Genomic DNA, 449,130 nt, shown 5'->3' with positions numbered 1-449,130 from the left:
CCTTGAACTTCAGCGCCGCCTCGTTGGCCATCGCCGCCGACGGGCCGCGGCCGAGGATGAACAGCGACTTCTGCTTTTCGATCGTTTCGGCCAGCACCGTCATCCAGTCGCAGGCGATCGCCTTGCGGAAATGCTCGGGCAATTCGAAGAGCGCCGCCAGCAGCGCCTCGTCTCCAGTGGCATGCGCCATCAGGCCAAGACCGGCGACGGCGGAATTGATGAAGGTCTTGGTCGCCGCGACGCTGCGCTCCGGTCCGGCCAGGATATCGATCGCATAGTCCGAGGCACGCGCCAGCGGCGAATCGGCGGTGTTGGTGATGGCGATGGTCAGCGCGCCGCCGGCTCGCGCCGTTTCGGCCATGGCGACGATGTCGGGGCTCTTGCCCGACTGCGAGATCGCCAGGCAGGCCGAACCGCCGAGCCTGAGCTCGGCTCCATAGATCGAGGCGATCGACGGACCGACCGATGCGACGGCAAGGCCCGCGGTCAGCTCGACGGCATATTTCATGAAGGTCGCTGCATGGTCGGACGAACCGCGCGCCACGGTGACGACGAATTGCGGGTCGCGTTCGCGGATGCCGCGCCCGGCCTCGGTCAGCACGGTGCCGGAGCCGTCGAGCAGGCGGGCGACGGCCAGCGGGATCTCCTCGATCTCGCGCCGCATATGGGTCATCCCAGCCGACATGGTCGGCTCAGCCGACGGGGTCGGTTCATTCGGCATTGTCGGCTCTGTGGTCATGGTCGGCCCTCTTCGCTCGGCCCTGTCAGCCGCAGTTCGGCGACGAAATCATAGGCGTCGCCTCTGTAGATGGAACGGGTGAATTCGATCACCTTGCCGCTCGCCAGATAGGAGATGCGTTCGATGTGCAGGCCGGCAATCCCCGGCGGCACCTCGAGCAGGCGCGCGTCGCCGTCGCCGAGGTTGGCGGCGGAGATGCGCTGCACCGCCCGCACCGGCCGGTTGCCGGTCAATTCCAGGGCCGCATAGAGCGAGGAACCTATTCCCGCCGGGTCGGGCAGCACGCTGGCCGACAGCGAGGCGCGTTCGATCGCCAGCGGCGTGTCGTTGGCGATGCGCAGGCGCGCCACCCGCGCCACCAGTTCGTTCGACGACAGGCCGAGCACCATCATCTCGTCGGGCGAGGGCGCGTAAAGGCCGCGGTCGAGCCAGGCCGAACGCACCGCCATGCCGCGCCGCGCCATGTCCTCGGTAAACGAGGTCAGCCGTGACAGCGACTGCTCAACGCGCTCCATGCGCGGCGCCACGAACGTGCCGGAGCCATGGCGTTGCACCAGAATGCCGCCCTTGACCAAATCCTGCACCGCCTTGCGCACGGTGACGCGCGAAATGTCGGCCTTGCTGGCGATGTCACGCTCCGAGGGCAGTGCGTCGCCCGGTCCGATCAGACCGCGATTGACGGCGTCCTCGATGCTTTTCCTGAGTTGCAGATAAAGCGGCGCACCGCTTTGCGACGACTGTTTCAGCATGGCGAAGATCTGGTCGGCGGCATCGTTCATCGAGCCGCCTCCACTGTCCCGGCGAAAAGCCGGGCCGCCATCTGCACGGCGCCGCCCAGCGCATCGTCGAGCGGCGGCTTCAGCAGCGCCCGGTAGCGGGCCGACAGGCGCGGCGCGTAAAGCGGCGCCAGCCCGCCGAGCAGGCACAGCGGAGCGTCATCCGCAAGGTCGAGCGCGCCGAGCGCGGCTTCGACATCGGCGACGACCCTGTCCAGGATCCAGTTGGCGACGCTGTCGCCCTTTTCGGCATGCTCGAACACCTTGGGCGCGAAGCCGCCGAAATCGCCGGGCTTGGCATTGGTGGTGAATTCGACCACGTCCTGCGGATTGTTGCGGAACACCGCAAGCATGCTCTGCGTCAGCGGCGAACCTTCGCGGACGCCGTCATAGGCAAGCAGCGTCTGTTCGAGCAGGTCGCGGCCGATGCGGGCGCCGCTACCCTGGTCGCCGACTTGAAAGCCCCAGCCACCGATGGCGCGCGATTTGCCGTTCTTGCGCGCCATATAGGCGGTGCCGGTGCCGAGGATGGCCATGGCGCCGTCGCCGGAGCCGACAGCCCCTTCCAGCGCGATCTCGGCGTCGGTCTCGACACGGCTGATGCTGAACGGCAGGATCGCTTCGAGCTGCTGCCGGTAGGTGCCGACATTGGCGCCGGCAAGGCCGAGAATGGCCGGCGTCTGCGGGATCAACTCCGGATCCTGTCGGGCGGCAATGAACGCCTGCCTCGCCGCCTCGACGATGTTCGACCGGGCGCCGGTGAGATCGGTGCGGATGTTTGCGGCGCCGCTCTTGGCGCGGCCAATGACGGCACCATCCGCGGTTGCCAGGGCGGCCCTGCAGCTGGTGCCGCCGCCATCGATACCGAGCACGAAATTCACGCGATTTCTCCTCCTGGCGGATAATACCAATAAAATACCAATAGCCAAGAGTTAATTTCCGTTTCAAAAAAATTAAGCCGTATTTTATTGAAAAACCTAGGCATTTCGTCGGCTGAGCAATTTCCGACCAGCGAATTCGTTAATGCATGTGGACAAGTGGTATTTTTTTGGTATTGTTTCCGCATTGGAGGAACCGGGATGGCCGAAACGCGCACCGAAGCGCTTCACCAAAATGCCGAGGGGCTGGATATCCAGGCCCCGGACGCCATCCTTTCTTATTTGGCCGACGCGCAGATCGAGGCTGCAAAAGTCGTGCGCCACGCCATTCCCTCCATCGCCAAGGCGGCCGAGATCATCGCCGGCAGGTTGAACGGCGGCGGCAAGCTTGCCTATGCCGCGGCCGGCAGTTCAGGCCTGATGGCGCTGGCCGATGCGCTTGAACTTCCGGGCACCTTCGGCATTCACCGCGACCGCATCGCCATCCTGATCGCCGGCGGCGACGAAGCCTTCCGGACATTGGCCGGCGGTCCAGAGGACGACGCCGAGGAGGCGGCAGCAGCCGTCATCAATGCTGGCATCGGCAAGGGCGATTGCCTGATCGCCATTTCGGCCAGCGGCACGACGCCCTATGCGGTGCGGGCCATCGAGGAAGCCGCCAATCGCGGGGCCGCCACCATCGGCATCGCCAACAACCGGGACTCGGCTCTGCTGCGGCAGGCCGAAACCGCCATCCTGCTCGAAACGCCGCCGGAACTGATTGCCGGCTCGACGCGCATGGGCGCCGGCACCGCCCAGAAGATCGCGCTCAACATGCTGTCGACGCTGACCGCCGTCCATCTCGGCCATGTGCATGACGGCTACATGGTCAACCTGATGGCCGACAACATCAAGCTGCGCGACCGCGCAGCGCGCATCGTCGCCGCAGTCAGCGGGCGCGGCAGGGACGAAGCGGCGCGCCTGCTCGAGAAGAGCGGCGGCGCGGTCAAGACCGCCATTCTGCTCGCCGCCGGCGCCGACAGCGCCGATGCGGCGGAGAAACTGCTGGAAGGAACCGGCCAGAAGCTGAGGCCGGCGCTTTCCGCGATCGAGGGGAGCAAGGGGCGCGCAGCCTCTGTTCTCATCAAAACCGAACCTGAAAAAGGTCAACAGGGAGACTGAGCATGACAACGAAACTACTGACGGCACTGCTTCTGGGCACCAGCATTCTCGGCTCGGCTGGGGTGGCTAATGCTGCAGACGTAACGCTCAACATCGAAAGCTGGCGCGGTGACGACCTTGCCATCTGGAAGGACAAGCTGATCCCGGCCTTCGAAGCCAAGAACCCGGGTATCAAGGTGGTGTTCGCACCTTCGGCGCCGACCGAGTATGACGCCGCCCTTGGCGCCAAGCTCGCCGCCGGCTCTGCGGGCGACCTAATCACCTGCCGCCCGTTCGACAAGTCGCTTGAACTGTTCAAGAAGGGCAACCTTGCCGACCTCTCGGCGCTGCCCGGCATGGACAATTTCTCGCCGGTGGCCAAGTCCGCCTGGCAGACCGACGACGGCAAGGCGAGCTTCTGCGTGCCGATGGCCTCGGTCATCCACGGCTTCATCTACAACAAGGACGCCTTCGACAAGCTCGGCATCAAGGTGCCGGAGACCCGCGACGAGTTCTTCGCCGCGCTCGACAAGATCAAGGCCGACGGCACCTACATCCCGATGGCGATGGGCACCAAGGATCTGTGGGAAGCCGCGACCATGGGCTACCAGAACATCGGCCCCAACTACTGGAAGGGCGAGGACGGCCGCGCTGCGTTGATCAAGGGCGACCAGAAGCTGACCGACAAGGACTGGGTCGCGCCGTATGAGGAACTGGCCAAGTGGAAGCCTTATCTCGGCGACGGCTTCGAGGCGCAGACCTATCCAGACAGCCAGAACCTGTTCACGCTTGGCCGCGCCGCCATCTACCCGGCCGGTTCTTGGGAAATCGGCCTGTTCAACACCCAGGCCCAGTTCAAGATGGGCGCCTTCCCGCCGCCGGTCGAGAAAGCCGGCGACACCTGCTACATCTCCGACCATACCGATATCGGCATGGGTCTGAATGCGGCTTCGAAGAACGCAGATGCGGCCAAGACCTTCCTGTCCTGGGTCGCCTCGCCGGACTTCGCCACCATCTACGCCAACGCGCTGCCGGGCTTCTTCAGCCTGAACTCCTCGCCGGTGAAGATGGCAGACCCGCTGGCCCAGGAATTCGTCTCCTGGCGCGGCAAGTGCAAGTCGACGATCCGCTCGACCTACCAGATCCTGTCGCGTGGCACGCCGAACCTCGAAAACGAGACGTGGGTTGAATCGGCCAACGTCATCAACGGCACCGACACCCCGGAAGCTGCGGCCAAGAAGCTGCAGACCGGCCTCGACAGCTGGTACAAGCCGGCGAAGTAAGAGCTCAGGCAACGAGATCGGCCGGGCGTACGCCTGGCCGGTCTCGGACTACCCTGGTTCTTCAGATTGCGCCCGTTCAGATAGCGATTGTCGGCACCGCCTCTCGGCCTTACCCTTGCTTTTCATGGGGAAGGCTAGCTGATCAGTCGCAGGCCTTTGTTCTTGCCGCACGGGGCAAGAATGTTCGGGCCGTGCATCGAGGCATCATCTAGATCAACACCCATTTGGAACCGAGAGACGGCGGGGACCGAACTCATGGCCGCAGACACACGACCGAAAAGACCGTTCCGTTGGCACATTGGCGTCTTCCTGGCGCCGGCGGTGCTTGTCTATACGGCGATCATGATCCTGCCGCTGGCCGGCACGCTGCAGCTGTCGCTGTTCCGCAACATCGAGCAGCACCAGGTCTTCGTCGGGCTGGAGAACTTCCGCACGCTGTTCGGCGACCCCAACTGGTCGGTGAATTTCTGGAATGCGCTCCGGAACAACACCTGGTTCTTCATCATCCACATGTTGGTGCAGAACCCGATCGGCGTCATGCTGGCCGCACTTCTGTCCAGCCCGAGACTGAGATTTGCCGCCTTCTACCGCACGGCAATCTTCGTGCCGACCATCTTGTCCTTCGTCATYGTCGGCTTCGCCTGGAAGCTGATCCTGTCGCCGCTGTGGGGCGTGGCGCCGCATCTGCTCGATCTCGTCGGCCTGAAAAGCCTGTTCACGCCGTGGCTGGGCAAGGAAGAATACGCGCTGACGGCGCTCAGCCTGATCTCGGTGTGGCAGTTCGTCGGCATCCCGATGATGCTGATCTATGCCGCCCTGCTGTCGATCCCCGAAGAGGTGATCGAGGCCGCCGAATGCGACGGAATCACCGGCATGTCGCAGTTCTGGAAGATCAAGCTGCCGCTGATCCTGCCGTCGATCGGCATCATCTCGATCCTCACCTTCGTCGGCAATTTCAACGCCTTCGACCTGATCTACACCGCGCAAGGCGCGCTCGCCGGGCCGAACTATTCGACCGATATTCTCGGCACTTTCCTCTACCGCGCCTTCTTCGGCTTCCAGTTGCAGGTCGGCGACCCCAACATGGGCGCGGCGATCGCCACGATGATGTTCCTGATCATCCTCGGCGGCGTCTGCGTCTATCTCTTCCTCGTGCAGACGCGCCTGCGTCGCTACCAGTTCTGAGGAGCAAGAGATGAGCACCGCCACCCATTCCCTGCCCCGCACCATCGGCGCCCACGCGATCCTGCTGACCTATACGGCGATCGCGCTGTTTCCCGTGATCCTCGTCATCATGAATTCGTTCAAGTCCCGCGCCGGCATCTTCGGCGCGCCGCTGACGCCGCCGACGCCAAAAACCTTCGACCTGATCGGCTACACCACCGTCATCGGCCAGGGCGATTTCATCCACTATTTCCACAACAGCCTCGTCGTCACCGTCGCTTCGCTGTTCTTCGTGCTTCTGTTCGGCGCCATGGCCGCCTTCGCGCTGTCGGAATACCGCTTTCGCGGCAACTCGCTGATGGGGCTCTATCTGGCGCTCGGCATCATGATCCCGATCCGCCTCGGCACCGTCGCCATCCTGCAGCTGATGGTGGCGAGCGGTCTGGTCAACACGCTGACGGCGCTGATCCTGGTCTACACCGCGCAAGGCCTGCCGCTCGCCATCTTCATCCTGTCGGAATTCATGAAGCAGGTGTCCGACGACCTGAAGAACGCCGGCCGCATCGACGGCCTGTCCGAATACACCATCTTCTTCCGGCTGGTGCTGCCGCTGGTCAGGCCATCGATGGCGACCGTCGCCGTCTTCACCATGATCCCGATCTGGAACGATCTGTGGTTCCCGCTGATCCTGGCGCCGTCGGAAGAGACCAAGACGGTGACGCTCGGCGCGCAGCTGTTCCTCGGCCAGTTCGTCACCAACTGGAACGCCATCCTGGCTGCGCTCTCGCTGGCGATCATGCCGGTGCTGATCCTCTACGTCATCTTCTCGCGGCAGCTGATCCGCGGCATCACCTCGGGAGCCGTCAAGTGAGTTCGCAGACACCCCTTCGCGTCGTCGTCGCCGGCCTCGGCAATATGGGTCGCAGCCATGCGCTGGCCTATCACACCAATCCGGGCTTCCAGATCTCGGCACTGGTCAATCGCTCCGACGTGCCGCTGCCGGACGGGCTTTCCTCCTACGGCATCAGGCGCTCCTTCGACGAGGCGTTGCGCGACGAAAAGCCCGATGTCGCCTGCATCGCCACCTACTCCGACAGCCATGCCGACTATGCGGTGAAGGCCTTCGAGGCCGGCTGCCATGTCTTCGTCGAAAAGCCATTGGCAACGACGGTGGCCGATGCCAAACGCGTCGTCGCGGCGGCAAGGGCGAATGGCAGGAAGCTGGTGATCGGCTACATCCTGCGCCACCATCCGTCCTGGATCAGGCTGATCGCCGAGGCGCGCAAGCTCGGCGGCCCCTACGTCTTCCGCATGAATTTGAACCAGCAATCCTCCGGCCATACCTGGGAGACGCACAAGCAGTTGATGCAGACGACGTCGCCTATCGTCGACTGCGGCGTCCACTATCTCGACGTGATGCTGCAGATCACCGACGCCAGGCCGGTCGAGGTGCGCGGCATGGGGTTGCGGCTGACCGAGGAGGTTGCCTCGTCGATGTACAATTACGGCCATCTGCAGGTGCTGTTCGATGACGGTTCGGTCGGCTGGTACGAAGCCGGCTGGGGGCCGATGATTTCGGAAACGGCCTTCTTCGTGAAGGACGTCATTTCGCCCAATGGCTGCGTGTCGATCGTCATGAAGGAGGGTGTGAAGTCCGATGACATCGATACCCACACCAAGACCTCGACCATTCGCCTGCACAGTGCGGCGACCGGCCCGGACGGCAAGTTCGCCAAGCCGGACGAAATGCTGTCGATGGCGGGCGAGCCGGGCCATCAGGACCTCTGCGATCTCGAACAGGCCTTCGTGCTGAAGGCGATCCGCGAGGATATCGACCTCACCAGGCACATGGACGACGCGGTGAAATCGCTCGCCGTCTGCCTTGCCGCAGACGAGAGCGTGCGCAGCGGCGCAGCCGTCAAACTCTAGAACAGGGACGAAGCCGTGGGCTCGCTGAACATCGAGAACGTGAAGAAGGCCTTCGGGCCGGTCGAGGTGCTGAAGGGCATCAACCTCGAGGTGACGGACGGCGAATTCGTCGTCTTCGTCGGCCCGTCGGGCTGCGGCAAGTCGACCTTGCTCCGGGTCATTGCCGGACTGGAGGATTCGACCTCGGGCCGGGTCGTCATCGACGGCCAGGACGTGTCCGTCACGCCGCCGGCCAAGCGCGGCATCGCCATGGTGTTCCAGACCTATGCGCTCTACCCGCATCTGACGGTGAAGAACAATATGGGCCTCGGGCTGAAACAGGCGGGCACGCCGGCGGCCGAGATCGACCGCCGCATTGGCATTGCCTCCTCGATGCTGTCGCTGGAGCCCTATCTCGAAAGGCGGCCGGCCGAACTCTCCGGCGGCCAGCGCCAGCGCGTCGCCATCGGCCGCGCCGTGGTGCGCGAGCCCAAGCTTTTTCTCTTCGACGAGCCGCTGTCGAATCTTGATGCTGCATTGCGCGTCAACACGCGGCTGGAGATCGCGCAGCTGCACCGCCGGCTGAAGGCGACGATGATCTACGTCACCCACGACCAGGTCGAGGCGATGACGCTGGCCGACAAGATCGTGGTGCTGAACGCCGGCCGGATCGAGCAGATCGGCGGCCCGATGGAACTCTACAATTCGCCGGCGAATGAGTTCGTCGCCGGCTTCATCGGCTCGCCGAAGATGAACTTCGTCGACGGCGCCAGGCTTGGTGAAACCGCCAAGACCATCGGCGTACGGCCGGAGCATCTGACCGTCGACCCGAAATCCGGCGCCTGGAAGGGCACGGTCGTCCACGCCGAGCATCTCGGCGCCGACACCAATCTCTATCTCGACTGCGAGAAGGCCGGCCTGATCACCGTGCGCATCTTCGGTGTCTACGACGCCGAGCCGGGCGCCACGCTCTATGCGACGCCGGACCCGGCCAAGACCTATCGGTTTGGCGCTGATGGGAAGGTGCTGAAGTAGCGGCTGAACGCTTGGGTCGGCGCTGCCCCTCACCCTTACCCTCTCCCTGTGAAGAACGGGGAGAGGGGGTCGGCGGCGTTGGAGCGCTTCCCTTCTCCCCGTCACTAAACGGGGAGAAGGTGCCGGCAGGCGGATGAGGGGCGGCGCAAACTTATCGAACTTAAGTGCTCAAGCGTCAGCCTTGAACGTCTGCTTCTGCTGGCCAAGGCCCTCGATGCCGAGCTCGACAACATCACCGGCCTTCAAGAACACCGGCGGCTTCATGCCCAGCCCGACGCCGGGTGGGGTGCCGGTCGAGATGATGTCGCCGGGGTGTAGCGACATGAACTGACTGAGGTAGGAAACAAGGTATGCCACGCCATAGACCATGGTCTTGGTCGAGCCGTTCTGCATCGTCTTGCCGTTGACGGTCAGCCACATCTTGATGTTCTGCGGGTCGGCGACCTCGTCCTTGGTCACCAGCCACGGGCCGATCGGACCGAAGGTGTCGCAGGACTTGCCCTTGGTCCACTGGCCCTGCCGCTCGGCCTGGAAGGCGCGTTCAGAGACATCGTGGGCGACGCAATAGCCGGCGACATAGTCGAGCGCGTCGGCTTCGCTGACATATTTCGCCGTCTTGCCGATGACCACGGCCAGTTCGACTTCCCAGTCGGTCTTTACCGAGCCGCGCGGGATCAGCACGTCGTCGTCGGGCCCGACGATGGCCGAGCTTGCCTTCATGAAGATGATCGGCTCCGGCGGCACGGTGGCGCCGGTCTCGGCGGCGTGGTCGGAATAGTTGAGGCCGATGCAGATGAACTTGCCGGTGCCGGCAACGCAGGCGCCGATGCGGGGCTTGCCGGAAATCGCCGGCAGCGACTTCGGATCGAGTTTGGCCAGCGTCGCCAGCGATGCCGGATCGAGTGCCTTGCCGCCGATGTCGGCGACATGGCCGGTGAGATCACGGATCGTTCCATCCGCATCGAGCAGGCCGGGGCGTTCGCTCCCCGCCTCGCCATAGCGCAGCAGCTTCATGGTATGTCTCCTCAGTCGGTTTGGTTCAGATCGACCAGCCGCCGTCGATATTATAGGCCTGTCCGGACGTATAGGTAGCGCCGGCCAGATAGACGGCGAGATCGGCAATTTCCTCCGGCGTGCCGAGCCGGCCCATCGGCTGGCGGGCGATGAAGGCGGCGCGGGCGGCTTCGTAGTCGCCCTGCGCATGCATACGGTCCTGCAGCGACGGGCTCTCGACCGTGCCGGGGCAAATGGCATTGCAGCGAATGCCCTTGGCGACATAGTCGGCAGCGATTGCCTTGGTCAGGCCGATGACCGCAGCCTTGGTGACGCCATAGGCGAAGCGGTTCGGCACGCCCTTGCCGGCGCCGGCAACCGACGACATGTTGATGATCGATCCGTCGCCGCGCTCTAGCATGCCGGGCAGCACCGCTTTGATGGTGCGTATCATGGCGCGGACGTTGAGGTTGAAGGCGAAATCGAGATCGGCGTCCTTCATCTCGAGGATCGAGCCGGAATGGACGAAGCCGGCACAATTGAACAGCACGTCGACCTTGCCGATCTCGGCGAAGGCGGCGTTGACGGCATCGTCGTTGAGCACATCGAGCTTGCGGGTCTTGATGTCGGAGGTCTTGGCGAGCTCCGCCAGCAGCGCCTCGTTGATGTCGGTGGCGTAGACGACGGCACCTGCCTTGGCGAAGGCCAGTGCGCTCGCCTTGCCGATGCCTTGCGCCGCTGCCGTGACGACAACGACCTTGCCTGCCAGATCCGCCATGCTCTTCTCCTCGTCCGCTTGGGATCGTCCGGGTCTACCGGTGGTCGGCCACGGCGTCATGGGCCAGTCGGACGCCATCATGCGGCCTGCGCGCCTGTCAGCCCACAGATAAAGATGTTTTTTCTCGTTAAAGAACATGCATACGGGCGTCAAGTCCGAACACGATCACCATCGCGGCAGCGGCGTCGAAACTGCCCAAAGCACACGACGCGCTTTGGTTCCCTGTCTTCATCCATGTCGTGTCCCAAAACCAGCTGACGCTTTTTGGGCGACATGCATCAGTCGCCGTAAGGCACCCAGACGTTCTTGACCTCCACGGCGCGGCGCAGGAAGGCATCGCCGGCCGCCTCGTCGGCCGCCCAGTCGAGGCCGCGGCCATTGCCGCTCCAGACGCGCTTGAGGTTGCCGATCGACTCGGCCTCCGCCTTGGCGCAGGTGTCGGCATCGGCAAACACCCAGAGCCCGTCGACATCGTCATGCTTGGCCAGCACAGCGGCGAGTTCGGCCGTTCGGCCGGTAACGATGTTGATGGCGCCGGCCGGAACGTCGGAATATTCGATGACCTGATAGAGGTCGGTGGCGACCAGCGGGTACCGCTCGGACGGCACCGCGACCACGGTGTTGCCCATGGCGAGCGCCGGTGCGACGAGCGAGATCAGGCCAAGCAGCGGTGACGCGTCGGGGGCGACGACGCCGACAACGCCGACCGGTTCGTGCAGCGCCAGTGTCACGGCACGTGCCGGCGGCTGGTGAACGCGGCCCTCGAACTTGTCGGCAAGGCCTGCATAGAGGAACAGCCGCTCGATCGACTGGTCGACCTCGTCGCGCGCTGCCTTGGGCGTAGCGCCGGTCAGCTCGGTGAGGCGGGCGGCAAACTCGCCGGCGCGTCCGGAAAGATTTTCGGCCAGATAGTAGAGCACCTGGGAGCGGTTGTAGGCGGTCGCTTCCGGCCAGGCTTTGCAGGCTCGCGCCGCCGAAACGGCGTCGCGGATATCCTTGCGGCTGCCGAGACCGACCTCGCCGGCAAGCTTGCCCTTGGCGGTGGCGACAGCCAGCGAATAGTTGCCGTCCGGCCGCACCTGCTTGCCGCCGATGAACAGCTTTGCCGTGCGGTCGATCGTATCGCCGTCGGATTGCTCGGCAGGTTGCGCGGAGACTGCCGCCGGCTTGATCACCGGGCCAAGTGGCAATTTGGCCGCCAGATATTCGAACATGCCTTCGCGCCCGCCTTCGCGGCCGAAACCGCTCTCGCGGTAGCCGCCGAAACCGCAGGCGGCGTCGAACATGTTGGTGCCGTTGACCCAGACAACGCCAGCCTTCAATTGCGGCGCGACATGCAAGGCGAGGTTGACGTTCTCGCTCCACACCGAGGCGGCCAGCCCATAGCGCGTGTTGTTGGCAAGCTCAATCGCTTCCTCGGTGTTGCGGAAGGTCATGGTCGCCAGCACCGGCCCGAACACTTCCTCTTGCGCCAAAATATTAGCCGGCGAAACACCGGTGGCGAGCGTCGGCAGATGGTAATAGCCGGAGGTAGGCAGCGCGGCGTCCGGCTGCCAGCACACAGCGCCCTGTCTGGCGCCCTCGGCAACCAGGCCCTTGACCCGGTCGAGCTGTGTGGCGTCGACCAGCGGGCCGATATCGGTGTTCTTGTCGAGCGGGCTGCCGACGCGCAGCCGGCTCATGCGTGTCTTGACCTTGGCGATGAGGGCATCGGCGATGCCTTCCTGCACCAGAAGCCGCGAACCGGCGCAGCAGACCTGGCCCTGGTTGAACCAGATGCCGTCGACCAGCCCTTCGACGGCGCTGTCGAGATCGGCGTCCTCGAAGACGATGAAGGCCGACTTGCCGCCAAGCTCCAGCGACAGTTTCTTCCCTGAACCCGCCGTAGCTTTCCTGATGATTTTGCCGACGTCCGACGAACCAGTGAAGGCGATCTTCTGGATGCCGGGGTGGTTGACGATGGCCGCACCGGCTTCCGGGCCGCCTTGGACGATGTTGACGACGCCCTTCGGCACGCCGGCACGTTCGCAGATTTCGGCGAACAGGATGGCGGTCAGCGGCGTGAATTCGGCCGGTTTCAGAACCACGGTGCAGCCGGCGGCAAGCGCCGGCGCGATCTTCCAGGCCAGCATCAGCAGCGGAAAATTCCACGGGATGATTTGGCCGACGACGCCGACACCCCTGTGGCCGGGGAAATCCCTGTCCAGCGCCTGCGCCCAGCCGGCATGGTGGATGAAATGGCGGATGGCCAGCGGCACGTCGATGTCGCGGCTTTCGCGGATCGGCTTGCCGTTGTCGATCGACTCCAGCACGGCGAACAGGCGCTGGTGGCGCTGCATGGCGCGGCCGATGGCATAGAGCACTTTCGCCCTGACATAGCCTGAAGACGCCGACCATTTCGGCAGCGCCTTGGCCGCGGCCGAGACCGCCGCGTCGATATCGGTGGCATTGGCGTCCGACACTTTGGCCAGCAGCTTGCCGGAGGAGGGCTCGCTGGTCTCGAAGGTCTTGCCGCCGGAAGCGGCTTTCCAGTCGCCGCCGATGAACAGCGCCTTGCCGAAGTCGCGCGCCGCAAGCCAGGCGTCGGCCTCGTTGCGGGCTTCCGGCGCCGGGCCGTACTCCATGGCGTGATAGCGGTCGAGAATGTTCATGGGGTTCCTCCTTCGCCTCCCCTCGTGGGGAGGGTCGATCGGCTAGGCTGATCGCGGTCGGGCGCTCAAGCCATCGCGTGGCGATGATTGGCCGAATAGTGCCCGGTCAGATGGTGTTCGAGCTGGCGCTCGATGTCGGTCAAAAGGCTCGAGGCGCCGAAGCGGAACAGCTCGGGCTCCAGCCATGGCCGGCCGAGTTCTTCCTTCATCAGCACCAGCCAGTCGAGCGAGGCTTTTGCCGTGGAGATGCCGCCAGCCGGCTTGAAACCGATGAGATAGCCGGTCTCCTCGAAATAGGCTCGGATGGCGCGAACCATGGCGAGGCCGACCGGCAGCGTGGCGTTCACACTTTCCTTGCCGGTCGAGGTCTTGATGAAGTCGGCGCCGGCCATCATAGCGACCATCGAGGCGAGCATGACATTGCGCAGCGTGGCGAGGTCACCGGTGCCGAGGATGACCTTCAGATGCGCGTCCCCACAGGCGGCGCGCATCGAGACGATTTCGTTGTAAAGCTCCCGCCACTTGGCGCCGAACACCAGCCCGCGCGGAATGACGACGTCGATCTCGTCGGCGCCGTCCTTCACCGAGGCCTCGATTTCCTGCAGGCGGGTGGAAAGTGGGGCAAGGCCGTGCGGGAAGGCGGTGGAAACGGCGGCGACGTGGATGCCGGTGCCGCGCACGGCATCGACCGCGGTGGCGACGAAGGGATGGTAGACGCAGACGGCGGCCGGGCGAATGACCTCGCCCGCAATACCGAGACCCTCGACGATATCGCGGCGGAACGGATTGATCGCCTTGGCGCACAGCCGGCGCACGCGCTCTTCGGTGTCGTTGGAATTCAGCGTCGTCAGGTCCATGCAGGCGACGGCGCGCAGCAGCCAGGCCGCCTGATTGTCGGCCTTGATAGAGCGCCGCTTGGTCAGGCTCGCGACGCGGCGCTCGAGCGCCGAGCGGTTGACGCTGCGCACCGACTCCATGAAGCCGAGGTCGAGCTTCATGCCGGGGTTGCGCGCGATGCGATGGTCCAGCGGAACGGGGGTATTGGCGGCGGCGCGCGCCGGCAGTGGCGTCACCTTCGACGCGCCGGCACCAAGCTCGGCTTCGCGGATTGTGCTGCTCATCTCCTGCCCTTTCATTCAGCGACTTGCGCCGAAGATAGCCCGTGAATTGACGCTTCACGAGTCCCTTAATGCATGCCGCCCAAAAGTGCGCAGCGGTTTTGGGACAACGGCATGCATCGACAAAAAACAAAAAGCGCGTCGCGTAAGGCGACGCGCTTTTGCGCTCATAGCTTAAAAAGGCCGCGAAAGCAGCTAGTTTTTTGACCGAAAGGTCAAAACTTGATTTCTGAGTGTGTTGGTCGGCTCAGCCGACGAAGGCGCGTTCGACGACAAAACTCGCCGGATGATGCAGCGAGCCCTCCTCGAAGCCGAGGCTTTCGGCCAGCTCCTTGACGTCCTTCAGCATGTGCATCGAACCGCAGATCATGATGCGGTCGGTTTCCGGATTGAGCTTGTCGATGCCGAGATCGGTATAGAACTTGCCGGACCCGATCAGCGCGGTGATGCGGCCCATGCGCGCCGAGTCTTCGCGGGTCGTCGAATTGTAGAGGGTGACGCGGCCGCCGGTCAGCTCGCCGATCAGCGGATCGCTTTCGAGCCCGGCGACCAGCTCCTGGCCATAGATGAGCTCGGCAGTATCGCGGCAGGTGTGGGTCAGGACGACCTGCTCGAACTTCTCATAGGTGTCGGGGTCGCGCAGCAGGCTGGCGAAAGGCGCGATGCCGGTGCCGGTCGAGATCATGAACAGGCGTTTGGCGGGCGTCAGCGCGTCGACGACCAGTGTGCCGGTCGACTTCTGGCGCATGATGACGGTGTCGCCAACCTGGATCTTCTGCAGTTCCGAAGTCAGCGGGCCGTCCGGCACCTTGATCGAGAAGAATTCCAGCTCGTCGTCCCAGGCCGGGCTCGCCACCGAATAGGCGCGGAAAACCGGCTTCTCGGCGTTGGGCAGGCCGATCATGACGAACTCGCCGGAACGGAAGCGCAGCGACTGCGGCCGGGTGATGCGGAACGAGAACAGCCGGTCCGTATAGTGCTTTACCGAGACGACGGTCTCGGCATAGACATTGGCCGGAATCGGAAACTGCAGCGGGCGGGCGCCTGCGGTATTGAATGCGGTTGTGGTGTTCATCAAATCCAACCTTCTGGCCCAACTGCGAACGCGGGCACCAAACCTTCACCTGCGCGCCCGAACTGTTCAGGTTCCGGCGTGCTGCCTGCACACTCCAAAGCAGTAAGCTCTTGTGTCCGGAATTTATTAGTATACAAACGATATTTGCGTCAAGATACCGCCGCGAAACACCTTTCCAAACTGTGACATATCCGTAGTCCGCGCATTTCGGGTTTCGACAATGAAAGAGAATTTTTCGGTGCAGCAGCCGGATTCCCTGGGCAGCGTCGTCGCCGGTATCGATGTCGGCGGGACCTTTACCGACCTGCTTCTGATCGACGGCCGAGACGGCGGCCGGGTGCATATCGCCAAGACCCCGACCACGGTCGACAACCAGGCGTTCGGCGTCGTTTCGGCGCTCGGCGCCACCGGATTTCCGATCGACGGCATAGACCTCATCGTGCATGGCACGACCACCACCACCAATGCGGTGCTCGAACGCCGGCTGGCGAAAACCGGCATGATCACCACGCGCGGTTTTCGCGACGTGATCGAGCTCGGCCGGCGCACGCGGCCGCAGGCCTACGGCATGACCGGCAGTTTCGTGCCGATCATCCCGCGCAATCTGAGGCTCGAAGTCTCGGAGCGTGTCGAGGCGTCGGGCACGGTGCGCGCGCCGCTCGACGAGGCCGAAATGCGCGTGGCGGTGAAGGCCTTGATCGACGCCGGCTGCGAATCCCTCGTCATCCATTTCCTGCATTCCTACGCCAACCCGGCGCATGAGCGCCGCGCCGCCGAGATTGCCGCCGAGCTCTGGCCGAACGGCTACATCACGTCGGGCCACGCGCTGCTGTCGGAAGCGCGCGAATTCGAGCGCGGCGTCACCGCTTCGGTCAATGCCTCGGTGCAGCCGATCCTCGAGCGCTATGTCGAGCGGCTGCGCAAGGAGTTGGGCTCGAAAGGCTATGCCCGCGACTTCCTGATCATGAACGGCAATGGCGGCATGATCTCGGCCCGCTTCGTCACACGTGAATCGGCCAAGACCGTCATGTCCGGTCCGGCCTCGGGCGTCATCGCCGCCGCCTATACGGGAAAACGCGCCGGCTACGAAAACCTCGTCACCTACGACATGGGCGGCACCTCGACCGACGTGGCGCTGATCCGCAACGCCGAGCCGGCTGTCTCGAACGAGATCGAGATCGAATATGCTATGCCGATCCACGTGCCGATGGTGGCGGTGCACACGGTCGGCGCCGGCGGCGGCTCGATCGCCCGCGTCGATGCCGCCGGCCTGATCCAGATCGGTCCGGAAAGCGCCGGCGCCAATCCCGGCCCGATCTGCTACGGACGCGGCGGCCTTGAGCCGACCATCACCGACGCCAATCTGGTGCTCGGCCGGCTGGCGCCGAAAAAGCTGCTGGCGGTCGAAAACCCGGTCACCGTCGAGCGCGTCACCGGTATCTTCGAGGAGAAGATCGGCAAGGCGACCGGCCTGTCCGGCGTCGAGGCGGCGGGCGCGGTGCTGCGGCTCGGCAACATGAAGATGGCCGGCGCCATCCGCATGGTTTCGGTGTCGCGCGGCCATGATCCGCGCGATTTCGCACTGTTCGCCTTCGGCGGCGCCGGGCCGCTGCACGCAACCGCCCTGGCGCGCGAACTCGGCCTGCCCAAGGTGCTGGTGCCGGCGCGGCCAGGTATCACCAACGCGCTCGGCTGCGTCGTCGCCGATCTGCGCCACGACTTCGTCAACACCGTCAACCAGCCGGTGGCGGTGCTCGACGAGGACCAGCTTCACGCCGTATTGGAACGGCACCGAAACGAAGGCGAGGAGCTCATCGGCAAGGAAGCGGTGAAGCCCGAGACGATCCGCGTCACCCACTCCGCCGACATGCAGTTCGTCGGCCAGACCCACATCATCAACGTGCCGTTGCCATCCTCGTCGGTGACCAAACATGAGCTGCAAACGCTGTTCGAAAAAGCCTATTTCGCCCGCTTCAAGGTCGAGCTGCCGGAAATCCGCGCCAACCTCGTCAACCTCAACACCTCGGTGACGGGTGTGCGGCCGGCGATCGACCTGTCGCGTTTGATCGACCCGGCTGGTCGCGGAAAAACGCTCGACGAAGCACGGCGCGAGATTCGGCCGGTCTGGTACGGCGGGCGGTGGCACGACACCCCGGTTTTCGCGCGCGAAAAGCTGCCGCTCGACGCGGTCATCGAAGGCCCGGCGATCCTCGAACAGATGGATGCGACCACCGTGCTCGAACCCGGCGACCGGGCGCGCTCGGACGCCGACGGCAACATCATCATCGACATTGGCGAGGCCTGAGATGCCTGACATTGATATGGCAAAGCTCGACGCCATCACCCTTTCGGTCCTCCAGGCGGCCTTGCAGCAGGTCTGCGACGAGATGGACCTGACCTTCTCCCGCGCCGCCTTCTCGCCGGTCATCGCCGAGGCCAACGACCGCTCCGATGGCATCTATTCGGCTGTCGATGGCTCGCTGATCGCGCAGGGGTCGCAGGGCCTGCCGGTGTTCGTCGGCGTCATGCAGTATTCGACCAAAACGGTGATCGAGATGATCGCCGACGGCCGCTGCCTGCCGCCGGAGCCCGGCGACATCTACATCGTCAACGATCCCTATCTCGGCGGCACCCACCTGATGGATGTGCGCTTCGCCATGCCGGTCTACCGGGCCGGCAAGATTTTCTGCTGGCTGTCCAACACCGGCCACTGGCCTGACATTGGCGGCTCGGTGCCGGGCGGTTTCTCGGCTTCCGCGACCGCGGTCGAACAGGAAGGCCTCCGGCTGCCACCGGTCAAGCTGTTCAAGAAGGGCGTACTTGACCCCGAAATCTACGCCATCATCTGCTCCAACATCCGCGTTGCCGACCAGCGGATCGGCGACATCCGCGCCCAGGCCGCCGCGTTGCTGATCGGCCAGGATCGGCTTAACGGAATCCTCGATCGTTACGGAGACGAAACCGTTGTCGAGGCGATCGCCGAACTGCGCCGGCGGGCCGCCGAACAGATGCGCGCCAACATATCCGCCATCCCCAATGGCACCTACCATTCCAAGGCCTTTGTCGATTCCGACGGGGTGGTCAACGAGCCGCTGACCATCGCGCTGGCCGTCCAGAAACGGGGCGACACGCTGACCTTCGATTTCGCCGGCTCGTCAAAGCCCTGCGCCGGACCGATGAACAGCGTGCTGGCGACGACCTTGTCCTCGGTCTATCTCGCCATGCGCCACATTTTCCCGGATGTGCCGATCAGCGCTGGCGCTTTCGAGCCGCTTGAGGTCAAGCGGCCGGAAGGCACCTTCCTCGACGCCAAGTATCCGCGGCCCGTGTCAGGCTGCGCCGCCGAGGTCTCGCAGCGCATCGCCGAGGCGGTGTTCGCGGCCATGGTGCAGGCGCTACCGGATAAGGTGACGGCGGCCCCGGCCGGGTCCAGCGGCAATTTCGCGCTCGGCGGCAACGATCCGGCGCGCGGCCGCGACTACGTCATGTACCAGATCTCCGGCGGCGGCTATGGCGGCAATTCCAGTCATGACGGCTTGACCAATGGCTGCTCGACCATCGGCATCTCCAAGTCGCCGCCGGTCGAGATCATGGAGCAGGCCTTTCCGGTGCTCTACCGCCACTACGCCTTGCGTGAGGGTTCGGGCGGCGCCGGCAAGCAGCGCGGCGGCTTCGGCCTCGCCTATGAGGTCGAAATCCTGCGCGGCGATGCCCGCGCCTCCTTCGTCATGGACCATGGCCGTTTCGGCCCGCAGGGTGCGCTTGGCGGCAAGGACGGCGCGGTCAACACGGTGACCGTCTTCCGCAATGGCGAGGAGCACGTGCCGCCGCATCTCTCCAAGGAGCAGGATATCGCGCTGAAGGCCGGCGACCGCGTGCGCGTCGGCACGCCGGGCGGCGGCGGCTATGGCGATCCGCTTGAGCGCGATGCCGATCTGGTGCTGCGCGATGTGGCGCTGGGATACTACACGTCAGCGGAAGCCAGCGAAAAATTCGGTGTTGTCCTGTCGGCGGGCGAGTTCGCCGTTGACCGGAAGGCGACGGACAAGCAGCGCGCCGGCTAACACTGACAGCGGCCGTGATCGCCCGCCGCGCCGTGATCGCCGCAGCACATGTCGTTTCCGTCTCCGCCGGGGTCACGAAAGCCCGTAGACTTATCCAGTCAACGGAGATCTCGGACATGCGTCTTTTCGGTCGTTTCGTGCTTGCCGCCTCGGTCGCCCTGGTTCTCGCCACGGGGGCCGCTTCCGCCCAGGACAAGAAACTCAGGATCGGCACCGAGGGCGCCTATCCGCCCTTCAACTACGCCAATGCCGACGGCACGCTGGGCGGTTTCGACATCGACCTCGGCAAGGCGCTGTGCGCTGAGATGAAGGCCGAGTGCGAGTTCACCGTGCAGGACTTCGATGGCTCGATACCTGCGCTGCAGGCCGGCAAGTTCGACGCGATCATCAACATCACCATCACGCCCGAGCGGGCGGAGAAGGTCGAGTTCACCCACAAATACTACCAGACGCCGCCGGCCATCGCGGTGCCGAAGGATTCGACCATCGCCGGCACCTCGCCGGACGATCTGAAAGGCAAGGCGCTCGGCGTGCAGACCGCGACCATCCACCAGAAATTCGCCGAGCAGAAATACTCAGGCTCGACCGTCAAGGCCTATCCGACCGGCGATGACGCCCGCACCGACATGGCCAATGGCCGCCTCGACGCAATGATGGACGGCTCGATCATCCTGACCGAATGGCTGAAGAAACCGGACGGCGCCTGCTGCAAGTTGCTTGGCACGCTGACGGCCGTTCCGGCCATTCACGGCCCCGGCGTCGGCATCGCGCTGCAGAAGGGCGACAAGGAGCTGGCCGACAAGTTCAATGCCGCGATAGACGCGCTGCGTGCCAACGGAAAATACAAGGAAATCAACGATAAATACTTTTCCTTCGACGTTTACGGCAGCTGATCCCGGCAGCAATTCCCTTCGGCAGCGCTGTCCGGCGCTGCCGATTTCTATGAATAGTGGAGACTTTCTTGGCTGAACGGCGCTCCCCCTTCTACAGCAGCATCGTCGGATTGGGCGCGACCATGGGTCGGGTCGGTGGCGATTTCATCTCGGCCAAGACTTATTCCGGCATCGCCGACGAGCACCTGAACACGCGCAAGAATGTCGGCGTGCAGGATCTCAGCACCATGGGCAAGATGGACATCAAGGGGCCGGACGCCGAGGCGCTGGTCAATCATGTCATCGTCAACGATGCGGCGGCGATGAAGCCCGGCCAGGTCCGTTATTCCACCGTCTGCCGCGAGGATGGCGGCATCATGGACGATCTCACCGTGTTCCGTCTGGCGCCCGAACATTTCATGCTGGTGACCGGCTCGGTCAATCGCCTGAAGATGCTGCCGTGGCTGCTGCATCATGTGCAGGGGCGCAAGGCCTATGTCACCGACATCACCGCGGCCATCGCCTTCCCGACCATCCAGGGGCCGCGCTCGCGCGACCTGCTGAAGGCGTTGATCTCGGATGCCGATCTGGACGGGCTCAAGCGCTGGTCGTTCGCCTCAGGGCGCATTGGTGAGACGAAGGTACTGATCTCGCGCACCGGGGTGACCGGCGAGCTAGGCTTCGAACTGTTCGTGCCGGCCGACGAGGCGGCTTCGGTCTGGAACGCGCTGATGACGGCCGGCCGTGACTTTGGCCTGAAACCCTATGGCGTGCTGGCGATGTTCACGCTCGGACTGGAAAAAGCCTATCCGGCGCATGGCATCGACATGGACGAGACCCGCACACCGTTCCATGTCGGCCTCGACCGCTGGATCAAATTCGACAAGGGCAATTTCGTCGGCCGCGAAGCCTTGCTCAAGGTCCGCGACAAGAGCCTGGACGAGCAATGGGTCGGGCTGATCCTCGACGGCGACAGACCGGCCGCGACCGACGCCAGGGTGCTGGCCGATGGTGAGGACGCCGGCATCGTCACCTACAGCGACCACGGCTATTCCCTCGGCAAGGTGCTGGCGACCGCGCATATGCGGCTGCCGTTCACGGCTGTCGGCACGGAACTCAGCATCGACATAGACGGAAAGCCGACCCGCGCGGTCGTCGCGCCAATCCCGTTCTTCGACCCCGAGGGGGTCAGGCTGAGGGGCTAGCGCGGCTTGTTCCGGAAATCGCTCTTGGGCCTTCCTTTCGGCTAAGGGTATGGCGGAAGGTCGACATTCATCCATCGGGTATGCCGACAGCAAGCAGGTCTCTCCGAAGGTCCTCCAGGATTTTTGGGTTACGATACGGATCGATCAAGATGGTGCTTACAGTCGCATCGGGCCTTGCCGCCAGACACTGCCTGGCTGCGTGAGCGGCGAGTTGCTCGTCGCCCATTCTCAAATGACACACCGCCAGAAACGCATAAGCCCAAAATGCATAGGCATTGAGATTCCGGTAGGAGGCTATCGCCTCAGGATACCGTCCGAGAACCAGAAGAACTTGTCCGCGTAGATCCCAGAACCAATCGTAATTCAGGGGATCACGGGCGATGCAGACGTCCAGATCGGACAAAGCTTCCTCATGCCGACCGAGATAGCTCCAGCACAAGCCCCGTATTGCTCTCGCCCGGGTTTCGTTCGGATTAAGGTTCACACCCTGCTCGAGATGCAGCAACGCCTCTTCCAATTGTCCCATGAAGATGAGCGTGTGACCTACCGCTGTATGGCTCCATGCCTGTTTCGGCTCAAGTTTTAGAGCACGGCGACCGTGGGCAAGAGCGTTCGTGAGCGTGTTCCCGTCCCCCTCAAGCAGCCATTTGCTTGTGAGTACAGTCGCCATCATTGCATGGATGGTAGCGACATTCGGGTCGAGCTCAATCGCCCTGGCAAGATAGGGCTCTGCTTCCAGAGTAGTGTCATAGCGAACCATCCGAACGCGAGCCTGAAGATACAGGTCGTAGGCGTCGAGCTGGGTGATCGGAAGGCGCCGCATCTTCTCCACACCCGAAGTGCGGATTGTGCCGACGACGGTGATAGCGACGCTTCTGGCGATCTCCTCCTGGAGCTCAAAAATATCTGTCAGCTCCCGATCGAATCGATCGGCCCAGATTTGATTGCCGGATTTGGCCTCTATGAGTTGCGATGAGATCCTGACCCTGTCGCCGGCACGGCGAATGCTACCCCGAAGCAGGTAGTCGACGGACAACTGCTTCGCGATGGTGACGGCGTCGACAGTCCTTCCCTTGAACACAAAGGAGGAATTGCGCGCTATGAGATGAAGTTCACCGAATCGTCCCAGTTCGGTGATGATGTCCTCGGTGACCCCGTCGCTGAAATATTCCTGGCTGGCGTCGCTGCTCATGTTCTCGAATGCAAGAACTGCAACGACTGGTCCGCGGCTTGATGCGCCGTCGGTTTGCGGTCTGGGCGTCTCGTCCATGCTCCTGCGCAATAGCTGAAGCTCGTCACCTGGCTCCAGGTTCAGCTCGCGCTTCAGCAACAGCTTGCACGCCTCATAATGCTTGATGGCGAGCGCGGCCTGACTCAGGGCGATGTGCGCCCGCATCAACGCGACATGCGACGGCTCCCGCAGCGGATCAAGAGCAACCAGCCGTTCGCAGATTGCAACACGCTCGATGCCGCTCTCCGATTCTGCCAGAAGCTGGAACACATCGATTGCCCGCAGGGACAGGTCGGCACGGGCTTGGCGAAGCCAATCCTCGAAAGCGTTGTCAAACGTGCTCAACCCATCAAGAAAAGGGCCGGCATAGAGGGTGGCAGCCCGCCGAAGCTCGGCCGCATCACGGCTCGCGGATGCAGCGACGAATTCAGTCACGTCGATGGTGAAGAATTTCGGATTGAGCGCGACACGATCCCCGACCAGGGCCAAGGCATCCGCTCCCAACCCGGCAAAATCCTTGCGGATAGCAGCCAGGGCCTGTCGCAGACTGTCCCTTGCCTGCTCCTCACCTCGATCGCTCCATAGAAGAGCAGCCAGCTTGTGACGCGTCGCCTCCTGGTTCGGTGCTACGGCGAGAATGCCCAGAAGTGCTCTATTCTTCTTGGCAGCCACCTCCAAGGGTTTCCCCTGTGGCGACGTCAGGTGAAAACCACCCAGGAGATCGAGCCGCGCTGGGCTCATCGCGATATACTCTGAATTTCTGCTTTTTCCGCGATATTCACGAGCTTTTCACAGGCATCTCACGCCCCGCATTCGATGTTGCCTCTCGCAACTAACAACATCCGAGAGGAAACTCCAATGTCCGTCGTCACCGAGGTTCTGGGAAAGGCAGGTGAAACGCTCACGAACGAACTGCCGAAGCGGGGTAAGGTCCACCTTGGCCGATTTTTGTACAGCATAGCAGCGGTATATGCCTCCGCGACCTGGAAGGCCTACGGGGCGGCTACTGGCCTTGGTGCGAATAGTCCCGGACGTCGACCTGACGACGACGTCGGCAACTACTGAACGTCTTCGTCCCAACGCCGCGACGCAGACCTCGTCCAAGCCATCATCGTCGGGCCTTGTGGTTCAGAAGCACCGCTACAGGCTCGTATGGAAGACAATCTCGCCCAGATCGTCGGGCCAGTCCTCACCCCCGCCGATCCAGCCTTGCCACCAGCCGGTCGCCGGCCCACTGGATCCCGCAGACCAGGATGATCAGCACGATCACCACGGCGATCATGACGCTGGTCTCGAAACGCTGATAGCCATAGCGGATGGCGAGGTCGCCGAGCCCACCGGCGCCGATGGCGCCAGCCATCGCCGAGGCGCCGATCAGCGTCACCAGCGTCACCGTGAAACCGGCGACGATGCCGGGCAGGGCTTCGGGCACCAGCACCTCGCGGATGATCGTCCAGCGATTGCCTCCCATGGCGCGCGCCGCCTCGATCAGCCCGCGGTCGACTTCGCGCAGCGACACTTCGGCGATGCGCGCATAATAGGGCGTGGCCGCGATCGACAGCGGCACTATGGCCGCCCAGGTGCCGATCGAGGTGCCGACGATCAGCCGCGTCACCGGGATCAGCGCCACCAGAAGGATGATGAAGGGCACCGAACGGAAGCCGTTGATGACGGCGCCGAGCGCGCGGTTCACCCATAGGCTTTCGGCGATCCCGCCGCGTTCGGTGGCGATCAGCGCCAGCCCCAGCGGCAGGCCGAACACCAGCGAGATCAGGCCGGACGCGGCCGTCATCAGCACGGTTTCCCAGATCGAACGCAGCAGAAGCTCAAACAGGATTGGCGACATGGCCAAGCACCTCCACCCGCGCCTGGCGGGCCTTCAGGAATGTGACGACGGCGGCGAGATGGCTTGCATCGCTGCCAGGAACAGAAACGAACAGCGTGCCGACGGGCTGCTGCTGGATGTGGTCGATGCCGCCATGAACGAGGCGGAAGGGGCCTGGAACAGCAGTGGCGAGATCGGACAGCAATGGGCCGCGAGCCGCCTCGCCGGCCACGTCGACGCGCAGGACCGTCTCCGTCCCGGCCGACGGCAGCAGCTGGGCTGCCATTTCGGCGGGCAGCTGCGGCCGGATGGCGCCGAGCAGGCTGCGTGTGATCTCCGAACGCGGCTCGGCAAACACCGACCAGACCGGCCCTTCCTCGACGATGCGGCCGGCATCGATCACCGCCACCCGATCGGCGATCGAGCGGATCACCTCCATCTCATGGGTGATCAGCAGGATGGTCAGCCCAAGCTGCCGGTTGATGTCTTTCAGCAGAGCGAGGATGGAGCGCGTCGTCTCCGGGTCGAGCGCCGAGGTGGCTTCGTCCGACAGCAGCAGCGCCGGCCGCGCCGCAAGCGCCCGGGCGATGCCGACGCGTTGCTTCTGGCCGCCCGATAGCGATGCCGGATAGGCCTTGGCTTTCTCCGACAAGCCGACGAGGTCAAGCAGTTCGGCGGCGCGCTGCGGCCGCTCGGCCTTCGGTCGGCCCTCGATCTTCAGCGGCAGCGCCACATTGTCCTCGACCGTCTTGGCCGACAAAAGGTTGAAGTGCTGGAAGATCATGCCGATGCGCCGCCGTAGCGGCTGCAGATCGCGCTCGCCGAGCCGGCTGATCTCGCGGCCTTCGATGAAGACCTCGCCGGAATCGGGCCGCTCCAGCCCGTTCAGGCAGCGGATCAGCGTCGATTTGCCGGCGCCGCTGCGGCCGATGATACCGAGGATCTCGCCCTTGCGCACCGTCAGCGAGATGCCATCGAGTGCCGCTGTCGCGCCAAAACGGCGCTTCAGGTCGACAAGGCGCACCACGTCCTGCGGTGTTGCGCCCGGCTGGTCCGTGGTCTCGGCAGTTGCGGTAAAATGCTGGTTCATGCGCGGATTCCCTAGAAATACAATTGCGGCCCGCGCGTTGCGCGGACCGCTTTCCCGGTAAAAGCAGGCACGTCAGCGCCCGCATATCCCCTAGTAGGCGCTGAGGCCGGTGCCTTTGTAGACCTTGTCGAACTCGGCCTTCACCGCCTCGTTCTGATAGGACGCCACCAGCGTCTTCACCCAGGCCTCGTTCTCATTGCCGACCTTCACCGCGATGAAGTTGCGATAGGGATTGTCGGCGATGGGCTCCTGCGCGATACGATTTTCCGGCGTCAGGCCGCTTTTCAGCGCCCAGTCGGTGTTGACCACGGCGGCGTCGAGATCCTCGACCGAGCGGCCGACGATGCCTGCGTCGAGTTCCTTGATCACCACCTTCTTGGCGTTCTCGGCGATGTCGGCGGTGGTGGCCAGAATGCCGGTGCCGTCCTTCAGCTTGATCACCCCCTCGTTCTGCAGCACGCGCAGCGCCCGGCCTTCGTTGGACGGATCGTTCGGCACGCCGATGACCGCGCCTTCGGGCAGGTCGGCGACCTTGGTGTACTTCTTCGAGTAGAGGCCGATCGGCCAGACGCCGGTATAGCCGACGCGGACGATATGGTAGCCCTGTGTCTTGATCTGGTTGTCGAGATAGGGCTGGTGCTGGAAGGCGTTGGCGTCGATCTCGCCGCGCTCGAGCGCTTCGTTGGGCTGGGTATAGTCGTTGAACACCACGGTCTCGATGGTGAGGCCCTTTTCGGCCGCCTGCGCGACAACGACGCGCCAGACATCCTCGTCCTCGCCGCTGATGATGCCGACCTTGATCGCCTTCTTGTCCTCGGCGAACGACGCATGAGGCGCCATCAGGCTGCCGATGGCAACAGCCGAGGCAAAAAGCAGAGCAAGGCCACTGCGCCGGTTGAGGGTTGACCAAAGGGAAGATGGCAAAGTGTTTTTGAAGTCAGTCATGATTGATCTCTGCGGTTGTGAAGTCATGGCAGCCAGGCTGATTGCCGAGCCTTGGTCACATCATCAGAAATTCTATCGATTTATCAAAGAACGCGTTTCGCCGTTCTCGTCAAAGCCGGGAATATTCTCTCAAAAATTTCAGGAGAGTGAGCACAAGACGCCGCCTGACCGACCGCAGGGGACTGCAGTCGATCCGACGGAAGCCAGGTTCCAAGACAACCCGGCGCCGGTCTCAGAGAGCGATCCAGGCGGTCTTCAGGTCAAGATATTTGTCCAGCGCGTGCAGCGACTTGTCGCGGCCGAAGCCGGACTGCTTGACGCCGCCGAGCGGCACGGTGATGTCGGCGCCGCCATAGGTGTTGACGTGGACGACGCCGGCATTGATGGCGCGCACCATGCGATGCGCGGTGGAAAGGTTGGCTGTCCACACCGCCGAGGCCAGCCCATAGACGGTCGAATTGGCCAGGCGCACCGCCTCCTCCTCGGTCTCGAAGCGCATGACGCCGAGCACGGGCCCGAACACCTCTTCGCGGGCCAGCTGCATGTCCTGCGTCACGTTGTCGAAGATCGTCGGCGCCATGTAGCTGCCGCCGGTCTCGGCAAGTATCCGTTCGCCGCCGGTGACCAGCCGGGCGCCTTCCGCAGCCGCCCGGTCGACAAAGCCGAGATTCTTGGCCAGCTGTTCGGAGCTCGACACCGCGCCGACGTCGCTTGAGAGATCAAGCGGATCGCCGACCTTCAGCCGCGTGGTCGCCGAGAGCAGCTCGTCCATGAAGCGGTCATAGACGGACGCCTGGACGAGCAGGCGCGAGCCGGCGACGCAGACTTGGCCGGAATTGCGGAAGATACCATTGGCCGAGACGACCGCCGCCTGCTTCAGGTCCGGGGCGTCGGCAAAGACGATGTTGGGCGACTTGCCGCCGAGTTCGAGGAAGACCCGCTTCAAATTGGAACGCGCGGAATATTCGAGCAGCCGCCGACCGACAGGCCCCGACCCGGTGAAGGCGATGGCGTCGACATCCATATGCAGGCCGAGCGCTTCGCCGGTGACCGCGCCGCGCCCGGTGACGACGTTGAACACACCGGCGGGGAGTCCGGCCTCGCTGGCCAACTCGGCCAGCCGCAGCAGCGTCAGCGAAGCGATCTCCGGCGGCTTGACCACCACGCAATTGCCGGCGGCGAGCGCGGGCGCGATCTTCCAGGCGCCGATCATCAGCGGAAAGTTCCACGGCACGATGACGCCTACGACGCCGAGCGGTTCCTTGTGGATCAGCCCGAGCACGTTCTCGGCCGTCGGCGCGATCTCGCCATAGATCTTGTCGATCGCCTCGGCATAGTAACGGATGGTGCCTGCCGCCGAGAGCGGTTCGGCCTTGTAGGCCATGCCTATTTCTGTGCCATTGTCGCGGACGCCGAGCACGGCCAGTTCGTCGGCATGCTTTTCGACCAGCTCGGCGAGTCTTGTCAGCACCTTCTTGCGGAAGGCGGGTGCCGAGCGCGACCACGAACCATTCTCGAAGGCCTTGCGCGCCGACTTGACGGCACGGTCGACGTCGGCGGCATTGCCGTCGGCTATGCTGGCGAAGGGCCGGCCGTCGATCGGCGACGTCACCGGCAGACTCGCGCCGCTCATGCCATCGATCTGTGCGCCATCGATGAACAGGCGTCGCGCCCCGATCTCCGTCTTGCGCAACGTGTCGATGGCATCCTGGCTGATCATTGTGTTCTCACTTCTGGAGTTAAGCAGTACGAGGGGCGGCTTGGCGCGCCGCCCCTTGCTTCCCTCGATCCTGTGTCCCGCTCAATCCTTCAACGGCTGGCCGAGATTTTCGAAGGCGACCGGATCGCGGCTCTTCAGCGCGCTTGCCAGCAGCAATCCGACAATTGCTGCAATCAGCACCAATCCCGGCAGGAACACGCCAAGGAAGCCGCCGGCGCCTGACAGGCTGCCGAAATTGATGACGATCAGGTAGATGATGACGACGAAGGCGATGAAGGTCAGACCGGGCAGGATGGTGGTCTTCAGCGCATTCTCCCGGGCAGCCGGATTGGCACGGAAGAACATCACCACGGCCAGCGACGCCACCGCCATCATGACGATGACGCCGAGCGTTGCGACATTGGTCAGCCACGAAAACAGCGCCAGCACCGGATCGAGGCCGAGCACGGCGAACAGCCCGACGACGATTGCCGCCAGCACGCTCTGGATGACCGACGCGACATGCGGGCTCTGGTGCACCGAATGGGTCACGCCGATCGTCTGCGGCAGAAGCTTTTCGCGGCCAGAGACGTAGATGTAGCGGGCAACCGCATTGTGGAACGCGAGCACGCCGGCAAACAGGCTCGACACGAACAGGATGCTCATCGCATGCGACAGCATCGTTCCGGCGTAACGGTCGGACAGGCCGAACAGGAAGGTCGTCGGGTCCTGCAGTCCCTGCAGCGCCGGCAGCAGCTTGTCGACACCGGCGCCGACCGCCATCAGCCATGCCGTGACCATGTAGAAGACGCCGATCAGCAGCACGGAGAAATAGGTGGCGCGCGGAACCGTGACCTCGGGGTCGCGGGCTTCCTCGGCATAGATGGTCGTCGCCTCGAAACCGATGAAGGCGGCAAAGCAGAACAGGATGGCGATGGCCGGTGCACCTGATGTGATCTGGCTCCAGCTGAACGGCGCCGCCGACAGCCCGCTATCGCCGCCGGTCTTGAGGATGGCGATGTCGAGGACCAGCACCACCAGATATTCGCACAGCACCAGCACCGTCAGGATCTTGGCCGACAGGTCGACTTGGCGATAGCCGAGCACGGCGACCAGCGCGATGGCGATGAAACTCCATACCCACCAGGGCAAATTTATGCCCCAGCCGGCAAACAATCCGGCCGTCGCCGCGCCGAGCAGGCCCATGACGCCGATCTGCATGGCATTGTAGGACAGGATGGCGATCAGCGCCGTGGCGCCGCCGGCCAGGCCGCCGAGCCCACGCGCCGCATAGGCGTAGAAGGCGCCGGCATTGCCGACGTGACGCGACATCGTCACATAGCCGACCGCAAACAACAGCAGCAGGATGGTCACGATGAGATAGGTGCCGGCAAAGCCGGCGCCGTTGCCCATCAGCATGCCGAGCGGCGTGCCGCCGGCCACCGCGGTAAGGGGGGCCGCCGCCGAGATCACCATGAAGGTGATGGCGCCGACGCCAAGACTGTTCTTGCGCAGCCTGTTGGCCGGCGCCTGCTCCGTAACTGCTGACATTGGTCCCTCCTGTGTGCGAACCCTTCGGTCCGCCGGCCAATCGGCCTGTTCCATCTGCTCTGGATGCTGGTTCATTATTTGAACCCTTATTTTGAATATAGACTTGCAAACAAAGCCGATGCCTGTCAAGTTAATTCACACGTTAAATGATTAGTCGAAGGAGGCGAAGTTGGGTACGGTCGGCAAGGCGATCTCACTTCTGGAGCTGTTCACCGTCGACGAGCCCGAACTCGGGCTGTCGGATCTGGCGCGCCGGTCGGGCTTCGACAAGGCGACAACGCGACGGCTGCTGGTGGCGTTGACCGGCCATGGCTTCGTCGAACAGGATGCCGCCACGCGGCACTATCGCCTCGGCGCCGGCCTGTCTCGTCTGGCCCGCATCCGCGAGGCGCGCTTTCCCTTCCTGCAGACAGCGGTTCCCCTGGTGCGGGACCTCGCGGCGTCCACAGCCGAGACCGTGCATCTGTCGGAATTCGGCGTCGATGCGCTGGTCACCGTCCATGTCGAGCATCCGGCCTGGGCAAACCGGGTCAATATCGATATCGGCCAGCTTCTCCCGCTGCACTCCACCGCCTCCGGCATCGCCTATCTGGCCTTCGCCCGCGACGAGACCGTCAAGGCATGCCTGACGGGCTCCCTCAAGGCCTTCACGACGCATACGCTGATCGAGCCGGCCGCCATCTCCACATCCATCGCCGAGACGCGCGATCGCGGCTATTCGATCTGCGACCAGGGTTTCGAGGAAGGGGTGATCAGCGTCGCCGCGGCAATCCGCGCGGCGGACGGCTTTGCGCTCGGCACCATCGCGGTGGCCGCGCCGAATGCCAGGACGACGCCGGCGGCGATCGCGGAACGGGGACTTGCGGTGATGGCCGCGGCACGGGAGATTTCGATGCGCCTCAATGGCGAAAACCTGCAAACGCTGAGGAGGCAGGCGTGATGTCGGCAGAGACGGCAACAGTGCCCCGAATCCTGGTCATCGGCACCGGTGACACCAAGGCCGACGAGCTCGGGTTTATGAAGCAGTGCATCGAGACATCGGGTGGCCGCGCCGTGATGATGGATGTCAGCGTGCTGGGCGACCCGCCCTACAGCCCGGATCACGACAAGCATGCCGTTGCCCGCGCCGTGGATGTGACGATCGCCGAGATCGTTTCGAGCGGTGACGAAAACACCGCCATGACGCTGATGGCCGGCGGCGCCGTGCAACTGGCGCGCAAGCTTTATCAATCCGGCGAGATCGACGGCTTCATCGCCATCGGCGGCTCGATGGGAACCGACCTGGCGCTCGACGTGGCGCTTTGCCTGCCGCTCGGCGTGCCGAAATTCGTCGTCTCGACCATAGCCTATTCGCACCTCATCCCGCCCGAACGCGTCGCGCCCGACCTGATGATGATCCTCTGGGCGGGTGGGCTTTATGGCCTCAACAGCATCTGCAAGGCGGTTCTCTCACAGGCCTGCGGCGCGGTTGTCGGTGCGGCCAGAATCATGCTGGCGCCGCGAGCCACGGCTCCCGCCACCGGTCCGACCATCGGCATGACCTCGCTCGGCAGCAGCTGCCTGCGCTACATGAAGACGCTGAAGCCTGCGCTGGAGCAGCGTGGCTATGATGTAGCCGTCTTCCACACCACCGGAATGGGCGGCCGCGCCTTCGAATCGATTGCCGGGCAAGGCCATTTCTGCGCGGTGTTCGACTTCAGCCTGCAGGAAATCACCAACCATCTCGCCGGCTCCGTCGTCAGTTCCGGCATCGACCGGCTGGAGAATGCCGGCGCCCGCGGCATTCCGCAGATCGCGGCGCCCGGAGCCGTCGACATGGTCGACCTGCCGACCTGGCAGGAATTGCCGGCTAAATTTGCGCAACGCCCGTTCCACGCTCATAACAGGCTGATCGGTTCGGTCACCGTCGATGCCGACGATCGCCGCCAGGTCGCCAGAACCATCGCCGCCAAGCTCGGCGCGGCGAAAGGGCGCTCCGCCTTCATCCTGCCCTCCGGCGGCATCCAGGAATGGGACATGCCGGGCGAGCCGCTCTACGAACCGGAGGCTCTCGCCGTCTTCGCCGACGAAATGCGCAAGGCCATGCCTGTTGGCGTAGAGTTCCACGAGATCGACGCCCACATCAACAGCGACGACTTCGTCGGCAAGGCGCTCGAGATCTTCGACCGATGGGTCGAGGAAGGCATTGTTCCGCGCGGTGCGCCAGCCAAGGGAGAAGCCGCTTGAGCGTTCCTTTGGCTCAGGCGCTGGTCCTGGATTTCGGCGGTGTCGTCACCCGGACGCTGTTCGAGACCCATGCCATGACCGAACAGGCGCTCGGCCTCGAGCCAGGCACGCTGCAATGGCGCGGGCCGTTCGATCCGGACAGCGATCCGCTCTGGCGCGCGATGCAGGCCGACGAGATCAGCGAGCGCGACTACTGGCGTACGCGCACAAGCGAAGTCGGCCGGCTCATCGGCGAGGACTGGCAGGCGATGGAAACCTTCGTCCGCCGTGCGCGCGGGGCGGAGCCGCAAAAGGTGGTGCGGCCGGAGGCCGACAGCGCCATCCGCGCCGTCCATGCGGCGGGCTTTCGCCTGGCCATCCTATCCAACGAGCTCGACCTCTTCTACGGCGCCGACTTCCGCCGGCGGCTGCCGCTGCTCGGCCTGTTCGACACAATAATCGACGCCACCTATACCGGTATCCTCAAGCCCGACCCTCGCGCCTATGCCTTCGTCACCGAGGCGCTCGGCCTGCCCGCCGAGTCTTGCGTCTTCGTCGACGACCAGCATCGCAATGTCGATGGCGGCCGCACAGCCGGCATGCGCACCGTTCATTTCGACGTTGCGCGGCCGGCACTTTCCTATGCCGAAGCCCTCGGCCATTTTGACCTTGTCCCAGCTGCCTAGACCATTTGCGGAGCTTGCCATGCGCGACATCAATTTCCTGACCGAGACGAACGCCAAGCCGATCTGGCATCCGATGGCGCATCCGGCCGAGATGCGGGCCAATCCGCCGAAGATCATCATGAAGGGCGAGGGGGTCACCGTCACCGATATCGATGGCAGAAGCGTGCTCGATGCCGTCGGCGGCCTGTGGAACGTCAATCTCGGCTACAGCTGCGACCCGATCAAAAAGGCGATCGCCGACCAGCTCAGTGCGCTGCCCTACTATTCCGGCTTTCGCGGCACCTCGACCGGACCGTCGATCGAACTCGCCTATGAGCTCAGCGAGTGGTTCGAGCCGGAAGGCATGGTGCGGACCTTCTTCACCTCGGGCGGCTCGGACTCGGTCGAAACCGCGCTGCGGCTGGCCCGCCAATACTGGAAGATCCGCGGCCAGGGCGACCGCACCAAATTCCTCGCTTTGAAGAAGGGCTACCACGGCACGCATTTCGGCGGCGCCTCGGTCAACGGCAACGCCAATTTCCGTCGCAACTACGAGCCGTTGTTGCCGGGTGTTTTCCATATCCCGGCGCCGTGGACTTTCCGCAATCCGTTCGACGAGACCGGCCCGGCTCGATTGGCGAAATTGTGCGCCAAGGCGCTGGAGGACGAGATCGCCTTCCAGGGCGGCGACACCATCGCCGCCTTCATCATGGAACCGGTACTCGGCGCCGGCGGCGTCATCGTTCCGCATGAGAGCTTCATGCCGCTGGTGCGCGACATCTGCGACCGCCACGAGATCCTTTTGATCGCCGACGAAGTGGTCACAGGCTTCGGCCGCTCGGGCGCATGGTCGGGCTCCAGGCTGTCGGGCGTGAAGCCGGATTTCATGACCATCGCCAAGGCGATTACCTCCGGCTATTTCCCGCTCGGCGCCACCCTTATCGGCGCAAAGGTTGCAGACGTTTTTGAAGCCGACAAAACCAGCTTCGGCTCGATCGGCCACGGCTACACCTATTCCGGCCATCCGGTCGGCTGCGCGGCCGGGCTGGCGGCGCTTGCCGAAACCAAACGGCTTCGCCTGAACGAGAACGCAGCCGCGCGGGGCAACGAACTCGCAGCCGTGCTGGAAGGGCTGAAGGCCAGGCACGCCATCGTCGGCGATGTCAGGTACAAGGGCCTGATGGCGGCGCTCGAACTGGTCTCGGATCGCGCCACCAAGAAGCCGACTGACAAGAAGACCATGGCCGTGGTTTCGGAGGCGGCCTACGAAGCCGGCGTCATGCTGCGCGTTTCGGGCAACAACATCATCCTGTCGCCGCCGCTGATCATCAGCGCCGCCGATGTCGCCAGGATCGGCGAAGCACTGGACGCAGGCCTGTCTAAGGTCTGACGCGGTTACAACGGAGTTTGGGTACGCAAATGGCCTATTCGCAGGAAAAAGTGGGGCAGCAAAATGAGGGTTCTGAGGCGCTGGTTAGCCGGCGTTCCCGGCTGCTCGGCGCGAAATCGCAATTGTTCTATGACGAGCCCGTGCATCTGGTGCGCGGCGAAGGCGTCTGGCTCTATGACGCCGACGGCCGCAAATATCTCGATGCCTACAACAATGTCGCGCATGTCGGCCATTGCCATCCGCATGTGGTCGAAGCCCTGTGCCGGCAGGCAAGCCTGCTCAACACCCACACGCGCTATCTGCACACCGCCATCCTCGACTATGTCGAGCGGCTGACCGCGACGTTCGATGCCAGCCTGACCACCGCCATCCTCACCTGCACCGGCAGCGAGGCCAACGACATCGCGCTGCGCATGGCGCAGGCCGCCACCGGCCGCATGGGCATCATCGCCACCGACGCCACCTATCACGGCAACACTTCCGCCGTTTCGCACCTCAGCACGCGCATGCCGCCGGTCGGTGGCCGCGCCCGCCACGTCAGGCTGGTGCCGGCGCCCGACAGCTTTCGCCATCCGGATGCGATGGCCAACGGCAAGGCTTTTGGCGACGCGGTGCGCGAAGCGATCGCCTTGCTCGAGCAGGACGGCATCGGCCTGTCCGGCATCATCCTGTGTCCGCTGCTGGCCAATGAAGGCTTTCCGGCGCTGCCGTCCGGGTTCTTCGATGACGCGCAGCGTGCCGTGCGCGAAGCCGGCGGCCTGGTCATCGCCGACGAGGTGCAGCCCGGCTTTGGCCGCACCGGCAGCCATTTCTGGGGCCATCAGCGCGCCGGCTTCGTTCCCGACATCGTCACCATGGGCAAGCCGATGGGCAACGGCCACCCGGTCGCCGCCGTGGTCACCACCAGGGAGATCCTGGCGACCTTCCGCGACGCTTTCCGCTACTTCAACACCTTTGGCGGCAACCCGGTATCCTGCGTGGTGGCGAATGCCGTTCTCGATGTTCTGGAGCAGGAAGATCTCGTCGCCAACGCACGCGATGTCGGCGCCTATGCGCAGGGCCTGCTGCGCCCGCTGGCCGAACGCCACGAATGCATCGGCGAGATCAGGGGCGCCGGACTGTTTTTCGGCGCCGAGCTGGTTCACGACCGCAAGACGCGCGAGCCGGCATCAGACCTTGCCGAGCAAGTCGCCAACCGGATGCGCCATCGGGGTGTGCTGATGGGCAAGACCGGCATCCATGGCAATGTGCTGAAGATCCGCCCGCCGATGCCGTTTTCCCGCGACGATGCCGCCTTCCTGATCGGCACGCTCGACGAGGTGCTGGGCGAAGTCGGCGGAGTGCCGGCGTGAACGCGGTTTCCGTGCCGTCCGAACCGGAAGATGCCGCCACCGTCACCGAACTGGCGCGGCGCGCGCTCCAGCATTGGGGCATCCGCGACGGTGAGCCCGAGCTGCTGAAATTCCGTGAGAACGCCGTGTTTCGGGTTCGCCTGCCCGATGGACAACCGGCAGCCATGCGCGTTCACCGGCTTGGCTATCATTCAGACGCCGCGCTGCGCTCGGAACTGCAATGGATGTCCTTCCTGCAGTCGGCCGGCGTCGCCACGCCGTCTCCGGTCGCCGCGCTGAGCGGCGACCTGTTCGTGCCGGTCGACACCGGCACATCGGCGCCGCCGCGCCAGGTCGACTGTCTCAGCTGGCTGGAAGGCCGCGCCGTCGGGGCGCGAGGCGTGCCGCTGGATTACACGCCCGAGCAGGCAAGGCAGGTCTTCACCGCGATCGGGCGAACCATCGCGCATATGCACAATGTCACCGCCGCCTGGACGCCGCCCGCCGGCTTTACCCGCCATGCCTGGGATTTCGACGGCTTCTTCGGCCCGGCCCCGACCTGGGGCCGCTTCGAGACCTCGCCCTTCCTCGACGGTCTTCGCCGCGAGCTGGTTTTCCAGGCGCGGGACAAGGCCGTGAAGGCGCTGTCGGAGCATGAACGCAGCGCCCGTAATTTCGGCATCATCCATGCCGATCTGGTGCGCGAGAACGTGCTCGTCCATGAGGGCGCGATCCGCATCATCGACTTCGACGATTGCGGCTATGGCTGGCATATGTACGATCTGGCCGTCGCCCTCTACCAGAACCGGCAGGAGCCGCTCTATCCGCTGATCGAGGCCGCGCTGCTCGACGGTTATCGGCAGTTGCGGGGACTGACGGCGCAGGACATCGCCGCACTGCCGCTGTTTTCAGCGTTGCGCGCTTTCGCCTTCCTCGGCTGGGTGCAGAGCCGCGTCGAAGGCGACATCACCAGGGATGTCGGCATGCGCATGTCGGCCATCGCAGCCGATGTGGTGATCGCCTATCTGCATGGTGAGTGACCGGCGCTGGCCTGCCGGTCAGGCGAAGTGAATGCTGACGGTGCCCGAACTGCCGAAATCGGCGACGATGGTGTCGCCGGGCCGCGCCTCGACCGGCCGCACGAAGGACCCCGAGAGAACCACCTCGCCGGCCGCGATCGACATGCCGTAACGGGCGAGCCTGTCCGCCAGCCAGGCAATGCCCATCGCCGGATGGTTGAGCACGCCGGCGCCAAGCCCGGTCTCCTCGACCTCGGCATTGCGCGAGACGATGGCGCCGATCCAACGCATGTCGGCTTCATCGGGTCGTTGCGGCCGCCCGCCGATGACGATGCCGGCATTGGCGGCATTGTCGGAAATCGTGTCGAAGAAGGTGCGCGTCTTCTTCGTCTCCGCATTGACGCGCTCGATGCGCGTGTCGAGGATTTCGAGCGCCGGCGTGATGTAGTCGGTGGCGTTGAGCACGTCGAAGAGGGTCACGCCGGGACCCTTGAGCGGCGCTTTCATGACGAAGGCGATCTCGGCCTCGACACGCGGCTGGATGAAGCGGCCGGCGGGAATCGTCGCGCCGTCGTTGAAGAACATGTCGTCGAACAGCACGCCCGAGTCCGGCGTGTCGATGGCCAGCGCATACTGCATCGCCTTGGAGGTCAGGCCGATCTTCCAGCCCTTCGGTTTCAGCCCGGCATCGATCTTGCGCGTCACCAGAGCGGCCTGCACGCGATAGGCGTCCTCCATCGTCGCCTCGGGAAAATCCAGGCTGAGCAGCCGGATCTGGCGGCGCGAACGCTCGGCTTCGAACAGCCGGTTGGCGGCGTCTTCCACTTGCTCCGGGGTCATGTCGCTGCCTCGTCGACGACGCTGTTGTGCAACACGCCGATGCCGTCTGCCTCGACCTCGATCACATCGCCTGGCTTCAGCCAGACCGGCGGCTCGAAGCGGGCGCCGGCACCCGTAGGCGTGCCGGTGACGATGATATCGCCGGGCACCAGCGTGGTGAAGGTCGAGACATAGGCGATGATCTTGCGGAAAGAGAAGATCATCCGGCTGGTGCGGTCCTGCTGGCGCAGCTCACCGTTGACGCGAGTGGTCAGCGTGATGTCGGCGATCTGCGCCTCGTCCGTGAACGGCACCAGCCACGGGCCGATCGAACCGCTGCGGTCGAAATTCTTGCCTTGCGTGACGTTGAACTTGGCATGCCGCACCCAGTCGCGGATGGTGCCCTCGTTGCACAGTGATAGCGCCGCGATGTGGCCGAGTGCGTCGGTCTCCGCGATGCGCCGGCCGGCCTTGCCGATGACGATGACGACCTCGCCCTCATAGTCGAGCTGTGGGGATTCCGGCGGCCGCACCAGCGGCGCGCCATGGCCGACGAACGAGCGGGGGAAGCGGACGAACAGCGACGGATTGGCCGGCGTCGCCTGCCCGTCCTTGTACTCCTCGTTGCGGTCGGGATAGTTGACGCCGACGCAGATGATCTTTTCCGGAACCGGGACAGGGATGTCGTAGGCGATGGCGTCGAGCGGGAAATCGGCGGCCAAGGCATCGGCCTCTTCCGCCAGCCGCAGCAAGGCGCCGGCCTCGATCACCTCGCGCAGCGTCGGCCACTGGCCGTAGCGGGCCGACAGGTCGACGACGCCCTTGCCGGTGATCGCGCCATACCGTGCCTTGCCGCCGACGGTGAAGGTGGCGAGCTGTGCCCTGCTCATGCTGCAACTCCGGTGGGCTTCTGCTGGTTTGGAGCTTTACGGCACCCCCCTCTGTCCTGCCGGACATCTCCCCCACGAGGGGAGAGATTGGATGTCACCTCCGCTTTCGCCAATTTCCGACGCTGCAAGAAAGGCGCCGGCCGAGCTGCCAGCCGATCTCCCCCCAAGTGCGGGAGATGTCCGGCAGGACAGAGGGGGGCGCGAAGGAACGCAGACATCATTTTCGAAACACTCACGGCGCCACAATCGGCGAAGCCGTCAGATCCGACTGGCGCGCCGCAACCCCGGCAAAGCTGCTACCCTCCTCGAACCAGCTCTTCGGCGCCGGCGCGCCCCACAGCGTCTGGCGCTGCGGATCCTTGAGGTCCCATTTGATCGGCTCGAGGTCCGGATCGACCGTCTGATAGTCCGAGCAATAGATCTCGATGCGGTGGTTGTCGGGGTCTCTGATATAGAGGAAGAAGGCGTTGGAAATGCCGTGCCGTCCCGGGCCGCGTTCGATGTTCGGCAGATAGCCGGTCGTCGCCATCAGGTCGAGCAGGTCGATGATGTTGAGCGGCGTCGGCACCCAGAAGGCGACGTGGTGCAGGCGCGGCCCGATGCCGTTTGTGAAGGCGATGTCGTGGACGCCGCCCTTGCGGTGCGTCCACGCCGCCCACAGCTTTCCGCTGCTCGCATCTTCTGTGTATTCGGTGACGCGGAAGCCGAGCTCGTTGTAGAAGGCGACGGACTCGTCGACATTGGGCGAGAAGCAGTTGAAGTGATCGATGCGCAGCGGCTTGACGCCGTGATAGAGCGCGTATTTCTGGTGGATCGGCGGCAGCCGCTCCATCTGGGCATAAAACTCGAGCGGAATGCCGTGCGGATCGCGGGTGCGGAAGGTGCGTGACTGGTAGGGCCGCTCGACCCATTCCACCGGCAGGCCTCTTCCCTCAAAGAAATGCTCGGCCTTGTCGAGGTCCTCCTCGGAGAACAGCTTGAAGCCGAGGTCGCGCGCTTCGGCCGTAGTGGCCTTCTTCAGCACGATGCAATGATGCCCGCGCTCCTCCAATGCCCTGAGATAGATGGTATCGGCGGTTTCGTCGGTGACCTGCAGGCCGAGTGTGTCGACATAGAAGGCGCGGGACCTGGCGAGGTCGGTGACGGCCAGTTCGACATGGCTGAGGCGCACGATGTTGAATTCAGGGTAGAGATTGGGCTTGGGCAAGGGCATTTGATTTCCTCTGATCAGCCGCCGAGTTTCTGGATCGCGTGCGCCGTCGTGGCGAAGGCTATGTTCTTCGTCTCCATGTAGAAGTCGAAGGAATGGTCGCCACCGTCACGGCCTATGCCGGAATTCTTGACGCCGCCGAACGGCGTCGGCAAATGGCGCACATTCTCGGAATTGACCCAAATCATGCCTGCGTCCAGCGCGTCGGTGAAGCGGAAGGCGCGGGTGACGTCCGACGTCCAGAGATAGCCGGTCAGGCCGTATTGCGTGTCGTTGGCCAGCGCCAGCGCTTCCGCCTCATCCTTGAAGGAGATGGCAGTCAGCATCGGCCCGAAGATCTCTTCCTGGGCAATGCGCATCCTGTTGGTGGCGCCGATGAACAGCGTCGGGCTGACATAGCAGCCGCCGCCCGGGCCGGCGAACTTGCCGCCGCCGGCAACGACCACCGCGCCTTCCGATTTGCCGATCTCGATATAGGAGAGCACCTTTTCCTCGTGCACCGGGTGGATCAGCGGACCGACCACCGTTGCGGGATCCAGGGGATGGCCGATCTTGATGCGCTTTGCCTTCTCCGCCACCAGATCGGTGAATTCGTCGTAGACCGACGCTTCGACCAGCAACCGTGACGAGGAGGTGCAGCGCTCGCCGTTCAGCGAATAGATCATGAAGACGGCGGCGTCGGCGGCGCGCTCCAGGTCGGCGTCGGCGAAGACAATCACCGGATTCTTGCCGCCAAGCTCGAAATGGACGCGCTTCAGAGTGTCGGCGCCTTGGCGCATGATCATCGAGCCGGTGCGGCTTTCGCCGACGAAGCCGATCGCCTTGATGTCGGGATGCTCGGTCAGCGCCTTGCCGGCGTGCTCGCCGAGGCCGTTGACGAGGTTCCACACGCCCTTGGGCAGGCCGGCCTCTTCGGCGATCTCGACCAGCAAGCGGGCGGTCAATGGCGAAAATTCAGCCGGCTTATGAACCACGGTGCAGCCGGCGGCCAGTGCCGGCGCGATCTTCCAGGTCGACAGCATGAACGGCGTGTTCCACGGCGTGATGATGCCGACCGGGCCAATCGGCACCCGTGTGGTCATATTGACCTGGCCTGTGGTCCGCAGCGTCTCGCCGTCGCGCGCCTCTGGCGCACGGTCGGCGAAGAAGCGGAAATTCTCGGCACCGCGCAACGCCGCCTTGGCCATGAACTTCAGCGCCTGGCCGGTGTCCATGCATTCGACGAACGCGATCTCCTCGGCGCGCGCTTCGATCGCGTCGGCTATTTTGTGCAGCAGCTTCTTGCGCGCTTCGCCGGGCATCGCGGCCCAGGCCGAAAACGCCGCCTTCGCCGCCTTGGCGGCGCGGTCGATGTCGACGGCACCGCCGCGCGCGACTTTGGCCAGCGGCTTGAGGTCGACCGGCGACAGCGTTTCGAACGTCGTGCCGTCGAGCGCCGGCGCCGCTTCGCCGCCGATCTGGTTCAGCACGCCATCGCGCTTGAAACGGGCCAGATAGGCCTCGGCCTTCTTCAGATTGCCTTGCAGGTCGGACATCTCAGCTTCCGTCGCTTGCCGCGCAGTCGCGGGTGGATTGCGTTCTTCTTCCAGCTCAGCACCGGGTCGATTTCCCGGATCTCGAGCGACAGGGCGAAATGCGGTGTCTCGAACAACGCGGCAAGGTGCTCGCTCACCGCCGCGAAGACGGCTTCGCCGGTCCGCTTCTTCTCCTCGGCGCTGCGCCCGATTCCGATGCGAAACGACATGTCGAGGAAGGCGTTTTCCGGCAGCCTGTCGGCCACCGCATAGGCCTCGGCGCGAAACGCCCGCACCCGCACGGCGCCGGTTTCGAACAGCCCGGTGTCCAGCACGGTGCGCAACACCAGTGCGCATAACTCGCCAATATCGACCTTGGCATCGAGATTGGCCGAATACTCGATGGAGAAGTGCGGCACCGCGTTTCGCTCCCCAATCACTTGTCTTGTTGTAGTTAACGCGTTAATTACATGAGGCGCCCATGAAGTCAAGTCTTGCATCGGCCTTGGCGCAACGATACGGGGATGGCTGGAACGGGCTTTCGGTGGGCGGACTCGGCTAAAGGAAGGCCTGTTTTCGATCGCAAGCCAGCGTGGGAGGCTTTTTTCTTGCTGCCTGAAAACACCCGTCGTTCCCTGCCAATGGCGCTCCTGCACGCCCGCGAAGTGGTGATGGCGCGTTTTCGTCCGATGCTCGCGGCCCACGATGTGACCGAACAGCAATGGCGCGTGCTGCGCGTGCTGAGCGAAGCCGGCCCGGTCGAGGCGACCGAGCTTGCCGATCGCGCATCGGTGTTGCCGCCCAGCCTGACGCGCATCATCAAGGCGCTCGAGGGGCGCAGGTTCATAACCCGCAACAAGGCCGAAGGCGACGGCCGCCGTGTCGTGCTGACAATCGCCCCGGCCGGATCCGCCCTGATCGATGCGCTTTCACCCGAGCGTCGCATCATCTATGACGACATCGAACAGCGCTTCGGCCACGACAGGCTGGAAAAGCTGCTCGATCTCCTGGAAAACCTCATCGACGGCGAGAGCTGACCGTTCGGTCCGGGCGGCATCGCTTGGGCTCACCCGCCAAAGCTGCCAAGCCGCGTCGGCTGCGTATAGTTGCGGTCGACATAGAGCAGCGCCGAGCCGCCGCTGCCGTGCCGGACATCGATGACCCGGCCGATCATGACATTATGCGTGCCGACGATATGCACATCCTCGATCTCGCAATCGAAATTGACGATCGCATCCGACAGTGCCGGCGTGCCGGACGTGAGCGTCTGCCAACGTGCCGCCGAATAGCGTGCTTCCATGTCCCTGGTCGCGCCCGCGAACTTTCCCGCAAGATGCATGTGGTCATGGGTCAGCACGTTGACGCAGAAGCGCCGGTTGGACAGGAACATGGCGGCCTGCGTCGAGCGGCCATTCATGCACACCAGCAGCGTCGGCGGCTCGTCGGAGACGCTGCACATGGCGGTGGCGGTGAAGCCGCCGCGTCCGGCCGGGCCGTCAGTGGTGACGATGTTGACCGGCGCGCAGACCCTCGCCATGGCGTCGCGGAAATCGGCTTTCGAAATCTGCGTGGCCATCTGGGTTCACTCAGCCGACGAAGCAAGCGGATTGAACCAGGTATCTCCCGTCCAACCGTTCTCGTCATAGTCGGCCATGCAGGTGTCGACCAGTTCTTCCATCGCCTTCAGCCGCCCGCCGCGTTCGGCGCCCTTCAGCACCTGCAGGCGCACCTCTTCCGGCGCCCCGGCATAGTTGAGCTCGTAGAGTGCGTGGCGTCCGCCGAATTCGGTGCCGGTCGCGTCCCACAACAGCTTCATGATCTTGATGCGCTCGATATGGCCCATGTCGTTGGAGCCGCGCACATACTGCGCCAGATATTTGTCGATCTCGGGATTGTTGAAGTCGCGCACCGACGATGGCAGGTAGATCAGCCCCGAGGCGATCACCCGGCGCACGGTGTCGATGACGCGCGGATAGGCTTCCGACATGAAGGTCCGGTAGGCAAGGGCGGCTTCCAGGTTGGGCAGCACCGCGCCGTTCGCCCACGGGATCGGGTTGTACGCCATGGCATTGGAAAAGCTCCAGAACATGTGCCGCACCGCGATGACCTCGCCCAGCGCCGCCTGGTTGCCGCGGAAGGCATCGCCGCCAGTGGCGCGCAGCGCCTTTGCCAGCAGGCCGGCGAGGAAGTCGAGCTTGACGGCAAACCGCGTGCAGCCCTGGAAGCAATAACCGTGCATGAAGCCGGAAGCCGGATGGAACGATAGGATTTTCTGCGCGTCGCGCAGCACCAGGACGTCCTCCCAGGGGATGAAGACGTTGTCGAGCACCAGGATCGCGTCGTTCTCGTCGAAGCGCGACGACAGCGGATAGTCGAAGGGTGCTGCAACGGTATTGGCCGTCTGCTCGTAGGAGACGCGGCAGAACATCTTTATCCCCGGCGCGTTCATCGGCACGATGAACATCACCGACAGCGACGGATCCTCGGTGACCGTCGCCGAACCCTGCGCCAGGAAATTGTAATGGGTCAGCGCCGAGGACGTCGCCACCACCTTGGCGCCGGACACGGTGATGCCGGCATCGGTTTCCCCAGTGATGTGGACGAAGACGTCCTTCACCTGTTCGGCCGGCTTGTGGCGGTCGATCGGCGGATTGACGATGGCGTGGTTCATGAACAGCGCTGCTTCCTGGGCACGTCTATGCCAGGACAGCGCGTTGTCCTTGAACGGCCCATACCAGTCGGCATTGGCGCCAAGCGTGTTCATCAGCGCCGCCTTGTAGTCGGGCGTGCGCCCCATCCAGCCATAGGACATGCGCGACCACTGGGCGATAGCTGCTTGCTGGTCGACAAGCTCGGCGGAGGATTTGGCGACGCGGAAATATTTGTGGGTGTAGCCGCCCGAACCGGTGTCCGTCGGCGAGGTCAGCGCGTCTTGCTGCTTGGTGTCATGCAGGGCATCATAAAGGCGCGCCAGCGACCGCGCCGAATTGCGCATCGCCGGATGCGTTGTGACATCGGCAATGCGTTCGCCGTTGATATAGACCTCGCGGCCGTCGCGCAGGCTCGCCAGATATTCGGCCCCGGTGAACGGACGCCCCTTGTCGGCACGGAAGTCTTCGGATCGCATGATGTTCCTCCCCTTGCGTGACGACTGTAGCGCCTGGGCCGGGGATCGGTTATGGACGGAACCGCAAAACCGATTGGACTTTTTCCGGCGCCATGAGCCAGAGTTCCATCCCTGACTTCTTCGTCTACGGCGAGCCGGTGCGGCCGCTCGACGTCGGTTTCCTGCATGTCGAGACGGTGCTTGCCCGCAGCAACATCCATCTCGGCGAGGTCGCCGCGCACAAGCATCCGCAGATGGGCCAGATCACCTACTGGACCAGTGGCTCAGGCACCTACCGCATTGAAGAGCGCTCCTGGGACTTTTCGGCGCCCGCCGTCAGCTTCGTGCCAAGCAATGTCGTGCATGGCTTCTCGATCGGCCCAGGCACCGATGCCATCGTCGTCTCGGTCGCCGATGGCGCGCTCGCCGCCATTGCCGGCCAGAGCTTGCTGCCGCTGGACAGGCCGGTGTTTACCGACGGCCCGCCGCACCATGCCGCGTGGAAAAGGCTGGCAGCGGTGCTGGAGATGATCGCTGCCGAATACGCCGAGGCGCAAGCCGGCAATGACAAGATGCTGCCGGCGCTGATCGCCGTCGCAATCTCCCACATCGCCCGTCTCGGTCCCGACGGGACCACCGCCACAACCTCTTCCGAGGCTTCGCTGGCACTAGGCCTGCGGCGGCTCGTCGACGTGCATTTCCGCGACAACTGGCCGGTCGACCGCTATGTCGAGACGCTGGCCACGACACCGCATTTGCTCGACAAGGCCGCCCGCGCGGTGCTGGGCACCGGCGTCAAGCGGGTGGTCAGCGAGCGGCGATTGCTGGAGGCGAAGCGACTGCTGCTGTTCACAGTGCGCACGGTCGAGGACATCGCCTACGAGATCGGCTTTGACGACCCGGCCTATTTCTCAAGGGTCTTCCGCGAACGGATCGGCGAAGCGCCGGCCGCCTGGCGCCGCAAGCAGTTGCGGGGGCATTGAGCGGGTCACCTGGATGCGGGCCTTGCGGGAGGTTACGCCGGCGCGTCAGTCCGGTAGACCGGCCTTGCGGAAGCCATCGACGAAATGCTCAAGCGTCGCTGCGTCGCGGAAGGGCTCTGTCGTGGCCCAGTGCCGGGTCGTGAAATGCGGGTTGCCGACGAGGAACAGTTCGACCTCCGCGCGCGCTTCGTCGAGCCGGCCGAGTTGCGCGAGGCTTGCCGCCAGGAAACGGCGTGAGCTTGTCCGATAGGTCTCGTCCCGGCGCAATGTCTCGACAGCGGCTTCGTAATCGCGGGCCGCATATTGCGCCGCGCCGAGCGTCAGATAATACCAGCTTGGCGGAAACGGGTTCAGGCGGAACGCCTTGCGAATATGCTCGAGGGCCTCCTCGACCCGCCCTGCCAGCGCCGCGATGTCGGACAGAGCCGCCCACGCGTCGGCTTCGTTCGGGTCGAGCTCGAACGCCTTGGCGAACTCGGCATCCGCATCGGTGAAGCTGCGCTCATAGGCAAGCAGGTAAGCCAGGACCCAGCGGCAGCCGGCATCGTTGGGATCGATCGCCACGGCCTTGCGCGCCAGTTCCAGGGCAACGCTGCGGGAAGACTCACTTGGTCCGCCGGAATGCACCGATCCCATCCAGTGGTTCATGGCGAGCCAGCGATAGGCCTCGGCATATTCCGGATCAAGCGCCACCGCGCGCGTCAGCATCAGATGCGCTTCCTGCGCCATCTGCGGCGAATCATCCATCAGCTTGCGCGCCCGCACGCAGAGATCGTAGGCCTCGAGATTTCTGGGCCGGTGGCGTGGCGGCGGTGCGCGCAGCCGGCCAAGCAGCGCCTCCACGATCTTGGCCGTCACCTCGTCCTGGACGGCAAAGATATCTTCCAGGCCGCGATCGAAGCGTTCCGCCCAGAGATGATCGCCACTCACAGCGTCGACCAGCTGCGCGTTGATGCGCACACGCCCCCCGGCGCGTCGCGCGCTGCCCTCCAGCAGATAGTGCACGCCAAGATCGCCAGCGATCTCGCGCACGTCCATAGCCTTTCCCTTGTAGGCGAAGACCGAGTTGCGGGCGATGACGAACAGGCCGGAGATCCTCGACAGGTCGGTGATCAGGTCTTCCGTCAACCCATCCGCGAAGGAGTCCTGCTCGGGATCGTTGCTGACATTGACGAAGGGCAGCACGGCTATCGATGGTTTGCCGGGTAGCGGCAAAGGTTTTCGCTTCGCGTCACCAAGCTGTCCGATGGCCCCCGTGAAGCGGTAGCCGACGCGTGGAACGGTGACGATCCATTCGCCGCCATCCCCGGCCGGACCAAGCAGCTTGCGCAGCTGCGCGATCTGGACGGTGAGGTTGCCTTCCTCGACCGCCGTGCCAGGCCATGCCGCGTCCATCAGTTCGGCCTTGCTCAGTATGTCGCCGGGCCGTCCAACGAGCGCCGCGAGCAGCTTGAGCCCGCGGTAGCCGACGGCAACGGGCACATCGTTCCGAAGCAGCGTTCCCGCACCGGAATCAAGCACGAACGGACCAAAGGCAAAGCGCGATCCCTGCATAGGGCGCATCTATAGAGCAATTTCAGGAACAGTGTGAAACGGTTTTCCCGGGAAGAGCGCGTAGCGCTTTTCCTCAGGGAATTGCGTTAAAACAAAGAGTTATGGCAGGTTGCCGGTTCCGTGAACCGGTGACCGGCTCTACCCATTTGGAACTTTTGAGAACTATTTGGGAAGGCCTAATTACGGCGCTGTCCGTAACCTGCAGAATTCGGCCACTTTCAGGTCGGGGGCCTCTGGACCCTCAAACCATATGGAGGTTGTTATGACCAACATTCTTGAATTTGCCCCGCACAAGACAGCGCGGTCGGGAACGCCCGTGGCGCCGATGGCGCGTCGGCATCTGACGACCCTGCAGAGCATTATTGCGAGCTGGCACGATCGGACCTGGCGCGAGCGGATCCGCTTTCGCTGGGAGCTTGCGCAAATGGCGAGGGACAATCCCTATCTGATCGACGATATCGGTCTGACGGACCGTCAGGTCGAGGCAGAGCTCGCCAAGCCGTTCTGGCAACGATAGCGCGAAGACTGCAAGGGCACCGGATCGCGGCCATGCCATTCGTCATGCTGGCGGCATTGGCTGGGCTGGCCAGCAGTTGTCGGGCGGCGCGGCATGGTCGGCGAACTTTGTGTGCGGCTGCTGAAGCCGGCAGCAAAGGACTGGCCGGCTGCGAAGGACTGACGACAATCGATCCGGACGGTTCAGGAATAGCAACCGCGTTCAATCCCGAGGCGGCGCACCAGCGCCAGCACGGCATCGATGATGGGGGTCGGCTTGTCCGTTAGCCGGCCAAGTTCCTGCACCGCGCTGACCAGCGCGTCGATCTCCATCGGCCGGCCGCGCTCCAGGTCCTGCAGCATTGAGGTCTTGTGCTCGCCGACATCACCGGCGCCCTTGATGCGCCGGTCGACCGCTATGGGAAAGCGCACCCCGAGACTTTCACCGATCACCTGTGCCTCCAGCATCATGGTGCGGGCAAGCGTTCGGGTTGCCTCGTCGGCAACGATCGCCGCCAGCGTGCTGCCCGTCAGCGCCGAGATCGGGTTGAAGGAGAGATTGCCCCACAGCTTGACCCAGATTTCGCTACGGATGTCGTCGCGAACCGGAACCTGCAGGCCGGCCTTGACCATCTCCTCGGCCAGAAGCGTGACCCGCTCGCTGCGCTCGCCGGAGGGTTCGCCAAGCGAGAAGCGTTTGCCCTCGACATGGCGGATCAGGCCGGGCGCGTCGACCTCGACGGCGGGATAGACGACCGAGCCGATGACCCGCTGCGGCCCGATCCGCTCCCAGATCTTGCCGCCGGGATCCACCGCGTTCAACCGCGTGCCTTCCAGCGGCCCGCCGTCGTCATGGAAATACCACCACGGCACGCCGTTCTGCATCGTGACGACGGCGGTGTCCGGCCCGAGCAGCGGCGCGATCTGATCGAGCGCAGGGGTGAGGGAATGGGCCTTCAGCGCCAGCACCACATAATCCTGGGCGCCAAGCTCTTCGGCTCTCGCCGCGGCCCGAACGGAAGCCACCGATTCCTGGCCGTCTTCGATCAGGCGCAACCCATTTGCCTTGATCGCATCGAGATGCGCGCCGCGCGCGACGATCGAAAGCTCGGTCCGGCCGGCCATGGCGAGCTTGGCGGCGAGATAGCCACCGATCGCGCCGGCGCCGAAGATGGTGATCTTCATCGTCAAAGTCCGAGTTTGGCGGCAAGCCCGATGCGCTGCAGCTTGCCGGTAGCGCCCTTGGGAATCTCGTCCAGGATCAGGATCTTGCGCGGCACCTTGAAGTCGGCGAGCCGCGTCGCCGCATAGCCGCGGATATCGCTCTCGTTGGCGGCCATGCCTTCGCGCAGCACCACCGCCGCCGCCACCTCCTCGCCGAGCTTGTCATGCGGCATGGCGAAGGTGACGACCTGCGCTACCGCCGGATGGTCCATCAACACGTCATCGACCTCCAGCGGCGAGATCTTCTCGCCGCCGCGGTTGATGATCTCCTTCAGCCGACCGGTGACGCGCAGATAGAAATCCTCGTCGAGCACGCCCTGGTCGCCTGTGTGGAACCAGCCATGCGCGAACGCCGTGGCGTTGGCGTCCGGGTTCTTCTCGTAGCCTGCCGTGACGTTGGGTCCGCGAATGACGATCTCGCCGGTTTCGCCGGCCTTGAGCAGCTGCCCGTCAGGCGCCATCACCGCCACCTCCGGTCCGGCGGAGGCGCCGACGCTGCCCGGCTTGCGCAGGCCAGGCGGCAGCCGGTTCGATGCCATCTGGTGCGCCGCCTCGGTCATCCCGTAGGATTCGATCACCGGGCAGCCGAAGGTCGCCTCCAGTTCGGCCATGACTTGCGCCGGCAGCGACGCCGAGGACGAGCGGATGAAGCGCAGATGCGCCGCCGCCAGCGCCTCGGCATTGCGTGCCGCCCGCGGCAGGATCGCCTGGTGCATGGTCGGCACCGCCGTGTACCAGCTCGGCCGCGCATCGCTCAGCCACTGGAAGAAGCGCAGCGCGTTGAAGCCTGGCGTGCAGTAGATGCTGCCGCCGGCAGCCAGCGAGGACAGCACCGCCGCGATCAGGCCATGGATGTGGAACAGCGGCATGATGTTGAGGCAGCGGTCATTGGCCGTCAGGCCGAGCGTCGCGCCGATATGGGCGGCCGAGGCCGCGATGTTGGCATGGCTGAGAGGCACCAGCTTGGGTCGCGACGTGGTGCCCGAAGTGTGCAGCAAAAGCGCGATGTCGCCGTCCTGCGCCATCTCAGGCGCGGCTTGCGGCCCGATCGCAGGGCCCTCGATGGTAAAGCTTCCGGCTGGCGTGTCGGGCAAGGCGACAAGCCTGAGCACGCCGATGCCGAGCCGTTCGGCCACCGTCACCGCCGGCCCGCTTTCGTCCTGTGCAACGAGGATCGCCTTGGCGCCGATATCGGTCAGGTAGAAATCGAGCTCGTCCGCGCGGTAGGCCGGATTGAGCGGTGCCGTGGAGGCGGCTGCCGCCACCGCGACGAAGGCTGCGGCCATCTCCGGCCCGTTCGGCAGCACGATGGCCACCCTGTCGCCGCGGCCGATACCGCGCGCATGCAGCGCGGCTGCCGTGGCGGCGATCAATTCGCGCAGTCCGCCATGCGTCAGCGTGGTTCTTTCGGGCGCCGAAATCGCCGGCGCATCATCGGCGCCGGCGGCAAGACGGTGGGAAAGGTCTGCATCGTTTCCAGTGTGGGTCATGTCACCGCCTATGTTTCAAGCGACCGCTTACAAAGTCCAGCGGCGATTTCGGACACCGGGCCAATCGCCTCGGACCGATAGTCGACGTTAGCGCCGCCCCTCATCCGCCTGCCGGCACCTTCTCCCGTATAGAGACGGGGAGAAGAGGGAGCCGCACCCTCTGTGCATTTCTCGCAACGCTGGCGATTGGCGAAACCATCGATGAAAGCGTCTTTCTCCCCGTCACTATACGGGGAGAAATGCCCGGCAGGGCAATGAGGGGCTGCGCCAACACCCGGTGATGTAATCGCCCGACTCCGGACCACGCCACCATTTTGCCGATCATTTCAATACCCAAGCGCCAAACCATCCTTGCGCGGATCGGAGGCGCCGGTTAGCGTTCCCTTCTCCCAGTCGATCAGCACCACTTGCCCGCCGCCCAGCGGGTGATGCGGCTCGGCCACGCGATGGCCGCGCCGGCGCAGGCCCTCGATTGCTTCGGCGGGCACGTTGCGTTCGGCCTCCACGGTATCATCATTGTAGAATACCCGAGGCGCATCCAGCGCTTGCTGCGGGTCCATGCCGAAATCGAGCATGTTGGTCAGCAGATGGACATGTCCGAACGGCTGGTAGCCGCCGCCCATGACGCCGAACGGCATCACCACGCGGCCATTCCTGGTTGCCATGCCGGGCATGATCGTATGCATCGGCCGCTTGCCGGGCGCGATGGCATTCGGATGAGCCGGGTCGAGGCGGAAGCTCGAGCCACGGTTCTGTAGCACGACACCGGTCTTCGGCCCGACAACGCCGCTGCCGAACGAATAATAGGTCGAGTTGATGAAGGAGACCGCGTTCCGGTCGCGGTCGACGATGGAGATGTAAACCGTGTCGCTGCCTGGCAGGTCCAGGCGCGGCAGGTGCGTCATGGCACGCTCGCCGTCGATCTCGGCACGCAGCCGGTCGGCATAGGCGCTGGACAGGAGTTGTGCCACCGGCACCGGGACATGATCCTGGTCGCCGACGAAGCGGTCGCGGTCGCGATAGGCCAGCCGCCCCGCCTCGATCTCCAGATGCAGGCGCTCGGCGCCGTTGGGGTCGAGCCCGCCGAGCTTGAAACCAGACAGCACGTTCAACATCAAAAGCGCCGTCAGCCCCTGATTGTTCGGCGGCATCTGGTGGATGTCGTGGCCGCCATAGGAGGTGCTGACCGGCGCCACATAGTCGCCCCTGGTCGCTGCGAAATCCTCGGTCGAATGCAGTCCGCCCAATTCATTGAGCCGACGCACGATATCGTCGGCAACAGCGCCTTCGTAGAATCCGGCGCGGCCATGTTTGGCGACTATCCGCAACGTGGCGGCGAGTTCCGGTTGCCGGTGGACATCGCCGGCCTTCGGTGCCTTGCCGCCGGGCAGGAAGATGCGCGCGGCATGCTCGTCGGCCGACAGATCAGTCTCCGGTTCGGCCCAGTCGAAGGCGACGCGGTCATGCACGACATATCCATTCTCGGCATAGTGGATGGCTGGCGCCAGCGCCTCGGCAAGGCCCTTGCGGCCATGGTCCTCCAGCAACCGGGCCCAGGCGTCGACGGCACCCGGCACGGTGACCGCATGCGGTCCCTGCAGCGGGATGCAGTTGAAGCCTTTTTCCAGATACCAGTCGACCGTCGCCTTGGCCGGGGCGCGGCCGGAGCCATTGAAGGCCAGCACGTCGCCTTGTCCCGCAGGGCAGTAGAGCACGAAACAATCGCCACCGATGCCGGTCGACTGCGGCTCGACGACCGCTTGCACGGCGGCGGCGCAGACGGCGGCATCCATGGCGTTGCCGCCGGAGCGCAGCATCTCGATTGCGGCAAGCGTCGAAAGCGGGTGCGATGTCGCGGCAACCGCCTCCGTCGCACGGACCGGCGAGCGGCCGGGAAACTGGAAATCACGCATTCTGTCTGGATATCCCATGGTCACTTGAATCAATTCCTGCGCCCGAACATCTGCCCAACCGACAACAGCACGACCGACAGCACGATCAGGCAGGTCGAGATGGCGGCGATCGTCGGGTCGATCTGGTCGCGCAGCGCGTTGAACATGCGGCGCGTCAATGTCGTCGTATCGCCGCCCGATATGAACAGCGAAACCACCACTTCGTCGAAGGAGGTGATGAAGGCGAACAGCGCGCCCGAGACGATCGAGAAGCGGATCTGCGGCATCGTCACCTGCCAGAACGCGGCGACGCGTCCGGCGCCTAGGCTGCGAGCCACGCGTTCCTGGTTCATGTCATAGGAGCGCAAGCCCGACAGCACGGTCAGCACCACCAGCGGCAAGGCCTGCACGGTGTGCGCGATGACCAGGCCGGTCAGCGTGTTGTTGAGCCCGATCCGCGCATAGAGGAAGAAAGTGCCGATGCCGATCAGGATCACCGGAACGATCAGCGACGCCGTCAGCAGCGCGTTGATGGTGCCGTTGAAGCGCAGCGTGCCGCGGTTGATCGCATAGGCGGCGGCGGTGCCGAGCGGCGTCGCCACCAAGGTCGTCATGATCGCCACCTTGACAGAGACGATCGTCGCGTCGCGCCACTCCAGCGACTGGAAATAGGTCTGGTACCAGCGCAGCGACCATTGCTGCGGCGGGAATTGCAGCAGCGTCGAATCCGAAAACGACATGATGACGATGATGATCGACGGCGCGATCAGGAACAACAGCACGAGGCCGCCGAGGGCGTACAGCCACAGACGTTGCCGGTGCGAGATGGGCAGGCCGATATCCTCGCTCATCGCGAACTCCATACGCCAGTGGCGCGCGCGCCGAGCAGCCATTGGAACAGCCCAAGAAGCGCCAGCGTGACCACCAGCAGCACCACGCCGAGGGCCGCTCCGGCTCCCCAGTTGGAGTAGAGGCTGGTGGTCTGTTCCATGCGCATCGCCCACATGATCACCTTGCCGCCGCCCATCAGCGCCGGGGTGACGAAGAACCCCAGGCAAAGCACGAAGACGATGACCACGCCCGAGGCAAGCCCGGGCAGCGACAGCGGAAAGAAGATCTGCCGGAAGGTGGCGACCGGGCCGGCGCCAAGGTTCATCCCGGCGCGCAGGCAATCGCCGTCTATGGTCTTCATCGAGGCGTAGAGCGGCAGCACCAGGAACGGCAACAAGATGTGCGTCATGCCGATGACGACACCGGACAGATTGTTGGCGAGCGACAGCGGCTGGCTGATGACGCCGAGGTCGATTAGCCAGCTGTTGATCAGACCCTTGCGCTGCAGGATCACCAGCCAGGCATAGGTGCGCACCAGGACCGAAGTCCAGAACGGCAGGATGACGAAGATCAGGCAGATCGACGCTGCCCGGCGCGGCAGTTGCGACAGCATGTAGGCCAGGGGATAGCCGAGCAGGACGCAGGCGCCGGTGACGATGAAGGCGACCTTGAAGGTGGTGACGAAGGTCTTGATGTAGGAGGCCTGCTCGAAGAAGCGCGCATAATTGGCGGTGCTGAGGACGCCGGCCTCGTCGAACAGCGACAGCCAGAACAGCCAGCCGATCGGCACGACGATGATGGCAAAGACCAGGAACAGGCTTGGCGACAGCAGCGCCAGCAGCCGCAGCGACTCGCGCCGGGCGTCGTCCCGCAACGACTGCGCATTCAGATCGCCGGCAGATGCGTGCAAGGCAGATTGCGCGCTCATCAGTCTGATGCCACCAAGATCGTGTCCTGCGCGTCGAGGCCGAGGTTGATCGGCTGGCCGGGAGCCGGCATTCTGGCCAGCACGTCGCTGCGGCAATAGTCGCGCAGCGTCAGCTGGCGGCCGTCGCGCAGCGCCGCGTAACAGACGAAGCTGTCGCCCTGGTAGATGATGTCACCGACCGTCGCAGTGATCACATTGACACCGCTTTGCGGCTCGGCATTTGCCAGCAGCCGCAACTTTTCCGGCCGCACCACCATCAGGTGTTGGCCCGATGCCGGCGCCGGCGCCGCGGTATGGATTCTCCTGTCCTCGTACCAGACCGAACCATTGCGGCATTCGACGGGAATGAAGTTCGATTCGCCGATGAAGCCGGCTACAAACCGCGTCTGCGGCGTGGCGTAGAGGGTTTCCGGTCTGTCGAGCTGTTCGATGCGTCCGCCATTCATCACCGCGATGCGGTCCGACATGGTGATGGCTTCGCGCTGGTCATGCGTGACATAGACGGTGGTCATGCCAAGCCGGCGATGCAGGCTGCGCAGCTCGATCTGCATATGTTCGCGCAGGCCCTTGTCGAGCGCCGACAAGGGTTCGTCCATCAGCACGATGCGCGGCTCGAAGACGATGGCGCGCGCCAGCGCCACGCGCTGGCGTTGGCCGCCGGAGAGCTGGTTGACCCGGCGCTCGCCCAGGCCCTGCAGCTTGACCAGATCCAGCGCCTTCTCGACGCGCTCGGCCGTCTCGGTGTTGGCGACGCCGCGCTGCTTCAGCGGAAAGGCGATGTTGTGGAAGACGTTCATATGCGGAAACAGCGCGTAGTTCTGGAACACCATGCCGATGTTGCGCTTGTGCGGCGGCGTGGTGATGATCTCGTCGTCGCCGACCTTGATGCTGCCGGCATTGGCGCGCACAAAGCCGGCCAGGATCATCAGCAGCGTCGTCTTGCCGGATCCGGAAGGCCCCAGCAGCGTCAGGAACTCGCCGGCTTCGACATCGAGGTTGAGGTCGCGCAGCACCGCTACGCTGCCAAATCTTTTCTCGATCCGGCGCATGCTGATCGGCAGCGCGGATGGCGCAATGGACAAGATCATCGTCTCCTGAACTGAGGCGGCAGAGGCAGGGCGAGCGGTTGCGCCGCCCTGCCGTGGTTTGGGTTCTGGCCAGGGCCTATTGCTGGACCAGATTGTTGAACTTTTCTGTCGCCTCGACCAGCGTGTCGCGCCAGAATTCGGCGTCCTGCAGCACCTGCTTCTTGACGTTTTCGGGCGCCGAATTGATGTCCTTGATCCTCTCCGGCGGGATCTTGCCGGTCTCGAAGGCCTTTTCGTTCACCGGCCCGTTGTCGACATAGAGCGGCAGGTTGGCCTGCAATTGCGGGCTGACGAACATCGCCAACGCCTTCATGGCGGCTTCCTTGTTCTTGGCGCCCTTCGGGATGACCATGCAGTCGGCGGTCAGGACACCCTGGTCGAACGAGAAGCTGACCGGCGCGCCTTCCTTCTTCAAGGTGCCGGCGCGGCCGTTCCAGATGCTCGCCATGTCGACTTCGCCGTCCTTGACCAACTGCATGGCCTGGGCACCGGAGGTCCACCAGGCATCGACATGACCACGGATCTTGTCGACGGATTTCAGCGCGCCGTCGATATCGACCGGATAGACCTTGTCGATCGGAATGCCCTCGGCCAGTGCGGCGACGCTCAGCGTCTCCGTCGCCTGGCTGCCGCTCAGCGCGCGCCGTCCCGGAAACTTCTCGACATTCCAGAAATCGGCCCAGGTCTTCGGGCCCTTGTCGCCGAAGACATCGGTCCGGTAGATGAGCACGACCGAGGTGTAGGAAATGCCGACCCAGTCGTCATGGACCAGCTTCGGGTTGATGCCGCTCTTGTCGATGATGCCGTAGTCGAGTTTTTCGAACAGGCCTTCCTTCGAGCCGCGTGCGCATTCGTCGGCGCCAAGCTCGGTGATGTCCCATTTGACGGCATTGCCGGTCACCTGCAGCCGCACGTCGTCGAGGCCGTTGGTGGTGTCTTCCTTGATGGTGATGCCGAGCGCATCGGCGGTCGGCTTGAAGAACGCCTTGGTCTGCGCCTCCTGGTAGGTGCCGCCCCATGAGGCGACGGTGATGGTATCGCCCGCCATGGCGGGGGCTGCGAGCGACGCCATGAGAGCGGCAACCGCAACAACGCTAACGTTTCTGGTCATGTTCATTTTCGGCTCTCCAACCGGTGTTCCCATTGTTTTTGATTTCGCATGCTATCTTGTATACAATTTTGAGTGTAGCCTAGCGATCGGTGATGTCAACACCGTCCGGCGCGATCGAATTCAGGCGTGTCGAGCAGGGCAAAGATGGAAAGAGACGGCCTCGCTGGGGCGTGGCAAATTACGCCGACTGCGACTACAGCTGTGCGTGTCCCGGCTGAAAGACCGGAGAACTGGGGACGAAACCTTGGCCAAGGAAACCAAAAATACACTGCGCGACTCGGTCTATTCCTCGCTCAAGGCGATGATCGTGACCGGCCAGATTCCGCCGGGCTCGCGCGTCACCGAAAGCGACATCGCCGCGAAGCTGAATGTCAGCCGCACGCCGGTGCGCGAGGCCTTCAACCGCCTCGAGCGCGATGGCCTGGTCACCGGCAGGCCTCGCCAGGGCTATGTCGTCACCGAGTTCGACATCAGCATGTTCCGCGAGGCCTTCGAGATCCGCGAACTGCTCGACGGCCATGCGACAGAGTTGGCCGCGGCCGTGGCGACGGAGCAGGACAAGGCGCGGCTGCGCGCCATTCTGGCCGAATGTGAGCGGCTGGCCGCCATACCGGATCGCACCACCAGGGAAAAATTCCAGGAGCTCGAGGTCGGCATCGACCTGCATCGCGTCATCGCGCAGATCAGCGGCAATGTCATGCTGCACGGAATGCTGTGCGGCATCCTCGACAAGTGTCAGCACTATGTCTGGACGGAGCTCCTGTGGCTGGACGAATGGAAGATCGCCCGCGACGAGCATGCCGAAATCGTCGACGCGATCTGCGCCGGCGATGCCAGCCGGGCCGGCACGCTGGCGCGCGCCCATGTGCGGGGATCCCGCGACAACGTGCTGCGCCTGCTGCAGGCCAAATCGGACTACCAGAGTTTCCTGGCCAAGGCGTCTTGAACACGCCGGCTAACGGGATGAAGCGCCAGGCAGGCTTTCATTGGCACGCCCGAAGAAGTTCGAACGCCTTAGCGGCCGGCGCCTATCATGGGCTGAGCTCTATGCGCTGCGGCCGGACCTGCGGCCGGCCAACGATAACGGGCGGAGGGGTACAGCCGGCGAGGCCGGCTGCATTCGGCCGCTGGAATGCCATGACAGCCAGTCGCGTCCTGGTTTTCCAAATAGGCACGAGATGCCAGTGGCTCCTACTTAGCGACGAATATGGATCAGGCTGGCGTCCCCGCCGATCGAAGTGGACCGCTAGGCCTTCGTTGACTGCTGCCAATACAGCGCACCGCTCAAGCTGATCGTCCGACAGCTCGCAATCAGGGACTTTATCTCGAACTGACTGAACTGCCGAAAAGGTCGAGATGATGCGTCCGGGAGCAGAGGAGTCGATATATCCGGCGATAGCGTCAGTGACGTCATCGGGAACAAGAAAGTTGAATTGGCGCGACGTTGTGGAAGCTACGATCCGATTTAGCATTTCGCCTGCTGAAAGCCCCAACGGATATTATCCGCTGCGGACGGTATATCAGCAAGGACTAATGGGCATCGATCGGGTGTTATGCACCGAATTCTAACCTGTCGGAAGGACACGCTGCCTCGTTTCGTTCCGGCGAAGCGCCTTTGGCCCTTCAGCCCTTGCGTTCCTGCAGGCTGTTGCCGCCATCGACCACCAGCAGCGCGCCGTTGACATAGCTGGCGCCTTCCGATGCCAGGAACACGACCGCTGCGGCCACTTCATCCGGCCGGCCGGCTCGCGCCGGCGGCGTATGCAGGGCCGCGGTCCGCTCCATCTCGCTCGACGACCCCGTTTCGATCCAACCGGGGGCCACGGCGTTGGCCGTGATCCCGCTTTTCGCCACTTCGAGCGCCAGCGTGCGGGTCAGGCCGACCATTCCGGCCTTGGCGGCGGAATAAGCGGCGGTGCCTTCGAAGGACACCAGCGGCCCGGTGACCGACGCCACGTTGACGATGCGCCCATAGCCCGCTTCGACCATCGCCGGCAGGAACGCCCGGGTGACCAGAAACGCTGTCTTCAGGCTGACGTCGATCCCTTGGTCCCAGTCGGCCTCGGTCATGGAGAGGAACGCCTTGTCGACCGAGGGCGACGCCAGTGAGCCCATGCCAGCATTGTTGACCAGGATATCGACGCCGCCGGTACTTGCCCGCAGCCGCTCGACATCGGCGGCGATGGTGAGATCGGCGACCACGGCAACGGCATCGATGCCTTGGGCACGAAGCTCGGCGGCGCGATCGAGCACACGCGCGCTGGCGCCAGTGAGGACAACGGTATGGCCGGCATGGCCGAGCTGCCGGGCAATGGCAAAGCCGATGCCGTTGGACGCACCGGCCCCGGTGATCAACGCACGCTTGATGCTGGCAGGGGACATGGTCAAATCAGGCTCCGATGGTCGCAATCAAAGCACCATAGTCTATGAATGGATTTGGCGCGCCGGAGGAGATGAAACTGGTACTGCTGTGTTATTTGGCGCCTATCAGTTCTAATAGGCTCGGCCATTGCACAGAATGTTGGCGCACCAGTCGCCGGCCGCTACGCGAACGGCAGATTCGAACCGGAGGCTCAAATGTCAGTTGTCGAGGAAGAAGCTTCGCCCGCGGTCCCCTCACATCCTGAGGAAATCAAGTCGGTTTTCGACCTGCGCTTGGGCAAGCATGTTACTTTGCAGGGCAGTGCCAGGATAACGCCGGCAGGCGTGATCAGCGCCGGCATCGCGGTCGCCGTGATGACGCTGGCGATGGGTTATCTTGCCTCGTCGACCAGGCGTCGCAGGCAATAGGCGAGACCCAGCTGACGCGCCGGCCGAAAGGAAATTGGGCGCCGCTATATCATTGCTGCGCCTGTTGGTTTCCGAGATCACCCGCTCGGAGTGTTAGGCCCGCTTGGCGCCATGAGCCGACGCTTGGCACCGAGGCGATGAACATCTCAATGGGGCCGGAAGCGACTGTCAGCTTTCAGGCTGGGCAAAACAGCGGCCCCTTGCGTCGAGCGTAGTGTGGACCGCTTTGCGCCGGTTCTGTTGAAAGAGTCCGACGCACCCCAAAGTCCGCGCCGCGGGGCGGGCCTCTCGTCAGGGCGCAGCATTAGGTGTACCATTTTGGCCCTGTTGGTCCGGGGCCGGGTGATGATCGTCCCTCCATTGAACCGGAAACTGCTGGCGATCCTGGCAGCGGACATGGTCGGCTATTCAAAGGCGATCGAGATCGACGAAGCTGGCACCATCGCACGCCTGAGGGCTATCCGGGCCGATGTGACCGATAAGGCGATCGCTCTGCGCCAGGGTCGAATTGTCAAGCTGTTAGGAGATGGCGCACTTGTCGTCTTCGACAGCGTGGTCGATGCGGTGATCTGCGCAGCCGAAATTCAGAAAGCTGTGGCCGTTCGCAATGGTGGATTGCCGGAGCATGAGCGGATTGTGTTCCGCATCGGGATAAATCTTGGCGATGTGGCGCTAGTGGATGGCGATGTGTATGGCGACGGCGTCAATATCGCCGCTCGCCTAGAGCAGCTTGCCGAACCGGGCGGAGTAATGGTGTCAGGTACGGCCTACGACCATTTGCAGGGCAAGCTTGATTGGCCACTCGATTTCGTTGGCGAGCAGCATGTCAAGAACATCAACCGCCCCGTGCGGATGTACCGGGTGAGGCTCGATGGCAAGCGGGTGCGTTGGACCTTACGCAAGGCGATGCCGCGCTGGACCAAGACGGCTGCGGCGGCCGTCGTGGTGCTGGCTCTGGCGGGTGGAGGGACCTGGTGGTTCTTTCAGCCCGCGCCACTGGGGGCCAAGCCGTCGGTCGCGGTGCTGCCCTTCAATAATTATGGCGACGACGAGGTCACCGGTCGTTTGGCCGATGGATTAACTGAGGATATCATCACCGACCTCGCACGGTTTCCCGAACTTGAGGTCGTGGCCCGGAATTCGACGGAAGTTTACAAAGGCAAGCCGGTGGATGCCCGCCAGGTCGCAGGTGCGCTCCATGTCGGCTTCGTGCTGGAAGGCTCTATCCAGCGGCAAAATGGGCGGGTGCGGGTTACCGCGCAGTTGATCGATGCACAAACCGGCAACCATCTTTGGTCGGATCGTTGGGACCGGCCCGCTGAGGACGTGTTCGCCGTCCAGACCGAGATTGCAGAGCAAGTCACCAACCGTCTCGGCAACGGCGTGGGGCTGATTCAGGGAGCGGGGCGGGCTGCAGCGAAGCGTAAACGGCCGGACAACTTGACTGTCTATGATTACTATCTGCTCGGAACCGAAAGGATTGAAAAGATTACCGTAGCGGATGAGGAGGAGGCTATCAGGCTGCTCAACCTCGCTGTCGCGCTGGACCCCGGGTTCGCCCGCGCCTGGGTGGAACTTTATCATGCTCATAACATATTGGCTGGCTTCGGTATCAATCCCGAGAGTGAGATCAAGGCGGCTGCCGATGTAGCCGAACGCGCGGTGCGGCTCGATCCGAGCGACGCCGAGGCGCACGCCGTTTTTGGCATGAGCCTCAAAGAAATGGGCGACAACGCCCGCGCCAAGGTCGAGATGGACACGGCCCTCCGCCTCGCTCCGGGTTCGGCCGAAATCCTGACATTCTATTCCGGCTACGCGGCAGGCTTCGACGAACCCGAACGCGGCGCTCAGTTGGTCGACCAAGTTATACGGCTCGACCCGAATTACCCGATGTGGGCAACTAGTTTCTACTCCACGGCCTATTTTATGGCTGGCCGCTATGAGGACGCCGCGAAGATGCTGGAGCGCAAGACGCCCGATAACTACGGCAAAGGGGATTGGGTGGTGCGTAGCAGCTCCCTCGCGGCACTGGGTCGAACCGATGAGGCGGATGCTTCAGTCAGGGAAACCCTCAAACGGTATCCGGACCTGACCATCGAGGGCCTGGTCAATGAATTCAGCTCGAGCAAGAGGGAACGCGGTCGTTTCATCGAGACAATGCCGCTCGCCGGCTTCCCGCTTTGCGCCAAGCCCGACGGGCTGGCAAAGCTCGCCAAACCAGTGCGACTACCGGAATGCGAGACGGGGGAGGCGCAGCCTCTCGGGCAGCCATAGAACAGCTCGGCCTGAGCGCTGACCGCCCGGTGAAATGAGCATCCCTACAGTGAAAGCCGGCTCGGCAAGTGAAGTCTGGCCAGTGGCGGCTATTCCTGCCCCAGTTGCCCGCTCCAGAACGGTCACTCGTCGAGCCAGTATTGGCGGAGACAGCCGAACTGGCGCGAGGGGACAGATTGGCGCTTGGCGACAAATGCCAGTGCGAAGAGACTCCGGGGCGAGCGGTTCGCTTTCACACCAGGCAGGATCGTGTAACCCTGATCGACCAGTTGCAATTTCAGCTCGCTAAGATGCCGTTTGAAGCCGTTCTCGATTTGGCTCCGAGGGTAGCGCCATCCGTTCCTGCACGCTCGGATCAGAATGTCGGAATACAATTCGGCACTAACGGCTCTCACAGCATCTTCGGAAATCAGCTTGCCGCCAGATTGCGTGCCTTCGGACAAGCACGGTCCAACCGACAGAGGCAGCACCAGCATTGCGGCAAAGATAGATGACTTTGTCATGGACACCTCCTGCTTCCTGAATGGATCGGGTCTCTGCGACCCGACCAAACCCCGTCGACAGGAAAGCCTAGAATTGGTGGCGGTCGGATGGCATCGTGCAAATGCAGTGTTTTCGAGATCGCATCTGTAGTATTTTGCCGTGCCGGGTCGGCCACAACTCGTAGCGGATCGGAGACTTGAAGCGATGCTTCGCGCCGTGAGCAATCCTCTGACCAGTCTGTCGGACCGGGAGCGGGTGGTCGCTGCAAAATTCGCCGAGGGGATGACCTACCGTGAAATCGGCGAGACGCTCTTCATAGCGCCGACTACCTTTCGGACCCATCTGTCGGCCATATACCGGAAACTCGATATTCGCAGCAAAGTTGCGCTTGCAACCTTGCTTGCCGACCAACGCGAGCAAGACACGGGCCATGCATCATCCGGTGGCCTTTCGGTAGAGGCCTCTGGGCCAACAGTCGTTGCGGTTCTCCCTTTCGACAATCTGAGCGCGGACGAGCGATGGAACCGCTTGGCCGATGGCTTGTCGGCGGACATCATGGTCGACCTCGCTCGCTACCCCGACCTTGCGGTCATCGCCCGCCAGACCATGCTCTCGTACAAGGGACGGCGCGATGACGTGCTATCCATCGGGCGGGAACTGAATGCGGATTATCTACTTGAGGGGACCTTGCAGGCGGCAGCGCAGCAGCTGCGGATCTGCGTCCAACTCGTCGACGCGCGCACTGGAGTCGATTTGTGGACGGCCCGCTATGATCGATCAGCTGAAGACCTGTTTGCGATGCAGGACATGGTCACCGAAAACGTCGTCAACGTCCTTGCTAGCTGTTGCGGCAAGCTCGCAAAACTTCGACGCGATGTTGTCCGCCGAAAACACCCCGCCAGCCTACGTGCCTATGACTACTATCTGCTCGGCGTCGAGCAGCACAATTTGTACACTCACGCTTCGAATACGGAAGCGGTGCGGCTTCTGACGCGTGCCATCGAGCTCGACCCTGGACTTGCCAGAGCCTGGACAGTACTGGGGCTGGCGCATGCCGTCGCCGCCATCAATGCGTTTACCAACGACCTTTCCGCCGCAAAGGAGCAATGGAAACTGTGCCTCGAACGAGCTTTGGCGCTCGACGCGGGTGATACCCATGCACGCATATGTCTAGCCGAGCTTCGAGCCTTGCAGGGCGATCTCGATGCGACAGCAAGAGAACATGATCTTGCCTTGGCGGCCGCCCCGCACGATGCCGATACCCTCGCCTTGCTTGCCGGAGGAAAGGCATTCGTGACAGGCGACCCGCGGGAAGGATATGAACTGGCGAAGCGTGCGATCCGTCTCAATCCGTATGTTTCCTGGTACTATAGCATGCTTGGCCGATCGAGCTTCGTTGTAGGTCTCCACAGGGAGTGCCTGACCGCGTTCAGCCAAGCACCGCCGGACTCGCCTGCAACGCTGCTGTTCCAGGCCATGGCGCACGCCATGCTCGGTGAAACACCTCAGGCAATAAAGATTGCCAACCGGTTGGCGAGAGAATTTCCAAACACTTCGGCCGAAGGGTTTATCGGCTCCTATCCAGTCACCAATCCTCCCGCTATTGCCGCGATCCGGGAGGGTGCCCGCCGCGCGGGGCTGGCAAGCTTCAATTGAGATACCATTGCGGAGACCTCGCCGAGACCAGGCGAATCCTAGCCACAATGTTGATTGCGTATGGTGCCGTAGAGGCTGTCGGCTACGCGCAGGCGCAAAATCTGCTCACAATCATCGCACCAGTCTCCGGTCAGACTGCCGATGGGACGCTCTCCTTTTCCGGGAAGGCTTTCGTCAACAGCATTACACGGCGCGGAACTATTAGCGGACAGACCAATACCGGGGTCGAATGCCGAGGGACGGCTATCGTCAATCTTACGTTCTCGCATGGAGAAGGGACGATCGTTTGCGGGCAACTCTCATCCCGGTTCGTGTTCTCGCTGACCAGCAGACAACCCGTAGCTGGCACAGGAGCGGGAACCCTTTCCGACGGGCGCAAGGTGATGTTGAGAATAGGACAATGACCACAAATCGACCGCCCTTTTGTCAAGAAGTGGCGAGCTGAAACATTGATGCAAGTGGGCTGACTATTACTCTTGCCAAGGCCGACGGATCCCGAGCCGATCGATGACCTCGCACGGGGAAACGGAAGCCCCCGAGCCCGGTTGTAGCGGATCACGGGTGGGCAACGCTTTCTCACGGCGGAAGTTGAACATCAACCGCGAGCAATAGCCCTACGTTTTTTCGAGCGGATGGCTTAGGCTCGTCGCATGGGACTATTGACCTTCAGCATAAACGTCACCCTGGACGGCTGCGTCGATCATGAGGAGGGAATCGCTGACGACGAGACGCACGCGTTCTTCACCCGCCTTATGGACGAGGGCGGGGCGATGCTGTGGGGCCGCATCACCTACGAGATGATGGAGAGCTACTGGCCGGCGGTGGCTCGCGGCGACGTGGAGGCGCCGCCGGCGTTACGCGAGTGGGCGGTCAAGCTGGACGCCAAACCGAAGTACGTGGTGTCGTCGACGCGAACGGACTTCCCGTGGGCCAACAGCCACCACATCGCCGACGACCTGCGAACAGGCGTACAGAGGCTCAAGGACGCGACTCCGGCCGGCGTGCTCCTCGGTAGCGGCAAACTCGCGACCGAGCTGGACCGGCTGGACCTGATCGACGAATATCAGCTCCTCGTCCATCCCAGGATCGCCGGCCACGGCCCGACCCTGTACCAGGGCGGGCTGCCCAGTGCGCGACGGCTCGAGCTGGTCTCGGCGAAGCCGCTCCGCAGCGGCGTGGTCGCTATGCACTATCGGCGCGAGCGCTGACTCCGAGCAGCCTCAACGCGCCCAGCTCGGGGGCTTGCGCGTCGCAGGAGCGCGCCGATTAACAGTCGGCTTTGGTCGCCTGGCGGCCTGGATGAGACCAGATGCACCCAAGCGCCGGGCCGTCTGCAGCGGAGACCTCGGCTGGCTGCCCGTACCGGCGGGCTGACGATTCGGCGCGCCATTTGTGAACAAAACTGGACACTCCTGCCGGAGCCGCCCCGCCGCCCATCGCCAGACCTTCCAGTAGCCAGCTTGGTCGAGGTCAATCGGCGACGTCTGCTTCCAGGACGTCCCCTTGCCTTCGGCCACCGTCAGACCGGCGAGCTGCTCGATAGCGGCCAGGCGATAGGCCATGATGTCGATGGAACAGCTTCGAAAACGCGGCCGGGGTCTCGTAGCCGACACGGGTCGCAATCCTTGCAATCCCCTCGTCGCTTGTTTCGAGCAGAAACGCAGCCTCCGACATCCGGCGTGCGATCAGATAACGGTACATGGACTGGCCGACGAGGTTGGTGAAGCGAGCTGAAAACGCCGAGCGACCGAGCCCCACGCGCTGCCCTAGGTCGCCAAGGGTCCAGGGTTGATCCGGTCGTTCGTGAATCAACTGAAGCGCCGGTCCTATGTGCGGGTCCGCCATCGCCCCCAGCCACCCGCCTTCTCCGGAATCGAGAGACTTGATCCAGCTTCGCAACACCTCAACGAAGAGCACTTCTGTCAGTCGTGACAGTGCGACGTCTTGGCCGGGACGCGCAAGCGCCGACTCGCTCACCATGCGTTGCAGAATCGCCTCGAGCCATCCGCCGTCTTCCGTCGGCTTCAGGAGAAGCAGGGGCGGAAGCAATTCCAACACGCTGCCGCGCGAGGGCCGCTCCACAGTGAAATTGCCACAGATCATCGTCGAGAGTGGCTGCGCGTTGCCTCCATGACGAACGACGCCAAGACGTCCGGGCAGTCGACCGAGATCCGGAATCGGTAATGGCGTCGTCCGGCGATCCGAATAAATCAGGTGAGGCTCGCCGCGTGTGACGACGACAAAGTCGCCCGCAGTCATGTGGAGTTCTCGTCCCTGATCGAGCGCGAGGGTAGCTGAGCCGCGACTGAGATAATGAAACAGGGCGTAGGGGCGCGCTGGCAATGCCAGATTCCACGGATGGCCGAGCTCGAAGTGGAAGAGCAGAGTCCCACCGAGGCGAATGCGATCGAGCACTTGGGCGAGGATGTCCATCCTCCCGATGTTAATACGACGGACGGTCAGACACAATATTTGGACGATTGATGGCTAACGTCCGAATGCTCCACGTACTAACTGATCTCAAGTCGAACCAGCAGGTCGCGCGGCAAACCATTACGCAAACGGCAGATGGGAGAACCGCGACTTTTGCCGACACGCCTGCCCCGGACCCGCGTCGTCCGTCATCTCAACAGGAGCAATCAATGCGAAATCTTCTACTCTCAGTCGCCACCGTCCTCATGGCCGGAGCAGCACTTGCCGTCCCCGCCCAATCAGCTCAACTGCCCAAGGGGGCGGCTCACAATATCGTGCTCGTCCATGGCGCTTTCGTCGACCAGACGAGCTGGAAGCCGGTTGCCGATATCCTCACAAAGAAGGGCTACAACGTAACGCTCGTCGATAACCCGCTCACATCCCTCGCGGCGGACGTCGATGCCACCAAACAGGCACTCGCGAAACAGAACGGCAAGACCGTTCTCGTTGGCCACTCTTGGGGCGGCGTGGTCATCACCCAAGCAGGCGACGATCCAAACGTCTCGGCGCTCGTCTACGTCTCCGCATTCGCACCCGACGTGGGGGAATCTCTGGCGAGCTTATCCAAGAGCGGTCCGGCAACCGAGGGCGCCGCGGCGATCCATCCCGACGAACAGGGCAACCTCTACATCGATCCCAAAGTGTTTCCTTCGGCAGTCGCGGCTGACCTTCCTCCGGAGATCGCCGAATCCTTGGCAAACCATCAGCTCCCGTTGAACCACACGGCGTTCGAGGCTCCCGTCGATAAGGCAGCTTGGCGCGACAAGCCGACGTTCTATGTGATCAGCACGAAGGACAAGGTCATCGCACCCGAGGTCCAGAAGATGTTCGCCGACAGGATGAAGGCCCAGACGACGGAGGTCGCCGGCAGCCACGCCTCTCTCGTCGTCCACGCGAAGGAAGTCGCCGCCGTGATTGAAAAGGCCGCACTCGTGAAGTGACGATACCGCTCCCGGCACTTTCGTGCCGGGAGCACGCGTGCTCGGCGGACTACGGAATGCCTTGGACCGCGAGCGGCTCAGACCTAGCCAAAACCGCACCAGCTACTCCCACTCGATTATTTGCCAAGCATCCGGAGGATGACATGACTGAGTTCGACACCGCGAGCCAGGACGCCGCCACGCTGGAAACGGCGCCCACCCGTTACATCGAAGGCAACGGAATCCGCTTCGCCTATCGCCGCCTCGGCCCATCGACCGGAACGGCGCTGGTTCTCCTGCAGCATTTCTCGGGCAACATCGACGCGTGGGACCCCGCCGTCGTGAATGTCCTGGCCGCCGATCGACCGGTGATCGTTTTCGACAACGCCGGGGTCGGCCGCTCGACAGGCCAAACGCCCGACAATATCGCGGCGATGGCCCGAGACGCGGTCGCTTTTATCAAACTGCTCGGCCTCTCCGAAGTCGACCTTCTGGGCTTTTCCCTCGGCGGTTGCGTCGCCCAGCAGATCGCTGCCGAGCACGGACGGCTGGTCCGCAAGCTAATCCTCGTCGGCACCGCTCCGAAAGGCGGAGAGGAACACCTGTTGACGGTTCTCCAGGACGCTTTTTCCCAAACCGAGGCGCCGGACCTCCGCCTGCCGCTATTCTTCACGAAGTCGTCCGCCAGCCAGTCGGCCGGCCTGGCGTTCCTGAAGCGGGCGAAGGTGCGAAGGGAAGATCGGGACACCGATAACGGCGGCGCGGTGACGGATCCGCAGGCCAAGGCGCTTATTACTTGGTGCGCCACACCTGATCCCGAGCACGCCATTCTGCGCGCCATCCGCCAGCCCGCCCTTGTGGTCAGCGGCAGCCACGACACCATGCTGCCGGCGGACAACGCCTACGCAATGTTCAAGGCTCTAAGCAACGCCCAGCTGGTCCTCTATCCCGATTCCGGCCACGGCGCGCTGTTTCAATACCACGAATTGTTCGTCAGCCACGTCCGGACCTTCCTGGAAGCGTAATCGGCGGTTGCATAATCCCGGCGCGATCGGTCGCGCCTTTGTTCTTGAGAGCTGTAGCGGAGAAAGAAATGACAATCGCAAAGATCGAGGTTGAGCGTTTCAGCCTGGCGTGTGCCAAACCCTTCGACGCCGTCGTGGCCGCGCTCAAGTCAGCGGTCGGGCAACCTGACATGGTCGATTTTTTCAAGGCGACGAGGGCTGCAAATTCCTTCTCGGATTTGGAGCGCGTTGTGCAAAACGGCCAAGGCCGCATCGGTCTCATGCTCTTCGCGGAATTCGACTTGGGCGCCATTCTGCGCCGCGAAACTGGACGCGACACTCCTAAGAGCATGCGGTTTCTGGTGGGCAATCCACTCATTATGAAAGAAATGGTCAAGCACGTTCCCGATGCTGGATCCTACGCCCCAGTCACAGTCCTTGTTGATCAACGTCCCGATGGCGTGCATGTCTCCTATGACAAAATGGAGAGTTATCTGCTCTCTTATGGTAATTTGGAGGCTCTTGCCGTCGCCCGCGATCTTGATGCGAAAATCACAAGCTTGTTACGCGAATGCACGAGCTAAACTCTCCTGATGACGCTTCAAACGGACGGAAGTGAGAGTCCGTCCCGAACACGCATGACCTCCTTGGCGGCGACGGCGTTGAGGAAAGCGGTCGCCGAAGCGATGGTGGCTCGGCATCCTTCCGGGTCGTGCGGAGCGGCTCGGTACAGTATCGCTTCGAGAGACGGTGACAGCCCCGCGAGCGAGCACGTTCCGTCTCGGCGGCACCACTTGCGTCACGACGCGACCTGCGCTTTTCCCTAGAGCAACTCCAGGAAAAGTGTGAAACGGTTTTTCCGTCCGGAATTGCCTCGAAACAAAGAGTTCGAGCTGTTCGCCGTTTCCGCGAAACGGTGAACTGCGCTAGCTCGCGGGCTCGATCGAACTCACCCGCAGGCGCGGTGGCAGCATTCTTTGGCGCATTGAATGAACGGCTGCTTTTGGGCGCGGTGACCGCCACTTCGAACGGCCGATATGCGGCGCAAAGCAGTCATGAGCGCCTTCACCTGTCAGAGTCTGCTGAGAGTCGATCGCGGACCCCGAGTGCCCAGTGTTGCTCTGGGGTGGTGGTGTAATGGCGCGCCCGAAGAGATTCGAACTCCTGACCCCCAGATTCGTAGTCTGGTGCTCTATCCAGCTGAGCTACGGGCGCGCAACAGGCCATGCTTTCCATGACCCCGCTAGCCGATCGTGAACGACCGGCCGCGACGAGACGTGTTCCCTAGCGACTGATTTTCCGAAAAGCAAGCCGATCCGGCAAAAGTTTTGTCGCAGGTATGTCATCCGGTGACGGCGGTCAGGATTCCGCCGTGTTCAACAGGGCCCGAAGTCGAGCTCAAACGCGATCCCTGGTGGGAAGAGCTCCGACCCAGGGGAAATGGGCACCGGGCCTGCAGGGGAAGAGCATCGGGCGAAACAGCGCCCGAACCATCACGCCGGGCGGCGCAGGCCGTTGCGGGCCTGGTCGAGCCGGACCGGCTGGTCGGGGATGGTGACCGCGAATGTGGTGCGCCCGCCAATGCTTTCGACCAGCTCAACAGTGCCGCCATGCGCCCGGATCAGTTCGTGCGCGATCGCCAGGCCAAGGCCGGTGCCGCCGCTGCGGGCCGAGCCGCGAAAGGCCGCGAAGAGGTTTTCCCGTGCCTTGGGTGGTAAGCCGGGGCCGGTGTCGGTGACGACGATGCGGCTCACGCTGCCCAGGCGCACGGCCGATACCGCTAGGCGCCGGACCAGCGCGCTTTCATTGTCTGAGGCCATGGCCTGCACGGAATTGCGGCACAGATTGGTGAGCACGCGGAACAACTGTTCGGAATCGGCATCCACCTCGAAGGCCGGCTCGATCGCATTGACGAACTCGATGCCCTGCTCGATGTCGAGCAGGCCGTGCACGTCCTCGACCAGCTGGCGCAGCCTGAGCCTGCGGCGCGACGGCGGCGGCTCCTGGGTGCGGCCGTAGTGAAGCACGCCTTCGGAGTAGGAGACGGCGCGGTCGAGCGCGCGCAGCAGTTTCGGCGCGAAGGCCTGCACGGTCGGGTCCTTGACCTGGCGCAGGCGGTCCGACATCAGCTGCGCCGAGGCCAGGATGTTGCGCATGTCATGGTTGATCTTCGACACGGCCAGGCCGAGGTCGGCAAGGTGCTTCTGCTCGGAGAGCATCTTTTGCAGCCGCTCCTGCATCTGCGACAGTTCGCGCTCGGCGACGCCGATCTCGTCGGCGCGGGCGGCGGGATGGATGATGCGTCCGGGATCGTCCGGCGCCTCGGAGAAGGACAGCATCGAACGCGTCATCGTCCGGATCGGCCCGATCATGATCAGGTCGATCGCGGCATAGACCAGCATTGCGGTGAACAGCGAGATCAGCAGCGAGACGAAGGCGACGTTGCGCGAATATCGCAGCATGGCATTGCGCAGACTGTTGTCCGGCATGATCAGCTCGAACTCCTTGTCGCTGTCGCCGACCGGGCCGAAGACGCGCAGCATCCGGTGGCCGCCGAAAAACAGCGTGTCGAGCGCACCGGTCATGCCCTTGATCATGCCGATCGAGGCGATATCGATGTGTTCGTCGACCTGCGGCGGCATCTCGGCCACCACCAGCAGCCGCGACACGCCGCCGTCACGCACCGCGATCGCCTTGGCGCCGATCGCCATCAGCACGTCGTTCTGGGCCGCACGCGACAGCGAGGTGGATTCACCTTGCACCAGCACGATCGACACCGCCGCAGCCGTGCTCAGCCGCTCCTTCAGCCAGTTCAGCCGGTAGCTGGCGATCCACGGCAGGAAGATCAGCACTTCGGCCAGAAGCACGAAAACGATGGTGAGCAGCAGCAGCTTGGTCGACAGGCCGCGCGACAGCGGCACGGTGCGCCCGGCGGTTGGCGCCGCCGTGTCGATCCGTTCCTCCGCCTGTATGGTTTCGCTCATGCGGCTATGTCTTCACGATCACTTGATCAACGCAGATTAGGCGATTACGGCTTTTTTACCAATTTCATCCTTGGCCGGAAACAAAAACCGGCCTGGACGACGACCGGGTTCGGCCTGGCGACTCCGGATTGACTTCCAAAACCCTTCTTTCTATAAGCCCGCTCACGCTCGGGCCATTCGTCCCGGCGCGGTTTCGATCGCGCCAAAACCGGCCCGGCAAAGCTCCTGTTACACAGTGACAGAATCAAGAAGGGCCGCACCCCGCGGTATTAAAACAAATGAAGCGTACCTACCAACCGTCTAAACTCGTCCGCAAACGTCGGCACGGCTTTCGTGCCCGCATGGCCACCAAGGGTGGTCGCGGCGTCGTCGCAGCTCGCCGCAACCGCGGTCGCAAGCGGCTCAGCGCCTGAACGGAAGACGAGATCGTTGCCCGCATCCGGCAAGCCAGTGGGACCAAATCCCAAGCGGCTTCTGAAGCGCGCCGAATTCCTGGCCGTCCGTCGTGGTGAAAAGCGACGCGGGCGGCTTTTTCTCGTTGAAGTTCTCGACCGCGGCGACGGCCTGTCGCCGCGCGTCGGCTATACCGTCACCAAGAAGGTCGGCAATGCAGTTGTCCGCAATCGCGTCCGGCGACGGCTGCGAGAAGCGGTCCGTACACATGCCGCAAGTGACATGGCGCCTGGCAATGACTATGTCATCGTCGGGCGCGAAGATGTGCTGACCATTCCGTTCGGCCAGTTGAAGGCCGAACTCTCCCGCCGATTGCGCGGAACACGATAGGCCAAGGGCTTTCGATGGAAAACAACCGGAACTTCTTCATCACCATCGCGCTGTCGGTGCTGATCCTGGCGGTATGGCAATATTTCTATGTCTTGCCGCGCAGCGAAGCCCAGCGCGAGGCGGCCCGCGTCGAACAGCAGCGCGTCGAAGAGCAGAAGAAGGCCGCCGACGCCGCCAATCCAGGCGCCGGTACCGCAACGCCCGTCGCACCTGGCGCCATTCCGAACGCACCCGGCGGCAACGCGATTGCGGCGGTCGACCGCAACCAGGCGCTGGCGGCAAGCAAGCGCGTCAAGATCGATACGCCGAGCCTCGAGGGCTCGATCAACCTGACCGGCGCGCGGCTCGACGACCTCAAGCTCAAGCATTACACCGAAACCGTCGACAAGAATTCACCCGAGATCGAGCTGCTCAACCCGCAAGCGCTGGCGACGGGATATTTTGCCGAGATCGGTTTCGTCGGCAACGACAAGACCGGTGCGGTGCCGGGTTCGGACACGGTGTGGAGTGTGGACGGCAATCCAACGCTGAGCCCGTCGACGCCGGTCACGCTCACCTACACCAATGACAAGGGCCTGACCTTCAAGCGCACATTCTCCGTCGATAACGACTATATGTTCACGGTTTCGGACACGGTGCAGAATTCCGGCAACAGCGCCGTTTCGCTGTTCAACTACGGCCGCGTCACGCGCTATGACAAGCCGGCCGTCGCCAGTACCTACGTGCTGCATGAAGGTTTGATCGGCGTTACCGGCACCGAGGGCTTGGCCGAATACAAATACGCCAAGATCGAATCCGAAAAGCAGGTCACTCCGGGCAAGTCGACCGATGGCTGGCTCGGCATCACCGACAAATACTGGGCCGTCACGCTGGTGCCGACCGAGAAGCAACCGTTCCAGCCGCGCTATGCCTTTTTCGACGATGGTCGTCACCGCTACCAGTCCGACTTCCTCACCGATGCAATCAATGTCGATACCGGCCAGTCCGCGACAGTCGAGACAGAGATCTTCGCCGGCGCCAAGGAAGTCGCCAAGATCAACGCCTATGAGACTGACCGTCACATTCGCCAGTTCAATTTGGTGATCGACTGGGGGTATTTCTATTTCATCACCAAGCCGATGTTCTGGCTGATCGACACGCTCTACAAATTCTTCGGCAATTTCGGCCTGGCGATCCTCGCCACCACCGTCATCGTCAAGGCCATCTTCTTCCCGCTCGCCAACAAGTCCTACGCGTCGATGGCGAACATGAAGAAGGTACAGCCCAAGATGCTCGAGATCCGCGAGAAATACGCGGACGACAAGATGAAGCAGCAGCAGGCGATGATGGAGCTGTACAAGACCGAGAAGATCAACCCGCTGGCCGGCTGCTGGCCGGTGGCGCTACAGATCCCGGTCTTCTTCTCGCTCTACAAGGTGCTCTACATCACCATCGAGATGCGCCACGCGCCGTTCTTCGGCTGGATCCAGGATCTGGCGGCACCCGATCCGACCTCGATCTTCAATCTGTTCGGCCTCGTGCCGGTCACTTTGCCGCACATGCTGATGATCGGCGTCTGGCCGCTGATCATGGGCGTCACCATGTTCCTGCAGATGCGCATGAACCCGACGCCGCCGGACCCGACGCAAGCCGCGATCTTTACCTGGATGCCGGTCATCTTCACCTTCATGATGGCGGGTTTCCCGGCCGGTCTCGTCATCTACTGGGCCTGGAACAACACGCTGTCGATCCTGCAGCAGGGCGTGATCATGAAGCGCCAGGGCGCCAAGATCGAGTTGTGGGACAATCTCGTGGCACTGTTTCGAAAGAAACCGTCGCCGGCGGAATAGCAGACGTCTCCTTCCATCAAAGCCCCGGCTGGTCCGGGGCTTTTTTATTGGCCACAGGTCGGGTCACGTTCCCGTGATCGGCGAAACTGAAAGCGGTCGCGGGGCGTGACTGCGTGTGCATTTCCAAAGGCTATCAATCCCGATCAGCCCTCACCCGGAGGAAGACCACATGCGCTTGCCGTCATTCAGGACCATTGCCCTTTCCGCACTCGTCGCCGGTGCGACGATCGTCGCTCCAGCCTATGCCAAGAACCCCAATGTTGGTGGCGCGCCGATGTACACCACCAAGACCATCGTCGAGAACGCCGTCAACTCGAAGGACCACACGACGCTGGTCGCCGCCGTCAAGGCGGCCGGCCTGGTCGACACGCTACAGGGCGCCGGGCCGTTCACCGTCTTTGCGCCGACCAACGAAGCGTTTGCCGCGCTGCCGAAAGGCACCGTCGACACGCTGCTCAAGCCCGAGAACAAGGACCAGCTCACCAAGGTGCTGACGGCGCATGTCGTGGCCGGCAAGATCTCCGGCAAGGACATGATGGCCAAGGCCAAGGCAATGGGCGGCAAGTATGAGATGAAGACCGTCTCCGGCGATACGCTGACCGCCGAGGTCAAGAAGGGCAAGCTCTACATCATCGATGAGTCCGGCGGCGAGGCCAAGGTGACGATCGCCGACGTCAACCAGTCGAACGGCGTCATCCATGTCGTCAACAAGGTGCTGCTGCCGAAGTAACGGCTTCCGGCGCAGGGGATCAAGGCAGGTCCGTTGGGCTTTCTCGGGCCAGCCATCCCCACCTCATGACGAAGTGCCATGTTTCTTGGGAAGCCATATCGGCATCGGCCGGGGTCCTGTAGTCCCCCACAGGGCCCCGGTTTCTTTTTGCATCGGCATATCCAAAGGGTAGCCCCTCGCGTCGTCATTCCACGACGGCGCTGTGGTCGACCTTGGCCGGCGTCGCCGGCTTGCGCAGCAAAAGAGCCAGCGGAACGGCGGCAAGCGAAAGGATCATCATCAGCTTGAAGTCGTTCATGTAGCTGATGATCGTCGCCTGCAGCGTTACCACGCCGTCGAGCGCGGCACGGCCGGCGGCGCTGTAAGGGTTCATCGCCTGGAAGATCGCCGGGTTGCTGAACGCCTGGTTGTAGGGCGTCACATAGGTGGCGATGTTGGCGTGGTTGACCTGGACATTCTGGGTCAAAAGCGCGGTGACTACCGATATGCCGACACTGGAGCCGATGTTACGCGACAGATTGTACAGTCCGGTGCCTTCCGCGCGCCGCTCCGGCGCCAGCGTGGCGAAGGTGATGGTGGTCAGCGGAACGAACAGGAAGCCGAGCCCCGCACCCTGGATGAAGCCGGTGCTGATTATCGTCCATTGCGAGACATCGGGCGTCCAGCCGGTCATGTCGTACATCGCCCAGGCGGTGATCAGCAGGCCGGTCAGGAGAAGCCAGCGTGTATCCACCTTGCCGACCAGCCTGCCGACCAGGAACATGCACGCCATGGTGCCGAGGCCGCGCGGCCCCATGACGATGCCGGCCGTCACCACCGGATAGCCCATCAGTGTCTGCAGATAGGGTGTCATCAAGGCCAGCGAGGCGAGGTAGGTGATGCCGACGATGAAGATGAAGACCATGCCGACGGCGAAATTCCGGTCGAGGAAGAGCCGTGGGTTCACGAACGAGTTGCGGGCGGTGAAGGTGTGGACGAGGAAGATGTAGAAGGCCGACGCGCAGATCAGCGCCTCGACGATGATCTCGGATGACGAGAACCAGTTGAGCTGCTCGCCGCGATCGAGAAACATCTGCAGCGAAGCGATGGTGAGGCTGAGCATGCCGAAGCCCAGCCAGTCCAGCCTTGCTTTGAGGTCGGTCTTGGTTTCCAGGACGAACATCGACACGCCCGCGAAGGCCAGGGCGCCGATCGGCACGTTGATGTAGAACACCCAGCGCCAGCTGACATTTTCGGTTAGCCAGCCGCCGATCACCGGCCCGAGCACCGGTCCGACCATCACCGAAACGCCGAACAGCGCCATGGCCGAGCCGCGCTCTTCGACGCTGTAGATGTCGAGCAGAATGCTCTGCGACAGCGGCACCAGGGCCGCGCCGAACAGGCCCTGCAGCAGGCGGAAGCCGACGATCTGCGGCAGCGACTGCGCGAAGCCGCAAAGCACCGATGCGACGACGAAGCCGGTGATCGAGGTCAGCAGGATGCGCTTGCGGCCGAAACGATTGGCAAGGTAGCCCGAAGGCGGCGTCATCACGGCCGCGGCGACGATATAGGACGTCAGCACCCAGTTGATCTGGTCGGCGCTCGCCGAAACGCTGCCCTGGATGTAGGGAAGCGCCACATTGGCGATGGTCGTGTCCAGCGCCTGCATGATCACGGCCAGAATCACGCAGGCGGTGATGGCGCCGCGATTGGCGACCACCGATGTGCCCCCTGTCGCGGACGCGCTGGTCATGACTTCTGCTCGAACCGGTTGATGAGATCCGTGACGAAGTCCGGCAGGCCGCGCGCATGGCCGGTATCGATGCCGACGACGGCGCTCATCCCGCCGCGCAGCGGCGGTTTGCCCTGGAGATCGTCAATCGTCACGCGCATCGGGATGCGCTGCACGACCTTGACCCAGTTGCCGGTGGTGTTCTGCGCCGGAAGCAGCGAGAAGCTCGACGACGAGGCGGGGCTGATAGAGGCGACCGTGCCGTGCCAGACACTGCCCGGATAGCTGTCGACGCTGATCGTCGCCGTCTGCCCCGGCCGCACATAGGTCAGTTCGGTTTCCTTCGGCTCCGCCGCGATCCACAGGTCCGTCGCCGAAACCAGGCTGAACGCCGGTTGCGACGCCGGCAGGTACTTGCCGACCTGGAGCGCGTCCACATTGGTGACGATGCCGTCGAACGGCGCCTTGACGATCGCATCGCCGAGGTTGCGCTGGGCGTCGTCCACCGCCGACTGGGCCTGCAGGTAGAAGGGGTTCTTCTCGACCGGCTGGCTGGCGTCGCCACCCAGCTGGGCAAGCATCGCCTGTGCCTGCGCCTTGGCGACGGACACTTTCTGGCGGGCGGCATCGAGGTCGTGCTGGGCGCTGTCGAAAGTGGCCTGCGAAGAGGTAGACGTCTTGAGAAGATCCTGCTGACGCTTGAAGGCGGCCTCATAATAGGGAATGTCGGCCTGCGCCTGCTCGATCTGCGCCAGCGACTGCTGGTAACTTGCCTGCAAGGTCAGCACCTGGTTGCGCACCGTTCCCAGCTGGGCCTGGGCCGCGGCAAGAGCGGTTTCGAAGGAGGCCGGCCTCAGGCGGAAAAGCACGTCGCCCTTCTTCACCGCCTCGTTCTCGTGCACGTCGATCTCGGAGACGGTGCCGGAGACGTCGGTGGAAACGCCGAGCGACTGCGCCTGGATGTAGGCATTGTCCGATGTCATGACCTGGCCGCCGACAACGTAGTAATAGCCGCCGACAGCCAGCGCGACGGGAAGCAGGGCGAAAAGGATCGGCCGTGTCAGGCTGCGCCTGGGCTTGACCGGCGCCGCAGGCGCAACCGCCACCATGGCTTGCGGCTGCGGCTCTTTGGCGGGGGCTTCAAGTGCCACCGGCTCCAGCGCAACCGGCGCTTCCAGCTCGCCATCGGCGATGACTGCGCTGGCACGCCTCTGCTCGCGTTCGCTATCCAGCCGGATGATCTGGTCGCTCTTGCGATCCGATGGTTCGTCCTTGCCGGGCTTTTTGGGTGAGGTCGATTCAGTCATGGTCGTTCTCCCGGTCGACGGCTGGCTGAGCGCAAGCCTCGAGCAGATTGGATTTGATCAGGCATAGGGTTTGCAGCAGATGCAGTTGGGCATCCGCCGAAAGGCCGACGAAGGCCTCGTCGCGCGTCTTCTGGCCGTTGCTGCGCATGATTTCGAGCAGCGGATGGGCTTGCGGCGTCAGGTAAAGCAGCCATGCCCGGCGATCAGCCGGATTGGGCCGGCGTTCGATGAAGCCGCGCGCCTCCATCTTGTCGAGCAGCCGGGCGAGCGTGATCGGCATGATCTCGATCAGGTCGGCCAGTTTGTTCTGGTGGATGCCTTCATGCCGGGACAGATAGGCCAGCACCTGCCACTGGGCGCGGGTCAGCCCCGACGCCCGCGACCGCTGTTCGAACCGCTTTCGAAGCAGACGCGCGACATCGTGCAGCACGAAGCTGATGTTGGGTGACGATGGCATGGGAGGGGCTGGTTTTCTGAACGCGACTTTTAGTGAGCATGCTTATTATCATCATGCACATAATCCCGCTGGACGCGGCGCACAAGACACACTAAGTCCGGAAAAAATGTCGCACGCGCTTGCGGCGCCCCAGAAGGGTCGAGCAACAGGCCGTTGCCGGACGAGGATTTGATGATGAATTGGCTCAAGATCGCGACCGTGGCGGCTCTCTTGGGATGGCCCGGCATTGCACTCGCAAGGGAGGCGGTAAGCTGCGGCGGCGCCGCCATGCTGGGTGGGGCGCAATTGAACTGCAGCCACGTCGAACCCCAGGCGTCGCCTCAGTTTTGCACGTTTAGCTGGGCTCTGCACACGTCAGCCGGCGATCAGAAAATCGTCGAAGGCACCTTCATGTTGCCGCCCGGAGCTTCGAACGTCACCGTCTACCAGGGCAGCGGTTTCGACAGTGCGCTGTCCGATCCGATCGTGATCTGCCGCGGCAACAAATGAGCAACGCCACCACGCAAGACTCGCTCCTCAGCCGATTGGTGCTATAGGGCGGATCACGCTATTTTGAACCGGCGCATGCGAACTTCGCCTGTTGCCTGGTGGCCAATCATCCGACGGACATCGACATGGACGGACCCAACCCCGACATCAAGCACCCGATCCCGATGCACACCCGCGTCGGCTTCCTCAAGGGATTGGTGAGCGCGCCGAACATCGAGATCGGCGACTACACCTATTACGACGATCCGGACGGGCCGGACAAATTCGCCGAGAAATGCGTGCTGCATCATTATCCGTTCATTGGCGACAAGCTGATCATCGGCAGGTTCTGCGCCATCGCCGAGGGCGCGCGCTTCATCATGAACGGCGCCAATCACGCCATGTCAGGCTTTTCCACCTATCCGTTCAATATTTTCGGCCATGGCTGGGAAAAGGGTTTTGACCCGGCGACATGGTCGAAGGAAGTGCGCGGCGACACCGTGCTCGGCAACGATGTCTGGATCGGCATGGAGGCGGTGATCCTGCCCGGCGTGACGATCGGCCATGGCGCCATCATTGCCGCGAAATCGGTGGTGACGCATGACGTGCCGCCCTATGCGATTGTCGCCGGCAACCCCGCCAAAATGGTGAAGACGCGTTTCAACGACAGGACGATCAGGCGGCTGCTGGCGGTGGCGTGGTGGGACTGGCCGGTGGACAAGATCAGCCGCAACCTCGATGCTATCCGGGGTGCCGATATTTCTCTTCTGGAGGCAGCAGCTTGAACGCTCTGAACAACACCGTGATCGGCACCGAACTGTTTACGCGCGGGTGGATATTCATCCGCGGCGTGCCGGCGATGAAGTTCCTGCCGCCGGAAGGGCCGCCGGAAATCGCCTTTGCCGGCCGCTCGAATGTCGGCAAGTCGTCGCTGATCAACGCGCTGGTCAATCAGAAGGGGCTGGCGCGCACCTCCAACACGCCAGGGCGCACGCAGGAGCTCAACTATTTCGTGCCGGATGGATTTTCCGGCGAGGGCGCCGACCTGCCGCCCTTGGCGCTAGTCGACATGCCGGGCTACGGCTACGCCACCGCGCCGAAGGAGAAGGTCGACGAGTGGACCAAGCTGGTCTTCGACTATCTCAAGGGCCGCGTCACGCTGAAGCGGGTCTATGTGCTGATCGACGCCCGCCACGGCATCAAGGCCAAGGACGACGAAGTGCTGTCGCTGCTCGACAAGGCGGCGGTGTCCTACCAGATCGTGCTGACCAAGACCGACAAGATCAAGGCTGCCGGCGTGCCGCGGCTGATCGAGGAGACGCTGGCAAAGATCAAGAAGCGGCCGGCGGCATTTCCGTTCGTCCTGGCGACGTCGTCGGAAAAGGCCGAGGGCCTGGAGGAGTTGCAGGCCGCCATCGTGCTTGCCGCGAATGGTGGCTAGGGCTTAGCCTCGATTGCAATCGTCTGGTGGCTTTCTTCCGCGGCAAGGCTTTCGGTGCCGTAGGTCTTCAGGAACATGCCGACGCCGGACCTGACGATGTGGTCGATCTCATCCTGGCCCGGGGCTTTGGTGCGGTAGGCGAAGATGCACTGCCGGAAAAGACCGGCCAGGCACAGTTCGGTGAACTGGTAGGCGGCAAGATCGACATCGTCGATCCGCAGCAGGCCGCGCTCGATGGCGGCATCGAGAAAGGCCGCGACCTTGTCATGGCCGCGTTTGGGTCCGCGCTCGTAAAAACGCGCGCCAAGCTCGGGAATTCGGTCGGATGCGCCGATCACCGTGCGCTGCGCCTGGATGACCTTGGCCGACGTGATCTTGAGGGCAAGCACCTTGCCGAACTTGACCAGCGTCTCGCGCAGGTCGTCGGCATTGTCCAGCACGTCATACATGTTCTTGAAGATCGTGCCGCGCTCTTCCTCGATCAGCGCTTCGAACAACTCTTCCTTGTTGGCGAAGTAGACATAGATGGTGCCTTTGGAGACGCCGGCCTCGCGCGTGATGTCGTTCATCGACGCAGCCTCGAAGCCCTTGTCGATGAACACACGACGGGCGCCCTCGATGATCTGGCTGCGCTTGACCGGATCCTGACCTGCCGCCGGGCGGCCACGGCGCACATGGTCCAGCAGGTCACCGCACGAGTCGGTTTCGACGTTAGGCTGAGTCTCAACCATAAAAGTCACACCTCGAAAATAATTCGAACCAATCGGTTCGATTGCACTTGATGTGGTCCTGTTTCCGCGCTATGTCAACGGCCGGATCGAACCGAACGGTTCAGTATTATAGCTTTATTTTAGAGAGATGTCATGTCCTCGAACGCGCCAGCCACAGCCGAAGTCCGTCCTTTCCCCAATGCCAAGGTCGCTCCGGCGACGGAAGCACCCGAAGTGCCTTTCCAGCCCGCCATCAGCGCGCCGGTGGAAGCACCAGCCAAGAAGAAGCGTTCGGTGCGTTCGTTTCTGCTGCCGATCATCGGCGTTGCCTTGCTGAGCGCAGCCTCCTGGTACGGTTACAACTACTGGACCACGGGTCGCTTCATGATCTCGACGGACGACGCCTATGTCCAGGCCGACATGGCGTTCATCTCGCCCAAGATTTCCGGCTATGTCGATCAGGTCAAGGTGAGCGAGAACCAGTCGGTCAAGGCTGGCGACCCGCTGCTCGTCGTCGATGACGGCGACTACAAGATCGCCGTCGCCCAGGCCGAGGCGCAGATCGCCACCTTGAGCAAGACGCTCGACCGTATCGACGCCCAGACCGAAGCGGCGCGCGCCGCACTGCAGCAGGCGCAGGCACAGAAGGTTGCTGACCAGGCCGCCGCCGACAATGCGGCGAAGGTCGAGGTACGCGCCTCGCAACTGCTCAAGACGCATGTCGGCACGCAGGCACAGCTGGACGATGCCCAGACGGCGGTCCAGCAGGCCAATGCCGCCCTTGTCGGGGCCGACGCGCAGATCGCCGCGGCACAGGCCAATATCGGCGTGCTGCAGGCGCAGCGCGCCGAATCGGCAAGCACGCTGGCTTCCTTGCAACTCAGCCGGGACAAGGCCGCGCGCGATCTTTCCTTTACAGTGCTCAAGGCGCCTTATGACGGTGTCGTCGGCAACCGCTCGGTCGAGCAGGGCGATCTCGTCAGCCCCGGCCAGAAGCTCGCCGTCATCGTGCCGATGGATAAGCTCTACATCGTCGCCAACTTCAAGGAGACGCAGCTTGCCCGGCTGGTTCCCGGCGAGAAGGTCAAGATCTCGGTCGATGCGACCGACGGCCAGGATTTCGAGGGAACCGTCTCCTCGCTGGCGCCGGCTTCGGGTGCGGTGTTCTCGCTGCTGCCGCCCGAAAACGCCACCGGCAATTTCACCAAGGTCGTGCAGCGCGTCCCGGTCCGCATCGACGTCCCGGCCGACGTGTTGAAGAGCGGTAGGCTGCGTGCCGGCCTGAGTGTCGTCGTCGCCGTCGACAGCCGTACCGCGCCCACGGCCTCGAATTGAGCGGCCACCGGGGAGCAATGCCATGGCCACCGCAACCCTGACAGCAGGAGCGCCGCCGGCGATGCCGGCCGTGCCTGACACCATCTCGACGCGGCGCGTCATCGCCTTCCTGGCGATGGTGTTCGGCATGTTCATGGCCATACTGGACATCCAGATCGTCTCGGCCTCGCTGGCCGAGATTCAGGCTGGCCTGAGCGCCAGTTCCGACGAGATCCCGTGGGTGCAGACCGCCTATCTGATCGCCGAGGTGGTGATGATCCCGTTGTCGGGATTCCTCAGCCGGATGCTGTCGACGCGCGTGCTGTTCACGATCTCGGCGGCCGGGTTCACCGCGGCCAGCGCGCTGGCCGCGACCGCCACCAACATCGACCAGATGATCGTCTACCGTGCCGTCCAGGGCTTCATCGGCGGTGGCATGATCCCGAGCGTCTTTGCCGCTGCCTTCACCATTTTCCCGCCGTCGCGCCGCGCCGTGGTCTCGCCGATGATCGGCCTTGTGGCGACGCTGGCGCCGACCATCGGCCCGACCGTTGGCGGCTATATCAGCCATGCCATGTCCTGGCATTGGCTGTTCCTCATCAATGTCGTGCCCGGCATCCTGGTGACGACGGCGGCCTGGACGCTGATCGACTTCGACAAGCCCAATCTCAAGCTGTTCAGCAAGTTCGACTGGTGGGGCCTCGCCGGCATGGCCGCCTTCCTGGGCTGCATGGAGTATGTGCTCGAGGAAGGCCCGAACAATGACTGGCTGCAGGACCAGGGCGTATTCATCTGCGCCATCGTCATGACCGTGGGCGCCGTGCTGTTCTTCTGGCGTGTGTTCACCGCCGAGGAGCCGATCGTCGACCTGAAGGCGTTCACCAACGTCAACTTTGCCTTCGGCTCACTGTTCTCCTTCGTCATCGGCATCGGCCTCTATGGCCTGACCTATCTTTATCCGGTGTTCCTCGGGCGCATCCGCGGCTACGATTCGATGATGATCGGCGAAGCGCTGTTCGTCAGCGGCCTGGCGATGTTCCTCACCGCGCCGGTCTCGGGCATCCTGTCGAGCAAGATGGACCCACGCCTGATGATGATGGTCGGCTTCTTCGGCTTCGCCACCGGAACCTGGTGGATGACGCATCTGACCGCCGACTGGGATTTTTATGAGCTGCTCATTCCCCAGATCCTGCGCGGCTGTTCGATGATGCTGTGCATGGTGCCGATCAACAACCTGGCACTCGGCACCTTGCCGCCAGACCGGTTGAAGAATGCTTCCGGCCTGTTCAATCTCACCCGCAACCTCGGCGGCGCCGTCGGCCTGGCCGTCATCAACACCGTGCTGATCGACCGCAACGCGTTCCACTACGCCAGGCTCTCCGAGCACGTGCAGTGGGGCAGTGCCGCCGCGCAGCAAAAGCTGCAGAACATGACGCTCAATTTCGAGCAGACCGCCGGCCTCGACGCGACCAGCGCGGCGATCTCCAAGCTGTCGGGCATGGTGCAGCAGCAGGCCGCGCTGCTGTCCTTCATGGACGTGTTCTTCCTGCTGACGGTGCTGTTTGCGACGCTCGGGCTGTTCACCATGCTGATCCGCAAGCCGGCCGCGGCCGGTGGCGGCGGTGGAGGCCACTGATACCAAACGTGGACAGCAGTTTCGGGAAGCTCCTCCAGTCCACGCCCGAAAAGCTCTGACCGCGCAAAAAAACTCCGGGCCGCAAGCCCGGAGTTTTTCGTATTCCGATTGGAGCACCGGAATTGCGTCAAAATGAGAAATGTCAGGCCGTGGCGGGCTTGAAGGTCAGCGCCACGCCGTTGATGCAGTGGCGCAGGCCCGTCGGCGCCGGGCCGTCATCGAAGACGTGGCCGAGATGGCCGCCGCAGCGGCGGCAATGTGCCTCGGTGCGGGTCATGCCGAGCGACCTGTCCACGGTCGTGCCGATGGCCTTGGGAATCTCCTGCCAGAAGCTTGGCCAGCCGGTGCCGGAATCGAATTTCGTCTCGGACGGATAGACCGGCAGGTCGCAGCCGGCACAGGCAAAGATGCCCTTGCGGTGTTCGTTGAGCAGCGGGCTGGTGCCGGGATATTCCGTGCCTTCCTTGCGCAGCACGTCGAAGGCGGCCGGCGACAGGATGGCTTTCCACTCGGCATCGGTCTTGGTGACCTCGAAGGTTTCCGCAGCCTGTGCGGGCTGTGGTTTGCCCATGCGCAGCATCGTTGCGGCAGCCCCGGCGACGCCGATGGCGGCGGCACCGCTCAAAAGAAAGTCGCGACGGTTCATGACCAGTTCCTCCTGTCGTCTCTTTTGCCAAACTATACCGCCACGCGGAAATCAAAAGCCGGTGACGGTGGCCCTCGAACGAACACTCCGCGCCGTTCCACATCTGAACGTGGGCGGCACGGAGTGCGCGGGCCGGTTGCCGGTCACGGGAGCGAGACCATGCAATCGACGGAGAGCCCTTGCTGCAATTTCGTCGGCAGCAGGCCCCTTGTTACATCTTCGCCCCTCTTTTTACATTTTGGGGAGCAGAACCTTGTCGATGACGTGGATGACGCCATTGGACTGTTCGACATCGGCGATCGTCACATTGGCGACGTTGCCGTTCTCGTCGGTCACGGTGACCTTGCCGCCGTCAGCCTTGAGCGACAGTTCGCAGCCGCCAACCGTCTTGACCTTGTGGGTGCCGCCATCGGCCTTGGCCATCGCGGCGACGTCCGCCCCCATCGCCTTGGCGCCGATGACATGGCAGGTCAGGATCTTGGTGAGCTTGTCCTTGTTCTCGGGCTTGAGCAGCATTTCGACCGTGCCGGCCGGCAGCGCGGCAAAGGCCTCGTTGGTCGGCGCGAACACCGTGAACGGACCGGCGCCTTGCAGCGTGTCGACAAGGCCGGCCGCCTTGACCGCGGCGACCAGCGTCGTGTGGTCTTTCGAATTGACGGCGTTCTCGACGATGTTCTTGCTGGCAAACATGGCAGCGCCGCCAACCATCGGGTTTTCGGCATAGGCCGCGGTGGCAAGAGCGGAAACGGCGATCGCGCTGGCAAGCAAAAGGGTGGCGTATTTACGCATGATGTCAAACTCCTCGGGTTTTTCTCTTCCCATCCTTGGGGACGCGAGGAGATACGGGTTAAAAATGCGGGAGTTTCAGAAACATCAGGATTTTTTGATTTTATTTGCCCTGCAGAGTGATTTTCACACAATGCGTTTTGGCCACTTACCGACGCAGTTAGACATCGTATGCGAAAAATAGACTGAAAGTCTTCTATGTCAGCGGTAAAGCCGTCAGATGCTCTTCAGATCGCCCGCCGCGACCACTGGTCCGGTCGGCTGGCCGGTCGGCGAACCGCCTGCCGGCTCGAGGCTGACGGCGAGCACCGCGCCCTGGGCGAGCTTCTGCTGGGCTGCCGGCGAGACGACAATATGCGCTGTCGCGCCGGCCGGGATGACGCCCATCGAGACCGGCGGGTTCTTGCCCTCGATCATCCACAGCTCGAAGTCCTTGCCGGCGGCACGCTCGCCGGAGACATGCGACAGGCCGACCTCGTGATGCGCGGCGTCATAGACGGCGAGATATTTGACATCGCTGCCATCGGCGGCCAGCGAGGCGACGAGGCGCGCCTGCGGCTGCTCGACCGGCGGGTTGAGGGTGGGCACGGCGATGTAGATCGCCAAAGCGGCGACCGCCGCAGCAGCGAGGCCGCGCCAGAAGGCCAGGCTGGACCACAGCCCGCCGCGCGATTCGGTGGGCGTGGTCACGGCCGCGGTGGACGTGAACAGGCGGCGATCAATCGCAGCCTTGAGCGAAGCCGGCGGCTCGATTTCCGGGTAGGCGGCGGCCAGCGGCGAGAACGAGACCTCCCAGCTGTCGACAAGACGGGCGAACTCGGTCTCCGCATCGATGCGCCTGGACGCGATCTGCCGCTCCTCCGCCGGCAGCACGCCGAGAACGTATTCGGCGGCGAGCAGGTCGTCGCCTCCGCGTTCCGGTCCGTTGTCTTCCGCCAGCGTCATCTTTCCAGACATTCTCTGAGTTTCAACAGGCTGCGGCGCAGCCAGGTACGCATCGTGTTCAACGGTACGCCATGGCGCTCCGCCAGTTCGGCATAGCTCTCGCCCTTGAGATAGGCGCCACGGACGGCCGCCGCCCGGTCCTTTTCCAACTCGTCGAGACAATGATGGATGCGTTCGGATTCACCGCCCGCCACCACCATCGCTTCAGGCCCTGGCGTCGGATCGGCCACGTCGAGCGCGGCATCGATATCGAGGCCGGGCTTGCGTCGCGCTCTGACGCGATCGATCGCGTGGTTGCGCGCGATTGCCACCAGCCAAGAGATCGGGCTCAAGTCTGAGACGGCAAAACGGTCCGCCTTCGTCCAGATCTTGACGAAGACTTCCTGCAGGGCTTCTTCGGCATCTCCCCGGTCGTTCAATACACGAAGGCAGACGCCGAAAAGTTTCGCACTGGTCTGCCGGTAGAGCAGATCGAACGCTGCCCGATCCTTCATCGAAGTCCGGACGATCAGCTTGGTGATGTCCTGCGGCGTCATGCAGGCAAGTTAGGGGATTGAAACGTATTTGCAACGACGGAAATCGCCTTGTGCACGCCAGACTTGCCGCATTGCCGGCGCGGATCTGTCCGTCGATTGCTAATGAAATCGCCACTGGCTAGCTTGTCTTTCCACGGTGAGGAAAACGCGCATGTCGGTTGAACATACATTGTGGGCGCAAGATGCGACCGGCCTTGCCGACCTCGTTCGCAAGGGCGAGGTCTCACCAATCGAGCTGACCGAAGCGGCGATCGCCCGCGCCGAGGCCACCCGTTCCGACATCAACGCCACGGCGGAGCCGCTTTATGATGCCGCGCGGGCCCGGGCGAGGACCGTCGACCGCTCGCTGCCGCTGGCCGGCATTCCCTTTGCCATCAAGGATCTCGGCATCGCCATCAAGGGCGTCGCGACGCATGGCGGCAGCCGTATTCCGGCATGGCGGGCTGATGTCAATTCGGTGCTGACCGATCGCTACCTCGCCGCCGGCCTCATTCCGATCGTCACCTCGACGTCGCCGGAATACGGGCTTCGGCTGATGACCGAATCCAAGGCCTTCGGCATAACCCGTAATCCCTGGAACACCGGCCATACAAGCGGCGGCTCATCCGGGGGTGCGGCGGCGCTGGTCGCTGCCGGCGTCGTGCCGGTGGCGCATGCCTCGGACGGCGGCGGCTCGATCCGGGTGCCTGCCGCCTGCACCGGGCTTGTCGGCCTGAAGACGTCGCGAGGCCGCATACCGCTGACGCCGCTGGTGAGCGAGAGCTGGTACGGCATGGTCGTCGACCATGCGCTCACCCGCTCGGTGCGCGACTGCGCGCTGCTGCTCGACCTCACCCACGGTCCCGACCTTTTGACGCCCTATGCGGCGCCGTCGCCCAAGGGCAGCTTCGTTGCAGCTGCCGCGCGCGATCCCGGCAAGCTCAGGCTGGCCGTGTACCGCAAGTCGCCGCTTGGCCTGCCGGTCTCGGTCGAGACGCTTGTCGCGCTCGACGCGGCGGTGGCGCTCGCTCGCGAGGGCGGCCATACGGTAGAGGATATCGACCTGCCCTTTATCCGGCGCGATTTCTTCGCCGATTTTGCCACGGGCGTGGCCTCGGCCGTCGCCGGCACGATGCGGGCCGAGGCGCTGCGTGTGGGCCGTTCCGTTCTGGGGGACATCGAGCGCGCGACGCGCATCCTCGCCCGCTTCGGTGAATTGGTATCGGCCGGCGAGATCTATGCCGGGCTGCAGCGGCTGCATGCGACCTCGCGACAGCTGATCGCGGAAACCGCGCAATATGATGCCGTGCTGATGCCGATCATAGCCCACCCGCCGCTCGCCTGCGGCGCCATGGACCCGAAAGGCGCTGACGAACTCATCGAGAACCTGCTCGACAAGCTTCATCTCACCGTCTTGCTGAAGCTGAAGCCATTGCTCGGCCAGCTGATGGACAAGAGCCTCGGGTTCACCCATTGGCCGGCGATCCAGAATGTCAGCGGCCAGCCGTCGATCGCGCTGCCGGTCCATGTCACCGATGCCGGCCTGCCGCTCGGCATCCAGGCGGTGGGCCGGCCGGGCGACGAGGAGACACTGCTGTCGCTTGCCGCGCAGATGGAGAAGATCTCGGGTTGGTTGGGCCGCAGGGCGCCGCTGAGGGTGCCGTCATGATGACGACGTCGTGAGGCGCTCGAATATGACAGCAAAGCCATTTGCGGCTGGCCCCAATTCCCGCTAAGACGCCGCCGTCTTTACCTGATGCATCATGCATAAACCAAGTGCATGTCGCCCAAGAGTGCCCAGCAGTTTTGGGACGACGACATGCACAAAACCAAAAGCCAGGAACCACGCCGATGACGGAAATCACCGCCACCGCCGAAATGCAGGCCGCCCTGCTTTCGCGGGCCCTGCCTTACATGCAGCGCTACGAGCACAAGACGGTCGTGGTGAAATATGGCGGCCACGCCATGGGCGATATCGAGCTCGGCAAGGCTTTCGCGCGCGACATCGCGCTGTTGAAGCAATCGGGCGTCAACCCGATCGTCGTCCATGGCGGCGGCCCGCAGATCGGCGCCATGCTGGCCAAGATGGGCATCGAATCCAAGTTCGAGGGCGGCCTGCGCGTCACCGACCAGAAGACGGTCGAGATCGTCGAGATGGTGCTGGCCGGCTCGATCAACAAGGAGATCGTGGCGCTAATCAACGCCGAGGGCGAATGGGCGATCGGCCTGTGCGGCAAGGACGGCAACATGGTCTTCGCCGAAAAGGCGCGCAAGACGATGATCGATCCGGACTCCAACATCGAACGCGTGCTCGATCTGGGCTTCGTCGGCGAGCCGGTCGAGGTCGACCGCACCTTGCTCGACCTTCTGGCGCGCTCCGAAATGATTCCGGTGCTGGCGCCGGTGGCACCCGGCCGCGATGGTCACACCTACAACATCAACGCCGACACCTTCGCCGGCGCCATTGCCGGCGCCTGCCAGGCAACGCGCCTGCTGTTCCTCACCGACGTGCCCGGCGTGCTCGACAAGAACAAGAAGCTGATCGACGAACTGACCGTGGCCGAGGCCAAGGCGCTGATCAAGGACGGCACGGTCTCGGGCGGCATGATCCCCAAGGTCGAAACCTGCATCGAGGCGATCGAGCGCGGCGTCGAAGGCGTCGTTATCCTCAACGGCAAGACGCCGCATTCGGTGCTGCTTGAGCTGTTCACCGAACACGGCGCCGGCACGCTGATCGTGCGCTGAGCCGTCCTTTGGTCTTCCGCTGCCGCCAATCGATCAGGCGAGCTGCGGAAGGCGCGCGATGACCTTGATTTCGAAATCGAAGCCCGCCAGCCAGTTCACGCCCACCGCGGTCCAGTTCGGGTAGGGCGGTTCGCCGAACGCCTTCAGGCGAACGGCGTCGATCGCTCCCCATTGCGTGGCCGGGTCGGTGTGGAAGGTGGTCACGTCGACAATGTCGTCGAACGTGCAGCCGGCGGCCTTCAGCACCGCGGCGAGATTGTCGAAAGCCAGCTGGACCTGCCTTTCGAAGATCGGCTCGGCCGACCCATCCTCGCGACTGCCGACCTGGCCAGAGACGAACAGGAAGTCGCCAGAGCGGATCGCCGCCGAGTAACGGTTGATCTCGTAGAGAGCCTGCCGGCCGGCAGGGAAGATCGCGTCGCGTTTGGTCATAGTTCACTCCATTTCAAACAAGGCAGCCCAGGCCTCCAGCGTCGCGAATTGGCTTCGCCGGCAAGGCGAGTGCCGTTCGTAAGTTCAGGGTTTTGGATCACTACACTCCACTGCGCGGGACGGCTATTGGCATACGTCCCGTGTGTTCGATGTGGGTGCATACGCTACGTATGTCAATACGCATACGCGACGTATATTAATTCAAGAGACGAGCTGTCAGGCGTTCGGTGAGACCGCGATCCCGGGCAAAGCCAGCTTGCGCGGCGGGCGGCGAACGCTCATCGATTCCTCCTCGGCGTCCTGCGGCGCCCCCCAGAACTCGGCAAGCGTCGGGCCGTCCGTCACCCGTCCGTCGCGGGCCAGAAATCCCCAGACCTCACGGAACCAGACGCGGCGCCCCATCTGCGTGTACCAGCGCATCGAATGCCGCTGTTCGGGGTCCTTGTGGAACAGGATGCGTGCCAGCGCCTTTGGCCGCGACTGCACCGCCAGTTCGATCAGTTTGACGCTGAAAAACAGCATCCAGGGTTTCAGCCGCGTCATCTGCAGCACCTGGTGCTTGTAGTCCCACAGGCGGGCATCCTTCTGGATCACCTTGCGATCCCGCGCGATCCTGAAGAACGGTGTCCAGCGATGCGGCGTGACATAAAGCGCCTGGATCTGGTCGGGATCGTAGGCGATGAGCTGGCGAAAGCCGCGCCACAGGTCGCGAAAGCCTTCGTCCTCGAAGCCGGCCACCCAGGTCGCCATCGACAGGATGCCGTTGAGGCGCAGCAGCCTTATCGCCTCGCGGTCGGACGAGGTGCTGCCGCCCTTGCGGATCAATGCAAGCGTCTGTTCGTCGGTGTTTTCCATGCCGAGCAGCCAGCGGATGACGCCGGCCTTGCGGTAGAGATGCAGGATGTCGGCATCGCGCACGATGTCGTCGGCACGGGTCGAGCCGACGATCAGCACCGGTACGTTCTCGGTGATCATGGCGTCGAGAAAGGCGCGCCAGGCCTTCTTCGATACGGTCGGGTTCTCGTCGGCAAGGTTGATCAACTCGACACCGTGCTCGCGGTGCAGCCAGGCGATCTCCTTGGCGAATTTCACCGGATCGCGATGCCGCCAGCGGGTCCAGAAGCCGCGCTGGCCGCAATAATTGCACAGATGCGGGCAGCCGCGCGAAAACTGCATGACCACGGCACGCTTGCCGCCCCAGTAGCTGTAGCTGATATGGTCGATCAACTCCCAGCCGACACGGTAGGCGTCGAGATCGGCGACGGTCATTGCCGGCTGCGTGGCGAAGGGACGGCGCAGATCGTCGCGAAAGGCGATGCCCGCCACGCTTGCAGGCGGCTGGTGCATTTCCAGCGCCTCGACCAGCGCCACCACAGTCGCCTCGCCCTCGCCGCGCACGATGAAGTCGAAGACGTCCGTTTCAGCCAGGATGTCGCCCCAGTGGTAGGTCGGAAACACGCCGCCATAGATGATGATGATCGCCGGCTCGCGCTGCTTGATCATGCCGGCTATCAGCAAGGCGGTCGGGTGCGCCGAGGTCGAGCCGGAATGGCCGATCAGGACGAAATCGGGATCATCGTCCAGGGCATTGCGCACCACCATGTCGAGCGGCATCGGCCCGAACTCGGCGTCGACGAGGCGCACCTGATGGCCGGCATCGATGAGCGGGCCGCCCAGCGCCAACAGGCCGAGCGGCGGCAGGTGATCGTCCGGCACGCGGCTGCCGATGGCGGTGTGCGGTGGATTGATCAGCACGATTTTCATGGCGGACCTCCGGCAGTTGGTCCGCGGATGTTGGCCGGCGATATGGACGCCCGATTGGCCCGTTTCAGCAGTTTGCGTGCAGCTTTTCCGCAGGGATGGGCAGGGCAGGCACCATTACCGCCTGAGGTGGCCGAGCGGCACGTGGCCGGGGCCCTTGATGTTCTGCAGCACCAGCTGGGTGTGGACATCGCGCACGCAGTCGAGCCGCATCAGCCGGTGCATGACGAAAGCATTGAGCTCGTCGACCGACGGCACCATGACATGCAGCAGGAAATCGTGGTCGCCGGTCATCGTCCAGCATGACGATACCTCGTCCATGCGCTGCACGGCGGCGATGAAGCTTTCGGGCGAGCCGTCGCTGTGGCTGACAAGGCGCACCTGGATGAACACCTCGACCATCAGGCCGACCGCGCGGCGACTGATCACCGCGGCAAAACCCTTGATGATGCCGGCATCCTGCAGCGCCTCGAAACGTCGTGCGCATGGGGTCGTCGACAGCCCGATCTCTTGCGCCAGCTCGGACACCGGCTTGCGCCCGTCGCCCTGCAGGACCTCGAGCATCTTGATCTCGAAATCATCGAATTGAGGCATTTTCACTCCATGGAGGTCTTTCTGGAGTGAATATTATCCCGAATATCATGTTCGAACCACCATCAAAACCGATTTGCCTCGGCAGATCCGATTATCCTTTCGGCACGTCCGCCATTCATGACTTGTAGGGAGAAGAACCATGACGACGATGAGCGTTGCCGAATATGCCCGCGACTGCGCGGCGCAAGGGTTGCGTGGTGACTATTCGGTCTGCCGTGCCGATTTCACCGTGGCGCAGGGTTACGATTACAGCACCGAGGAGCAGGCGGTGTGGCGCACGCTGTGCGACCGACAGACCAAACTGACGCGCAAGCTCGCCCACCACTCCTATCTCGACGGCGTCGAGAAGCTCGGCCTGCTCGACCGCATCCCCGATTTCGAGGACGTCAGCACCAAGCTGCGAAAGCTGACCGGCTGGGAGATCGTCGCCGTGCCGGGTCTCATTCCCGCCGCACCTTTCTTCGACCATCTCGCCAACCGCCGCTTCCCGGTCACCAACTGGCTGCGGACCAGGCAGGAGCTCGACTACATCGTCGAGCCGGACATGTTCCATGATTTCTTCGGCCACGTACCGGTGCTGTCGCAGCCGGTGTTTGCCGACTTCATGCAGATGTATGGCCGCAAGGCCGGCGACATCATTGCGCTGGGCGGCGACGAGATGATCACCCGGCTCTACTGGTACACGGCCGAATATGGCCTGTTGCAGGAGAACGGCCAGCAGCTGAAGGCCTTTGGCGCCGGCCTGATGTCGTCGTTTACCGAGTTGCAGTTCGCCGTCGACGGCAAGGACGCCCACCACGTGCCGTTCGATCTCGAAACGGTGATGCGCACCGGCTACGAGATCGACAAATTCCAGCGCGCCTATTTCGTGCTGCCCTCCTTCGACGCCTTGCGCGATGCCTTCCAGACCGCTGATTTCGAGGCGATCGTCGCGCGCCACAAAGGCCAGCCGGCGCTCGACCCGGCGACGGTCTAAACAATTCCGGGAGAATTGCTTCCGCCGGGAACGACTTGCATCAGACACAAAGCGCGTCGCATGAATCCGTGTCGACGCGACGCGCTTTGGACGCTTTGATCCCGCTGGGCTATTGCATGGCGGCGGGGTTCATCCACAGGAACTCCCAGACGTTGCCGTCGGGGTCCTCGATGTGGCGGTTGAACATGAAGCCGAGGTCCTGCGCAGGGTTGGGATCGGCGCGGCCGCCTGCCGCCACGCCCTTCTCGATTGTGGCATTGACCTCGTCCTTGCTGCCGGCGGTGAGTGCGATCAGCATCTGGCTGTCACGCATGGCGTCGCCGATCTGACGCGTTGTGAACTGGCCATAGTGCTGGTGCGTCAGCAGCATCACCCCAATCGAGTCGGAGAACATGATCGAACTGGCCTGGTCGTTCGAGAACTGCGGATTTAGTGTGCCGCCGATCGCGAGATAAAACTTGGTCGCTGCCTGCAGATCGCGCACCGGCAGATTTATGAAGATCATCTTGGTCATCGGTCTAAGCCTTGCCTTCGTTGACAGGTACTAGTCAGTCCAGTACCGTTTTCATGACTATCATGCGGGAACGGTACCGTCTAGTACTGGTCAGGAGGTCGCCATGAAAATCGACGGTGAGACGAGATCGGCACGCAAGGATCGTGAGATCATCCAGGCGGCCACGGCGGCGTTCATCGGCAAGGGTTATGACGGGACCAGCATGGAGGAAATCGCCACCAGGGCGGGGGCCTCCAAGCAGACCGTCTACAAGCATTTCACCGACAAGGAGACGCTGTTCGGCGAAGTCGTTCTTGCAACCGCTACCCAGGCCAACGATGTCATCGAGTCCGTGACGACGCTGCTTTCCGAGTCGAAATTCATGGAAGGTGGCCTGCAGCAGCTCGCTCGATGTTTGATAACGACGCTCATGGATGAAGAGTTGTTGAAGCTGCGGCGCTTGATCATCGCCAATGCGGATCGAATGCCGCAGCTTGGCCGCAGCTGGTACGAAAAGGGCTTCGAGCGCATGCTTGGCTCAATGGCTTCCTGCTTTCAAAAGCTCACCAGTCGAGGGCTGATACAAACCAGTGACCCCTATCTGGCAGCCAGCCACTTTTTTGGGATGCTTCTTTGGATCCCCATGAATGAAGCCATGTTCACGGGAAGCAACCGGCGCTCCAAGGTCGAACTGGAACGGCACGCGGATGCCTCAGTGGGGGCGTTTCTTGTCGCCTATGGGGTCCAGCCGAAATAGTCCCGTTGCCTGCCGACATTCGCAGTAACGCCGCCAACACATCGCACCCCTATCGCCCAGGGTTGTCCAACCCCTCGGCCTTCAGCCGCGCCAGCTGGGCGCGCTGCAGGTCGAGGGCGGCGTTGACGAAGCGCGATATTGTGGCGAGTTCGGCGTCGCTGAAGGTCGCGATGACCTTTTCGCCTTCCCGCGCAATAGTGCCGTAGTAGCGCGCCGACAGGTCCCGCGTGGCCTTGGTCGCCTCGATCACCACCTTGCGCCTGTCCTCGAGACTGCGCGTGCGCGTCAGCAGCCCGCGCGCCTCCAGCCGGTCGATCAGCGCTGTCACGGCGGCCGGCGTCAGCCCGGTTGCGGTGGCGATCGCACCGGCCGATTGCGGGCCGCCATGGAGCAGGCCGATGCAATGGCGTTCGGCCATGTTCAGCCCGAGCCTCAGCCCCACCGCCTCGTCATAGGCCTGCGTCGCGTCCTGCCATTGCATGATGGCAAGGCCGATGGCCGTCGTCATTTCGGTCCGATTCTCGCTTGACGAATTTATTTCGATCATCTAACTATCAATCTGTCTAACATTTAGACTATCTCAACAATATGCGGTTGCAGCGCCCACAAGGCAAGAGCCGGCCGCCATCATGGAGTGAAAAAATGAGCTTGATTCAACAGCGTACGCCCCTCTCGCATGAGGAAGAGTTCAAATATGCCAAGCTGGCCATGGAACGGTACGGATGGGGGTCCCCCATCGGCCTGGGTATTTTGCTCGTCGCGCTGGCCGCCGCCGCGGTACTGGTGCGCATCGCCGTCTACGGCTTCTGAGCCGTGACGTGCATCCTGCCGGCGCCGTCATCGGCGCCGGCATTATCGGGATGCTTCAATGTCCCAGGATGACATTGCAGTGTGGAACGCTCAGACGGCGACCACCTTGGCAAGATGATCACCCAGCCGGCAGGCCAGAGCGGTGATCGTCGTCGTCGGATTGCATTCGCCCGACGTGCAGAACACCGAGGAGCCGCCGACATAGAGATTGTCCATGCCGTGCACCTTGCAGTTGGCGTCGACAACGCTCTTGGTGACGTCGGTGCCCATCCGCGTGCCACCCATATGATGATGGCCCGCCGTCTCGTCGTTGGTCGGGTAGTCGCCGCCATTGGTGATCCAGTCGGCAATGCGCACCCGGCCGAGATTCTTCTCGATCAGCGTCGCGCCGAACAGCCTAAGCCCTTCGAGAAGGGTGCGGTGTTCCAGCTCCGATTTCTTCCAGTGCAGCTCGATGCGCGGCACGCCGGCATGGTCGACATCGGTCGTCGACAGTTCGATCCGGTTGGAGGCCAGCGGCGCCTGTTCCCAGGCGACATAAAGCTGGGCCGCGCATCGCAGATTCTGGCTGAGCTTGGCAGACATCCATTCGGCCATGTCTGGCGCCGTGCAGGCGAGGTCGGCGATCAGGCTCTTAACGCCCGGATACGGCGTCTCGATCAGCCTGATGCCGAAATTCATGATCTGTAGCCGCTCCATGGCGACAAGCGTCGGCGAGAAGAAGACCTCGTTGACGGCATCGACCTCGAACTCGCCATAGTCGGCCAGGATGGCATTGCCGCCCTCGAAGGTCGGATGCTCCATCCAGTAGCGGCCAAGCGCCGTCGCATTCGGCACGACGCCGCCGTTCGAGCGCTGGTTCGACCACAGAAGCAGGCGCGAATTCTCCAGTCCGCCGGTGCAGACGATGAAATAGTCCGCGCTGAAGGCGCCGGCGTCCTGCCCGTTGGACCACAGCCTGGCGCCCGTCACGCGTTTGCCGTCGCCGGCAAGTTCAGTGGCGTAGGTGTTGAGCACGACCGCGATGTTCCCGCTCTTGTCGAGCTCGTCGGCGAATTTCTCGCCGAAGCGCACCGCCGGGCTCTTGATCAGCTGCACCCAGCGAATGTCGTCGGAGACCGGCATGTCCGGCCGGAAACCGGGAAGTTCGAGGATATCGTGCACTTCCGGCAGATAGGGTTCGATGTCGGCGCGGCGAATCGGCCAACCCGTGTCGGGCGCCCAGGCCTTAGGCTCGAAATCCTGTTTGTCGAGCACGCGGCACCAGCCCGCCCAGTGGTTCGAACTGCCGCCCATGAACCGCAGCCGGGTGACGTCGAGATCAAAGTAGAAATCACCGACCGTCGTGCCACGGTAGAAATCCTGCGACTCGTCGCTGAATTCACGCGAGCCGGCCTCCAGCACCACGACCGGAATGCCGGCAGCGCCAAGCTTGCGGGCAATGGTGGTGCCGGCCGGGCCGGAGCCGAGGATGCAGACCTTGGCGGTGAAATTCGCGGCGCGAAACGCGTCATAGCTGTCGAATATCATACCAGATCGCTCCGCTTCAGGATCCAGCCATTGATCTCGACGATCTCGTTCGGATCGGCCCGTGTCGGGTCGGCTCGGTTTGGGGCAGCATGGGATGCATCGGCGTCAGGCAGCGTGCGGAACAGGGACAGGGCAGGCAGTGCGATCAACGCCTGCACGATCGTGCGGCGGGATATTTTCTTGATGAAGAAACTCATGGCTGGTCTCTCGGGTGGGGGCTTCGACGGCGCATGGCGTTACCTGAACGACGGGTCCCGGAACGGCACATGCATCGCGGCAGAAGCCAGTATTGTGCCACGCTACCCGCAAAGCAGCGAAAACCGGGTAAACGGCGCAACCGAGTGTGAACAGGGTTAGGATTTCCTTAACGGGCGGATCCAGTGGATCGGCGGCCTGATCACGCCGCCTCGGAAATGTCCGTGTCGAGGATCGTCAGATTGCGGCCCCGGTGCTTGGCCTGGTAGAGGCGCCGGTCGGCGGCGCGCATCAGGTCCGATACGCTGATGTCCTCGCCGCAGACGGTTCCGCCGATGCTGACCGTGAGCGGAACGGTCCGCTCGTCGACGGGCCGGAAGCGGATCAGCTCGACTTCGCGGCGAATGCGCTCGGCGACGCGCTTGGCCTCCTGCTCGGTGGCGCCGATCAGCAAGGCGCCGAACTCCTCGCCGCCGATGCGGCCGAGCACATCGCCGCTGCGCACGCCGCGTTCGATCGCGCTGGCGATCAAGAGCAGTGCGTCATCGCCGGTCAGGTGGCCAAAATTGTCGTTGATCCTCTTGAAGTGGTCGGCGTCGATGATCAGCAGCGCCCCGCGATCGGACTTGCGGCGGGAACCATCGAGGGCGGCAAAGAAGTTTTCCCGGTTGAGCATACCGGTCATGTCGTCGCGGCTCGCCTTGTCCGCCAGGCGACGATGCGCGGCGGCGAGCTGAGCATGGGCTCGGGCAAGGTCGCGATGGGCGCTTTTCAGCCTGTCGCTTTGCCAGAAAGTGCTTGCGCTGGCGACCCAGGCGAGGACCAGCGGACAGAGCGTGGTGGTCAGCCAGATCGTGCGGTTGACCGGAAATCCCATCGCCGGAACGATGATCAGCGTCAAAAGGAGGGAGGCTGCGACAGAGGCAAAAGCAACGGCGGCGGATCTCAAAATTATGCTATTCATCGCGTGCTCCCACAGGTCTGCCTCTGTGCCAGCAAGCCCTGAAGGCTACCTTTCCCGGATGCTTAAAATTTGAAGGGTGACGCTATTTCCGCGACTCACGGCGCGCATAAGTTGTGGATAAAGTCTCTTTCAGAATGTCTGTTTCATGCCATAAGGAGCGCATGACCACGCTGCCTGACCCCGCCCGCTTCGCTCATGTCACCGACTGGGTGTTCGACCTCGACAACACGCTCTATCCGCATCATTCGAATCTGTTCTCGCAGATCGATGTCAAGATGACCGCCTATGTCGGCGAACTGCTGGCGTTGCCGCGCGAGCAGGCACGCAAGCTGCAAAAGGAGCTCTATCTCGAGTATGGCACGACGTTGAACGGGCTGATGACGCGCCACGGCATCGACCCTGACGATTTCCTCGAGAAGGTGCATGACATCGATTATTCGTGGCTGGTGCCCGATCCCGTTCTCGGCACCGCCATCCGCCAGCTTCCGGGCCGAAAGTTCATCTTCACCAACGGCGACCGCAGGCACGCCGAACGCACCGCGCGCCAGCTCGGCATCCTCGACCATTTCGACGACATCTTCGATATCGTCGCCGCCGGGCTCAATCCCAAACCGGCACGCCAGACCTACGAGAAATTCGCCGAACTCCACGCCGTCACCGGCCACAATGCGGTGATGTTCGAGGACCTTGCCCGCAACCTTGCGGTGCCGAAGTCACTGGGCATGACCACGGTGCTCGTCGTGCCGCGCAATTTCGAGCCGACCTTTTCCGAGATATGGGAGCGCGACCCGGCCAACGAGGATGATGTCGATTTCGTCACCGACGACCTCGCCGGCTTCCTGACCGCGATCGTCGAGGTCACCGCCTGAGGTTCATGGATATTCAGGTGATGCCGGCCTGCAAACGGCGGCTTCCTGCGCTTCCGGTGCTCACGTACCCGAACGTACGCTCCGCTCCGGTTCTCGGAACCCACCGTTTTCGGCTCGGCCTGACCTGAATCTCGATGAACCTCGAACCGTCAGTGCCCTCACAGATTGTAGAAGCGGCTGATGATCCCCCAGGCCTCGTCGGCGGTGTCGACGAAATCGATGATGTCCTGGTCGCCGGGGCTGATCGTGCCCTGTTCGGCGAGGAAATCGAGATCGATCGCCCGTTTCCAGAAGGATTTGCCAAACAGGATCACCGGTACGCGCTCCATGCGCCCGGTCTGGATCAGGGTCAGCGTCTCGAAGAACTCGTCCATCGTGCCGAAGCCGCCGGGAAACACCGCGACCGCCTTGGCGCGCATGACGAAATGCATCTTGCGAATGGCGAAATAGTGGAAGTTGAAGCAGAGCTCCGGCGTCACATAGGCGTTCGGCGCCTGCTCGTGTGGCAAGACGATGTTGAGCCCGATCGATGGCGCGCCGACGTCGTCGGCGCCGCGATTGCCGGCTTCCATCACGCCGGGCCCGCCGCCGGTCACCACGACATATTCGCGGTAGTATGACGCCGCCGACTGCTGCGAACACAGCCGCGCGAACTTGCGCGCCTCCTCGTAGTATTTGCTGTTTTCCTCGAGGTTCCTCTTCTGCGTCTCGTTCTTGGCCGCCCAGGCCTCGCCGCCGGGTTCCGGCAGGCGTGCGCCGCCGAACAGGATCACCGTCGAGCGGATGCCGCGTTCGGCCAGGATCATTTCCGGCTTCAGGAGTTCGAGCTGCAGCCTGACCGCGCGCAGTTCGCGCCTGGTCATGAACTCGGGATCGTTCCAGGCGAGCCGGTAGGTCTCGGCACGCGTCTGCGGCGTGTCCGGCACGCTCTTCGACCGCTCCAGATCCTCATCCGAATGCGGCAGCGGCGTCCACCCCGCCTTTTCCATAGGAGTCATAGTTACCTTACCCGTCCAATTTCTTCACTTGCGCCGTCCCATGGCGCAGCCGCGATTGACCCCCATTGAGCCTTAACATAAGCAGGTTCCGCAAAAGTGTCCGGCGGTTTTGCGACAAGAACCTGCTACATGCAAAGACCCAGGCGGGCAAAGCCTGCCCAGGGGTCCGCGCGACGTTCAAAACAGGGTAAGGCGCAGCCCCTTAACAGCTTGGTAATGGAGCAAATTCATGTCGAAGCCCGATCTGGCGAGCCTCGAGAAGACCATTGAGAAGGCCTTCGAGGAACGCGACGCGATTTCGACGGCGACCCGTGGCGAAACGCGCGACGCCATCCAGTCGGCGCTCGACCTGCTCGACCGCGGCACCGCCCGCGTCGCCGAGCGGCAGGCCGACGGCAAATGGCATGTCAACCAGTGGCTGAAGAAGGCCGTGCTGTTGTCCTTTCGGCTCAACCCGATGGAGATCATCAAGGGCGGTCCCGGCCAGGCCGTGTGGTGGGACAAGGTGCCGTCGAAGTTCGACGGCTGGAGCGCCGTCGACTTCGAGAAGGCGGGCTTCCGTGCCGTGCCGTCGTCGATCGTGCGCCGTTCCGCCTATGTCGCGCCGGGCGCCGTGCTGATGCCGTCCTTCGTCAATGTCGGCGCGTATGTCGACAGCGGCACCATGGTCGACACCTGGGCTTCGGTCGGCTCCTGCGCCCAGATCGGCAAGAACGTGCATCTGTCGGGCGGCGTCGGCATCGGCGGCGTGCTGGAGCCGATGCAGGCCGGCCCGACCATCATCGAGGACAATTGCTTCATCGGCGCGCGCTCGGAAGTGGTCGAGGGCTGTATCGTGCGCGAAGGCTCGGTGCTCGGCATGGGCGTGTTCATCGGCCAGTCGACCAAGATCGTCGACCGCGCCACCGGCGAAGTCTTCTACGGCGAAGTGCCGCCGAATTCCGTCGTTGTCGCCGGGTCGATGCCTGGCAAGCCTTTTCCGAACAACGAGCCAGGCCCGGGTCTTTACTGCGCCGTCATCGTCAAGCGGGTCGACGCCAAGACCCGCTCCAAGACCTCGATCAACGAATTGCTGCGCGATTGATCTTTTCCGGAAACGGACGCACCTTCCGCCGGCGCGACAATGAGTCGCGCGTGACTGATGGAGGGGTGACATGGACTGGAAGTATCTGCTGACCAGCTACGAGGGTCGCATCAACCGTGCCAAGTTCTGGGCTTGTGTCGGCGTTGTCTTTGTCGGCGGGATCATCGCGACGATCCTCGACAACATACTCGGCACGACGTTCAACCAAATGCCCTACGGCTTTATCTATTTGCTCTACTCGCTCGCCATGCTCTATTCGATCTTCGCCGTCTACGCCAAGCGCTGGCACGATCGCGGCAAGTCCGGCTGGTGGAGCCTGATCATCCTCGTGCCGATCATCGGCGGGATCTGGTTTCTGGTGGAGTGCGGCATTCTCGAAGGCGCCAAGGGCGCCAATCAATATGGACCGGACCCGCTTGCCTGACAGATCAGATCTCACCTGGCTTTTCTTCAAAACATCGGGCCGCGTCAGTCGCGCGGCCTATTTTCTTGGCGGGTTGCTCGTCGCCATCATACAGGCCTTTCCGCTCTACCGCTTCACGCTGGTGCCGGAAGGTTCGGCCGAGAGCAACATGTGGTCGTTCATCTTCTTCATCGCCTTCATCGCCTCGCTATGGTCGAACATCGCGCTGGCGGTGAAGCGGCTGCACGACCTAGACAAGCCGGGCATTGCCGCGCTGATCCTGTTCGTGCCGGTGGTCTCGATCGTCGCCTTCCTTGTGTTGTGCCTGTTTCCAGGGCAGCCTGGGCCCAACCGCTATGGCCGGCGCACCAACGAGCCGGCGCAATCCTGAGGGCCGATCGGACATGCGCTACCGCACGCTTGATCCGAAACTGATCATCGACACCGCCGAACGGCTGGAGGGCCGCGTCGCCGAGCGTTTTCCCAACGCCGGACTGCGCGGCGTCGCCGCCGAACTGGTGTCGCTGTCGCGCGATCTGACCGAGGCGGCTCAGGCGCTCGAAGCGCCGATCTGGTGGCTGCGCGGGCTCATCGTCGCCGCCGTTGTCGCCGGCGCGCTGGTCTTCCTGTTCGTCGGCACGATCCTGCCGCTCATTCACATCTCCCAGGCCGACGACGCGGTTCAGTCGGTGCAAGGCATCGAAGCCACGATCAACATGATGATCCTCGCCGTGCTCGGCTTCCTGGCGCTGGTCCGCACCGAGGAGCGCATCAAGCGCAAGCGGGTGTTTCGCCAGCTGCACGGCCTGCGGTCGCTGATCCATGTCATCGACATGCACCAGCTGACCAAGGATCCGGCGGCCCTCTCGGCCAATTTCAAGCCGACCTCGCACTCACCGGCCCGCATCACCAATGCCGCCGACCTGGCGCGCTACCTCGACTACTGCTCCGAAATGCTGTCGATCACCGGCAAGATCGCCGCACTGTTCGCGCAGTCGGTCAATGACGACGTGGTCATCGACGGCGTCAACGACATCGAGAACCTGGCGTCCAACCTGTCGCGCAAGATCTGGCAGAAGATCACGCTGATCGAGGCCCATCCGGCGGCGCAACAACCTGCTCCGGCGCCAGGCCCGGCGAGCCAAGCCGCCCCGCCTCCGCCGCGCGCACCAAGGCGGTAACCTTTTTAAGCACGGGCGCCGGCGTACCCGTCTGTTCGGCGAGGCCGAGCACCGCCCCTTGCAGTTCGCCGATCTCCGTCGGCCTGCCGCGCTGAAGATCGTCCCACATTGACGAACGCGCTTGCGGGTCGATCGCCAGCATGCGCCGCGCCAGCAGCCTGAACAGCCAGTCCGGCAGCCTGAGCACCTTCGGCAGCAGTGCTGGCCGCAAGCCGGTGATCCGCGCCGGCTCGATGCCGGACGCTTTCATCGCCGTGAGCGCCTCGTCGATCTGGCCGGCCAGGATCATCCGCCAGCGACGGTCGGCGAGTTCGCTCGCCAGCGGCAGGCCGGACAGCGCCACCAGCGCGTTGTTCAAATTCATCAGCAGCTTGCCCCACAGCACGGCCTTCATGTCGCCATGGGTTTCGACCGCAAACCCTTCGACACCGAGAAGGCCGGCCAGGCCGGCACCACCGTCTTCGATCATCACCTTGCCGTCGCTGGCGCGGTGCACACGCAGCGGCAACTCGCCGTCCGGGGATTGCACCACGTTGAACGGCACCATGCCGGCCAGCACCGTCCGGCCGTCGAGCCCGGCGCGCAGCCTGTCGGCATTGTCGACGCCGTTCTGCAGGCTGATCACCACCGCATCGCGGTGGGCGTGAGCCCTGATGAGGTCTGCCATATCCTGCGTGGCGCCGCTTTTGACCGTGACCAGGATCACATCCGCCTGGGACAGGGCGACAGCCGGATCGGCGGTGACGACAAGCGCGTCCGGCGCGATCATGCGGTCGCGGCCCTGGAGGTCGCTGACCCGCAATCCGCGCTGCCGCAACGCCGCCTCAATGCGCGGCCGCGCCAGCAAGACCATCCGGCGCCCGGCGAGCGCCAGGCAGCCGCCGGCATAGCAGCCGATGCTGCCGGCGCCGGCAATGACGATCCTCTTGTACGCGTTTGCCATCCCGTCGCTCCGCACCGCCCCGCAACTATACGACATGAAAACCATAATGTCGGCGCCATCACTGGCCCTTATGTCTGGCCGTGACAGGCCCGCCGCTTTCGATTATCGCTTTTGCCATGACGCTGCCGACCGATCCCGCCGAGAACCTCGCCGCCCTTATCCGTTGCGCTTCGGTGACGCCCGCCGAAGGCGGCGCACTGACTGCGCTGGAGACGATGCTGAAACCGCTCGGCTTCCTGGTCGATCGGCGGGTGTTTTCGGAAGATGGCACGCCGGACATCGAAAACCTCTATGCCAGGCGTTCAGGCAACGGCCCGCATCTGATGTTCGCCGGCCACACCGACGTGGTGCCGGTCGGCGACGAAGCCGCCTGGACGCATCCGCCCTTCGGCGCCGAAATCGCCAACGGCGAGATGTATGGCCGGGGCGCCGTCGACATGAAGGGTGGCATTGCCTGTTTCATCGCCGCCGTGGCGCGCCATGTCGAGGACAATGGCGGCCCGAAAGGCTCGATCTCGCTGCTGATCACCGGCGACGAGGAAGGGCCGGCCATCAACGGCACGGTCAAGCTGCTCGAATGGGCGGCTTCCAGGGGCGAGAAATGGGATGCCTCGATCGTCGGCGAGCCGACCAACCCCGACGCGCTTGGCGACATGATCAAGATCGGCCGCCGCGGCTCGATGTCGGGCGCCATCACCGTCAACGGCCGCCAGGGCCATGTCGCCTACCCGCAGCTTGCCGATAATCCGGTGCGCGGCCTGATGGGCCTGGTCGACGCCTTGCTGCATCCTGTCTTCGACAAGGGAACCAGGGACTTCCAGCCGACCAATCTGGAGGTCACCTCCATCGACGTCGGCAACCCGGCCACCAATGTCATTCCGGCCAAGGCGACCGCGACCTTCAACATCCGCTTCAACGACACCTGGACGGCCGAGACCGTGCAGGCGGAAATCCACAACCGGCTCGATCAGGCGGCCAAACGCAAGAAGTACCGGCAGGGCAAGAAGACGCCGGTCGACTACGACCTCGTCTGGCGCGACCGGCCGAGCCATGTCTTCCTGACCCGTGACGACAGGCTGATCGAAACGCTGCGCGGTTCGATCAGGTCGGCGGTCGGCAAGGAGCCGACGCTGTCGACCTCGGGCGGCACCTCGGATGCGCGCTTCATCAAGGACTATTGTCCGGTGGTCGAGTTCGGCCTGGTCGGCAAGACCATGCACATGGTCGACGAGCGCGTCGCCATTGCCGATCTCGAAACACTGACCCAAATCTACCAGCGCTTCATCGAAGACTGGTTCGGGCAGGCATGAGCATGCTTTCAGCGGACGAAACCCAAGCTTCGCTGACGGGCGCCTGGCGGTTGATGCTCGGCAAGGCCGACGGCCTGCGCCTGCTCGACCTGTCGGCCGACGGCTTCTGGAATTCCTTTTTCGCCATCATCGTCGCTGCACCGGCGCTGATCGTCGGGTGGGTCGGTATCGCCAACGAGATCGGCGATCCCGAGGCCTTTGCCGGACGCTTCAGCATGCTGTTGCGCCTGGCGACGGTCGATATAGGCTCCTGGGTGCTGCCGCTCATCGCTCTGGCCCTGGTCGCGCCGCGCGCTGGCATTGGCGGCCGCTTCGTCCATTATGTCGTTGCCAGCAACTGGGCCTCGGCCATCACCGCCTGGCTGATGCTGCCCTCGGCGCTGATCAGACTTTTCCTGTCGTCGGCAAGCCAGGTTTCGAGCCTCGTGTCGCTGCTGCTGTTTGCCCTGTCCATGGTGCTGACCTGGCGCATGACCAACACCACAATCGGCAAGGGCGTAGCCATCGGCTCCGCCGTTTTCGTCGGCATGTTCATCGCTTCGCTGTTGGCGCTGTTCGGCCTGCAGGCGCTGCTCGGCATCTCCGTGCCGGACGATGTCGGGTCTCAGAGCCTTTCCGGGTTCATCTCGGGATAGCGCCTTATGGGGCTCTATCCTGGATAATCGACGCCCTCGGGATAATCGACACCAATGAGAAAAAGCCCGTCGGGCGGCGCCACCTGGCCGCAGGCGGCGCGGTCGTGCGCATCGAGCGCCGCTTTCAGGTCGGCGACGGTCCAGGCGCCTTCGCCGACACGTTTGAGGGAGCCGACCATCGAACGCACCTGATTGTGCAGGAACGAGCGTGCCGAAGCCTTCACCTCGATCAGGTCACCCTCTCGGCTCACATCGAGCCGCTCCAGCGTCCTGATCGGACTGTTGGCCTGGCACTGGGTCGAGCGGAAGGTGGTGAAGTCATGCCGACCGAGCAGGACTCTCGCCGCTTCGTGCATGGCGTCGGCGTCGAGCCGTTTCGGCACCCACCACACCTTGCCCTTGTCGATAGCCGCCGGCGCGCGACGGTTGAGGATGCGGTAGACATAATGGCGGCCGGTGGCTGAGAAGCGCGCGTCGAAGCTGTCTGCGACGACCGTCGCCTTCAGGACGGCGATATGTGCGACGGCCCTCTGCAGATGTGCGTTGACGGCATCACGCACCTTGTCGCCCGACCACGCCTTGGCGAGGTCGACATGCGCCACCTGGGCGGTTGCGTGCACGCCGGCATCGGTGCGGCCGGCGGCGCGCAACCGGACCTCTTCGCCGCAGAATTTTTCGATCGCCTGTTCGATCGCTTGCTGCACCGAAGGCTGATCCGCCTGGTGCTGCCAGCCGGCAAACAGACTGCCGTCATATTCGATGTCGAGGCGAAAACGCGGCATGCTAGAGCATGATGCCGAAAAGTGTGAAGCGGCTTTCGGACGACATCATGCTCTATCTCTTTGAGTTAGAGGCGCATTCAGATGCCGCTTACGCGGCGAGTGCCGACCCGAAGGCCGAGGCGTAGACCAGCCTGCCGGCTTCTGGGGCGTCGCCCCAGGTCAGTGCCTGCAGGGCCTCGCTCTGGTACTCGCTCTCGAACTTTTCGGCGCGGGCATGGGTGTAGCCGAAACGGCTGTAATAGGCGGGATCACCCAGCACCACGGCCAGCGTCTCGCCGGCATCCCTGAGGCGGATATGCGCCTCGCGGATCAGCGCGCCGCCAATGCCGCTGCCATGGAACGAGGGCTCGACCGCCAGCGGCGCGAGCGCCACGGCCGCAAAGTTCTTGCCGCCGCTCTGCACGAACAGTCGCGAAAACAGGATATGGCCGACCACCTGGCCGTCCTCTTCCGCCACCAGTTCGGCAACGGCGTCGCCGCCGGTCACCAGCGCGTCGACCAGTCCGGCCTCCGCCTGCTGGCCGAAAGCGTGTTCCTCGACGAGGCGGATGGCCTCGCGATCCCGCGGCGTCGCCGCGCGTATCGACATCATGCTCATGAGAATTTCATTCCTTTTTCGATCTTGGCCCCGCGCAGGAATTCCGACGCGGCAGCGGGCCTTCCGCCCGCCCGTTGAACTTCGACCAGACTGATCGCGCCTGCCCCGCAGGCGACCGTCAGCCGGTCATCGAGAATTCCTCCCGACTCGCCGGCGCCTTGCGATAGCGTCGAGCGAAGCAGTTTCAGCCGCTCCGGGCGGCCGCCAATTGCAATCTCCGACCAGGCCCCGGGAAAGGGCGACAGGCCACGAATGGTATTGTGCACTTCGCTCGCCGAGCGAGTCCAGTTCAAGCGAGTCTCAGATTTATCGATTTTTTTGGCGTAGGTCACCCCTTCCACCGCTTGTGCGGTAAACGTCAGGGTCTTCCTTTCCAGTCGCGCCAGCGCTTCCACCATCAGTGCAGCGCCGACACTCATCAACCGATCATGCAGATCGCCGGCAGTCATATCGGGTTCGATGGCGCATTTTTCAACCATTGCCACCGGGCCGGTGTCCAGGCCCTCTTCCATGCGCATCACCATCATGCCGGTTTCGCTGTCCCCGGACATGATCGCGCGCTGGATCGGCGCGGCACCCCGCCAGCGCGGCAAAAGCGAGGCATGGCCGTTGATGCAGCCAAGCCGGGGGGACTCCAGAACCGCCTTCGGCAGCAGCAAGCCATAAGCGACGACCACTGCGACATCGGCCCGCAGGGCGCGGAAAGCGGCCTGCTCGGGCTCGCCTTTGAGCGATACCGGTGTGCGCGTCTCGATGCCCAGCCGCTCCGCCTCGCGCTGCACCGGCGACGGCGTCAGCTCCAGCCCGCGCCGCCCGGCGGCGCGCGGCGGCTGCGTATAGACGGCGGCAACTTCATGTCCGGCCTCGGCGATGGCCCGCAGCGTCGGCACCGAAAACTCCGGCGTGCCCATGAAGATGACGCGAAGGGGCATTTCCCCTATCCCACCATCTTGCCTGGCGCCTTGTCCCTGGCGAGCTTCTTGAACTTCTTCACCACCATGTCGCGCTTCAGCTTCGAGATGTGGTCGATGAACAGGACGCCATTGAGGTGGTCGATCTCATGCTGCAGGCAGGTCGCCATCAGCCCCTCGGCCTCGATCTCCTGCAGCTTGCCATCGCGGTCGAGATAGTTGACCCGCACGGCTGCCGGGCGTTCGACCTCGGCATAGTAGTCTGGGATCGACAGGCAGCCTTCCTCGTAGACGGAGCGCGTGTCGGCGCTGCTCAGGATTTCCGGGTTGATGAAGACATGCGGTGCCGGCGTCTCGTCTTCCTTGGCCAGATCGATCACCAGCATGCGCACCGGTTCGCCGATCTGGACTGCCGCCAGTCCGATGCCGGGCGCGTCATACATGGTCGCCAGCATGTCGTCGGCTAATTTGCGCAAAGGCCCGTCGACGCGCTCCACCGGCTTCGAAACCTGGCGCAAGATGGGGTCGGGAAGGATGATGAGCGGCTTGATCGGCATGGCGTTCCACCTAAGACCTCCAGCGAAAAGCGTCAACCGGGGCGCCGGGGCGTCGTTCACGTTTTGATCTGTGCCAGCCCCGCGAATCGGCTATGCTGTCCACATGAATGATCTGACATCCATCCTTTCGGAGCCTGTCGCCCGGCTTGGCGCCTCCACGATTACGCTTGGCCATGCGCTGGCCGTCGGCGCATTGCTGTTTCTCGGCCTGTTCGTGGCGCTTGTCATCGCGCTGTGGCGGTCGGCCAAGGCGCGCGCCGTCGCCGCCGCTGAGGCCGCCGATCATGCCCGCGACGCCGAGGCGCGGATGGCCGGCATCTTGCAAAGCCAGGCCGAGATGCAGGGCCGCATGGGCGCCATCGCCGAAGTGTTCGGGGCACGCCAAGCCGAGCTGACGCAGTCGATAGGCCAGCGCCTCGACGCCATGACCGGCCGTATCGGCCAGACCATGACCGAGCAGACCAAATCCACGCATGAGAGCCTGGCCAAATTGCAGGAGCGGCTGGCGATCATCGACACCGCGCAAGGCAACATCCAGTCGCTTGCCGGCCAGGTCGTGCAATTGCAGGCGATCCTCTCCAACAAGCAGACGCGCGGTGCCTTCGGCCAGTCGCGCATGGAGGCGATCGTTGCCGACGGCTTGCCGCACGGGGCCTATGAGTTCCAGGCAACGCTGTCGAACGGCAGCCGGCCGGACTGCCTGGTGAAGATGCCGAATGGCGCGCCGTCGCTCGCCATCGATGCCAAATTTCCACTCGAAGCCTGGAACGCCATCCGCGCCGCCGATGGCGCCGACATGCAGAAGGTCGCTGCCCAGGCCTTCCGCCGCGATATCGAGATCCATGTCCGTGATATATCTGAGAAATATCTGATCCAGGGCGAGACGCAGGACACCGCCTTCATGTTCGTGCCGTCGGAATCGGTGTTCGCCGAGATCCACGAGAATTTCGAGGCCATCGTCCACAAGGCGCACCGCGCCCGCGTCGTCATCGTCTCGCCGTCGCTGCTGATGCTGTCGATCCAGGTCATCCAGGCCATCCTCAAGGACGCCCGCATGCGCGAACAGGCGCATCTGATCCAGGGCGAGGTCATCCGGCTGATGGAAGACGTTGCGCGCGTCGACGAGCGGGTGCGCAAGCTGCAGGTCCATTTCGGCCAGTCGGCCAAGGACATCGACGACATCCTCGTCTCGACGTCGAAGGTGACCAGACGCGGCCAGAAGATCGAGGCACTGGAGTTCGGCGCCCAGCCCGACGGTGAGGCTGGCCCCGAAGCAGCATCACCGCCTGCCACCGCGAAGGTCGAGACAGGGACCCGCGTCGCCGATTCGAAGACCGGGCAACTCAGGCTGAGGGTCGTCGAAGGCGACGACTGACGCCGCAGCAGCGCTACTGCTCCTCCACGGTGGTCATGCCCTGGAACTCCGGCAGCCAGTGCAGCGCTGAACTGTGCCATTTCTGCTGTGTCGGGATCAAATCCTCGCGTTGCCGCGCGGTTCCCGCTCGAATTCCATAGACCTTTGGACCATCTCCAACCGACGTGGCGTAGAGGTGCGACCCGCAGTCGGCACAAAAAGCCTGGGCGCGCTTGGCGCCGCTTGCCCCGGTCTTGATATAGATTCTCGGCGTACCTTTTGTGATCCGATAATGATGCTCAGGCGCCGGAACAGTCACCCGAAAGGCCGTGCCGGTCAGTTTCTGGCAGTCGGTGCAGTGGCAGATCGAGGTCTTTTCCGGGTCGACCTCCGCCTCGTAGGTGATAGCGCCGCAATGGCAGCCGCCGTCGATTTTCATCTTGTTTCTCCCTGCTTCGCCGACATCTTAACCGGCCTGATCCGGCTCGTCTCCTGACGCGGCTTCAACAATCTTGCGCCGCTGTTCCCAGGTCCCGGTCGTCTGCGGCTTGACGAACAGCCTGGCGATCTCCGGCATCTCTGTCTTCAGCCGCGCCTCCAGGCGCTCCACACAGGCTTCGATCTCCGGCGCCGTCAGGTGATCCTCGAACTCGATGCTGAGAGCAGCGACGATCTCTTGCGGCCCCATGTGGACGGTCAGAACGCCGTTCGCCTGCTGCACCGCCGGATCCTGCTGGACGATCGCCAGCACGTGTCTCTGCACCTCTGGGGAGGCCGGCTCGCCGATCAGCAGCCCCTTGCTTTCGCGGGCCAGGAAGATCGCCGTCGCGCCCAGGATCAGCCCAATGCCGATCGAGGCGGCGCCGTCGAGCTCCGGCATCTCCAGCAGCTCCGCCGCAAGGATGCCGGCAAAGGCGACGATCAGGCCGAGCAGGGCGGCGCTGTCCTCGAACAGCACGGTGTAGACGCTGGGGTCCTTGCTCGACTGCACGGCCTGCAGCCAGCCCTGCTTGCCCTTCTGCTGGCGGAACTCCTTCAGCGCCACCAGCCAGGAGCTGCCCTCGAACAGGAAGGACAGGCCAAGAACGATGTAGTTCACCTTGGCGTTGACGACCGGCTCCGGCGCCATGATGTGGATCACGCCTTCGTAGAAGGAGACGCCGGCGCCCAGCGCGAAGACCAGAAGGGCGACGATGAAACTCCAGAAATAGAGTTCGCGGCCGTGACCGAGCGGATGCGTCCGATCGGCCGGGCGGGCGGCGCGGTGCATGCCATAGAGCAGCAGGCCGCCATTGCCGGTATCGACCAGTGAGTGCACGCCTTCCGACAGCATCGCCGAACTGCCGGTGAAGAAAGCGGCTCCGAACTTGGTCAATGCGATGGCGAGATTGCCGGCGAGCGCCGCGTAGATCACCCTTTTTGAGCCGCCATGCCCGGCCATGATGCTGCCCCCGTTCAAGGCGCCAGTCTAACGGCCAGCCCGTCAAAGCTCCACAAGACCATAACGCGCGAACCGTCGGCTCGTTCGGTCGACTATTCGACGATCTCGTCGGTCCAAACTTTGAAACCGGCGAGCGTGCCCGGTCCGAAGATATGGGTCAGCGGCACGTCGGCGGCGTCACGACCGGAGGCGATCAGGATGCGGCCGATGCGCGGCGCATTGTTGCGCGGGTCGAAGGCATGCCAGCGGCCGCCGAGATAGACTTCCATCCAGGCGGCGAAATCCATGCTCGACCACGGCTTCGGCGTGCCGATGTCGCTGATGTAGCCGGTGCAGTAGCGCGTCGGGATGTTGAGCGCCCGGCAGAAGGTGACCGCGAGATGCGCGAAGTCGCGGCAGACACCACTCTGTTCGCGATAGGCTTCCGCAGCGGTGCGTGTCGGCCGCGCATTGCCGTAGTTGAAGACGATATGATTGTGGACGAAGTCGCAGATCGCCTGCACACGCGCAATGCCCAGCGGCGTGTGGCCGAACAGCCGCCATGCCTCGCTCGCCAGAAGGTCGCTCTCGCAAAAGCGGCTGGGCAGCAGAAACAGCAGCGTATCCGCCGGCAGGTCACGCACCTCGTGCTGCCAGGCCATCAGGTCACCCATCTCGAAGGTGCCGGGATCGCGGATCACCGCGTCGGTGCCAAAGGTGAACCGCCCTGGCGGAGCTACGAACCGGTTGCACCAATTGCCGAAACTGTCGCGATAACTCTCGATCGGCACGGGCGGGTTGGAGGTCAAAAAGTCGGGCCGCTCAAGGTCGGAGGCGCGGGAATAGTGAACATTCAGCATCGCGATGAGCGGGGTTTCCTGGGGAAAGTCGAAGCTCATCTCGCAGCCGATATGGATTCGCATTGTCGTCCTGACCGGCCTGCCTGTTCATCGCCCGGCGAAAAGCCGGGCTGATGCTGCAGTGCGAAGATGACCATGGCACGGACCGGCGTGGTTTACGAGCAAATTAGAAACCGGTTAAAAGCGGCCGGCTGGCGGTGTCGATAGGCGCTGGCCTCTTGCAGTCGGACGTTTCTCTTGTTTCACTTCGCTTCCCGCAATCGGAGGAACGAATCATGGCTAAAGGTGCGATGAAGGCAGGCAAGGAAGCCCGCAAGCCGAAGAAGGATGCCAAGAAGCCAGCCCCGGCTCCGGCCCTGAAGGCGCCGCCGGTCAAGGCGATGAAGCTCAAGGACAAGTAGGTCCGGGCAATACCCGTCCGAACGGGATTGCGACCGGCAATGTTGTTGCCGGTCGTTGTTGATCGAGCGCCCGAATTTCTTATATTGGCGGGGCGGGGACGACCTCGCGCTTTCCCCGAAAATCCGGCCGGGACGACCCGCCATTGTTGATTGAGCGTCGGATACCGAATCCGAATTCGGTCCGATGCTTTGATGGAGCGTAGTCGATGGCGTGGATGTTTCTGTTTTTTGCCGGCCTGTTCGAGATCGGCTGGGCAATCGGCCTCAAATACACGGACGGCTTCTCGAAGCTGATGCCGACCGTGCTGACCGTTGCCTCGATGATCGTCAGCCTCACTCTGCTCGGCCTGGCGCTGAAGGCGCTGCCCGTCGGTACCGCCTATGCGGTGTGGACCGGCATCGGCACCGTCGGCACGGCACTGCTCGGCATCTGGCTGCTCGGCGAGCCGGCCACCGCGATCAGGCTGGCCTGCATCGCGCTCATTGTCTGCGGCATCATGGGGCTGAAGTTCGCCGCCTGATCATACCGCTAAAGCGCGTCGCGTTTGGACGGATTCAGATGGCGTGGTTTGGGGAGTTGCTTTTGCGCACGCCGTCCTCCCAAAACCGGGGCCACTTTCGGGCGACATGCATTGGACAAACACGTTCAGGGCCGCTGCAAGGCGACCCTGATCTTTGAAGCAGATTGCTCCGTTGCCTGGAGGCTAGCGGGCGGAGAAGCCCGGAGGCGTCCTGCCCGTGCGCTGTTTGCGCGCTGCATAACGCGCGTCGCGCTTGGCCTTGCGTTCGGCTTCGTCGGCCAGCAAACGGGCGATGCGCTCGTTTTCTTCGGCCTCCCGAATCTTGGCTTCAGCCTGTGCCGCCTCTTCGGCCGCGATGCGTGCCGCTTCGGCTGCTGCCTCGCGCTCGGCCTTCTCGACCGCCTCGCGTGCCAGCTTTTCCTGCTTCAGCCTGGCCTTTTCAGCCTCGCGTATCTGGCGAGCCTCGAGGATTGCCTTGCGTTCGGCCTGTCGTGCCAGCACCGTCGGATCGTCTGCTGCCGGCTTTGACTTGAAGCGCTCCAGAAGCGCCTTCTTTGCCTCGTTTGCGGCATTGCGCCGCTCGAAAATGTCTTTTTCCCTGTAGATAGCCAAGTCCACTTCCCTGAAGTCAATTCGCGACGCTTACATACGCGCGAATGCCGAGAGTTCAAGCGCCAAAACGGCATGCCAGCCATGAAATTCCGCGATGTTGCACCTGGGAGACGTATTTTCGGCCGGAACCGACATGCACTGTTCACCGTCCGCCCCTCTGGCGGCGAGGCGGGTCGATGGCTACCTCTAACCCGAAACTCCAACACCAGGATGACATTCGAATGGAACTCGGTCTCTACACCTTCGCCGACGTCAGCCCGCAGCCGGGCCCCGGCGCCATCGGCCCGCATGAACGACTGCGCAACCTGATCGAGGAGGTCGAACTGGCAGACCAGGTCGGCCTCGACGTCTTCGGTCTCGGCGAGCATCACCGGCCCGACTATGCTGCCTCCGCACCGGTGGTGGCGCTGGCTGCGGCCGCCGAGCGCTCGAAGCGCATCAAGCTGACCAGCGCGGTCACCGTCCTGTCCTCCGATGATCCGGTGCGCGTCTTCCAGCAGTTCGCCACGCTCGATCTTTTGTCGGGCGGCCGCGCCGAGATCATGGCCGGGCGCGGCTCGTTCATCGAATCCTTCCCGCTGTTCGGCTACAATCTGGAGGACTATGACGAGCTGTTCGCCGAAAAGCTCGACCTCCTGCTTGCCATCCGCGATCGTGTGAAGGTCACGTGGTCCGGCAATCTGCGTGCGCCGATCAACGATCGCGGCGTCTATCCCAGGCCGTTCCAGGACAGGTTGCCGGTCTGGATCGCCATCGGCGGCACGCCGCAATCGGCGGCGCGCGCCGGGGCGCTCGGCCTGCCGCTGGCGCTCGCCATCATCGGCGGCGAGCCGGCGCGTTTCGCGCCGCTCTTCGATCTCTATCGGGAGGCGGCCAAGCGCGCCGGCAACGATCCGGCAAGCCTCGCCACCAGCATAAACGTGCACGGCTTCATCGCCGAAACGACCGAGCAGGCGGCCGATGATTTCTACGACCCGCAAGCCGAGGTGATGAACCGCATCGGTCGCGAGCGCGGCTGGGGCCCGACGTCACGGGCGCATTTCGACCAGTCGCGTGGCCCCAATGGCGCCCTGTTCGTCGGCAATCCCGAGCAGGTGGCCGAGAAGATCGTCGCCCAGCACAGGATCTTCGGCAATGACCGCTTCCTGCTGCAGATGGCGATCGGCACCATGCCGCATGCCAGGATCATGAAGGCGATCGAGCTCTACGGCACCAGGGTGGCGCCGATCGTGCGCAGGGAAACGGCGAAGTCCGCGCCGGCGGTGCCGGCGCCCGTTGCATAGGTCAGCGGGAGGTCCGCACTCCGGGCCTTGCCCGACTAACGGAACCCAAGCGCCGGTAGAGGCGTTTTCGTCATTGGATTGCACCAATTGCGGTGCGCCGGTGAGGGTCCATGATGAAAGCCGAACCCGCCGCTTTAGGCACAGGCGTTGCCGAGGCTGAAGACCCGCGCGCAGCGGCACGCGCGGACATGCATCTGATGCGTTCGCTGCTCGTCGGCATCTTCCTGTTCATGGCCATCTACGCGCTTTACTTCGCCCGCGCCTTCTTCATGCCGGTGATCCTGGCTTTCCTGCTGGCGCTGACACTGACACCGATCGTCCGGCTTCTGCGCAGGCGCGGCGTTCCCGAGGTGGTTTCTGCGACCCTTCTGGTGCTGTTGTCGGTCTGCATTTTCGCTAGTGCAGGCTATCTGCTCAGCGGCCCGGTCATAGACCTCATCAACAACACCTCGTCGATCGGCCAGCAGCTCACCGAACGGCTGGCGCAATTGCGGCGTCCGTTCGAGAGGATCATGCAGATCTCGCACCAGATCGAGCAGCTGACCGAGACGTCGCAGGAGTCCGGCATCCAGAAGGTGGCGGTCGCCCAATCAGGCATTCTGTCGTCGGCGGCCAGCAACATCCTGTCGGCGGGAACAGGCCTCACCATCATCTTCGTGCTGTCGCTGTTCCTGCTCGCTTCAGGCACGATGTTCTATGAGAAGATCATCCAGTCCTTCGCCAGCCTCAGTGAAAAGAAGCGCGCGCTGCGCGTCGTTTATGACGTGGAACGGGAAATCTCGCACTATCTGCTCACCGTCACCATCATCAATGCCGGCCTTGGCACGGGGATCGGCCTTGGCTTGTGGGCGCTCGGCATGCCCAACCCGCTGGTCTGGGGCGTCGCCGCCGCCCTGTTCAACTTCCTGCCTTATGTCGGGGCGCTGATGACCATCGTGCTGGTTGCGATCATGGCGCTGATCAGCTTCGACACCATCTCCTACGCGCTGCTGGCGCCGGCCTTCGTGCTGGTGTGCGACATCGTCGAAGGCCAGTTCGTGACACCGATGGTGGTCGGCCGGCGCCTTGAGATCAACGCCGTGGCGATCTTCATCGCCATCGCCTTCTGGTCGTGGCTCTGGGGCTTCGTCGGCGCATTGATGGCGGTTCCGCTGCTGGTCGTCATCAAGGTGTTCTGCGATCATTTCGACGGGCTCAGCCCTGTCGGCAACTTCCTCGCCGCGCAGCACACGGCCGTCGTCGTGGAAGACGACATCGCCGACACGGAATCCGCAAAGAGCTGATCAATATTTTTGAATTTGCGGCGTTGCCGGGCGCTCCCTACATGCGGTCTTACACAGGATCCCGTTCATGACCGCTCTTTCCGTTCTCGACCTGTCGCCGATCATCGAAGGCAGCGATGCCTCCCAGTCGCTCGCGAACTCGCTCGATCTTGCCCGTCATGCCGAGCGGCTGGGTTACAAGCGCTACTGGCTGGCCGAGCATCACAACATGCCGGGCATCGCCAGTGCCGCCACCGCGGTCGTCATTGCCCATGTCGCCGGCGGCACCAGGACCATTCGCGTCGGCGCCGGCGGCATCATGCTGCCCAACCATTCGCCGCTGGTGATTGCCGAACAGTTCGGCACGCTGGCCGCCTTGCATCCGGGCCGCATCGATCTCGGCCTCGGCCGCGCGCCCGGCACCGACATGGGCACCGCACGCGCCTTGCGGCGCAACCTCGAGGCCGGCGTCGATAATTTTCCGCAGGATGTCGTCGAGCTGATGGGCTATTTCCAGCCGGCCACGGAAGGCCAGCGCATCCGCGCCGTGCCGGGCGAGGGCCAGAACGTGCCGATCTGGATCCTCGGTTCCAGCCTCTACGGCGCGCAGCTCGCCGCCATGCTCGGCCTGCCCTATGCCTTTGCCTCGCATTTCGCGCCGGCGGAACTCGACCATGCCCTGGACGTCTACCGCTCGCGCTTCCAGCCTTCGGAGCAGCTCGACAAACCGCATGTGATGCTCGGCCTCAACGTCTTTGCCGCGCCCACCGATGCCGAGGCGCGCCTGCTGTTCACCTCGCTGCAACAGGCTTTCGTCAATCTGCGCACCGGCCGGCCCGGTCGGCTGCCGCCGCCGGTCGAGAACTATGACCGCGATCTCGATCCGATGGCCAAGACCATGCTTGGCCAGGCGCTGTCCTGCGCGGTAGTAGGGTCTCCGGAAACGGTCCGGCAAGGCATCGACGCCTTCGTGCGCCGCACTGGCGCCGACGAGCTGATGGTCACCGCGCAGATCTTCGACCACGCGGCCCGCGTGCGGTCGTTCGAGATCCTGGCCGAGGCCCACAAATCGCTGTCGCAGGCGGCCTGATATTCTTGGCTTGGAGGATACGGGGTGCTTCTGCTAAGGGCGGGGCACCTTCCGCAGGATCGAGCTCCCCCGTGAAAAATGACCATGACGCACGCATGCAGTTTGCCATCGAACTTGCGCGGCGTGCCGGCGAACTCGGCCTGAAGTACTTCCGCGACCTCGACAGCCTGACCATCGAGAGCAAGGGCCATCAGGACCTGGTCTCGGAAGCAGACCGCGAGGTCGAACTGTTCATCCGCGCGGCCATTGCTACCGACTATCCGCAAGACGGCATCGTCGGCGAGGAGCATGCCTCGGTCACCGGCTCGACAGGCTATGACTGGGTGATCGATCCCATCGACGGCACCGCCAATTTCGTGCGCGGCATTCCGGCCTGGTGCGTGGTGATCGCCTGCGCCCTGCATGGCGAGACCGTGGTTGGCGTGATCCACGAACCGTCGACCGGAGAGACGTTTCACGGCCGGCTCGGCGGCGGCGCCTTCGTCAACGGCAGACCGATCAAGACCAGTGCGGTCACCAGTCTGGAAGAAGGATCCGTCGGGACCGGATTTTCAAACCGCGCCGACACCGAAAATGTCGCCGTGCTGGTCCGCATGCTCCTGGCCGAAGGCGGCGTTTTCTTTCGCAACGCCTCGGGTGCCTTGATGCTCGCCTACGTCGCCGCCGGCCGCCTGCTCGGCTATGTCGAGGAGCACATGAACGCCTGGGATTGCCTGGCCGGCATGCTTCTGGTCGAGGAAGCCGGCGGCATGGTCGTGAAACCCGATCCGAAGACGGTGCTGCGGGACGGAACGCTGGTCATCACTGGCGGCAAGGGCGTCTTCCCAAAGCTGCGGGAGCTTTCTTCGGAGGCGTACAAGCTCTGAACGCTACCTTGGGCGAAAGACGCTCGGGCCTGTCGAGCCTCAGGCCAGTTTCGCCAGCAGCTTCATGAATGTGGCGATCTCCTTGGCCGAGAGCGGCGCCAGTGTTTCCTGGGTGATGTCGCGGGCAAGCGGGATCAGGCGTTCGACCGCGTCGCGGCCTTCAGCGGTCAAATTGACCAGCAGCCGCCTCTTGTCGACCTCATGCTTGGAGAGATCGACCAGGCCGCGCGCCTTCAGCCGGTCGATGACACCCTTCACCGTCGCCGCGTCCATGGCAATCAGCGTGCCGAGCTGGTTCTGCGAGGTCTCGCCGACATCGCGCAGCTTGGCCAGCGCCGCGAATTGCGGCGGCGTCAGATCGGCGATATGGGCGGCGAAGATCGAGACATGGCGCTGATGCGCCTTGCGCAGGATGAAACCGACCTGCTCCTGCAAGCGATAGTCGTTTTCGTCAGGCTCTTCGGCCTCGACCAGCTTCAGCAGATTGTCCTCGGCGCTCACCGCAGCCCGTCCCAGGCCTTGATATCCCCGGCCGCCAGGCCGCCCATGCGGTCGTGCACGCGTGGCCCGCAGGTCATGGCCAGGCAGAACAGGATCTCGTCGGGGCGCGGGCCGTCGCTGATGCCGACTTCCATGGCGTCGAAATGGCTGCGCACATAGGCGGCATTGATGTGGCCAAGCGGCACGTCGAGCCTGGAGCCGAAGGCGCCGACCTTCTTTGCCGACGGCACGATCGCCTTGGCATCGCCGAGCCGTTCGCGCATGGCGTATCCGCCGGGCACATGCCAGAGCGCGCCGTGCTCCAGTTCGCCTGATGTGCCGACAATGGCGCCCTTGCCATAGCCGTCGATCTGTTTCACGTCACCGCCGAGCGCCGCGATCAGCCGGTCGGCCAGCAGCAGGCCGAGCGGCTTCAGATCGTCCATGGCGCTCTGCAACTCCTCGACATAGCGCCCGGCGAACGGGTTCTTGACCAGCGCCATGGCGGCGGCGCGACGGCGCGGCACCTTGGCCATCGGTCCGCCCTCGTGAAAGATCTCTTCGGTCAGAACCGCGATCTTGCGGATCGGAAACTCAGGCATGGGCAACTTCCTTCCCTGGACTTTTGTCGGGCGCGGCAAGCGCCATGGAACCACTGATGCGGGTCTGGCCGGCAAGAAACAGCGCCGATGCGGCGATCAATCCCCTGCGGCGGAAATCTTCGGCGACGGCAAGTCCGCCGTCCAGCGCCGTGGCGATTTCCTCTGAGGAAAGCCGGTTGACCTCTTGCGTCACCAGCCGGTCGCCAAGGTCGCTGTCCGGCGCCAGGTCGCGCGCCGGCACGCGCCGGATGGCTGGATGGCCGGGCAGGTCGACGGCATTTGCGATCAGCGTCGCGGCGGCATCGGCCTCGGCCCCGGTCCGCGCCAGCACGGTGACGGCATCGGCGATGCCAAGCGAAAACGAGCGTCCACGCCAGCCGCTGGTGGCGACGCCGCGCACGCCATCGCCGGTATGGATGACAATGCGGTCGGCCAGACCGTGGCCGGTGCCGGCGATGGCAAGCGTCATCGACTGGCCGGCGCCGAGATGGAGGGCGCTGTCACCGCCATTGTTGACATAGGCGCGGTCGAGTTTCCGGCCGGCAAGCATCGCCCCGAGAATTTCGTCGGCTACCGAACCGGCGACGGCGGCCATCGGCGTAATGAAATCTTTCGCCAGGGGCACGACGGCCGCTTCCATGCGCTGCGCTGTCGAACCGGTGAAAGCGCGCGGTCGGCTCGTGGCCGGCTGGCGCAATTCCGGCAATTCCTCGACCAGCTCCGGCAAGATTGTCTGGAAACGCGTAACCGCCTGCTCATAGGCCTGGCGGCATTCATGCGCCTCGCCAAAGGCCTCGACGATCAGGTCGATCGGCCCGTAGTTCAGATGCAGCCGCTTGCCGTCCTGCAGCCAATGCGCTTGCGGGCCGGACATCACCCGGCCCCGTTGGAGCGAACACGGTGCAATTGTGCCAGCGGCGGCCATGGATTGCCGGCCGCGGCACCCGTGCCCCGGCGCGGATTGAGATACTCGCCGCCTTTGGCAATGATATCCTCGACGCTGCGGATTTCGGCCTCGTAGCCGCCAAGCCGGACATAGTCGTCGCGGCGCAGGGTGAATTCGATCGGCGCCACCAACGCCGGGGTCGGCACATAGCCGAAGGCGCCTTCCGGCACCCGCGTGACATCGACCATCAGCGTGATGCCGCCGCCCGGCCAGACATAGACCGGCGCGCCGCCGACCGTCACGTAGGTGCTCAGGCCTTGCACGGAACGGGTCAGATTGACCGGGTTTTCGGTGACGCCGGCGCGCAGCGAACCGCCGGCGCCGCCGATGAACAGCACGGTGCACAGCGCCGGCTCGCAATTGTCCTCGATCAGCCCGACGGACTTTTGCAGCCGCTCCGGGAAGGGTTTCTGCACCGGCTTCAAGTCGTCATCGAGCTCGTAATAGGCAAACTGCTCGCCAGTGGTCGAAACCATCAGCAGCGACAGGCCCGGCCGCGCGCCCTTCTTGGCGTTCCATTCGCCGAGGATCGACAGGGGGTCGGATATGCTGGTGCCGCCCCAGCCGAGGCCGGGATCGGACACCTTGAAATAGCGGCCGGGCGTCGAGCGGCGGCCGATGATTTTTATGCCCGTGTCCTGCCAGCCCAGCACCTTGCCGGCCTGATGCTCGGACACAACGCCGGTGATGTGGTCGTCGACCACCACCACCTCGTCGACCAGCCCGCGCCATTGCGTGGCGAACATGCCGATGGTGGCCGAGCCGCAGCCGACACGCATGCGGTGTTCCTGCTTGCCGTCGATAACCGGTGGTTTGCCGGCTTCGACGATGACGGTGGCTCCGCCGTCGATGCTGAGCTCCACCGGCTTGCGGTTGCACAGATGGAGCATTGCGTCGCAAGTGGCGCGCCCTTCCGACTTCGAGCCGCCGGTCAGGTGGTGCACGCCGCCCAGCGACAGCATCTGCGAGCCGTATTCGCCCGTCGTGACATGGCCGATCGCTTCGCCTTGCGATCGCACTGTAGCCGTCTCGGGCCCGATATGACGGTCGGTGTCGATCTTCACCTTGACGCCGCAGTAGGAGAAGATGCCCTCGGTAACGACGGTGACGAGATCGACGCCTTCGACTTGCTGGCTGACGATGAACGGAGCCGGCTTGTAATCGGGATAGGTGGTGCCCGCACCGATGGCGGTGACGAAGCGGCGGCCGGTGTTGACCAGTTCGCCGTCCCATGCGTCGCCCTCGGCGATGAACGGCACCATGGCCGCGCCGGCCTCGGCCGCGTGGTCGAGGATGGTCAGCGGATCCATGCGCACGATCCTGCCGCCGATATTGCCGTAGCGGTCGCAGGCGCCGGTACGGCCATCGGCGATATAGCACATGACCGGACAGGCATCGCAGCGGATCTTCTCCGCAATCTGCTTTTCGCCGGGATCGTGGGTTTCGAAGCGTTCGGCCAGCTCGCTCATGGGCGTGCCTCCTTTTCGCGAATGGCGGCGCGGATGCGCGTCGGCGTCGCCGGAACCTTGGTGACCAGAACGCCGGTGGCGTGGCGGATGGCGTTGAGGATCGCCGGCGCCGTCGGGATCAGCACATGTTCGCCCAGGCCCTTGGCGCCGAACGGTCCTTCGGGATCCGGGACCTCGATCAGGATGGTCTCGATCGGCGGCACGTCGCCGATGGTCGGAATGACGTAGTCGTGCAAATTCTCGGTGCGGCCGGGGATATACTCCTCCATCAGCGCCATGCCGATGCCTTGCGCGATGCCGCCTTCGATCTGGCCCTCGACCAGCAGCGGGTTGATCGCCTTGCCGACGTCGTGCGCCGCGGTGATCTTGATCAGCTTGACCGTGCCGAGCTTGAGATCGACTTCGAGTTCGGCGATCTGCGCACCGTAGCCATAAACCGCATAGGGCTTGCCCTGGCCCTTGGCGTCGAGCGGCAGTGTCGGCGGGTCGTAGCTTTCCTCGGCGCGGAAGACGAAGCCATCGGCATCCACATCCAAAGCTGCGAGGTCGATGTGGCGCGTGGCCTCGCCCTCGCGGATGATTATCGCCGGGCCATCCAGTTGCAGGGATGCTTTCTCCGAGACATTGGCAAAGCGCAGGATCTTTTCGCGCAAGGCACGGCCGGCCTTTTCGGCAGCCTTGCCGGTCACGAAAGTCTGGCGCGAGGCCGATGTCTTGCCGGCATCGGGGCTGATCGCGGTATCGGCACTCTTAAGCTTGAATTTCTCCAGGGGCAGGCCAAGCGCGTCGGCGCAGATCTGGGTGATGACCGTGTTCGAGCCCTGGCCGATATCGACCGCGCCCTGATGCAGGATGATGTCGCCGCAAGCGGCGATGCCGACGCGGATGGTCGACGGGTTGGGCAGCGAGGTGTTGCCGCAGCCATACCAGCAGGAAGCCACGCCAACGCCACGCTTTCTATCCCTGTTGGTATCGTTGAATGCGGCCGCATCGGCCTTCGCGCGCGCCCAATGCGGCCGTAGCGATTCCAGGCATTCGGCAATGCCGACGCCGGACTCCAGCCGCTGCCCGGTAACCGTTTCGGATCCGTTCCGAAGGCAGTTGTTCAAGCGAAAATCGAGCCGGTCAATGCCCAGTTTGTCAGCCAGCTCGTCATAGAGCGTCTCCTGCATGATCGTCGCTTGCGGCACGCCGAAGCCGCGGAAGGCACCGGAGATCGGCCCATGGGTGTGGATGGCGCGGCCTTCGGCGCGATAGTTCGGTGTCGCATACGGGCCGGAAGCGTGCACCGGCACGCGGTTTGCGACAGTCGGCCCCCAGCTGGCATAGGCGCCGGTGTTGAAGTCGCCGGCAAAGATCATGCCGGTGACATGGCCTTCGGCATCGGCGCCGATGGTCGCCTTCATCTCGGCCGGATGGCGCTTGGTGGTCGATATCATCGATTCATTGCGGGTATAGGCGAGCGCCGCCGGCCGACCGGTCTTCAGCGCCACAAGGCCGATCAAAGGCTGCAGCGAAACGTCAAGCTTGGAGCCGAAGCCGCCGCCGGTCGCGGTCGGCACAATGCGCACCTTGTCGACGGCAAGGCCGAGCACCTTCGCGGTCTCGTCGCGGTCCATATAGGGCGCCTGGGTGCAGGCGACGACGACCAGCGTGTCGCCATCCAGATATGCATAGCCGGCTTCCGGCTCGATATAGGCGTGCTCGACATAGGAGGTGTCGATGGCGCCGGACACGGTGATGGCAGCGCCGGCAAGCGCCGCCTCGGGATCGCCGCGCTCGACAAAGCCGGCGGTGAGCAGGTTCGCCGGGCGATTGTCGTGGATCAACCTGGCGCCGCTGGCCTGCGCCTCGCAAGGCTGCAGGAGATGCGGCAGCTCGCTCCAGAGAATTGGGAAATCCGACAGGTCGAGATCGAGGATGGCCTCGCGCTCGCCGGCGACCAGCGCCACCGCTTCGCCACGAAGGCGTGCGAAACCCTCTGCCAGCGCCGGCTGGTCGGCGAACGGGCCGATGACGCCGAAGCAGTTCTTGCCCGCAATGTCGGCGGCGGTGAAGACACCGGCGATGCCGGGATGCGCCTTCACCCAGTCGTCGAGGTCGCCGAAGGCAAAGCTGGCATGGTAATGCGGCGAGCGCACCACCAGCACGGCCAATGCATCGGCGGGGAAGGAATCGCCGCCGAATTTTTCACCGCCGGTGACCTTCGGCACGCCGTCGAGCCGGATGGGCGAAGAGCCGATCGCATGGCCCGATCGAGGCAAGCGGAAATCGAGGCTTCCTGCCTGCAGGGAGGCATCCATCACCGCCGCGATGATCTTGCGGTAGCCGGTGCAGCGGCAGAGGATGCCGCCCAGCGCGTCCTGGACCTCGATCTCGGTCGGGTTGGGCTTCTTGTCCAGCAATGCCGTGGCCGCGACCAGCAGGGCCGGCGTGCAGATGCCGCACTGTGCCGCGCCATGGTCGAGGAACGAGGCCTGCAGCGCCGACAGCCGGCCATTGGCGAGCCCTTCGACGGTTGTCACAGCCGTTCCCGCCGCGGAAGCCGCCGACATCAGGCAGGCGCAAACCGGATCATCGTCGACCAGCACCGTGCAGGCGCCGCAGTCGCCGGCGTCACAGCCGACCTTGGTGCCGGTCAAAAGCAGTTCGTCGCGCAGCACCGAGGACAGCCGACGCAGCGGCGGCACGTTGACCGAGATGGCTGCGCCGTTCACCTCGAAGGCGATGTCGGCTCGCTCAGGGCCGAGGCGAGGCTGAACGCCGCCCAGGTCGGGCAGCGCTTCACGCATTTCAGGCGATACCTGGCTCATGCCGCCACCACCTCGGGGTCATTCATCAGCCCACAGGCCTTGAGCACGGCTCGGGCAACGATCTCGCGCACCGCATCGAGCCGGTATTCGGCGCTGCCGCGCACATCGGCGATAGGCGACAGCTCAGCCATCGGCGCCGCCAGGACCGCATTCGCGAGCGCCTGGCCGATGGGCAGGCCGCGCAAGGCGGCTTCGACGCCGGCGAGGCGCCTGGCCACCACCGAGCAGGAGCCGGCGGCAACCGCCGCTTCCACGACAATGCCGTTGTCAACCACTAGACGCGCCGCCACCATGGCGATGGAAATGACGAGATAGCGCCGCGCGCCGAGCTTGACGAAAGCCGACGTGCCGGCAGCAGGTTTCGGCACGCGGATGGCCGTGACCAACTCGCCGGGCTGCAAGGCGGTTCGGCGGTTGCCGAGAATGAAGTCCTGCAGCGGCACACAACGTGTCGTTGTCGCCGACCGCAGTTCGACTTCGGCATCGAGGACGAGCAGCGCCGGCACGCCATCGGCGGCCGGCGAGGCGTTGCAGAGATTGCCGGCGACCGAGGCGACGTTCTGGATCTGCGCCGAGCCGACCTCGCGCCCGGCCTGTTTCAGCGCATCGAAGGTCGGCGGCAAGGGGTGGCGGATGATGTCGGTCCAGGTCGTGCGCGCACCGATGACGAAGTGGTCATTCGTCTCGGCAATGCCGCGCAGTGCCGCCAGGCCATTGATGTCGAGAACATTGTCGCGGAAGGGCTTGCTGCCTTGTGCTGGATAGAAATCGGTGCCGCCGGCAAGGATCCGCCATGCGCTCTCGCCAAGCAAAGCGAGCGCTTCGTCGACCGAGGTGGGTTTGGCGTAACGGATCACGCTTTGCCTTCCAGAAAAGAGGCCTTCCAGAAACCGGTATTTTCGAAAGACCATGCCGGCATCGATGCCGGACGAAATTCATTCGTATGCAAATGATATCAACACCGTAGGAATTGTCAAAGCCAGAGTTTTTGGCAGCTCGTCCGGCACGCATTTGTTGTGCCTTGAGAGGTTGACGCCGCCGGCCATCTGGTCGAGTTTCTGCCTCCGGTCGCGTCAGCGGCATTTTCCACTGGAGCCTGCATACAGAAGAGGAAAGCCCCATGGCCGACGAAGCGCTTGTTGTCATCGACCTGCAGAACGATTTTTGTCCGGGCGGCGCGTTGGCTGTTGCCGGCGGCGACGAGATCGTGCCGCTGGTCAATGACCTGATCCGGCACGCCGATCATGTCGTGCTGACGCAGGACTGGCATCCCGCCGGCCATTCGAGTTTCGCCTCAAGCCATCCGGGTTCGCAGCCCTTCACGATGATCGACATGCCCTACGGCCCGCAGACTTTGTGGCCGGACCACTGCATCCAGGGCAGCCTGGGCTCGGATTTCCACTCCGGCCTCGCCTGGACCAAGGCGGAGCTCGTCGTCCGCAAGGGGTTTCGGCCTGCCATCGACAGCTACTCGGCCTTCTTTGAGAACGACCGGACGACGCCGACCGGCCTTGCCGGCTATCTCAGGGAGCGCGGCATCGACACACTGATCCTGGTCGGGCTGGCGACCGATTTCTGCGTTGCCTTTTCGGCGCTGGACGCCATCAGCCAAGGTTTCAAAACCACCGTCCGGCTCGATGCTTGTCGTGGCATCGATCTCAACGGTTCGCTCGAGACAATGCTGCACCGCATGCGCAACGCCGGCGTGACGCTTGAAGACCATGTCTTGGATTGAACTGAACGTGCGGCGCAAGAGGGGCTTTTTGCGGATTGCGACAGGAGCGGGCGCTGTGATCGCCGTCGCAATGCTGTTTCCAGGCCAGGCCTTGGCAGCTGAGCAACACGCGCTGCCCGGCGCCGCGATGTCGCTGTGGTGGGCGCTGCCCTTTGCCGGCCTGCTTTTGTCGATCGCCACCGGGCCTTTGCTCTTCCATCACATATGGGAGCACCACTATGGCAAGATCACCGCGCTGTGGGCGGCGCTGGTGATCGTGCCGCTGGCTTTGGCCTTCGGCATTCCCAGTGCGACCGACGCGGTGCTGCATGCCCTGCTTGCGGAATACATGTCCTTCATCATCCTTTTGTTCGCGCTCTACACGATTTCGGGCGGCATCCTGCTTGCCGGCAACATCCACGGGACGCCGCTGGTCAATGCCGGGCTGCTGCTGGCTGGCGCGATCCTGGCCTCGGTGATCGGCACGACCGGCGCCTCGATGGTCTTGATCCGCCCGATCCTGCGCGCCAATGACGCCAGGCCGTTCAACGCCCATGTCGTCATCTTTTTCATCTTCCTGGTTGCTAACATCGGCGGCTCGCTGACGCCGCTCGGCGACCCGCCGCTGTTCGTCGGGTTTCTGCGCGGCGTCGACTTTTTCTGGGTCACCGCCAATCTCTGGCGCGAGACGCTGTTCGTCGGCGGCGTCGTGCTGGCCGTCTTCCTGGGCATCGACATCATCCTGCACCGGCGCGAAAACGGTGCACCGAAGACCAGGGATCCGACGCCGGATACGAAGGTACGCCTGCGCGGCGTGGCCAACCTTCCGCTGCTGGCAGCTGTGATCGGTGCGATCCTGCTGTCGGCGGCCTGGAAGCCGGGCGTGAGCTTTTCCGTGTTGGGCGTGAGCCTTGAGCTGCAGAATCTGGTGCGCGACGCCATCAACCTGGCGCTGGCCTTGCTGTCGCTTCCCCTATCGTACAAGAGCCACCGCGAAGCGAACGGCTTCAACTGGGGGCCGATAGCAGAGGTGGCGAAATTGTTTGCCGGCATCTTCATCTGCATCGTGCCGGTCATCGCCATCCTCAGGGCAAGCCACGACGGCGCTTTGGCGCCGCTGGTGGCACTTGTCAGTTCGCCCTCCGGCGAGCCCAACGATCTCGCCTATTTCTGGCTGACCGGGGCGCTGTCGTCGTTCCTCGACAATGCGCCGACCTATCTGGTGTTCTTCGAACTCGCCGGCGGCGACCCTCGGCATCTGATGACGGAGTTTGCCTCGACCTTGGCGGCAATCTCGGCGGGCGCCGTGTTCATGGGCGCCAACACCTATATCGGCAATGCGCCCAACTTCATGGTCTATGCCATCGCCAGGCATCGCGGCGTGAAGATGCCGGGCTTCTTCGGCTACATGCTGTGGTCCGGGCTGGTGCTGATCCCGACCTTTTTGATCGCGGGTTTTATCTTCTTCGGCTGATCACCCGACCCCCACATACCGCCGCACCGCCGACGGGTCGGCGCGCAGCTCCTCGACATCGACCGTCTCGCGGTTGCGGCCGTTCTCGATGAAGCATACACGGTCGGCAACCGACAGCACCGCATCGACCCGCTGTTCGACGAGGATCGTGGACACCCCCCTGTCGCGCAGGGTCGACACCGTCTCGCGGATCTTGGCGATCATCGACGGCATCAGCCCTTCGGTCGGCTCGTCGAGCAGCAGCACCTGCGGTTCCAGGCAAAGCGCGCGCGCCATGGCCAGCATCTGTTGCTCGCCGCCGGACAATGTACCCGAGCGTTGCCGCAGCCGCTGGCGCAGCAGCGGGAAAAGGTCGAGCACGGTTTCGCGCGTCGCCTTCCCCTTGCCGCGCGCCATCAGCCCGATCTCGATGTTTTCAGCGACCGTCATTTCGGCGAACAGCCGCCTTCCCTGCGGCACATAGGCGACGCCGGCCTTCGGCACCTCATGCGCCGGCAGACCGGTCAATTCCTGGCCACCGAGGTTTATCGAGCCGGCGCTTGAGGGGACCAGTCCCATGATGGCCTTCAGCGTCGTCGTCTTGCCGGCGCCGTTGCGGCCGAACAGGCAGAGCACCTCGCCCTTGTTCACCACGAGATCGAGGCCGTAAAGCACCTGGACCTCGCCATAGAAGCAGTCCAGCCCCGAGACCACCAACGCCTCGGTTTTTGTCCGCGTCTTGGTCGTTTCGGTCATGGGGCTGTCCCCAGATAGGCTTCTTGAACAGCCGCGTTCTCGCGGATCGCCTCGGGCGTGCCTTCGGCGAGGATCTTGCCGGCGTTGAAGACGGTGATGCGGTCGGCCAGTTGCATCACGACCGGCATGTTGTGTTCGATCAGGAGTACGGTCGCACTCGCAGCGATCTCGCGCACCAGCGTGATGAAATTGTCGATCTCGCTGTCGGCCAGGCCTTGCGTCGGCTCGTCGAGGATCAGCAGGCGCGGCTTCAGCGCCAGGCCCATCGCCACTTCCAGCAGGCGCTGGTGGCCATAGGACAATTGTCCGGCCGCCATGTGGGCGCGGTCGGCCAGGCCGGTGCGTTCGAGCGCCGCCATGACGCCGGCCCGTACCGCGCCCTTCGAGCGGCCATCGCTCAGCGTCCGCTGCACCGGCAATGCGACATTGTCGTAGGCGGTGAGGTTGGCGAAGACGCTCGTGATCTGGAACGTGTAGGCGATGCCCTGGCGGACCCGGACATAGGCCGGCAGGCCGGTGATGTCGGCGCCATCGAAGACGATCATGCCTGACGACGGCTGGATGCGGCCGCTGACCAGGCTGACGAAGGTGGTCTTCCCCGCCCCGTTCGGGCCGATGACGGCGCGGATCTCGCCGGGCATCAAGGTGAAATCGACACTGTCGACGGCGCGCAGGCCACCAAAATTGCGCGACAGGCCCTTGGTGGTCAAAAGAGGCGTCACGGCAGCCACCCGAGCCAGCGCTGCCGCATGCTGCCGAGAATGCCTTTGGGGAAAAACAGCACCAGCAGGATGAGCGCGATGCCGACGATTAGCAGATAGGCCGAGGTGTAACCGCTCGTGATGTCGATGACATAGTACATGAACAGCGTGCCGATCAGCGGGCCAAGCGTCGTGGCGGCGCCGCCGAGCAGCACCCACAGCAGCGGCAGGATGGAATACTGCACCGAAGCGAAGCTCGAGCCGACATAGCCGAACAGCAGCGCATAGGCAGCACCCGAGGCAGCGCAGACGATGCCGGAGATGACGACGGCGGCGAGCTTGTTGGAGAAGGTGTCGTAGCCCAGCATCTTCGTCCGCTCCTCGTTCTCGCGGATGGCGACGAGCACGCGGCCATATCTGGAGCGGACGATCGCAAGCGTGATCAGCAGCACCAGCGAGAACAAGCCGAGCGCGCTCATGTAGCGCACGGTCGGGTTGGTGAGATCGAGCGATGTCGCGCCGAAAGCAAGCACCCGCGCCGGCTGCGGCACGACCATGCCCTGGTCGCCGCCGGTCCATGACGAGAAGTAGAGAATGATGAGGTAGAACACCTGCGCGAACATCATGGTGACGATCATGAAGGCGACGCCTGACGTGCGCAGCGCCAGCAGGCCGATCACCAGGGAAAGAACGACACCGCAGCCGAGGCCCGCGGCGAATGCCGCCGGCACGCTCCAGCCAAGCTGGATGACGGCAAGGCCGGCACCGTAGAGCCCGGCGGAAAAGAACATGGCGTGGCCGAGGCTGAGCAGGCCGACATAGCCGAACAGCATGTTGTAGCCCATGGCAAAGACCGCCAGGACCATGATGCGGGCGAGCAGGCCGTGATAGTACTCCGGCAAAAGGAAGCTCAGCACGAACAGCAGCCCGATGATGCCGAGATGCAGGCCGTAGGCCTTTGCCGGCGAAGCTTCGCTCATCGCGACGCCGTCCCGAACAGGCCTTGCGGCCGGAACACCAGCACCATGGCGACCAGCAGCGTGGCGATGATCTTGGCCAGCGTCGGCGAGAAGAACACCGAGATGATGCCGTCGGACAGGCCGATCAGCACGGCGGCGACGACCGTGCCGCGCAGCGAGCCAAGACCGCCGATGATGACGACGATGAAGGACAGCAGCAGCGGATCCTGGCCCATCAGGTAATGCGCCTGGCTGATCGGCACGATCAGCACCGCGGCGATGGCCGCCAGGATCGCGCCGAGCGCAAAGACGCCGCCATAGACGCGGCCGACCGGGATGCCGAAGGCCTGCGCCGTCTCGCTGTCATACTGCGTGGCGCGCATGATCAGGCCGATCTTCGTGCGCGTCAGCACCAGCCATGTCGCCACAAGCAGAAGCGCGGAGGCGGCGATGACAGACAGTTTGTAGCCGGAATAGCCGAACCACGGCAAAAGGATGCGATAGCTGAACGGCGGCTCCACCGGCCGCGCCTCTGGGCCGTAGAAGGTCAGCGCCAGCTGCTGGATGATGTAGAGCATGCCGATGGTGGCGACGATGGTGGCTTCCGGATTGTAGTTGAGCCGGCGCAGCACCAGCCGCTCGGCGACCAGCGCGATGGCGCCGACGATCAGCGGCGCGATCACCAACGCCGCCAGGAAGCCGAGCGCGGGGTGACCGCCGATCGCCGTGGTGATCGCCCAGGCGAGCACGGCGCCGAGCATGAAGAACTCGCCATGCGCGACGTTGACGACGCGCATGACGCCGAACACCAGCGACAGCCCAAGCGCCGTAAGCGCCAGCACGGCGGAGGTGACGAGGCCTTCGAGGGCGGCGAGGAGAAGGTGGGGTCCGAAGTGCATCGGCTACACTCTGGCAGGCGCCAAGTGCACCCCTCTTGAGGGGGGTGAGAAGTGGTCCGCGTAGCGGACGGAAAGCCAATAGCTTGGCTTTCCGTCCGACGAACGCCCGGAGCGACAGCGAAGGGCCGGGTCCGGAAGGACAGAGGGGGGTGGCTTGGCGCTCACGCTTGCTGGAGCAGCCAAGCTCACAGCGCCTGCGTCGTGTAATCCCCTTCGGCCTCGTAAAGCCCGTCTTCGATCTTGGTCTTGTGGACAACCTTCAGCTTGCCACCTTCGACCTTGGAGATGTTCTGGATACCGAAGCACTGGTGGATCTTGCCGTTGAAGGTTTTTGGCCCCTGCGGATGCTCGGGTCCTTCGGCGAAGGCGGTCAGCGCCTCGGTCGCCTCGACCAGCTTGGCGCGGTCTTCCGGCCCCTTGTAGCCGGCGTCTTCCATCGCCTTCTTGACGACATAGAGCGTTTCCCAGCAGCCGAACATGTGCGACGCGGTGGAGACGTCCTTTGGATCGCCGACGGCGGCGCCATTGTCGTCGATGCCGACGGCGGCGCGATAGGCTTTTTGCGCGGCGCTGTCATCGGCCTGCGCATAGCGCGGCGAACCCTCCCAGAAATGGCTGCCGTCCAGAAATTCGAGCCCAGGGCTGTTGATGTCGGTGGCCTCCAGCGAATCCATGAAGCCGAACAGCTGCGGCCGGTTGGAGCCGTAGAACTCGCCGAGTTCCTTGACGAAGGTGAGCACCGCCGGACCGACCATGACGTGGTAGATCACCTCGGTCTCGGCCGGGATCTGCGGGAAGTATTTGGTGAAGGACGATTCCGTCGGCGGGATCGCGATCTGCGCGATGACGTCGGCGCCTTGCGCCTTCAGCGCCGGCGGCAGGTAGTCGCGATGGTCGTAGCCGAAGGCGAAATCCGGGAAGATCTGCGTCACCTTCTTGCCGGCATCGGCCGCAATCCACGGCGCCATCGACTGGATCTGGCTTTTCACGTCGGTGATGCCGGGCTGGAAGACATAGCGGTTGAGCTTGGTCGAAGCGACATGATGGCCTTCGCTGACGACGAAGTAGGGGATCTTGGCCTCGCCGGCGGCGGGCGCCGAGCCGATGACGACATGCGAGAACAATGTGCCGAAGACGATGTCGGTCTTGTGCTGGGTTGCGAACTTGCCGACCACTTCGGCGCCGCGGCCCGGATCGGTGCCGTCATCCTCGATGATCACCTCGACCTGGCGGCCGTTGATGCCGCCGGCCGCGTTGATCGCCTTGATGGCGGCAGCGGTGGTCTTCTCGTACCAGCGGCCATAGGCGGCGCCGATGCCGGTGCGGTGCGACTGGAAGCCGATCTTGATCGGCGCCGAGCTCTGTGCCTGGGAATAGCGGACGAAGCCTGGCGCGGTGACCAGGCCGGCGGTGGCGGCCAGCCCCTTCAGCGCCGTGCGGCGGGTGAGACCGGTTTTCGAGAGGTCGAAGGTCTTGCTCTTGTCCATGATGCCGTTCCCCTTGTTCAGCGTTTAGGAGCGCAAAGTCCGCTCATTTCCGGAAGTCGAAAAATTGCATGTGTACAAACTAAATCACCAAAGTCCGGACACGGCAATGCCGGTTCCGTGGGGGAAGCCCGGTTTATTTTCCTGCGCGAACGGCTCAGCCAACCGTCGGCGTGGCAAGCAGCCAGAGGCCGAACACCGTATAGGCGATCATCAGCACGGTGAGCGGGAACTGGCTGAGGGTTGCGCGGGAGGGCTTCGGGTGCAGGCGCCAGGCGAAGCCGTGGGCGACGAGGACGGCGAGCACATGGCCTGATATGATGACGCCGGCCTGGACATTCCACAGCCACCAGGCGGAATCCGCACCGGCAACGATACCCGCCTCGATCTGCATGTCGGCGGTGCCGAACAGGTTCCAGCCCAGCGCGAACGGGTCGGACAGTGCCGCAAGCGCATACTGGCCGTCGACGAGCAGCGAAGTCAGATAATGCGCGGCATGATAGGCAAGCGCGATCGGCACGATCGACCACACCAGCAGTCCGGCTGCCTGGCCGAAGGGGCGATCGCTTCGCGCAAGATGCTGGCCGAGCCAGACGACAAGCATGAACACGCCTGCCAGCAACACGAACGTCAGAACGAGCCCAAGGCTGCCGCTGCTTATCACCGCCGTGCGGCCGGGAAATTCGAGCGGATTGATGCCGGACAGACCGAGCCAGAAGAAGGTTTTCGACAGGCCGTCGAAGGACACCGACGACAGGGCAAGAAGCAGGAAGGCAATGCCGCTGGCCGGTAATGGCTCGGCGGCGAGCAGCTTGGCGCCCGGCCAGCACAGGCCAAGCCGGTCGGTTTCGTTGCGCTCGACGATCGCGAAACGCGCCACCATGGATAAGAAGACCGACAGGAATTCGCCGTTGCGGCACCAGTTTCGACAGCCGAACGCCAGCATGGCAAGGAAGGTGAGCAGCCAGTAGAGGCCGGCAGCATACGCTAGCCGCGCCGGATCGTCGGGTGCCGGATCGATGAGTTCGAACCACGCGAAGGCGAAAAACAACAGGACCGCCGGCCAGCAGCCGAGCCACCCGGGAAGTCGCCAGCTCCCTTCATCACCCACGCCGAGCAGACGTGAGGCAAGGCGCCACGGCCCATACCATGGGTTGAGCCATGACCAGAGATCGCCTAGCACACCTTGCAGCAGCGTGACGCCAGCCCACAGCAGGGTCCAGATCACGAGCGGCAAAGGGTTTGAAAGCGGGTCGCGGCTGCCGAAAAAGCCGGCGGCGATGAGGATTGCAAAGCCGGCAAAGGAGATCAGGCTGACTGTGGTGCGGGTGCTGTCGCCAAAGCTGAACAGCTGCAGGCGCCGGTGCCAGAAACGGTCGAGCCAATCCCCCGGCAGCAGCGCCAGCACGAGGAAACTGACGGCCACGGCGAAAGCACCGCCGGCCAGATAGTAGCCGGTCGGCAAGAGCAGGACATGGCCACGGTCGGAAGCGTGGGCGAAGGCGGGCGTGGGGAGGACGAAACACAAGGCCACAAGGAATAAGGCCAACCACGGAAGACGGCGTTCTGTGGCGCCCCCCTCTGTCCTGCCGGACATCTCCCCCACGAGGGGGGAGATTGGCAGTTCGAGCGGCTGCCGTTCTTCTTGCGGCGTTGAAAATTGGCGAAAGCGGAGATCAAGTCCAATCTCCCTCCTCGTGGGGGAGATGTCCGGCAGGACAGAGGGGGGCGCGAAGGAACTCATACTGTCCAAGATTGCCATCCTGGCTGGCGCCGCCACCCCTCACACCTTGACCAGTTGCTCCACGCGGTCCTTCTGACCGAAGATGCGCAAATAACGCTCGATCTCTTTCTCGTCGCCGGTCGCCTTGGCCGGATTGTCGGAGAGCTTGACCGCCGGCCTTCCATTGGCCTCGGTGACCTTGCAGACCAGCGATATCGCGTCCAGGCTGTTGGTTTCGGTCGGCGCGCAGCCCTCGAAATCATTAGTGAGGTTGGTGCCCCAGCCGAACGACATGCGCACCTTGCCCCTGAAGTGGCGGTAGGTCTCCTCGATCGTTTCGACCTCGAGCCCGTCGGAGAAGATCAGCAGTTTCTGCCGGGGATCCTTGCCCCTGTCGCGCCACCAGGACAGGATTTTTTCGCCGCCCTCGATGGGCGGAGCGCTGTCGGGGCGGAAGCCGGTCCAGTCGGCCACCCAATCCGGCGCGTCGCGCAGGAACGACGCCGTGCCGAAGGCGTCGGGCAGCACGATCAGCAGATTGCCGCCATAATAGCGCTGCCAGTCCTGCAGCACCTTGTAGGGCGACTGTTTCAGCTCTTTTTCCGAATTGGCGAGCGCGGCGAACACCATCGGCAGTTCATGCGCGTTGGTGCCGAGCGCTTCGAGGTCGTTGTCCATGGCCAAAAGCACGTTGGAGGTACCGGTGAAGGCCTCGCCGATGCCTTCCTTCAGCGCCTCGACGCACCATCGCTGCCACAGGAAGGAATGGCGCCGGCGCGTGCCGAAATCCGAAATGCGGATGCCGGGCAGCGCCTTCAGCCGTTCGGTCTTGGCCCACATCTTGGCCTTGGCGCGGGCATAGAGCACATCGAGCGCGAAGGGGCCATACGCCCGCATGGCCGCGCGGGAACGGAGCTCATTGATGATGGCGAGCGCCGGGATCTCCCACAACGTCGTGTACATCCACGGCCCGCTGAAGGTGAGCTCATACTGGCCGTCGCGCTTCGACAATTCGTATTCCGGCAGCCTGAAATTCTCCAGCCAGGCGAGGAATTCCGGCTCGAAGATCTGCTTGCGGCCGTAGAAATTGTTGCCGCCGAGCCAGATCATCTCCTTCTTGCTGAAGCGCAAGGTGCGGGCATGGTCGAGTTGTTCACGCAGTTCGCCCTCGTCGATCTCGTCGGCCAGCCGCACGGAGGTGGTGCGGTTGATCAGCGAGAAGGTGGTGTCGACCTTGGGGTACATGCCCCAGATCATCTGCAGCATCAAAAGCTTGTAGAAGTCCGTGTCGAGCAGGCTGCGCACGATCGGGTCGAGCTTCCAGGTGTGGTTGTAGACACGCCGCGCAATATCGGTCCTAGCCATGTTTCAACACCGCCTTCGCTGCCTGCTACCCACAACCGCGACAGGCCTCATAGCATCGAATTGGCCAAAACGCTGCCCGGTTTCAGGGCTGGCCCGACAAAAAGAAAACCCTGCATGCGGCCGGACACGATCGGCCGGCACCGCCGCCGCCAGCCGGTGTCAGCTCCCGGTTCTGCCGCCGATGACCCTGAGCGCCGGACGCTTGCGGCGGGTGACGACGCGGCCCGCCACCGGCGCATCGGCGCGGCCGTCATCCTGCGCCTTCTCGGCAAACAGCCAGTCGATGAAAAGCTGCACGATCGGCGTCGACTTCATCTCGTTGCGACAGACGACATAGAAATCGTCGATCGCCGGCACCGACAAGCTGAACGGCGCCACCAGCATGCCCCTGGCCAGCAGTGAACTGGCCGTCACCGAATCGCCCAGCGCCACGCCATGGCCGTGGACCGCGGCTTCAACCGCCATGCGTGCGTCGCCGAGATGATGACGGCGGCCGCGCTCCAGATCCAACGCATCGGCGGCCGCCAGCCAGGTATGCCATTCGCGGCCGTCATCGCCATGCAGGAAGACATGGTCGGCGAGATCCCTGACGCTGCGGATCGGACGGTTGTTGATCAACGTCGGGCTCACCACGGGAAACAGTTCGAGCCCCGACCATTTGCGCATCCAGCAATCGGTCCAGCTGCCGTCGCCGTAGTGCACGCAGACATCGATCTGAGGCGCGCGGATATCCTTGGCGTCGTTGGAAGGGATCAGCGTCAGCCTGATGTCAGGATATTGCGCCATGAAACTGCCGAGCCGCGGCGTCATCCACAGCAAGAGCAATGCGGGCACGCAGGAGACGGAGAGCGTGCCGCTGCTCGCCGGCCTTGTCATGCGCTGCGTGGCGGCGGCGATGCCGTCGAAGGCGCTCGAGACCGCCGGCAGCAGCTCGGCACCATGCGGCGTCAGTTTGACCCGCTGGCCGGCTCGCTCGAAAAGCTTGACGCCGAGCGACTGCTCGAGCGCCTTGATCTGGTGGCTGATGGCGCCATGCGTGACATTCAACTCACTCGCCGCCTTGGTCAGCGAGCCATGGCGGGCCGTTGCCTCGAAGGCGCGCAGCGGATTCAGCGGTGGCAGGCGCTTGGCCATGGGCATCCATTGATGCGCGATCCCGAAAAATGGAGGCCGGCTTTCGGATGAGATCGTGCTCAGAGTTAATTGTGAGATTTTCTCACAGCCAACACCCTAACAATATCAATTGATTTTTCAATGCGGCTGCCAGACACTTTGGCCCGGAACAGCATCAAGACGTGAAATCTGCAGGCAGCCAGCGGGACAACGACCCGGCCGGATGACGGTCGCTTCGCCAAGGTCACCGGCGGCCGCACCGCATCAGGCAGGAGGAGCGGACATGGGTTACGATCGCGGCAAGCTCGACGCGTTGCGTCGCAAATATGGCGAGAGCCATGGCGGCGAGATGTTCGACCCGAAGTTCCGGCGCGTCGCCGACAAGATCTTTTCCAAGTCCGGCACCCGGCTGGCGCCCTATTCCGGCATCCCCACCTTCCTCGCCGCCCCCTACCGCGAAATAGCGGCCGACAATCCGGATTTCGGCGACCTGCAGGTGGCGATGATCGGCGTGCCGATGGACCTTGGCGTCACCAACCGGCCGGGCTCGCGCTTCGGGCCAAGGGCGCTGCGCGCCATCGAACGCATCGGCCCCTACAATCACGTGCTGGAATGCGCCCCGACGCATGAACTTCGTGTCGCCGACATCGGCGACACGCCGTTCCGCAGCCGCTACCGGCTCGAGATCAGCCATGAGGATATCGAGCGCCGCACCAACCAGATCGTCGATGCCGGCGTCATCCCGCTATCGGTCGGCGGCGACCATTCGATCAGCCACCCGATCCTGAAGGCCGTCGGCAAGAAAGCCCCGGTCGGCCTGATCCACATCGACGCCCATTGCGACACCAGTGGCCTGTTCGACATGACCAAGTTCCACCATGGCGGACCGTTCCGCAACGCGGTGCTCGACGGCGTCCTCGATCCGACGCGCACGATCCAGATCGGCATTCGTGGCTCGGCCGAATATCTGTGGGAGTTCACCTACGAGTCCGGCATGACCGTCGTGCATGCCGAGGAGGTGACCGGTCTCGGCATCCCCGCCATCATCGAGAAGGCGCGCAAGATCGTCGGCGACGGGCCGACCTATGTCTCCTTCGACATCGACAGTGTCGATCCGGCCTTCGCGCCCGGCACCGGCACGCCCGAGGTCGGCGGCCTGACGACGCGCGAAGTGCTCGAACTACTGCGCGGCCTGAAGGGCCTCAATATCGTCGGCGGCGACGTCGTCGAGGTGGCGCCGCAATACGACGCGACCACCAACACGGCGCACGCCGGCGCCCAGGTTCTGTTCGAAATCCTGAGCCTGATGGTGTTCAGCCCGGCGATCACAGGCAAGGGAGCCTGACGTTTAGATGACAAAGGCGGCCGCCGCGCTGGAGCCGGCGGCCGACCCAGACAAACAAAGCTTCCAGAGGGGAATAAAAATGACGATCCGTATCACGCTCAAATCATCCATCGCCGCCGTGCTGATGCTTGGCACCGCAAGCCTCGGCCTCGGCACGCAAGCCGCCAATGCCGACGCGCTGGCAGACATCACCAAGGCCGGCACCATCAATGTCGGCGTCTTCGCCGATTTTCCGCCCTTCTCCTCGGCCAGCGCCGACATGAGCCTCAAGGGCTATGACATGGATGTCGCGCAATACATTGCCGACACGTTGAAGGTGAAGCTCAATCCCGTCGCCGTCACCGGCCAGAACCGCATTCCGTATCTGAACGACCATCGCGTCGACCTCTTGATGAGCGTCGGCTATTCGAAGGAACGTGAGCAGGTGATCGACTTCGCCGCTGCCTACGCGCCCTACTACATCGCCGTGATCGGTCCGGCGGCGCTGTCGGTCAAAGGCAAGGAAGACCTTGCCGACAAGTCGATCGCCGTCAACCGCGGCACGCTCGAAGATACCTCGCTCACCGAAGCGGCTCCGGCGTCGGCCGACATCAAGCGTTTCGACAACTACAACTCGGTGATCCAGGCCTTCATTTCCGGCCAGACGCAGCTGATGGTCGTCGGCAACGATGTCGGCGCGCAGGTGCTGGCCAAGCAGGACGCGCTGAAGCCGGAGCAGAAGTTCCAGCTTCTGACCTCGCCTTCGCACATCGGTCTCAACAAGAACGAAGACAGCTTGAAGAAGGCGGTCAACGACGCCATCGCCAAGATGCTGGCGGACGGCAAGCTGGACGCAAGCTCGCAGGCCTGGCTGAAGACGCCGCTCAACCCCGACAACCTCAAGGATTGAGATCCGGTGGCCTTTGCCTGGCTTCCAGGGGCTGCGGGTGACATCGCGCGCGGAGCGGTCACGACGATCCTGTTGATCGCCGTGACCACGCTGGCGGGGACGTTCCTCAGCATCCTCGGGGCTGCTGGACGGCGAAACGGCCCCGTGCTGCTCAAGCGGGCGATTGCCGCCTATGTCGAGGTGATGCGCAACACGCCGTTCCTGGTGCAGCTGTTCTTCATCTTCTTCGGTCTGCCCAGTCTCGGTATCAGGCTCGATCCGGTGCTGGCCGCCATCCTGGCGATGACGCTCAACATGGCGGCCTATACGATCGAGATCGTCGGCGCCGGACTTGATGCCGTGCCGCCTGGACAGACCGAAGCAGCGCTTGCGCTGGGCTTGAGGCCACGCCAGGTGTTCATCAAGATCGTGCTGCCACAGGCGCTCAAGGTGATCTATCCGGCGCTGACCAGCCAGATCGTCATCATGATGCTGGAGTCCGCTGTGGTGTCGCAGATCGCGGTGCGCGAGCTTACCTACGAGGCCGACATGCTGCAGGCACGCACGTTCCGATCGTTCGAGACCTATCTTGTCGTGACGCTGGTTTATCTCGTCCTGTCGATGGCCTTGCGCCGGCTGTTGGTCACGGGCGGCCGCCGCGTCCTGGGGGCTGGCGTGTCATGATCGAATTCACCTTCTGGGACATCGTGCGCAACCTTTTGCTCGCCGCCCGCTGGACGGTGCTCTTGTCGATGGCCGCTTTCGTGGGCGGCGGCGTTGTCGGCATGGTCGTGCTGTTCTTCAGGATCGCCAAGAACAAATGGAGCCGGCGCATTGCCTCCGGCTATATCGCGCTGTTCCAGGGGACGCCGCTGTTGATGCAGCTGTTCCTGATGTTCTTCGGCCTGCCGATGCTCGGGCTGCGCATCGAGCCGTGGACGGCGGCGGTCCTCGGCCTCACCTTCTTCGCCAGTGCCTATCTGGCCGAGATCTGGCGCAGCGGCGTCGACGCCCTGCCGCGCGGCCAGTGGGATGCCGGCGCCAGCCTTGGCCTGCACTATCTGCAGGAGCTGAGGCTGATCATCCTGCCGCAGGCGTTTTCGATCACCCGCGCGCCGACCGTCGGGTTCCTGGTGCAGCTGATCAAGTCGACGGCGCTCACCTCGATCATCGGCTTCGAGGAGCTGGTGCGGACCTCCAACGCCATCAACAATGCGACCTTCGAGCCCTTCAAGGTCTACGGGCTGGTGGCGCTGATCTTTTTCGTCATGTGTTTTCCACTGACGCAATACGCGCGTTCGCTCGAACGACGTGCCGCCCACTGAGCCGCAAGAAGCGGCGGGCAACGGAATCAAGGGAACCAGCCGGAGAGCCGGCACAAACAGAGGAGAGACCAGATGAACAGATTGATCGCAACACAAGTCAGCCGGCGCAGCGTGCTTGGCGCTGGCCTGGCGACGGCCGGCGTGCTCGCCATGCCGTCGATCCTGCGGGCGCAGGACAAGTCGCTCAAGGTCGGCGTCTATGGCGGCTACTTCAAGAAATCCTTCGACGAGCACGTCTTCCCCGACTTCACCAAGGCCACCGGCATCGCTGTGGAATCGGTTGCCGAGCCGACCGGCGAGGCGTGGCTGGTGCAGCTCGAACAGGCGGCCAAGGCGGGCCAGGCGCCGGCCGATCTTTCGATGATGTCGCAGACCTCGACGCTCAAGGGCCAGTCGACCGAACTGTGGACGCCGCTCGACACCTCCAAGTTCAAGCATTACGGCGATCTGTTGCCGCGCTTCATCAACAAGTATCCGGATGGCCGCGTCGCCGGCATCGGTGCGGTGGCCTGGTGGATCACGCTGGTCTCCAACACCGATGTCTACAAGGAGGCGCCAACCTCCTGGGCGGCATTCTGGGACAAGGCGAACGAGGACAAGCTTGGCCTGCTGGCGCTCGCCTCCAACTCGTTCCTGCTCGAAGTGACCGCCAAGACCTTCATGGGCGGCACCAATGCCCTCGACACCGAGGAAGGGTTGAACAAGGCGTTCGAGAAGCTCGCCGAGGTCAAGCCGAATGTGCGCCTCTGGTATCGCGACGAGGCGCAGTTCGAACAGGCGCTGAAGTCGGGCGAAATCCCGATGGGCCAGTATTATCACGACGTCACCGGCCTCGCGATCGCCGACGGCTTCCATGTCCGCACCACCTTCCCGAAGGAGGGCGGCATCCAGGACTCCGGCAATTGGGTGCTGTCGCGCGCTTCGACCAAGGTCGACGAGGCGCATGCCTTCATCGACTATATGAGCCAGCCGTCGATGCAGGGCGTGATGTCGCGCAAGGTCGGCACCACGCCGACGCTGAAGAAGGAGGTGCTCGACCTTACGCCGGCCGAGTTCGCATCGGTGTCGTCGGATATCGAGCCGATCATTCCGCGCTACGACCTCTATACGTCCAAGGCCGACTGGATCAACCAGAAGTGGACCGAGCTGATCGTCGGCTAAGCCGAAAACAGCTCGCCCGACATCGAAGCGCTCCTCATGACGGGTCGCTTCGCGAACCACCTCTCCCATTGCGATGGGAGAGGACATGCTACGCGCCGAAATCGCGGCGCCTCTCCCTCTGCGACCGAGGAGAGGCCGCCGCGAAAACGAGGCGGCGAGGAACCATTCCATATCCTCCGGTTAACAGGATCAGCCATGTCCGGACTTGATATCAACGCTATCACCAAGGCCTTCGGCAATTTCATCGCGGTCGACAATGTTCGGCTCAACGTGCCGCACGGCACCTTCGTCTGCCTGCTTGGACCATCCGGCTGCGGCAAGACCACGCTGCTGCGCATGATCGCCGGGCTGGAAGAGCCGACCAGCGGCGCCATCGTGCTCGACGGCGAGGACATCACGCCGCTGCCGACCCACAAGCGCAATCTCGGCATGGTGTTCCAGTCGCTGGCGCTGTTTCCGCATCTTTCGGTCGGCGACAACATAGCCTACGCGCTGCGCATCCGCGGCGCTTCGAAGGAAGAGCAGAAGAAGCGCGTCGACGAGTTGCTGACGCTGATCCACCTGCCCGGCTTTGCCGACCGGCCGGTGGCGAAGCTTTCGGGCGGCCAGCGCCAGCGCGTGGCAATCGCCCGTGCGCTGGCACTGTCGCCGAAGCTGTTCCTGCTCGACGAGCCGCTCTCGGCGCTCGACGCCAAACTGCGCGAGGCCATGCAGGTGGAACTGCGCCAGCTGCAGCAACGGCTGGGCATCACCACCATCGTCGTCACCCACGACCAGCGCGAGGCGATGACCATGGCCGACCTGGTCGTGGTCATGGGCCACGGCAGGATCCTGCAGGCAGCGCCGCCGATCGAGATCTACCGCAAGCCGGCCGACGCCTTCGTCGCCGATTTCATCGGCATCACCAACCTTCTGCCGGCAGAGGTCGACAGCGCCGGACGCACCACCATCCTCGGCACCGCTATACCTGGCCTCGCCATGCCGGCCGGCGTCACCAAGGCCTCGGTGTCGATCCGTCCCGAAGACGTGCACCTGGGCCAACCCGGCAGCCGCGCCATCACCGGCCAGGTGACCTTCGTGCGCGATCTCGGCGGCACCATCGAGACCTTCGTCGAGGTTGGCAGCACCAGCATCATCGCGGTGGCGACGCCCCGCGAAAGACCCAACGTCTCGGTCGGCGCCAAGGTCGGCGTCACGCTGCCGCCCGAGAGTTGCGTGGTGCTCGGCTCATGAGACGCGAAGCCCCAAAATCATTCGCCGACTATACGCCGCTGCTGTTCCCCGGGCTGATGCTCGTGGTGTTCTTCGTCGTGCCGTTTTCGACGATGATCGCGGTCAGCTTCTTCAAGCGCAATCCGGCCGGTTTCTACACCCCCGATTTCGTCATCGACAACTATGCGCGGTTCCTGACCACCTTCTTCGCCGGCGTGCTCGGCTTTTCGCTGATGCTGGCGGTGCTGGTCGCCGTCTGCTGCGTCTCGATCGCCTTTCCGTTCACCTATCTGCTGACCAAGCGCTCGCGCCGCGTGCAGACGCTGTGGCTGGTCGGCCTGTTGTCGGTGCTGTCGCTGTCGGAAGTCATTATCGGCTTTGCCTGGTCGACGCTGTTTTCGCAGACCGCCGGCATCACCAACCTCTTCGTCGCGCTCGGGCTGATGGACAAGCCGGTTGCGCTGCTGCCGACCTTCGGCGCGGTGCTGGCCGGCATGATCTACCAGGCGCTGCCCTACACCATACTGGTGCTCTATCCCGCTCTGGTCCGTCTCGACCCGACGCTGCTCGAGGCCGCCCGCACACTTGGCGCCTCGCCGGTCAAAGCCTTCTTCAACGTCGTCACGCCAGCGCTGCGCAACACCATCGTGGCGACGCTGATCATGGTCTTCGTCTTCGCGCTCGGCTCCTATCTGCTGCCGCAGATCCTCGGCCGGCCACGCCACTGGACGCTGTCGGTGCTGATCACCGACCAGGCGATCTACCAGTCCAACATGCCGTTCGCAGCCGCCATGGCGGTCTTCCTGGTGCTGATCTCGCTGGCGCTGGTCGGGCTGACGCTGCTCGTCGGCCGCAGGGAGAACGCACTATGACCGCCACCTTCCTTCGCCGGCTCTATTTCACCATCGTGGCTTTGTTCCTGGCCGCGCCGCTGATCGTCGTCGCCGGCGTCTCGGTCAATGCGCGGCAGGAACTGACCTTCCCGCCGAAAGGCTTCTCGCTCGCCTGGTATGGTCAGATCTTCGCCGATCCGGAATGGCGGCTGGCGCTGATCCATTCGGTGACGCTCGCCGTCTGCTCGGCGGCGATCGCGGTGGCCATCGCGCTGCCGCTCGCCTGGTTCCTGTGGCGGCGCATCGCGCCCTGGGCAAACATTTTTCAGGTGCTTGGGCTTGCGCCTTTCATCCTGCCGCCGGTCATCACCGCGCTCGGCTTCCTCACCTTCTGGGCGACGGTCGGGCTGTTCGGCCAGTTCTTCACCGCCATCATCAGCCACGCCATTTTCTTCGTGACGCTGCCGCTGGTGACGCTGTCGCTCGGTTTTGCCTCGATCGACCGCTCGCTGGTCGAGGCCGCCGCGACGATGGGTGCCGACGACCGCACGGTGCTGAAGACGGTGGTGCTGCCGCTGATCCTGCCCTACCTCGTCTCCGGCTACGCCTTCGCCTTCGTGCTGTCGCTCAACGAATACATCGTCGCCTACATGACGATCGGGTTCACCACCGAGACGCTGCCGATCAAGATATTCAACGCGCTGCGCTACGGCTACACGCCGACCATGGCGTCGGTGTCGGTGTTCTTCGTCGCGGTGGCAGCCCTGGTGTTCGGGGCGATCGCCAAGTTCGGAGACATCCGCAGGCTGCTCGGCGCGATGTCGTCCGAAGGCAACTGACCGGACCTGTGCGAAAACGAAAACGGCCGCCGATTTGCCAGTGCCGTGACGTCATCGCGTCGGTCGCTCGAAATAATGATCTTGTCTTCACTTTCCGGAGAGTGGAGTTCTAATCTTAGCCGGTCCTGGATCGCGGAGGGGATGCGACATGGTGGATTCTGATCGGATCGACAAGATGATCAAAGCGGTGCCCCCCGCCTTGGCGCTTCGAGCCGGGCTGGACCTTGGCATCTTCACCCGGCTCGGTGGCAGCGCGATGACCGCTGACAGCCTCGGGGCCGCGCTCAAAGTCGAGCCCGATCGCCTGTCGCGACTCCTCTACGCGCTCGCCAGCATCGGTTTCCTCGAAGTCGAGGATGGCCAATTTCGCAACGGAGCCGAAGCGTCGGCCTTCCTCGACGCGTCCAAGCCGACCTATCGCGTCGGCGATCATGCGCTCCTGCGCGAGCTCTGGGGAGCCGATCTGCTGACCGCAGAGTCGCTGCGACAGAACCGGCCGGCTGCGCTGCACGATTTTTCCGAAGCAGGCCCCGAGGAAGCGGCGGCCTTCAGCCGCATGCTCGCACCGGGGGCGGTGATTTTCGGCCGACTTCTGGCCCAGGAGATGGACCTCTCGGCGATCGGTTCGGTGATTGACATCGGTGGGGGCCCAGGGACCATTCTCGTCGGACTTCGCGAGCGGTGGCCGCAGATTGCGGCAACGCTGATGGAACTCCCAACGGTCGCAGCGGTCGCGCCAGATATCCTGTCAGAATATGGTGCCGACGACGTGGTCGTCGAAGAGGGGGACATAACTGTCGCGCCATCGGTCGGTCGGCACGATCTGGCGATCCTGAAGGCCGTCGTCCAGGTCCTGCCGCCGGACCAGGCGCGCAGTTCGATCCTGAACGCGGCGCGTTGCCTCACACCGGGCGGCGAGATCGCAATTGCGGGGTGGGGTGTCGTCGATGACGACCGCCTCGGCCCGCGTGAGGGTGTCTTTCTGAATCTCACCTTCTTGAACCTCTATCGCAACGGCGAATCGTACACTGAAGGTCAGTATCGAGCGTGGATGACCGAGGCTGGATTCCGCGATATCTCCAGGTCGCGCCTGACGGACGGCTGCACCTTGTTTCGTGCGCGCCTTGCGGGCTGATTGTTGCTGGATGCCTGGTTTCGGACGCGGGGGCAGGCGCCCATGCGCACACGGCAGTATGCCCGGCCGTTGCATCGGCGCCGCCTCACGTCGAAAATGCCCCCATGGAAGCTGTCCGATTTCCCAGGCTCTCGACACCAAGGCTCGTGCTTCGGGCGCCGAGCGAACGGGATATCCCGGCATGGTTTGCGCGCGCGACGGATGTCGAATCCGCCTCCCTTGCCGGCGATCCCGTTCCCGACGACATAAGCGCAGGCGAACGATGGCTCGCCCTTTCGCGTCAGCGGTTCGCTGACGGCAAGGCGATCAAATGGTCCATAGACCAGGCAGGGGTATCGGACGCGATAGGGACGATAACCCTGTCCTTCGGCGCAACCGACGCCAAGGCAGCGGCATTGGGATTTGTGCTGGCGCGTGCGCATTGGGGGCGAGGCTTGGGCAGCGAGGCGGCGCGCGAAGTCCTCCGCTACGCCTTTGAAACTCTGGCGCTTGAACGGGTGACGGCCGAGGCGGCGGCGCGCAATTTCGCGTCGCTGCGGATATTGGCGAAGCTCGGCTTCAACCATATCGAGAGCTTCATCGATGAGGCCGACGGCGAGCGCTGCGAGCGTTTTGCGCTCGACGGAGACATCGGATCATCACTGTTGGCGAGCAACCCGATGCCGGACTGCTAATGCATTCGTCGCCTCGGTGCCAAGCGTCGGCTCACGGCGCTTGACGACGTTTCGCGGGCCATTGTTTGACGAGCCACGGCTCAGTGCCCAAACGCCAATGGCGGCGCCAGGCGGTCCCGGCGCAGCCAACGCGCCAGAAGCAGCGCCGCCACCACGGCCAGCCCCGACGACAGGCCGATCCAGATGCCGACGCCATGGAGGCCGAAATGGAAGGCGAGCAGCACGCCGAGCGGCAGGCCGATGCCCCAATAGCCGATCGCGGCGTAGATCATCGGCACCTTGGTGTCATGCAGGCCGCGCAGCATGCCGGCGGCAACTGCCTGCGCGCCGTCGAAGATCTGGAACAGCGCTGCAAAGACCAGGAACGACACGGCAAGCGCGATCACCCTGGCATTGGCCGGGTTGGCGAGATCGATGAAGGCGCTGATCAGCAGATGCGGCCACAGGATCATCACCAGCCCCATCAGCGCCATGAACGAAACGCCGATGACAAAGGCGGTCCAGCCGGCGCGGGAGACGCCTTCCGGATTGCCGGCGCCATGGGCCAGGCCGACGCGCACCGTCACCGCCTGGTTGAGGCCGAGCGGCACCATGAAGCTGATCGAGGCGATCTGGATGGCGATTGCGTGCGCGGCTAATGAATCGGCGTCAATCAGGCCCATCAGCAGTGCCGCGGCGTTGAAGATGGTCACCTCGAAGGCCAGGATACCGGCAATCGGCATGCCGAGCCGCAACAGCCCCTTGAAGCGCGGCCAGTCGGACCGCCAGAAGCGCCCGAACAGACGGTAGCGCCGGAACTTCTTCTCCAGCATCACCACGACAGCCATGCCGACGAACATCAGCGTGCTGGACAGCGTGGTCGCAAGCCCTGAGCCGGCAATCCCCATCGATGGCACGCCGAGATTGCCGAACATGAACACCCAGTTAAAGAGGGCGTTGCAGGCGACGGCGACGAAGACGATGATCAGCGCCCAGCCCGGCCGCTCCAGCGCCGAGATGAACGAGCGCAGCACGATATAGCCGTAGAAAGGCAGCACCGCCCATTCGAGCCAGCGCAGATAGATGCCGGCCTGATGCGCCAGCGCGGGTTCCTGGCCCATCGCCAGCAGAATGGCCTCGCCGTGCCAAAGCACCAGCCAGATCGGGATTGAGATCAGGATCGCCAGCCACAGGCCCTGGCGCACGGTGCGGCGCAGATCGCGCACCGAATGGCGGCGGCGGCCAAGCTCGGTGGCAATCATCGGCGACGTCGCCAGCATCAGGCCGAGCCCGAAGATCAGCGGCATGAAATAGAGGTTGGCGCCGAGCGCGCCGCTGGCCAGCGTGTCCGCCCCCAGGCGACCCATCATCATGACGTCGGTTGCCGTCATGGCGGTCTGGCCGAGATTGGTCAGCACCATCGGCCAGGCGAGCGCCAGCGTCGCCCTGATTTCCTGACGCCAAAGATTTTCCGGCGCGCGAGCGCCGGCTTCGATCGCAGACATTGTTCCGCTCTTTCCAGTGCGGCACGTCGGCGAGGAGCCGGAAGCCGCATTTCAAACGGCAAAACCTTCGGTTTCGCAGCGTTTGCGTCAGCTTTTGGACGAAACGCGACATGAAGGCAAGAGAGGAGGGGCCGGAACAGATTGAGCCAGCGATCGGCTCGCGTTCCTACCGGATCGCGTCCAGCATCTGCCGCTGCCGGTGCATTTCGAGGAAAACCCTGTAATCGCGGTCGAAACGCCCGGCCGATTTCGGGTTCGACGCACGCGTCCTGCCGCCCTGCTGCATGGCAAGGCAGGCGGCGTTGAGGTCGGGGAAAATCCCGGCCGCGGTGGCGGCGACCATGCCGGTGCCGAGCAGCACCGCTTCGTCGGCCAGCGGCTCGACCACCGTGCAGCCGGTGGCGTCGGCATAGAGCTCCATCAAGAGCGGGTTCTTGGTGTGGCCGCCGGTGACATGCAGCGTGTCGATCAGGTAGCCGTTTTCGTTCAGCGCCTCCAGCACATGCCGTACGCCGAGCGCAATGCCGACAGCGGTGCGCCAGTAGAGCTTGCACAGGCTGTCGAAGGACGAGTCCAGTGTCAGCCCGCTGACCACACCGACCGCGTGCGGATCGGCGAGCGGCGACCGGTTGCCGTGGAAGTCCGGCAGCACATGCAGCCGTGCCGCGAGCGCCTCGCCTTCGGCGGTGCGCAGTTCGGCGACACGCCTGGCGATCTTGGCATGCATGGCGGCGTCCGGCTCGCCGCCGGCGCCGTGCCAGCGGATGATATGGTCGAGCAGGGCGCCGGTGGCGGACTGCCCGCCCTCCGAGAGCCACAGCTTCGGCAGCGCCGCGCCGTAGTAGGGACCCCAGACCCCGGCGAAGGGCTGTGGATCGGGCGACATCGCCATGACGCAGCTCGACGTGCCGGCGATCAGCGCCAGGTGGCGGCCGATGTCCTGTTCGTCGCCGGCAAACCCGCCGAGCACGCCAAGCGCGCCGGCGTAGGCATCGATGACGCCGGCGCCGACCCGGCATTTCTGCGTGAGGCCGAGATCCGCCGCCGCTTGCGCCGTCAGCGGCCCGATATCGGTGCCCACCGGACTGGCCCTCTCGGGCAGGTTCCCATGCTCGAAAAGATCGTCGAGGCCGACGAGCTCGAAGAAATCGCGGCGCCAACCGGTCTCCTCATGCGCCAGATAGGTCCATTTGGCGGTCAGCGTGCATTGCGAACGAGCCAGGGATCCGGTCGCCTGCCAGGTCAGGAAGTCGGTCAGGTCGAATAGATAGCCGGCTTCATTCCAGATCTTCGGCAGGTGCCGTTTCAGCCACATCAGCTTCGGTGTCGCCATTTCCGGTGACATGACGCCGCCGACATAGTCGAGCACGGCGTGGCCGCTGGCCGTGCATTCGTCGGCCTCGGCGATGGCGCGGTGGTCGAGCCAGACAATGGTGTCCCAACGCCTGTCGCCGGTGACCGAGACGCTGAGCTGGTCGCCTTGCCGGTCGCGCACCACCAGCGAACAAGTGGCGTCGAAGGAGATGCCGACGACATCTTCGGCGGCGACGCCGGCTTTCTCGCGCGCGGCACGCACGGCGATGCAGACGGCGGACCAGATATCGCGCGAATCATGCTCGGCGTGATCGGGCTTCGGCTGGTTCATGGCGATCGGCCGTTCGGCACGGCCGAGCAAGGTGCCGCTGGTGTCGAGAATGCCCGCGCGAGCGCTCCCGGTGCCGACATCGACCGCGCAAACGAACTGTTTCAAGATGCTCTTACTCTCGCTCCCAGGCCTGCAATCAGATCGGGCAATTGCAGCATGTCAGCGAATATAAAGTCCGGTTCACTCGACGCAAGCCGCACTTGCAAGCTCGGGTTGCCGGCATGCGAGCCGCCGGTGAAGGCAAAGACGCGCATGCCCGCCGCCCGCGCCGCCGCGATACCGGCCGGGCTGTCCTCGACGACGAGGCATTTGCGCGGATGGGCCCGCATGCTGGCGGCGGCATGGAGGAACAGATCCGGCGCGGGCTTTCCCGTGGTTACCATAGCGGCGCTGAACAGATGCGGCTCCATCAGCCCGAGCAATCCGGTGACGTCGAGGGCGTAGCGGATGCGGTCGAGCGTGCCCGAGGACGCGACACAGAACGGCAGCCCGAGCCTCGGCAGCATCTCCTTGACACCAGGGATCGGCTTCAGCTCCTCGCGAAACCTGCGCATCAATTCGACGCGCATGTCGGTGAGCTGGCTGTCGGTGATTTCAAGCCCGAAGTCGCGGCCGAGGATCTCGCGCACGCTTTTCATGCTCTTGCCGAGGAAATGCTCGTAGGCGGTGTCCTCACTGACGCTGCCGCCGGCAAGCCGGATCATGCCAAGCAGCGCCGAGACGGAGAGCGCCTCGCTGTCGACCAGCACGCCATCGCAGTCGAAGATGACCAGTTCAGGCGTCATGGCGCCGAATGGTCTCAGAGCGCGCCGGCGAGGTAGCGCGTCAGCGTCGCGCGCGTGCCGCTCGCCCACAGCACGTTGAGCGCATGGGCGAAGGCCTCGACGAACGCCTTGGCGCGGCCGACATCGCCATAGATGTCCTCCATGGCAAGCCAGGCGGCGGGCGCGTCCTTTGCCGCCTTTGCCGTCGCCTGCAGCCGGTCCCAGCTCGGATCGTTGGGCTCGATGACGGCGCCGCTGTCCGTCGTGCCGAAGCAGTAGCGGCACCAAAGGGCCGATTCCAGCGCCAGGCCGGCGACTCCCTTTCCGGCCTTCAGCCGGTCGGCAATGGTCGGGATGATGAATTTGGGCTGGCGGTTGGAGCCGTCGAGGCAGAGCCGGCGCACCGTGTCGCCGATCTTGGGATTGGAAAAACGGCTCTCGATGAGCTGGTAATAGTCCTCCAGAATGGTGTCCGGCACCGGCGGCACGGTCGGAATGATCTCTTCCCGTTCGAGCTTGGCCAGAAAGCCGCTGACCAGTGGTTCCTGCATCGCCTCATGGACGAAATGGATGTCCATCAGCCCGGCCGGATAGGCGATGGTGGCATGGCCGCCATTGAGGATGCGGATCTTCATCAGCTCGTAGGGCGCGACGTCCTTGACGAACTGTACGCCGACCTTTTCCAGCGGCGGCCGGCCGTCGGTGAAATGGTCTTCCAGCACCCATTGCCGGAACGGCTCGCAGAACACCGGCCAGTTGTCCTCCAGCCCGAACTCGCTGGCCAGGATGCCGCGTTCCCGATCCGTGGTGGCCGGCGTGATGCGATCGACCATGCCATTGGGAAAGGCGACATGCTCGCTGACCCAGTTTGCCAGATCCTCGTCGATCAGCCGGGCAAGGCCGATGACGCCATCGGAGGTGACGTGGCCATTGTGGGGAATGTTGTCGCAGGACATGACGGTGAACGGCACGACGCCGTCATCGCGCCGGCGGACCAGCCCGGCGAGGATGATGCCGAACACCGTCTTCGGCGTGGCGCCCGGCTGCGCGTCGGCGACGATGTCGGGATGGGTCGGGTTGAAGACGCCGGAAGCCGGGTCGATGAAGTAGCCGCCTTCGGTGATGGTCAGCGAAACGATCTTGATCGCCGGGTCGGCGAGCCGTTCGATGATGCCGGCCGCATCGCCCGGCATCAGGAAGTCGATCATGACGCCGGTGACGCGGGCACTCATATGGCCGCTATCCTGTTCGACCACGGTGGTCAGCCAGTCCTGCTCCTCCAGTTTGCCGCGGCCGATCTTCTCGCCCTCGAACACGCCGGCGCCGACCAGCGCCCACTCATGCCCGATTCCCGAATTGAACAAATCGTCGAGATAGACGGCCTGATGCGAGCGGTGGAAATTGCCGACGCCGAAATGGACGATGCCGGGCTTGAGCGCCGCGCGGTCGTATTTGGGACCGGCAACCTTGGCGGGCAGCTTGGCGAGGTTGGAAGACGAGAGTTTCACGGTCATCTGTTTTACCCTTTGGCCGGCTTCGGCCTTCGTTTGTCGGCCTCTGCTCCCCGCGGAGGGACGAGGAGCAGAGACCACCCCCGCCCTCAACTCATCCACTGGCCGCCATCGACATTGTAGGTCTGGGCGACGATGTATTCGGCATCGCTGCTGGCGAGAAAGACCGCCATGCCGATGAGGTCCTGCGCCGTGCCCATGCGGCCATACGGCACCGCCTCGCCAACCAGCCTCTTCTTCTCGCCCTTCGGCCGGTTTTCATACTTGGCAAACAGCGAATCGACGTGATCCCAGTGCTCGCCGTCGACGACCCCAGGGGCAATCGCGTTGACGTTGATGCCGTGCTTGATCAGGTCGAGCCCTGCCGATTGGGTCAGCGAGATGACGGCGGCCTTGGTGGCGCAATAGACGCCGACCAGCGCCTCGCCGCGCCGCCCGGCCTGGCTCGCCATGTTGATGATCCTGCCGCCCTTGCCCCGCGCGATCATCGAGCGGGCAGCGGCCTGCAGCATGAACAGCGTGCCGGCGACGTTGACGGAAAACAGCTTGTCGTAGCTTGCCTTGGTGATCTCGACGATCGGCGCCAGATCGAACAGAGCGGCATTGTTGATCAGGATGTCGAGGCCGCCGGTCGTCGTCTCGACGGTTCTCACCGACGCCTCGATGGAGGCGATGTCGGTGACGTCGAGCTTGACCGCATAGGCCTTGCCGCCGATCTCGGCGGCTGTCTTCTGCGCAGCCTCGAGATTGATGTCGGCAATGGCGACGGTGGCGCCTTCGCCGGCATAGGCTTCGGCGAAGGCTCTGCCGATGCCACGGGCCGAACCCGTGATCAGCGCGGATTTGCCGGCCAGGCGCATGCTCACATCGCCTTCCCGTCGGCACCGAAGCGATGCAGCTTGGCCTTGTCGGGGGTCAGGTAGATGGTGTCGCCGTGATGGACGGCGAGTTCGCCGTCGGCGCGCACGGTCAGCGGACCGACGCCATCAGCCTGGACATGCAGGAAGGTGTCGGAGCCGAGATGCTCGGCAACACCGACTATGGCTTTCCATTCGCCCGCCGTGGTCGAGATCTCCATGTGCTCGGGACGGATGCCGATGGTCTTGGCGCTGTATTTGGCCGCTGGCGCCCCTTCGATCAGGTTCATCTTCGGCGAGCCGATGAAGCCGGCGACGAACAGGTTGCGCGGCGTCTTGTAGAGCTCCATCGGCGAGCCGACCTGCTCGATGTTGCCGGCGTTCAGCACGACGATCTTGTCGGCCATGGTCATGGCTTCGACCTGGTCGTGGGTGACGTAGATCATCGTCGTCTTGAGCTGATGATGCAGCTCGCTGATCTCCAGCCGCATGGTGCCGCGCAGGGCGGCATCGAGGTTGGACAGCGGTTCGTCGAACAGGAAGGCCGAGGGCTGGCGCACGATGGCACGGCCGATGGCGACGCGCTGGCGCTGGCCGCCGGAGAGCTGGCCGGGCCGGCGTTCGAGATAGTTGGTGAGGTTCAGGACGCGCGCCGCATCCTTCACCTTCTTGTCGATGGTCGCCTGGTCCTCGCCCGCCATCTTCAGCGGGAAGGCGATGTTCTTGGCCACCGTCATGTGCGGATAGAGCGCATAGGATTGGAACACCATGGCCAGCTTGCGCTTGGCCGGCGCCTCGCCGGTGACGTCGCGGCCATCGATGTTGATGGTGCCGCCGCTGGTGTCCTCCAGCCCGGCGATCAGGCGCAGCAGCGTGGACTTGCCGCAACCCGACGGGCCGACGAAGACGACGAACTCGCCATTTTCGATCACAAGATCAAGGCCGGGGATGATGATCGTCGATCCAAAATGCTTGGAGACGTTCTTGAGCGTGATGTTTCCCATAGTTTCCTCCCCGAGGGCTATTTCTGCCGGATTGCTTCAGGCAATTTCTGTTACTTCACCGCACCAAATGTCAGGCCGCGCACCAGCTGCTTCTGGCTGAACCAGCCCATGATCAGGATTGGGGCGATGGCCAGCGTCGAGGCGGCCGAAAGCTTGGCCCAGAACAGGCCTTGCGGGCTGGAGAACGAACTGATGAAGGCGGTCAGGGGTGCGGCGTCCGTGGTGGTCAGCCGGATCGTCCAGAACGCCTCGTTCCAGGCCAGGATGATGTTCAACAGCATGGTCGAGGCGATACCCGGCACCGCCATCGGCGTCAGCACATAGACGATCTCGTTCCACAGCGAAGCGCCGTCCATGCGCGCCGCTTCCAGGATCTCGCCCGGGATTTCGCGGAAGTAGGTGTAGAGCATCCACACCACGATCGGCAGGTTGATCAGCATCAGCATGACCATCAGGCCGACGCGGCTATCGAGCAGCCCGAAGTTGCGGAAGATCAGGTAGATCGGGAACAGCACGGCGACCGCCGGCATCATCTTGGTGGACAGCATCCACATCAGGATGTCCTTGGTCCGCTTGGTCGGCGAGAAAGCCATCGACCATGCCGCCGGAATGGCGACCAGCAGGGCCAGGATGGTCGAGCCGACCGAGAGCAGCACCGAGTTGAAGAAGAACTTGAAGTAGCCGCTCTGCGCCTGAACCTCGGTGTAACTCTCGAACGTTCCCGACGGGATCAGGTTGAAGCCCTGGATCGCTTCCTGCTCCGACTTGAACGAGGTGATGATCGTATAGAGGATCGGGAAGAAGATCAGCAGCGCGACGATCCAGGCGGCAACGGTCGCGATTGTCTTGTGCTGGGTGGTGACTGCACGTGCCATCTCAATCTCCCTTACTTGTCCAGGTTCTTGCCGACGGCGCGCATGGCGAAGAAGGCAACGATATTGGCGAGAATGACAGCGATGATGCCGCCGGCGGATGCCTGGCCGATTTTGAACTCCAGCAAGGCCTTCTGGTAGACCAGGAAGGGCAGGTTGGTGGAGGCGTATCCAGGGCCACCATTGGTGGTGACGAGGATCTCGGCATAGACCGACAAAAGGAAGATCGTCTGGATCAGGATGACGACGGTGATGGCGCGCGACATGTGCGGCAGCGTCAGATGGATGAAGCGGCTGATGAAACCGGCGCCGTCCATTTCGGCGGCTTCCTTCTGCTCACCGTCGAGCGACTGCAGCGCGGTCAACAGGATCAGCGTCGCGAAGGGCAGCCATTGCCAGGCGACGATGATGATGATCGCTGTCATCGGATGCTGCCCGAACCAGTCGATCGGCTGGGCGCCGAAGAAGCGCGCTATGTCGGCAAAAATCCCGTATTGCGGGTGCATGATCATGTTCTTCCAGACCAATGCGGCCACCGGCGGCATGACGAAGAACGGCGAGATGACGAGGATGCGGACAATGCCTTGGCCCCACATCGGCTGATCGATCAAAAGCGCCAGCAGGATGCCGCCGATCACTGTGATCAACAGCACGCTGATCACCAGCGTAAGCGTGTTGAGGATCGATTGCAGGAAGGCCGGGTTGGAATAGAACAGCGCGTAGTTCGAGAAGCCGACGAACCCGTCGCGGATCGGATTGAGCGGGTTGTACTGCTGGAAGGAGAACCACAGCGTGAGTGCCAGTGGAACAACCATCCAGACCAGCAGGAGCACGACAGATGGCGCCATCATGAAACGGGCAAGCGAACGGGTCTGCTGAGTAGCCATGACGGTCACCCTTCAATGGTCAGACTGAATTTTCAAAAGGCGTTAAAGGCGGCCGCCCGAACTGGGACTCGGGCGGCCGTTGCCGGTCAAGGAGGCGACCGGCATTCGGCACCGGGAGGAGCCTACTTGATATAACCGCCTTCGGTCATTGCCGCGGTGGCAGCGTCCTGGGCCTGCTTCAGGGCATCGTCGACGCTCGACTGGCCGGCAAGAGCCGCCGAGAAGAGCTGGCCGACAGTGGTGCCAAGTCCCTGGAATTCAGGGATGGCGACGAACTGCACGCCGACATAGGGCACCGGCTTGACGGTCGGATGCGTTGGATCGGCGGCATTGATCGAGTCCAGCGTCATCTTGGCGAACGGAGCCGCCTTCTGGTAGTCGGCATTGGCGTAGAGCGAGGAGCGCGTGCCGGGAGGAGCATTGGCCCAGCCTTCCTTCGAAGCCACCAGGTCGGCGTAGTGCTTGCTGGTTGCCCAGGAAACGAACTTCTCGGCGGCATCTGCCTTCTGCGTGCCGGCGGGAATGGCCAGCGACCAGGCCCACAGCCAGTTGCCGCGCTTGCCCAGGCCATTATCGGGCGCCAGCGCATAACCGACCTTGTCGGCGACGGTGGAGTTCTTCGGGTCCGAAACGAAGGACGCGGCGACCGTGGCGTCGATCCACATGCCGCATTTGCCCTGCTGGAACAGCGCCAGGTTTTCGTTGAAGCCGTTGGACGATGCGCCCTCAGGACCGTCGGCCTTCATCAGGTCGACATAGAACTGCAGGGTGTTCTTCCATTCGGGCTGGTCGAACTGCGGCTTCCAGTTCTCGTCGAACCAGCGTGCGCCGAAGGAGTTCGACATGGCGGTCAGGAAAGCCATGTTCTCGCCCCAGCCGGCCTTGCCGCGCAGGCAGACGCCGTTCACGCCATTGGCGCGGTCGGTCATCTTGTCGGCGGCCTGCTTGATGAAGTCCCAGGTCGGCGCGTCGGGCATCTTCAGCCCGGCCTTGTCCATCAGGTCCTTGCGGTACATGACGAAGGAGCTCTCGCCGTAGAAAGGCGCTGCATAGAGCTTGCCGTCAACCGAAAGACCGCCTGATATGGCCGGGATGATGTCCTTGGCGTCATAGTCGTCGCCGAGCTTGTCGAGCGGCAGAAGCCAGCTCTGCTTGGCCCAGATCGGGACTTCATAGGTGCCGATGGTCATCACGTCATACTGGCCGCCCTTGGTGGCGATGTCGGTGGTGACACGCTCGCGCAGCACATTTTCTTCGAGCGTGACCCAGTTGAGCTGGATGTCGGGGTTAGCCTTGGTGAAGTCTTCCGTCAGCTTTTGCATGCGGACCATATCGCCATTGTTGACGGTGGCGATGGTGATGGATTCGGCATGTGCGGCGAAGGCAAGAGCGCTGGCCGACAACAAGCCCAGGGTGAGCGTGCGAAGTTTCATCAAATTCCTCCCATGAACCAAGATGAGCATTTGCCTTGGCTTTGAGCAATTACTCACCTGACGTCAATTATGTCAAGCCGGATTCGATGCTGCAGCGCAGCACCCGGCGGTGTCGGCGGACCATGTGTGCGTGGAAATGCCAAGCCGACTTCGCCGGTCCTGCGCATTCAGGCGACAGGACAGCTATTCAGGCGACAGGACAGCTATTCAGGCGACAGGGCAGGATTGGCTTGCCGGAGACTTGCCTGTCAGCAGGCGATTTCGGCCAGCAGCCAGTCGCGGAAGGCGCGGATCTTCGGCACGTTGCGGCGCGCCTGGGGATAGACCAGCCAATAGGCGTGGCCATCGTCGCCCACCAGGTCGAAAGGCTGGATCAGGCGGCCGTCGGCGAGTTCCGCCTTGAACAGCGCCCGGGTCAGGATCGCCACGCCATGGCCGGCGATGGCTGCATTGGCCTCATAGGCCTGCGCGCCCATGCTGCTGCCGGGCCGTTTGGCAAGGTCGTGCGAGTTCACGCCGGCAGCCGAAAACCACTCGGTCCACCAGATGTCGCCGGGATCGAGGATCGGCAGCCGCAACAGGTCGGCCGGCTCTTTGACGCCGCCGATGGTCGCCGCGAGTTTCGGGCTCAGCATCGGCGTGAAATCGGCATCGAGCAGCTTGTAGGCTTCCAGGCCCGGCCATTTGCCGCCCCCCGAACGGATGGCGAGATCGATATCCTCGCGGGCGAAGTCGGTCAGGCGGCTTGACGTCTCGAGCCGAACGGCAATGGAGGGATGAGCGATCTGGAACGAGCCGAGATGGTGCGCCAGCCAGTTCGAGGCAAAGGTCAGCACCGTGGTGACGCACAGCAGCCCGTCGGCGCCGCCACGCGCCGCGGCGTAGGCCTGGCCAAGAAGGGCAAAGGCTTCGCTGACCCCCGGGGCAAGACGCTGTCCGGCCTCGGTCAACACAATCTGCCGCGGCCGCCGCAGGAACAGCGGCGCGCCGACGCGCTCTTCCAGCACCTTGATCTGATAGCTGACCGCCGCCTGCGTCATGGCGAGCTCCTCGGCGGCCTTGGTGAAGGAAAGATGCCGCGCCACCGCGTCGAACACCCTGATCGCTTGCAGCGGCGGGAGTTGGGAGAGCTGTCGCGAGCTGAGGTCAGGCATAAAACCTCCTTATGGGTCATAACAGATGTTCGATTGGCAAAGCCGGCCGGCAAGACCGACATTCAGGGTCAACCATTCATTCGGGTTCAGGATAGCGAAGGTTGACGATCATGACCATGGCGCAGCAAAAGTGCACTCCCGCTCCGGATCATCGCTGGATTTCGTGGCTCACGGACGGATTGGGTTGGTTCGCAATCAGAAAACGGACGCATCTCGACATCAGGGACCTGTCGCCGCATCTGCAGCGCGACGTAGGCTTCCTCGACGGCAACGACCCTTTCGGGCGGGGCAAATAGCCCGGCTGGCTTTATCCGAAATCAGTCGCACCGGCGTCTGCGATCGATGGCAGCCCGGTTAGACGCTGGCCAGCAGGGCAGCCGCCGTCCGCTCGTCGGTGATGAGGCCATTGATCAGCCGCCGGTTGGCCGCCGCCAGGATACCCGGCAGTTTTCGTTCGCCCATCGCCAGTGCAATCACCAGTGATTTTTCGCGCGATGGCAGCGAAGCCGACGACACCCGGTCGTTGGTGATGCCCTCGATCATGCGGCCTTCGCGATCGTAGACCCAACCGACGATTTCGGCGATGCCGCCGGCCTTCTGCAGCGCCTTCAGCTCACTTTCCGAAATGAAGCCGTCCTCATAGAGCGGTGCCTTGGGGCCGAGATCGCCAATGCCGATGAAAGTGACGTCGGCCTCGGCGGCCAGCGCCAGCGTCGGCTGGATCATCGGCTGGTTGAGCAGCATCTCGCGCTCCTCCGGCGAAGAGGCGATGACCGGAAGCGGCATCGGGAAGGATCGCGCCTTGACCCTGTCGGCCATGGTGAAGATGACGTTGTAGAAGGCGGCCGAGCCGTCCGGCGAGATGTTGCCGGTCAGGGACACCACCTTGTGCTGCGGGCATTCCATAGGCGGCAACTGTTCGATCGCCGCTTTCAGCGTGCGGCCGGTGCCGATCGCCATGACGATCGGCGTCGGCGAGCGCAGCCGCCTCTCGATCTCGGCCGCGGCCGCTTCGGCGATGCCGATGGTGGTGGAAGATGAATTGGGATCGCTCGGCACCACCTCGACCAGGTCGAACGCGAAGCGCGATCTCAACCGCGCCGCCAGATCGAGGCAGTTGGCGATGGGATGGTCGACACGGACCTTGATCAAGCCTTCCGACACCGCCAGCGACACCAGCCGCTGCGCCGTCTGCCGCGAAATGCCGAGCGTGGTGGCGATCTGGTCCTGCGTGTTGCCGGCAACATAATAAAGCCAGCCCGCGCGCGCCGCGTCGTCCAGCCTGTTGCTGCCGCCATCCTGCCGGGTATTCACGTCCTGCCTCCGCAAACCGCCGGTCATGAGCGCGGTCCGCTTCTACTCTCGCAGGGAACGGCCTGCTGCGCAATTGTCAATCTCAAGGGCAATTGCTTGCAACCCTCGGCACACACGGCGCGAGGATTTCGTTCTCCGGCGATGATCGCGCGGGAGAAAGACCATCGCTTCGGCTCCGACAGCCGGCACGTTCTGCGATCGGGAAGGTTTATCTCCCCGCGCAAACCCTTTAAGGGATCGCAAAAAGGAGCCTTGCATGACGCCGAAAGCGGTTTTCTGGGATATGGACGGCACGCTGGTCGACAGCGAACCGCTGCACGAGGCCGCTTTGGTGGCGGCGATGCGCAATGTCGGTCTCGTCCCGCCGGCCGACCTGCATGAGCGCGTGCTCGGCGTCGCCGCCTGGCCGGTCTATGAGATGATGCGCGACGAGTTCGGCCTGGACCTGCCGTTCGACGACTGGATCATCCGCAAATACGAGCACTATCTTCCGCTGGTCGAGCGCTTGCAGCCGCGCCCCGGTGCGATCGAAATCTTCAACGACTTGCGGGCAAGGGGCGTGGCGCAAGCCGTGGTGTCGAATTCGGACCGCATGATCGTCGACGCCAACCTTCGCATGGTCGGGCTGACCTATCCCGGCATGAAGACGATCAGCCGCAACGATGTGCGCGAGGGCAAGCCGCACGCCGAACCCTTCCTGCGCGCCGCGTATCTCGCTGGCGTCGCTCCCGCGCAGGCGATAGCGATCGACGACAGCTGGCCGGGCGCCATGGCGGGGCTGGCGGCAGGCATGACGACGATCTTCTGGCCGGAAAAGCCGATGGAAGGCCCGCCCGGTGCTATCGTCATCAACAGCGCCGAGGAATTGCGTAAAGAACTGGCTCTCTGATCGAACTCACAAACGTCGGCGCCGCCCCTCATCCGGCTGCCGCCACCTTCTCCCCGTATAGTGACGGGGAGAAGGGACTTGCCGCACCTTGGTGCTCCTTCTTCAACGTTGATGATTGGCGAAACCGTCTGTGACAGCGACCTTTCTCCCCGTCACCATACGGGGAGAAATGCCCGGCAGGGCAATGAGGGGCGGCGCGACGCTGAAAATTCTTCTCACGACGAAACAAGCGCCAGCCAAGAACCCGTGGTGCTCAGTTCCTGTAGACCGGTTCCTGCTCGTCGAGGATCGCCTTCAACTCGCTGAGATGGCGTTCGGCCTGGCCGGGATAGTCGTCCATCTCGCTTGCGGTCTTCTCGGCGATCGCGTCGGACAGCGTGCGCAGCGGTCGGCCGGTCCACAGCGCCTTGATGTAGGTCTCGGCGGCACGCTCGAAATAGAACATGCGGTTGAAGGCATCGGCGACCGTGTCGCCGATGACCAGCACGCCGTGGTTGCCCATCACCATCACCTTGACCTTTGGATCGACGAGGAGCTGCGAGCAGCGTTCGCCCTCCTCTTCGAAGGCCAGCCCGCCATAATGGGCATCGACGACATGGCGGTTGAAGAACATCGCCGAGTTCTGGTCGATCGGCGGCAGGCGAGAGTCGGCGAGCGATGCCAGCACCGTGGCGTGGATGGAATGCACATGTATGACGCAGCGCGCGTGGCGGACGTTGCGATGGATCGCGCCATGCAGCCCCCACGCCGTCGGGTCGGGCGCATTCGGCCCCGAGAGCGTATCCGGATCGTTGGCGTCGATCATCAGCAGGTCGCTCGCCTTGATGCGCGAGAAATGCACCTGGTTGGGGTTCATCAGGAACTGCGTGCCGTCGTCGTTGACCGCCAGCGAGAAATGATTGGCCACTGCCTCGTGCATGTTGAGCCTTGCCGTCCAGCGAAAGGCGCAGGCGAGGTCGACGCGCTCCTCGTAGAAGGGCAGGTTGGTCAGCGTTTCCTTTTGCAGGCGGGCGATGCTCATCGAGGACACTCCGTGAAAGAGGCGAGAATGCCGCGACCAGCCGAGGCTCGCAACCGCTTTCGCTTGGTGCAGAGCCAAGGTCCTTGATGAGATCGCCGCCGGACGCCGATGTCGTTGCCTATGCCGCCGTGCTGGCGGCGGCGCCAGCCCGCAGGCCGCCATGCTCGACGATGAAGTCGATGACCTCACGCAGACCCTTGCCGCGCGACAGGTCGGTGAAGCCGAACGGCCGCTTGCCGCGCATGCGGCCGGCGTCGCTCTCCATCACATCGAGATTGACGTTCACATACGGCGCCAGATCGCTCTTGTTGATGACCAGGAAATCGGAGCGGGTGATCGCCGGCCCGCCCTTGCGCGGGATCTCCTCGCCCTGGCAGACCGAGATGACATAGAGCGTCAGGTCGGCGAGATCAGGCGAGAAGGTGGCGGCGAGGTTGTCGCCACCGGATTCGATGAAGACGATGTCGAGGTCGGGGAATTTCTTGTTCATCTCGGCGATCGCCTGCAGATTGATCGAGGCATCCTCACGGATCGCGGTGTGCGGGCAGCCGCCGGTCTCGACACCCATGATGCGATCCTCCGGCAGCGCCTGCAGCCGGGCCAGCATCATGGCGTCTTCCTTGGTGTAGATGTCGTTGGTCACCACTGCGATCGAGAATTCGTCGCGCAGCGCCTTGCACAGCTTTTCGGTCAGCGTCGTCTTGCCCGAACCGACCGGACCGCCAATGCCGACGCGCAGCGGGCCATTTTTCTGTGTCATGCGGGAAACTCCGTGATGGCGAGGATGGCAAAGCCGAGCCCGATCAACAGGCACAGCGGCGAGTAGTAGCGCAGGTCGAGCCGCGCGAAAGGTTGTTCCGGCGCCAGCCGTCGCCACCATGGCGTGAAGCCGGCAATGCCGCGCCCCAGGAACACCAGCCCGATGAGCAGCGAGGTGGCGGCGAGGCCTTCCCTGGGGAAGGGCGAGGCAAAGACCCCTTCCAGCGCCAGCGGCCACAGTGTCGCCAGGGCAAGGCACGCGGCAACGGCGAAACTGGCGAACGGCGTCGGCATCTCATCGACGCCGCGAAAGCCGACGACGGCATGGGCGCAAGTGGCCGCATCCCGGCCCGGCCAGATGCCGCCAATGCCCCAATAGACATGCAGCGCCGTGATCAGCAGCAGGACAAACGATAGCGCGAAGGCGAGAAAAATCATGAACGGAACAACCGCGAATACTGGGTTTCGTGCTTCATAGCCATGATTTCGGAGACAAGGGCGCAGCCGCCGAGATCATCCAATGCCGAGCGCGCGGCGCGGCCGGCTGTCGACAACGCCAGCGGCTCGAAGCCGGCAAGCAGCGCAGTGGCCTTGCTCTGGCCAACGATGCCGAGCCGGATCGCGGCCTGGACGAGGTTGGAGAAGAAGGCCTGCAGGAAGGCGGACAGCGCGTCCTGAAGCGCAATTGAATGGCCGCCTGCGATGGCGCCGACGGCGACACAATAGGCACATTCGGCCGGCAAGCGCTCAAGCACGGGGCTGGGCCATGCTGTCGCCGCTTTGAGAAAGGCGGCGCCTTGCAGCATGGCCTCGGTGTGGCGTTCGCGCGAACCGGCGAGCGCCTCGGCAAGTGTCGCTATTTCGTCGAGATCACCGTCGTTGCGCGCGCGGCGCCAGCTCTCGGCGAACAGCACGGCGTCGTTCCAGCCCGAACCCATCTCGACCAGCGTTTCCAGCCACCCGGCGAGGGTTTTCGCGTCGGCAACCAGCCCGTCATGCACCGCGCGTTCGAGACCATGGCTGTAGGAAAAGCCGCCGACCGGAAAGGCCGGCGACAGCCATGCCATCAGCCGCAGCAGCGCGATGTTGGAAGGCTGGTCACTCATGATCGTGGCGGTGGCCAGCGTGACTGTGCGAATGCGAATGGGAATGCGCTTCACCATGGCTGTGCGCGTGGGCCTCGGCGTGCGCATGGGCGTGATCATGGCTGTGCCCACCGTGGCCGGAATAGGCGCCGCGCACCGGCTTGAATGGCTCGGAGACGTCGGACACCGTGGCGCCCAGCCCCTCAAGCATCGCCTTGATGACATGGTCGCGCAGGATGAGGATGCGCCCGGCCTCGATGCTCGCGGCGAGATGGCGGTTGCCGATATGCCAGGCGAGCTCGGCCAGATGTACGCCGTCGCGAGCGCGGATGTCGTAGACATCCTCTGGCGCCGCAATGATCTCGATGTGGCGGCCATCCTCCAGCACCAGCCGGTCGCCATCGTTCAGGGCGACGGGCTCTGGCAGGTCGACCAGCACCTTGCTGCCGTCGGCAAGTTCGATCGCCCTGCGGCGCAGATGCCGCTCGTCATGGGCGAGAATGGCGCGGCCGGAGGGTGCCGTGGTCCCGGCATTGCCGGCGGTCAACACCGAGACGGCGCGGGGAAATTTGGTGAAGTCAGTGCGGATGTCGAGCTTCATTTCATGGATCCCCCATTGGCTTGCGCCCGCGCACGGGCGGGCCGCGCCAGCACGCGGTCGAAATAGGTGTTGACGCGCTCGGATTCGATTGGAAACCGCCCGGCGCGGGCCCAGCCGCCCATATCGCCGAGCAACACGTCGACGGCCGAAAACCGGTCGCCCAGTGCGAACGGCTTGTCGCCCAGCCGCCGGTCCAGCGCCTTGAGCTCGGACGCGAAGTCGTAAGCCGCCGCGGGGCCGACATCGACCCGCACCTCCTTCGGCAGCAGGAAGCGATGGCGCAGCTTGTTCCAAAGCGGTGCTTCGAATTCCGATTGAGCGAAATGCATCCAGGAGTCCATTTCGGCACGCCCGGCAACGCCCGGACTGGCGCCCATGCCCTTGTCGGCGTGCTTGTCGGCGAGATAGACGCAGATCGCAGCCGAATCCGTCACCGTCACTTCACCGTCGATCAGGATCGGCACCTTGCCCGACGGGTTGAGCGCATAGGCTTCCGGCGAGCGCAGCTTGACCTCGACGAATTCATAGGGCTGCCCGAGTTCCTCGAGCATCCAGAGAACGCGGCTGACCCGGGATCCACGCGATCCGACGGCCTTGTACATGCGCAAACCTGCCTTTCCCTGGAAGCCTAGACCATCCCTCACTTCATCCCAATGGGCGCTTGTCAAAGTGCTACAGCGTCCTTTGCGCGTCGGAAAGACGCGCGGCGCTGTAGTCAAACGATCGTGTCGAAGAGCCGCAGGATGAACGATATCTGATAGACGAGCGCGGCCGCGACAAAGGCGATGTGGAAGCGGCGGTCTTGCACCAGGATCGCGGCGATGCACAGCGCGACGAAGACCGGCGTGCGGAACAGATATTCGTTGCCGAAGCGGGCAAAATGCTCCGGTCCCTTCAGCAGCGTGTCGATCACGTCGAGCAGATAGGTCGCGGCCAGCAGGCCGAAGAACCAGGCCCGGCGCGAATAGAAGAAATCCTCGTAGCTGGTGTAGTCCAGCATCGAATCCGGAAACAGAAGCGCGCAGAGCAGGAACAGCGTGATCGCATAGAAGATGATGAACAGGTACTTGCCGAAGGTCCAGGTCTCGATGGCGTAGAGGCCGAACTCCCACCACCAGAAATGCACCAGCATCAGAAGCACCGAAGCGACCCAGGCCAGGTGCACGGGATAGAGCCGGTACTGGGCGGGATGCTGGACGATGCGTGCCACCCCCGACAGCAGGCGGGCGACGCCAAGCCCGATCACCATGCCCATGACGATGCGAATATGCGGAAAGATGTCGTGGGCGGAAGTGATTTCGGTGGCCATAGGTCGACTCTGTGCACTCCAGCAGTTGCGGCCTCAATCGTACCAGAGCCACAGCTTCCTGTAGTCGGACGGAACCTCGATCTTCTCCGCAGGCAGATGGTCGACATCTCCCTCCCAGGTCTCGTCCGGCTCAAAGCCAGACGGCAGCCAGCCAAGCACTTCGTCTTCGCTGGCGCGAGTTACTACGACGACCTTGTCCGAGAACGGCCATTCCCCGTTATCGCATTGGGTAATCGCTATCCTGATGTCGTGAACCTCGGGTCGGTCGCGTATCGACTTGAACGTCGCCAGGACCGTGTCGTTGTCGGGAGCAGCGTGGCTATTGCACAGTAGACCCGCTTCGCCTTCGGCTCCGTCAAAATACTGCTCCAGCGTAATCATCGGCATGACGCGTGGAGCAGCGCCACCGTTGTAGGCTTCCAACGGACCCATCCTTGAAATCAGGGCTGCCTTCTTTTGCTCGTCCATGGCGGGTCCAGATTCGTTGCAGACCATGACCCTAAAACAGAAAATACCGCTGCGCCATCGGCAGCACCGTCGCGGGCTCGCAGGTCAGCAGCTCGCCGTCGGCGCGGACCTCATAGGTCTCGGGATCGACCTCGATACGCGGCATGGCGTCGTTGAGCACCATCGAATGCTTGCCGATGCCGCCCCGGGTGTTCTCGACGGCGACGAACTGCTTGTCGACGCCGAGCCTGCCATGCAGCCCCGACTCGAGCGCCGCCTTGGAGACGAAGGTCACCGACGAGTTGGTCCTGGCCTTGCCATAGGCGCCGAACATCGGCCGGTAGTGCATCGGCTGCGGTGTCGGGATCGAGGCGTTGGGATCGCCCATTGGGGCAGCAGTGATCATGCCGCCGATCAGCACCATGTCCGGCTTGACGCCGAAGAAGGCCGGGTTCCACAGCACCAGGTCGGCGCGCTTGCCGACCGCGATCGAGCCGATATCCCTGGACAGCCCATGCGCGATGGCCGGGTTGATGGTGTATTTGGCGATGTAGCGGCGAACGCGGAAATTGTCGTTGTTGCCGGTCTCCTGCGGCAGCGCGCCGCGCTGGCGCTTCATCTTGTCGGCGGTCTGCCAGGTGCGGATCGCCACCTCGCCGACGCGCCCCATGGCCTGGCTGTCCGACGAGATGATCGAGAACGCGCCGATGTCGTGCAAGATGTCTTCCGCCGCGATGGTCTCCTTGCGGATGCGGCTTTCGGCGAAGGCGATGTCCTCGGGGATCGATGGCGACAGATGATGGCAGACCATCAGCATGTCGAGATGCTCGGAGAGCGTATTGACCGTGTAGGGCCGGGTCGGATTGGTGGAGGACGGAATGACGTTGGGCAGCCCGCAGACCTTGATGATGTCAGGCGCATGGCCGCCGCCGGCGCCCTCGGTGTGGAAGGCATGGATGGTCCGGCCCTTGATCGCCGCCACCGTGTTCTCGACGAAGCCGGACTCGTTCAGCGTGTCGGTATGGATCATCACCTGCACGTCGTAGTCGTCGGCGACCGACAGGCAGCAGTCGATGGCCGCCGGCGTCGTCCCCCAGTCCTCGTGCAGCTTCAGCGAACAGGCGCCGCCGAGCACCATTTCCTCGAGTGCCGCAGGCAGCGAAGCGTTGCCCTTGCCCGACAGGCCGATGTTCATCGGGAAGGCGTCAAAGGACTGGATCATGCGGGCCATGTGCCATGGCCCCGGCGTGCAGGTGGTGGCCAGTGTGCCGTGCGCGGGGCCGGTGCCGCCGCCAAGCATGGTGGTGATGCCGCTCATCAGTGCTTCCTCGATCTGCTGCGGGCAGATGAAATGGATATGCGCGTCGAAGCCGCCGGCGGTCAGGATCTTGCCCTCGCCGGCAATGATCTCGGTGCCCGGGCCGATGATGATGGTGACGCCACCCTGCATGTCCGGATTGCCGGCCTTGCCGATTGCCGCGATGCGGCCGTCGCGCAGGCCGATATCGGCCTTGAAGATGCCGGCGCTGGCATCGACCACCAGCGCATTGGTGATGACGGTGTCGACCGCGCCTTGCGCACGTGACACCTGGCTCTGGCCCATGCCGTCGCGGATCACCTTGCCGCCGCCGAATTTTACTTCCTCGCCATGGGTGGTGAGATCTCTCTCGACCTCGATGAACAATTCGGTGTCGGCAAGCCGCACGCGGTCGCCGACGGTCGGGCCATACATCTGCGCATAGGCGGCGCGGGTAATTCTAGCCATCAGCGATTGCTCCCGAAATGTGGTTTGCCGAAATGCGATTTGATTGAAGCCTGGCTGCACATTGTCGCCATCCAATGGTCACGCAATGACCCGCTGGCCACCTTCTCATCCGATTTGACGGTTGAGGTTAGGGCGTCACCCCAAACCGACCGTTTGCCAAATCGATGGAAGGAAAATCCATGCGCAAGACGATATTGATTGCAGCCGCCGCCACGCTGATGCTGGCGGGCGCCGCCAATGCCCAGCAGCAACCCGCGCAACAGCCCGCTCCGGCGCCGACCACGCCTGCCCCGGCCGCGCCCAAGGCTCAGCCGGCTGTTCCGACGATCCAGAGCGTCAACATCGTCGACATCACGGAGCTGCCAAAGGACACCCAGACGCAGGTCAACCAGGTGATCGCCCAGCGTGGCGACGCCGGCCTGCAGAAATTGCGCAGTTCGATCGACGCCACGCCGAAGGTGAAGTCCGCGCTCGTAGCCAAGGGGCTTAGCTCGGCGCAGGTCGTCGCCGCCAGCATGCAGCCCAATGGCGCGCTGACCCTGATCACCAAGAAGGCGAGCTGATAACGCAGCACGGCGGGCCGACGTCCGGCCCGCCGGCTGCAGAGGGAAAGGAACCTTGGCAGGGCTGGATTCGTTTCGCCTTTTGAGTGTCGAAACAAATCTCGAAAGCGAGCGATGACCATCATCACCTTGCCCGACCTCCGATGGCTGCATGCCATTGCAGCTGCTGCGTTTCTGTCGGCGAGCCTGCCCCACGCCACGTTGAATGCGCAGGGCCTTGAAAGCCCGGAGACCGTCAACCGTATCGTCGGCTCGGACGTCAAGCAGGAAGAAGCCAGCGCCACCGCCGAAGCCCGCAACGTCAACACGGCGATCGACCGGACGCGCGAAAACATCGGCACGGTGCGCAAGACGTCCAAGCTCGACAAGGTCGAGATCGTGCTCCTCACCGATGCGGCGCGCAGCGAAGGCGGCCCGCCGCCGGTGATCGAGAGCAAGGTCAAACAGCATCAGGACGACATTGCTGAGCTGCGCAAGGAGATCGAGGCCAACGCGCTGCTGTTCAACGCCATCGAGTCGCGGCGAGTGCTTGCACAGGACGTCCTCGCCGTCGAATTCGACGATCCTGGAAAGATCGTCATCTACGCTGCGGCCAAGCCGTCGGACTGAGTCGAAAGCGCCAGTCATTCTTGGGCGACATGCATGAGACGCCATCGATCTCACAGCCTGCCCATCACCTTCTGCTGAAATCCGTAGACCTCGCGCTTGCCGCCGAGCGGCACCAGCGTCACGTCGCGCTCCTGGCCAGGCTCGAAACGCATGGCCGTGCCGGCGGCGATGTCGAGGCGCATGCCGCGCGCGCGGTCGCGGTCGAACCTCAGGCCCTCATTGGTCTCGAAGAAATGATAGTGGCTGCCGACCTGGATCGGCCGGTCGCCGCTGTTGGCCACTTTCAGGGTGACGGTCGGCAGCCCCTTGTTGAGTTCGATGTCGCCGTCCTTGGGGATGATTTCGCCGGGGATCATCGTGCCTCACAACATGCCGAAGACAAGGCCGGTACCGACCGCCGCGCAGGCCGCACCGGCGGCGCGGGCCAGGCCACGGAACCGGATGCCAAGCCCGAGCCCGGCAGCGATGCCGGTGGCATGCAGCAGCGCTGTCGCGAGGGCAAAGCCGGCTATATATTCCAGCCCGCCGGCATTTTCCGGCACCTCGGTGCCATGCGCATGGCCGTGGAACAGCGCGAACAGGCCAATGATGGCGACGCCGGCCGAGACCGGCAGATCGACTGCCAGCGCCACCAGCAGCCCGAGCGCCACGACGGACGCCAATATGCCGGGTTCGACGAACGGCAGCGGCATATGCAGCATGCCGAGCCCGCCGCCGACCAGCATCACGCCGACAAAAGCCGCCGGCCAGGCCCAGATTGCCTTGCCGCCCTTGAGCGCCGCCCACAGGCCGACCGCGATCATCACCGTCATGTGATCGAGGCCGGAGAGCGGGTGCATGAAGCCGGCCGTGAAGGAGGAGGTCGTGCCGATGCTGACATGGGCATAGGCCGGCATGACTGCTGCCAGCAGCAGGATCCCCGACAGGCACAGGCGTTTCGCGGACATCATTCTATTTGCCTTTCGTTTGCGGGGTGGTGGTGTCACGCCGCCTTGCGGGGCTCGCACCCTTCAGCTTTGAGAACGCGCTTGGTCGAGGCGGGATATTTCTTCAGCATCGCCGGCGGGCGGATCGGCCGCGCCGAAAAATTGCCGCCGCAATTGGGGCAGGTGCCGCCCAAGATGTGTTCCACGCAGTCGGCGCAAAAGGTGCATTCGAAGGTGCAGATCAGCGCGTCCGCCGCCTCCGGCGGCAGGTCCTTGTCACAGCATTCGCAATTGGGACGCAGCTCAAGCATCTTCTTCTCTCCTCACCTGATGGGTTCGTGCACGGTCACCAGTTTGGTGCCGTCGGGGAATGTCGCCTCGACCTGCACGTCAGGGATCATCTCGGCGATGCCTTGCATCACCTGCGCGCGGGTGACGACGTAGGCGCCGGCCTCCATCAATTCGGCGACCGGGCGGCCGTCACGGGCGCCCTCGACGACGAAATCGGTGATCAGCGCGATCGCTTCCGGATGATTGAGCTTGACGCCGCGTTCGAGCCGCTTGCGCGCCACGATCGCCGCCATGGCGATCAGCAGCTTGTCCTTTTCCCTCGGTGTCAGGTTCATGCGCTTCCCTGGAATGGCGTAGACAGACTTACAGTGACCATAATTTGGGCAACCCAGCCTTTCCGTTGAGCAATTCGACCAGCGGAACCAGCCGCTGGCGGAGCCGATAGCCGTCCCCGGCGTAGAGCCTCGCAAGAAGCTTGCCAGATTTCCTCACGCTCCAGGCACTGGCGCTGCCCTGGTCGCCGACGATCCCCAGAACTGGGTCGAGCAGGGCCTCGGCCCGCGGCGACACCAGCAGCAGCGTCGCCATCGCGACCGCGCCACCGGCAATCGCCGGGCGGTCGAGCGTGGTCGCGATATCGGGCCCGATGCGGAAATCCTCGGCATGAATGAGTTCGCCGTCCTGGCGGACACGCCAGCGGTCATGGAAATTGCCTTTCGTGACGTGTTCGCCCATGGCCAGGCGGCCAAAGACCGTGGCCTCGAGCACCAGCGCCTCGGCGCCGACGGCAAGGTCGACGTCGAGCGTGCGGGCAAACGCCGCCTGGTCGAAGACGATGGTTTCCTGCGGCAGCCAGGCGATGCGGCCGTTTTCACCGACCGATAGTTTCACCCGCACCTCGGCATGGTCGGATGCCGCCCGATAGATTTTCTCGCAGGCCTGGGTCGTGATCGAGGCCGAGGCCGCCGCGCCGACATCCACGTCCCAGGCGATACGGTCGCCGCCGGTCATCCCGCCGGCGGTGTTGATCAGCACCGCTTCGAGCGGATCGGCCGAGACCGCCGGCATCCTTATCTTGGCGGCACCGTCCTGATAGAGGCGCCGCAGCCGCGTGCGACCGTCGACGACGGCGCAGGAAAGCCGGGCCGCGCCCGCGGCGCGCTGCGTCGAAATCCTGCCATGTTCGGTCTTATCCATGCCAGCACGTTAAGCACTCCGGCGCCTTTGTCGATGCATGGCCTGATATAGCTTGTTGCTTGACAACGTTTCGGTTTCTATAGAGGGAACCACCTTGGTACGGTCATGCAGCGCTTGGCGGGGGTATAGAGCGAAGACGGCGGCTTGATACCGGGAGAAAAAGGGGCGCTGCTCAATTGGCGTCGGGAAACGCGACATAGTGGGGAAGAAACCGAATGGCCGACCAGCTGGCAACGGATATCATCGCGAAGATCAAGGCTCATGCCGAGCCCGGCGGCGAAGAAATCACGACCAACACTGAATTGACCTCGCTTGGTATCCATTCGCTCGAGCTGACGGAGATCATCTTCGATCTCGAGGAAGACTATGGCATCGAGATCGAGATGAACACGGTCGATGCCTGGAGCAATCTGAAGAATGTCGGCGACATGGTGGAAGCTGTTCGCGCGCTGATCGCGAAAAAAGCCTGACCTGAATGCGGCAGCGCGTTGTCATCACCGGCATGGGCGGTATTTGCGGGCTTGGCACCAACGCGCCCGCGATCTGGAATGAGATGCGCGCCGGCCGCTCGGCCATCGGCCAGATCACCAGTCCGCAGTTGCATGACCTAAAGGTCAAGGTCGGTTGCGAAATCAAGACGCTTCCCGATCACGGCATCGACCGCAAGCAATTGGTGTCGATGGACCGTTTCAGCCTGCTGGCGGTGATCGCGGCCAGGGAGGCTATGCAGCAGGCCGGTCTGGCCTCGGACGAAGCCACCACCTACCGGATGGGCACCGTCGTCGGCGTCGGTGTCTGCGGCTGGGAAGCGATCGAGGAAAACTACCGCGCCATCCTGATCGAGGGCAAGAACCGCGCCGGCATCTTCACCGTGCCGAAAGTGATGCCCAGTGCGGCCTCCGGCCAGGTCAGCATGAGTCTCGGCCTGCGCGGTCCGGTTTTCGGCGTCACCTCCGCTTGCTCGTCGTCCAACCATGCCATCGCCTCGGCCGTTGACCAGATCAGGCTCGGTCGCGCCGACGTGATGGTCGCCGGCGGCACCGATGCGCCGTTGGTCTGGGGCATCCTGAAGGGGTGGGAAGCATTGCGGGTGCTGGCGCCCGACACCTGCCGGCCATTCTCGGCCGATCGCCAGGGCCTGTCGCTCGGCGAGGGCGCCGGCATGGCGGTGCTGGAGAGCTACGAACATGCCATGGCGCGCGGCGCCACCATTCTTGCCGAAATTGCCGGCGCCGGCTTGTCCGCCGACGCGTCCGACATCGTCGCGCCAACCATCGAAGGACCGACGGCCGCCATGCGCGCCTGCCTGGCCGACGCCGGGTTCAATCCCGAGGATGTCGACTATCTCAATGCCCATGGCACTGGCACCAAGGCGAACGACCAGATCGAGACGGCGGCGATCAAGCGCGTCTTCGGCGACCATGCCTACAAACTGTCGGTGTCGTCGACCAAATCCATGCATGCCCATTGCCTTGGCGCATCGGGCGCGCTGGAGATGATCGCCTGCGTGATGGCGATCCGTGAAGGCATGGTGCCGCCGACGGCCAATTTTCGCGAAGCCGATCCTGATTGCGACCTCGACATCACGCCGAACGTGGCGCGTGAACGCAAGGTGCGCACGGCGATCAGCAATGGCTTCGCGTTCGGCGGCACCAATGCGGTGCTGGCCTTCAAGGCGGTCTGATTTTAGCCGGTCTCGACCGGCCGCAGACGATCCCGGCCTGTCCGGGCGGTCCGTCTGCTTGATGCTGTGCTGTTGGAAGACCGCCTGGAAGAGGTTGGAGAGCGGTCATCGCACGAGACGCGTGCGTTCACTCCGGCCTGGTGGTCCAGGCGCCTATCTCCGATCGCCCCATCAACGTGCCGACGGCACCGATCTCCGACAGGATGCGGTCAGCGAGTGTAAGGGGCTCGACCTGCGAAGCTGCCGCGATTCCTAGCCGCTCCATGGTCGGCAATTGTGTCTCCACGAGATCGGTCACAAGGCGCACAACGTCAACTGCCCGTGGTCCTGACGAGATGACCGCCTCAAGCCTCAGGACAGGCGAGGGTAGACCAGCCTCTTCAAACAGAGAGGCAAGTCGGGCACCAAGGCGCGCCTGCGCTCCCGCCCCCTCGATTGTACGGCTGAGCCACCCGCATACCTTATCGTATGTCGGCGACGGGGGCGACGAACGAGCGCCATCCCAGTCAAGTTCGTGGAATACGACGACCCCACCAGGCCGCAAATGACGGACGATCCGTCGGAGCGACTGTGCCGGATCGGGTATGAATTGGAGGACGTAGCGACCAACGATCGCATCGAAGGGTTCGTCAAAATTCAGTTCAGCCGGATCGCCGTGTCTGAAGGAGATTGTGCCTGACCCGGCATTGCTGGCGCGCAGCTCCGCCCTTTCGACGGCTGCAAGGGCGAGGTCGGTACCCACAACCTCTCCAGTCGGCCCAACCAGTTCGCCGCAGAGAAACGCGACATCGCCGGCCCCGCTGCCGATATCGAGGATGCGCATGCCTTTGGTGATTCCGGCAGCTTCCAGAAAGCGACGCGTGATCGGGTCGATCAACCGTGCCTGGGTGCTGAGGCGGCGCAACTCCGCCTCTGCATGCCCCAGCGCGTAGTCGGTGTCGTTCATCGAGCCCCCCAACTGCCAAGATATAGCACGGATCGGGACGTTCGCTATGTCAAGCGCCCGTTGCCGACATCCTGATGACGGACGTGCTTCGGACACCGAAGGTAATGGCGCAGCGAAACTGTCGCCGCCATATTGATCAGAATCGGCGGTCCGCCTAAATCCTTGGCTGAACCCGCCAAAACCAGCGTCGCCCGGCGCCATCCCCGTTCAGGAGTTTTCCATGGCCGACCTGTCCGCCTTTCCGATAGCAACGCGCTGGCCAGCCAGGCATCCGGACCAGATCCAGCTCTATTCGGCCACGACGCCCAATGGGGTGAAGATATCGATCGCCCTGGAAGAGCTCGGACTGCCCTACGAGCCGCATCTGGTCAACATCGGCAAGAACGAGAGCTGGACACCGGAATTCCTGTCGCTCAACCCCAATGGCAAGATACCGGCGATCATCGATCCGAACGGTCCGGACGGCAAGCCGATCGGCCTGTTCGAATCCGGCGCCATCCTGCTCTACCTCGCCGAAAAGACCGGCCTGCTCATGCCGGTGGACGCGGCGCGGCGCTACGAGACGATCCAATGGGTGTTCTTCCAGATGGCCTCGGTCGGGCCGATGTTCGGCCAGGTCGGCTTCTTCCACAAATTCGCCGGCCGAGAAATTGCCGACAAGCGCCCGCTGGAGCGCTATCGCGATGAATCGCGGCGACTGATCGGTGTGCTCGACGGCCGGCTGAAGGGCCGCAAGTGGATCATGGACAATGACTTCACCATCGCCGACATCTCGCTGCTCGGCTGGGTGCGCAACCTGATCGGCTTCTACGAAGCGCGCGAACTCGTCGGCTTCGATGATTTCGCCAATGTCGGGACATGGCTCGAACGCGGCCTTGCCAGGCCTGCGGTGCAAAAGGGCCTGACCATCCCGGCGAAGGGCTGAGCCGGCCAGGCCCTCGACAGAACGCGGCTATTTTGCCTTCGCCTTGGCTTTCGAGCCGCCCTTGCCCATGACCGAGGCCGCAAGCGATGCGGTGCCTCTGGCTGCGATGACAACCGCGCCTGCCGCTACATTGGCCGCCGCCTTGACCGTGCGCATAGCGCTGCCGGACACCGAGTTGTCGGTGCTTGCCGGCTTTTTCGGCTTTGCGGCCTTCGGCGCGGTCTTCGCCAAGGCAGGCACCACTTTCTTCGGCGGCGCCTTGCCGAAAGACGGCTTGGCGTCCTTGGAACGCTCGGCGATCGCCGGACCGGCGCCTGCCTTCGATTGGGTTGCCTTGCCCTTGGCGGGCGCGGGTTTTCTTGCCTTTTGTGCCATCGGATGGAATCCCTCTTCTGGCCGAATTGCCTGGGGGGATAACGGCCTGAAAGTCTTAAGGTTCCCCTCGAAGAATCCTTACAATCACGCCGAAACGCCGATCACCAGGTCGGCGGTCCGGCGGCGGGCAAGCACCCTGTCGATGTTGGGCATGTCGTTGGAGGCGATCCAGGCGCGGGCATCCGCGTCGGAGCGGCCATGACCGTGCCAGCGCTCGAGCAGGCGGCGCTCGAGCTCGTCGCGCGGCACGTCGACGAAGATCGAGAAATCGAACAGCGGCGCCAGCCGCGACCAAGGCTCCTCGTCGAGCAGCAGGTAGTTGCCCTCGACCAGGATGAACTTGGTCTCGGTGGCGACGATCGAGGCGGCGGCGCGCGACAGTTCCATGTTGCGGTCGAAAACCGGGATGGCGATGTCGGGTTCACCGGCGCGGATCCGTTTCAGCAAGGTTTCGAAGCCGGCAAAGTCGAAGGTTTCCGGCGCCCCCTTGCGCGCGCGCAGGCCGCGCCGCTCGAGCACGACGTCGTCATAGTGGAAGCCATCCATCGGCACCACTTCCACCGCGCCTTCCGGCAGCAGGTCATGCAGGCTTGCCGACAATGTCGACTTGCCGGCACCCGGCGGACCGGCAATGGCGACGACGAAGCGCCGCACCTTGCCGGCGCGCTTGAAGATGGTGGCGGCGAGATGGGCGATTTCGGACATGAGAGCCTCTCTCTGGCAGGAGCTTCAAATCCACCATGTTCCGCATGATGATTTCGGCCACATCTTGGCGGCAGTCGGCGGAAATTTCAAACCGGGATTTGTGCAATTGGCAACGGTCAGTTGCGGATGTTGGCGCCGCCCCTCATCCGCCTCCCGGCACCTTCTCCCCGTATAGGGACGGGGAGAAGGGAGATGGCCGCAACGCCGGCTCCTTTTTTGCAACGCTGAAGATTGGCAAAACGATAGATGAGAGCGCCCCTCTCCCCGTCCCTATACGGGGAGAGGATGCCGGCAGGCAGGTGAGGGGCAGCGCCAACTTTGATCGGCACCCTTGCAGGGCCGTTCAGGCCGGCACAGGCTGGCCGATGCGCAGGAAATCGCTGTCGAAGGGAACCTCCCAGGTCGAGCTACCGGCCGCCAGCCGCATGCGGCCGTTCGCCGTGGTGACTGCCCGCGGTGGCTCGCCGCCGGAGAGCGGCATGGCGCCGATGACATGACGAAAGGAAACGCTGTGGCCTTCGCCGAGCGCAAAGGCGGTCGCCACCCCTTCGCGCTTCAGCCAGTTGTCGCCGATCGACGCGGCATGGCCGACGGACGCGCGGCCGTCCTCGATGCCGAGCACGCCGCGATGGCGGCCGCTCCATGGCGCGTAGTCGCGTCCGCCATTGCTGAGCCACAGCATGGTGATCGGCAGTTCGGCCGGGTTCTTCAGCACCAGCACCAGGTCGCCTTCGGCCCAGCGCGCCAACGCCGTCCAACCCGGCCCGCCATGATCGGCCTCGACCAAAGTGACGAAATCCTCGCGACGGTCGTCCATGCGGTACTGCGTCAGGTCAAGCGTGCCACCGCCGGCGGCGGGGAAATGGCTGAGATCGGCGGACCGCGCCGGATAGGCCAGTATGAAGCGGCCGCGTGCGGGGTCCGGCTCCAGCGGATCGTCCAGCGTCGCGGCGAACCGCTTTGGCGAAAAGGCCAGCCTGCCGCCGCCGGTCATCGCCGTCATCGGGTGATGGGCGACCGAGATCGCGCCATGGCCGCCGGCAAACACATGCTCCTGGTAGAGGAAGGGATGGTCGTCGCGCAGCGTCAGGACCTTGTCGACCGTCGCGCCCATCACCTTGTGCCGCAAGCGGAAGACAGCCCGCCAGCCATCGCTGGTCGCGGCGCTGTCGGTGACATCCCAGGCGCTGTTGGCCGGCCAGCCATGCAGCGGCGCCTCCTCGACATCGCTGCGCGAAAACGGCGCGCAGAGAAAGTCGCCAGACAGGCGGACGGTGCCCTCGGGCAGGTCCTTCGGCAGCGTCTCACGCGGCTCGTCGATCCACGGCGCCCGATGCAGCGGCTTGAGCTGCCGCCCGCCGCCGTCGACGACCATGTCGGCGATGTGGCCGACCGTGAGGTCGAGCGAAACCGAAATGCCTTTTGCCTTGATCGTGCTGATAGTCATAGCGCTCTCACCGATTCTGATGGGCGGAACAAGAACCCGTTCGGCGCGGCTTGCGCAAGCACCGCGTAAGGCATTTTGCATCAGGCACAATGGAAACCGTCGGGTCGGCGCTTCCCCTCATCTGCCTGCCGGCACCTCTCCCCGTATAGGAACGGGGAGAAGGGAACTGGCCGCAAGGCCCGCGCTTTCTCTGCAACGCTGGTGATCGACGAAACCGTTGACGACAGCGCCCCTCTCCCCGTTCCTATACGGGGAGAGGATGCCGGCAGGCAGGTGAGGGGCGGCGCAAACGCTGGGCAAGGCAAATCTCGACCCGAAGCCATCGCCATGAAAGGCTTACTGCCGCTTGTACTCCCGCACCGGCGATTTGGTGCCGTCGGTATAGGTGACCTGCACCGACATCGACGTCACGCTGTCGGCAACCTTGATGTAGCCCTTGGCCTCGTAAGGGATGGCGTAGGGATCTTTCTTGTCGCAGGGCGGTATCTCGAACGACTTGTCGAGCGCGGCGCCGTTGAGGCTGTAATGCACCTCCTTGATGGCGCAGCGGTAGGACAGCATCTGGGTGAAATAGACCAGTCCGTGATTGCCGCCGGAGTCGAAGGCGATCCACGAGGTCCAGAACTGGTCGAGGATCTGCTTGTCGCCTTGCTGGAGTGCTGCCTCCGGGTCGAAGCGGATGTCGAACGGGCCGGTCTCGCGCCCCCTGATGTCGAGATATTTGACGGCGATGGTGCCGGCCGCGGTGCTGCTAGGCAGCTCGAAACTCGGATTGGGCATCGGCTTGCCGGTGGTCTGGTCGTTGAGCGCCAGGAAGCCGGTGTCGATGAACGGGCCGCTGTCGCCCATGCGCCAGGAGATGGCGGTCGCCGGCTCCGGCAGCGAGATGGTCATCGACCAGCCCTGGTTCGAGCGCATCGGCGTCAGCGTCGGCACGAAGCGCGAGGGATCGAGCACGTCGCCGAGTGCTGCCAGCCGGCTGCGGCTGCGGTCCAGCCAGTCGGCGAGCTGGGGCTGGTCGACGAAATATTTGAGCAGCCCGCCGTCTTTTTCGTAGGACAAGAATTTGGTCAGCGCCTTGGCCTCGTTGCGCTTGTCGGCCAGCGTCTGGGCGCCGAGGCGATCTTCCGAGAACTCCTGCGCCAGCAGGAAATGCGCCGGCGCGAAATCCGGATTGGCCGCGATGAAGGCGTTGAGCTTGTCGAGGCGCTGGGCGTCGTCGAACTGCAGGATATGCACGAGCTTGATCGACAGTGCCTTGCCCTTGTCGGAAAGGGCGCCGAACACCTCGCGGGCGCCGGCCTTGCCGTCCTGCACCCGGAGCAGCGTGGCAAAGCGCGTGTAGGGATCGATGGCGTCGACATCGAAGCCGGCAAAGGCGAGATAGGAGCGCCGCGCATTGAGCATGTCGCCCGACAGTTCGTAGACGCGGGCGTTGTGATAAAACTCGTCCGGCCGCTTCGGCTCGGCGATCGCCCCGCCCTGCGCGGCAAGGGCGGCAAAGCCCTTGGCGATGGTGTCGATCGAGGCGGCGATCTGCTCGGTCGTCGCCTGCAGCTTCTCGGTCTGGGCCTGTTGCTGCGCCTGGCCGGCGGCCAGCGTCTCGGTCTGCTTCTTCACCTCTTCGGCGGTCCTCTGCACCTGCGCGGTCTGCTGCGTCTGCTGCTGCTGGGCCGACGCGATCTCGTCGGTCTTCTTCGCCACCGTGTCGGTCGACTGCTTGACCGCTTCGACCGTCTTTTGCGTCTGCGTGACGGTCTGCTCGATCTTGGCCACCTTCTCCGAGACGATGCCCATCGATTGCTGCAGCCCGGCGATGGCTGGCACCAGGCTGGCGATCACCCCGTTCTGCGAATTGGTCTGCTGTTGCAGGCCGTAGACGCCACCGGCGACGGCGGCGGCGCTGGTGGCGAAAATCAGGGCCGGCAGTGCCTTGGCCGCCAGCACCAGCCGCAGAACGATGGCAATGGCGATGATGACCGCCGCCACCGAGGCGACCAGCGCGATATAGGCGGCGAACGGCGCCAGCGGATTGAGGATGTCGGAAGCGGCCCCCCCGACAAAGGCGATGCTGCCGGCCCATTTGCCGGTGCGGCTGAGTGATGCCTTGATTAGCGACGGCGCAACGCCGCCAGCCCCGATGTTCGTCATGCCCAAGCCCCCCAAGCCGACAGATGCCACGCCCCTTCCCACAGGAAGCGCGGTTTTGGCAAGGGAAGACAGGAAACAGGCGATTTCGGGGCGGCTGCTCGATAGGGGCGCCACCACTATCCCAAGTCGGCGCTGCCCCTCATCCGCCTGCCGGCACCTTCTCCCCGTGAAGAACGGGGAGAAGGGAGAAGCTCCAGCGCCAGCGGCCCCCTCTCCCCGTACCTCACGGGGAGAGGGTAGGGGTGAGGGGCAGCGCAAACATCCGGAAGATGGGGCTAGAATCGGTTGGCGCCGTTCAAAACCCAGGGGAATTGCCCTGAGACCGGCATTAACCAGTTGGACGCAGCTGGCGCGTTACGTTAGCTTCGCCTCATCTCAGCAACAGTATGACCAGAACAGACTTGCCCTTGTCCAACCCGCGTCCACTTCCGCTCGTCCAGAGACTTTTTGCGGCCCTTGGCCTGTTGCTGCTGCTTGCCGGCTGCACGACCGTGACGCCGCCGGATGCGGTGCTGGCGGTGCCGGCGCCGCCGCAGAAATATGCCGCCATCGTCGTCGACGCCAGGACCGGCAAGCAGCTGTTCGAGGTCAACTCGACGGCGCAGCGCTATCCGGCCTCGCTGACCAAGATGATGACGCTGTACCTGCTGTTCGAGGCGCTCGAGACCGGCCGCGTCACCAAGGAGACGCAGATCCCGGTGTCGGACCATGCCGCCTCGCAGCCGCCGACCAAGATGCGCTTCCGGCGCGGCGAGACCATCGATGTCGATTCGGCGATCCGCGCCATTGTCGTCAAATCGGCCAACGACGTGGCGGTGGCGGTCGGCGAATATCTCGGCGGTTCGGAGGAGCAGTTCGCCGCCATGATGACCGCCAAGGCGCGCCAGCTCGGCATGGTGAGCACCGTGTTCCGCAACGCGTCCGGCCTGCCCGACGACGACCAGCACAGCTCGGCGCGCGACATGGCGGTGCTCGGCATGGCGCTGCATTCCCGCTTCCCGCAGCAGTTCCACTATTTCTCGGAAAGCGATTTCATGTTCCGCGGCAGGCTGGTGCGCGGCCACAACGACATGCTCGGCCGCGTGCGCGGCGTCAACGGCATCAAGACCGGCTACATCAGGGCCTCCGGCTTCAACATCGTCACCTCCTACGACGCCGACGGCCGCCAGCTGATCGTCGTGGTGATGGGCGCCGACAGCGCCCGCCAGCGCAACGACCATGTCGAGGCGCTGATCCAGCGCAGCCTGTCGCCCGCGATGGCCGACACAAAGACCAGGCTGATGTTCGCCGAGCAGTGAGGAGTGGTCCGCGCAGCGGACAAAAAGCCAATTGCTTGGCTTTTTGAACGACGAACGCCCTGAGCCTGCGAAGGGCGAGCTGCCGGTAGCAAGCATCGAGCCACTTTCGCGCCCGGCTGCCCGCCGACGGATTGCCCGGTGAGGGCAATTGTGCTATAGATTCGGATATGGTGCTGATTTGCGCCATCTGACCTACTGGACGAGTAACCCGCCGCGAGGCGGGTTTTTTGTTGCGGTCGCTAACCATGCCGCGACTTCGGAGCGCTGCCGCGGTGCTGAAGTTCGTGTGATGTCGGCRGGACAGCACCCCCCTCTGTCCTGCCGGACATCTCCCCCGCAAGGAGGGAGATTGGCAGTTTGCTCTGACGGCTCCTTTTCTTCGACGTTGGGGATTGGCGAAAGCCGTTGTGACATCCAATCTCCCCCCTTGCGGGGGAGATGTCCGGCAGGACAGAGGGGGGTGGGAAGGATCGCTACCGAACGAGCTTCCATCCCGCCGCCGCATTCTTCGGCCATGCCAGCCGCCGCCCTTTCAGATCGATCACAAGAACTTGTACGGCATGCGAAATCCGTCGCGAAACTGGCGATGTTGCGGCATAGGCGTATCGTCAAGCTGAGCACCACCATCAGGAGCCCGCACCATGAGCACCGTCCCGAAAACGTCGGAGCAGCCGGCAGAAAACCAGAACGATGGCGGCGGCGAATATTTCGAGGCGCCGACCATCGGCGAGCATGAGGTCGAACATGGTTCGGACGAGCACTCCGAGGTGCCCGAAGTGCCGGATTCGGAGCCATCGGCTCCAGGCGCATCACACGCCAAGGCGAAGAAAAAGCCATCGGCGATCTCGGGCCGCAAATTCCGCAAGCGCGATCTTGTTCGCATCGACACGCTGCGCCCGAGCCTCGCCGACCGCATTCATGCCGACCATCCGGACCTGCCGGCCGGCGCCCGCATCAGCCGCGCCGAGCTTGGCCGCTACCGCATGCGCTACATGGAGGAGCTGCTCCAGCAGGAGCATGGCGAATTCTCCGAGCTCGACCGCCAGGTGGTCGAATCGATCGCCAGGCAAGACACCATTTCCGAAAACAGCGAGGAGGAGTTCGAGGAGCACCGGACATTTGCCGACCGTGTCTCCGACAACATGGCCGCCTTCGGCGGCAGCTGGTGGTTCCTGATCTCCTTCGCCACCGTGCTTCTGGTGTGGATCGGCATCAACCTGCTCGAGGGCACGGTGAGCGCCTTCGACCCCTACCCCTTCATCCTGCTCAACCTTCTGCTCTCCTGCATTGCCGCCATCCAGGCGCCGATCATCATGATGAGCCAGAAGCGGCAGGAGACCAAGGACCGCCTGCGCTCCTTCAACGAATACCGGGTCAACCTCAAGGCCGAGCTCGAAGTGCGCCATTTGCACGAAAAGCTCGACTACCTCATCTCGCGCCAATGGACTCGCCTGGCCGAAATGCAGCAGATGCAGCTCGACGCCATGCACGAATTGACCGGCGCCAAGAAGCCCAAGCGCGCGCCACGAAGGGCGCGGGCGGTGAAGGGGTGAGGCGGGGTCCGCGTAGCGGACGGAAAGCCAACTGCTTGGCTTTCCGAACGACGAACGGTGAAGCCCCGGTCCGCCTTGGGGCGAATCGAAAGGTCCAGTGGACCTTTTGAAGGGGCTGAGCGCCCGAAGGTGGAGGCCACACGTTCGAATCGTGTCCGGTGCGCCATCTCTCTCGAAAAACCTTTAGAGGGCCAGACTGGGCTCTTCAGCGAAAATTTCAGCCAGAAAGTCAATGAAGACCCTGACCTTGCTAGCGAGGAACCTTGCGTTGGGCCTGACTGCGCTGATCGCAAGCTTTGGGCGCGAGTAATCCTTCAACACCTCCCGCACCGTTCCGGAGGCGATCTCCGCGGCGAACAGCCAGCCCGGTGTGTGTGCCAGGCCCAAGCCAGCCAGGACGGCCGCGCGGATCTGTTCCGCGTCGTTGGTGCGGAAGGCGCCCTTTGGGTGGTGGACGATGGGACTGAAGCGGCTCGAAAACTCCCAGACACGTGGCGCGCCATCGGGCGCATAGATCACGCAAGCGTGTCGTTCCAGATCGTCGGGCATCCGCGGCTCGCCATGCTCCGCCAAGTAGGAGGGGGTGGCGACGGTGACGATAGGCGTCTGGGCGATCTTCCTGGCGATCAGGCTGGAATCCGATAGTTCGCCATTGTGGATACCGAGATCGACGCCCCCTTCGACCAGGTTGACCAGGTGATCGGTGACGACCAGTTCGACGGATACCCCGGGATAGCTGGCGAAAAACGCGCTCAGCCGAGGCACGATATAGAGCCGGCCGAAGACGGGTGTCACATTGGCTCGTACCAGGCCGGATGGCGCGACGACGCCGCGTCCCACACGCGACTCCGCAGCTTCGAGGTCGCCTAGCAGTCGCACGCCGGACTCGTAGAAGTCACGGCCGGCCTCGGTAAGGGTAAGGCTGCGGGACGTCCGCTGCAGCAGCTGCGCGCCGAGGTATGCTTCGAGAGCCGCGATCTGCTTGCTCACCGCCGGCTGCCCGACGCTTAAGGTGCGGGCCACAGCGGAAAAGCTTCCGGCGTCCACCACCCGGACGAACAAGCTGATGGCACCCATACGGTCCATCTGCGCCTCTACCTATTCCTAAAACGGAATGGATTGTATTCCAATCTGCTTTCTACCCCCTCGTTCAAGGAAAGAATAGTTCTTTTCTCATCCGCCGGAGGAAAGCCCCTGGCGCATTCGAAAAGGAGATCGCCATGACCAAGAGCACCGACGAGAAGGCCCTCACCGACATCGTGAAGGAAATGGCTACGTCCATGACCGCTGAGCAAAGCACGCGGCACTGGGCGGACGATGCGCTGTGGTTCGACATTCCGGCCTTCGCTTCAAGGGGCCTTGAGCCGGCGAAGAAGATGTTCGACCGCGTGTTCAGCGGGTTCAAATCCTGCGACATCGACATCCTCGAAGAGGATGTGAAGATCAGCGGCGACATCGGGATCGTCTGTACGGTCCAGAAGGCCAAGATCGTGCTCAAGAACGGCGAGACCAAGCACGCCTGGGTGCGCCAGACCGACTGCTTCGAGCGGCGGGGCGGCGAGTGGAAGCTGTTCCATGAACACGCCTCATCCCCCGCCGGCGGGGAATGGGACGGCAAGATCATCACAGCGTAGTTGGGGGCTAAGCAAGCCCAGGAAAGGAAGCCGCCATGGTCCTTTCGATGGATCGTCAGATCGCAGCTGCACTCGACCGAATGGTCGAGGGGCTGGACGAGGTCCAACCTCGCCCGCCCGTCGGCGACTGGCGCATGCGCCGTGAAGGCGGCACCGCCATGTTCGGCATGTGGGCCGCCCTTCAGTCGGTCCCCACGGACGTGGCCACGCGCGACATCTCGATCCTGTCGCAGGAGCGGCAGCGGACGGAAAGCCAATTGCTCGGCTTTCCGAACGACGAACGGTGAAGCTCCGGTCCGCCTTCGGGCAGATCGAAAGGTCCAGTGGCTGAGCGCCCGAAGGGCAGGGAGCCTGCGAAGGGCCGGGCGGAGCACGCACCTGATCAGCCTATCCGGCTCGACCTGTGAAACAGCCAATCTCCAATTGCCCGTTGAAGCCCGCTCCGGCTTCCGCTAAGAAGCCGTGACTTGCCGGTTCACCGGCTGGTTCGTTTTCAAGATCGCCGGTCCTGAAAGCACCCGTAGCTCAGCTGGATAGAGCGCTGCCCTCCGAAGGCAGAGGTCACAGGTTCGAATCCTGTCGGGTGCGCCAGAACCTTCAGATACTTACCAAAATCTCGTAGCTGGGTCATATTAGGCGCACCCTCTCTGGCCCAATTCAAAATGGCTAGGGATAGAGCTCCAGGTTTGTTTTCTTTGGGGTGGGAAGAGGGTTGCGACGTCGTCCTCGCAGCCGACCACGGAATGCCCTGCGGCAGGCCAGTTTCCTTCCCCCTTCAGATGGTGACCTCTGCCTTCGCCCCTCACACCACCACAAAATCCGCGTTGGTCATCGCCAGGTTCGCCGCCACCGTGGCAAAATGCTTCGAGCCGCCCGCGGCGTCGCCGTTGCTGTCGTAGTAGAGCCAGCCGGTGTCGGTCTCGTAGATGATGTGCTGGTTGGCATCGGTCGCGGTGCCGGAGGCGTTGGCGGCGAACTGGTCGGCGCTCAGCGTGCCGTTGCCGGCAAGGGCTGCAAAGATCGCGTGATCGAGCACGATGGTGTCGTCGACCACCGAGAAGTCGGTGATGGTGTCGACATTGACGACGAGGCTGAGTGCGGTGGTGAAGAGGAAACTGTCATGGCCCAGCGCGCCGGTCAGCGTGTCGTTGCCGCTGAGGCCGTTGATGATGTTGTCGCCGGAATTGCCGGTGATGACATTGTCGATGTGGTTGCCGGTGCCGTTGATGGAGGCCCCGCTGCGCAGGTTGAGGTTCTCCAGTTCCTGGCCGGAGAGATTGAAGCTGACGGAACTGTTGACCGTGTCGGTGCCCTGGCCGTCGAGCTCGATCGGCCGGTCGCCGGCATTGTCAACCCAGTAGGTGTCGTTGCCGGTGCCGCCCTGCATCGTGTCGGCGCCGGCCTTGCCATCCAGCGTGTCGTTGCCGCCGAGCCCGATCAGCGTGTTGGCGCCGGCATTGCCGTTGAGCGTGTTGTCGGTGGAATTGCCGGTGCCGTTGATGTTGCCCGCGCCGGTCAGGGTCAGGTTTTCCAGCTCCTGGCCAGAGAGGTTGAAGGAGACGGAACTGAAGACGCTGTCGGTGCCCTGGCCGTTGAGCTCGAAGATATGATCGCCAATATTGTTGACGAAATAGGTGTCGTTGCCGAGGCCGCCCCGCATGGTGTCGGCGCCGCCGAGGCCGTCGAGGATATTGTTGCCGCTGTTGCCGGTGATGTCGTTGATGGTCGAATTGCCGGTGCCGTTGATGTTGCCTGTGCCGAGCAGCGTCAGGTTCTCCAGCTCCTGGCCGGAGAGGTTGAACGAAATGGCGCTGTTGACCGTATCGAAGCCCTGGCCGTTGAGCTCGATGACATGATCGCCGATGTTGTCGACGAAGTAGGTGTCGTTGCCGAGGCCGCCCTGCATGCTATCGGCGCCAGCCATGCCATCCAGCGTGTCGTTTCCGCCGAGCCCGAAGAGCGTGTTGGCGCCGGAATTACCAGTGAGAAAATTGCCGGTGGAATTGCCGGTGCCGTTGATGTTTGCCGCGCCAAGCAGCGTCAGGTTTTCCAGCTCCTGCCCTGAGAGGTTGAAGGAGACGGAACTGAAGACGCTGTCGGTGCCCTGGCCGTTGGCCTCGATGATATGATCGCCGGCATTGTCGACATAGTAGATGTCGTTGCCGACGCCCCCTTGCATGGTGTCGGCGCCGGCCTTGCCGTCCAGCGTGTCGTTGCCGCCGAGCCCGATGAGCGTGTTGGCGCCGGCATTGCCAGTGAGAACATTGCCGGCCGAATTGCCGGTGCCGTCGATGCTTGCGGCGCCGAGCAGCGTCAGGTTCTCCAGCTCCTGGCCTGAGAGATTGAAGGAGACGGAGCTGAAGACGCTGTCGGTGCCCTGGCCGTTGAGCTCGATGACACGGTCGCCGGCATTGTCGACATAGTAGGTGTCGTTGCCGGCGCCGCCTTGCATGGTGTCGGCGCCGCCAAGACCGTCGATGACGTTGTCGCCGCTGTTGCCGGTGATGGTGTTGGCAAGTTGGTTGCCGGTGCCGTTGATGGACCCTGTGCCGGTCAGCGTCAGGGTCTCGATCTCCTGGCCGAAGAGATTGAAGGAGACGGAGCTGAAGACACTGTCGGTGCCCTGGCCGTTCGCCTCGATCACTTGGTCGCCGGCATTGTCGACAATGTAGGTATCGTTGCCCAGACCGCCTTGCATCGTGTCGGCGCCGCCAAGGCCGTCGATGATGTTGGCGCCGGCATTGCCGATGATGGTTTGAGCGAACTCATTGCCGGTCAGGGGGAGGGCGGTCGTGGCGGCAACATTGTCCGTCGCCAGCGTCTCGATCTGCTGGCCCGCGGCCAGTGCATAGCTGACCGAGGTCCGGACGGTGTCATTGGTGCCTTCGCTCGCCGCCTCGAACACCTGGTCGCCGGCATTGTCGACGGTGTAGATGTCGTTGCCGGCAAGGCCATGGATGGTGTCAGCGCCGATGCCGCCATTCAGCGTGTCGGCGCCCGCCGTGCCGATCAGATTGTCGCCGTCGCCATCGACGCCATGGACAGTGATGGTCACCGTGCCGATGCTGCCGCCGGCGAGCGTATAGGTGAAGCTGTCGGTTGCGGTCGTGTTGCTCGCACCCGACGACGCACCCGGCAGGTCGTTGAAGACGCCATTCGGATCATAGTCGAAGGTGCCGTCCGCATTCAGCGTCAACAGCGCGCCGGAGGCCAGCGTGATCTCGGTGCCAACATTGCCGGCGACGCCGTTCACGGCGGCGACTGAAAGCGGATTGTCGATGTCGACATCGATGCCGTCGCCATTGTCGGCGAAGACGTTGAAGCCCGGGCCGATCGCCGTCGCCTCGTTGGTCGAAAAGGAATCGACCGCCGCAAGCCCGGGGTCGTCGACCGCCGCCACGCTTATGCTGACCGTGGCGACGTTCGAAGTCGTCGTCCCGTCACCGACCTTATAGGTGAAGCTGTCGGCGCCGTTGTAGTTGGCGTCGGCCGTGTAGCTCAGCGATCCGTCGGCATTCAGCGTCAGCACGCCGTGCGACGGGCCGTTGACCGGCAGCGCCGTCAGCGGATCGTGGTCGGCATCGCTGTCGTTGGCCAGCAGGCCGGGCGCCGCAATCGTCAGCTGCGTGTCCTCGCTGGCGCTGTAGCTGTCGTTCGCGGCAACCGGCGCGTCGTTGACGGCGTTGACGTGCACCGTCGTCGTTGCCGTATGTGTCTGTAGATCGCCGTCGAAGCTCACCGTGACCGTGCGATCGGCGGCCGATGGGTCGGCGCCGTTGCTGTTGGAATAGGTCAACGCATGCAGCAGCGTTTCGAAATTCGCGTTGTTCAGCGAAAGATCGAGGGTGACGGTCAGGTCATGCCCGTTCTGGCCATCGCCACCGGCCGCGATCGTTCCGACGGTTACCCCGCCGACCGTGACGACGCTGCCGGCGGTGAGGCCGTCGGAAAGCGAAACATCGCCTGAGGTGTCGAAGCCAAGTACGTCCTCGGCCGCCGTGCCGCCGCCGGTGATCGAGACCGTGAGATGCCCGGGCTGCGCCAGATTGTTTGAATCGTAGGTGTAAAAGACCGTGCCGTCGGCATCGGCCAGCGAAGCGGCGGTGCCGGTATCGAGACGGACAGCCGGCCCGTCCTCGGTGAAGGTCGCCGCGTCGCCGTCGAGACCGGCAAAGGTCGGCAAGGCATACATGCCGGCATCGCGGCTGGTGTCGTTCTGGCCCTCGATCAGGCTGAATGCACCTGTCAGGCCGGTTGACTCGGACACGTCGCTGTCGGTCGCGTCGTTGGAGACAGGCGAGTCCTGCGTCGTCAGCACATATCCCGAGGGCGCCGTGAACTGCAGCTGATAGGAACCGGGCAGGAGATTGGTGAAATTGTAGTGCCCGTTCGCATCGGTGGTGGCGGTTGCCAGGATGTTATGCGCCGCGGATGTGTCGACAAGTGAGACGGAAACGCCGGCAATTCCCACCTCGCCGACGTCCTGGCGACCGTTGAGGTTGATGTCGTTGAAAACGAAATCGCCGACCGTGGCGGGCACGGCCATGCCGGCGTCCACACTGGAGATGTCGGCGTTTTCCACGAGGACGATCGTCGGCGCGATGCCCAGGGAATTGACGTCGCTGTCGAGGGCGGCATCACCACCTTGGTTCGCCGGTGAGAAAATATGACCGTCGGCGTCGAACTGGACAGAATAGGCGCCATCCGCGATGTCGGTGAAGGAATAGCCTCCATCGAGACCGGTCGTGGTCGAGACGTCGACCGCGTTGCCGAGATGGTCCGTGCCCAGAAGGTGCACGGTAATTCCGCTCAACACGGCACCGTCGTCATTGATGCCGTTGCCGTTTTTGTCGTCGAACGCGGTGCCGCTGATCATGTTGTGATCGAGCCCGGTCAGCGCCAGCGCATTGCCTGCGCCACCGGGATTGCCCGCGGCATCGCTATAGGTTGCGCCGGCGACACCGATGCTGCCATGCACCGCGTTGGGCGTGAAAATGGCTGTCCGCGTCAGGCCCGTGCCGGTGATCGCGCTGAGCGTACCGCCACTGACGGTGACATCGCCCGTCGAGCCGTCCCACGCAAAGGTCGAGCCGGGGTCCTCGCTGAAGGTGAACGTGATCGTTGCCGATTCGCCGGCGTGGATCTGGTCGATGTCGCTGGAGATCGTCAGGGTCGGCGCGCTGGTGTCGAGGGTGAAGTCCAGCGACGACGTTGCGGTGTTGCCGGCGGCGTCCGTTTGGCTCGCCACGATGGTGTGCTGGCCGTCCAGCAGGCCGGTCGGCGTGAAGGCCCAGACGCCGGCGCCGTTGGCTGTCGCCGTCCCGGCGATGGCATTGCCGTCGACGGTGAAGTGCACGATGGCGTTGGCGTCACCCGATCCGGTCACCGTCGCGACATTGGTGATGGTGTCGCTGCCCGAAACGCCGCTATCGATCTGCAATTGATTGGTCAACGCCGGCACGGTGGTGTCGAGTGTGAAGGTCAGCGACACCGTTCCGGTATTGCCGGCGGCGTCGGTCTGGCTCGCCACGATGGTGTGCTGGCCGTCCAGCAGGCCAGTCGGCGCGAATGTCCAGACGCCGGCGCCGTTTGCGGTCGCCGTCTGGGCGACTGGGTTGCCGTCGACGGTGAAGTGGACGATCGCGTTAGCGTCACCCGATCCCGTCAATGTCGCGACATTGGTGACGGTGTCGGCGCCAGAAATGCCGGTATCGGTCTGGAGATGGTTGGTCACCGCCGGCAAGGTGGTGTCGAGGGTGAAGGTCAGCGACGAGGTTCCGGTGTTGCCGGCGTCGTCGGTTTCGCTTGCCACGATGGTGTGCTGGCCATTCAAGAGGCCGGTCGGCGTGAATGTCCAGACGCCGGCGGCGTTGGCGGTTGCCGTCTGGCCGATGAGCGTGCCGTCGACGGTGAAATGCACGACCGCGTTGGCGTCGCCCGTCCCGGTCAGCGTCGCGACGTTGGTGAGGGTGTCGCTGCTCGAAAGGCCGGTGTCGTTCTGGAGGTGGTTGGTCACGACAGGTGCTGTGGTGTCGATGCCGGTCAGCACGACATTGTCGAACAGCGTCTGGCCAGTGCCGATTTCGGTGATGAGGACCTTGACGGCCAAGCCGCGTGTGGTCGCGTCAAGCGCGGCTGTGTTCAGTACGTAGTGCGCGACGCTGCCATGGGCCTGCACAGCCGATGAGGTGTCATAGTCCTGCGAGGCGATCTGGATCCCGCCCGCGAACACCTGCACCCGCACGGTGGTTCCGTTGCCCGTGTCGGCCCGGCTCCCGAGGTCGAAAGCGACACTGTAGCTGTCGAAGTTTCCAGGCGCGTTGACCGTCTGCGATACGCTGCCACCGTTACCCAAAAAACCGATATTGCTGCCGGCAAAGCCGGTCGAAACGGCTGATGTCGGCGCGAAAGCGCCGAATGAGCCGATCCCGGTCCATCCCGTCAGCACGCCAGCCACCGTATTGCCGGCAGTGTGATCGATACTCACGCCGGGGCCGGTGTCCGACAGATCGATGAGCTGGAAATCGCCGTCAGCGAGAAGGTTGGAGATCGCGATCGTCGTGTTGCCGTTGACGTCGGTGGATGTCACGAAACGATTGCCGAGATAGCTGTGGGTGACGTCGAGCTGCAGGATCTCGCTACCGCCGGAAGCGCGGGTGACCGTCAGGATGTGGGTGCCCGAATCATACGAGACGCCGGTCGCCGAACCAAAGCCGAGCAGTGAAATCGTGTCGGATGTGCCGAAATTCTTGAGCTGGTTGGCGATGTTCACACCCGAAGCGAGCTGCAGCGCGCCATGGCCGAAGAAGTTGATGGCGCCCGATCCGGCGGCGGTTGTGTTGGCCAGTGAAAGCGTGCCGCTGTAGACGGTGATGCCGCCGGCAAAGCCGTTAGCGCCACCCAGCTGCAGCGTTCCAGCGCCTTTCATGACGATGCCGCCGATGCCGTCGCCGTCCTGGATGACGTCGTTGATGGTCGAGATCTGCCCGAGCGCCGTCGCGAAATTTATGGTCGTGCCGTGCAGGAAGATGCCGGAGCCGGCCGATCCGCCGCCGCCACCGCCCTGGACCCCCATGCCCTGATTCGGGCCCGACGCGCCTCCCTGCACCGCGCCGCCGGAGATCGTGCCTCCGGCGATGGTCAGCGTGCCAAGCGTATCGACGAAGATGGCACCGCCTGCTCCCAGGCCGCCGCCGCCGCCGGCGTATCCGGCATGGCTGAAACTTCCGACGCCGCCTCCACCAGCGCCCCAGCCGCCATTTCCAGGCACATTGGGTGCGCCGGCAGAGGGTGTGGCCGCGCCGCCGCCGGCGCCAAAGCCACCACTTGCACCACTGCCGCCAGGGCCGGAGCCAGTCCCGCCAATGCCGCCTATGCCGAAGCCGGTGCCATCGTTGAGGAAGCCGTTCCACAGGCCGCCGTTGGCGAAAGTGCTGCTGATGCCGCCGCCATTGCCGCCGATGGCCCGGTCGCCGGTGAAATCGACATTGCTGATTGTCACATTGGCGCCGGCGCCGACGAACAGGCCGCCGCCCAGCCCGGCGCCGCCGCCGCTGCCATTGCCTTGCCACACGCCGCCGGTACCGCCTCTCGCCGTGGTATGGACGATGTCGAGGTCGTTGATCGCGACAGTGCCGTGCTCGATGACGAAGCCGCCATAGGTGTTGGCGCCGTCAATCGTCTGGCCATTGCCGTTGATGGTCAGGTTTTCGCCGGCCGTCAGGAACAGCGGCGTCATATTCCCGCTGAGCGTGAAGCTGGTCGTGAAATTGAAGATGTCTGTCCCGGCGCGGCCCGCGATAGCGGTGATCGCCGCGTTGAGGGTAGCCTGGTCGGAAATCGTGAAAGTGGTCATCGTCGTCCCTCGTTAGCGCCCGCTCCGACGCCTGGCGGTGATGGCCGGGTTCGCCGCAAAACTTGATCCTCTGGGTTTAGCCGCCGACCCCAGTCGGCAAGAGGAATGCGCCAACGCGCCGCGTCCTGGACCGCAGGCGCGCGAGGGGTCGCGCCCCGCCATCCGAAAAGACCTGCCGCTCAAGCGTCATCCGCCCCTTGTGCCCCGCTGGAGCCCGTCGACAGGACACAGCTGTCCGCCCGGATGCCGCGCCAGGGACAGCGCATCCGTTTCAAGCACCAAATTCTTGAGGCAACCCAAACCAAACCCAACCGCGGCGGACGCTAGGTCGGGACTTGCTCGCGGTCAATTCGCGGCATTTGACTATTTCTGGGCGGACTTTTGCATGGCCGCGGACAACCGGGCAGCGAAGGCAATGGAAGACATGAATTGCCGCTGAACCACTTCAAGCGCGACGCGCTTTTTAGGACACGGCCGCCACGGCCCGCACACTCTCCCGTTCCACGAGCGGGCATTCCAGCTTGGTGATCGGATAGCGTCCTCGCCCAGGAGCCGCCGGCACCTCGAGCTGCTCGATCGCCCATTGTCCCATTGCCATGTGCGGCAGGATCGAGGTCGTCAGCGGCGGGAACAAATGCCGGGCGATTTCCTCGTCGTCGTAGCCGACGACGGAAATGTCCTGCGGGATGTGCAGGCCGGCTTCCTTCAGCGCTTCGTAGCAGCCGATCGCGGTGCGGTCGTTCTGGCAGAAGATGGCGGTCGGCCGGTCCTTCAGCGCCAAAAGCTTGGCGGTCGCGGCATAGCCGGCGCTGGCCGACCAGTCGCCCTCGACCACCAGTTCGGGATCGAACGGGATGTCGGCGGTGGCGAGCGCCCGGCGATAGCCCTTCAGCCGGTCTTGTGCGGCCTGCATCCACGGCTCACCGGTGATGGTGGCGATGCGGCGGTGGCCGTGGCTGATCAGGTGGCGGGTGGAACTTTGGCCGCCGGCGATCTCGCTCGGCACCACGGCGGGGAAGGCATAGTCCGCCGTGTAGCAATTGAGCAGGATCACCGGGATGTCGAGGCCGTAGAGATAGTCGGGTGCGGTTATCTCGCGGGTGAAGATGGTCATGTAGATCAGCGCCGAAATGCCCCGCTTGGTCAAGGCGGCGATGGCGCGCGGCTCCATGACGGAATCGCCCAGCGTCTGCGCCACCAGAAGCACGTTGCCGGCGTTCCACGAGGCCTGCCGCGCGCCTTCGATTGCGACGACGGCTTCGGGGCTGGTGGCAAGCTGGTCGACGGCAAAGCCGATAACGCCGTCAAGCCCTTCGAACGAGGCCACGGGCGCCCGCAGGGCGGAGAATGCCGGCGCGGTATAGCCGAGGGAGCGCGCGGCCTCGATCACCCGTTCGCGCGTCTGCTGCGACAGCTTGATGCCGGGCGAATTGTTGAGCACGAAGGAAACGGTCGCCTGCGAGCAGCCGGCGGCCCTGGCGATGTCGGTCATGGTGACGCGACCCCTGGCGCTCTTTGCCGGCGGCTTGCGCCGCTTCGCCGTGTCGAGGGTTTCCGGATCCGTCGTCTCGCTCATGGCATCCCCAATCCTAGGCCTGTCTAGCGGCAGCCGGTGAGGCCGACAAGATGGCGTGACATTATCGATTTATAGAAATCGCTGCGATCATTTATATCTATTAGCGCTCCCGAGGTCCATCTCTCATGCAGTGCCACACAGTCCGGAACCCAAAAGCCACAAGGCTTGGTCTCAAACGCAAGCAATGCGCCGACTCGCCGGCAGGTGCGCCGCGAAACCGCAATACTGCCCGGGATAGAGCTCAAAAACTAATACTGTTTACTAATACAAGAATGCGCTGTACCGTCAATCCATCGCATCCGGCCGGTCGGTCCGGGAGCGGTGGGAGTGCGTGAAAATAGCCCGATGGCGAGCGGATACTACCTCCGCAAGCTGTGTTTCGGACAAGTGATATGTCTGACAAATCGGACTATTTACGAACGAAGGATGAGTCTCTAAAGTCCATGATCGCAGCTGGAACGACGCCGTTGTTTCGGCGCCGGGACCCTTTGAGGAGGAGGGCGTTCAAGCTGCAGACGGCAAATTCCAGGTGACTAAGATCGGTCAGTCGAACGACTGAGCCAAACGGGAGGTTGAACATGAAATCCTTGATACGAAATGCATCCGTAGCCACAGCGGCGCTGCTCATCGGCCTGACGGCGACGGCCATCGCACGCGCCGACGACAAGCCGACGCTGGCCTTCGTCGTCAACGGCGCTTCCGATTTCTGGAAGGCGGCCGAAGCCGGCGTCAAGAAGGCGCAAGGCGAACTGCCGGACTACAATCTTGAGCTCAAATATCCCGAGCAGTCCTCCGTCGCCATCCAGCAGCGGCTGATGGATGACCTGGTTACGGCTGGCGTCAAGGGCATCATGGTCTCGGCCGTCGATCCCAAGACCTCGACCGACGGACTGAACAAGATCGCCTCGCAAACGGCGCTGTTCACCACCGACAGTGACGCCCCGCAAACCAAGCGTGTCGCCTATATCGGCTCGTCCAACGTCGATGCCGGCAAGCAGGCGGCCGAGATCGCCAAGAAGGCGATGCCCAATGGCGGCAAGTGCCTCGGCTTCGTCGGCCTGCTCGGCGCCGACAATGCCAAGGAGCGTATCCAGGGCATGAAGGACGGCCTCGCCGGCACCAAGATCGAACTCGTCGACGTGCGTGGCGACGACATCGACCAGGCGCGCGCCAAGAAGAACGTCGAGGACGCGCTGGTCGCCAGCCCCGACGTCACCTGCATGGTCGGCTTCTACTCCTACAACACGCCGCGCATCTATGAAGCGCTGCGCGACGCCGGCAAGCTCGGCTCGATCACCGTCGTCGGCTTCGATGATGATCCGATCACGCTGGGCGGCGTCAAGGAAGGCACCGTTGCCGCCACCGTCGTGCAGCAGCCCTTCGAATGGGCCTATCAGGGCATGAAGCTGATGGCTTCCTATCTCAAGGGCGACAAGTCGGGCATCCCGGAGGGCGGCCTGATCATCATCCCGACCAAGATTATCGGCAAGGACGACGTCGACGCCTATGCCGCCAATCTGAAGGCGATGTCCGGAAACTGAGACAGAGCAATTGCGCCGGTCCGGGGTTCGCCCCGGGCCGGCATTCGTATTGACGGGCCGGCGAAGGCCGGTCAGTCTGTAGCCCACCGGCTGCTGTCAGGCGTGATGAATTATTCCGAAACATCCATAACGGCGTCCACCCCGTTCCTCACGCTCGAGAACGTGCGCAAGACCTATCCAGGCGTCGTGGCGCTGGACGGCTTCTCCATGGAGGTCAGGCCGGGCGAGGTCATCGGCCTCGTCGGCGAAAACGGCGCCGGCAAATCGACCTTGATGAAGATACTCGGCGGCGTCACCAGACCCGACACCGGCACCGTCACCGTCGACGGCATCGCCCATGACGGGCTCTCGGTCGAAGCCAGCCTCGGTTCGGGCATCGCCTTCGTCCACCAGGAACTCAACCTGTTCGACAATCTCGATGTTGCCGCCAACATCTTCTTTGGCCGCGAGCCGTTGCGCGCCGGCGCGCTCAAGCTCGTCGACCGCGCCCGGCTGCGCACCATGGTGGCGCCGCTGCTGAAGCGCGTCGGCGCTAATTTTTCAGCTGACACGCCGGTCGCCGCCCTGTCGCTGGCCCAGCAGCAGATGGTCGAGATCGCCAAGGCGCTGTCGATCAAGGCAAGGTTGGTCATCCTCGACGAGCCGACATCGAGCCTGCCACTCGCCGAAACCGACAAATTGCTCGACGTCATCAAGGCGTTGAAGGCCGACGGCATCAGCGTCATCTTCATTTCGCACCGCCTGCATGAGGTCGAGCGCGTCGCCGACCGCGTCGTCGTACTGCGCGACGGCATGCTGGCCGGAACGCTGCAGAAGAGCGCCATCAACCACGACCAGATGGTCAAGCTGATGATCGGCCGCATGCTGAAGGAGCGCGAAAAAGCCTCCGAGGCCGCGCGGGCTCCCGGCGCGGTCGCGCTTGCCGCCAAGGCCATCCGCACCCCTGCCTATCCCAGCCGGCCTGTCGATCTCGATGTCAGGCGCGGTGAAATCCTTGGCCTTGCCGGGCTTGTCGGCTCCGGCCGCACCGAACTGGCGCGGGTGTTTTTCGGCATCGACAGCAGCCTTGGCGGCGCGCTCGAGCTCGGCGGCAAGCCGCTTGCGCTGGGCTCGGCGGCGGATGCCGTCGCCCACGGTATCTTCCTGGTGCCCGAGGACCGCAAGCTGACCGGCATCCTGCTCGACCTGTCGATTGCCCAGAACATCTCGCTGCCCAATCTACCGGCGCATGCGCGCCGCTCGCTGGTTTCGGCAAGTGCCGAGACCGCCACCGCCGAAAAGCAGAAGAGCAATCTCGGCATCAGGGCGCCGTCGGTGCAGACACGCACCGGCACGCTTTCGGGCGGCAACCAGCAGAAGGTCGTGCTCGGCAAATGGCTGGCCATGAACCCGAAAGTGATGATCCTCGACGAGCCGACGCGCGGCATCGATATCGGCGCCAAGGCGGAAATCTATGGGCTGATGCGGGCGCTGGCCGATGCCGGCGTCGCCGTGCTGATGATCTCCAGCGACATGGAGGAGGTGATCGGCGTGTCCGACCGCATCGCCGTCATGCATGAGGGCCAGATCTCGGGCATTCTCGACAAGGACCAGTTCAGCCAGGAAAACGTGCTGCTGCTGGCGGTGGGCAAGCAGCCGAAATAGTTTTTTTGCCGCGGGGTCGCGGGAAGCGCGATCTGCTCAGGCGGCATTGGGGAGAAGACGATGAGCAAGAAAGATCTCGGCCTGCTGATCCTGATCCTGGTGGTGGGAACGGTGGTGGCGATCATCAACCCGCGCTTCCTGCTGCCGATCAATCTCGCCAACACCTCGAACCTGATCGGCCTGTTCGGCATCCTGTCGATCGGCCAGGCCTTCGTCATCATCACCGGCGGCATCGAATTGTCGGTCGGCTCGGTTGTCGCGTTGCTGGGAACGCTGTTCATCGACTTCATCGCCGTGCGCGAACTGGACTGGCCGCTGGCCTTCGTGCTGATCATCGCGCTCGGCGCCATCATCGGCCTAGTGCATGGCTGGCTGATCACGCGGCTCAAGCTGCAGCCCTTCGTCGTCACCCTGTGCGGCCTGCTGATCTATCGTGGCGTCGCCCGCTTCTACACCGCCGACGGCACCGCCGGCTTCGCCTTCGGTCAGAATTTTCCTGACCTGGAATTCCTGACGGCCGGCCGCTCCTGGGGCGTGCCGAACAGCTTCATCGCGCTGATCGTCATCTCCATCGTCATGTGGGTGGTGCTGCACCGCTCCGTGTTCGGCCGCTATCTCTACGCCATCGGCAAGAACGAGGAGGCGGCGAAGTACTCCGGCATCCGCACAGGCCGCGTCGTCATGGCCGCCTATGTCATCTGCGGTGTACTGACGGCGCTGTCGGCGATCTATTTCGCCATGTACACGCGCTCGATCTCGCCGGCCAGCCATGGCCAGTTCTACGAGCTTTATGCCATTGCCGCGGCCGTGCTCGGCGGCTTCTCGCTGCGCGGCGGCGAGGGCTCGTTGATCGGCGTCATCCTCGGCACGGTGCTGCTGCAGGAGCTGCAGAACCTCGTCAATCTGCTCGGCATCCCGTCCTCGCTCAATTTCGCGGTGATGGGTGGCGTCATCCTCATCGGCGTGCTGGTCGACCAGCAATGGGGCGTGTTCCGGGCAAGACGGCTGATGGTCGACGCCGCTCGCAAGAACGTGGCCGGTGCGGCCGCGGAATAACCGCCAGCCCCCGCACAGCTGGGTATCGATGAAATGATTGCAGCCGTGGTGTTCTTCTGCGATCCCTGAACACGCACATCGGGCCAATTGCCTGATATCGATGGCGGATGGATGGCAGACGATGGGTGCAGTTCCTGAACAGCTGACGCTCAGGGCCGGGGCGCTCGAGGTCGATCTCGTGCCGCGCATTGGCGGCAGCGTGGGCGCGCTGCGCTGGCGCGGCATCGACCTCATGCGCCGGCTTTCCGATGACGATCGGCAAGCGGGCAACGTGCTTGGCGTCGCCATGTTTCCGATGATGCCCTACGCCAACCGCATCGCTGGAAATGCCTTCGACTTCGCAGCCAGGCGCTGGCAGGTCCAGCCGAACAATCCACCCGAAAAAATCAACGTGCATGGCAGTGGCTGGAAACACGCCTGGACCGTCGCTGAGGCGAGCGGCGCCCAGGCAACGCTGTCGCTGGATATCGCGGCCGGCGTCGAACCCTACTCCTACCGCGCGACGCAGGCTTTCGTGGTGTCCGAGGTAGGGCTCAGCGTGGCCATGACGCTGACCAACGCGGGCCCGGTTTCCATGCCGTTCGGTTTTGGCCTGCATCCCTGGTTCGATCGCGACCCGGACGTCACGTTGCAGTTCGAGGCGACGCGGTTCTATCTCGAAGAACCGCAAGGCATCGCGGGCGATCCGATCAGGCTTGCACCCGAACTCGACTTCGCCGCTGGCCGGCCTTTGCCCGCCGGCTGGCGCAACAATGACTATGGTGGCTGGATGGGCGAGGCGACACTTCGCTTTCCCCTGCGCGGCGCAGGCTTGCGCATCAAGGCCGATCCCGTCTTCGGACACCTGATGCTGTACGCCGACCCGACGAAACCGTATTTCTGCGTCGAACCACAGACCAACGCCTCCGGCGCTTTCAACCGGGGCGGATGGAGCGATCCGGACGAAGGCATCATCGTGCTCGCCCCAGGCGAAAGTGCGGCTGGCACCGTGTCCCTGATGCCCTTTGCGCTCGGGGCTTAAGGCGACCGCGCCAGGGCCAAGCCCTACCGATTGGTTCCGCGTGCGGCGCGACGAACGCTTTGCAACAGGATGGCGAGGCAGCCTATCAACAGCAGGGCGCCGCCGAGCAGCGGCGGCAGCGCCAGCAGCTTCACCGCCGCCGTGATGATGGCCACCAGGACCAGCGCCAGCAGCGCCAGACTGCCGTCATCGACGAACATGCCGAAGAATTCCTTGGCCGCGAGACGAATGACGTTCATCGGGCGAGCCCTCCGGTAAGTGTGGGGTAGGCACCGCGCAGCCAGCGCACCATGGCAAACGACGCCAGCGCGACGATGGCGAAAATCGCGAGCAAGGCGAGATCGGCACCCGGCCAGTCGGCGCCGATGCCTTCGCCGGTCCAGAAGATGCCGAAGCTGGTCAGCATCAGCCCGACGACGAATTTGAGCGCATTTTCCGGCACCCGCGCCAGCGGCCGGTGAACCGCCAGGCCGATAAGCATCACCAGGACAAAAGCCGCCAGGGCGCCGAGGCTGGCGTAGAGCGTTTGCCCATGTGCAGCGCCGACCGCAATGACGATGAACACCACCTCGACGCCCTCGAGCAGCACCGCCTTGAACGACGCCAGCCCGGCGAGGTAGTCGGCGCGGCGGTCGTTGGCCTGCTGGTGCAAGGCTGCGGTTTCCTTGGAGAAGGCCGCCTCCTCGTCATGCAGGGCGATGACGCCGACGCTGCGCAGGATGGCCTTTCGCAGCCAGCGCATGCCGAACAGGATCAGCAGCACCCCGACGACGAACTGCAGCGTGGTGATGGGTACGAGCGCCAGCAGCGGGCCGAACGTCAGCACCAAAGCCGCCAGCAGCGCCAGCGCCAGTGCTGCGCCGGTCAGTGCCGGGCGCCAGCTGCGCGTCACCCCGACAGCGAGCACGATGGTGAAGGCCTCGACGACCTCCACGAAGGACGCCAGGAATGCCGCCGTGATCGTCGAAAGTATGGGTGTCAGAGTCTGCATGAAGGTTTCCTGTATCGTCTCGTTTGACCATGATCTGTTCGAAGGTCGTTGCCCAGCGGATAGCGCATCACTATGCGCTCAGCACCACACAGCGCTCCGGTGGCAGCGAAAAAGCAAGTGAGGCGCCAATTGGCGGCGCTTCCGGCCAGTCGAGCCGCACGCGCTGCGGCCCCAGATCGACCGCCAGTCGCCAGCATCGGCCCTGGAAGGCGCTCGACAGCACCCTGCCTTGCAGGCGGTTGTCGGGATAGGCGTCGGCCGGGCGCGCGTCCTCGGGGCGAATGACCAGCATGCCGGCGCCGGAACGGGCGCCCGGCGTGCGCACTGTCTCGGCATCGCTGTCGGCGATCGAGAAGCGTTCGTCACGAACCTCGCCGCGAACGATCGAAAAGCCGCCGATGAAGCTGGCCACGAAGGAATCGGCTGGCGCTTCGTAGATGGCGCGCGGCGTATCGAACTGGACGATCTCGCCCGCCCGCATGATGGCGATGCGGTCGGAGACGGCCATCGCCTCCGCCTGGTCGTGCGTCACATAGACGACGGTGATGGCTTCGCGGCGCACCAACTCCATCATCTCGATGCGCATATCTTCGCGCAGCGCCGCGTCGAGATTGCTCAGCGGCTCGTCGAACAGCATCAGCGCCGGCCGGGCGGCAAGGCAGCGCGCGATGGCGACGCGCTGCTGCTGTCCGCCGGATAATTCCGTGGGATAGCGATCCCGGTAGGGAGCAAGACGGGTGACGTCGAGCGCATGGGTCAGCCGCTGGGCGATGTCGCGGTCCGAAAGCCGCTGCGCCTTGAGCCCGAAGGCCAGATTGTTGGCGACCGTCATGTGCGGCCACAGCGCATAGTCCTGGAAGACCATGCCGATCTGCCGCCTTTCGGGCGGTATGACTGACTTTTCGCTCCACACGACGCGTCCGTCCAGCGTGATCAACCCCTTTTCGGGCTCGACCAGTCCGGCAATGATGCGCAGCAGCGTGGTCTTGCCGGACCCGCTGGCGCCGAGAAGGGACACCACCTCGCCGGCGGCGATCTTAAGATCGAGGTTGGTCAGAATGGCGCGGCCACCGAGCGACTTGCAAATGCCGGCGCAATGCAGGGAGGCGGTCATGACAAGGTTCCCGCTCTGGCGATCTGACCGCTGCCGGGTTCGACATGCCCGCCACTACGGCGCGGTTTGACGAACCGCTGAAGCGGGTACCAGACCAGTGCCGCGCCGATTCCCGCGGCCGCCATGGCGACCAGCGCGATTGCCGATGCCAGTCCGTCACGGTCGTGGCTGAACAGTTTCAAGATGAGCGTCGGCGCCGGCGGGCCGCTCTGGGGAATGAGCATCTGCGAGATCGGCAGTTCGAACACGGTGCGGATGAACGTCAGCAGGAAGGCCGTCACCACGCTCAGCAGGATCAGCGGCAGGGTGATCGCCAGCAATCGCCGGATTGTCCCGACGCCGTGCAGGCGCGCCGCATCCGTCAGGCTCGGCGCCAACTGGCCGATGGCCGAAAGGATCACCACCAGGCAATAGGGAAGTGCCGCCGCGACATAGCCCACGACCAGCAGCGAGCCATCGCCATAATGGGGAAACGGCCAGTCGCGAAAACCCGGTAGCCGATTCCAGACAAGGATATAGCCGAAGCCGAGCACGATGCCCGGTATCGCCACAGCGCCCAGCGACAGGCCGACGACGGCGGTGCGCAGGACCGGGCTCGCACGGTCGAGCTGCGCCGACATCAGCAAGGCAAGCGCGCTGGCGATCACCGCCGTCAGCCCGGCATAGAACAGGCTGCGCAGCAAGCCGTCATTGGCCGCGGTGTTCAGGCTGAGCGCCGCCACCACATTGACGGTGGTGACATTGCTCCAGATCAGCCCATGGCCCAGCGTTTGCGTCAGGGCGCGCGCCGCGATCGCGGCGAGCGGCAAGGCGAGCGCGAGGAAAGCGATGGCGAGCGCCGCCGCCATGGCGAGCCAGCGCCAGCTGCCGAGATTGTAGAGCCGGGCCGGCCGGGCGCGCCCCGAAATTAGGCGCGGATCGGCGCGGCGACGCAACATCCGGTCCGTCACCACGACGAGCAGGACAAGACCGAGCAAGACCAGAGCCTGGGCGCCGGCAGCGGGAAAGTCGACGGGATAATCGCTTGCGGCCGCGTAGATGCCATAGGTCAGGACACCGAAGTCAGACATTCTGGCAATGGTCGAGGCGAGGCCGAAATCGGACAGCACCTCGGCGAAGGTGGCGATGAAACTCAAGGCGATGGCCGGCGCCAGCAAGGGACCGTTGATGCGCAGCCAGATCCTGAGCGGCCTGGCACCGGAGAGCCGCGCGGCATCTTCCAGTTCGCTGCCCAACCCGGCCAGCGCGCTGCCGATAATGAAGGCCGCCAGCGGGAACAGGCTGAGCGTGTGGACGAACACCAGGCCGGTCAGCCCGAAAAACGACGAGCCCAGCCAGGCAGGCAGCAGTCCAAACTGCGCCAGATAGCCGCCGGGCGACATCAGCAACACCCAGGCGAGTGCCTTCAGATAGGACGGTGTCAGGAAAACCAGCCACGGCACCGCGGAAATAGCGGTTCGCAGCGGAATGTCACAGCGCTGGACAAGGACCGCGAAGGCGCCGCCCAAGGCGGTCGTGGTGAAGGCGACGAGCATGCCGAGTTCGAGCGAATGCAGGACCGATCCGGCGACATAGGGCGACCTGAAGACGCGCGCCAGGGGCTCGAGGCTCAAACTGTTGCTGGCACCTTGCGCGGCGAACAGTCCAGGCATCACTGCCTGGACCAGCACCAGGGCAAGCGGCAATCCGATCAGCAGGGCGAACACGGCGTAGACGGCCAACGGTCCACTGCCGCGGACGAGCGCCGGCAGGCCATCTCGCGGCCGCTTTCCGGCGCTGGCGCCGCGGACAAAAGCCGCGGCGCCAGGATGCTGGAGGATCGTCATTGCCAGAACAGCCTGGACCCAAACGGCCGGATCACTGGACGAAATTGTCTTTGTACCACTGCTTCCACTCGGTCTCGTGGGCGGAGGCTGCGGCATCATCAAGATGTGTGTAGGTGATGTTGGTTTCGCGGCCGGGCTTGGCGTTTATGCCCTTGATGATCGGGATGTAGAAGAAGTCGGTGTCGTCGCCATTTTGCATGGCGGCCTGGCCTTCGGCGCTGGTGACGAAATCGATGAATTTCTGCGCCGCGTCCATGTGCTTGGTCTTGGCGCTGATGCCGAGGCCTTGCGGCAGCGATACCGAACCCTCGCTCGGATAGACTGCGACGACGGGTTCGCCGGCAGCGATCTTTGAAAAGATGGCGCTGTCCTGGTTGATGCCGACCGAAGCATCGCCGGTCAGCACGGCCTTGTTCACCTTGCCGCCGCTCGACAGGCCCGACAGCGTCTTGTTGGTCAGCGTCTTGGCCAGCAGAATCTTGCCGGCATCGAGGCCGTTGGTCTGGAAGAAGCCGGCCAGCCACTGGTAGGCCGGGCCCGACAGATTGGGATCCTTGGCCGCGACGCTGCCGGCGAAGGACTGCAGGTCGGACCAGGACTTGGGCATCTTATCGGCTGGCACTTTCTTGGTGTTGACCTCGATGGCCGTGGTGCTGGTGCCGGTCGGCAGGAAGGCGTGGCTTTGCGGGATCAGCGACTTGCCGAGATCCGTGAAGGCCACCTTGTCGTAGGCGGCGGCGGGAACGGCCTGCAGCACATGGTCGGCCGCCATGCGCTCCATGACGGCGGAGCCATCGAGCCAGACGATGTCGAATTGCGGGTTGTCGCCTTCCGCGGCGATCTTGCCCAGCGTCTCGCCGGTGCTGCCGGGCTCGACGACATCGATGGTAAGCCCAGTCTTGGCCTGGAAGGCCTTTGCCACCGGGCCGGCGAAGTCGAGCGCGTCGTAAAGCACCAGGTCGGATGCCGAAGCAGGCGCTGCCATGGAAAGCGCGCTCAAGCCAATTGCAAAGCAGAATGTCGTGCGGATTTTCATCTTGTTCTCCAGTAATTTGCCGTGGGCACAGTAAGTCCCATCATATCATACTAATGAATCTTGAATATTTTGTGTCATCTACGCGAGTTGTTCTGATTATTCTTGCGAACGCCTCGTTTTGTCCATGCCTTGTCAATTGAGCCGCGCAGCGAGCTCAACCGTTCAAGACTGTCAAAGGCGGCTTCGCTGTTGCGCTTCGCCAGCCCGATGATCATTGCCTCGATGAGCACGATCGTGCCGCCATGCATGGCCAAATGGTCGGCCTTGCCACGCGGAACCGGCAGTGTTTCCGCCACCTTGCCGGATACCAGCGGAGCCAGGCTGTCGCTGATCAGCACGACGGGGACGTCAAGTTGCATGGCCTGATCGAGAACGATCTCGACCTCGCGATAGAGCGGCGCGTAAGCCATCATCAGCACGGCATCGCCCTTGCCGAGCCAAAGCAAGCGGTCGGCCAGCGCAATTCCCGACACCGACAGCGCGCTGGTCGGCAGGCCGATCCGGTTGAATTGCAGGCTGGCATAATCGGCCATGGCGCCCGACGGGCCGATGCCGAAGACATGGCGGCGATTGGCTCGCGCCAGAATGTCGATGCTGCGCTCGAAGGCGGTCGCCATCTCCGGACGCTTGAGCACGTCGAGCACGCTCTCATGGAGTTCGATCACGTGTCGCAACGCCCCGGCGCCGTCGTCGCCGGTCTCCTCTAAGGTGCGCGCCAGGCGCTTGCCGGGGGATGGCGTGCCGGTCAGGTCCGACAGCAGCATCTGGCGCAGCGCGGAGAGACTTTCAAAACCAAGCGAACGCGCCGTCCGCACGACCGTCGCGTCGCTGGTGCCGGCCAGTTGGGCGATCTCGGCCGCCGAACCCAGGAGGACGGACTGCTTCTGGTCGACGAAGAACCGCGCCATGCGCTGCTCGGCGGGTGGCAGGCTTTCGATCGCCGCCTGGACACGGGCATCGACCGTCATCTTGAGACCTTCGGAGGCATCGTCTGTCATGAGAGTTGGTTCGCTCGCCCGGCTGTAGTGATTGCAACCGAACCCAACATCCGAAATGTCTGTTACAAGGATGTGACAAGTGCGGTCAGGCGCGGGCGAACGCGTTGCCTGTCCGAAGACGAGCGGCGGCGAACCGCCGGGGGGCATCGGTGGCCGTGGCGTGGCGATGCCAGAAATCGAAGTTGGAGGAGGGCGGCTTGAGAGCAATTCCAGGAAAAATGTGAAACGGTTTTCCCGGGAAAAGCGCATAGCGCTTTCCCCAAGGGAATTGCGTCAAACAAACTGGGGATAGAGCGGTTCGGCTTTTCCGTGAAACGATGAACCGATCTAGATCAAGCCCGACATGTCGGAGAAGGCCATCGCCTTGCGCAGCACCTCGGCGAAGCGTTCACCGGCCGCCTCGCGCGGGCCGCTGTTGTCGATCGAGGTAACATCAGGTCCCGACAAGGTCACACTGGCGCTTCGCGCCAGCCGCGCCAGCACTTCGCCGCGCGACTCGCGCCCGCGCATCGCCAGCCGCTCGGCCAGCACCTCCGGCGAAGCGGTGATCTCGACGATGGCCAGATTGGCATAGCGCTCGCGCAGCACCGGGATGATCGCGCGCGACACGTTGGCGACGGCAACATGGCCATTGGCGACCGACCAGTCGACATCGGCCGGAATGCCATAACGCAGGCCATGCGCCTCCCAGGAGATGGCGAAGGCGCCATCCGCTTCGGCTTCGACGAAGGCCGCGTCGGCCAGCGTGTCGTGATCCTCGCTCGCGGCATCGCTCGGCCTGGTGATGACGCGGCGAACGAACTCCAGCCGGGTCTCGTCGGCAAAGCGGGCTCGGGCGTAGCCGATCACCGTGTCCTTGCCGGCGCCGCTCGGGCCGACGACGGCGACGAAGACGCCATCGCGAATCGGAAACCTCTCGGCGGACAATTCGCGCTCGATCAAGGCCGAGACCATCATGCGACCCGGCGTCCCTGCCGCCAGACCGTGCGCACGACCGGGACATGATCGTCGACACGCACGCGCACCAGATCGGCGCGGCGGCCCTGCTCGATGATGCCGCGGTCGGTCAGGCCGACCGCTTCGGCCGGGTTCTTCGAGACCATGGCGACCGCCTGCGGCAGGGAAATGCCTTCGACAACGTCGCCCAGGAAGAACGCCGACTGGATCAGGCTGAAAGGAATGTAGTCGGACGACAAGATGTCGAGCAGCCCGTCGCCGGCCAGCGTGCGGGCCGAGACATTGCCCGAATGCGAAGCACCGCGCATCACGTTGGGCGCACCCATCAAGACGCCGAGCCCTGCCTGTTTCGAGGCCCTGGCGGCTTCCTCCGTGGTCGGGAACTCGGCGACGCGCACGCCCTGTTCGATCGCCTCGTCGACATGGCCTGTCGTGGCATCGTCGTGGCTTGCCAGAACGATGCCGCGCTCGTGGCAGGCGGCGGCGATATGGACACGGTTCGGTCCCGAATTCCGGGCCGATTCCGCCATCCGTTTTTCGCAGAACAGCTTGAAGTCGCGGTCGGTCAATTTCAGCTTGCGCTGGTAGTAATAGGCATAGGTTTCGAGGTTGACGAACTGGCGCTGGCCGGGCGCGTGGTCCATCAGCGATGCCAGCTTGACCCGCTCGTCGCCGTCGAAATTGGCGAAGGCCTTAAGGCAGTCCGGCGCCGAAACCTCGCAGCGCAGATGGATGAAATGGTCGGCCCGCAGACGATCCTGCTGGACACTGTCCTCGATCGCGTCGGCCAGCTTGCGGATGTCGTCCGATGTCAGGTCGGCGTCCTCGTCCATGCCGACGCGCAAGGCATCGAGCACGGTGGTGATGCCGGCCGTCGCCACTTGCGCGTCATGGGCGAGCACGGCGGCGATCGGGTTCCAGCGCACCTTCGGCCGCGGCGCGTAGTGGCCTTCGAGATGGTCGGTGTGGAGTTCGACCAGCCCGGGAATGATGTAGTCGCCGCCCATGTCCTCGCCGGCATTGTTCCCGCCGGTGTGGCCGGTGCCAGCATCGATGCCGGCGATAAAGCCGTCGCGCAGCACCAGCGAACCCTCGACGATCTCGTCGGCAAGCACGATGCGCGCGTTGGTAAGAACAGTTTCGGCGGTCATTTCAGGCAGTCCTTGTTTATTCCGGCTGGGTTGTTCAGGCGGTTTTTCTGGCAGGGCGGCGCCCGAGCGCGTGATGGGAGAGCACCATGAACGGTGCGCCCGGTTCGGTTTCGACAAACAGCGTCAACGCATCCACCAGCACCGGCTGTTGCAGCACCTCCGCGAACAGGCTGTCGATTGCTGCACGAAGACGAGGGCTTTCCTGTGGCCCCGCCCGGCCGGACAGCGTCATGTGGAAGCGGAAGGTCTCGAAGACATAGGGATAGCCCCACTGGCACAGATTGCGGAATTGGGCCGGCTTCAGCGAGTCCGGGCTGCGCCGTTCGATCTCCGCCTCTGTCAACGGTGCGCGAAACCGGTCGAAACCGAGCACCACGTCATCGGCAAAGCGGTTGAGCGGAGGCAGCGGTCCTTCCGGCACCAGCGCAAAGAAGCTATCGATCTGGCTGACGACAAGGCGCGGGATCGTCACCACCGGCGTTGCCTCGGCAAAATGGTCGAGTGCCGCGCGCAGCGAGGTCTCCGTCTCGTTGGCAGCCAGCCGGAAGGGGGCTTTCAGCGTCGCGTGAAAACCGTAGCGCCGCGCCGAAGCGGTGTGGAAGGCAACTTCCGCCGCCGACAGATCGGCCACCGTCTCCACCGGCCTTGTCGCGCCACCGAACGGGTCGCGGCCCAGCCAGTTGGCGGCGATCCGCGCCAGCGGCTCGTCCTGCCGGGGAGTGAAATAGATGGCGTAGCGCATGAGAAGAAGTCCTCGTTAAAGCGCGCCGCGTTTGAAGAAATGCTGCGACGCGCTTTAAGTCTTGGTTTTTCGCATGTCGTAATCCCAAAACCGCTGCTCACTTTTGGGCGACATGCACTGGCCCCGCTGCCATAGGCGATTTCCATGACGGATTGACGAAGCCTTGATGGGTTTTCGAAGGCAAATCGACGCTGCAGGTTCTTAGCCGACGATTTTCCCAAGCTGGACCAACAGCTTCACCCAAAACGTGCGACCGGTTAGGCTTTCATCAACCATTCGTGCTCGGGCGCGTTGTGGAATTTCCACGTCCGCTTCGGCCCGGCCATCACGTTGAGATAGTAGAGGTCGTAGCCATGGCAAGCGGCGCAGGGATGATAGCCCTTGGGCACCAGCACGACATCGCCATCCTCGATCGCAATGGCTTCGTCCAGCGCGCGATGACCGTTCTTGTCGGCGTCGGTGTAGACGCGCTGGAAGGCAAAGCCCTGCGGCGGGTTGAGGCGATGATAGTAGGTTTCCTCGAGATAGGATTCGGCCGGCAGATTGTCCTGGTCGTGCTTGTGCGGCGGGTAGCTCGACGTGTGGCCGCCGGGCGTGATGACCTCGACCACCAGCAATGAATCGGCCGGCTTGCCTTCCGGCAGGACGTTGGTGACGTAGCGCGTGTTGGTGCCCTTGCCGCGCACCTCTTGGCCGAGATCCTCTGGTCTGATCACACGCACCGGCAGGCCGCCGCCGAGGCCCGGTGCCGAGCATACCGCGAGTTCCAGCTCTGTGTCTGCCGCAACCGACCAGTCGGAACCCTCGGGTACATAGACCGACCACGGTTTGCCCTCGAAGGGCGACATGCGCTCGCCAAGCAGTCCGAGGTCCTTGCCGCCGGCTGTCGCTTTGCCCTTGCCGGTGACAAACACCAGGCAGACCTCGCGATCGTCCGTTTTTCCGGCAGCGCTCTCGCCGGGCTTGAGCCGATGGAGGTCGAAACCGACATAGGTCCAGCCGGCGGTTTTCGGCGTCACATGGGCGACGCGGCCATGGCCCTTGTCGGCCTTCACCAGCAGTTTCGACATCCGGTTACTCCTTCGGTTCGGCCTCGGCCGTTGTCTTGCTCTCGTCGGCCGGCCTCTCGTCGGCCGGCTTGTAGAGATAGAAGAACTGCCACACGGCGTAACCGGCGAAGCCGAGCGCGATCACGCCCCAGAACGGCGTGCCGGTGGCGAATTCGATGATCGACCAGATGACGCAGACCGCGACAACGGCGACGCGCCGCCACAAAGGCCGGAAAAACGGATGCTCGTAATCTTTCATCCGGCCAACCTACAGCAACCCGGCTTCGCCGAGAACCAGCGCGTCAGGCATTGGGGAAGCCCTAGGCATTGGGAAAGCCCTGCGTCTCGACGGCGTAGCCGGCCGCCGTCATCACCCGCATCAATTCCTTGTGGCCCACCTCAGCCATCTTGAGCGGCGGGTTCTTCTTCGGATCCTGCTCGGCCTCGACCACGAACCAGCCCTCGTAACCATGGTCCGCAAACCGCTGCACGATGGCGCCGAAATCCAGCGAGCCGTCACCCGGCACCGTGAAGGCCCCGAGCGCGACGGCGTCGAGGAAGGATTGCTTGGTGCGGTCGAGCTTGTCGATCACGCCCATGCGCACGTCCTTCACATGCACATGGCTGATGCGCGCATAGTGGTTGTCGATGGCGCGCAGGACGTCGCCACCGGCAAAGGCCAGGTGCCCTGCATCGAGCAGCAGCGGAATGCCGGCTCCGGAATACTTCATGAAGGTATCGAGCTCCGGCTCAGTCTCGACGACCGCCGCCATGTGATGGTGATAGGAAAGCGGCATGCCCTGTTCGGCGCACCATTCGCCAAATTCGGTGAGCCGTTTCGCATAGGCCTTCATCTCGTCGTCCGAGAGCTTCGGCTTGGTTGCGAGCGGTTTCGAGCGGTCGCCCTGGATCGAGCGGCCGACCTCGCCATAGACGATGCAAGGCGCGTTCACCGCCTTGAACAGATCGATCATCGGCTGGATGCGATCCTTGTTCTTGCCGATGTCCTCATCGACCAGCGTCCCGGAAAACCAGCCGCCGCACAGCGTCACGTCGGCCGCCTTCAGGATCGGCAGCATGATATCGGGATCATTGGGAAACCGCCGGCCCATCTCCATGCCGGTGAAACCGGCCGAGCGCGACTGGCGCAAACACTCCTCCAGCGACACATCATCGCTGAGTTCCGCAAGATCGTCGTTCCACCACGCAATGGGGGACATGCCCAGTTTGGCTTTCAAGTCGTCACTCCAGTTTTCAGTTCGTGCCCACCCTCCCCGCAAGGGGAAAGGTGGGATTTGCCGGCGTTGGCATCAATCGCCAATGGTCTGCATCTGCCGTTTTTCGTCATAGGCCTTGCGCGCTGCGTTCACTTGGGCACGCGCCGAGACTTCCGGCACCGCAACATCCCACCAATGGCCGCCGGCATCGGTCGAAACCAGCGGATCGGTGTCGATGACCAGCACGGTGGTGCGGTTGTTCTTCCTTGCCTTTTCCAGGGCGTTTTCCAGCCCGGCGATCGATGGCACTTTCTCGGCAATCGCCCCCATGCTCGCTGCATGCGCGGCGAAGTCGATATCGGGCAGGATTTCGTGGCGCGAGTCCTTCAGGAGATTGTTGAAGTTGGCGCCGCCGGTCGCCATCTGCAGCCGGTTGATGCAGCCATAGCCGCGGTTGTCGAGAAGCACGACGGTCAGCTTGAGGCCGAGCATCACCGAGGTGGCGATTTCGGAATTCAGCATCAGATAGGAGCCGTCGCCGATCATGACGACGATCTCCTCGTCGGGCTTCGCCATCTTGGTGCCAAGCCCGCCGGCAATCTCGTAGCCCATGGTCGAGAAGCCGTATTCGGCGTGGTAGGAGCCGGGCGCGCCAGCTTGCCACAGCTTGTGCAGTTCGCCGGGCAGACCGCCGGCTGCATGCAGCAGGGTTACGCCAGAGCCCATCGCGCGCTGCACGGCGCCGATCACCTGCGCGTCCGAAGGATAGGCGGCATTGGTTGACGCCGTCACCTTGGCCGCCTCCACCTGCCAGGCCTTCTTGCCGGCGGCCGCATTGTCGGTCCAGCTTGCCGGCGCTTTCCAGCCCTTCAGCGCCGCGCCGAGTTCGGCCAGCCCCTCGGCCGCATCAGCGACCAGCGGCAGCGCCCGGTGCTTGCCGGCATCGAAAGGCTGCACGTTCAAGCCGATGATGGTCTTGCCGAAGTTCTTGAACAGCGCCCACGAGCCGGTGGTGAAATCCTGCAGCCGCGTGCCGATGGCCAGCACGACATCGGCCTCCTCCGCCAACCGGTTGGCGGCCGAGGTGCCGGTGACGCCGACCGCCGCCATGTTGAGCGGATGATCGTCCGGCAGCGAGGATTTGCCGCCTTGCGTCTCGCAGACCGGGATGCCGGCGCCCTGCACGAATTTCGCCAGCTCGTCCGAGGCCTGCGAATACAGCACACCGCCGCCGGCGATCACCAGCGGCTTCTTCGCCCCCTTGAGTGCTGCCACCGCCGCGGCAAGCTCATGGCGGTCCGGCCGCGACCGGCGCTGGTGCCAGACTCGCTCGGCAAAGAAGCTCTCGGGATAGTCATAGGCCTCGGCCTGCACGTCCTGGCAAAGCGACAGCGTCACCGGGCCGCAATCGGCCGGATCGGTCAGCACCTGCATGGCGCGGCTGAGCGCCGGGATGATCTGTTCGGGCCGCGTGATGCGGTCGAAATACCGCGACACCGGACGGAAGCAGTCATTGACCGTCGCCGTGCCGTCGGAGAAATCCTCGGCCTGCTGCAGCACCGGATCGGGAATGCGGTTGGCGAAGACATCGCCGGGCAGAAACAGCACCGGCAGCCGGTTGACGTGGGCCAGTGCCGCAGCCGTCACCATGTTGAGCGCGCCGGGGCCGATCGACGAGGTCGCCGCCATGAAGCGGCGGCGGAAAGTGGCCTTGGCATAGGCGATCGCCGCATGCGCCATCGCCTGTTCATTGTGGGCACGGAAGGTCGGCAGTTCGTCGCGCACCTGATAGAGCGCTTCGCCGATGCCGGCGACATTGCCGTGGCCGAAGATCGCCCAGACACCGCCGAAGATCGGGACTTTCTTGCCGTCGATCTCGGTCATCTGCCTGCTGAGAAAGCGGGTCAGCGCCTGCGCCATCGTCAGGCGGATTGTCTTGCTCATGGTGTTTTTCCTCCGCAGTCCTATGCCGCGCCTTCTTATGCTGCTTTGCGGCCGCGCGCGGCAAGCCACGCTTCGGTCAACTGTTCGAAGCGCGAGGCCATGTCGGCGATCGCCTCGTCATCCGACATCTTGCCGGCCAGCCATTGTTCGGCCGCGTGGACGAAGATGGTCCGGCCGACGGCAAACCCTTTGACGATGGGCGCCTTGGCGGTTGCGGCAAAAGCTGCTTCCAGCTCGTCCTGCGGCGCTTCCAGGCCAAGCAGCACGACGCCCCGGCACCATGGATCATGCTTCAGGATCACCGCTTCGATCTTTGCCCACGCCGCTGCCGAAGCCTGCGGTTCGAGCTTCCACCAGTCGGGCTTGATACCGAGCGCGTAGAGTTCCTCCAGCGCGCGCGGGATCGTCGTGTCGTCGAGCTTGCCGTGCTTGCCGGCGATGATCTCGACCAGCAATTCCCTGCCGACCTTGTGTGCGGCCTCGAACAGCGCGCGCAGCTTCTGCTGCTGCTCTTCCTTGAGCGCCGCCGGATCGTCGGGATGATAGAAGCACAGGCACTTGATGCAGTGATCGACCGGCCATTCGACGAGCTGCGAGCCGATGTCCTGCGAGAACTCGAAACGCAGCGGTCGTGATCCCGGCAATTCGACGGGCCGCCCGAGCCAGGCGAAGGGATGGCGGGCGAATTCGAACATCGCCTCGCGGCCATGCTTCTCGTCGATCAGCATGCCGTAACCGTCGCGCCCGGCGGCGATCTTAGCCGCCGCCTTGACCGCCAGCACCTTGAAATCGCGGATGCGTGCGGGATCGGCACCGGCCTTCGCCGCTACATCCTCGAGCTGCACGCGGTGATCGCAGGCGAGCGCCATCAGCGAGGGAACGTCGCGGCGACGGGTGGTTGCCCAATGGATGTGGTTGATAGCTTCGTCTTTGCGCAAGGCGAGATGGTTGCTGCCGTTCTTGAGGAAGAACTGCAACTCCTCGAAGGTCGGATATTCCGGCGCGCACAGCAGCCGCGACACGGCGAAGGCGCCGCAAGCATTGGCCCAGGTCGCCGCCGTCGCATGGTCTTCTCCGCCCAGCCAGCCACGCAGGAAGCCGGACATAAAGGCGTCACCGGCGCCGAGCACATTGTAGATCTCGATCGGAAAGCCCTTGCCGACGACGCCGTCCTCGAGATCCTCGCTGATCGGCCCGTCATAGACGATGCAGCCCATGGCGCCACGCTTCAGAACGATGGTCGCGGCGGACAGCGAGCGGATCGTCTTCAAGGCGCTCAGGCAATCATCGGCACCCGACGCGATCATGATCTCTTCTTCGGTGCCGACGATCAGGTCGCAATCGGGCAGCACCGTCTTCAGCTGGGCCGAGACACGGTCTGATTTCACGTAACGCTCGAACCCTTCGGCATGGCCGGCGAGACCCCAGAGGTTCGGCCGATAGTCGATGTCGAACACCACCTTGCCGCCCTTGGCCTTGATGATGCGGATTGCCTTGCGCTGGGCGGCATCGCTGTTGGGGCGGGAAAAATGCGTGCCAGTGACGACGATGGAGCGTGCCGAGGCGATGAAGGCCTCGTCGATGTCTTCCGGCGCCAGCGCCATGTCGGCGCAGTCTGAGCGGTAGAAGATCATCGGCGACACGCCTTCGTCCTCGACCGACAGCAGCACCAATGCGGTCAGCCGCTCCTTGTCGGTCTTAAGCCCGTCGACGCAGACGCCTTCGCGCGTCAGCTGTTCGCGGATGAAGCGGCCCATCTGCTCGTCGCCGACGCGGGTGAGCAGTGCCGAGCGCAAGCCGAGCCTCGCCGTGCCGACAGAGATGTTGGCCGGGCAGCCGCCGACCGACTTGGCGAATGAGGTGATGTCCTCCAGCCGCGAGCCGATCTGCTGGCCATAAAGGTCAACGGAAGCGCGACCGATGGTGATGACGTCGAGCGGCGCCTGTTTCGCGTCCACGGCTTCGCTCATTGGAACCTCCCATCGGCCTTGTTGTTTTGGGGTACACGCGCGAGCGGCAGCGTGGCGCCAGGAATATGAAATAATAATTCCAATCCATAGTCAATATGGAATGAGCATTCCCCGGTCTAAAATTGTCTTTGAGGTGCCTGCTAGGCCTTGCGCCTGCGGCCCGTGCTGCGCCGTTTTTCGCCGACGCCGACGGTCAGCGCCATGGCCAGCGCCATCGTCGCCGACAGCGAGCGGAAGCCGGCGAAATCGGCCTCGGCCACCTCGAACCAGATGCTGGCGAACTGGGCAAGCGGTGAAAACGAGCTGTCGGTGATGGCAACGATCGGCACGCCCTGTTCCGAAATGCTACGCGCCTCCTCGATGGTGGCCGGCGCGTAGGGCGAGAAGCTGATGGCGATGACGGCGTCCGCCGGCGTCGCGAATGCGATCATCTCGGCGTTCAGCCCGGCGGCCGATTCGATAAGCTGGTTGCGGATCTTCAGCTTGCCCAGCGCATAGGCGATGTAGGACGCCACCGGATAGGAGCGGCGCTTGGCCAGCACATAGATGGTCTCCGCCTTTGCCAGCAGGGAAATCGCGTCTTCCAGATGCGCGTCGTCCAACGTGCGCGAAATGTCGTTGAGCGAGGTGCTGGCGGCGGCGACGAAGCCGTCGAAGATCGCCCGGTGACCGGCGGCGCCCTCGGCCTTGGCACGCAGCGCCTGCAGGCGTTCGTCATAGGACGAGTTGCGCTCGCGCAGCCGCTCGCGAAACACCTGCTGCAGGCTGGTGAAACCGTCGAAGCCAAGCTGCTGGGCAAAGCGGATCAGGGTCGACGGCTGCACGCCGGCCGAAGCGGCGATGCTGGCGGCGGTGCCGAAGGCGATATCGTCGGGATTGTCGAGCGCGTAGGCGGCGATCTGGGCGATGCGCTTGGGCAGGCTTTCGCGCCGGTCCAGGATGGTGGCGCGCAGCGTCTCGAAGTCGCGAGGTACCCGTTCGTCCATCGTCGCTCTGTCCAGGCTCATCTATGGGTACCCTCTCTGCCCCATCATAGCGAGCCTGCGCAAGAACGCCATAAAAAATGAGGCAGACATTCCATTCCAAGAGAAAATGGACTAATTCATCCATCCAACGCTTCAGGCAGTGGAGAAATGGAAATGGTCGGCGTCGGTCTCATCGGCACGGGTTTCATGGGCAAGTGTCACGCCATCGCATGGAGTGCCGTCGGCGCCGTCTTTCCCGACGTGCCCAAGCCCCGGCTCGTCCATCTCGGCGAGGTCAATGAGGACCTCGCCAGGCGCAAGGCCGGCGAGTTCGGCTTCGCCAAGGCATCCGGCGACTGGCGCGCCGTCGTCAACGACCCGGATGTCGATATCGTCTCGCTGACGACGCCCAACCAGTTCCATCCGGAAATGGCCATCGCCATCCTCGAGGCCGGCAAGCATCTGTGGTGCGAAAAGCCGATGGCGCCGAGCTTCGCCGAGGCCGAAGCGATGGCGGCGGCGGCGAAGACGTCGGGCAAGGTCGCCGCCCTCGGCTACAACTACATCCAGAGCCCGGCCATCCGCCACATCGGCGCGCTGCTCGACGAGAAGGTCATCGGCGAGGTCAACCATCTGCGCATCGAGATGGACGAGGACTTCATGGCCGACCCGGAGGCGCTGTTCTTCTGGAAGCACGAAGCGGCTTCCGGATATGGCGCGCTCGACGATTTCGCCGTGCATCCGCTGTCGCTGGTCTCCGCCCTGTTCGGCCGCGTCGCCAGCGTCATCTGCGACATGGCCAAGCCCTATGCCGACCGCAAGCTCGCCGCCGGCGGCCGCCGCGCGGTCGAGACCTACGACATCGCCAGCGTGCTGATGCATCTGGAAAACGGCATTGCCGGCACGCTGCTGGTCAACCGCTCGGCCTGGGGCCGCAAAGGTCGCATCGCCATCCAGATCTTCGGCTCGAAGGGATCGATCCTGTTCGACCAGGAGCGGATGAACGAATTCCAGCTCTACCTCACTGCCGATCGCCCGACCGAGCAGGGTTATCGCACCATTCTTGTGGCGCCGCACCACAAGCCCTACGACGCCTTCCTGCCGGCGCCCGGCCATGGCCTCGGCTTCAACGATCTCAAGATCATCGAGTGCCACGAACTGTTGACACGGCTGGCCGGCAAGCCGGCGCGGATCATTGAGTTCGCCGAAGGGCTGGAGATCGAGCGCACGGTGCATGCGATGGCGCGCTCGTTCGACGAAAAGCGCTGGGTGGATGTGAGGTAGTCCGCTTCGCGATGGATCGCCTCAGCCGCTTGCGGCCTGGGCGGTGTTCGTCTCCCACCCGTTCACCCAGACCTGCCGCAAGCGATCGCCTTCGCCCTTGAACCGTAGCCCCGTCGCCTGGCAATCCTCGATCCGGTCGCTGCGGAAATTGCGGATCGCCTGGCGCAACTCGCACCAGGCGACGATGTTGGCGGTTTCGGCGTAATAGATCAGCGCAATCGGGCGGATGAGGCGCTCGGAGGCGCGGCCGAGCTCGTCGCGATAGGACAGGTCGAGCTTCTCCTCGTCGCGGATGGAGCGGCGCACCAGCGCCAGATCGACCGCGCCGACCGAGGGCGCGGCGAATCCCCACGCATGCAACGCATTGGCGTCGAACGTCTGGCGCAACGGCGGCGGCACCGCGCCGGCGATCTTGGCGCTGACACGCTTGGCCGCCTGCTTGAGTTCGCTGTCACCCGTGCGCTCCAGCAGTGCCAGCGACAGAACGATCGCCTCCATCTCCTCGATCGAAAACATCAGCGGCGGCAGGTCGAAGCCGGGGCGCAGGATGTAGCCGATGCCGCGCCCGCCCTCGATCGGCACGCGCATCGCCTGAAGTGCGGCAATATCGCGATAGACGGAGCGCACCGTCACCTCCAGTTTTTCAGCCATCATGGCAGCCGTCACCGGCTGCCGCGCCAGCCTCACGATCTGGATGATCTCGAACAGTCGTGACGCCTTGCGCATTTCCTCACCCGCTCCGATCACAACTGACACTACATCGTCAGGAGGGCTGACCTATACGACTGCCTATCGAGTTGAAAATCAACACATTCCTCAGCGGCTTCGCCGGGTGAGGCGACAGGCAACTGACATGGACTATGCGGAAAATCTCTGGCTGTTCTTCCTCCTGCTGTTCGGCATCATCATCGTGCCCGGCATGGACATGCTTTTCGTGCTTGCCAATGCGCTGACCGGTGGCGGCAACAGAGGCCTTGCCGCCACCGGCGGCATCATGCTGGGCGGCATGGTGCACACGCTGAACGGCGCCGTCGGCGTCGGCCTGCTGATGCATTTCGTGCCGATCCTTTACAATCCGCTGCTGATCGCCGGTGCCGCCTACATGGCTTTCATCGGCCTGACGCTGATGCGCAGTTCGATCAAGGTCGGCCACGAGGGGCCTGCCGGCAGCCGCTCCGCATGGAAGGCGTTTCGACAGGGGCTGGTGATCTGCCTGATCAATCCCAAGGCCTACCTCTTCGTCTTTGCGGTCTATCCGCAATTTCTGAAGCCCGCCTATGGTCCGATCTGGATACAGGCGGCCATCATGGGATTGATGACGGTGGCCGTGCAGTTTGCCGTCTATGGCGGGCTTGCCGTCACCGCCGGGCGCAGCCGCAATCTCCTGGTCGCCAATCCCCGGGCGACCGCATTTGCTGGCCGGGCGGCCGGACTGCTCCTGGTTGCGGTGTCGGCACTGACCGCCTGGCAAGGTTTGAAGGCGGCGTGAATTCCAGGCCCGAGCCTGAAACACCGCCGCCTTATACCCGGCCTGTCAGGCTGCCCCCTGGCGGCTGTCGATCATGGCGCGGCGTGCCGAGCGGCGCCACTCGACCGCGCCGGCAAGGCCGTGCAGCACCGTCTCGGTGGTCGCCCAGTCGATGCAGCCATCGGTGATGCTCTGGCCATAGACGAGCGGCTTGCCGGGCACCACGTCCTGCCGGCCGGCGACGAGATTGCTCTCGATCATCAGGCCAATGATGCGGTCGTCGCCCGCCGCCACCTGGCCCGCCACGTCGGCCGCGACCTTGGGCTGGTTCTCCGGCTTCTTGGCCGAGTTGGCGTGGCTGACATCGATCATCAGCCGAGGTGCGACGCCGATGCGGGCGAGTTCGACCGAGGCCGCCTCGACGCTCGCCGCGTCATAGTTGGGCTGAACGCCGCCGCGCAGGATGACATGGCAGTCCTCATTGCCGGTGGTCGTCGCGATGCCGCTGCGTCCGCCCTTGGTCACCGCCATGAAATGGTGCGGCTGGGCGGCCGATTTCACCGCCTCGGCGGCGATCCGCAGATTGCCGTCGGTGCCGTTCTTGAAGCCGACCGGGCAGGACAGGCCCGATGCCAGCTCGCGGTGGATCTGGCTTTCGGTCGTGCGCGCGCCGATGGCGCCCCAGGCGACGAGGTCGGCAATGTATTGCGGCGTGGTCATGTCGAGGAATTCGGTCGCCGCCGGCAGGCCGAGATTGTTGACGGCGGAGAGCACGTTGCGCGCCATCCTGAGCCCCTTGTCGATGTTGAAGCTGCCGTCGAGGTCGGGATCGTTGATCAGGCCCTTCCAGCCGACCGTCGTGCGCGGCTTCTCGAAATAGACCCGCATCACGATCTCAAGCCGGTCGGACAGGGTCTCGCGCAGCGCCGCCAGACGGCTGGCATAATCGACGGCCGCGACCGGATCGTGGATCGAACAGGGACCGACGATGACGAGCAGTCGATCGTCGGTCCCGTTCAAGATGGCGTGGGTTGCATTGCGTGACGCGGCAACGGTGCGCGTCGCCGTCAGCGTGCGCGGGATCTCCCGCATCACCTGGTCCGGCGTACTCAGTTCCCTGATTTCCTTGACCCGAAGGTCATCTGTGGTGGTCAACACGGCTTTCTGCTCCTGATTAGGAGACCTGCCGGCTGAAACAAAAAAGCCGCCAGGTCTGGCGGCTGTTCGGATTTTGATGCTGCAATCTTCAGATCGAGCGCAATCCTCCCGCCGCCAGCGAGCTCCTAAAGTACCAGTACGTGGCGGTCAGGTTGATCATGAGGCTCATATAGTCGAAGCGGAGGCGCTTGTCACGTCCCCCTCCGTTTGAAATTTGACGCCTACCCGTCGCGATCCGGCCCCAACTCTTATAAGTTCAACGATATGCACCCAGATTCCGAAGAACCCGCCGATGTTTATGCGCTGCTGCGAGCGGCAGCAGAAGCGCGCCTAAGAGCAGCCAAAGCTATGTTGAGCGCATACGAAGCCAATGCCTTTAGGACGCCGGCCACGCCGGAGGATATCGCCTACTGGAAGCAAGAGCTGGCCGACGTTCAGGTCGAGTTGGCGAGGCTGCATAGTGCACACCGGACCTGAGACCCCGATGACGTTTCAACTGATACTGCCTGATGCTACTCGCCGATCACTCCGGCGATGTTCTGGTCGTAGTCGACCAGCGACCCGGTCATGACGCCGGCCTGCGGGCTGATCATATAGGTGATCAGCCGGGCGAGCTGCGCCGGCTTGACCAGTTGCCCCATCGGCTGCGCGGCCTCGGCCTTCTCCAGCCAGTCGTCCGGCGCGTCGTGCCATTTCTTCTGTACGATCGCCTCGCCCTCAGTGTCCATCCAGCCGGGCAGCACCGCGTTGCAGCGGATGCGGTTCTTTCGATATGAGCTGGCGACATTCTTGGTCAGTGTCATCAGCGCGCCCTTGCTGGTCGAATAGGGCGTCAGGAAGGACTGGCCGGCATGCGCCGACATCGACAGCACGTTGACGATCGAACCCGGCGCCTTGCGCTCCAGCAGGTGGGCGACCAGCCCCTGCATCAGGAAGAAGGGACCACGCACATTGGTGTCGAAGATCTGGTCGAAAAGCTCTTCGCTCGTCTCGACCAGCGAACCGCGTGCCGACGTCGCTGCCGCATTGACCAATGCGTTGATGGTGCCGAAATGCGAGATTGCGGTCGCGACCGCGCGCTTGCAGTCGGCGACCTTCGAGACGTCGGCGCTGATGAAGATCACGTCGACGCCCGATTTCTTGAAATGGGCGACGGCCTTGTCGCCCTTCTCCTGCGAGCGGCCGATCAGCGCCAGAGCCCGGCAGCCCTCGTCGGCCAGCGCCTCCGCGACGGCAAAGCCGATGCCTTGCGCACCGCCGGTGACGATGGCGCGCGTTTCATGATTGCGACCGGCTGATGTGCTCATCGCTGGGCTCCTGTGCCTGGTGTTCTTACTTTGCCGTGTCGAGACGGACGGTCTTGCCCGACGTCGCCGACTTCAGCGCAGCGTCAGCGAGCTTCAGCGCAACGAGACCGTCGGCGCCGCTTGGCGCCGCCTTCTTGCCCGACGTCGCGGCCGTGATGAAGGCAGCGATCTCGTTGGCATAGGCATCGAGGTAGCGGGTCATGAAGAAATCATGCAGCGGCGGGCGCGTATAGCCCTTCTCGTTGGCGAGTTCGATCGACACCGGACGCTGGTTCTCGGCCGCGATCATGCCTTTCGAGCCATGCACCTCGATGCGCTGGTCGTAGCCATAGGTGGCACGGCGCGAGTTGGAGATGACGGCCTGCTTGCCGGAAGCGGTCTCGAGGATGACGCTGACGCTATCGTAGTCGCCAGCTTCGCCGATCTTCTTGTCGACCAGCACCGAAGCATGGGCGCTGACCGCCACCGGCTCTTCGCCGAGCAGGAAGCGCGCCATGTCGAAATCATGGATGGTCATATCGCGAAAAATGCCGCCGGAGCGCTTGATGTAGTCGATCGGCGGCGCACCCGGATCGCGCGAGGTGATGGTCACCATCTCGACGGTGCCGATGGCGCCGTCGTCGATCGCCTTGCGCACGGCGGCGAAATGCGGATCGAAGCGCCTGTTGAAGCCGACCATCAGCGTCGCCTTGGCCTTCTCGACCACGGCCAGGCACTTCTCGACGCGCTTGACGTCGAGGTCGATCGGCTTCTCGCAGAAGATCGCCTTGCCGGCCTTGGCGAAACGCTCGATCAAATCGGCATGGGTGTCGGTCGGCGTGCAGATGACGACGGCGTCGATGTCCTTGGATTTTTCGATGGCGTCGATGCTGCGCACCTCGGCGCCATAGGCCGTCGCCAGCTCGGTCGCCGCCTTCTCGAAGGCGTCGGCGACGGCAACCAGTTTGGCCTGCGGGTTGGAGCCGACGGCGCGGGCGTGGACCTTGCCGATGCGGCCGGCACCGAGGAGGGCGAAGCGGAGTACCATGGAATGTCCTTTGAGGATGGTTCGAAGCAAGGCGCCGGTCATGGGCGCGGGTGATGTTCCGGTCAAGACGACATCGACAGGAAGGCGGTGACCACCGCCTCCATGCCCGGCCCTAGGCCGCGAGTTCCGCCTCTCCGGTCTTGGCGCCGGTGATGTAGGAGACGATATCGTTTCCGTCGGTGTCCTGCTTGCGCAGGTTGGCGACGATGCGGCCGCGGCGGAAGACGACGATGCGGTCGCAAAGGTCGAACACCTGGCGCATGTTGTGGCTGATCAGGATCAGCGGCTCGCCATTGTCCTTCAGCGTGCGGATGATGTTTTCGACCTGTGCGGTCTCCTGCACGCCAAGGGCTGCCGTCGGCTCATCCATGATGATCAGCTTGGAGGCGAAGGTGGCGGTCCGGGCGATCGCCACGCATTGACGCTGGCCGCCCGACATGTGGCGGATGGTGTTGGACAGATTGGGGATCTTCACCGCGGTGCGGACCAGTGCCGCCTCGGTCGCCTTGCGCATGTATTTGCGGTCCAGGATCGAGAACGGCCCGAGATTGAACAGCACCTTTTCGCGCCCGAGGAACAGGTTCGACGGCACGTCGAGGTCGTCGGCCAGCGCCAGGTTCTGGAACACCGTCTCGATGCCCGCCTCGCGCGCCGCGATCGGCCCGGTGAAGTTCACCTCCTTGCCGTCGAACCAGATCTTGCCGTCGGTGCATTGCTCGACGGCGGTTATCTGGCGCACGAAGGTCGACTTGCCGGCGCCGTTGTCGCCCATGATGGCGACATGCTCGCCCTTGCGCAGTTCGAAGTTCGCGCCTTCCAGCGCATGCACGCCGCCATAGCGCTTGGTCAGGTTTTCGGTCTTCAGGACGATGTCTGCCATGATCAAGCCCTCATTGCCCTAAGGCGTTGACGCCACTGGTCGAGAACGACTGCGCCGACGATGATCACGCCCTTGACCATCTCCTGGTAGTAGGCGTCGAGGCGCAGGAAGGTGAAGCCGGAGATGATGACGCCGAAGATCAGCGAGCCGATCACCGTGCCGACGATCGAGCCGCGGCCGCCCGACAAGGAGACGCCGCCGATGACCGCCATGGCGATCGCGTCGAGTTCGTACATCACGCCCATGCCCGACTGCGCGGTGAGGTTCTTGGAGCTCAGCACCACGGCGGCGAGCGCGGCGAGCACGCCGGCGATGACGTAGACGAGGATCTTGTGGTTGGCGATCTTGATGCCGGACATGCGCGCGGCGTCCTCGTTGGAGCCGATCGCGTAACAGTGCTTTCCGTACCGCGTGTAGGTCATGATCAGCTGGAACAGCACCGCCAGCGACAGGAAGATGATGACGGGCATCAGGCCTTTGCCGATTGCCGCGAAACTGTCGGTGGGGAACGAGATCGGCTGTCCCTTGGACCACCATTTGGCGATGCCGCGCGCGGTCACCATCATGCCGAGCGTGGCGATGAACGGCGGAATGCGCGTGTAGGCAATCAAGGCGCCGTTGACCAGGCCGGCGAACAACCCGCAGCTGATGGCCACCAGCAGCGGCACGATGACAGGCAGGTCGGTCCAGCCTTGGGCGAGGAACATCGCCTTGGGGTTGGGATTGCCGTTGACGGTCGCCACCTGGGCAAAACTCATGGCGATCATTGCGGTCGCGCCGACGATCGAACCCGAGGACAGGTCGATGCCGCCGGTGATGATCACTTGCGTCACGCCGATGGCGATGATGCCGACGATCGACACCTGCAGGATGATGATCTGCAGGCGTGCCTCGTTGAAGATCGCGCTGACGTCGCTGCGGGTGTTGAACAGGAAGCTGTCGCCGAGAAAGATCCGGCCGATCAGTTCGAAGACGACGACGAGGATGACAAGCGCCAGGAAAACGTTGATTTCGGCAGGCCACGCGCGCTTCTTCGCGTCGTAGCCGACCCCGCCGACGCCATGAGATGTCTGTGCCAAATCTTCTATCCTCCGTCAGCAGCGGTCGCCCCTCGCAGCCTTGCCGGCGCTGAGGGAAGGGGAGCGGCGCTGAAGCGCCGCTCCGTATGCCCGTTGCTCAGTTCTTCTTCAGGAACTTGTCGATGTTCGCAGGCGTCACCAGCTGGAAGGGGACGTAGACCTTGTGTTCGACCTTCTCGCCCTTGGACAGTTTCAATGCCGCGTCCAGCGCGCCCGCGCCCTGGCCGGCCGCGTCCTGGAACACGGTTGCGTCAAGGTCGCCGGCCTGCATCGCGGCAAGCGCGTCCTGGGTGGCGTCGACGCCGCCGACCACAACCGACTTCATGTCGATGTTGGCGGCCTTCATCGCCTGGATAGCGCCGATGGCGCTTTCGTCATTGTTGGCGATGACGCCGTCGAACGGCTTGCCGGTCGACAGCCAGTTGGTCATCAGGTTCTGGGCCTCGTCGCGGTTCCAGTTCGACGTCTGCTTGTCGATGATCTTGATGAAGCTGCAATCCGGCGTGGCGATCACCTCTTCGATATCCTTGGTGCGCTGCACGGCGGCCTGGTTGGAAAGTTCGCCCATGATCACATAGACGTTGGCTTCCTTCTTGCCGGCTTCCTTGAACAGGCGGCAGACTTCCTTGGTCTCGAGCGTGCCGGAATCGGCCTCGTTCGAAGCGACGAAGGCCTGGTTGTCCGGCAGTTTGTCGACATTGACCGGTTCGCGATTGACGTAGACCAGCGGGATCTTGGCGGCCGCCGCGGCGTCCGACATTGCCTGCGTGGCCGAGGTGTCGACCGGATTCACGATGATCGCGTCGACGCCGGAGGCGGCGAAGTTCTTGATCTGGTCAAGCTGCTTGGCGACGTCGTTCTGCGCGTCCTCGACCTGCAGCTCCACGCCGCTCATGCCCTTGGCCTGCTCGATCATGCCGTTGCGCAGCACGGTCAGGAAGTTGTCGTCGAACTTGGCCATCGATACGCCGACCTTGGCGGCCATGGCGGATGAACTCATCAGCGCCGCGAAAGCGACGCCCAAAATCAGTTTCTTCATTGTGTTTCTCCTCCACATATTGGTGTCCGGTTGCACCGATCTATCCGGAATCCCCGATCTCCCCGGGGAATCTCTCCCTGATATCGCTTCGCTCCGTGTGGCATTCCCTGCTTGGGCTGGAACGCCAAACCCTCTGATTGAAACAGACGTTCCGGAACGAAAGAACCAAAATGCACAGTTGGTGAAATATTTATTCCATTCCAGCGGAACGTCAAGTGCGATTCCGCGGCCTGCCGCCGGATTTTCGGATCGTTCTGATGGATTCTATCATTCCTTGCCGCTGCACTCGCGCGGGAAAGGTCAGATATTTTCCGGCAGATAGATGTCGAAGGGCAGGAAGGTCTGGCCAGGGGCGTTGGCTGCGCCGGTTTCGATGGCATGCACCATCCGATCGACCAGTTCGCGGCAGAGCGCGGCCAGCGGCGTCGAGATCACCATGGTGAGGATGTTGTCGGCGAGTGCCGCGCGCGACTCGGCGTTGATCTCGTTGCAGACGACCACAGGCATATTTACGGGCCTTGCTGCCCGCAACGCCGAGACCGCGCCCTCCATGCCGCCGCCCGCGACGTAGCAGCCGGCAAGATCCGGATAGCGCGCCAGAAGATCGATCATCGCATCATGGGTTACTTGGTTCGCTTCCAGGTTGACCAGCGTTTCCAGCACGCTGAAGTCGGGTGCATGCTCGCGAAAGAAAGAGCGGAAGCCGATCTCGCGCAACTCGTGGCCATGGAAACGGTGGCTGCCGACGAAGAGGGCGACTTTGCCCGGCTGCCGCGCCGCCCTGGCGATCATCCAGGCCGCGGTACGACCGACCTTGCGGTTGTCGAGGCCGACATAGCCCTCGCGGATACCGGCGGCAAAATCGGACAGCAGCGAGAAGACTGGCTGCCCCCTAGCCTTCAACGCCTCGACCGCCGCCGTCAGGGTCGGATGGTCCGGGCCGACAACGGCGATGGCCCTCGATTTTGCCGCCAGCTTGCGCATCTGGGTGGCGATCTCGTCGGGGACCAGGGAACTGGCGAAGTCGATGGTTGCTGCGCCGCGGAACCGCTGCGATTGCGAGACCGCCAGTTCGAGCTCCGATGCGAAATCGCCGTAGAAGACATCATTGCCTCGCAAAAGCAGGAAGCCGAGCCGGTACTCCGGCAGTTCATGATGCATCCGCTGCTTGATCAAGCCGGCCGCGTGATAGCCGATCTCTGTCGCGGTTTCATAGACGCGCCGCGCGGTCTCCTCGCGTACCGGCAGGCGATTGTTGAGCACGCGGTCCACGGTGGCAACGCTGACGCCGGAAATGCGCGCCAGATCGGTGATGGTCGGCCGTTTTGCCATGCTTGCCTCATCGGATTGCTTGGCCCCGTCTTACATCATTCTGATAGGAAATGATAGAAACTATCTTTGTGATGTTGAGTCTATCATGCGTCGGCGCTATTTTCAGCCTCGAAGCGTAGGAATATCGGGCATTCGCCTGGCGAATGCCCTGCCGAGGGAGGCAACCATGTCCGCAGCGCCGTCCCGGCGTGACTACAGCCTGATCGGCCGCGACGCCAAGCTCGCCGTCGAGACCGGCCTGTCTGCGGCCGAGTGGTATCATACCGACATCCCGCGCAAGCAGATGAAGGAGCTGATGCAGCGCTCCGACGGACCGGCGATCCGCGACACCGTCATCTGGCTCGCCGCCCTGATCCTCAGTGGCGCCGGCGGCGCCTGGTTCTGGGGCACATGGTGGTGCGTGCCGTTCTTCTTCGTCTACGGCGTGCTCTACGGCTCATCCACCGATTCACGCTGGCATGAATGCGGCCACGGCACCGCCTTCCGGACGCAGTGGATGAATGATGTGGTCTATCAGATCGCCTGCTTCATGATCATGCGCAATCCGGTGACCTGGCGCTGGAGCCACACGCGCCACCACACCGACACCATCATCGTCGGCCGCGACCCGGAAATCTCGGTCATGCGGCCGCCGGACCTGGCTCGCGTCGTCCTTGCCTTTGTCGGTGTGCTCGATGCCTGGCATGCGATGAGCGACATGCTGCGCAACGCGGCCGGCAACATCAGCGCGGCCGAAAAGACCTTCATTCCCGTGCAGGAGCAGCCAAAGGCGATCCGCTTCGCCCGCATCTGGACGGCGATCTATGCCGCCAGCATCGCACTGGCGCTCTATACCGGTTCGTTCTTGCCCTTGATGCTGGTCTGCCTGCCCAGGCTCTATGGCGCCTGGCATCACGTCATGGTCGGGCTGTTGCAGCATGGCGGCCTGGCCGACAACGTCACCGACCACCGCCTCAACAGCCGCACCGTCTACATGAACCCGATCAGCCGATTCATCTATTGGAACATGAACTACCATGTCGAGCATCACATGTTTCCGATGGTGCCGTACCACGCGCTGCCGAAGCTGCATGAGCTGATCAAGCACGATTTGCCGGCGCCGACGACGTCGATCCTGGCCGGCTATCGCGAGATGATCCCAACCTTCCTGCGCCAGTTGCGCAACGAAGACTATTTCCTCAAGCGCGAGCTGCCGCCCACCGCCAGGCCATATCGCGAAGAATTCCACAACGATGCCGTCGCGGCGGCCGAGTGATCGTGCAGCTATCCGATTTCCACGGGAGGACTGAATGAGCGACTGGGTCGAGGCCTGTGCCGCAGGTGACATCGATGAAGAGGATGTGATGCGCTTCGATCATGGCGGCCGCACCTTCGCCATCTATCGCAGCCCGGACGATGACTATTTCGCCACCGACGGTCTATGCACCCACGAAAAGGTGCATCTCGCCGACGGCCTGGTGATGGACGACATCATCGAATGCCCCAAGCACAATGGCCGCTTCAACTACAAGACGGGGGACGCCCGCGGCGCGCCGGTCTGCGTCAACCTCAGGACCTATCCGGTCAAGGTCGACGCCGGCAAAGTCCTCATCCAGATCGGATAACTTGTATGGCGCAAGGGATGGTCATCATCGGAGCCGGCGAATGCGGCGGCCGGGCGGCACTGGCGTTGCGCGATCTCGGCTATGACGGGCCGGTGACACTGGTCGGCGACGAACCGCATCTGCCTTACGAACGCCCGCCTCTGTCCAAGGAGGCGATGGCCAGCGACACCCCCGAAATCAAGGCGATCGCCAGTGATGAGTTGCTGGCTGAAAAATCGATCCGCCATATCCATTCCGTCCAGGCCGCTGCGATCGATCGTGCGGCGCATATGGTGCGTCTGTCGGACTGCTCGGCCCTGCCTTATGACAAGCTGCTGCTCGCCACCGGATCGACCCCGCGCAGGCTGCCGATGCCGGGATTGGGTTCGCGCTGCGTCTATCTCCGCACCTTCGCCGATGCGCTGGCCATTCGCGCCCATCTCAGCGCCGGCAAGCGTATCGCCATTGTCGGCGGCGGCTTCATCGGCCTCGAACTCGCCGCCGCGGCCCGCAAACTGGGCGCTTCGGTCACCGTCATCGAGGCGCAGCCGCGCATCCTGATGCGTGGGGTGCCGGCCGAGATCGCCGAAATCATCCATGCTGCGCATGTTGCCGAGGGTGTGAGCATCTTGTGTGGAGACGGCATAGCGTCCGTTGACGACGACGGCAAAGAGGTCCGCATCGCACTCGCCGGCGGACAGCAGATATCCGCCGATCTCGCGGTCATCGGCATCGGCGCCGTGCCGGTGACCGGGCTGGCCGCCGAAGCAGGCCTGACCATCGACAACGGCATCGCCGTCGATGCCGAGCTGCGCAGCAGCGATCCCAACATCTTCGCCGCCGGCGATTGCTGCTCGTTTCCACTCGCCGTCTATGGCGGCCGCCGCGTGCGGCTGGAAGCCTGGCGCAACGCCCAGGAACAGGGTGCGCTGGCGGCCGGGAACATGCTGGGGGCTGGCGAGGCGCATGCGGCTGTGCCGTGGTTCTGGTCGGATCAGTATGGTCTGTCCCTGCAGATCGCCGGGCTTTCCGACGAAGGCCGCAGCGTCGTGCGCCGCGATCTCGGCGGCGGCGCCTTTATCCTCTTCCATCTGGACGAAGACGGCAGGCTGGTGGCGGCCAGCGGCATCGGTCCCGGCAATGCGGTCGCCCGCGACATCAGGCTCGCCGAAATGCTGATCGGCAAACGGGCGAAGCCGGCGCCGGAAGCACTTGGCTCGCAGGCCATCAAGTTGAAGTCGTTGCTGGCGGCGTAGCGAAAGCTACGGTGCAGGACGTCGGTTCCGGCTCAAAAGCCTGTAACCGCACCTTAGAAAAGCGCCCTCAGCTCCGGCAGCTTGTCGTTGACCAGCCAGCCGTAATAATTCTCCTCGGGCAGCTTTTCAGGCTCGCCGGCGGCGCGGCGCCTGTCGTTCTCCGCCTTCAGCGCTTCGGCGCGCTGCTCCGGATTGCCGACATTGTAGAGCGTGGCGGTGAGCCCCGGATTTCCCGAAATGTCGAAGCCGGCAATGTTCTTGTAGGCGTCGATCGATTTCCGGATCGTCGCCGCGACGTAAGGCAGCGTCAGGTCGGGATCCATGATGGTCTTGTAGACCGAGTTGGGATCGGCGACGTCCAGCTTCGGCAAGCCCGAAACCTTGTGCACGAGATCGCTCATCTGCAAGGCCGTCAGCGGGTTGAGCTGGCCGAGGCCGAAGGTCTGGCCGGCATAGTAGGGCTGGAAGAAGGTGGCGCCGAAACGGTCGTCCGGGAAGCTCTCGCCACCGACGCTTTTGCCGCGAAACGAATGGTTCCACACCTGCTCGCGGCATTCCCACAGATCATAGCTGTCCGAAACCCCAGCGCATTTCTTGAATTCCGGCCGCTGCACGAAATCGGTGATGTCCTCGCCGTCATAGGCGAAGGTCAGCTTGCTGGAGAGATAGGAAATCGCCTTGACGTAGTAGGTCTGCAGCCGGTCGTAGGCGTCGACATTGTAGGTGTGCTCGCCGACGATGGCGCCGACAATGTGCAGGGGATCAATGCCGTAGGCCGCAGCGGCCTTCTTGATCTTGCCGCGCAGATCGGCGTCGTTCTTCAGCAAGGCGTAGACCTTGCGATACTTCGCCTGGAAGGTGGTGTTGGTGGCCTGCGTGCGCCGGCTCGAAGCGCCGGGAATATCCGGCTGCTCGGCGTTGCGGTTTCCTGGCGGCACCAATGTCGCCGCATCGGCGGCGAACAGCGTCGCAGCCAGCGTCAAGCCGAGAATGCCCAGGATCAGTTTTTTCATGCGCCGCCGCCTGCAGATGTTGCCGCGCAAACTAGGTAGTGCTCTTTCTCGAGTCGAGAGCGCCCCATCCGCCGGCAAGACGAAAGGTGGCCAGATGGTGCCATCTGGCCACACATGATTCTGTTTGCCGGACTGTGTTGCAATGCATCGGCCCAAAAATCGGAGTGACCCGGCGCCGCCCTTTAAAGGATGAATCGCGACAAATCTGTGTTTCTGGAGAGGTCGCCGACATGCTTTTCCACATAAGCGGCGTCGATGGTGACCGCAGTGCCGTTGCGGTCGGGCGCGTCATAGGAGATCTCGTCCAGCACCCGCTCCATCACTGTCTGCAGCCGCCGGGCGCCGATATTCTCGACGCTGGCATTGAGGTCGACGGCGATGCCGGCCAGCGAATCGATGGCGTCGTCGGTGAAGGTCAGGTCGACGCCTTCGGTCTTCATCAGCGCGATATACTGCTTGATCAGGCTGGCTTCGGTCTCGGTCAGGATGCGGACGAAATCGTCCTTCTCCAACGCCCGCAATTCGACGCGGATCGGCAAGCGGCCCTGCAATTCCGGCAACAGGTCCGACGGCTTCGAGACATGGAACGCCCCGGAGGCGATGAACAGGATGTGGTCGGTCTTCAACGGCCCATATTTGGTCGCAACCGTGGTGCCTTCGATCAGCGGCAGCAGGTCGCGCTGCACGCCTTCGCGGGAAACGCCAGCGCCCATGCCGCCTTCACGCGACGCGATCTTGTCGATCTCGTCGAGGAAGACGATGCCGTCATTCTCCGTCGCATCCAGCGCCCGGCGTACCACCTCCTCCTGGTCGAGCAGCTTGTCGGACTCGTCGCCGACCAGCAGCGCGTAGGATTCCTTGACCGTCGTCTTGCGCGTCTTGGTCTTCTTGCCGCCCATCGCCTTCGACAGCATGTCGTTGATGTTCAGCACGCCGATATTGGCGCCCGGCATGCCGGGAATCTCGAAGCCGGGCATGCCGCCATTGCCGGTGTCGGCCACTTCGATCTCGATCTCCTTGTCGTCGAGTTCGCCGTCGCGCAGCTTCTTGCGGAAGCTATCGCGCGTCGCCGGGCTCGCCGTCTTGCCGACCAGCGCCTCCAGCACGCGTTCCTCGGCGTTGATGTGGGCGCGTGCCTTGACGTCCTCGCGCATCTTCTCGCGCACCAGGCCGATGGCGATCTCGACCAGGTCGCGGATGATCTGCTCGACATCGCGGCCGACATAGCCGACTTCGGTGAACTTGGTTGCCTCGACCTTGACGAAAGGCGCCCCGGCAAGGCGCGCAAGGCGGCGTGAAATCTCGGTCTTGCCGACGCCCGTCGGCCCGATCATCAGGATGTTCTTCGGCATCACTTCTTCGCGCATCTGGCCTTCCAGCTGCTGGCGGCGCCAGCGGTTGCGCAGGGCGATGGCCACGGCGCGCTTGGCGTCCTTCTGGCCGATGATGAAGCGGTCGAGTTCCGAAACGATTTCGCGGGGGGAGAATGTGCTCATATCACTAAATTCCACTTTGCCACTGCTTGATGGCCTCGAACGGATGCAGCAGCATGATCACGTTGAGTGTCAGATTGTCCCGGATGAGATAGCCGGTACCGAGTTCGAAGATGATGGCGAGGCTGACGATCACCCATATAGGTAGCCTTCGCGCCATCACAAATCCCAGCACCATGGCCAGTGTGTCGGACACCGAATTGATGATGCTGTCGCCGTAATAGTTGAGCGAGATCGTGCCGGCGCGGTAGCGCTCGATGATGAACGGACTGTTTTCCAGCAACTCCCAGCCGCCTTCGATGAGGACCGCGAATGCCAGCCTCAAGCCGATCGGCGAACGCGGAAACAGGAACCGCGCCAGCGCATAGAACAGGAAGCCGTGGATGATGTGCGAGAACGTGTACCAGTCCGAAATGTGCTGGGAGTTCTCGGAACTGTTCACCACGCCGTGCCAGAGCTTGACGTAGCCGCAGGTGCAGATGGGCGGATGACCCATGCCGTAAAGGGCTCCGGCCTGGAAGATGAGCAGGGCCAGCACAAGCAGCAGCCCCATTCGCCAGCTGTCTTCATAGGCCGAATAGCTGTTGTCGTGGCCCGATGCGTTCATGCCCTATTGCCTCTCTTCCGCGTCGCCGTCTCGACCATCACAAAGCCCGTCACGCCTTCAGCGGCGGTAGCCGGCGGATCACGGCCGCAGGCAAGGTGGGTTTGACGACAATTCGCCGGATACGCTGCCAGCCAGCCCCGAACAGAATAATCAGCGCGCCGACAACGACCAGGATCAAGGCAAAAGGCGGGACGCCCGTCGAATCGGAGGCGGAATTCACCAGATAATAGATGCCCAGCGAGCCGAAGTAAGCCAACGTAGGAACCAGAAGCGAACGGCGGTCTATGGCGAGCGCGACATAGAGGAAGCCAAGGATCAGGATCGTCAGCATAATGGTTGCATTGGCGTCAGGTGCGATATGTCCGAATACGACGTTCTGGCCGGTTGCCATGATAAAGAGCGGATGCACCAGCATGGGTGCCGAGACGACATGCAGCCAGAAAGCGCAATCGGACCAGATCTTGCGTCGATCCCTGTCGTAAATGTCAAAAGCTACACCCGTTGCGAACACGATCAGGCCGCAGATCAGCGGCATGTAAAGTGCCGCGCAGCAATTCGGGAACATCCTCAAGGCGCGGCGGCGCAATCGCGCCCGTTGTCACACTGTCATACAGGATTATCGCCGTTTGCAGGAAGGCAAGCAGTGTGAAGGCGATCGCGATCGCCCCGGCAATGATGGGGACGCGAAAGCGCCAGAAATAGATCGCCGCCGCGAATATTCCTCCGCCCAGGAACAGATATCCGGCCCGGGATGCCGTCTGGCGCAACGCCAATAGCTGCCAGATAGTCTCCGGCTTGCGTATGCCGAAGCTGGCCTCCACTTGTAGCGCCAGCGCGACCAGAATGGCGGCCATGAAAATCAGCGCCAGCACGGACGACGATAATTTCATCCGGTGCTGACGTGTGACAATTTCGGCGAGCCCCCAGGCGAAAACCGCGAGGATGCCAGCGATCCAGAATGTCTGGCCTGGAAGCAAGGTGGTGAGGACAAAGAAGAAGCCGGCGCTGAGCAGGACCGTTCCCACAGTGACAAACAGATCGTTGCCGCCGCCGACCAGCCGCAGGTTTTCCTCGTCACCCTCGTCATCGGCGCGCCCGGCCTCGGGGGCGAGAGCGACCGCGCGTTCCATGACCTCCAGCTGATCCCGCGTGATTTGCGAGATCAGACCTGCTGCGACTGCCTTGTCAAGTGTTTCAGCGCTGATCAACCGGCCTCCTGTGGTGCGTCGCGCGCCATCATCAGGGCTGGCCCGTATTCCGTTATCCGGGTGTCAAAAGCGGCAAAGCCGGCTTTCTCATAAGCGCGGATCGCTGGTGCATTGCTCGGATGCGGGTCGATGATGACGCGCGGCACGCCTTCCTCGAACAGCTGCTCGACGAATTGCCGCACGATCGCCGAGCCGTGGCCGAGGCCGATCAGCTCCGGCCTGCCGATCGACAGGTCGATGCCGAGTGTGCCGAACGGCTGGTCGGCATAGGGGTGGTCGTCTTCCAGATGCGGGTCGTAGCTCTGCAGGTAGGCGATCGGCTTGCCGTCGAGTTCGACGATCAGCGGCTCGACGGAAATGCTGTCGATATGGTCGCGAATCTCGGCGATTTCCGTCTCGGGGTCGTCCCACCACTGCGCGACATGCGGCTCGGCGAGCCAGCCGGCAATCATCGGCAGGTCTTTCTCGGTCACCGGCCGAAAATCATAAAGGATGGCCGGATCAACCGGCATCGAGCGTTTCGACGACGAAGTTGTTGTTGGTGTAGACGCAGATGTCGGACGCGATCTGCATCGCCTTGCGGGCGATCTCCTCGGCGTCCTTGTCGGTGTCCATCAGTGCGCGTGCGGCGGCCAGCGCGTAGTTGCCGCCAGAGCCGATGGCCATGACGCCATATTCGGGTTCGAGCACGTCGCCGGTGCCGGTCAGCGCCAGTGAGGTCGACTTGTCGGCAACCAGCATCATCGCTTCCAGCCGGCGCAGATAGCGGTCGGTGCGCCAGTCCTTGGCGAGCTCGACACAGGCGCGCGTCAGCTGGTCGGGATATTGTTCGAGCTTGGCTTCCAGCCGCTCCAGCAGCGTGAAGGCATCGGCGGTAGCGCCGGCGAAACCGGCAATCACATTGCCGCCCTTGCCAATGCGGCGCACTTTCTTGGCGTTGCCCTTCATGATGGTCTGGCCAAGGCTGACCTGGCCGTCGCCGGCAATCACCACCTTGTTGCCCTTGCGCACCGTCACGATGGTCGTGGCGTGCATGGTCAGATTATCAGACATTTCCTGGCTCCGATTCGCGCCATCCCAAAAAGGCGATTGGCGCGGTACGAGTGACTTGATCGGCCATATGTATGCATGGGCCCGGTGATTGCAAACGGCTCGATAGCGACCCGGATGGCAACTGGCAATCGCCGGATCATGCTGCTAGAAGGCTTTCGTTTTCAAGCCGGCGAAGGCTTGGAGCGCATCAAACCCTGGGACAAGGACAAGATCATGTCGCCCCGTTCCGCCGAAGCAAGCCGCAGGACCAAGGAAACCGATATTGCCGTATCGGTCCATGTCGACGGCTCGGGCAAGTCAGACATTTCAACGGGCGTCGGTTTCTTCGACCATATGCTGGATCAGCTGTCGCGCCATTCCCTGATCGACATGACGGTCCGGGCCAAGGGCGATCTGCATATCGACGACCACCACACCGTCGAGGACACCGGCATCGCGCTCGGCCAGGCGCTGGCCAAGGCACTCGGCGAACGGCGCGGCATCATGCGCTATGCCTCGATCGACCTTGCCATGGACGAGACGCTGACGCGCGCGGCGATCGACGTGTCCGGCCGGCCGTTCCTGGTCTGGAACGTTTCCTTCTCGTCGCCGAAGATCGGCACGTTCGACACCGAACTTGTGCGTGAATTCTTCCAGGCGCTGGCACAGAACGCCGGCATCACGCTGCACGTCACCAACCACTATGGTGCCAACAACCACCACATCGCCGAGACCTGCTTCAAGGCGGTGGCACGTGCGCTGCGCACAGCGCTCGAACGCGACCCGCGCCAGCCGGACGCGGTCCCCTCCACCAAGGGATCGTTGAAGGGATAAGGTCATGGCCATCTATGTCGTGATGGAACCGCCCGGTCGCAGCGAGAAGCTCGACGCAACGGCCTTTGTCCGCGACGGCTTCACCTGGCTCGGCTTCCTGGTGCCGCCGCTCTGGTTTGCCTGGCATCGGCTGTGGATCGAAGCCGCGCTCGCCTTCGTCGTCGCGGCCCTGCTTTCATTGCTTGGCCAAAAGCTCGGCCTCGGCCTGACCGGTTCGTTGCTGTCGCTGCTGGTTTCACTCTATGTCGGGTTGGAGGGGCAGGCGCTGCGCATCGCGGCACTTCGCCGCCGCGGCTGGCATGAATGGGGCGTGGTCGAGGCCGGTCGGCTCGACGATGCCGACGGGCGCTACGCGTTGGAGGCGGAAGCATTTTCCGATCAAGCCGTGCCGGCGCCGCGCATGGTCCCGGATGCCGCCTTGGCGCGCCCGACGCAGCCGGGCATGGCGCTGGGGCTGACTCACATTCCGGGAAGACCCTGACATGCGGGTTGCGATCATCGACTACGGCTCGGGCAATCTGCGCTCGGCCACCAAGGCCTTCGAGCGCGCCGCGCGTGAAGCAGGCATATCGGCTGAAATCGATCTGACCGCCGACGCCGAACGGGTCCGCACCGCCGACCGCATCGTCCTGCCCGGCGTCGGTGCCTATGCCGACTGCGCGGCCGGCTTGCGCGCCGTCGCCGGTATGTGGGAAGCGGTCGAGGAAGTCGCGATCCTCAAGGGCCGGCCTTTTCTGGGCATCTGCGTCGGCATGCAGCTGATGTCACAGCGCGGCCTGGAAAAGACCGTGACCCACGGCTTTGGCTGGATCGCCGGCGACGTCAGGGAGATCATGCCGGCCGATTCGGCGCTGAAGATCCCGCAGATCGGCTGGAACACGATCGAACTCAAGCGTCAACACCCACTGTTTGCGGGCATTCCGACCGGAAACAGCGGACTGCATGCGTATTTCGTGCATTCCTACCATCTCGATGCGCGGAGGTCCGATGAGGTTCTGGCAGTCGCTGACTATGGCGGCCCGGTGACGGCCACCGTCGCTCGCGACAATCTCGTCGGCACGCAGTTCCATCCCGAAAAGAGCCAGGCGCTGGGCCTGGCGCTGATCACCAATTTCCTGCGCTGGAGGCCATGAAGAATCATGAGCAAGAAGGGCTATTGGATGGCTATGATCGATGTCCGCGATACCGAAATGTACAAGCAGTACATCGAGGCGAATGCGGTGGCCTTTGCGAAATACGGCGCGAAATTCCCGGTGCGGGCCGGTCGCTACGAGAATCCCGAAGGACCGACCGGCAACCGTCATGTGCTGGTCGAGTTCGAATCCTACGACAAGGCGGCCGAATGCTATCATTCGCCGGAATATCAGCACGCCTCGAAGTTCCGGCTCGCCGCCTCGACCGGCCATTTCGTCATCGTTGAAGGCGCCTGAAAATTGATCCTGTTTCCAGCCATCGATCTCAAGGACGGCCAGTGCGTGCGCCTGAAGCACGGCGACATGGCGACCGCGACCATCTACAACGACGACCCGGCCGCCCAGGCAAAAGCCTTCGAGCAACAGGGCTTCGAATGGCTGCATGTCGTCGACCTCAATGGCGCCTTCAAGGGCCAGAGCGTCAACAGCGCGGCGGTCGGAGCCATCCTCAAGGCGACCAAGAACCCGGTCCAGCTCGGCGGTGGCATCCGCACGCTGGAGCAGATCGAAGACTGGCTCGACCGCGGGCTCGCCCGTGTCATCCTCGGCACGGTGGCGGTGCGCGATCCCGATCTGGTCAAGCAGGCCTGCAAGGCTTTTCCTGGCAAGGTGGCCGTCGGCATTGACGCCAAGGGCGGCAAGGTCGCCGTCGAGGGCTGGGCCGAGGCATCGAGCCTCGGTGTTATCGAACTGGCGAAGAAATTCGAAGGTGCCGGCGTTTCCGCCATCATCTACACCGACATCGACCGCGACGGCGTGCTGACCGGCATCAACTGGGATGCCACCATCGACCTCGCCGACGCCGTGTCCATTCCCGTCATTGCGTCCGGCGGCCTCGCCTCGATCGCCGACATCGTGCGTATGACCATGCCCGATGCGCAAAAGCTCGAAGGCGCGATCTCCGGCCGGGCGCTCTATGACGGCCGCATCGATCCGGCGGAGGCGCTGGCGATCCTGCAAGGCAGGCCGGCGGTGGAGACGCAGCGGTGAAGATCTCCATCATCCTGGCGTCCTATGACAGCGGCCACTATCATGGCGGCATGGGCCAGGGTCCCGATGCGTTGATATCCGGCGGGCTGGTCGAAGCCCTGACCATAGCCGGTCATCACGTTGTCGTCGAAGACATAGGCAGGGTAGGCGACGTCCAGGAGCGCGAAATCGCCACCGGCTTTGCCGTCTGCAACGCGGTAGCCGCCATGGTTCGCCTTGCTCGCGACAGCGGCCGCTTTCCCATCGTTCTCTCAGGAAATTGCCTGACCAGCGCCGGCGCGGTCGCTGGCGAAGGTGCCGATGCGATCGTCTGGGCCGACCAGCATGGCGATCTCAACACGCCCGAGACATCCGTCTATGGCTTTCTCGACGGCATGGCGCTGGCGACCGTGCTCGGCCTGTGCTGGCGCCCGATGGCGGCGGCCATTCCCGGCTTCCAGCCGATCGATCCGTCACGTTGCGTGCTCGTCAACGCACGCGATCTCGATCCGGCTGAAAAACAGCTTCTCAAGACATTGCCGATCCTTCGAACGGAATGTCCTGGAGTGGCCCAGGCGACCAAAGAGCTGAAGGCCGCCGGCGCCAAACGCATTCACATGCATCTCGATCTGGACGTGCACGATCCGGAGGAACTGCAGGCCAACCGTTACGTCAGTTCGGGCGGGCCGAACCCGGAACAGCTGCGCGGCGCGGCTTGCACCATGGCGCTAGCGGCGCCGGTCGTCGGCATCACCGTTTCCGCCTACGATCCGGCCTTCGACGCCAAGGGCGATGTTCCACCGCTGGTCGGCCAGCTGCTCAACGATCTCATCGCCACGATAGAGGGAAGGTGATGCTGAAAGCCCGTGTCATTCCGTGCCTCGACGTCAAGAACGGCCGTGTCGTCAAGGGCGTCAACTTCGTCGATCTCATCGACGCCGGCGATCCGGTCGAGGCGGCCAAGGCCYATGACGCGGCCGGCGCCGACGAGCTCTGCTTCCTCGACATAACGGCTTCATCGGACAATCGCGAGACCATCTTCGACGTCGTCGCCCGCACCGCCGAACAGTGCTTCATGCCGCTGACGGTCGGCGGTGGCGTGCGCCAGGTTGCCGACATCAGGAAGCTGCTTTTGGCCGGCGCCGACAAGGTGTCGATCAACACGGCGGCGGTGAAGAACCCGGATTTCGTCGCCGAAGCCGCCGACAAGTTCGGCAACCAGTGCATCGTCGTCGCAATCGACGCCAAGAAAGTGTCCGGCGCCGGCGAAGCCGACCGCTGGGAGATCTTCACCCATGGCGGGCGCGAGAAGACCGGCATCGACGCGGTCGAATTCGCTCGGCTGATGGTCGATCGCGGCGCCGGCGAAATCCTGCTGACCTCGATGGACCGGGATGGCACCAAGGCTGGCTACGACATCGCACTGACCCGCGCGATTGCGGATGCGGTGCGCGCGCCGGTCATCGCTTCCGGCGGGGTCGGCACGCTCGATCACATGGTCGAAGGCATCCGCGACGGTCATGCCGGCGCGGTGCTGGCCGCTTCGATCTTCCATTTCGGCACCTACACGATAGGGCAGGCCAAGGCGCATATGGCCCAGGCCGGGCTGCCGATGCGGCTGGACTCGCCCGCGGATCGGCCCTAGAGGCTTTCCGGCTAAGAAAAGGCTCTAGGCGCCATGACCGAGTTTTCGCTCTCCGATCTGGAAAAAATCGTCAGGGAACGCGCCCATTCCGGTGACCCAGAGTCTTGGACGGCAAAGCTGTTCGCACGCGGCATCGACAAGGCGGCGCAGAAGCTCGGCGAAGAGGCGGTCGAGACTGTGATTGCCGCCGTCAAGGGCGACAAACAGGCTCTCGTTTCGGAAAGTGCCGATCTTATATATCATTGGCTCGTCGTTCTCGGCATCTCAGGGGTTCCGTTGAGCGACGTGCTCAGGGAACTCGAAGACCGCACCGGTCGTTCGGGCATTGCCGAGAAGGCGTCACGGCCCAAGGGCTGACCGTGAGGGAGGGCAGGTATCTCGATGGATCAGCTCGCGCCGACCGAGAAATATTCTCCCTTTCGTTTCTTCTCCGCCGAGCAATGGTCGCAATTCCGCGCCGACACGCCGCTGACGCTGAGCGAGGATGAATTCCGCCGCCTGCGTTCGCTCAACGACCCGGTCGACCTCGAAGAGGTCAAGCGCATCTATCTGTCGCTGTCGCGGCTCTTATCGGCGCATGTCGAAGCGAGCCAGCTGCTGTTCAGGCAACGCCAGGCCTTCTTCAACGCGGTCGACGTGGAAAAAACGCCGTTCATAATCGGCATTGCCGGCTCCGTCGCGGTCGGCAAATCGACCACCGCGCGCGTGTTGAAGGAGCTGCTGGCGCGCTGGCCGTCGAGCCCCAAGGTCGATCTCATCACCACCGACGGCTTCCTGCTGCCCAACGAGGTGCTGCGCCGCGAAAATTTGATGGAGCGCAAGGGTTTTCCCGACAGCTACGATGTCGGCGCGCTGCTGCGCTTCCTGTCCGGCATCAAGTCGGCGCAGCGCAATGTCCGCGCGCCGGTCTATTCGCACCTGACCTATGACGTCATTCCCGGCGAGTTCGTCACCATCGACCGCCCAGACATCCTGATCTTCGAAGGCATCAATGTCCTGCAGCCCGGCAAGCTGCCGCAGGACGGCAAGATCGTGCCCTTCCTGTCGGACTTCTTTGACTTCGCCATCTATATCGATGCCGACGAGAAGCTGATCCATCAATGGTACACCGCCCGTTTCATGCGGTTGCGCGAGACCGCCTTCCGCAATCCGGATTCCTTTTTTCACCGCTATTCGCAGCTCTCGGAGGATTCGGCCCGCGCCATCGCCGAAGGCCTTTGGACCAACATCAATCTGAAAAATTTGCGTGAGAACATCCTGCCGACGCGGGCTCGCGCCGACCTCATCCTGCGCAAGGGCGCCGATCACCTGATCGAGGAAGTGGCGCTCAGGAAGCTGTGACGACGTCCGCCCGGCGCGTCAATTTCTTGGAATTGCCTATTGGCCTTCTCCCGGGACGTCGCTCGTCGCGGCGGCGGTTGGCTTCGTCACCCGCCGCAGCGTCAGATTGATGCGGCCGCCATTCTTCAGCAGTGCCGAGGTCGAGGAGTAGATGCGGTCGACGCCGTGAAAGCTGAGGCGTCCTTCGCCGCCGAGCACCACGACGTCGCCGCTTTTCAACCTGAACGACTTCGTCCCGCCCTCACGCGTCGTCTGGCCGACCCTGAACAGGCAATCGTCGCCCAGCGAAACGGAAACCACCGGTGCCGAAAAATCGGCCTCGTCGCGGTCCTGATGCAGGCCCATTTTGGCCTCCGGGGTATAGAAATTGACCAGGCACGCTTCCGGCGGATGTGGGTAGCCTGACACCTGCCGCCACAGCTCGAGCAGCCCGCCCGGAATTGGCGGCCATGGCAATCCGGTCACCGGATGCGTCGGCTGGTAGCGATAGCCATGCTCCTTGTCAGTGACCCAACCGAGCGGACCGCAATTGGTCATCCGCACGCTCATCTCCTTGCCGGTGCGTGGCATCGCCGGCACGAACAGCGGCGCCTGCTGCACGATGCCTCTCACCGCCTCGACCAGCGTTTCCTGCACGGTGCGAGACAGATAGGCCGGCATGTGGCGGACGCCTTTGGGCAGGACAAGCATGAGGCTGTTCAATCACATTGGTCGCGCGAAAACATGATGCCATGGAGGGTCACCGGCAGCGACCCGAAAACCGCATCTCCAGAAGCTTCCGAAGGCTTAGTCGTCACCGACCCGGCCGCGTAGCTTCTTGATCGTGCCGCGTCCGGCCTTGCTCTTCAGCCGCCGCTCCACCGCGCCCTTCGACGGCCGCGTCTTCTTGCGTGGCGGCGGTGGCGGCTCGGCTGCCTTGGCGACCAGCGCCGTGAGCCTTGCCCGTGCGTCCGCCCGGTTCTGTTCCTGCGTGCGGAAGCGGCTTGCCTCGATGACGATGACGCCGTCCTTGGTGGCACGCTGGCCGGCAAGCTTGATCGTCCGCTCGCGCACGCGCTCCGAAAGGCCGGCTGCGTTGGCCGCGTCGAAGCGCAGTTGTACTGCCGTCGCCACCTTGTTGACGTTCTGGCCGCCCGGACCGGACGAGCGGATGAAGTCCTCGTGCAGGTCGCCCGGGTGGATCACCGCATCGTCGCCAATGATGATGTCGTCGTCGCTCGCCATGCCGCAGTCATGGCGCGGTGGATCGAAAAAGAAAAGGCCCGATCGAAACCGGGCCTTTCAACGACAGGCTGAGTTCAGCCCAATGACGTGATTACTCCGCCGCTTCCTGCATGCGTGGCGCGGCACCCAGCACTACGGCGTCGACATGGCTTTCGAATTTCTCGAAGTTGACGGCGAACATGCCGACCAGCCTTGTCGCCTGCCGGTCGTAACCCGCCTTGTCGGCCCAGGTCGACCGCGGGTCGAGAATGGCGCTGTCGACGCCGCGAACCGCCACCGGCACCTCGAAACCGAAATGAGGGTCGGTGCGGAACTCGGCCGCCTTCAGCGAGCCGTCGAGTGCCGCCGCAAGCAATGCCCGCGTTGCCTTGATCGGCATCCGCTTGCCGGTACCGTAGGCGCCGCCGGTCCAGCCGGTGTTGACCAGCCAGCAGTCGGCGTCGTGGTGGGCGATCAGTTCGCGCAGCAAATTGCCGTATTCCGAGGGATGGCGCGGCATGAACGGCGCGCCGAAGCAGGTCGAAAACGTCGCTTCGGGTTCGGTCACGCCCTTTTCGGTTCCGGCCACCTTGGCGGTGTAGCCGGACAGAAAATGATACATCGCCTGCGCCGGGGTCAGCCGCGCGATCGGCGGCATCACGCCGAAGGCATCGGCGGTTAGCATGATGATGTTCTTCGGATGATTGGCGCGTCCCGTCTTGCTGGCATTGGGGATGAAATCCAGCGGATAGGCGCAACGCGTGTTTTCGGTGAGCCTTCCATCGTTGAAATCCGGCACGCCGTCGGCGTCGAGCACGACATTTTCCAGCACTGTGCCGAAGCGCTGCGTGGTGGCGAAGATTTCCGGCTCGGCTTCCGCCGACAGCTTGATCGTCTTGGCGTAGCAGCCGCCTTCGAAATTGAAGATGCCGTGCGGTCCCCAGCCATGCTCGTCGTCGCCGATCAGCGTGCGCGACGGATCGGCCGACAGCGTCGTCTTGCCGGTTCCCGACAGGCCGAAGAAGACGGCGGCGTCGCCGCTCGCACCCTCGTTGGCCGAGCAATGCATCGGCATCACGCCCTTCGCCGGCAACAGATAGTTGAGCATGGTGAACACCGACTTCTTCATCTCGCCGGCATAGGAGGTGCCGCCGATCAGCACGATCTTGCGCGTCAGGTCGACAGCGATCACCGTTTCGGTACGGCTGCCGTGGCGGGCAGGATCGGCACGGAACGACGGCAGGTCGATGATCGTCATCTCGGGCACGAAATGCTCGAGCTCGGCGGCGTCCGGGCGGATGAGCAGATTGCGGATGAACAGCGAGTGCCAGGCGAGTTCGGTAACCACCCTGGTCGGCAGCTTCAGCCCTGCGTCGGCGCCGCCGACCAGATCCTGCACATAGAGATCCTTGTCCGCGGCATGCGCGCGGAAATCGGCAAGCAGAAGGTCGAACTGGGCCGGCGAGATCGCCTTGTTGTTGTCCCACCAGATATGCGGCTCGGTTGCGCTGTCGCGCACGACGAATTTGTCCTTGGGCGAGCGACCGGTGTGCTGGCCGGTCTCGGCGACCAGTGCGCCATGTGCGGTGAGCCGGGCTTCGCCGCGCCGGATCGATTCCTCGTAAAGGGCTGCCGCGCCGAAATTATAGCGCACCACGCCGGTGGTCTTCAGGCCGATATGATCGATCGCACAGGCAGAATTGCGTTTTCCGACTTCCGACATCAAGTGTCCCTCTTCGTTTTCCGCGTCTTTGCCGGCGTATATTCCGGCATGCCCACAAGCAGGCTGAGATCGTCAGAACCAGAAAAGCCAAATGATATCAAATCATTAATCGATTTAAAAATTTTGAAAGTTGTTTAAATCGTTTATATGTGCGAAAACTTTGGTGATTGCCCAAAGGATTGGCAGTGTTCGTTCGTCCAATCCATATCGGGGTAGGATTGTGGCCGCCGGCAAGCCGCGCGTGACAGCGGATAAGGCCTATGCCACATTTTGTACCTAATTTGTCCTGCAAAAGCCCCTTCTCTACGAAAGAAGGGACAGCTCATGAGGGAGCCGCTTGAAATGGCAACAATCGCGCTTGTCGATGACGACCGCAACATTCTGACATCGGTGTCGATCGCCCTCGAATCCGAGGGGTACCGCGTCGAGACCTACACGGATGGTGCGTCTGCGCTGGAAGGGCTGGCGGCACGCCCGCCGAACCTTGCCATCCTCGACATCAAGATGCCGCGCATGGATGGCATGGAACTGCTGCGCCGGATGCGCCAGAAGTCCGACCTTCCGGTGATATTCCTGACCTCAAAGGACGACGAGATCGACGAATTGTTCGGCCTCAAGATGGGCGCCGACGATTTCATCCGCAAACCGTTCTCGCAACGTCTGCTGGTCGAGCGGGTGCGCGCCGTGCTGCGCCGTGCCAGTGCCCGCGAGGCTGCGGCAAAGACGCCCAGTCAGCAGGCTCGGTCGCTCGAGCGCGGCCAGCTGGTCATGGACCAGGAGCGCCACACCTGCACCTGGAAGGGCGAGCCGGTGACGTTGACCGTCACCGAGTTCCTGATCCTGCACTCGCTGGCGCAGCGCCCCGGCGTCGTAAAAAGCCGTGATGCGCTGATGGATTCGGCCTATGATGAACAGGTCTATGTCGACGACCGGACCATCGACAGCCACATCAAGCGGCTGCGCAAGAAGTTCAAGGCCGTCGACGACGACTTCGAGATGATCGAGACCCTTTACGGAGTCGGATACCGGTTCCGCGAAGCGTAAGTCGATCCATGTCGCCCAAAGTGATCCCGGTTTTGGGATAACGACATGCGTCAAAGCAAGGTAATGCATGTCGCCCAAAAGTGGGCCCGGTTTTGGGACAACGACATGCATCAAGGCAAAGACTAGGCGGGAGCTGCTATTCGATGGCAGTGGAAGCACAGCGAGCAAGACCGGCGGGCGCTGCGAGGCGGCCGTCGCGTATCATGCCGTCATTCCTGTCGAAAATCACGGTGCCGATGCGCCGCTTCCTCGGCCATCATATCTTTTCCAGCCTGACGCGGCGTATCCTCTTCCTCAACCTCGCCGGCCTGGCCGTCCTTGTCACCGGCATCCTCTATCTCAACACCTTCCGTGACGGGCTGATCGACGCCCGGGTCGAGAGCCTGATGACCCAGGGCGAGATCATCGCCGGTGCCATCGCCGCGTCGGCGACGGTCGAGACGGATTCGATCAGCATCGACCCGGAAAAGCTGCTTGAGCTGCAGGCCGGGGAAAGCCTCGGGCCGGGCTCCGACCAGCTCGACAATCTCGACTTCCCGATCAACCCGGAACGTGTCGCGCCGGTGCTGAGAAGGCTGATCTCGCCGACCCGGACGCGCGCCCGCATCTATGACCGCGACGCCAATCTGCTGCTCGATTCGCGCCATCTCTATTCGCGCGGCCAGATCCTGCGCTACGACCTACCGCCGGTCGAAGAGGAAGAGCCCGATCTGGTCGAGCGCATCCAGAAATTCGTCTTCGATTTCTTCCGCAACACCGAGCTGCCGGTCTATCACGAGCAGCCGGGCGGCAATGGCGCCGCTTTCCCGGAAGTGGTCAAGGCGCTCACCGGCAGCCCGTCGACCATCGTGCGCGTCTCGGAACAGGGCGAGCAGATCGTTTCGGTGGCGGTGCCGATCCAGCGCTTCCGCGCCGTTCTCGGCGTGCTGATGCTGTCGACCGAAGGCGGCGACATCGACAAGATCGTCGCCGCCGAGCGCAAAGCGATCCTGCGCGTGTTCGGCATCGCGGCGCTTGTCACCGCCATCCTGTCGATGCTGCTCGCTTCCACCATCGCCAATCCGCTGCGCCGGCTGTCGGCGGCGGCCGTGCGGGTGCGGCGCGGCGTCAAGAGCCGCGAGGAAATCCCGGACTTTTCCGACCGCCAGGATGAGATCGGCAATCTGTCGATCGCCATACGCGACATGACCAACGCGCTCTACGCCCGCATCGAGGCGATCGAAAGCTTTGCCGCTGACGTGTCGCACGAATTGAAGAACCCGCTGACCTCGCTGCGCAGCGCGGTGGAAACCTTGCCGCTGGCCAAGAACGACAATTCGCGCAGCCGGCTGATGGACATTATCCAGCACGATGTTAGGCGTCTGGACCGGCTGATCACCGATATTTCCGACGCCTCCCGTCTTGATGCCGAACTGGCGCGTGAAGATGCAGGGACGGTCGACCTGAAGAAATTCATCACCGATCTCGTTGCCGTTTCGCGTGAAGCCACGCGCAACAAGAAGGCCGTCGAGATCGAGTTCAAGGTCGCCAAGCTGCCGCAGGGCGTCAAAGGCTATGTGGTCGTCGGTCATGATCTGCGCATCGGCCAGGTCATCACCAACCTGATCGAGAACGCCCGCTCCTTCGTTCCCGAGGACCATGGCCACATCAGCCTGTCGCTGGCTCGCGCCGGCAAATTCAACATCGTCACAGTCGACGACAATGGTCCCGGCATTCGCGCCGACAACATCGACCGCATCTTCGAACGCTTCTACACCGACCGGCCCGCAGGCGAGGCGTTCGGCCAGAATTCGGGTCTTGGCCTGTCGATATCCAGGCAGATCGTCGAGGCCCATGGCGGCACTCTGACCGCCGAAAATATCCCCGGCACCAAGCCCGGCGAAATCAAGGGCGCACGCTTCGTCGTGACACTGCCGGCAGAAGCATGAAGATCGTGACTGATCCAGTTGCGCATCCAGAAAACATTCACGGGACCGCGATCCTGATCGGCGATCGCGGCGTCCTTATCACCGGGCCGTCCGGCGCCGGCAAGACGACGCTGGCGCTGACGCTCCTGGATCATTGCCGCGCGCGCGGGCTGTTCTCGCGGCTGATTGGCGACGACAGGCTGCTTGCCGCAGCCCGCGCCGGGCGGCTGGTCTGTAGCGTGCCGGCGACCATCGCCGGTCTCGCCGAAGTACCTGGGTTCATGCCGTGCCCGCTGCCGTTCGAGCTGGGCGGAGTGATCGACCTGCATGTGAGGCTGGTGCCAAAGGCAGACATGGCCTGTTTCCAGGAGGAAATAAGCGAGCCGGTCGCAGGCTGCCCGGTGCCGCGTATCGATCTTGCCGAGCGCAACGCCGCCACTGCCCTGCCCGCCGTGATGGCGCGGCTGTCGATCGCGCCTTTTCTATGATCCGCTTGGGATTTCTTGCTGCAATGCGTCAAAATGGCATGGGCGGGCGCAATTTGGGGCTTGTCAACCGGCCGCGCGTCGACAAGATAGCGCTCCCGCCGCCTGGAATGGCTGGCGAGCATAATATGCGCCTGTGAAGCGGCGATGACGGGAGCCACCAAAGAATGATCGGACTCGTGCTTGTAACGCACGGTCAACTGGCCGCCGAGTTCCGACATGCCGTGGAACATGTCGTCGGGCCACAAGACAATTTCGAAACCGTGGCGATCGGCGCCGATGACGATATGGAGCAGCGTCGTCGCGACATCGTCGACGCCGTCGCCCGTGTCGACACCGGAACGGGCGTCATCGTGCTGACCGACATGTTCGGCGGCACCCCCTCCAACCTTGCCATTTCGGTGATGGAGTCCGGCCGCACCGAGGTGATAGCCGGCATGAACCTGCCGATGCTGATCAAGCTCTCCTCGATCCGCAAGGGCGACAACATGGCGGCCGCACTTGATGAGGCGCAGGCGGCCGGCCGCAAATACATCAACGTCGCCAGCCAGCTTTTGAGCAGCAAATGAACGCGCTGTCCCCGGAAGAAGATCAGATCGTCCGGGACTTTCCCATCATCAACCAGCGCGGCCTGCACGCGCGCGCCTCGGCGAAATTCGTCCAACTGGCGAGCGGCTTCGACGCTTCGGTGCATGTCGAGAAGGATGGCGTCAAGGTCGGCGGCACCTCGATCATGGGCCTGATGATGCTGGCGGCAAGCCCGGGCTACTCGATCCGTGTCACCGCCAGCGGGCCGCAGGCGCTGCAGGTCATCGACGCGCTGGAGCAATTGGTGGCGTCCCGCTTCGGCGAGGAAAGCTGATCCTCTACATCGCCAAAGCATGTCCGATGGACATGCAGGGATAAAGATTTCTTTATATCCCATTGTCGTCCGAGCGCCGATCTGCTAGTCAGACCGGGAATTCGCGCCCTTCGACGCGCCGACCGGCGTGGGCGCATCCGCAACCAATTCGCAGCAAGAACAATTCGCATCGGAGCACTGCCATGACGGGTAGCAAGGACTATGTGGTCGCCGACATCTCGCTTGCCGGCTGGGGCCGCAAGGAAATCGAGATCGCCGAAACCGAAATGCCGGGCCTGATGGCCAGCCGCGAGGAATTCGGCGACAAGAAGCCGCTCAAGGGCGCGCGGATCACCGGCTCGCTGCACATGACCATCCAGACGGCGGTGCTTATCGAGACGCTGAAGGCGCTCGGCGCCGATATCCGCTGGGCTTCCTGCAACATCTTCTCGACCCAGGACCATGCGGCCGCGGCCATCGCCGAGGCGGGTATCCCGGTGTTCGCCGTCAAGGGCGAGTCGCTCGAGGAATATTGGGACTACACCGACAAGATCTTCCAGTGGGCCGATGGCGGCACCTCGAACATGATCCTCGATGATGGCGGCGACGCCACCATGTACATCCTGATTGGCGCCCGCGCCGAGGCCGGCGAGGACGTGCTGTCCAACCCGCAGAGCGAGGAAGAGGAATACTTCTACGCCCAGGTCAAGAAGCGCCTGAAGGCTTCGCCCGGCTTCTTCACCAAGCAGAAGGCAGCGATCCGCGGCGTCACCGAAGAGACGACCACCGGCGTCAACCGGCTTTACCAGTTGCAGAAGAAGGGCCTGCTGCCCTTCCCCGCCATAAACGTCAACGACTCGGTTACCAAGTCGAAGTTCGACAACAAATATGGCTGCAAGGAATCGCTGGTCGACGGCATCCGTCGTGGCACCGACACCATGATGGCCGGCAAGGTCGCGGTCGTCTGCGGCTACGGCGACGTCGGCAAGGGCTCGTCGGCCTCGCTCAAGGGCGCCGGCGCCCGCGTCAAGGTCACCGAGGTCGACCCGATCTGCGCGCTGCAGGCGGCGATGGACGGTTTTGAAGTCGTCACGCTGGAAGATGCGGCACCCACCGCCGACATCGTCATCACCACCACCGGCAACAAGGACGTCGTCACCCTCGACCACATGCGCTCGATGAAGGACATGGTCATTGTCGGCAACATCGGTCACTTCGACAACGAGATCCAGGTGGCCGCGCTGCGCAACCTCAAATGGACCAACGTCAAGCCGCAGGTCGACATGATCACCTTCCCCGACGGCAAGCGGATGATCCTGCTGTCGGAAGGCCGGCTGCTCAATCTCGGCAACGCCACCGGTCATCCGAGCTTCGTCATGTCGGCCTCGTTCACCAACCAGGTGCTGGCCCAGATCGAGCTCTACACCAAGCCCGGCCAGTACGCGAACCAGGTCTATGTCCTGCCCAAGCATCTCGATGAAAAGGTCGCGCGCTTGCATCTCGACAAGCTTGGCGCCCGCCTGACCGAGTTGTCCGGTGAGCAGGCCGCCTATATCGGCGTGACTCAGCAGGGACCGTTCAAGCCGGAACACTACCGCTATTAACCAAAGCTAAAATTGCTACCAGATATTGATGCCGGGCGATTGACTTTTCGCCCGGCTTTATTTTTGCGCGCCGCCAGCCTTCACGGCGATTCGGCGAGGGTTTATTGTCAGGTGATTCGCGACGCTTCCGGCCCGAGAGGGGATCAAGAGAGGCGCGCATCAGGGCGGTCTTGCATTCAGGCGGCGGAGAGGACCAAGACATGCCGGGGCAACACCCGCACAGAGCGGGACGGGCCGTTTCCGGCGGCCAAGACGATTCGGGGGTTACTGGCTCCGCCTTGCAAGGCGGAAGCCTGTCATGGCGTGCTCGCGCGGCACTGTTCCTCGCCACGTCCGCTTTTGCCTGCCCCTTGGCCAATGTGGTTGCGCATGCCGAAGCCGCCGGCGTGACCACGGCCGGGATGTCGATCAGCGCGATCGAGGTCATGCAGCTTGCGGTGTTTGTCGGCGTGACCGGCGCGGCACTTCTGTCGGCCATCGTTCTCATCCGCGAAAGAGCCCGCACCTCGGCGGACAATGTCGAACTCAGGAGCCGCCTCGCCGACATCAACGCGGCCCTGCGGCGCTCGGAGGCGCTGCTCAATCTGCGCGACCAGCGCCTGGTCGTCTGGGCCGCGGAAAACAAGAAGCCCGAACTCATCGGCACATTGCCCGTGGAAAGCGGTGCCCCCGAGGACCGAGCCGCTTTCCTTGCTTTCGGCCGCTGGCTGATGCCGCGTTCGGCGGCGGCGCTCGAACATGCCGTCGCGGGATTGCGCGAGAAGGCGAAACACTTCGACCTCGTCATCGAATCGCAGGCCGGCGCACCGCTCGAAGTGCATGGCCGCAAGAGCGCCGCCCATGTGCTGGTGCGTTTCGTCTCGCTCTCGGAGACGCAGCGCAGCCAGGCCAGGCTGAAGATCGAGAACCAGCGGCTGGCGGCCGACCATGACACGATGATCGGCCTGCTCGACGCGCTGAACATGCCGGCATGGCTTCGCAGCGAGGACGGGCGGCTGAAGTGGGTCAACCGGGCCTATGCCGATGCGGTCGAAGCCGAAAGCGCCGAAGCCGCGGTTCGCGAGGCAAAGGAGTTCCTCGGCGGCCAGGCACGCGATGCGATTGCCGCCCAGCACAAGACGCATCCGGTCTTCGAGCAGTCGCTTTCCACCGTGATCGAAGGCGACCGCCGTATGTTTGCGGTCACCGACTTTGCCGGTGCGGATGGCTCGGCCGGCCTTGCCTGCGACACCAGCGCCATCGAGACCGTTCGCAGCGAGTACGAACGGACCGTCAGGAGCCACGCCGACACGCTCGATCAGCTCAACACGGCGGTCGCCATTTTCGACACCGACGAGAAGTTGCGGTTCTTCAACCAGGCTTTCCAGAAGCTGTGGGGGCTCGACAGCGGCTTCCTGCACAGCGCTCCCGACAATGCCCTGCTGCTCGACCGGCTGCGCAGCTCGGGCAAGATCGCCGAACAGCCGGAATGGCGGCGCTGGAAGGAAGGCCTGCTCGGCGCTTACCGAGCCGTCGAATCGCAGGAACATTGGTGGCATCTGCCGGACGGCAAGACCATCCGCGTCGTCGCCAACCCGCAGCCCAAGGGCGGCGTGACCTGGGTGTTCGAGAACCTGACCGAGAAGATGGACCTCGAAAGCCGCTACCAGACAGCGGTGCGGGTGCAGGGCGAGACGCTCGACAATCTTGCCGAAGGCGTGGCGGTGTTCGGCCCCGATGGCAGGCTTCGTCTGTCGAACCCTGCCTTTGCCAAGCTCTGGGGCCTGAGCGGCGATGCGGCCAAGCCCAATGTGCACGTGTCCACGATCCGCGACCTTTGCGACCGGCAGGCGGCGGCGGACAGTCCCTGGCCGGGTTTCGTTGCCGCCATCACCGGGTTCGACGACGAGCGCCGTGACCGTCACGGCCAGACTGAGCTCAACAATGGCAATGTGCTGAGCTATGCCATGATCCCGCTGCCCAACGGGCAAGTGATGATGACCTTCGTCGACGTCACCGACAGCGTCAACGTCGAGCGGGCGCTGAAGGACAAGAACGAGGCGCTGCAGAAATCCGATCAGCTCAAGAACGAATTCGTCCAGCACGTCTCCTATGAATTGCGCTCGCCGCTGACCAACATCATCGGCTTCACCGAACTTCTGTCGCTGCCGGCGACCGGTCCGCTGACGCAAAAGCAGCGCGAATATGTCGAGCATGTCGGATCGTCCTCCTCGGTCCTGCTCACCATCGTCAACGACATCCTCGACCTGGCGACGGTCGACGCCGGCATCATGCAGCTCGACATTTCAGAGGTGCATGTCGATCGTACCATCGCGGCCGCGGCCGAACTGGTGGCCGACCGGCTGGAAGAGCATTCGATCAGGCTCGAGGTTGACGCCACTGCTGCGCCGAAGACGTTCCACGGCGACGAGATCCGCGTCCGCCAGATCCTCTACAATCTGCTCAGCAACGCCGCCAACTATGCGCCGGAAGCCAGCACCATCCGGCTAACCTGCCGCCATCTGTCGGACGGGGTGGAATTCTCGGTTCATGACGACGGCCCCGGCATGCCGCCGGATCTGCTCGATTCGGTGTTCCGCCGTTTTGAGCCGCGTGCCAATGGCGGCCGCCGGCGCGGTGCCGGTCTCGGCCTGTCGATCGTCAAGAGCTTTGTCGAGCTGCATGGCGGCAGCGTTCGCATCGAAACCGGCAAGGACAAGGGCACGACCGTCATCTGCACCTTTCCCGACATGCCGGGCATCCGCGCCGCGGCCGAGTAGCGCGCTCGATGACGGGATTGGTGCTGGAGCGTTTACTCGCCGATGAGACGCAGACAGCGTTGCTGGGCGAGGATCTGGCCTTGTCATTGCGTCCGGGGGACGTCCTGGCGCTCAAGGGCGACCTCGGCGCCGGCAAGTCCACCTTGGCGCGGGCATTGATCAGGGCTTTGGCCGACGATGCCGGTCTCGATGTTCCAAGCCCGACCTTCACGTTGGTGCAGAGCTACGACACCCGCGTCCCGGTCCATCATTTCGATCTCTATCGCCTGTCCTCGGCGGCTGAGATTGACGAACTTGGTTTTGACGAAGCCCTGGCGCAAGGCGCAGCCTTGGTCGAATGGCCGGAACGAGCCGATGGCTACCTGCCGAAAACCTCGGTTCTGATCGAACTCGTCCAGCATGGCGAGGGACGGCTGGCCCGGCTGTCGGGCGAGGGCGCCACCTTCGACCGCGTGGCGCGATCGCTGGCCATGCGCGACTTTCTCCAAACTGCCGGCTGGGGCCACGCAAGGCGCCGCCATTTCATCGGCGATGCCTCGGCCCGCTCCTACGAGATTGTCTCGCTTGCCGGCCGAAAGCCGCAGGTATTGATGAACTCGCCGCGGCTGGTTCTCGGGCCGCCGGTCCGCAACGGCAAGCCCTATGCCGAGATCGCTCACACCGCGCAGTCGGTCTCCGCCTTCGTCGCCATCGACCGGGCTTTGAAGGCGGGTGGGGTGAGCGTTCCGGAAATCCATGCCGAGGACCAGAATCAGGGGTTCCTGCTGCTCGAGCATCTTGGTTCGGAAGGATTTCTCAACGGCGATGGCCAGCCGGTGGCCGAGCGTTATGCGGCGGCGGCCGAACTGCTGGCCATGATGCATGGCAGGAGTTGGCCGCAGCGCCTGGCAACGGGGCAGGGCGGCTTCCACGACGTGCCGCCTTTCGACCGTGATGCGATGATGGTCGAGGCCGATCTGCTGGTCGACTGGTACGTGCCGGCCATATCAGGCAGCCCGGCCAGCGATGCCTTGCGTGCCGGTTACCACCAGCAATGGAACGCGCTCCTCGACCGGCTGCAAGGCCGCGAAACCACTTTGATGCTGCGTGATTTCCATTCGCCCAACATCATCTGGCGCGGCGACCGCGCCAAGCATGATCGGCTGGGCATCGTCGATTTCCAGGACGCATTGATCGGTCCGTGTGCCTATGACGTTGCCTCGCTAGCCATGGACGCGCGTGTTACGATGTCGCCCGAGATCGAGAAAGGGACGCTCGACGCCTATCTCGCGGCGCGCCACGAAGCCGGCACTTTCGACGAAGTAAGCTTCGTGGAATCCTACGCGATCATGGCGGCGCAGCGAAACTCCAAGATCCTCGGCATCTTCGTCCGCCTCGAAAAGCGCGACGGCAAGCCCTATTATCTGAAGCACCTGCCGCGCATCCGCGATTATCTGCGTCGGGCCCTGTCCCATCCGGCGCTGGCCAGCCTGCGGGAGTTCTACAACGCCAACGGCTTGCTGGAGGAGCGGGCACTGTGACAGCAAAACCGGACACAGCCATCGTGCTCGCCGCCGGGCTTGGCAAGCGCATGCGGCCGATCACCGACACCATTCCCAAGCCGCTGGTCAAGATCGCCGGCAAGACCTTGATCGACTGGGGGCTCGACAGCCTCGCCGCCGCCGGTGTCGGCAAGGCCGTCGTCAACGTCCATTATCTTCCCGAACAGATCATTGCCCATGTCGCGGCTCGCCGCAGGCCAAAAATCATCATCTCCGATGAGAGCGACAAGCTGCTCGATTCCGCCGGCGGCATCGTCAAGGCGCTGCCCGAGCTGGGCGGAAAACCATTCTACATCCTCAACGCCGATACCTTCTGGATCGACCAGGGTCCTCTCAATCTCGGCCGTCTTGCCCTTGCGTGGGACGCGGCGAAAATGGATATTCTGCTGATGCTGGCGGATCTCCATCAGGCGACCGGACACTGCGGCAGCACCGATTTCCTGGTGGCGCCGGATGGTGGCTTGCGGCGATCAAAAGGTGATCCGGCCGGACTGATCTATGCCGGAGCGGCGATCGTGCATCCGCGCCTGTTCGAGGATGCGCAGCCCGGGCCGCACTCGCTCAACGCCTATTTCGACACCGCCATTGCTGCCGGCCGGCTGTTCGGCATGCCGATGCAGGGTCATTGGATCACCGTCGGCACGCCCGATGCCATTCCGCTCGCCGAAGCGGCCGTGGCTGGCGCGCTAGCCGAGTTGAAATGAGCGGCTCAAGCCGCGTTTTCTCAATTCCCTCCGGAGCGCCGTTCCTGCCGACGCTTGCCGAGGCGCTGCTAGCCGGGCGCCTTGTTCCGGGGTTCCGGTTTGACGGCGACCCGCTCGCGTTGGCCGACGTCACCATCTATGTGCCGACGCGGCGCGCGGCGCGCGCCTTGCGGGGTGTTTTCGTCGACAGCCTGGCGGCACGCGGCGGCGGCGGGTCGGCGATCCTGCCGGTCATCCGTCCGCTCGGCGAGTTCGATGAGGATGAGGCTGCATTCGAAACCGAGGCGTCCGCCGCCATCGACCTCGCGCCGCCGATTGCGGCAAGCGAACGCCTGTTGCTGCTGGCGCCGCTGGTCCGCGCCTGGAAACGCCGGCTGCCGGCGCATGTCGCGGCGCTCTTCGCCGAGGAGATCGTCATCCCTGCCTCTACCGCCGACGCGATCTGGCTGTCGCGCGATCTCGCCCGGCTGATGGACGAAGTCGAGACGGAAGGCACGGATTGGGCCAAGCTCACCGGCCTGGTGACCGGCAACCTTGCCGGATGGTGGCAGGTGACGCTTGAATTTCTCGGCATCGTCACCGATGCGTGGCCGAAATTCCTTGAAGAACGCGATCGCTCCAACCCGGCCGCACATCGCAGCGCGCTGATCCGCGCTGAAGCCGCACGGCTGCAGCGCAATCCGCCAGCCGGGCCGGTCATCGCTGCGGGCTCGACCGGCTCGATACCGGCCACGGCCGAGTTGCTTGCCGCGATTGCCCGCTTGCCCGGTGGCGCCATCGTGTTGCCCGGTCTCGACCGGACGCTGGACGAAGCGTCGTTCCAGGCAATCGCGGCGCCCGGCGCGCGTCCGGCCGTGCTCGGCCACCCGCAATACGGTCTCGCCAGGCTGATCGGCAAGATCGGCGTGCTGCGCGGCGATGTCGAGGAGATCGGCACGGCCGAGCCGCGGCTTGCGCTCCGCGCCGCCCTGGTCGGCGAAGCGCTGCGGCCGGCCGAAACCACCGAATTGTGGGCCGAGACGCGCAACGGCTTTTCAGCCTCCGACATTGCCGGGGCCTTTGCCGGCGTGACGCTGCTCGAAGCCGCCAGCGAACGCGATGAAGCGGTCGCGATCGCCGTCGCGCTCAAGCGCGCTGTCGAGGAGCGGGGCCAACGGGCGGCTCTCGTGACCGGCGACCGCGCGCTGGCCCGGCGCGTCTCGGTCGAGCTCCTGCGGTTCGGCGTCGTCGCCGACGATTCCGGCGGCACCCCGCTCGCCAACACCCCGGCGGCCAGCCTGCTCGGGCTGGCGCTCGAGGCGGTGTTTCGGCCAGGCGATCCCATAGGCCTGCTGTCGCTGCTCAAGCATCCGCTGCTTGGGCTTGGCCTCGAACGGGCCGATATGCGCCACGCAGCAGAACTGGTCGAACTGGTGGCACTGCGCGGCGGCACTGGCCGCCCCGACATCGTTTCGCTACCGGAACTGTTCGAAACCCGTCTCACCGGCCTTGGCGGCGGCAACCGGCAACCCTTCTGGTTTTCCCGTCTCACCCTGCGTTCCATCGAAGCCGCGAAGAATTTGCTCGAACGTCTCACACAGGCGCTGGCGCCGCTCGCGGCGTTTCGCGGCCAGGCGGACGCCGGCCTTGGCGCGCTGGTCGGAGCAAGCATCATGGCGTTCGAAAATCTCGGCCGCACCGCCGATGGCGGCCTTGGCTTGCTCTATGCGGGTGACGCCGGCGAGAAGCTTGCCGAATTGCTGCGTGGGCTGGTCGCGGCTTCCGCGCCGCTCTCATTCGCCGCGGACGAGTGGCCCGACGTGATGGCGGCGCTGATCGCGCCTGAAACGGTCAAGCCGGCACAGGGAACCGACAGGAACATCGCCATCTGGGGCGCGCTGGAAGCGCGCTTGCAGGATGTAGACACGCTGGTCATCGGCGGGCTCAACGAGGGCGTGTGGCCGCGCAAGCCCGAGAGCGACCGCTTCATGTCGCGGCTAATGAAGACCGGCATCGATCTCGAACCACCCGAACGGCGCATCGGCCTTGCCGCGCATGATTTCCAGATGGCCTTGGGCGCGAAGAAGGCGGTGCTGGCCCGCTCGGCGCGTGCCGGCGACGCGCCTGCCGTGCCGTCGCGGTGGCTGCAGCGCCTGCTCACATTCATAGGCAACGACCAGGCGGTTGAATTGCGCCGGCGCGGCGAAGAATTGCTCGCCTGGGCACGCGCGCTCGACACCGGCTCAAGGCAGGATTTCGCGCCACGGCCGCAGCCGACACCGCCTTTGTCTGTTCGCCCGAGCCATTTCTCGGTCACCGAGATCGAGACCCTGCGCCGTGATCCCTACGCCGTCTATGCACGAAAAATTCTCGGCCTGATGCCGCTCGATCCGGTCATTCGCGATCCCGGTGCGGCCGAGCGCGGCACGCTGTTTCACGCCATCCTGCATCTGTTCTCGGCGCGCGTTGCCGATCCGCGCGCAGCCGACGCGCTCGCTGGCCTCATCGCTGCCGGCCGCGCCTGCTTTGCCGAAGCCGCACTTCCCGCCGATGTCGAGGCGGTGTGGTGGCCGCGTTTCGAAAAACTCGCCGCCAACATCATCGAGTGGGAGCGCACGCGCGCCGACGCGGTGATACGGCGGCATGCCGAGGAACGCGCCGGAAAGACCGTCGTCGGCCAGTCCGGCGTGACGCTGTCCGGCTATGCCGACCGCGTGGACCTGCTGGCCGGCGGCATGGCCGACATACTGGATTACAAGACAGGCTCCTCGCCATCCAAGGCGCAGGCGCACACCCTGCTTGCGCCGCAACTGGCGCTGGAGGGCGCGCTGCTCAGGCGCGGCGCCTTCAAGGATCTGGGCACGCGCGAACCTTCGCAACTGGCGTTCGTGCGGCTGAAGCCGAATGGCGAGGTGTTCGAGGAATCGATCCTCGAACACAATCGCCAGCCGCGCACCGCCACCGATCTCGCCGAAGAAGCCTGGGCGCGGCTGGAAAAGCTCCTGATCCACTATGCCGACCCGGCGACCGGCTATCTGTCGCGCGCGCTGCCGTTTCGCGAAGGCGAGACCGATGGCGATTACGACCATCTTGCCCGCGTGCTCGAATGGTCGGCCGGCGGCGATGCCGGCGACGAGGGAGGGGAGGCATGAAGAAGGCCTATCCCATCCCCAGCGACACCGCGACCAGCCAGGCCCGCGCCGCCGACCCCCAGAATTCCGCCTGGGTGTCGGCCAATGCAGGCTCCGGCAAGACCCATGTGCTGGCCCAGCGCGTCATCCGGCTGCTGCTGCGCGGCACCGATCCGTCGAAGATCCTGTGCCTGACCTATACACGCGCCGCCGCCGCCAACATGTCGAACCGGGTGTTTTCGACGCTGTCGGAGTGGACGGCACTCGGCGACGCGGAATTGGCGGCAAGGATCGAAACGTTGGAAGGTCGCCGGCCCGATCTTGAGACCATGCGCCGGGCACGGCGCCTGTTTGCCGAGGCGCTCGAAACGCCCGGCGGGTTGAAGATCCAGACCATCCATGCCTTCTGCGAATCGGTGCTTCATCAGTTCCCGCTGGAGGCCAACATCCCGGCGCATTTCGAGATGCTCGATCCGCCGATGGAGGCATCGCTGTTCGCCACCGCGCGCCGCGACATGATTTCCGGAACGGCCGCCGGCGACATGGACCTGGCCGAGGCGTTTGCCACCATTCTCGATCGTGGCGGCGAAGCCGGACTCGATGCCTTGCTGGGCGAGATCGTGCGCAAGCGCGACGGCTTGCGCAATTTCATCGACATGATTGGGCGCGATGGCACGCGTTTCCAGGCGCTATTCGATGAATTCCATTTCCGCCCCGGCCAGACCGCCGAAGGCATAGCGGCATCGGTCTGGCCGTTGCCGGGTTTCCTGCCCGACTATTTTGCCGGCTTCACTCAGGCCGCGGATGCCACCGATGCCAGGACGGTGTTGAACAACATCCTGCCCTATGCGCGTCAGGCTTTCACTGAGGCCGACCCTGTTCGCCGTCTGCAACAGCTTGCGAGAGCCTTTCTCAAGACCGATGGCAGCGCCTACGATCCGGCCAATGCCTTCAAGAAAGCCCTGGTCGACCGGCTGCCGGATCTGGCGGAACGCTATCTCTCGACGGCCAATGCCATCGTCGAAACGGTCGACAGGCTGGCGCTGTTCCGGATGCTGGAAGGCACGCGCGCCGCGCTGACCATCGCCGACTGGCTGATCGCCCGCTACGAGGTGTTGAAGCGCAGCCGCGGCTTTCTCGACTTCAACGACCTGATCACCCGCACGGTCAATCTTCTGTCGCGGCCCGATGCCGGCCCCTGGGTGCAGTACAAGCTCGACCAGGGCATCGACCACATCCTGCTCGACGAGGCGCAGGACACCAGCCCGGATCAATGGGAAGTGGTGAAGCGGCTGGCGGAAGAGTTCTTTGCCGGCTTCGGTGCCCGCGACAGGGTCCATCGCACGGTCTTTGCCGTCGGTGACGAAAAGCAGTCGATCTATTCCTTTCAGGGCGCCGCCCCGGACTCCTTCGCCGACAGCCGGCTGTTGTTTGCGGGACGGGTGCGTGATGCCGAGGCGTCCTTCGCCGACCTCAAGCTGACCTGGTCGTTCCGCTCGACCGACGATGTTCTGACCGCGGTCGATCGCGTCTTTGCCGATCCTGTCGTGCGGCGCGGCATCAGCCATGATCCTGATCCGCTGCGCCACCAGGCGATCCGCACCGATGCGCCGGGCTATGTCGAGGTCTGGCCGTCGGTCGGTGCCGACGTCGTCGACGAGCCCGACGACTGGACCCAAGCCATCGACCATGCGCATGCGCCGGCGGTGCGCGTTGCCGAGCATGTCGCCGCGACCATTGCCGGCTGGATCGGCGCCGGCGAGATCATCGAAGGCCGTGGCAAGCGGCTGCGGCCGGGCGACGTGCTGGTGCTGGTGCGCAAGCGCGATCGCTTCGTCCACGCGTTGACCCGGGCGCTCAAACGCCGCGACATTCCGGTCGCCGGCGCCGACCGGCTGAGCCTGCCCGGACACATTGCGGTCAAGGACCTGATCGCGCTCGGCCATCTCCTCATCCAGCCGCAGGACGATCTGTCGCTCGCCGCCGTTCTGCGCAGCCCGATCTTCGATCTGCCGGAGGAGGGGCTTTTTGCGCTTGCGGCGGAGAGGCCGACCGGCCTGTCGCTGTTTGCATCACTGCGCGCCCATGCCGGCGAGAGCGAGGCTTTGGCGGCGGTCGTCACCCAGCTCGACATCTGGACGGACGAGGCCGCCTTCAAGCCGGTGTTCGAGTTTTACGCCGGCCTGCTGGCGCGCGACTGCGTGGGCAGAAGCGACGGCGTGCGCAAGAGGATGATCGCGCGGCTCGGGCCTGAGGCCGGCGACATTCTCGACGAGTTCCTGAGCTTCTGCCTTGCCGAGGAACGAACCGGCCTGCCGGGGCTGGAAGCCTTCCTGTCGACGCTGGAGAATGCCGGTCCCGAGATCAAGCGCGAGATGGACCAGACCCGCGACGAGGTTCGCGTCATGACCGTGCACGCGGCCAAGGGCCTGGAGGCGCCGGTCGTGTTCCTGGTCGATGGCGGTTCGGCGCCGTTCAGCGACCAGCATCTGCCGCGCCTGATGCCCTTCGAAGGCTCGGGCTGGGACGGCAAGGGCTATCTCTGGCGCTCGGCCAGCGACGTCGCCAATGGGTTTTCCAAGGCTGCGGCGGTGCGGGCACGGGAACTCGCCGACGACGAATACCGCCGGCTGCTCTATGTCGGCATGACCCGCGCCGAGGACCGGCTGATCGTCTGCGGCTATCACGGCAAGCGGGCGCCGAACACCGGCACCTGGCATTCGATCGTAAGCCGAGCGTTGATCGGCGCGCCTGAGAGCGTGGAGCGCCCGCACCCCGCCGGCGGCGATCCGGTGCATCGTTTTCACGTCACCAACCTGCCGCCCGTCGCACCGGTTTCCAGCGAGCAGGCGCGGCAGGCGCACAGTTTCGGGCCACTGCCGACGACCCTGTTCCGGCCCTTGCCGCCTTTCGAGGATTTGCCGCGTCCGCTGTCGCCATCCGGCGCCTCGGCGCTGATCGACGAAGGCAAGGAAGCGGTGGTCGACAAGGCTTCGCCGGTGCTCGATGCAGATGCCGAGCCAGGCTTTGCCGTGGTGCGCGGGCTCGCTTTGCACAAATTGCTGCAGATGTTGCCGTGCATTGCCGAGGCCGAACGCGAGGGCGCGGCGCAACGCTATCTCGCGCGAACTGGTGCGGACTGGTCTCAATCAGAGCGTGAAAAAGCTCTGGCATCGGTCACGGCGATCCTTGCCGATCCCGGCTTCGGTCCGCTGTTTGCGTCGGCGTCGCGTGCCGAGGTCGCGATCATGGGCAGCCTGGAGGTCAAGGGCAAGAAGCGCTCGATTTCCGGCAAGATCGACCGGCTGGCGGTGACGCCGGACGCGGTCTCTATCGTCGACTACAAGACCAACCGGCCGGCACCCGCCTCCCTGGCCGAGGTCCCGCAGGCTTACGTCCTGCAACTCGCGCTCTATCGCGCCCTGCTGCAGCCGCTTTATCCCGGACGCGCGGTCAAGGCGGCCTTGCTGTTCACCGAAGCGCCGCGGCTGATCGAACTGCCGGCCGGTGCCATGGATGACGCCCTTGCTCGACTCACAGGAGCGTGACACAACACCTGCTTGAAGAAGGGCGCGATCACCACCACATTTGGTGCGACAAAAACTTTCGAAAGGATTTTCCGCATGACCACCGTCAAGGTCGACAAGAGCAATTTCCAGGCCGATGTGCTTAACGCCAACGTACCGGTCGTCGTCGATTTCTGGGCGGAATGGTGCGGTCCGTGCAAGATGATCGCTCCGGCGCTCGAAGACATCGCCACTGAACTCGGCGCCAAGGTGAAGATCGCCAAGCTAAACATCGACGAGAATCCCGAGCTCGCCGCGCAGTTCGGCGTGCGCTCGATCCCAACGCTGATGATCTTCAAGGGCGGCGAAGTGGCCGACATGAAGGTTGGCGCCGCACCCAAGACCGCGCTGTCGCACTGGATCAATGGCAGCCTCGCCTGATCCGTCCCAAATTCCTGACATCAAGCCCGGCCTCGCGCCGGGCTTTTTGTTGGCGTCATCGGTGGGTGGTTCTGGCCCTCACGCCTGCGCACTCCATGTCTTCTGTTGTCACGAGAAGCAAGGAGAACGCCCATGACCGGATCCGCCAAGGCCACCGTCTTCATCGACAATGAGCGTGTCATCGTCACCGAGTATCGCTTTGCGCCCGGCGACAACACAGGCTGGCACCGCCACGGCCACGACTATGTCGTCGTGCCGCTGATGGACGGCAAGGTGAAGCTGTTGACCAAGGACGGCGAATCCTTCGCCGAGATGAAGGAGGGCGCGCCCTATTTCCGCAAGGAGGGCGTCGAACACGACGTCATCAACGCCAATGACGGCGAATACGCCTTTATCGAGATCGAGTTGAAGTAACCGCGAAGGCCATTGGGCGGCAGGCGCCATTACCAGTCGGCGATACGATCGCCTCCGGCGAATTGCGCACTTTCTTCGGTATACTCGAACAGTTCTATCTTCACGCCGTTGGGGTCGCGAATCCAGGCCTGGTAGGTGTCGTCGCAGGCGAGTTTCTTTACCGTGACGTCGACGCCCTTCGACCTGATATGGGCGATCGCTGCATCGATGCTTTCCACTTCGAGGCAGAAGTGGTTGATCTGGTTCAGTTCGCCATAGCTGGCCCCGTCCTTCTGGAACACCTCGACGTGGCTGCGACCGCCGCAATCGAGGTAGAACCCGAAAATCTTGCCGTCGCGCAGGAAATTGAACTGGGTGTCCATGCCGAGGACATCGCGGTAGAAGCTTCGCGTCTCCTCCAGATCATTGGCGAAGATGCAGACGTGAGCGAGCTGCTTGACCTTGATCATGACTGCTCCTTGCGGTGATCGCCGAAAGCCGACCTCAGGTCGGGGGCGTGCCGTTTTCGGCGAGCACCGCACCGGCCAGATAGAGCGAACCGCCGATCAGGATGCGCGGCGCCGGGCCGTCCCAGGTGTCGCGCAGCAACATCAGCGCGCTGGCGACGGAACTCACCGGTTCGGCCGTCAGCCCGGCTTCCGTCGCGCGGATCGCCAGTTCGTCGTTCGGCACACCGGCGTCGCTGAGGCTCACCGGCACCGTGTAGACATGCCGGGCGAGGCCCTTGAAGGCGCGGAAATAGCCGCTCTGGTCCTTGGTGTTGATCATGCCCGAGATGAGGAAGAGTGGTCGCGGGTTCTTTTCTTCCTGCTCCGCCAGCGCTTCGGCAACCACCACGCCGGCGCCCGGATTGTGGCCGCCGTCGAGCCAGATGTCGGCGCCCTTCGGCGCCAGTTCGGCCAGCCGGCCCTGCGCCAGCTTCTGCATGCGGCCGGGCCAGGCGACGTTGGTCATCGCCTTCTCGGCGGCGCGATGGCTGATCTCGAAGCCGGCCGCTTTGACCGCCGCGATCGCCGCCGCCGCATTGGCGAACTGGTGGCGCCCGGGCAGCCGTGGTGGCGGCAGGTCCATCAAGCCGTCCTCGTCCTGGTAGACCATGCGGCCGTTCTCCTCGAAGGCGAGGAAATCCTGGCCGTAGACGAAGGTCGGACATTCAAGCCGCTCGGCGGTCTCGATCAGCACCTGCAGTGCCGTCTCGCTTTCCTGTGCGCCGATGACCACCGGGCAGCCGCGCTTGATGATGCCGGCCTTTTCAGCGGCGATCAGTTCGACACGGTCGCCGAGATAGGCCTCGTGGTCGAGCGACACGGGCATGATCACCGACACGGCCGGCTCCTTGATGACATTGGTGGCATCGAAACGGCCGCCGAGCCCTACCTCGATGATGGCGGCATCGGCCTGGTGTTCGGAAAACAGCAGGAAGGTGACGGCGGTGAGGATCTCGAAGACGGTGATATGCTCGCCTTCATTGGCCCTGGCGACACGGGCGATGGCATCGGCGAACACCCGGTCGTCGACCAGCCTGCCGCCGCCATCGGCGGCCAGCCGGTAACGCTCGTGCCAGTTGACCAGATGCGGCGAGGTGTGGACATGGACGCGGTAGTCCGCCGCCTCGAGAAGTGCCCGCGAAAACGCGGCGCACGAGCCTTTGCCGTTGGTGCCGGCGATATGGATCACCGGCGGCATCCGGTCCTGCGGGTCGTCGAGCCGCTTCAGCAACCGTGAAATGCGGTCGAGCGAAAGGTCGAAGCCTTTCGGGTGAAGCGCCATCAGGGCTTCGATTTCGCGGTCGGCGGCAAGCGTTTTCATGGCACAATCCTGGCCCATGGCCCGGGAACCAGAATCGGTTTCACAATGGCCATGGCAATCAAAAAGCTACAGCGCGCCACGGACACGGCGCAATCGCGGTTCGCGGCGAAGAGTGTCGCGTCAGGCTTGTGGCCGCGCCTCGGCCGGAATTGTCGCCGGCGGCAGGATTTCCGGCTCAAGCGGCTTTTGCTCCTCCGGCAGCTTGAGCAGCATCTTCAGCAGCCGTGCGATGGTCTGGCGCATCTCCAGGCGCGACACCACCATGTCGACCATGCCGTGTTCCATGAGATATTCGGAGCGCTGGAACCCGTCGGGCAGCTTTTCCCGAATGGTCTGTTCGATGACACGCGGCCCGGCAAAGCCGATAAGCGCGCCGGGCTCGGCGATGTGCACGTCGCCCAGCATGGCGTAGGAGGCGGTGACGCCGCCGGTGGTCGGATTGGTCAAGACGACGATATAGGGCAGGCCGGCTTCCTTCAGCCGATCGACACCGACCGTGGTGCGCGGCAACTGCATCAGCGACAGGATGCCTTCCTGCATGCGGGCGCCGCCAGAGGCGGCGAACAGGATCAGCGGCCGCTTGCGCTGCAAGGCGACTTCGAAACCGTGCACGATGGCGTCACCCGCGGCCATGCCGAGCGAGCCGCCCATGAAGGCGAAGTCCTGCACGGTCACCACCACCGGCAGGCCTTCGACGGTCCCCAGCGCGTTGATGATGGCGTCTTCCAAGCCGGTCTTGGCCTTTGCGTCCTTCAGCCGGTCGACATAGCGCTTCTCGTCGCGGAACTTCAGCGGATCCTGCATGACCTTGGGGTTGTCCAGGGTCTCGTACTTGCCGTTGTCGAAGAAGAACTTCAGCCGCTCCTTGGCCGAGATCTTCATATGGTGGCCGGAGGACGGAATGACGAACTGGTTGGATTCCAGATCCTTGTGGAACACCATCTCGCCGGTCTCCGGATCCTTGATCCAGAGATTCTCGGGCATGTCGGTGCGCCGGCCGAGCATCGAATTGATCTTCGGGCGAACGTAATTGGTGATCCAGTTCATCGCTTCGGCTCCTGTCCTGACGAAGATTTGGGAAGAGACGTAGGAAAACTATTCGGCGGCAGCAAGGCGGGCCGAGCGCACACCTTGCGCAAGGCCGCTGACCAGCGTGGCGACGGCTTCGGCCGGGTCGGCGGTCTTTTCGCCTTTCGGCCCCAGCACATTGGCCACCGCGTTGACGATCGCGGTGCCGACGACGACGCCATCTGCATTGGCGCCGATCACGCGGGCCTGCTCGGCGGTCTTGACGCCGAAGCCGACGCAGACCGGCAGATCGGTGTGACCCTTGATGCGTTGCACGGCCGCCGCCACCTTGCCGGTGTCGGCCAGCGCCGAACCGGTGATGCCGGTCATCGACACATAGTAGACAAAACCCGACGTGTTCTGCAGCACCTTGGGCAGGCGCTTGTCATCGGTGGTCGGCGTTGCCAGCCGGATGAAGTTGATGCCGGCCTTGAGCGCCGGAATGCACAATTCCTCGTCCATTTCCGGCGGCAGGTCGACGACGATCAGCCCATCGATACCGCTGGCGATCGCGTCCTTGAGGAAACGGTCGACGCCATAGATGTAGATCGGGTTGTAATAGCCCATCAGCACGATCGGCGTCTCATTGTCGCCGGTGCGGAATTCCGAGGCCATCTTTAGCGTCTTGACCAGCGTCTGGCCGCCTTTCAGCGCCCTCAGGCCCGCCGCCTGGATCGCCGGGCCGTCGGCCATCGGATCGGAGAATGGCATGCCGAGCTCGATGATGTCGGCGCCTGCTCCAGGCAGTGCCTTCATGATCGACAGCGACGTCTCATAGTCGGGGTCGCCGCCCATGAAATAGGTGACGAGGGCCGGGCGGCCTTCGGACTTCAGCTTGGCCATGCGGCGGTCGATGCGGGTGGTCATGATCAGATCTCCATGCCCAGCATGCTGGCAACCGTGTGCACGTCCTTGTCGCCACGGCCCGACAGGTTGACGATGACGATCTGGTCCCTGTCCATGGCCGGCACGATCTTCACCGCGTGCGCAATGGCGTGCGCCGATTCCAGAGCCGGGATGATGCCTTCGACGCGCGTCGTCAGCTTGAAGGCCTCCAGCGCCTCGTCGTCGAGGATCGGCACATATTCGACGCGGCCGGAATCGCGCAGCCAGGAATGCTCCGGCCCGACGCCGGGATAGTCGAGACCGGCAGAGATCGAATGGCCGTCCATGATCTGGCCGTCGGAATTCTGCAGGAGATAGGTGCGGTTGCCGTGCAGCACGCCAGGGGCGCCGGCGCTCATCGAGGCGCAGTGCTCGATGCCGTCGAGACCACGGCCGCCGGCCTCGATGCCGATGATGCGAACGTCCTTGTCGTCGAGGAAGGGATGGAACAGGCCGATGGCGTTCGAGCCGCCGCCGACACAGGCAATGATGGTGTCCGGCAGCCGACCTTCCTGCTCGATAATCTGGGCGCGCGCTTCGGCGCCGATCACCGACTGGAAGTCGCGCACCAGTTCCGGATAGGGATGCGGCCCGGCGGCGGTGCCGATCAGGTAATAAGTGTCCTCGACATTGGTCACCCAGTCGCGCAACGCCTCGTTCATGGCGTCCTTCAGCGTGCCGTGGCCGGCGGTCACCGGCCGCACTTCGGCGCCGAGCAGCTTCATGCGGAAGACGTTCGGGCTTTGGCGGGCGACGTCGGTCGCGCCCATATAGACGACGCAGGGAAAGCCGAAGCGGGCCGCGACGGTGGCCGACGCCACGCCATGCTGGCCTGCGCCCGTCTCGGCGATAATGCGCTTCTTGCCCATGCGTTTGGCCAGCAGGATCTGGCCGAGGCAGTTGTTGATCTTGTGCGAGCCGGTGTGGTTCAGATCCTCGCGCTTGAAGTAGACTTTTGCACCACCGAGATGCCTGGTCAGCCCTTCCGCGAAATAGAGCTTCGACGGCCGCCCGGCATAGTGGGTCGAAAGGTCGGTGAGTTCAGCCTTGAAATCCGGATCGTTCTTGACCTCGTTCCAGTGCCGCTCAAGGTCGAGGATCAGCGGCATCAGCGTTTCGGCGACGAAACGACCGCCAAAAATGCCGAACATGCCCTGTTCGTCGGGTCCGGTACGGAAGGAATTGGGTGTCGCCGGCTTGTCCATCGCCGATCTCCTGGTCTCGATGTGGGGGCATGTCCTTGCCGGAAAACCGGATCCCACTTTTCCGGGACATGCTCTGGTTTGAGCCGGTCAGGCGGCGCGGTTGTCGCGCGCTGCCCTGACGGCTCGGAAAAACTGTTCGATCAGCGCCGGATCCTTGACGCCCGGCGCGCTTTCCACGCCTGAGGAAATGTCTATTCCGGGCGGGTTGGCAAGCCGAAGGGCATCGCCGATATTGGCGGCGTTGAGCCCACCGGAAAGCATGTAATCGACGCCGGCGTCAAGGCCGGTGAGGATGCGCCAGTCGTAGGCCACGCCATTGCCGCCGGGCAGCTCGGAGCCCTTGGGGGGCTTGGCGTCGAACAGGAAGTGGTCCGCAATGCCGATAAACGGCTTTGTCCGTTCGAGGTCGGTGGCCTCGCTGACCGACAGCGCCTTCATCACCGGCAAGCCGTAGCGGGCTTTTACCTCGGCCACGCGCTCCGGCGTCTCCGAGCCGTGCAGCTGCAGCATGTCGGGCTGCATCGCTGCCACGATCTCATCCAGGAAGGCGTCACTGGCATCGACGGTGACGGCCACCGCTTTTGCCTTGCCGCGCGCCGCCTCGCGCAAGCGGCCAGCCTCGGCCGGCTCGACATAGCGCGGGCTTTTGGCGAAGAAGATAAACCCGACGTGGCTGGCGCCGCCGGCCAGCGCCGCGGCCATTGCCACGTCGGTCTTCAAGCCGCAAATCTTGATGTCGAGCGCCATGGCGCGGGGATTGGCATGAAAAGCGCCAAGAGTCGAGAAAAAGCATGCTGTTTGCCGGCAAGGCCAAAGGCGCTACCTATTGAAGGACAGGGACACAAGGCGGGAGCAAGACCATGGCTGACAGAACCGTTGCCGAACTCAGGCAGAAGATCGCGCAGGCGCGCGAGGTCATCGCCCATCTGATGGACAAGGCCGCCTTCAACGGCGCGGAAGCCCATCGCGCGTTGGATTATTTCGGCGGCGATAAGTTCGACAGCAACTTCCTGCCGTGGCCGCATCATGGCGATGAGGGACTTCGACCGGAGGAGCTCAACGCGGCGAATGACGATTGAGCTCGTGCAGCCAGTAAGAGCGTAGTCGCCGGCAGGCCAGAGGGAGGGTGGGAAGGATCGCTACAGACGACCTTCTTTCTCCGCCGCCCTTGCGCAGGGCCCTATTCGAACGCAATTGCTTGCAGCGCGCCGCCATTGCGCTTCAGCCAGACCTTGCAGCGCTCGGTGTCCGGGCAAAGCTGTTCGCACAGTTTCCAGAATTTCGGGCCGTGGTTCATCTCCTTGAGATGCGCCACTTCATGCGCGACGAGGTAGTTTATGACAGGCGACGGCGCCATCATGATGCGCCAGGAAAACGACAGATTGCCGTCGGAGGTGCAGGAGCCCCAACGGCTCGACGTGTCCTTGAAGCGGATCGCCTTGGCGCGCTTGCCCAACGCCAGCGTGTGTTTGCCCACCAGCTTCTCGATCTCGCGCTTGGCTTCGCGCTTGAGGAAATCGGCGATGCGGCGCGGCAGGTGCACGCGGTCGCCATGCACGATCAGCAGCGGACCGCGCTCGTCGCTCGATATGGTCACCGTGCCGCGCTTCGAAGGCTCATGGACGATGCGGTGCGGCACGCCGCGTACGGGGATCTTGATGCCCGGCCGCACCTGCGGCCGGGCCGGCACCTTGGCCAGCCGCTGCTCCAGCCAGTCCTGGTGACGGTCGAGGAACTTTTCCACCTCGCCGCGGCGCAGGCCTGGCGGCACCGTGATGCGCAGGCCCTTACCGCCCGAATCGATGCGCAGCGTCAGCCGCCTTGCGCGGTCGTTCTCGACGATCTTGAGCGGCAAGGTACGGCCGGCGACGCAATATTCGCGCTCCACGACGGGCCTGGCCTTGGGCTTTGTCAGATTGCGGAAGAATCCGAGGGTCATGGCGGGACGATACGCGATTCGAGAAAAACGAATAGAACAAAAAAGAAACGGCGCCGCTCGCGCGACGCCGTCATCATACCTAGGCCTGTCGCCGGGCCTCAGTCGTCAAGCAGGTTCGAGCCCTTGCCACGCTTGGTGGTGGTCGTCCCGGTGCTCGGGTCAGTCTTCGTCGGAGCCGTCGACTTGTTGCGGTTGGCCATGAAGCGGTCGAACTCGTCCTGGTCCTTGGCGCGGCGCAATTCGCGGGCGTAGTCGTCGAACTCGGTCAGCATCTGGTCGAGCTTGCGGCGTTCCTCGGCGAGGCGCTCCAGTTCCTTTTCGCGCCAGTCGTCGAAAGCGACGTTGCCGGTGCGGGCGGAGCCGTGGCCCCAGCGCGCCGCCTTGTCGGAACCGCGGCGGCAGCCGGCGAAGATGCCGTCGGTGGCGCGGTTAACGTCACGCTTGAAACCATCGAGGCGGTCGCCCCAGATGATGTAGGCAAGCATGGCGAAGCCGAGTGGCCAGAACACCATGAAACCGATCACCATCAACGCGATGGTTGCCGGCGTCCAGGCCGGACGGATCAATGCAGATGTGTTCATTTTCTCCCATTCCTTCGGTTGGAGACAGCCAAATCCGGCTGCGTGGAATCGAAATGGGAAGGAGAAAACGGCGATTCAAGACAATATCGGCCAAAACCGGACAAGCTCATGAAATGATTATCGCTTTTCAAGCGTATCGAAGAAAAGCACGACCAGGCATGAGGAACGGTGGCAATACCGCCGGCGGTGCTACGGTTTGATGCATCGGCGGGGAACCCATTCCTTTCAAAAATCCAGTGGCGCGTTGTCGACGACCTCCTTCATGACGAAGAACGTCCTCGTCTGGCGAACGCCGGGCAATGCGATCAACTGATCCCCGTGGATCCGGTTGAAGTCCGCCATGTCGCCGACTCTGATCTTCAGAAAATAGTCGAAGTCGCCTGCCACCAGATGGCAATCAAGAATGAACTTCAGTTTCGCGACTGCCTTCTCAAATTCCGCGAAACTTTCCGGGGTCGAGCGGTCGAGGACGACGCCAACCATCACCAGCGCGCCTCTGTCGACCTTCTGCGGTGTCACCACTGCCCTGACATGGCTGATGTAGCCTTCATCGAACAAGCGTTGTGTGCGGCGGTGGCACGTCGCCGGGCTGACAGCAACCGACTGCGCCAGCTCCGCATTGGTCAGCCGCCCATTGTCCTGGAGCAGGCGCAACATTTTCAGGTCGATCCGGTCGAGCGATGCCTTCATGGAAGGTTCTTCCGTTATTGAGGAGATTTATCGAAGTAATATAGCATATTGGAGCCAGAAAGTTAGATTTCAGGCATTTTCTGATCGTTCTTAGAGAGCACCTTTCAGGAGAGAACTGGTAGTGTTTCCAGCATCAAAATCACAATCAGAGGAGGATCTCTCATGTTGGAGAAGTTCGAACGCTATCCGCTCACATTTGGACCGACCCATATCGAGAAACTGGATCGGCTCAGCGCTCATCTCGGCGGCAAGGTCGATCTCTACGCCAAGCGGGAAGATTGCAATTCCGGCCTCGCCTTCGGCGGCAACAAGCTGCGCAAGCTCGAATACATCATCCCGGACGCGATCGCCTCAAACGCCGACACGCTGGTTTCGATCGGCGGCGTACAATCCAACCATACGCGCATGGTGGCAGCCGTGGCGGCGAAAATCGGCATGAAATGCCGCCTCGTGCAAGAAAGCTGGGTGCCCCACGAGGACGCCGTCTATGACCGCGTCGGCAACATCCTTTTGAGCCGGATCATGGGCGCCGATGTCCAGATGGTCGATGAGGGCTTCGACATCGGAATCAGGGAAAGCTGGGAACAGGCAATCGCCGATGTGAAAGCCAAAGGCGGCAAACCTTATCCGATTCCGGCCGGCGCTTCGGTGCATAAATATGGCGGCCTGGGCTATGTTGGCTTCGCCGAAGAGGTGCGAGCGCAGGAGAAGGAACTTGGCCTTGCCTTCGACTACATCGTCGTCTGTACCGTCACCGGCTCGACCCATGCCGGCATGGTGGTCGGCTTCGGCAAGGACGGTCGCGAGCGCAAGGTAATCGGCATCGACGCATCCTGCACCCCGGCGCAGACCAAAGCGCAAGTGCTGGACATCGTGCGGACCACGGCGACGCTGGTCGAACTCGGCAAGGAACTCAGTGAAGACGATGTGATCCTCATCGAGGATTATGCCTACCCGGTCTACGGCGTGCCCTCGCAGGAGACGAAAGAAGCGATCCGTCTCTGCGCGCGCCTTGAAGGCATGATCACCGATCCTGTCTACGAGGGAAAATCCATGCAGGGCATGATCGACCTCGTGAGGAAGGGCTATTTCCCCGAAGGGTCGAAGGTGCTTTACGCCCATCTTGGCGGCGCTCCAGCTATCAACGGCTATGCTTATACGTTTCGCAATGGCTGAATGCCCGCAGGGCGTGGCAGGTGACCTCTGACGACTATCCCGCCCGCCGCAGCATGTTGCGGTGGGCCACGAAGCGGTCGAACTCGTCCTGATCCTTGGTGTGGTCGCCGGCGTCCAGGGACGGCCAGTTCCGGCTGCGTGCAATCGGAAGGGAAAGGCGGCGATTCAGGACAATGTCCGCCAAATCCGGACAAGCGGCTGAAACGATTGCCGCATTTTGAGCTCTTCGAGGAAAAGCACGATCATCCCGGCGACCAGGCCCCAGAATGCCGCGCCGACGCCGAACAGCGTCAAACCCGAAGCGGTGACGGCAAAGGTGACGGTGGCGGCCATACGGTGACCTTCGTCCTTGAGCGCGATCGACAGGGCGTTGGCAAGCGGCGCCATCAACGCGAGACCCGCCACCAGCACGATCAGGCTCTGCGGCAGAACGGCGAAGATCGCCACCAGCGACGCACCGAAGATGGCGAAGACAAGATAGGCGAGCGCATAGAATGGGCCGGTCTTCCAGCGTTCGGCGGGGTCGGGGTGGACGTCCGGCCCGGTGCAGATCGCCGCCGAGATCGCAGCCAGATTTGTGGTCGAGCCGCCAAACGGCGCCGACAGCAGCGAAAACAGGCCGGTGACGCCGATCAGCGGGCCGGGCTCCGGGTGATAGCCGGCGGCGCGCAGCACGGCGAGGCCGGACAGGTTTTGGGAAGCCATGGTGACGAGGTAGAGCGGCAGCGCCAGGCCGATGGTCGCGGCGATGCTGAAGTGCGGCGCGATCAGCGTCAGCGTCGACAGTTCCGGTGTCGGCAAGCCGCCGACGCGGCCGGTCAAGAAAGCGGCGAGGCCGCCGCCGATCAGCACCACCAGCACCGACACCGCCGGATTGAACAGGCGAATGACGAAGAAGGCCGCGATCAGCGGCAGGATCAGCCAGGGATCGGCGGGGATGGCCTTAATCGCGTTGATGGCGAAGCTGACGAGGATGCCGGCCAGCATGCCCGATGCCACCGACGGCGGGATCCTGGCGATCAGCCGTGTCAGCGGTCCGAACAGGCCGGTGGCGATCAAGAGGATGCCGGTGACGATGAAGGCGCCGACCGCTTCGCCCATCGAGAAGCTGCTCGACGCGGCGATCAGCGCCAGGCCCGGTGTCGACCAGGCGGTGATGACCGGCATCTTCGTGCGCCAGGACAGCCACAGGCATTCGATTGCCATCGCCAGGCAGATCGCCGTCACCCAGCTCGCGGTCTCGATCTGTGTCGCGCCGACCGCCTTGGCGGCGGCGATGACGATGGCCAGCGTGCCGCCGAAGCCGACGATTGCCGCGACAAAGGCGGATATCGGAATGGAGATGCGCATCAGTTTCCCCTCTGCGCCATGGCGTCGACTGCCCGCACCAACATGTCGAGATCCTGGGGTCGCGACAGGCGGTGGTCGCCCTCGGGGATCAGCGACAGGGTCACGTCGTCGGCCGGCAGCCGGCTGACCAACTTTAGCGCGTGGCTTGCCGGCACGTCCGCATCGGCCAGCCCCTGCAATATGTGCACCGGGCAATGCGTGTCGATCGGTCCTGTCATCACCAGGTTGTTGCGTCCATCCTCGATCAGCGCGCTTGTGTAGATGTAAGGCTCGGCGGAATAGTTCGACGGCTCCTCGAAGAAGCCTTTTTCGGCGAGCGCGCGTTTCTGCGCCTTGGTCAGCGCCGGCTCGACCAGCTCAGCGGTAAAATCGGGCGCCGGCGCCAGCAGCACCAGACCAGCGACATTGCTGTCGCCCGCCTTGCGCAATTCCTGCACCATACGCAGCGCAATCCAGGCGCCCATCGAGGAGCCGACCAGGATCTGCTTGCCCTGGGTGAAATGCCGGAACACGGCGAGGCTCTGCGAAAGCCATTTCGAAATGGTGCCGTCCGCAAAGGCGCCACCGGATTCGCCATGACCGGAATAGTCGTGGCGCAGGAAGGCGCGGCCTTCTCTTGCCGTCCAGTCCGACAGCGTCTGCGCCTTCGTGCCCAGCATGTCGGACTTGTAGCCGCCGAGCCAGACGATGCCGGGCGCGGCACCTGTCGTATGGCGCACCGCGATGCTCGATCCGTCGACATCCAGAAAGACAGGAGGCGTGTCGGTCATGGTTGCTTCCTCGCGCCCTTCTTTTGGCGCACGGCGTCTTGTGGCACAGCCAGTGGCGTGGCGAAAAGTGCTCGCGATGGTTCTTTGTTTGGTGCAGGCCAGCGATCAGGGTGATTTCCTGTCAATGCTGTGCTATTGACTTCGCCCGCGCGCTTACCACATTGGCGCGTCCACGCATCAATATCCGCAAACCCTGAACGAAACGGCCAAGGAGACCACGACCATTCGCAGACCTTTCAAAGCAGCGGCGCCGACCAAGGATGGCCCGCGCTCCAACCGTGACATCCGGGTTCCCCGGGTCCAGCTTATCGACGCCGAAGGCCAGAACCGCGGCGATGTTTCAATCAACGACGCATTGCTGCTCGCCGAAGAGGCTGGGCTCGATCTCGTCGAGATATCGCCCAATGCGGTGCCCCCCGTCGTAAAAATCCTCGATCTCGGCAAGTTGAAATACGCCAACCAGAAGAAGGCGGCCGAGGCGCGCAAGAACCAGAAGGTCATCGAGATCAAGGAGATCAAGATGCGCCCCAACATCGACAGCCATGACTACGAGACCAAGATGAAGGCGGTTCGCCGCTTCTTCGAGGAGGGCGACAAGGTCAAGCTGACTTTGCGTTTCCGTGGCCGCGAGATGGCGCATATGGAACTCGGCATGCAGCTTTTGAACAAGGTTCGCGAGGAAGTGGCGACCATTGCCAAGGTCGAAGCGGAACCGAAGCTCGAAGGCCGCCAGATGATGATGGTGCTGGCGCCGCGCTAGGGGTGCAGTGAGATTGTGGTCAGGCGCCGTTTGCAGGCCGGCATCACCTGAACGTCAACACATCGAGATCACGATGACGTCAGGCTTGGTCACCGCGCTCTAAATCCGCCTGAATTGTAGTACAGGGCGTCCCGGCGATCGGCGGGACGCCTGCTTGCTGGCCACAGCTGCGATCGCCGGTTCTGTTTTCATGTATGTCGTCCTCCCAAAACCGGGGCCACTTTTGGGCGACATGCATTAGGCTCCTCGACGATCGGATTCCTCCCTTGGACAAAGAACTCAAATACGGGCTGGGTAACTACCAGCGCACGCGCAGAATAGTGCTTGCCGTGCTCGTGGTCGTGTTGTTCGCCGCGCTGCTGTTTGGCCAATCGACCTTCCCGCCCGATACCGCGATGCATGAGACGATCGAGATGTTCGGCGTGCTGCTGATTTTTCTCGGCATCGTCGGCCGCCTTTGGTCGACGCTCTATATAGGCGGGCGCAAATCTTCCGAAGTTGTGACGGGCGGACCCTATTCGATGACCCGCAATCCGCTCTATGTGTTCTCGACCGTGGCCGCGGCCGGCGTCGGCGCGCAGATCGGTTCGTTCTCCGGCATCATTCTCTTTGCTGTGCTGTGCGCGGGTGCCTTCCATATCGTCATCCTGCGCGAGGAGAAATTCCTCAAGGAAGCGCTTGGTGCGCCCTATCAGGCCTATCTGGCGCGGGTGCCGCGCTTCTTTCCGAACCTTTCCCTTTACCAGGAGGGTGACACGGGCAGCTTCAAGCCGCGCCTGCTGTTGACCACGCTGCTCGATGGCCTGGTGTTCCTGATGGCGCTGCCGGCCTTCGAACTGATCGACGGCGCCCAGCAGTCGGGCATGCTGCCGGTCTGGTTCACACTTCCCTGATCGAGGGCGGAGCATTCCGCGAACGAGCGGCGCAGTGGGTGTTGCACAGCCGCCTGCTTTGACGTATAGGACCGCGTACCAAAAAACCGCCCGGCAGGGCATGCCGTGGCGGTTTCATTTGCTTTTCGGGCTTTGGTCGGCCTGAAGCGAACAAAACAAGAGGTGCTGCGTGCCAGAGGCACGGACAGCGACCTCATAGAAACGGAGTAGCAAAATGCCCAAGATGAAGACCAAGTCCGCCGCCAAAAAGCGGTTCAAGATCACAGGTACGGGTAAAGTCCTGTCGGCTGCGGCCGGCAAGCGTCACGGCATGATCAAGCGTTCCAACAAGTTCATTCGAAATGCCCGCGGCACGATGGTTCTGGCTGAACCGGATGGCAAGAAGGTCATCAAGAATTTTCTGCCGAACGGCCTCTAAGGCATTCGGTCCGGACACGCATTTGTTTTACGCAATTCCGAACGGAAAACCGCTAGGCACTTTTCCTGGAATTGCTTTTAAGGAGATCATGACATGGCACGCGTAAAGAGAGGCGTCACCTCGCACGCCAAGCACAAGAAGGTCCTGAAAGCCGCCAAAGGCTTCTACGGCCGCCGCAAGAACACGATCCGCATCGCCAAGCAGGCGGTGGAAAAGTCGCTGCAGTACGCTTACCGCGACCGCAAGAACCGCAAGCGCTCGTTCCGCGCCCTGTGGATCCAGCGCATCAACGCCGCGACCCATGAGCACGGCCTGACCTATGGCCGCTTCATCGACGGCCTCAACAAGGCCGGCATCGAGATCGATCGCAAGATCCTGTCGGACATGGCCATCCATGAGCCGCAGGCTTTCGCCGCACTCGTGGCCAAGGCCAAGGTTGCGCTCGAATATCTGAAGAACACCACGCCGAACGCTTTTGAAAGCGCTGTCGCCTAAGCCAGCGCTTCCCAAGCATTCGAAATTCTGATTTGGGGAACCCGCGCTGGCACGGCTGGCGCGGGTTTTTCTTATGCCTTTTGTCGGGTCTGGAACATGAGTGACATGGAAACTCTCGAAAATTCCCTGATGGCTGATATCGCATCGGCCGCGGACGAGGCCTCGATCGAGGCGGTACGCGTTTCTGCGCTGGGCAAGAAGGGCTCGGTTTCCGAGATGCTGAAGACGCTTGGCGCGATGAGCGCCGAGGAGCGCCAGCTCAAGGGCCCTGTTATCAACGGCCTCAAGAACCGCGTCACCGATGCACTCTCGCTGCGTCGGGCCGAGCTGAAGGATGTGGCGATCACCGCCCGCCTGGCCGCCGAAAAGGTCGACGTGACGCTGCCGGTGCGGCAGTCGCCCGCCGAGCGCGGCCGCATCCATCCGATCAGCCAGGTCATCGACGAGATCGCAGCGATCTTCGGCGACCTCGGCTTTTCGATCGCCGAAGGCCCGGACATCGAGACCGACTATTACAATTTCACCGCGCTGAATTTCCCCGAAGGCCATCCGGCGCGCGAGATGCACGACACTTTCTTCTTCCAGCCGGACGAGAAGGGCGAGCGCAAGCTTTTGCGCACCCACACCTCGCCGGTGCAGATCCGCACCATGGAGACGAAAAAGCCGCCGATCCGCATCGTCATTCCGGGCAAGACCTACCGGCAGGATTCGGACGCCACCCACTCGCCGATGTTCCATCAGGTCGAGGGGCTGGTGATCGACAAGACGGCCAACGTCGCCAACATGAAGTGGGTGCTGGAGGAGTTCTGCAAGGCCTTCTTCGAAGTGCCCTCGGTCAAGATGCGGTTCCGGCCGTCCTTCTTCCCGTTCACCGAACCGAGCCTCGAGGTCGACATCCAGTGCGACCGTTCGCGGCCCGGCGAGGTGCGCTTCGGCGAAGGCTCCGACTGGATGGAGATCCTCGGCTGCGGCATGGTGCATCCCAATGTGCTGCGCCATGGCGGGCTCGACCCGGACGAATACCAGGGCTTTGCCTGGGGCATGGGCATCGACCGCATCGCCATGCTGAAATACGGCATGCCGGACCTGCGCGCCTTCTTCGATGCCGACGTGCGCTGGCTGTCACATTACGGATTCAGGCCGCTCGACATGCCGACGCTGTTCGGAGGCTTGAGCGCATGACAGCCGCCCACGCCGGCGGCTGCCGCTGCGGCGCCGTGCGGTTCGAGGCCTCGGCCGGACCGCACCACGTCAGCTATTGCCATTGCGGCGATTGCCGGCGGGCGAGCGGCGCGCCGGTATCGGCCTTTGTCGGTTTCCTGGTCGGTCAGGTGGCGTTCACCGGCAAGGCGCTGAAGATGTATGAGAACGGGCCGGTGACGCGCTCGTTCTGCGGCGTCTGCGGCTCGCCGATCGCCTATGTCGACGAGCGGCTGGAGGACGTCATCTATTTCACGCTCGGCGCCATGGATATGCCGGCCGATTTCCCGCCGACGCTGCATGCCTATGTCAGCGAGCAGCTTCCCTTCCTGCACATATCAGACGATCTGCCGAGACATCTGAAAACAAGCGTCAAAAGACCAGACGGAACAGCCCCATGAAATTCACCCTCTCCTGGCTCAAGGACCACCTCGAGACCGACGCCACCCTCGACGAAATCGTCGAGCGGCTGACCTCGATCGGCCTCGAAGTCGAGCATGTCGACGACAAGTCGAGCCTGAAACCGTTCGTCATCGCCAGGGTGTTGACGGCGGTGCAGCATCCCGATGCCGACCGGCTGCGCGTGCTCACCGTCGACACCGGCGACGGCAAGGCACCGGTGCAGGTCGTCTGTGGCGCGCCGAACGCCCGCGCGGGCCTGATCGGCGCCTTTGCCGCGCCCGGCGCCTATGTGCCCGGCATCGACGTGACGCTGACGGTCGGTAAGATCAGGGGCGTCGAAAGCCACGGCATGATGTGTTCGGAGCGCGAGTTGGAGCTTTCCGACGAGCACAACGGCATCATCGACCTGCCTGAGGATGCGCCTGTCGGCACCAGCTTCGCTGCCTATGCGCATCTCGACGATCCGGTCATCGAGATCAACCTGACGCCGAACCGGCCGGACGCGACCAGCGTCTACGGCATCGCCAGGGACCTGGCGGCGAGCGGGCTTGGCACGTTGAAGAGCGCTGCGATCGACGCGATCCCGGGCAAGGGCGAGACGCCGGTCAAGGTGACGATCGAAGCACCAGAGCTCTGCCCTGGTTTCGCGCTGCGGCTGGTGCGTGGCGTCAAGAACGGCCCGTCGCCGAAATGGCTGCAGCAGCGGTTGATCGCCATTGGGCTGCGTCCGATCAGTGCGCTGGTCGACATCACCAACTATGTCACCTTCGATCGCGGCCGGCCGCTGCATGTGTTCGACGCCAGGAAGGTCGCCGGCAATCTGACCGTGCGGCGGGCGCGCGATGGCGAAAAGGTGCAGGCACTCGACGGCCGCGACTACACGCTGACGCCGGAGATGTGCGTTATCGCTGACGAGGACGGCGTCGAGTCGATCGCCGGCATCATGGGCGGCGAGCATTCGGGCTGCGACGAAAACACGTCAGACGTGCTGATCGAATCGGCCCTTTGGGATCCGATCACCACTGCCCGCACCGGCCGTACGCTCGGCATCATCACCGACGCGCGCTATCGCTTCGAGCGCGGCGTCGACCCTGAATTCATGGTGCCCGGCGTCGAGCTGGCGACCAGGCTGGTGCTCGATTTCTGCGGCGGCACGTCGACGGAGATCGAGGTGGCCGGCTATGCCGGCTACCAGCCCAGGATCGTTTCTTTCCCGCTGTCGGAAGTCAAGCGGCTGACGGGCATCGAGGTGCCAAGGGCGGAAAGCCTCGATATCCTGTCGCGCCTCGGCTTCAAGCCGCAGGGCTCGGGCGATGTTGTCGACGTCGCCGTGCCGTCCTGGCGCTCCGATGTCGATGGCAAGGCCGACCTGGTCGAAGAGGTCATGCGCATCCACGGCGTCGACAACATCGCGCCGCAGCCGCTTGGCGCGCATGACGCTGTCAATGCCAGGATCCTCACCACGCTGCAGGTCCGCACCCGCACGGCCAAGCGCGCGCTTGCCGTGCGCGGCATGATGGAGGCGGTCACCTGGTCGTTCATTCCGGCCAGGCACGCCGAACTGTTCGGCGGCGGCCAGACGGCACTGAAGCTTGCCAACCCGATCGCTGCCGACATGTCCGACATGCGGCCGTCGCTGCTGCCGGGGCTGATCGCCGCTGCCCAGCGCAACGCCGACAGGGGCATCGGCGACGTCGCTTTGTTCGAAGTGTCGGGCACCTATGAGGGCGACGGCGCCGACCAGCAGCGGCGCGTTGCTGCCGGCGTCCGGCGCGGCACCGCCAAGCTCGACGGCTCCGGCCGCAACTGGGCCGGCAATTCAGGCGCGGTCGGCGTATTCGATGCCAAGGCCGATGCGATCGCCGCACTCGAAGCCTGCGGTGCACCGGTCGACCGATTGCAGGTCGAGGCCGGCGGTCCGGCCTGGTATCATCCCGGCCGCTCCGGCACGATCAAGCTCGGGCCGAAAACCGTCCTCGGCACCTTCGGCGAATTCCATCCCAAGACGCTTGAGGGACTGGATGTCTCCGGGCCGCTCTGCGGCTTCGAAGTCTTTGTCGACGCCGTGCCCGAGCCGAAGGCCAAGCCAACCAAGACCAAGCCGAAGCTGGAACTGTCCGCCTTCCAGGCGGTCAAGCGCGATTTCGCTTTCGTGGTCGACAGGACGGTCGAGGCCGGCACGCTGGTGCGCGCCACACTCGCCGCCGACAAGAAGCTGATCACAGCTGTCTCGGTCTTCGATATTTTCGAAGGTGCATCACTCGGCGAAGGCAAGAAGTCGATCGCCATCGAGGTGTCGATCCAGCCGGTCGAAAAGACGCTGACCGACGAAGATTTCGAAGCGTTGGCGAAGCGCATCATCGAGAATGTTGGCAAGCAGACGGGTGGCGTACTCAGGACTTGAGGGATTGCGGGCAAGTGGCGAATCGCCCTCCAAAGGGCGATGGACCATTTGCGCTATTCAGGGCTCCCGTTCGAAGCACAACGTGCGGCGTTTCTCGACATCGTGTCGAGAGATGCGTTGCTGAGTGACGCTTTGGGCCGGGCGCGGCGTCTTGCCTTGCCCGACTGGCTGCTGGTCTCCGGCGCGCTCTACAACACCGTCTGGAACGAGCTGACCGGCAAGCCATCGGGTTACGGCGTCAGGGATGTCGACCTGTTCTATTTCGATGACAGCGACCTGTCCTATGAGGCTGAGGATGGCGTGATCGCCGCTGCCGCTCCGATCTTCGCTGGACTGCCGCTGCCGGTCGAGGTGCGCAACCAGGCTCGCGTCCATCTCTGGTATCCCCTGAAGTTCGGACAGCCGTGCCCGCGCTACACAAGTTCCAGCGACTCGGTCCGCCACTTCGCCTCCAAAACCCACGCGGTCGGGGTCCGTTTCGACGCGGATGGGCAGCTTGACCTCGTGGCGCCGCTTGGCCTCGACGACATCTTCTCGTTTCGCATCACGCCGAACCGGATGATGGACAACCGCCAGACGCATGAGGCCAAGGGGGTGCGTGCGAAGGCCTGCTGGCCGGAGATCACTGTCTATCCTTGGTGATGTCGGCGGGACAGAGGGGGTGTTTCGCGCCAACGTCTCGCACCTCCACGCGGTGCAAAAAGGAGGCGCCGCAGCGCCCCCTTTCAACTATCCGGCGGTGACCAAGCTCACCCATTTACCAGCGCCAGCAACTCCTCGGTGTAGCGCTTGCCGACGACTTTATCCGGCGACAGCGCATCACCGATGGCTTGCACCTCGGCCGCGCTCAACTCGATCCCGGCCGCCGCCGTGTTCTGCTCCAGATGGCGGATTTTCCGCGCGCCGGGGATCGGCACGATGAAATCGCCCTGGTGCAGCACCCAGGCCAGCGCCAGCTGCGCCGGGGTCACGCCCTTTTCAGCCGCCATCTTTTCCAGCGTGGCGATGACAGCGGCGTTGGCGGCCATGGCGTCGGCCTGGAAGCGCGGCAGGCCACGGCGCCAGTCGTCGTCGCTCAAAGCCTCGGGCTTGGCGATCGTGCCGGTCAACAGGCCACGGCCGAGTGGGCTGTAGGGAACGAAGCCGATGCCGAGTTCGCGGCAGACGGCGAGCACCTCGTCTTCCGGATCGCGGCTCCACAGCGAGTATTCGCTCTGCACGGCCGATATCGGATGCACGGCATGCGCCCGGCCGATGGTTGCCGCGCTCGCCTCCGACAGGCCGAGCGCCCGCACCTTGCCTTCGCGCACCAGTTCGGCCATGGCGCCGACCGTGTCCTCGATCGGCACGTTGGGATCGACGCGATGCTGGTAGTAGAGGTCGATGACATCGGTGCCAAGCCGCTTCAGCGACGCCTCGGCGACCGCCTTGACGTGCTCGGGACGGCTGTCGACGCCGGCCATGCGGTCGATGCCGGTGCCTTCCTCCAAAATCTTGAAGCCGAATTTGGTGGCAATGGTCACCTTGTCACGAACCGCCTTCAGCGCCTTGCCGAGCAGGATCTCGTTCTCGTAGGGGCCATAGACTTCAGCCGTATCGAAGAAGTTGACGCCGATCTCGATGGCACGGTGCAACGTGGCGATCGCCTCGGCCTCCGGCTGGCCGCCATAGACAAAACTCATGCCCATGCAGCCGAGGCCGACGGGATAGACGTTCAATTCAGTTCCTAGCTTGCGGGTTTGCATCACGCGTCTCCTTGTTGCGATGCTTAACGCGTCGACAACGCGCCTTAAGTCTTAAGCATGTCGTTGCCCCCAAAACCGCTGCGCACTTTTGGGCGACATGCATGGGGAGATAGCGCCTTGCTTTCCGTTCGATAATGGTCTCTCTTTTGCACAGCTTGTTCTATGAAATAGATCAATGAATCGAACGAACCTCTCCCAACTCGCGGTGTTGGCCACCGTCGCCCGATGCGCCAGCTTTCGCGGGGCCGCCCGCGAACTTGGCATCGCGCCTTCGGCGGTCAGCCATGCGGTGTCCAGCCTGGAGGCGAGGCTGGGCGTTCGTCTTCTGGCCCGCAGCACCCGCAGYGTCGCCCCAACCGAGGAGGGCGCGCAGCTGCTTGAACGGTTGCGGCCGGCACTTTCCGAGATCGACCTTGCACTGGAGACGGCGGTCGAGGCGCGCGACCGGCCGGCCGGCAATCTTCGGCTTAGCGTACCGCGCACCGCCGCCCATCTGGTGTTGACGCCACGGCTCGCTGCGTTCGCGGCGGTCTATCCCGACATCGTGCTGGAGATCGTCATCGAGGATCGTTTCACCGATGTCGTGGAAGGTGGTTTCGACGCCGGTGTGCGACTTGGCGAGAGCTTGCAGCGCGACATGATCGCCGTGCGCATCGGGCCGGACATTCGTGGCGCGGTGGTCGGCGCGCCGTCCTATTTCGCGGCCATGCCGAGACCGCATCATCCGCGCGATCTTGCCGATCATCGCTGCATCCGCTTTCGCTTCTCCAGCGGCGTCCTCTACCGATGGGAGTTCGAGAAGGGCGGCGAGGCGATCGAGATGGCCGTACAGGGACCGCTTGTCCTCGATGAGGACCATCTGATCGCCCAGGCCGTCGTCGATGGTGCCGGGCTCGCCTTTGTCTTCGAGGATTATGTCGCCACGCCGCTCGCCGACGGCCGACTGATCCGCGTGCTGGAGGACTGGTGCCCGCCTTTCGATGGGTTCTTCGTCTACTATCCCAGCCGCCGCCAGATGCGGCCGGCGCTGCGCGCCTTCGTCGATTTTTTCAAAGTGAGCGGATAACTTCACCCTCGCCCTTGTGGGGAGGGTCGCGCAGGCAACTGCCGCAAGGCGGCTTTTGCAAAGCGGGGGGTCTCGTAGGGCGCAGGGTGAAGCGAAGGAAGAAAGTCGCCCCGGCATTCGTTCACGTCCCATGCAGGCATCGATTACCAACAGCACGACCCGGTATGGCTGGGGTGCGATCATTCTTCACTGGCTTATTGCGCTGATCTTCATCGGCCAGTTCGGGCTCGGCTTCATCATGGTGCGGCTGACCAGCCAGCGTACTGCCTTCGAACTGATCCAGCTGCACAAATCCTTCGGCTTTCTGCTGCTCGGGCTGGTGATCCTGCGCATCGCCTGGCGCTTCGGCAATGCGGCGCCGGCGCTGCCGCGCACGGTCGGAACCTTGGAGCGGCGGGCCGCGCCACTCGCTCACATTGCGCTCTACGCGTTTCAACTGGCCCTGCCCTTGTCCGGCTGGGCGCTGGTGTCGGTGTCGATGCTGGAGATCCCCAGCCTGCCGTTCAACCTTTTCCTCATGCCGAACCTGCCGCTGGCCGAATCGGATGCGGCCGAAAGCTTCTGGACGTCAGCGCATTGGTATCTCGCCTATGCCGGCATGGCCCTGGTCGTGCTGCATGTCGCGGCGGCGCTGCGCCATCATTTCCAGCTCAGGGATGGTGTGTTCACACGCATGATCACGCCTTCGTCAGAGGACAGTGCGGAATAGAGCGGCCGGGTCGTTCGTTCATTGGGTGAGGGCGCGCAGGAAATGCGCTGCCTACAACAAGGAACACCTCAATGTACACGCGTATCCTCGGATTTGCGGCGGTCGCCGTTTGCTTTGCCATGCCGGCTTCAGCGGCAATCGCGCTTGGTGATGCCGCCGGCAGCTACGCGATCAGCCCGGCCAACTCCTCGATCCACTTTTCCATCGGCAAGGTCGGTGGCGGCGGCCTCGATGGCGCCTTCGGCCGCTTCAAAGGCTCAATCCGCATTGACAACAGCGACGTCGCCCGCTCGCAGGTCAATTTCACCATATTTCCCGAAAGCGTCGGTACCGGCCAGGGCCGCATCGATGCCTTCCTGCGCTCGGACGCGGTGTTCGATGCCGCCGACAGCCCTGAGATCCGGTTCCGCTCGACCAGCGTGACCCGCACCAGCGACACCACGGCCCTCGTCAGCGGCCGGCTGACGGCGCGCGGCAAGACGTTTCCGGAAGAATTCACGGCCCAGCTTGGCGACCTCAAGGCCGGCACGATAAAATTCCATGTCACCGGCAAGGTGCTCAGGTCACGCTACGGCATGGATGTTGGCACGCCTATCTATTCCAACATCGTCGCCTTCGACATGACGCTGACTGGCAAACGGAGCTGATCCAGGCAGTCCTGGTCATTGGCTTTTCCTGAGATTTCGGGCAAACCTCGTCGCCTGCAATCGCTATGGAGAAGCCTGATGTTTCGATGGGGTGTGTTGTCGACGGCCAAGATCGGCCGCGAGCAGTTGTTGCCGGCAATGGTCGACGCGGAGAACGGTGTCCTGTCGGCGATTGCCAGCCGCGACCTGTCGAAGGCCAAGGCCCTGGCTGAGCGCTTCGGCGCGCGCCATGCATTCGGCGCCTATGAGGACCTGCTCGCCTCCAGCGAGGTCGACGGCGTCTACATCCCGCTGCCGACCTCCCAACACGTCGAATGGGCGACCAAGGCGATCGAGGCCGGCAAGCACGTGCTGGTCGAAAAGCCGCTGGCGCTCGACGCCAAGGACATCCTGCCGCTGATCAAGCTGCGCGATGCCAAGAAGGTGCTGGTCTGTGAGGCCTTCATGGTCATTTACCACCCGCAATGGATCAAGGTGCGCGATCTCATCGCCAGCGGCGCGATCGGCCGCCTGCGCCACGTCCAGGGCGCCTTCTCCTATTACAATGTCGACCCCGACAACATGCGCAACAAGCTCGATCTCGGCGGCGGCGCGCTGCCGGACATCGGCGTCTACCCGACCGTCTCGACGCGCTTTTCCACCGGCAAGGAGCCGCTGCGCGTCCAGGCGACGATAGAGCGCGACAAGACATTCGGCACCGACATCTATTCCTCGATCCGCGCCGATTTCGGCGACTTCGAGCTGTCCTTCTACCTGTCGACGCAGATGGCGGCGCGCCAGGTCATGGTGTTCCATGGCGAGAAGGGGTTCATCGAGGTGTTTTCGCCCTTCAACGCCGGGCTCTACGACCATCACCGCGTCGAACTGCACAACCAGAACCACACGGAGGCGCAGGTGTTTCGCTTTCCCGGCACCCAGCAGTACCGGCTGGAGGTCGAGACCTTCGCGCGGGCCGCAAAGGGCGGCAAGGAGTGGGTCTTCACGCTGGAAGAATCCGTGCTCAACCAGAAGGCCATCGACGCCATCTTCCGCGCCGGCGGCAAGGAAGGTTGGGAGGCCGTCTAGCCAGCCCTTTGTTCGACGCAAGTCCGGACGGAAGAGCGTTTCACGCTTTTCCCGGAATTGCTTTAGCCGGCAAATGGGGAGGGGAAAGATGGCTGACGACGCGGACGTGATCATTGTCGGCGCCGGCCTTGCCGGGCTGGTCGCCGCCGCCGAGCTTGCCGAGGCCGGCAAGAGAACCGTCATCGTCGACCAGGAACCGGAACAGTCGCTCGGCGGCCAGGCGTTCTGGTCGTTCGGCGGGCTCTTCCTCGTCGATTCGCCCGAGCAGCGGCGCATGCGCATCCGCGATTCGCATGACCTGGCGCTTGAGGACTGGCTGGGCACCGCCGCTTTCGACCGCCCGGAAGATCACTGGCCGCGCAAATGGGCCGAAGCCTATGTCGGCTTCGCCGCCGGCGAGAAGCGCTCATGGCTGATGCAGCGCGGGCTGAAATTCTTTCCCGTCGTCGGTTGGGCCGAGCGTGGCGGTGGCAATGCCATCGGCCATGGCAATTCGGTGCCGCGCTTTCACGTCACCTGGGGCACCGGTCCCGGCGTGCTTGAACCCTTCGTCCAGCGCGTCCGCGAAGCCGAGAAAAGTGGGCTGATCCGCTTCAAATTCCGCCACAGGGTCAACGAATTGACCCGCACGGGTGCCACCGTCGACGGCGTGCGCGGCGACATCCTGCAGCCAAGCACCGTCGAGCGTGGCCACAAGAGTTCGCGCGACAGATCAGGCGATTTCGAGCTTCATGCGCAAGCCGTGATCGTCGCCTCCGGCGGCATTGGCGCCAATCACCAGCTTGTCCGGGAAAACTGGCCGCAGCGGCTGGGCGCGGCACCCAAGCGCATGATCTCGGGCGTGCCCGACCATGTCGACGGCCGCATGCTGGCGATCACCGAAGCGGCCGGCGGCAGCGTCATCAATCGCGACCGCATGTGGCACTATGTCGAGGGCATCAAGAACTGGGCGCCGATCTGGACCGATCATGCGATCCGCATCCTGCCCGGCCCGTCATCGCTGTGGCTCGATGCCAGGGGCAAGCGCCTGCCGGTGCCGCTCTATCCCGGCTTCGACACGCTGGGCACGCTCAACCACATCATGAGCACCGGCTTCGACTATTCCTGGTTCATCCTGACCAGAAAGATCATCCAGAAGGAGTTCGCGCTGTCGGGCTCCGAACAGAACCCCGACCTGACCGGCAAGAGCTGGCGTCAGGTGCTCGGCCGCGCCACGTCGGGCATTCCGGGCCCGGTGAAGGCGTTTATGGAGAAGGGCGAGGATTTCATCGTCGAGGCCGACCTGCCGAAGCTGGTCGCCCGCATGAACGCGCTGGCCGGCGGCGAGCCGCTGCTCGAACTCGCAAAGGTCGAACGCGAGATCCGCGCACGCGACCGGCAGCTCGACAATCCGTTCTCCAAGGACATGCAGATCACCGCGTTGCGCGGTGCGCGTGCTTACCTTGGCGACAAACTGATCCGCACCGCCAAGCCACATAAAATGCTCGACCCGGCAAACGGTCCGCTAATCGCAGTCCGCCTCAACATCCTGACCCGCAAGACGCTGGGTGGCCTGCAGACCGATCTCGACAGCCGTGTACTGGGTGCCGACGGCCAGCCGGTGGCGGGGCTTTATGCCGTTGGCGAGGCCGCAGGTTTCGGTGGCGGCGGCGTGCATGGCTATGCGGCGCTCGAAGGCACGTTCCTCGGCGGCTGCATCTTTTCCGGTCGCAGCGCCGGCCGGGCGGCGGCCGCCGCGGTGGCGTGAAACGGCGCCGCGGCGGTCCGATTTCCCGCTTGGGGGCCACATACGCCCAGGCGATAAACATATGACTTTTTTATATTTTTCAGTTTTCGGCCGCCTCGAATACAAATGCGGATGCTTTTATCTTTCTGAGTGCAGCCGGTCCTGAGCCGCTGCAGGCAGTCACCACCTCGTGGCGACAGTTAAGAAAGAAGGAAGTCTTCGATGTACCTCTCGGACGGGCTCTATCTGCCCACCCATCGTCCGCTGCCGGCGTCGCAGCTTGAGCAAGCGCGGCGTGCCGCCAACAACAATCGCCGGCCGGTCAGCCTGGTCGCGCCCTTCACTCCGACATGGTGGCTCCTGGTCGCCAGCGGCTTGCTGGTCGCGGCCACCATCGCTGCTCAAGTTTCCTGATCGCAAAGCAGAAGATTGTCATGCAACGTTCTCATATCCCCTCTGACGGAAACGCGCTTCACCGCTTCGTGGTTGGGCGCGATGGCGAAGGCCACTGGATCGCGCGCGACGAAGAAGGCATGACCGGCGGTGTTTTCGCCGACAGGACCTCGGCTGTTCGTTTCGCCACGATGGAAAGCGGTCATCAGGCCGGCGCGATACGCTTCGCCCCGACAAGCGTGTGCCTTTCCCTGTTCAACTGATCCTGTTTCCGGCTGCTTTCACCTTTCCGGAACGGTCTGACCATGGACACGTCCAACACTACCGATCTGGCCGGATTGTTCGATCGTCTCCCGCATGTCGGCAGGCTGATCGAACACCAGCTGTGGGAGGCCGCACGCGGCCTGTCGCTCGACAGATCGTCTAGGCAAGGCCGGCGGTTTGCCGGCCTGGTCGAGGCCGGCGCCACGCTCGACGCCGTCCTCCTGCTCGTCGCCCTGTCGAAACCGGAGCGCTCGGTTTCGTCGCTCTGCAGGACCGGCGAGCGATGGGTTTGCACCATTCAAACCCCGCCTGTAGCGACGCCGGGCAACGCCTGCATAGCCGAAGCGGACCACACCGATCTGGCTGCAGCGGTGCTCTCGGCTTTGCTTCTTTCGCACCTCGAACAGGCGTCCCCAAACAATCACCAAGGAGAATTTGATTCCCATGACACCCGAACAAGCACGAACGCGCCTGACCGGAGCGATGACCGCGCTGGTAACGCCGTTCACCGACGGCGAGGTCGACCTGAAGCAACTGACCACGCTGCTGCGCTGGCAGATCGAACAAGGGATCAACGGGCTGGTGCCGTGCGGCACCACCGGTGAGTCCCCGACCTTATCGTGGGAGGAGCGCCTCGACATCATCGCGCTCTGCGTGAAAATTGCCGCGGGCAGGGTGCCGATCATCGCCGGCACCGGGACGAACAGCACCGAGACGACGATTGCCCTCTCGACAGCCGCCGAGGCTTTCGGGGCCGACGCTGCCCTCATCGTCACGCCCTACTACAACAGGCCGAGCCAGGAGGGGATTTTCCGCCACTTCGAAGCGGTCGCCAGCAAGGTCAAGATACCGATCATCGTCTACAACGTCCCGGCACGGACCGGTGTCGACCTGTCGCTGGAGACGGTCGAGCGCCTGGCGCAGATTCCAACCATCGTCGGCATCAAGGACGCTACTGGCGATGTGAACCGCCTGTCCTCGCTTCCCGCCGTGCTGAGGCGCCGCTTCATCTGTCTGTCCGGTCACGACGCGACGTCGTTCGGCTTCAACACGATGGGCGGGCGTGGCACGATCTCCGTGGTCTCCAACGTCGCCCCGCGACTGTGCGTCGAGATGCATGATGCCTGCCGGCAAGGCGACCACCACACCGCTCGGGCCATCCATCATCGCTTGCGGCCACTCATCGCGGCGCTCGAGCTGGAGAGCAATCCGGTACCGGTCAAATACGCCCTGCACCTGGCGCTGGGGTTGAGCCCGGACGTCCGCTTGCCAATGACCCCTGTCCGTCCTGAAACCGCAACGGCAATCCGAGAGGCGATGGTGACTTTGAACGAGGGTGGACCCAGCGCAATGCAATCAGGACGGATTGCGGTCGCGCCTGCTCAGCAGCGGTTTTGACGGAGCGGCCTTGCCGTCGGCGGCATAAACCAGGCCCGGTTGGACGATCCATTCGCCAGCCCGCAGCGCTTCGACATCGAAGCGCCCATCGGCGTCGCGCGTTGCAACGCCGACATAGCGATATCGGGATCCGCTCGCATCGATGACCGTATCGGCGATCGGATGGCCGGCGAGCCGGCCGATGATCGCGCCTTGTTCTCTGAGGTTTGCCAGGACAAAATATTCCGTCGGCACCCTGCGGCTGACCCTGGAGGTCAGCCAGACTGAATGTGATCTCATGGTCCTTGAAGCCAGTCTGTCGTTCCGGCCGCCAGTCCAGCGGTTGGGAAGTACATAGTCGCTGGCCGCATAGGAATTCGAGAGCAGGTTTTGGCCTGAATTATATACGTCGCATATGGATGACGGCGCTCAGGGGACCCATTCGCCCGTTCCCAAAGCGGCTACCGCATCGACGATCCGCGTAAAGCTGGCGCGGGCGCGGCCGACCGTGTGCCGGGCTCGCAGATAGCCATGCACCAGCCCAGGTTCCTCGAACCAATATGCCCGTCCGCCGGCGGCGGCGACGCGTGCGCGATACGCTTCGCCGTCTGATGACAGCGGGTCGCACTCGGCAGTGATCAGCACCGTCGGCGGCAGATTGGCGAAGTCGCCATCGGCGAGCGGCGACAGCGTGATGTCACCGGTCCCATCCACGCCGCCGGTGCGGACGTTCTTGTAGAACTCGAGATCGCGCACGGTCAGCATCGGCGCTTCGGCATGCGTCACATAAGAGCCGCGCGAGCGGTCGCCGCCGAGGCCGGGATAGATCAGCACCTGGCCGATCGGCTTGCGCTGATGGCCGCGTGTCGCATGGCTGACGGCAGCGGCAAGATTGCCGCCGGCGCTGTCGCCGCAAAGCACGATGGGATGCTCGCGATTGGCGGTGGCCCATTCGAAGGCGCTCATCACGTCGTCGAAGGCCGCCGGATGCAGGTGCTCCGGCGCCAGCCGGTAGTCGACCGAGACGACCTCATAGCCGGTCCGGGCGCAGAGCTCGGCGCAGACATCGTCATGGCTGTCCAGCCCGCCGAGGATGAACCCGCCGCCATGGAAATACAGAACCGTCGCCGCCGGTTGCGGCGCGCTTCGGTAGATGCGGATCGGGATGTCGTGGGTGGGCGCTGCAATGGCAGAGGTTTCGACCGCAACACCCTCGGGATAGCCGGCAAAGAACTCGCGGCACATACGGTCATAGATCTCGCGCTGCTGCGCGATCGTGTAGTCGATCGTATCAGGCGGATAATAGGAATTGGTCCGCTCGATGAAGGCCCAGGTCTCGGCGTCGATAAGGGTTTTGTAGTCGGTCATGGGCGCTGGAAGGGCTGCCAAGGTTGAGCCTGGGCACCCCCCTCTGGCCTGCCGGCCATCTCCCCCTCAAGGGGGGAGATTAGCAGCTTCGGCCCAGTTGCCGTTCCTGAAATGGTGAAGATTGGCGAACGCCGCTGCGACAGCCGATCTCCCCCCTTGAGGGGGAGATGCCCGGCAGGGCAGAGGGGGGTGTGACAGAACGCCATCGTTCCAGGGATGCTCACTACTTCCCCTTCCACACCGGCTCGCGTTTCTCGGCGAAAGCGCGAAAACCTTCCATATTGTCCTCGGAGCCATAGAGGGCATCGACCGTCGGCAACTGGCGGCGTGTCACCTTGTTCATCGCGTCCTGGAAGGTGAGCGCCTCGGCCACCCGCGCCGTCTCCTTGATCGCGGCAAACACCAGCGGCGGGCCGCCGGCGAGCAACCGGGCGATCTCCCAGACACGGTCCTCGAGCTTCTCCTTCGGCAGCACTTCGTTGACCAGACCCCAGCGATGCGCCTCCGCGACATCCATCCAGCGGCCGGTGAGCAAAAGGTCCATGGCGACATGATAGGGGATGCGCTTTGGCAACTTGATCGTCGCGGCATCGGCCAGCGTGCCGGCGCGGATCTCGGGCAGCGCGAAGGAGGAATGATCGGAGGCGTAGATGAGGTCGCACGACAGCGCCAGCTCGAAGCCGCCGCCGACCGCCATGCCGTTGACGCAAGCGATGACCGGCTTGTTGAGGTCGCGCAGTTCCTGCAGCCCGGCAAAGCCGCCGACGCCATAGTCGCCGTCGACCGCATCGCCGCCGGCAGCCGCTTTCAGGTCCCAGCCGGCGCAGAAAAACTTGTCGCCGGCGGTCTTGACGATGGCAACGCGCAGGCTTGGATCGTCGCGGAATGCCTTGAACGTCTCGCCCATCAGCCGCGAGGTCTTGAGGTCGATGGCGTTGGCCTTCGGCCGGTCGAGCGTGACCTCCAAGATGGTGCCCTCGCGACGGGTCGAAATGACGTCAGACATTTTTCTTGTCTCCCAGCACCAGCAGCGCGTCGGCGATCCAGGCGCCCTTGCCCTCAGCGCTGACGATCAGCGGGTTGATGTCGAGTTCCTCGATCTCGCCGGCATTCTGCTGCACGAAGGCGGCAATGCCCGAGATAGCCTCGATGGCCGCGGCGACATCGGCTTTCGGCCGGCCACGATAGCCTTCGAGCAGCGGGAACAGTTTGAGGCCGCGCAACGCTGCCTCGATGTCGTCGCGGGTTGCCGGCAGCATCAGCGTGACGCTGTCGCGCAACAGCTCGACCAACACGCCGCCGGTGCCCAGCGTCATCACCGCCCCGAACATCGGATCACGGGTGAAGCCGACGATCAGTTCGGCGACACCGTCGCGCACCATGCGCTCGACATAGAGACCGGTGCCGAGCGGCAGCAGGTCATGCGCTGCCGTGCTGACGGATTCGGCGTCCTTGAGGTTGAGCCTGACAGCACCGACCTCGGATTTGTGGGTGACGCCCAGCGCCTTCAGCGCCACCGGAAAGCCAAGCGCCATCGAGGAGATCACCGCCTCGACGGCATTGGCGGCGCGTTCGCCCTTGGGCACCGGCAGGCCGGCCTTGATCAGCCGCGATTTTGCCTCGGCCTCGTCGGGCGTGATGTGGTCGCCACCGGGCGCGCCGGAGGCGGATGTGTCGATCGGCTGCGCCTGCGGTTCGCGCCACGCCCAGCCGATGAAGGCTGCCGCCTGGGCGGCGTCCATGGCCTCGGAAATGCCGAACAACGGCACCATGCCACGCGCCATCAGTCCGGCCGTGTATTCTTCCGGCAGGTTCTCGGGCAGTGAGGAGACGATGGCGCCTTGTGCCTTGTTGGTCTTCAGCGCCGATTCGAAGGCGCGCAGCGTCGCCCACCAATCAGTGTCCGAGCAGCGGTCGGGGCGCGGAAAGTCCAGCACCAGCATGTTGAGGTCGAAACCGCCCGACACCATGGCGGTGAAGGTGGCGGTCATCGCCGGCTCGTTGTTCCAGATGAAGGTGTGGTAGTCGAGCGGGTTGGCCACCGCCACCAACGGCCCGAGCGTCGATTTGACATGAGCGCGGTGCGAACCGGTCAGGTCAGGGAAATTGACCCAGCGGCCTTCGGCGCTGTCGGCCATGACGGAGGCCTCGCCGCCAGAGCAGCTCATCGACGACAGACGATAACCGGGCAGCGGACCAGTGACGTGCAGCAGCTTCAGCGCCTCGATGAAGGCGGGGATGGAATCGACGCGGGCAATGCCGAGCCGCCTCAGGAAGGCTCCCGAGGCCGCGTCCGAGCCGGCCAGCGAGGCGGTGTGCGAGACTGTCGCCTGCCGCGCCTGTTCGGAACGTCCGACTTTCATGGCGATGATCGGCTTCTTCAGCTCGCGTGCCCGGGCCGCCAGCCGTTCGAAGCCGGCTACCGAATCGAAGGCCTCGATGTGCAGGCCGAGCGACGTGACCCGCTCGTCCTCGATCAGGCCAAGCGCCATTTCGGACAGGCCGGTCTGCGCCTGGTTGCCGGCGGTCATGAGGAAGGCGATCGGCAGGCCGCGCTTCTGCATCGTCATGTTGATGGCGATGTTGGACGACTGGGTGATGATGGCGACGCCTTTGCCCCCCTCGGCCAGCCTGATCCCGCCATGCTGGTCGGGCCACAAAAGTGCGCCATCGGCATAATTGATCAGGCCATAGCAGTTCGGCCCGATGATCGGCATCTGGCCCGCCGCCGCGACCAGCTCGGCCTGCAGCCGCTCGCCGTCGTCGTCATAGGCCTCGGTTTCGAGGAAGCCTGCGGCAAAGCAGACCGCGCCGCCGGCGCCGCGTTCGGCCAGCGCCTTGACAACCTCGATGGTCAGGTGGCGGTTGACACCGACAAAGGCGGCATCAGGCGCGCCGGGCAGATCGGCCACCGAACGATAGGCCTTGCGGCCGGCCACCTCGTCCTTGGTCGGGTGTACCGGCCAGATCTCGCCGGCAAAGCCCATCTTGATCGATTGCGCGACGACGGCGGCAGCCTGCGCACCGCCGAAGACGGCGATCGACTTCGGCCGCAGGAGACGTTCGAGTTTATGCATGATGGCTTTCTCGTTGGAGCATGATCTCGGGACAAACGAGATCGTTTGTCCGAGAAAACCGGATACCACTTTTCGCGATCATGCTCAGGCTCCAAACGGGCGCAGCAGCGCCCGTGAAATGATGTGGCGCTGGATCTCGGACGTGCCTTCCCAGATACGCTCGACGCGCGCGTCGCGCCAGATACGCTCCAGCGGCAGGTCGTCCATCAGCCCCATGCCGCCATGGATCTGGATCGCTTCGTCGGCGACGAAAGCAAGCATTTCGGTGGCCTTCAGTTTGGCCATGGCCATGTCCTGATCGGTGACGGTGCCCTGATCGTACTTCCAGCCGGCTTCGAACACCATCAGGTCAGCCGCCTTCAGTTCCGTCGCCATGTCGGCAAGCTTGAACGACACGCCCTGGAACTTGCCGATCTGCTGGCCGAACTGCTGGCGCTGGGCGGCATATTCGACAGCATGGCCCAGCGCCCGCTCGGCGCGGCCGAGGCAGGTGGCGCCGACCTGCAGCCGGGTGGCACCGAGCCAGGAATTGGCGACGTCAAATCCCTTGTGGATTTCGCCGAGCACCTGGCTTGCCGGAAGCCGGCAATCATCGAATTCGAGGATGGCGTTGGTGTAGCCGCGATGCGAGACGTTGCGATAGCCGTCGCGCACGGCAAAGCCCTTGGTACCCTTGTCGACGAAGAAGGCGGTGATCTTCTTGCGCTTGCCGCGCGGCGAATCCTCTTCGCCCGAGGCCATGAAGACGATGGCGAAATCGGCGAGATCGGCATGGCTGATGAAGTGCTTGGTGCCGTTCAGCACCCAGTCGTCGCCATCCTGCACCGCGGTCGCCTTCATGCCGCGCAGATCGGAACCGGCGCCCGGCTCGGTCATCGCCAGGCAGTCCCATTTCTCGCCACGGATGCAAGGGAACAGATATTTTTCGCGCTGCTCCGGCGTGCCGGCCAAAAGGATGTTGGAAGGGCGCGCCACGCAGGTCCAATGCAGGGCATAGTTGGCGCGGCCGAGCTCCTTTTCATAAAGCAGCCAGGTCACCGTATCGAGCCCGGCGCCACCGACATCCGCCGGCATGTTGGCAGCATAGAGCCCGGCTTCGATCGCCTTGACTTTGATCTCCTCGATCAGTTCGCGGCGCAGCACTCCGGTGCGCTCGACCTCGCGCTCATGCGGATAAAGCTCGTTTTCGACGAAGGCTCGCGTCGTCTCGACGATGAGCTTCTGTTCCTCCGACAGCCCGAAATCCATGGGGTCAGCCCTTCTTCTTGCCGGTCTTTTTCTTCGGCTTGCTTGCCTTGGCCTTCTCTGCCGCCTTGGAGGCGGTCGGCTTCTTCGCCGCCAGCTTGGCCAACTGCTTGGTATAGTCCTTGTGCAAGGCGCCAGCGCCCCAGCCCTTGCCTTTGTTCTGCTTCGACAGCGCGTCCATGATCGCGACCAGATTGTCGTCGCGGATCTTTTCCAGCTCGCGGATCGACAGCCCATGCGCCTGGTCGTCCGACTGCGTTGCGATCAGTTCGACCAATTCGTCGTTGAACTCTGGCACGTCCATCAGCTTGGTCCACGGCCACTTGAGGCACGGGCCGAACTGCGCCATGAAGTGGCGCATGCCGGCCTCGCCGCCGGCGACGCGATAGACCTGGAACATGCCCATCTGCGCCCAGCGCAGGCCGAAGCCATAGCGCATGATGTCGTCGAGTTCCTCAACGGTGCAAATGCCGTCCTTGATCAGCCACAGCGCCTCGCGCCATGCCGCTTCGAGCAGGCGGTCACCGACGAAAGCCTCGATCTCCTTGCGAATGACGACAGGCTTCATGCCGATCGAGGCGTAGATCTCCTTGGCGACTTCGATTGCTTCGGGAAAGGTCTGCTCGCCGCCGACGATCTCGACCAGCGGCAGCAGATAGACCGGGTTGAACGGATGGCCGACGACCAGCCGCTCAGGGTGCTTCTTCATCGCCACCTGCATGTCGGTCGGCTTGATGCCGGAGGTGGAGGAGCCAACAATGGCGTTGGCAGGGGCATGGGCATCGATCTCGGCCAGCACGCGGTGCTTGAGGTCGAGCCGTTCCGGCACGCTTTCCTGGATGAAATCTGCGTCGGCGACCGCCTCGGCGATGGTCTTGGCAAAGGTCAGTCGGCCCTCTTTCGGCAGGCCGCCGGGCACCATCTGCTTGTAGGCACGGCGCGCACCCTTCATCACTTCGCTGACCTTGCGCGACGCCTCCGGATCGGGATCGAAGATCGAAACGTCAATGCCGTTGAGCAGCAGGCGCGCCACCCAGCCGGCGCCGATGACACCGCCGCCGATGGCGGCCGCCTTGTTGATGATGCTCATGCTGGGGCTCCGGTTCTCTTGGTGGCAGTTTCGGGATCGAGGAGGGGCACGCGCTCGCCGGCGCGGATCACGGAAGCGTCGTAGGCCTTGCGGGCAAAGACTTCGAGCACGAAGGGCCGGAAGAATTCGATCGGCAGCGTGTCATAGTCGGGGTCGAAGCTCGACTGGTCCCAGCGTTCGCAAAACGCATCGCAATCGTCGAAATAGGCGTGGCCGGCGAAGCGGTCGCGGGCGTGGCGGTCGCCGCCAAGATGATGGGCATAGTAGAGCCGCTGGAAGTCGCCATGCTTCTCCACCACCCATGTGCATTGCTCGCGCACGAACGGTTTCAGGATCGAAGCGGCGTATTCGTCGTGATTGTAGGGCGCGTAGATGTCGCCGATGTCGTGCAGCAGCGCGCAGGCGATCCAGTCGGTGTCGGCGCCGTCGCGCCAGGCGCGCGTCGCCGCCTGCAGCGAATGGCCGAGCCGCGTGATCTTGTAGCCCGACAGGCCTTCATCGAGCTGGACCAGCGCGTCGAGCAGGCGCTCGCCGGTCTTCGCTGCATAGTCGATCTCATGCGCGGTCAGGAACTCGTAGTCTTGCCTGTCGCCATCCTTCATCGCCGTGAACTTGACGGTAGTCATGCCGACCTCCCCGCGATTGAGTTATGCCGCGATCGGCGCCCGCTTGGTCAGGTTCAGCTTCTTGCGCACTTCTTCGGGCCCGAGGATGCTGGCGCCCAGATTGGTGACGATACTGGCGGCGCGCTCGACCAGCTGCGCATTGGTTGCCAGCACGCCCTTGTCGAGCCACAGATTGTCTTCCAGCCCGACGCGGACATTGCCGCCGGCAAGCACCGCTGCGGCTACATAGGCCATCTGGTTGCGGCCGATGGCAAAGGCCGACCAGTTCCAGGTCGACGGCACATTGTTGACCATGGCCATGAAGGTGTTGAGGTCGTCAGGCGCACCCCACGGCACGCCCATGCAGAGCTGCACCAGGGCATCCGGGTTCAGCACCTTTTCCTCGACCAGCTGCTTGGCGAACCACAGATGACCGGTGTCGAAGGCCTCGATTTCCGGCTTGACGCCGAGCGCCGTCATCATGCCTCCCATGGCGCGCAGCATGCCGGGCGTGTTGGTCATGACATAGTCGGCCTCTGCGAAATTCATGGTGCCGCAGTCGAGCGTGCAGATTTCCGGCAGGCACTGGCGCACATGTTCCATGCGGTTGGTGGCGCCGCCCATGTCGGTGCCTTTTTCATTCAAAGGCAGCGGTGCTTCGGGGGAACCGAACACCATGTCGCCGCCCATGCCGGCGGTCAGGTTCAGGATGACGTCGACGTTTGCCGCGCGGATGCGCTCGGTCACTTCGCGGTAGAGATGCACGTCGCGACGAGGTTTGCCTGTTTCGGGGTCGCGCACATGGCAATGCACGATCGCGGCACCCGCCTTGGCCGCATCGATGGCCGAATCGGCGATCTGCTTGGGCGAGCGCGGCACATGCGGGCTGCGGTCCTGCGAGCCACCGGACCCGGTCACGGCACAGGTAATGAAGACCTCACGGTTCATCGCGAGCGGCATCGAATTCTCCTCCCAATCGAAACAACCATGCATGCCGCCCAAAAGTGGCAACCGGCCTCGGGACACCGACATGCATAAGAACCAACCAACATTGCCTGACTTGCCGGAAACTGTTTTGCCTTTTACGAAGGGCATATGATAAAAAGCGAAAAACCAGACATCTTTCGCGCAGAGCGCCTGCCGCTCAAGGTGACGCTGCTGGTGTTTTCCGGCTCGTCGATCATGTGCGTCGCGTCGGCCGTCGATCCCCTGCGCGCCGCCAACCGCATCTCTGGCGAGACCCTCTTCGATTTCAAGCTGGTCTCGGTTACTGGCGAGGCTCCAGTCACCACGTGCGGCTTGCCGGTGGCGGTCAGTGGCCGCTTCGACGCGGCCGATCCAACCGACGTGCTTGTCGTCGTCGCCGGCTTCGGCACCCAGAACTACGCAACGTCGGCTCTGCTTTCAGGCTTGCGCCGGGCGGCACGGGCAGCGCGGGCCTGCGGCGGCGTCGAGGCCGGCACCTGGCTGGTGGCGCGCGCCGGCCTGCTGGAAGGGCGCAGCGCCACCACCCACTGGGAGGATATGGAGGACTTTTCGTCGGCCTTTCCCGGCGTCGATGTCCGCCCCGACCGTTATGTCATCGACGGACCGGTCTTCACCTCTGGCGGCGCGTCGCCGACCTTCGACCTGATGCTGCATCTCATTCGCACGCGCCTTGGCATGGCGGTGGCGCTCGATGTCGCCAGCGTCTTCATCTACGACCAGGCACGCGCCGCCACAGATGCCCAGCCGTTGGTCTCGCTCGGCCGGCTCGATGGCTACGATCCACGGCTGGCGCAAGCCATCCGACTGATGGAATCGCATGTCGACCAGCCGCTGACCATAGAAGCGGTGGCCAAGCGCGCCGGCGTGACGGCGAGAACCCTGGAAAGCATTTTCCGCAAGTCGATCGGCGAGACGCCGGGCGCCTACTATCTCAGGCTTCGGCTGGGGGCGGCGCGCCGGCTGGTGGTCGACACCCGGGTGGCGATGGCCGATATTGCCGGGCGGACCGGATTTTCGTCCGCTGCGGCGTTTTCGAGGGCGTTTTCACGGGCTTTCGGCGAAGCGCCAGTCAGAGTACGGCGCGGTTGGTGAGTATCCAGTCGGTCGCGGCGGCGAGGTCATCTACCACCGCCGTGGGCGCCGGATTGAAACGTGTTTCGTCGTTTGGGCGATACTTGCCTGTCCGCACAAGCAGCGCCGCACCAAGCCCGGCGCGCAGCGCGCCGGCGACATCGCTCTCGGCATCGTCGCCGACCATGACCGCATCGGCGGCCGAGCAGTTCATATTGGCAAGCGCCGAAAGAAAGAAGTCCGGTGACGGCTTGCCGAGCACGACAGGGCTTCGGCCACTGGCGAATTCGAGGGCGGCAACGAAGGCGCCTGTGTCGAGGCTAAGCAGACCGTCTGCATCCTTGAAGGTGCGATTGGTGGCGAGCGCCACAAAATCAGCGCCGGCCACCAGCTCGCGGAACGCCCGGTTGAGCCTGGCATGATCGAAGGCTTCGCCTGCATCTCCGACGATGACGGCCCGCCCATTTGCGCCGCCCAGTCCGGAAAACTCAGGCTCCAGGTTGGGATGGACGAGCAGATGCGGTGTGAGGCCGTGCCTGCGCAGCCATTCGACGGCGGCACGCGCCGGCGTCAGCAATTCCTCTTCTCCAACCTCGACGCCGAGGGCGGTAAGTTGCGCGATGATTGCCTTGTGTGTTGAGCGAGTTGTGTTGCTGACAAAGCGGAGCGGCAAGCCCGCATTGCGCAGGCGATCGATTGCCGAGACAGCGCCCGCTATCGGGGTGTCGCCATTGTAGACGACACCCAAAAGGTCCAGAAGCACCGCGCGTACCATCGGTGAAGGATGACGAAACAGGCTTCGTTCGTCAAACCACAGGGACCTTCAAGCTACATCGCGGCCTTCGTGGACAATGCGCGAGCGCATGCTCTTGGCCAGCACTGTTTCAAGTCGCGCAGCAACCGCGCGATCCCATTCGTTTGTGCGATGCGTGCCGTCTTTCGGATGCGGCATTGCCATCAGCCGGTCGATGATCGATCCGGCCTCGCCAGGTGAGAGCAGGGCGTCGATTTCACGTTCGTTCTGCATATCGGTTCGCCTCCTTCTTCCTTCCCGCCACGAGCCAGTCTTATACGAGATACGTGACGGCAGTTTGAAGGCAAGAGCGAGGTCATTGAAGGGCGGTAGAGGGCAGAACCGTGTCGTCGGAGCCAGCCTTGCGCAAAGTCGTTCCCGCGTCTGGCCAGGCCAGGTCGGAGACCTCTACAGCCGCTTCTCGAACAGCACGGTGGTGAAGCCACTGTCCCATTCGTCGTCGGGGTAGCGATCTTTCTCGACATAGCCAACCGCTTTGTAGAGCGTCTGGCTGCGCAGGTTGAACGTGTCGGTTTCCAGCCGCGCCTGCGCAAATCCGGCGGCGCCAATCGCCTGTTCGGCATGGGAAAGCAGCTTGCGGCCGACGCCTTGCCCTTGGCGCGACGCCATGACGTGCAGGGCTTCGATGAAGTCCGCACTCCAATGGATCAGGCCTGCGACGTCGCCATCGATCTCGGCAACGGCAAATTCCGGCCAGCTCTGGTCGACGTAGCGCCCGCCAGTATCCAATTCGACGTAGCGCTGCGCCGATTTCTCGGTGATGTTTGGCAGCCAGGTGCCTTGGAATGTTTCCTGCAGCACCTGCTTCAACGCCGGGATGTCGGTTGCCTGCGCCCGGCGCACGATGATTCGATCCTCTGCCATCTCCTCCTCCTGCCAGCCGCCGCGTCGCCTTTTCGGCGGCGCGGCACCTTGAACTCGCACAGGCCAACAAAGATCCGTGACTAGCAGAAGGCGACCACGGCTGCTTTCAGCCAGAGGTGGTGGATGTCGGTCCAGAGATCAGGCTTCACACGTACCGGTTGACGATGTTTTCCAGCAGTTCCTGGCGGCCGGACCTTGGCTGCGGCTCGATCTTCTTCTTGACGACGCGCTCGGCGATCTCTTCCAGCGTGCGCTTGCCCGCAAGCATCGCCTTGCCCTCGGCCGTGTTCCAGCCGGCGTAGCGCTCTGCCAGAGGTGCGGACAGCGCCTTGTCCTCGACCATGCGGGCTGCGGCTTTCAGGCCGCGCGCGCACGAATCCATGCCGCCGATGTGGCCGATCAGCAGATCCTGGGGGTCGAGCGACTGGCGCCGCAGCTTGGCGTCGAAATTGGTGCCACCAGTCTTGAAGCCGCCGGCCTGCAGGACCTGGTAATAGGCCAATGCCATTTCCGGCACGTTGTTGGGGAACTGGTCGGTGTCCCAGCCCGACTGGTAGTCGTTGCGGTTCATGTCGATCGAACCGAAAATTCCGAGCGCATTGGCCAGCGCCAGCTCGTGCTCGAAGGAATGGCCGGCCAGGATGGCGTGGCCCTGCTCGATGTTGACCTTGACCTCCTTCTCCAGCCCGAAGCGCTTGAGGAAGCCATAGACCGTCGCGACATCATAGTCGTACTGGTGCTTGGTCGGCTCCTGCGGCTTCGGCTCGATCAGGATCGTGCCCTTGAAGCCTATCTTATGCTTGTAGTCGACGACCAGGCTGAGGAAGCGGCCGGCCTGTTCCTGCTCGCGGGCAAGGTCGGTGTTGAGCAGTGTCTCATAGCCCTCGCGGCCACCCCACAGCACGTAATTCTCGCCCTTCAGCCGCTTGGTGACGTCGATGCAGCTTTTCACCGTCGCCGCCGCATAGGCAAAGACGTCCGGATCGGGATTGGTTGCGGCGCCCGACATGAAGCGGCGATTGGAGAACAGGTTCGCCGTGCCCCACAAGAGCTTGACGCCGGTCTGCTTCATCTTGGTGGCGAAATAGTCCGCGATCTCGTCGAGGCGTGCCGCACTTTCGGAAAAGTCCTTGCCCTCGGGTCGCACATCGGCGTCGTGGAAGCAGAAATAGGGCGCGCCGAGCAGCGAGAACATTTCGAAGGCGACATCGGCCTTGAGCTTCGCCAGTTCCATCGTGTCGACGCCACCCGCTTTCGGGAACCACGGACGGTCGAAGGTCTGGCCACCGAACGGGTCGCCGCCCGGCCAGGCGAAGGAATGCCAGTAGGCGACGGCGAAACGCAGATGGTCTTCCAGCCGCTTGCCGGCCACCACCTCGTCGGGATTGTAGAACCGGTAGGCCAGCGGATTGGTCGAATCCGGCCCCTCATACTTGATCTCTTTGATGTCGCCGAAAAATCCGCTGCTCATGATCTTTGTCCTCTCTCGAATAGTTCGCCCTGATTACCTCAGGCGTAATTGGTTTCGTTCTTCCGCTGGTCGAAAAGGCTCATGTCAAAACCGTCAAACGAAGGAGACAGACCATGACCGACCTCATCAAGATCGCCGAAGGCTACATCAGCGCCTGGAACGAGAGCGACGCGGACCGCCGGGCCGAGTTGCTCAAGGCGACCTTCACCGAAGACGTCAGCTATCGCGACCCGCTGATGCAGGGCGACGGCCATGCAGGCGTCGCGGCTCTGATCGACGGCGTGCAGCAGCGCTTTGCCGGCTTCCGGTTCTCGCTGAAGGGCACGCCGGACGGTTTTGCCGACACCATCCGCTTCTCGTGGAACCTCGGCCCGGAAGGCACTCCCTCCATCATCGAAGGCACTGACATCGGCGTCATCGAGAACGGCCGCCTGAAGAACGTCACCGGCTTTCTCGACAAGGTGCCGGCGCAATAACGCCGCCCTGGCAGACCGCGGCGTGGGCGAGAACGCAGTCACGCCGTGGCCACCTTGATCGCCGGATACAGCGCCCGGTAGCGCTGATAGGCATCGGCATAGACGCCGCCGAGTGCCACATCCGGTTCGATGGTTGCATCCGTCCTGGGTGCCGTGCAGATGCTGAGCGGATCGGCACCCGTCGCCGCGAGCAGGCCAAGCCGCGCCGCGCCGAAGGCGGCGCCGAAATCGCCATCGGCGGGAATATCGACGGGCAGGCCAAGCGCAGTGGCGATCGCTTTCAGCCAGTAGCGCGAACGCGAACCGCCGCCGATCGCCGTCACCCGGGTCAAGGTCGTCCCGGCTGTGGCCAGGGCTTCGAGACTGTCGCGGAAGGCAAAGGCGACGCCTTCGAGCACGGCCTGCGTCAGCACCACGCGGCTCGATTCATGCGCCAATCCGGTGAACGCGCCGCGGATGGCGGCATCATTGTAGGGCGTGCGCTCGCCCGACAGATAGGGCAGGAAGGACACGCCGCTCGGCGCCTTCAGCGTATCGCCGAGTTCGGCGGTCAGTTCGCCTGCGCCTTTGCCCGTGATCTCCGCCAGCCAGTTCAGCGAATCGGTCGCCGACAGGATGACGCCCATCTGATGCCAGGTGTTCGGAAGCGCATGGCAGAAGGTGTGGACGGCGCTGGCCGGGTTGGGCAGATAGGAAGCATTGGCGGCAAACAGCACACCCGATGTGCCGAGCGAGACAAAGGCGTGGCCTGCACCGACCGTGCCCATGCCACAGGCGGAGGCCGCATTGTCGCCGGCGCCGCCGGCGATCGGGATGCCGGCCTGCATGCCCCATTTCGAGGCCAGTTCGCTGCGCAGGGCTCCGGCCTTCTGTGTGCCCTCGACCAGCGACGGCATCTGCTTCTCGTCGAGCGATGTCGCCGCGAGCAGGTCCGCACTCCAGCGCCGCTTGCCGACATCGAGCCAGGAGGTGCCGGCCGAATCCGACATTTCCGAAATGTACTCACCCGAAAGCCAGAGCCGAAGGAAATCCTTGGGCAGCAGCACTTTTGCGACCTTGGCGAAGACCGCGGGCTCGTTGTTCTTCACCCAGGCAAGTTTCGGCGCGGTGAAGCCTGGAAAGACGATGTTGCCGGTCAGCTGGCGAAAGCGCGGGTCGGCGTCCAGCGCCGCCGCCTCGGCATGGCTGCGCGTGTCGTTCCACAGGATGCAGGGCCGCAGCACCTCGTCGGCGGAATCGAGCAAGGTCGCGCCATGCATCTGTCCCGACAGGCCGATGCCCTTCACCGCGGCGAGCTGGCTTGGGTGGGAAGCCTTCAGTTCGGCAATTGCTTCTTCGCAAGCGCGTATCCAGTGAGACGGATCCTGTTCCGACCAGCCCGGATGCGGCCGCGACACGTCGAGCGATGCGTGACCGGAGCCGATGACAGTCTGCCCGGCATCAATCAGCAGCGCCTTGACGCCCGATGTCCCGAGATCGAGGCCGAGATACATGATTTCCTCCCATGCCACTAATTTTTTCGGATCTCGAAAAAATCTGGCTTGGCCAGTTTTTAAGACAAGATCCGCTTCGGGTCAATTCTCTGACAAATCGGCGGCGCGCCGCGAAAGTAGCACTGACAGCGGACTGTCCGGCCGCGCCATCGAACGCTCGGCCGTGAGCGCCCTGGCGAGCGCGCCGTCGCCGGCCCGCAAAGCCGCTTCGATCAGCGTCAGGTCAATGACGTCGCGCTGTGCGTGGCTGCCGCCGAAGCGGTTGGCGATCGCCCGGATCGGCCGTATCAACTGCACGGTCTCGGTGTAGTTGGCCTCGCCGAATGCCTTGATTGCCAGCGTCAGCGGATGGCCGACATCCCGCGTGAAGGCGACGTTGTCGCCGCTGCCATGCATCGCCTCGCGCTGCGCCTCGAGCAAGGTCCGCGCCGGGGTGTCGAGCCCGGCGCCAACGAAGGCCATCATCGCATGCGCATCGTTGAAGGCATAATCGCCGGCGCCGGCCTTGGGCCAATTGGCGGCGAGCGCCGTCCAGCGGTCACCGACATCGATGCCGCCGAGATGCAGCCGCCACAGGATCGCCGACGCATCGACCATGTTCAGCGCCATGGCCGATGGCGTGCCATAGATCGGTCCATCATAGAGCGCCAGCACCTGGTCGGTCTCACCTAGATCGTAGTGGAACAGCGCCAGGTGCCACCAATTGTGCACCTGCAGGAAGCTCTCCCTTGTCCAGGCCTCAGGATTGGCGCGCATCCAGGCGATGCCGTCCCTTTGCCGGCTTTGCATTTCCATGACATGCGCGACCGCATGCTGCGCCCAGCCGTCGCGCGGCTCGATCTCGACCGCCGCGCGGCCAAGCTTTTCGGCCCTGATGTAGTCGCCCATTTCCTCCAGCCCGAAGGCCTGCATGCCGAGAATGCCATGATAACCGGGCATATCGCTCTGCCAGGACGGCAAAGCGCGGGCGATGCGGTCACGCAACATGCGCGCATTGCCTGTGAAGAAGTCGATCTGGTGCCCGACCTGCAGCGCCAGCGCGTCGAGCGGGGTCTCGATGGCGATATCCTCGAGAATCCTGGCGGCGTCATGCCAGCGCCCGTTGGCGAGGTGGCCGAGGGCCAAGACATGCGCCTCTTCGCGCGTCGTCGCGGCGAGCGGCAGCGCCGCCTCGTGGCAAGCCCTGGCAACCGCCGTCGCGTCGCGCTCGGTGGCGAGGCCGAAGAGATAGCCCTTGAAGACATGCGCCATGACGAAACCGGGATCCGCCGATATGGCACGGTCGATGGAGGCGACGGGATCGCCGATGAAGCACAGCAGTTCACGCACGGCCTGGCTGTAGGGCGTGAACCCCGCCTCCGTTGCGCCCGAAAGTGTTAGATCCAATGCGTCCCTGATGGCCATGCAATGTCCTTTGATCGGCTTGCGATGAGCCTCGATCCTTCGGCCCAAGGCGATCCTAAAGCATGGGCCACAGACTCGCCAACCGGTACATTTTCCAGGGCAATCTCGGCTTCAGCGTCAAATGGTGAAGCCGAAATTTCTCCATTGTCCCTAATTGCCCGAACGCATCGCCACCGTGGCGATGCCCGCGCCGACCAGCAGCGTGCCGCCGGTCCGGTTGAAGATGCGGATGGCCTTGGGATTGCGCACGACGTTGCGTGCGCGCGCCGCGATCAGCGCATAGCCGAAGGCATTGGCGAAGGCGAGCGCCAGGAAGGTCGTCTCGAAGATCAGCATCTGCGTCCAGAAATCGGTATGCCGGTCGAGGAACTGCGGCAGGAAGGCGACGAAGAAGGTGATGCTTTTCGGGTTGAGCGCGGTGACCAGCCAGGCATGCGCCATCATCTTGGCCGAGGACACCACGTCGGTGCGCGGTTCGGCTTTCAGCGCGCCGCCGGCGCGAAACAGTTTCACGCCGAGATAGATCAGATAGGCGGCACCGATCAGCTTCAGGACGGTGAAGACGGTCGCCGAAGCGGCCAGCAGCGCGCCGATGCCCAGCATCGACAGCGTCATGGCGGTGAAGTCGCCGAGCGCCACGCCGACCGCCATGGGCAAGGCGGTACGCCAGCCTTGGCCCAGCGCGTAGGACACGACCAGAAGGATGGTCGGACCTGGAATGATGAGAAGGATCGCCGAGGCGGCAGCGAAGGCGGCCCAGTTTTCGAAGGACATGCTCGTCTCCTTTGAGCGTAAAGAAGAGGATAAATCCTTGGCGGCGGGAGAATGTAAAGGGCGATTTCCCTAATTTCGCCAACGGCAGGTCGGTGTCAGTTCGCGCCGCTCAGCGTGCTCACGATATCGGCCAGGCTGACATCGGCACCGAGAACGATTGCTCCCGAGACAATGGCCGCGGCAAAAAGCTTGATGTCGGTTCTTACGGTCTTGCACATGGGTCCCCCTCGGTAGCCGCCTGGAGGGGTAGGAAGCGCCGGCGCCGGGAATATGACCTGACGGAGACCTTTTTGTGCAGCAGCCCTTCGGTCGACGGTCGGGCGGCAGCTCAAACGCCAGAAAGGCAATGCGCAAACGCAGGCAGCGCAAGGCCTTCACGCTTTATCAACCATGAATGATGAAAATGCGTTTCATCCGGCCGGACCGTGCTTCCCGCCGACAGCGTAGGGTTTGGGTATATGCGTGAGTTGCCGCAAGGTCTGACGCCGCCGCGAAACGGCGACGCAATCGAAACCGATCATCATCTTTCCCGTCGCGCCATCCTGTCCGGCGCAGGGGCGCTGGCTTTGCTCAGCGCTGCCGGCTGCTCGACCTCGGGCGGCGGTCTGCCGGTGCTGGATCTCGACGACACGGTCACCGGCTCAGTGCCGATCCGGCCAAGCATCAGCGTTGACAAGCACATCACCAGCCCCGACCTGATGTATGCGGGGCTGACCGATGGCGGCTTCAACGTGCCGGAAGTGCCCTATCTGAAGGTCAAGCCGGAATTCCGCCGCCAGATCGTGGTCGACACGACCGGCGAGGCGCCCGGCACCATCGTCGTCCATCTGCAGGAGCGCATGCTCTATCTCGTCCAGCCGGGCGGTGAAGCCATCCGCTACGGAGTCGGCATTGGCAAGGACGGCTTCCGCTGGTCCGGCCGCGCCAACATCCAGTACGGCAGGGAATGGCCGACCTGGACGCCGCCGCCCGAAATGATCGCCCGCAAGCCGGAACTGGTGAAATGGCAGGCCGGCCAGCCCGGCGGTCTCACCAACCCGCTTGGCGCCCGGGCGCTCTATATCTATCAGGACGGCAAGGACACCGGCTATCGCATCCACGGTTCGCCCGAATGGTGGAGCATCGGCCAAGCGATGTCTTCGGGCTGCGTGCGCCTGATCAACCAGGACATCATCGACCTCTACAGCCGCGTCTCCAAGAAAAACCCGGTCGTCGTCATGTGACCCTGCCGGCCGCCGGCGCGGCCGCTTCTCTTTCTGTTCGAGCATGATCTCTGGCGAAAGCCGGTTCCCACCCTCGGGCCGGGGGCATGCTTTTCGGGATCATGCTCTGGTTCTCCCGTTGCGCGATGGCGAAAGACAGGCGAATGTGCCTGCGAATTTCATCGCTCGGGAGACGTCAGGAATGGCCGGAACTTTCGTTATCGCGCAGGGCGGCGGCCCGACCGCCGTCATCAACCAGACAGTGGTCGGGGCGACGCTGGAGATCCGCAAGCGGCATCCCGGCGCCAAGGTGCTGGGCTCCATTCACGGCGTGCGCGGCATACGTGACGGCAACTATGTCGACCTCTCCGCCATCTCGGAAGACCGGCTGCGGCTGATCGCCGGGACGCCAAGTGCGGCCCTTGGCTCGACGCGCGACAAGCCGGACGCCGCCTATTGCGAGGTCATCCTGAACGGGCTGAAGAAGGCCGGCGCCGACGCCTTCATCTACATCGGCGGCAATGACACGTCCGGCACGCAGCAGATCCTGACCGACGCCGCCGGCGGCACGATCGCTTTTGTCCATGCACCGAAAACCATCGACAATGATCTCGAGGAGAACGATCACACGCCGGGCTTCATCTCGGCGGCCGAGTTCGTCGCTGGCGCCTTCCTGTCCGTCGACCTCGATTTCCGCGCCCTGCCCGGCATCTATGTCGGCATCGTCATGGGCCGTCACGCCGGCTTCCTCACTGCCGCCGCCGCGGCCTGGCAACTCGACCCCGAAAGCGGCCCACACCTCGTCTACGTGCCGGAGCGCCCGTTCTCCGCGGCCGGCTTCATCGACGACGTGCGCGCCACGCTCGACCGCCACAAGCGCTGTATCGTCGCCGTGTCGGAAGGTGTCAGCACCGCCGATGGCAAGGCGCTGGTCGAAAGCCTGGTGCCGCCGGAGAAGCTCGAGCGCGACGCGCACGGCAACGTCAAGCTGTCGGGCAGCGACCTGCCGGCCGCGCTCGAGCGCGCGCTGGCCGAAGGCCTGCCCGGCAAGCGGGCCCGCGTCGATGCACTCGGCTACATGCCGCGCGGCTATGTCGGCGCCATCAGCGCTGTCGACGCGCAGGAGGCATTCGATGCCGGCGCCTTTGCGGTCAGCGTCGCCGAACAGGGCGGCGGCTCGGTGGCGCTGCAATATGACGGCGCCAAAACGGTGCTGAAGAAGGTGCCGCTGAAGAACGTCGCCGGCAAGACCCGCCATATGCCCGACGATTTCATGAAGCCCGATGTCAATCAGCTGTCCGAGGCCGGCATGGCCTATCTCAAGCGGCTGGTGCCTGAAAAATACAAGGTCGGGAAGCCGTTCGTCTGATGCCGGCTCATACGTGATGCCGGGCTCACAATTGATGCCGGGCTGGTTCAGCAAGAGCATCGTGGACGAGAAGACGACGATGCTGACCGAGCCGTTCGTGCACGAATACGTGCGCGCCAATATCTGGCATCTGCGCGGGCGCGATGTCGACCTTCTGGTCGACACCGGCATGGGCATCTGTCCGCTGGCGCCGGAGATCGAGTTGTCCGACGGCAAGCCGCTGCTCGTCGTCGCAACCCATATTCATCTCGACCATGTCGGCTCGCTGCACGAGTTCCCGTTGCGGGCCGGGCCAAGGATGAGTGCCGCGCAGTTCGAGACCATGGATGACGCCGCGACCTATGCCTACATGTTCCGCGACCTTGAGGGTGCCGTCTCGAAACTGCCCGCGCCGGGCTGGAAGGCAGCCGATTACAGGATCCCCTCAGCGCCATTGACGCGAACCCTTGACGAGGGCGACGTGATCGATCTCGGCGACCGTCAGTTTCGCGTGCTGCACCTGCCCGGACATTCGCCGGATTCGATCGCGCTGCTCGACGAGGCCGATGGCCTGTTCTTCAGCGGCGACGCCATCTACGACGACACGTTGATCGACGACCTGCCGGACTCCGATCGAACGGCCTATCGCCGCACGATGCAGCGCCTGCTCGACGTCCCGATCCGCATCGGCCATGGCGGCCACGGGCCGAGCTTCGACGGCAAGCGCATGCAAGACATCGCCACAGCATATCTCGGGCGAACCGACGCGATCTGATCCCTCCGCGGGGCTGGGAAGACCGTCTTGCCGCCACCCCACGACATTGTGACCTGTCGCCGCCTGGAAATTAAATCTTCGTAAGGTCGCCTGAAAACCCTAAATCGGGCCAATCCGCACCCTAGATGCAGGCTGTCGATCCGGTCGGCTGCCATGCAAGGCGAGACGGGCAATCGCGACCCTCGACACGCGGGATGGCCAGTTTCCAAGAGAGGCGGCCACAGCGCAGGATCAACTCTCGCCCGGACAAACGACCATGTCAGATATCATTCGCAGACATCGCGTCGCGGCCTCGCTGGGCGCTGCGCTAATCATATCTCCCTTTGTCATCTCTTTCGCTCAAAGTGCGAGCAACGCCGTTCCGACAACCCAGACACCTGTCGCCGGCATCTCTGCACCCAACGGCTCGTTCGCTCCCATCGTGGCCGCCGACAAGCCCGCGGTGGTGACAGTTACCACCGTCATGAAGGCACAGCCGGAAAGCGCGGACGACGGCATGCCTCTCGGCAACTCGCCGTTCGACGAGTATTTCCGCCAGTTCTTCGGCGACCAGGGCATACCCGCTCCACAGGCCCCGCCGCAGCAGGCTCCGCGTGCCGAAGCGCTCGGTTCGGGCTTCATCGTCGCTGCCGATGGCACCATCGTCACCAACAATCACGTCGTCGATGGCGCCTCTTCCATCAAGGTAACGCTCGACGACGGCACCGAGCTTCCCGCCAAGCTCGTCGGCCGCGATGCCAAGAACGATCTCGCCGTGCTCAAGATCAAATCCGACAAGCCCTTGCCGACCGTCAAATGGGGCGATTCCGACAGGCTGATGACCGGCGACCAGGTGCTGGCAATCGGCAATCCGTTCGGCATCGGCACCACGGTCACGGCGGGCATTGTGTCAGCGCGCGGCCGCGATCTGCACAGCGGGCCGTTCGACGACTTCATTCAGATCGACGCGCCGATCAATCATGGCAATTCCGGCGGCCCGCTGGTCGATGTCAGCGGCAATGTCGTCGGCATCAACACGGCGATCTATTCACCCAATGGCGGCAGTGTCGGCGTCGGCTTCGCCATCCCGTCCGACCAGGCCCAGAAGGTGGTCGCCAAGCTGATGAAGGACGGCTCCATCCAGTACGGCTACCTCGGTGTCGAGATACAGCCGGTGACGCCGGATGTGGCCAGCGCCATCGGGCTCGACCATCCTGGCGGCGCGCTGGTTTCGCAGGTCAATGAAGGTTCCCCTGCTGCCAAGGCCGGCGTCGAGACCGGCGACGTCATCACCAGCTTTGCCGGACAGGACGTGAAGGATCCCAAGGACCTGTCGCGGGCCGTCGCCGATGTCGCGCCGGGCGCCAGGGAGACGCTGGATATCTGGCGCAAGGGCAAGGCCATGGATATTTCCGTCGACGTCGGGCTCAACGGCGACGATGTGAAGACCGCATCCGTGACCGACGGGTCCGGCGCGCCGAGTACCGAGCAGGGCTCGCGCGTCCCGGCAATCGGGCTTGGCCTGATGGACATCACCCCTGATGTCCGCCAGGAGTTGAACCTGGCGGCCAATCAGCATGGCGCTCTGGTCGCAAGCGTCAATCCCGACAAACCGGCCTCGGCCTCGGGCATCCAGCCCGGCGACATCATCGTTGCCGTCAATCAGGCGCCGGTGAAAACCGCCAGGCAAGTGACGCAGGCGATCGCCCAAGCCGGCAAGTCCGGCCGCAAATCGGTGCTTCTGCTGGTCGAGCGCGAGGGCAGCCAGATCTATGTCGCGGTGCCGTTTGCCAATGGCTGACGCCGGGGCGCTGACGTGAAGGCAGCGATCGGCGGGCGCGGCGACGCCGGCCCGCCGATCCTGTCCATCAAGATTTCGGTTGCCCGCCACGTCATCTTCGAGAACATTGTATAAGGCCGATAGTGGCCTGATGCAGGGGGATTGCCGCGATGGTCACCCGAGGGTTTTCTTCAGGACGGCGCCCGCCGATCGACGGCGATGCGCGCATCCCGCCCGGGCAATATCTCGAGCAGGGATTTCCGGTCCTGTCAGCCGGCCCGACGCCGCGGGTGCGCACCGAGGACTGGTCGTTCACGCTGAAGCACGGGCCGCGGCCGATCAAGAAATGGAACTGGGCCGAGTTCAACGCGCTGCCCTTGACCAAGATGACGCGCGACATCCATTGCGTGACCGCATGGACAAAATTCGACACGCCATGGCAAGGCGTGCTTGTTGACGACATCCTCGCCGATGCCGGCATCGAGCCGCCGACCGCCTTCACGCTGGCGCATTCCTTCGACGGCTATTCCACCAACGTGCCGACCAAGGACCTCACCGCCGGCAAGGCGATGGTGGCTCTGCTTTACGAAGGCAAGCCGATCACGCCTGACCATGGCGGCCCGGCGCGGCTGCTGGTGCCGCATCTCTATTTCTGGAAATCGGCCAAATGGCTGAACGGCCTGCAGTTCACCGAGCGCGATGAGCCGGGTTTCTGGGAATTGCGCGGCTATCACATCTATGGCGACCCTTGGCGCGAGCAGCGCTACACGAACGATCCATGAGCGACGCTGCGGCAGTGCAATCGCCCTGGCAGACAGTCAGGATCGTCCGTATCGAAAAGCGCACGCCGCGTGTCACCAGCTTCTTTTTCCAGCCATCGCGGCCTTTCACCTATCTTGCCGGTCAGCATGTCGACGTCAGGCTGACGGCGCCGGACGGCTATCAGGCGCGCCGCTCTTATTCCATTGCCTCCGCGCCCGGAGATGGCGGGGTGATCGAACTGGCGATCGAAAAACTCGACGATGGCGAGGTCTCGCCCTTTTTCCACGACGTCGCAGCAATTGGCGACGAGGTCGAACTGCGCGGGCCGCTCGGTGGGCATTTCATCTGGCCCGATGTCGATGGCGGGCCGGTTTTGCTGGTCGGGGGTGGTTCGGGCGTCGTGCCTTTGATGGCGATGGTCCGTCATCGCGCCAGGCGCAATTCGAGCGTGCCCATCACCCTGGTCCTTTCAGCGCGGATCTGGGACGAGGTGATTTTTCGTGACGAACTGGTTGCCCTCGACGATCGCAAGGACGGCTTCGACCTGGTGCTGACCCTGACGCGCGAAGCCGCACGCCGTCCAGCCGATTATTCGCGGCGGGTGGACGTTGCCATGATGGTGCAATCCATGGCGCACCTGCCCGGACCGCCTGATATCGCCTTCGTCTGCGGCTCCAACGCCTTCGTTTCGGCCGCCGCCCAAGCGCTGATCGATGCCGGCGTCGCAGCGGAGATCATCCGCACCGAGCGCTACGGAGTTTGAACGGACACGGCATTTCGAGAGGTTTCCCGTGTCGTCGTTCTGAGCCTTGGCATCGCCCGCCGGTCACGCCTCGATTTCGAGTGCAGAAAGCGGCTTCGAGCAGCAGGCGAGGATAAAGCCGTCGTCGATTTCGTGATCGAGGATGCCACCATTGTGGCTCATCTCGACATCGCCGGCGACCTTCTTCACCTTGCAGGTTCCGCAGAGGCCGAACTCGCAGGCAGCCGGAATCCGCACACCCGAGGCGCGGGCCGTCTGCAGCACGGTCTGGCCGGCGACGCATTCGGCCTCGACATCCGAAAGCGAAAACCGGATCGGTGTCGCGGCCTCGACGACAATGGCGGCGCCGTCTTCCACCGGCGAGGTGAACGGTGCCGGGATCTCCTCCACGACAGGCGCGGCAAAGCTCTCCTGATGGTACTTCGTCATGTCGAAGCCGGCGGCGTCCAGCATGCCGCGCACCGCGCGCATGAAGGGATCGGGGCCGCAGCAGAAGATTTCACGCTCGCGGAAATCGGGCGCCAGCAAGGGCAGCCGGATCGCGTCGATGCGGCCCATATGGCCAAACCAGCCCTCGCGGCTGGACCGCTCCTCGATCATGAAGCCGAGCGACAGGCCCGGCATGCGGCTGCCGAGCAGTTCGAGCTCCTTGCGGAAAATGATCTCTTCCGGGCGCCGCGCGCAATTGACGAAGCCGACATCGGTCCATGGTGCGCAGTCGTTCAGCCAACGCAGCATCGACATCATCGGCGTCACGCCCGAGCCGGCTGAAATGAACAGGTACTTGGCGGCCGGGTGGCTGTGCAGCGAAAAGTCGCCTGTCGGCCCATAGGCCTTGACGTGCGAGCCCGGCGTCAGATGGTCGAACATCCAGCGTGTGCCGATGCTGCCCGCTTGAGCCTTGATCGTCACCGCGATCGAGAACGGCCGCGATGGCGAAGACGACAGCGTATAGGTGCGCATCAGCGGCCCGTTGGCGGTCGGCAGTTCCAGCGTCACGAACTGGCCCGGCTTGTAGCGGAACCAGGTCTGGTTGTCGGAGCGGAAGGTGAAGGTCTTCACATCAGGCGCTTCGTCGCTGACGCCGATCACTTCCAGCACCTGGAGCCGGTCGTTCCAGGGCGTCATCTGGTCGAGATGGCGATAGAGGCCGAGATCCGTCATCGCATTCATCCTCTTGTCCTCACTCTTGCCCTGGGCATGTCGAGATACCAAAACCGCTGCGCATTCTTGGGCGACATGCACTAGGCAACGCTGCGCAGCGCCGGCCGGCCACCTTCGGCAAGGCGCGGGCCGATGAACGACGCGTACCACTCGACGAACTGGATGACGCCACCCTCATGCAGCTCCGAATAAGGGCCGGGCTCGTAGGCGGGCGACAGGATGCCGAAGGCGTTTTCCTCGACGATCCGCCGGTCCTGGTCGTTGGTCTCGGTCCAGACGTGGGTGAGTTCGTCGAGATCGTAATCGACGCCTTCGACCGCATCCTTGTGAACCAGCCATTTGGTTGTCACCGCGGTCTCCGTGGCGCTGATCGGCAACACCCGGAAGGTGACGGCGTGGTCGCCCAGAATGTGGTTCCAGGTCGTCGGATAGTGATAGAGCAGCAAGGAACCGATGCTGTCGGTTGAAACGCTGTCGGACAGGTTCTTCTTGACCGCACGCTTTCCCGTCATCGTGTAGCTGACGGCATTGCGCAGCAGCGGCGCGCGGGTGGCGCGGTACTGTCCGGCCGGGTCGATGCGGAATTTGCTCGGCAGGCCGGCCGCTTCGCATTTCGCCCAGTGCGCAAGCATTTCCGGGTCGCTGTCGGCGCCTTGCACGCCGGTCACCGTGGGTGCCTCTGGAAAAGTCTTGCAGAGCTCCGGATGATTGCCGGCGCAATGATAGCACTCGCGGTTGTTTTCCCAGACCAGCTTCCAGTTGCCCTTCTCGACAATGGTCGACTCGAACGCCACCTTGGCCTCGCGCAGCCGGTGCGGCAAAAGGTAGGGCTCGATCATTGCGCGCATCGGTGCGAAATCCGCCGGCTCCTTGGCCAGGCAGATGAAAATGTAGCCACCGACGCTTTGGCAGGCGACTGGCTTCAAGCCGAACTGGCTCTTGTCGAAACCGTCGGCCATCTGCCTGGCAAACAAGAGCCTTCCGTCCAGCTCGTAGGTCCATTGGTGATAGGGGCAGACCAGCTTTGCCGCCGTGCCCTTGTCGGAATTGCAGACGCGGCTGCCGCGATGGCGGCAGGAATTGTGGAAGGCGTTGATATTGCCCTTCTGGTCGCGGACAAGCACGACTGGATAGTCGCCAATCTGCGCCGTGATGTAGCTGCCCGGCTTCGGCAGCTCGCAATCATGACCGATGAACAGCCAGTCGCGATACCAGATCAGCTCCATGTCGAGCTTGAAATAGTCTGGATCGGTGTAGAAGGGCTGTTCCAGCGAAAAGCCTTGCCGGCGGCCGCTCAAGAGCCTCAGCATGTCGTTGCGAGCATCCATGTCCTGTCCTCGTTTCTAAGGACTGAACTGGTGGTGACGGAGGAAGGATTGGACGCAGGCCGGCGATGCGCCGGACATGCACTATCCGCCTCTTGACCGCCCACCGCGATCAGTCGAGTCTAGACATCTCGGGCTGGTTTCCGGGCTCTGGAGTTGTCCTTGCGGACCATCGCGACACCTTCCCAGGCGTTTGCCCAGTGGTCTCCCGTTGCGACTTGAACTCCACCACCGTTGCGGGGGCAGCGCCGGATTCTGACCGGCTTCCCAATTCTCCGCCTCGTCGTCACGAAGCGGCACCTGAGATGACATGATCTAATCACGATCGCGGGCGCGTCATCGGCATGAAAACGACATCGTATCCATGCGGCGCGACACGCTTGCGAAACGTTCCGGTCGGTGATCGCGAAGCGGAAGCCTATCTCTTGGGCAACCATAGCCGGCTCCAATCTCGTCGAAACTGACCCCTTGCCAGGAAGCAAAAAAGGTTAATGTTATCGAAAAGTGACTATTAGCTGCCGCTAAAATCGAACCGAACGGTTCGTTTCTGTTGACGGTGCGTGCAGGAGGTGTGAACGCTGGGCCTCCGACACAGTTGGTGATCGGGGTACCTGTTTCGTACAACTCTTTGATATAACTTGGAAAAACATTGAGTGTGGAAACCCCCGGCGCAATTTCAAGTGGTGGATTCTTGGTCCACGCGGAACAACTTCGTGATTGGAAATGGCTGGATGGCTCTCCCACATCGGGGCTGTCCGAACGACGCGATTTCTTCCCAAGACACGCCGCTAGACGGACGGCAAAAATAAGAAATACTGGAGTACCAAAAAATGAAAAAGATCATCCTCACTGCCGCCGCCCTTCTGGCCATTTCCGGCAGCGCCTTCGCGAACAGCGACCACTATGGTTCGAATGCCTCGGCAGCCACCGCTGCTGTCGACAGCTCGTACACCGCTTCGACCAAGAAGTCGGAGCCGGCTGCTCAGACGCCTGCCCAGGGTAGCAACCGCAACCTCTTCGGCAATAACTAACAGCCGATTCCCAGAAGGCGGCGGGCTCTCCCGCCGTCCTGGCGAAATCCAGAATTCAGGAGATTTGAAATGAAGAAGATCATGCTTGCTGCCGCCGCCGTCGTGGCGATCTCCGGCAGCGCTTTCGCCGCCAGCGACAACTACGGTTCGAATGGCGCCAACCAGCCTGCCGTCGGTTCGGTTGACAACTCTCAAACGGGCTCGATCCGCAACAGCGGTGGTTTCGTCGGCAAGCTGCTCAATTCGTCGGGTGACGTAGAGAGGTCCGCCCCTCAGAGCGCCGACCGCGACCTCTTCGGCAATCGCTAACAGCCGAAGTTGATTTCCAAAAAAGAGCGGCGGGCCTGGCCCGCCGCTCTTTTCGTGTCGAGACTTGGTTCTGTCTCAAGCCGCCTTTACTTCCGGCTGACGGAGCGAGAAGGAGTGCCCGTCCGCGTCGAAGATGTGAAGGTCGTTGGCGTCCGCGCTCAGCCGCAGCGTCGCACCGCGCTTGACCTCGACATTGCCAGGCAGCTTGGTCACCAGCGGCAGGTCGGCGCGGCCGATGTCGACATAGACAAGCTGGACTTCGCCGAGTTGTTCGACATAGTCGACCGTTCCCTCGAACAGATACTCCGTGCCGCTGGCGATGATCAGATCTTCCGGCCGCACGCCGAAACTCACCGCGGCACCCTTTGCCGAAGCCGGCGTTGCGATCGGCACGCTTGCCTTGCGGCCGCCGACATGGCTGACGACGGTCGGGTTTCCGGTCTTGTCGATGGTCGCCGGCAGGATGTTCATGGCCGGCGAGCCGATGAACTGGGCGACAAACAAATTGCCGGGCTTCTTGTAGAGGTCCATCGGCGTGCCGACCTGCTCGATATGGCCTTCCTTGAGCACCACGATGCGATCGGCCAGCGTCATCGCCTCGACCTGGTCGTGGGTGACGTAGATCATGGTCGTGTTGGGCATCGATTCCTTGAGTTTGGCGATCTCGATGCGGGTGGCGACACGCAGCGCCGCGTCAAGGTTCGACAGCGGCTCGTCGAACAGGAACACCTTCGGGTTGCGCACGATGGCGCGGCCGATGGCGACGCGCTGGCGCTGGCCGCCCGACATGGCCTTGGGCAGGCGATCGAGATATTTGGTCAGCTGCAGGATTTCCGCGGCCTGCTTCACGCGGCGGTCGATCTCGGCCTTGTTCTCCTTGCCGATCTTCATCGAGAACGCCATGTTGTCGTACACCGTCATGTGCGGGTAGAGCGCGTAGGACTGGAACACCATGGCGATGCCCCGCTTCGATGGCGGCACGTCGTTGACGACCTCGCCGGCGATCTTGAGTTCGCCGGAGGTGATTTCCTCCAGCCCGGCGATCGACCTCAGCAATGTCGACTTGCCGCAGCCCGACGGGCCGACAAAGACGATGAACTCGCCCGACTTTATATCGAGGTCGATGCCGTGGAGAATGTTCAGATTGCCGTAGGACTTCTTCACTTGTCTTAGCGTGACATCGGCCATTGGTTTCCTCCCAGTGATTTGAAATTCAAGTGATCTGAAGTTCAGTCGATGCGCCCAAACCAGGCGCCGTAGCCGTTGAGCTGTATGGAACCGCTGCTCGCCTGCCCCGAAAATCCGTGTCCCGGCAAAGGTTGCAGCGATCGGTTGCCAAGCTCAATCCTGGTTGGCTTGGCTGCCAGATTGAAGACGCAGACGACCTGCTCATTGCCTGCGCGGCGTGTGAAGGCGACGGTGTCGCCCTCGCTTTCGATGAATGTGATGTCGCCCTTGGCCAGCGCCGGATGGGCACGGCGGAAGGTGAGAAAGCGCCGGTAGTGCTCGAGCAGCGAGCTCTCGTCGCCCTGCTGGACATTGACCGCTTGCGACAGGTGCTTGGCCGGCACCGGCAGCCATGGCTTGGCCGAGGAGAAGCCGCCATTCCTGGCGCTGCCGTCCCACACCATCGGCGTGCGGCAGCCGTCGCGGCCCTTGAATTCCGGCCAGAAGCGGATGCCGTAGGGGTCCTGCAAATCCTCGAAGTGGAGGTCGGCCTCACCGAGCCCAAGCTCCTCGCCCTGGTAGATGCAGACCGAGCCACGCAGCGACATCAGCAGCGCCGAGATGACCTTGAGATAGGCGGTCGTGTCGGCTTCGCCTGCCGCCCAGCGCGAGGCCGGGCGCATCACGTCATGGTTGGAAAAGGCCCAGCACGACCAGCCGTCGCTGGCGACCTTGCCGAACGATTCCAGCACCGAGCGGACCTTGGCCGCGCTGATCTTTTCCGGCGCCAGGAAGTCGAACGAGTAGCACATGTGCACGCGCTTGCCGCCGGCGGTATAGGCCGCCACCACTTCCAACCCACGTTGCGAATCGCCGACTTCGCCGACCGCCGCGGTGGCCGGATACTCATCGAGCAGGGCGCGGAAGCGTTCGAGGAAGCCGAGGTTTTCCGGACGGCTCTTGTCGTAGAGATGGTCCTGGTAGTTGTAGGGATTGACCGCGGGTGCGGTCTGGTCGTTGCGCTGCTCGGGCGGCAGCGGCGGATTGTTCTCCAGGCCCTGGCTGTGGAAGTAGAAATTGATGGTGTCGAGCCGGAAGCCGTCGACGCCGCGCTCCAGCCAGAAGCGGGTGACGTCGAGCAGCGCGTTCTGGACCTCATGGTTGTGGAAGTTGAGATCGGGCTGCTCGGCCAGGAAGTTGTGCAGGTAATATTGCTGGCGGCTGGTGTCCCATTGCCAGGCCGAGCCGCCGAAGATCGACAGCCAGTTGTTGGGCGGCGTGCCGTCCGGCCTGGCGTCCGCCCAGACATACCAGTCTGCCTTCGCGTTGGTGCGGCTCGAACGGCTTTCCTTGAACCATGGGTGGTTGTCGGCAGTGTGCGACAGCACCTCGTCGATCATCACCTTCAAGCCCAGCCTGTGTGCCTCGGCGGTCAGCGCGTCGAAGTCGGCCAGCGTGCCGAACATCGGATCGACGTCGCAGTAATCGGTGACGTCGTAGCCGAAATCCTTCATCGGCGATTTGAAGAACGGCGAGATCCAGATGGCATCCGCACCGAGTGCCGCGATGTAGGGGAGCCGGCCGATGATGCCCTTCAGGTCGCCGATGCCGTCGCCGTTCGAGTCCTGGTAGCTGCGCGGATAGATCTGGTAGATCACCGCACCTCGCCACCAGTCGCGATCGACGGCGAGGTCAGGCTTCGAACTGGCCTTCAAAGCGGATTGCATGGTCTCAGCCTCCTTTCACCGAGCCGGCAAGCAGCCCGCGGACAAAATAGCGCTGCAGCGAGAAGAACACGATCAGCGGCACGATGATGGTCACGAAAGCCGATGTCGTAAGGATCTCCCAGTCGCCGCCGCGTGAGCCAAGCAGCGCGTTGAGCTTGGCGGTCAGCACGATCTGGTCTGCCTCCGTACCCAGGAAAACCATCGCGACCAGCAGATCGTTCCATACCCACAGGAATTGGAAGATGGCAAACGAGGCCAGCACCGGGAACGACAGCGGCAGCACGATCTTGACGAAGATCTCGAAATCGCTGGCGCCGTCGATGCGCGCCGATTCCATGATTTCGCGCGGCAGGCCGGCAATGTAGCTGCGCAACAGGTAGATGGCGAAGGGCAGGCCGAAGCCGGTATGCGCCAGCCAGATGCCGAGATAGGTTTTCGACGGCATGCCGAAGAAGGCGCCGACGCCGTTGTAGAGCTTCAACAGCGGGATCAGCGACATCTGCAGCGGCACCACCAGCAGGCCGATGATGACCGCGATCAGCAGCGCTCGGCCGGGAAAGCGCATCCAGGCCAGTGCATAGGCGGCAAAGGCGGCGATCAGGATCGGGATGACGGTCGCCGGTATGGTGACAGTCAGCGAATTCATGAACGACCGTCCGATGCCTTCCGAGAACAGCACAGTCTTGTAGTTGTCGGTGGTGAATTTAGGTGGCGCCGACGAGGCATAATAGACGCGCTGGCCGCGATCGCCTTCGAAGGCCTTCGGCGATTGCATGATGAAACTGCCGTCGGCATTGAGCTGCAGGGTGACGCCGTCGCCGAGATCGGCCGATGTGCCGGCGGGGTATTGCGTTGGTGCTGCCGACTTGACGCCGAAAGCGCTGATGTTGCGGACAGGGCTGTTGCCGAAGATGTTGCCTTGAAGGACGAACTTGCCGTCCTTTTCGACTTGCATCGAGGCCGCCGGCAGCCGGCTGGCTTCCGTCTGGGTGGAACTGGAGAACGAATTCCACCAGCCCGAGGCGATGATCTGGTCCTTGTCGCGCAGCGACGAGACCAGGATGCCGAGCGTCGGTATGGTCCAGATGGCGACGAAGATGAGGACGGCAATATGGACGCCGAAGCGGCTGGCGAAGGAATTTCCGGTCGCAACGGCCATCTCAATGTCCTCCCGTCTCTTTGTTCGCCTGGCGGATGTTCCAGACCATGATCGGAATGACCGCGATCATGATGATGATGGCGATGGTGGCGCCGCGGCCGAAATCGCCGCCGCCACGGAACATCCAGTCGAACATCAGGTTGGCCAGCACCTGGCTGTTCCACTGGCCGTTGGTCATGGTCAGCACGATGTCGAACACTTTGAGCACCAGGATGGTGATCGTCGTCCAGACGACGGCGATGGTGCCCCAGATCTGCGGCACCATGATCTTCCAGAAGATCTGGAACGGATTGGCGCCGTCGATGACGGCGGCTTCCAGAGTTTCTTCCGGGATGCCGCGCAAGGCCGAAGACAGGATGACCATGGCAAAGCCGGTCTGGATCCAGATCAGGATCACCATCAGGAAGAAATTGTTCCAGAACGGCAGTGATATCCAGACCTGCGGCTGGCCGCCGAAATGCTGGATGATGGCGTTGAGCAGGCCGATCTGGGTCTGGCCCTCGCCACGGTACTCGTAGATGAATTTCCAGATGACGCTGGCGCCGACGAAGGAGATCGCCAAAGGCAGGAAGATCAGGCTCTTGGCGACCGTGCCCCACCAGATCTTGTCGGTGAGCACGGCGATGATCAGCCCGAGGAAGGTGCAGGCGGCCGGCACCACAGCCAGCCAGACGATGTTGTTGAGGATCGAGTTGCGGAACTCGCGATCGCCGAAGGCCCATTCATAGTTGGCGAGGCCGACGAAGTTTATGCCGCCGCGATCGAGGAACGACAGCCGAAGCGTCTCGACCACCGGATAGATGAGGTAGATGGTCAGGATGATCATCGCCGGACCGACGAACAGCCACGGCCTGACCAGCCCTTGCCGGCGCAGATTGTCGATGGCAGCAGCGCCGGCGACGCCGCGCGACGGGAATATCAGGTCGACCAGCTTGTTGGCGCCCCAAAAATAGGCGACGCAACCGCCGACCCCGACGATGATGACGAATATGGCCGAGAAAATCTGAGCCGCCATGGGTCCTCTCCCTGCGCATGATCCGACAAGGAATGACCTTGGTGACGGGACCAGGCGCCGATTCAGTTGTTGGAGCGTCGTCGGCGGCGGAAACCTGCCGCATGCCGATCGCGCTTTATGTCAATGCGCTCATGACGAAAGGCTGCGGCACGGGCCGCCGTCGGATCCGGGCCGGCAGGGTCCGGATCCAGTGCGAGAATGGCAGGCTCGGCCGTTTGATCGCCGAGCCGGACGGGCCCCTGCTTGCCGGCCGCTACTTGATCGCGTCCCAGCTCTTCTGGATGTCGGTGGCGACATCCTGCGCGGACTTGCCGCCGACCAGGTCGATCATGCCGGTCCAGAAGGCGCCGGCGCCGATCTTGCCCGGCATCAGGTCGGAACCGTCGAAGCGGAAGGTCGAGGCATTGGCGAGGATTTCGCCCTGCTTCCTCAGCGCGTCGCTGGCATAGGCAGCCTTGTTGACACCCTTGAACGGCGTCACGAAACCGCCCTCGGCCATCCAGATCTCGTGAGCTAGCGGCATCTTCAGGAATTCGATGAACGCGCGGGCGCTCTTGCTATCTTTCGTTATCATCGCCAGCGTACCGGCGCCGAGCACCGGCGTTCCCAGTTCAGGCTTGGAGGCATAGGGCGGGAAGTAGAAGAAGTCCGCGTCCTGGCCGACCTTGGTGCCTTCCGGGAAGAAGGTCGGAATGAATGACGCCTGATGGTGCAGGTAGCACTTCGGCGGCACTGAGAAGAGGCCCTTCGGGCTATCGCGGAAATCGGTCGCCGCAACAGCCTTGGCGCCGCCGTCGACCATCTTGTCGTCGGTCGCGATCTTGCCGAAGATGTCGATGGCGTTCACCACGGCGGGATCGTTGAACGGGATCTCGTTCTTCACCCATTTGTCGTAGACGTCAGGCGCCTGGGTCCGCAGCATCAGGTCTTCGACCCAGTCGGTCGCCGGCCAGCCGGTGGCGCCGCCGGAGCCGAGGCCGATGCACCACGGCTTGCCGCCATCGGCGATGATCTCCTTTTCGAGATCGGCGAGTTCTTCCTGCGTCTTCGGCACCTTGTAGCCGGCTTCCTCGAAATTATCCGGCGAGTACCAGACCAGCGACTTCACGTCGGCCTTGTAGGGGAAGGCGAAGAAGCCCGGCTTGCCGTCCTTGTCCTTGAAGGTGCCGAGATCGACCCACGACTGGCCGGCGCCGTAATTGTCCTTGACCCATTTGGCGGTGTCGTCGCCCAGTGGCGTCAGCAGGCCCTTCGATGCCAGGTCCTGGATCAGGCCCGGCTGCGGCAGCACGGCGATGTTGGGCGGACTGCCGGCCTGCGTGTCGATGACGATCTGCTGTTCATAGTTCTCCGAGGAGGAGTATTTGATCTCGACGCCGGTGGCTTCCGAGAAATAGTCGAGAACGCCGCGCACCAGGCCTTCGTCCTCACCGCGCCACGGTCCGAAGATCGACAGCGTCTCACCCTTGAGATCGACTTTCTTGAGCTCTTCGTAATTCGCCCAGTTGAAGCGGGGATCCTCGCCCGGCTTGAACTTCAGTTCGGCATGCGCGGGCGCGTTCAGGGCGAGCGTGGCAAACGCAGCACCCAGCAAAAGCATTTTCTTCATCGGTATTCCTCCCAGTGGGCCACAAACACCGGACGGAACCTCCATTCCGCCCGCCGACGCCGCAGGACTGTGACTCAGTCGGAAAGGAACCGCAACCTTTCGAAGAGCCTTCCAAAGCGCTTTGGCTTTTTTGATCTCGCCACTGAATCSSTCGGAAGTCAAGAGGGTGAGCGGCTAATCGATTTAGTTTTGGGCTTTCGACGCGTAAAAAGTGCGCTGCAGCATGTATTTATGGCGGTGCAGCAGCAATTTTTGTTTCAAACTCACCCAAAGCGCGCCTATGCTTGTCTTCATATCGCTGCGTCCCGCGTGGCGCTCGGATCCAATCGAATTAAAAGCGCTTTGAGGCGCGGAGGCCTCCTGTGAACCTCAAGCAGCTCGCCCATATGCTGGCGCTTTCGCAGACCACGGTAAGTCGTGCCTTGAACGGCTATCCCGAGGTCAACGAAGAGACGCGCCGGCGGGTGATGGATGCCGCCAAGCGCCACGGCTATCGTCCCAACCCCAGCGCACGCCGGCTGGCGACCGGCAAGACCGGCATGATCGGCTATGTCCTGCCGACCGGTGCGTCCGTCGACATCGATCCGCATTTCGTCGAGTTCCTGTCCGGCCTCGGCGACTATGCCCGCTCGCATGAATTGGACCTGGTGCTGTCGCCGGCCGACGCCGACGACCAGGAAACGACCTACCGGCGCATCGTCGCCAACCGGCAGGTCGACGCCGTCTACATCTCCTCGCCGAGACCCGCCGACCGCCGCGTGGCGCTGGTGAACACGCTCGGCATTCCCTTCATCGTCCATGGCCGCAGCGAAGGCTTCGATTTCGACTATCCGTTCACCGACATCGACAATGAAGGCGCCTTTCACGAGGCGTCGCGGCTGCTGATCCAGCTCGGCCACCGGCGGCTGGCCCTGATCAACGGTGACGACCGCGAGACCTTTGCCATCCATCGCGAGCGCGGCGTTCGTCGGGCGCTGGCGGCGAGCGGGCTGGCATTGGGCGAACGCCATGTCTGCTCGGTGGTCATGACCGAGGAGAACGGCTATCGCGCCACCAGGCGCTTGCTGGAGGCGGGCGATGCGCCGACAGCAATCGTCTGCTCCAGCCTGATCATGGCGCTGGGCGTCGTGCGCGCTGTGCGCGATCTCGGCCTTACCATTCCAGGCGACATGTCGCTGATTGCCCATGACGACGTTTTCCCCTGGCTGAGGCCGGAGAACTTCTCCGTGCCGCTGTCGACGACGCGCTCGTCGATCCGTCTCGCCGGCGCGCGCGTCGCCGAACGGCTGGCGGCACGGATCTCGGGGCTGGAAGAGGGCGCCCGCGGCGAGGTCTGGCCGGTCGACCTGGTGGTCAGGGGATCGGTCGCCGGCGCGCCGGCCTAGGGACCGGACAACTCCGAACGACGGTTGGCCGGCGTCTCAGGCCGGGGATTTGAGGTGATCGATGAAGGCGCGCAGCTTCGGCAAGACCTGGCGCTTGCCGGGATGATAGAGGAAGACGCCCGGCGTCGAGCCGGCAACGTCGTCCAGTACCGACTTGAGTTTTCCTTCGGCTATAGGACCTTCGGCGACGGGTCGAGGCGTCTGCGCCAGCCCGACACCCTGCATGGCGGCCCCAAGCAACGTCGGATAGTCGTGTGCGATCAGCGGGCCTGAGACCATCGCCTCGATCGCCTCGTTGCCGTCGACGAAGGACCAGGGCGCGATCGCGCCGTTCGAACGGCGCAAGCGCAAGCAGGCGTGGTGGCGCAAGTCGTCGACACGCTCGGGGCGGCCGTGGCGCTCGAGATAGCCAGGGCTGCCGACGACCACGAACGCGAACGGCGGCGTGAGCCGCACCGCCACCATGTCAGCCGCGATGAACTGGCCAAGGCGGATACCGGCATCGAACCCGCCGGTCGCGAGATCGACCATCTCGTCGCTCGCGGCGATCTCCAGCTCGATCTCGGGATAGGCTCGGCAGAACGATGCGATCATCGGCTCCAGGATCAACGGCACGACGGCGCGGGGCACGGACAGGCGCAGCAGCCCGGTCGGCCGCTGGCTGGCGTCGCGCACCGCCTCGCCGGCAGCGACGAGTTCCTCGAAGGCAGGGCCGGCACGGTCGAGGAACCGTTGGCCAGGCTCGGTCAAGCCGACGCTGCGCGTCGTGCGGACGAACAGCGCCGTGCCCATACGCGCTTCCAGCGCGCGCACCGCCTGGCTCACGGCGGACGGTGTCACGCCGAGGTCCGCGGCGGCACGGCGGAAGTTGCGGTGCCTGGCGACAGCCAGGAACGCCTCGACGCCCTCCAGTGCACCGTGTCGGACTGTGTAGTTCTGCTTCATGGGTTGTTGTGATTACAGCGGATAGTCGAATTATGGAAGCGGGCTTAGGTATGAGGTGAAGCCAGGAGACATCTTGCAATGACCGATGAACTTGATGGGGTGCGCGACCACTATCGCGCGACCGGCCTGACTGAGCGGCTGAAGACGGTGCTGGCCGCCCTTGGTCCGGATGATCAGCTTCTCACGCCCCAGCAATTGGGCGCCCTTGACCAATTTCATACCCGTGGGCTCGCCGCCACCGCCGAGCTCGCCCAATTGACGGGGATCGCCGCCGGCATGTCAGTACTGGACGTCGGTTCGGGCATCGGCGGGCCGGCGCGCTTCCTGGCCGCGACCTATGGTTGCCGGGTCACTGGCGTGGATATCAGCGAGCCTTTCGTGGATGCCGCGCGTTATCTGACCGACCGCACGGGACAGAGCGGGCAGCTGTCGTTCCAGACCGCCAGTGCACTGGAGCTCCCATTCGATGATGGCGGTTTCGACATCGTGCTGCTGCAGCATGTGGCGATGAACATCTCCGACCGGGCGCAGCTCTATCGCCAGATACGGCGCGTGCTGAAGCCAGGCGGCAGGTTTGCCACCTTCGACGTCGTGTCGGGCGTCGGCGAGCCACGCTATCCGCTCCCCTGGGCGCGAACGCCGGCGACGAGCTTTCTCCTGACAATCAGTGCGACGCGCGAAGCGATCGAACCAGCCGGCTTCCGCATATTGGCATGGCAAGACGACACCGAGGTCGCCAAGGCCTGGTTCGCACAGCTCCGCGTTTCGGGACCGCCGCCTTCGCCAAATCTCGGCGTGGTGATGGGGCAGGACTTCGCGGAGCTTGCGGCCAACCTGGGACGAAATCTCATGGAAGGGCGGCTCGGCGTCCTGACCGCGGTGTTCGAGGTTGTGTGAACCAACCGTTGAGGAGGTCAAATGTCTACAGAAGTCCTGTTCCAAACCCATCTCGTTCTGGGCTATGTCGCGTGGCTGCTTTGCCTCCGTGCCTACGGTCTGCCGTGGCTGAGATCGATGGACAGGGTCGCGGCGCAACGCGCTATTGCTACCTTGCACAGCTTCCGCTTCTTCGGGCTCGTCTTCCTCGTCCCGGGCGTCGTCAGCCCCGATCTGCCGGCCAGCTTCGCCGTGTTCGCCGCCTATGGCGACTTCGCAACCGGGGTGCTGGCCATGCTGTCGCTGCTCACGGTGAGGATACCTCAGCTGTTCTGGGCGTTCGTCGTCGCCTTCAATCTCGTCGGGATAGTTGACCTCATCATCGACTATTACCATGCCGTCCAGATCGACCTTCCCGCTCGCGCGGGGGAATTGGGCGCCACCTACGCGATCCCGGTCATCTATGTTCCGCTGCTGATGATCACGCACATCGCCGCATTCTATTTTCTGGCGCGTCCCAAACCGCGACTTGAGCCGTCGCGGACTACTCCTTCGCCGCCTCGGCGGCCTTGATGTCGAGCAGGCCGTAGCCGAAATCATTGTCGCGCCCCTTGGGGCCGAGATCCCTGGCCGTTGCCGCCAGCGCCTTCTCGATGCCGTCGGCCGAGCGGTCGGGCGCGGCATGGATGAGATTGGCAATGGCGCCGGTCACGATCGCTGCCGCGAACGAGGTGCCGGTGACCACGTCCGAGCCGGCGCCGCTCGGCGCCACCATCTCGACGCCAGGCGCCGAGATGAAGACATAGGCTCCGCGATTGGCCTGCGGCATCAGCCCATCCTTGGCGTCGGTGGCGGTCACCGCGATGACGCCGTCGAATGCCGCCGGGTAGCCATAGGGCGCCTTCGGCCCGTTGTTGCCGGCGGCGGCGACCAGCACGATGCCGAGCGCCCGCGCATTGCGGCAGGCGACTCCGAGCAGGTCGTTCTTCGGTCCGACGAAGCTCATGTTGATGATGCGTACGTCCTGGCTCGCCGCCCAGTCGAGGGCCGACAGGATGACGTCCATGGTCGACTTGCCGCCCTCGAAGGCGCGGGCGTGATAGATCCTGGCGCCGGGCGCCATGCCCTCCAGCGCGCCGACGCCAGCGATCAGCCCGTCGACCGAAGTGCCGTGATCGCGCTTTTCGATCGGCACGTCGGGCATGGCGTCGAACTGCCCGGCGATTACGCCTGAGAGCGCCGGATTGCTGTCGTCGATACCGGTGTCGATCACCGCGATGCGGACGTTTTCGCCGCTGGCCTGTTTGGAATCGAGCGCGATGCGCTCGAAGGCATAATTGACGATGTTGGCGGCCTGCTGCAGCGAATAGACATGGTTGGGTTCGCGTCGCTGGGTGCGGCCGTCGGCGGCCAATTGCGCCAGCACGACGCCGACGGGGCGGCCGTCGGGAATGCCGAACCGCACCAGCGTGGTGCCAAGCAGCAGCGACTGGCGCTGCGAGCGCACCTGGAGGCCGTAGGACGCGGCGATCTGCTGCACCGCGCCGGCATCGCCGTCGACTGTCACCAGCACCTCGTCCGGCACGAAATCGCCGGCCACCGCGCGCGGCGGCAGAACGGCGATGAGATCGGTCGGCGAGACGATCGGGCCGCCAGGCGGCGGGCCGGCCTGGCTGTCGGCAGGCGGCGTCGCCGGATCCGACCGTGGCGCCGGCGGCGGTGCCGGGGGCGCAACTGGGTTGGGGAACAGGTCGACGATCAGGGCTGGCAGGAAAACAGCGCCGGGCTGCGCCGCGCCCGATCCGTTCTTTGTGTCGCTGCCATCCTTGGCGCAGTCGGCGCTTGCCGCATTGCTCGCGTCGCTGCAGTCGATTTTCGTCGGATCGGGGTTGGTGGCGTTGGTCTGCGCCGACGCAGGCACGGCGGCGATTGTCATCGCCGCCGCCAGGATTGCCGCAAATCGAATGACCGCCGCCTCAGCCGCCATCAACCGGTTTCCTTCCCTCGATCACAGTCTCGGTGAAAGGCTGGGCGGCAATAAGGCCGAGCTGCTTGGTGTAGTCGGCGGCGTTGGCGGCGGGAATACCAAGCCGGAACACGCCATCGGCGGTCGGTCCGCCGATGATCTTCAGCCCGTTATTGCCCAGAAAGCCCGAAATATCGGACATCCTTGCATCCGGCTTGAACTTGACCAGGGCGAACGGCATTTTCGCCAGATCGCCTTCCGCCCCGGCAATCTCGAAATCCTTACCCTTGCCGCCGGGCTGAACAAACGACTGCACGATGATCAGCGCCAGCAGAACCGCGGCCGCCGCCCAGGCGACACCGACCGGCACCGCCATGAAGCGGCCCCATGCCTGCGCCAGCCAGGACGCGCCCGCGGACGCGCGTGCAGGTCCGGCCTCGGCGTCGAGCGCTTTGGCGAAGCGGCTCAGCGCATCGGCCGGCGGGCGGATCGCTTCGTTGGCGGCGGTGGTGCCGGAGAATTCGGCTTCGGCCTCGCCAAGGGCGGCCAGCGCCGCGGGATCGCTGGCCAGCCATTCCTCGACGGCTTCCAGGTCCGAGCCTTCCAGCGAGCCGTTCAGATAGAACGGCAGCAGCGTTTCCATTTCGTCGCGGCGCGACATCTTTTCAGCGGCGCTCATGGCCACCCCCTGTCGTAACCGGCGGCCTTCAGGGCCTCGCCGAGTTTCTTGCGGGCGTAGAACATTCGGGTCTTGACGGTCGCGACCGGAATGCCGAGCACCTCGCCGATCTCGCCCACCGACTGCCCATGATAATAGGCAAGATCGATCACCGTGCGGTGCTCTTCCGGCAAGGCGTCGACGAAGCGTCGCAAGGCGGCAGCCTTGTCTTCCTTCATGGTGACGACTTCCGGCGTGTCGGCGCTGTCGGGCACCGCGGCGGCAGCCTCGTCGTCGATCCAGTCTTCCTTTTTCTTGCGCAGCGAAGACAGCGCCTTGAACCGGGCGATGCCGAGCAGCCATGTCGAGACTTCGGAGCGTCCTTCGAAGCCTGGCGCCTGCCGCCACAGTTCGAGGAACACCTCGTTCGCGATGTCGTCTGCCATCATTTCCGATCCCGTCTGGCGCACCACGAAGCGGTAGACCCGCGCGTGGTGACGCATGAACAGCAGCCGCACGGCGGCACGGTCGCCCTTCGCGACCTGGTCGACAAGAGCGCGATCGGTCTCCGTCGCCGCCGTCATGGCCGGTCGAGCCGCCTGGCTCCTGTCTGCTCTGTCGCCGATCGGTCCAAAAAGGTTCATCCTCCGCCAAGGAATTCGCGGAGGCTAACCGAAGAGCGGGGCGGTTGCCAGACCATCCCTTCTCCACGTTCCTGTACCGGGAGAAGGTGTCGGCAGGCGGATGAGGGGCGGCGTCGGCGTTCGCTGTTTATTTTCAATGTTGGCGTGCGTCGCCGGCACCCCTTCAGTCCAGGAAAGACTTCGCCTTCATTGTCGCCGGCACCGGCACCCCGAGGCGGCTCAAGATGGTCGGCGCCAGTTGCAGCTGGTCGAGCAGCGTCTCGGCCTGCGGTCCCTTGCCGGACCCGAAATAATACAGCGCGAAATCCTGCATCTCGTCGTCATGGCCGCCATGATGGCCGCGATCGGTCTGGCCGTGGTCGGCGGTGACCATGACCTCGTAGCCGGCTTCGATCCAGCGCGGCAGGAAGGCCGCCAGCATGCCGTCCATCGCATAGACGGCATGATCCATCTCGTGGCAATCGTGGCCGAAGCGGTGGCCCATCGAGTCCAGCGTGCAGGTGTGCAGGATGCCGTAATCGATGCCGTGGCGCTTGGTCAGCATGGTCAGCGTCGCGAACAAATCGACGTCGCTCGGCGTCATCTGGTTGCGAAGATTGTAGCCGGTCATGGTGTGGAACCGCCCATGCGTGATCGGCCCACCCGGCTCGTCGAATTCCATGTCCTCGACCAGGTCGAAGGGATAGGCACGGAAGAATTCCGACCAATAGGAATGGGTCACCGCACCCGTCTTGCCGCCAGCCTTGCTGACTTCGGAGAAGATGTCGGGTTGTTCGACGCGGAACCGGTTCTCGTTGGACAGGATGCCATGCACCTGCGGCGAAACCCCGGTGTGGATCGAGGCGTAGCAGCAGGCGGAGGTCGACGGCAGCACCGAGCGCATCTTCCAGACGCTTGCCTCGCCCGATTGCACCCAGCCCTCGAGATTGCCCATCAGCCGGCGCCAGTTCCTGTAGGGGACGCCATCGAGGATGATCAGCAAAAGTTTTGTCTTGAGCGCCACGGGCGGCTCCCTGCGATTGACCAGTTGAAATCAGAACGCCGCGCACCGCTGGGCACACGGCGTTCCGTTTATGAACCAATAGGCAGGATAGGCTAGGCGGTCAGCCAGCACGCGCCAAGGGCATAACCGTCCATCATCTCGCCGTTCGGGTTCTTGACGTAGCCGGCGATCTTGTTGGTGGCGGCAGCGTCGATGAACTGGTTGAAGAACGGCACGATCAGGCCGCCTTCGTCGCGCATCAGCACCGCCATGTCGTGGTAGATCGCCTTGCGCTTGGCCTGGTCGAGTTCGGCGCGGGCGGTGAACAGCATCTTGTCGAATTCCGGCCGCTTGAAACGCGTGTCGTTCCAGTCGGCGGTCGAGACATAACCGGTGGAATACATCTGGTCCTGCGTCGGCCGCCCACCCCAATAGGAGAGCGAGAAGGGCTGCTTGTTCCAGACCTCCGACCAGTAGCCGTCGCCGGGCTCGCGCTTGATCTCGATCTTGATGCCGGCCTTGGCGCAGGACTGCTGGTAGAGCTGGGCCGCATCGACGGCGCCTGGGAAGGCGACGTCGGAGGTGCGCAGCAGGATCGAGCCGCTGTGGCCGGACTTCTTGTAGGCTGCCGCAGCCTTTTCCGGGTCGAACTTGCGCTGTTCGATATCGCTCGAGAACAGCGGATAGGCTTCGTTGATCGGGAAGTCGTTACCGACCGAGCCATAGCCGCGCAGGATCTTCTCCAGCAATTCATCGCGGTCCATGGCCAGCTTCAGCGCCATCCTCAGGTCGCTGTTGTCGAAGGGCGCGGTGTCGCAGAACATGTTGAACGGATAGTAGCCTCGGCCCGACACGTTCTCGATGGTGACGCCGGGGATGCGCTTGACCAGATCGACCACTTTCGGCTCGACGCGGTTGATCAGCTGCACCTGTCCACCTTGCAAGGCAGCCAGCCGCGCGGTCGCGTCATTGATGACGACGATCTCGATCTGGTCGGCATGGCCCAGCTTGTCGCCCTGCCAGTAGTTGGCGAAGCGCTCGCCGCCATGGCGCACGCCGGGCTGGTTGACGGTGACCTTGTAAGGCCCGGCGCTGATGCCGGCATTGGGATTGTCCTTGCCGCCATTCGGTTGGATGACAAGGTGGTAGTCGGCCATCAGATAGGGGAAGTCGGCATCGGCGTCGCCGAGCGTGACGATCACTTCCTTGCCGCTCGGCTTGATGGCTTTGATGTTCTTCAGCACGCCGAGCGCGCCCGATTTCGATTTTTCGTCGGCGTGGCGCTCCAGCGTGGCCGCGACATCCTCGGCGGTTACGGTTTTGCCGTTGTGGAATTCGATGCCGTCGCGCACCTTGATGGTCCAGGTCTTGGCGTCATCGGAAGCACCGATCTCCTCGGCGATCAGGTTCTGGACGCCGCCTTCGGGTGTCAGGCGCACGAGGAATTCGCCCCACTGCTTGCCGAAATTGTAGGTGACCTGGCTGAGGTTCAGCGCCGGGTCGAGGCTGTTGGTCGATTCGCCGCCTTGCAGTCCGGCCTTGATGATGCCGCCCTTGACCGGCGTCTGGGCGAAGGCCTTGCTGGCCAACGTCGTGGCCAGTGCCGCCGAGACGCCAAGTGCCGCGGTACGGCCGAGGAAGTCGCGACGCGATATCCGGCCCTGTCCGGCGAGTTCAGCGAGATGGTCGAGTTCAGTGTTCATGTCCTACCCCCTTTTTAAAAAACGACGTCACGGGCGGCGCCCGTCCAAAGGGACGTGTGGCGCTCTAGTGTTGCATGCGGATGACGGCAGTCGGGCCTTGGACCAACGGGGTGGGTCTATCCCTGCTCTGATGCAATTCCGGACGGAAAACGGTTCACACTTTTCCTGGAATTGCCCTAGTTCCCCGCGCTCGCCATGCGCCGTCCCTTGATCGCCTTTTCCAGCCAGCCGATCTCCATCTCCGGGACCGACGACAGGAGAAGGTCGGTATAGTCGTCGAAGGGCGGGCTCAACACCTTGCTCTTCGGGCCATAGCGCACCACTTCGCCGCGATACATCACCGCGATCGAATCGGCGATCGACTTCACCGTGGCGAGGTCATGGGTGATGAACAGATAGGCGACGTTCTCCTCCTTCTGCAGCTCGAGCAGCAGCTTCAGGATGCCATGCGCAACCAGCGGGTCGAGCGCCGATGTCACCTCGTCGCAGATGATCAGCTTCGGCTTGGCGGCGAGCGAACGGGCGATGCAGACGCGCTGCTTCTGGCCGCCGGAAAGCTCGGCCGGGTAGCGATCAGAGAAGCCCTTGCCCATCTCGATCTTGTCGAGCAGTTCGGCGACGCGTTTGTCGCGCTCGCGGCCGCGTATGCCGAAATAGAACTCCAGCGGCCGGCCGATGATGGTGCCGACGGTCTGGCGCGGGTTCATCGCCACGTCGGCCATCTGGTAGATCATCTGCAACTGGCGCAGGTCCTCCTTCGGCCGGTCGGCCAGCCGGTTTGCCAGCGGGCGCCCGTCGAAGGTGACGGTTCCTTCCTCGGGTGGCAAAAGCCCGGTGATGGCGCGTGCCAGCGTCGACTTGCCGGAGCCGGATTCGCCGACCACGGCCAGCGTCTGGCCCGGATAGATGTCGACCGAGACGTTCTTCAGCACCTTGATATGGCTGCGGCCATAGGCGGCGGTGACGTTCTTCACCGACAGGAACGGTGTCGTGCCGGGCTTCTGCTCGGCGTGCTCGATCTCATGCACCGACACAAGCGCGTTGGTGTATTCCTGGCGCGGCTCCTTGATGATCTGCCGGGTGCCACCCCATTCGACCAGCCGGCCATGGCGAAGCACCATGATCTCGTCCGAAACCTGGGCGACGACGGCAAGATCGTGGGTGATGTAGAGCGCGGCGACATGCGTGTCTCGGATGGCGTCCTTGATCGCCGCCAGCACGTCGATCTGCGTCGTCACGTCGAGCGCCGTGGTCGGCTCGTCGAAGACGATCAGGTCCGGCTCGGAGCAAAGCGCCATCGCCGTCATCACGCGTTGCAACTGGCCACCCGAGACCTGGTGCGGAAAGCGCTCGCCGATGGTTTCTGGGTTGGGCAGGCTGAGCTTCTTGAACAGTGCAACGGCGCGCTTCTCGGCCTCGGCGCGAGTCGCCGTACCGTGCAGGAGGGTGGCTTCCACCACCTGATCCATCAGCTTGTGCGCCGGGTTGAAGGCGGCTGCCGCCGATTGCGCGACGTAGCAGACCTCACGGCCGCGCAGCTTGCGGAAGCCGTCCTTGCCGCCCTTGAGGATGTCGCGGCCGTTGAGGATCACCTCGCCGCCGGTGATGCGCACACCACCGCGGCCATAGCCCATGGACGAGAGGCCAATGGTCGACTTGCCGGCGCCGGATTCGCCGATCAGGCCAAGCACCTTGCCCTTTTGCAGAGTCAGCGAGACGTCGTGCACCAGCACGATGTTCTTCGGCGGCTCGCCTGGCGGGAAGACAGTGGCTTCGATGCGCAGATTGCGGATGTCGAGCAGGAGGCCAGAGTTCGCTTTGCTGTCAGCCATCACCCGCGTCCTCCCTTCAGGCTGGTCGTCCGGTTGAGCACCCAGTCGGCAACCAGGTTGACGGAAATCGCCAGCATGGCGATTGCCGCCGCCGGGATGAGCGCGGCTGCGATGCCGAAGACGATACCGTCCTTGTTTTCCTTGACCATGCCGCCCCAGTCGGCATCCGGCGGCTGGACGCCAAGGCCGAGGAACGACAGCGTCGACAGGAACAGCACGGCGTAGATGAAGCGCAGGCCGAGTTCCGAAACCAGCGGCGACAGCGCGTTGGGCAGGATCTCGCGAAAAATGATCCAGGCGCTGCCTTCGCCGCGCAGCTTCGCCGCCTCGACATAGTCCATGACGTTGATGTCGACGGCGACGGCCCGCGACAGGCGATAGACGCGGGTCGAGTCCAGAACGCCCATCACCAGGATCAGCGTCACCAGGTTGGTCGGCAGCACGGAGAGCACGACGAGGGCCATGATCAGCGTCGGGATCGACATCAGGAGATCGACGAGGCGCGACAAAAGCGTGTCGAACCAGCCGCCGAACACCGCTGCGGAGAAACCGAGGATGGCGCCGAGCGAGAATGACAGCGCCGTGGCAAGCACGGCGATGAAGAGCGTGATGCGGGCGCCGTAGATCATGCGCGACAGGAGATCGCGGCCGAGATTGTCGGTGCCAAGCCAATGCGTTGCCGACATCGGTTCCCAGACGTCGCCGACGATCTCGCCATTGCCGTGCGGCGCGATCCAGGGTGCGAAGAGCGCCGCCAGCACGAACAGTGACGTCAGCACGATGCCGATCAGCGCGGGGATGGGGATGCGTTTGATATCGAGCATATCCGCCCCCTATTTTGGATGTCTGAGACGCGGATTGGCGACGATAGCCCCTATGTCCGCAATGATGTTCAGGCTGATGTAGACGGCGGCGAAGATCAGGCCGACCGCTTGCACCACCGGCACATCGCGCTTGGTGACGTGGTCGACGAGATACTGGCCCATGCCTGGGTAGACGAAGATCACCTCGACCACGACGACGCCGACGATGAGATAGGCGAGGTTGAGCATCACGACGTTGATGATCGGCGCGATCGCGTTGGGAAAGGCGTGCCTGCGGATGACGTTGAATGCCGAGAGGCCTTTCAGTTCGGCCGTCTCGACATAGGCCGATTGCATGACGTTGAGGATCGCCGCGCGCGTCATGCGCATCATGTGGGCCAGCACCACCAGCGTCAGCGCCGTCGCCGGCAAGGCGATCGCCTGCATGCGCTCGCCGAACGGCATGCCCTCATAGACGGTCGAAATGCCGGGGAAGATCTGCCATTTCACGGCGAAGAAATAGACCAGCACATAGCCGATGAAGAATTCGGGAAACGACGTCGAGGCCAGAGCCAGTCCGGAGATCAGCTTGTCGACCCAGCCATTGCGGTAGCGCACGGCGATCAGGCCGAGGATGATCGCCAGCGGCACGGCGACGATCGCCGCCCAGAAGGCGAGGAACAGCGTGTTCCACAATCGGCTCTTTATCGACGTCGCGATATCCTGGCCGCTCGACATGGCTGTGCCGAGATCGCCGGTGAGCACGCCGCCGAGCCAGCGGAAATACCTGATATAGGCCGGATCGTTGAGGCCGAGCTGCTCGCGCAGATTGGCGAGCGACTCCGGTGTTGCCGATTGCCCGAGAATGGCTTGCGCGACGTCGCCGGGCAGGATCTGGGTGCCGGCGAAGATCAGGACCGAAACGGCCAGCAACAGGACGATGCCCAGCGCAACGCGCTGGGCAATTAGTTTCAGGATGGGTGAAGACATATCCGCAAAGCCGGGCTCAGGCCTGGAGCCAGCACTTCGCCAGGGCGTAGCCGTTCATCAATTCCTGATGCGGATCATCGACCCAGCCATCCACCTTGGCGCCGGTCGCATCGATGAACTGGTTGAACATCGGCAGGATCAGGCCGCCCTCGTCGCGCACGAGGACAGCCATGTCATGGTACATCTGCTTGCGCTTGGTCTCGTCGAGTTCGGCGCGCGCCGCCAGCACCATCTTGTCGAAGTCCGGACGCTTGAAACGCGTGTCGTTCCAGTCGGCGGTCGACAGATAGGCGGTGGAGTACATCTGGTCCTGCGTCGAGCGGCCGCCCCAGTAGGAGGCGCAGAAGGGCTGCTTGTTCCAGACCTCGTTCCAGTAGCCGTCGCCGGGCTCGCGCTTGAGCTCGATCTTGATGCCGGCCTTGGCCGCGCTCTGCTGGAACAGCTGCGATGCATCGACAGCGCCCGGGAAGGCGACGTCCGAGGTCCTCAGCAGCACGGTGCCGTCGTGACCCGACTTCTTGTAGTGGAACTTGGCCTTGTCTGGATCGTACTTGCGCTGCTCGATCTCGGTGAACAGCGGATAGGATGAATTGATCGGGAAGTCGTTGCCGAGCGAGCCGTAACCGCGCAGGATCTTGTCCAGCATTTCCTCGCGGTCGATGGCCAGCTTGAGTGCCATGCGCAGATCGTTGTTGTCGAACGGTGCCGTGTTGCAATGCATGATGAACACGTAATGGCCAGGACCCGCGTGGTTGCGGATGGTGACGCCCGGCAGGCGCTTGATCAGGTCGACGATCTTCGGCTCGACGCGGTTGATCATGTTGACCTGGCCGCCCTGCAGGGCCGCCGTGCGTGCGGTCGCATCGTTGATGACGATGACTTCGATCTGGTCGGCATGGCCCATCTTGTCGCCCTGCCAGTAATTGGCGAAGCGCTCGCCGCCATGGCGTACGCCGGGCTCGTTGGTCTTGACCACGTACGGGCCGGCCGAGATGCCGGCATCCGGCTTGTCCTTGCCGCCGTTCGGCTGCACGATCAGGTGATAGTCGCTGAGCAGATAGGGCAGGTCGGCGTTGGCCTCCTTCAGCGTCAGCACTACTTCCTTGCCGCTCGCCTTGATGGTCTCGATGCCCTTCATGTAGCCGAGCGCGCCGGATTTCGACTTTTCGTCCGAATGGCGCTCGAGCGTTGCGGCGACGTCTGCCGCGGTCACCGTCTTGCCATTGTGGAATTCGACGCCGTCGCGGATCTTCAACGTCCACACCTTGGCGTCGTCCGAGGAGCCGATCTCCTCGGCGATGCGGTTCTCAAGCTTGCCTTCCGGCGACAGCTCGACGATCATTTCGCCCCAGCACTTGCCGAAGGCGAACGGCACCTGCGTCATCATCAGCGCCGGATCGAGGCTGTTGGTGGATTCGCCGCCGACGAGGCCGGCCTTCAGCGTGCCGCCCTTGATTGGGCCGGCAGCGCGCGCCGCACCTGAAAGCAGCGAGTTGGCGAAGGTCGCGGTGACGCCGAGTGCTGCCGCCCGACCGAGAAAATCGCGACGGCTCAACTTGCCGGAAGCGACTCGCCGGCTAAGGAATTCCAGTTCGTTTGACATGTTGAGTTCCTCACTCTGTTGGTTCGACTCTGCGGTCGTTTTTCTTGTTTCTTGTGAAGAGAATAATGACCGCAAGGGAAAGCGGTAAGCAAGACCGAATGCGACATGCCGTGGCGTAAATCGTACGTCGCATTTGGACCAACCAAATCCGTGGTCACAGGAGGACGCGCGGCACCCTTTCCTCGAAGTTACGCTCGAAAACGAGAGTTTCGCCCTCATAGGCCTCGATTCTGGCGCTGAGGATGAAGTTTTGCGCGTCCGATCGCATTTCCGCGAATGTCTCGGTGCGCACCGACCATCCATTTCGCGACAGGGTCTGCGTCCAGTGCGTTTTTCCAGAGGCCGCCAGGGGATCGTCCGGATGGATCGTCCAGATCTCGCGGGCGATGCTGCCATTGGCCAGGCCATGGGCAAGATCGCGCACCTTGCCAAAATCATCCGTTATGGAAAGCGTCACAATTCCGGTCTTCTCGTCGCGATCGACATGACGCTCGGAATTGGCGGCGCGGATCGTCTCGGTCGCCCAGGGAGTGGCGCTTTCCGGCTCGGCAAACGTCACTTCGTTGCCTGTCGCCAGCGGCCGCAGCGGCAGGGCCAGCACGGCGGCCGACAAGGCGAGCCGAACCGGCTCCGGCGACGGCCAGATCATCGGCCAATAGGTATTCGACACGGCAATGCGCAGATGGTGGCCTGCCGGCACGCGATAGGCGCATTGATCGAGCACCACGCGCGCCGACACGGTTTCGCCCGGTACCAGCGCCTCGGGGAATTCGTGCGAATTGCGATGTGTCAGATTGAGCACGCCGTAGGAAATCAGTTCCGAGGCACCGTCAGGGTGCACGTCGCACAGCCGGATCGCGATGTTGGCCTGCGGTCGGTCGGAGGACAGCCGCACCTCGACTTCGGGCGCGCCGACGATGTCGATCGCCTCAGTGAGTTCCGGCTGGTCGAAACACACCGACAAAGCGTCATCGGGGCGCTGGTCGCCGGGCAGTTCGGGGCCGAAGGTGAACGGAAAATACTCGCCGCCGGCAAGGCCGCAACTCTGCGGCGAAGCAACGATGGCGGGCTTGCTACCGTCGGAGACAAGCTCGATCGATTGCGTCTTGATGGCAGGCGACGGCCATTCCTGCTCAGCCACCCAGCGACCGGGCCGCTTGGGATGCCAGCGCGCGGGGCGGACACTGTCCATGACATAGGCACGATAGGCTGGATCGACCTCGACACCAGTGTCGATATCCTTCAGCCAGCGGTCCCACCAGCGCAGGGCCTCCTGCAGGAAACCGATGCGCGGTGTGGGTGCCGCGTAATGCGGGTATTTGTGGATCCACGGTCCGATGATGCCCTTCACCGGCGCTTCGATGTTGGTGGCCAGATGCGAGACGGTGTTGCGGTAGCCGTCGTGCCAGCCGCCGATCGACAGCACGGCGGCCTGGATGGCGGAATAATCCTCGCAGATTGAGCCGCGCTTCCAATAGGCGTCGCGGTGCTGGTGCTTCAGCCACAGCGGCGCGAGAAAAGGCTGGTTCTCCAGCCGGGTCAGCCAAAGGTCGCGCCACCTTTTGTCGCCGGTGAAGAGCGGGTCCGGCGGCCGCGACGAATAGGACAGCATGGTCGACGCCCAGCCGAAATTCTCGATCAGCAGGCAACCGCCCTTGTAGTGGATATCGTCGGCATAGCGGTCGGAGGTCGAGCACAGGCTGATAACCGCCTTCAGCGCCGGGGGCTGCTTGGCCGCCACCTGCAGGCAGTTGAAGCCGCCCCAGGAAATGCCCATCATGCCGACATTGCCGTTGCACCAGGGCTGCGAAGCCGCCCAGGCGATGACGTCGCAGGCGTCCTGCAATTCCTGTTCGGAATATTCGTCGTCCATCAGCCCTTCGGAATCGCCATTGCCGCGCATGTCGACGCGGATCGAGGCGTAGCCGTGGCCGGCGAAATAGGGATGCGTCAGCTGATCGCGGAGAATGGTGCCGTCCCGCTTGCGGTAGGGCAGGTGCTCGAGGATCGCCGGCACCGGATCGTCGCCGGCGTCTTCCGGCATCCACACCCTCGCCGACAGCCGGCAGCCGTCCGGCATGACAATCCCCATTACTGGAAATTCGACGACTTTGCGGGGGAACTCGGTGACAATTTTCATGCGGGACTCCAGGATCGCCAGATGATGGAGCCCGTGGCATCGCGTCGTGGGCCAGCCAACGAATTCGGCTGGTCAGTCCGCGTCAATTCAGCGGAATGTCGTTGTCGCCCTTGCTCGCTTGGTAGGCGCCGGACAGGTCGTCATAGCGTGCCGAGATCTCGCCGATGCGCGTTTCCAGTCGCTGGCGCTCGGCCTCGGGGAGTGACCGTACCAATCTGCGGATCGAAAAGCTCTTCCAGTAGGCATTCTCGGCATTGTAGCCGCCGGGATCGAGGGTGAAGACTTCCTTGAGAATCTTCAGATCATGCGGGATGGCGAAGCTGTCGCGCGAATCCTCATGGCTGAACAGATAGTAGAAATTGTCGAAGCCGGTCCAGGTGATCGCCGATAGGCAGAGCGAGCAGGGTTCATGCGTGGCGATGAAGATGGCGTCTTTCGTATCGACGCGCTCGGCCTTTGGCATTTCATAGAAGCGCTTCAGGCAATGCACCTCGCCATGCCAGAGCGGGTTTTCGATCTCGTTGTTGGTTTCGGCCAGTACCAGCGAACGGTCGTCCTTGCGCAGGATCGCCGCGCCGAACAGCTTGTTGCCATGGGCAACACCGTCGGCCGTCTTCGGCACGATGTCGTGCTCGATCACGTCGAGCAGGCGGTCGATCAGGGAAATGTCGGTCATTACAAGCTCTCGTCGGGGAGATGGATCTCGTAGGCGTGCGAGAAATGGAATTCTTCCAGGTTGGAACCGTCGCCGCCGCGGTCGACGATCAGGAAATCCTGCGCCTCGCCGAGCGGCGTCAGCACGCCGTGCCAGAGGTTGCGGGAATAGTTGATGCCTTGTCCGGGCGCGGTGATGAAGGCCTGCGGTTCACCCGGTCCCCCATCGCCGTCGTGGCAGACGACGACAAGGAACGGCCGGGGCGACAGCGGAATGAAAGCCTGGCTGCCGAATGGATGGCGCTCGACCATGGTCAGCTTTAGCGGCAATTCGTAAGGCGTGCCGCGCACCATCGAGATCAGCACGCGGGCGTTCGGCCCTGTCGCTTGCGCCGTGGCAAGATCGTGGTAGCGCTCGGCCTTGCCGCCATTGATCGGGTAGTGATTGTCGCCGCCCATGTCGATGACGTCGCCGAAGGCGGCAAAGCTCTCGCGGGTCAGCGGCCGCGCGACGATGCGGGTCACGGCGCCCGCCTAGCAATGCCGGCACCGCCGAGCTTGGCGTGGCGGTTGACGTCCTTGTAGAGCAGATAGCGGAATTTGCCCGGGCCGCCGGCATAGCAGGCCTGGGGGCAGAAGGCGCGCAGCCACATGAAGTCGCCGGCCTCGACCTCGACCCAGTCCTGGTTGAGGCGGTAGACCGCCTTGCCTTCCAGCACATAAAGCCCGTGCTCCATGACATGCGTCTCGGCGAAGGGAATGACCGCGCCGGGCTCGAGCGTCACGATGGTCATGTGCATGTCGTGGCGCAAATCGGCAGGATCGACGAAACGGGTCGTCGCCCAGCGGCCTTCGGTGCCGGGCATCGGCGTTGGCGCGATGTCCTGTTCGTTGGTGAAGAAGGCTTCCGGCGCCTCTAGACCGTCGACCGCCTCGTAAGCCTTGCGGATCCAATGGAAGCGGACCTCGGTCTTGCTCTCGTTGCGAACCGTCCAGGCGCTGGCCGGCGGTAGGAAGGCGAAGCCGCCCGGTCTGAGCACGTGCTTCTTGCCGGCAAGCAGAACGGTCAACTCGCCTTCGACCACGAACAAGGCCCCTTCGGCGCCTGCATCGGGCTCCGGCCTCTCGCTGCCGCCACCGGGCGCGACCTCGACAATGTATTGCGAAAACGTCTCGGCAAAGCCGGACAGCGGCCGCGACAATATCCAGACGCGGGTCTTGTCCCAGAACGGCAAGGCGCTGGTGACGATGTCCTGCATCACCCCCTTGGGGATGACGGCATAGGCCTCGGTGAAGACGGCGCGGCCGGTCAGCAGCTCACTCTGGCCAGGGTGGCCGCCATGCGGCGCGTAATAGGTTCGGTCGGGCATCCTGATCGTATCCATGGGTTAAACCTAATGCGGAAGCATGTCCTTGAGGCGGAGCAGCGCGATGCGCTCGACCTGTTTGCAGGCGGTCTCGAATTCAACGCCGCGGCTGTTGCCGATGCGTGCCTCGAATTCCGCCAGGATCTCCTCCTTGGTCTTGCCTTTCACCGCGATGATGAACGGGAAGCCGAAGGTGGTGACGTATGCGGCATTGAGCTTGGAAAACAGTTCGCGCTCCTTGTCGGTCAGCGCGTCGAGTCCGGCTGAGGCCTGTTCCTTGGTCGATTCCGCCGTCAGCCGTTTGGCCTTGGCCAGTTTGCCGGCAAGGTCGGGATGGGCGTTGAGCACTGAAAGCCGCTCGGCCTCGCTTGCGGAACGGAAGACGCGGCAAAGCGCGTTGTGCAGGCCGCCGGATGAGTCATGCGCCGGGCCCAGCTCCAACTCGAAGGCGCGTTCGGCGATCCAGGGCGAATGCTCGAAGACACCGCCGAAAGTGTGGACGAACGTCTCGAATTCCATCTTGGACGGTCTGAGTGCTGCGGGTCGATAGGGGTGGTTTTCTTGCCAGTGGCGGGCGATATCGATGCGCCGCGCCAGCCAGACCTTGTCGTGCGACTTCACATAGTCGACGAAGCGCTTCAGCGCCGCCACCCGGCCCGGCCGCCCGACGAGGCGGCAATGCAGGCCGATGTTCATCATCCGCGGCCGGCCGGCCTTGCCCTCGGCATAGAGCGTGTCGAAACTGTCCTTCAGATAGGCAAAGAACTGGTCGCCTGAATTGAAGCCTTGTGGCGTCGCGAAGCGCATGTCGTTGGCGTCGAGCGTGTAGGGGATGATGAGCTGCGCGCCGCCTTCGTGCTCGAACCAGTACGGCAGCTCGTCGTCATAGGTGTCCGACACATAGGCGAAGCCGCCTTCCTCAGCCACCAGCCGCACCGTGTTGACCGATGTTCGCCCCGTGTACCAGCCGGTCGGGCGCTGGCCGGTCACCTCGTAGTGCAGGCGGATCGCCGCTTCGAGGTCGCGGCGCTCGTCCTCGGCGCTGTGGTCGCGATAGTCGATCCATTTCAGTCCGTGCGAGGCGATCTCCCAGCCGACTTCCTGCATCGCCGTGACCTGGTCGGGTGAGCGCGCGAGCGCGGTGGCGACGCCGTAGCAGGTCACCGGCACCTCGGCCTCGGTGAACAGCCTGAGCAGCCGCCAGAAACCGGCGCGGGCGCCGTATTCGTAGATCGATTCCATGTTCCAGTGGCGCTGGCCCACCCAGGGTGCCGCGCCGACGATCTCCGACAGGAAGGCTTCCGAAGCCTTGTCGCCGTGGAGCACGCAGTTCTCGCCGCCCTCTTCGTAGTTGACGACGAACTGCACGGCGACTTGCGCACCACCAGGCCATTTCGGATCCGGCGGATTGGCTCCATAGCCGCGCATGTCTCTGATGTAACGCATCGTCCCTCCCGCCGGGCATTGCCCGATGTATGATCAGGATATCGAAAGGGCTGCTCGCGCATTCCCCCGAAAATTTTTGAAAGTGTTTTTGTCGCACTCCGCTCGACCGGGACTTATGCATCGCCTTTAATTGGCGCACAATTCATCAACAATGTTCGACTGTACCGGGCCAGTTCGCTCGTACAGGAAATGGGAGGCGGCCAGTGGCAGAAACGTCGAAAGCCGATGGCGGGCGTCTGACGACCCATGTCCTCGACACCGCGACCGGCAGGCCGGCGGCGGGATTGTCGATCGCGCTCTATCACCTCGAGGGCGATACGCGCACACATCTGAAGACCGTCGTCACCAATGATGATGGCCGTTGCGACGCACCGCTGCTTGCCGGCGCCGAGTTCCGCGCCGGCGAATACGAACTGATCTTTGCCGCGGGCGACTATTTGCGCCAGCAGGGGACGAAATTGCCTAAGCCGGCCTTTCTCGACGTGATACCGATCCGCTTCGGCATGGCCGAACCCGTGCACTATCATGTGCCGCTGCTCGTCTCGCCCTACGGCTATTCGACCTACAGGGGGAGCTGACGCATGGCAAAGGTCAATATCCGCAACGAGATCCGCTTCATTCTCAATGGCAGAGATGTCGCGCTTTCGTCGGTGGCGCCAGACGCGACCCTGCTCGACTGGCTGCGGCTCGACCGTTCGCTGCGCGGCACCAAGGAAGGCTGCGCCGAGGGCGATTGCGGCGCCTGCACGGTGCTGGTCGGAAAGCTCTCGGCAGGCGGTCTCGTCTATGAAAGCGTCAACGCCTGCATCCGCTTCCTCGGCTCGCTGGACGGCACCCATGTCGTGACCGTCGAGCATTTGCGCGGTCTTCCTGGCCAGTTGCACCCGGTGCAGCAGGCGATGGTCGATTTCCATGGCTCGCAGTGCGGCTTCTGCACGCCGGGCTTCGTCATGTCGCTCTATGGCCTGTGGATGAGGTCGCCCGACCCGTCGAATGAAGCCATCGAAAAGGCGCTGCAAGGCAATCTCTGCCGCTGCACCGGCTACGAGGCGATCATGCGCGCGGCCCGCGCCATCTCCAGCTACGGCAAGGCGGCGAAGGACCCGCTGGCGGTCGAGCGCAAGGCAATCACGGCAAGGCTCCAGGCCATGCATGACGGCGCGCGGATCGAGATCGGCGCCGGCAAGGAGCGGCTCGTCGTGCCGGCCAACGTCGACGATTTCGCCGCCGTGCTTGACAAGGAACCCGGCGCCACCATCGTTGCCGGCTCGACCGATGTCGGCCTGTGGGTGACCAAGCACATGCGCGATGTTTCGCCGGCGATCTTCATCGGCGATCTCGACGGGCTTTGCACCATCGCCGAAGACAAGGGCGTCATCACCATCGGCGCCGGCGTCACCTACACCGACGCGTTCTCGACGCTCGCCAAGCGCATCCCGGCGATGGGGCCGCTGTTCGATCGCATCGGTGGCGATCAGGTGCGCAACATGGGCACCATCGGCGGCAACATCGCCAACGGTTCACCGATCGGCGATACGCCACCGCCCTTGATCGCGCTCGGCGCGCGCCTGACTCTGCGCAAGGGCAAGAAACGGCGGACGATCCCGCTGGAAACCTTCTTTGTCGCCTATGGCAAGCAGGACCGGCAGCCTGGCGAGTTCGTCGAGGCGGTGCACGTTCCCGTCCCCGCCAAAGGCACGAAATTCGCTGTCCACAAGATCACCAAGCGCCGCGATGAGGACATCACGGCTGCCCTTGGCGCCTTCTTCCTGAACCTGGCCAAGGATGGCACGGTCGCTGATGTGCGCATCGCCTATGGCGGCATGGCGGCGATACCGAAGCGGGCGTCGGCTGTCGAAAAAGCGCTGGTCGGCAAGCCGTGGACCGAACAGACGGTTGTGACTGCGATGGCAAAGTATGCTGATGATTTCACCCCGCTGACAGACATGCGGGCCTCGGCCGAATATCGCGCCCTGGCGGCGCGCAACCTTTTGCTGCGCTTCTTCGCCGAGACCAGCGGCACCAGGGAGTCGATCCAGGTTTCAAGGCACGAGGCGGCATGATGAACAAGCACGCCACCCCCAATCCCAAGGCCGAAAAGATCACCGGCGGCGTCGCCACCGACCAGCGGCATGATTCGGGCCACAAGCATGTCAGCGGCACCGCCGTCTACATCGACGACATGCCGGAACCGGCCGGCACGCTGCATGGCTGCCTTGGGCTTTCGGCTGCCACCCATGCCACCATTACCAGTATGGACCTGTCGGCGGTGCGCACCGCCCCCGGGGTCATCGACGTGCTGACGGCGAAAGATGTGCCTGGCGAAAACGACATTTCGCCGACGGGGCGCCATGATGAGCCGGTGCTGGCCGACGGCAAGGTGCAGTTCTACGGCCAGCCGATCTTCTGCGTCATTGCCGAGACGCGCGAGCAGGCACGCCGCGCCACCAGGCTGGCCAAGGTCGAATATAAGGAATTGCCTTTCGTCACCGACATCGGCGAACTTGATCCCCGTAAGGACAAGCTGGTCACGCCGCCACTGACCCTGAAGCGCGGCGACGCCGCGGCAGCGATCAAGGCCGCGCCCCGCCGGCTCAAAGGCCAGATGCGCGTCGGCGGTCAGGAGCACTTCTATCTCGAGGGCCATATCGCCATGGCCGTGCCCGGCGAGGACGAGGACGTCACCATCTATTCCTCGACCCAGCATCCGAGCGAAGTCCAGCACATGGTCAGCCATGCGCTCGGCGTGCCGAGCAACGCCATCACGGTGGAAATCCGCCGCATGGGCGGCGGGTTCGGCGGCAAGGAAACGCAAGGCAACCAGTTTGCGGCATTGGCCGCCATCGCCGCGAAAAAGCACCATCGCGCCGTGAAAATCCGGCCCGACCGCGACGACGACATGATCGCCACCGGCAAGCGTCATGACTTCCTCGTCGACTACGAAGTCGGCTTCGATGACGAGGGCAACGTTCTCGGCGTCGATTTCATGTTCGCGGCGCGCTGCGGCTTCTCCTCGGACCTGTCGGGTCCGGTGACCGATCGCGCGCTGTTCCACTGTGACAACACCTATTTCTGGCCGGCGGTGCATGCACAGTCAGCGCCGCTCTACACCAACACCGTGTCGAACACCGCTTTCCGTGGTTTCGGCGGTCCCCAAGGCATGGTCGGCGCCGAGCGCGTCATCGACGAGGTTGCCTTCGCCGTCGGCAAGGATCCGCTCGAAATTCGTAAGAAGAATTTTTACGGCACAAGCGACCGCAATATCACGCCCTACCACCAGACGGTCGAGGACAACATCATCCAGCGCATCGTCGCCGAGCTTGAGCAAAGCGCCAGCTATGCGCGGCGGCGGCGCGAGATATCGGCCTTCAATGCCAACAGCCGTTTCATCAAGCGTGGCCTGGCGCTGACGCCGGTCAAGTTCGGCATCTCGTTCACGGCCACGCACTACAACCAGGCCGGCGCGCTGGTGCATATCTACACCGATGGCTCGGTGCATCTGAACCACGGCGGCACGGAGATGGGACAGGGCCTCTACGTCAAGGTGGCGCAGGTGGTGGCGGAAGAGTTCCAGATCGATCTCGATCAGGTGAAGATCACCGCGACGACGACCGGCAAGGTGCCGAACACCTCGGCCACCGCGGCGTCATCCGGTTCCGATCTCAACGGCATGGCGGCGCAGAATGGCGCTCGCCAGATCAAGGATCGGTTGACCGATTTCGCGGCCGAAAAATATCAGGTGCCGCGCGACCAGGTGCTGTTCCTGCCCAACCGGGTGCGCATCGGCAACCAGGAGATCGCCTTCGCCGACCTCGTCAAACAGGCATATATGGCCCGTATCCAGCTTTCGGCGGCGGGCTTTTACAAAACGCCAAAGATCCACTGGAACCGTGACAAGGGCCAGGGCCGCCCCTTCTACTACTTCGCTTATGGCGCCTCCTGCTCGGAAGTCTCGGTCGACACGCTGACCGGCGAGTACATGGTCGAGCGCACCGACATATTGCATGACACGGGCCGCTCGCTGAACCGCGCCATCGATATCGGCCAGATCGAGGGCGGCTTCATCCAGGGCATGGGCTGGCTGACGACCGAGGAACTGTGGTGGGACGGCAAGGGCCGGCTGCGCACGCACGCGCCCTCGACCTACAAGATCCCGCTGGCGTCGGACCGGCCGAAGATCTTCAACGTCACCTTGGCCGACTGGCCGGAAGCAAGCGAGCCGACGATCCACCGCTCCAAGGCAGTCGGTGAACCGCCGTTCCCCCTCGGCATGTCGGTGCTGCACGCGCTGTCGGACGCGGTGGCCAGCGTCGCCGACCACAGGATCTGCCCGCGTCTCGATGCGCCGGCGACGCCGGAACGGGTGCTGATGGCGATCGAGCGGCTGAAGAACGAGGTCAAGACCGCCTGAAATCGGCAAAACGTGCAATTCAGGCCGAAAAAGCCTACATTTCCCATTCGGGAACGTGAGAAATGAACTCGAAAGTGCAAAGTCTGAAAGCCTTTCTCAGTACCGCCGGCCGGGTTGCCCTGGTCGAAGTGGCGGGCACCAAGGGCTCGACGCCACGCGAGAAGGGCGCCTTCATGCTCGTCTCGCAGGCGACGATCTTTGGCACGATCGGCGGCGGCCAGCTCGAGTATATGGCCATCGACAAGGCGCGGCAGATGCTTGTCTCCCCCTCAAGGGATGCCCGCATCGCGGTCGATGAGGTCTGCGCGACCCTAGACGTGCCGCTGGGTCCCGAGATCGGTCAGTGCTGCGGCGGGCGCGTCGAAGTGTTGATCCGGCTCGTCGACGCAGGGCTGGCAGCCGAGCTGGTCGCAGCGGCTGAGACCGAAGAGGCACACCTGCCCTATGTCTATGTCTTCGGCGGCGGCCATGTCGGCCAGGCGCTGGCCTCCGCGGTGGCCCTTCTCCCTGTGCACGCTGTCGTCATCGAGACACGGGCCGAGGCGCTGGAAGGCATGCCGGAAACCGTCGAGACCCGGTTGACGCCGATGCCCGAAGCGATGGTGCGCGCTGCTCCGGCCGGCACCGCTTTCGCCATCCTGACCCACGACCACGCGCTGGATTTCCTGATCGTCGCCGAAGCGCTGAAGCGCAACGATACCGCCTATGTCGGCATGATCGGCTCGAAGACCAAGAAAGCGACGTTCAAGAACTGGTTCCTGAAATCGGCGGACGGCAGCGAGGCCGAGTTTGCCCGCCTCGTCTCGCCGATCGGCGGCGATGCCGTCAAGGACAAGCGCCCGCCTGTCATCGCCGCACTCGCGGCCGCAGAAATCATGACCGCGATGGTCATTCACAGCGCAGCGTCAAACGCCGGGCGTCAGGTCCCGCGTGACAAGGTGTTAGCCGGCTAATCTTACATCGCAGCTACATCGGCCGCTTCAAGCCCAGATGGTCGCGCAGCGTGCGGCCTTCATAATCCTTGCGAAAAAGGCCACGCCGCTGCAGTTCCGGCACGACGAGTGTGGCAAAGGCATCGAGTTCGCCGGGGAAATATGAGGGCATGACGTTGAAGCCGTCGGCAGCACCTCCTTCGAACCGCGCCTGCAGCTCGTCGGCGATCTCGGCCGCCGTTCCGACTATGCGCCAATGGCCACGCGCGCCGGCGAAATGCCGCGCCAGCTGGCGGATGGAGAGGCTGTCGCGGCGCGACTGCTCGATGACCAGCGCTTGCCGGCTCTGCATGCCTTCGCTGGGCGGCAGCTCGGGCAGCGGCCCATCGATCGGATAGCGCCACAGATCGGCGATGCTGAGGTAGCTGGACAGCAGTGCAACGCCGACATCGTCAGGGATCAGCTCCTGCAGTTCCTCATATTTTTCCTGGGCTTGCGCCGCGGTTTCAGCCACCACGGGAGCGACGCCGGGCATGATCTTGATGTCGTCAGGCTCGCGCCCATAGGCCGCCAGGCGCCCCTTGAGATCGTCGTAGAAGGCCTTCGCTTCCTCGAAGGTCTGCGCCGCCGTGAACACCACATCGGCGGTGCGGGCGGCAAGGTCGCGGCCGACATCCGAGGCGCCGGCCTGAACCAGCACCGGTGCGCCCTGCGGCGAACGCGGCAGGTCGAGCGGATCCCTCACCGAAAAGCTCTGGCCATCGTGACCGGGAGCCCCATCTGGATTGCCGCGCCAAAGTCCGGTGACCACATCAGCGAACTCACGCGCCCGCTCGTAGCGATCGGCATGCGGCCGCAAGCCGGTCGAACCGAAATTGGCAGCCTCGATGGGACTGGCTGAGGTGACCAGGTTCCAGCCGGCACGGCCGCCGCTCAGATGGTCGAGAGACAGGAAGGTCCGCGCCAGCCCGTAGGGCTCGTTGTAGCTTGTCGACGCGGTGGAGACGAGGCCGATGCGGCTGGTCTGGACGGCCAGCGCCGACAGCAGGCTGATCGGCTCGAAGCCGATCGAGCGCGAGGTCTGGCTGGCGATGGCGACATTGGCTTCGCGCAGGCCGGCGGCATCTTCGCAGAAGACCATGTCGAACTTCGCCGCCTCCGCTGTGCGCGCCAGCTGGATGTAATGGTCGATGTCGATGCCGGCGGTCACATGTGCCTTGGGATGGCGCCAGGCGGCAATATGATGGCCTGTCGCCCACAGGAAGGCGCCAAGTTTCATCTGGCGGGAAGCGGCGGTCACAGGTCACCTCCGCCGGCAATCCCAAGATGCGAGCGTAAATTTGTCCCGCGATAGCTTTCTCGAAACAGGCCGCGCCGCCGCAGCGCCGGCAAGACCAGACCGACAAAATCGTCCAATGCCGAAAGCTGCGCCGGCATCAGCATGTTGAACCCGTCGCAGCTTTTCCCCCGGAACAGGTCTTCAAGCCTGTCGGCGGTGACGGCAGGCTTTTCATCAATGACGTGCGAGACATTCACCAGTACCTTCACGGCATCCGCGTCGCGCCCGCAGGCGACAACGCGGCGCTTCAGATCGTCATGGCGGGTTTTCACGCTCTCGATCGGTTCGTTGTCCAGCAGGACGACATCGGCGGTTCGAGCGGCAATATCCATCTCTGACGCCGACAGGCCGGACAGCACCAGCACCGGCCTGTCCTGTGGCGAGCGCGCGACGTTCAGCGGCCCGCGCACCGAAAAGAATTCGCCCTTGTGGTCGAGCAGGTGCATCTTTTCGGGATCGTGGAAGCGGCCGCCGCTCTTGTCGAACTTGAGCGCGTCTTCGTCCCAGCCTTGCCACAAGCCCTGAACGATGCCGATATACTCCTCGCTGCGGCGGCGAAAATCGTCAGCGGAAAACCCGTCCGGGCGGCTGAAATTGGCAGCCTCGCGCGGGGCCTGCGCCATCGTCGCGTTCCAGCCGGCGCGGCCATGGCTGATGATGTCGAGCGAAGCAAAACGGCGCGCCAGATTGTAGGGCTGGTGGGCAACAGTCGAGGCCGCCGCGACCAGCCCGATCCTACTTGTCACCGTCGCCAGCGCGGCCACCAAGGTCGTCGCTTCGAAGGGCATCGTCGCGGCATCGCTGCCGGAAGCCGGCGCGGAATCGGCGAAAATCACCATGTCCAGACCGGCCGCTTCGGCCCTTTGGACAAACCGCGCCAGAAGGCTGAAGTCCGGCTCGGCTCCTGGCGATGGCTCGGAGGTTCCCGGAAGCGGTGAAACGGCAAGATGCATTGTGGCGCCGTTGTCCATCGATGGTCCCTGAAAGGCGAAATACCATCGGAACTATGTTCGTCACGTCCAGCGATGGCAACCGCCGGCGCTGGGCCAACTGCCGGTCACTTGCCGGCCAGCCATCACTTTCGAACCAGCCTTGCTTGCCAGCCAACCCTTACTTGCCAGCGAGAAGATCTTTGATCAGCCGTTGGCAGCGCTCGGCCATGAAGTCGAGCAGCAGCCGCACCTTGGGGTCCTGCAGCTTCTTGTGCGGATAGACGGCGGCGAACTGCACCGGCGTCGGCGGCGTGTTGCTCAGGATCACCTTAAGCCGCCGGTCGCGGATGAACGGCTCGACCTCGAAGCGCGGCTTGTTAATGATGCCGCGGCCGGACAGCGCCCAGCCGGTCAGCACGTCGCCATCGTCGGTGTCGTAGGGCCCGTGCACCTCGAATTTCTGCTGGCCGGTGGGGGTCTGCAACGTCCACACATATTCGCGCGCGCCGGAATAGCGCAGCATCAGGCAGTCGTGCTTCTTGCCGATCAGTTCCTGTGGCTCAACGGGTTCGCCGCGCGCTTCCAGATATTTCGGCGCTGCCACAAGCACGCGTTCGCATTCCATGATGCCCCGCATCCTGAGGCTGGAATCCTCGATGATGCCGAGCCGGAAGGCGACGTCGATGCCTTCCTTCATGATATCGACATTGTGGTCCGAGAGCCTCAGCCGCACCTCGATGTCGGGATATTTGTCGTGGAAGTCGGGGATGCCCGAGGCCACCAGCCGGCGGCCGAGGCCGAGCGGCGCCGTCACGCGGATGGTGCCGCGCGGTTGTCCGGACAGCGCCGAGACCGCAGCTTCCGCTTCGGTGATAGCCTCCAGCACCTGCTTGGCGCCCGAATAGAAAACCGTGCCATGCTCGGTCGGCATCAATTGCCGTGTCGTGCGGTTGAAGAGCCGCACGCCCAGATGCTTCTCCAGCTCCTTGATGCGGTTGGAGGCGACCGCCGGCGAAATGCGCATGTCGCGGCCTGCCGCCGACAGATTGCCGAGCTCGACGACGCGAACGAAGACGGCGATGTTGTCGAGATAGGCCATGCGGTTTCGTGGCTCTCATCCAGCTGCGTTCAACAACCTAGTATTTTCCATTTTTTTTTGAAAGTCATCGCGCACCTCGCCTCTTTCCGTTTGCGCGCGACACCGTAAAGTCGCGTCATCGGCAGGGACGACTTCAATGATGGATTTCGCGATTTTCTGGGACTGGCTGAGCTTCGCCGTGCGTTGGCTGCATGTCATCACCGGCATCGCCTGGATCGGTTCGTCTTTCTACTTCGTGGCGCTCGATCTCGGCCTGCGGCAGCGCCCTGGCATGCCTGTCGGCGCCTTCGGCGAGGAATGGCAGGTGCATGGCGGCGGCTTTTACCACATCCAGAAATATCTGGTGGCGCCGGCCGAGATGCCTGAGCACCTGACCTGGTTCAAATGGGAATCCTACGCCACCTGGCTGTCCGGTTTTGCGATGCTGTGCGTCGTCTATTATGCCGGAGCCGATCTGTTCCTGATCGATCCCAATGTGTTGCCAATGTCGGTGCCGGTCGGCATCTTGCTGTCGCTGGCGACGATCGGCGTCGGCTGGGTGGTCTATGACCTTTTGTGCCGTTCGCCGCTGGGAAAAAGCGACACCGGCCTGATGCTGGTGCTCTACTGCGTGCTGGTGTTCATCGCCTGGGGCCTCACCCATCTGTTCACCGGCCGTGCCGCCTTCCTGCATCTGGGCGCCATCACCGCGACGATCATGTCGGCCAACGTCTTCATGGTCATCATCCCCAACCAGAAGATCGTCGTTGCCGACCTGATCGCCGGCCGCAAACCCGACCCGAAGTACGGCAAGATCGCCAAGCAGCGCTCCCTGCACAACAACTACCTGACGCTGCCTGTGCTGTTCCTGATGCTGTCGAACCACTATCCGCTGGCGTTCGGCACGCAGTTCAACTGGGTGATCGCCTCGCTGGTGTTCATCATCGGGGTGCTGATCCGGCACTATTTCAACAGCGTCCATGCGCGCAAGGGCAACCCGACCTGGACCTGGCTGGGAGCCGTTGTCCTGTTCATCATCATCATCTGGCTGTCGACCGCGCCGAAGGTGCTGACCGGCGAGCCGAAAGAATCGGCCGCCGCGCAGATCTATGTCGCATCAGCGCATTTCCCGGCCGTGCGCGATACGGTGCTCGGCCGCTGCTCGATGTGCCACGCGGCGGAGCCGGTCTATGAGGGCATCTACCACGCGCCAAAGGGGGTGGTGCTCGACACCGACGCCGACATCGCCAACCATGCCCGCGAGATCTATCTGCAGGCCGGCCGCAGCCACGCCATGCCGCCGGCCAACGTCTCGCAGATTACCGACAAGGAACGGGCGCTGCTGGTGGCCTGGTTCGAAGGCGCAGGGAAATAGCATGACCTCGATACTTCTGCGCGGCCGCACGCTGTCCTTCGTGCGCTGGCCGCAAACCATCGATGACCATTCCGCCTGGCGCTACGAGGAGGATGGCGGCCTGCTGATCCGCGACGGCCGAATCGTCGCCGCCGGCGCCTACGCTGAAATTGCTAAGCAGGGAGGCGACGCAGCGAAAAAGATCGACCATCGGCCGCATCTGCTGCTGCCGGGCTTCATCGACGCGCATGTGCATTTCCCGCAGATGCAGATCATCGCCTCCTATGGCGCCGAACTGCTCGACTGGTTGAACACCTATACCTTCCCGGAAGAGACGAAATTCGCCAATGCGCAGCATGGCCGCCGCGTCGCACGGCTGTTCCTCGACGAGATGGTGCGCCACGGCACCACGACGGTGGCCGCCTACTGCTCGGTGCACAAGGCATCGGCCGAGGCCTTCTTTGCCGAATCGCATGACCGCAACATGCTCAATATCGCCGGCAAGGTGATGATGGACCGCAATGCACCCGACGGCGTGCTCGACACGCCGCAATCCGGCTACGACGACAGCAAGGCCCTGATCGCGCAATGGCACGGCAAGGGCCGCCAGCACTATGCGATCACACCGCGCTTCGCCATCACCTCGTCACCGGAACAGATGGAGATGGCCGGCGCGCTGTGCCTGGAGTACCCCGACCTGCACATGCAGACGCATCTGTCGGAAAACCACGCCGAAATCGCCTTCACCCAGGAACTCTATCCGTGGTCGCGCGACTACACCGACGTCTACGAGCGTTACGGGCTGTTGGGGACAAAGAGCCTGTTCGGCCATTGCATCCATCTGTCGGACCGTGAGGCGGATGCGCTGTCGGACAGCGGTTCCGTGGCGGTGTTCTGTCCGACCTCGAACCTGTTCCTCGGCTCCGGCCTGTTCGGCTACCAGCGCCTTCGCCGCCGCGACAAACCGATCCGGATCGCCGCCGCCACCGATGTCGGCGGCGGCACCAACTATTCCATGCTGCGCACCATGGACGAAGGCTACAAGGTGATCGCGCTGAACGGCGAGAAGCTCAATCCCTTCCAGTCCTTCTGGCAGATGACGCGCGGCAATGCCGAAGCGCTATCGGTGGCGGAAAAGATCGGCACGCTGGATGAAGGCAGCGACGCCGACATCGTCGTGCTCGATGCCAGGGCTACCCCGGCGATGCGGCTCAGGATGGAAACGGTCGAGACGCTGGCACAGGAATTGTTTCTCTTGCAGACGCTGGGCGACGATCGCGCCGTGCGCGAGGTCTATGTGGCCGGGCGGGCTGCCAAATCCGACATGGCGATTTAGGCACCCTCCGATGTGTTTCCTTGCTTGACCCGGCGGCAGCCATCGGTCAAAGCGTGCGGCGAAGTTGACAGGGGAACGACATGGCCGTTGCCGAAGACATCGCTCTGATCAAGAGACAGGAAGACGTTCTTGTCTTTCCCGCCTTCGATGAGGCCGTGGCCTTCAAGATCGGCTCGGCCATCCGTGATCGAGCCTTGGCCGAGAACCTGCCTGTTATTGTCGACATCAGGACTTTCGACCGCCCACTGTTCTATGCCGCGATGCCAGGTTCGAACGCCTCCAATCCCGACTGGGCGCGGCGCAAGATCAATGTGGTCAAGCGGTTCCTGAAAAGCACCTACCGCATGGTGCTGGAACAACAGCGCCCCGATCGCACCTTCAAGATCGGCGAAGGCCTGGATATTGCTGATTATGTGCTGGCCGGAGGTGGTTTCCCGGTCACGGTCAAGGGCGCCGGCGTCATCGGCGTGATCGCCGTTTCCGGCCTGCCGGAGCGCCAGGATCACGGCGTCGTCGTCGAGGCGCTTTGCGATCATTTGGGCATCGACAAGCGCGGTCTGGCACTGTCCCCGGAAGAACAATGAGCGACCCGAAGACCTTCCTCACCTCCATCTTCAACGCCGCCGTCGCCGCCGCCGATCCGGAGCGAACCATCCGGGATCATTTGCCGGCGAAGCCCAAGGGCCGCACCATCGTCATTGGCGCGGGAAAAGGCTCGGCGCAGATGGCGGCGGCCTTTGAGAAAGTCTGGGACGGGCCGATCGAGGGGCTGGTCGTCACCCGCTACGGTTATGGCGCGACATGCGAGCGCATCGAGATCATCGAGGCGGCGCATCCGGTGCCGGACGCCGCGGGCCTGGAAGCCTCGCAACGCCTACTCGCCAAGGTCCAAGGGCTGACAGCGGACGATCTGGTCGTGGCGCTGATTTCCGGCGGGGGTTCGGCGCTCCTGCCATCGCCGGCCGGCAGCCTGACGCTGGCCGACGAGATTGCGGTCAATGAGGCGCTGCTCGCGTCGGGTGCGCCGATCGCGGCGATGAACACCATCCGCAAACATCTTTCCACCATCAAGGGTGGACGGTTGGCGGCCGCCGCCTGGCCGGCCAAGGTGGTGTCCCTGGTCGTTTCCGACATTCCCGGCGACAATCCTGCCCTGGTTGCCTCCGGTCCGACCGTGCCGGATACCGGCAGCCGTCAAGACGCGATGGCGTCGATTGCAGCCTATGGGATGAAACTGCCGGCAGCGGTGATGGCGCATATCAGCACGCCTGCCGCCGATGCACCAAACCCCAATGATCCCTGCTTTTCACGCAACGAGGTGCATCTGATTGCCTCGGCCGGCGTCTCGCTCGAAGCAGCGGCGGCTGAGGCGAAACGGCAAGGCATCGAAGCCGTCATCCTTTCCGATGCCATCGAAGGCGAGGCACGTGAGGTCGGCGGCGTCCATGCGGCCATCGCGCGCGAAGTGGCGACGCGCAACCGGCCATTCGCAAAGCCAGTGCTGATCCTGTCCGGCGGCGAGACGACCGTGACCTTGCGCGCAAAGGGCAAGGGCGGCCGCAATTCGGAATTCCTGCTCGCCTTCGCCATCGGCATCAACGGCGTGGACGGCATCCACGCGCTCGCCGCCGACACCGACGGCATCGACGGTTCGGAAGACAATGCCGGCGCTTTCGCCGATAGTTCGACCGTGTCGCGCATGAGGGCGGCGGGCGTCGACGCCAAGGCGATGCTGGCCGGCAACAATGCCTGGACGGCGTTCAATGCGGTTGGCGATCTGTTTGTGCCTGGCCCGACCGGCACGAACGTCAACGATTTGAGGGCGATCTTGATCCGGTAGGCAACCGGTTCAGGCGGCCATAAGCCGCTTCACCTCTTTCATATCTCTGAGAAACCGTTCACGCTCCGCTGCCTTGTCCGCTGGCTCTTGGATGCGCAGGATAAAGGAGGGGTGGGTGGTGATGAAGACACGCAAGCCGTCCTCGCGTTCGATCACCTGGCCGCGCATTTTTGTCACCGGGATCGCCTTGCCCAGCAGCGACAAGGCCGCCGTTGCGCCGAGTGCCACGGCCAGATTCGGCTTGATCAGCTCGAACTCCTTGTCGATCCACCAGCGGCAGGCCTGAACCTCGCCGGCATTCGGTTTGGAATGGATGCGTCGCTTGCCGCGCGGCTCGAACTTGAAGTGCTTGACTGCATTGGTGACGTAGACCTTCTGGCGGTCAACCCCCGCGTCGTCGAGGATCGCGTCGAATACCTTGCCGGCCGGACCAACGAAAGGTTTGCCGGCCAGATCCTCCTGGTCGCCGGGCTGTTCGCCGACGAAGATCACCTTGGCGCCGTCAGGCCCTTCGCCGAACACTGTCTGCGTGGCGTCGCGCCAAAGCGGGCAGCGGCGGCAGCCTTTCGCGGCCTCGCGTAACTCGGCAATGCTGCTGGCATCGTCACCTTTCGGCACCTCGGCAGGCTCACGCTTTGGCCAATGCTTTGCCTGCACCCTGGCGTGATGCGGTGCGGGCGTTGTCGGCATTCTGGCAATCATGTCCTTGGCGGCCTTGTCCGCTCCCGAGATCAGTTCTGGAATGAGCGAGGCCTCGGGAAGGTTCCGCCAGTATTTCTTCGGCATCTCCTTCTGCATGGCTTTCACCTTCAGCCGCGCCGGGTTGAAGATGTTCTCGAAATAGGTTCGCCACAGGGCTTCGGTATCGTCCTGCGCCGGCGCATCGCCCTTGACGGCGCCAGGCCCGATCGCCAGCCTGTCGCCATCCCAGTCGGCGGAGGCATGCGGCGTCAAAATGGTCCAGCGCATGCCGGTGAAGCGCCTGACGAAGAAAGCCGCGTTGCGCTCGACGATGAAATGATCCGGCTCGAACCAGGCGACATAGCGCTCCTCGTCACCGTCGCCGATCTTCCGGAAGCGTACGAAGGCGCGCATCTTGTGGATGTCGCGCCGCACCGCTTTCTCCATGGTTTCGAGACGCCTGATGTCTGGATCCGATGCAATCGCCAGCAGCTTCGGCTCTGTGCGCAGCCGCCAGAGCAACCGGTAGAGAAAAGCGAACCGGCCGGGGTCTGAATGGCAGAAGGCGATTTCGGCATGCTCGACGAAGTCGCGCGGCACCACCAGTTGCACGCCCGCAGGCACGTCCGGCAAATCGGTTTGATTGGAGCCCGGCTCGACATGCCAGCTGATGTCATCGGGCCCGACTTCATTCAGGGCCAGCCGGCGTGCCGCGTCGCGCCAGCCGGAAAAGTCGGTCTCCGCGTCGAGCCGCACCGTATATCTGGCAAGATCGAGCTGTGCCGGCCGCATCGTCAAAACAGGGACAGTTGTCCGCAGGAACGCACGATCTTGCCGCGCAAACCGGCTTTGTCGGTGAGCGCGCCCGGCGACCAGCCTTCGGCGACGATGAATGGCCTGAGCTTGGCGATCGACTGGCAGAGACGGCCGATATCTTCCAGCCGCAGCCGCCGGTGACGTCGGGTCTCCAGGATTTTGGCGATCACCTTGGTGCCGAGACCGGGCACGCGCAACAATGCCTCTCGATCAGCGCGGTTGATATCCACGGGGAACCGTCCCCGGTTGCGCAGCGCCCACGCCAGTTTCGGATCGATGGCGAGGTCGAGCATGCCGTCGCTGCTGCCGGCCAGGATCTCCGGCTGCGAAAATCCGTAAAACCGCATCAGCCAGTCGGCCTGGTAAAGCCGGTGTTCGCGCATCAGCGGCGGTTTCTGCAAGGGCAGGGACGACGACGAATCCGGGATCGGGCTGAACGCGGAATAATAGACGCGCCGCAGATGGTAACTGCCATAGAGCCGCGCGCTGGTATGAAGGATGCCGTCATCGGTGGTGCTGTCGGCGCCGACGATCATCTGCGTCGACTGCCCACCCGGCGCGAAGCGTTCGCGCTTTTTGGTCCTCAGCGTCGGCTCGGCCTTTTCCTCCATCTTCTGGCGCAGCCTGGCCATGGAAAGCCGGATCGTTTCCGGCTTCTTTTCCGGCGCCAGTCTCTTCACCCCTTCGTCGGTGGGCAGTTCGACATTGATCGACAACCGGTCGGCGTAGAGGCCTGCTTTCTCGACCAGTTCCGGTGAACTTTCCGGAATGGTCTTCAAATGGATATAGCCGGAGAACTTCTCTTCCAGCCGCAGCCTTCGCGCCACCTCGACCATCTCGCCCATCGTCTCGTCGGGCGAGTGGATGACGCCTGAGGACAGGAAAAGGCCCTCGATGTAGTTGCGCCGGTAGAAATCCATGGTCAGCTTCACCACCTCGTCAACGGTGAAACGGGCGCGCCGCACATTCGACGACGAGCGGTTGATGCAGTAGCTACAATCGTAGATGCAGAAATTGGTCAGCAGGATTTTCAGCAGTGAAATGCAGCGCCCATCCGGCGCATAGGAATGGCAGATGCCCATGCCTTCGGTGGAGCCGATCCCGCCGGATTTCAGTGAATCCTTTTTCGCCGCGCCGGATGAGGCGCAGGAGGCGTCGTACTTGGCGGCATCGGACAGGATCGCTAGCTTTTCGCGGACGGTAAGTGCGCTCATTTGTTCATGATATGTTCTTCAGAGAGAACGCGCCACCTCATTTGATGGAGGCGGCGAAAAAGTGATCGCCACCTGATCGCAAGTCTCTCAGACCTCGTGCAGGTAGAGGTGATAATCCAGTTCGCTCACCGTGCGCGCCACGCGCAGATACTCGGACTGCTTGATCGCCACGAAGGTGCGGTGCAGGTCTTCGCCGAGCGCGCCCTTGAGGAAGCTGGATGCCCTGGCGGCCTCGATCGCTGCGCGCCAGTCGACCGGCATCGTCGTGCGCGTCACCGCTGCCTCGTAGCCGTTGCCGGTGGTTTCCGGGCCGGGATCGAGACCTTCGTCGAGACCTTTGATGATGCCGGCCAGCACGGTAGCGGCGATCAGGTAGGGGTTGGCGTCGACGCCCGACGGCCGGTGCTCGATGCGCCGGTTCTTCGCGTCGCCGGCCGGCACGCGTAGCGCCACCGAGCGGTTGTTGACGCCCCAGGTCGGCGCCACCGGCGCATAGGATTGCGACACAAAGCGCCGCCAGGAATTCGCATGCGGCGCAAACACCAGCATCGACTCGGCCATCGTCTGAATCAGGCCGCCGAGGCCGCGCAGCAGCGGCAGCGACCAGCTCTCGCCGCCGGCTTCGGCAAAGACGTTTCGGCCCGCTCTGTCCTGCAGCGAGACGTGGAAATGCATGCCCGAGCCGGCATATTTTTCGATCGGCTTGGCCATGAAGCAGGCGGTGACGCCGTGTCGGCGCGCCTGTGCCCGCACCAGCCGCTTCAGCATGACCAGGTCGTCTGCCGCCCGCATCACGTCCTTGCGGTAATTCAGCGTCAATTCGTACTGGCCAGGCGCATATTCGGAAATCACCGTCTCGGCCGGAATGCCTTGTGCCTTGGCAGCCGCATAGATGTCGGAGAACAGCGGCTCCATGCCGTGCAGGTGATCGACGGAATAGACTTCTGTCTTGCCCGAGACGCGGCCGTCGAGCACGGCGCGCGCCGGCTGCACCTTGCCGTCGGCATCGCGCTCGTTGGACAGGAGAAAGAATTCCAGCTCGAAGGCGCCGGCGGGATGAAGACCCTTGGCGGCCAGGATCTCCACTTGCCGTGCCAGCGCCAGGCGCGGATCCGACGACATCGGCTGGCCGTCGAGGTGATACATCTCCATCAGCAACTGGCCGCGTGGCGGGTTCGTGCCGTAGAGCGGCACCAGCGTGCCGGGGATAGGCCAGGCCCTGAGGTCGCCGTCACCGGTTGTCCAGATCAGCCCGGTTTCGTGCACATCCTCGCCGGTGATATCGAGGCCGAGGATCGAGATCGGCATGTGCCGGCCGCCCTCGAAGATGCTTTTCAGCTCATGCCGGCGCACGATCTTGCCGCGGCCGACGCCATTGGCGTCGGTCAGCACGATATCGAAGGCCTCGATCTCGGGATGGGCGTCGAGGAAGGCTTGCGCCTCGGTGGGCGTCGAGCCCGAAGGTGAGGTCATGATCTGTCCGGCTTTGCTTGGCGCGCCCATGTGTTAGCCGCTTGTCTCATGCCGCAAGCTTCGCCGCAACCGCGCCGAAGGCGGTGATCAGCCGGTTGATCTGGGCACCGGTGGTCGCCGGCGAGATCAGCATCATGTTGTGGAAGGGCGCGATCAGCACGCCGCGATTGACCAGCGCGACATGGATGGCGGCTTCCAGTTCCGGCGCATGCGCCGTCTCGGCCTCGGCGCCATTCCGCAGCGGGCCGGGCGCACAGATGAACTCGACGCGGGCGCCGACGCGGGCAACATGCCAGGGCAAGCGATACCGGTCGATGACGCCGGTCAGCCCGGCGTCGAGCCGCCGCGCCAGATCGTCCATGCGGGCATAATTGTCTTCGGTCATCACCTCTTCGAGCGTGGCGCGCATCGCCGCAAACTGCAGCGGATTGGCCGAGAGCGTCGTGCCCATGCCGGAATAACCCGGCTCCTTCTCCCTGTTGTAGGCTGCATAGCGCGAGGCGACACCGTCGCTCATGCCCCACACACTGGCCGGCACACCGCCGGCGATCGGCTTGCCCAGCACGAAGAAGTCCGGGTCCAGCCCGTATTTCCTGGTGTAACCGCCTAGGCCGGTCGAGATGGTGTGCGTCTCGTCGATCAGCAGCAGCGTACCGGCTTCGCGCGTCAGCCTGCGCAACGCGTCATGGAAGCCCGGATCGGCCAGCACCATGCAGGAATTGGTCAGCACCGGCTCGGCGATGACGCAGGCGACATCCTTGTCCCCATGCGCGGCCTCCAGTGCGGCGACATCGTTGAACTCGATCACCTTCGCCGTGCGGGTCAGGTCGCGGAATTCGCCCGCCAGTCCCGGCCGGTTGACCGGAACACCATCCACCAGCCGCACCATCGTCTCGTCGACCGAGCCGTGATAGCAGCCATTGAAGACCAGGATCTTTTCGCGCCCGGTAACGGCGCGGGCGACCCGCAACGCAAAGCGGTTGGCATCGGTCGCCGTCGTCGCGATCTGCCAGAACGGCAGGCCGAAATGCTGCTGCAGCAGCGGGCCGATGGCGAGTGCGTCTTCGGAGGGCAGCATATAGGTCAGGCCACGTCCGGCCTGGCGGCGGATGGCGCGCGCCACCGGCGGCGGCGAATGGCCGAACATCGAGCCGGTGTCGCCCAGACAGAAATCGTCGAGCCTGATACCGTCGATATCGGTTATGGTGGCGCCCCTGGCTCTGTCGACCAGGATCGGAAACGGCGTCGGCCAGTCGTTCATCCAGTGCATCGGCACGCCGCCGAAGAAGCCCGGCAGGCCATTACCGACCTTCGCCTGTGATTGCGGCCGCGCCTTGCGGAAGGCTGCCGCCTCGGTCTCGCGCAGATCGGCAATGCGATCGCGATCGATGCCGCCGATGGACGTCCTTGAACTGCCGCTATGCATGAAAACCCCTCTGGTCGTCTCTCATAGCCAATCCATGTCCGCGACCGCAATTGGCCGCGCGTCTGTCCTGCATTGGCTCAGCCGCTGGTGGCAACGCTTGACGCTGCTGGCGAAACCAGCGCCAATGAGGGGCAATTGTGGGTGCGGGGGGGAAAAATGCGGACGATCATTTGCGCGACGGGGCTGCTTTTGTCGGCCAGTATGGCCTGCGCCTCAGGTGGCATCTGGTGCAACGTCGACGATGCGGCGGTGGCATTCGAGGTCGGCGCCGGTGTCACCAGAGGCATGGGCGGCCCGACTTTCAACTTTCGCGGCGACCTCGAAATCAAGGCAAGGTCCGCTGACGACCATCTGCGCAAGACCGTGTTCGAGGATGCCAACCTCACCCAGTACTGGCTCGACGACAAGGATCTGCGGCTGAACATCTATCATGAGCACGAGGTGGCCCAGACCTTCAGCTCCGTCGAACTGACGATCCTGACCAAGGCCAGCGATGAAGGTGTCTATGACGGGCAGTACACGCTTGCCGTCTATGACAGCACCGCCGACAAGGACGGCGATGGCAACACCACCGATCTGACCGGCAAGGTTTCCTGCGGCGCCGAGTGATCCCAGACCAGGGTGTGTTGAGATTCAGGTCAGGCCGAGCCGAAAATGATGGCTTTCGAGAACCGGAGCGGAGCGGACGTTCGGGTCCGTGAGCACCGGAAGCGCAGTGAGCTGTCGTTTGCAGGCCGGCCTCACCTGAATTTCAGCACACCTTACGCCGTGATGTCGATGACGCCGCAATCGCCGGCCGCACTGCCGAAGGCGACGCGGCGCTCTTCCTTGTCCCACATCATCGAGGTGATGGCGCCCTTGCCCGGTCGCCGCAACAGCACTTCCTTGGCATCGGAAAAGCGTACCGCCATCACCATGCCGTCATCATAGCCGACGGCGACGACATCCTGGCTCGGGTGGCAGGCGACTGCCGTCACCATGGCGTTGCCGCGCGTGCCGAGTTCCAGGGGCGCCTTGCCCATCGGGCCGTCCTTGCCTGAAAACGGCCAGACGATCGCCGCCGGTGCACCGGAACTCGCCAGCCACTTGCCTTTCGCGCTCCATGACAGGCTTTTGACCTTGCCGGGATAGCCGCTCATGCGCATGTGTTTGCCGTCGGCAAGCTTCCAGCCGTGCAGGGCGTTCTCCTGCATCGTGGTGACTAGGAACGCACCGTCGGGCGAGAAGGTGATGCCGGTATGGGCGCCGGCCCATTCGAGCTCCGCCGGCTTGCCTTCGGTGGCCGGGAAATGCAGCGTCGCGCCATTGTAGCGGGCAACACCGAAGCGCATGCCCTTGGGCGAGAACGCCAACCCCTCGACCGAACGCGGATGGGCAAATTCCCTGGTCTTGCCGTCGGCGAAGCGCACGAAGGCGGTCTTGCCTGAGGCATAGGCGATGGCACCCTGCGGTCCGGCTGCGACGCTGGTGATCCATTTTTTCCCGGCGCTCGCCAGCTCCAGGAAGCTGCCGCCCGCGGCAACAGAAAAAATCTTGCCATCCTCGCCGCCGGTGATCAGCCGATCATTGGCCGCATCGTGGAAGGCGGCGAGCAGCCCGTCATTGGCTTGAATGGTCTTGTGGCCATGGTCGAGCCGGTGGACGGCACCATCGGCCATCGCGAAATGCGGCACGTCGCCGAGGAAGACGGCGGCGACGCAGTGGCCTTCGAGATCAAGCGGGGCGACGGTGGGCATGGGCTAGTTCAATTTCCTGCTTTTGGCGAACAGAGGTGAGTAGGTTTCCAGGTAGGCTTCATGCATGACGACGTAGAACCTCGTCCAAAGATCCGAAGTGTCGATGAAGTTGACGATTCGCCGATCGTCATCGTCATCAAAGGAACCCCAGGAAACCACGATATTCTCGCCAGACCGAGTCAACTCGGGAGCAAGGTCACCAAGACGGAAGAAGCGTCCTCTCTCTCGCGAAAAAAGTTGGATGACGTAAGGATAATATTCTATCTCGGTTGCGAAATTGGCGCACAAGTCCGACCTGCGCACTCGCTTTGTCATGAAATTTACCGGGCATCCGGCACGCAGTTTGCCAACAAGTCGTAGGGCCATCGGCCTTTAGACCGATAGCTTCTTTTTCACACTGCCCTGCTTGGCGTCAAGCTGCCGCCTGGCAGGCGTCAAAACTCTTCTTCAGCCGCTCGGCATCGAGTTCGCGGCCGATGAAGACCAGCCGGCTCTCATGCTTCTCGCCGTCCTTCCAGGCGCGCTGGTGATCACCCTCGATGATCATGTGCACGCCCTGGATGACGTAGCGCTCGTCATCGCCCTTGAGCGCGATGATGCCCTTCAGCCGCAGGATGTTGGGGCCTTCCATCTGGGTGATTTTCTCGATCCAGGGGAAGAATTTCTTCGGGTCCATCTCGCCGCCGCGCAGCGACACCGACTGCACCGTCACGTCATGGATGTCGGAAGGATGCGCGTGATGGTGGTGGTCATGCCCATTATGGTCATGATCATGATGGTCATGGTCATGGTCATGGTCATGGTCGTGGTCATGATCGTGATGGTCGTGATCGTCATGCGTCTCGAGGAAATGCGGATCGTTTTCCAGCGCCCTTGAAAGGTCGAAGGCACCGCGGTCGAGCACTTCCGATAGGGCGACGCCGGCGCGCGTCGTCCGATGGATCTTCGCCGCCGGATTGATGGCACGGATCGTCGCTTCGACCTTGGCGAGCTCTTCGGGGGTGACGAGGTCGGTCTTGTTGAGCACGACGACGTCGGCGAAGGCGATCTGGTCCTCGGCTTCCCTGGAATCCTTGAGCCGCAGCGGCAGATGCTTGGCATCGACCAGCGCCACCACCGCGTCGAGCCTGGTCTTGGAGCGCACATCGTCGTCCATGAAGAAGGTCTGCGCCACGGGCACCGGATCGGCGAGGCCGGTGGTCTCGACCACGATGGCGTCGAAACGGCCGGGCCGGCGCATCAGGCCTTCGACGACGCGGATCAGGTCGCCGCGCACTGTGCAGCAGACGCAGCCATTGTTCATCTCGTAGATTTCCTCGTCGGATTCGACGATCAGTTCATTGTCGATGCCGATTTCGCCGAACTCGTTGACGATGACGGCGTAGCGCTTGCCGTGGTTTTCCGACAGGATGCGATTGAGCAGCGTCGTCTTGCCGGCGCCGAGATAGCCGGTGAGAACGGTTACGGGGATCTGCGTCTGTGCGTCGCTCATGACTTGCCTCGAAAAATCTGGGCCTTGAAAAAAGCCTCGAAAAGGGATTGTCGGCTCCATATAGGACGTGTGCCGGGCTTTTGCACGAGGCAAACCGATGGGCCAAACCGGCTTGCCGGCATTGCCGAATTTTCATTTGGCGGGAGCCGCCGTCACAGCCTAGATCAGGAGACGGGGGGCCAATTCGAGAGGCACGATATGTCCGGAAAGCCATTGTCCATCTCATTGAGCCGGCGCAAGGCGCTCGGCTTGATCGCGGTGACTGCCGGCGGTGGTGCCTTCCTGCCGGCCGCGGCAATCGCTGCCCAGTCTTCGTCCTATGCCGGGCTGACCCTGTTCCAATCCGGCGCCGGCGTTTGTGCCATCACGCCCGAGGTGACCGAAGGGCCGTTCTATTTCGACCCGAAACTCGAACGTGCCGATGTCACTGAAGGCAAAAAGGGCGTTGCCCTCACCGTAAGGCTGCAGGTTGTCGACGCGACCTGCCGCCCGCTTGCCGGCGCCCGCGTCGACATCTGGCATTGCGATGCGCAAGGTGCCTATTCGGGCTACCCGGGACAAGGTGACGGCCGTGATGTCGACACGTCGGGCCAGACGTTCCTGCGTGGCTGGCAGAAGACCGATGCAAGCGGCATCGTTTCCTTCGCCACCATCTATCCCGGCTGGTATCACGGCCGCACCACCCATATCCATTTCAAGGTCTTCCCTGACGAGAATTCGGTGATGACCGGGCAGTTGTTCTTCCCCGACAGCGTCAGCGACCAGATCTTCACCACTGTCGCGCCATACAACGACAGGCCCGGCAAGCGTGACACCTCGAACGCCGGCGACGGCATCGCCAGGCAGGCCGGACCGCTGTCGCGGGCCGCACTGCACGAGGTGGAGGATGCCTATCAGGCGCTGATGATCGTAGCGGTGAAGCCCGGCTGAGCGACATTCCCTCACGCATCTGGTCCGCGGCGAAAACTCCGCTCGCGAAAAGTCGTTTGTCATCTAACTGAAATAAACATCTGGCATTAGCCACGGCGGACACCGCAATGCTTGCCGGCAAAGCTGTTTGGAGCGCCGGAATCTTTTTGATTGTCGATTGCCAACCGGCCGGCTGAGTCTATGCTGACCGCACCGGTACGGCCGAAGAGGGATGACCATGGCCAAGGCGGACAAGACTGCAACAATGAGCCGGCTGCATTCGGCGGCAAGGCTGGCAAGAACCGCGCTCGCGGCGCGGCTTCTGGCACACGGCTTCTATGCCGGCCAGGACCAGATCATGCTGGCGCTCGACCGTGAAGACGGCCAGACGCCGGGAAATCTCGCTGGACGCCTCGGCGTGCGCCCTCCGACCATCACCAAGACCATCAACCGCCTGCAGGCGCAGGGCTTTCTGGAAAAGCGCGCCTCCTCGGCCGATGCTCGCCAAGCCCATATTTTCCTCACCGACACGGGCCGCGACATCATCCACGCTATCGAGAAATCGGTGAAGAAGACCGAAAAGCAGGCGCTGAAGGGCCTCGACAAGAAGGACCAGAAGGCACTGTTCAAGCTGCTTGCCCGCATCGAGGCCAACCTCTCGAATGAGGAATTGGTGTTGATCGACGACGACGCCGAGACGGACGACTGATCGCCTGGTCCCGGCGCAACGATCAAGCCGCCTCCGTTGCAGCGCCTTGGATCAGCGATGACCAGCGCCCCGGCGTCATGCCATACGCCTTCTTGAATTGCCTGATGAAATGGCTTTGGTCGCTGAAGCCGGCCTCGATGGCGATCTGCGCCAAGGGCTCGCCGGCGGCAATCATCCGCCGCGCGCTCTGAAGCCGGCGCATCACCAGGAAGCGATGCGGGCTGGTGCAGAAGGCGGCCCGGAAATGCCGTGACAAGGCATAGCGGTCGAGCCCGGTGATCGCCTCCAGTTCGCCCGAGCTGACGGGGCGGCCGAAATTCTCCGTGAGATAGTCGCGGGCCAGCGTAGCCGCCCGCCATGCTGTCCTGGCAATCGGCTTCGCAGGCCGGCCGGCATGGCGGGTCAGGCTTTGCATCAGCTGGGCGAGGAAGTCGGCAACGAACAGCTCGTCGAGTTCCTCCTCCAGTGGCCCCAGCGCCGAAAGCAGCGTCGTGCAGAAGCTATCGTCCGTCAGCACGCCGTCCCTGACAAAGGGCAAAGACGCGCCGCCAAGACAGTCGAGCATCAGCGACGGTTCCAGATAGAGCATCCTGTAGCGCAATCCGTCCTCGGTGCCGGCACCACCGTCATGCAATTCGTCGGGATGCAGCACAATGATCTGGCCAGGCAGGCTGTGGCGCGTCGCGCCGAGGTAGCGAAACCGCTGCACGCCATGCAGCGTCACCCCGATCGCATAGGTGTCGTGGCGATGCAGGTCGAAGGCACTGCCATGGAACCGCGCCTCGATCCGCTCCATGCCGGCCGGATCGGAGGCGGAGATGATGCAGTTCTCCGCCGCGTCAACGCACAAACGTCCAAGACCCTCGAAGGCCTGGCTGTTTAGATCGTGCGACATCTTCTCCTTCAGCCTCGTATCGGGGCAAAGCTCGAATGGTCAATGTCTCATGTTCGATACGAAATTTGCAATCGTGCTCAGGCAGGATCTGCCGGTCTGGCAGAAACTCAACGTCACCGCCTTCCTGACCAGCGGCATCGTCGCCCAATTCCCGGACATCATCGGCGAACCCTACCGCGACCGCGCCGGCAATCTCTACAATCCGCTGTCGATCCAGCCGGTCATCGTGCTGTCCGCCGACCAGGCAACGCTGGCCGCAATCAACCGGCGCACGCTGGAGCGTGGCGTGACAACCTCGCTCTATGTCGAGGAGATGTTCGCGACCGGCCACGACGCGGCCAACCGTGCAGTCTTTGCCGAATTCGCACCTGAAGACGCAAAGGTGGTCGGTATCGCGCTTCGCGCCGAGAAGAAGGTGGTCGACAAGATCACCAAGGGCGCCCGCATGCACGACTAGGGTGCGCTGAATATGCCGGCCTGATCGGGGGTTTCGACGCACCTTCGCTCCAAAAGACTAAGCCTGCCGGGCGCTGTTGTTGTGCCAGCCGGCTTTGGCGTGGTGGCAGCCGACAATTGGCTTGCCGGCAAGCGGCATTTCCCGCAAAGGTGGGCTCCAGCCCAGCTTCCCATCCGGCCTGCAAGTGAGTGCTCCCCAAAGACATCCAGAAAGCGCAACGCCCCCGGTGGCGATCCTCTGCATGCTTTCCACCTACATCTTCTTCACCTTCCTCGACACCAGCAGCAAATATCTCGTCCTGGCCGGCGTATCCGTACTGATCGTCGCCTGGGTGCGATTTGCCGTGCATGTGGTGCTGGTCGGCACGCTTTTGCGCGGCTGGCGGCAACCGGTGCGGTTTCGCCCGGTCAACCTGCCGGCCCATGTCCTGCGTGGTCTGTTCCTGTTCGGCTCGACCATGTTCAACATCCTGGCGCTACGGTCCCTGCAACTGGCCGAAACCACCTCGATCTATTTCTTCGGGCCGATGGTCATCACCGCACTTGCCGGCCCGCTGCTTGGCGAATGGGCCGGCTGGCGGCGATGGCTGGCGATCCTGGCTGCTTTCGCCGGGGTTCTGATCATCACCCGGCCAGGTGTCGGCGTTTTCGGCATCGGGCATCTCTTTGCCCTCGGCTCGATGCTGTCGAACTGCTTTTACGTCATCATGACGCGCCGCATGTCGGCGACCGAGACGTCGGAAAGCCTGATCCTGTTTTCGGCACTGGCGCCGGCGGTGCTGCTTTTGCCCCTGCTGCCGTTTTCGTTTTCCCTGCCGCATGATGGCTGGCACTGGTTCGTCCTGCTCATGCTTGGCGTGTTCGGCGGCGTCGGCCACTGGCTGCTGGTCCAGGCCTACCGGCTTGCGACGACCACCGCATTGGCGCCCTATCCCTATTCGCAGATGGTATATGATCATTTCCGGCTGGATCGTCTTCAAACAGTTCCCTGACCGTTGGACATTGGTCGGCGCCGCGATCATCGTCGCCAGCGGCCTCTACATCGTTCATCGCGAGCATCGGCTTCGGCTGCAGAGCCGAGCGGCCTCCGATGTCGAAGCGGAGGCGTTGGCAAAAAAACTTTGATTTACTGCCGATCGATGGCATAACGCCGCCTTTAAACTGTTTAATGCATGTGGGAACCGGTTTCGGGACAACGACGTGCATAAGGACTGAAGCCGGTCGGGGAGCACAGGTCGCTGGCACAGAAAATCAAGCTTTCGACGATCGCGGATGCGCTCGGCGTCTCCACGGCCACGGTGTCACTGGCGCTGCGCGACAGCCCGCTGGTCGCCGGCACCACCCGCGACCGCATCAAGGAACATGCCCGCGCCATCGGCTATATCTATAACCGGCGCGCCGCCAGCCTGCGCACCTCGCGTTCGGGCATTGTCGGGGTCGTCGTCCACGACATCATGAACCCGTTCTTCGCCGAGATCCTGCGCTCGATCGAAAGCGAACTCGACCGCAGCCGCCAGACCTTCATCCTGTCCAACCATTATGACCAGCTCGAGAAGCAGCGCACCTTCATCGATACGCTGCTGCAGCTGGGCGCCGACGGCGTCATCATGTCGCCGGCCATCGGCACGCCGGCTTCCGACATCCTGATGGCCGAGGAGAACGGCCTGCCGGCGGTGCTGATCGCACGCACGGTCGAGGGTGCCGATGTGCCGGTCTTTCGCGGCGACGATGCCTATGGCACCGGGCTCGCCACCAACCATCTGATCTCGCTCGGCCACAAGCGCATCGCCATGATCGGCGGCACCGACCAGACCTCGACCGGCCGTGATCGCTACCAGGGCTATGTCAACGCCATGGAGGCGGCCGGGCTTGAGGTCAGGCCGTCCTGGCGCATCGCCGGCCCGCGCACCAAGCAGGCCGGCTTCGAGGCCGCCGGGCAGTTCCTGGCTCTGAAGGACAAGCCGACGGCTGCTTGCTGCTGGAACGACCTTGTCGCCATCGGCCTGATGAACGGCATCGCGCGTGCCGGCCTGGTGCCGGGCGTCGACATCTCGGTCACCGGCTATGACGATCTCGAAGAGGCGGCGATTGCGACGCCTGCGCTGACCACCGTCTGGAACGGCCAGCGCGAGGTTGGACGCCGCGCCGCCAGCGCGCTGCTGGACAAGTTGAACGGGCAGACGGTGCGGCCGTCGCAGGAACTGATCAAGCCGGAACTGCATGTGCGCCAGTCGACCGGCAAGCCGGTGGAGCGTGCATGACCAAGGCCGAACAATTGCAGACCGTCGCCATTCTGGTGCCGGGCGACTTCAACGATCATGCGGTCAAGCGCATCGACAACACCTTCAACCCGGTCAGGATCGAACGAGCCGATCCGGCGCTGGTCACCGAAGAAATGCGCAGCAACGTGCGTGGCATTGCCTCGTTCGCCGGCATCAATGCGGCGATGATGGATGCATTGCCCAATCTCGAACTCATCGCGTCCTTCGGCGTCGGCTATGATTCGGTTGATGTCGGCCATGCGGCCGCCAGAAACATCATGGTCACCAACACGCCCGACGTGTTGACCGAAGAGGTTGCCGACACCACGATCGGGCTGCTGATCAACACCATCCGCGACCTGCCGCGCGCCGAGACCTGGCTGCGTGACGGCAGCTGGCTGCGCAAGGGCAACTATCCGCTGAGCCGGCTGACCTTGCGTGGCCGCAAGGTCGGTATTTTCGGCATGGGCCGCATCGGCCAGGCGGTTGCCCGGCGGCTGGAAGCTTTTGGCCTGTCGGTCGCCTATCACAATCGGCGCCGGGTCGAAGGCTTGAGCTACCAGTACCACCCGACATTGAAGGGCCTCGCCGAAGCGGTCGACACGCTGATTTCGGTGGCGCCCGGCGGCGCCTCGACGGAGAAGGCGGTCAATGCCGAAATCCTGTCGGCGCTGGGCGCCAACGGCGTCTTCGTCAACATCGGCCGCGGCAGCACGGTCGACGAGGCAGCGCTGGCGGCAGCGCTCGCCAATGGCACCATCGCCGCCGCGGGCCTCGATGTCTTCGCCGACGAGCCGAACGTGCCCAAGGCGCTGCTCGATGCACCGAACACCTCGCTGTTGCCGCATGTCGGCTCGGCCTCGGACCATACACGCCGGGCCATGGCGGATCTGTGCGTCGACAATCTGGTCTCCTGGTTCGCAGAACGTCGTCCGCTGACGCCGGTGCCGGAGACTGTGAATGTGAAGGCCAAAGCAATTCCAGGAAAAGTGTGAAGCGCCTTTCCGTCCGGATATGCGGCAGGCTGCCACACTTTATTAACGTCCGTTTAACCATCTGAAATCATTCTTCATCCTGTCCGTGTTCGAGGATGAAGAATGATAAAAACGCTTTCCCTCGTGACAGCTGCCGCCGCGCTGTTTGGGAGCTTTCATGTGCTTTACGACGGCGGCGGTGAAAGTGCCGCCGATGCGGTCGCACCATCCAACAGCTACAGGCTGGTGGCCAATGGCGACCAAGGCAACTGCGCGGTCACACGCGGTGCGTCGGTTTCAGATGACCTGTCGCTGTTGACGATGGGGCCGAACTGCCGCCGGCTCTTGCCCGGTATCGAGCGGGCAAAGTTCTGGCGCCAGGAACAGGACGGCACGGTCGCCTTCAGCGCCAATGGCGTCGATCCGATCGTCACCTTCGCGGTTGCTGACGGTGACGGCTACGAATCCTATGCGCCGGCCGCACCATTGCTGTCGCTGGCGGCGACAGGTGATTTTAGGGACTGATTATTCCGCTGCGGCGCGCGCACCCGCTTTCGCCACGGCGTGCAGTCGCACGGCATCGCCGAAGGCACGGAAAATCTTGACCGAGTTGCTGTCCGAGTTGACCCAATATTCCGGATGCCATTGCACACCGACGGCGAAGGCGCGTGAGTCGCGCACCGAAACCGCCTCGACCGTGCCGTCACCGGCGACCGCCTCGATCTGCAGTTTCGAGCCCAGCCGGTCGATCGCCTGGCGGTGCAACGAATTGACCTTGATGTCTCCGGCGCCGAACACGCCGGCCAGGCAGCTGCCCGGCTTGATCGAAATGGTCTGGTGGATGGCGAAGCGCTCATCCTGATTGTCGCTCACCGGCGCGCGGTGGTCGAACGAACCCTCGCGCTCCTGGATCTCGGTGCCCAGCGTGCCGCCGAGCGCCACGTTCATTTCCTGGATACCGCGGCAGATGGCGAGCAGCGGGACGCCGCGCTCTATCGCCCTGCGAATCAGCGGGAGAGTGGTGGCGTCGCGCGCCGGGTCGTAGGGGCCATTGGCCTCGCTGGCGTCGCCGCCATAGAGCGAGGGGTGCACATTGGATTTCGACCCGGTGACCATGACCCCGTCGACCGACGAGAGAAGTTCGTCGAAGTCGAGCCTGTCGCCGAACGATGGCACCAGCACCGGAAACACGCCGGCACCGGCAATCGCCGCCTCCAGATATTGCTGCGGGGCGGCATGCCAGGTGTAGTTGTCGAACTGACGTACGTCGGTCGATATGGCGACGAGCGGCTGATGCATTTTGGCTCTGTTTTCCATCTGCAAAGGATGTCCTGCCTCCAAAATAGGCGATCCGCCGCCATTTTTCCATGACAAGTTTCACGTGTCGCATGGGCCACGAAACAGCCTGTTAGACTATAGTTGCAAGGCGGCTGGGCTTCGCCGTCAAATCGGGCCGCCGCGCTGGACTCGACCTCTTGCCTGTGTATTGTTTCGCGCCAACCGACACGGAAGCGAGGATTTTCCGAACGTCGGTCTGTCTGGTCCAAAAGGGAGGAACTTCATGGATCGTCGTTCATTCATTCGCAAGGCTGGTGTTACTGGCGTCGGTGCTGCGGCGGCGGCGGCCACGCTCGCGGCGCCGGCAATAGCCCAGTCCAATCCCAAGGTGACGTGGCGGCTTGCGTCGTCCTTCCCGAAGTCGCTCGACACCATCTATGGCGGCGCCGAGGTGTTCTCCAAAATGCTGTCGGAAGCCACCGATGGCAACTTCCAGGTCCAGGTCTTTGCCGCCGGCGAGCTCGTGCCCGGCCTGCAGGCCGCCGACGCCACCACGGCCGGCACGGTCGAGGCCTGCCACACGGTGGCATATTATTACTGGGGCAAGGACCCGACATGGGCGCTCGGTGCGGCGGTTCCCTTTTCGCTCAACGCGCGCGGCATGAACGCCTGGCACTACCATGGCGGCGGCATCGACCTGTTCAACGAGTTTCTCGCCACGCAGGGCCTTTTCGGCCTGCCGGGCGGCAACACCGGCGTGCAGATGGGTGGCTGGTTCCGCAAGGAGATCAACACGGTTGCCGACCTGTCCGGCCTCAAGATGCGCATCGGCGGCTTTGCAGGCAAGGTGGTGCAGAAGCTCGGCGTCGTGCCGCAGCAGATCGCCGGCGGCGACATCTATCCGGCGCTGGAAAAAGGAACCATCGACGCCGCCGAATGGGTCGGCCCGTATGACGACGAGAAGCTCGGCTTCTACAAGGTGGCGCCCTACTACTACTACCCCGGCTGGTGGGAAGGCGGTCCGACCGTCCACCTGATGTTCAACAAGGCGAAATACGACGAGCTTTCGCCGGCTTACAAGTCACTGCTGCGCACCGCCGCCCAGGCTACCGATGCCAACATGCTGCAGAAGTACGATTATCTGAACCCGGCAGCGGTGAAGCGGCTTGTCGCCGGTGGTGCGAAGCTGCGCCCATTCAGCCAGGAGATCATGTCCGCCTGCTTCGAAAAGGCCAACGAGGTCTATGCCGAAATGGAAGCCTCCAACGCGCCGTTCAAGAAGATCTGGGAATCGATCAAGGGCTTCCGCAAGGAGCACTATCTTTGGGCGCAGGTGGCCGAATACAATTACGACACCTTCATGATGGTCCAGCAGCGCAACGGCAAGCTTTAGCTCCTGTAAACCACTCCAATGTATTCATTCAAGGACCCCGGGCCTGTTCGCCCGGGGTCTTTCTTTTCAGGCTGGCGAGGAACTCACCTCGATCAGTATTCCGCCTGGCGCAAGGCAGTAGAAGGTGGTCGAATTGACGCCGCCTCGCGTCAGCTCCTGGACTTCGCCAGGCGCGGGGCCCGCATCGGCAAGCTCGGCCTGCTTTGCGTGCACAATGTCCGGTTTGCCGACGAAGAAGCCGACGTGAAAACCATCGGGATAGCTGGCTGCCCGTCCCTTGCCTGGTGTCATCAGGTTGAGGGAAAAACCGTCGGTGCCGCGTAGAACCGCGAAGGCATCCTTGCCGCGCATAGCGACAAGCTCGAAGCCGAAATGGCTGGTGAAGAAGCCGGCAAGAGCCGCGACTTCGGTGGCAATGAGATTGGCATGGTTCAGTTTCATGGTCCTTTGTCCTGTCGTTGGTTGAAGCGTTGACAGGCGTGGCTGCAGACCGTGAACCGGCGGGGCCGTGGCATCAGGAAATCCGGACATGACCCAACCGGCTCGCGGGTTTTGGCCTCGCTTGCCGGCAGTGGGTTCTCCCGCAAATCATGCGGTGAACGGGCCTCCGTTCAACAACGGAAGAAACCGGACTACCGAACCGGTCATGTCTTCTTCGGCGCGTACCCAATAACCGATCGATGGGTTGCCGGCAAGCGCGCACGGCCAAGCCGCAGCCGCTCAGCCCGCGCGCGGCACCACCAGCACCTTGACCTCGCCAGGCGCCGGCGGATTGGCGATCACCGCTGCCGCGTCTTCGAGCGCCACTTGCCTGGAGATCAGCCGGTCGATCTCGATTGCGCCCGATGCAATGAGTTCGGCGGCGCGGCGATGCGTGTAGGGATTGAGGAAGGAGCCGAGCACTTTCAATTCCCGGAACAGCAGGTCGAAAGGCTCGAATTCCGCTTTCATGCCTTGCGGCGTCACGCCGACGATGACGACCTTGCCGCCGGCGCGGGCCAGCCGCATCGACTGCTCGACGGTCTCCCGCACGCCCGCGCATTCGAAGACGACGTCGACACCGCCTGGCGCCAGGCCCGTTGGTCCGGCGACGGCATTGATGACATCGGCGGCGGTCGGATCGACCGTCGCCGTGGCCCCGAGATCTTCGGCGAGCGCGCGCCGCGAGGCCTGCCTGGTCGACAGGATGATGGTCGTGGCCCCGGCCAGGCGCGCCAGCTGCACCGTGAGCAGGCCGATCACGCCGCCGCCAAGCACGGCCACCGAGCTGCCTGGCCTGATTTCGGCCAGATCCACGCCATGCAGGCAACAGCCGAGCGGTTCGCAGAAGGCACCATGCGTCGGCTTCAGGTCGGCAGGCAGGATGAAGGCTTGCTTCTGCGGCAAGGCAAGGTATTCGGCAAAGCCGCCATCGCGATGAATGCCGATGGCACGCAGGTTGCTGCAGAGGTTGACCCGCCCTGCATGACAGTGCGCGCAACGCCCGCAGGCGATGTTGGGGTCGCCGGTGACGCGGTCGCCCACGGCAAAGCCGGAGACGGATTCTCCGAGCGCCTCGACGATGCCGGAGAATTCATGCCCGGGCGTCACCGGTGGCGTGCACGGGAATTCGCCGTGGAACAGATGCCGGTCCGTGCCGCAGACGCCGCAGGCTTCAACGCGCACCAGAAGCTCATCAGGCCCGATGCTGGGCTTGTCGACCTCGCGCAGCGCGATGCTGCCCACCGCTTCCAGCCGAACCGCTTTCATGATCGTGGCCATGCCGGGTTCAGTTGAAGCTTGGCGGTTGCGACAGGTCCGGCTGGGGTGCCGCCGGTTTGGCCGGCGGCGTGTCGCCGAAACTCGGTGGTTGCGACAGATCAGGGGCGGCAGGAGCGACCGGCGCCGAGCCGCCGTCGGCCGGCGGTGTGCCAAGCGGCGACAGGCCGGGGACTTCCGGCACCTTGTAGTCGATCGTGCCGGGATCGACCACCGTGCCCTTGTAATGCATCACCATCTGCGGGAAGGCGATGGTCAGCCCGATCATGATCACCTGGATGCAGACGAAGGGCACCGCGCCCCAATAGATCTGCCCGGTGGTGACCGGTGCGATCTGTTTGCCGGTGATGCGGTCGAGATAGGGCACGCGCGCAGCGACCGAGCGCAGGTAGAACAGCGCGAAGCCGAAGGGCGGGTGCATGAAGCTGGTCTGCATGTTGACGCCCAGAAGCACGCCGAACCAGATCAGGTCGATGCCGAGCTTGTCTGCGGCCGGCGCCAGCAGTGGCACGATGATGAAGGCGAGTTCGAAGAAGTCGAGGAAGAACGCCAGGAAGAAGACCAGCATGTTGACGCCGATCAGGAAGCCGACTTCGCCACCCGGCAGCGAGGTCAGCAGGTGCTCGACCCAGATGTGGCCGTTGACGCCGTAGAAGGTGAGCGAGAACACCCGCGCGCCGATCAGGATGAACAGGACGAAGGACGACAGCCGCGTCGTCGAGGTCAAGGCCTGCTTGACCACGTCCAGCGACAGCCGCCCCTTTGCCGCCGCCATGATCAAGGCGCCGACAGAACCCATGGCGCCGCCCTCCGTTGGGGTGGCGATGCCGAGGAAGATGGTGCCGAGCACCAGGAAGATCAGCGCCAATGGCGGGATCAGCACGATGATCACCTGCTGTGCCAGCCTGGACATCATGTTGAAGTTCAGGCGTTTGTCGGCAATTGCCACGACGTAGATGAAGAGCACGCCGGCGGTGGCGCCGAGAATGTCGGCATTGTCGCCATGCGCCGGCGCGAGATAGCGATACGCCGCGTAGGAAACCGCCAACGTGACCAGCAATGCCGCCAGCAGCGACAGAACGCCGTGGCCGAGCGTGCGGGCCTCCAGCGGCAGCGCCGGCACCGATGCCGGCCGGACGATCGACATGATCAGGATGTAGAGCGCGTAAAGGCCGGTCAGCACCAGGCCCGGGATCAGCGCGCCCGCATACATGTCGCCGACCGAGCGGCCGAGCTGGTCGGCCAGCACGATCAGCACCAGCGACGGCGGGATGATCTGGGCGAGCGTGCCGGATGCGGCGATGACACCGGATGCCAGCCGGCGGTCATAGCCGTAGCGCAGCATGATCGGCAGCGAGATCAGGCCCATGGCGATGACGGATGCCGCCACCACACCGGTGGTTGCTGCCAGCAGCGCGCCGACGAAGATCACCGCATAGGCAAGGCCGCCGCGGATCGGTCCGAACAGCTGGCCGATCGTGTCGAGCAGGTCTTCGGCCATGCCCGATCGCTCGAGCACGATGCCCATGAAGGTGAAGAACGGAATGGCAAGCAGCGTGTCGTTCGACATCACCCGGCTGCCGTAGAAATTATCCGGCAGGGCGTGCAGAAGCGGCCAGGCGAGATTGATCGATCCACCGGAATAGGGCGAGAGAAGCACGCCGATGAAGAAGAACATCAAGCCGTTGGCGGCCAGCGAAAACGCGACGGGGTAGCCGATCAGCAGGAAGATGATCAGCGAGGCGAACATGATCGGCGCCATGTTCTGGGCGATCAACTCCATCATGAACGCACCTCTTCGGCCAGCGCCTTGGCTTCGAGTTCGGCCTGCTCATGTGCCGATATGAACGGATTGGGGTCGTCCATATCGCCGCGCATGATGGCGATCTTCTTGATGATCTCGGAGATGCCCTGCAGAGCGAGCAGGAAAAAGCCGACCAGCAGGATGGCCTTGGCCGGCCAGATGATCAGTCCGCCGGAGTTGTTGGACATCTCGCCGCTGCGAAACGACAGCGACACGTAGGGAACGAAATAGATCACCATCAGCGTCACGAACGGCATCAGGAAGAGGATGTGGCCGAGCAGGTCGATCCAGTGCTGCACGCGGCGCGAAAACATGCCGTAGACGATGTCGATGCGGATATGTTCGTTCTGCTTCAGCGTATAGGCGGCAGCCAGCATGAAGGCTGCGCCGAACAGATACCACTGCAGCTCCAGCCAGGCGTTCGAGGATATGTCGAAGATCTTGCGGATGATGGCGTTGGCGGCGCTAACCAGGATCGCCAGCAGGATCAGCCACGACACCCATTTGCCGATGAATTCGTTAGCGCGATCAATGGTCCTGGATAGAGCGAGAAGCCCTGCCATGCATTCCTCCCTGTGCCGGAGGCGTGCCGGCTTCCCCCTCAGGTCCGTCACGCCGTGTGGTCCAACGGTATGCCGCGCGTGGATTGACGGGTCAACAAGGATGGAGGCAGCAAAGGTCATCGCATCGGCGGGCAGGTCCGGATACTGGCCGTCTGCCCCGGCGTCATGCAACCAAAGTCTGATGGTTTCAGGCGATTTTGGCGGTGTCGCGGCCGGCACCGATCAGCACCAGGATGGCGACCAGGAACAGATACATCCAGGCGTCGCGCCATTCGACCGGGAAATAGCCGGCCCACAGCGATTCGGCCATGCCGAAGGCGGCCGCACCGAGCGCTGCGCGCGGCGGCGAGAGATAGCCGCCGACCGCGGTCACGAACAGGATCTTCAAGCCGTAGACCAGGCCTGACCCGAAGCTGACGTTGCCGTAATAGAGGCCGGCCATGACGCCGGCCAGTGCAGCGCAGAAACCGCCGAACAGCACCGCATGCCGGAACACCGCGCGCACGTCGACACCGCACATGGCGGCCGCCTTGGGATCGTCGGAGACGGCGCGCCAGCGCCGGCCGAAGCTCGAACGGGCAAATGCCCACGCAGCCAGCACGATTGCAGCCAGCACCACCGCGCAGTCGATGAGCTGGATGAGCGTCAGCGTTGCCTTGAAGGTTGCGTCCTGCGCGAAAACGACGGGCTGTGCCAGCATCGGCGGCAGCCACAGATCATGCGTGTCGGCGGCGATACGGCTTGCTTCCGACAACAAAAGCAGGATGCCGAGCGTCGTCACCACGATCGCATTGGGCGAGCGGTCGGCCAACGGTTCGAAGACGCTGCGCGACAGCACGTAGCTGACCAGCGCGGAATACAGGAAAGCCGCGGCGACGCCGAGTCCCACCGCAGCCAGCAGCGTCAGCCACAGCACCTGATAGCCGAAAGCCGCGGTGAGGATCATCGTCTGGCCGCAAAACGCAAACAGTGCGCCATAGGCAAGATTGGTGCGGTGCAGGATGCCGTTGGTCAGCACGTAGCCGAAGGCGAGCAGCGCGTAGAGCGCCCCCGAATGCAGCCCGTTCAGCACCTGCTGGAAAAAATAGAGCATGCAAAACCCTCGGATCATGCCGTCCCGAAGCAACGGTTTTGACGACGACATGTTCAAAAAGGCTGCGGGAACCGCATCCTCACGAAGGTTTGCATCGCTGAATCTAACTTGTCAAATGCGATTTATCGGTTAGATTTCGAGCATGACGGTATCCTGGACCCCGCACCGCTTCACCGGCGGCCTGCTTGCGCTCGACACGGCGAACACCGTGGTGCTGCGCGGCGATCCGGAGAAAACGTTCGACCGCTTCGATGATCCGGCCGAGATCGCCCGCTTTGCCGACGCGGCGAGCGGCTTTCGCGCCGCCGAACTGGGCGACCGGCAACTGGCGGTATCGTCGCCCGTCGCAATCGCGCCCGTCGTGCTGTCGATCCGCGAGGCGACGGACCGGCTGTTTCGTGGCGCGGTTTCGAAAGGCACGGTTGCCACCGCCGATCTGCCCGGGTTCTTGAGCGCCTGCGCGGAGGGGCTGGCTGGCAGCCAGACTGAAATCGGGGCGCCGGGGAGGCCGTTCGGCGACCCGGTGACACCGATCGCCTTCGAGGCGGCGCTGGCGGTTTCCGCCCTGTCGCTGCTGCGCGACGACACCGTCGCAAGGCTGAGGATCTGTCCCAACTGCACCTGGCTGTTCGTCGACAGAAGCCGCAATTCCAGCCGTCTTTGGTGCGACATGGCGGTATGCGGCAACCGTCAGAAGGCAAGTCGTCACTATCGTCGCCGCCGCATGGCGGCCAATGAGGTCAAGGATGCTTAGAAGTCTTTCCCGCTCGATCGTTGTCGGCGCTGCATTGATTGCCGCCGTTGCGCTCGGTGCCTGCCGCGATACCGGCAACGACGAAGGCAAGCTGTTCGAGATTTCCGGCAAGATATTCGTCTTCAACTACCGTCTCGCCAGGGCGACCTATGTCGTCACGCTGCGGCCGCTAAAGCCAATGGGAGACGGCCAGGTGGCGGTCGCCAGCTTCCAGGATCCCGCCGGCGGCGCGCCTTTGATGGTCGAGCAGAAGGTCTGGCCGAAGCTCGACAAGGTGACCCTTGAGAGCCCGGCCCTGACCTGCGTCGTCAAGAACAAGCCCTATGCGATCGCCATCAGCATCAAGGGCGCCGATGGCGCCATCCTGCAAAAGATCGACACCACGTTGATGTCGACGGAGGACCAGTCGGTGCTGCCCGACCGGCCGCTGGTCATCGATCAGCTCTACACGGCCAATCCCGATCTCGTCGGCCATCCCGACGGCAAGTTGCCGGGTGAACCGAAGCCGGATTGCTCCAAAGGCATCTGACGCGCAGAAATTTAGTGCGCTAGGCAGCGTCCGTGGAGTGGTTTCGCACCCAATTCGAGATCGCCTCGGACCGTTCGTTGCGGTACCTTCGATTTTGTTTGACCTGCCTTGCAAGGGGAGAAAGGATGCGTCATCCGACTCCGAACGTTGGCTGCCTGCTCCCACGCGGCCTCCGCAGAGGAAATGCCTGATGACGCTGCACGATGTCGCGCTCGACGACAAGTTCGACCTCGCAAAGGAGCGCATCTTCCTGTCCGGTGCGCAGGCGGTCATCCGCATGCTTCTGATGCAGCGCGAGCGCGACCGTCGCGCCGGCCTCAACACGGCGGGCTTCGTTTCCGGCTATCGCGGCTCGCCGCTCGGCGGGCTCGACATGCAGTTGTGGAAGGCCAAGACGCATCTGGCCCAGGCCGACATCGTCTTCCAGCCCGGCCTCAACGAGGAGCTTGCCGCCACCGCTTGCTGGGGATCGCAGCAGGCGGAACTGCTGGGCGAGGGCACCCATGATGGTGTCTTTTCGGTCTGGTACGGCAAGGGGCCGGGCGTGGATCGTTCGGGTGACGTGTTCCGCCACGCCAATCTCGCCGGCTCGTCCAAACATGGCGGTGTGCTCGCCCTGATGGGCGACGACCACATGGCCGAATCATCGACCAACGCGCACGCCACCGAATTCCTGTTCGTCGACACCATGGTGCCGATCCTCAATCCGGCCGGCGTCCAGGAGATCATCGATTACGGCCTCTACGGCTTTGCCATGTCGCGCTTTGCCGGCACTTGGGCGGCCATCAAATGCGTCAAGGACAACATCGAATCGACGGCTTCGGTCGATGCCTCGCTCGAACGGCTGAACATCGTCGTGCCCGATTTCGACATGCCGCCCGGCGGTCTCAATATCCGCCACGAGATCGACATGCTCGGCCAGGAGGAGCGGCTGCATGAATACAAGCGCGCCGCTGCCTCCGCCTTTATCCATGCCAACGGGCTGAACCGCATCGTCTATTCGGGCGGCCGCAACCCGAAGCTCGGCATCATCACACTGGGCAAGAGCTATCTCGATGTCCGCCAGGCGTTGGAGGACATCGGCATCGACGAGGCGGCCGCCAACCGCATTGGCGTGCGGCTGTTCAAGGTCGGCTGTCCCTGGCCGCTCGACCTGCAGCATATCGCCGACTTTGCCCGCGGCCTCGACACCATCGTCGTCGTCGAGGAGAAGCGCTCGCTGATCGAGGTGCAACTGCGTGAAAGCCTTTACGGCACCGCCTCGCAGCCGGTCATTGTCGGCAAGAAGGACGAGCGCGGCGACTGGCTGTTTCCAGCCAAGGGTGCGCTCGACCCCAACGAGATCGCCATCGCGCTTGGCGAGCGGATCGTGCGGACGATCGGACCGTCGGACGAGATTTCGGCGCGGGTGGCAAAGCTGCGCCAGTTCCAGGCGATGTTGGCGGATGCCACCGACATCGGCTCGCGCACCCCGTTCTTCTGTTCCGGCTGTCCGCACAATTCCTCGACCAAGGTGCCGGACGGCTCGATCGCCGCTGCCGGCATCGGTTGCCACTTCATGGCGCTGTGGATGGACCGCAACACCCTCGGCTTCACCGCGATGGGCGGCGAGGGCGCGCAATGGGTTGGCCAGGCGCCGTTCTCGAAGCGCGACCACATCTTCCAGAATCTCGGCGACGGCACCTACAACCATTCCGGCACGCTAGCGATCCGCTTCGCACTGTCGACCGACGCCAACATCACCTACAAGATCCTCTACAACGACGCCGTCGCCATGACCGGCGGCCAGCCGCACGAAGGCGGCCTGACCGTCGACATGATCGCCAGGCAAGTGCGCGCCGAAGGGATCAACCGCATCGCGATCGTCACCGACGAGCCGGACAAATATGCCGGCAAGGCCGAATTCCCGGTCGGCGCCACCATCCATCACCGCGACGACCTCGATCTCGTCCAGCGCGAGCTGCGCGGCGTCAAAGGCGTGTCGGTGCTGCTTTACGACCAGACCTGCGCGGCCGAAAAGCGCCGCCGCCGCAAGCGCGGCACCTTTCCCGATCCCGACAAGCGGGTCTTCATCAACGAACTGGTCTGCGAAGGCTGCGGCGATTGCGGCGTGCAGTCGAACTGCGTTTCGATCCAGCCGGTCGAGACCGAATTCGGCCGCAAGCGCAGGATCGACCAGTCGAGCTGCAACAAGGATTTCTCCTGCGTCAACGGCTTTTGCCCGTCCTTCGTCACCGTGCACGGCGCCAAGATCCGCAAGGCCGAGGGGACGGCCGGCAAGGCCGACCCGCTGGACGGCGTGCCGACGCCCGCCGAATTCCCGCTTGGCGAGCAGGGCTGGGCGGCGATCATCGATGGCGTCGGCGGCACCGGCGTCGTCACCGTCGGTGCGGTGCTCGGAATGGCGGCCCATCTCGAGGACAAGGGCTGCGGCATGATCGACATGGCCGGCCTCGCGCAGAAGGGCGGCTCGGTGTTCACCCATGTCCGCATCGCCCGCACCCCGGACGACATCCATGCCATCCGTGTCTCGGCCGGCAAGGCCGATCTCGTGCTTGGCTGCGATCTCGTCGTGTCGGGCGCCAAGAAAGTGCTGACGGCGGTGCGCGAGGGCCACACCATCTTTCTCGCCAACACCGCCGAGATCATGCCCGGCGAATTTGCCCGGTCGGCCGATTTCTCGTTGCCGATCGAGCGCCTGAAGAAGGCGATCCGCGCCGCCGCCGGCGACGGCAAGGCGCATTTCTTCGACGCCACGCGCACGGCCACCGCGCTGTTCGGCAATTCGCTCGGCGCCAACATGTTCATGCTCGGCTTTGCCTTCCAGCACGGCGGCTTGCCGCTTTCGGCCGAAGCTGTCGAGAAGGCGATCGAGCTCAATGGCGAAGCCGTGGCGATGAACATCGCCGCCTTCCGCTGGGGCCGCCGTGCCGCCCATCAGCCGGATTTCGTGCGCGGCCTCGTCGCCCAGCCGGGCAAGACCGGGCAGGCCGCGGCGATCGCCGAGACGCTGGATGACATCATTGCCCGCCGCGTTGCTTTCCTGACCGCCTACCAGAATGCCGCCTACGGCAGGCGTTATGCCGGAAGGATCGCCGTCCTGCGCACCGCCGAAGCCAAGGCCGTGCCCGGTTCGACCGCGGTGTCGGAGGCTGCCGCCAGGAACCTGTTCAAGCTGATGGCCATAAAGGACGAGTACGAGGTGGCGCGGCTCTACACCGATGGTTCCTTCGCCGCCGAATTGGGCAAGCAGTTCCAGAGCTACGAGAAACTCGAATTCCATCTCGCCCCGCCGATCATGGGCCGCCGCGGCAATGACGGCACACCGAGGAAATCGAGCTTCGGCCCCTGGATGATGAAGGGTTTTCGCCTACTGGCGGCGATGAAAGGTGTGCGCGGCACCGCCTTCGACCTGTTCGGCTACACCGCCGAGCGGCGCATGGAGCGGCAACTTCTTGTGCAGTACGAGGCGGATCTGGACCTCGTCGCCAGATCGCTGGCGCCGGCCGGGGTCGATGCGGCAATTGCCCTGGCCTCGGTGCCGGCTCTCATTCGCGGCTATGGCCACGTCCGCCAGGCCAGCGCCGAAAAGGCGGCCGGCGAACGCAAAAGGCTGCTCGAACGTCTGTCGAACACGTCGGCACGGCCGAAACTTCAAGCTGCCGAATGATCGATACGCCTTGTTTACCTGAAGCCCAGTTTCCCAGCCGATCCTGCATCTGCGCGCCCTCGGCAACCGAGCCGAAACCACTGTTCTAAGCCTTTCTTAAGGCGGACGTGGCATGACAGGGCTTAGCGTTGGGCCGACGATATGGGCAGGACAAAGACCGAAAACATCCCACCGGATGTTTATATCCAGTTTGTGCGGTCGTTGTTCGACAACGCCCACATGCTGGTGATTGGCGGCGTGTGCTACTGGATCCTCGGATTCATGATCTACTTTCGCACGCACAATCCATTGTTCCTGGCTTTCTCCTTTACTCTACTGTCCATCAGCCTCTTCCGTTACTTCGGCATTCGCGCCTTCCGCAAGGCGGGCGGTGTCATAGCCAATGTCGACGAGGCGCGGCGGTGGGAGCGCAACTACATCCTCAAGGGCAGCCTGCAGGGCCTCGGGTTGGGCGCGCTCTGCTTCATTTCGATCTATGTGTACCCTGACCCCTTTGCCGAACTGGCCGCGACGTCGCTGGCCATTGCCACCCTGGTCACGGTTGTTGGCCGGAACTACGGATCTCCGCGCATGGTGCGGATTTTTTCCGTGACCTTCATTGGTCCGGCGGCACTTGCACTCTTGCTGCGCATGGATGTCCCTTCGGTCGTTCTCGGGTTGATGATCATCCCGTTGACTTTCATCACCATCAACAGCGCCGATCACGTCCGCAACGTGCTTTTCTCGGCCGTCATTGGCCACAAGGAAGCGAGGAAGCTCGCCCTCAGGTTCGATCGCGCCCTCAACACCATGTCGCACGGCCTTGTCATGCTCGGCCCCAACGGCCGCGTGGCGGTGGCCAATGCCGAGGCCGCGCATTTGATGTCGCTCAAGTCGCCGGATGCGCTGCTCGGGCGGTCGATCCACGGTCTGTTGATGCGCGGTGTCGCCGGCGGCATGCTGGCGCCGAAGGATTGCCGCTATATCGAGGCCCAGTTGACGCGCGCCCTGCGCGAAGGCCGCGACCGCAAGGTGCTGGTTTCGCTCGCCAACGGCCAGCACTATGAATTCTCGGCTCGCGAGGGCAGCCAGGAGTTGGGCGTCATTACCTTCGAGGACGTCACCGCCCGTGTCGAGGCGGAAGACAAGATCCGCTTCATGGCCCGCTACGACAACCTCACCGGCCTGCCCAACCGCGCCTATTTCCACGAACTGGTCGGCGAGGCCATGGCGTCCGGCGACGGCGACCGTCTCTGCGGGCTGGCAGTGCTCGACCTCGACGATTTCAAGAGCGTCAACGACACGCTTGGGCACCCGATCGGCGACGGGTTGATCTACGCCGTCGCCGAGCGCCTTGCCGCCATTGCCGGGCAAGGCATCACGGTCAGCCGTTTCGGCGGCGACGAATTCATGATCTTCTTCGACCGCGTCGAGGACGAGAGCCATCTGACCGGCCAGCTCGACGAGATTTTCGCCGGCCTGCAGGGGGAGGTCGACGTCGCCGGTCACGGGCTGCGCATCCAGGCCAGCGGCGGCGCGGTGCTGTCGCGGGTCAAGGATACCGATGTCGACGCCATGATCGTCAAGGCGGACCTGGCGCTCTACAAGGCCAAGGAACTCGGCAAGAACAGCTGGCGGCTGTTCGAGGCCTCGATGGATGCCGCCTTCCGCAACCGTCAGCTGATGAAGGCAGATCTGCGCACCGCCGTGGAAAGCAAGGCCCTGCGGGTGGTCTATCAGCCGATCGTGGCGATGAGCACCATGCGTATCGCCAGCTGCGAGGCGCTGTGCCGGTGGGATCATCCAGATCTCGGGCCGATCTCGCCCAGCATCTTCATTCCGCTGGCCGAGGAAATGGGCATCATTTCCGAGATCAGCACCTTCGTGCTGCAGGCGGCCTGCACCGAATGCGCCAAATGGCCGGACCAGACGACCGTCTCGGTCAATCTCTCCGCCAAGGATTTCCGCAGCCGCGACGTGGTCCAGAAGGTTCGTGACGCGTTGATCAGCTCTGGCCTTGCCGCCGGCCGGCTGGAGATCGAGGTCACCGAAACGGCGCTGCTCGACGACAAGTCGCTGACCCGCCAGTACATCGAGGAGCTGAAGCAGCTTGGCGTGCGCATTGCGCTCGACGATTTCGGCACCGGCTATTCGAGCCTGAGCTACCTGCACAAGCTGCCGCTCGACAAGATCAAGATCGACCGTTCGTTCCTGATAGACGTCACTCAGAACAGCCGCTCGCTCGAACTGCTCAAGGGCATTGTCAATTTGTCACGGCCGCTCGGACTTTCCGTGACGGTCGAAGGTGTAGAGACCTTCGAGCAGCTCAAGATCCTGGCCTTGCAGGTCAAACCGGATCTCGTGCAAGGCTTCCTCTTCGGCGCCGCGCTTAGTGCGTCGGGTATCGAGACGATGTCGAGTGCCACCTGGCCATTCGTCGCTGACCTGCGCCTCACCGGCAAGCGGACAGCCAGTTAGTATCCTGCTTTTCGAAGTTGGCTCTTGGCAGCCTCCTCCTCCTGCGAGTTGTTCAATAGTAGACATTTTCAAACGGACGTCCGGCCGTTAACGTTAACAGAAGGTAAATCAACAATATCGCAATTTCAGCTTGTGTCTCATTTCAGCTCGAATAGCCTATCCGCAGGCGGAATTTTCGAGGACAGACAATGGATGCTGCACGGGCAGTAGGGAGTGCGTCTGGCGGGGTCAGCACGGCTGGGGATTCGGTGTTGAACCGATCGATCATGCAACTGCTGGAGCATGTCGATTATCGCCTTATTACAGGAGGCGAGGATCTGGAGGCGATCTACCGACTTCGCTATAAATCCTACCTGCGCTCAGGCATGTGCGGTCCGATCGCCAGCGGGATGTTCGAGGATCGCTGGGACAATCTGCCCAATTCCTACCGGTTCGGTGTCTATTGCTATGGCGAATTGGTCAGCACGATCCGCTTCCACTACATTTCCAGCGAGCACCCGTATTCGCCCTCCGTCGATGCCTATCCGGAAATACTGATCGAGCGACTTGCCCGCGGAGAAACCTTCATCGACGGAACCCGGTTCGCAACCGATCCCGACAGCGCACCGGCGCCCGGAGTGCTGCCTTTTCTGACACTCAGGCTTGCCATGGTGGCCTCGCGCTACTTTGGCCAGGACTCGGTCCTTACGCCGGTCAAGATCGAGCATTCCAATTTTTATGCCCGTTACTTCAATGCCGTGCAGAGGACTGAGGGCAAAGAGTTTCCCGGCGTTCTTACTCCGATCGCACTGTTCGAGATCCCTGCCGGCGAAAACATGCGCCTGACACTCGAACGGTTCCCATTCTTCAGGTCGACGCCGACCGAACAGCGGCTGATGTTTGCCAATCCGGCCATCAACCGACTGACACCCTTGTCCATCGTGCCGACAGCGAAATATTATCGCGAAGCCGCCTGAGGCCGCGCGATTTTCGCGAAGCGCCTGGACCTTTCCGGCCACTTCTACGTTCTGGATGACGTCAAGGGCGCTGCCGCGCCCCGGGCATCGCCGCGAAGTCTTTGAAGGAACCCGACATGCACATCTCGCAGCTCGCGCTCACGCCGCTCATCTCGCTGATCGCCGGCGTGCTGATACTCATCATGCCTCGGCTGTTGAACTACATTGTCGCGCTCTATCTGATCGTCGTCGGTCTGCTCGGGCTTTTCCCGCATCTTGCCGGCTGAAGGGTCCGTCAGCCGGCGAAGAAACGCAGCGCCGCGGCGACGATCGCCTCAGGCGCATCTTCCTGCATGAGATGGCCGGACCCGGGAACAAGGGTCAAGGCGCAGTCAGGCAGCAGGGCGGCCAGCCTGTGACCGCTCTGCGGAGGTATCCAGCGATCCTCTTCTCCCCACAGCAAGGCCACGGGGCAGCGGAATTCGCCGTAGAGCGGTTCGACTTCGTCGGTGAAACCCTGATCCATCTGGGCGATCTGGCGAAAGAAAGCCGGTCGGCCGATTGGTCCCGTCCATGGCGCGATGTAGGGTTCCAGTTCGCAGTCCGATAGCAGCCTCGCGGCGGCGCCCGAAACATACGCTCTCAGGATTGCCGTCTGGATATAGTCCGGCACGCCGGCGAAGGCTGCCTCATGCTGCCGGACATGCTGGACAAAGGGCGAGCCCCAAGGCCGCACCGCCACCGGGTCGATCAGCAGCAGCCTTTCATAGTCGCACCCATCGATCAGATGCGCGCGCAAGGCGGTGGCCCCGCCAAAATCATGGGCGATGGCCTTCGGGCTCTCAAGTTCCCAGAAGGCCAGCATCGCCGCCAGCGCCTTGTTCTGGATGCCCAGCGAAACGTCCTGGCCTTCCCGTTTGTCGGATCGCCCATATCCGGGAAGATCGTAGAAATACAGCTTATAGTCGCGCGCCAGCTCCGGGGCGACGCGGTGCCAGACATGGGAGGAGAACGGCGTGCCATGGATGAGCACAAGTGGCGGACCGGAGCCGGCCGTGCCCCAGGCGATGCCGGTGCCGTTCCAATCGAATCTGCGTGTCGGCGCAATCATGGTGGTTCGTCCGATGGTGTCGGCGACGATAGCCTTTCCTGATGTCGCCGAAAAATGTGAAATTATCACAGCGCGTTCAGTGCCGCTGACAGGATCGCCGGCGCCGGCTGTGGCTGGCTGCTGGCAGCCGGCTTCAATTTTCCTTTGAGGCAGTTGTCGGCTGCGATGCGGCAATAGCGCCATTGCTCTCGGCCCGGCTTTTCGCTATGTGCCTGAAAGATGTCTTCGAAGGGGTATTGCTATGGCTGATCACACGCCGACCGGTCCTGTCGAACTGGGCGCGAAGATGGACTATGCCGAGCATGACCGCACCTATGCGGGCTTTCTCATGCTGGCCAAATACGGATCGCTCTTTTGCGGCGCCATACTGCTGGCGATGGCTTTCGGCTTCTTTGCGGGCGGCTTCTTTTCGGCGACCATCCTGTTCATTCTGATTCTGGCCGCCGGCGCCTTTATCCTCCGATAGATTTTTCCGACACCTTGTCCACGGCGCCGCCGCGAGGCCGGTCGGCGTCTTGCGGGAAACAGCTTCCGGCCGAAAGGATCATGCGGTGGGACAGACGGTTTTCATCCCTCGTGAACTCGATGCCAACGAGCCGCGCGTAGCGGCTTCGCCCGACACCGTGAAACGGCTGGCGGGGCTTGGCTTCGATGTCGTCGTCGAGACCGGTGCCGGCACGAGGTCGCGCATCCCCAACGAGGAATTCGCCAAGGCCGGTGCCGCCATCGGCAAGGCCGGCGATGTCGCAAAGGCCGATGTGGTGCTGAAGGTCCGCCGGCCGACGGATACCGAGCTGAAGGGCTACAAGCCCGGTACGGCTGTCATCGCTATCATGGATCCCTATGGCAATGATGCCGCCGTGGCGGCCCTGGCAAAAGCGGGTGTCACCGCTTTTTCGATGGAGTTCATGCCGCGCATCACCCGCGCCCAGTCGATGGACGTGCTTTCCTCGCAGGCCAATCTCGCCGGCTACCAGGCGGTGATCGACGGCGCTTCGGAATACGATCGCGCCTTGCCGATGATGATGACGGCGGCGGGCACGGTGCCGGCGGCGAAGGTCTTCATCATGGGCGTCGGCGTCGCCGGCCTGCAGGCGATCGCCACCGCGCGTCGCCTCGGTGCGGTCGTCACCGCCACAGACGTGCGTCCCGCCGCCAAGGAACAGGTCGCCTCGCTCGGCGCAAAATTCCTGGCGGTCGAGGACGACGAATTCAAGGCGGCCGAGACGGCAGGCGGCTACGCCAAGGAAATGTCGAAGGAATATCAGGCCAAGCAGGCGGCACTCACCGCCGAGCACATCGCCAAGCAGGACATCGTCATCACCACGGCGTTGATCCCCGGCCGGCCGGCGCCGAAGCTGGTGTCGGCGGCCATGGTCGCCTCGATGAAGCCGGGCTCGGTGCTCGTCGATCTGGCGGTCGAGCGCGGCGGCAATGTCGAGGGCGCTGAAGCCGGCAAGGTCGTCACCACGGCCAACAACGTCAAGATCGTTGGCCATCTCAACGTGCCGGGCCGGGTCGCCGCATCCGCCTCGCTGCTTTACGCCAAGAACCTGTTCGCTTTCCTCGAGACGCTGGTCGACAAGACGACGAAGACGCTTGCGATCAACCGCGATGACGATCTGGTCAAGGCAACGATGCTGACCGACGGCGGCAAGGTGGTCCATCCGGCCTTCGCCAAAGCCGACCAGCAGCCTCATGTCGAACCCGCCGCGATCCCGGCCACCGCCATGGTCGCCGATGCTTCGGCCAAACCGGCTGCAAAGAAGGCCGCGCCCAAGAAACCGGCCGCACCCAAGTCGCCCTCGTCGAAGTCGAAAGGCATTGCGTGATGGATCAGACCCTGCAGAAAGCCCTCGACCAGCTCGACCAGGCCTCCGCCGCCGTTCGGCTGGCGGTACAGAACATGGCGACCGCGCCCGGCGGCGCCGAGGCGGCCGGTGATGCCGCCCACGCCCTGTCGGGGGGTGCCATCGATCCCTTTGTCTTCCGCTTCGCCATCTTCGTGCTGGCGATCTTCGTCGGCTACTACGTCGTCTGGTCGGTGACCCCGGCTTTGCACACGCCGCTGATGGCCGTCACCAACGCCATCTCCTCGGTCATCGTCGTCGGCGCCCTGCTTGCCGTCGGCATCGCCGCCTCCGGCATTGCCGCCGGCTTCGGCTTCGTCGCGCTGATGCTGGTCTCGGTCAACATCTTCGGCGGCTTCCTCGTCACCCAGCGCATGCTGGCCATGTACAAGAAGAAGGACAAGTAGAGCGCCATGAACGCCAACTTCGCGTCCTTCCTCTATCTGGTTTCCGGCGTCCTGTTCATCATGGCGCTGCGCGGCCTGTCGCATCCGACCACCAGCCGCCAGGGCAACCTCTACGGCATGATCGGCATGGGCATCGCCATCGCCACCACGCTGGCGCTGGCAACTCCGTCGGCCGGCCGTTTCGGCCTGATCGTGCTTGGCCTTGCCATTGGCGGCGGCGTCGGCGCCGTCACCGCGCGGCGCATCGCCATGACCTCGATGCCGCAGCTGGTCGCCGCCTTCCACTCGCTGGTCGGCCTTGCCGCCGTCATGGTGGCCGCAGCAGCCATCTATGCGCCGGAAAGCTTCGGCATCGGCACGGCTGGCGACATCCATGCCCAGGCCCTGATCGAGATGAGCCTTGGCGTCGCCATCGGCGCCATCACCTTCACCGGCTCTGTCATCGCCTTCCTGAAGCTCGACGGACGGATGTCGGGCAAGCCGATCATGATCGGCGGCCGGCACTTCATTAACGCCGCCCTTGGCATCGCTTTGATCGTGCTGATCGTGCTTCTGGTCGGCACGGAATCGAAGCTGGTGTTCTGGCTGATCGTCGCGGCATCGCTGGTGCTGGGTATCCTGCTCATCATTCCGATCGGCGGCGCCGACATGCCGGTCGTCGTCTCGATGCTCAACTCCTATTCCGGCTGGGCAGCGGCCGCCCTTGGCTTCACGCTCGGCAATCTGGCGCTGATCATCACCGGCGCGCTGGTCGGCTCATCCGGCGCGATCCTGTCCTACATCATGTGCAAGGGCATGAACCGGTCGTTCATATCGGTCATCCTCGGCGGCTTCGGCGGCGAGACGGCGGCGGCGGCCGACGACGGCATCGAGCGTACGGTCAAGCAAGGTTCGGCTGACGATGCGGCCTATCTGATGATGAACGCGCAGAAGGTCATCATCGTGCCCGGCTACGGCATGGCGGTCGCCCAGGCACAGCACGCGCTGCGCGAAATGGCCGACAAGCTCAAGGCCAACGGTGTCGACGTCAAGTACGCCATTCATCCCGTCGCAGGCCGCATGCCCGGCCACATGAACGTGCTCTTGGCCGAGGCCAACGTGCCCTACGACGAGGTGTTCGAACTCGAGGACATCAACTCCGAATTCGCGCAGGCCGACGTCGCCTACGTCATCGGTGCCAACGACGTCACCAACCCGTCCGCCCGCGATGACAAGTCCTCGCCGATCTACGGCATGCCGATCCTCGACGTCGACAAGGCCCGCACCTGCCTGTTCGTCAAGCGCTCGCTCGGCTCCGGCTATGCCGGCATCGACAACACGCTGTTCTACAAGGACGGCACCATGATGCTGCTCGGCGACGCCAAGAAGATGACCGAGGAGATCGTCAAGGCCATGGATCACTGATCAGGGGATCAGCACTGAGATGCGCCAAGAAACGCCCGGCCTCGCGCCGGGCTTTTTCTTGGCTTGACGGCGGTTTCGGGGCTACGATGACGAATGCCCGTCCCGTCGACGGGATTGTCGTCAACGGAGACCTTGGTGCCCGACCCCATCGCATCGCAGGCCACCCCAAAAGCGCCGCGCAAGCTCAGCCAGGCGGTGGTGATCGTGCATGGCATGGGCGAACAGCGGCCCATGGATACGCTGCGGGGCTTTGTTCAGGCGGTCTGGAGCCATGACCCCGCCCGTGCGCCGTTTTATGCCCATGTCGCCGATCCGGTCGACCCCGCTGGCGCGAAGATCAACCAGAGCTGGATCACACCCGACAGCCGGACAAATTCGTACGAACTTCGCCGCATCACGACGCCTTACGATGTCGATGGCCGTCGCACCGATTTCTACGAGCTTTACTGGGCCGACATCACGCAAGGCACGACACGGGACCGGCTCGCGGCCTGGGTGACGAACCTGCTGTGGCGCAAGCCCGCCGACATTCCGCGCGACGCCCGCAAGCTCTATCTCGTCACCCTTGTTGCCGTCATCGTCGTCCTGTGCGCGACGCTGGCGCTGGCGACGTCGGTTTGGCAAGGCTACATGTCCTGGGCCGCCGGCGTGCTCGTCACGATCCTGGCCTCGTTCGTTATCTGGTCGGTCGACCGGTTCGGCCTTCCCTATTTCGGCGATGTCGCCGCCTATGTGCGTGCGGAAGCGGCGACGGTCGAGAAGCGCGCACTGATCCGCGAGCGCGGCCTGAGGCTTCTGAAGCGCCTGATGTTGGACGATACCTACGACCGGATCGTGCTCGTCTCGCACAGTCTGGGGTCGATGATCGCCTATGATCTCTTGCAGATATTGTGGGCCGATTTCAGGCCCCGAAAACTGGAGGCCATCCGCGACAAGGCCAAATTGAAGGCGATCCGCGCCATCGACAAGGCGACGCTCAGTTCCGACGGTTCCGCGTGGCCCGATAGGCTGGACGACCTCGCCGGTTTGCAGCGTGATCAGTGGGAGCTCTACCGACAGCTGCGCACGAAAGACGCCGACCATCCGCTGCCGTGGAAGATCAGCGATTTCGTCACGCTCGGCAGCCCGCTGACCCACAGCGAGTTTCTGGTGACGTATGACCTCGCTGAGTTCCAGCGCGGCATCGCGGAGCGCCTGTTCTCAGCCTGTCCGCCAATTGCCGAAGGGGCCGCAGCCGGAGGCACGATCCTCTATCAGGAAGGGCGCAGTCCTTCAGGCAACCCGGTACGGGCGGTGCATCATGGCGCGGTATTTGCCGCAACACGATGGACCAACATCTTCGACAGGGGCAATGGCTGGCTGACCGGCGACCCGATTTCCGGACCGATGACGGAGAATTTCGGCCCGGGCGTGGAGAACGTCCAGGTTGAGCTGCGCGGCTCCCTCGGCCGCATCTTCACGCATACGCTCTATTGGTCGCTGGCGGCAACCGGCGTCGAGGCCGCCGCGTCGGCCGGCGTTGTGCCGCGCACGCATCTTGCCGTGCTGCGCGACGCTGTCGACCTTGGCCGCAAGCTGGAGCCGAGCCAAGCGCCGGCGACTGCCAAACGATAAGAACAGAGAGATCCCACTGCGCTGCATGGCAATTCAAACAGAAATCCACTCCGGGCTTGGCCCGGAGTGGATTGATTTGCTTCGGCCCCAGAATCAGCGGCCGGTCAGAAACATCGCCTCCTCGTCGTCGCGCTGCCTGCCGCCGAGGGCCGCCGCAGCACTTGCGATGAAGGCACCGATGGCCAGCGACAGCGCACCAAGCAGCGCAAAGGTCGCGCTCCCCTTCCTGGCGGTGTCGGCAGCCTGCTGCGCCTTGACCTTGGCGTCCTGAGCCTTGGCAAGGATCGCGTCGACCCGCGCCTTGGCATCTGCCTCCGAAAGGCCGGTGCGGGCAGCGACCAGTTGCGTCAGATAGGTCTTGTCGTCGGCCGAAATCTCGCCTGCCGCAGCGCCCGTGATCAGGATGCGCGAGGCTTGCCCGACCGCGGCGGCATCGCTCTCTGTATTGGTCGCCGCAACCTTGCTTGCATCGGCCGGGCGGAACAGCGAATCCACCAGATACGATGTCGCATTGTCGGTCGAAACACCGCCGGCGGAAGCACTCGCCGACGCGCCCATGGCGGCACCCGAAGCGACGGTCGAGACCGCTTGCACGCCTGACCCCAGCGCAGCGGAGAGGGCCGAGCCAAGCACCCCGACGACGAGCAAGGTGGCCAACGCCCAGGCGAGGAAGCCGTGGGCAGTGTCACGGAAATAGACCTCGTCGGTGTGGATGCCGACCCATTTGGTGCGCAGGCGCCCTGCAAGATAGCCGCCGACACCGGAGGACAGCCATTGCACGATGATCAGCCAGATCGCGGTGGACACCGCGAAGGTGGTGATCGACGCGCCCGAGCCCGACCAGGGTGACACCATGGTGAGACCTAGCCCTGAGCCGAGCAGCATCAGGATCAAGGTCAACGTCGAGGCCGCGAAGGCACCGGCGATGATCGGTCCCCAGCTGACGGCAGGAGTGGAGGATTCAGTGGAAGCGGAAACGTCGACAGCCGATAGGGTGGACTGCATGAATTTCCCCCTACCGTACGAAAAGCATGATCAGAATGATGATTGGAATCGGGATTCCAAGTAGCCAGAGCAAGATACCGCGTCCCATGAAGGCCTCCTGTGAGAAATTGTGATCGATACTGTCACAATGTCCCTCGGGGACTTCCGTTCCGGCGGGTTATGAAATGATTTTGTTTGCCTCGGATGGAACAAATTGGCGCGCCGCAGCGCGCCAATGCCGGAGATCAATATCCGGGGAGATCAAATATCCAGGTTGGCGACCGACAGGGCATTGTCCTGGATGAACTCGCGCCTCGGCTCCACCTCATCGCCCATCAGCCGGGAGAACAGACTGTCCGCGTCGGTGGCGTCATTGACCTTGACCTGCAGCAGCGAGCGCACGTTCGGGTCGAGCGTGGTTTCCCAGAGCTGCTCGGCGTTCATCTCGCCGAGACCCTTGTAGCGCTGCATAGTCAGGCCCTTGCGGCCGGTCGCAAAGACCGCGTTGAGCAGCGCCAGCGGCCCCGAGATGGTTTCGGCGACATCCTTGCGGCGCAGCACCGGCGGCGTCCCGTAGACCTCGCTGAGGCGCTGTGCGTAGCGGTCGAGCTGACGGGCATCGGCCGAATTGATCAGCGCCAGGTCGAGATGCGCGTATTCCTTGACGCTGCGCACCGTACGCTCGAACACATAGCCGCCGACGCCTTCGTTCGAGGTTGACATGCGGCCGGTCCAGCCGCGCTCGGTATCCTCGGCGATGATGTCGAGGCGTTTTGCAATCCGCTCCGCCATGGCATCGGCGCGGCCGAGATCTGTGAAGACGTCGGGGTTGAGCCCGCCGGCGATCGCCGCCTGTTCGACCACGCCTCTGTTGTAGCGTGTGTGCAGCCCGTTGATCAGCTGGCGCACCGCCAGCGCATCGTCGATGGCGCTGCGCAGGTCCTGTCCGGCGCGTACCTCGCCGGAGCCCAGCGAAAGCGATGCTTCTTCCAGCCCCGAGCCGATCAGGAACTCCTCGAAGGCGCTCTCGTCCTTGATGTATTGCGAGCTCTTGCCGCGCGTCACTTTGTAGAGCGGCGGCTGGGCGATGTAGAGATGGCCGCGCTCGATCAGTTCCGGCATCTGCCGGAAGAAGAAGGTGAGCAGCAAGGTGCGGATGTGGGCGCCGTCGACGTCGGCGTCGGTCATCAGGATGATCTTATGGTAGCGCAGCTTGTCGGCGTTGAACTCGTCCTTGCCGATCGAGGTGCCGAGCGCGGTGATGAGCGTGCCGATCATGTCGGAACCGAGCATGCGGTCAAAGCGTGCCCGCTCGACATTGAGGATCTTGCCGCGCAGCGGCAGGATCGCCTGGTTCTGGCGTGAACGGCCGCCCTTGGCTGAGCCGCCGGCGGAATCGCCCTCGACGATGAAGATTTCGGATTTCGCCGGGTCGCGCTCCTGGCAGTCGGCCAGCTTGCCGGGCAGCGAGGTGACGCCGAGCGAGCTCTTGCGGGTGATGTCGCGCGCCTTGCGCGCGGCTTCACGCGCCGCCGCGGCCTGGATCACCTTCTCGATGACCACCTTGCCCTCGCTCGGGTGTTCCTCCAGCCAGGTGCCGAGCGCTTCGTTGACAAGCCCTTCGACAACCGGACGGACTTCCGACGAGACCAGCTTGTCCTTGGTCTGCGACGAGAACTTTGGATCCGGAACCTTGACCGACAGCACCGCTGTCAGGCCTTCGCGGCAGTCGTCGCCGATCAGCGAGACCTTTTCCTTCTTGGTCAGGCCCGAGGAATCGCCATAGCCGGTGATCTGACGGGTCAGCGCGCCGCGGAAACCGGCCAGATGGGTGCCGCCGTCGCGCTGCGGGATGTTGTTGGTGAAGGCCAGCACGTTCTCGTGGTAGCTGTCGTTCCACCACATCGCCACCTCGACGGTGATGCCGTCGCGCTCGGCCTTGATGGCGACCGGCTTGTCGATCAGCGGTTTCTTGACGCGGTCGAGATATTTGACGAACTCTTCCAGCCCGCCATCATAGTGCAGCTCGTGGCGCACGATGTCGGCATGGCGGGCATCGGTCAAAACGATGCGCACGCCGGAATTCAGGAAGGCGAGTTCGCGCAGCCGGTGTTCCAGCGTGCCGAAGTCGAATTCGACCATGGTGAAGGTTTCGGCCGACGGGAAGAAGGTGATCTCGCTGCCGCTGCGCCCTTCATAGGTGCCGGCAACCTTGTGCTGTTCGTAGCTGCCGGTGGCCTTCAGCGGCGCGTCGGCATTGCCGTGCGTGAAGCTCATCTCGAAGATCTGGCCGTTGCGGCGGATCTTGAGCTTCAGCCATGCCGAAAGCGCGTTGACCACCGAGACGCCGACACCATGCAGGCCGCCCGACACCTTGTAGGAATTCTGGTCGAACTTGCCGCCGGCATGCAGCTGCGTCATGATCACTTCGGCCGCGGAAATGCCTTCGCCGGTGTGGATATCGGTCGGAATGCCGCGACCATTGTCGATCACGGTGACCGAACCATCGGGGTTGAGCGTCACCGTGACGAGGTCGGCATGACCGGCCAGGGCCTCGTCGATGGCGTTGTCGACCACCTCGTAGACCATATGATGCAGGCCGGAACCGTCGTCGGTGTCGCCGATATACATGCCGGGGCGTTTGCGGACAGCATCCAACCCCTTCAAAACCTTGATGGAATCGGCGCCGTATTCGGCTTCAGCGCCGTTGTTGTTGTCGATCTGATCGCTCATGAAAACCTGTTGTCTGGATGCCGCTTGCACGGTGCTGAAAATCGGCACCGAATCGCGCCTCTGATATTGCCTAGATATAGGCGCTAAAGGCGGTTTTTCCAAGGTTTGCAGGCATTTCCGGGGTGAATCCCGAGCCGGCAGCCGGCTATTTTTTTCGAGCGCCGGATTTGGCGAGAAGGCTGCGCAAATGTTTGATCATGAATTTGTCTCCGGGCGCCAGCCGCCCCGTGCGGTCGAGCTCCAGCGTTAGGTTGAGCGCCGTGGTCAGCGCGGCCTTCGGATCCCTCGCCACATAGGCATAGGCGACGTAGGCGCGCGCCAGATCGATTTGCCAGATCGCATTGTTCGGATCGGACTGGGCCAATTTCTGGGCAATAGCGAGGCTGGCCTCGAAGGCCGCCTTGGAACCCTCAAAGTGACGTCGGTCGGTTTCCAGATACCCGATCTTCTGCAGGGTGATCGAAATATCGCGTTGCCAGTTCAAATTGGCAGAATCCAGCTTGGCCAGCCGGTCGGCAATAGCAAGGCTGTCCTGATAGTTTTGCAGGGCGCCGCTGGCATTGCCTTGCACCCTAAGCACCTCGGCGACCCGCTCAAGGCACACCGACAGGTCGCGCTGCCAGTCCGTGTTGCCGGGATCGATGGCGGCAAGGTCGCGCGCCGTGGCCAGCGCCTGCTGGTGGGCCTCCAGCGCGAGCGGCCAATCCTTCTGGTCGCTGTAAGCATTGCCGATTTTGGAGTAACCGATCGACAGGTCGCGCTTCAAGTCGGTATTGTTGGGGTCGCGGCGCGCCAAGTCTTCGGCGATCGCCTGGCTCTTGTTGAAGGCTACGAGCGCACCGGCGGCGTCGCCGCGCTCCCGCAGCAGATCACCGATCTTGGTTTGGCTGACTGAGACAGCGCGTTGGCGCCGCGTGTCATCGGGCTTGTTCTCGGCCAGCGCCAACCGAATTCTCAGGCTCTCTTCCAACGCTGTCTGGGCGCCGTCCAACTGACCGGCAGTACGGGCAAGGTCGCCGATTTCGTCATAGGTGATTGTCAGATCATTGAGCAGATCGGCGCGGCCCGGCTCCGAATCGGCCAACTGTTGCTTGATCGAGAGGCTTTGCTGATAGGCTTGGGCTGCGGCGTTCACATCGCCTTGCGTCGCCAGCACGTTGCCGATCTTGTCGTTGGCCATGGCAAGATCGCCGAGCCAGTCCTTCTTGTCCGGCACGCTTGTGGTCAGGTCCTGCAGCATGTCCCTGGCCGCCTCATAGTTTTCCAGGGAGGTTGGCAGGTCGCCTTGCGCCATCCTTGTGTTGGCGAGCTTTATATGGCTGATGGCGAGATCGCGCTTGACGCTGGGATCGGTTTCCTGAAGCGATCGCTGCTCGAGGTTGGCCAACAGTGCGGAAAAGGCGCGGCCGGCCGCGTCGATATTGCCGACCGTCGTATAGAGAACTCCGAGTTCCTCCAGCGTGCGGCTCTGGCGGTCGGCCTGTTCCAGGCTGAGCGAGGTCTGCCCGGCCTCGCCATACAGCGCCAGCACGAATTCGTAGCCGTTGATGGCTGCCGCATAGTTCAGGTCGGCGCGCGCCGCGCCTGCCGACAGGAATACCGTTGCGGCCTGCGACAGCGTGCGGTCGACGAAATTCACCTTCAGTGCGTTGCGCGACACCTCGTCGATATTGGCCGCTTCCGCCAGCTTTGCCTGCGCTGCGTCGAAGGCGCCGAGCGACAGCTGCTCTTCGGCCTGCCGACGCAATTCCGTCACTCGCGGATCATCGGCCGCGAGCGTCTTCATCTCGCTGCGCACCTTGACGAAGGCGTCGGCCGCTTCACGCAGCCGGGTATTCAGGCTGTCCGCTGACAAATTGCCGGTGTCGGAACCGATCAGCGCGCCATAGAGCGGCGCCAGCGGCATGTCGGCGTCGCTGGCGATCTGCTCGACCTGGCCGCGCATGTCCGGCGTCACGTCGGCCATGGCAAGCAGCAGGCGTTCGCGCTCCGGCAGCTGTTCCTTGGCCGCCGCGGCAAAGAACAGTTTGGGCAGGCCGCTCTCGACGTAAGGCAGCTGTTTTCCGCGCGACAGGTCATAGACCTCCTGCTGCACCAAAGTCAGCACCGAGCGGATCTCGAGACCGTCGGTGCCGAGATATTTGGTCAGTGCCGTCGTAAACGGCGAATTCTGGCCGGTTCCGTCGGCAGCCGTCTCGCCGGGGGCGGCCGAGAAGGCGAACAGGATGTTTTCCGCGCGGCCAATCCGGCCAAGTCCCGGCTTGACCTTGTCGGCAACATCCTTTGCCAGTGAGGTCGCGCCGCGCCCTTCGCTGCTGCTTCCCGAGAAGGGATCGCTGCGGCAGGCGTCGAGCACGATCAGCCCGACCCTTGCGGTGGCGGCGACCGTGTCGCGCACTTCCTCCAGTGGCAGGCTGGTCTTCTGCAGCGCATCGAGCGAAGAGGCGTCGGCATCGATCGGCAGCAGCCGGTTGTCGCCTGAGATTTCGACGCCATGGCCGGAGAAGTAGACCAGCGCCACGTCGGCGCCTTTCGCATCCTCGCGAAAATCGTCGAGCGCGCGGCGCATGCGTCGGAGATCGCGGTTGGTTTCGAGAACGACCTCGAAGCCGAGCTTCTTCAGCGACGCTTCCATCGCCTCGCCGTCATTGATGGGATTGGCGAGCGGCCGCACAATGCGGTAGTCGTCGTCCGCAATGACCAGCGCCACGCGCCGCTCCGCCACCGCGGTGGCGGTGGTCGTAAGCGTCAGCAGCAAGGCAAACAGCAAGCGCAAGTCGAACCGCCCCCGGTTCAGTCGTTTGCCAACCATTCCACCTCTTTATGGCGCGAGCAAGCCGGGTTTTTGGGCCGAAAACCGGCTCCTTCAGGCTGCTCGCATCGGCTTCAGGGCCTCACTCCAGCGCAACAGCTCGTCCAGCATGGTCGTGGTTGCGCCCCGCACCTGCTCGCTGGCCCGGAAAGAGCCGTCATGCTCGAGCAGTTTCTGATAGAGCGGCAAGGAAACCCCTTCAGAGATTGGCATTACGCCCACCGAAGTCAGCAGCGGCTTGAGCGCTTGCGCCGCGCGCAGGCCGCCGGAGACGCCACCATAGCTGAAGATGGCGGCGGGTTTGTATTTCCACTCGCGTGCGAGATAGTCGATCGCGTTGATGATCGCCGGAGCGGCGAAATAATTGTATTCCGGCGCTACGAAGACGAAGGCGTCGGCGGCATCGATCGCCTTCGACCAGGCCTTGGTGTGGTCGTTCTGATAGTTGCCGAGCTTGGGGTGATGCGGCTCGTCCAGAACCGGCAGATTGAACACGGCGATGTCGGTCAGCACCGGTTCGAATTTCCCGTGCTCGCGCGCGAATGCCTCCAGCCATTCGGCAAAAACCGGTCCGGCACGGCCGGGCCGCGTGCTGCCGATGATGATGTTCAACTGGTGCTTCAAGGCGGGCTCCTTCGATTGGCGGTATCTGTTGGTGACTGTCACTACGGCAGGGCGTCCTGGGGGACAAGGCGAGGTCGCCGGCAGAACGGTCACGATCAGATGAACACACGATCTGAGTTCGCGTCTTGGCTGCCGAGGTTTCGGTCTGCGTTTCGGTCACATGGACGCCTGGATTGCCAGCCACTACATTGAGGTATCAGCGGAGCACTCCATGGACGTCCAGCCCGCCCCCTTCGTTCCCCCGGCGCCAAAGCCGCGCACGACGCCGCCCTCGACGCTGGAGATGATCCGCATCGTCTACCGCAATCCGCTCGAATTGTGGGGCGAGCATACCTACAACGAGCCCTGGATTTCGGTGAATGGCATTGGTGGACATCTGGTCGTCGCCAACGATCCCGGCCTCATCCGCCACGTGCTGGTCGACAACGCCAAGAACTACAAGATGGCGACGGTGCGCCAGAAGATCCTGCGGCCGATCCTGCGCGACGGCCTGCTGACCGCCGAGGGCGAGGTCTGGAAGCGTTCGCGCAAGGCCATGGCGCCGGTGTTCACGCCGCGCCACATCTTCGGCTTCGCCGAGCCGATGCTCAGGCGCACGCAAGAGTTCGTCACCCGCTACGAGCGTGGCGGCACATCCGACATCGCCCATGACATGACGCTGCTCACCTATGACATCCTGGCCGAGACCCTGTTTTCCGGCGAGATCGCTGGCCAGCCGGGCAGTTTTGCCAATGAGATCGACCGGCTGTTCGAGACCATGGGCCGCGTCGATCCGCTCGACCTGTTGCGCGCCCCCGATTGGCTGCCACGGCTCACCCGCATCCGTGGTCGCAAGACCATGGCCTATTTCCGCAAGATCGTCACCGACACGGTCAAGCTGCGCGAACAGAAATTCAAGCGCGACCCCGAGGCCGTGCCGCAGGATTTCCTGACGCTCCTGCTCAAGGCCGAGGGGCCCGACGGGCTGACGCGGGCCGAGGTCGAGGATAACATCATCACCTTCATCGGCGCCGGCCACGAGACCACGGCGCGTGCACTCGGCTGGACGCTTTACTGTCTCGCGGAATCGCCATGGGAGCGCGACAGGGTCGAGCAGGAGATCGACCGGGTGCTGGCGCGCGAGCCCGATCCAACGAAATGGCTCGACGCCATGCCGTTCACGCGCGCGGCTTTCGACGAGGCGCTCAGGCTCTATCCGCCGGCGCCGTCGATCAATCGCGAGCCGATCGAACCGGAAATGTGGAAGGATCTTTATATCCCGAAATACGCTGCGGTGCTGGTCATGCCGTGGGTCGTCCATCGCCACAGGAAGCTGTGGGACCGCCCTGACGCCTTTATGCCGGAGCGCTTCCACCCGGGAAACCGCGAGAAGATCGATCGCTTCCAGTATCTGCCGTTTGGCGCGGGCCCACGCGTCTGCATCGGTGCCAGCTTCGCCATGCAGGAGGCGATCATCGCGCTCGCCATCATGCTGTCGCGCTTCCGCTTCGACACCACGGCCGAGACGAAACCCTGGCCGGTGCAGAAGCTGACCACGCAGCCGCAAGGCGGTTTGCCGATGCAGGTCACGCCGCGCTAGGGATGCACTGACTTATGCTGCGGGCTTGCGCTGCTGGAACTGGCCGGCGGCGCGGAAGCGCCAGAGGTAGCTGGGCAGGATCGTGGCGATCGATTGCGGCTGGATGCCAAGCCCGGCCAATGTCCGGTTGGTTTTGGCCGCCGCGTCCGAAACGATGTTGTGCTCGCGCAGCTGCATCACCTGGTCCTTGGTCAGCAGCGGATTGGGTAGGAGCCCGAGGATCGAGGCCTGCATATTCGCCACCCACCACGGCACCGGCACCAGCAGGCGCTTGCGTTCGGTCACGTCTAGCAGTTCTTCCATGCACTCCTTGAAGGTCAGCACCTTGGGGCCGCCAAGTTCGTAGATCTGGCCGCCATCGACCTTGCCGTCGACCGAGCGCGCCACGGCTTCGGCGACGTCGCCGACATAGACCGGCTGGAACTTGGTCTGCCCGCCGCCGATCAGCGGCAGCACCGGCGAATAGCGCGCCATGTTGGCGAAGCGGTTGAAGAAGCTGTCCTCCGGTCCGAAAATGATCGACGGCCGGAAGATCACGGCGTCCCTGATCGTCTCCAGGACGGCCTTTTCGCCAAGCGCCTTGGTGCGTGCGTAGTCCGATCCGGAGTCCAGATCGGCACCAAGCGCCGAAATATGGGTGAGGCCGGCGCCGACGGCGCGCGCCGCTTCGGCCACCGCGCGGGCGCCGAACTCATGCACTGTGGAGAATTTCTGCCGGCCGCTCTGATGCAGGATGGCGACAAGATTGACGACATGGTCGGCACCTTGCACGGCGCGGTCGACCGACCAGCGGACGCGCACATTGGCCTGCACCGGCTGGATCTGGCCGACATTGCCGAGAGGCTGCAGGTGACCGGCGAGATCAGGCCGCCGGCAGGCAACCCGGATGCGATAGCCGCGTTTGGCCAGCGCGCGCACGACATGGCGGCCGACAAAGCCTGAGCCGCCAAAGACGACGACGAGCTTTGGGGTCTGCAGGATTTCGGTCATGGCTGGCTCCGGCGCTCGCAAGCTTGGCTGAAGCCGTTTCATAATCCGTTTCGCGCCAAAGGCAAAGGGCGACGCGTGGTCGCGTCACCCCTGTTTCGATCTGTTAGAACGCCTTGCCGATGCGGGCGTCGACCGAGTGGCGGTTGCCGCCTCGAATGACGAAGAAGAGCAGGATTGCGGCCCACAAAAGCGACTTCTCGGCACCCGAAAAGCCCTGGCTCATGGTGACCCAGTGGAACCAGACAGTGACCAGCAGCACGAACAGGCCAGCAAAGGCGGCCGGCCGCGTCAAAAGGCCGATGGCAATGAAGATGCCGCCGAAGAATTCCGTGCAAGCCAGAAGCAACGACCACAAGGCGCCGGGATAGAAGCCGAGGCCCTCGACCATTTCGGCGGCGCCGAAAGGATTGGTGATCTTCTGCGAGCCATGGATGGCCAGGAACGCACCGGCGACGACGCGAAGAACGGTTTCCGCGCCATCATGCAAGGCCGCGTAAAACCTGCCAAGGACCGGGATGACAAGGCCGTTGCGGGAATTGTCCGTGCTTGCCGACATTTATGACTCCTCTGTCTGCTGATCGGCGCAGACGGCCGATCGGATCGGTGGAAGTCAAATAGACAAAAGTTGACCAAAATACGAATGTTTATAACAGAGGCATGTAAAACACAGAAAACCCCGCCGCAGCGGGGTTTTCCGGGTGACATCATGCGAAGCCAGGGGCCGACGGAGTGGCCTGACCTGAGACGGTATCAGGAGGGCGTGAAGCAAGTACGCCCACCCCAGCCCTGGACATCCGACATGGTGCCGCCAACCTTCTTGCAGGCCGCGATGAAATCGGAATCGGCGCTGCAGTTGGCGAATTTTGCATGGCCGTTCTTGCAGTAATGATCCTCGGTGGCGCCGCCGCCCGGAGCGGTGATGACGCCGGGCACGGACGGCTTGACCGGCGCGGCCTTCAAGGTGGCAGCCTGTGTGGCGCCCATGAACGAGCCGAGAAGAAGGACGGCGGTCAGCATGGTGAGCTTGGTGTTGATCATGGCAATTTCCTTTTGATTTTGGGTGGGTTTTCGAGGCGCAAAAGGGACTCCCCCTGCGTGAAACAGGCTTTCGCTTTCGGTTTGCTGTTCCCCTCGGTGTGGATCGGGCAAGCTCGCCTTGCCCTGGACATAGCTGGGTCGCTGCGATGCGCTGAAAGGTTCAGCAGCACGCAAAGAAAATTTGCACCGCAGCGCGCCTCGGGCGGGCAGTCTACAGATAACTAGCTGATAAATAACGGATTATCTAGGAGGAATAACGCGCGGCGAATTCGGAAATCCGCTGCACCACCGCCTTTGGCGCGGTGATGCCCCGTGCCTGCGCCTTCTCGGCGGCTTCGGCCCGGGCACGCCCGGGCACATGCACGCCGAAGCGCCGCCGCAGCCGGTCGAGCTGGTCCTTCATGCGCTGCTCGAAATCGGGATCGAGCAGCTTGGGCTCGACGGCAAGCACGAACAGCCCGGTTCCCGGACTGTCCGGTCCGCCGGTGAACCATGGCGCATCGAGCGACCAGTTGGCGCCCGACAGCCCCGCCGCCAGCACTTCGACCATCAGCGCGATGTTGGCGCCGCGCTGGCCGCCGAAGGCAAGCATGGCGCCCTTCATGGCTGCGGCCGGATCGGTGGTCGGGTTGCCGCTCGCATCCAGCGCCCAGCCTTCGGGGATCTTTTTGCCGTCTTCCGCCGCCTTGCGGATGTTGACGAAGGCGGTGGCACTCGACGACTGGTCGATGACCAGCGGCGCGCCGTCGGCGGCAGGTGCTGCAAACGACATCGGGTTGGTGCAGTAGACCGGCTTGACCGAGCCTGAGCCGGCGAGCACCGCAGGGCCATTGGTGGCGGCGAACGACACCAGACCAAGTTCTGCCAGCCTGCCGGTGAAGTAGCCGAGCGCGCCGCATGTATAGGCGTTCTTCTGCGAGAAGATGGCGACACCGAACAGCTTTGCCGCCTTGGCGAGGTCGTCGATGGTGCGGTCGAAGCCTGTATGGGCCAGTCCGCCGCGCGCGTCGGAGAGATAGACCGCCAGCGCCGGTCTGGTGATCACCGGGTCGGCCTTGCCGTCGATGCGTCCGGCGTCAAGCGCCTCGAGATAATCGATGAAATGCGACAGCCCGACGGTCGAAAGCCCTTCCGACTCGGCGGCGATGATCGAGGCGGTGAGCGATTGCGCCGCTTCCTCATTGGCGCCGGCGCCAAGCGCCGCCATCCGGCAAAGTCCTTTTGCCTGGTCGAGACTGAGTTGCATCATGGCTGCCTCTAAGCGAGTAGGGAGTGGTGGCTAGTGAATAGAGGATGCGGCGCGCCGCTTCTACCCGCTATTCGCTGCTGGCTGCTCGCTAGCCGATCTTGTTGGGGATCCGCGCCTCGATCCTGCTGAAGGCGAAGACCAGGATGCCGGTGATCGTCATGTAGATCAGCGCCAGCAGCAGCAAGGGTTCGTAGGTCAGGTAGGTGTCCTGCCGCACCTTGGACGAAACGGCGAAGATATCGATGACGCTGATCGTTGCCACCAGCGGCGTCGACTTCAATTGCAGCACGGTTTCACCGGTCAGCGTCGGCAGCGCACGATAGAACGCTTGTGGCAGCCAGATGCGCCGAAATGTTTTCCAGCGGGTCATGCCGAAGGCGCGGGCGGCCTCGAGCTGGCCCTTGGGAACACCGGCAAAGGCGCCGCGCATCACCTCACCCTCATACCCGGCGAAAGACAAGGTCAATGCCAGCACGCCATAAGGCCAGGCTTGCCGCAGATACGGCCACATCCAGGATTCGCGGATCCACGGATATTGCGGAAACAGCGAGCCCAGGCCGTAATAGAGCAGCCACAGCTGGATCAGCAGCGGCGTGCCCCGGATCACCGTGCAGAAGACCTTGGCCGGTGCGGCGAACCAGAAGGAGCCGGTCGCTTGCGCCAGCCCGAGCGGCACGGCGAGCAGGAAGCCCAGCACGCAGGTGACGGCCAGGATCCACAGCGAGCGCCAGATGCCCAGCAATCCCATTTCATAATACTGCGGCAGCCAGTCCCACCGCATGAAAAAGGTGGCCCCCAGAACCAGCCCCAACGCCACAAGGATCAGCACGATGCGGTGCGGCTGCAACCACAGCGACGTTCGCGCGACGATATTGATGATGGCCGTTTCACCGGTCATCAGCGAGCCTCCTTGAGCGAAGGCATGCCGCGCCGCGACCAGGCCTCGATACGGCCGATGATCAGATTGGAAAACAGCGACAGCAGCAGATAGAGCACGCCGGCTGCGAAAAAGAAGGTGAAATAGGCTTTGGTGACGCCCGCGGCCTGCCGCGTTGCCAGCGCCAGTTCATAGAAGCCGACGACCGCCAGCAGCGCGGTGTCCTTGGTGGCGATCAGCCAGAGATTGGCGAGGCCCGGTATGGCGAAGGGCAGCATGGCCGGCAAGGTGATGCGCCGCAGCAGCAGGCCGGGAGACATTCCATAGGCGCGGGCGGCTTCGATCTGGCCTTGCGGAATGGCCAGGATCGCGCCGCGTATCACTTCGGTCGAATAGGCGCCCTGGACAAATCCGAGCACGGCGATGCCGGCGGCAAGGCCGCTGATGTCGACGCGCTGATAACCCATTGCCGTCAGCGCCTGGTTGATCAGGTCGGTTCCGGCATAATACAGCAGCAGGATCAGCACCAGTTCGGGCACGGCGCGCACGATGGTGGTGTAGACGGCCAGGAGATCGCGTACCACCGGCCCGCCATAGAGCTTGCCATAGGCGCCGCCGGTGCCGATCAGAAGGCCGAGGCACGTGGCGCCCAGTGCGATCTCGATCGAATGGAGCAATCCAACCAAGAGAGCTCCGCCCCAGCCCGGCGGGTAGGGCGAGAGAAGCTCGATGATGCCGGCCGCGGAGGCCGAAAGAAGTGCGTCGATCAGCGTCGTCCCCGAATTGCTGGCGTCAGCCGCTGTCAATTCTCGTCAGCGGAAAGCGTGCGTGGACAGGTTCCGGCGAAACCGCACGGCGCGATGCCGTGCGGTTGTTGCTCATGCGTGGACGACGTCAGTTCGACTGCGTCGGGCCGCCGTAAATGTCGAAATCGAAGTACTTCTTCGAGATTTCGTCATACTTGCCGTTGGCGCGGATGGCCTTAATGCCGGCGTTGATCTTGTCCTTCAGCTCGGTGTCCTCCTTGCGCACGCCGGCGCCGACGCCCGGTCCGAGCACTTCATCGTCCGGAGCCACCATGCCCTTGAGGTCGCAGCACGCCTTGCCCTGGTCCGACTTGAGGAATTCGCCAAGCGCGATGGAATCGGCCTGCACCGCGTCGAGACGGCCGGCGGCGAGATCGTTGTTGGCCTCGTCCTGGGTCTGGTATTCCTTGATCTCGGCCGCCTCGGTGAAGTGCTTCTTGGCGTAGACGGCATGCACGGTCGAGACCTGAACCCCGACGACCTTGCCCTTGAGGTCCGCGGGAGCGGGCCCGAATTTCTGGTCCTTGGGACCGATGATCGCGGTTGGCGTGTTGTAATATTTGTCGGAGAAGTCGATCGTCTTCTGGCGCTCGGCGGTGATCGACATCGAGCTGGCGATGACATCGATCTTCTTTGTCGTCAGCGCCGGGATGATGCCGTCCCAGGCAACCGGGGTGATGACGCAGTCGAGTTTCTCTTCGGCGCAGACGGCGTCGATGAAATCGATCTCCCAGCCAACCCACTTGCCCGAAGCATCAGGCGAGGTGAAGGGTGGATAGGGCTCGGCGGCGACGCCGATCTTGACCGGATCGGCCTTGGCCACGCCCATGGCGGCGACGCCCAGCAGCAGCGCTGCGGCAAATGTCTTCAGAACAGTCTTCATTTCACGACTCCCAGTTTGTTGTTGGTTCCCGGTTTTCTTCCGTCTCGGCCTGTCCTAGCCGATGTTGCGGATGAACTGTTTGAGCCTTTCGGATCTAGGCGCGCCGAAGATCTGCTCCGGCGGTCCTTCTTCCTCGACCAATCCATTGTAGAGATAGACGACATGCGTCGCGACCTCGCGGGCGAACTTCATCTCGTGGGTGACCAGCACCATGGTGCGGTCTTCGCGCGCCAGGTCGCCGATCACCTTCAGCACTTCGCCGACCAGTTCGGGATCGAGCGCCGAAGTCGGCTCGTCGAACAGCATGACGCGCGGATTGATGGCCAGCGCCCGGGCGATCGCGGCGCGCTGCTGCTGGCCGCCCGACAGATAGGCCGGATAGACGTCGCGCTTTTCGGCCAGGCCGACGCGGGCGAGCAGCTTCTCGGCCTCGCGGATCGCCACATCGCGCTGGATGCCAAGTACGTGCACGGGAACCTCGATGACGTTCTCGATCAGCGTCATGTGGCTCCACAGGTTGAAGTTCTGGAACACCATGCCGAGCTTGGAGCGGATGCGCTCGATCTGCTTGCGGTCGGCCGGAACCGTGTGGCCGTGGCTGTCGGCCCTCAGCTTGATCTCCTCGCCATTGACGCGGATGATGCCGCTGGTCGGGTTCTCCAGGCAGTTGATGCAGCGCAGCAGTGTCGATTTGCCCGAGCCCGAGCCGCCGATGATCGCGATGACCTCGCCGTCGCGGGCCGACAGCGAGACGCCCTTCAGCACATGCAGCTCACCGAACCGCTTGTGCAGGTTCTCGACATGGATGGCTTCGGCGGCGCCGTCCTGCGCCGTGTGTTTCAGTACGGGGACGGCGCTTTGCGCCATCATCCCTTCGACGCTCCGAGGAGTGGTCGAGCCCGTCGCTGCTGGATTCTTTTACCCATTACCCGTCACTGGACAGAGTTCCCGTTCTCAAGATGGACCGTTCCGCTTGCCTCCGTCAACCATGGTTTTTGGACTATTGATCACAGCTTGCCGTAGTGGTTAGTGGCGGCAACGGACGTGTCGGGAGAATTGAGTGAGCAAATCTTACGGGTCGCAGTCCATGGCCGGACCGCTGAAACGCGTGCTTATGCGGTCCGCCGCCAGCGCCATGCGTGATGCCAGGGCGCAGGAGTGGCACTACGGCCCGGGCTTCGAACCGGGAAGAGCCGCTGCCCAGCATGAGCGATTGACGCAGCTGGTTTCTGCCTCCGGCGCAGAGGTCGAATGGCTGACGGATGCCAACGACGGGCTGGCCGATTCGGTCTTCACTCATGATCCTTCGCTGATGACCGATCACGGCGCGATCATTCTTGCCATGGGCAAGGCGCTGCGCCGGACCGAGCCCGGCCTGCACGAAGCAGCCTACAAGCGCCTGGGCATTCCCATCCTCGGCCGCATCGATGATCCGGGCCAGGTGGAAGGCGGCGACTGCGTCTGGGTGGATGCGAAGACGCTGGCCGTCGGCCGTGGCGTGCGCACCAACCAGAATGGCATCCAGCAGCTCGCCAACCTGCTGTCACCAAAGGGTATTTCGGTTTTTGGCTTCGATCTGCCACTCTGGCACGGCGAAGAGGCCTGCCTGCACTTGATGTCGGTGATCAGTCCGCTCGCCGACGATCTCGCGCTGGTCTACGCGCCTCTGCTGCCCGCGGCCTTCTACCAGATGCTGAAGGGGCGCGGCATCACGTTGGTCGAGGGCGATGCAGATGAGTTCCATGCTTCCAACGGGCTCAGCCTCAATGTGCTGCCGACTGCGCCGCGCCAGGTGATCGCCGTCGCCGGCTTCCCCAGGACGGCGGCTGCCATGCAGGCGGCCGGCTGCACGGTTTCCATCTTCGAGGCGGATGCGCTGTGCATCGCTTGCGAGGGTGGCCCGACCTGCCTGACGCGACCGGTGCTGCGCCAATGACCACCATTGGGACCACGACTGGGATCACCCCTGGGAACACCATTGGGACGACTGTCGGCGAGGCGCTCATTTCGCTGCTCGAAACCCATGGCGTCGACACGGTCTTCGGCATTCCCGGCGTGCACACGGTCGAACTTTACCGGGGGCTGGCGCGCTCGAAGATCCGCCACGTCACGCCGCGCCACGAGCAGGGCGCCGGCTTCATGGCCGACGGCTACGCACGCGCCAGCGGCAGGCCGGGCGTCGCCTTCGTCATCACCGGACCGGGGCTCACCAACACCATCACCGCCATGGGACAGGCGCGTGCCGATTCGGTGCCGATGCTGGTGATCTCAGGTGTCAACGCCACGCCGACGCTCGGCAAGGGCCTGGGCCATCTGCATGAACTGCCCGACCAGCGCGGCATGATGGAGAAGGTGGCGCTGTCTTCGCTCAGGGTCACCGACGCCAGTGAATTGCCTGGCGCACTGGCGCAGGCCTTCGCACTGTTTTCATCGGCCCGGCCCGGTCCGGTGCATATCGAAATCCCGACCGACGTCATGGTCAAGCCGGCGGATGGCATCACCGCCATGCTGAGCAATGCAGCACCGCCCGCGCCGTCCGGCGCGGCAATTGCCAGCGCGGCCAAACTCATCGCCGCCGCGCGCGCTCCGTTGATCCTGGCCGGCGGCGGCGCCAAACGCGCCGAAGCGCCATTGCGGCGTCTGGCCGAACAGCTGGGCGCGCCGGTCGTCGAGACAGCCAATGCGCGCGGCCTCCTACATGCCCATCCGCTTTGCGTGCCGGCCAGTCCAAGTCTCAAGGCAGTGCGGGCGCTGATGGCGCAAGCGGATCTGGTCATTGCCGCCGGCACCGAATTCGGCCCCACCGACTATGACGGCTACAGCGATGGCGGGTTCGTCCTGCCCGCCAATCTGATCCGCATCGATATCGGCGCGGACCAATTGGCCCGCCGCCCGGCGACGGTTTCGATCCAGGCCGATTGCGCCGAGGCGCTCGAAGCGCTGCTCTTGGAAATCAGCCATGTCCCGGCAAGCGAGGGCGGACCATCACGCGCCGCCGCAGCACGAGAGGCGGCCTTTGCCGAGATCAGTCCGACGATGCAGTCGCAGGTGCGCGCCGTGGAAGTGATCCGCGACGCACTACCGGGCGCGCTCATCGTCGGCGATTCGACGCAGCCGATCTATGCCGCCAATCTCTACTACGACCATGATCGCCCCGGCGGCTGGTTCAATGCCGCCACCGGCTTCGGCGCGCTCGGCTACGGCCCGCCCGCGGCGATCGGCGCCGCCCTTGCCGTGCCCGATGCGCCGGTCGTCTGTCTCACGGGGGATGGCGGCTTCCAGTTCACGCTACCGGAACTGGGCGCAGCACTTGATGCCCAGGCACCGGTCATCTTCGTCGTCTGGAACAATCGCGGCTACCGCGAGATCGAAACCTCCATGCTCGATGTCGGCGTCGAGCCGGTCGGCGTGTCGCCGGCGCCGCCGGATTTCTGCAAGCTGGCCGAAGCCTACGGCCTTGGCGCCGAACGGCTTGCCGATATCGACGCCTTGGCGGACGCGTTGAAACGCGCCCGGGCAACCGGGCTGCCGGGCGTCATCGAAATCACTGTCGACTGAAGAGTGGCGGCGCAACGTGCTTCATGTGCCTCAGCCGGCATGGACCCGGCTGGCCGACAGGCCGACGCATGCAAAGACGCAACAACTGCCATGTCGAGATATCAGTTGAGTGATGGTGCGAAAGGCGCGACGCTCTGCGTCGGGCGGCGTAACAAGCGACACAATCAAAAAAATAACAGGAGCGGTCCAGGATGACGGAAACACTTGAAGGCAGGCACATTGTCGTGACCGGAGGCACCGGGGCGCTCGGTGGTGCGGTCGTCGGCAAACTGCTGAGTGAGGGCGCGATCTGCCATGTGCCCAATGCCCATGCCGCGGCGCCCGGGCATTTCCCCTTTGCCGAGCACGACCGTGTCAAGCTGGTGCACAATGTCGATCTCTCGGACTCCGCCAAGGTCGAGGCGTTCTACAGCCAGGTTCCAGGTCTGTGGGGCTCGATCCATCTGGCCGGCGGCTTCACCGCGGCACCGGTGGAAAAGATCGAGTCGGCATCCTTTGCCGAGATGATGGACACCAACGCACGCACCGCCTTCCTGTGCTGCCGTGCGGCAGTGCGCTCGATGCTGGCGTCTGACATCGCGGGCCGCATCGTCAATGTCACGGCGCGCGCCGGGCTCGACCCGCGGCGCGGCAGCGGCATGGTTGCCTACGCCGCCAGCAAGGCCGCGGTAGCGGCGATGACGGTGGCGATGGCCGAGGAGTTGAAAGGCAAGGGCATCCTGGTCAATGCCGTGGCGCCATCGACGCTCGATACGCCAGCAAACCGCGCCGATATGCCGGATGCCGACGTCACCAGATGGGTCAGTCTCGAAGCGGCCGCCGAAGCCATCGCCTATCTCGCCTCGCCAGCCAATCAGGCGATGAGCGGAACGCTGGTGCCGCTCTACGGCAGGGCCTGAGCAGAAACCGTCGAAACAGGGCAGGTGGCCTCCGATCCGTCGGCGTTGCGGTAGCGGTAGAGCCGCAGCGGCGAGGAAGCATCCGTCGGACACTCCTTGAGCCATGACGGCGGGTGGCCCTCCATCAGCGCTGCCGCGAATGGATAGGTGTTTTCGAGTTCAAGCGACGGCGGGCCCCTCCACCCGCAAAGGGCGACATGTGTCGCCTTGGACGCATCGAGAAACGTGCGCGGGTCGGCGGTCGAGGGATCAAGGAAGCGATAGCTCCGTTCGATCCCTTGAGCCGACGGGTGATTGGGGATTGTCACCACCTTGGGACCTTCAGCAAGAGCAAGAAAATGCGCTCCGATCAACGGTGGCGTCAGAACGACGGCGCCTGCCGGCCAACCCTGTCGCGGCTCAATGTGCCTGAGATCGCAGCTGTCGGCGAACTCGCCGGCTGGAATGGCTGCCTGCGATGGTCTTGCCGACAGCTGGTACAGCGCCATCGCCGCGGACAGAACCAGACCGGGCAGGATCAACGCGTATCTTCGCGATGCCACCGGCACGTGTGACTTCAAATAGCGCCCCAGTCCCGCATCCGGTGGCAGGAAACTCGCCAGCACGAAGGTCAGACCGATGCCGGAAAAGACCGGAAGATAGCGAAAGTAGCGGAAGTAGCCGATCGCCAGCGCCAGCGAGAGCAGCGAGAACAGCGCCAGGATGACAAGCGGCCGGCTTCGGCTCCGCGGATTGAGGCAGATGACTGCCGGGGCGAGCGCGCCGACGAACAGCAACGCCATGCTGGGAAAGCTGTCCGACAAAACGAAATCAGGGCGCCGGAACAGGCTCAGTTCCTGAGGGATCCTGTTGAGCATGTTGTCGCGTACATAGGCGTCGAGCGAAGCATAAGGGCCGGCCAGGCATTGCGGGAACAACACCACCAGCGCCGCCGCGCTGGCGGCCGCGAACACCAGCAAGATTGCCGTCCGCGTCGCCCATCCGCCGCGCCGGCCGACAAGCAAAGGCACCACGGCAAATGAAAGCCCGGCCGCTACGAGTGCCGTCACATGCGGTGTGGAATAGGTGTCGCATCTGACGTCGGAATAGGCTGAAGGCGGCACGATCGTGGCGAACAGCCCGAGCCCGCCCAGGGCCAATGCCAGCCCGAAGCCAGCGATCCTGTCGGCACCCCGTTCGCGGCCGAAGATCCAGTCAAAGGCATAGACCGCCATCACCAGCGCATAGAACGGCGCGAACTCGGCGCTGATGGCAAGCGCCAAGGCCGCCAGCAGCCCGTTGATGAAGGCAGCGAAGCGGTTCTGCGACAACATCAAGACCAGGGCCGCGAGCAGAAGCAGTATTTGCAGATTGTGGTAGTCGATCCGTCCCGGGGCGTATTCGAAAAAGCTGCGCGCGGCAAAGATCAGAGCCAGCGGCAATGCAACGGCCGGGTTGGCAAAGCCCACTGCGATCACCAGCCTATTGTAGAAATAGAGCGCCGGCGCAAGCAGCAGCAGCGGCACGGCAAAGCTTGCCAGCGTCAGCGCCGGCTCGAAGCCGGCAAACGGCATCAGCAGACGCGCGAAGGCGGCATAGGGCAGGTCCACGATCCATGGCCAATGCGAGACATAGGGCTCTGGCTGGGCAACACCGGGCAGCATCCGGTCGAAGATGTTGCCCGTTTCAAGCAAGGTGCGGACTTCATGCAGTTTGACCAGGTCGTCCACGTCGCCGTTGAGCTGGAAGCCCAGGGACCAGAGGACGGCCATCAAGATCGCCATTCCGCAAAAGCAGAACAAGGCCGGTGACCCGATGTAGAGACGCGGCAACCACGAAGAGCCCGTAGCGGGACAATCGTCGTCATTGCGCATGGAAAGCCTCTCCTCGGACCACCGGCAAATACGCGAGGAAGTTTATCTTACCGTAAAGAAAAACCCCGCCGGATCGCTCCGGCGGGGTTTGAACTGACCACCGCGCAGGGCGGTGGGGGCAGATGACTTAGCTGCCCTGCTTCTTCAGCGCGGCACCCAGTATGTCGCCCAGCGAAGCGCCGGAGTCGGTCGAGCCGTACTGGGCGACCGCTTCCTTCTCTTCGGCGATTTCCAGCGCCTTGATCGAGACCTGCAGCTTGCGGGTCTTCTTGTCGAAGGCGATGACGCGCGCGTCGACCTTCTGGCCGACGGTGAAGCGCTCGGGGCGCTGCTCGTCGCGGTCACGGCTCAGATCGGAGCGCTTGATGAAGGTCTCGATGCCGCTGTCGACCAGCCGCACTTCCAGACCGCCATCCTTGACGCCGATGACTTCGCAGGTGACGACCGCGTTCTTGCGCAGTTCGCCGCTCGTCGCTGCTTCGCCGACCGTATCCTTGGCCAGCTGCTTGATGCCGAGCGAGATGCGCTCCTTGTCGATGTCGACGTCGAGCACCTGCGCCTTGACCATGTCGCCGCGATTGTACTCTTCGATGACCTGCTCGCCCGGACGGGTCCAGTCGAGATCGGAGAGATGGACCATGCCGTCCACGTCGCCTTCGAGGCCGATGAACAGGCCGAACTCGGTCTTGTTCTTGACCTCGCCCTCGACCTGGCTGCCGACCGGATGGCTGCTGGCGAAAGCCTGCCACGGATTCTCGAGCGTCTGCTTGAGGCCGAGTGAGATACGGCGCTTGGCCGGATCGACTTCGAGCACCACCACGTCGACTTCCTGGGTCGTCGACAGGATCTTGCCAGGATGCACGTTCTTCTTCGTCCACGACATTTCCGAAACGTGGATGAGGCCTTCGATGCCCGGCTCCAGCTCGACGAACGCGCCGTAGTCGGTGATGTTGGTGACGGTACCCTTGATCTTCTTGCCGATCGGGAACTTGGTGCCGATCTCGGACCACGGATCGCTCTCGAGCTGCTTCATGCCGAGCGAGATGCGGTGGGTTTCCTGGTTGATGCGGATGATCTGCACCTTGACCGTCTGACCGATGTTGAGGATTTCGGTCGGATGGTTGACGCGGCGCCATGCCATGTCAGTGACATGCAGCAGGCCGTCGATGCCGCCGAGGTCGACGAACGCACCGTAGTCGGTGATGTTCTTGACGACGCCTTCGACAACCTGGCCTTCTTCGAGGTTCTGCACGATTTCCGAACGCTGTTCGGCGCGGCTCTCTTCGAGCACGGTGCGGCGCGACACCACGATGTTGCCGCGGCGGCGATCCATCTTGAGGATCTCGAAGGGCTGCGGGTTGTGCATCAGCGGCGAGACGTCGCGGATCGGGCGGATATCGACCTGGCTGCGCGGCAGGAAGGCCACGGCGCCGTCGAGGTCGACGGTGAAGCCGCCCTTGACCTGGTTGAAGATGACGCCTTCGACGCGCTCACCCTTGGTGAACTTCTCTTCGAGGCGGACCCAGCTCTCTTCGCGGCGGGCCTTCTCACGGCTGAGCATCGCTTCGCCAAGCGCGTTCTCGATGCGCTCGACATAGACTTCGACGGTGTCACCGACCTTGAGGGTGGTGTCCTTGCCCTTGACGCCGAATTCCTTCAGCGGCACGCGGCCTTCGACCTTGAGGCCGACGTCGATGATGGCCATGTCCTTTTCGATGGCCGTGATCGTGCCCTTGACGACCTGGCCTTCGCCGGAATGGCCTGTTGTGAATGATTCTTCGAGCAGGCTCGCGAAATCGTCGCGAGTGGGATTTGCAGCTGACATTGTTTCTCCTGGAGTGCCCCGCTTCTGTCGCGGGACGGGCGCCGTGGGTTAGCGTTGCGTTGGCCTGCCGGCGTTCCGGGCTACAAAAGCCCTGGGCCGCTCTTTAAGCGGCAATTCCGGCGCATGAAGAATGCTGGCAGGCTGGTTGATGCCCGATATGGGTATTTTCTTCGCCTCCGGCAACGGAAACACGAGGGAAAAACCCGGCTCAGGCCTTGTTTCTCGTGGCTAAGACGTCGTCGATGATCGCCATGGCCGCAAGAAACGCGGCTTCTATAGCCATTTCGCTGGTATCAAGCAAGTGCGCGTCTGCCGCCGGCTTCAAGGGCGAGTCGGCGCGGCCCATGTCGCGCTCGTCGCGGCGCACGATATCGGCGAGGATCTCGGTGAAATCGGCGGTCCCGCCGATGCTCTCGATCTCGGCCAGTCGCCGCCGCGCCCGCACCTCGGCGCTCGCCGTTACATAGAGTTTTATGTCGGCGTCGGGGCAGACGACGGTGCCGATGTCGCGGCCATCGAGCACGGCGCCCGGCGGCGTCGTGGCGAATGCGCGCTGCTTTTCGACCAGGATGCGCCGCACGGTCGGGAACACCGCGACCTTCGAGGCCGCCTCGCCAACCGCATGCGCCGACAGCACCGCCCGGTCGAGCTTGGCCAGATCGACCTGGCGTGCCGCGGTTTCGGCCGCCGAGACATTGTCGAGCGGCAGCGCGTGCTGGATCAGCGCGTAGGCCACCGCGCGATAGGTAAGGCCGGTGTCGAGCAGGTTCAGCCGGTAATGGTCGGCCAGCCGCCGGGCCAGCGTGCCTTTTCCGGCGCCGGCCGGGCCGTCGATGGCGATGGTCAGGAGCCTCGTCATATGACGTCGTGACGCAAGCGCTTTGCGCCATTGTTGATCGAACTCGGCTGCCGTGATCTCCAGAGCTTCGAATTCTTTGTCCGAATTGATCTCTTCAACATCTGGAAAACCCTCGGTGGAGTTTGTTGTGCCGCCGATTTCAAGATCATCTGAGCCATCCGTGGCTTCGCCGCGAACGGCGAAACCGACCGACCCATCGGCATAGAACTCTATTGTTCGGTTCTGAAACTTATCGTCTGCGATCTCATACCAGAGATGAGACGGCTCCTCTGCCTTCTCATGCTTCCAATGAACGTAGACGTATTTCATACAATCTCCGCGCCCAGCCCCTTCATCAGCCCCATGAATTCCGGAAAACTGGTCGCGATCATCGCCTGGTCGTCGATGGTGACAGGCTTTTCCGTCGCCAGCCCCATGACCAGAAAGCTCATGGCGATGCGGTGGTCGAGATGGGTCTGCACCGTCGTGTCCTGGCCGTTGGGATGGCGGCCAAGGCCCTTTCCGCCCGGTTTGCCGCGCACGGCAAGGGAAGCCTCGCCCTCGGTGCAGTCGACGCCGTTGATCTTCAGCCCGTTGGCGACGGCCGACAGCCGGTCGGATTCCTTCACCCGCAGCTCTTCCAGCCCCTGCATCAGCGTTTCGCCCTCGGCGAAGCTGGCGGCAACCGCAAGCACGGGATATTCGTCGATCATCGACGGTGCCCGCTCGGGCGGCACGATGACGCCTTTCAACTCGGAGTAACGCACGCGCAGGTCGGCGACATCCTCGCCGCCGGCATTGCGCGGATTGAGGATCTCGATCTTGCCGCCCATTTCCTGCAGCGTCAAAAGCAGGCCGGTGCGGGTAGGGTTCATCAGCACGTTCTCGATGACGATGTCGGAGCCCGGCACGATCAGTGCGGCCACCAGCGGGAAGCCGGCCGAGGACGGGTCGCCCGGCACCGCGATCGTCTGGCCGGTCAGTCTGCCCTGGCCTTCGATGAAGATGTGGCGCACGCCGCGCTCGTCGGTCTCGACCGACAGATTGGCGCCAAAGCCCTTCAGCATCTTTTCGGTATGGTCGCGCGTCATGACAGGTTCGATGACGGTGGTGATGCCCGGCGTGTTGAGACCGGCGAGCAGCACCGCCGATTTGACCTGCGCCGAGGCCATCGGCACGCGGTAGGTGATGGGTGCGGCGTGCTTCGGCCCATGCAACGTGATCGGCATGCGGTCGCCTGGCGTCGCCTTCAGCACCTGAACGCCCATCTGGCGCAAGGGTTCGAGCACGCGGCCCATCGGCCGGCCCGACAGCGAGGCGTCGCCGATGAAGGTCGTTTCCATGTCATAGGTACCGACCAGGCCCATGGTCAGCCGCGAGCCCGTGCCGGCATTGCCGAAGTCGAGCGGGCCTTCCGGCTGCAGCAGCGCGCCATTGCCGGTGCCGCGGATCACCCACTCGGCGCCGCGCTTCTCGATATGAGCGCCCATTGCCTTCATGGCCGCACCGGTGCGCATCACGTCCTCGCCTTCGAGCAGGCCGGTGATGCGGGTCTCGCCGGAAGCGAGGCCGCCAAACATGAAGGAGCGGTGCGAGATCGATTTGTCGCCCGGCACGCGCGCCGTGCCGGCAAGGGCTTGTGATTTGCGGGCGGTGGCCGACTTTGGGGCGGCGGCGTGAGACATGGAATTTCCCTGGACGGAATGCCGGCKGGCCGGCGCTTTTCATTTGTTGCGGCGGTCTCGTATCACGGCGGGCCGAAATGGTCATCCCCCATGGTCGTCATCGACGCGAGGCCTTTCATTGCATGGTTTTGTGACGCCGGCTTTTCGCTTTGACAGCGCTGCAAACTGTGGTTAAGGGGACCACTCTTTTATTGACGAGGCTTGCCGTGGCAAAAACCGAACTTGGCATAAAGCGCATCGACCCGGAGACGGGTCGAAAATTCTACGACCTGAACAAGGACCCGATCGTCTCGCCCTACACCGGCAAGACCTATCCGCGTTCCTATTTCGAGGAAGGCAAGATCGCCGCCCTCGAGGAGGAAGAGGAAGTGGCCGAGAAGGAAGTGGACGCCGAGGACGAAGAGGGCGTTGAAGTCGTCTCGCTCGAAGAGGCCGACGAAGACGTCAAGGCCGACGATCTGCCGGATCTCGGCGACGACGAGGACGATGTCGACCTCGGCGACGACGAGGATGACACGTTCCTTGCCGACGAAGAGGAAGAAGACGACGACGTCGCCGACATGATCGGCGTCGGCGACGACGACGACGAGGTCTGATCGGCCTTGAAAGCAGGCGTTTGCCAGCTTTCGTGGCCTGTGAAGAAAAAGCCGCTCTTGAAGGCTTGATATTGACGAAAGGCGGGGTTAGAAGCCGCCTGCACTAACGGCGCGGTCTCCAACCCACGCCGGATCTCTTCGCCGGAAACGGCGCCGGTTGACTGCCGGAAGTGGGGCCATAGCTCAGTTGGGAGAGCGCTTGAATGGCATTCAAGAGGTCGTCGGTTCGATTCCGATTGGCTCCACCAAGTTCCCTCTAGACCATTGATTTTCCTGGAAAGCCTTGATTTCAAGGCTCTATTCTACGGACGTGGTCGAAGCACTCTTTCCCGCCATTTTCGAAGCCGTTCAATCGGCTACTGAATGCGATCGATTTGGGATGAAACCTTGCCCTTTCGAGCAGGCAGACCAATTGAACAGCCGCGAGCGGGTATGGGGAGCGTTCGATTTCCTTCCCGCATGCGCTCATTTCGAGTAATGCTATGACTGGGCGCCTTCCGATCGCGCGGGGACGGTGCTGTTAGGTGGCGGCGTGACCGTGATCGGCTTTGATTGCAGCGTTTGCCATCTAGGATTGCGTGCTTCGAGGCTGGAACATGGAACACAGGCTCGCGGCGGTGCTGGCAGCCGACATGGCTGGATACTCTCGGCTCATGGAAGCCGACGAGAGGGGCACGCTTGCGCGGCTCAAAACGCACCGGATCGAACTCATTGATCCGGCAATCGCCAAGAACCAGGGCCACATCATCAAAACCACCGGTGACGGCATGCTGGTCGAGTTCCAGAGCGTGGCAGATGCCGTGCGCTGCGCGGCGGAGGTGCAGATCCGTATGCGCCGCCGCAACGCCGACGTACCGGAAGCCGGACGCATTCAGTTTCGGATCGGCATCAATCTCGGCGACATCATCTTCGATGAGGGCGACATTTATGGCGACGGCGTGAATGTCGCCGCCCGGCTGGAGCAGATGGCCGAAGTCGGCGGGGTGTGCGTCACCCAGGCCGTGTACGAACAGGTCTTCGATCGGCTCGAAATCAGGTTCGAGGACCTTGGCGAGAAGGCCCTGAAGAACATCTCTCGCCCGATACGGGTCTGGCGCGCGGTGCTGGACGATGCAGCCGATCCGCGAGTGGGGGACAGCTCGGCCCGGCACAGCGTGGTGAAGCCGTCGATCGCGGTCCTGCCTTTCGCCAATATGAGCGGCGAATCCGAACAGGAATTTTTCGTTGATGGTCTGACCGAGGACATCATCACGGAACTTTCGCGCCGGCACGAGCTGTTCGTCATCTCGCGCAACTCCACCTTCGTCTACAAAGGGCAGTCGGTTAACCTTCGTGAAATTGCCCGGAAGCTGGGCGCGCAATTCCTGGTGGAGGGCAGCGTCCGCAAATCGGGCGGGCAGCTCAGGGTGACGGCGCAGCTGATCGATACTGCCACCGATACGCACATCTGGGCCGAGCGATACGACCGCAAGCTCGACGATGTCTTCGCCATTCAGGACGAACTGACCGCAGCGATCGTGGCCACGCTGCCAGGCCGCGTCGAAGCCGCGCAGCAGGATGTCGTGGCGCGGAAAACACCCGCCAACATGGCAGCATACGAATGCGTGCTCGCGGCCAAGGTCCGCCACCATCGCAGCAGTCGAGCCGAGAATGAGGAGGCGCTGAAGCTGGTGACACGAGCGCTGGAACTCGACCCCGAATACGCGCATGCCCATGCCTGGCGGGGCTGCATCCTGGGGCAAGCTTGGGGCTACGGCTGGTGCGCCGATAAGGACGCCGCTTTCGACGAAGTCATCCGTGAGCTTGAGTTGGCGCAAGAGCTGGACAGCAACGATGCGGACGTCCAACGGATATTGGCGGCCATCAGCATCAGCCGCAACGATCTGACGAAGGCTCGGCACCACCAGGAGCGGGCACTCGCCCTCAATCCAAACTACGATCTCGTCGTGGTCCAGCACGGCGAGCTTTTGACTTGGCTCGGTCACCCCAAGGAAGGGGCCGACTGGATCCGCAAGGCGATGCGGTTGAACCCTCACCACCCCGAACGCTTCTGGAGCCATCTTGGGAAAGCTCACTTTACAGCCCACGAATATCCCGAAGCAATCGAGGCCTTCATGCATCTGTCGAAGATGGATGCCAACCAACACGCCTTTGTCGCGGCGGCCTATCACTGGCTGGGCGATCGGACCGCTGCGTCCGCTCACCTCGCTCAGATAGACAAGGTCGATCCGGAATTTACGATTGATGCGTTGGTCTCTACCCTGCACTACGAGAACGAGGCGGATCTTCATCACCTGGTTGATGGACTGAAGTCACCCGACGCGGCGCAGGTGAAAGCATAGTCATCACCACTCGGCGAAGGAGCCGTCCTTGTGGCGCCAGATTGGGTTGCGCCAGCGGTGGCCTTCCTTGGCGCGCTCCTTGACGTAGTCCTCGTCGATCTCGACGCCGAGGCCCGGGCCGTCGGGAATGGCGACATAACCATCCTGGTAGCGGAAGACATCCTTGTTGGCGGCGTAGTCTAGCAGGTCGTTGGCGGCGTTGTAGTGGATGCCGAGGCTCTGCTCCTGGATGAAGCAGTTGTAGCTGACCGCGTCGAGCTGCAGGCAGGCGGCAAGCGCGATCGGCCCGAGCGGGCAGTGCGGCGCCACCGCGACGTCATAGGCCTCGGCCATGGCCGCGATCTTGCGGCATTCGGTGATGCCGCCGGCATGTGACAGATCGGGCTGGATGATGTCGACGACGCCTTGCTCGAACACCGACTTGAAGTCCCAGCGGCTGTAGAGCCGCTCACCCAAAGCAATCGGCGTCGAGCCAAGGGCGGCGATTTCCTTCAGCGCCTCGCGGTTTTCGCTCAGCACCGGCTCCTCGATGAACATCAGCCTGTAGGGCTCGAGCTCCTTGACCAGGATGCGCGCCATCGGCCGGTGCACGCGGCCGTGGAAATCGACCGCGATGCCGATGTTGGGGCCGACGGCCTCGCGCACCATGGCGACCCGCTCGACCGCGGCATCTATCCTGTCATGGCTATCGACGATCTGCAGTTCCTCGGTGCCGTTCATCTTGAGCGCCAGGAAGCCGCGCGCCACCACTTCCCGAGCGCCGGCGGCGACCTCGGCCGGACGGTCGCCGCCGATCCAGGAATAGACCTTGATACTGTCACGCAACTTGCCGCCGAGCAGTTCATGCACGGGCACGCCGAGCGCCTTGCCCTTGATGTCCCACAGCGCCTGGTCGATACCCGCAATAGCGCTCATTAGGATCGGTCCGCCACGGTAGAAGCCGCCGCGATGCATCACCGTCCAGTGGTCCTCGATCAGGCGCGGATCCTTGCCGATGAGATAATCGCCAAGCTCCTTGACCGCCGCCTCGACGGTCAGCGCCCGGCCTTCGACGACCGGCTCGCCCCAGCCGGTGACACCGGCATCGGTCTCGATCTTCAGGAACAGCCAGCGCGGCGGAACGATGTAGGTGGTGAGCGAGATGATTTTCATGCGCTGTCTCAGTTGTTCTTGAGTTTCTTGGCGCTGACGAGGTCGCGCGCCGCAAGGTCGAGGATCTTGTTTGCCGCCCCACGCGCCGCCTCGGCGTCGCGCATGCGCAGCGCCTCGACCACCTCGCGGTGCGCCGCCACCGCTTCCAGGCGCCGCTCGAGCGAAATCGTCGCCGTCGCCTCCAGCGAGAATTTCAGCCCCGTGTCGATCAGATTGCCGATCTGGCGAAAGATCGGGTTGTGGCTCGCGGCATAGACGATTTGGTGGAAAGCGATGTCGGAGCGCGAGAAAGCGGCGCGATCCTCGCCGGCGCTCGCCATGCCGCGCCAGGCCGCTTCGAGATCGGCGATCTCCTGCAGTGTCGCGCGCGTCGCGGCAAGCTCGGCGACCAGCGGTTCGATGGCTCGCCGTGTCTCCAGGATGGCGTCGAAGAGCTTGTCGTCCAGTGCGTGCGGTGCGTGCCAGGCCAACACCTGCGGGTCGATGATGTTCCAGTCGTCCTCGTTGCAGACGATGGTGCCGACGCGCGGCCGCGACAACACCAGCCCCTTGGCGGCCAGCACCTTCAGCGCCTCGCGGATGACGGTGCGGCTCACGCCGTACTCGACGCCAAGTTCGTTTTCGGTCGGCAAGGAGGACCCGGCCGGGTAGCGGCCGGAAAAGATGTCCGAGGCCATCGCCTTGGTCACGTCGGGCATGACGCGCGGGCGACGGGTGGTAGCCCCCTCCGGGGCTTTCTTCGAAATTTCGGTCACCTTAGCCCTCCCTCCAAGGCGGCGAACCTGCGAGTTCGCGCAACCGGCCCGGCATTAGCGGATGCAAACGAGTTGCGCCAGCGATCGTTGGTCAGAGCATGTACATTAATTATCATACCAGATCAATTGACGAGTATGATAAAAGCGAATAGAAACGCCGACACCCGGGCTGAGCGCCCGGCCTATCGCTGGGAGGTAATCATGCGACTTTTGAAGACCGCGCTCGTCGCGGGCGCGCTTGCCGTGTTGTCCGTCACGACGATCGCTTCTGCCTATGCTCAGGACACCAAGATCGGTTTCATCGTCAAGCAGCCCGAGGAACCGTGGTTCCAGGACGAATGGAAGTTCGCCGACCAGGCAGCCAAGGAAAAGGGCTTCACCCTCGTCAAGATCGGCGCCGAGGACGGTGAGAAACTGATGTCGGCGATCGACAATCTCGGTGCCCAGGGCGCTCAGGGCTTCATCGTCTGCACGCCGGACGTGAAGCTCGGACCTGGCATCGTCGCCAAGGCCGCCGCCAACAATCTCAAGCTGATGACCGTCGACGACCGTCTGGTCGGTGCCGACGGCAAGGCACTGGAAGACGTGCCGCACATGGGCATCTCGGCCACCAAGATCGGCGAGGCCGTCGGCCAGGCGATCGTCGATGAAATGAAGGCGCGTGGCTGGAAGGCCGACGAGGTTGGCGCCATCCGCGTCTCCTATGATCAACTGCCGACGGCGGTCGATCGTGTCGAAGGCGCCATCTCGGTGCTGAAGGCGAACGGCTTCAAGGCCGAGAACATCTTCGACGCGCCGCAGGCCAAGACCGACACGGAAGCCGCGCTGAACGCCGCGACGGTCGTGCTCAATGCGCATGCCGACATCAAGAAATGGATCTCCTTCGGCCTCAACGACGAAGCCGTGCTGGGCGCCGTGCGCGCCTCAGAAAGCGTCGGCATCCCGGCGGATGGCATGATCGGCGTCGGCATCGGCGGCGCGGATTCGGCGATCAACGAGTTCAAGAAGCCGGCCGCCACCGGCTTTGTCGGCACCGTGATCATCTCGCCGAAGCGCCATGGCTATGAGACGGCGCTCAACATGTATGACTGGGTTGCCAACAACAAGGAACCGGAGAAGCTGATCCTGACCTCCGGCGCGCTGGCCAAGCGCGACGACTATCAGAAGGTCCGCCAGGGCCTCGGCATCGAGTAATCCTCCCTGTACAAACAGGCGGCGGCTCATCCCGCCGCCTGTTTGTCATGGCACAACAAAGATCGACGCCCGTGTCCTTTCTAGACTTTTCGCGCATCACCAAGGCCTATCCGGGCGTCAAGGCACTGTCGGACGTCTCGTTCGGCGTCGACAAGGGCGCCGTACATGGCCTGATGGGCGAGAACGGCGCTGGCAAATCCACCCTGATCAAGATCCTGTCCGGCGACCAGCATGCCGACGCGGGTGAGATAAGCATCGACGGCAAGGTCCAGGCCTATGCCTCGACCCGGGATGCCTTCGACAATGGCGTCATCGTCATTCACCAGGAGCTGCAGCTCGTTCCCGAGCTCACCGTTGCCGAAAACCTCAGGCTTGGCCGTTTTCCCGCCAGTGCCGGCATCATCGCGCGCACCCGGATGCTGGACGACGTCGGCGCCAAGCTGAAATCGGCGGGCATCGACATCGACATGCGCCGCAAGGTCAAGACGCTGTCGATCGGCGAACGCCAGATGGTCGAGATCGCCAAGGCGATCATGCTCGACGCGCGCGTCATCGCGCTGGACGAGCCGACCTCGTCGCTGTCGTCGCGCGAAAGCGAAATCCTGTTTGCCCTGATCGATCGGCTGCGCGGCGAGGGCAAGGTCATCATCTACGTATCGCACCGATTGGATGAGGTGTTCCGGCTTTGCGACAGCCTGACAGTGCTGCGCGACGGCAAGCTGGCGGCGCACCACATTTCGCTCAAGGACGTCACCCGCGACCAGGTCGTCGCCGAAATGGTCGGCCGCGAGATTTCGGACATTTGGGGTTTTCGCCCGCGCAAGGCAGGCGATATCAGACTGAAGATCGAGGCCCTGTCAGGGACAAAGCTGACGACGCCGGCCAGCTTCGAGGCGAGAGCCGGCGAGATCGTCGGCTTCTTCGGCCTGATCGGTGCCGGCCGCTCGGAACTGATGCGGTTGGTCTTCGGCGCCGACCCGCGCTCGGGCGGCGCCATCATCGTCGACGGCAAGGGGATTCACGCCACCGATCCGCATGGCGCGATCCGGGCCGGCATCGTGCTGTGCTCGGAAGACCGCAAGCATGACGGCATCATCCAGGGCCGCTCGATCGAGGAGAACATCAACATCTCGTCGCGCCGCCATCACACACGCTTTGGCGTCTTGAACCGCGCCAGCGAGATCGCGACGGCCGAAACATTCATCAAGAAGCTCAAGGTGCGCACGCCGTCGCGCAAGCAGGACATCATCAACCTCTCCGGCGGCAACCAGCAGAAGGTCATCCTGGGCCGCTGGCTGTCCGAGCAAGGTGTGCGGGTTCTCATCGTCGACGAGCCGACGCGTGGCATCGACGTCGGCGCCAAATCGGAAATCTACGAACTGCTCTACCAGCTTGCCGAAGACGGCATGGCGATCGTCGTCGTCTCGTCCGAACTGCCGGAGGTGATGGGCATCTGCGACCGCATCCTGGTGATGTGCGGTGGGCGCATCAGCGCCGAACTCACCCGCCACCAGTTCGCCGAGAAGGCGATCCTGGCCGCAGCACTTCCCGACAAGAAAACCCCCGACGCGATCGCATCCTGAGGACCTCTGCCATGACCGACCGGTTGAAGAAGATCCTGCTCGGCGAACAGGGCCTTGTCGTCATCTTCGTCGTTGCCTTCGCGCTGGTGTCGGCTCTGGTGCCGAACTTCCTCACCGACCGCAACATGCTCGGCCTGCTGCAGTCGGTGGTCACCGTCGGCATCGTCGCCTGCACCATGATGTTCTGCCTCGCGGCGCGCGACTTCGACCTGTCGGTCGGCTCAATCGTCGCCTTTGCCGGCATGGTCGCGGTGATGGCGTCGAACACCACCGGTTCGATCCTGCTCGGCCTTCTGGCGGCAATCGCCTGCGGCGCCTTCGTCGGCTTCATCAACGGCGTCGTCATCGCCAAATTCCGCATCAACGCGCTGATCACCACCCTGGCCACCATGCAGATCGTGCGCGGCCTTGCGCTGATCGCATCCGACGGCCGCGCCGTCGGCATCAACAGCCCGGACTTCTACCAGCTGGCGCTGTCGAAACTGCTTGGCATACCGACGCCGATCTGGGTGCTGGCCGTTCTCTTCGGCATCTTCGGCTTCGTCCTCAACCGCACCGTCTTCGGCAAGAACACGCTGGCCATCGGCGGCAATCCTGAGGCCTCGCGGCTGGCCGGCGTCAATGTCGACCGGACGCGCATCTGGATCTTTACGCTCCAGGGCGTCGTCTGCGGCATCGCCGGCATCCTGCTCGCGTCACGCATCACCTCCGGCCAGCCCAACGCGGCGGTCGGGCTTGAGCTTTCGGTCATCTCGGCCTGCGTGCTCGGCGGCGTCTCGCTCGCCGGTGGTCGCGCCACCATGTCGGGTGTCATCGTCGGCGTGCTGATCATGGGCATCGCCGAAAACGCCATGAATCTGCTCAACATCCCGGCCTTCTACCAGTACATCGTGCGCGGCGTTATCTTGCTCCTGGCGGTGCTGCTCGACAATCTGCGCTCGTCGGCACTGGGCCGGCGTTGACCGTCTTCGACTGGAGCAACAAGAATGGCTGAGCGCCTGTCCGGCAAACGCATCTTCCTGACAGGGGCCGCGCAAGGCATCGGGCTCGCCATCGCTGAAGCCTGTTTGGCCGAAGGAGCCAGGCTGTTCCTGGTCGACCGCAACAGCGTGTTGCTGGACAAGGCCGTTGCTGGTCTCGTCGCACCCCAAGGCCATGTCGGGCATACCGCAGCCGACATCAGCGATGGGGCGGCGATTGCCGCGGCTGTCAGCCGGGCAGGTGACGAGATCGGTCCAATCAACGCGCTGATCAACAATGCCGGGGTCAATGTGTTCTCGACGCCGCTCGACACCAGCGAGGAGGAGTGGAACCGCAACTTCGACGTCAACGTCAAAGGCGCCTGGAACTGCAGCAAGGCAGTCTTGCCGAGCATGATCGCAAGCGGCGGCGGCGCCATCCTTAACATCGCCTCGACGCATAGCTTCACCATCATTCCGCATACCTTCCCCTATCCCGTCGCCAAGCACGCTCTGCTCGGCCTGACCAAATCGTTGGCACTCGAATATGCGGGGCAGGGCGTGCGTGTGAATGCGCTGGCGCCGGGCTATGTCGAGACGCAGAAGGCCATCGACTACTGGAACAGTTTTCCTGACCCGGCCGCGGCGCGCGCCAACACCATGGCGCTGCATCCCGGCGGCCGCATCGCCTCGGTGCGCGAGATCGCGCTTTCCGCGGTGTTCATGATTTCCGACGAGTGCCCGTTCATGAACGCGGCCACCCTCGTCGTCGATGGCGGGCTGAGCCAGCTGCAGCATCCCGCCTGAGTGCCGGGGAAAGATCATAGCCAAGAGACGATCGCAGCACGGCTTCGGCGATTTGGGCAAGGGTTGAACCGGGTCGGCGCCACCACCGGAGGAGAGAAATTCTAATCGCCGTCGCAGATTTGGAATAAACTAACTCTACAGAATTTATAGAATAAGCAATCTGCACTGGCGATCTGGTTTCCACCCGGACAGGACCCCGCCATGCCCAACCTTTTGCGCTCGCCTTCAATTCCGTCTGGCATAGTCGGCCAATGTCGTCGGACCGCGGGAGGCAAGCCATGACCCGGGATATCCCTGACCGCATCAAGGTGCTCTGGTTCCTGCCGACGCATGGCGACAGCCGCTATCTCGGCACATCGGAAGGCGGCAGGGCCGTCGACCTGCCCTACCTGACGCAAGTGGCAAAGGCAGCCGACACGCTGGGTTATTACGGCGTGCTGTTGCCGACCGGCCGGGCCTGCGAGGATTCCTGGGTGATCGCCTCGGCTCTGGTGCCGGCGACCGAGCGGTTGCGCTTCCTCGTTGCCGTGCGGCCCGGTCTGCAATCGCCGACGCTCGCCGCGCGCATGACCGCGACGCTCGACCGCATCTCCAACGGCCGTTTGCTGATCAACGTCGTCACCGGCGGTGATCCGCTGGAGAACAAGGGGGACGGCATCTTCCTTTCGCACGCCGAGCGCTATGAAGTGACGCAGGAATTCCTGCAGATCTACAAGCGCGTGCTGAGCGGCGAGACGGTCGAGCACGAAGGCAAGCATTTCCGCATCGAGGATGGCCGGCTGCTGTTTCCGCCGGTGCAGACGCCGTACCCGCCGCTCTATTTCGGCGGCTCCTCCGACGCCGGATCCGTGGTGGCGGCGCAGGAGATCGACAAATACCTGACCTGGGGCGAGCCGCCCGCCGATGTCGAGCGCAAGCTGGACGGCGTGCGCGAACTGGCCGAGAAGGCCGGCCGCAAGCTTTCCTTCGGCATCCGCCTGCATGTCATCGCGCGTGAGACGACCGAACAGGCCTGGGCCGCGGCGGACAGCTTGATCAGCCGGCTCGACGACGCGACGATCGCCTCGGCGCAGAAGGTCTTTGCCCGCATGGATTCGGTCGGCCAGGCGCGGATGAGCGCACTGCACGGCGGCAACCGCGCCAAGCTCGAGATTGCACCCAATTTGTGGGCCGGCGTCGGCCTGGTGCGCGGCGGCGCTGGAACAGCGCTTGTCGGTGACCCCGACACGATTGCCGAACGCATCGACGAGTACCGGCGCCTCGGCATCGATACCTTCATCCTGTCCGGCTATCCGCATCTCGAAGAAGCCTACCGCTTCGGCGAATTGGTCCTGCCGAAACTGCCCACCGATCATCCGGTGAAGGCTGCCGGCTCGTCGGTCAACACCGGCCCGTTCGGCGAGACCATTGCCGGCGACCACCGGCCGAAGTCACTCGCCAGCGCCTCGTGAACGCGCTCCCCCCGACCCGTCGGTTGCGCGTCGCCATCATCGGCGGCGGCTTTTCCGGTGCTGCGGTGGCCTGGCATCTGGCGCAGGCATCGAGGCCGGAGCACCTGTCGATTTCCGTGATCGAGCCGCGCTCGGCGCTTGGCGGCGGCCTTGCCTATTCCAGCGAGGAGCCCGCGCACCGGGTCAATGTCCCTGCAGTCAGAATGAGCATGGCTCCCGATGATCCGCAGCATTTTGTGCGCTGGTTGAACCGTGATGGGGAACTCGAACGCGATTCGGACGCCATCTGGAAGAATGGCGACGCCTATCCGCGCCGGCGCGTGTTCGGCCGTTACGTCGCCGAGCACCTCGCTCCCTGGCTCGGTTCGGGCGCGGTGCGCCATGTCGGCGGTCTCGCCACACATGTGGCACCTGACGCGGATGGCAGCGGCTGGACCGTGCACACCACCAGCGGGCCGGTCGCCGCTGATATCGTCGTCCTGGCGGCGACGCATCCGCTGCCCAATATACCCGCCACATTGACCTCGCTGGCGGAGGCGCCGGGATTCATCGCCGATCCGTACGCTCCTGCAGCACTTGCCGGGATCGGCCGGGAAGCGTCGGTGCTGATCGTCGGCTCCGGACTGACCTCGGCCGACATGGTTGCCGAACTCGATCGTCGCGGGCATCGCGGCCGCATCCTGGCGCTGTCTCGCCGCGGGCTGCGCTCGCGCGGCCACCCTGACATCAGGGGTGAGGCCTTCGGCGACTTTGCGTCCGAGCCGGCCACGACGGCGCTGCTTCTGCTCAAGACCATCCGTACGACGCTGGCAGCGGCACAGGCAGCCAATGTCAACTGGCAGTCCGTCTTCGACCAGCTGCGCCAGCAGGGACCGGTGCTGTGGGCAGCACTTGCCCCGCCCGAGCGGGCAAGGTTGGTCCGCCAGCTGCGCGTGTTCTGGGACGTGCATCGTTTCAGGATCGCACCGCAGGTCGCGGCCGTGCTCGACCGCCGCCATACAGCCGGCACATTCGACAACATCGCCGCCAGGCTTGTCGCATCGAACCACGAGGACGGCAGCCTGGCGGTCAGCTTTCAACGGCGCGGGCAGACACGGATCGAGACGGCCCGCTTCGACGCGGTCATCAACACCACGGGCCCGGCGCATGGGCAGGCACTACAGAACAACCCGGCACTGCGCTCGCTGACCGAGGCCGGGCTGATCGGGGCCGACCCCTACGGGCTCGGTATCGAGACAAGTCGCGACAGCCGCGCTGTCGCCCGGGACGGCAGGGTGGTCACGACACTCTTTGTCGCCGGTCCGCTGGCACGGGGGACCTTCGGCGAACTCATGGGCCTGCCGGAGGTTGCCCGCCACGCCCAGGCGGTCGCGGCCGAGATTGCAAAGCTGCTCGACACGCCAGCCGAGGCCGTCGGCGCCACTGCCGCGCACGGTCTGGTCACGGACTGACAACCGGAAGCCGGGTCTGCCGCGCAAAATTGGTATTTCCGTCCCGAGAGGGCACTAAAAACGGAAAATCCTTCTTTGTATATATATTCTATAAACATAATAAATATTGGCGAAAACCGGCTGCGGTCGGATCGATCAACGACACGGCCTGAAGGGGAGACAGTTCATGGCACACGCAGAGACCGACGCGATCAAATTCGCCTACTGGGTGCCCAATGTTTCGGGCGGCCTGGTGATCTCCAACATCGAGCAGCGCACCAACCATTCGGCTGAATACAATCGCAAGCTGGCGCAGATCGCCGAGAAGGCCGGCTTCGACTATGCGCTCAGCCAGATCCGTTTCACCGCCGGCTACGGCGCCGACGAGCAGCATGAATCGGTGGCGTTCAGCCATGACCTGCTGGCGGCGACCACCACGCTCAAGGTCATCGCGGCGATCCTGCCCGGACCGTGGAATCCGGCGCTGGCGGCCAAGCAGATCGCCACCATCAGCTACCTGACCAACGGCCGCGTCGCCATCAACCTCGTTTCCGGCTGGTTCCGTGGCGAGTTCCACGCCATCGGCGAACATTGGCTCGACCATGACGAGCGCTATCGCCGCTCGGAGGAGTTCATCCGTTCGCTACGCGGAATATGGACGCAGGACAGCTTCACCTTCCGTGGCGATTTCTATCGCTTCAACGAATATTCGCTGAAGCCGAAGCCGCCGCATCCGCTGCCCGAAATCTTCCAGGGTGGCTCGTCGCGCGCCGCGCGCGACATGGCATCGCGCGTTTCGGACTGGTACTTCACCAATGGCAACACGCCGACCGAGATCGCCAAACAGGTCGACGACATCCAGGCCAAGGCGAAGGCCAACAACCATTCCGTCAAGGTTGGCGTCAATGCCTTCGCCATCGCCCGCGAGACCGAGGATGAGGCCAAGGCGGTGCTCGCCGAAATCATCGCCAAGGCCAATCCTGAGGCGGTCAACGCCTTTGGCCATGAGGTCAAGAATGCCGGCAAGGCCTCGCCGGAAGGCGAGGGCAATTGGGCGAAATCGTCCTTCGACGATCAGGTCCAGTACAATGACGGCTTCCGCTCGAACCTGATCGGCACGCCGAGGCAGGTCGCCGAGCGCATCGTCGACCTGAAGCGTGCCGGCGCCGATCTCATCCTGCTCGGCTTCCTGCACTTCCAGGAAGAGGTCGAGTATTTCGGCAAGCATGTCATCCCGCTTGTCCGCGAGCTGGAAGACAGCGAGGCGGCAGCCTCGCTGGCGGCGGAATAGTCACCCTGAAAGGTTGGCCGGACAGGCGCCGGCCAACCCACGAATGAAGCTTGCCCGGCGCGCTCGATCCTTCGAGCGGCAACGAGGATTTGCGCGCCTGAGGGTGCAATCGAGGACTATTATAATGCCGTTGCCAAGTTATGCCCTCGGAGCGATGGAGGCTTCGGTCTATGCGCCGGAAATCTTGGCGCGCGGCCTGCCGTCAGCGCAGCCATCCGAAGGCCGCGCCGAGCCCGCCGGGCTTGCCGCGCAAGCCGCCCCACTGCTTTCGCTTCAGGGCATCGGCCTGTCGTTTGGCGGCGTCGTCGCACTGGCCGATATCGACCTGTCGGTTCTATCAGGCGAGATCCGCGCCATCATCGGCCCGAACGGCGCCGGCAAAAGCTCGCTGATCAACGTCATCAGCGGCGTCTACCGGCCGGATCGCGGTCATGTCCTGCTCGACGGGATCAGTCACGCCCAGGTCCCGACGCAGCGGCTGGCGCATCTYGGCGTCGCCAGGACCTTCCAGAACCTTGCCCTGTTCAAGGGCCTCAGCGTCCTCGACAATGTCGCCTCAGGCCTTGCCTACAAGGTCCGCTCCAACTTTGCCGGCCAGGTGCTCGGCATCGGCCGCTCGCGCGGCGAGCAGCGCGACACTCTGAGCCGCGCCGATCAGATCCTCGAATTCCTCGACCTCACCGCCGTTCGCGATCGTCTTGTCGGCACCTTGCCTTACGGATTGCAGAAGCGGGTCGAACTTGCCCGCGCGCTGGTCGCCGAACCGCGCCTGCTTTTGCTCGACGAACCGATGGCCGGCATGACCGCAAGCGAAAAGAGCGAGATGGCGGGCTTCGTGCGTGCCGCACGGGACCGCTTCGCCACCACAGTCGTGCTGATCGAACACGACGTCGGCGTCGTCATGGGCCTGTCCGACCGCATCGCCGTTCTCGACTACGGTCGCAAGATCGCAGACGCCACGCCCGACGAAGTCAGGAACGACCAGCGCGTGATCGATGCCTATCTCGGTGTCGCCTCGGACAATGAGGATGGGGCAGGCATATGATCGCCGACTTCGATTATCAGTTCTTCATCGAAGTGCTCGTCGGTGGCCTGCTCTCCGGCGTCATGTACTCGCTGGTCGCCATCGGCTTCGTGCTGATCTACAAGACCTCAGGCGTGCTCAATTTCGCGCAAGGCGCGCTGCTCCTGTTCGCGGCGCTCACCTTCGTCAGCCTGGTCGAACGCGGCATCCCCTTCGCGCTGGCGCTGGTGGTCACCTTCGCCATCATGGTGGCGATCGGCATTGCCATCGAGCGGACGGTGCTGCGGCCTCTCACCAACAAGCCGCCGATCACGCTGTTCATGGCGACGCTCGGCCTCTCCTACATCATCGAGGGCGCGGCCCAGTTGATCTGGGGCACGCAGGTCCATGGCCTCGATCTCGGCATCGAGGACGTGCCGCTGGAGATCGGCGGCGTGCTGATCAGCCAGTTCGATATCTTCGCCGCATTGGTGGCCGCCGGCATGGTTCTGCTTTTGTCGTTGTTCTTCCGCTACACCCGCATCGGCCTCAGCTTTCGCGCCGTCGCCGACGACCAGTTCGCGGCCCTCGCGGTTGGCCTGCGCCTGCCCTTGATCTGGGCGACCGTCTGGGCTGCTGCCGGTCTCGTCGCACTAGTGGCGGGATTGCTTTGGGGGGCTCGCCTTGGCGTGCAGTTCTCGCTGTCCCTGGTGGTCCTGAAGGCGCTGCCGGTGCTGGTGCTCGGCGGCTTCGATTCCATCCTCGGCGCCATCGTCGGCGGACTGCTTATCGGCGCCAGCGAGAAGCTCGCCGAGGTCTATATCGGCGACTATTTCGGCGGCGGCATCGAGAGCTGGTTCGCCTATGTCGTCGCGCTCGTCTTCCTCTTGATCCGTCCTTCCGGCCTGTTCGGCCAGAAGCTCGTCGAAAGGATCTGAGCCATGACCGCGATATCAAGCGATTTCTCCTCCGCACCGGTGCTGCCGAAATGGATCGCGCCCGTCCTGCTGCTCGCCTTCGCCTACTGCGTCGTGCCATTGATTGGCTCAAGCTACCTGTTCGAGGCCATCCTGCTGCCGTTCCTGGCGCTCAGCCTCGCCGGCGTGGGCTTGAATATCCTGACCGGCTATGCCGGCCAGGTTTCGCTGGGCAGTGCCGCCTTCATGGCGGCGGGCGCCTTCGCCGCCTATAATTTCAACCTGCGGGTCGAGGGCCTGCCGCTGATCGGTAGCATTGTCCTGGCCGGTCTGGTCGCGGCCGCGATCGGCATCGTCTTCGGCCTGCCGAGCCTGCGGCTGAAGGGCTTCTATCTCGCGGTTTCGACGCTTGCCGCACAGTTCTTTGTCCAGTGGGCGCTGACCAAGTTCAGCTGGTTCTCCAACGACTCGGCGTCCGGCGTCATCGATGCGCCAAGACTATCAATAGCCGGCTACGCTCTCGACGGCGCCGTCGGCCGTTATCTCTTTGCGCTGACCATCGTCGCCGTCCTCACCTTCCTTGCTTATCGGCTGGTGTCGTCACAGACCGGGCGCAACTTCATCGCCATCCGCGACAATGAAACCGCCGCCCGCATCATCGGCATCCCGGTCCTGAAGACCAAGCTTCTGGCCTTCGCCATCTCGTCCTTCATCATCGGCGTCGCCGGCGTCATCTGGGCCTTCGCCTATCTGCGGACCGTCGAGCCGGATGGTTTCGACCTCGATCGCTCGTTCCAGATACTGTTCATCATCATCATCGGTGGCCTGGCCTCGATCCGAGGCGCCTTTTTCGGTGCCGCCCTCATCGTGGTCTTTCCGCTCGCTCTGTCTCGCCTCGGCGGCTTTCTGCTCGGCGATCACTTTGACTCGGGCGTGCTCGACATGAGCCAGCGCATCGTGCTGGGCGCGCTCATCATCCTGTTTCTGATCCTCGAACCCGACGGGCTGGTGGCGCTGTGGGACAGGATCCGAAGACGGCTCCTGTTCGCCTGGCAGTCGACTTGAGCTGATCCGGGGCAACCGCCCCGAACTGAAAATGAACCAGAGGCCGGACCCAAGACGGCCCATACCGGGAGTACCTAGCCATGACCTTCCTGAGCACCATCAAGGCGGCGGCGCTGTCCGCGGCGATGATCGTGTCGGTGGCCTTGCCCGCCGCTCACGCCGACGAGCAATATTTCCCGCTGCAAAGCTACCGCGTCGGGCCCTATGCGGCCGGCGGCACCGGCTTCTTCGGCGGCTTCATCGACTATCTCAATCTCATCAACATCCGCGACGGCGGCGTCAACGGCGTCAAGCTGACCTGGGACGAATGCGAGACCCAGTATGAGGTCGAGCGCGGCGTCGAGTGCTACGAACGGCAGAAGAGCCATGCCGGCGCCGCCGCCTGGAACCCGCTCTCGGTCGGCATCGCCTACGCCATGATCGACCGCATCACCGCCGACAAGGTGCCGCTGATCACCGTCAACCATGGCCGGACCGACTCCACCGACGGCCGTGTCTTCCCTTACGTCTTCCCGCTACTGCTCAATCCCTACAGCGAGACGTCCGGCATCGTGAACTACATCGCCTCGAAGGAAGGCGGCATCGACAAGCTCAAGGGCAAGAAGATCGTCGTGCTCTATCACGGCTCGCCTTACGGAAAGGAGACCATCCCGATCTACGAGTTGCTGGCACAGAAATACGGCTTCACCGTGCAGCAGATCGAGGTGCCGCATCCCGGCAACGAGCAGCAGTCGCAGTGGCTGACCATCCGCCGCGCCAAGCCGGACTTCGTCGTCCTGCGCGGCTGGGGCGTGATGAACCCGGTGGCGTTGAAGACGGCGGTCAAGGTCGGCTATCCCGTCGACCATATCGTCGGCAATGTCTGGTCGAATTCGGAAGAGGACGTGATCCCGGCCGGCGACGCCGCCAAGGGCTACACCGCCATAACCACGCAGGCCTCCGGCAACTCCTATCCGGTGGTGCAGGAGATCGTGAAGACGGTCTACGACGCCGGCAAGGGCAATCTGGAAGACAAGTCGCGCATCGGCTCGGTCTACCACAACCTCGGCATCGTCAACGGTATCCTCAATGTCGAGGCCATCCGTGTCGCGCAGGAGAAATTCGGCCATCGCACGCTGACCGGCGACGAGGTCCGCTGGGGCTTCGAGCACCTCAAGCTTGATCCGGCCAAGGTCGAGGCGCTCGGCGCCAAGGACCTGTTCCACTCGATCAATGTCAGCTGGGACAATCACGAGGGCGAGGGCTACGTGACCTTCCAGCAGTGGGACGGCAAGAAATGGAATGTCGTCTCCGACTGGATCGCGCCGGACTGGGCTCTGCTGCGGCCGATCATCGAGAAGTCTGCCGAGGCTTATGCCGCCGAGAAAGGCATCAAGCTGCGGACCGCCGATGACGCCGATGCCGTGACCACCAACTGATCAATCCAAGCCGGGCGTCACGGCCAGTTTTCCGCGACGCCCGGCCCATTTCCGGTTTTCGAACCACGGGAAGTAAGAGCTCATGCCAAACGATGACGTCATTCTTGTCGTGGACGCAGTTCATGCGACCTACAACCACGCCATCACCGCGTTGCATGGCGTCAGCTTCGAGCTCAGGCGCGGCGAGATCCTGGCGCTGCTCGGCGCCAACGGCGCCGGCAAGACCACCACGCTGAAGGCCGTCTCCAACCTGCTGCCGGCCGAGCGCGGTCAGGTCAATGCCGGCACCATCCGCTATGACGGCAGCGATGTCTCGCGCCGCCAGCCGGGCGATCTGGTGCGCGCCGGACTGGTGCAGGTGCTGGAAGGCCGGCACTGCTTCAAGAGCCTCACCGTCGAGGAGAACCTGGTCGCCGGCGGCATCGGCCGCAGCGGCCGCCGCGCCGAGATCAACGGGGATCTCGAGCGGATCTACGGCTATTTTCCCCGTCTCGAGGAGAAGCGCCGGACCCTGTCCGGCCTCACCTCTGGGGGCGAGCAGCAGATGACGGCCATCGGCCGGGCGTTGATGTCGCGACCGCGTCTTCTGGTCCTCGACGAACCGTCGATGGGGCTCGCGCCGCTCATCGTCCAGGACATCTTCCAGACGCTCCGGAAACTCAACCGCGAGACCGGCCTGTCGATCCTCGTCGCCGAGCAGAATTCGGCGGTCGCTCTTGGATATGCCGACCACGCCACGGTGCTCGAAAACGGCGTCTCCGTTCTCTCCGGTGCGGCTGCCGAGCTTCGCCAGCGCGAGGATGTGCGGGCCTTCTACCTGGGGCAACAGGCATCGCCGGCCGCCAAGCAAGCCCATCTCCATGCCGTTGCCTGAACCGAAATCCGAAGGAACAGTGAAATGACCGTCTCGACCGTCAAGACCGACCACGCTTCCGCCGCCGTGCCACCAGTCGCAAGGCCAACCGCACCAGCGCACATTATCAAGGACGACGTCGAGGCGATCGCCATCGCTCACGCGCTCGCCGCCGAATTCGCCAGGGATTCTTCCCGGCGCGACCGCGAGCGAATCTGGCCCGTTGCCGAGCTCGATGCGTTTTCGCAAAGCGGCCTGTGGTCGATCAATGTGCCGAAGGCATTCGGTGGTCCCGAATTGTCCTATGCCACCCTCGCCAGGGTGATCGAGATCATCTCGGCGGCGGATTCCTCGATCGGCCAGGTTGCCCAGAACCATCTCGGTGTCGTCGCCGCCATTCGCACGGTGTCGGATGCGGATCAGCAGAAGCTGCTGTTCGCCGAAGTGCTGAAGGGCACGCGGTTCGGCAACGCTTTTTCCGAGTTCGGCTCCAAGCGCGCCGCCGATTTCGAGACCCGTTTCACCGATGCCGGCGATCATGTCGTCGTCAACGGCCGGAAATTCTATTCGTCCGGTGCGATTCTTGCCCATCTGGTGCCGATCGTGGCGCTCGATGACGAGGGCCGCGCCTGGTATGCAATTGCCGACCGCGCCGCGCCCGGCCTGACGGTGATCGACGACTGGTCGAGCTTCGGCCAGCGCACGACGCTGTCCGGCACCGTCATCATCGACAACGTCAAGGTGCCGAAGACGCATCTGGTGCCCGGCTACAAGGGCTATGACAAGCCGACAGCCGACGGCGCCATCTTCCAGATCATCCAGGTGGCGGTGGACACCGGCATCGCCCAGGCGGCGATCGACGAGACGGTCAGTTTCGTCAGAACCAAGAGCCGCGCCTGGATCGACAGCGGCGTCGACAATGCCTGGGACGATCCCTACACCATCCAGGCCATCGGCGACCTGACGCTGCGCCTGCATGCGGCGCAGGCCTTGTTGGAAAAGGCCGGCCTGGCGATAGACCGGGCGGTGGCCGAGCCGACCGCCGAGACGGTGGCGCATGCGCAGGTCGTCACCGCCGAGGCGAAGATCCTGTCGACCGAGATCGCCATCGCCGCCACCAACAAGCTGTTCGAACTGGCGGGAACCCGCTCGACGCTGGCCGAGCACAATCTCGACCGGCATTGGCGCAACGCCCGCACGCACACGCTGCACGATCCGGTGCGCTGGAAATACTCCATCCTCGGCAAGTATTTCCTCAACGGCGAAAATCCGCCGCTGCACGCCTGGAGCTGAGTTTCCACCGGCGGGCATAGGTTCGCCGCATCAGACATCGATCATCAAGAGGCCCACTGCCATGTCAAATCCAACAGTCGTCGGCTTTTCCGGCAACATCACCCGGCCGTCAAAGACGCGCGCCTTCGTCGATCTGGTCACCAGGGACATAGCAGCCCGTCACGGCCTGTCGGCGAGCACCTATGATATCGAGGATCTCGGTCCATCGCTGGGGACGGCAAGATGGGCCCGCGATCTCGACAGCCAGGCGCGCCCAATCCTCGAGGAGATCCTCGCCGCCGACGTGCTCGTCGTCGGGTCGCCAACCTACAAGGGCAGCTATACCGGCTTGTTCAAGCACTTCTTCGACCTGATCGATCCGGCCGCGTTGCGTGGAAAGCCCATCCTGTTGACCGCGACCGGCGGTGGCGAGCGTCACGCCTTGATCGTCGAGCATCAACTGCGGCCGCTGTTCGGCTTCTTCGAGGCCTTCACGCTACCCACCGCCGTCTACGCCACCGACAAGGATTTTACCGACGGTGTGCTGCGCTCCGATGCCATCCTGAAGCGTGCGGCGCAGGCGGTGGACGAGGTCGGCTTCGTGCTGGCCAACCGCTCGGCTGGAAGGATCGCCGCCGAGTAGCATTCCGTCGGCGGATTGCGACGATTATTCCTGTGGGCGGTAGTCTCGCTTACGCGCAATTTACGACCGCCCGCTACATCTGTTCCTGTCTGATTCGTCTGGGACAGGAACGTCATGAGCAAAGCCCTCACATCCTTCGCACTGGTCGCGGTGCTGTCCGCCTTGCTCATGGCGTTGAGCCTGGCTGTGGCCAGGCACGGCTATCCCTATGGCGCGATCGGCGTCAGACGGCTCGATGGCATTGCCGATGCCGGAACGTTCATTCCGCTTGCCGCGGTCTATTTCTTCAGCGCCCTGCTGATGATGATCTTGCCGATCAGGGCGGCCAGCATCGTTCTCACCCATGCCGCCGATGCGGTCTTCTGGACTGTCATCGTGCTGTTTGCCGCCATCGTCGGCTGTCTCGCCGCCAGATGGGCCTTCGGCCAGGGCAGCGCCGTGTGGGCGCTGCTCAACTGGCGGTTCCTGTTTGCCGCAGCGATCGTCGGTTGCCACTTCGTCATGAACGAGCTGCGCCGCAATGTGCTGCTGCGCAGCCTGTTCTTCGTGGTTTTCGCCGCCGCGACGCTGGCCTGCCTGTTCTGGTCGTTCTCGCTCTGAGTCGGCTAATTCATGATCCAGCGCTGATGTTGCTGGCCGTCGTTGCCATCCATGTCCAGAGATAGGCGGCAAGCCCGCGATCGACATGAATGCGCAGCCTGCCCTGATGGCGATAGACGATGGCGCTTATGCCACCGAAGGAAAGCGCTGCGCTGGCACTCGCTTGCTTGGGATCGAGTGTCGTCCCGCGCGCGATGAAAGCGTCGAGCGCCGAGCCCTCGACCTCGAACACCTGCAGCCCGGCGCTGATCGCCGTCACCGCGAAACCTTCTGCGTGCCAGCCCATCGCGACGGCGAGTGGGCTGTTCGACACGACGAGCAGCCGGTCGCGCGCCAGCCGCGCCGCATAGCGGTCGCCTTGCGCTTCGCCAAAGGCACCGACCTCATTTCCGTCCAGGCCCGACGCCCGCGACCAGGCGTCGAGGTCGCCACTGACCAGCAACTGATTGAGGCCGGCGATCGCGCGCACCACGAGGCCGGGTGCCGTGATAACCGCCGACTGCCAGTCGGGCGCGACAGACCATTTCTCGGCGAGATCACGCATGCAGCCGGTCTCCTGCTGGGTCGAAGGCGCAAGGGGCGGCAATCGTCGCCTTGCTGACCTTGCCGAGGTGCTGGATGTCGATCGTCTCACCGTGGCGGGAGGCGCCGCTTTCGATAAGGCCAAGTGCGACCGGACGACCGAGTGCTGGGCTCTGGTAGCTCGAGGTGACAAAGCCCTGGCTGCGCAATCTGCCATCGCTCCACCTGACGCCATGCGCGCCGGTCGGCAGCGGCGCTTCGCCAGACGGCACCGTCAGTCCGACAAGCTGCATGCGGTCGCCGCGCGATGCCTCCTCGGTGAACAACGAGCGGCGGCCGATGAATTCGCCCTGACGTTTGGCGCGCGGACCATCGACGCCGAGATCCTGCGGCAGCGTGGTGCCGTCAGTGTCCTTGCCGATGACGACAAAACCCTTCTCGGCGCGCAGGATCATCAATGCCTCGAGGCCGATGACGACCGCGTCGAACGCCTGGCCGGCATGGCGCAGATGCGCCCACAGCGGCTCGGCGCGATCAGCCCGGATGGAGATCTCGTAGCTCCTGTCGCCAGTGAAGCTGACGCGGGCGATGCGGACCTCGTCACCGGCATGGGAGCCATGGCCGATCGTCATATGCGGCAGGTCGGCATCGTCGAGCGAGAGACCGAGATCCAGCGCTTCGAGCAACTTCCGGGCGTTCGGCCCGGAAACGGTCAGCGTCGCCATTTCGGCGGTGGCGTTGTGAATGTAGACGGCGCCGCGCCCGAAGCGGTCCTGGCGCCACTCCTCCAGCCGCGCATGCACGGCAGCGACATGCGAGGACGAGCACGAGACGACGAAGCGATGCTCGTCGAGCCGAACCAGCACGCCGTCATCGAAGACCACGCCATTCTCCGACAGCATGAAGCCATAGCGGCAGTGGCCGGGTTTCAGCGTCGACATGGTGTTGTAGTAGATGAAATCGACGAACTCGGCCGCCTTGGGTCCGATCACCTCGATCTTGCCGAGCGTCGAACCATCGAATAGCGCGACCGACTGGCGAGCGCGCCGCGCCTCGTCCGCGATAGAGCGTTCCGCGTCGGCGTTGCCGCCATAGTGAGCCGGGCGCAGCCAGCCGCCATACTCCTGGAAGACGGCGCCGCTGGCACGATGCACGCTCTCCAGCGGCAGCCGGCGCACTGGCGCCATCAGTTCGCCGGCGCGCGTGCCAGCGAAGCTCGCCAGCGGCACCGGCGTGAACGGCGGGCGATAGGTGGTGGTGCCGACCTCCGGCACCGTGCGGCCGGTGATCCCGGCCATCAGCGCCAGACCCGGCAGGTTGGAGGTCTTGCCCTGGTCGGTCGCCATGCCGAGCGTCGTGTAGCGCTTCAGATGTTCGACCGAGACGAAGTTTTCGCGTGCCGCCAGTTCGACGTCCTTCACCGTCACGTCGTTCTGGTAGTCGATCCAGACGCGTCCCTTCGAGCCGGGCATCGGCCATGCCGCGAGAATGCCGCCCGTCGCTTCCGGCCCGGTGCTGCGCGGTACTGCCGTGGTCGTTTGGCCACGCGATGCAATAGCCTTGCCGGCGCCAGCAAAAACCTCCGACAAGGAAACCGCATCGGCTGCGGCGCCGGCCACGGCGATACCGTAGACCGGATCGCCGGGCAGGAAGGCGGCGCGCGCCTCGCTCCAGGCGAGCTTGCCCCTGGCCTGGCCGAAGAGATGAATGGTCGGCGACCAGCCACCCGAAACCAGCACGCAATCGGCATCCAGCCTGGTGCCGTCATCGAGGGTCACGGCTTGGACACGCAACATGCCCTGCGCGGCGGCGAGGCTGCGTCCCGCGATCAGCCGGACATTGGCAGGCCCGGCGGGCGTGTCGTCGCGCCGCAGATCGACAAGCGTGACTTCGGCGCCGGCCGTGGCGAGCGCCTCCGCCACTTCATAGGCGCTGTCATTGTTCGTGGCGATGACGATCCTGCGGCCGACCAGCACCGCATGCCGCCTGAGATAGGCGAGTGCGGCATCCGCCGACATGATGCCCGGCAGGTCGTTGTTGGCGAAGGGCAGCGGCCGCTCGATGGCGCCGGTCGCCAGCACGATCTGGCGCGGCCTGACCCGCCACAGCGTGTCCGGCCGTCCGTCGCGATGGCGCTGGTTCAGGCCGACCAGATTGTGGTCGTAGATGCCGAAGGCGGTGGTCGAAGACAGGACCAGGTGACCGGCTGCGGCAAGCTCCGCAACCACCTCCTCGATCCAGTCGGCGACCGGCTTGCCGTCGATCTCACCAGTCCGGTGGCCGAGCGATCCGCCCGGCCTCAGTTGGTCGTCGACCAGCGTGACGGTGAGACCCGCGCCGGCCGCCAGCCTTGCCGCCGCCAACCCGGCCGGTCCCGCGCCCACCACCAGCACGTCGCAATGGTGGTTGATCTGGTCGGCTGTGCCCTGCGATGTCCAGTCCGTATCGACCGTGCCCAGCCCCGCCATGGCGCGGATGCGCGGCTCGAACATGTGCCAGTCTGGCCACATGAAGGTCTTGTAGTAGAACGCCGCTGGAATGAAGCGGGAGAAGCGATCGAGGAAGGCGTTGCGGTCGCTCAATGCATTGGGCGTGGCGTTGACGCTTTTCGCCACCAGCCCCTCGCGCGCCGCCTCGGTCGTGGCTCGCGTGTTCGGCGTCGCCGGCACGCTGCCGCCGATATCGACCAGTGCGTTCGGCTCCTCGACGCCGGCGCCCCAGATGCCGCGCGGCCGGTGATACTTGAAGCTGCGGCCGACGACCGCGACATCGCCGGCCAGCAGCGCCGAGGCGATGGTGTCGCCGGCAAAGCCGTGCACGGTGGCGCCGTCGAAGCTGAAGCGGACCGGCCGCGACCGGTCGATCGCGCTGCCGCCGGTGGCGAGGCGCGAGGCGGTCACGCTGCGTGCTCCCCACCGAGAGCGGTTGAGGACAGCACCGTGTGGGTGACGGTGTCACGTTCCATGACGAAGAACTCGCCGCAGTTCATATGCACCCAGATTTCGCGCGCGGTGCCTTTCGGGTTGGAACGCAGATAGAGGTAATCAGCCCAGCGCTCGACCGGCACATCGACGCCATCCGGCCGCGTGTTGCCGGCATCGCCGCCATAGTGGAACTCGGTTTCGTCGCGCGGGCCGCAGAACGGGCAAAGGAAAAGCTGCATAAAGTCCTCTTAATGCGCGATGCCGGAGCCTGCCGCTTCGTCGATCAGTCGCCCACTAGCGAAGCGATCCAGATCGAAGGGACGGCTGATGTCGTTGTGCTTGCCTGTTGCCAGCAATTGCGCCAGCAGCGTGCCGCCGGCGGGGATGGCCTTGAAGCCCCCCGTGCCCCAGCCGCAATTGAGGAACAGGCCGGGCAACGGCGATTCACCGATGATGGGTGAGGAGTCCGGCACGACATCGACGATCCCGGCCCATTGCCGCATCAGCTTCAACTGGCCGAAGATCGGGAACATCTCCAGCAGGCCGGCAATCACCGTCTCCAAGGTGGGTAGATTGCCGCGCTGCGCATAGGAGGGGATGCGGTCGAGCCCGCCGCCGATGACAATCTCGCCCTTGTCCGACTGGCTGACATAGACCCCTGTGCCTGGCGACAGCACCACCGTGTCGAGGATCGGCTTGACCGGCTCGGAAACGCAGGCCTGCAGCGCGTAGGAGTTGATCGGCAGGCGAAAGCCGGCCTTGGCCGCCAGCACCGAGGAATGACCGGCGACCGCCATGCCGATACGGTCGGCACGGATCGCGCCACGCGTCGTCTGGACGCCGCGGCAGCGGCCGCCCTCGATGATGAAATCGGTGATCTCGCAGTTCTGGATGATGTCGACGCCGAGCCGGCTCGCCGCCCGCGCGTAACCCCAGGCGACCGCGTCATGGCGCGCCGTGCCGGCCCGGCCTTGCCAGATGCCGCCGAACACCGGGAAGCGCGCATCGGCTGAGAAATTGTAGATCGGCGCCACCCGGCGCACATCGTCTGGCGAAAACAGCTCCGCATCGATGCCATTGATCTGCATGGCGTTGACGGTTCGCGCCCCGACCTCCATTTCAGCGGTGCTGTGACAAAGATTGACCATGCCGCGCTGCGACAGCATGACGTTGTAGTTCAGGTCCCTGGACAACCCCTCGTAAAGCCGGTGCGCCAGCCCGTAGAGCTCGACGCTTTCCGGATAATAGTAGTTGGAGCGCACCACGGTTGTGTTGCGGCCGGTGTTGCCGCCACCGATCCAGCCCTTTTCCAGCACTGCAACCCGGCTGACATTATGGTTCCTTGCTAGGTAGTAAGCCGTCGCCAGCCCATGGCCGCCGCCGCCAATCACGATCGCGTCATAGGATGGCTTCGGCTCAGGCGAGCGCCATGCCGGCTGCCAGCCGGTCTGGCCGACCAGACCCTCCTTGAAGAGCGACAAAGCGGAGTAAATTCTGGTCATGGCGTGCCGGGCAAGCTGCTCTCTCAGTTCAAAGCGTAATGGTATTGTACATACATGTCTAGTACGCCTGTCGATCATACACGTAGGCTGATGGTGCTAGCGTTTGCGCGAAATCGTCTCCTCGACGTAGCGCGAGAACGCCTCGACATCCTCCGCCAAAGGCTCCTGGCCGGTGAAGCTGCGCAGATACAAGGCGACCTGAGCCAGGCGGCTGCTCATCGGCTCGTTGAGTTCGAGCGAGTAATAGCCGATCTGCATGAAATAGAGCACGCGGGCGCGCACGAACGCGTCTTCTTCGTCATAGCCATGACGCACGAACATGTCGCGAATGGCATCGACGCGCTCCTCGTCCGCCTCGTCGAGCGCGCGCCTGATGGCAGGCGAGCGACGGGCCCAGGCCCTGATCGCGAAATCGAGTTGCGGATCGAACAGCCTTTCGTCCACCCAGCATTCGAAGATGCTCATCACCCCGCGGATCACGGTCGCGGAGGGCCGCCTGGCGCGTTCGACGATGAACCTGGTGTTGGTCTGCCGCCAGTAATCCAGCAACTGGTCGAGCAGGTCCTGACGACTTTTGAAATACCAGTAGAAGCTGGAGCGCGAGACGTCGAGCTTCTGGCCAAGGGTCAGCACGCGAACGCGTTCGACACCATCCGAGATCAACGTTTCAAGCGCAAGCTTCAGCCAGTCTTCGCGCGTGGCCTTGATGTTTCCGGTGGCGCCGGCGCGCTGGATCGTCGTATCTGTGGCTTCCATAGGCACGACGCATGACACGCTGCATCAGGCAAATCAAGGCTATGGACACTTATGTCCAGGTCAATTCGGCCTAGCCCGGATGATGCCTCGCGGATGTTAGCCGGACTGGGGATCGTATGGCGCTGTCGCCGCCCCGCCATCGGCATGATGCCAGGCCGGGGACTTTTGTCGCGGGCGGCTGGCCCACTGCATGCTTTCCTGCAAGGCAATTGTCTGGCAAATACCAATTCAGACAGACGCCGCCGCGCGGCCAACCAGCAGGAAGACAAGACATGACCCTGTTTCGACAGAACCTCATCGATGGCGAATGGGTCGGCGACGCCGGCTCCCGCAACATCAACCCCTCGGACACCGGCGATGTCGTCGGCGACTATGCCTCGGCGGGAGCCGCGCAGGCAGGGCAAGCAATCGCCGCCGCCAAGGCCACGTTTCCGGCATGGTCCCGGTCTGGTCCGCTGGCGCGCCACGCAGTGCTGAAAAAGGCCTCGGACGAGATCATGGCGCGCAAGGACGAGATCGGCCGCAATCTGGCGCGTGAGGAAGGCAAGACACTGGCCGAAGGCATCGGCGAGACCATTCGCGCCGCCCAGATATTCGATTTCTTCGCCGGCGAAACATTGCGCTTGTCAGGCGAGGTCGTGCCAAGCGTGCGGCCGGGCGTTGGCGTCGAGATCACCCGGGAAGCCGTCGGCGTGGTCGGCATCATCACGCCGTGGAATTTCCCGATCGCCATTCCGGCCTGGAAGATCGCTCCGGCGCTCGCCCATGGCAACACGGTCGTCTTCAAGCCGGCGGAGCTGGTTCCCGAGAGCGCCTGGTCCATCGTCGACATCCTGCATCGCGCCGGCCTGCCGAAGGGCGTGCTCAATCTCGTCATGGGCAAGGGCTCGGTCGTTGGTCAGGCCATGCTCGACAGTCCAGATGTCAACGCTATCAGCTTCACCGGTTCGGTCGGCACGGGCAAGCGCGTCGCCGCCGCAAGCGTCGAGCACATGCGCAAGTTCCAGCTCGAAATGGGCGGCAAGAACCCGCTGGTCGTGCTTGACGATGCCGACCTTGCGGTCGCCGTCGATTGTGCGCTCAACGGTGCCTTCTTCTCGACCGGCCAGCGCTGCACGGCCTCGTCCAGGCTGATCGTGACCGACGCCATCCATGACCGTTTTGTCGATGCCCTCAAGGATCGCATGGGCAAGCTGGTCGTCGGCGACGCTCTCGACGCGCAGACCCAGATCGGCCCGGTCGTCGACGCGACCCAATTGAAGCAGGACGAGGATTATATTGCCATCGGCGTCAGGGAAGGCGCCACGCTCGCCTTCGGCGGCGAACGGCTCGACCGCAAGACGCCCGGCTTCTATCTCAGCCCGGCCCTGCTGACCGAAGCCACCAATGCCATGCGCAGCTCGCGCGAGGAGATTTTCGGACCTGTCGCCAGCGTCATCCGCGTCAGGGACTATGACGAGGCGTTGGCTGTCGCCAACGACACACCGTTCGGGCTGACCTCGGGCATCTGCACCACGAGCCTCAAGCACGCCACGCACTTCAAGCGCAATTCGGAGGCCGGCATGGTGATGGTCAACCTGCCGACGGCGGGCGTCGATTTCCATGTTCCCTTCGGCGGCCGCAAGGGGTCGAGCTACGGCCCGCGCGAACAGGGCCGCTATGCCATGGAATTCTACACCACGGTGAAGACCGCCTATACCTTCGCAGGCTGATCGGCCACCGCCGATCACGCCTGGCTGATCGGCCACCCGGGCCGATCATGCCGGCGACGCGGCAAACTCAAGAACACCGGACCGGCGCGCGGCGATGACATTGCGAGACCTGACCTGGCTCAATCCGCCGCCGCACCATGCCATCGACGGCGATACAGTTCGTGTGCGCACCGGCAAGGAGACCGATTTCTGGCGCGAGACCTTCTACGATTTCTGGCGCGACAACGGCCACTTCCTCTACCGTAAGGTCGAGGGCGATTTCACCGCCGAAGTCACGGTCGAGGGCCGCTACGAGGTGCTGTACGACCAGGCCGGACTGATGGTCCGGCTCAGCGAAACGCACTGGATCAAGGCCGGCATCGAATACACCGACGGCGTGATGTATTTTTCCGTCGTCGTCACCAACGATGCCTCGGACTGGTCGCTGGCCACCATTCCGGCCAGCCCGCACGGTGTGCGGATCCGCTTGACCCGTCATGCCGAGACGATCCGCGTCCAGTATCTCGATGCTTCCGATGGTCGATGGAAGCCGGTGCGGCTCGCCTATTTTCCGATCTCGAAGGTGGTCGATGTCGGCATGATGTGCTGTTCGCCGCAACGCGAGGGTTTTGAGGTGACGTTCTCCGGTTTTTCGGTCGGCCCGCCGATAGCGCGGGAACTGCACGACTGAAGCCTGCGCTTCTGCGCCTCAATCACCCACCAGCTTCGTCCAGCCCCAGCCCGTCGCGAACGGCGTTGCGGATGGCTCGCGGGCCGAATCTGTCCCAGACTGCCTGATGCGCGCGGATGCGCTGCTTTGCTCTGCGTTCGGCGTCCAGGCAAAGTCCGACCGCCATGTCGGCAAGCTCCTCATCGCTATCCGACAGCAGCAGCTCCTGGTTCTCGACAAAGCCAAGCCCCTCGGCCGCCAGCGGCGTCGCGATCACCGGCACGCCCCAGGCCATCGCCTCCAGGATCTTGATGCGGGTGCCGCCGCCTGCCGCAAGCGGGATGATGGTGAGATGCGCCCTGGATAGGAGCGGTGCCATGGTTTCCGGATCTTCGACCAGCTCCACGCCTTGCAATCCGGCCAGCGCCCGCACGGCAGGCTTCGGCCTGCGCCCGGCAATAACCAGCGTCGCCGCCGGAAAAGCCGCCTGGATACGAGGAAATATGATGCCGGCTAATCTCTTGGCGGCATCGACATTTGGCGGATAGTCGAGATGGCCGACGAACAGGATCACTGGAAAGTCATTGTCAGCCGCATGCTGGGCGCGCAGCGTTTCGGGGATATCGCCGGCGTGGGGAATTCCGTTCGGAACGACATCGACCGGCATTCTGTGCGGGAAAAGGGTCATCAGCCTTTCGCGGTCCTCGTTCGAACAGACCCATACCCTGTCGACGAGGGAAAGCGCCTTTCCTTCGAGGCGCCTGATGGCAATGGCCGTGGCAAGCCTGGCCGCGGCGGATCGCGCCTTGTCGGCGCGATGCAATTGTCCCGCCAGGTCGGACTCGACATTGTGCATATCGAGGATGAGCTGTTTCGTCAGGGGTCTCAAAGGTCGCAGCAGCTTGAACAGGCCTATGCCCTCGACCACAATTGTGTCCGGACGGAAGTCTTGAACGAGTGTCTCGAGCCGCATCAGGGCGGAGCGCGAAATGCGATGCTCTGCCCTTATGCGCCACCAGCCGATCGAACCGGTGCGGGCTTCGCCGTCGATCGACAGGGCCTCGATGCGGATCGTCGGATCGACCGCTTCCACGGCCTGAGGCCGCACCGACACCAGGCAGACGGGTCCGAATGCCGCTGCCGCCACGGCATTGCGGTGGTTGCGCAAATCCGTGCCGGACTTCGGCGGAAAGGCCGGATCGTGCGACACGACCAGCACACGCCGTTCGGCGCTCCGAGGCTCTGTTCCAGACGGCATTCCAGACGGTTCCGCGATCACAAAAAGGGGTTCGACTTGTTTAGCTGAAGGGCGCTTGCGTCAAGCGCATGATCCTCTTTGGATGCCCGGTGCAGCAACATGGCGGCGGGCCGCAAGGGGTCACCGCCTGGACCACGCCAGCCAGCGCGCCGACAATCGCTTCCACAGTGAGGTGAACCGGGTTCGCCGGTAGGCGTCTCCGGCCATCTTTATGCCTTGTGCCTGCGTCGGGAAGGGATGGATGACGTCGGCCAGCGCGTGCAATCCCATACCGGATTTGATGGCGAGCGACACCGCATTGATCATCTCGCCGGCATGGCTGGCGACGACCGTGGCGCCCAGGATGCGATCGGACCCTTCCTTGACGTGGATTTTGACAAAGCCCTCCTCCTCGCCGTCCATGACCGCACGCGCGACGTCGTGCATCAGCACCGTATAGGTCTTGACCGGGATGCCATCCTGGCGCGCCTGTGCCGGATAGAGGCCGACATGGGCAATTTCCGGATCGGTATAGGTGCACCACGGCACGACCAACTGGCTCACCCTCTTGCGCCCGAGGAACAGGGCGTTCTGCACGACGATGCGGGCCGTTGCCTCCGCGATATGGGTGAATTTGTAGTCGAGGCAGACATCGCCCGCCGCATAGACGCGCGGATTTGTGGTCCGCAGATAATCGTCGACCTTGATGCCGTTGGCATCGTATGCCACCCCGGCGTTTTCCAAGTCGAGACCGTCGACATTGGGCGAACGGCCGATGCCGGTGATGATCTCGTCGACGGAAATCGTCGTCGTGTCGTCGTCCCGCAGCAGGTCGGCGAGCTTCTTGCCGCCTGCCGTCCGCACGGCCACAACCTCGGTGTTGAGGCGAACCTCGACCCCTTCGCGCGCCAGCGCATCCGAAAGGACCTGGGCGGCGTCGCGCTCTTCGCCGGGCAGGAACATCGGATCCCGCTGGGCCAGGATGACTTTCGCACCCAGCAGGCAGAAGGCCTGCGCCGCCTCGCAACCGAGCGGCCCGCCGCCGATGACCAGAAGCCGTGGCGGGCAGGCTGTGAGGTTGAACACGGTCTCGTTGCTGAGATAACCGGCTTCGGCCAGCCCCGGAATCGTCGGCAGGCTCGCACGGGCACCTGTCGCGACCAGCGCCTTCTTGAAACGCAGCGTCTTGCCGGCGACCATGACCGCGTCCAGTCCGGCAAACCGCGCTTCGCCGAAAAAGACATCGATGCCTTCCGAGGCGATGGTCGCGGCCGAATCGGCGCGGCTTATCCGCTGCCGGATTTGCCGCATCCGCCTCATGGCCCGCTGGAAGTCGACGTGAAGACGCTCCGGCGTGTCGCCGCCAAAACTTTCGGCATCGCGCATATCGGCATAGAGCCTGGCCGTGCGGATGACCGACTTCGACGGGATGCAGCCGACATTGACGCAGGCTCCGCCGATCAGGTTGCGCTCGATCAGCGCGACCTTTGCGCCGAGGCCGGCCGCGTCGCGGGCGGCGGTCAGCCCGGCCGGCCCGGCGCCGATGACGACGAGGTTGTAGGGACCGTCCGGCTCCGAGTTTTTCCAGTGCGGTGGATGGGCGTGCTGGATCAGCTCGATGTCATTGCGGTCGACAGGGAAGGCGGCAGCACTGGTCCGGTCAGGCGTCATCGCCGTGATCCCTCGACAGCCATCCACCCGTGAAACCCGCCTTGCGCAAGCCGCGACGGATGTGCTGGTTGGACCGCATCAGCTTCCAGATCAGGCGCGAGCGGTGGTTCTCGATCATCATCACCACAATACCCTGGTCCAGACCGTAGTGGCCTTCCGACACCCAGCCGTTGCGGCCGAATTTTCGCCGGTTCGCCAGTGTCGGATTGAAGCCGCTCGGCAGCCGGAAATTGTCGACCACCTCGGGGTAGCGATCCCCGAGATGGCGCAGCGCCGCCAGGCAGATCTCCGGCGCGAACGGCAGCGACGCCGGATAGGACCATGGGGCGATCGTCCCGTCGTCCGGCCCGAACGGAGCGCCACGCGCGGCATAGCCGGAAAACCGGCGACGCTGTCGCTGCACGCTGGTGCGAAAGCCACCTGGTCCGTCGCCTGCCGAAAGTCCCCACAGGTTCTCGTCGTAGCCGCCATAGCCGTAGGGGTTGTGCCGCGCATAGTCGCGGTGGAGGTAGGTCGAGCGGCGGCTGTTTTCGAAATAGTCCGAATTCTTCTCGCGCATGAAAGCGTCGCGGATGCCGGCGAAATCGATCCAGGCATGCGAGAACTGGTGCATGAACAGCGGTCCGCCATAGAGCACGTCGTAGCCGTAGATGTTTTCCCACTGGTAGGTGGCCGTCCAACCTTCGTAGCTGTCGCCGGAGGTCGGGCTGTCGGGCGAGGCCATCGACAGCACATAGAGGATCGTCGCTTCGTTGTAGCCTTCCCAGCCATAGTGGAGAAAGCCGCTCTTCGGCTTCCAGCCCTGCCGCAAGGTCGGACTGCTGCCTTGCGCCCACCGCCAGTCGACACGCCGGTAGAGTGCCTCGGCCAGCCGGCGGATTTCGGCTTCCTCGTCATGTTCACCGGAGAAATAGGCTCCCGCCACCAGCACGCCGGCGATCAGCAATGCGGTATCCACCATCGACAACTCGCAGCGCCAGACGCGCAAGCCGGTTCGCATGTCGAGGAAGTGGTAGTAGAAGCCTCTGTGGCCGGTGACGTCGTCGCCATTGCCTTGCGTGGAGGTCGAGAAGAAGCGCAGTGCCGCAAGGGTCAGTTTCACCGCCGCCTCGCGTGTCATCCAGCCGCGCTCGACGCCAATCGGATAGCAGGACAGGGCGAAACCGACGACGGCGATGCTGGCCGGCGAATTCGGCCGCGACGTATCGGCGACCAGCCCGTTCTCCGCGTTCACATTCTCCAGGAAATAGTCGAAGGCCGCACGCTGGTAGCGATCCAGAAGCTCGTCATCGGACAGCGCGGCGGGTTCGGCCCTAAGCAAACGATGCACACTCCAGCCTGACC

The 449,130-nt window shown here is 63.7% G+C and carries 425 protein-coding genes, 3 tRNA genes, 2 pseudogenes and 1 riboswitch (1 of these 431 only partly in view); of the genes and pseudogenes, 195 read left to right on the top strand and 235 right to left on the bottom strand.

Annotated features, from left to right (window positions below; genetic code table 11):
* The 3 genes in view from AC1DZP_RS13230 to AC1DZP_RS13220 are tightly spaced (at most 50 nt apart) and all read right to left on the bottom strand, a layout consistent with a single transcriptional unit that may run on beyond the window.
* Positions 1–685, bottom strand: the 5' portion of a protein-coding gene (locus AC1DZP_RS13230; RefSeq protein ID WP_477302964.1) for an SIS domain-containing protein. It extends 350 nt beyond the left edge of the window; only the first 685 of its 1,035 coding nucleotides appear in the window; its start codon is at positions 683–685; the stop codon falls past the left edge of the window.
* Positions 686–735: 50 nt separating this feature from the next.
* Positions 736–1,518, bottom strand: coding sequence for a GntR family transcriptional regulator (locus tag AC1DZP_RS13225; RefSeq protein ID WP_457150526.1), 783 nt, complete (start codon positions 1,516–1,518; stop codon positions 736–738).
* A complete protein-coding gene (locus tag AC1DZP_RS13220; RefSeq protein WP_477302845.1) occupies positions 1,515–2,396 on the bottom strand; it encodes a glucosamine kinase nucleotide-binding domain-containing protein in 882 nt (293 codons plus the stop codon). Before AC1DZP_RS13220 ends, AC1DZP_RS13225 begins: the two co-directional genes overlap by 4 nt.
* A gap of 198 nt (positions 2,397–2,594) precedes the next feature.
* Between AC1DZP_RS13220 and AC1DZP_RS13215 the strand changes: the two genes are divergently transcribed.
* From AC1DZP_RS13215 to AC1DZP_RS13190, 6 genes are all read left to right on the top strand, one after another.
* Positions 2,595–3,554 carry an N-acetylmuramic acid 6-phosphate etherase gene (locus AC1DZP_RS13215; RefSeq protein ID WP_477302843.1) on the top strand — a complete coding sequence of 320 codons (960 nt, stop codon included), beginning with the start codon at positions 2,595–2,597 and terminating at the stop codon, positions 3,552–3,554.
* 2 nt (positions 3,555–3,556) lie between these two features.
* Complete coding sequence (locus tag AC1DZP_RS13210) at positions 3,557–4,816, top strand: ABC transporter substrate-binding protein (RefSeq protein ID WP_477224935.1); 1,260 nt, start codon at positions 3,557–3,559, stop codon at positions 4,814–4,816.
* Between the two features lie 255 nt (positions 4,817–5,071).
* Positions 5,072–6,001: a carbohydrate ABC transporter permease gene (locus AC1DZP_RS13205; protein ID WP_477224936.1), complete on the top strand. Its 930-nt coding sequence runs from the start codon at positions 5,072–5,074 to the stop codon at positions 5,999–6,001.
* A gap of 10 nt (positions 6,002–6,011) precedes the next feature.
* Positions 6,012–6,851 carry a carbohydrate ABC transporter permease gene (locus AC1DZP_RS13200; protein ID WP_477302841.1) on the top strand — a complete coding sequence of 280 codons (840 nt, stop codon included), beginning with the start codon at positions 6,012–6,014 and terminating at the stop codon, positions 6,849–6,851.
* Positions 6,848–7,909, top strand: a complete 1,062-nt coding sequence (locus AC1DZP_RS13195; protein ID WP_477302839.1) for a Gfo/Idh/MocA family protein — start codon at positions 6,848–6,850, stop codon at positions 7,907–7,909. Before AC1DZP_RS13200 ends, AC1DZP_RS13195 begins: the two co-directional genes overlap by 4 nt.
* 15 nt (positions 7,910–7,924) lie before the next feature.
* Positions 7,925–8,923: an ABC transporter ATP-binding protein gene (locus AC1DZP_RS13190; RefSeq protein WP_457150532.1), complete on the top strand. Its 999-nt coding sequence runs from the start codon at positions 7,925–7,927 to the stop codon at positions 8,921–8,923.
* A gap of 168 nt (positions 8,924–9,091) precedes the next feature.
* Here AC1DZP_RS13190 and AC1DZP_RS13185 read toward each other — a convergent pair whose 3' ends face one another.
* The 5 genes from AC1DZP_RS13185 to AC1DZP_RS13165 all read right to left on the bottom strand — a co-directional run bounded on the left by AC1DZP_RS13185 (position 9,092) and on the right by AC1DZP_RS13165 (position 15,538).
* Positions 9,092–9,937, bottom strand: coding sequence for a fumarylacetoacetate hydrolase family protein (locus tag AC1DZP_RS13185; protein ID WP_477302837.1), 846 nt, complete (start codon positions 9,935–9,937; stop codon positions 9,092–9,094).
* A gap of 25 nt (positions 9,938–9,962) precedes the next feature.
* Complete coding sequence (locus AC1DZP_RS13180; RefSeq protein WP_477224938.1) at positions 9,963–10,694, bottom strand: SDR family oxidoreductase; 732 nt, start codon at positions 10,692–10,694, stop codon at positions 9,963–9,965.
* A 278-nt stretch (positions 10,695–10,972) separates the two neighbouring features.
* Positions 10,973–13,345, bottom strand: coding sequence for an aldehyde dehydrogenase family protein (locus AC1DZP_RS13175; protein ID WP_477302835.1), 2,373 nt, complete (start codon positions 13,343–13,345; stop codon positions 10,973–10,975).
* A gap of 65 nt (positions 13,346–13,410) precedes the next feature.
* Positions 13,411–14,466 carry a deoxyribose-phosphate aldolase gene (gene deoC / locus AC1DZP_RS13170; protein WP_184872888.1) on the bottom strand — a complete coding sequence of 352 codons (1,056 nt, stop codon included), beginning with the start codon at positions 14,464–14,466 and terminating at the stop codon, positions 13,411–13,413.
* 244 nt (positions 14,467–14,710) lie between these two features.
* A complete protein-coding gene (locus AC1DZP_RS13165; protein WP_095083643.1) occupies positions 14,711–15,538 on the bottom strand; it encodes a ferredoxin--NADP reductase in 828 nt (275 codons plus the stop codon).
* 220 nt (positions 15,539–15,758) lie between these two features.
* On the opposite strand from AC1DZP_RS13165, the gene AC1DZP_RS13160 reads away from it, so the two are divergent.
* From AC1DZP_RS13160 to AC1DZP_RS13145, 4 genes are all read left to right on the top strand, one after another.
* Positions 15,759–17,843 (top strand): hydantoinase/oxoprolinase family protein, encoded by a 2,085-nt coding sequence (locus tag AC1DZP_RS13160; RefSeq protein ID WP_477302833.1) that lies wholly within the window; start codon positions 15,759–15,761, stop codon positions 17,841–17,843.
* 16 nt (positions 17,844–17,859) lie between these two features.
* Complete coding sequence (locus AC1DZP_RS13155) at positions 17,860–19,602, top strand: hydantoinase B/oxoprolinase family protein (RefSeq protein ID WP_477302962.1); 1,743 nt, start codon at positions 17,860–17,862, stop codon at positions 19,600–19,602.
* A 116-nt stretch (positions 19,603–19,718) separates the two neighbouring features.
* Complete coding sequence (locus AC1DZP_RS13150; RefSeq protein ID WP_477302831.1) at positions 19,719–20,495, top strand: ABC transporter substrate-binding protein; 777 nt, start codon at positions 19,719–19,721, stop codon at positions 20,493–20,495.
* 68 nt (positions 20,496–20,563) lie between these two features.
* Entirely contained in the window at positions 20,564–21,679 is a 1,116-nt protein-coding gene (locus AC1DZP_RS13145) for an aminomethyl transferase family protein (protein ID WP_477302829.1), read from the top strand.
* A gap of 67 nt (positions 21,680–21,746) precedes the next feature.
* On the opposite strand, the gene AC1DZP_RS13140 is transcribed toward AC1DZP_RS13145, so the two are convergent.
* Positions 21,747–23,582 carry a BTAD domain-containing putative transcriptional regulator gene (locus AC1DZP_RS13140; protein WP_477302827.1) on the bottom strand — a complete coding sequence of 612 codons (1,836 nt, stop codon included), beginning with the start codon at positions 23,580–23,582 and terminating at the stop codon, positions 21,747–21,749.
* Between the two features lie 186 nt (positions 23,583–23,768).
* On the opposite strand from AC1DZP_RS13140, the gene AC1DZP_RS13135 reads away from it, so the two are divergent.
* Complete coding sequence (locus AC1DZP_RS13135) at positions 23,769–23,975, top strand: hypothetical protein (RefSeq protein ID WP_477302825.1); 207 nt, start codon at positions 23,769–23,771, stop codon at positions 23,973–23,975.
* Positions 23,976–24,099: 124 nt separating this feature from the next.
* Here AC1DZP_RS13135 and AC1DZP_RS13130 read toward each other — a convergent pair whose 3' ends face one another.
* The 5 genes from AC1DZP_RS13130 to AC1DZP_RS13110 all read right to left on the bottom strand — a co-directional run bounded on the left by AC1DZP_RS13130 (position 24,100) and on the right by AC1DZP_RS13110 (position 30,020).
* On the bottom strand, positions 24,100–24,756 hold the full coding sequence (locus AC1DZP_RS13130; RefSeq protein WP_127266743.1) for a methionine ABC transporter permease: 657 nt from the start codon (positions 24,754–24,756) through the stop codon (positions 24,100–24,102).
* The gene (locus AC1DZP_RS13125) at positions 24,737–25,825 is read right to left on the bottom strand and encodes a methionine ABC transporter ATP-binding protein (RefSeq protein WP_477302823.1); all 1,089 of its coding nucleotides are present in this window, start codon (positions 25,823–25,825) and stop codon (positions 24,737–24,739) included. Before AC1DZP_RS13125 ends, AC1DZP_RS13130 begins: the two co-directional genes overlap by 20 nt.
* Before the next feature lie 90 nt (positions 25,826–25,915).
* Positions 25,916–26,770, bottom strand: a complete 855-nt coding sequence (locus AC1DZP_RS13120; protein WP_477224946.1) for a MetQ/NlpA family lipoprotein — start codon at positions 26,768–26,770, stop codon at positions 25,916–25,918.
* Between the two features lie 232 nt (positions 26,771–27,002).
* Positions 27,003–28,490, bottom strand: coding sequence for an aldehyde dehydrogenase (locus tag AC1DZP_RS13115; RefSeq protein ID WP_477302821.1), 1,488 nt, complete (start codon positions 28,488–28,490; stop codon positions 27,003–27,005).
* Positions 28,491–28,571: 81 nt separating this feature from the next.
* The gene (locus AC1DZP_RS13110) at positions 28,572–30,020 is read right to left on the bottom strand and encodes an APC family permease (protein ID WP_095083626.1); all 1,449 of its coding nucleotides are present in this window, start codon (positions 30,018–30,020) and stop codon (positions 28,572–28,574) included.
* A gap of 169 nt (positions 30,021–30,189) precedes the next feature.
* Here AC1DZP_RS13110 and AC1DZP_RS13105 point away from each other — a divergent pair, with 169 nt between their 5' ends.
* From AC1DZP_RS13105 to AC1DZP_RS13080, 6 genes are read left to right on the top strand one after another with little or no spacing between them, the layout of a single operon-like run.
* Positions 30,190–30,960: an IclR family transcriptional regulator gene (locus AC1DZP_RS13105; RefSeq protein ID WP_477302818.1), complete on the top strand. Its 771-nt coding sequence runs from the start codon at positions 30,190–30,192 to the stop codon at positions 30,958–30,960.
* Positions 30,960–32,246, top strand: coding sequence for a Tm-1-like ATP-binding domain-containing protein (locus tag AC1DZP_RS13100; protein WP_477302817.1), 1,287 nt, complete (start codon positions 30,960–30,962; stop codon positions 32,244–32,246). Before AC1DZP_RS13105 ends, AC1DZP_RS13100 begins: the two co-directional genes overlap by 1 nt.
* An 8-nt stretch (positions 32,247–32,254) precedes the next feature.
* On the top strand, positions 32,255–32,911 hold the full coding sequence (locus AC1DZP_RS13095; RefSeq protein WP_477302960.1) for an HAD family hydrolase: 657 nt from the start codon (positions 32,255–32,257) through the stop codon (positions 32,909–32,911).
* Between the two features lie 19 nt (positions 32,912–32,930).
* Complete coding sequence (locus tag AC1DZP_RS13090) at positions 32,931–34,280, top strand: aminotransferase class III-fold pyridoxal phosphate-dependent enzyme (RefSeq protein ID WP_477302815.1); 1,350 nt, start codon at positions 32,931–32,933, stop codon at positions 34,278–34,280.
* A 29-nt stretch (positions 34,281–34,309) separates the two neighbouring features.
* Positions 34,310–35,632 carry an aminotransferase class III-fold pyridoxal phosphate-dependent enzyme gene (locus AC1DZP_RS13085; protein WP_477302813.1) on the top strand — a complete coding sequence of 441 codons (1,323 nt, stop codon included), beginning with the start codon at positions 34,310–34,312 and terminating at the stop codon, positions 35,630–35,632.
* Positions 35,629–36,651, top strand: coding sequence for a phosphotransferase enzyme family protein (locus AC1DZP_RS13080; RefSeq protein WP_477302811.1), 1,023 nt, complete (start codon positions 35,629–35,631; stop codon positions 36,649–36,651). The genes AC1DZP_RS13085 and AC1DZP_RS13080 overlap by 4 nt, the downstream gene beginning before the upstream one ends.
* Positions 36,652–36,669: 18 nt before the next feature.
* Here AC1DZP_RS13080 and hpaH read toward each other — a convergent pair whose 3' ends face one another.
* The 5 genes from hpaH to AC1DZP_RS13055 all read right to left on the bottom strand — a co-directional run bounded on the left by hpaH (position 36,670) and on the right by AC1DZP_RS13055 (position 41,482).
* Entirely contained in the window at positions 36,670–37,470 is an 801-nt protein-coding gene (gene hpaH, locus AC1DZP_RS13075) for a 2-oxo-hept-4-ene-1,7-dioate hydratase (protein ID WP_477302809.1), read from the bottom strand.
* Positions 37,467–38,339 carry a fumarylacetoacetate hydrolase family protein gene (locus AC1DZP_RS13070; RefSeq protein WP_477302807.1) on the bottom strand — a complete coding sequence of 291 codons (873 nt, stop codon included), beginning with the start codon at positions 38,337–38,339 and terminating at the stop codon, positions 37,467–37,469. The genes hpaH and AC1DZP_RS13070 overlap by 4 nt, the downstream gene beginning before the upstream one ends.
* Positions 38,340–38,571: 232 nt before the next feature.
* Positions 38,572–39,552: a 3,4-dihydroxyphenylacetate 2,3-dioxygenase gene (hpaD, locus tag AC1DZP_RS13065; RefSeq protein WP_477302805.1), complete on the bottom strand. Its 981-nt coding sequence runs from the start codon at positions 39,550–39,552 to the stop codon at positions 38,572–38,574.
* 14 nt (positions 39,553–39,566) lie between these two features.
* Positions 39,567–41,084 carry a 5-carboxymethyl-2-hydroxymuconate semialdehyde dehydrogenase gene (hpaE, locus tag AC1DZP_RS13060; RefSeq protein ID WP_477302803.1) on the bottom strand — a complete coding sequence of 506 codons (1,518 nt, stop codon included), beginning with the start codon at positions 41,082–41,084 and terminating at the stop codon, positions 39,567–39,569.
* On the bottom strand, positions 41,060–41,482 hold the full coding sequence (locus tag AC1DZP_RS13055; RefSeq protein WP_477302801.1) for a 5-carboxymethyl-2-hydroxymuconate isomerase: 423 nt from the start codon (positions 41,480–41,482) through the stop codon (positions 41,060–41,062). The genes hpaE and AC1DZP_RS13055 overlap by 25 nt, the downstream gene beginning before the upstream one ends.
* A 222-nt stretch (positions 41,483–41,704) precedes the next feature.
* Here AC1DZP_RS13055 and hpaR point away from each other — a divergent pair, with 222 nt between their 5' ends.
* Positions 41,705–42,100 carry a homoprotocatechuate degradation operon regulator HpaR gene (gene hpaR, locus AC1DZP_RS13050; RefSeq protein WP_477225557.1) on the top strand — a complete coding sequence of 132 codons (396 nt, stop codon included), beginning with the start codon at positions 41,705–41,707 and terminating at the stop codon, positions 42,098–42,100.
* 29 nt (positions 42,101–42,129) lie between these two features.
* Here hpaR and AC1DZP_RS13045 read toward each other — a convergent pair whose 3' ends face one another.
* Positions 42,130–42,639, bottom strand: coding sequence for a flavin reductase (locus AC1DZP_RS13045; RefSeq protein ID WP_095083603.1), 510 nt, complete (start codon positions 42,637–42,639; stop codon positions 42,130–42,132).
* Positions 42,640–42,645: 6 nt separating this feature from the next.
* Positions 42,646–44,190, bottom strand: coding sequence for a 4-hydroxyphenylacetate 3-hydroxylase N-terminal domain-containing protein (locus AC1DZP_RS13040; protein ID WP_477302799.1), 1,545 nt, complete (start codon positions 44,188–44,190; stop codon positions 42,646–42,648).
* 92 nt (positions 44,191–44,282) lie between these two features.
* Between AC1DZP_RS13040 and AC1DZP_RS13035 the strand changes: the two genes are divergently transcribed.
* Positions 44,283–45,152, top strand: a complete 870-nt coding sequence (locus AC1DZP_RS13035; protein ID WP_477302797.1) for a helix-turn-helix domain-containing protein — start codon at positions 44,283–44,285, stop codon at positions 45,150–45,152.
* 45 nt (positions 45,153–45,197) lie between these two features.
* Here the strand turns inward: AC1DZP_RS13035 and AC1DZP_RS13030 are convergent, their stop codons facing one another.
* A complete protein-coding gene (locus AC1DZP_RS13030) occupies positions 45,198–46,715 on the bottom strand; it encodes a winged helix-turn-helix domain-containing tetratricopeptide repeat protein (RefSeq protein ID WP_477302795.1) in 1,518 nt (505 codons plus the stop codon).
* 253 nt (positions 46,716–46,968) lie between these two features.
* On the opposite strand from AC1DZP_RS13030, the gene AC1DZP_RS13025 reads away from it, so the two are divergent.
* A complete protein-coding gene (locus tag AC1DZP_RS13025) occupies positions 46,969–47,223 on the top strand; it encodes a DUF1127 domain-containing protein (protein ID WP_095083595.1) in 255 nt (84 codons plus the stop codon).
* 182 nt (positions 47,224–47,405) lie between these two features.
* Here AC1DZP_RS13025 and AC1DZP_RS13020 read toward each other — a convergent pair whose 3' ends face one another.
* The 7 genes from AC1DZP_RS13020 to AC1DZP_RS12990 all read right to left on the bottom strand — a co-directional run bounded on the left by AC1DZP_RS13020 (position 47,406) and on the right by AC1DZP_RS12990 (position 55,771).
* A complete protein-coding gene (locus AC1DZP_RS13020; protein ID WP_477302793.1) occupies positions 47,406–48,386 on the bottom strand; it encodes a 2-dehydropantoate 2-reductase in 981 nt (326 codons plus the stop codon).
* 2 nt (positions 48,387–48,388) lie between these two features.
* Positions 48,389–49,915: an acyl--CoA ligase gene (locus AC1DZP_RS13015; protein WP_477302791.1), complete on the bottom strand. Its 1,527-nt coding sequence runs from the start codon at positions 49,913–49,915 to the stop codon at positions 48,389–48,391.
* Positions 49,916–50,241: 326 nt separating this feature from the next.
* Complete coding sequence (gene ggt / locus AC1DZP_RS13010) at positions 50,242–51,828, bottom strand: gamma-glutamyltransferase (protein WP_457151102.1); 1,587 nt, start codon at positions 51,826–51,828, stop codon at positions 50,242–50,244.
* Between the two features lie 29 nt (positions 51,829–51,857).
* A complete protein-coding gene (locus AC1DZP_RS13005; RefSeq protein WP_457151103.1) occupies positions 51,858–52,658 on the bottom strand; it encodes an ABC transporter permease in 801 nt (266 codons plus the stop codon).
* On the bottom strand, positions 52,655–53,566 hold the full coding sequence (locus tag AC1DZP_RS13000) for an ABC transporter permease (protein ID WP_477302788.1): 912 nt from the start codon (positions 53,564–53,566) through the stop codon (positions 52,655–52,657). Before AC1DZP_RS13000 ends, AC1DZP_RS13005 begins: the two co-directional genes overlap by 4 nt.
* A complete protein-coding gene (locus AC1DZP_RS12995) occupies positions 53,566–54,648 on the bottom strand; it encodes an ABC transporter ATP-binding protein (protein ID WP_477302959.1) in 1,083 nt (360 codons plus the stop codon). The genes AC1DZP_RS13000 and AC1DZP_RS12995 overlap by 1 nt, the downstream gene beginning before the upstream one ends.
* An 82-nt stretch (positions 54,649–54,730) precedes the next feature.
* Entirely contained in the window at positions 54,731–55,771 is a 1,041-nt protein-coding gene (locus tag AC1DZP_RS12990) for an ABC transporter substrate-binding protein (protein ID WP_477302786.1), read from the bottom strand.
* A 238-nt stretch (positions 55,772–56,009) separates the two neighbouring features.
* Between AC1DZP_RS12990 and AC1DZP_RS12985 the strand changes: the two genes are divergently transcribed.
* Positions 56,010–56,711 carry a GntR family transcriptional regulator gene (locus tag AC1DZP_RS12985; RefSeq protein ID WP_477302784.1) on the top strand — a complete coding sequence of 234 codons (702 nt, stop codon included), beginning with the start codon at positions 56,010–56,012 and terminating at the stop codon, positions 56,709–56,711.
* A gap of 677 nt (positions 56,712–57,388) precedes the next feature.
* Here the strand turns inward: AC1DZP_RS12985 and AC1DZP_RS12980 are convergent.
* Positions 57,389–58,147 (bottom strand): SDR family NAD(P)-dependent oxidoreductase, encoded by a 759-nt coding sequence (locus AC1DZP_RS12980; protein WP_477302958.1) that lies wholly within the window; start codon positions 58,145–58,147, stop codon positions 57,389–57,391.
* A gap of 195 nt (positions 58,148–58,342) precedes the next feature.
* Between AC1DZP_RS12980 and AC1DZP_RS12975 the strand changes: the two genes are divergently transcribed.
* Both AC1DZP_RS12975 and AC1DZP_RS12970 read left to right on the top strand, forming a co-directional pair.
* Entirely contained in the window at positions 58,343–58,555 is a 213-nt protein-coding gene (locus AC1DZP_RS12975) for a hypothetical protein (RefSeq protein WP_095084346.1), read from the top strand.
* A gap of 345 nt (positions 58,556–58,900) precedes the next feature.
* Positions 58,901–60,829 carry an adenylate/guanylate cyclase domain-containing protein gene (locus tag AC1DZP_RS12970; protein ID WP_477302956.1) on the top strand — a complete coding sequence of 643 codons (1,929 nt, stop codon included), beginning with the start codon at positions 58,901–58,903 and terminating at the stop codon, positions 60,827–60,829.
* 122 nt (positions 60,830–60,951) lie between these two features.
* Here the strand turns inward: AC1DZP_RS12970 and AC1DZP_RS12965 are convergent, their stop codons facing one another.
* Positions 60,952–61,338: a hypothetical protein gene (locus AC1DZP_RS12965; protein WP_477302782.1), complete on the bottom strand. Its 387-nt coding sequence runs from the start codon at positions 61,336–61,338 to the stop codon at positions 60,952–60,954.
* A gap of 178 nt (positions 61,339–61,516) precedes the next feature.
* Between AC1DZP_RS12965 and AC1DZP_RS12960 the strand changes: the two genes are divergently transcribed.
* Entirely contained in the window at positions 61,517–62,968 is a 1,452-nt protein-coding gene (locus tag AC1DZP_RS12960; protein ID WP_477302780.1) for a LuxR C-terminal-related transcriptional regulator, read from the top strand.
* Between the two features lie 650 nt (positions 62,969–63,618).
* Complete coding sequence (locus tag AC1DZP_RS12955) at positions 63,619–64,176, top strand: dihydrofolate reductase family protein (protein WP_477224972.1); 558 nt, start codon at positions 63,619–63,621, stop codon at positions 64,174–64,176.
* Between the two features lie 262 nt (positions 64,177–64,438).
* On the opposite strand, the gene AC1DZP_RS12950 is transcribed toward AC1DZP_RS12955, so the two are convergent.
* Entirely contained in the window at positions 64,439–65,401 is a 963-nt protein-coding gene (locus AC1DZP_RS12950) for a cupin domain-containing protein (RefSeq protein ID WP_477302778.1), read from the bottom strand.
* Between the two features lie 209 nt (positions 65,402–65,610).
* Between AC1DZP_RS12950 and AC1DZP_RS12945 the strand changes: the two genes are divergently transcribed.
* From AC1DZP_RS12945 to AC1DZP_RS12935, 3 genes are all read left to right on the top strand, one after another.
* The gene (locus tag AC1DZP_RS12945) at positions 65,611–66,381 is read left to right on the top strand and encodes an alpha/beta fold hydrolase (RefSeq protein ID WP_477302776.1); all 771 of its coding nucleotides are present in this window, start codon (positions 65,611–65,613) and stop codon (positions 66,379–66,381) included.
* A gap of 143 nt (positions 66,382–66,524) precedes the next feature.
* Positions 66,525–67,385 carry an alpha/beta fold hydrolase gene (locus AC1DZP_RS12940; protein WP_477302774.1) on the top strand — a complete coding sequence of 287 codons (861 nt, stop codon included), beginning with the start codon at positions 66,525–66,527 and terminating at the stop codon, positions 67,383–67,385.
* A 68-nt stretch (positions 67,386–67,453) separates the two neighbouring features.
* Positions 67,454–67,948 (top strand): DUF302 domain-containing protein, encoded by a 495-nt coding sequence (locus tag AC1DZP_RS12935; protein ID WP_477302772.1) that lies wholly within the window; start codon positions 67,454–67,456, stop codon positions 67,946–67,948.
* A 554-nt stretch (positions 67,949–68,502) separates the two neighbouring features.
* Here the strand turns inward: AC1DZP_RS12935 and AC1DZP_RS12930 are convergent.
* Both AC1DZP_RS12930 and AC1DZP_RS12925 read right to left on the bottom strand, forming a co-directional pair.
* Positions 68,503–68,579, bottom strand: a tRNA-Arg gene (locus AC1DZP_RS12930).
* 278 nt (positions 68,580–68,857) lie between these two features.
* Positions 68,858–70,348 carry an ATP-binding protein gene (locus tag AC1DZP_RS12925; RefSeq protein ID WP_477302770.1) on the bottom strand — a complete coding sequence of 497 codons (1,491 nt, stop codon included), beginning with the start codon at positions 70,346–70,348 and terminating at the stop codon, positions 68,858–68,860.
* A 278-nt stretch (positions 70,349–70,626) separates the two neighbouring features.
* Here AC1DZP_RS12925 and rpmH point away from each other — a divergent pair, with 278 nt between their 5' ends.
* The 4 genes from rpmH (at position 70,627) to AC1DZP_RS12905 (ending at position 73,690) form a co-directional block, all read left to right on the top strand.
* A complete protein-coding gene (rpmH, locus tag AC1DZP_RS12920) occupies positions 70,627–70,761 on the top strand; it encodes a 50S ribosomal protein L34 (protein WP_008833937.1) in 135 nt (44 codons plus the stop codon).
* A 16-nt stretch (positions 70,762–70,777) separates the two neighbouring features.
* The gene (gene rnpA / locus AC1DZP_RS12915) at positions 70,778–71,131 is read left to right on the top strand and encodes a ribonuclease P protein component (protein ID WP_111545239.1); all 354 of its coding nucleotides are present in this window, start codon (positions 70,778–70,780) and stop codon (positions 71,129–71,131) included.
* 14 nt (positions 71,132–71,145) lie between these two features.
* Positions 71,146–72,960, top strand: a complete 1,815-nt coding sequence (gene yidC / locus AC1DZP_RS12910) for a membrane protein insertase YidC (protein WP_477302768.1) — start codon at positions 71,146–71,148, stop codon at positions 72,958–72,960.
* A 169-nt stretch (positions 72,961–73,129) separates the two neighbouring features.
* Complete coding sequence (locus tag AC1DZP_RS12905) at positions 73,130–73,690, top strand: fasciclin domain-containing protein (protein WP_477302767.1); 561 nt, start codon at positions 73,130–73,132, stop codon at positions 73,688–73,690.
* A gap of 184 nt (positions 73,691–73,874) precedes the next feature.
* On the opposite strand, the gene AC1DZP_RS12900 is transcribed toward AC1DZP_RS12905, so the two are convergent.
* The 3 genes from AC1DZP_RS12900 to AC1DZP_RS12890 are packed head-to-tail and all read right to left on the bottom strand — an operon-like array spanning position 73,875 to position 77,165.
* Positions 73,875–75,422, bottom strand: coding sequence for a DHA2 family efflux MFS transporter permease subunit (locus tag AC1DZP_RS12900; protein ID WP_477302765.1), 1,548 nt, complete (start codon positions 75,420–75,422; stop codon positions 73,875–73,877).
* Positions 75,419–76,708, bottom strand: coding sequence for an HlyD family secretion protein (locus AC1DZP_RS12895; protein ID WP_477302763.1), 1,290 nt, complete (start codon positions 76,706–76,708; stop codon positions 75,419–75,421). The genes AC1DZP_RS12900 and AC1DZP_RS12895 overlap by 4 nt, the downstream gene beginning before the upstream one ends.
* The gene (locus tag AC1DZP_RS12890; RefSeq protein ID WP_477302761.1) at positions 76,701–77,165 is read right to left on the bottom strand and encodes a MarR family winged helix-turn-helix transcriptional regulator; all 465 of its coding nucleotides are present in this window, start codon (positions 77,163–77,165) and stop codon (positions 76,701–76,703) included. Before AC1DZP_RS12890 ends, AC1DZP_RS12895 begins: the two co-directional genes overlap by 8 nt.
* Before the next feature lie 174 nt (positions 77,166–77,339).
* Here AC1DZP_RS12890 and AC1DZP_RS12885 point away from each other — a divergent pair, with 174 nt between their 5' ends.
* The 3 genes from AC1DZP_RS12885 (at position 77,340) to yihA (ending at position 79,074) form a co-directional block, all read left to right on the top strand.
* Positions 77,340–77,654, top strand: a complete 315-nt coding sequence (locus AC1DZP_RS12885; RefSeq protein WP_477302759.1) for a hypothetical protein — start codon at positions 77,340–77,342, stop codon at positions 77,652–77,654.
* A 125-nt stretch (positions 77,655–77,779) separates the two neighbouring features.
* On the top strand, positions 77,780–78,418 hold the full coding sequence (locus AC1DZP_RS12880) for a CatB-related O-acetyltransferase (RefSeq protein WP_184872944.1): 639 nt from the start codon (positions 77,780–77,782) through the stop codon (positions 78,416–78,418).
* The gene (gene yihA / locus AC1DZP_RS12875; RefSeq protein WP_111545233.1) at positions 78,415–79,074 is read left to right on the top strand and encodes a ribosome biogenesis GTP-binding protein YihA/YsxC; all 660 of its coding nucleotides are present in this window, start codon (positions 78,415–78,417) and stop codon (positions 79,072–79,074) included. Before AC1DZP_RS12880 ends, yihA begins: the two co-directional genes overlap by 4 nt.
* Here the strand turns inward: yihA and AC1DZP_RS12870 are convergent.
* Positions 79,071–79,805, bottom strand: coding sequence for a TetR/AcrR family transcriptional regulator (locus tag AC1DZP_RS12870; RefSeq protein ID WP_477302756.1), 735 nt, complete (start codon positions 79,803–79,805; stop codon positions 79,071–79,073). The genes yihA and AC1DZP_RS12870 overlap by 4 nt on opposite strands.
* Positions 79,806–79,937: 132 nt before the next feature.
* On the opposite strand from AC1DZP_RS12870, the gene AC1DZP_RS12865 reads away from it, so the two are divergent.
* Together AC1DZP_RS12865 and AC1DZP_RS12860 are read left to right on the top strand one after the other, a co-directional pair.
* A complete protein-coding gene (locus tag AC1DZP_RS12865) occupies positions 79,938–81,119 on the top strand; it encodes an HlyD family secretion protein (protein WP_477302754.1) in 1,182 nt (393 codons plus the stop codon).
* Between the two features lie 61 nt (positions 81,120–81,180).
* Positions 81,181–82,734, top strand: coding sequence for a DHA2 family efflux MFS transporter permease subunit (locus AC1DZP_RS12860; RefSeq protein WP_457151649.1), 1,554 nt, complete (start codon positions 81,181–81,183; stop codon positions 82,732–82,734).
* A gap of 142 nt (positions 82,735–82,876) precedes the next feature.
* Here AC1DZP_RS12860 and msrB read toward each other — a convergent pair whose 3' ends face one another.
* The 4 genes from msrB to AC1DZP_RS12840 form a co-directional block, all read right to left on the bottom strand.
* A complete protein-coding gene (msrB, locus tag AC1DZP_RS12855; protein ID WP_095083502.1) occupies positions 82,877–83,380 on the bottom strand; it encodes a peptide-methionine (R)-S-oxide reductase MsrB in 504 nt (167 codons plus the stop codon).
* A gap of 231 nt (positions 83,381–83,611) precedes the next feature.
* Positions 83,612–84,169, bottom strand: coding sequence for a fasciclin domain-containing protein (locus AC1DZP_RS12850; protein ID WP_477302752.1), 558 nt, complete (start codon positions 84,167–84,169; stop codon positions 83,612–83,614).
* 213 nt (positions 84,170–84,382) lie between these two features.
* Positions 84,383–85,111, bottom strand: coding sequence for an anti-sigma factor (locus AC1DZP_RS12845; protein ID WP_477302954.1), 729 nt, complete (start codon positions 85,109–85,111; stop codon positions 84,383–84,385).
* Positions 85,108–85,647, bottom strand: a complete 540-nt coding sequence (locus AC1DZP_RS12840) for a sigma-70 family RNA polymerase sigma factor (protein WP_457151643.1) — start codon at positions 85,645–85,647, stop codon at positions 85,108–85,110. Before AC1DZP_RS12840 ends, AC1DZP_RS12845 begins: the two co-directional genes overlap by 4 nt.
* 151 nt (positions 85,648–85,798) lie before the next feature.
* Between AC1DZP_RS12840 and AC1DZP_RS12835 the strand changes: the two genes are divergently transcribed.
* Positions 85,799–87,295: an amidase gene (locus tag AC1DZP_RS12835; RefSeq protein ID WP_477302750.1), complete on the top strand. Its 1,497-nt coding sequence runs from the start codon at positions 85,799–85,801 to the stop codon at positions 87,293–87,295.
* 182 nt (positions 87,296–87,477) lie between these two features.
* Positions 87,478–88,371 (top strand): acetylglutamate kinase, encoded by an 894-nt coding sequence (gene argB, locus AC1DZP_RS12830; protein ID WP_095083494.1) that lies wholly within the window; start codon positions 87,478–87,480, stop codon positions 88,369–88,371.
* A 33-nt stretch (positions 88,372–88,404) separates the two neighbouring features.
* Here the strand turns inward: argB and AC1DZP_RS12825 are convergent, their stop codons facing one another.
* The 3 genes from AC1DZP_RS12825 to AC1DZP_RS12815 form a co-directional block, all read right to left on the bottom strand.
* Positions 88,405–88,803 carry a RidA family protein gene (locus AC1DZP_RS12825; RefSeq protein ID WP_477302748.1) on the bottom strand — a complete coding sequence of 133 codons (399 nt, stop codon included), beginning with the start codon at positions 88,801–88,803 and terminating at the stop codon, positions 88,405–88,407.
* Between the two features lie 216 nt (positions 88,804–89,019).
* Positions 89,020–90,567, bottom strand: a complete 1,548-nt coding sequence (gene bchE, locus AC1DZP_RS12820) for a magnesium-protoporphyrin IX monomethyl ester anaerobic oxidative cyclase (protein ID WP_477302746.1) — start codon at positions 90,565–90,567, stop codon at positions 89,020–89,022.
* A gap of 114 nt (positions 90,568–90,681) precedes the next feature.
* Positions 90,682–91,158, bottom strand: a complete 477-nt coding sequence (locus AC1DZP_RS12815; RefSeq protein ID WP_477302744.1) for an Lrp/AsnC family transcriptional regulator — start codon at positions 91,156–91,158, stop codon at positions 90,682–90,684.
* A gap of 139 nt (positions 91,159–91,297) precedes the next feature.
* Here AC1DZP_RS12815 and phhA point away from each other — a divergent pair, with 139 nt between their 5' ends.
* Complete coding sequence (gene phhA / locus AC1DZP_RS12810; RefSeq protein WP_477302742.1) at positions 91,298–92,134, top strand: phenylalanine 4-monooxygenase; 837 nt, start codon at positions 91,298–91,300, stop codon at positions 92,132–92,134.
* 109 nt (positions 92,135–92,243) lie between these two features.
* Here the strand turns inward: phhA and AC1DZP_RS12805 are convergent, their stop codons facing one another.
* The gene (locus tag AC1DZP_RS12805) at positions 92,244–92,648 is read right to left on the bottom strand and encodes a VOC family protein (protein WP_477302740.1); all 405 of its coding nucleotides are present in this window, start codon (positions 92,646–92,648) and stop codon (positions 92,244–92,246) included.
* A gap of 103 nt (positions 92,649–92,751) precedes the next feature.
* On the opposite strand from AC1DZP_RS12805, the gene AC1DZP_RS12800 reads away from it, so the two are divergent.
* Positions 92,752–93,384 carry a TetR/AcrR family transcriptional regulator gene (locus AC1DZP_RS12800; protein ID WP_477302738.1) on the top strand — a complete coding sequence of 211 codons (633 nt, stop codon included), beginning with the start codon at positions 92,752–92,754 and terminating at the stop codon, positions 93,382–93,384.
* A 49-nt stretch (positions 93,385–93,433) separates the two neighbouring features.
* Here AC1DZP_RS12800 and AC1DZP_RS12795 read toward each other — a convergent pair whose 3' ends face one another.
* Positions 93,434–93,931 carry a MarR family winged helix-turn-helix transcriptional regulator gene (locus tag AC1DZP_RS12795; protein WP_477302736.1) on the bottom strand — a complete coding sequence of 166 codons (498 nt, stop codon included), beginning with the start codon at positions 93,929–93,931 and terminating at the stop codon, positions 93,434–93,436.
* A 95-nt stretch (positions 93,932–94,026) separates the two neighbouring features.
* Between AC1DZP_RS12795 and AC1DZP_RS12790 the strand changes: the two genes are divergently transcribed.
* Positions 94,027–94,194, top strand: a complete 168-nt coding sequence (locus AC1DZP_RS12790; protein WP_477302734.1) for a hypothetical protein — start codon at positions 94,027–94,029, stop codon at positions 94,192–94,194.
* A 90-nt stretch (positions 94,195–94,284) separates the two neighbouring features.
* Here the strand turns inward: AC1DZP_RS12790 and AC1DZP_RS12785 are convergent, their stop codons facing one another.
* The 3 genes from AC1DZP_RS12785 to AC1DZP_RS12775 form a co-directional block, all read right to left on the bottom strand.
* Positions 94,285–95,724 (bottom strand): GMC oxidoreductase, encoded by a 1,440-nt coding sequence (locus tag AC1DZP_RS12785; protein WP_477302732.1) that lies wholly within the window; start codon positions 95,722–95,724, stop codon positions 94,285–94,287.
* Positions 95,721–95,921: a hypothetical protein gene (locus tag AC1DZP_RS12780; RefSeq protein ID WP_477224993.1), complete on the bottom strand. Its 201-nt coding sequence runs from the start codon at positions 95,919–95,921 to the stop codon at positions 95,721–95,723. The genes AC1DZP_RS12785 and AC1DZP_RS12780 overlap by 4 nt, the downstream gene beginning before the upstream one ends.
* A gap of 200 nt (positions 95,922–96,121) precedes the next feature.
* Positions 96,122–96,883 (bottom strand): GGDEF domain-containing protein, encoded by a 762-nt coding sequence (locus AC1DZP_RS12775; RefSeq protein WP_477302730.1) that lies wholly within the window; start codon positions 96,881–96,883, stop codon positions 96,122–96,124.
* Positions 96,884–97,044: 161 nt separating this feature from the next.
* Between AC1DZP_RS12775 and AC1DZP_RS12770 the strand changes: the two genes are divergently transcribed.
* Positions 97,045–97,752 carry a pyrimidine 5'-nucleotidase gene (locus AC1DZP_RS12770; RefSeq protein WP_457152932.1) on the top strand — a complete coding sequence of 236 codons (708 nt, stop codon included), beginning with the start codon at positions 97,045–97,047 and terminating at the stop codon, positions 97,750–97,752.
* A 158-nt stretch (positions 97,753–97,910) separates the two neighbouring features.
* Here the strand turns inward: AC1DZP_RS12770 and AC1DZP_RS12765 are convergent, their stop codons facing one another.
* Positions 97,911–98,750, bottom strand: a complete 840-nt coding sequence (locus AC1DZP_RS12765) for an LOG family protein (RefSeq protein ID WP_457152931.1) — start codon at positions 98,748–98,750, stop codon at positions 97,911–97,913.
* Positions 98,751–98,979: 229 nt separating this feature from the next.
* Between AC1DZP_RS12765 and dapD the strand changes: the two genes are divergently transcribed.
* The 4 genes from dapD to AC1DZP_RS12745 all read left to right on the top strand — a co-directional run bounded on the left by dapD (position 98,980) and on the right by AC1DZP_RS12745 (position 101,418).
* Positions 98,980–99,834 (top strand): 2,3,4,5-tetrahydropyridine-2,6-dicarboxylate N-succinyltransferase, encoded by an 855-nt coding sequence (gene dapD / locus AC1DZP_RS12760; RefSeq protein WP_457152930.1) that lies wholly within the window; start codon positions 98,980–98,982, stop codon positions 99,832–99,834.
* A 70-nt stretch (positions 99,835–99,904) separates the two neighbouring features.
* Positions 99,905–100,258 carry a DUF805 domain-containing protein gene (locus tag AC1DZP_RS12755; RefSeq protein ID WP_095083461.1) on the top strand — a complete coding sequence of 118 codons (354 nt, stop codon included), beginning with the start codon at positions 99,905–99,907 and terminating at the stop codon, positions 100,256–100,258.
* On the top strand, positions 100,251–100,628 hold the full coding sequence (locus tag AC1DZP_RS12750; RefSeq protein ID WP_246461495.1) for a DUF805 domain-containing protein: 378 nt from the start codon (positions 100,251–100,253) through the stop codon (positions 100,626–100,628). The genes AC1DZP_RS12755 and AC1DZP_RS12750 overlap by 8 nt, the downstream gene beginning before the upstream one ends.
* A gap of 13 nt (positions 100,629–100,641) precedes the next feature.
* A complete protein-coding gene (locus AC1DZP_RS12745; protein WP_477302727.1) occupies positions 100,642–101,418 on the top strand; it encodes a hypothetical protein in 777 nt (258 codons plus the stop codon).
* Here AC1DZP_RS12745 and AC1DZP_RS12740 read toward each other — a convergent pair.
* Entirely contained in the window at positions 101,318–102,361 is a 1,044-nt protein-coding gene (locus tag AC1DZP_RS12740; protein ID WP_477302725.1) for a 2-dehydropantoate 2-reductase, read from the bottom strand. The two genes, AC1DZP_RS12745 and AC1DZP_RS12740, sit on opposite strands and share 101 nt — an antisense overlap.
* 116 nt (positions 102,362–102,477) lie before the next feature.
* On the opposite strand from AC1DZP_RS12740, the gene dapE reads away from it, so the two are divergent.
* The gene (dapE, locus tag AC1DZP_RS12735) at positions 102,478–103,671 is read left to right on the top strand and encodes a succinyl-diaminopimelate desuccinylase (protein ID WP_477302723.1); all 1,194 of its coding nucleotides are present in this window, start codon (positions 102,478–102,480) and stop codon (positions 103,669–103,671) included.
* Between the two features lie 2 nt (positions 103,672–103,673).
* Positions 103,674–104,306, top strand: coding sequence for a transporter (locus tag AC1DZP_RS12730; RefSeq protein ID WP_477302953.1), 633 nt, complete (start codon positions 103,674–103,676; stop codon positions 104,304–104,306).
* Between the two features lie 14 nt (positions 104,307–104,320).
* Here the strand turns inward: AC1DZP_RS12730 and truA are convergent, their stop codons facing one another.
* From truA to def, 4 genes are all read right to left on the bottom strand, one after another.
* Complete coding sequence (gene truA / locus AC1DZP_RS12725; RefSeq protein ID WP_477302721.1) at positions 104,321–105,088, bottom strand: tRNA pseudouridine(38-40) synthase TruA; 768 nt, start codon at positions 105,086–105,088, stop codon at positions 104,321–104,323.
* Positions 105,089–105,176: 88 nt separating this feature from the next.
* Entirely contained in the window at positions 105,177–105,686 is a 510-nt protein-coding gene (locus tag AC1DZP_RS12720) for a GNAT family N-acetyltransferase (protein WP_095083451.1), read from the bottom strand.
* Positions 105,683–106,618: a methionyl-tRNA formyltransferase gene (gene fmt / locus AC1DZP_RS12715; protein ID WP_477302719.1), complete on the bottom strand. Its 936-nt coding sequence runs from the start codon at positions 106,616–106,618 to the stop codon at positions 105,683–105,685. Before fmt ends, AC1DZP_RS12720 begins: the two co-directional genes overlap by 4 nt.
* Before the next feature lie 5 nt (positions 106,619–106,623).
* A complete protein-coding gene (def, locus tag AC1DZP_RS12710; protein ID WP_477302717.1) occupies positions 106,624–107,154 on the bottom strand; it encodes a peptide deformylase in 531 nt (176 codons plus the stop codon).
* 103 nt (positions 107,155–107,257) lie between these two features.
* Between def and AC1DZP_RS12705 the strand changes: the two genes are divergently transcribed.
* Entirely contained in the window at positions 107,258–108,529 is a 1,272-nt protein-coding gene (locus AC1DZP_RS12705) for a DNA recombination protein RmuC (protein WP_477302715.1), read from the top strand.
* 13 nt (positions 108,530–108,542) lie between these two features.
* Here AC1DZP_RS12705 and AC1DZP_RS12700 read toward each other — a convergent pair whose 3' ends face one another.
* The 3 genes from AC1DZP_RS12700 to AC1DZP_RS12690 all read right to left on the bottom strand — a co-directional run bounded on the left by AC1DZP_RS12700 (position 108,543) and on the right by AC1DZP_RS12690 (position 110,851).
* Entirely contained in the window at positions 108,543–108,947 is a 405-nt protein-coding gene (locus AC1DZP_RS12700) for a GFA family protein (protein ID WP_477302713.1), read from the bottom strand.
* A 27-nt stretch (positions 108,948–108,974) separates the two neighbouring features.
* A complete protein-coding gene (locus AC1DZP_RS12695) occupies positions 108,975–109,949 on the bottom strand; it encodes a cation diffusion facilitator family transporter (protein ID WP_477302711.1) in 975 nt (324 codons plus the stop codon).
* 92 nt (positions 109,950–110,041) lie between these two features.
* A complete protein-coding gene (locus tag AC1DZP_RS12690) occupies positions 110,042–110,851 on the bottom strand; it encodes a transglutaminase-like domain-containing protein (protein ID WP_477302709.1) in 810 nt (269 codons plus the stop codon).
* Between the two features lie 212 nt (positions 110,852–111,063).
* Here AC1DZP_RS12690 and AC1DZP_RS12685 point away from each other — a divergent pair, with 212 nt between their 5' ends.
* On the top strand, positions 111,064–111,189 hold the full coding sequence (locus tag AC1DZP_RS12685; protein WP_013528464.1) for a hypothetical protein: 126 nt from the start codon (positions 111,064–111,066) through the stop codon (positions 111,187–111,189).
* Between the two features lie 206 nt (positions 111,190–111,395).
* Complete coding sequence (sugE, locus tag AC1DZP_RS12680) at positions 111,396–111,710, top strand: quaternary ammonium compound efflux SMR transporter SugE (protein WP_477302707.1); 315 nt, start codon at positions 111,396–111,398, stop codon at positions 111,708–111,710.
* Positions 111,711–111,893: 183 nt separating this feature from the next.
* Here sugE and AC1DZP_RS12675 read toward each other — a convergent pair whose 3' ends face one another.
* The gene (locus AC1DZP_RS12675) at positions 111,894–112,322 is read right to left on the bottom strand and encodes a DUF6481 family protein (protein WP_184872979.1); all 429 of its coding nucleotides are present in this window, start codon (positions 112,320–112,322) and stop codon (positions 111,894–111,896) included.
* A 221-nt stretch (positions 112,323–112,543) separates the two neighbouring features.
* Between AC1DZP_RS12675 and AC1DZP_RS12670 the strand changes: the two genes are divergently transcribed.
* From AC1DZP_RS12670 to AC1DZP_RS12655, 4 genes are all read left to right on the top strand, one after another.
* Positions 112,544–113,605 (top strand): LLM class flavin-dependent oxidoreductase, encoded by a 1,062-nt coding sequence (locus tag AC1DZP_RS12670; protein WP_477302705.1) that lies wholly within the window; start codon positions 112,544–112,546, stop codon positions 113,603–113,605.
* A gap of 113 nt (positions 113,606–113,718) precedes the next feature.
* Entirely contained in the window at positions 113,719–114,888 is a 1,170-nt protein-coding gene (locus tag AC1DZP_RS12665) for an AI-2E family transporter (RefSeq protein ID WP_477302951.1), read from the top strand.
* Between the two features lie 67 nt (positions 114,889–114,955).
* On the top strand, positions 114,956–115,957 hold the full coding sequence (locus tag AC1DZP_RS12660; protein WP_477302703.1) for an LLM class flavin-dependent oxidoreductase: 1,002 nt from the start codon (positions 114,956–114,958) through the stop codon (positions 115,955–115,957).
* 71 nt (positions 115,958–116,028) lie between these two features.
* Positions 116,029–116,823 (top strand): inositol monophosphatase family protein, encoded by a 795-nt coding sequence (locus AC1DZP_RS12655; RefSeq protein ID WP_477302701.1) that lies wholly within the window; start codon positions 116,029–116,031, stop codon positions 116,821–116,823.
* A gap of 39 nt (positions 116,824–116,862) precedes the next feature.
* Here the strand turns inward: AC1DZP_RS12655 and AC1DZP_RS12650 are convergent, their stop codons facing one another.
* Genes AC1DZP_RS12650 through AC1DZP_RS12625 form a run of 6 tightly spaced genes read right to left on the bottom strand, consistent with a single transcriptional unit; the run spans position 116,863 to position 123,990 of the window.
* On the bottom strand, positions 116,863–117,324 hold the full coding sequence (locus AC1DZP_RS12650; RefSeq protein ID WP_095083429.1) for a MarR family winged helix-turn-helix transcriptional regulator: 462 nt from the start codon (positions 117,322–117,324) through the stop codon (positions 116,863–116,865).
* The gene (locus tag AC1DZP_RS12645; protein ID WP_477302699.1) at positions 117,321–117,905 is read right to left on the bottom strand and encodes an amino acid synthesis family protein; all 585 of its coding nucleotides are present in this window, start codon (positions 117,903–117,905) and stop codon (positions 117,321–117,323) included. Before AC1DZP_RS12645 ends, AC1DZP_RS12650 begins: the two co-directional genes overlap by 4 nt.
* Positions 117,898–118,779: a UPF0280 family protein gene (locus AC1DZP_RS12640; protein ID WP_477302697.1), complete on the bottom strand. Its 882-nt coding sequence runs from the start codon at positions 118,777–118,779 to the stop codon at positions 117,898–117,900. The genes AC1DZP_RS12645 and AC1DZP_RS12640 overlap by 8 nt, the downstream gene beginning before the upstream one ends.
* On the bottom strand, positions 118,779–120,320 hold the full coding sequence (locus AC1DZP_RS12635) for a 6-hydroxynicotinate reductase (RefSeq protein WP_477302695.1): 1,542 nt from the start codon (positions 120,318–120,320) through the stop codon (positions 118,779–118,781). Before AC1DZP_RS12635 ends, AC1DZP_RS12640 begins: the two co-directional genes overlap by 1 nt.
* The gene (locus AC1DZP_RS12630) at positions 120,317–123,112 is read right to left on the bottom strand and encodes a molybdopterin-dependent oxidoreductase (protein WP_477302949.1); all 2,796 of its coding nucleotides are present in this window, start codon (positions 123,110–123,112) and stop codon (positions 120,317–120,319) included. Before AC1DZP_RS12630 ends, AC1DZP_RS12635 begins: the two co-directional genes overlap by 4 nt.
* A gap of 17 nt (positions 123,113–123,129) precedes the next feature.
* Positions 123,130–123,990, bottom strand: coding sequence for an FAD binding domain-containing protein (locus tag AC1DZP_RS12625; protein ID WP_477302693.1), 861 nt, complete (start codon positions 123,988–123,990; stop codon positions 123,130–123,132).
* A 263-nt stretch (positions 123,991–124,253) separates the two neighbouring features.
* On the opposite strand from AC1DZP_RS12625, the gene pncA reads away from it, so the two are divergent.
* Entirely contained in the window at positions 124,254–124,868 is a 615-nt protein-coding gene (gene pncA, locus AC1DZP_RS12620) for a bifunctional nicotinamidase/pyrazinamidase (protein ID WP_477302691.1), read from the top strand.
* 70 nt (positions 124,869–124,938) lie between these two features.
* Complete coding sequence (locus AC1DZP_RS12615) at positions 124,939–126,321, top strand: sodium:proton antiporter (RefSeq protein WP_477302947.1); 1,383 nt, start codon at positions 124,939–124,941, stop codon at positions 126,319–126,321.
* Here the strand turns inward: AC1DZP_RS12615 and AC1DZP_RS12610 are convergent, their stop codons facing one another.
* The 8 genes from AC1DZP_RS12610 to gcvA (AC1DZP_RS12575) form a co-directional block, all read right to left on the bottom strand.
* Positions 126,322–127,056, bottom strand: coding sequence for an ABC transporter ATP-binding protein (locus AC1DZP_RS12610; RefSeq protein ID WP_477302689.1), 735 nt, complete (start codon positions 127,054–127,056; stop codon positions 126,322–126,324).
* Positions 127,053–127,778, bottom strand: a complete 726-nt coding sequence (locus tag AC1DZP_RS12605; protein WP_477302687.1) for an ABC transporter ATP-binding protein — start codon at positions 127,776–127,778, stop codon at positions 127,053–127,055. Before AC1DZP_RS12605 ends, AC1DZP_RS12610 begins: the two co-directional genes overlap by 4 nt.
* Entirely contained in the window at positions 127,775–128,737 is a 963-nt protein-coding gene (locus AC1DZP_RS12600; RefSeq protein ID WP_477302685.1) for a branched-chain amino acid ABC transporter permease, read from the bottom strand. Before AC1DZP_RS12600 ends, AC1DZP_RS12605 begins: the two co-directional genes overlap by 4 nt.
* A complete protein-coding gene (locus tag AC1DZP_RS12595) occupies positions 128,734–129,615 on the bottom strand; it encodes a branched-chain amino acid ABC transporter permease (protein ID WP_477302683.1) in 882 nt (293 codons plus the stop codon). Before AC1DZP_RS12595 ends, AC1DZP_RS12600 begins: the two co-directional genes overlap by 4 nt.
* 185 nt (positions 129,616–129,800) lie before the next feature.
* A complete protein-coding gene (locus AC1DZP_RS12590) occupies positions 129,801–131,102 on the bottom strand; it encodes an ABC transporter substrate-binding protein (RefSeq protein ID WP_477302681.1) in 1,302 nt (433 codons plus the stop codon).
* Positions 131,103–131,256: 154 nt separating this feature from the next.
* Positions 131,257–132,696, bottom strand: coding sequence for a hypothetical protein (locus tag AC1DZP_RS12585; protein ID WP_477302679.1), 1,440 nt, complete (start codon positions 132,694–132,696; stop codon positions 131,257–131,259).
* Between the two features lie 186 nt (positions 132,697–132,882).
* Entirely contained in the window at positions 132,883–134,187 is a 1,305-nt protein-coding gene (gene pncB, locus AC1DZP_RS12580) for a nicotinate phosphoribosyltransferase (RefSeq protein ID WP_477225010.1), read from the bottom strand.
* Between the two features lie 159 nt (positions 134,188–134,346).
* A complete protein-coding gene (gene gcvA / locus AC1DZP_RS12575) occupies positions 134,347–135,321 on the bottom strand; it encodes a transcriptional regulator GcvA (RefSeq protein ID WP_457150842.1) in 975 nt (324 codons plus the stop codon).
* A 262-nt stretch (positions 135,322–135,583) separates the two neighbouring features.
* Here gcvA (AC1DZP_RS12575) and speB point away from each other — a divergent pair, with 262 nt between their 5' ends.
* The 10 genes from speB (at position 135,584) to AC1DZP_RS12525 (ending at position 144,692) form a co-directional block, all read left to right on the top strand.
* Positions 135,584–136,645: an agmatinase gene (speB, locus tag AC1DZP_RS12570; protein WP_457150841.1), complete on the top strand. Its 1,062-nt coding sequence runs from the start codon at positions 135,584–135,586 to the stop codon at positions 136,643–136,645.
* 79 nt (positions 136,646–136,724) lie between these two features.
* Complete coding sequence (locus AC1DZP_RS12565; RefSeq protein WP_477225013.1) at positions 136,725–137,534, top strand: transporter substrate-binding domain-containing protein; 810 nt, start codon at positions 136,725–136,727, stop codon at positions 137,532–137,534.
* A gap of 6 nt (positions 137,535–137,540) precedes the next feature.
* Positions 137,541–138,197 carry an amino acid ABC transporter permease gene (locus AC1DZP_RS12560; RefSeq protein WP_457150839.1) on the top strand — a complete coding sequence of 219 codons (657 nt, stop codon included), beginning with the start codon at positions 137,541–137,543 and terminating at the stop codon, positions 138,195–138,197.
* A complete protein-coding gene (locus AC1DZP_RS12555; RefSeq protein WP_477302677.1) occupies positions 138,194–138,838 on the top strand; it encodes an amino acid ABC transporter permease in 645 nt (214 codons plus the stop codon). The genes AC1DZP_RS12560 and AC1DZP_RS12555 overlap by 4 nt, the downstream gene beginning before the upstream one ends.
* 72 nt (positions 138,839–138,910) lie before the next feature.
* A complete protein-coding gene (locus AC1DZP_RS12550) occupies positions 138,911–139,999 on the top strand; it encodes an ABC transporter substrate-binding protein (protein WP_457150837.1) in 1,089 nt (362 codons plus the stop codon).
* A 195-nt stretch (positions 140,000–140,194) separates the two neighbouring features.
* Positions 140,195–141,232: an ABC transporter ATP-binding protein gene (locus tag AC1DZP_RS12545; protein ID WP_477302675.1), complete on the top strand. Its 1,038-nt coding sequence runs from the start codon at positions 140,195–140,197 to the stop codon at positions 141,230–141,232.
* Entirely contained in the window at positions 141,229–142,083 is an 855-nt protein-coding gene (locus AC1DZP_RS12540) for an ABC transporter permease (RefSeq protein ID WP_457150836.1), read from the top strand. The genes AC1DZP_RS12545 and AC1DZP_RS12540 overlap by 4 nt, the downstream gene beginning before the upstream one ends.
* On the top strand, positions 142,080–142,883 hold the full coding sequence (locus AC1DZP_RS12535; protein ID WP_095083388.1) for an ABC transporter permease: 804 nt from the start codon (positions 142,080–142,082) through the stop codon (positions 142,881–142,883). Before AC1DZP_RS12540 ends, AC1DZP_RS12535 begins: the two co-directional genes overlap by 4 nt.
* A gap of 175 nt (positions 142,884–143,058) precedes the next feature.
* A complete protein-coding gene (locus AC1DZP_RS12530; protein WP_477302673.1) occupies positions 143,059–144,018 on the top strand; it encodes a methyltransferase in 960 nt (319 codons plus the stop codon).
* 104 nt (positions 144,019–144,122) lie between these two features.
* A complete protein-coding gene (locus AC1DZP_RS12525; RefSeq protein WP_477302671.1) occupies positions 144,123–144,692 on the top strand; it encodes a GNAT family N-acetyltransferase in 570 nt (189 codons plus the stop codon).
* 80 nt (positions 144,693–144,772) lie between these two features.
* On the opposite strand, the gene AC1DZP_RS12520 is transcribed toward AC1DZP_RS12525, so the two are convergent.
* The 10 genes from AC1DZP_RS12520 to gcvA (AC1DZP_RS12475) all read right to left on the bottom strand — a co-directional run bounded on the left by AC1DZP_RS12520 (position 144,773) and on the right by gcvA (AC1DZP_RS12475) (position 156,303).
* Positions 144,773–146,176: an MATE family efflux transporter gene (locus AC1DZP_RS12520; RefSeq protein ID WP_477302669.1), complete on the bottom strand. Its 1,404-nt coding sequence runs from the start codon at positions 146,174–146,176 to the stop codon at positions 144,773–144,775.
* Between the two features lie 166 nt (positions 146,177–146,342).
* The gene (locus AC1DZP_RS12515; protein WP_477302945.1) at positions 146,343–147,929 is read right to left on the bottom strand and encodes an FGGY-family carbohydrate kinase; all 1,587 of its coding nucleotides are present in this window, start codon (positions 147,927–147,929) and stop codon (positions 146,343–146,345) included.
* On the bottom strand, positions 147,923–148,606 hold the full coding sequence (locus AC1DZP_RS12510) for an HAD family hydrolase (protein ID WP_477302667.1): 684 nt from the start codon (positions 148,604–148,606) through the stop codon (positions 147,923–147,925). The genes AC1DZP_RS12515 and AC1DZP_RS12510 overlap by 7 nt, the downstream gene beginning before the upstream one ends.
* A 14-nt stretch (positions 148,607–148,620) precedes the next feature.
* A complete protein-coding gene (locus AC1DZP_RS12505) occupies positions 148,621–150,099 on the bottom strand; it encodes a mannitol dehydrogenase family protein (protein ID WP_477302665.1) in 1,479 nt (492 codons plus the stop codon).
* Positions 150,100–150,185: 86 nt separating this feature from the next.
* The gene (locus tag AC1DZP_RS12500; RefSeq protein ID WP_477302943.1) at positions 150,186–150,956 is read right to left on the bottom strand and encodes an L-iditol 2-dehydrogenase; all 771 of its coding nucleotides are present in this window, start codon (positions 150,954–150,956) and stop codon (positions 150,186–150,188) included.
* A 2-nt stretch (positions 150,957–150,958) separates the two neighbouring features.
* Entirely contained in the window at positions 150,959–151,957 is a 999-nt protein-coding gene (locus tag AC1DZP_RS12495; protein WP_095083372.1) for an ABC transporter ATP-binding protein, read from the bottom strand.
* Positions 151,958–152,007: 50 nt separating this feature from the next.
* On the bottom strand, positions 152,008–152,832 hold the full coding sequence (locus tag AC1DZP_RS12490; protein ID WP_095083370.1) for a carbohydrate ABC transporter permease: 825 nt from the start codon (positions 152,830–152,832) through the stop codon (positions 152,008–152,010).
* A gap of 11 nt (positions 152,833–152,843) precedes the next feature.
* On the bottom strand, positions 152,844–153,716 hold the full coding sequence (locus AC1DZP_RS12485; RefSeq protein WP_095083368.1) for a carbohydrate ABC transporter permease: 873 nt from the start codon (positions 153,714–153,716) through the stop codon (positions 152,844–152,846).
* Positions 153,717–153,838: 122 nt separating this feature from the next.
* Complete coding sequence (locus AC1DZP_RS12480; RefSeq protein WP_477302663.1) at positions 153,839–155,149, bottom strand: ABC transporter substrate-binding protein; 1,311 nt, start codon at positions 155,147–155,149, stop codon at positions 153,839–153,841.
* Positions 155,150–155,397: 248 nt separating this feature from the next.
* Entirely contained in the window at positions 155,398–156,303 is a 906-nt protein-coding gene (gene gcvA, locus AC1DZP_RS12475) for a transcriptional regulator GcvA (RefSeq protein WP_477302661.1), read from the bottom strand.
* Between the two features lie 110 nt (positions 156,304–156,413).
* Between gcvA (AC1DZP_RS12475) and AC1DZP_RS12470 the strand changes: the two genes are divergently transcribed.
* On the top strand, positions 156,414–156,599 hold the full coding sequence (locus tag AC1DZP_RS12470) for a hypothetical protein (protein ID WP_095084331.1): 186 nt from the start codon (positions 156,414–156,416) through the stop codon (positions 156,597–156,599).
* A gap of 58 nt (positions 156,600–156,657) precedes the next feature.
* Here AC1DZP_RS12470 and AC1DZP_RS12465 read toward each other — a convergent pair whose 3' ends face one another.
* On the bottom strand, positions 156,658–157,617 hold the full coding sequence (locus AC1DZP_RS12465) for a sugar-binding transcriptional regulator (RefSeq protein ID WP_457150178.1): 960 nt from the start codon (positions 157,615–157,617) through the stop codon (positions 156,658–156,660).
* A 256-nt stretch (positions 157,618–157,873) separates the two neighbouring features.
* Between AC1DZP_RS12465 and AC1DZP_RS12460 the strand changes: the two genes are divergently transcribed.
* Positions 157,874–158,506 carry an HAD family hydrolase gene (locus AC1DZP_RS12460; RefSeq protein WP_477302659.1) on the top strand — a complete coding sequence of 211 codons (633 nt, stop codon included), beginning with the start codon at positions 157,874–157,876 and terminating at the stop codon, positions 158,504–158,506.
* A gap of 253 nt (positions 158,507–158,759) precedes the next feature.
* On the opposite strand, the gene AC1DZP_RS12455 is transcribed toward AC1DZP_RS12460, so the two are convergent.
* The 9 genes from AC1DZP_RS12455 to ureC form a co-directional block, all read right to left on the bottom strand.
* Entirely contained in the window at positions 158,760–159,527 is a 768-nt protein-coding gene (locus AC1DZP_RS12455) for a class II aldolase and adducin N-terminal domain-containing protein (protein ID WP_477225025.1), read from the bottom strand.
* A 118-nt stretch (positions 159,528–159,645) separates the two neighbouring features.
* Positions 159,646–160,287 carry an urease accessory protein UreG gene (gene ureG / locus AC1DZP_RS12450; protein WP_095083358.1) on the bottom strand — a complete coding sequence of 214 codons (642 nt, stop codon included), beginning with the start codon at positions 160,285–160,287 and terminating at the stop codon, positions 159,646–159,648.
* Entirely contained in the window at positions 160,284–160,724 is a 441-nt protein-coding gene (locus AC1DZP_RS12445) for a DUF3995 domain-containing protein (protein WP_477302656.1), read from the bottom strand. Before AC1DZP_RS12445 ends, ureG begins: the two co-directional genes overlap by 4 nt.
* Complete coding sequence (locus AC1DZP_RS12440; protein WP_477302654.1) at positions 160,721–161,392, bottom strand: urease accessory protein UreF; 672 nt, start codon at positions 161,390–161,392, stop codon at positions 160,721–160,723. Before AC1DZP_RS12440 ends, AC1DZP_RS12445 begins: the two co-directional genes overlap by 4 nt.
* Positions 161,385–161,972, bottom strand: coding sequence for an urease accessory protein UreE (ureE, locus tag AC1DZP_RS12435; protein WP_477302652.1), 588 nt, complete (start codon positions 161,970–161,972; stop codon positions 161,385–161,387). The genes AC1DZP_RS12440 and ureE overlap by 8 nt, the downstream gene beginning before the upstream one ends.
* A complete protein-coding gene (locus AC1DZP_RS12430; protein WP_477302650.1) occupies positions 161,969–162,574 on the bottom strand; it encodes a glutathione S-transferase family protein in 606 nt (201 codons plus the stop codon). The genes ureE and AC1DZP_RS12430 overlap by 4 nt, the downstream gene beginning before the upstream one ends.
* Positions 162,575–162,687: 113 nt before the next feature.
* On the bottom strand, positions 162,688–163,281 hold the full coding sequence (locus AC1DZP_RS12425) for a hypothetical protein (RefSeq protein ID WP_477225031.1): 594 nt from the start codon (positions 163,279–163,281) through the stop codon (positions 162,688–162,690).
* A 33-nt stretch (positions 163,282–163,314) separates the two neighbouring features.
* Positions 163,315–163,749 carry a hypothetical protein gene (locus AC1DZP_RS12420; protein ID WP_457150170.1) on the bottom strand — a complete coding sequence of 145 codons (435 nt, stop codon included), beginning with the start codon at positions 163,747–163,749 and terminating at the stop codon, positions 163,315–163,317.
* Positions 163,750–163,780: 31 nt separating this feature from the next.
* Entirely contained in the window at positions 163,781–165,493 is a 1,713-nt protein-coding gene (ureC, locus tag AC1DZP_RS12415) for an urease subunit alpha (protein ID WP_477302648.1), read from the bottom strand.
* A gap of 179 nt (positions 165,494–165,672) precedes the next feature.
* Here ureC and AC1DZP_RS12410 point away from each other — a divergent pair, with 179 nt between their 5' ends.
* Entirely contained in the window at positions 165,673–166,056 is a 384-nt protein-coding gene (locus AC1DZP_RS12410) for a hypothetical protein (RefSeq protein WP_477302646.1), read from the top strand.
* Between the two features lie 114 nt (positions 166,057–166,170).
* Positions 166,171–166,665 (top strand): hypothetical protein, encoded by a 495-nt coding sequence (locus AC1DZP_RS12405; protein ID WP_477302644.1) that lies wholly within the window; start codon positions 166,171–166,173, stop codon positions 166,663–166,665.
* Between the two features lie 50 nt (positions 166,666–166,715).
* Here AC1DZP_RS12405 and AC1DZP_RS12400 read toward each other — a convergent pair whose 3' ends face one another.
* Genes AC1DZP_RS12400 through AC1DZP_RS12380 form a run of 5 tightly spaced genes read right to left on the bottom strand, consistent with a single transcriptional unit; the run spans position 166,716 to position 169,079 of the window.
* A complete protein-coding gene (locus AC1DZP_RS12400; protein WP_477302642.1) occupies positions 166,716–167,021 on the bottom strand; it encodes an urease subunit beta in 306 nt (101 codons plus the stop codon).
* Positions 167,022–167,027: 6 nt separating this feature from the next.
* On the bottom strand, positions 167,028–167,615 hold the full coding sequence (locus AC1DZP_RS12395) for a HupE/UreJ family protein (protein WP_477302640.1): 588 nt from the start codon (positions 167,613–167,615) through the stop codon (positions 167,028–167,030).
* Between the two features lie 32 nt (positions 167,616–167,647).
* The gene (locus AC1DZP_RS12390; protein WP_477302638.1) at positions 167,648–167,902 is read right to left on the bottom strand and encodes a DUF1272 domain-containing protein; all 255 of its coding nucleotides are present in this window, start codon (positions 167,900–167,902) and stop codon (positions 167,648–167,650) included.
* 12 nt (positions 167,903–167,914) lie between these two features.
* Positions 167,915–168,217, bottom strand: a complete 303-nt coding sequence (locus AC1DZP_RS12385) for an urease subunit gamma (protein WP_095083338.1) — start codon at positions 168,215–168,217, stop codon at positions 167,915–167,917.
* Between the two features lie 28 nt (positions 168,218–168,245).
* A complete protein-coding gene (locus tag AC1DZP_RS12380) occupies positions 168,246–169,079 on the bottom strand; it encodes an urease accessory protein UreD (protein WP_477302635.1) in 834 nt (277 codons plus the stop codon).
* 215 nt (positions 169,080–169,294) lie between these two features.
* Here AC1DZP_RS12380 and AC1DZP_RS12375 point away from each other — a divergent pair, with 215 nt between their 5' ends.
* Together AC1DZP_RS12375 and AC1DZP_RS12370 are read left to right on the top strand one after the other, a co-directional pair.
* On the top strand, positions 169,295–169,549 hold the full coding sequence (locus tag AC1DZP_RS12375; protein WP_184873030.1) for an acyl carrier protein: 255 nt from the start codon (positions 169,295–169,297) through the stop codon (positions 169,547–169,549).
* A gap of 5 nt (positions 169,550–169,554) precedes the next feature.
* Positions 169,555–170,763: a beta-ketoacyl-[acyl-carrier-protein] synthase family protein gene (locus AC1DZP_RS12370; RefSeq protein WP_477302633.1), complete on the top strand. Its 1,209-nt coding sequence runs from the start codon at positions 169,555–169,557 to the stop codon at positions 170,761–170,763.
* 127 nt (positions 170,764–170,890) lie between these two features.
* On the opposite strand, the gene AC1DZP_RS12365 is transcribed toward AC1DZP_RS12370, so the two are convergent.
* The gene (locus AC1DZP_RS12365; RefSeq protein WP_477302631.1) at positions 170,891–171,709 is read right to left on the bottom strand and encodes a methyltransferase domain-containing protein; all 819 of its coding nucleotides are present in this window, start codon (positions 171,707–171,709) and stop codon (positions 170,891–170,893) included.
* Positions 171,710–171,929: 220 nt separating this feature from the next.
* Here AC1DZP_RS12365 and AC1DZP_RS12360 point away from each other — a divergent pair, with 220 nt between their 5' ends.
* The gene (locus AC1DZP_RS12360; protein WP_477302629.1) at positions 171,930–172,634 is read left to right on the top strand and encodes a glutathione S-transferase family protein; all 705 of its coding nucleotides are present in this window, start codon (positions 171,930–171,932) and stop codon (positions 172,632–172,634) included.
* A 27-nt stretch (positions 172,635–172,661) separates the two neighbouring features.
* On the opposite strand, the gene AC1DZP_RS12355 is transcribed toward AC1DZP_RS12360, so the two are convergent.
* The 4 genes from AC1DZP_RS12355 to AC1DZP_RS12340 form a co-directional block, all read right to left on the bottom strand.
* Positions 172,662–173,009, bottom strand: coding sequence for a hypothetical protein (locus AC1DZP_RS12355; protein WP_477302627.1), 348 nt, complete (start codon positions 173,007–173,009; stop codon positions 172,662–172,664).
* A gap of 84 nt (positions 173,010–173,093) precedes the next feature.
* On the bottom strand, positions 173,094–173,714 hold the full coding sequence (locus AC1DZP_RS12350; protein WP_477302625.1) for a nucleoside triphosphate hydrolase: 621 nt from the start codon (positions 173,712–173,714) through the stop codon (positions 173,094–173,096).
* A gap of 343 nt (positions 173,715–174,057) precedes the next feature.
* Positions 174,058–175,161: a hypothetical protein gene (locus AC1DZP_RS12345; protein ID WP_477302623.1), complete on the bottom strand. Its 1,104-nt coding sequence runs from the start codon at positions 175,159–175,161 to the stop codon at positions 174,058–174,060.
* A 336-nt stretch (positions 175,162–175,497) separates the two neighbouring features.
* Positions 175,498–177,312: a methyl-accepting chemotaxis protein gene (locus tag AC1DZP_RS12340; RefSeq protein ID WP_477302621.1), complete on the bottom strand. Its 1,815-nt coding sequence runs from the start codon at positions 177,310–177,312 to the stop codon at positions 175,498–175,500.
* Positions 177,313–177,698: 386 nt separating this feature from the next.
* Between AC1DZP_RS12340 and AC1DZP_RS12335 the strand changes: the two genes are divergently transcribed.
* A complete protein-coding gene (locus AC1DZP_RS12335) occupies positions 177,699–178,610 on the top strand; it encodes a D-alanyl-D-alanine carboxypeptidase family protein (RefSeq protein WP_477302619.1) in 912 nt (303 codons plus the stop codon).
* A 641-nt stretch (positions 178,611–179,251) separates the two neighbouring features.
* Positions 179,252–180,163: a DUF1003 domain-containing protein gene (locus tag AC1DZP_RS12330; protein ID WP_477302617.1), complete on the top strand. Its 912-nt coding sequence runs from the start codon at positions 179,252–179,254 to the stop codon at positions 180,161–180,163.
* Positions 180,164–180,346: 183 nt separating this feature from the next.
* Here the strand turns inward: AC1DZP_RS12330 and AC1DZP_RS12325 are convergent, their stop codons facing one another.
* Entirely contained in the window at positions 180,347–181,249 is a 903-nt protein-coding gene (locus AC1DZP_RS12325; protein ID WP_477302615.1) for a LysR family transcriptional regulator, read from the bottom strand.
* Positions 181,250–181,383: 134 nt separating this feature from the next.
* On the opposite strand from AC1DZP_RS12325, the gene AC1DZP_RS12320 reads away from it, so the two are divergent.
* The 3 genes from AC1DZP_RS12320 (at position 181,384) to AC1DZP_RS12310 (ending at position 182,388) form a co-directional block, all read left to right on the top strand.
* The gene (locus AC1DZP_RS12320) at positions 181,384–181,797 is read left to right on the top strand and encodes a YybH family protein (protein WP_477302613.1); all 414 of its coding nucleotides are present in this window, start codon (positions 181,384–181,386) and stop codon (positions 181,795–181,797) included.
* Between the two features lie 35 nt (positions 181,798–181,832).
* On the top strand, positions 181,833–182,084 hold the full coding sequence (locus tag AC1DZP_RS12315) for a hypothetical protein (protein WP_477302611.1): 252 nt from the start codon (positions 181,833–181,835) through the stop codon (positions 182,082–182,084).
* A gap of 227 nt (positions 182,085–182,311) precedes the next feature.
* A tRNA-Arg gene (locus tag AC1DZP_RS12310) sits at positions 182,312–182,388 on the top strand.
* Between the two features lie 211 nt (positions 182,389–182,599).
* On the opposite strand, the gene AC1DZP_RS12305 is transcribed toward AC1DZP_RS12310, so the two are convergent.
* A complete protein-coding gene (locus AC1DZP_RS12305) occupies positions 182,600–189,652 on the bottom strand; it encodes an Ig-like domain-containing protein (protein WP_477302609.1) in 7,053 nt (2,350 codons plus the stop codon).
* Between the two features lie 463 nt (positions 189,653–190,115).
* On the bottom strand, positions 190,116–191,228 hold the full coding sequence (locus AC1DZP_RS12300; protein ID WP_477302607.1) for a LacI family DNA-binding transcriptional regulator: 1,113 nt from the start codon (positions 191,226–191,228) through the stop codon (positions 190,116–190,118).
* Between the two features lie 578 nt (positions 191,229–191,806).
* Between AC1DZP_RS12300 and AC1DZP_RS12295 the strand changes: the two genes are divergently transcribed.
* From AC1DZP_RS12295 to AC1DZP_RS12280, 4 genes are all read left to right on the top strand, one after another.
* Positions 191,807–192,769, top strand: coding sequence for a sugar-binding protein (locus AC1DZP_RS12295; protein WP_095083299.1), 963 nt, complete (start codon positions 191,807–191,809; stop codon positions 192,767–192,769).
* A gap of 105 nt (positions 192,770–192,874) precedes the next feature.
* Positions 192,875–194,413, top strand: coding sequence for a sugar ABC transporter ATP-binding protein (locus AC1DZP_RS12290; protein ID WP_095084325.1), 1,539 nt, complete (start codon positions 192,875–192,877; stop codon positions 194,411–194,413).
* Between the two features lie 60 nt (positions 194,414–194,473).
* On the top strand, positions 194,474–195,469 hold the full coding sequence (locus AC1DZP_RS12285) for an ABC transporter permease (RefSeq protein ID WP_095083296.1): 996 nt from the start codon (positions 194,474–194,476) through the stop codon (positions 195,467–195,469).
* Positions 195,470–195,590: 121 nt separating this feature from the next.
* The gene (locus tag AC1DZP_RS12280) at positions 195,591–196,490 is read left to right on the top strand and encodes an aldose 1-epimerase (RefSeq protein WP_477302605.1); all 900 of its coding nucleotides are present in this window, start codon (positions 195,591–195,593) and stop codon (positions 196,488–196,490) included.
* 23 nt (positions 196,491–196,513) lie between these two features.
* On the opposite strand, the gene AC1DZP_RS12275 is transcribed toward AC1DZP_RS12280, so the two are convergent.
* The 15 genes from AC1DZP_RS12275 to AC1DZP_RS12205 form a co-directional block, all read right to left on the bottom strand.
* Positions 196,514–196,729 (bottom strand): hypothetical protein, encoded by a 216-nt coding sequence (locus tag AC1DZP_RS12275; protein WP_477281304.1) that lies wholly within the window; start codon positions 196,727–196,729, stop codon positions 196,514–196,516.
* On the bottom strand, positions 196,726–197,481 hold the full coding sequence (locus AC1DZP_RS12270; RefSeq protein WP_477302603.1) for a COG4280 domain-containing protein: 756 nt from the start codon (positions 197,479–197,481) through the stop codon (positions 196,726–196,728). The genes AC1DZP_RS12275 and AC1DZP_RS12270 overlap by 4 nt, the downstream gene beginning before the upstream one ends.
* Before the next feature lie 70 nt (positions 197,482–197,551).
* Entirely contained in the window at positions 197,552–198,595 is a 1,044-nt protein-coding gene (locus AC1DZP_RS12265) for an ABC transporter ATP-binding protein (RefSeq protein WP_477302601.1), read from the bottom strand.
* Entirely contained in the window at positions 198,592–200,421 is a 1,830-nt protein-coding gene (locus AC1DZP_RS12260) for an ABC transporter permease (RefSeq protein WP_477302599.1), read from the bottom strand. Before AC1DZP_RS12260 ends, AC1DZP_RS12265 begins: the two co-directional genes overlap by 4 nt.
* Before the next feature lie 31 nt (positions 200,422–200,452).
* Positions 200,453–201,457, bottom strand: coding sequence for an ABC transporter substrate-binding protein (locus tag AC1DZP_RS12255; RefSeq protein WP_477302597.1), 1,005 nt, complete (start codon positions 201,455–201,457; stop codon positions 200,453–200,455).
* Between the two features lie 74 nt (positions 201,458–201,531).
* Positions 201,532–202,455, bottom strand: coding sequence for a MurR/RpiR family transcriptional regulator (locus AC1DZP_RS12250; protein WP_477302595.1), 924 nt, complete (start codon positions 202,453–202,455; stop codon positions 201,532–201,534).
* 327 nt (positions 202,456–202,782) lie between these two features.
* Positions 202,783–203,412 (bottom strand): phosphonate metabolism protein/1,5-bisphosphokinase (PRPP-forming) PhnN, encoded by a 630-nt coding sequence (phnN, locus tag AC1DZP_RS12245; protein WP_477302593.1) that lies wholly within the window; start codon positions 203,410–203,412, stop codon positions 202,783–202,785.
* Positions 203,409–204,563, bottom strand: a complete 1,155-nt coding sequence (locus AC1DZP_RS12240; protein WP_477302591.1) for an alpha-D-ribose 1-methylphosphonate 5-triphosphate diphosphatase — start codon at positions 204,561–204,563, stop codon at positions 203,409–203,411. The genes phnN and AC1DZP_RS12240 overlap by 4 nt, the downstream gene beginning before the upstream one ends.
* Positions 204,564–204,597: 34 nt before the next feature.
* Positions 204,598–205,305, bottom strand: coding sequence for a DUF1045 domain-containing protein (locus tag AC1DZP_RS12235; protein WP_095083282.1), 708 nt, complete (start codon positions 205,303–205,305; stop codon positions 204,598–204,600).
* 257 nt (positions 205,306–205,562) lie between these two features.
* Positions 205,563–206,375, bottom strand: coding sequence for a 5-deoxy-glucuronate isomerase (gene iolB / locus AC1DZP_RS12230; protein ID WP_477302589.1), 813 nt, complete (start codon positions 206,373–206,375; stop codon positions 205,563–205,565).
* Between the two features lie 4 nt (positions 206,376–206,379).
* Entirely contained in the window at positions 206,380–206,613 is a 234-nt protein-coding gene (locus AC1DZP_RS12225; protein ID WP_477302588.1) for a DUF3329 domain-containing protein, read from the bottom strand.
* Positions 206,614–206,674: 61 nt separating this feature from the next.
* On the bottom strand, positions 206,675–207,592 hold the full coding sequence (gene iolE, locus AC1DZP_RS12220) for a myo-inosose-2 dehydratase (protein WP_477302586.1): 918 nt from the start codon (positions 207,590–207,592) through the stop codon (positions 206,675–206,677).
* Between the two features lie 72 nt (positions 207,593–207,664).
* Positions 207,665–209,515 (bottom strand): 3D-(3,5/4)-trihydroxycyclohexane-1,2-dione acylhydrolase (decyclizing), encoded by a 1,851-nt coding sequence (gene iolD / locus AC1DZP_RS12215; RefSeq protein ID WP_477302584.1) that lies wholly within the window; start codon positions 209,513–209,515, stop codon positions 207,665–207,667.
* Between the two features lie 35 nt (positions 209,516–209,550).
* The gene (locus AC1DZP_RS12210; protein WP_477302582.1) at positions 209,551–211,485 is read right to left on the bottom strand and encodes a bifunctional 5-dehydro-2-deoxygluconokinase/5-dehydro-2-deoxyphosphogluconate aldolase; all 1,935 of its coding nucleotides are present in this window, start codon (positions 211,483–211,485) and stop codon (positions 209,551–209,553) included.
* Between the two features lie 140 nt (positions 211,486–211,625).
* On the bottom strand, positions 211,626–212,471 hold the full coding sequence (locus AC1DZP_RS12205; protein WP_167392076.1) for a MurR/RpiR family transcriptional regulator: 846 nt from the start codon (positions 212,469–212,471) through the stop codon (positions 211,626–211,628).
* Positions 212,472–212,624: 153 nt separating this feature from the next.
* On the opposite strand from AC1DZP_RS12205, the gene AC1DZP_RS12200 reads away from it, so the two are divergent.
* On the top strand, positions 212,625–213,734 hold the full coding sequence (locus tag AC1DZP_RS12200; RefSeq protein ID WP_477225066.1) for a Gfo/Idh/MocA family protein: 1,110 nt from the start codon (positions 212,625–212,627) through the stop codon (positions 213,732–213,734).
* A 21-nt stretch (positions 213,735–213,755) separates the two neighbouring features.
* Here the strand turns inward: AC1DZP_RS12200 and AC1DZP_RS12195 are convergent, their stop codons facing one another.
* A complete protein-coding gene (locus AC1DZP_RS12195) occupies positions 213,756–214,460 on the bottom strand; it encodes a helix-turn-helix transcriptional regulator (protein ID WP_477302580.1) in 705 nt (234 codons plus the stop codon).
* Between the two features lie 127 nt (positions 214,461–214,587).
* Between AC1DZP_RS12195 and AC1DZP_RS12190 the strand changes: the two genes are divergently transcribed.
* A complete protein-coding gene (locus tag AC1DZP_RS12190; protein ID WP_477302578.1) occupies positions 214,588–215,223 on the top strand; it encodes a LysE family translocator in 636 nt (211 codons plus the stop codon).
* Positions 215,224–215,268: 45 nt separating this feature from the next.
* Here the strand turns inward: AC1DZP_RS12190 and AC1DZP_RS12185 are convergent, their stop codons facing one another.
* The 7 genes from AC1DZP_RS12185 to AC1DZP_RS12155 all read right to left on the bottom strand — a co-directional run bounded on the left by AC1DZP_RS12185 (position 215,269) and on the right by AC1DZP_RS12155 (position 223,024).
* The gene (locus tag AC1DZP_RS12185) at positions 215,269–216,360 is read right to left on the bottom strand and encodes a 3-deoxy-7-phosphoheptulonate synthase (RefSeq protein WP_477302576.1); all 1,092 of its coding nucleotides are present in this window, start codon (positions 216,358–216,360) and stop codon (positions 215,269–215,271) included.
* Positions 216,361–216,872: 512 nt separating this feature from the next.
* Positions 216,873–217,667, bottom strand: coding sequence for an SDR family oxidoreductase (locus tag AC1DZP_RS12180; protein ID WP_477302574.1), 795 nt, complete (start codon positions 217,665–217,667; stop codon positions 216,873–216,875).
* 25 nt (positions 217,668–217,692) lie between these two features.
* A complete protein-coding gene (gene iolG, locus AC1DZP_RS12175) occupies positions 217,693–218,694 on the bottom strand; it encodes an inositol 2-dehydrogenase (protein WP_477302573.1) in 1,002 nt (333 codons plus the stop codon).
* 112 nt (positions 218,695–218,806) lie between these two features.
* Complete coding sequence (locus tag AC1DZP_RS12170) at positions 218,807–219,574, bottom strand: ATP-binding cassette domain-containing protein (RefSeq protein WP_477302571.1); 768 nt, start codon at positions 219,572–219,574, stop codon at positions 218,807–218,809.
* Between the two features lie 2 nt (positions 219,575–219,576).
* Positions 219,577–220,653 (bottom strand): ABC transporter permease, encoded by a 1,077-nt coding sequence (locus AC1DZP_RS12165; protein ID WP_477225075.1) that lies wholly within the window; start codon positions 220,651–220,653, stop codon positions 219,577–219,579.
* A 97-nt stretch (positions 220,654–220,750) separates the two neighbouring features.
* Positions 220,751–221,692, bottom strand: coding sequence for a sugar ABC transporter substrate-binding protein (locus tag AC1DZP_RS12160; protein ID WP_477302569.1), 942 nt, complete (start codon positions 221,690–221,692; stop codon positions 220,751–220,753).
* Positions 221,693–221,992: 300 nt separating this feature from the next.
* Complete coding sequence (locus tag AC1DZP_RS12155; RefSeq protein WP_477302567.1) at positions 221,993–223,024, bottom strand: LacI family DNA-binding transcriptional regulator; 1,032 nt, start codon at positions 223,022–223,024, stop codon at positions 221,993–221,995.
* 166 nt (positions 223,025–223,190) lie between these two features.
* Here AC1DZP_RS12155 and AC1DZP_RS12150 point away from each other — a divergent pair, with 166 nt between their 5' ends.
* The 3 genes from AC1DZP_RS12150 to AC1DZP_RS12140 are packed head-to-tail and all read left to right on the top strand — an operon-like array spanning position 223,191 to position 225,863.
* Complete coding sequence (locus AC1DZP_RS12150; RefSeq protein WP_477302565.1) at positions 223,191–224,279, top strand: fatty acid desaturase family protein; 1,089 nt, start codon at positions 223,191–223,193, stop codon at positions 224,277–224,279.
* 34 nt (positions 224,280–224,313) lie between these two features.
* On the top strand, positions 224,314–224,628 hold the full coding sequence (locus AC1DZP_RS12145; RefSeq protein WP_095083246.1) for a MocE family 2Fe-2S type ferredoxin: 315 nt from the start codon (positions 224,314–224,316) through the stop codon (positions 224,626–224,628).
* A gap of 5 nt (positions 224,629–224,633) precedes the next feature.
* Positions 224,634–225,863, top strand: coding sequence for an NAD(P)/FAD-dependent oxidoreductase (locus AC1DZP_RS12140; protein WP_477302563.1), 1,230 nt, complete (start codon positions 224,634–224,636; stop codon positions 225,861–225,863).
* Positions 225,864–225,916: 53 nt separating this feature from the next.
* On the opposite strand, the gene AC1DZP_RS12135 is transcribed toward AC1DZP_RS12140, so the two are convergent.
* From AC1DZP_RS12135 to hslV, 7 genes are all read right to left on the bottom strand, one after another.
* Positions 225,917–226,876, bottom strand: coding sequence for a DUF1402 family protein (locus AC1DZP_RS12135; protein ID WP_477302561.1), 960 nt, complete (start codon positions 226,874–226,876; stop codon positions 225,917–225,919).
* Between the two features lie 182 nt (positions 226,877–227,058).
* Positions 227,059–228,372, bottom strand: coding sequence for an ATP-dependent protease ATPase subunit HslU (hslU, locus tag AC1DZP_RS12130; RefSeq protein WP_095083240.1), 1,314 nt, complete (start codon positions 228,370–228,372; stop codon positions 227,059–227,061).
* A 4-nt stretch (positions 228,373–228,376) separates the two neighbouring features.
* A complete protein-coding gene (locus AC1DZP_RS12125; RefSeq protein WP_477302559.1) occupies positions 228,377–228,976 on the bottom strand; it encodes a DUF2585 domain-containing protein in 600 nt (199 codons plus the stop codon).
* 49 nt (positions 228,977–229,025) lie between these two features.
* Positions 229,026–229,511 carry a hypothetical protein gene (locus AC1DZP_RS12120; protein WP_477302557.1) on the bottom strand — a complete coding sequence of 162 codons (486 nt, stop codon included), beginning with the start codon at positions 229,509–229,511 and terminating at the stop codon, positions 229,026–229,028.
* Positions 229,462–230,184: a hypothetical protein gene (locus AC1DZP_RS12115; RefSeq protein ID WP_477302555.1), complete on the bottom strand. Its 723-nt coding sequence runs from the start codon at positions 230,182–230,184 to the stop codon at positions 229,462–229,464. The genes AC1DZP_RS12120 and AC1DZP_RS12115 overlap by 50 nt, the downstream gene beginning before the upstream one ends.
* Complete coding sequence (locus AC1DZP_RS12110) at positions 230,181–230,696, bottom strand: GNAT family N-acetyltransferase (RefSeq protein WP_477302553.1); 516 nt, start codon at positions 230,694–230,696, stop codon at positions 230,181–230,183. Before AC1DZP_RS12110 ends, AC1DZP_RS12115 begins: the two co-directional genes overlap by 4 nt.
* Positions 230,686–231,237: an ATP-dependent protease subunit HslV gene (gene hslV, locus AC1DZP_RS12105; RefSeq protein ID WP_095084319.1), complete on the bottom strand. Its 552-nt coding sequence runs from the start codon at positions 231,235–231,237 to the stop codon at positions 230,686–230,688. Before hslV ends, AC1DZP_RS12110 begins: the two co-directional genes overlap by 11 nt.
* A 213-nt stretch (positions 231,238–231,450) precedes the next feature.
* On the opposite strand from hslV, the gene hisB reads away from it, so the two are divergent.
* Genes hisB through coaA form a run of 9 tightly spaced genes read left to right on the top strand, consistent with a single transcriptional unit; the run spans position 231,451 to position 237,198 of the window.
* Complete coding sequence (gene hisB, locus AC1DZP_RS12100; RefSeq protein WP_477302551.1) at positions 231,451–232,050, top strand: imidazoleglycerol-phosphate dehydratase HisB; 600 nt, start codon at positions 231,451–231,453, stop codon at positions 232,048–232,050.
* Between the two features lie 4 nt (positions 232,051–232,054).
* Positions 232,055–232,531: a DUF2628 domain-containing protein gene (locus tag AC1DZP_RS12095; RefSeq protein ID WP_477302549.1), complete on the top strand. Its 477-nt coding sequence runs from the start codon at positions 232,055–232,057 to the stop codon at positions 232,529–232,531.
* A gap of 1 nt (position 232,532) precedes the next feature.
* Positions 232,533–233,183 (top strand): imidazole glycerol phosphate synthase subunit HisH, encoded by a 651-nt coding sequence (gene hisH, locus AC1DZP_RS12090; RefSeq protein ID WP_477302547.1) that lies wholly within the window; start codon positions 232,533–232,535, stop codon positions 233,181–233,183.
* A gap of 6 nt (positions 233,184–233,189) precedes the next feature.
* On the top strand, positions 233,190–233,480 hold the full coding sequence (locus AC1DZP_RS12085; RefSeq protein ID WP_477302545.1) for a DUF1330 domain-containing protein: 291 nt from the start codon (positions 233,190–233,192) through the stop codon (positions 233,478–233,480).
* Positions 233,481–233,483: 3 nt separating this feature from the next.
* Complete coding sequence (gene hisA, locus AC1DZP_RS12080; RefSeq protein ID WP_477225084.1) at positions 233,484–234,233, top strand: 1-(5-phosphoribosyl)-5-[(5-phosphoribosylamino)methylideneamino]imidazole-4-carboxamide isomerase; 750 nt, start codon at positions 233,484–233,486, stop codon at positions 234,231–234,233.
* Complete coding sequence (locus AC1DZP_RS12075) at positions 234,230–235,066, top strand: arginase family protein (protein WP_477302543.1); 837 nt, start codon at positions 234,230–234,232, stop codon at positions 235,064–235,066. The genes hisA and AC1DZP_RS12075 overlap by 4 nt, the downstream gene beginning before the upstream one ends.
* A complete protein-coding gene (gene hisF / locus AC1DZP_RS12070; RefSeq protein WP_477302541.1) occupies positions 235,066–235,857 on the top strand; it encodes an imidazole glycerol phosphate synthase subunit HisF in 792 nt (263 codons plus the stop codon). Before AC1DZP_RS12075 ends, hisF begins: the two co-directional genes overlap by 1 nt.
* A gap of 33 nt (positions 235,858–235,890) precedes the next feature.
* Positions 235,891–236,214, top strand: coding sequence for a phosphoribosyl-ATP diphosphatase (locus tag AC1DZP_RS12065; RefSeq protein WP_477225086.1), 324 nt, complete (start codon positions 235,891–235,893; stop codon positions 236,212–236,214).
* A 24-nt stretch (positions 236,215–236,238) separates the two neighbouring features.
* Entirely contained in the window at positions 236,239–237,198 is a 960-nt protein-coding gene (coaA, locus tag AC1DZP_RS12060) for a type I pantothenate kinase (protein ID WP_095083214.1), read from the top strand.
* Between the two features lie 36 nt (positions 237,199–237,234).
* On the opposite strand, the gene AC1DZP_RS12055 is transcribed toward coaA, so the two are convergent.
* The 3 genes from AC1DZP_RS12055 to AC1DZP_RS12045 form a co-directional block, all read right to left on the bottom strand.
* Positions 237,235–237,888 (bottom strand): alpha-ketoglutarate-dependent dioxygenase AlkB family protein, encoded by a 654-nt coding sequence (locus AC1DZP_RS12055; protein ID WP_477302539.1) that lies wholly within the window; start codon positions 237,886–237,888, stop codon positions 237,235–237,237.
* A 96-nt stretch (positions 237,889–237,984) separates the two neighbouring features.
* A complete protein-coding gene (gene arfB, locus AC1DZP_RS12050) occupies positions 237,985–238,422 on the bottom strand; it encodes an alternative ribosome rescue aminoacyl-tRNA hydrolase ArfB (RefSeq protein WP_477302537.1) in 438 nt (145 codons plus the stop codon).
* Between the two features lie 91 nt (positions 238,423–238,513).
* Positions 238,514–240,124 carry a phosphoenolpyruvate carboxykinase gene (locus tag AC1DZP_RS12045; protein ID WP_477302535.1) on the bottom strand — a complete coding sequence of 537 codons (1,611 nt, stop codon included), beginning with the start codon at positions 240,122–240,124 and terminating at the stop codon, positions 238,514–238,516.
* A gap of 342 nt (positions 240,125–240,466) precedes the next feature.
* Here AC1DZP_RS12045 and AC1DZP_RS12040 point away from each other — a divergent pair, with 342 nt between their 5' ends.
* From AC1DZP_RS12040 to AC1DZP_RS11980, 13 genes are all read left to right on the top strand, one after another.
* Positions 240,467–241,168 (top strand): response regulator transcription factor, encoded by a 702-nt coding sequence (locus tag AC1DZP_RS12040; RefSeq protein WP_013528337.1) that lies wholly within the window; start codon positions 240,467–240,469, stop codon positions 241,166–241,168.
* Between the two features lie 143 nt (positions 241,169–241,311).
* A complete protein-coding gene (locus AC1DZP_RS12035) occupies positions 241,312–243,096 on the top strand; it encodes a stimulus-sensing domain-containing protein (RefSeq protein WP_477225088.1) in 1,785 nt (594 codons plus the stop codon).
* Positions 243,093–243,563, top strand: coding sequence for an HPr kinase/phosphorylase (locus AC1DZP_RS12030; RefSeq protein WP_477302533.1), 471 nt, complete (start codon positions 243,093–243,095; stop codon positions 243,561–243,563). The genes AC1DZP_RS12035 and AC1DZP_RS12030 overlap by 4 nt, the downstream gene beginning before the upstream one ends.
* A 164-nt stretch (positions 243,564–243,727) precedes the next feature.
* Positions 243,728–244,129, top strand: a complete 402-nt coding sequence (locus AC1DZP_RS12025) for a PTS sugar transporter subunit IIA (protein WP_056589309.1) — start codon at positions 243,728–243,730, stop codon at positions 244,127–244,129.
* Positions 244,126–244,422, top strand: coding sequence for an HPr family phosphocarrier protein (locus AC1DZP_RS12020; RefSeq protein WP_095083198.1), 297 nt, complete (start codon positions 244,126–244,128; stop codon positions 244,420–244,422). The genes AC1DZP_RS12025 and AC1DZP_RS12020 overlap by 4 nt, the downstream gene beginning before the upstream one ends.
* Positions 244,423–244,604: 182 nt before the next feature.
* Positions 244,605–246,005 carry an adenosylhomocysteinase gene (gene ahcY / locus AC1DZP_RS12015; RefSeq protein WP_095083195.1) on the top strand — a complete coding sequence of 467 codons (1,401 nt, stop codon included), beginning with the start codon at positions 244,605–244,607 and terminating at the stop codon, positions 246,003–246,005.
* Positions 246,006–246,205: 200 nt separating this feature from the next.
* The gene (locus AC1DZP_RS12010) at positions 246,206–248,764 is read left to right on the top strand and encodes a sensor histidine kinase (RefSeq protein ID WP_477302531.1); all 2,559 of its coding nucleotides are present in this window, start codon (positions 246,206–246,208) and stop codon (positions 248,762–248,764) included.
* Positions 248,765–248,772: 8 nt separating this feature from the next.
* On the top strand, positions 248,773–250,284 hold the full coding sequence (tsaE, locus tag AC1DZP_RS12005) for a tRNA (adenosine(37)-N6)-threonylcarbamoyltransferase complex ATPase subunit type 1 TsaE (RefSeq protein ID WP_477302529.1): 1,512 nt from the start codon (positions 248,773–248,775) through the stop codon (positions 250,282–250,284).
* Positions 250,281–251,009 (top strand): nucleotidyltransferase family protein, encoded by a 729-nt coding sequence (locus tag AC1DZP_RS12000; RefSeq protein ID WP_477302527.1) that lies wholly within the window; start codon positions 250,281–250,283, stop codon positions 251,007–251,009. Before tsaE ends, AC1DZP_RS12000 begins: the two co-directional genes overlap by 4 nt.
* Positions 251,006–254,140 (top strand): double-strand break repair protein AddB, encoded by a 3,135-nt coding sequence (addB, locus tag AC1DZP_RS11995; RefSeq protein WP_477302525.1) that lies wholly within the window; start codon positions 251,006–251,008, stop codon positions 254,138–254,140. The genes AC1DZP_RS12000 and addB overlap by 4 nt, the downstream gene beginning before the upstream one ends.
* Positions 254,137–257,667: a double-strand break repair helicase AddA gene (addA, locus tag AC1DZP_RS11990; RefSeq protein ID WP_477302523.1), complete on the top strand. Its 3,531-nt coding sequence runs from the start codon at positions 254,137–254,139 to the stop codon at positions 257,665–257,667. The genes addB and addA overlap by 4 nt, the downstream gene beginning before the upstream one ends.
* A 75-nt stretch (positions 257,668–257,742) precedes the next feature.
* On the top strand, positions 257,743–258,066 hold the full coding sequence (gene trxA, locus AC1DZP_RS11985) for a thioredoxin (RefSeq protein ID WP_013891648.1): 324 nt from the start codon (positions 257,743–257,745) through the stop codon (positions 258,064–258,066).
* A 132-nt stretch (positions 258,067–258,198) separates the two neighbouring features.
* Positions 258,199–258,480 (top strand): cupin domain-containing protein, encoded by a 282-nt coding sequence (locus AC1DZP_RS11980; protein ID WP_477302521.1) that lies wholly within the window; start codon positions 258,199–258,201, stop codon positions 258,478–258,480.
* A 29-nt stretch (positions 258,481–258,509) separates the two neighbouring features.
* Here AC1DZP_RS11980 and AC1DZP_RS11975 read toward each other — a convergent pair whose 3' ends face one another.
* The 6 genes from AC1DZP_RS11975 to AC1DZP_RS11950 form a co-directional block, all read right to left on the bottom strand.
* Positions 258,510–258,929 carry a VOC family protein gene (locus AC1DZP_RS11975; RefSeq protein ID WP_477302519.1) on the bottom strand — a complete coding sequence of 140 codons (420 nt, stop codon included), beginning with the start codon at positions 258,927–258,929 and terminating at the stop codon, positions 258,510–258,512.
* A 34-nt stretch (positions 258,930–258,963) separates the two neighbouring features.
* A complete protein-coding gene (locus AC1DZP_RS11970; protein WP_477302517.1) occupies positions 258,964–260,289 on the bottom strand; it encodes a bifunctional folylpolyglutamate synthase/dihydrofolate synthase in 1,326 nt (441 codons plus the stop codon).
* A gap of 120 nt (positions 260,290–260,409) precedes the next feature.
* Positions 260,410–261,336 (bottom strand): acetyl-CoA carboxylase, carboxyltransferase subunit beta, encoded by a 927-nt coding sequence (accD, locus tag AC1DZP_RS11965; RefSeq protein ID WP_095083177.1) that lies wholly within the window; start codon positions 261,334–261,336, stop codon positions 260,410–260,412.
* Positions 261,337–261,384: 48 nt separating this feature from the next.
* Positions 261,385–262,224, bottom strand: a complete 840-nt coding sequence (gene trpA / locus AC1DZP_RS11960; RefSeq protein ID WP_477302515.1) for a tryptophan synthase subunit alpha — start codon at positions 262,222–262,224, stop codon at positions 261,385–261,387.
* Between the two features lie 2 nt (positions 262,225–262,226).
* The gene (gene trpB / locus AC1DZP_RS11955; RefSeq protein ID WP_477302513.1) at positions 262,227–263,447 is read right to left on the bottom strand and encodes a tryptophan synthase subunit beta; all 1,221 of its coding nucleotides are present in this window, start codon (positions 263,445–263,447) and stop codon (positions 262,227–262,229) included.
* Positions 263,448–263,534: 87 nt separating this feature from the next.
* Positions 263,535–264,194 (bottom strand): phosphoribosylanthranilate isomerase, encoded by a 660-nt coding sequence (locus AC1DZP_RS11950; RefSeq protein ID WP_457150083.1) that lies wholly within the window; start codon positions 264,192–264,194, stop codon positions 263,535–263,537.
* Positions 264,195–264,307: 113 nt separating this feature from the next.
* Between AC1DZP_RS11950 and AC1DZP_RS11945 the strand changes: the two genes are divergently transcribed.
* The gene (locus tag AC1DZP_RS11945) at positions 264,308–264,526 is read left to right on the top strand and encodes a hypothetical protein (RefSeq protein ID WP_095083169.1); all 219 of its coding nucleotides are present in this window, start codon (positions 264,308–264,310) and stop codon (positions 264,524–264,526) included.
* A gap of 101 nt (positions 264,527–264,627) precedes the next feature.
* Here the strand turns inward: AC1DZP_RS11945 and AC1DZP_RS11940 are convergent, their stop codons facing one another.
* The 3 genes from AC1DZP_RS11940 to AC1DZP_RS11930 all read right to left on the bottom strand — a co-directional run bounded on the left by AC1DZP_RS11940 (position 264,628) and on the right by AC1DZP_RS11930 (position 266,657).
* Positions 264,628–265,386 (bottom strand): M48 family metallopeptidase, encoded by a 759-nt coding sequence (locus AC1DZP_RS11940; RefSeq protein WP_477302510.1) that lies wholly within the window; start codon positions 265,384–265,386, stop codon positions 264,628–264,630.
* A gap of 98 nt (positions 265,387–265,484) precedes the next feature.
* Positions 265,485–265,967, bottom strand: coding sequence for a DUF2852 domain-containing protein (locus tag AC1DZP_RS11935; RefSeq protein ID WP_477302508.1), 483 nt, complete (start codon positions 265,965–265,967; stop codon positions 265,485–265,487).
* 225 nt (positions 265,968–266,192) lie between these two features.
* Positions 266,193–266,657: an Lrp/AsnC family transcriptional regulator gene (locus AC1DZP_RS11930; protein ID WP_095083161.1), complete on the bottom strand. Its 465-nt coding sequence runs from the start codon at positions 266,655–266,657 to the stop codon at positions 266,193–266,195.
* Between the two features lie 162 nt (positions 266,658–266,819).
* On the opposite strand from AC1DZP_RS11930, the gene AC1DZP_RS11925 reads away from it, so the two are divergent.
* Positions 266,820–267,833: a 1-aminocyclopropane-1-carboxylate deaminase gene (locus AC1DZP_RS11925; protein ID WP_477302506.1), complete on the top strand. Its 1,014-nt coding sequence runs from the start codon at positions 266,820–266,822 to the stop codon at positions 267,831–267,833.
* Positions 267,834–267,998: 165 nt separating this feature from the next.
* Here the strand turns inward: AC1DZP_RS11925 and AC1DZP_RS11920 are convergent, their stop codons facing one another.
* Together AC1DZP_RS11920 and AC1DZP_RS11915 are read right to left on the bottom strand one after the other, a co-directional pair.
* Positions 267,999–269,183, bottom strand: coding sequence for a benzoate/H(+) symporter BenE family transporter (locus tag AC1DZP_RS11920; protein ID WP_477302504.1), 1,185 nt, complete (start codon positions 269,181–269,183; stop codon positions 267,999–268,001).
* Entirely contained in the window at positions 269,183–269,953 is a 771-nt protein-coding gene (locus AC1DZP_RS11915) for an alpha/beta hydrolase (RefSeq protein ID WP_477302502.1), read from the bottom strand. Before AC1DZP_RS11915 ends, AC1DZP_RS11920 begins: the two co-directional genes overlap by 1 nt.
* A 223-nt stretch (positions 269,954–270,176) precedes the next feature.
* Between AC1DZP_RS11915 and infC the strand changes: the two genes are divergently transcribed.
* From infC to AC1DZP_RS11875, 8 genes are all read left to right on the top strand, one after another.
* A complete protein-coding gene (gene infC / locus AC1DZP_RS11910; protein WP_010912915.1) occupies positions 270,177–270,713 on the top strand; it encodes a translation initiation factor IF-3 in 537 nt (178 codons plus the stop codon).
* Positions 270,714–270,979: 266 nt separating this feature from the next.
* The gene (locus AC1DZP_RS11905; protein WP_095083153.1) at positions 270,980–271,606 is read left to right on the top strand and encodes a methyltransferase family protein; all 627 of its coding nucleotides are present in this window, start codon (positions 270,980–270,982) and stop codon (positions 271,604–271,606) included.
* A gap of 214 nt (positions 271,607–271,820) precedes the next feature.
* Positions 271,821–272,024 (top strand): 50S ribosomal protein L35, encoded by a 204-nt coding sequence (gene rpmI, locus AC1DZP_RS11900; protein WP_006201248.1) that lies wholly within the window; start codon positions 271,821–271,823, stop codon positions 272,022–272,024.
* A 93-nt stretch (positions 272,025–272,117) separates the two neighbouring features.
* Positions 272,118–272,519, top strand: coding sequence for a 50S ribosomal protein L20 (gene rplT, locus AC1DZP_RS11895; RefSeq protein WP_006201247.1), 402 nt, complete (start codon positions 272,118–272,120; stop codon positions 272,517–272,519).
* A 96-nt stretch (positions 272,520–272,615) separates the two neighbouring features.
* Positions 272,616–273,701 carry a phenylalanine--tRNA ligase subunit alpha gene (gene pheS / locus AC1DZP_RS11890; RefSeq protein WP_095083151.1) on the top strand — a complete coding sequence of 362 codons (1,086 nt, stop codon included), beginning with the start codon at positions 272,616–272,618 and terminating at the stop codon, positions 273,699–273,701.
* Positions 273,698–274,120, top strand: coding sequence for a GFA family protein (locus AC1DZP_RS11885; RefSeq protein WP_477302500.1), 423 nt, complete (start codon positions 273,698–273,700; stop codon positions 274,118–274,120). The genes pheS and AC1DZP_RS11885 overlap by 4 nt, the downstream gene beginning before the upstream one ends.
* Complete coding sequence (gene pheT, locus AC1DZP_RS11880) at positions 274,117–276,525, top strand: phenylalanine--tRNA ligase subunit beta (RefSeq protein ID WP_477302498.1); 2,409 nt, start codon at positions 274,117–274,119, stop codon at positions 276,523–276,525. The genes AC1DZP_RS11885 and pheT overlap by 4 nt, the downstream gene beginning before the upstream one ends.
* A 39-nt stretch (positions 276,526–276,564) precedes the next feature.
* On the top strand, positions 276,565–277,167 hold the full coding sequence (locus tag AC1DZP_RS11875) for a nucleotidyltransferase family protein (protein ID WP_477302496.1): 603 nt from the start codon (positions 276,565–276,567) through the stop codon (positions 277,165–277,167).
* Between the two features lie 107 nt (positions 277,168–277,274).
* Here AC1DZP_RS11875 and AC1DZP_RS11870 read toward each other — a convergent pair whose 3' ends face one another.
* Positions 277,275–278,270, bottom strand: coding sequence for an aldo/keto reductase (locus tag AC1DZP_RS11870; protein WP_477302494.1), 996 nt, complete (start codon positions 278,268–278,270; stop codon positions 277,275–277,277).
* 175 nt (positions 278,271–278,445) lie between these two features.
* On the opposite strand from AC1DZP_RS11870, the gene AC1DZP_RS11865 reads away from it, so the two are divergent.
* The 7 genes from AC1DZP_RS11865 to AC1DZP_RS11835 all read left to right on the top strand — a co-directional run bounded on the left by AC1DZP_RS11865 (position 278,446) and on the right by AC1DZP_RS11835 (position 284,139).
* On the top strand, positions 278,446–279,336 hold the full coding sequence (locus tag AC1DZP_RS11865; RefSeq protein ID WP_477302492.1) for a LysR family transcriptional regulator: 891 nt from the start codon (positions 278,446–278,448) through the stop codon (positions 279,334–279,336).
* A 130-nt stretch (positions 279,337–279,466) separates the two neighbouring features.
* On the top strand, positions 279,467–280,045 hold the full coding sequence (locus AC1DZP_RS11860; protein WP_477302490.1) for a cytochrome b: 579 nt from the start codon (positions 279,467–279,469) through the stop codon (positions 280,043–280,045).
* 71 nt (positions 280,046–280,116) lie between these two features.
* Positions 280,117–280,692: a YceI family protein gene (locus AC1DZP_RS11855; protein ID WP_457150094.1), complete on the top strand. Its 576-nt coding sequence runs from the start codon at positions 280,117–280,119 to the stop codon at positions 280,690–280,692.
* A 78-nt stretch (positions 280,693–280,770) separates the two neighbouring features.
* The gene (locus tag AC1DZP_RS11850) at positions 280,771–281,757 is read left to right on the top strand and encodes a Gfo/Idh/MocA family protein (RefSeq protein ID WP_477302487.1); all 987 of its coding nucleotides are present in this window, start codon (positions 280,771–280,773) and stop codon (positions 281,755–281,757) included.
* 88 nt (positions 281,758–281,845) lie between these two features.
* Complete coding sequence (locus tag AC1DZP_RS11845) at positions 281,846–283,504, top strand: FAD-binding dehydrogenase (protein WP_477302485.1); 1,659 nt, start codon at positions 281,846–281,848, stop codon at positions 283,502–283,504.
* A 201-nt stretch (positions 283,505–283,705) separates the two neighbouring features.
* Positions 283,706–283,897 (top strand): hypothetical protein, encoded by a 192-nt coding sequence (locus AC1DZP_RS11840; protein ID WP_477302484.1) that lies wholly within the window; start codon positions 283,706–283,708, stop codon positions 283,895–283,897.
* Between the two features lie 20 nt (positions 283,898–283,917).
* Complete coding sequence (locus tag AC1DZP_RS11835) at positions 283,918–284,139, top strand: hypothetical protein (RefSeq protein WP_477302482.1); 222 nt, start codon at positions 283,918–283,920, stop codon at positions 284,137–284,139.
* Between the two features lie 18 nt (positions 284,140–284,157).
* On the opposite strand, the gene AC1DZP_RS11830 is transcribed toward AC1DZP_RS11835, so the two are convergent.
* Complete coding sequence (locus tag AC1DZP_RS11830) at positions 284,158–284,586, bottom strand: hypothetical protein (protein WP_477302480.1); 429 nt, start codon at positions 284,584–284,586, stop codon at positions 284,158–284,160.
* On the opposite strand from AC1DZP_RS11830, the gene dapA reads away from it, so the two are divergent.
* Positions 284,585–285,538, top strand: a complete 954-nt coding sequence (gene dapA, locus AC1DZP_RS11825; protein WP_477302478.1) for a 4-hydroxy-tetrahydrodipicolinate synthase — start codon at positions 284,585–284,587, stop codon at positions 285,536–285,538. The genes AC1DZP_RS11830 and dapA overlap by 2 nt on opposite strands.
* Here dapA and AC1DZP_RS11820 read toward each other — a convergent pair.
* The 8 genes from AC1DZP_RS11820 to bcoG all read right to left on the bottom strand — a co-directional run bounded on the left by AC1DZP_RS11820 (position 285,497) and on the right by bcoG (position 293,862).
* On the bottom strand, positions 285,497–285,817 hold the full coding sequence (locus AC1DZP_RS11820; protein WP_477302476.1) for a hypothetical protein: 321 nt from the start codon (positions 285,815–285,817) through the stop codon (positions 285,497–285,499). The genes dapA and AC1DZP_RS11820 overlap by 42 nt on opposite strands.
* Positions 285,818–285,946: 129 nt before the next feature.
* Positions 285,947–286,885, bottom strand: a complete 939-nt coding sequence (locus AC1DZP_RS11815) for an alpha/beta hydrolase (protein WP_477302474.1) — start codon at positions 286,883–286,885, stop codon at positions 285,947–285,949.
* 223 nt (positions 286,886–287,108) lie between these two features.
* Entirely contained in the window at positions 287,109–287,891 is a 783-nt protein-coding gene (locus AC1DZP_RS11810) for a carnitinyl-CoA dehydratase (RefSeq protein WP_352628350.1), read from the bottom strand.
* Positions 287,884–289,962 carry an acetate--CoA ligase family protein gene (locus tag AC1DZP_RS11805; RefSeq protein ID WP_477302472.1) on the bottom strand — a complete coding sequence of 693 codons (2,079 nt, stop codon included), beginning with the start codon at positions 289,960–289,962 and terminating at the stop codon, positions 287,884–287,886. The genes AC1DZP_RS11810 and AC1DZP_RS11805 overlap by 8 nt, the downstream gene beginning before the upstream one ends.
* A gap of 84 nt (positions 289,963–290,046) precedes the next feature.
* The gene (locus tag AC1DZP_RS11800; RefSeq protein ID WP_477302470.1) at positions 290,047–291,210 is read right to left on the bottom strand and encodes an acyl-CoA dehydrogenase family protein; all 1,164 of its coding nucleotides are present in this window, start codon (positions 291,208–291,210) and stop codon (positions 290,047–290,049) included.
* A 4-nt stretch (positions 291,211–291,214) separates the two neighbouring features.
* On the bottom strand, positions 291,215–292,297 hold the full coding sequence (locus AC1DZP_RS11795) for a carnitine 3-dehydrogenase (protein ID WP_477302468.1): 1,083 nt from the start codon (positions 292,295–292,297) through the stop codon (positions 291,215–291,217).
* The gene (locus AC1DZP_RS11790) at positions 292,294–292,923 is read right to left on the bottom strand and encodes an HD domain-containing protein (RefSeq protein WP_477302466.1); all 630 of its coding nucleotides are present in this window, start codon (positions 292,921–292,923) and stop codon (positions 292,294–292,296) included. The genes AC1DZP_RS11795 and AC1DZP_RS11790 overlap by 4 nt, the downstream gene beginning before the upstream one ends.
* Positions 292,924–292,944: 21 nt before the next feature.
* The gene (gene bcoG, locus AC1DZP_RS11785; RefSeq protein WP_477302464.1) at positions 292,945–293,862 is read right to left on the bottom strand and encodes a 3-dehydrocarnitine:acetyl-CoA trimethylamine transferase BcoG; all 918 of its coding nucleotides are present in this window, start codon (positions 293,860–293,862) and stop codon (positions 292,945–292,947) included.
* Positions 293,863–293,997: 135 nt separating this feature from the next.
* Here bcoG and AC1DZP_RS11780 point away from each other — a divergent pair, with 135 nt between their 5' ends.
* Entirely contained in the window at positions 293,998–294,981 is a 984-nt protein-coding gene (locus tag AC1DZP_RS11780; protein ID WP_477302462.1) for a GlxA family transcriptional regulator, read from the top strand.
* Here the strand turns inward: AC1DZP_RS11780 and AC1DZP_RS11775 are convergent.
* The 4 genes from AC1DZP_RS11775 to xylA form a co-directional block, all read right to left on the bottom strand.
* Positions 294,959–295,723, bottom strand: coding sequence for a TIGR01458 family HAD-type hydrolase (locus AC1DZP_RS11775; RefSeq protein ID WP_477302460.1), 765 nt, complete (start codon positions 295,721–295,723; stop codon positions 294,959–294,961). The genes AC1DZP_RS11780 and AC1DZP_RS11775 overlap by 23 nt on opposite strands.
* A 60-nt stretch (positions 295,724–295,783) precedes the next feature.
* Positions 295,784–295,987, bottom strand: a complete 204-nt coding sequence (locus AC1DZP_RS11770) for a hypothetical protein (protein ID WP_477302458.1) — start codon at positions 295,985–295,987, stop codon at positions 295,784–295,786.
* A gap of 174 nt (positions 295,988–296,161) precedes the next feature.
* A complete protein-coding gene (locus AC1DZP_RS11765) occupies positions 296,162–296,638 on the bottom strand; it encodes an N-acetyltransferase family protein (protein WP_477302456.1) in 477 nt (158 codons plus the stop codon).
* A gap of 145 nt (positions 296,639–296,783) precedes the next feature.
* The gene (xylA, locus tag AC1DZP_RS11760; RefSeq protein ID WP_477302454.1) at positions 296,784–298,109 is read right to left on the bottom strand and encodes a xylose isomerase; all 1,326 of its coding nucleotides are present in this window, start codon (positions 298,107–298,109) and stop codon (positions 296,784–296,786) included.
* Between the two features lie 113 nt (positions 298,110–298,222).
* Here xylA and AC1DZP_RS11755 point away from each other — a divergent pair, with 113 nt between their 5' ends.
* On the top strand, positions 298,223–298,585 hold the full coding sequence (locus AC1DZP_RS11755) for a nuclear transport factor 2 family protein (RefSeq protein WP_457151082.1): 363 nt from the start codon (positions 298,223–298,225) through the stop codon (positions 298,583–298,585).
* 38 nt (positions 298,586–298,623) lie between these two features.
* Here AC1DZP_RS11755 and xylB read toward each other — a convergent pair whose 3' ends face one another.
* From xylB to AC1DZP_RS11735, 4 genes are all read right to left on the bottom strand, one after another.
* The gene (gene xylB, locus AC1DZP_RS11750; RefSeq protein ID WP_477302452.1) at positions 298,624–300,078 is read right to left on the bottom strand and encodes a xylulokinase; all 1,455 of its coding nucleotides are present in this window, start codon (positions 300,076–300,078) and stop codon (positions 298,624–298,626) included.
* Positions 300,079–300,159: 81 nt separating this feature from the next.
* The gene (locus AC1DZP_RS11745) at positions 300,160–301,482 is read right to left on the bottom strand and encodes a tetratricopeptide repeat protein (RefSeq protein WP_477302450.1); all 1,323 of its coding nucleotides are present in this window, start codon (positions 301,480–301,482) and stop codon (positions 300,160–300,162) included.
* A gap of 150 nt (positions 301,483–301,632) precedes the next feature.
* Positions 301,633–302,256, bottom strand: coding sequence for a LysE family translocator (locus AC1DZP_RS11740; protein ID WP_477302448.1), 624 nt, complete (start codon positions 302,254–302,256; stop codon positions 301,633–301,635).
* A 95-nt stretch (positions 302,257–302,351) separates the two neighbouring features.
* Positions 302,352–302,474: a hypothetical protein gene (locus tag AC1DZP_RS11735; protein ID WP_477302446.1), complete on the bottom strand. Its 123-nt coding sequence runs from the start codon at positions 302,472–302,474 to the stop codon at positions 302,352–302,354.
* A 240-nt stretch (positions 302,475–302,714) separates the two neighbouring features.
* Here AC1DZP_RS11735 and AC1DZP_RS11730 point away from each other — a divergent pair, with 240 nt between their 5' ends.
* The 6 genes from AC1DZP_RS11730 to AC1DZP_RS11705 all read left to right on the top strand — a co-directional run bounded on the left by AC1DZP_RS11730 (position 302,715) and on the right by AC1DZP_RS11705 (position 308,865).
* Positions 302,715–303,479 (top strand): L,D-transpeptidase, encoded by a 765-nt coding sequence (locus tag AC1DZP_RS11730; protein ID WP_477302444.1) that lies wholly within the window; start codon positions 302,715–302,717, stop codon positions 303,477–303,479.
* Positions 303,480–303,660: 181 nt separating this feature from the next.
* On the top strand, positions 303,661–304,827 hold the full coding sequence (locus AC1DZP_RS11725) for a diphosphate--fructose-6-phosphate 1-phosphotransferase (RefSeq protein WP_477302442.1): 1,167 nt from the start codon (positions 303,661–303,663) through the stop codon (positions 304,825–304,827).
* A 34-nt stretch (positions 304,828–304,861) separates the two neighbouring features.
* The gene (locus AC1DZP_RS11720; protein ID WP_457151092.1) at positions 304,862–305,581 is read left to right on the top strand and encodes an MBL fold metallo-hydrolase; all 720 of its coding nucleotides are present in this window, start codon (positions 304,862–304,864) and stop codon (positions 305,579–305,581) included.
* A 256-nt stretch (positions 305,582–305,837) separates the two neighbouring features.
* A complete protein-coding gene (locus AC1DZP_RS11715; RefSeq protein ID WP_477302440.1) occupies positions 305,838–307,361 on the top strand; it encodes a DegQ family serine endoprotease in 1,524 nt (507 codons plus the stop codon).
* Between the two features lie 149 nt (positions 307,362–307,510).
* Positions 307,511–308,122 (top strand): sulfite oxidase-like oxidoreductase, encoded by a 612-nt coding sequence (locus AC1DZP_RS11710; RefSeq protein WP_457151074.1) that lies wholly within the window; start codon positions 307,511–307,513, stop codon positions 308,120–308,122.
* Positions 308,119–308,865 (top strand): ferredoxin reductase, encoded by a 747-nt coding sequence (locus tag AC1DZP_RS11705; protein WP_477302439.1) that lies wholly within the window; start codon positions 308,119–308,121, stop codon positions 308,863–308,865. Before AC1DZP_RS11710 ends, AC1DZP_RS11705 begins: the two co-directional genes overlap by 4 nt.
* A 63-nt stretch (positions 308,866–308,928) precedes the next feature.
* Here the strand turns inward: AC1DZP_RS11705 and AC1DZP_RS11700 are convergent, their stop codons facing one another.
* Both AC1DZP_RS11700 and AC1DZP_RS11695 read right to left on the bottom strand, forming a co-directional pair.
* Positions 308,929–310,029 (bottom strand): FAD-binding oxidoreductase, encoded by a 1,101-nt coding sequence (locus tag AC1DZP_RS11700; RefSeq protein ID WP_477302941.1) that lies wholly within the window; start codon positions 310,027–310,029, stop codon positions 308,929–308,931.
* An 80-nt stretch (positions 310,030–310,109) separates the two neighbouring features.
* Positions 310,110–311,357, bottom strand: coding sequence for an aromatic ring-hydroxylating oxygenase subunit alpha (locus AC1DZP_RS11695; protein WP_477302437.1), 1,248 nt, complete (start codon positions 311,355–311,357; stop codon positions 310,110–310,112).
* 114 nt (positions 311,358–311,471) lie between these two features.
* A riboswitch (cobalamin riboswitch) is annotated at positions 311,472–311,673 on the bottom strand.
* A 511-nt stretch (positions 311,674–312,184) separates the two neighbouring features.
* Here AC1DZP_RS11695 and AC1DZP_RS11690 point away from each other — a divergent pair.
* Together AC1DZP_RS11690 and AC1DZP_RS11685 are read left to right on the top strand one after the other, a co-directional pair.
* Positions 312,185–312,385, top strand: coding sequence for a DUF680 domain-containing protein (locus tag AC1DZP_RS11690; RefSeq protein WP_477302435.1), 201 nt, complete (start codon positions 312,185–312,187; stop codon positions 312,383–312,385).
* Between the two features lie 69 nt (positions 312,386–312,454).
* Positions 312,455–312,694, top strand: coding sequence for a DUF680 domain-containing protein (locus AC1DZP_RS11685; protein WP_477302433.1), 240 nt, complete (start codon positions 312,455–312,457; stop codon positions 312,692–312,694).
* 75 nt (positions 312,695–312,769) lie between these two features.
* On the opposite strand, the gene AC1DZP_RS11680 is transcribed toward AC1DZP_RS11685, so the two are convergent.
* The 5 genes from AC1DZP_RS11680 to AC1DZP_RS11660 form a co-directional block, all read right to left on the bottom strand.
* Positions 312,770–313,882: an ABC transporter ATP-binding protein gene (locus tag AC1DZP_RS11680; RefSeq protein WP_184873141.1), complete on the bottom strand. Its 1,113-nt coding sequence runs from the start codon at positions 313,880–313,882 to the stop codon at positions 312,770–312,772.
* Between the two features lie 41 nt (positions 313,883–313,923).
* Positions 313,924–315,588 (bottom strand): beta-galactosidase BglA, encoded by a 1,665-nt coding sequence (bglA, locus tag AC1DZP_RS11675; RefSeq protein WP_457153517.1) that lies wholly within the window; start codon positions 315,586–315,588, stop codon positions 313,924–313,926.
* A gap of 4 nt (positions 315,589–315,592) precedes the next feature.
* Positions 315,593–316,747 (bottom strand): carbohydrate ABC transporter permease, encoded by a 1,155-nt coding sequence (locus tag AC1DZP_RS11670; protein ID WP_457153518.1) that lies wholly within the window; start codon positions 316,745–316,747, stop codon positions 315,593–315,595.
* 1 nt (position 316,748) lies between these two features.
* Complete coding sequence (locus AC1DZP_RS11665; RefSeq protein ID WP_095083068.1) at positions 316,749–317,762, bottom strand: carbohydrate ABC transporter permease; 1,014 nt, start codon at positions 317,760–317,762, stop codon at positions 316,749–316,751.
* A 253-nt stretch (positions 317,763–318,015) separates the two neighbouring features.
* Positions 318,016–319,371 carry an ABC transporter substrate-binding protein gene (locus AC1DZP_RS11660; RefSeq protein ID WP_477302431.1) on the bottom strand — a complete coding sequence of 452 codons (1,356 nt, stop codon included), beginning with the start codon at positions 319,369–319,371 and terminating at the stop codon, positions 318,016–318,018.
* Positions 319,372–319,733: 362 nt separating this feature from the next.
* Here AC1DZP_RS11660 and AC1DZP_RS11655 point away from each other — a divergent pair, with 362 nt between their 5' ends.
* Entirely contained in the window at positions 319,734–320,756 is a 1,023-nt protein-coding gene (locus AC1DZP_RS11655) for a substrate-binding domain-containing protein (RefSeq protein WP_477225137.1), read from the top strand.
* 36 nt (positions 320,757–320,792) lie between these two features.
* On the opposite strand, the gene AC1DZP_RS11650 is transcribed toward AC1DZP_RS11655, so the two are convergent.
* Complete coding sequence (locus tag AC1DZP_RS11650; protein WP_477225138.1) at positions 320,793–321,701, bottom strand: LysR family transcriptional regulator; 909 nt, start codon at positions 321,699–321,701, stop codon at positions 320,793–320,795.
* Positions 321,702–321,779: 78 nt separating this feature from the next.
* Here AC1DZP_RS11650 and AC1DZP_RS11645 point away from each other — a divergent pair, with 78 nt between their 5' ends.
* Entirely contained in the window at positions 321,780–322,598 is an 819-nt protein-coding gene (locus AC1DZP_RS11645) for a class I SAM-dependent methyltransferase (RefSeq protein ID WP_477225139.1), read from the top strand.
* Between the two features lie 21 nt (positions 322,599–322,619).
* Positions 322,620–323,150 (top strand): hypothetical protein, encoded by a 531-nt coding sequence (locus AC1DZP_RS11640; RefSeq protein WP_457151931.1) that lies wholly within the window; start codon positions 322,620–322,622, stop codon positions 323,148–323,150.
* On the opposite strand, the gene AC1DZP_RS11635 is transcribed toward AC1DZP_RS11640, so the two are convergent.
* The 14 genes from AC1DZP_RS11635 to puuE form a co-directional block, all read right to left on the bottom strand.
* Entirely contained in the window at positions 323,122–324,564 is a 1,443-nt protein-coding gene (locus AC1DZP_RS11635) for a S8 family serine peptidase (RefSeq protein WP_477302429.1), read from the bottom strand. The two genes, AC1DZP_RS11640 and AC1DZP_RS11635, sit on opposite strands and share 29 nt — an antisense overlap.
* Positions 324,554–325,222 (bottom strand): anti-sigma factor, encoded by a 669-nt coding sequence (locus AC1DZP_RS11630; RefSeq protein ID WP_457151933.1) that lies wholly within the window; start codon positions 325,220–325,222, stop codon positions 324,554–324,556. Before AC1DZP_RS11630 ends, AC1DZP_RS11635 begins: the two co-directional genes overlap by 11 nt.
* Positions 325,219–325,785, bottom strand: a complete 567-nt coding sequence (locus AC1DZP_RS11625) for a sigma-70 family RNA polymerase sigma factor (RefSeq protein ID WP_477302427.1) — start codon at positions 325,783–325,785, stop codon at positions 325,219–325,221. Before AC1DZP_RS11625 ends, AC1DZP_RS11630 begins: the two co-directional genes overlap by 4 nt.
* A gap of 223 nt (positions 325,786–326,008) precedes the next feature.
* Positions 326,009–326,848 (bottom strand): alkaline phosphatase family protein, encoded by an 840-nt coding sequence (locus AC1DZP_RS11620; RefSeq protein WP_477302425.1) that lies wholly within the window; start codon positions 326,846–326,848, stop codon positions 326,009–326,011.
* 92 nt (positions 326,849–326,940) lie between these two features.
* Complete coding sequence (locus AC1DZP_RS11615; protein ID WP_477302423.1) at positions 326,941–328,530, bottom strand: ABC transporter substrate-binding protein; 1,590 nt, start codon at positions 328,528–328,530, stop codon at positions 326,941–326,943.
* A gap of 176 nt (positions 328,531–328,706) precedes the next feature.
* Entirely contained in the window at positions 328,707–330,362 is a 1,656-nt protein-coding gene (locus AC1DZP_RS11610) for an ABC transporter ATP-binding protein (protein WP_095083048.1), read from the bottom strand.
* Positions 330,362–331,186: an ABC transporter permease gene (locus tag AC1DZP_RS11605; protein WP_095083047.1), complete on the bottom strand. Its 825-nt coding sequence runs from the start codon at positions 331,184–331,186 to the stop codon at positions 330,362–330,364. Before AC1DZP_RS11605 ends, AC1DZP_RS11610 begins: the two co-directional genes overlap by 1 nt.
* Positions 331,187–331,195: 9 nt before the next feature.
* A complete protein-coding gene (locus AC1DZP_RS11600; RefSeq protein ID WP_477302421.1) occupies positions 331,196–332,155 on the bottom strand; it encodes an ABC transporter permease in 960 nt (319 codons plus the stop codon).
* 16 nt (positions 332,156–332,171) lie between these two features.
* Positions 332,172–333,758: an ABC transporter substrate-binding protein gene (locus AC1DZP_RS11595; protein WP_477302420.1), complete on the bottom strand. Its 1,587-nt coding sequence runs from the start codon at positions 333,756–333,758 to the stop codon at positions 332,172–332,174.
* A gap of 154 nt (positions 333,759–333,912) precedes the next feature.
* Positions 333,913–335,898, bottom strand: coding sequence for a CocE/NonD family hydrolase (locus tag AC1DZP_RS11590; RefSeq protein ID WP_477302418.1), 1,986 nt, complete (start codon positions 335,896–335,898; stop codon positions 333,913–333,915).
* 82 nt (positions 335,899–335,980) lie between these two features.
* A complete protein-coding gene (locus AC1DZP_RS11585) occupies positions 335,981–336,574 on the bottom strand; it encodes a nucleoside deaminase (protein WP_457150446.1) in 594 nt (197 codons plus the stop codon).
* Positions 336,574–337,077, bottom strand: a complete 504-nt coding sequence (locus AC1DZP_RS11580; protein ID WP_095083037.1) for an ureidoglycolate lyase — start codon at positions 337,075–337,077, stop codon at positions 336,574–336,576. The genes AC1DZP_RS11585 and AC1DZP_RS11580 overlap by 1 nt, the downstream gene beginning before the upstream one ends.
* Entirely contained in the window at positions 337,074–337,937 is an 864-nt protein-coding gene (locus tag AC1DZP_RS11575) for a bifunctional allantoicase/(S)-ureidoglycine aminohydrolase (protein WP_457150445.1), read from the bottom strand. The genes AC1DZP_RS11580 and AC1DZP_RS11575 overlap by 4 nt, the downstream gene beginning before the upstream one ends.
* 9 nt (positions 337,938–337,946) lie before the next feature.
* Positions 337,947–339,365: an allantoinase PuuE gene (gene puuE, locus AC1DZP_RS11570; RefSeq protein WP_477302416.1), complete on the bottom strand. Its 1,419-nt coding sequence runs from the start codon at positions 339,363–339,365 to the stop codon at positions 337,947–337,949.
* Positions 339,366–339,568: 203 nt separating this feature from the next.
* Here puuE and uraH point away from each other — a divergent pair, with 203 nt between their 5' ends.
* From uraH to xdhC, 4 genes are all read left to right on the top strand, one after another.
* Complete coding sequence (gene uraH, locus AC1DZP_RS11565; protein ID WP_457150443.1) at positions 339,569–339,943, top strand: hydroxyisourate hydrolase; 375 nt, start codon at positions 339,569–339,571, stop codon at positions 339,941–339,943.
* 3 nt (positions 339,944–339,946) lie between these two features.
* Positions 339,947–341,428: a xanthine dehydrogenase small subunit gene (gene xdhA, locus AC1DZP_RS11560; RefSeq protein WP_477302415.1), complete on the top strand. Its 1,482-nt coding sequence runs from the start codon at positions 339,947–339,949 to the stop codon at positions 341,426–341,428.
* Positions 341,428–343,776, top strand: a complete 2,349-nt coding sequence (gene xdhB, locus AC1DZP_RS11555) for a xanthine dehydrogenase molybdopterin binding subunit (protein ID WP_477302939.1) — start codon at positions 341,428–341,430, stop codon at positions 343,774–343,776. The genes xdhA and xdhB overlap by 1 nt, the downstream gene beginning before the upstream one ends.
* A 62-nt stretch (positions 343,777–343,838) precedes the next feature.
* Entirely contained in the window at positions 343,839–344,729 is an 891-nt protein-coding gene (xdhC, locus tag AC1DZP_RS11550; protein WP_477302413.1) for a xanthine dehydrogenase accessory protein XdhC, read from the top strand.
* Positions 344,730–344,742: 13 nt separating this feature from the next.
* On the opposite strand, the gene AC1DZP_RS11545 is transcribed toward xdhC, so the two are convergent.
* From AC1DZP_RS11545 to AC1DZP_RS11535, 3 genes are all read right to left on the bottom strand, one after another.
* Positions 344,743–345,987 (bottom strand): LLM class flavin-dependent oxidoreductase, encoded by a 1,245-nt coding sequence (locus AC1DZP_RS11545; RefSeq protein WP_477302937.1) that lies wholly within the window; start codon positions 345,985–345,987, stop codon positions 344,743–344,745.
* 17 nt (positions 345,988–346,004) lie between these two features.
* Positions 346,005–347,018 carry an LLM class flavin-dependent oxidoreductase gene (locus tag AC1DZP_RS11540; protein ID WP_477302411.1) on the bottom strand — a complete coding sequence of 338 codons (1,014 nt, stop codon included), beginning with the start codon at positions 347,016–347,018 and terminating at the stop codon, positions 346,005–346,007.
* A gap of 139 nt (positions 347,019–347,157) precedes the next feature.
* Positions 347,158–348,078, bottom strand: coding sequence for a LysR family transcriptional regulator (locus AC1DZP_RS11535; protein WP_095083019.1), 921 nt, complete (start codon positions 348,076–348,078; stop codon positions 347,158–347,160).
* A 136-nt stretch (positions 348,079–348,214) separates the two neighbouring features.
* Between AC1DZP_RS11535 and AC1DZP_RS11530 the strand changes: the two genes are divergently transcribed.
* From AC1DZP_RS11530 to AC1DZP_RS11515, 4 genes are all read left to right on the top strand, one after another.
* Complete coding sequence (locus AC1DZP_RS11530) at positions 348,215–349,432, top strand: urate hydroxylase PuuD (protein WP_477302409.1); 1,218 nt, start codon at positions 348,215–348,217, stop codon at positions 349,430–349,432.
* A 1-nt stretch (position 349,433) separates the two neighbouring features.
* A complete protein-coding gene (gene guaD / locus AC1DZP_RS11525; protein WP_477302407.1) occupies positions 349,434–350,747 on the top strand; it encodes a guanine deaminase in 1,314 nt (437 codons plus the stop codon).
* An 80-nt stretch (positions 350,748–350,827) separates the two neighbouring features.
* Complete coding sequence (locus AC1DZP_RS11520; protein ID WP_477302405.1) at positions 350,828–351,331, top strand: heme-degrading domain-containing protein; 504 nt, start codon at positions 350,828–350,830, stop codon at positions 351,329–351,331.
* Positions 351,328–352,587, top strand: a complete 1,260-nt coding sequence (locus AC1DZP_RS11515) for a glycerate kinase type-2 family protein (RefSeq protein ID WP_477302403.1) — start codon at positions 351,328–351,330, stop codon at positions 352,585–352,587. The genes AC1DZP_RS11520 and AC1DZP_RS11515 overlap by 4 nt, the downstream gene beginning before the upstream one ends.
* A gap of 9 nt (positions 352,588–352,596) precedes the next feature.
* On the opposite strand, the gene AC1DZP_RS11510 is transcribed toward AC1DZP_RS11515, so the two are convergent.
* The 4 genes from AC1DZP_RS11510 to AC1DZP_RS11495 all read right to left on the bottom strand — a co-directional run bounded on the left by AC1DZP_RS11510 (position 352,597) and on the right by AC1DZP_RS11495 (position 358,197).
* Positions 352,597–354,060, bottom strand: coding sequence for a UdgX family uracil-DNA binding protein (locus AC1DZP_RS11510; RefSeq protein ID WP_477302935.1), 1,464 nt, complete (start codon positions 354,058–354,060; stop codon positions 352,597–352,599).
* Between the two features lie 2 nt (positions 354,061–354,062).
* Positions 354,063–355,298, bottom strand: coding sequence for a putative DNA modification/repair radical SAM protein (locus tag AC1DZP_RS11505; RefSeq protein ID WP_477302401.1), 1,236 nt, complete (start codon positions 355,296–355,298; stop codon positions 354,063–354,065).
* A gap of 87 nt (positions 355,299–355,385) precedes the next feature.
* Positions 355,386–356,771: a glutamine synthetase family protein gene (locus tag AC1DZP_RS11500; protein WP_477302399.1), complete on the bottom strand. Its 1,386-nt coding sequence runs from the start codon at positions 356,769–356,771 to the stop codon at positions 355,386–355,388.
* 46 nt (positions 356,772–356,817) lie between these two features.
* A complete protein-coding gene (locus AC1DZP_RS11495; protein ID WP_477302397.1) occupies positions 356,818–358,197 on the bottom strand; it encodes an aspartate aminotransferase family protein in 1,380 nt (459 codons plus the stop codon).
* Positions 358,198–358,353: 156 nt separating this feature from the next.
* On the opposite strand from AC1DZP_RS11495, the gene AC1DZP_RS11490 reads away from it, so the two are divergent.
* The gene (locus AC1DZP_RS11490; protein WP_477302395.1) at positions 358,354–358,806 is read left to right on the top strand and encodes a hypothetical protein; all 453 of its coding nucleotides are present in this window, start codon (positions 358,354–358,356) and stop codon (positions 358,804–358,806) included.
* Positions 358,807–358,958: 152 nt separating this feature from the next.
* Here the strand turns inward: AC1DZP_RS11490 and AC1DZP_RS11485 are convergent, their stop codons facing one another.
* On the bottom strand, positions 358,959–359,933 hold the full coding sequence (locus tag AC1DZP_RS11485; RefSeq protein ID WP_477302393.1) for a WD40 repeat domain-containing protein: 975 nt from the start codon (positions 359,931–359,933) through the stop codon (positions 358,959–358,961).
* Positions 359,934–359,993: 60 nt separating this feature from the next.
* Here AC1DZP_RS11485 and AC1DZP_RS11480 point away from each other — a divergent pair, with 60 nt between their 5' ends.
* The gene (locus tag AC1DZP_RS11480; RefSeq protein WP_477302391.1) at positions 359,994–360,293 is read left to right on the top strand and encodes a hypothetical protein; all 300 of its coding nucleotides are present in this window, start codon (positions 359,994–359,996) and stop codon (positions 360,291–360,293) included.
* A 52-nt stretch (positions 360,294–360,345) separates the two neighbouring features.
* Here the strand turns inward: AC1DZP_RS11480 and AC1DZP_RS11475 are convergent, their stop codons facing one another.
* Complete coding sequence (locus tag AC1DZP_RS11475) at positions 360,346–361,425, bottom strand: CobW family GTP-binding protein (RefSeq protein ID WP_477302389.1); 1,080 nt, start codon at positions 361,423–361,425, stop codon at positions 360,346–360,348.
* Between the two features lie 198 nt (positions 361,426–361,623).
* On the opposite strand from AC1DZP_RS11475, the gene AC1DZP_RS11470 reads away from it, so the two are divergent.
* Positions 361,624–362,355: an intradiol ring-cleavage dioxygenase gene (locus AC1DZP_RS11470; protein WP_477302387.1), complete on the top strand. Its 732-nt coding sequence runs from the start codon at positions 361,624–361,626 to the stop codon at positions 362,353–362,355.
* 217 nt (positions 362,356–362,572) lie between these two features.
* Positions 362,573–363,043 carry a MarR family winged helix-turn-helix transcriptional regulator gene (locus AC1DZP_RS11465; RefSeq protein WP_095084311.1) on the top strand — a complete coding sequence of 157 codons (471 nt, stop codon included), beginning with the start codon at positions 362,573–362,575 and terminating at the stop codon, positions 363,041–363,043.
* Positions 363,044–363,065: 22 nt separating this feature from the next.
* Here the strand turns inward: AC1DZP_RS11465 and AC1DZP_RS11460 are convergent, their stop codons facing one another.
* On the bottom strand, positions 363,066–363,938 hold the full coding sequence (locus tag AC1DZP_RS11460) for an AraC family transcriptional regulator (protein ID WP_477302385.1): 873 nt from the start codon (positions 363,936–363,938) through the stop codon (positions 363,066–363,068).
* A gap of 49 nt (positions 363,939–363,987) precedes the next feature.
* Here AC1DZP_RS11460 and AC1DZP_RS11455 point away from each other — a divergent pair, with 49 nt between their 5' ends.
* The 5 genes and pseudogenes from AC1DZP_RS11455 to AC1DZP_RS11435 all read left to right on the top strand — a co-directional run bounded on the left by AC1DZP_RS11455 (position 363,988) and on the right by AC1DZP_RS11435 (position 368,154).
* A complete protein-coding gene (locus AC1DZP_RS11455) occupies positions 363,988–364,395 on the top strand; it encodes a DUF2000 family protein (RefSeq protein WP_457150945.1) in 408 nt (135 codons plus the stop codon).
* Positions 364,396–364,636: 241 nt separating this feature from the next.
* A pseudogene (locus AC1DZP_RS11450) lies at positions 364,637–365,519 on the top strand (DMT family transporter).
* Between the two features lie 113 nt (positions 365,520–365,632).
* On the top strand, positions 365,633–366,655 hold the full coding sequence (locus AC1DZP_RS11445; protein ID WP_184873355.1) for a LacI family DNA-binding transcriptional regulator: 1,023 nt from the start codon (positions 365,633–365,635) through the stop codon (positions 366,653–366,655).
* On the top strand, positions 366,652–367,650 hold the full coding sequence (locus AC1DZP_RS11440; RefSeq protein ID WP_477302383.1) for a 2-hydroxyacid dehydrogenase: 999 nt from the start codon (positions 366,652–366,654) through the stop codon (positions 367,648–367,650). The genes AC1DZP_RS11445 and AC1DZP_RS11440 overlap by 4 nt, the downstream gene beginning before the upstream one ends.
* A gap of 102 nt (positions 367,651–367,752) precedes the next feature.
* Positions 367,753–368,154: a hypothetical protein gene (locus AC1DZP_RS11435; RefSeq protein ID WP_477302381.1), complete on the top strand. Its 402-nt coding sequence runs from the start codon at positions 367,753–367,755 to the stop codon at positions 368,152–368,154.
* Here AC1DZP_RS11435 and AC1DZP_RS11430 read toward each other — a convergent pair whose 3' ends face one another.
* Positions 368,155–368,928, bottom strand: coding sequence for a gamma-glutamyl-gamma-aminobutyrate hydrolase family protein (locus AC1DZP_RS11430; protein ID WP_095084310.1), 774 nt, complete (start codon positions 368,926–368,928; stop codon positions 368,155–368,157).
* 262 nt (positions 368,929–369,190) lie between these two features.
* Between AC1DZP_RS11430 and AC1DZP_RS11425 the strand changes: the two genes are divergently transcribed.
* Positions 369,191–370,300, top strand: coding sequence for a TRAP transporter substrate-binding protein (locus AC1DZP_RS11425; RefSeq protein WP_457150949.1), 1,110 nt, complete (start codon positions 369,191–369,193; stop codon positions 370,298–370,300).
* A 66-nt stretch (positions 370,301–370,366) separates the two neighbouring features.
* Here the strand turns inward: AC1DZP_RS11425 and AC1DZP_RS11420 are convergent, their stop codons facing one another.
* The 5 genes from AC1DZP_RS11420 to AC1DZP_RS11400 all read right to left on the bottom strand — a co-directional run bounded on the left by AC1DZP_RS11420 (position 370,367) and on the right by AC1DZP_RS11400 (position 375,518).
* Positions 370,367–370,741, bottom strand: coding sequence for a VOC family protein (locus AC1DZP_RS11420; RefSeq protein ID WP_477302379.1), 375 nt, complete (start codon positions 370,739–370,741; stop codon positions 370,367–370,369).
* 279 nt (positions 370,742–371,020) lie between these two features.
* On the bottom strand, positions 371,021–372,049 hold the full coding sequence (locus AC1DZP_RS11415) for a zinc-dependent alcohol dehydrogenase family protein (protein WP_477302933.1): 1,029 nt from the start codon (positions 372,047–372,049) through the stop codon (positions 371,021–371,023).
* 19 nt (positions 372,050–372,068) lie between these two features.
* A complete protein-coding gene (locus AC1DZP_RS11410; RefSeq protein WP_477302377.1) occupies positions 372,069–373,844 on the bottom strand; it encodes a TRAP transporter large permease in 1,776 nt (591 codons plus the stop codon).
* Positions 373,841–374,425 carry a TRAP transporter small permease subunit gene (locus AC1DZP_RS11405; RefSeq protein WP_477302375.1) on the bottom strand — a complete coding sequence of 195 codons (585 nt, stop codon included), beginning with the start codon at positions 374,423–374,425 and terminating at the stop codon, positions 373,841–373,843. The genes AC1DZP_RS11410 and AC1DZP_RS11405 overlap by 4 nt, the downstream gene beginning before the upstream one ends.
* Before the next feature lie 187 nt (positions 374,426–374,612).
* On the bottom strand, positions 374,613–375,518 hold the full coding sequence (locus AC1DZP_RS11400) for a branched-chain amino acid ABC transporter permease (RefSeq protein WP_477302373.1): 906 nt from the start codon (positions 375,516–375,518) through the stop codon (positions 374,613–374,615).
* 142 nt (positions 375,519–375,660) lie between these two features.
* On the opposite strand from AC1DZP_RS11400, the gene AC1DZP_RS11395 reads away from it, so the two are divergent.
* The 6 genes from AC1DZP_RS11395 to AC1DZP_RS11370 all read left to right on the top strand — a co-directional run bounded on the left by AC1DZP_RS11395 (position 375,661) and on the right by AC1DZP_RS11370 (position 384,150).
* Positions 375,661–376,272 carry a CGNR zinc finger domain-containing protein gene (locus tag AC1DZP_RS11395; protein ID WP_477225156.1) on the top strand — a complete coding sequence of 204 codons (612 nt, stop codon included), beginning with the start codon at positions 375,661–375,663 and terminating at the stop codon, positions 376,270–376,272.
* The gene (locus AC1DZP_RS11390; protein ID WP_477225157.1) at positions 376,265–376,801 is read left to right on the top strand and encodes a hypothetical protein; all 537 of its coding nucleotides are present in this window, start codon (positions 376,265–376,267) and stop codon (positions 376,799–376,801) included. The genes AC1DZP_RS11395 and AC1DZP_RS11390 overlap by 8 nt, the downstream gene beginning before the upstream one ends.
* 190 nt (positions 376,802–376,991) lie before the next feature.
* Entirely contained in the window at positions 376,992–380,471 is a 3,480-nt protein-coding gene (locus tag AC1DZP_RS11385) for an indolepyruvate ferredoxin oxidoreductase family protein (RefSeq protein ID WP_477302371.1), read from the top strand.
* 141 nt (positions 380,472–380,612) lie between these two features.
* Positions 380,613–382,928, top strand: a complete 2,316-nt coding sequence (locus AC1DZP_RS11380; RefSeq protein ID WP_477302369.1) for a putative bifunctional diguanylate cyclase/phosphodiesterase — start codon at positions 380,613–380,615, stop codon at positions 382,926–382,928.
* Positions 382,929–383,176: 248 nt separating this feature from the next.
* Positions 383,177–383,884, top strand: coding sequence for an N-acyl amino acid synthase FeeM domain-containing protein (locus AC1DZP_RS11375; protein ID WP_477225572.1), 708 nt, complete (start codon positions 383,177–383,179; stop codon positions 383,882–383,884).
* Between the two features lie 116 nt (positions 383,885–384,000).
* Complete coding sequence (locus AC1DZP_RS11370; protein WP_019862764.1) at positions 384,001–384,150, top strand: DUF3096 domain-containing protein; 150 nt, start codon at positions 384,001–384,003, stop codon at positions 384,148–384,150.
* A gap of 8 nt (positions 384,151–384,158) precedes the next feature.
* On the opposite strand, the gene AC1DZP_RS11365 is transcribed toward AC1DZP_RS11370, so the two are convergent.
* Positions 384,159–384,974 carry an alpha/beta fold hydrolase gene (locus AC1DZP_RS11365; protein ID WP_477302367.1) on the bottom strand — a complete coding sequence of 272 codons (816 nt, stop codon included), beginning with the start codon at positions 384,972–384,974 and terminating at the stop codon, positions 384,159–384,161.
* Positions 384,975–385,215: 241 nt separating this feature from the next.
* Between AC1DZP_RS11365 and AC1DZP_RS11360 the strand changes: the two genes are divergently transcribed.
* The 5 genes from AC1DZP_RS11360 (at position 385,216) to AC1DZP_RS11340 (ending at position 390,249) form a co-directional block, all read left to right on the top strand.
* Entirely contained in the window at positions 385,216–385,440 is a 225-nt protein-coding gene (locus tag AC1DZP_RS11360; RefSeq protein WP_095082965.1) for an aa3-type cytochrome c oxidase subunit IV, read from the top strand.
* A gap of 85 nt (positions 385,441–385,525) precedes the next feature.
* Complete coding sequence (locus AC1DZP_RS11355; RefSeq protein WP_477302365.1) at positions 385,526–386,806, top strand: Re/Si-specific NAD(P)(+) transhydrogenase subunit alpha; 1,281 nt, start codon at positions 385,526–385,528, stop codon at positions 386,804–386,806.
* Positions 386,806–387,231, top strand: a complete 426-nt coding sequence (locus tag AC1DZP_RS11350; protein WP_091581083.1) for a proton-translocating transhydrogenase family protein — start codon at positions 386,806–386,808, stop codon at positions 387,229–387,231. Before AC1DZP_RS11355 ends, AC1DZP_RS11350 begins: the two co-directional genes overlap by 1 nt.
* Before the next feature lie 6 nt (positions 387,232–387,237).
* Positions 387,238–388,635: an NAD(P)(+) transhydrogenase (Re/Si-specific) subunit beta gene (locus AC1DZP_RS11345; protein WP_477302363.1), complete on the top strand. Its 1,398-nt coding sequence runs from the start codon at positions 387,238–387,240 to the stop codon at positions 388,633–388,635.
* Positions 388,636–388,770: 135 nt separating this feature from the next.
* The gene (locus AC1DZP_RS11340; protein ID WP_477302361.1) at positions 388,771–390,249 is read left to right on the top strand and encodes a hypothetical protein; all 1,479 of its coding nucleotides are present in this window, start codon (positions 388,771–388,773) and stop codon (positions 390,247–390,249) included.
* Positions 390,250–390,342: 93 nt separating this feature from the next.
* Here AC1DZP_RS11340 and AC1DZP_RS11335 read toward each other — a convergent pair whose 3' ends face one another.
* The 4 genes from AC1DZP_RS11335 to AC1DZP_RS11320 all read right to left on the bottom strand — a co-directional run bounded on the left by AC1DZP_RS11335 (position 390,343) and on the right by AC1DZP_RS11320 (position 397,402).
* Complete coding sequence (locus AC1DZP_RS11335) at positions 390,343–391,254, bottom strand: hypothetical protein (RefSeq protein WP_477302359.1); 912 nt, start codon at positions 391,252–391,254, stop codon at positions 390,343–390,345.
* Positions 391,255–391,494: 240 nt separating this feature from the next.
* On the bottom strand, positions 391,495–393,966 hold the full coding sequence (gyrB, locus tag AC1DZP_RS11330; RefSeq protein WP_477302357.1) for a DNA topoisomerase (ATP-hydrolyzing) subunit B: 2,472 nt from the start codon (positions 393,964–393,966) through the stop codon (positions 391,495–391,497).
* A gap of 145 nt (positions 393,967–394,111) precedes the next feature.
* A complete protein-coding gene (locus AC1DZP_RS11325) occupies positions 394,112–396,778 on the bottom strand; it encodes a caspase family protein (RefSeq protein ID WP_477302355.1) in 2,667 nt (888 codons plus the stop codon).
* A gap of 54 nt (positions 396,779–396,832) precedes the next feature.
* The gene (locus AC1DZP_RS11320; RefSeq protein WP_477302353.1) at positions 396,833–397,402 is read right to left on the bottom strand and encodes an NADPH-dependent FMN reductase; all 570 of its coding nucleotides are present in this window, start codon (positions 397,400–397,402) and stop codon (positions 396,833–396,835) included.
* A gap of 211 nt (positions 397,403–397,613) precedes the next feature.
* Here AC1DZP_RS11320 and AC1DZP_RS11315 point away from each other — a divergent pair, with 211 nt between their 5' ends.
* A complete protein-coding gene (locus AC1DZP_RS11315) occupies positions 397,614–398,981 on the top strand; it encodes a cytochrome P450 (RefSeq protein ID WP_477302351.1) in 1,368 nt (455 codons plus the stop codon).
* 12 nt (positions 398,982–398,993) lie between these two features.
* On the opposite strand, the gene AC1DZP_RS11310 is transcribed toward AC1DZP_RS11315, so the two are convergent.
* The 8 genes from AC1DZP_RS11310 to AC1DZP_RS11275 all read right to left on the bottom strand — a co-directional run bounded on the left by AC1DZP_RS11310 (position 398,994) and on the right by AC1DZP_RS11275 (position 405,691).
* The gene (locus AC1DZP_RS11310) at positions 398,994–399,971 is read right to left on the bottom strand and encodes a complex I NDUFA9 subunit family protein (protein WP_477302349.1); all 978 of its coding nucleotides are present in this window, start codon (positions 399,969–399,971) and stop codon (positions 398,994–398,996) included.
* Between the two features lie 103 nt (positions 399,972–400,074).
* Positions 400,075–400,527: a DoxX family protein gene (locus tag AC1DZP_RS11305; RefSeq protein WP_477302347.1), complete on the bottom strand. Its 453-nt coding sequence runs from the start codon at positions 400,525–400,527 to the stop codon at positions 400,075–400,077.
* Positions 400,528–400,721: 194 nt separating this feature from the next.
* A complete protein-coding gene (locus AC1DZP_RS11300; RefSeq protein ID WP_477302345.1) occupies positions 400,722–401,009 on the bottom strand; it encodes a hypothetical protein in 288 nt (95 codons plus the stop codon).
* Positions 401,010–401,253: 244 nt separating this feature from the next.
* A complete protein-coding gene (locus tag AC1DZP_RS11295) occupies positions 401,254–402,255 on the bottom strand; it encodes an Ldh family oxidoreductase (RefSeq protein ID WP_477302931.1) in 1,002 nt (333 codons plus the stop codon).
* A gap of 91 nt (positions 402,256–402,346) precedes the next feature.
* On the bottom strand, positions 402,347–403,156 hold the full coding sequence (locus tag AC1DZP_RS11290; RefSeq protein ID WP_095082939.1) for an ABC transporter permease: 810 nt from the start codon (positions 403,154–403,156) through the stop codon (positions 402,347–402,349).
* On the bottom strand, positions 403,156–403,869 hold the full coding sequence (locus AC1DZP_RS11285) for an ABC transporter permease (RefSeq protein WP_206073704.1): 714 nt from the start codon (positions 403,867–403,869) through the stop codon (positions 403,156–403,158). The genes AC1DZP_RS11290 and AC1DZP_RS11285 overlap by 1 nt, the downstream gene beginning before the upstream one ends.
* Before the next feature lie 160 nt (positions 403,870–404,029).
* Positions 404,030–404,824, bottom strand: a complete 795-nt coding sequence (locus AC1DZP_RS11280) for a transporter substrate-binding domain-containing protein (protein ID WP_095082937.1) — start codon at positions 404,822–404,824, stop codon at positions 404,030–404,032.
* A 54-nt stretch (positions 404,825–404,878) separates the two neighbouring features.
* On the bottom strand, positions 404,879–405,691 hold the full coding sequence (locus tag AC1DZP_RS11275) for an ABC transporter ATP-binding protein (protein ID WP_477302929.1): 813 nt from the start codon (positions 405,689–405,691) through the stop codon (positions 404,879–404,881).
* A gap of 220 nt (positions 405,692–405,911) precedes the next feature.
* On the opposite strand from AC1DZP_RS11275, the gene AC1DZP_RS11270 reads away from it, so the two are divergent.
* From AC1DZP_RS11270 to AC1DZP_RS11260, 3 genes are all read left to right on the top strand, one after another.
* Positions 405,912–406,760: a dimethylarginine dimethylaminohydrolase family protein gene (locus tag AC1DZP_RS11270; protein ID WP_477302927.1), complete on the top strand. Its 849-nt coding sequence runs from the start codon at positions 405,912–405,914 to the stop codon at positions 406,758–406,760.
* On the top strand, positions 406,757–408,382 hold the full coding sequence (locus tag AC1DZP_RS11265) for a 5-guanidino-2-oxopentanoate decarboxylase (RefSeq protein WP_477302343.1): 1,626 nt from the start codon (positions 406,757–406,759) through the stop codon (positions 408,380–408,382). Before AC1DZP_RS11270 ends, AC1DZP_RS11265 begins: the two co-directional genes overlap by 4 nt.
* 191 nt (positions 408,383–408,573) lie before the next feature.
* Positions 408,574–409,281, top strand: coding sequence for an SDR family NAD(P)-dependent oxidoreductase (locus AC1DZP_RS11260; protein ID WP_095082930.1), 708 nt, complete (start codon positions 408,574–408,576; stop codon positions 409,279–409,281).
* On the opposite strand, the gene AC1DZP_RS11255 is transcribed toward AC1DZP_RS11260, so the two are convergent.
* The 5 genes and pseudogenes from AC1DZP_RS11255 to aroA form a co-directional block, all read right to left on the bottom strand.
* Positions 409,266–411,032, bottom strand: a complete 1,767-nt coding sequence (locus tag AC1DZP_RS11255; RefSeq protein WP_477302341.1) for a hypothetical protein — start codon at positions 411,030–411,032, stop codon at positions 409,266–409,268. The two genes, AC1DZP_RS11260 and AC1DZP_RS11255, sit on opposite strands and share 16 nt — an antisense overlap.
* A 229-nt stretch (positions 411,033–411,261) precedes the next feature.
* Positions 411,262–412,959, bottom strand: coding sequence for a 30S ribosomal protein S1 (gene rpsA / locus AC1DZP_RS11250; protein ID WP_013528183.1), 1,698 nt, complete (start codon positions 412,957–412,959; stop codon positions 411,262–411,264).
* 208 nt (positions 412,960–413,167) lie between these two features.
* Positions 413,168–413,818, bottom strand: coding sequence for a (d)CMP kinase (gene cmk / locus AC1DZP_RS11245; protein ID WP_477302924.1), 651 nt, complete (start codon positions 413,816–413,818; stop codon positions 413,168–413,170).
* Between the two features lie 30 nt (positions 413,819–413,848).
* Positions 413,849–414,127 (bottom strand): annotated as a pseudogene (locus AC1DZP_RS11240) (DUF6881 domain-containing protein); the annotation flags it as partial.
* A complete protein-coding gene (gene aroA / locus AC1DZP_RS11235; RefSeq protein WP_477302339.1) occupies positions 414,124–415,482 on the bottom strand; it encodes a 3-phosphoshikimate 1-carboxyvinyltransferase in 1,359 nt (452 codons plus the stop codon). The gene aroA and the pseudogene AC1DZP_RS11240, both read right to left, overlap by 4 nt.
* A 206-nt stretch (positions 415,483–415,688) precedes the next feature.
* On the opposite strand from aroA, the gene AC1DZP_RS11230 reads away from it, so the two are divergent.
* From AC1DZP_RS11230 to AC1DZP_RS11220, 3 genes are all read left to right on the top strand, one after another.
* Positions 415,689–416,078 (top strand): TIGR02300 family protein, encoded by a 390-nt coding sequence (locus AC1DZP_RS11230; protein ID WP_457150112.1) that lies wholly within the window; start codon positions 415,689–415,691, stop codon positions 416,076–416,078.
* 172 nt (positions 416,079–416,250) lie between these two features.
* A tRNA-Ala gene (locus AC1DZP_RS11225) sits at positions 416,251–416,326 on the top strand.
* A gap of 348 nt (positions 416,327–416,674) precedes the next feature.
* Entirely contained in the window at positions 416,675–418,420 is a 1,746-nt protein-coding gene (locus AC1DZP_RS11220) for an adenylate/guanylate cyclase domain-containing protein (protein ID WP_477302338.1), read from the top strand.
* 3 nt (positions 418,421–418,423) lie between these two features.
* Here the strand turns inward: AC1DZP_RS11220 and dgoD are convergent, their stop codons facing one another.
* Positions 418,424–419,572, bottom strand: a complete 1,149-nt coding sequence (gene dgoD, locus AC1DZP_RS11215; protein ID WP_477302336.1) for a galactonate dehydratase — start codon at positions 419,570–419,572, stop codon at positions 418,424–418,426.
* A gap of 8 nt (positions 419,573–419,580) precedes the next feature.
* Positions 419,581–420,270, bottom strand: a complete 690-nt coding sequence (locus tag AC1DZP_RS11210) for a FadR/GntR family transcriptional regulator (protein ID WP_477282216.1) — start codon at positions 420,268–420,270, stop codon at positions 419,581–419,583.
* 258 nt (positions 420,271–420,528) lie between these two features.
* On the opposite strand from AC1DZP_RS11210, the gene AC1DZP_RS11205 reads away from it, so the two are divergent.
* The 15 genes from AC1DZP_RS11205 (at position 420,529) to AC1DZP_RS11135 (ending at position 436,813) form a co-directional block, all read left to right on the top strand.
* Positions 420,529–421,521, top strand: a complete 993-nt coding sequence (locus AC1DZP_RS11205) for an arabinose ABC transporter substrate-binding protein (RefSeq protein WP_477225176.1) — start codon at positions 420,529–420,531, stop codon at positions 421,519–421,521.
* A 71-nt stretch (positions 421,522–421,592) separates the two neighbouring features.
* Positions 421,593–423,104 carry an L-arabinose ABC transporter ATP-binding protein AraG gene (araG, locus tag AC1DZP_RS11200; RefSeq protein ID WP_477302334.1) on the top strand — a complete coding sequence of 504 codons (1,512 nt, stop codon included), beginning with the start codon at positions 421,593–421,595 and terminating at the stop codon, positions 423,102–423,104.
* A gap of 11 nt (positions 423,105–423,115) precedes the next feature.
* A complete protein-coding gene (gene araH, locus AC1DZP_RS11195; protein ID WP_477302332.1) occupies positions 423,116–424,066 on the top strand; it encodes an L-arabinose ABC transporter permease AraH in 951 nt (316 codons plus the stop codon).
* Between the two features lie 24 nt (positions 424,067–424,090).
* Positions 424,091–424,870, top strand: a complete 780-nt coding sequence (locus AC1DZP_RS11190) for an SDR family oxidoreductase (RefSeq protein WP_477302331.1) — start codon at positions 424,091–424,093, stop codon at positions 424,868–424,870.
* Between the two features lie 278 nt (positions 424,871–425,148).
* Positions 425,149–426,321, top strand: coding sequence for an FMNH2-dependent alkanesulfonate monooxygenase (gene ssuD / locus AC1DZP_RS11185; RefSeq protein ID WP_477281686.1), 1,173 nt, complete (start codon positions 425,149–425,151; stop codon positions 426,319–426,321).
* A complete protein-coding gene (locus AC1DZP_RS11180; protein ID WP_477302329.1) occupies positions 426,318–427,772 on the top strand; it encodes an FAD/NAD(P)-binding protein in 1,455 nt (484 codons plus the stop codon). The genes ssuD and AC1DZP_RS11180 overlap by 4 nt, the downstream gene beginning before the upstream one ends.
* A 166-nt stretch (positions 427,773–427,938) precedes the next feature.
* Complete coding sequence (gene sfnG, locus AC1DZP_RS11175; protein WP_477302327.1) at positions 427,939–429,042, top strand: dimethylsulfone monooxygenase SfnG; 1,104 nt, start codon at positions 427,939–427,941, stop codon at positions 429,040–429,042.
* A 124-nt stretch (positions 429,043–429,166) separates the two neighbouring features.
* On the top strand, positions 429,167–430,087 hold the full coding sequence (locus AC1DZP_RS11170; protein ID WP_477302325.1) for an ABC transporter ATP-binding protein: 921 nt from the start codon (positions 429,167–429,169) through the stop codon (positions 430,085–430,087).
* The gene (locus AC1DZP_RS11165) at positions 430,084–430,983 is read left to right on the top strand and encodes a branched-chain amino acid ABC transporter permease (protein ID WP_477302323.1); all 900 of its coding nucleotides are present in this window, start codon (positions 430,084–430,086) and stop codon (positions 430,981–430,983) included. The genes AC1DZP_RS11170 and AC1DZP_RS11165 overlap by 4 nt, the downstream gene beginning before the upstream one ends.
* Before the next feature lie 3 nt (positions 430,984–430,986).
* The gene (locus AC1DZP_RS11160) at positions 430,987–432,027 is read left to right on the top strand and encodes a branched-chain amino acid ABC transporter permease (protein ID WP_477302321.1); all 1,041 of its coding nucleotides are present in this window, start codon (positions 430,987–430,989) and stop codon (positions 432,025–432,027) included.
* A gap of 80 nt (positions 432,028–432,107) precedes the next feature.
* Positions 432,108–433,445 carry an ABC transporter substrate-binding protein gene (locus AC1DZP_RS11155; protein ID WP_136618300.1) on the top strand — a complete coding sequence of 446 codons (1,338 nt, stop codon included), beginning with the start codon at positions 432,108–432,110 and terminating at the stop codon, positions 433,443–433,445.
* An 82-nt stretch (positions 433,446–433,527) separates the two neighbouring features.
* Complete coding sequence (locus tag AC1DZP_RS11150) at positions 433,528–434,319, top strand: ABC transporter ATP-binding protein (RefSeq protein WP_477302319.1); 792 nt, start codon at positions 433,528–433,530, stop codon at positions 434,317–434,319.
* 24 nt (positions 434,320–434,343) lie between these two features.
* Positions 434,344–435,591 (top strand): SfnB family sulfur acquisition oxidoreductase, encoded by a 1,248-nt coding sequence (locus AC1DZP_RS11145; RefSeq protein ID WP_477302317.1) that lies wholly within the window; start codon positions 434,344–434,346, stop codon positions 435,589–435,591.
* Positions 435,592–435,652: 61 nt separating this feature from the next.
* The gene (msuE, locus tag AC1DZP_RS11140; RefSeq protein WP_477302315.1) at positions 435,653–436,213 is read left to right on the top strand and encodes an FMN reductase; all 561 of its coding nucleotides are present in this window, start codon (positions 435,653–435,655) and stop codon (positions 436,211–436,213) included.
* A gap of 114 nt (positions 436,214–436,327) precedes the next feature.
* Positions 436,328–436,813, top strand: coding sequence for a hypothetical protein (locus AC1DZP_RS11135; protein WP_477302313.1), 486 nt, complete (start codon positions 436,328–436,330; stop codon positions 436,811–436,813).
* 10 nt (positions 436,814–436,823) lie between these two features.
* Here AC1DZP_RS11135 and AC1DZP_RS11130 read toward each other — a convergent pair whose 3' ends face one another.
* From AC1DZP_RS11130 to AC1DZP_RS11110, 5 genes are all read right to left on the bottom strand, one after another.
* Entirely contained in the window at positions 436,824–437,357 is a 534-nt protein-coding gene (locus AC1DZP_RS11130) for a hypothetical protein (protein ID WP_477302311.1), read from the bottom strand.
* Entirely contained in the window at positions 437,350–440,235 is a 2,886-nt protein-coding gene (locus AC1DZP_RS11125) for a sarcosine oxidase subunit alpha family protein (protein ID WP_477302309.1), read from the bottom strand. The genes AC1DZP_RS11130 and AC1DZP_RS11125 overlap by 8 nt, the downstream gene beginning before the upstream one ends.
* Positions 440,232–440,498: a sarcosine oxidase subunit delta gene (locus tag AC1DZP_RS11120; RefSeq protein ID WP_477302307.1), complete on the bottom strand. Its 267-nt coding sequence runs from the start codon at positions 440,496–440,498 to the stop codon at positions 440,232–440,234. Before AC1DZP_RS11120 ends, AC1DZP_RS11125 begins: the two co-directional genes overlap by 4 nt.
* Before the next feature lie 9 nt (positions 440,499–440,507).
* Positions 440,508–441,761 (bottom strand): sarcosine oxidase subunit beta family protein, encoded by a 1,254-nt coding sequence (locus AC1DZP_RS11115; RefSeq protein WP_477302305.1) that lies wholly within the window; start codon positions 441,759–441,761, stop codon positions 440,508–440,510.
* 96 nt (positions 441,762–441,857) lie between these two features.
* Complete coding sequence (locus tag AC1DZP_RS11110) at positions 441,858–442,517, bottom strand: TetR/AcrR family transcriptional regulator (RefSeq protein WP_477225190.1); 660 nt, start codon at positions 442,515–442,517, stop codon at positions 441,858–441,860.
* 272 nt (positions 442,518–442,789) lie between these two features.
* Between AC1DZP_RS11110 and AC1DZP_RS11105 the strand changes: the two genes are divergently transcribed.
* Positions 442,790–444,229, top strand: coding sequence for an aldehyde dehydrogenase family protein (locus AC1DZP_RS11105; protein WP_477302303.1), 1,440 nt, complete (start codon positions 442,790–442,792; stop codon positions 444,227–444,229).
* 94 nt (positions 444,230–444,323) lie between these two features.
* Positions 444,324–444,899 carry a DUF1349 domain-containing protein gene (locus AC1DZP_RS11100; protein WP_477302301.1) on the top strand — a complete coding sequence of 192 codons (576 nt, stop codon included), beginning with the start codon at positions 444,324–444,326 and terminating at the stop codon, positions 444,897–444,899.
* A 22-nt stretch (positions 444,900–444,921) separates the two neighbouring features.
* On the opposite strand, the gene AC1DZP_RS11095 is transcribed toward AC1DZP_RS11100, so the two are convergent.
* The 3 genes from AC1DZP_RS11095 to AC1DZP_RS11085 form a co-directional block, all read right to left on the bottom strand.
* A complete protein-coding gene (locus AC1DZP_RS11095) occupies positions 444,922–446,136 on the bottom strand; it encodes a glycosyltransferase family 4 protein (RefSeq protein WP_477302299.1) in 1,215 nt (404 codons plus the stop codon).
* Between the two features lie 120 nt (positions 446,137–446,256).
* Positions 446,257–447,786 carry a mercuric reductase gene (locus AC1DZP_RS11090; RefSeq protein ID WP_477302297.1) on the bottom strand — a complete coding sequence of 510 codons (1,530 nt, stop codon included), beginning with the start codon at positions 447,784–447,786 and terminating at the stop codon, positions 446,257–446,259.
* Entirely contained in the window at positions 447,776–449,107 is a 1,332-nt protein-coding gene (locus AC1DZP_RS11085) for a glucoamylase family protein (RefSeq protein ID WP_477302295.1), read from the bottom strand. The genes AC1DZP_RS11090 and AC1DZP_RS11085 overlap by 11 nt, the downstream gene beginning before the upstream one ends.
* Positions 449,108–449,130: the final 23 nt, after the last annotated feature.

The organism is Mesorhizobium sp. P2_F8, from assembly GCF_056403655.1.
Note: the sequence above shows the minus strand (reverse complement) of the source record. Positions and strands in the feature narration are given on the sequence as shown.

What these genes read in the sequence shown, in the direction of transcription:
- AC1DZP_RS13225 (WP_457150526.1), bottom strand. Translation starts at nt 1,518, where the DNA reads ATGAACGATGCCGCCGACCAGATCTTCGCCATGCTGAAACAGTCGTCG.
- AC1DZP_RS13215 (WP_477302843.1), top strand. Translation starts at nt 2,595, where the DNA reads ATGGCCGAAACGCGCACCGAAGCGCTTCACCAAAATGCCGAGGGGCTG.
- AC1DZP_RS13210 (WP_477224935.1), top strand. Translation starts at nt 3,557, where the DNA reads ATGACAACGAAACTACTGACGGCACTGCTTCTGGGCACCAGCATTCTC.
- AC1DZP_RS13200 (WP_477302841.1), top strand. Translation starts at nt 6,012, where the DNA reads ATGAGCACCGCCACCCATTCCCTGCCCCGCACCATCGGCGCCCACGCG.
- AC1DZP_RS13185 (WP_477302837.1), bottom strand. Translation starts at nt 9,937, where the DNA reads ATGAAGCTGCTGCGCTATGGCGAGGCGGGGAGCGAACGCCCCGGCCTG.
- AC1DZP_RS13180 (WP_477224938.1), bottom strand. Translation starts at nt 10,694, where the DNA reads ATGGCGGATCTGGCAGGCAAGGTCGTTGTCGTCACGGCAGCGGCGCAA.
- AC1DZP_RS13175 (WP_477302835.1), bottom strand. Translation starts at nt 13,345, where the DNA reads ATGAACATTCTCGACCGCTATCACGCCATGGAGTACGGCCCGGCGCCG.
- deoC (WP_184872888.1), bottom strand. Translation starts at nt 14,466, where the DNA reads ATGAGCAGCACAATCCGCGAAGCCGAGCTTGGTGCCGGCGCGTCGAAG.
- AC1DZP_RS13165 (WP_095083643.1), bottom strand. Translation starts at nt 15,538, where the DNA reads ATGAACACCACAACCGCATTCAATACCGCAGGCGCCCGCCCGCTGCAG.
- AC1DZP_RS13160 (WP_477302833.1), top strand. Translation starts at nt 15,759, where the DNA reads ATGAAAGAGAATTTTTCGGTGCAGCAGCCGGATTCCCTGGGCAGCGTC.
- AC1DZP_RS13155 (WP_477302962.1), top strand. Translation starts at nt 17,860, where the DNA reads ATGGCAAAGCTCGACGCCATCACCCTTTCGGTCCTCCAGGCGGCCTTG.
- AC1DZP_RS13150 (WP_477302831.1), top strand. Translation starts at nt 19,719, where the DNA reads ATGCGTCTTTTCGGTCGTTTCGTGCTTGCCGCCTCGGTCGCCCTGGTT.
- AC1DZP_RS13135 (WP_477302825.1), top strand. Translation starts at nt 23,769, where the DNA reads ATGTCCGTCGTCACCGAGGTTCTGGGAAAGGCAGGTGAAACGCTCACG.
- AC1DZP_RS13130 (WP_127266743.1), bottom strand. Translation starts at nt 24,756, where the DNA reads ATGTCGCCAATCCTGTTTGAGCTTCTGCTGCGTTCGATCTGGGAAACC.
- AC1DZP_RS13125 (WP_477302823.1), bottom strand. Translation starts at nt 25,825, where the DNA reads ATGAACCAGCATTTTACCGCAACTGCCGAGACCACGGACCAGCCGGGC.
- AC1DZP_RS13120 (WP_477224946.1), bottom strand. Translation starts at nt 26,770, where the DNA reads ATGACTGACTTCAAAAACACTTTGCCATCTTCCCTTTGGTCAACCCTC.
- AC1DZP_RS13115 (WP_477302821.1), bottom strand. Translation starts at nt 28,490, where the DNA reads ATGATCAGCCAGGATGCCATCGACACGTTGCGCAAGACGGAGATCGGG.
- AC1DZP_RS13110 (WP_095083626.1), bottom strand. Translation starts at nt 30,020, where the DNA reads ATGTCAGCAGTTACGGAGCAGGCGCCGGCCAACAGGCTGCGCAAGAAC.
- AC1DZP_RS13100 (WP_477302817.1), top strand. Translation starts at nt 30,960, where the DNA reads ATGTCGGCAGAGACGGCAACAGTGCCCCGAATCCTGGTCATCGGCACC.
- AC1DZP_RS13090 (WP_477302815.1), top strand. Translation starts at nt 32,931, where the DNA reads ATGCGCGACATCAATTTCCTGACCGAGACGAACGCCAAGCCGATCTGG.
- AC1DZP_RS13085 (WP_477302813.1), top strand. Translation starts at nt 34,310, where the DNA reads ATGGCCTATTCGCAGGAAAAAGTGGGGCAGCAAAATGAGGGTTCTGAG.
- hpaH (WP_477302809.1), bottom strand. Translation starts at nt 37,470, where the DNA reads ATGACCCCGGAGCAAGTGGAAGACGCCGCCAACCGGCTGTTCGAAGCC.
- AC1DZP_RS13070 (WP_477302807.1), bottom strand. Translation starts at nt 38,339, where the DNA reads ATGAGCAGGGCACAGCTCGCCACCTTCACCGTCGGCGGCAAGGCACGG.
- hpaD (WP_477302805.1), bottom strand. Translation starts at nt 39,552, where the DNA reads ATGCCCTTGCCCAAGCCCAATCTCTACCCTGAATTCAACATCGTGCGC.
- hpaE (WP_477302803.1), bottom strand. Translation starts at nt 41,084, where the DNA reads ATGTCCGACCTGCAAGGCAATCTGAAGAAGGCCGAGGCCTATCTGGCC.
- hpaR (WP_477225557.1), top strand. Translation starts at nt 41,705, where the DNA reads ATGGCGCTCCTGCACGCCCGCGAAGTGGTGATGGCGCGTTTTCGTCCG.
- AC1DZP_RS13045 (WP_095083603.1), bottom strand. Translation starts at nt 42,639, where the DNA reads ATGGCCACGCAGATTTCGAAAGCCGATTTCCGCGACGCCATGGCGAGG.
- AC1DZP_RS13040 (WP_477302799.1), bottom strand. Translation starts at nt 44,190, where the DNA reads ATGCGATCCGAAGACTTCCGTGCCGACAAGGGGCGTCCGTTCACCGGG.
- AC1DZP_RS13035 (WP_477302797.1), top strand. Translation starts at nt 44,283, where the DNA reads ATGAGCCAGAGTTCCATCCCTGACTTCTTCGTCTACGGCGAGCCGGTG.
- AC1DZP_RS13030 (WP_477302795.1), bottom strand. Translation starts at nt 46,715, where the DNA reads ATGCGCCCTATGCAGGGATCGCGCTTTGCCTTTGGTCCGTTCGTGCTT.
- AC1DZP_RS13025 (WP_095083595.1), top strand. Translation starts at nt 46,969, where the DNA reads ATGACCAACATTCTTGAATTTGCCCCGCACAAGACAGCGCGGTCGGGA.
- AC1DZP_RS13020 (WP_477302793.1), bottom strand. Translation starts at nt 48,386, where the DNA reads ATGAAGATCACCATCTTCGGCGCCGGCGCGATCGGTGGCTATCTCGCC.
- AC1DZP_RS13015 (WP_477302791.1), bottom strand. Translation starts at nt 49,915, where the DNA reads ATGACCCACACTGGAAACGATGCAGACCTTTCCCACCGTCTTGCCGCC.
- ggt (WP_457151102.1), bottom strand. Translation starts at nt 51,828, where the DNA reads ATGCGTGATTTCCAGTTTCCCGGCCGCTCGCCGGTCCGTGCGACGGAG.
- AC1DZP_RS13005 (WP_457151103.1), bottom strand. Translation starts at nt 52,658, where the DNA reads ATGAGCGAGGATATCGGCCTGCCCATCTCGCACCGGCAACGTCTGTGG.
- AC1DZP_RS13000 (WP_477302788.1), bottom strand. Translation starts at nt 53,566, where the DNA reads ATGAGCGCGCAATCTGCCTTGCACGCATCTGCCGGCGATCTGAATGCG.
- AC1DZP_RS12990 (WP_477302786.1), bottom strand. Translation starts at nt 55,771, where the DNA reads ATGAACATGACCAGAAACGTTAGCGTTGTTGCGGTTGCCGCTCTCATG.
- AC1DZP_RS12980 (WP_477302958.1), bottom strand. Translation starts at nt 58,147, where the DNA reads ATGTCCCCTGCCAGCATCAAGCGTGCGTTGATCACCGGGGCCGGTGCG.
- AC1DZP_RS12975 (WP_095084346.1), top strand. Translation starts at nt 58,343, where the DNA reads ATGTCAGTTGTCGAGGAAGAAGCTTCGCCCGCGGTCCCCTCACATCCT.
- AC1DZP_RS12970 (WP_477302956.1), top strand. Translation starts at nt 58,901, where the DNA reads ATGATCGTCCCTCCATTGAACCGGAAACTGCTGGCGATCCTGGCAGCG.
- AC1DZP_RS12960 (WP_477302780.1), top strand. Translation starts at nt 61,517, where the DNA reads ATGCTTCGCGCCGTGAGCAATCCTCTGACCAGTCTGTCGGACCGGGAG.
- AC1DZP_RS12955 (WP_477224972.1), top strand. Translation starts at nt 63,619, where the DNA reads ATGGGACTATTGACCTTCAGCATAAACGTCACCCTGGACGGCTGCGTC.
- AC1DZP_RS12950 (WP_477302778.1), bottom strand. Translation starts at nt 65,401, where the DNA reads ATGGACATCCTCGCCCAAGTGCTCGATCGCATTCGCCTCGGTGGGACT.
- AC1DZP_RS12945 (WP_477302776.1), top strand. Translation starts at nt 65,611, where the DNA reads ATGCGAAATCTTCTACTCTCAGTCGCCACCGTCCTCATGGCCGGAGCA.
- AC1DZP_RS12940 (WP_477302774.1), top strand. Translation starts at nt 66,525, where the DNA reads ATGACTGAGTTCGACACCGCGAGCCAGGACGCCGCCACGCTGGAAACG.
- AC1DZP_RS12935 (WP_477302772.1), top strand. Translation starts at nt 67,454, where the DNA reads ATGACAATCGCAAAGATCGAGGTTGAGCGTTTCAGCCTGGCGTGTGCC.
- AC1DZP_RS12925 (WP_477302770.1), bottom strand. Translation starts at nt 70,348, where the DNA reads ATGAGCGAAACCATACAGGCGGAGGAACGGATCGACACGGCGGCGCCA.
- rpmH (WP_008833937.1), top strand. Translation starts at nt 70,627, where the DNA reads ATGAAGCGTACCTACCAACCGTCTAAACTCGTCCGCAAACGTCGGCAC.
- yidC (WP_477302768.1), top strand. Translation starts at nt 71,146, where the DNA reads ATGGAAAACAACCGGAACTTCTTCATCACCATCGCGCTGTCGGTGCTG.
- AC1DZP_RS12905 (WP_477302767.1), top strand. Translation starts at nt 73,130, where the DNA reads ATGCGCTTGCCGTCATTCAGGACCATTGCCCTTTCCGCACTCGTCGCC.
- AC1DZP_RS12900 (WP_477302765.1), bottom strand. Translation starts at nt 75,422, where the DNA reads ATGACCAGCGCGTCCGCGACAGGGGGCACATCGGTGGTCGCCAATCGC.
- AC1DZP_RS12895 (WP_477302763.1), bottom strand. Translation starts at nt 76,708, where the DNA reads ATGACTGAATCGACCTCACCCAAAAAGCCCGGCAAGGACGAACCATCG.
- AC1DZP_RS12890 (WP_477302761.1), bottom strand. Translation starts at nt 77,165, where the DNA reads ATGCCATCGTCACCCAACATCAGCTTCGTGCTGCACGATGTCGCGCGT.
- AC1DZP_RS12885 (WP_477302759.1), top strand. Translation starts at nt 77,340, where the DNA reads ATGAATTGGCTCAAGATCGCGACCGTGGCGGCTCTCTTGGGATGGCCC.
- AC1DZP_RS12880 (WP_184872944.1), top strand. Translation starts at nt 77,780, where the DNA reads ATGGACGGACCCAACCCCGACATCAAGCACCCGATCCCGATGCACACC.
- AC1DZP_RS12870 (WP_477302756.1), bottom strand. Translation starts at nt 79,805, where the DNA reads ATGGTTGAGACTCAGCCTAACGTCGAAACCGACTCGTGCGGTGACCTG.
- AC1DZP_RS12865 (WP_477302754.1), top strand. Translation starts at nt 79,938, where the DNA reads ATGTCCTCGAACGCGCCAGCCACAGCCGAAGTCCGTCCTTTCCCCAAT.
- AC1DZP_RS12860 (WP_457151649.1), top strand. Translation starts at nt 81,181, where the DNA reads ATGCCGGCCGTGCCTGACACCATCTCGACGCGGCGCGTCATCGCCTTC.
- msrB (WP_095083502.1), bottom strand. Translation starts at nt 83,380, where the DNA reads ATGAACCGTCGCGACTTTCTTTTGAGCGGTGCCGCCGCCATCGGCGTC.
- AC1DZP_RS12850 (WP_477302752.1), bottom strand. Translation starts at nt 84,169, where the DNA reads ATGCGTAAATACGCCACCCTTTTGCTTGCCAGCGCGATCGCCGTTTCC.
- AC1DZP_RS12845 (WP_477302954.1), bottom strand. Translation starts at nt 85,111, where the DNA reads ATGACGCTGGCGGAAGACAACGGACCGGAACGCGGAGGCGACGACCTG.
- AC1DZP_RS12840 (WP_457151643.1), bottom strand. Translation starts at nt 85,647, where the DNA reads ATGACGCCGCAGGACATCACCAAGCTGATCGTCCGGACTTCGATGAAG.
- AC1DZP_RS12835 (WP_477302750.1), top strand. Translation starts at nt 85,799, where the DNA reads ATGTCGGTTGAACATACATTGTGGGCGCAAGATGCGACCGGCCTTGCC.
- argB (WP_095083494.1), top strand. Translation starts at nt 87,478, where the DNA reads ATGACGGAAATCACCGCCACCGCCGAAATGCAGGCCGCCCTGCTTTCG.
- AC1DZP_RS12825 (WP_477302748.1), bottom strand. Translation starts at nt 88,803, where the DNA reads ATGACCAAACGCGACGCGATCTTCCCTGCCGGCCGGCAGGCTCTCTAC.
- bchE (WP_477302746.1), bottom strand. Translation starts at nt 90,567, where the DNA reads ATGAAAATCGTGCTGATCAATCCACCGCACACCGCCATCGGCAGCCGC.
- AC1DZP_RS12815 (WP_477302744.1), bottom strand. Translation starts at nt 91,158, where the DNA reads ATGCCTCAATTCGATGATTTCGAGATCAAGATGCTCGAGGTCCTGCAG.
- phhA (WP_477302742.1), top strand. Translation starts at nt 91,298, where the DNA reads ATGACGACGATGAGCGTTGCCGAATATGCCCGCGACTGCGCGGCGCAA.
- AC1DZP_RS12805 (WP_477302740.1), bottom strand. Translation starts at nt 92,648, where the DNA reads ATGACCAAGATGATCTTCATAAATCTGCCGGTGCGCGATCTGCAGGCA.
- AC1DZP_RS12800 (WP_477302738.1), top strand. Translation starts at nt 92,752, where the DNA reads ATGAAAATCGACGGTGAGACGAGATCGGCACGCAAGGATCGTGAGATC.
- AC1DZP_RS12795 (WP_477302736.1), bottom strand. Translation starts at nt 93,931, where the DNA reads ATGATCGAAATAAATTCGTCAAGCGAGAATCGGACCGAAATGACGACG.
- AC1DZP_RS12790 (WP_477302734.1), top strand. Translation starts at nt 94,027, where the DNA reads ATGAGCTTGATTCAACAGCGTACGCCCCTCTCGCATGAGGAAGAGTTC.
- AC1DZP_RS12785 (WP_477302732.1), bottom strand. Translation starts at nt 95,724, where the DNA reads ATGATATTCGACAGCTATGACGCGTTTCGCGCCGCGAATTTCACCGCC.
- AC1DZP_RS12780 (WP_477224993.1), bottom strand. Translation starts at nt 95,921, where the DNA reads ATGAGTTTCTTCATCAAGAAAATATCCCGCCGCACGATCGTGCAGGCG.
- AC1DZP_RS12775 (WP_477302730.1), bottom strand. Translation starts at nt 96,883, where the DNA reads ATGAATAGCATAATTTTGAGATCCGCCGCCGTTGCTTTTGCCTCTGTC.
- AC1DZP_RS12770 (WP_457152932.1), top strand. Translation starts at nt 97,045, where the DNA reads ATGACCACGCTGCCTGACCCCGCCCGCTTCGCTCATGTCACCGACTGG.
- AC1DZP_RS12765 (WP_457152931.1), bottom strand. Translation starts at nt 98,750, where the DNA reads ATGACTCCTATGGAAAAGGCGGGGTGGACGCCGCTGCCGCATTCGGAT.
- dapD (WP_457152930.1), top strand. Translation starts at nt 98,980, where the DNA reads ATGTCGAAGCCCGATCTGGCGAGCCTCGAGAAGACCATTGAGAAGGCC.
- AC1DZP_RS12755 (WP_095083461.1), top strand. Translation starts at nt 99,905, where the DNA reads ATGGACTGGAAGTATCTGCTGACCAGCTACGAGGGTCGCATCAACCGT.
- AC1DZP_RS12745 (WP_477302727.1), top strand. Translation starts at nt 100,642, where the DNA reads ATGCGCTACCGCACGCTTGATCCGAAACTGATCATCGACACCGCCGAA.
- AC1DZP_RS12740 (WP_477302725.1), bottom strand. Translation starts at nt 102,361, where the DNA reads ATGGCAAACGCGTACAAGAGGATCGTCATTGCCGGCGCCGGCAGCATC.
- dapE (WP_477302723.1), top strand. Translation starts at nt 102,478, where the DNA reads ATGACGCTGCCGACCGATCCCGCCGAGAACCTCGCCGCCCTTATCCGT.
- AC1DZP_RS12730 (WP_477302953.1), top strand. Translation starts at nt 103,674, where the DNA reads ATGCTTTCAGCGGACGAAACCCAAGCTTCGCTGACGGGCGCCTGGCGG.
- truA (WP_477302721.1), bottom strand. Translation starts at nt 105,088, where the DNA reads ATGCCGCGTTTTCGCCTCGACATCGAATATGACGGCAGTCTGTTTGCC.
- AC1DZP_RS12720 (WP_095083451.1), bottom strand. Translation starts at nt 105,686, where the DNA reads ATGAGCATGATGTCGATACGCGCGGCGACGCCGCGGGATCGCGAGGCC.
- fmt (WP_477302719.1), bottom strand. Translation starts at nt 106,618, where the DNA reads ATGCCCCTTCGCGTCATCTTCATGGGCACGCCGGAGTTTTCGGTGCCG.
- def (WP_477302717.1), bottom strand. Translation starts at nt 107,154, where the DNA reads ATGCCGATCAAGCCGCTCATCATCCTTCCCGACCCCATCTTGCGCCAG.
- AC1DZP_RS12705 (WP_477302715.1), top strand. Translation starts at nt 107,258, where the DNA reads ATGAATGATCTGACATCCATCCTTTCGGAGCCTGTCGCCCGGCTTGGC.
- AC1DZP_RS12700 (WP_477302713.1), bottom strand. Translation starts at nt 108,947, where the DNA reads ATGAAAATCGACGGCGGCTGCCATTGCGGCGCTATCACCTACGAGGCG.
- AC1DZP_RS12695 (WP_477302711.1), bottom strand. Translation starts at nt 109,949, where the DNA reads ATGGCCGGGCATGGCGGCTCAAAAAGGGTGATCTACGCGGCGCTCGCC.
- AC1DZP_RS12690 (WP_477302709.1), bottom strand. Translation starts at nt 110,851, where the DNA reads ATGCGAATCCATATCGGCTGCGAGATGAGCTTCGACTTTCCCCAGGAA.
- AC1DZP_RS12685 (WP_013528464.1), top strand. Translation starts at nt 111,064, where the DNA reads ATGGCTAAAGGTGCGATGAAGGCAGGCAAGGAAGCCCGCAAGCCGAAG.
- sugE (WP_477302707.1), top strand. Translation starts at nt 111,396, where the DNA reads ATGGCGTGGATGTTTCTGTTTTTTGCCGGCCTGTTCGAGATCGGCTGG.
- AC1DZP_RS12670 (WP_477302705.1), top strand. Translation starts at nt 112,544, where the DNA reads ATGGAACTCGGTCTCTACACCTTCGCCGACGTCAGCCCGCAGCCGGGC.
- AC1DZP_RS12665 (WP_477302951.1), top strand. Translation starts at nt 113,719, where the DNA reads ATGAAAGCCGAACCCGCCGCTTTAGGCACAGGCGTTGCCGAGGCTGAA.
- AC1DZP_RS12660 (WP_477302703.1), top strand. Translation starts at nt 114,956, where the DNA reads ATGACCGCTCTTTCCGTTCTCGACCTGTCGCCGATCATCGAAGGCAGC.
- AC1DZP_RS12645 (WP_477302699.1), bottom strand. Translation starts at nt 117,905, where the DNA reads ATGCCTGAGTTTCCGATCCGCAAGATCGCGGTTCTGACCGAAGAGATC.
- AC1DZP_RS12640 (WP_477302697.1), bottom strand. Translation starts at nt 118,779, where the DNA reads ATGTCCGGCCCGCAAGCGCATTGGCTGCAGGACGGCAAGCGGCTGCAT.
- AC1DZP_RS12635 (WP_477302695.1), bottom strand. Translation starts at nt 120,320, where the DNA reads ATGAGCGAGCTGGCCGAACGCTTCGAAACCCACGATCCCGGCGAAAAG.
- AC1DZP_RS12630 (WP_477302949.1), bottom strand. Translation starts at nt 123,112, where the DNA reads ATGCGTGAAGCGCTGCCCGACCTGGGCGGCGTTCAGCCTCGCCTCGGC.
- pncA (WP_477302691.1), top strand. Translation starts at nt 124,254, where the DNA reads ATGGCCGACGAAGCGCTTGTTGTCATCGACCTGCAGAACGATTTTTGT.
- AC1DZP_RS12615 (WP_477302947.1), top strand. Translation starts at nt 124,939, where the DNA reads ATGCTGTTTCCAGGCCAGGCCTTGGCAGCTGAGCAACACGCGCTGCCC.
- AC1DZP_RS12610 (WP_477302689.1), bottom strand. Translation starts at nt 127,056, where the DNA reads ATGACCGAAACGACCAAGACGCGGACAAAAACCGAGGCGTTGGTGGTC.
- AC1DZP_RS12600 (WP_477302685.1), bottom strand. Translation starts at nt 128,737, where the DNA reads ATGAGCGAAGCTTCGCCGGCAAAGGCCTACGGCCTGCATCTCGGCATC.
- AC1DZP_RS12595 (WP_477302683.1), bottom strand. Translation starts at nt 129,615, where the DNA reads ATGCACTTCGGACCCCACCTTCTCCTCGCCGCCCTCGAAGGCCTCGTC.
- AC1DZP_RS12590 (WP_477302681.1), bottom strand. Translation starts at nt 131,102, where the DNA reads ATGGACAAGAGCAAGACCTTCGACCTCTCGAAAACCGGTCTCACCCGC.
- AC1DZP_RS12585 (WP_477302679.1), bottom strand. Translation starts at nt 132,696, where the DNA reads ATGTCCGGCAGGACAGAGGGGGGCGCCACAGAACGCCGTCTTCCGTGG.
- pncB (WP_477225010.1), bottom strand. Translation starts at nt 134,187, where the DNA reads ATGGCTAGGACCGATATTGCGCGGCGTGTCTACAACCACACCTGGAAG.
- gcvA (WP_457150842.1), bottom strand. Translation starts at nt 135,321, where the DNA reads ATGGCCAAGCGCCTGCCACCGCTGAATCCGCTGCGCGCCTTCGAGGCA.
- speB (WP_457150841.1), top strand. Translation starts at nt 135,584, where the DNA reads ATGGGTTACGATCGCGGCAAGCTCGACGCGTTGCGTCGCAAATATGGC.
- AC1DZP_RS12565 (WP_477225013.1), top strand. Translation starts at nt 136,725, where the DNA reads ATGACGATCCGTATCACGCTCAAATCATCCATCGCCGCCGTGCTGATG.
- AC1DZP_RS12555 (WP_477302677.1), top strand. Translation starts at nt 138,194, where the DNA reads ATGATCGAATTCACCTTCTGGGACATCGTGCGCAACCTTTTGCTCGCC.
- AC1DZP_RS12550 (WP_457150837.1), top strand. Translation starts at nt 138,911, where the DNA reads ATGAACAGATTGATCGCAACACAAGTCAGCCGGCGCAGCGTGCTTGGC.
- AC1DZP_RS12545 (WP_477302675.1), top strand. Translation starts at nt 140,195, where the DNA reads ATGTCCGGACTTGATATCAACGCTATCACCAAGGCCTTCGGCAATTTC.
- AC1DZP_RS12540 (WP_457150836.1), top strand. Translation starts at nt 141,229, where the DNA reads ATGAGACGCGAAGCCCCAAAATCATTCGCCGACTATACGCCGCTGCTG.
- AC1DZP_RS12535 (WP_095083388.1), top strand. Translation starts at nt 142,080, where the DNA reads ATGACCGCCACCTTCCTTCGCCGGCTCTATTTCACCATCGTGGCTTTG.
- AC1DZP_RS12530 (WP_477302673.1), top strand. Translation starts at nt 143,059, where the DNA reads ATGATCAAAGCGGTGCCCCCCGCCTTGGCGCTTCGAGCCGGGCTGGAC.
- AC1DZP_RS12525 (WP_477302671.1), top strand. Translation starts at nt 144,123, where the DNA reads ATGGAAGCTGTCCGATTTCCCAGGCTCTCGACACCAAGGCTCGTGCTT.
- AC1DZP_RS12520 (WP_477302669.1), bottom strand. Translation starts at nt 146,176, where the DNA reads ATGTCTGCGATCGAAGCCGGCGCTCGCGCGCCGGAAAATCTTTGGCGT.
- AC1DZP_RS12510 (WP_477302667.1), bottom strand. Translation starts at nt 148,606, where the DNA reads ATGACGCCTGAACTGGTCATCTTCGACTGCGATGGCGTGCTGGTCGAC.
- AC1DZP_RS12505 (WP_477302665.1), bottom strand. Translation starts at nt 150,099, where the DNA reads ATGACCGTGAAACTCTCGTCTTCCAACCTCGCCAAGCTGCCCGCCAAG.
- AC1DZP_RS12500 (WP_477302943.1), bottom strand. Translation starts at nt 150,956, where the DNA reads ATGCGCCTGGCCGGCAAATCCGCGCTGATCACGGGTTCGGCCCGTGGC.
- AC1DZP_RS12495 (WP_095083372.1), bottom strand. Translation starts at nt 151,957, where the DNA reads ATGGGAAACATCACGCTCAAGAACGTCTCCAAGCATTTTGGATCGACG.
- AC1DZP_RS12490 (WP_095083370.1), bottom strand. Translation starts at nt 152,832, where the DNA reads ATGGCACGTGCAGTCACCACCCAGCACAAGACAATCGCGACCGTTGCC.
- AC1DZP_RS12485 (WP_095083368.1), bottom strand. Translation starts at nt 153,716, where the DNA reads ATGGCTACTCAGCAGACCCGTTCGCTTGCCCGTTTCATGATGGCGCCA.
- AC1DZP_RS12480 (WP_477302663.1), bottom strand. Translation starts at nt 155,149, where the DNA reads ATGAAACTTCGCACGCTCACCCTGGGCTTGTTGTCGGCCAGCGCTCTT.
- gcvA (WP_477302661.1), bottom strand. Translation starts at nt 156,303, where the DNA reads ATGCCTGACCTCAGCTCGCGACAGCTCTCCCAACTCCCGCCGCTGCAA.
- AC1DZP_RS12470 (WP_095084331.1), top strand. Translation starts at nt 156,414, where the DNA reads ATGACCATGGCGCAGCAAAAGTGCACTCCCGCTCCGGATCATCGCTGG.
- AC1DZP_RS12460 (WP_477302659.1), top strand. Translation starts at nt 157,874, where the DNA reads ATGACGCCGAAAGCGGTTTTCTGGGATATGGACGGCACGCTGGTCGAC.
- AC1DZP_RS12455 (WP_477225025.1), bottom strand. Translation starts at nt 159,527, where the DNA reads ATGAGCATCGCCCGCCTGCAAAAGGAAACGCTGACCAACCTGCCCTTC.
- ureG (WP_095083358.1), bottom strand. Translation starts at nt 160,287, where the DNA reads ATGACACAGAAAAATGGCCCGCTGCGCGTCGGCATTGGCGGTCCGGTC.
- AC1DZP_RS12445 (WP_477302656.1), bottom strand. Translation starts at nt 160,724, where the DNA reads ATGATTTTTCTCGCCTTCGCGCTATCGTTTGTCCTGCTGCTGATCACG.
- AC1DZP_RS12440 (WP_477302654.1), bottom strand. Translation starts at nt 161,392, where the DNA reads ATGAGTGACCAGCCTTCCAACATCGCGCTGCTGCGGCTGATGGCATGG.
- ureE (WP_477302652.1), bottom strand. Translation starts at nt 161,972, where the DNA reads ATGAAGCTCGACATCCGCACTGACTTCACCAAATTTCCCCGCGCCGTC.
- AC1DZP_RS12430 (WP_477302650.1), bottom strand. Translation starts at nt 162,574, where the DNA reads ATGTACAAGGCCGTCGGATCGCGTGGATCCCGGGTCAGCCGCGTTCTC.
- AC1DZP_RS12425 (WP_477225031.1), bottom strand. Translation starts at nt 163,281, where the DNA reads ATGGCCACCGAAATCACTTCCGCCCACGACATCTTTCCGCATATTCGC.
- AC1DZP_RS12420 (WP_457150170.1), bottom strand. Translation starts at nt 163,749, where the DNA reads ATGGACGAGCAAAAGAAGGCAGCCCTGATTTCAAGGATGGGTCCGTTG.
- ureC (WP_477302648.1), bottom strand. Translation starts at nt 165,493, where the DNA reads ATGGCTAGAATTACCCGCGCCGCCTATGCGCAGATGTATGGCCCGACC.
- AC1DZP_RS12410 (WP_477302646.1), top strand. Translation starts at nt 165,673, where the DNA reads ATGCGCAAGACGATATTGATTGCAGCCGCCGCCACGCTGATGCTGGCG.
- AC1DZP_RS12405 (WP_477302644.1), top strand. Translation starts at nt 166,171, where the DNA reads ATGACCATCATCACCTTGCCCGACCTCCGATGGCTGCATGCCATTGCA.
- AC1DZP_RS12400 (WP_477302642.1), bottom strand. Translation starts at nt 167,021, where the DNA reads ATGATCCCCGGCGAAATCATCCCCAAGGACGGCGACATCGAACTCAAC.
- AC1DZP_RS12395 (WP_477302640.1), bottom strand. Translation starts at nt 167,615, where the DNA reads ATGATGTCCGCGAAACGCCTGTGCCTGTCGGGGATCCTGCTGCTGGCA.
- AC1DZP_RS12390 (WP_477302638.1), bottom strand. Translation starts at nt 167,902, where the DNA reads ATGCTTGAGCTGCGTCCCAATTGCGAATGCTGTGACAAGGACCTGCCG.
- AC1DZP_RS12385 (WP_095083338.1), bottom strand. Translation starts at nt 168,217, where the DNA reads ATGAACCTGACACCGAGGGAAAAGGACAAGCTGCTGATCGCCATGGCG.
- AC1DZP_RS12380 (WP_477302635.1), bottom strand. Translation starts at nt 169,079, where the DNA reads ATGGATAAGACCGAACATGGCAGGATTTCGACGCAGCGCGCCGCGGGC.
- AC1DZP_RS12375 (WP_184873030.1), top strand. Translation starts at nt 169,295, where the DNA reads ATGGCCGACCAGCTGGCAACGGATATCATCGCGAAGATCAAGGCTCAT.
- AC1DZP_RS12370 (WP_477302633.1), top strand. Translation starts at nt 169,555, where the DNA reads ATGCGGCAGCGCGTTGTCATCACCGGCATGGGCGGTATTTGCGGGCTT.
- AC1DZP_RS12365 (WP_477302631.1), bottom strand. Translation starts at nt 171,709, where the DNA reads ATGAACGACACCGACTACGCGCTGGGGCATGCAGAGGCGGAGTTGCGC.
- AC1DZP_RS12360 (WP_477302629.1), top strand. Translation starts at nt 171,930, where the DNA reads ATGGCCGACCTGTCCGCCTTTCCGATAGCAACGCGCTGGCCAGCCAGG.
- AC1DZP_RS12355 (WP_477302627.1), bottom strand. Translation starts at nt 173,009, where the DNA reads ATGGCACAAAAGGCAAGAAAACCCGCGCCCGCCAAGGGCAAGGCAACC.
- AC1DZP_RS12350 (WP_477302625.1), bottom strand. Translation starts at nt 173,714, where the DNA reads ATGTCCGAAATCGCCCATCTCGCCGCCACCATCTTCAAGCGCGCCGGC.
- AC1DZP_RS12345 (WP_477302623.1), bottom strand. Translation starts at nt 175,161, where the DNA reads ATGACTATCAGCACGATCAAGGCAAAAGGCATTTCGGTTTCGCTCGAC.
- AC1DZP_RS12340 (WP_477302621.1), bottom strand. Translation starts at nt 177,312, where the DNA reads ATGACGAACATCGGGGCTGGCGGCGTTGCGCCGTCGCTAATCAAGGCA.
- AC1DZP_RS12335 (WP_477302619.1), top strand. Translation starts at nt 177,699, where the DNA reads ATGACCAGAACAGACTTGCCCTTGTCCAACCCGCGTCCACTTCCGCTC.
- AC1DZP_RS12330 (WP_477302617.1), top strand. Translation starts at nt 179,252, where the DNA reads ATGAGCACCGTCCCGAAAACGTCGGAGCAGCCGGCAGAAAACCAGAAC.
- AC1DZP_RS12325 (WP_477302615.1), bottom strand. Translation starts at nt 181,249, where the DNA reads ATGGACCGTATGGGTGCCATCAGCTTGTTCGTCCGGGTGGTGGACGCC.
- AC1DZP_RS12320 (WP_477302613.1), top strand. Translation starts at nt 181,384, where the DNA reads ATGACCAAGAGCACCGACGAGAAGGCCCTCACCGACATCGTGAAGGAA.
- AC1DZP_RS12315 (WP_477302611.1), top strand. Translation starts at nt 181,833, where the DNA reads ATGGTCCTTTCGATGGATCGTCAGATCGCAGCTGCACTCGACCGAATG.
- AC1DZP_RS12305 (WP_477302609.1), bottom strand. Translation starts at nt 189,652, where the DNA reads ATGACCACTTTCACGATTTCCGACCAGGCTACCCTCAACGCGGCGATC.
- AC1DZP_RS12300 (WP_477302607.1), bottom strand. Translation starts at nt 191,228, where the DNA reads ATGAGCGAGACGACGGATCCGGAAACCCTCGACACGGCGAAGCGGCGC.
- AC1DZP_RS12295 (WP_095083299.1), top strand. Translation starts at nt 191,807, where the DNA reads ATGAAATCCTTGATACGAAATGCATCCGTAGCCACAGCGGCGCTGCTC.
- AC1DZP_RS12290 (WP_095084325.1), top strand. Translation starts at nt 192,875, where the DNA reads ATGAATTATTCCGAAACATCCATAACGGCGTCCACCCCGTTCCTCACG.
- AC1DZP_RS12285 (WP_095083296.1), top strand. Translation starts at nt 194,474, where the DNA reads ATGAGCAAGAAAGATCTCGGCCTGCTGATCCTGATCCTGGTGGTGGGA.
- AC1DZP_RS12280 (WP_477302605.1), top strand. Translation starts at nt 195,591, where the DNA reads ATGGGTGCAGTTCCTGAACAGCTGACGCTCAGGGCCGGGGCGCTCGAG.
- AC1DZP_RS12275 (WP_477281304.1), bottom strand. Translation starts at nt 196,729, where the DNA reads ATGAACGTCATTCGTCTCGCGGCCAAGGAATTCTTCGGCATGTTCGTC.
- AC1DZP_RS12270 (WP_477302603.1), bottom strand. Translation starts at nt 197,481, where the DNA reads ATGCAGACTCTGACACCCATACTTTCGACGATCACGGCGGCATTCCTG.
- AC1DZP_RS12265 (WP_477302601.1), bottom strand. Translation starts at nt 198,595, where the DNA reads ATGACCGCCTCCCTGCATTGCGCCGGCATTTGCAAGTCGCTCGGTGGC.
- AC1DZP_RS12260 (WP_477302599.1), bottom strand. Translation starts at nt 200,421, where the DNA reads ATGACGATCCTCCAGCATCCTGGCGCCGCGGCTTTTGTCCGCGGCGCC.
- AC1DZP_RS12255 (WP_477302597.1), bottom strand. Translation starts at nt 201,457, where the DNA reads ATGAAAATCCGCACGACATTCTGCTTTGCAATTGGCTTGAGCGCGCTT.
- AC1DZP_RS12250 (WP_477302595.1), bottom strand. Translation starts at nt 202,455, where the DNA reads ATGACAGACGATGCCTCCGAAGGTCTCAAGATGACGGTCGATGCCCGT.
- phnN (WP_477302593.1), bottom strand. Translation starts at nt 203,412, where the DNA reads ATGATGGTCTCGGCCTTGATCGAGCGCGAATTGTCCGCCGAGAGGTTT.
- AC1DZP_RS12240 (WP_477302591.1), bottom strand. Translation starts at nt 204,563, where the DNA reads ATGACCGCCGAAACTGTTCTTACCAACGCGCGCATCGTGCTTGCCGAC.
- AC1DZP_RS12235 (WP_095083282.1), bottom strand. Translation starts at nt 205,305, where the DNA reads ATGCGCTACGCCATCTATTTCACTCCCCGGCAGGACGAGCCGCTGGCG.
- iolB (WP_477302589.1), bottom strand. Translation starts at nt 206,375, where the DNA reads ATGTCGAAACTGCTGGTGAAGGCCGACAAGGGCCATGGCCGCGTCGCC.
- AC1DZP_RS12225 (WP_477302588.1), bottom strand. Translation starts at nt 206,613, where the DNA reads ATGAAAGATTACGAGCATCCGTTTTTCCGGCCTTTGTGGCGGCGCGTC.
- iolD (WP_477302584.1), bottom strand. Translation starts at nt 209,515, where the DNA reads ATGAGCAAGACAATCCGCCTGACGATGGCGCAGGCGCTGACCCGCTTT.
- AC1DZP_RS12210 (WP_477302582.1), bottom strand. Translation starts at nt 211,485, where the DNA reads ATGAGCGAAGCCGTGGACGCGAAACAGGCGCCGCTCGACGTCATCACC.
- AC1DZP_RS12205 (WP_167392076.1), bottom strand. Translation starts at nt 212,471, where the DNA reads ATGGACGAACGGGTACCTCGCGACTTCGAGACGCTGCGCGCCACCATC.
- AC1DZP_RS12200 (WP_477225066.1), top strand. Translation starts at nt 212,625, where the DNA reads ATGGTCGGCGTCGGTCTCATCGGCACGGGTTTCATGGGCAAGTGTCAC.
- AC1DZP_RS12195 (WP_477302580.1), bottom strand. Translation starts at nt 214,460, where the DNA reads ATGCGCAAGGCGTCACGACTGTTCGAGATCATCCAGATCGTGAGGCTG.
- AC1DZP_RS12190 (WP_477302578.1), top strand. Translation starts at nt 214,588, where the DNA reads ATGGACTATGCGGAAAATCTCTGGCTGTTCTTCCTCCTGCTGTTCGGC.
- AC1DZP_RS12180 (WP_477302574.1), bottom strand. Translation starts at nt 217,667, where the DNA reads ATGAGCACATCAGCCGGTCGCAATCATGAAACGCGCGCCATCGTCACC.
- iolG (WP_477302573.1), bottom strand. Translation starts at nt 218,694, where the DNA reads ATGGTACTCCGCTTCGCCCTCCTCGGTGCCGGCCGCATCGGCAAGGTC.
- AC1DZP_RS12170 (WP_477302571.1), bottom strand. Translation starts at nt 219,574, where the DNA reads ATGGCAGACATCGTCCTGAAGACCGAAAACCTGACCAAGCGCTATGGC.
- AC1DZP_RS12160 (WP_477302569.1), bottom strand. Translation starts at nt 221,692, where the DNA reads ATGAAGAAACTGATTTTGGGCGTCGCTTTCGCGGCGCTGATGAGTTCA.
- AC1DZP_RS12155 (WP_477302567.1), bottom strand. Translation starts at nt 223,024, where the DNA reads ATGGCAAAACGGCCGACCATCACCGATCTGGCGCGCATTTCCGGCGTC.
- AC1DZP_RS12150 (WP_477302565.1), top strand. Translation starts at nt 223,191, where the DNA reads ATGTCCGCAGCGCCGTCCCGGCGTGACTACAGCCTGATCGGCCGCGAC.
- AC1DZP_RS12145 (WP_095083246.1), top strand. Translation starts at nt 224,314, where the DNA reads ATGAGCGACTGGGTCGAGGCCTGTGCCGCAGGTGACATCGATGAAGAG.
- AC1DZP_RS12140 (WP_477302563.1), top strand. Translation starts at nt 224,634, where the DNA reads ATGGCGCAAGGGATGGTCATCATCGGAGCCGGCGAATGCGGCGGCCGG.
- AC1DZP_RS12135 (WP_477302561.1), bottom strand. Translation starts at nt 226,876, where the DNA reads ATGAAAAAACTGATCCTGGGCATTCTCGGCTTGACGCTGGCTGCGACG.
- hslU (WP_095083240.1), bottom strand. Translation starts at nt 228,372, where the DNA reads ATGAGCACATTCTCCCCCCGCGAAATCGTTTCGGAACTCGACCGCTTC.
- AC1DZP_RS12125 (WP_477302559.1), bottom strand. Translation starts at nt 228,976, where the DNA reads ATGAACGCATCGGGCCACGACAACAGCTATTCGGCCTATGAAGACAGC.
- AC1DZP_RS12120 (WP_477302557.1), bottom strand. Translation starts at nt 229,511, where the DNA reads ATGCCGCTGATCTGCGGCCTGATCGTGTTCGCAACGGGTGTAGCTTTT.
- AC1DZP_RS12110 (WP_477302553.1), bottom strand. Translation starts at nt 230,696, where the DNA reads ATGCCGGTTGATCCGGCCATCCTTTATGATTTTCGGCCGGTGACCGAG.
- hslV (WP_095084319.1), bottom strand. Translation starts at nt 231,237, where the DNA reads ATGTCTGATAATCTGACCATGCACGCCACGACCATCGTGACGGTGCGC.
- hisB (WP_477302551.1), top strand. Translation starts at nt 231,451, where the DNA reads ATGTCGCCCCGTTCCGCCGAAGCAAGCCGCAGGACCAAGGAAACCGAT.
- AC1DZP_RS12095 (WP_477302549.1), top strand. Translation starts at nt 232,055, where the DNA reads ATGGCCATCTATGTCGTGATGGAACCGCCCGGTCGCAGCGAGAAGCTC.
- hisH (WP_477302547.1), top strand. Translation starts at nt 232,533, where the DNA reads ATGCGGGTTGCGATCATCGACTACGGCTCGGGCAATCTGCGCTCGGCC.
- AC1DZP_RS12085 (WP_477302545.1), top strand. Translation starts at nt 233,190, where the DNA reads ATGAGCAAGAAGGGCTATTGGATGGCTATGATCGATGTCCGCGATACC.
- AC1DZP_RS12065 (WP_477225086.1), top strand. Translation starts at nt 235,891, where the DNA reads ATGACCGAGTTTTCGCTCTCCGATCTGGAAAAAATCGTCAGGGAACGC.
- coaA (WP_095083214.1), top strand. Translation starts at nt 236,239, where the DNA reads ATGGATCAGCTCGCGCCGACCGAGAAATATTCTCCCTTTCGTTTCTTC.
- AC1DZP_RS12055 (WP_477302539.1), bottom strand. Translation starts at nt 237,888, where the DNA reads ATGCTTGTCCTGCCCAAAGGCGTCCGCCACATGCCGGCCTATCTGTCT.
- arfB (WP_477302537.1), bottom strand. Translation starts at nt 238,422, where the DNA reads ATGGCGAGCGACGACGACATCATCATTGGCGACGATGCGGTGATCCAC.
- AC1DZP_RS12045 (WP_477302535.1), bottom strand. Translation starts at nt 240,124, where the DNA reads ATGTCGGAAGTCGGAAAACGCAATTCTGCCTGTGCGATCGATCATATC.
- AC1DZP_RS12040 (WP_013528337.1), top strand. Translation starts at nt 240,467, where the DNA reads ATGGCAACAATCGCGCTTGTCGATGACGACCGCAACATTCTGACATCG.
- AC1DZP_RS12035 (WP_477225088.1), top strand. Translation starts at nt 241,312, where the DNA reads ATGGCAGTGGAAGCACAGCGAGCAAGACCGGCGGGCGCTGCGAGGCGG.
- AC1DZP_RS12030 (WP_477302533.1), top strand. Translation starts at nt 243,093, where the DNA reads ATGAAGATCGTGACTGATCCAGTTGCGCATCCAGAAAACATTCACGGG.
- AC1DZP_RS12025 (WP_056589309.1), top strand. Translation starts at nt 243,728, where the DNA reads ATGATCGGACTCGTGCTTGTAACGCACGGTCAACTGGCCGCCGAGTTC.
- AC1DZP_RS12020 (WP_095083198.1), top strand. Translation starts at nt 244,126, where the DNA reads ATGAACGCGCTGTCCCCGGAAGAAGATCAGATCGTCCGGGACTTTCCC.
- ahcY (WP_095083195.1), top strand. Translation starts at nt 244,605, where the DNA reads ATGACGGGTAGCAAGGACTATGTGGTCGCCGACATCTCGCTTGCCGGC.
- AC1DZP_RS12010 (WP_477302531.1), top strand. Translation starts at nt 246,206, where the DNA reads ATGCCGGGGCAACACCCGCACAGAGCGGGACGGGCCGTTTCCGGCGGC.
- tsaE (WP_477302529.1), top strand. Translation starts at nt 248,773, where the DNA reads ATGACGGGATTGGTGCTGGAGCGTTTACTCGCCGATGAGACGCAGACA.
- addB (WP_477302525.1), top strand. Translation starts at nt 251,006, where the DNA reads ATGAGCGGCTCAAGCCGCGTTTTCTCAATTCCCTCCGGAGCGCCGTTC.
- addA (WP_477302523.1), top strand. Translation starts at nt 254,137, where the DNA reads ATGAAGAAGGCCTATCCCATCCCCAGCGACACCGCGACCAGCCAGGCC.
- trxA (WP_013891648.1), top strand. Translation starts at nt 257,743, where the DNA reads ATGACCACCGTCAAGGTCGACAAGAGCAATTTCCAGGCCGATGTGCTT.
- AC1DZP_RS11980 (WP_477302521.1), top strand. Translation starts at nt 258,199, where the DNA reads ATGACCGGATCCGCCAAGGCCACCGTCTTCATCGACAATGAGCGTGTC.
- AC1DZP_RS11975 (WP_477302519.1), bottom strand. Translation starts at nt 258,929, where the DNA reads ATGATCAAGGTCAAGCAGCTCGCTCACGTCTGCATCTTCGCCAATGAT.
- AC1DZP_RS11970 (WP_477302517.1), bottom strand. Translation starts at nt 260,289, where the DNA reads ATGAAAACGCTTGCCGCCGACCGCGAAATCGAAGCCCTGATGGCGCTT.
- accD (WP_095083177.1), bottom strand. Translation starts at nt 261,336, where the DNA reads ATGAACTGGATCACCAATTACGTTCGCCCGAAGATCAATTCGATGCTC.
- trpA (WP_477302515.1), bottom strand. Translation starts at nt 262,224, where the DNA reads ATGACCACCCGCATCGACCGCCGCATGGCCAAGCTGAAGTCCGAAGGC.
- trpB (WP_477302513.1), bottom strand. Translation starts at nt 263,447, where the DNA reads ATGGACAAGCCGGCGACACCCAATTCCTTCCGTACCGGACCCGACGAA.
- AC1DZP_RS11950 (WP_457150083.1), bottom strand. Translation starts at nt 264,194, where the DNA reads ATGGCGCTCGACATCAAGATTTGCGGCTTGAAGACCGACGTGGCAATG.
- AC1DZP_RS11945 (WP_095083169.1), top strand. Translation starts at nt 264,308, where the DNA reads ATGGCTGACAGAACCGTTGCCGAACTCAGGCAGAAGATCGCGCAGGCG.
- AC1DZP_RS11940 (WP_477302510.1), bottom strand. Translation starts at nt 265,386, where the DNA reads ATGACCCTCGGATTCTTCCGCAATCTGACAAAGCCCAAGGCCAGGCCC.
- AC1DZP_RS11935 (WP_477302508.1), bottom strand. Translation starts at nt 265,967, where the DNA reads ATGAACACATCTGCATTGATCCGTCCGGCCTGGACGCCGGCAACCATC.
- AC1DZP_RS11930 (WP_095083161.1), bottom strand. Translation starts at nt 266,657, where the DNA reads ATGAAGGCATCGCTCGACCGGATCGACCTGAAAATGTTGCGCCTGCTC.
- AC1DZP_RS11925 (WP_477302506.1), top strand. Translation starts at nt 266,820, where the DNA reads ATGTTGGAGAAGTTCGAACGCTATCCGCTCACATTTGGACCGACCCAT.
- AC1DZP_RS11920 (WP_477302504.1), bottom strand. Translation starts at nt 269,183, where the DNA reads ATGCGCATCTCCATTCCGATATCCGCCTTTGTCGCGGCAATCGTCGGC.
- AC1DZP_RS11915 (WP_477302502.1), bottom strand. Translation starts at nt 269,953, where the DNA reads ATGACCGACACGCCTCCTGTCTTTCTGGATGTCGACGGATCGAGCATC.
- rpmI (WP_006201248.1), top strand. Translation starts at nt 271,821, where the DNA reads ATGCCCAAGATGAAGACCAAGTCCGCCGCCAAAAAGCGGTTCAAGATC.
- rplT (WP_006201247.1), top strand. Translation starts at nt 272,118, where the DNA reads ATGGCACGCGTAAAGAGAGGCGTCACCTCGCACGCCAAGCACAAGAAG.
- pheS (WP_095083151.1), top strand. Translation starts at nt 272,616, where the DNA reads ATGAGTGACATGGAAACTCTCGAAAATTCCCTGATGGCTGATATCGCA.
- AC1DZP_RS11885 (WP_477302500.1), top strand. Translation starts at nt 273,698, where the DNA reads ATGACAGCCGCCCACGCCGGCGGCTGCCGCTGCGGCGCCGTGCGGTTC.
- pheT (WP_477302498.1), top strand. Translation starts at nt 274,117, where the DNA reads ATGAAATTCACCCTCTCCTGGCTCAAGGACCACCTCGAGACCGACGCC.
- AC1DZP_RS11875 (WP_477302496.1), top strand. Translation starts at nt 276,565, where the DNA reads ATGGACCATTTGCGCTATTCAGGGCTCCCGTTCGAAGCACAACGTGCG.
- AC1DZP_RS11870 (WP_477302494.1), bottom strand. Translation starts at nt 278,270, where the DNA reads ATGCAAACCCGCAAGCTAGGAACTGAATTGAACGTCTATCCCGTCGGC.
- AC1DZP_RS11860 (WP_477302490.1), top strand. Translation starts at nt 279,467, where the DNA reads ATGCAGGCATCGATTACCAACAGCACGACCCGGTATGGCTGGGGTGCG.
- AC1DZP_RS11855 (WP_457150094.1), top strand. Translation starts at nt 280,117, where the DNA reads ATGTACACGCGTATCCTCGGATTTGCGGCGGTCGCCGTTTGCTTTGCC.
- AC1DZP_RS11850 (WP_477302487.1), top strand. Translation starts at nt 280,771, where the DNA reads ATGTTTCGATGGGGTGTGTTGTCGACGGCCAAGATCGGCCGCGAGCAG.
- AC1DZP_RS11845 (WP_477302485.1), top strand. Translation starts at nt 281,846, where the DNA reads ATGGCTGACGACGCGGACGTGATCATTGTCGGCGCCGGCCTTGCCGGG.
- AC1DZP_RS11840 (WP_477302484.1), top strand. Translation starts at nt 283,706, where the DNA reads ATGTACCTCTCGGACGGGCTCTATCTGCCCACCCATCGTCCGCTGCCG.
- AC1DZP_RS11835 (WP_477302482.1), top strand. Translation starts at nt 283,918, where the DNA reads ATGCAACGTTCTCATATCCCCTCTGACGGAAACGCGCTTCACCGCTTC.
- dapA (WP_477302478.1), top strand. Translation starts at nt 284,585, where the DNA reads ATGACACCCGAACAAGCACGAACGCGCCTGACCGGAGCGATGACCGCG.
- AC1DZP_RS11830 (WP_477302480.1), bottom strand. Translation starts at nt 284,586, where the DNA reads ATGGGAATCAAATTCTCCTTGGTGATTGTTTGGGGACGCCTGTTCGAG.
- AC1DZP_RS11820 (WP_477302476.1), bottom strand. Translation starts at nt 285,817, where the DNA reads ATGAGATCACATTCAGTCTGGCTGACCTCCAGGGTCAGCCGCAGGGTG.
- AC1DZP_RS11815 (WP_477302474.1), bottom strand. Translation starts at nt 286,885, where the DNA reads ATGACCGACTACAAAACCCTTATCGACGCCGAGACCTGGGCCTTCATC.
- AC1DZP_RS11810 (WP_352628350.1), bottom strand. Translation starts at nt 287,891, where the DNA reads ATGTCTGACGTCATTTCGACCCGTCGCGAGGGCACCATCTTGGAGGTC.
- AC1DZP_RS11805 (WP_477302472.1), bottom strand. Translation starts at nt 289,962, where the DNA reads ATGCATAAACTCGAACGTCTCCTGCGGCCGAAGTCGATCGCCGTCTTC.
- AC1DZP_RS11800 (WP_477302470.1), bottom strand. Translation starts at nt 291,210, where the DNA reads ATGGATTTCGGGCTGTCGGAGGAACAGAAGCTCATCGTCGAGACGACG.
- AC1DZP_RS11795 (WP_477302468.1), bottom strand. Translation starts at nt 292,297, where the DNA reads ATGAGCATCATCAACAAGGCGGCCGCCATCGGCGGCGGTGTCATCGGC.
- AC1DZP_RS11790 (WP_477302466.1), bottom strand. Translation starts at nt 292,923, where the DNA reads ATGACTACCGTCAAGTTCACGGCGATGAAGGATGGCGACAGGCAAGAC.
- bcoG (WP_477302464.1), bottom strand. Translation starts at nt 293,862, where the DNA reads ATGCCGCTCGCGATGAACCGTGAGGTCTTCATTACCTGTGCCGTGACC.
- AC1DZP_RS11780 (WP_477302462.1), top strand. Translation starts at nt 293,998, where the DNA reads ATGATAAAAAGCGAAAAACCAGACATCTTTCGCGCAGAGCGCCTGCCG.
- AC1DZP_RS11770 (WP_477302458.1), bottom strand. Translation starts at nt 295,987, where the DNA reads ATGCAGAACGAACGTGAAATCGACGCCCTGCTCTCACCTGGCGAGGCC.
- AC1DZP_RS11765 (WP_477302456.1), bottom strand. Translation starts at nt 296,638, where the DNA reads ATGGCAGAGGATCGAATCATCGTGCGCCGGGCGCAGGCAACCGACATC.
- xylA (WP_477302454.1), bottom strand. Translation starts at nt 298,109, where the DNA reads ATGAGCAGCGGATTTTTCGGCGACATCAAAGAGATCAAGTATGAGGGG.
- AC1DZP_RS11755 (WP_457151082.1), top strand. Translation starts at nt 298,223, where the DNA reads ATGACCGACCTCATCAAGATCGCCGAAGGCTACATCAGCGCCTGGAAC.
- xylB (WP_477302452.1), bottom strand. Translation starts at nt 300,078, where the DNA reads ATGTATCTCGGCCTCGATCTCGGGACATCGGGCGTCAAGGCGCTGCTG.
- AC1DZP_RS11745 (WP_477302450.1), bottom strand. Translation starts at nt 301,482, where the DNA reads ATGGCCATCAGGGACGCATTGGATCTAACACTTTCGGGCGCAACGGAG.
- AC1DZP_RS11740 (WP_477302448.1), bottom strand. Translation starts at nt 302,256, where the DNA reads ATGTCCTTCGAAAACTGGGCCGCCTTCGCTGCCGCCTCGGCGATCCTT.
- AC1DZP_RS11735 (WP_477302446.1), bottom strand. Translation starts at nt 302,474, where the DNA reads ATGTGCAAGACCGTAAGAACCGACATCAAGCTTTTTGCCGCGGCCATT.
- AC1DZP_RS11730 (WP_477302444.1), top strand. Translation starts at nt 302,715, where the DNA reads ATGCGTGAGTTGCCGCAAGGTCTGACGCCGCCGCGAAACGGCGACGCA.
- AC1DZP_RS11725 (WP_477302442.1), top strand. Translation starts at nt 303,661, where the DNA reads ATGGCCGGAACTTTCGTTATCGCGCAGGGCGGCGGCCCGACCGCCGTC.
- AC1DZP_RS11720 (WP_457151092.1), top strand. Translation starts at nt 304,862, where the DNA reads ATGCCGGGCTGGTTCAGCAAGAGCATCGTGGACGAGAAGACGACGATG.
- AC1DZP_RS11715 (WP_477302440.1), top strand. Translation starts at nt 305,838, where the DNA reads ATGTCAGATATCATTCGCAGACATCGCGTCGCGGCCTCGCTGGGCGCT.
- AC1DZP_RS11710 (WP_457151074.1), top strand. Translation starts at nt 307,511, where the DNA reads ATGGTCACCCGAGGGTTTTCTTCAGGACGGCGCCCGCCGATCGACGGC.
- AC1DZP_RS11705 (WP_477302439.1), top strand. Translation starts at nt 308,119, where the DNA reads ATGAGCGACGCTGCGGCAGTGCAATCGCCCTGGCAGACAGTCAGGATC.
- AC1DZP_RS11700 (WP_477302941.1), bottom strand. Translation starts at nt 310,029, where the DNA reads ATGACGGATCTCGGCCTCTATCGCCATCTCGACCAGATGACGCCCTGG.
- AC1DZP_RS11695 (WP_477302437.1), bottom strand. Translation starts at nt 311,357, where the DNA reads ATGGATGCTCGCAACGACATGCTGAGGCTCTTGAGCGGCCGCCGGCAA.
- AC1DZP_RS11690 (WP_477302435.1), top strand. Translation starts at nt 312,185, where the DNA reads ATGAAAAAGATCATCCTCACTGCCGCCGCCCTTCTGGCCATTTCCGGC.
- AC1DZP_RS11685 (WP_477302433.1), top strand. Translation starts at nt 312,455, where the DNA reads ATGAAGAAGATCATGCTTGCTGCCGCCGCCGTCGTGGCGATCTCCGGC.
- AC1DZP_RS11680 (WP_184873141.1), bottom strand. Translation starts at nt 313,882, where the DNA reads ATGGCCGATGTCACGCTAAGACAAGTGAAGAAGTCCTACGGCAATCTG.
- bglA (WP_457153517.1), bottom strand. Translation starts at nt 315,588, where the DNA reads ATGCAATCCGCTTTGAAGGCCAGTTCGAAGCCTGACCTCGCCGTCGAT.
- AC1DZP_RS11670 (WP_457153518.1), bottom strand. Translation starts at nt 316,747, where the DNA reads ATGGCCGTTGCGACCGGAAATTCCTTCGCCAGCCGCTTCGGCGTCCAT.
- AC1DZP_RS11665 (WP_095083068.1), bottom strand. Translation starts at nt 317,762, where the DNA reads ATGGCGGCTCAGATTTTCTCGGCCATATTCGTCATCATCGTCGGGGTC.
- AC1DZP_RS11660 (WP_477302431.1), bottom strand. Translation starts at nt 319,371, where the DNA reads ATGAAGAAAATGCTTTTGCTGGGTGCTGCGTTTGCCACGCTCGCCCTG.
- AC1DZP_RS11650 (WP_477225138.1), bottom strand. Translation starts at nt 321,701, where the DNA reads ATGAAGCAGAACTACACAGTCCGACACGGTGCACTGGAGGGCGTCGAG.
- AC1DZP_RS11645 (WP_477225139.1), top strand. Translation starts at nt 321,780, where the DNA reads ATGACCGATGAACTTGATGGGGTGCGCGACCACTATCGCGCGACCGGC.
- AC1DZP_RS11640 (WP_457151931.1), top strand. Translation starts at nt 322,620, where the DNA reads ATGTCTACAGAAGTCCTGTTCCAAACCCATCTCGTTCTGGGCTATGTC.
- AC1DZP_RS11635 (WP_477302429.1), bottom strand. Translation starts at nt 324,564, where the DNA reads ATGGCGGCTGAGGCGGCGGTCATTCGATTTGCGGCAATCCTGGCGGCG.
- AC1DZP_RS11630 (WP_457151933.1), bottom strand. Translation starts at nt 325,222, where the DNA reads ATGAGCGCCGCTGAAAAGATGTCGCGCCGCGACGAAATGGAAACGCTG.
- AC1DZP_RS11625 (WP_477302427.1), bottom strand. Translation starts at nt 325,785, where the DNA reads ATGACGGCGGCGACGGAGACCGATCGCGCTCTTGTCGACCAGGTCGCG.
- AC1DZP_RS11615 (WP_477302423.1), bottom strand. Translation starts at nt 328,530, where the DNA reads ATGAACACTGAACTCGACCATCTCGCTGAACTCGCCGGACAGGGCCGG.
- AC1DZP_RS11610 (WP_095083048.1), bottom strand. Translation starts at nt 330,362, where the DNA reads ATGGCTGACAGCAAAGCGAACTCTGGCCTCCTGCTCGACATCCGCAAT.
- AC1DZP_RS11605 (WP_095083047.1), bottom strand. Translation starts at nt 331,186, where the DNA reads ATGCTCGATATCAAACGCATCCCCATCCCCGCGCTGATCGGCATCGTG.
- AC1DZP_RS11600 (WP_477302421.1), bottom strand. Translation starts at nt 332,155, where the DNA reads ATGTCTTCACCCATCCTGAAACTAATTGCCCAGCGCGTTGCGCTGGGC.
- AC1DZP_RS11595 (WP_477302420.1), bottom strand. Translation starts at nt 333,758, where the DNA reads ATGTCAAACGAACTGGAATTCCTTAGCCGGCGAGTCGCTTCCGGCAAG.
- AC1DZP_RS11590 (WP_477302418.1), bottom strand. Translation starts at nt 335,898, where the DNA reads ATGAAAATTGTCACCGAGTTCCCCCGCAAAGTCGTCGAATTTCCAGTA.
- AC1DZP_RS11585 (WP_457150446.1), bottom strand. Translation starts at nt 336,574, where the DNA reads ATGACCGACATTTCCCTGATCGACCGCCTGCTCGACGTGATCGAGCAC.
- AC1DZP_RS11575 (WP_457150445.1), bottom strand. Translation starts at nt 337,937, where the DNA reads ATGGATACGATCAGGATGCCCGACCGAACCTATTACGCGCCGCATGGC.
- puuE (WP_477302416.1), bottom strand. Translation starts at nt 339,365, where the DNA reads ATGCGTTACATCAGAGACATGCGCGGCTATGGAGCCAATCCGCCGGAT.
- xdhA (WP_477302415.1), top strand. Translation starts at nt 339,947, where the DNA reads ATGGCAAAGGTCAATATCCGCAACGAGATCCGCTTCATTCTCAATGGC.
- xdhB (WP_477302939.1), top strand. Translation starts at nt 341,428, where the DNA reads ATGAACAAGCACGCCACCCCCAATCCCAAGGCCGAAAAGATCACCGGC.
- xdhC (WP_477302413.1), top strand. Translation starts at nt 343,839, where the DNA reads ATGAACTCGAAAGTGCAAAGTCTGAAAGCCTTTCTCAGTACCGCCGGC.
- AC1DZP_RS11545 (WP_477302937.1), bottom strand. Translation starts at nt 345,987, where the DNA reads ATGAAACTTGGCGCCTTCCTGTGGGCGACAGGCCATCATATTGCCGCC.
- AC1DZP_RS11540 (WP_477302411.1), bottom strand. Translation starts at nt 347,018, where the DNA reads ATGGACAACGGCGCCACAATGCATCTTGCCGTTTCACCGCTTCCGGGA.
- AC1DZP_RS11535 (WP_095083019.1), bottom strand. Translation starts at nt 348,078, where the DNA reads ATGGCCTATCTCGACAACATCGCCGTCTTCGTTCGCGTCGTCGAGCTC.
- AC1DZP_RS11530 (WP_477302409.1), top strand. Translation starts at nt 348,215, where the DNA reads ATGATGGATTTCGCGATTTTCTGGGACTGGCTGAGCTTCGCCGTGCGT.
- guaD (WP_477302407.1), top strand. Translation starts at nt 349,434, where the DNA reads ATGACCTCGATACTTCTGCGCGGCCGCACGCTGTCCTTCGTGCGCTGG.
- AC1DZP_RS11520 (WP_477302405.1), top strand. Translation starts at nt 350,828, where the DNA reads ATGGCCGTTGCCGAAGACATCGCTCTGATCAAGAGACAGGAAGACGTT.
- AC1DZP_RS11515 (WP_477302403.1), top strand. Translation starts at nt 351,328, where the DNA reads ATGAGCGACCCGAAGACCTTCCTCACCTCCATCTTCAACGCCGCCGTC.
- AC1DZP_RS11510 (WP_477302935.1), bottom strand. Translation starts at nt 354,060, where the DNA reads ATGCGGCCGGCACAGCTCGATCTTGCCAGATATACGGTGCGGCTCGAC.
- AC1DZP_RS11505 (WP_477302401.1), bottom strand. Translation starts at nt 355,298, where the DNA reads ATGAGCGCACTTACCGTCCGCGAAAAGCTAGCGATCCTGTCCGATGCC.
- AC1DZP_RS11500 (WP_477302399.1), bottom strand. Translation starts at nt 356,771, where the DNA reads ATGACCTCACCTTCGGGCTCGACGCCCACCGAGGCGCAAGCCTTCCTC.
- AC1DZP_RS11495 (WP_477302397.1), bottom strand. Translation starts at nt 358,197, where the DNA reads ATGCATAGCGGCAGTTCAAGGACGTCCATCGGCGGCATCGATCGCGAT.
- AC1DZP_RS11490 (WP_477302395.1), top strand. Translation starts at nt 358,354, where the DNA reads ATGCGGACGATCATTTGCGCGACGGGGCTGCTTTTGTCGGCCAGTATG.
- AC1DZP_RS11485 (WP_477302393.1), bottom strand. Translation starts at nt 359,933, where the DNA reads ATGCCCACCGTCGCCCCGCTTGATCTCGAAGGCCACTGCGTCGCCGCC.
- AC1DZP_RS11480 (WP_477302391.1), top strand. Translation starts at nt 359,994, where the DNA reads ATGCATGACGACGTAGAACCTCGTCCAAAGATCCGAAGTGTCGATGAA.
- AC1DZP_RS11475 (WP_477302389.1), bottom strand. Translation starts at nt 361,425, where the DNA reads ATGAGCGACGCACAGACGCAGATCCCCGTAACCGTTCTCACCGGCTAT.
- AC1DZP_RS11470 (WP_477302387.1), top strand. Translation starts at nt 361,624, where the DNA reads ATGTCCGGAAAGCCATTGTCCATCTCATTGAGCCGGCGCAAGGCGCTC.
- AC1DZP_RS11465 (WP_095084311.1), top strand. Translation starts at nt 362,573, where the DNA reads ATGGCCAAGGCGGACAAGACTGCAACAATGAGCCGGCTGCATTCGGCG.
- AC1DZP_RS11460 (WP_477302385.1), bottom strand. Translation starts at nt 363,938, where the DNA reads ATGTCGCACGATCTAAACAGCCAGGCCTTCGAGGGTCTTGGACGTTTG.
- AC1DZP_RS11455 (WP_457150945.1), top strand. Translation starts at nt 363,988, where the DNA reads ATGTTCGATACGAAATTTGCAATCGTGCTCAGGCAGGATCTGCCGGTC.
- AC1DZP_RS11440 (WP_477302383.1), top strand. Translation starts at nt 366,652, where the DNA reads ATGACCAAGGCCGAACAATTGCAGACCGTCGCCATTCTGGTGCCGGGC.
- AC1DZP_RS11435 (WP_477302381.1), top strand. Translation starts at nt 367,753, where the DNA reads ATGATAAAAACGCTTTCCCTCGTGACAGCTGCCGCCGCGCTGTTTGGG.
- AC1DZP_RS11430 (WP_095084310.1), bottom strand. Translation starts at nt 368,928, where the DNA reads ATGCATCAGCCGCTCGTCGCCATATCGACCGACGTACGTCAGTTCGAC.
- AC1DZP_RS11425 (WP_457150949.1), top strand. Translation starts at nt 369,191, where the DNA reads ATGGATCGTCGTTCATTCATTCGCAAGGCTGGTGTTACTGGCGTCGGT.
- AC1DZP_RS11420 (WP_477302379.1), bottom strand. Translation starts at nt 370,741, where the DNA reads ATGAAACTGAACCATGCCAATCTCATTGCCACCGAAGTCGCGGCTCTT.
- AC1DZP_RS11415 (WP_477302933.1), bottom strand. Translation starts at nt 372,049, where the DNA reads ATGAAAGCGGTTCGGCTGGAAGCGGTGGGCAGCATCGCGCTGCGCGAG.
- AC1DZP_RS11410 (WP_477302377.1), bottom strand. Translation starts at nt 373,844, where the DNA reads ATGATGGAGTTGATCGCCCAGAACATGGCGCCGATCATGTTCGCCTCG.
- AC1DZP_RS11405 (WP_477302375.1), bottom strand. Translation starts at nt 374,425, where the DNA reads ATGGCAGGGCTTCTCGCTCTATCCAGGACCATTGATCGCGCTAACGAA.
- AC1DZP_RS11400 (WP_477302373.1), bottom strand. Translation starts at nt 375,518, where the DNA reads ATGCTCTATTTTTTCCAGCAGGTGCTGAACGGGCTGCATTCGGGGGCG.
- AC1DZP_RS11395 (WP_477225156.1), top strand. Translation starts at nt 375,661, where the DNA reads ATGACGGTATCCTGGACCCCGCACCGCTTCACCGGCGGCCTGCTTGCG.
- AC1DZP_RS11390 (WP_477225157.1), top strand. Translation starts at nt 376,265, where the DNA reads ATGCTTAGAAGTCTTTCCCGCTCGATCGTTGTCGGCGCTGCATTGATT.
- AC1DZP_RS11385 (WP_477302371.1), top strand. Translation starts at nt 376,992, where the DNA reads ATGACGCTGCACGATGTCGCGCTCGACGACAAGTTCGACCTCGCAAAG.
- AC1DZP_RS11380 (WP_477302369.1), top strand. Translation starts at nt 380,613, where the DNA reads ATGGGCAGGACAAAGACCGAAAACATCCCACCGGATGTTTATATCCAG.
- AC1DZP_RS11370 (WP_019862764.1), top strand. Translation starts at nt 384,001, where the DNA reads ATGCACATCTCGCAGCTCGCGCTCACGCCGCTCATCTCGCTGATCGCC.
- AC1DZP_RS11365 (WP_477302367.1), bottom strand. Translation starts at nt 384,974, where the DNA reads ATGATTGCGCCGACACGCAGATTCGATTGGAACGGCACCGGCATCGCC.
- AC1DZP_RS11360 (WP_095082965.1), top strand. Translation starts at nt 385,216, where the DNA reads ATGGCTGATCACACGCCGACCGGTCCTGTCGAACTGGGCGCGAAGATG.
- AC1DZP_RS11350 (WP_091581083.1), top strand. Translation starts at nt 386,806, where the DNA reads ATGGATCAGACCCTGCAGAAAGCCCTCGACCAGCTCGACCAGGCCTCC.
- AC1DZP_RS11345 (WP_477302363.1), top strand. Translation starts at nt 387,238, where the DNA reads ATGAACGCCAACTTCGCGTCCTTCCTCTATCTGGTTTCCGGCGTCCTG.
- AC1DZP_RS11335 (WP_477302359.1), bottom strand. Translation starts at nt 391,254, where the DNA reads ATGCAGTCCACCCTATCGGCTGTCGACGTTTCCGCTTCCACTGAATCC.
- gyrB (WP_477302357.1), bottom strand. Translation starts at nt 393,966, where the DNA reads ATGAGCGATCAGATCGACAACAACAACGGCGCTGAAGCCGAATACGGC.
- AC1DZP_RS11325 (WP_477302355.1), bottom strand. Translation starts at nt 396,778, where the DNA reads ATGGTTGGCAAACGACTGAACCGGGGGCGGTTCGACTTGCGCTTGCTG.
- AC1DZP_RS11315 (WP_477302351.1), top strand. Translation starts at nt 397,614, where the DNA reads ATGGACGTCCAGCCCGCCCCCTTCGTTCCCCCGGCGCCAAAGCCGCGC.
- AC1DZP_RS11310 (WP_477302349.1), bottom strand. Translation starts at nt 399,971, where the DNA reads ATGACCGAAATCCTGCAGACCCCAAAGCTCGTCGTCGTCTTTGGCGGC.
- AC1DZP_RS11305 (WP_477302347.1), bottom strand. Translation starts at nt 400,527, where the DNA reads ATGTCGGCAAGCACGGACAATTCCCGCAACGGCCTTGTCATCCCGGTC.
- AC1DZP_RS11300 (WP_477302345.1), bottom strand. Translation starts at nt 401,009, where the DNA reads ATGATCAACACCAAGCTCACCATGCTGACCGCCGTCCTTCTTCTCGGC.
- AC1DZP_RS11295 (WP_477302931.1), bottom strand. Translation starts at nt 402,255, where the DNA reads ATGCAACTCAGTCTCGACCAGGCAAAAGGACTTTGCCGGATGGCGGCG.
- AC1DZP_RS11290 (WP_095082939.1), bottom strand. Translation starts at nt 403,156, where the DNA reads ATGACCGGTGAAACGGCCATCATCAATATCGTCGCGCGAACGTCGCTG.
- AC1DZP_RS11280 (WP_095082937.1), bottom strand. Translation starts at nt 404,824, where the DNA reads ATGAAGACTGTTCTGAAGACATTTGCCGCAGCGCTGCTGCTGGGCGTC.
- AC1DZP_RS11275 (WP_477302929.1), bottom strand. Translation starts at nt 405,691, where the DNA reads ATGGCGCAAAGCGCCGTCCCCGTACTGAAACACACGGCGCAGGACGGC.
- AC1DZP_RS11270 (WP_477302927.1), top strand. Translation starts at nt 405,912, where the DNA reads ATGGCCGGACCGCTGAAACGCGTGCTTATGCGGTCCGCCGCCAGCGCC.
- AC1DZP_RS11265 (WP_477302343.1), top strand. Translation starts at nt 406,757, where the DNA reads ATGACCACCATTGGGACCACGACTGGGATCACCCCTGGGAACACCATT.
- AC1DZP_RS11260 (WP_095082930.1), top strand. Translation starts at nt 408,574, where the DNA reads ATGACGGAAACACTTGAAGGCAGGCACATTGTCGTGACCGGAGGCACC.
- AC1DZP_RS11255 (WP_477302341.1), bottom strand. Translation starts at nt 411,032, where the DNA reads ATGGCCGTCCTCTGGTCCCTGGGCTTCCAGCTCAACGGCGACGTGGAC.
- rpsA (WP_013528183.1), bottom strand. Translation starts at nt 412,959, where the DNA reads ATGTCAGCTGCAAATCCCACTCGCGACGATTTCGCGAGCCTGCTCGAA.
- cmk (WP_477302924.1), bottom strand. Translation starts at nt 413,818, where the DNA reads ATGACGAGGCTCCTGACCATCGCCATCGACGGCCCGGCCGGCGCCGGA.
- aroA (WP_477302339.1), bottom strand. Translation starts at nt 415,482, where the DNA reads ATGTCTCACGCCGCCGCCCCAAAGTCGGCCACCGCCCGCAAATCACAA.
- AC1DZP_RS11220 (WP_477302338.1), top strand. Translation starts at nt 416,675, where the DNA reads ATGGAACACAGGCTCGCGGCGGTGCTGGCAGCCGACATGGCTGGATAC.
- dgoD (WP_477302336.1), bottom strand. Translation starts at nt 419,572, where the DNA reads ATGAAAATCATCTCGCTCACCACCTACATCGTTCCGCCGCGCTGGCTG.
- AC1DZP_RS11210 (WP_477282216.1), bottom strand. Translation starts at nt 420,270, where the DNA reads ATGCCCGACGTGACCAAGGCGATGGCCTCGGACATCTTTTCCGGCCGC.
- AC1DZP_RS11205 (WP_477225176.1), top strand. Translation starts at nt 420,529, where the DNA reads ATGCGACTTTTGAAGACCGCGCTCGTCGCGGGCGCGCTTGCCGTGTTG.
- araH (WP_477302332.1), top strand. Translation starts at nt 423,116, where the DNA reads ATGACCGACCGGTTGAAGAAGATCCTGCTCGGCGAACAGGGCCTTGTC.
- AC1DZP_RS11190 (WP_477302331.1), top strand. Translation starts at nt 424,091, where the DNA reads ATGGCTGAGCGCCTGTCCGGCAAACGCATCTTCCTGACAGGGGCCGCG.
- ssuD (WP_477281686.1), top strand. Translation starts at nt 425,149, where the DNA reads ATGACCCGGGATATCCCTGACCGCATCAAGGTGCTCTGGTTCCTGCCG.
- sfnG (WP_477302327.1), top strand. Translation starts at nt 427,939, where the DNA reads ATGGCACACGCAGAGACCGACGCGATCAAATTCGCCTACTGGGTGCCC.
- AC1DZP_RS11165 (WP_477302323.1), top strand. Translation starts at nt 430,084, where the DNA reads ATGATCGCCGACTTCGATTATCAGTTCTTCATCGAAGTGCTCGTCGGT.
- AC1DZP_RS11160 (WP_477302321.1), top strand. Translation starts at nt 430,987, where the DNA reads ATGACCGCGATATCAAGCGATTTCTCCTCCGCACCGGTGCTGCCGAAA.
- AC1DZP_RS11155 (WP_136618300.1), top strand. Translation starts at nt 432,108, where the DNA reads ATGACCTTCCTGAGCACCATCAAGGCGGCGGCGCTGTCCGCGGCGATG.
- AC1DZP_RS11150 (WP_477302319.1), top strand. Translation starts at nt 433,528, where the DNA reads ATGCCAAACGATGACGTCATTCTTGTCGTGGACGCAGTTCATGCGACC.
- AC1DZP_RS11145 (WP_477302317.1), top strand. Translation starts at nt 434,344, where the DNA reads ATGACCGTCTCGACCGTCAAGACCGACCACGCTTCCGCCGCCGTGCCA.
- msuE (WP_477302315.1), top strand. Translation starts at nt 435,653, where the DNA reads ATGTCAAATCCAACAGTCGTCGGCTTTTCCGGCAACATCACCCGGCCG.
- AC1DZP_RS11135 (WP_477302313.1), top strand. Translation starts at nt 436,328, where the DNA reads ATGAGCAAAGCCCTCACATCCTTCGCACTGGTCGCGGTGCTGTCCGCC.
- AC1DZP_RS11130 (WP_477302311.1), bottom strand. Translation starts at nt 437,357, where the DNA reads ATGCGTGATCTCGCCGAGAAATGGTCTGTCGCGCCCGACTGGCAGTCG.
- AC1DZP_RS11120 (WP_477302307.1), bottom strand. Translation starts at nt 440,498, where the DNA reads ATGCAGCTTTTCCTTTGCCCGTTCTGCGGCCCGCGCGACGAAACCGAG.
- AC1DZP_RS11115 (WP_477302305.1), bottom strand. Translation starts at nt 441,761, where the DNA reads ATGACCAGAATTTACTCCGCTTTGTCGCTCTTCAAGGAGGGTCTGGTC.
- AC1DZP_RS11110 (WP_477225190.1), bottom strand. Translation starts at nt 442,517, where the DNA reads ATGGAAGCCACAGATACGACGATCCAGCGCGCCGGCGCCACCGGAAAC.
- AC1DZP_RS11105 (WP_477302303.1), top strand. Translation starts at nt 442,790, where the DNA reads ATGACCCTGTTTCGACAGAACCTCATCGATGGCGAATGGGTCGGCGAC.
- AC1DZP_RS11100 (WP_477302301.1), top strand. Translation starts at nt 444,324, where the DNA reads ATGACATTGCGAGACCTGACCTGGCTCAATCCGCCGCCGCACCATGCC.
- AC1DZP_RS11095 (WP_477302299.1), bottom strand. Translation starts at nt 446,136, where the DNA reads ATGCCGTCTGGAACAGAGCCTCGGAGCGCCGAACGGCGTGTGCTGGTC.
- AC1DZP_RS11090 (WP_477302297.1), bottom strand. Translation starts at nt 447,786, where the DNA reads ATGACGCCTGACCGGACCAGTGCTGCCGCCTTCCCTGTCGACCGCAAT.